Below are 461,373 nucleotides of genomic sequence, written 5' to 3'. Positions count from 1 at the left end.
CGATGGCTTGCGGCACGCGGATTCGATTTCCGGGCTCTTGCAGGCGATGCGGTACATGTTCGCGGTCGGGCCGCCGAGGTCGGAGATCACGCCGGTAAAACCCGGGACCTTGTCGCGAATCTCTTCGATTTCGCGAATGATCGATTCGTGGGAACGGTTCTGGATGATCCGGCCTTCGTGCTCGGTGATCGAGCAGAAGGTGCAGCCGCCGAAGCAGCCACGCATGATGTTCACCGAGAAACGGATCATCTCGTAGGCCGGGATCTTTTCCTTGCCGTACGCCGGGTGCGGAATGCGCTGATAAGGCATGCCGAACACGTAGTCCATTTCTTCGGTGGTCATCGGAATCGGTGGCGGGTTGAACCAGACGTCCACTTCGCCGTGCTTCTGCACCAAGGCGCGGGCGTTGCCCGGGTTGGTCTCCAGGTGCAGCACGCGGTTGGCGTGGGCGTAGAGCACCGCGTCGTTGCGGACCTTTTCCACCGACGGCAAACGGATAACGGTCTTGTCGCGGGTCATGCGCGGGCTGGCCAGGATCTGCACGACCTTGGCTTCCTGCGGATCCTCGACCGGGCCCTTCTCCTGCTCGATGGCGCAGGCGGCGGTGTCCTGGGTGTTGACGTACGGGTTGATGATCTTGTCGATCTTGCCCGGACGGTCGATACGCGTGGAATCGACCTCGTACCAGCCTTGCGGCGTGTCACGACGGATGAACGCGGTGCCGCGCACGTCGGTGATGTCTTCGATCTTGTGACCATAGGACAGGCGCTGGGCAACCTCGACGATGGCCCGCTCGGCGTTGCCGTACAGCAGGATGTCGGCGCTGGCGTCGATCAGGATCGAGTTACGCACACGGTCCTGCCAGTAATCGTAGTGAGCGATGCGGCGCAGCGACGCTTCGATGCCGCCGAGGACGATCGGCACGTGCTTGTAGGCTTCCTTGCAGCGCTGGCTGTACACCAGGCTGGCGCGGTCCGGACGCTTGCCGGCCAGGCCACCCGGCGTGTAGGCATCGTCGGAACGGATTTTCTTGTCGGCGGTGTAGCGGTTGATCATCGAGTCCATGTTGCCGGCCGCGACACCGAAGAACAGGTTCGGCTCGCCGAGCTTCATGAAGTCGTCTTTGGACTGCCAGTTCGGCTGGGCAATGATCCCGACGCGGAAGCCCTGGGACTCCAGCAGCCGGCCGATGATCGCCATGCCGAACGACGGGTGGTCGACGTACGCATCACCGGTGACGATGATGATGTCGCAGGAATCCCAGCCGAGCTGATCCATCTCCTCCCTGCTCATGGGCAGGAACGGCGCTGGCCCGAAACATTCGGCCCAGTACTTGGGATAGTCAAATAACGGCTTGGCTGCTTGCATGTCGATAACCGGTGTTGGCTTTCATTGAATTTCGCGGGCGCGGAATATAGCACAAATTTTGACCAATTCCGACGGCCATGGTCGGAAATTGTGGCGACCCTATCGCGGGCAATCCCGCTCCCACAGGGATCACGCCAAACCTGTGGGAGCGGGCTTGCCCGCGATGAGGCCCTGTCAGGCGATGAAGATCTTACTCGTCGTCATCGAAGTTGTAGCTGCCCGGCGCCAGGTTCTCGAATCGGGTGTATTTACCGATGAAAGCCAGGCGGATAAAGCCGATCGGGCCGTTCCGCTGCTTGCCGATGATGATCTCGGCAATGCCCTTGTGCTCGGTTTCCGGGTGATACACCTCGTCGCGATAAACGAACATGATCACGTCGGCGTCCTGCTCGATCGCTCCGGATTCCCGCAAGTCGGAGTTCACCGGGCGCTTGTTCGGCCGCTGTTCCAGGGAACGGTTGAGCTGCGAGAGCGCCACCACCGGGCAGTTGAATTCCTTGGCCAGGGCTTTCAGGGATCGGGAGATCTCGGAAATCTCGTTGGTCCGGTTGTCACCGCTGGAACCCGGGATCTGCATCAATTGCAGGTAGTCGATCATGATCAGGCCGACATCGCCATGCTCACGCACCAGGCGACGGGTCCGGGCGCGCATTTCCGACGGGCTGATGCCGGCGGTATCGTCGATGAACAGCTTGCGGTCGTTGAGCAGGTTGACCGCCGAGGTCAGGCGCGGCCAGTCGTCGTCTTCCAGCTGACCGGAACGGACCTTGGTCTGGTCGATGCGTCCCAGGGACGACAACATACGCATGATCAGCGATTCGCCTGGCATCTCGAGGGAGTAAACCAGGACAGCCTTCTCGCTGCGCAATACGGCGTTTTCCACCAGGTTCATCGCAAAGGTGGTTTTACCCATGGACGGACGGCCGGCGACGATGATCAGGTCGGCTGGTTGCAGGCCGCTGGTCTTCTCGTCGAGGTCGGTGTAGCCGGTGGACAGGCCGGTAATGGCGTTGTCGGTGTTGAACAGGGTGTCGATGCGGTCGATGGCCTTGGTCAGCAGGTCGTTGACGCCCACCGGTCCACCGGTTTTTGGCCGGGCCTCGGCGATCTGGAAGATCTGGCGTTCGGCTTCGTCGAGAATCTCGGCGGCGGTGCGGCCTTCCGGGTTGAAAGCGCTGTCCGCGATTTCAGTGCTGATACCGATCAACTGGCGCAATGTCGCCCGTTCACGAACGATCTGCGCATAGGCCTTGATGTTGGCGACGGACGGGGTGTTTTTCGCCAGCTCACCGAGGTAACCGAGGCCGCCGACTTGCGAAGTCTGACCTTCCTTGTCCAGTTGTTCGGACAGGGTCACGACGTCGATCGGCATGTTCTGATCGGCCAGCTTGGCGATCGCACGGAAAATCAGACGGTGGTCATGTCGATAGAAATCGCCGTCGGAGACTTGATCGAGCACGCGCTCCCAGGCGTTGTTGTCCAGCATCAGACCACCGAGTACGGCCTGCTCGGCCTCGATGGAGTGCGGCGGCACCTTCAGGGCGGCGGTTTGCAGATCGTATTGCTCGGGAGCGGAGATATCGTTCATGGCCACTTGTGTTTTGGGTGATGAAAAGCAGGGGGTTCAGAAAGACAAAGGGCACGACCTGTAAACAGGATCGTGCCCGATGTTACCGGCAAGCACCCGAGGGTGCCAGCCGACAAGTGCTGCTTAAGCTGCTACCACGACAACGCGTACGGTGGCTTCAACTTCGGCGTGCAGGTGCACGGCTACGTCGAATTCGCCTACGTTGCGGATGGTGCCGTTCGGCAGACGAACTTCGCTCTTCTGCACTTCAACGCCGGAGGCGGTCAGTGCGTCAGCGATGTCGTGAGTACCGATCGAACCGAACAGCTTGCCTTCGTCGCCAGCGGTGGCAGTGATGGTCACTTCCAGCTCGGCCAGTTGGGCAGCGCGGCTTTCAGCCGATGCTTTGCGATCTGCTGCAGCTTTTTCCAGCTCGGCACGACGCTCTTCGAACGCAGCCAGGTTGGCTGGGGTCGCAGCGGTAGCTTTGCCGTAAGGCAGCAGGTAGTTACGACCGTAACCAGCCTTAACGTTCACTTTGTCACCCAGGTTGCCCAGGTTGGTGACTTTTTCCAGAAGGATCAGTTGCATGTGAAAATCCTCTTAACTTTTAACCTTCACCGTTCGCGTTATCGGCATCTTTCGGTGCCGAACGACCGCGAAAATCAATCAGGCTGTCGACGATGGCCAGGACCACCAGCAACGGATAGATCAGCTGCATGAACAGCAACAGCGTCACGTACAACCCCACCAGCCAGAACCTGGCCAGTCGCTTCTGCGCCACCAGCCCGTGAATCAGGGCCAGCCCGGCGAACACCAGCGGTACGCTGCACAACGGCGTCAACATGGCCATCTGCGAGCCGATGTTCGGCCCCAGAAGCATGCACGCCAGCAGCAACATCGCCGGCAACAGCGGGAAGCGGATGGCGCGAAACTCGCGACCAAAACCGCCCGGGTTGTACAACAACGCCTGCCAGTAGCGCCCGACAAGCAGGCTCAGCAAGCTGACGATTTGCAACAACGCCGCAATCAGGCCGGTCAGGACCGGTGCAATCAGGGACGCGAAACGCGCTTGTTCGTCTACCGACATCTTCTGGTAGACATCACCGAGTAGCGACGGCATGACCTTGATCAAAGCCTGCGCCAGCATCTCGATCTGGGGAGCAAAAGCTGTCCCCAACACCACTGAAAACACCGCTCCCATCGCTATGCTGACCAGCAGCACGCGGTTCCAGGACTCGCTTGCGCGCAAAACCAACGCAAGGCTCGCAGACCCCAGCAGCACCAGAAGTGCCCGTGGGTCGTCGGAGTACAGCCACCAGACCAATGCCGGCAGCAGTCCCAGAGCAAGAACGCCAAGGGCGTCCCTCAATCCGCGCCGCAGGAGCACAAGGCATCCGGCGGCAGCACCCAACCAATACAGCAACGGCATCGCCGCGCATCCAGCCACTACGAGAGTGGCCTGCATACGGCCGCGCATGATGAACTCAGCTATGGCCCGCATGCATTCAATCCTTTGCTACGAGTCGACTGCCCGGTCTCAGCGGCCGTGGCTGTCGGTGTAGGCCAGCAGGGCCAGGAAGCGGGCGCGCTTGATAGCGGTGGCCAGCTGACGCTGATAACGAGCTTTGGTACCGGTGATGCGGCTTGGAACGATTTTGCCGGTCTCGGATACGTAGGCTTTCAGGGTGTTGAGATCTTTGTAATCGATCTCTTTCACGTCTTCAGCGGTGAAGCGGCAGAATTTACGACGACGGAAGAAACGTGCCATTTGATAGGCTCCTTAAAAGGTCCGTGGATTACTCGTCAGCGTTATCGCTGTTGTCGCTGTCATCACTGTCAACGCTTTCAGCGCCTTCGTGCTCAGGACGGTCGCGACGCTCACGGCGCTCACTGCGGTTTTCTTCAGCCTTGAGCATCTCGGACTGGCCGGTAACGGCTTCGTCGCGACGGATGACCAGGTTACGGATCACTGCATCGTTGTAGCGGAAGTTGTCTTCCAGCTCGGCCAGGGCCTTGCCAGTGCACTCAACGTTCAGCATCACGTAGTGAGCCTTGTGAACATTGTTGATTGCGTAGGCCAGTTGACGACGGCCCCAATCTTCCAGACGGTGGATTTTGCCGCCGTCTTCTTCGATCAGCTTGGTGTAACGCTCAACCATGCCGCCGACTTGCTCGCTTTGATCCGGGTGGACCAAAAAGATGATTTCGTAATGACGCATGAATGCTCCTTACGGGTTGTAGCCTGCCGCTCAAAAGCGGTCAGACAAGGAGTGAATGACACTTATGGACTTGCGTGGGTAAGGCACATCAATGCCTGCCGTCACAGCAAGGGGCGCAATTGTAGAGAAGGGGCGAGGGAGGCGCAAGGTAATTGGTGATTATTTGAACAAACCTCGACACCCAAAAGCACTGTAGGAGCGAGCTTGCTCGCGAAGGTCGTCAACGATAACGAGGGGAAGCTGATGCCCCGCGGTGATCTTGAGTCCTTCGCGAGCAAGCTCGCTCCTACAAGTCGGTCGTGCGCCAATCAGGCTTTCTTGGCGGCCGCCGCAGCTTTCGCACCACGCTGACGCCGCGCCTCGAACAGGCACACGCCAGTCGCTACCGACACGTTGAGACTGCTGACGCTACCGGCCATCGGCAGATGCACCAGGTAGTCACAATGCTCGCGGGTCAGGCGACGCATGCCCTTGCCTTCGGCACCCATGATCAGGATGGTCGGCCCGGTGAGATCCTGGTCATACAGACTGACTTCGGCCTCCCCCGCCGTACCGACAACCCACAAGCCACGCTGCTGGAGCTTTTCCAGGGTGCGCGCCAGGTTGGTCACGGCCACCAGCGGAATCACTTCCGCCGCACCGCAGGCAACCTTTCGCACTACCGGCGTCAGGGTCGCGGACTTGTCCTTCGGCACGATCACAGCCAGTGCACCCGCCGCATCGGCAGAACGCAGGCAGGCGCCGAGGTTGTGCGGATCGGTCACGCCGTCGAGCACCAGCAACAACGGGGCGCCCTCGGTACGATCAAGCAGTTCGTCGAGCATCGCCTCGCCCCAGACCTGGCTAGGACTTACGTCCGCCACCACGCCCTGGTGCACGCCTTCAACCCAGGCGTCCATTTCACGACGCTCGGCCTGGCCGATTTGGACACGGTTTTCGTTGGCCAGTTCGATCAACGTCTGCACCCGCGGATCACCGCGACCTTCGGCCAGCCAGATCTGCTTTACGCGTTTCGGGTGATGACGCAACAACGCTTCTACAGCGTGTACGCCGTAGATCTTTTCCAACTGACTCATGGCTTGGCCTTAGGTTTACGCGCCCCGCCAGTCTTGGCTGGAGCCGAGCCCGCTTTTGGCGGACCTTTACGATGTTTGCTCGGTTTGGCTGGTTTGCCGCCGACAGCCTTGTCAGGCGCCGACCGGCTGGTCTTTCCCCCAGACGCCGCTTTACCGCCGCTTTTCGCACCGGCCAGCAACGCCTGTTTCATTTCACGACTCTTGCGCACTTCGGCGTTTTTCGCCGCCGCATCGCTTGGGCGATAGGCCTCGACAGCCTTTTCCTTGGCAGGACGACGACCGGTTTTCGCCGGGGCCGGTTCTGCGACTGTTTTTGTAGAGAGGGCCGCAGGTGCTGCCGCTTCCGTGCCACGCTTTTTGCGACCGATCGGCGCGCTGATGGTTTTTTCAGCCATCTCGAAGTCGATCTTGCGTTCGTCGAGGTCGACGCGCATGACCCGCACTTCCACGGTGTCGCCAAGGCGGAAACTGCGACCGGTACGCTCACCGGCCAGGCGGTGGTGCACAGGATCGAAGTGGTAGTAATCGCCCGGCAGCGCAGTGACGTGCACCAGGCCTTCGACGTAGATATCGGTCAGCTCGACGAACAGACCAAAACCGGTCACCGCGGTGATCACACCCGGGAACGATTCGCCCACGCGATCCTTCATGAACTCGCACTTGAGCCAGTTCACCACGTCGCGGGTCGCTTCGTCGGCACGGCGCTCGCTCATCGAGCACTGCTCGCCGAGCTGCTCCAGGGCCGCTTCGTCGTACGGATAGATGCGCGCCTTCGGAATCGTCATCGCACCGGCACGACGAACGTGCGGGGTGTCCTGCTTCGAATGGATCACGCTGCGAATCGCCCGGTGCGTGAGCAAGTCCGGGTAGCGGCGGATCGGCGAAGTGAAGTGCGTGTACGCCTCGTAATTCAGGCCGAAGTGGCCTTGGTTATCGGCGCTGTACACCGCCTGGCTCAACGAACGCAGCATGACGGTCTGGATCAGGTGGAAATCCGGACGATCCTTGATACCGGCCAGCAGTGCCTGGTAATCCTTCGGCGACGGACCATCCTTGCCTTTGTGCAGGGACAGGCCGAGCTCGCCGAGGAAGGCGCGCAGCTTTTCCAGGCGCTCCGGTGGCGGACCATCGTGAACGCGATACAGCGCAGGGATTTCGTGCTTTTTCAGGAACTCGGCGGTGGCCACGTTGGCCGCCAGCATGCATTCCTCGATCAGCTTGTGCGCATCGTTGCGAATGGTCGGCCGGATTTCGGCGATCTTGCGCTCGGAACCGAAGATGATCCGGGTTTCCTGGGTTTCGAAATCGATCGCGCCACGTACGTGACGGGCGGCCAGCAATACCTTGTACAGCGAGTAGAGCTGCTTGAGGTGCGGCACCACGTCGGTGTATTCACCGCGAAGCTTGCGCGCCTCGGTGGCTTTCGGCGTTTCCAGCATCGCGCTGACCTTGTTGTAGGTCAGGCGGGCATGGGAGTGGATCACCGCTTCGTAGAAGCAGTAGTCGGTCATCTCGCCGGATTTGGAGATGGTCATCTCGCAAACCATGGCCAAGCGATCGACTTGCGGGTTCAGCGAGCACAAACCGTTGGACAGCTGCTCAGGCAGCATCGGAATCACGCGCTCGGGGAAGTACACCGAGTTGCCGCGAACCTGCGCCTCGGCATCCAGCGCCGAACCGAGCTTCACGTAGCTGGATACGTCGGCAATCGCCACGTACAGCTTCCAGCCGCCGGAGAACAGGCGCAGCTTGCCCGGACGGGCTTCGCAGTAGACCGCGTCATCGAAGTCGCGGGCATCTTCGCCGTCGATGGTGACGAACGGCAGATGACGCAGGTCGATACGCTTCTCTTTGTCTTTCTCTTCGACTTCCGGCTTGAGCTTGCCGGCTTCCTTGAGCACGGCCTCGGGCCAGACGTGGGGAATGTCATAGGTACGCAGGGCAACGTCGATCTCCATGCCCGGCGCCATGTAATTACCCACGACTTCAACCACGTCGCCTTGCGGCTGGAAGCGTGGCGTCGGCCAGTGAGTGATCTTCACTTCGACGAACTGACCGATCTGCGCGTTGGCGTTACGGCCCGGTGTGACCAGCACTTCCTGCTGGATCTTCGGGTTGTCGGCAACGACGAAACCGATACCGCCCTCTTCGAAGTAGCGACCGACGATGCTTTCGTGGGCGCGGGACACCACTTCGACGATCATGCCTTCGCGGCGACCGCGACGGTCCAGGCCGGATACACGGGCCAGGGCACGGTCACCGTCGAACACCAGACGCATCTGCGCCGGGCTCATGAACAGGTCGTCACTGCCGTCGTCCGGCACCAGGAAGCCGAAGCCGTCGCGGTGACCGCTGATGCGGCCCAGGATCAGGTCGAGCTTGTCCACCGGCGCATAAGTGCCGCGACGGGTATAGATGAGTTGAGCATCGCGCTCCATGGCGCGCAGGCGGCGGCGCAGGGCTTCGATCTGGTCTTCCGTGGTCAGACCAAACTCTTCGACCAGTTGCTCGCGGTTAGCAGGCGAACCTCGATCAGCAAGGTGCTGAAGGATCAGTTCGCGGCTAGGAATGGGGTTTTCATATTTTTCCGCTTCACGAGCGGCCTCGGGATCGAGGGACTGCCAATCGGCCATTAGAGAGTTTTCACCTTGTCTATATGCGGGTTAGTTTGGCATAGGCGTAATGAAACGGGAAATTTCAAGCTAAGACGACCCATCTAAAGCCCTGTATCGACACATCAAAGCTGAATTGCAGACCGCTGGTGAATTTTTTCAGGTTTTTTTGAGGCCGGGGGTTTACAGTTAAAAAGACGCTCCGTATAGTGCGCGCCATCGACGACGCAGACGTTGCCGATAATGCCCAGATGGTGAAATTGGTAGACACGCCAGCTTCAGGTGCTGGTGACCTTACGGTCGTGGAAGTTCGAGTCTTCTTCTGGGCACCAATTTCGAGCTTGAGATTAGATCAATTTCAAGGCTCACACAAAAACCCGCGAAAGCGGGTTTTTGCATTTTAGACCCCTGGTTTATTAATTTTAAAATCAGGGGTTTACAGATCAAAACGCTCTCCGTATAGTGCGCCACATCAACAGCGGCAACGCTGAAGATGAATGCCCAGATGGTGAAATTGGTAGACACGCCAGCTTCAGGTGCTGGTGGCCTTACGGCCGTGGAAGTTCGAGTCTTCTTCTGGGCACCAATTCAAATTCAAGGTTACGGCCTTGGATTTCACAAAAACCCGCGAAAGCGGGTTTTTGCGTTTCTGGCATTTGAAAACACGTCTCCCCCCCTCTCCCTGTAGGAGCGAGCTTGCTCGCGATGCATGCTCAGGCGACGCATTTCTTCAGACAACCCTCGATTACGTTCACGTCCATCGCGAGCAAGCTCGCTCCTACAAGGGATGTGAGCCAATTAGCAAACATATGCCAGCCACCGCAAGGCGCATTTGAGAAACAATATCGTTTATCATTGTTGCAAGTTTTTGCAATGCGACAGTGAGGAACCCTGCGAATGATGTTTCGAAATACCCTGCGCCGCGGCCTGACCATTACCCTGCTTGGCCTGGCACTCGCCACTCCCATCACCCAAGCCGCCGACCCGGTTTCCCTGACTCTCTACAACGGCCAACACAAGGAAGTCGGCGACGCAGTCGCCAAAGCCTTCGAAGCCAAGACCGGCATCCACGTCAATGTGCGCAAAGGCAGCAGCAATCAGCTCGCCAGTCAGATCGTCGAAGAGGGCGATCGCTCCCCCGCCGACGTCATCTACACCGAAGAGTCGCCGCCACTGAACAAACTCGGCGAACAAGGCCTGCTGGCCAAGACGGATGACGCCACACTGGCCGTTCTGCCCAAGGAATACGTGGCCGGCAACGGCACCTGGATTGGCGTGACCGCCCGGGTGCGCGTCGTCGCCTTCAACCCGAAGCTGATCGATGAAAAAGACTTGCCCGCCTCGGTGATGGATTTCTCCAACCCCAAATGGCAAGGCAAAGTCGGCTTCGTGCCCACCAGCGGCGCCTTCCAGGAACAGGCCGTCGCGATCATCAAGGTGCACGGCATGGACGCCGCCGAAGAATGGCTGACCGGACTGCGCGCATTCGGCAAAACCTACAGCAACAACATGGTTGCACTGAAAGCCGTGGAAAATGGCGAAGTGGCCACTGTGTTGGTCAACAACTACTACTGGTTCGCCCTGCAGCGTGAAAAAGGCCAGCTCGACTCGAAGCTGCATTACTTCACAGGCGGCGATGTCGGCGGGCTCATCACCGTTTCCAGTGCAGCAGTCCTCAAATCCAGCAAACACCCCCAGGAAGCACAGCAATTGCTCGCCTATATGGCCAGCGAGGAAGGCCAGCGCGTGATCACCCAGACCACCGCCGAATACCCTCTGCACAAAGGCATGGAATCTGATCGCGGGCTCAAGCCATTCAGCGAACTGCAGGCGCCGAACGTGACGCCAGCCGACCTCGGCAATGCCGAAGAAGCCCTGGACCTGGAACGCGACGTTGGCTTGAACTGATGAGCGCATCGCTATCTGTCGCCAGCCTGCGCCGCAAGCGTCCCCCCATAGGGTTGGTGTTGCCGGTATTGCTGCTGGTCGTACTCAGCTTCCTGCCGCTGGCCTATGTCGGACTCAAAGCCTGGCAAGCAGGCTGGGCCCAAGCCTTGCACCTGCTGTGGCGGCCCTACGTATTCGGCCTGCTGCGCAACACCCTTGCATTGATGCTGGGCGTCACCCTCGCCTGCGGCGTGATCGGCCTGTCACTGGCGTGGCTGCTCGAACGCAGCAATCTGGCGGGACGCAGGATTTGGGGTGTAATCCTGTGCCTGCCGTTTGCCGTACCGGCCTTTGTCAGCAGCTTCACCTGGGTTTCGCTGAGCGCGCACTTTGAGGGGCTCGGCGGGGCGATCCTGGTGATGAGCCTGTCCAAGTACCCGCTGATTTTTCTGCCTGTGGCGGCAACCCTGCGCAACCTTGATCCATCCCTTGAAGAATCGGCCCGCACCTTGGGCCAGAATCGCTGGGGAGTGTTTTTCCGCGTCACCTTGCCCCTGCTCTGGCCATCGTTGCTGGCGGGCTCGCTGCTGATTGCGCTTCACATGCTGGTGGAGTTCGGCGCCCTGTCGATCATCGGCTTGCAAACCTTCACCACGGCGATCTATCAACAGTTCGAGCTGGAGTTCAGCAATGCCAACGCGGCGATGCTCTCTGCCGTACTGCTGACGCTGTGCCTGGCGCTGCTGTGGCTGGAGCTACGCGTGCGCGGCAAGGGTCGACACGTGCGCACCGGCCAGGGAGCGGCGCGACACGCGGAACAGGTTCAACTGGGGCCATGGGCAGTGGCGGGACAGCTTTATTGCCTGCTGCTGGCAATCATTGGCAGCGGGATTCCGCTGGGCATGCTGGCCTACTGGCTGGCGGTGGGATCATCGGCAGCCTTTCCCGTGGCGGCAATCGGCGAAGCATTGCTGTCATCCCTCGCACTGTCGCTGGGAGGCGCGGGGTTTTGCCTGGTGCTGGCGGTGCCGGTCGGCCTGCTGGTCGTACGCTACAAAGGTCAACTGGCGATCTGGGCCGAGCGCTTGCCGTATCTGCTGCACGCCCTGCCAGGACTGGTCATTGCCCTGGCCCTGGTGTATTTCGCCCTGCACTACGTGCCGATGCTCTACCAGACTTCGGCGTTGCTGCTCATCGCCTACGCCCTGTTGTTTCTGCCACTGGCCCAGGCACCGATCCGCACCGCCCTGAACAAAGCGGCGCCGCAACTTGAAGAGGCGGCACGTACGCTGGGCGCCTCATCATTCAGCGCTTTTTGCCGAGTGACACTGCCGATTATCTTTCCGGCGCTGGGGGCGGCCTTTGCGCTGGTGTTCCTGGATGCGATGAAGGAACTGACGGCGACACTGCTGCTGAGTCCGACCGGACTCAATACCTTGGCGACAGAGGTGTGGGCGCATACCGCGAATGTGGAGTTTGCGGCGGCGGCACCTTATGCGGCGCTGTTGATTCTGGTGTCGGGATTGCCGGTTTATCTGCTGACGACGCGGATGTATCTGAGTCGCTGAGATCGCCTTCGCGGGCAAGCCCGCTCCCACACTGGATCTGCTGTGAACTCACTATTTGTGAACAGCAGAGATTAAATGTGGGAGCGGGCTTGCTCGCGAAGGGGTCGGGCCAGGCAACCCGTCAAGCCCTGAACTGCCCCAGGCTCGCCTTCAACTGCGCCGCCAGACCATCGAGCACCTTGCCGCTCGCCGTGGTCTCCACGACAGCCTGCGCCGCTTTCTCGGCCTGGGCGTGAATGGTCTGGACCCGCCCTCGCACGGCCTGCGCGCCCTGCGCCTGATGCGCCGCAGCCTGGGTAGCCAAACCGATCGCCGCGTGGACCTGCTCGACGGATGCCTGCACCGACTGCTGCAACCGGGCACTGTCGCGCAGCACCAGCAAACCTTCACTGGCCTGGCGCCCGGCCTGACCAATCGCTGCCACCGCCTCACGCGCACCTTGCTGCAACGCAACGATGTGCGCCTGAATATCGCCGGTGGAGCTCTGCGTCTTGCTCGCCAGCGCCCGCACCTCATCTGCCACCACCGCAAACCCGCGCCCGGTCTCGCCGGCACGCGCCGCTTCAATAGCCGCGTTCAGCGCCAGCAGGTTGGTCTGTTCAGCGATGCCGTGAATTACCGTCAACACCACTTCGATCTGCTCACTTTGCTGTGCCAGGCGCTCGATCACTTGCGCACCGGTGTTGACCTGACCCGCCAACTCCTCGATCAGGCTGCCGACTTTCGCCGAGGTCCGGGTGTTTTCGTCGGTAGCCTGACGAATGTCCACGACCTGCTTCAGCGCCGCCTGCATGGCGTGGCTTTCCGACTGCGCTTCATCAGCCATCTGCGACAAGGCACGCAAACTCTCCGCCACCTCGTCGCGCTGCATGCCTGCCGCCGCATCCGCACCGGCATTGCGCAAGGTCATGGCGCCAATTTCCACACCGGTACGCTGGGCCACATCGCCCGCCTCGCGCACGATCGGCTGCAACTTATCCACAAAGCGATTGACCGCCGAGGCCATGTCGCCGATCTCGTCCTTGCTGTTGATCTGCACACGCTTGGTCAGATCGCCCTCGCCCGCCGCCAGGTCATCCATGGCAACGATCAGCATTTTCAGGCGATTGACCACTCGGCGACCGAGCACCACCGCCAACAACAGCAAGACACCGAAACCCACCACCGCCAGACACACACCGATACGCCAGCGCAATGTCGCGGCCGCTTCCTGTACGGTGCCGGTGGTGTTGGCTTTCATTTCAGCCGCCGTGGACTGAGCCGACTGCAGACGCGAACGCATGGCCGCTGCGCTGTCGGCGGCCGCGCCCTTGAGGCTGTCGCCCACCAGTTGATCGCTGCTGGCGATCAAGGCCGCGAAGCGCTTGTCGAGGGCCGCGAGATCAGTCTCCACCGAAGCAGTCGAGACCCCCATCAGGACCTTGCCGATTTCCACGCCATTGGGGTTGATCGAAGCCTCGACGTAGAAGACCGAAGGGTCGTTTTTCGCCGCATCCAGCACCTTGTCGAGCGCCCGCTCGCCCTGGCCTTTTTCCAGCAGTGCCTTGTTGATCGGGTTTTCCCGGTTGAGGTAGCGCGTCAGGTGCTGGCCAGTGGCGTCGTCATACACCACGAACAGCACATTGGGATTGCGCTGGGCCCGGCGGGCGAACTCGGACAGTGTCGGAACGTCGTTGTCCCACATGGCGCGGGGCGCGACTGAAGCCAGAAGCTGTGCCATGTCGCTGGCAGAGTCCTTCAGGTCCTTTTCCAGGGTCGAACGCAATTGCGCCTGCTCTTCCTCAAGACGTGAGGATAAACCGGCCGTGAGGCGCTGGCGTGTACTGGTAGAGAGGCTGTCCAGACTGGATGTGACTTCGCGCCCTGCCTGCTCGAGCTCAGCGGAGAGCTTTTGGCTGTCCGCGCCCAGGCGCATGCCAAGATCGGCTTCCAGCGCGGTCACCGTGCTCCGGGTCAGAGCAACAGCCACCAGCACCTGCACCAAAAGGGCGATACCCAGGGTAACGAACACGGGCCGCAACAAACGGCTTTGTAACAATGAGAGAACGGCCGACATCTGAAATCCCTCTGCTTTGGCGCCATTAAATTGATAGCACGCCGGAAGCAATGCTTTTTTAATGTTCACAGCAAAGGTCATGCCGTTCGACAGGCATAAACGACAAAGGCCCCGATTAAGGGGCCTTTGTGTTTTACATCAACGACTTATCAAGCAAACGGATGACGCAGAACGATGGTTTCGTTGCGGTCAGGACCCGTCGAAATAATGTCGATCGGCGCGCCGACCAACTCTTCGACGCGCTTGATGTAGTTGCGTGCAGCCTGCGGCAGCTCTTCCAGAGTCTTGGCGCCGAGGGTGGATTCTTTCCAGCCCGGCATCTCTTCGTACACTGGCTCCAGGCCGATGTAGCTGTCGGCATCGGTCGGTGCGTCGATCACTGCACCGTCAGCGTTCTTGTAGCCAACGCAGATGTTGATGGTTTCCAGGCCGTCCAGCACGTCGAGCTTGGTCAGGCACAGGCCCGAGATGCTGTTGACGTCGATGGCGCGACGCAGGATGACAGCATCGAACCAGCCGCAACGACGGGCACGGCCGGTGGTCGCACCGAACTCGTGGCCACGCTTGGCCAGGAATGCACCCACGTCGTCGAACAGCTCAGTCGGGAACGGACCCGAGCCAACACGGGTGGTGTAGGCCTTGGTGATGCCGAGGATGTAATCCAGGAACATCGGGCCAACACCCGAACCGGTAGCGATACCGCCAGCGGTGGTGTTGGAGCTGGTGACGTACGGGTAGGTACCGTGGTCGATGTCCAGCAGGGAGCCCTGGGCGCCTTCGAACATGATGTCTTTGCCGGCGCGACGCAGGTTGTGCAGCTCGGCAGTGACGTCCAGCATCATCGGCTTGAGCAGCTCGGCGTACTCCATGCACTCGTCCAGAGTCTTCTGGAAGTCGATGGCTGGCTCTTTGTAGTAATTGACCAGTACGAAGTTGTGGTAATCCAGCAACTCGCCCAGCTTGGCGGCGAAACGCTCGCGGTGGAACAGGTCGCCGATGCGCAGGCCGCGACGTGCAACCTTGTCTTCGTACGCCGGGCCGATGCCGCGACCGGTGGTGCCGATCTTCAGCTCGCCACGGGCCTTTTCACGGGCCTGGTCCAGCGCTACGTGGTAGGACAGGATCAGCGGGCAGGAAGGGCTGATACGCAGGCGCTCGCGCACCGGTACGCCTTTCTCTTCCAGCTTGACGATTTCACGCATCAGGGCGTCAGGTGCAACCACCACGCCGTTGCCGATCAGGCACTGTACGCCTTCGCGCAGCACGCCCGACGGAATCAGGTGCAAGACGGTCTTTTCACCGTCGATCACCAGGGTGTGGCCAGCGTTGTGGCCACCCTGGTAGCGCACTACGGCGGCAGCATGTTCGGTCAGCAGATCAACGATCTTGCCTTTGCCCTCATCACCCCATTGGGTGCCCAGGACTACGACATTCTTACCCATAACACTTGTCCTCATTCGCGCAAACTTGGTGCCGGCGGCAGCCGGCAGGAAAACTCAAGAAGCCAGTGGCGATACTTGCCAAAGCCCGTTCTGCTGAATCAATTGCCGGTCGCAGTCCGCTTCACGGGCGGCGGCCAAAGGTTGTCCAGGCAAGGCCTGAACGACACGCTGACCCTCACTGCGCAACTGGCAAACCTGCTGCCAGAGTGCTGCATCCGTACTGTCAGGCATCCAGATACCGCCAGACGGTAGCTCGATCTCAGCACGCCCCAGGGTCACCAGGGTTTTCAAATCGGTGGAAAAGCCGGTTGCCGGACGGGCGCGACCGAAGTCGGCGCCGATGTCGTCGTAACGACCGCCCTGGGCAATGGACTGGCCAACACCCGGCACGAACACGGCGAACACCACACCGGTGTGGTAGTGGTAACCGCGCAGCTCGCCCAGGTCGAAATACAGCGGCAGCTCAGGGAAACGTACGGACAATCGCTCGGCAATCGCCAGCAGGTCGTCCAGCGCCGCCGTCACCTGCGCCGGAGCCTTGGCCAGGCGTTCACGGGCAGCCACCAGCACCTCACGACCACCGCACAGATCGACCAGTGCGCGCAGCATGGCTGACAGATCGGCCGGCAAGCCCTCGGTCAAGGTAATGACCTCGTCGATGGCCTTGCGTTGCAACGCATCGAACAACTGCTGTTCAACTTCACCAGACAAACCGGCGGCGCGGGCCAGGCCGCGATAGATGCCGACATGGCCGAGGTCCATGTGCACATCCGGCACATCGGCCAGTTGCAGCATGGCCAGCATCAGGCTGATGACTTCGACGTCGCTGCTCGGGCTGCCGTCGCCGTACAGCTCGGCACCCAGTTGGATCGGGCTGCGCGAGGACGACAAGGCACGAGGCTGAGCATGCAGCACGCTACCTGCATAACACAGACGGCTCGGACCTTCGCGGCGCAGGGTGTGCGCATCGATGCGCGCCACTTGCGGCGTGATGTCGGCACGGAAACCCATTTGCCGGCCCGATTGCGGGTCGATGACCTTGAAGGTCCGCAGGTCCAGGTCCTGGCCCGCGCCAGTCAGCAGGGATTCCAGGTACTCGATATGGGGAGTCACGACAAACTCGTAACCCCAGCTCTGGAACAGATCCAACACCTGACGACGCGCGACTTCAATACGCGCCGCTTCCGGTGGCAGTACTTCTTCGATGCCATCTGGCAGAAGCCAGCGGTCTACCGTTGCCATTACGCCTTCCCCTATATCCGGGCGACCAGCCTGTCGGCGAGCCTTGAGTGAAGCAGAAAATGATCAGCTCATACACAATCCACGCGCATGAGCGACGGAGCGAAAAGCCCTTCTACCGGCTTCGCCAACCACTTTCCTCGAAAAACTGTCGAGCCAATCGGCCCGGCGTCCGCTTAAAAACAGCAATCAAACATGCAGACGCAAAAAAGCCGGGAATTTCCCGGCTGCCGCATCATACACACGTTTTCCCAAAGGATCACCCCGCCAGAGGTTTTAGCCGCCCGGCGGGAGGATTCAGGTCAACGCCGTATCAAGGCTTGGCTTTTTCCAGGTAGTGGAAGAAGTCGCTGCTTGGGTCGAGAACCATGACGTCGGATTTGTTCGCGAAGCTTTCACGGTAGGCGCGCAGGCTACGGTAGAACGCGTAGAACTCCTGATCCTGACCGTACGCCTTGGAGTAGATCGCAGCAGCCTGGGCATCGCCGTCACCGCGAACCTCTTCGGATTCACGATAGGCTTCAGCCAGCAGCACGCGGCGTTGACGATCGGCGTCGGCACGGATGCCTTCGGCCAGCTCGTTACCCTTGGCGCGGTGCTCGCGAGCTTCACGCTCACGCTCGGTGCTCATACGCTCGAACACGCTGCGGTTCACTTCTTTCGGCAGGTCGATGGTCTTGACCCGAACATCGACAACTTCGATGCCCAGCTCTTTTTCAGCCATCTTGTTCAACGAAGCAGTAATGTCCGCCATCAGCGCATCGCGCTCACCGGAGACCACTTCGTGCAACGTGCGCTTACCGAACTGGTCACGCAGGCCCGACTCCAGACGACGGGACAGACGCTCGTCGGCGATCTGCTTGAGGCCGGAAGTCGCGGTGTAGAAACGCTCTGCGTCCTTCACGCGCCACTTGGCGAAGGCATCGACCATCACGGCTTTCTTTTCCAGCGTCAGGAAGCGTTGCGTCGGTGCATCCAGCGTCATCAGGCGTGCGTCGAATTTGCGCACCTGGTTAACGTAAGGCACTTTCACGTGCAGGCCTGGCTGAACATCGGTCTGGACCACGCGACCGAACTGCAGCAACACCGCACGCTCGGTCTGAGCCACGATGTAGAAGCAGTTCCAGGCTGCGATCGCCACGACGACGCCGACAATAAGGGCGATCAGCGATTTATTGCTCATCAGCGACTCTCCCTGGTACGTGCCTGCTGCTGCAGATCTGCTGCCGCACGCGTATTCGCTTCATTGCTGGTGGCTGCCGCACTGCTGCTCATCGGAGTGCTGGTGCTGCGACCACTTTCGACCATCTTGTCCAGCGGCAGGTACAGCAGGTTGCTCTGGCCGTTCTTGTTGCCGGTCACGAGAACCTTGCTGGTGTTGCTGAAGACTTCCTGCATGGTGTCCAGGTACAGGCGCTGGCGGGTAACTTCAGGCGCCTTGCGGTACTCGGCGACCAGCTTGGTGAAGCGGTCGGCCTCACCCTTGGCGCGCGAGACGGTTTCGTCACGATAACCGTTGGCATCCTCGAGGATGCGCTGGGCCTGGCCACGAGCTTCCGGCACGACGCCGTTGGCATAGGTTTCGGCCTGGTTGCGCGAACGCTGCTCGTCTTCCCGGGCACGGATCACGTCATCGAAGGCTTCCTGAACTTCGCGCGGTGCCGCTGCGCTCTGTACGTTGACCTGGGTAACGGTGATACCGGTGCGATAGGTGTCCATGAAGCGTTGCAGGCGCTCCTTGATTTCGCTGGCCATCAATTCACGACCTTCGGTCAGTACCTGATCCATTGCGGTGGAACCCACCACATGGCGCAAGGCGCTGTCGGTCGCGTGCTGCAGGCTGATTTCCGGTTGGTCGACGCTCAGCACGAAGTCCTGCAGGTTGCTGATCCTGTACTGCACGGTCAGTGGCACTTCGACGATGTTCTCGTCTTCGGTCAGCATCTGGCCCTGCTTGGTGTAGGCACGCTCACGCGTGACGTTTTCCATGTACTTCCTGTCGATCGGCGGGAAGTAGATATTCAGGCCCGGACCCACGGTTTCGTAGTACTTGCCGAAGCGCAGCACCACGGCTTGCTCCTGCTCGTCGACGACATAAACCGCGCTGTACAGCCAAACGGCGGCCAGCACGACCAGGCCGATGCCGAGCAGGCCGCCAAAGCCGCCACTCTTGCCCGGACCACCGCCGTCGTCGCCACCACGTTTCTTACCACCACCGAACAAACCGTTCAGGCTTTCCTGCAGCTTTCGGAAGGCCTCGTCGAGATCTGGTGGTCCCTTGCGGTCGCCGTTGTTACGACGCTTGCCACCCCAAGGATCCTGATTATTCGAGTTGCCACCCGGCTCATTCCAAGCCATAGCGCTCTCCATCTGATAAAGCAAAGACGCACCCACGGCGCGCCGACCAATGCTACAGAATGCCTGTCACCACGACACAACCGCTTTCTCAGGCTTTTATTGCAAAGTGTGTTGCTCGATGAATTCCATCGGTTGCAAACCTTCGCGGCTCACCAGCCGATTCAATTCGGCCCGTGGCAAACGAACGGCCAGTAAACTGATGCCTTCGTCATCGTGTTCTTCTTTCTGTACCGCACCGAGTTCGAAAAACTGCGCACGCAGTCGAGCAAATCGGTTCGGCAATCGCAAGGTGCCAACAAACAATTCATCGCCAAGCAACTCGGCCACGGCCTGCCTGAGCAGGTCCAGCCCTGTACCGTCTTTCGCCGAAAGCCAGACCCGCTGCGGTTTGCCATCGGCATCACGCTGGATCTGCGGCTCCACGCCCTCGAGCAAATCGAGTTTGTTATAGACCTCCAGGATCGGCAAGTCTTGAGCCCCGATCTCTCCGAGCACCACCATGACCTGTTCAATCTGGGCCATGCGCTCGGGTTCATGAGAGTCGATCACGTGCAGCAACAGGTCGGAGTTGCTCGACTCTTCGAGCGTAGCCCGAAATGCTTCAACCAGTTTGTGCGGCAAGTGGCGAATGAAGCCCACGGTGTCTGCCAGCACGATCGGGCCCAGGTCCTCGAGTTCGAGTCGGCGCAGCGTCGGGTCGAGGGTGGCGAAGAGCTGGTCAGCGGCAAAAACGTCGGAATCGGTCACCGAGTTGAACAGCGTCGATTTGCCGGCGTTGGTATAACCCACCAGCGAAACCGTCGGAATGTCAGCCCGTTTGCGGCCACGGCGCGATTGCTCGCGTTGGCTGCGGACCTTTTCCAGACGCCCCTTGATCTGCCGCAGGCGAACCCGCAACAGGCGCCGGTCGGTTTCCAGCTGGGTTTCACCGGGACCGCGCAGGCCGATACCGCCTTTCTGCCGTTCGAGGTGAGTCCAGCCGCGAACCAGCCGCGTACTCATGTGCTCAAGCTGGGCCAGTTCGACCTGGAGCTTGCCTTCATGGGTGCGGGCGCGCTGGGCGAAAATATCGAGAATCAGACCCGTGCGATCGATCACGCGACACTCGAAAACACGTTCGAGGTTACGTTCCTGACTGGGCGTGAGGATGTGATTGAAAATCACCAGATCTACCTGCTCGGCTTTGACCAGGTCGCGCAACTCCTCGACCTTGCCGCTGCCAATCAGGTATTTGGCGGTTGGCCGATTACGCGGCACGTTGAAAAACGCGACGGTCTCGGCGCCAGCCGACATTGCCAACTCCTGAAACTCCTGCGGATCTTCGCGCGCCTCAGGGTCCTGACCATCCAAGTGAACGAGAATGGCTCGCTCACCACCACCGTGGCGCTCAAAGAACAAAGGAGACTCCTATCAGGCGTTACCTGGCTCAGCGTCACCTGCTTCGGATTCGGTTGCGCTAGGCAGACGAATTGGACGAACCGGCACCACTGTAGAGATCGCGTGTTTGTAGACCATCTGGCTGACGGTGTTTTTCAGCAGGATAACGAACTGGTCGAAGGACTCGATCGTGCCTTGCAGTTTGATACCGTTGACCAGGTAGATGGACACCCCAACTTTCTCTTTACGCAAAGTATTCAAGTAAGGGTCTTGTAGCGAATGCCCTTTTGACATGTGCCGCACTCCTTTAAGGATTCAATATAAAAAAATAGGTAAACAGATGGCTTTGGCCGCCACACCCCCAAGGATAGACGGCAATTGCAAGGACTCAGCTCAATATGGAGATGGTCCCAAGGTATTTCAAGGCGCGCGGCAGATTGTCGCAATCCAGACTGTCCAGCCAATGCAGATCAGTCCAGCTGCGCAGCCAGGTGAACTGGCGTTTCGCCAATTGGCGCGTGGCAATGATTCCACGCTCCTGCATCTCGGCTGACGTCAGCTTGCCATCCAGGTAGTCCCAGACTTGGCGGTAGCCTACTGCACGTATAGACGGCAACCCGGCATGCAGGTCACTTCTCTTACGCAGGGCTACGACCTCGTCAATGAATCCCTGTTCCAACATTAAAGTGAATCTTTGTTTAATTCGCTCGTGCAGTACCTGGCGATTTGCCGGAGCAATGGCCAAGTTCGCAACAGTATAGGGCAATTGTTGCTGTCCCGAAGCGGCTGCTTCAGTACTTTGCACAGATTGTCGCAAACGCAGGGCAGTCATGCTTTGACCGCTGACACGATAAACTTCCAGTGCTCGACTCAACCGCTGGGGATCGTTCGGATGTATTCGCGCCGCAGACTCCGGATCAATCACCGCCAATTGTTCGTGCAAGGCTTGCCAGCCAAGGCGTGCAGCCTCTTCTTCGATTTGCGCACGGACGTCGGGATCGGCGGCCGGCATATCCGCCAGGCCCTCAACCAAAGCCTTGTAATAGAGCATTGTGCCGCCCACCAGCAACGGAATTTTTCCACGCGAGGTGATATCGGCCATGGCTTGCAGGGCGTCACGACGGAATTCCGCAGCCGAATAGCTCTCGGCCGGGTCGAGAATATCGATCAGACGATGCGGATATTGCGCCAACAGCTCTTTGGAAGGCTTGGCAGTGCCGATGTCCATGCCACGGTAGACCAGCGCCGAATCGACGCTGATCAACTCGCAGGGCAGGACTTTGGTGAGTTCGATGGCCAGGTCGGTCTTGCCGGCGGCAGTCGGCCCCATCAGGAAAATCGCAGGTGGGAACTGGTTCATCAACGACCGCGCAAGAACAGTTTGTCCAGATCGTCCAGGCCCAGCTGGGTCCAGGTCGGTCGGCCATGGTTGCATTGACCGCTGCGCTCGGTGTTTTCCATGTCACGCAGCAGACCGTTCATTTCCGGCAGGGCCAAACGCCGATTCGCCCGAACCGCACCGTGGCAGGCCATGGTCCCGAGCAATTCGTTCAGGTGTGCCTGGATGCGGTCGCTGGTGCCGAACTCCATCAGGTCGGCCAGGACGTCGGCGACCAGCCGGTTGGCTTCGGCCTGCTTGAGCAGCGCCGGAATCTGCCGGATCGCCAGGGTTTCCGGGCCCAGGCGCTGCAATTCAAAGCCAAGGCGCTGGAACCAGGCGACGTGCTCCTCGGCGCAATCGGCTTCACGCTGGCTGACGGCCAGGGACTCCGGCACCAGCAACGGCTGGCCGCTCAGGCCCTCGCTGGCCATCGCCACCTTCAAACGCTCATACATGATTCGTTCGTGGGCGGCGTGCATATCCACCAGCACCAGGCCTTGAGCGTTTTCCGAAAGAATGTAGATGCCCTTGAGTTGTGCCAGTGCATAACCCAGCGGCGGAATGTCGTCTTGCCCGGCCGGTAGCGCGACGGCATTGGCCTCGGGCAGCGGCGCAAAAAACTCGCGATAGGCGGCCTGCGCCTCGGCGACAGGCACACCGGACTGCGGACGCGGCGTGTATTGGTACTGATAACCGGCGCCAGAACCCGAACCTGCCGGCGTATTGAAGGACGGCTGAGCCTGAGGCTGCTCCAGCAGCGCATTGGCGGCCAGGCGCATTTCGCCCTGGGGTCCGAATTCACCGGCTTCAAGGCCGGTAGGCCGGACGATTGCAGTGGCAACCGGCGCCGCAAGATGATCGTCGGGCCGCACATCGCCCAAGGCGCGGTGCAAGGTTCCATAGAGGAAATCGTGGACCATGCGTCCTTCACGGAAGCGCACTTCGTGCTTGGTCGGGTGCACGTTGACGTCGACGCCAGTCGGATCCACTTCGAAAAACAGTACAAAGGTCGGGTGCCGACCGTTGAACAGCACGTCGCGATAGGCCTGGCGCACGGCGTGGGCCACCAGTTTGTCGCGTACGGCACGGCCATTGACGAAGAAATACTGCAAATCGGCCTGGCTGCGGTTGAAGGTCGGCAAGCCGACCCAGCCCCATAGATGCAGGCCGTTGCGCTCGATTTCGATCGGCAGTGCCTGCTCCAGGAAGCCCGGCCCGCAGATCGCCGCCACACGCCGGGCACGGGCCGCATCATCATGGGCCTCGTGCAGGCTGAGGATGGTCTTGCCGTTGTGGCGCAGATGGAACGCCACATCGAAGCGCGCCAGGGCCAGGCGCCTGATCACTTCCTGCAGGTGATCGAATTCGGTTTTTTCGCTCTTGAGAAACTTGCGCCGCGCCGGCGTGTTGAAGAACAGGTCGCGCACTTCAACCGACGTGCCCACCGGGTGGGCCGCTGGCTGCACGCGAGGCGCCATGTCACGCCCTTCGGTCTCGACCTGCCAGGCCTGGTCGGCGTCACGGGTTCGGGAGGTCAGGGTCAGGCGCGCGACGGAGCTGATCGATGCCAGGGCCTCACCACGAAACCCCAGGCTCATGACCTGTTCGAGGTCTTCCAGGTTACGGATCTTGCTGGTGGCGTGACGGGCCAGCGCCAGCGGCAGGTCATCGGCGGAAATGCCGCTGCCATCGTCGCGCACCCGCAGCAATTTGACGCCGCCCTGCTCCACATCGACATCGATACGCCTGGCACCTGAGTCGAGGCTGTTTTCCAGCAACTCCTTGATCACCGAAGCCGGACGTTCGACCACCTCACCCGCCGCAATCTGGTTCGCCAGTCGCGGGCTGAGCAGCTCGATTCGAGCGCCACCGTTCACAACCTGATTCATTCTTTGGCCGCCAATTCAGTGCCCGGAATAGTCAGGTGCTGACCGATCTTGAGCTCATCGCTCGACAGGTTGTTGGCGCTGCGCAGGGTCGCGGGCGACACCTGATAGCGCACGGCGATCATCGCCAGGGTCTCGCCCGGGTTGACGCGGTGGTCACGTGGACCTTGTACAATCTTGCCGGAGTCGCGCAGCCAGGCAATATAAGTGCCCGGTGGCGGGTTCTGCTGGAAGAACTGGCGCACGCCGCTGCTGATCGAACGCGCCAGCGCCTGCTGGTGGTTCGACGCGGCAAGCTTCGAGGCTTCGTTGGCGTTGGAGATGAACCCGGTTTCCACCAGGATCGACGGAATATCCGGCGACTTCAGTACCATGAACCCGGCCTGTTCGACCCGTTGCTTGTGCAGAGGCGTCACCCGGCCAATGTTGCTCAGGACCTTCTGGCCCACGTTCAGGCTGGACGTCAGGGATGCCGTCATCGACAGGTCAAGCAGCACGCCGGCGAGCATGCGGTCCTTGTCATCGAGGCTGACGTTGCCGGCACCACCGATCAGGTCGGAACGGTTTTCGCTGTCGGCCAGCCAGCGGGCCGTCTCCGAAGTGGCACCGCGGTCAGACAGGGCAAATACCGAGGCACCGAAAGCGGCGGCAGAAGGCGCGGCGTCGGCGTGGATCGAGACAAACAGGTCCGCGCCTTTCTTGCGGGCAATTTCGGTACGGCCGCGCAACGGAATGAAGTAGTCGCCGGTACGGGTCAGTTCGGCGCGGAAACCTTTCATGCCGTTGATCTGGCGCTGCAATTCGCGGGCGATCTGCAACACCACGTCTTTCTCGCGTTCACCGCGAGAGCCCGATGCCCCCGGGTCTTCGCCACCGTGTCCGGCGTCGATCACCACAATGATGTCGCGCTTGCCGGCCGGGGCGGGCGGTAGCTTGATTGCCGGCTCGGCAGGCGTGACCGGCACGGCGGGCACCGTGGCGACCGATGGCGTTGGTGCTGGAGAAGGCGCGGCATCTGCGGCGTTATCGAACAGATCGACCACCAACCGGTTGCCGTACTGGGCGTTCGGCGCCAGGGAGAAGCTTTTCGGTGTCACGGCCTTTTTCAGGTCGATGACCACCCGCAGGTCGGTCGGCGTGCGTTGAGCCGAGCGCATGGCGGTAATCGGGGTATTCGAGGTGTTGACGTTGAGTGGTGCACCGAGGGTCGCGCCATTGATGTCGATGACCAGGCGATCCGGAGCCGTCAGGGTAAAGACGCTGTGTTGCACCGGGCCGGTCAGGTCAAACACCAGTCGTGTGTTGTCCGGTGCCCGCCACAGACGAACACTGTTGACCTTCGAATCGGCCACAGCGTCGACGGTTACCGCCAAAAACAACACCCCTACGGCAGCCATCAACGCGCGAAAGCGCATACCTAACCCCATCATCTATTTGGATTCCAATGCCAAAGCGGCACACCAGGCCTCGCCACGCGAGCCCTGGGATAAAATTTTCAGCGAACGCCCGCTGTCTTGCGGGCTAATGGTAATGGTCAGGTCCGGCTTTGGCAAAAAGCCTGCACCTTTGGCGGGCCACTCGATCAGACACAGGGCATCGTCTTCGAAGTAGTCGCGAATACCGAGGAACTCCAGTTCTTCCGGATCGACCAGACGGTACAAATCGAAATGGAAGGCGCGAATGTCGCCGATTTCGTAGGGTTCGACCAAGGTGAAGGTCGGGCTTTTCACAGCCCCGACATGCCCCAGACCGCGGATGATGCCTCGGGACAACGTGGTTTTGCCCATCCCCAGGTTACCCTCGAGAAAAATCAGGCCATGGCCTTGGGTGATTCGGGCAATGCGTGCGCCAAAGTCGCTCATGGCCTGCTCATCGGCCAGGTACAGGGTTACTTCAGACACGGTGCTTGCTCCTCCAACAACTGACGAATGGCTGGAATCAGATCACTGGCCGCCAGCCCACGGCCAAATTTTCCTTGTTGTTCACCGGCATTGGCGTGCAGCCAGACCGCCAGGCAGGCCGCGTCGAATGGTTCCATGCCCTGGGCCAGCAACGCGCCGAGCAAACCGGCCAGTACATCGCCCAAACCGGCAGTGGCCATCGCCGGATGCCCCTGATGACACAGCCCCAGACGTCCGTCGGGATGGGCGATCAGGCTGCCGGCACCTTTCAGCACCACCACTGCCGAATATTTCTTGCTCAACGCCAGCGCTGCGGCCAGGCGATCAGCCTGCACTTCGGCAGTGCTGATCCCCAACAAACGTGCCGCTTCGCCCGGATGCGGAGTGATCACACAATCCTTGGGCAAACGGACAAAACCGCCTGCCAGCAGGTTCAACGCGTCGGCATCCCACACTTGCGGCAATGGCGCGTTAGCGGCGACCGACAACAATGAACGCCCCCAACCGGCCTGCCCGAGGCCCGGACCGACCACCAGCACCGAGACTTTCTCCAGCAGCCCCATCAACTGATTGGCCGACGAAGTGCCCAGCGCCATGGCTTCCGGCACTCGACTCAACGCCGCTGACAGATGCTCGGGACGGGTTGCCAGCGAAACCATTCCAGCGCCGCTGCGCAATGCGCTTTCGGTGCTGAGCAGGATCGCTCCGCCAAGGCCATGATCGCCACCGATCAACAGCACATGCCCGAAACGCCCCTTGTGAGACGTCGGTGGGCGAGCCGCCGGCCGCGGAAGATTAACCGCGTTGAGACGTCGGGCGCGAACGGGAATATCACTGTATGTTTCGGCCGTGGCTTGCAGATCGTTGAACACCAGCTCGCCGACGTGATCCGCTGCGTCGCCCGTGAACAGACCCGGCTTCAGCCCGATGAAGGTCACCGTGAGATCGGCGCGTACCGCGATACCCAACTCTCGTCCGGTGTCGGCACACAGTCCGGAAGGAATATCGACCGCCGCCACCGACAGGCCACCGGCATTGATCGCTTTAATGGCAGCCGAGTAAGGCTCGCGCACCTCGCCGCTCAGGCCGGTGCCGAGCAAGGCATCGAGGACAACGCCACGCAACTCGCACTGGTCGCTCCAGCCCTGCACCGCGACGCCTTCAGCCAGCGCCTCGGCATGGGCCCGCGCGGCATCGCCCTGCAAGCGCTGCGGATCACCGACCGCCAACACGCGCACCTGCCACCCGGCACGCCGTGCCAGCACGGCCACCAGATAACCGTCGCCAGCGTTGTTGCCATGCCCGGCGAGCACGGTCAATTCATTCGCCGACGGCCATTGCCGTACCAGCGCCCGCCACGTTGCGCGGGCTGCGCGTTGCATCAATTCGAAGCCCGGCGTGCCCGCGGCAATCAGCCGTGCGTCGAGCGCTCGCACCTGTGCTGCACCGTACAGCACGTCGGGTAATTCATCTTTAGTGTGCGGCATGCGTCTTCAGGCTCCGATGTCTGGCAGAATTATACGCACCTCAGCTCCGGTTTCTCTCGCCTCATGTCCGCCATCACCACAGACCTGCCTGCCCTCGCCCAATCCATCAAGGACTGGGGCCGCGAGCTGGGCTTTCAGCAAGTCGGCATCAGCGGCCTCGACCTGGGCGAGCATGAGCAACACCTGGAGCGCTGGCTCGCCGCCGGCTACCACGGCGAAATGGACTACATGGGCGCCCATGGCAGCAAACGCTCGCACCCGGAAGAACTGGTGCCCGGCACTTTGCGTGTGGTTTCGCTGCGCATGGACTACCTGGCGGGCGACACCCACATGGCGAAAATGCTCGCCCAGCCGGAAAAAGCCTACGTCTCGCGTTATGCCCTGGGTCGCGATTACCACAAGTTGATCCGTAAACGCGTGCAACAACTGGCGGAAAAGATTCAGGCGGTCATCGGGCCTTTCGGCTATCGCGCCTTCGTCGACAGTGCCCCGGTGCTGGAAAAAGCCATCGCCGAAAAGGCCGGCCTGGGCTGGATCGGCAAAAACACTCTGGTCTTGAATCGCAAGGCAGGCAGTTATTTCTTCCTCGCCGAACTGTTCGTTGATTTGCCGCTGCCGGTAGACCCGCCCCATGCCACTGAACACTGCGGGCGGTGCAGCGCCTGCCTCGACATCTGCCCCACCAATGCCTTCGTCGGCCCCTATGTGCTGGATGCCCGGCGTTGCATTTCCTACCTGACCATCGAACTCAAAGGCGCGATCCCCGAAGACCTGCGGCCGCTGATCGGCAATCGGGTGTTCGGTTGCGATGACTGCCAGATCGTCTGCCCGTGGAACCGCTTCGCCCGTCCGTCCGGTGAAAGCGACTTCAAGCCGCGGCACAATCTGGACAACGCGCAGCTGGCCGACCTGTTCATGTGGGATGAGGAAAAATTCCTGAGCAGCACGGAAGGCTCGCCGCTGCGCCGGACCGGTTACGAAAACTGGTTGCGCAACCTGGCGGTAGGCCTGGGCAACGCGCCGTCTACGATTCCGGTGCTGGAAGCGCTGAAGGCGCGACGGGAACATCCTTCGCAACTGGTACGTGAACATGTCGAGTGGGCTCTGAAACGACACGGCCTTGTGTAGGAGCGAGCTAGCTCGCGATGGACGTCAACGATAACGCGGCAAGCCTGGTGGCCCGCGGAGTTCTCCGGTTCATCGCGAGCGAGCTCGCTCCTACAAGGGGCCGCGTCAGGCTTCGTCGTTATAGACGAACTTGGGCATTTCCCAGTGAAAACGGATGGCCAGCAAGCGCAGCAGAAAACCACCGAACAGGGTGATCAGAATCGATTGCTCATTGGGTAATTGCAGATAGATGCAGAGCATGTAGCACCACGCTGCCGCAAACGAGACGCTGGCATAGAGCTCGCGCCGGAAGATCAGCGGAATATCGTTGCAGAAGATGTCCCGCAGGATGCCGCCGAAGACGCCGGTGATCACGCCGCTGACCGAAGCCACCAGCATGCCGTGGCCCATTTCCAGGGCGGTCATGCAGCCGATCAGGGTGAACGCCACCAGACCGACGGCGTCGAGCACCAGAAACAGTGAGCGCAGGTGGCGCATCCAGCGCGCCGTGAACACGGTGATCATCGCGGCGGCCGTGGTCAGCACCAGGTATTCCGGGTGTTTGACCCACGTCAGCGGGTAATGCCCGAGCAGCACATCGCGCACCGACCCGCCACCCAGCGCTGTGACGCAAGCGATCAGCACCACACCGAACCAGTCCATGCCACGACGCCCGGCAGACAGGGCACCGGTCATGGCTTCGGCGGTGATGGCGATCAGGTAGAGCATCAGCAGCATGGTGGCGGTCCTTGCAGAAAGGCGCGCAGTCTACTGACTTCGCTGGAGCACCAAAAGAGGGCAAGCCCCCTCGCCACGAAAGCGCTATAGCATCAGGCTTTGATGAAATGCTTGCGGTAGTGCTGCAATTCGGCGATGGATTCGCGGATGTCGTCCAGCGCCAGGTGGGTGCTGCCCTTCTTGAAGCTGTCACGCACGTCCGGTGCCCAGCGCGCGGCCAGCTCTTTGAGCGTGGATACGTCGAGGTTGCGGTAGTGGAAATAGCTTTCCAGAGATTTCATGTGCGTATAAAGGAAGCGACGATCCTGGCAGATGCTGTTGCCGCAGATCGGCGATTTGCCCTTCGGCACCCACTTCTCCAGGAAGGCGATGGTTTCGGCCTCGGCTTCGGCCATGCTGATGCGGCTGTCGCGAACCCGCTGGGTCAGCCCGGAACCGCCGTGCTGACGGGTGTTCCACTCGTCCATGCCGGCGAGGATTTCGTCGCTGTGGTGAATGGCGATCACCGGGCCTTCGGCCAGGGTGTTCAGGTCACTGTCGGTGACGATGGTGGCCATTTCGATAATGACGTCGGTATCAGGGTTCAGACCGGTCATTTCCAGGTCGATCCAGATAAGGTTCTGCGGATTTTGCATGTGTCGGCTCCTAGGCAATGCTGCGCAGTTTAGCCTAGGCCGGTAGCCGGGCGTGCTAAACTCGCGGCCGTTTTACCTAATCGCTGCATTCTTTATACGGAACACCCATGGCCAAACGCCAACTCAATCGCCGCCAAAACTGGCGCATCGAAAAGATTCAGGGCGAACGCGCTGCCCGCGCCGCCAAACGCGAGTCCTCGGCTGTCGAGGCACTTGAGGGCGGCGATCTGGGCCCGGAACAGCACGGTCTGGTGATCGCGCACTTCGGTGTGCAGGTCGAGGTCGAGGCCCGCGACGGCGAACTGGCCGGCCAGGTGTTCCGTTGCCACCTGCGCGCCAACCTGCCGGCGCTGGTGACCGGCGACCAGGTGGTGTGGCGTGCCGGCAACCAGGGCATCGGCGTGATCGTGGCACAACTGCCGCGCAACACCGAGCTGTGTCGCCCGGACAGCCGCGGCCAGCTCAAGCCGGTGGCGGCCAACGTCGACATGATCGTCATCGTGTTTGCACCGCTGCCCGAACCCCACGCCAACCTGATCGACCGCTATCTGGTGGCAGCCGAACATGCGGGCATCAAGCCGCTGTTGCTGCTGAACAAGTTCGACCTGATCGACGAAAACAACGCCCCGGCACTCAATGCCTTGCTCGCGGTGTACCGCACCCTCGGCTATCCGGTACTGGAAGTGTCGGCGCACCACGGCAATGGCATGGAGCAATTGCAGGCGCAACTGGACGGGCGCATCAGCGTGTTCGTCGGCCAGTCCGGTGTCGGCAAGTCGTCGTTGGTCAACAGCCTGCTGCCGGATGTCGAAACCCGCGTCGGCCCGCTGTCCGAGCTGTCCGGCCAGGGCACTCACACCACCACCACCGCGCGGCTGTTCCACTTCCCCGGCGGTGGTGAGTTGATCGACTCCCCGGGTATCCGCGAATTCGGTCTGGGCCACGTCAGCCGTGCCGACGTCGAAGCCGGCTTCATCGAATTCAACGACCTGCTCGGCACCTGCCGTTTCCGTGACTGCAAGCATGACCGCGAACCCGGTTGCGCCCTGCTCAAGGCCCTTGAAGATGGCCGCGTGCAGCAGCAACGGATGAACAGCTACCGCTCGATCATCGCCAGCCTGCCGGAAAACGGCTACTAAACAGCCGCGCCGACCGCCCTGTTTTCAGCGGGGCGGTCGGTGGCCGGATCTTCCCCCCAGTTAAACATCAGACCTTTCTGTAAGGCGCCCGCACGCGCACTTGTAGGACATTTCTCTTTCCGCGCCAACCCCTTGTGGCCACCCTGCAATCGCCTAAGTTCAAACCCTCTTCGCACTCCAGCGACACCGAGGGATACCCATGCAGACCTACCATTTGTTCATCAGCCATTCGTGGAACTACCCCCACGCCCACGACAACCTCGTGCGCCTGCTCAACGCGAAACCCGGTTTCACGTACAAGAACTATTCGGTGCCAACGGACAACCCGATTGTCGGCGCGAAAACCGACAAGCAACTTGAGGAAGCCATCGAAAACAAGATCCGTCCGTGTTCAGCGGTACTGATCATGGCCGGGATGTATTCCACCTACAGCAAGTGGATCAACAAGGAAATCGAGATTGCCAAGCGCATGGGCAAGGTGATCATCGCGATCAAACCGTTCGGTGCAGAACGCATTTCCACGGTAGTGCGTGACGCGGCACACGCCGAATGCGCGTGGAACACCAACAACATCATCAATGCGATTCGCGAGCATACGGCGGTGTAACCATGCGCAAAGGACTGTTTATCGGCATCAACGACTACACCCACGTTTCGCGACTGAGCGGCTGTAGCAATGACGCCATGGCCATGGCCTCCGTGCTGAAGACCGACGCCAACGGCGATCCGAACTTCAAGAACATCGTACTGACCTCCGCCGAGGACTACCTGAGCCGGGAAAAACTCGAAGACCAGATCCGCGAGCTGTTTTCCGGGGACTGCAATGTCGCACTGCTGTATTTCGCCGGCCACGGCAGCTTCGACCTCGACACCGACGAAGGCATGTTGATCCCGCAGGATTACAGGAGCGCCAAGGACGGGATTCGCCTCAGTGATATTCTCAACTGGGCGAGCAAAGCCACGAAGATCAAAAACAAAGTGATCATTCTCGATTGTTGCCAGAGCGGCTCAGCCGGCGAGCTGCGCGCCTTGCGCAGTGAGGGCAGCGTAGTCGGCGAAGGCATGACCATTCTGACCGCCTGCAAAAAGGAAGAGCCGGCAATGGAGGGCGCACAGCACGGCGTATTCACCGGTTTGTTGCTCCAGGCCCTGCACGGGGGAGCAGCGAACATCCTGGGCAAGATCACGCCCGGCAGCCTCTATTCGTTTGTCGACAACGCCCTCGACGCCTGGGAACAGCGCCCGGTGTTCAAGACCAACGTATCGCAGTTCATTTCCCTGCGCGAAGTGTCGCCGCTGATCCCCAAGGACATCCTGCGCAAACTCCCCGAATGGTTTGCCGAAGCGGAGTCGGTGTACCCCCTCGCCCCCAGCTTTGAGCCCACCGAGCCTGAATTCAACCCGGAACAGGGCGAGGTCTTCGCCCAACTGCAAAAGTGCAACCGCCACAGCCTCATCGAACCGGTGGACGCCGAGCATATGTACTACGCCGCCATCCTCTCCACCGGCTGCCGCCTCACCGCCCTCGGCGCCTATTACCGCGAGCTCGCGATCAAGGGACATTTCTGATGCCGGTTTTTATCAGCTACCGCCACATGGATCGCGCCCACGCGGTCAAAATCAACACACGCCTGATGCAGGCCAATATCAAGACCTACCTCGACGTACTGGACGCCGAATCCCAGACCACCGACGACATCACCGGGGTGATTACGCGCAACATCAGTGAATGCACGCACCTGCTGGCAGTGGTGTCGGAGAAAACCGCGCGGTCGTGGTGGGTGCCGTTCGAAATCGGCGAAGCGACCATCACCAACCGGCGCATCTGCTCGTTCAAGACCGGCCCGACAGAGCTGCCGCTATATCTGGACAAGTGGCCGAAGCTGACCAGCGACCGGGACATCGAATTCTTCATTGATGCCTATCGCAACGAAACAACACTCAAGCGTTCGATGTCGCTGGATTCCGTGACCGGCAGCGAGTCGGTGCGCAGCGTCAACAGGAGTAACGCCGAACGATTCCACACTGATTTGAAGTCCAGAATTACTCGCGGTTTCTGACGTCACTTCGCTCCCGGATCCATCCTCTTGACCGGTCGGGGGTTCTCTCGCCCAACAACTTCAGGAGCCACGTCCATACAAAATCAGGCCGTCGGTAGGCCGCCTCGCTTTGGCTGTTGCTGTTGCTGTTGCTGTTGCTTTGGCTTTTGATCTTCTTGCCCCCTCGAGAGGCCGAGCGCAGGTTCTGCGCAGTGGGCAACCCGGCATGGATGCCGGGTTAGCCGCGTACGGCCAAGGATGGCCGATCGCGGCGGGCCCACGGAGCAGGACCGGAGCGAGGGCATGCCGAGCCTTGGCGAGGCACCGAACGTCAGGGGCAAGAGCCCTTGGTTACTTGGGGCCGGGCGGCGCTCCGCTCTTCCAAGTAACCCGTCGTAAAGGCGGAACCCTAAGTGGCCGTTACCGCAGAAACGGATATGTACACCACCAAAAAATCACGCCAACCATGAAGCCGCCATCGCCAGCAAGCCGGCTCCTACAAGGAAGCGGCCTCCAAATCTGTGAAAAACACAAAAAAAAGCCGACATTACTGTCGGCTTTTTTTTGTCGGTCACTGCTTGGGTGGCTCACCCGTTTTCGGTGCCGGGTTATCAAACAGATTCAGGCGCTCGCGCAGTTCGTGAGCCGGCAACGGCTCCTTGTCCGCCGGCAACGCGTTCGGGTCGACCGGGGCAGCCGGTGCGGCTCCCGGAACAGTCGAACCTTGCGGCGCATCGGGAGCAGACTCCGCGCCTTGCGAACCTTCGATCGCACGCTGGGCTTTCTTGGTCAGTACCACGATGTCGATACGACGGTTCACCGGGTTAAACGGATGCTCGCGATCGAACAGCGCCGACGAGGCGTAACCGACCACGCGCGCCACCTGCGCATCCGGATAACTGCCCGCCACCAGCGCACGCCGTGCGGCGTTGGCACGGTTGGCCGAGAGTTCCCAGTTACCGAAGTCACCGGTACCGGTGTAGGGCTTGGCATCGGTGTGACCGCTGATGCTGATCTTGTTCGGCACCGCCTTGATGGTGTCGGCCATGGCCAGCAGGATGTCTTCGAAATACGGCTTGAGGCGGGCCGAGCCTGAGTCGAACATCGGACGGTTTTCCGCATCCACGATCTGGATACGCAGGCCGTCCGTGGTGATCTCGAACATGATCTGGTCTTTGAATTTCTGCAGCTGCGGGTTTTCTTCGACCTTGTTCTGCAGTTCTTGCAGCAACAGTTCGAGACGTTCCTTTTCAACCTGCTCGGCCATGCCTTCGACCTGATCGGTATCGACGGTGACCTTGTCCGGCTGCGGCTGGGACTTCACCTCGGGGTTGAGGGTGTTTTCCGGCGCCAGGGTCGGCGTGCCACCCAGATCAATGATGTACGGCGTACCGCTTTCGGAAAAGCCGATCGGGTCCTTGAAGTAACCGGCGATGGCAATCTTCTGTTCCGGGGTGGCGGTGGACAGCAGCCACAGCACCAGGAAGAACGCCATCATCGCCGTGGCAAAGTCGGCGAAGGCGATTTTCCAGGAGCCCCCGTGATGCCCGCCGGCGTAACGCTTGACGCGCTTGATGATTATCGGCTGATTGTTCTCCATGGTTTAGCGACCGCGGACCGCTTGTTCCAGCTCCGCGAAGCTAGGACGGTGCGCCGGGTACAGAACCTTGCGCCCGAACTCTACCGCCAGCGATGGCGGCATGCCGGAAGCCGAAGCGACCAGCGAGGCCTTGATGGCTTCGTAGACGTTCAGCTCTTCCTTGGCATCGTGACCCAGGGCATGCGCCAGGGGACCGAAGAAGCCGTAGGCCGCGAGAATACCGAAGAAGGTACCGACCAGTGCCGCACCGACGTGCAGGCCAATCATTTTCTGATCGCTTTCACCCAGCGAAGCCATGGTCACCACGATACCCAATACCGCCGCGACGATACCGAAACCCGGCATGGCGTCGGCAATGCCGTTCACTGCATGGGACGGGTGGTCCAGGTCTTCCTTGAGGCTGGCAAGCTCCATGTCGAACAGGTTTTCAAGTTCGTGGGGAGCCATGTTGCCGGAGGACATGATGCGCAGGTAATCGCAGACAAATGCTGTCATGCGCTCATCCTTGAGAACCGTAGGGTACTTGGCGAAAATCGGGCTTGCGGCGGCATCTTCGATATCGCCTTCAATCGCCATCATGCCTTCGCGGCGACTCTTGTTGAGGATCTCGTAGATCAGGCCCAGCACTTCCAGATAGAACCCGTGGTTGAAGCGTGAACTGAACATTCCCAAGGCTTTCTTGAGAACGTGCATCGCCATATGGCCAGGGTTGGCCTGCAGGAATGCGCCGAGGGCCGCGCCACCGATAATCATGACCTCGAAAGGCTGGATCAGGGCGGCAATCTTGCCGTGGGAAAGCACGTATCCGCCGAGCACGCTCGCGAATACGACGATGATGCCGATAATTTTAGCCATAGGTAGGAGAGCACTTACTGAGTCGGGTTCAAGGTCATATTCGGAAGTTAAAAAATCTCTTCTTCTACTTATCGGCAAAACTGCGCCAGACTAAAGCCCGTTCAGGCGAAAAGCCAATTTGACCCACTCCGGGCCCGGGTAATGCTGATGATGATCGCCTCCAACCATGGTTAATGAAACGAACGTTCCAACGCCAAAACCGACGACACTCGAAGGCTGGATCAAGCTGCTCGATGGCGTACGCCTTCCCGTCCCGCAAGCCAGCCACGACCTTGTCTGCAAGGCCATCCGCGACAATCGCAGCTCGCTGCGCGACATCGCCGACCTCATGCAAGGCAGCCCGGCCCTGGCCTTGAGCGTGATTCGCGAAGCCAACCGGCACTCCCACGGCAGCATGACCGAGCCTGCGGAGAACCTCGAGATCGCGATCAATCGCCTCGGCCTGAAGCGCACCGAAGAGCTGCTCGCGCGCTTGCCCGCCGACCCCCAGTCCGACATTCCCAAAGCCTTGCGTCAGCTGCAGATGATCAGCCAGCACGCCACGCAACAGGCCAACGGTTTTTTTGCCAGTCGCCTGGCGCGCCTGTGGCAGGACATCCACTGGGGTAGCCTGCTGTTCCTTTCGCCCCTGTGGCCATTGGCGCTGACCCATCCAGAACTGCTCGAAGACTGGGAACTGCGGGTCATCCATAAAGGCGAGTCGGCACGCAAAGTCGAGCGGCAACTGTTTGGTGTACGCCTGCTGGACATCGGCCAGGCATTGGTGGAGATCTGGCGCTTGCCGATCTGGGTACAGCAAGGCTATCGACTGTTGCTCACTGAACAACGGGAACTGGTGAAGGTCCTGCGCATTGCCCGCGACAGCGAGCATCCATTGCGTCAGCAGAACCGCCTCGATGACAACCCGACCCTGCGCCGCTGGCTCAATCAACCGGCCAATACGGTATTGCTGGCCAACGGCCTGGCGCTGTCGGCGCAACACGCCTGGGACAGCCCGCACAGTGAGCGCTGGCAGTACCTGACCAGCCTTTACCTGCAAATGCCGATGGATGAGGTGCAGCAGCAACTGCATCAGCAAGCCGCCAACAGCGCGCGCCAGCATGCCATGCCCGATCTCTGGCACCCCGCCGAATCGCTGATCTGGCCGTGGGGCATGAACCGTATCCACGCCGGACTGCTGCCGGCCGCGGCACCCACCGCCGAAGAACTGGCGAAATGGCGCAAGCAATGCGCCGAATTGCTGGTCGAGCCGAGCCGCTTCACCAATGCCATGCACCTGACCATCGCCGCCCGGGACGCCCTCGCAGCCTGCGGCATGCGTCGGGTGATGATCCTGATGGCTGACCGCACCCACGCCAACCTGCGCGTGCACCAGACGGCCGGCCTGCCGAAAGAGGCGGCCGGGCTGAATTTCGTGGTCAGCCAGAGCAACGTATTGCAACGCCTGCTCGCGCAACAGGCCCAGGTCCGCCTGACGCCAGCCAACAACGCGCAATTCTCGGCCCTGATGCCCAACGGTCTGCGTTCGCAGTTCAGCGGCGAACACCTGCTGCTGCGTTCGCTGGTCAACAATGGCCGGGTGATCATGATCGTCGTGGCGGATCAGGGCGGAGGGCCGTTTTCGGAAATTTCCGTACAGGCATTCGGCAAAACCGCACAATGCATCGAAAAAGCCCTGCACAGCTTTAGTAACCGAGGCCAATAAGCTGCGCTACAATCCTCCCTTTTGTGCTCTGGAGACCTCACATGTCTGACTTCTCTGGCTTGCCGCTGGTGATCGAGCCGAGCGACTTGCTCCCTCGCCTCGACGCCCGCGAACTGATTCTGGTGGACTTGACCAGTGCCGCCCGCTACGCCGAAGGGCACATTCCCGGCGCGCGTTTTGTCGATCCCAAACGCACGCAACTGGGTCAGGCGCCCGCCCCTGGACTGATGCCCCCGCAGGCAGCACTCGAAACGTTGTTCGGTGAACTGGGACACAACCCCGATGCGGTCTACGTGGTGTATGACGACGAAGGTGGCGGTTGGGCCGGGCGCTTCATCTGGCTGCTGGATGTCATCGGCCACTGCAAGTACCACTATGTCAACGGCGGCCTGCCAGCCTGGCTGGCAGAAGGTTTGCCCATGTCGATCCAGATCCCGCCACCCGTGGGCGGCCCGGTTTCACTGACCCTGCACGACGAACCCACCGCCACCCGCGAATACCTGCAAAGCCGTCTCGGCGCCGCCGACCTGGCGATCTGGGACGCACGCGGGCCGCTGGAATATTCCGGCGAGAAAGTCCTGGCAGCCAAGGGCGGGCACATTCCCGGCGCGGTCAATTTCGAATGGACCGCCGGCATGGATCAGGCGCGCCACCTGCGCATCCGCACCGACATGCCGCAGATCCTCGAACAACTCGGGATCAGCAAAGACAAAGAAGTGATTACCCACTGCCAGACCCATCATCGGTCCGGCTTCACCTATCTGGTGGCCAAGGCTCTCGGTTATCCGCGGGTCAAAGGCTACGCCGGCTCCTGGGGCGAATGGGGCAACCATCCCGATACGCCCGTAGAGATTTAAGTTTTTCAAGGACAGTTAATGAACAAGCGTCTGTTTATCGTCAGCCAGTACCTGCTGCCTCACAACTTGCTCTCGCGACTGGCCGGCTGCATCGCCGAATGCCGCGTGCGCTGGTTCAAGAACGCCTTTACCGCCTGGTTCGCCAAGCGTTACCAGGTGGACATGTCCCAGGCGCTGGTCGAAGACCTGACCGCCTACGAGCACTTCAATGCGTTCTTCACCCGCGCACTGAAAGACGGTGCCCGCCCGCTGGACGAGACCCCGGGCGCGATCCTCAGCCCGGCCGACGGCGCGATCAGCCAGCTCGGCCCGATCGAGCACGGTCGTGTGTTCCAGGCCAAGGGCCACAGCTTCAGCGTGCTGGAACTGCTCGGTGGCGATGCGGCGAATGCTGCGCCGTTCATGGGTGGCGACTTCGCGACCATCTACCTGTCGCCGAAGGACTATCACCGCGTGCACATGCCACTGGCTGGCACCCTGCGCGAGATGATCTACATCCCGGGTCGCCTGTTCTCGGTCAACCAGACCACCGCTGAAAACGTTCCGGAATTGTTTGCCCGCAACGAGCGCGTGGCGTGCATTTTCGACACCGAGCGCGGCCCGATGGCCGTGGTACTGGTGGGCGCAATGATCGTGGCCTCGATCGAAACCGTCTGGGCGGGCCTGGTGACGCCACCGAAGCGCGAACTGAAAACCTTCCGTTACGACGAAGCCGCCCGCGCACCGATCCACCTGGAAAAGGGTGCGGAACTGGGTCGCTTCAAGCTGGGTTCGACCGCCGTCGTGCTGTTCGGGCCGGATCAAGTGAAGTGGGCTGAAGAAATGACCGCCGGTACAGCGGTGCAGATGGGTCAGGGCATGGGCTCACCAAAAGCCCGATATACACCGGCACTGTAACTGTAGGAGCGAGCTTGCTCGCGATGGTCGTCAACGATGACGCGGGCATTCTGAATGCACGCGTCGCTCTCAGGTTCATCGCGAGCGAGCTCGCTCCTACAGTTGTTTTACGGTGTCAGAGCTGGCCGTCGCGATCGCGCAAGCCCAGCAGATACAGCACACCATCCAGCCCCAGCGTCGAAATCGCCTGCTTGGCCGACTGCTTGACCAGCGGCTTGGCGCGGAACGCCACGCCCAACCCGGCAATCGCCAGCATTGGCAGATCGTTGGCACCGTCGCCGACCGCAATGGTCTGCTCCAGGCGCAAGCCTTCCTTGTGTGCCAATTCCTTCAACAAGTCCGCTTTGCGCTGCGCATCGACAATCGGCTCGACCGCCACGCCGGTGACTTTGCCGTCGACCACTTCCAGTTCGTTGGCGAACACGTAGTCGATGCCCAGCTTGGCCTGCAATTGCTTGGCAAAGTAAGTGAAGCCGCCCGACAGAATCGCAGTCTTGTAGCCCAGACGCTTGAGTTCGGCGAACAGGGTTTCCGCACCTTCGGTCAGGCGCAGCGAGGCGCCGATGGAATCCAGCACATTGACATCCAGCCCTTTGAGCAAGGCCAGACGTTCCTTGAAGCTGGCGCGGAAATCCAGCTCACCGGCCATTGCCCGCTCGGTGATTTCCGAAACCTTGTCACCCACACCGGCCGCCTTGGCCAGCTCATCGATCACTTCGGCTTCGATCAGCGTCGAGTCCATGTCGAACACCGCCAGGCGACGGTTGCGACGGAACAGCGAATCTTCCTGGAAGGCGATGTCGACATTCAGTTCCTGGGCAACGCTGAGGAATTCTGCCCGCAGCGCCTGCGGATCAGCCGCCTCGCCACGCACGGAAAATTCGATGCAGCCCTTGCCCTTGTCGGCCGGGGTGTCCAGCGGCATGCGCCCGGAAAGACGGTCGATGTGGTCAATGTTCAAGCCATATTTGGCGGTGATCGAGCTCACGGCCTGCAACTGCCCGGCTGTCACCTTGCGGGTCAACAGGGTCACGATGTGGCGCTTTTTGCCCTGGTTGCCGACCCACTGCTGGTAATCCTGTTCGGATACCGGCGTGAAACGCACCTGTTGATCGAGCTCATAGCCCTTGAACAGGATGTCCTTGAGCACGGACTTGCCTTGCTCGGTGTCAGGAATTTCAACCAGGATGCCGAACGACAAGGTGTCGTGGATCACCGCCTGACCGATGTCGAGAATGTTCACACCACCCTGGGCCAGAACGCCGGTAATGGCCGCAGTCAGACCCGGACGGTCCTCACCAGTGATGTTTATCAGGACGATTTCGCGCAAGGCGCACCCCCGCAGGTGGAAAAAAACCGCATTCTACCCACTTTCAGTGACCATCGGGCACCGTGAGCGCTTTGACGGTCTAGGGCCTGTCGCTATACTGCGCGTCAACTTCACGGACAAAAGAGCCGAGCTCAAGTGAACCGGCCCACGCCAGTAAAAACCGACAACTTCTTCCTGCTGATCTTCCGGGCACTGCGCCACCGCCGTGTACCGATTGCATTGCGCATTGCCAGCCATAACGTGATCCTGGTCGCCCTGGCCCTGGTCATCTATGCCGGTGTGATGGGCTTGCAGTTCAAGCAGGCCATGCACGAGCAGGCGGATGCGCTGGGCGAAAGCCTGACCACGCAGACGGCCACCTCGGCCACCGAGCTGTTGGTGTCCAACGACATCCTCAGCCTCAACGTGCTGCTCAACAACCTGACCAAGAACAAGCTGGTGGCCCACGCCGCCATCTACAGTCCGGACAACCGTATCCTCGCCGAGTCCGGCCAGCGCCCCAAGCATGGCCTGCTGGGCGAAGCCGAGGGCATGTACCAGAGCAAGATCACCTTCCAGGACGTGACCGCCGGGCAATTGCGCATCAGCCTGGACATGGACCAGTTCCAGCAGCCAATGACCATCAGCCTGCAAAGCATGGGTATCCTCAGCGCCATCCTGCTCGCCCTGTCTTTGGCCTTGAGCCTGCGCATGGGGCGTTATCTCTCCACGCCGCTGCTGCAACTGCGGGTGTGGCTGCGCAATATCGATGAATACACCCCGGCCACCGACCGCCAGGACGAAATCGGTGACCTGGCGCGCCAGCTGCACGCCAACTTCGCCCCGGAACCCGCCCCGGTGCCAGAACCGGAACTGGAACCGGAGATCGACGACGTCGATGACGAGGCCGACCCGGCCTTCGAAGTGCGCAACCTGCGCGATCCGAGCTTCGACGAAAGTCGCCCGGTAGCAGCGCTCAAGCCAGCGCCGCGGCAGATCGTCAGCACCGTCGAAGACGACGATGATGAGGACCCGTTCGCCGATCTGCGCGACGAATCGCTGGTCAGCAACCCGCAACCGGTCATTCGCCAGGCCACTCCGAGCGTGCCGCAACACAGCGCAGTGCTGGCAGTGCAACTGGGCTCCCAGGAACAACTGCGACGCCTGCCGCGGGCACGCCTGGAAGAACTGCTCGAACGCTATCGCGACTGTCTCGATCAGGCCGCGTCGTTGTATCAAGGTGAAGTGGAGACCTTGAACGATGGCAGCACCTTGATGCTGTTCCACACCGAAGACAGCGGCGACGATTACCTGACCAACGCCATTTGCTGTGGCGAGCTGCTGCGGGCCCTGGGCCACCAGTTGCAGATCGAAGTCGCGGACAGCGGCATCACCCTGCAATTGCAACTGGGCCTGACCCTCGGCGAAGAACTGTTCGGCCTGAGCCAGATCGACCTGCTGCTGACCGACTCCGCCCAGGACGCCCTGGCCCTGTCGCAACACAGCCGCAACCTGCTGCTGGTGGAGCGCAAGATCAGTGATGACGCGCTGATCCGCCAGCGTGCGCGGATCCGCCCGATTGCCAGCCCTGAAGGCGCGTGCTGCGTGGAGCGGTTGATGGAGCCGTATCCATCGATGCTTGAACGGCAATTGGCGCGGATGCACGAGCGCCGCGCTTAAGCCTCAGGCCCGGCCACAATAAAGCCCGCAGATGAGCGATCGTCTGTGGGCTTTTTTGTTGTCTGTTCTGGCCTATTCGCGAGCAAGCCCGCTCCCACAGTGTCCGTGTCGTACACAAATTATGTAAACACCCCCCGAACCTGTGGGAGCGGGCTTGCTCGCGAAGAGGCCAGGGCAGGCGATAAGAATCTCTGGTCTGTAGAAACTATAAAACCCGCACAGGGCGGGCTTTATATGGGCAACAGCTTCAGTCCAGACTTAGAAGCGGAACACTTCCATATCCGTACGAATAGGCGCGGCCATCGGGATCTTCGGCTGCTTTTCCTGCTCTACCGCAGGTGCTGCCGCCTTGGCTGCCGGCTTGCGCGGGACTTCGGCGATCGGCGGCTGGTTGGCCAGAGGCTTGATCGCCACCGACAGTTGCTCGGCCAGGCGTTGCAACAAAACGCCCTGTGCCTGGACCTGCGCCGCCGTACTACCGGCATGCTGTTCCTGCAAATGGATGATGCGGTTGTCGCGGACCTGCCCGCGACGGTCGATCAGGCGCCATTGCGCGTCGAGGATCGCCGGTTGTTTTTCACCCGAGTCCAGGCGTGTGATGGTCAGCAGCACCTGAACGTCCGGGGTGAAACCCACTGTCGCCGGAGCCAGCACTACGCGCTGGCTGTCCAGGCGACCTGAGACCTGACGCAGCAACAACTGATCGATATCCGACGAAAGGCTGCCAGCCCAACGACCATCGGTCGAGGCCTGCAGGCTGCCATCCGGCTGACGCTGCAACAGGGTTTCGCGTTGCAGGTAGTCGGCCACGGTGACCGGGCCCAACAATACCGCCATGCCTGCGTTCTGTGCAGGCTGAGCCGGATTTCCAGCATCCAGCTGGTACAACGACACCGGCTGGTGAACGCTGCAACCCGCCAGGCCAAGAACGCCGGCGAGCATGAGAATAAAAGGAAGGCGCAGAGCAGTCATCGTCCCATCCAGGTGATCGCCAAAAGGCTGACCACAGTGAAAATACTCAACAAATATTAAAAATGCGCGGCTACGCCGACGCTTGAAAGGCCATATCATCCGTGAATATGCGTTCCGACTCCAGCGCAAAGCGCCGAACTACGGGTTAAATCGTAGTTCGGCGCTTCTAAGTCGCCTAATTGAGGTTTTCGACGAGCAGCGCATCCACCCGCTGGAAGCCACGAGGCAACTTGTTGCCCCGACGACCGCGTTCACCCTTGTAGTGCTCGAGGTCGTCCGCTTTCAGCGACAAGGTACGTTTCCCGGCCTGCAACACCAGTGTTGCACCGTCCGGCAATACGGCGATGTCCGTCACATACTCTTCGCGACTGGCCACTCGTTCACCAGGAATCCCGATGATCTTGTTGCCTTTGCCCTTACCTAATTGTGGCAGGTCGCTGATCTTGAAGATCAGCAGGCGACCTTCGGTCGTCACCGACGCCAGCCAGTTCTGTTCACGGTCGGCCACGGGACGCGGCAGCATGACCTTGGCATTGTTCGGCAGGCTCAACAAGGCCTTGCCTGCCTTGTTCTTGGCCTGCAGGTCCTCACCCTTGACCACGAAACCGTAACCGGCGTCGGAGGCGATCACGTACAGCGCATCGTCTTCCGGCATCAGCACACATTCGAAACTCGCCCCTGGCGGCGGCGTCAGGCGACCGGTCAGCGGCTCGCCCTGGCCACGGGCCGACGGCAAGGTGTGGGCGGCCACCGAGTAACTGCGGCCGGTGGAGTCGATAAACACGGCAAACTGGTTGGAGCGCCCGGCTGCCAACGCCTTGAAACCGTCCCCGGCCTTGTAGGAAAGCCCGGTGGCATCGATCTCGTGGCCTTTGGCGGAGCGAATCCAGCCTTTTTCCGACAGCACGACCGTCACTTTCTCGTTCGGCAGCAGATCGTGCTCGGTCAGGGCCTTGGCCTCGGCACGCTCGACAATAGGCGACCGGCGGTCATCGCCGTAGGTTTCAGCGTCCTTGATCAGCTCGCTGCGCACCAGTTTTTTCAGCTTGGCTTCGCTGCTCAGCAGGGCTTGCAGCTTGGCTTGTTCCTTGAGCAGTTCATCCTGCTCGGCACGCAGCTTCATCTCTTCCAGTCGCGCCAACTGACGCAGACGGGTGTCGAGGATGTAGTCGGCCTGGATTTCGCTCAGGGCGAAGCGTTCGATCAACCTGGCCCGTGGCTGCTCCTCGGTACGGATGATGTGGATCACTTCATCCAGGTTGAGATAGGCAATCAACAGGCCGTCCAACAGGTGCAGGCGACGCTCGACCTTGTCGAGGCGGAATTGCAGGCGACGACGCACGGTCTGCACCCGGAACTCCAGCCATTCGACAAGTAGCGCGCGCAGGTTTTTCAGCTGCGGCTTGCCATCCAGGCCGATGATGTTGATGTTGACCCGGTAGCTCGACTCCAGCTCGGTGCTGGCGAACAGGTGCTGCATCAGTGCATCGTGGTCGAAGTTTTTCCGGGCACCCGGGATGATCACGATCCGGCACGGGTTTTCGTGGTCGGACTCGTCACGCAGGTCGGCAATTTGCGGCGCCTTGGACGGCTTGGCCTGCATCATCGCGGCGATCTGTTCCAGCACCTTGGCGCCCGAAACCTGATGCGGCAGCGCGGTGACGATGATATCGCCGTCTTCGATGTGATACACGGCGCGCATGCGCACGGAACCGCGACCGGTTTCGTAGATTTTCAGCAAGTCGGCGCGTGGGGTGATGATTTCCGCTTCGGTCGGGTAGTCCGGGCCCTGGATGTGTTCACAGAGCTGTTCGACCGTGGCCTTGGGCTCGTCGAGCAAGCGCACGCAGGCGGTGGCGACTTCGCGCAGGTTGTGCGGCGGAACGTCGGTGGCCATGCCCACGGCGATACCGGTGGTGCCGTTGAGCAGAATGTTCGGCAGACGGGCAGGCAAGACCAGCGGCTCGTCCAGCGTGCCGTCGAAGTTCGGTCCCCAGTCCGCCGTGCCCTGGCCCAGCTCGCTGAGCAGCACTTCGGAATAACGCGACAGCCGCGCTTCGGTGTAACGCATGGCGGCGAAGGACTTGGGATCATCCGGCGCACCCCAGTTACCCTGGCCGTCGACCAGCGTGTAGCGATAGCTGAACGGCTGGGCCATCAACACCATGGCTTCGTAGCAGGCCGAGTCGCCGTGGGGGTGGAACTTGCCGAGCACGTCACCGACGGTACGCGCCGACTTCTTGTGCTTGGAATCGGCGTCCAGCCCCAGCTCGCTCATGGCGTAGACGATACGCCGCTGTACCGGTTTCAGACCGTCGCCGATATGCGGCAAGGCACGGTCCATGATCACGTACATGGAGTAGTTGAGGTAGGCATTTTCGGTGAAGTCAGCCAGTGACCGGCGTTCTACACCGTCCAGGCTGAGATCAAGGGAGTCGCTCATGCGGGCCTCATCGGTTCGTTGTCTGGCGCAGCAGCATGGTGCCACCGCGCTGGGTAAATTCAAGTTTGTTCAGTGCGCTCATGCCGAGCAACACCTGATCGCCATGCAGCCCCGGGGCCACCAGTGCGCGTACATCCCGCAGCACGATGTCGCCCAGTTGCAAGCGTTCGATACGAGTGCGATAGCCCTGGCTCAGGCCATTGGCCGTGCTCAGGGTCACGCCGAAACCTTCTTCGAGCTTCAAGCGCCTGGCCAGGTCCGCCGGGATCGACACGTCGGTCGCCCCGGTGTCGAGCATGAAGTCCACCGGCTGGCCGTTGATCTGGCCGCTGGCGACGAAATGCCCTTGTACATTGCTGACCAGTTTCACCTCAATGAAACCTTCGCCCTGCTGCGAACTGACCACCACATTCGGATTTTGCTGACGCGCTTCCCACTGGCCGAAAAACCGCGTGGCCAGAAACAGCGCCGCACACCAGGCCAGCACCATAAACACCCGGCCGATGCGCTGCCCCGGCGACTGTTGCCTCACAGCCTGGCACTCCAGCCACCTTCCGGTGCGGCGAAACGCCAGACCACCGGACGCACTTCACCATCGGCGCGCGGACCGAAGTTATTGTCGACACCGATCCAGGCGCCATTGGCATCCACGATCAACGCCTCTTCCAATCCGTAGTTCTGTGGATAACGACGGTTGTCCTGCAACAACTCGGCGGCGTACGACCAGCAGCGCTCGACCTTGGCCGTCTGCGAATCCCGGCGACAGATCTGGTAGGCATTGCGTTCAAGGGTGAACAGCTTGCCGTTGAACAGCGACAGGTCAGAGAAGTCCCGCGGCACAGCTTTTGCGTGGGGGAACTGCTCGGGCTGCATTTCCATGCCAGCCTCGCTCAGCAGTACGCAGCCACCGTCGCAATCCCACACTGTCTGTTTGCGCTTGATCATCAGCAGTCCGCGACCTTGACGTTCGGCGGCGAGCCACATCTGATCGCCCGCCAGATTGATCGCCAGCCCTTCGAACAGTGCGTTGAACTGCAACAACAGACCACTGGCCCGCGCCTCGCGAACCAGCATCGGCGAAATCTTCAGCCAGACGGCAGGCCCCGTTGGCGGCACCTGCAACACAGCGGCATGGCCTTCGCTGACCACGTAACGGTTACCGGCGCCGTCGCAGGTGATGCCCTCGAAGTCCAGATCGCCGCCACGCACGAACGCAGCCCCCCAGACACGAGACTTCAGCCCCCAGGGCAAGCCGCTGTCAGGCACCGGTGGTACATCAATGTGCACCGCTTCGGCCTGCCAGGTAGATTCGCTGGTATCCAGGCGATAGATCTGATCATCGTCGCGGTCGGAAACCGCCCACAGCTCATTGCCGCACTGCGCCAGCCCGGACAGGTTGCCGCCGCGCATGCCGTCCACGACATGCCCGGACAACAGGCGCAACTGTGGCGCCGGCCCGGCGGATACCGTGATCGACGTCAGCAGCAACCCACAGCCCAGGGCAAAGCCCAGACGCATCAGCCCAGAACCTCGGCCAGGTTGCCCTTGGACTCCAGCCAGGTCTTGCGGTCGCCGGCGCGCTTCTTCGCCAGCAGCATGTCCATCATTTCCGAGGTAGCCTCGAAATCCTCAAGGGTCAGCTGCACCAGGCGCCGGGTGTTCGGATCCATGGTGGTCTCACGCAGCTGCGGCGGGTTCATTTCGCCCAGACCCTTGAATCGTGTGACTTGCGGCTTGCCGCGCTTCTTCTCGGCCACCAGGCGATCAAGAATGCCATCACGTTCGGCTTCATCCAGGGCGTAGTAGATTTCCTTGCCCAGGTCGATGCGGTACAGCGGCGGCATGGCCACGTAAACGTGACCGGCATCCACCAACGGGCGGAAATGCTGGACGAACAAGGCACACAGCAAGGTCGCGATGTGCAGACCATCGGAGTCGGCGTCGGCGAGGATGCAGATCTTGCCGTAGCGCAACTGGCTCATGTCGGCCGCACCCGGATCGACACCGATCGCCACCGCGATGTTGTGCACTTCCTGGCTGGCCAGCACTTCACTGCCGTCGACTTCCCAGGTATTGAGGATCTTGCCGCGCAACGGCAGGATCGCCTGGAACTCTTTGTCCCGCGCCTGCTTGGCCGAGCCGCCGGCGGAATCACCTTCCACCAGGAACAGCTCGGAACGCATCGGGTCCTGCCCGGCACAGTCGGCCAGTTTGCCCGGCAGCGCCGGGCCCTGGGTAATGCGTTTACGCTCGACCTTCTTGCTCGCCTTGAGGCGACGGCCGGCGTTGTTGATCGCCAGCTCCGCCAGCAGCATGCCGGTTTCCGGGTTGGCGTTGAGCCACAGGCTGAACGCATCCTTGACCACACCGGAGACAAACGCCGCCGCTTCACGGGACGACAGGCGCTCCTTGGTCTGGCCGGAGAATTGCGGTTCCTGCATCTTCATCGACAAAACGAAGGCAATGCGCTCCCAGACGTCCTCCGGGGCCAGCTTCACGCCGCGCGGCAACAGGCTGCGGAATTCGCAGAATTCGCGCATGGCGTCGAGCAAGCCCTGACGCAAACCGTTGACGTGAGTACCGCCCTGGGCCGTAGGGATCAGGTTGACGTAGCTTTCCTGGACCGCGTCGCCACCTTCCGGCAGCCACAGCAGCGCCCAATCCACCGCTTCCTTGTTACCGGCCAGGCTGCCGCAGAACGGCTCGTCCGGCAGGCGCTCGAATTCGCTGACCGCATCCACCAGATAGGAACGCAGGCCGTCTTCGTAATGCCACTCGACTTTCTCGCCGGTAGCCTTGTCTTCAAAGCTGACCAGCAGCCCCGGGCACAACACGGCCTTGGCCTTGAGCACGTGCTTGAGGCGGCTGATGGAGAATTTAGGGGAGTCGAAGTATTTCGGATCCGGCGCGAAGAACACGCTGGTACCGGTGTTGCGTTTGCCGACAGTGCCGACGATTTCCAGCTCGGTGGCCTTGTAGCCATCCTTGAAGGTCATCTGGTATTCGTTGCCGTCACGCTTGACCCGCACCCGCACTTCGGTGGACAAGGCGTTGACCACGGAAATGCCCACCCCGTGCAAACCGCCGGAGAACTGGTAGTTCTTGTTGGAAAACTTGCCACCAGCATGAAGCTTGGTAAGGATCAACTCGACGCCCGACACACCTTCCTCGGGGTGAATGTCCACCGGCATGCCACGGCCGTCATCGCTGACTTCCAGGGAATGGTCGGCATGCAGGATCACCTGCACCGAACTGGCATGCCCGGCCAGGGCTTCGTCGACACTGTTGTCGATGACTTCCTGGGCAAGGTGGTTCGGCCGACTGGTGTCGGTGTACATGCCGGGGCGTTTGCGCACCGGGTCGAGGCCCGAGAGGACTTCGATGGCGTCTGCGTTATAAGAGCTAGCGCTGGGAGTGGCCATGGGGTCTCGTCGTCAGTGTTGCGTGAAAAAAGAAATCCATGAAAACAGGCATCGCATCAAAGCGATGTGAAATCAATTGCCTGATACAAATCGGCGCCAATGCCGGCAAAACTCAGCATGGCCGGCAGGCGCGCGGCAAAACCCTGGAAACCGTGGTCACCGCCGGCCTGGATGCGCAAGGCGCATGCCCGGTAATACTGCTGGGCGAGGCGATAGTCCAGCGTTTCGTCAGCTGTCTGCAACCATACCTGATAACGCTGCGGATCCTGGGGCGCCGGCACTTCCAGCCCGGCCAGGGCCGTCACGTGGTCGTGGGTCAACTCCCAGGTCTCTTCGGTATACAGGTTTTTCTGCGTCCCGAGATGGCCGTCGAACATCCGGTGCGGGCTGACGGCAGGGTTGATCAACAGGGCCTTCAATCCAAGGCGCTCGGCCAGGTGAGTGGCATAGTAGCCGCCGAGCGAGCTGCCGACCAGCAGTGGCCGCCCCAGCTCGGCAATCGCCTGCTCCAGTTGCGCGATTGCCTGGCGCGGGTGATGGTGCAACGCCGGAACGCGCAAGTGTTCGCTCAGGCCCAGACGCTCCATCACGTCAATCAACTGGCAAGCCTTCTTCGACAACGGCGAGCTGTTGAAGCCGTGGATATAAAGGATCGAACCGGACATTTGAGCTCCCTGTGCGTCGGCTAAAGAGGCGGAGTTTACTGTAGGAGCGAGCTTGCTCGCGATGGTCGTCAACGATAACGGTACAAACCTGGCGCCCCGCGGCGCTCTCAGGTTAATCGCGAGCAAGCTCGCTCCTACAGACGGGTGCTTCAGTAACCGTTGGAACCGTAATCCACAGTGAAATCAAACCCGGTAACCCGCTCCACCCCGGTTTCCAGCCGCCCGTCGGGCAGCAGTCGCAACCAGCGATACCCCGGCGCTTGCTCGCCGACCTTGAAGTCCTCGCTGCCCGGCTCGAACTGGATGCAGGTCGAGGGCGAGGCGATCAGACGCACGTCGTTACGCAACTGGTCGATTTCCTGATGCACATGCCCCCACAACACGGCCCGCACCTGTGGAAAGCGGTCCAGCACGGAGAACAGCGCCTCGGGATTGCGCAAGCCGATCGGTTCCATCCAGGCGCAACCAATGGACACCGGGTGATGGTGGAAGCACACCAGATGATGACGATCCGGCGCTTCGCTCAGCGAGCGGGCGAGCAACTGCAACTGTTCGTCCTGCAAATAACCTGGCACCGAGCCGGGCACCGCCGAATCGAGCAACGTGACCCGCCAGTTGCCGATATCCACCACCGGTTCGAGCAGAGCACTCTGCACCGCCGCCTCGGCCATGATCTGCGGCTCATCGTGATTGCCGGGAATCCAGCGCGCCGGCGCATCGAGCTGGCGCGTCAGGTCACGAAACTGCCGGTAGGACTCCAGCGTCCCGTCCTGGGACAGATCACCCGTGGCCAGGATCAAGTCAATCCGCGGCTGTTGCGCGCGCACCAGTTCGATGACCTTTTGCAGGCTGTCGCGGGTGTTCATGCCCAGCAACGTGCCGTCCGCTTCGGCAAACAGATGGCTGTCGGAGAGTTGCACCAGCAACGCCGGATCGGCGGTGGTCAATGTGGATACGCTCGGCAAGGCGTTCTCCCAGGGCGTGATCACGGGGATGGGTAAGTGCCGCAATTATGCTGGGGGATGACCGAAAGGGGAAACTGTTGAACCTGACGCAGTTCACAACTGCGTTGCTCGCTCAACGGACAACTTCGTACTCATGCCCCAGCGCCAGGCAATGGCTCAGCCATTCGCCCAGAAACATGTTCAGTTGGGCCTTTTCGTCCGGCTGGTGCATCGAGGCGTTCGGGTAAGGGTAGATACCGCGAAAGCGTCGCGCATGTTCGGCGCTGACCACTTCAGCCATGCGCGCGTCGTGATAGACCTGTACTTCCAGTTGCGGTACCGGCAGCCACGGCAGGCTGTGTTCCTGACGCACTTGCAGGGTCGTGGTGTAAGGACAGGTCAACAACACTTCCAGCGCCAGCACACCCAGCATCTGGTCGCCATGGGTCACGGCGATGCGCCGCGCGGCAGGCTCGCTGCGCATGTCCGGCAGCAGTCGCATCAGGCGCGCGTAGTTCGCCTCGCAGGACGCTTGCAGCCCCACCAAGTCCACCCGATAGCGATCGCGCAGCTTGTTTACGACCATAACCCCCTCACTTCAACGCGGTTCAAAGCCAGCCATTGCAAGGCAATGATGCTCGCCGCGTTGGCAATACGCCCGTCGCGCACGGCTTGCAGGGCATCATCGAAAGCCCAGACCGTAACGCGGATGTCTTCTGCCTCTTCTTGCAGCCCATGCAGGCCGCCCACCCCGGTAGTGTCACAGCGCCCCAGGTACAAATGCACGAATTCGTTGCTGCCGCCCGGCGATGGAAAGTATTTGAGCATCGGCCAGAGTGCCCCGATCACAAGCCCAGCTTCCTCCTGCGCTTCGCGGTGAGCAACTTCTTCCGGTATTTCATCCTTGTCGATCAGACCAGCGACCAGTTCGATCAGCCACGGATTGTCGGTCTTGCCCATGGCACCAACGCGAAACTGCTCGATCAGCACCACTTCATCGCGCTGCGGGTCGTAAGGCAGCATGCATACCGCGTCATGGCGAACGAACACTTCACGATTGATTTCGCGGCTCATGCCCCCAGCGAACAATTCGTGGCGCAAGTGCACGCGTTCGAGTTTGTAGAAGCCCTCGTAGCACTTTTCGCGCCGCACGATATCAACGGCGGTCGGAATGGCGTTGGCAAAATCCGTCATGACAATCCTCTTTTACTGCAAATCCTGTTCGAGGCTGCTTTTTCCTGGGCCTCGACTTCGCGCCATCCTAACGCGCCCGTGACGTTTGATGCAGCCCCTTTCCCGTCAGCGGGATGGACGGTGAGAGCGAAACCCACTCTAATTAGCTTAGTGGCGAACTGATTGCTTTGTTGAGAGTCGAAGCCGGTATCTTTTTGCCTTCCCCTGTTTCAGAAAGGACGCACATGTCGCTTTTCAAAATTGCCTCCGTGGCCGCTATCGCCCTGACCCTGGGCGCTTGCGCGAGTCTGTTCCAGCCCAACTACCGCACGCCCCTGGAAACCACCCGCGACGCCTCCGAGCAGCTCAAGCCCGGTTGCAGCAGCCCGGATTGCCCACTGGTCAATATCGACACCCTACACTTCCCGGCCGAGCCTGCACTGGATGGCATCATCGAAAAACGCCTGCTGCAGATGACCCGCACCTCGCCCGACGCGCCAGTCGCCCCGACCCTGGCAGCCTATCGCGAAGAGTTTTTGCGCACCGCCGGCCCGCGCAACAGCAGCTATCTGCAAGCGAAGGTACGCGAGCAGCATGACGGCTTGGTGATCGTCGAGTTGTCCAGCTACCTGGACACTGGCGGTGCCCATGGCACGCCAGGCCGGGGTTTTATCAACTATTCGCGCCAGCAGCATAAAGTGCTGACGCTGTCGGACATGCTGGTGCCGGGGCAGGAAGATGCGTTCTGGAAAGCGGCACAGGTAGCGCACAACAGCTGGTTGATCAGCACCAAGCTCGATCAGGAACCGGAGTTCGTGAAGAACTGGCCGTTCCAGAAAACCCAGAACGTGGCGCTGACCTACGGCGGGGTGATCCTCAAGTACGAAACCAGCAGCATTGCGCCTTACGCGCTGGGCCACGTCGAACTGAAGATCCCCTACCCTCGCCTGAACGGCATCATCAAGCCCGAGCTGTTTCCCGGCCGTAGCTGAAGGCCCGACCCAGTACCAGTTGCAGCAACCCTGCCAGGATCAGCGCCGGCAGGGTGGCGCCGACATCCGGGTACAGGTTGGCCAGCAAATGATAGGTGCTGATCCCGCCCAGCCAGGCGAGCAGCGCCGGCCAGCGCAGTGCAGTCGAGGCGACCTGGCCACTGCGCTTGCGCAGGATGAAGTGGTCCACCAGCACCACGCCGAACAATGGCGCAAACACCGAACCGATCAGCAGCAGGAAGTTCTGGTACTGGGCCAATGGCGCCAGCAGGGCAATCAACGTGCAGATTACGCCGATAGCCAGGGCCAGATGCTCGACTTTGGCGCGCAACAGAATCCCGCTGGACACCGCCGCCGAGTGAATATCGGCAAAGGCGTTTTCCGATTCGTCCAAAAGAATCAGCAGCAGCGGAATCCCCAGGCCGGCACCGGCCAGCGCCAGCAGCAAGGCATTGACTTCACCGCTCGGCGCGAACGCCAGAGTGTAGGCCACGCCCAGGCCCATCAGCCAGAAATTGCCAATGAAGAAACCAATGGCGGTGCCACCGAAGACGTTTTTCGCCCGCTTGCCGAAGCGTGAATAGTCGGCAATCAGCGGCAACCACGACAGCGGCATGGCAATGGCGATGTCGAAACCCACGGCAAACGGCATCGAACCGTCACCGGCCTGGGCCCACAACGCAGCCAGGTCGGCCTTGGCGAACAGGTTCCAGGTCAGCCAGGTGCACGCGGCCAGCAGCAGCCAGATGCCCCACTTGCGCAGGATCTGCCGGACGAAAGTCAGCGGACCGCTGACCGCCAGCAAGGTCGCCAGTGCGCCGAAGAACAGTGTCCACAAAAGCGGATTGGACAGCAGGCTGCCTTCGCTGAACGCTTTGGCGCCCAACAGGCTGGCGGCATCGCGCATGACGATGATTTCGAACGAACCCCAGCCGATCAGTTGCAGCAGGTTCAGCACCGCCGGCAGGCTCGCGCCCTTGGTACCAAGGCTGAGCTTGAGCGCGGCCATCGACGACAGGCCGGTGTCGCTGCCGATCACCCCGACTGCCGCCAGCAGCAGAACGCCGACCAGGGTGCCGAGAAAAATCGCCAGCAACGAGCCGGACAGGCCCAGACCTGGCGCGAGCAAGGCACCGGTCTGCAGGACCATCAGGCCAATGCCGAGGGAGAACCATAGGGAAAACAGATCGCGACCGCCGAACACACGCTTGTCGGTCGGCACCGCGATGTCAGGTGAATAAGTACTCGGTTGAATGCTCAAGGTGTTATCTCAGAGGAATATGTTTTGTCATTGAGAGTTTCGCTGTCTGATCTGGCGCTTTCGCGAGCAAGCCCGCTCCCACATTTGGCCTCTGTCATACACAAAATCTGTGTTCACAGGAGATCAAATGTGGGAGCGGGCTCGCTCGCGAAGGCGGCGCCACAGGCACCGCCAATCCCGGATCAGATCAAACTTTCTGATACAGCTGACTGCCTTCCTGCTTGAAGCGCTCGGCCTGTTCGGCCATGCCCTGGGCGACGTCCACGTCGACCGCTTCGATCCGTTGGTTGGCCGCATATTCGCGGACTTCCTGGGTGATTTTCATCGAGCAGAACTTCGGTCCGCACATCGAGCAGAAGTGCGCGACCTTGGCCGAATCCTTCGGCAGGGTTTCATCGTGATACGAACGGGCGGTGTCCGGATCGAGACCCAGGTTGAACTGGTCTTCCCAACGGAACTCGAAGCGCGCCTTGCTCAAGGCATTGTCGCGGATCTGTGCACCCGGATGCCCCTTCGCCAGATCGGCGGCATGTGCTGCGATCTTGTAGGTGATGATCCCGGTCTTCACGTCATCCTTGTTCGGCAGGCCCAAGTGTTCCTTCGGCGTCACGTAGCAGAGCATGGCGCAGCCGAACCAGCCGATCATCGCCGCACCGATGCCGGAGGTGATGTGGTCGTAGCCCGGCGCAATGTCGGTGGTCAGCGGGCCGAGGGTGTAGAACGGCGCCTCGTCGCAGCACTCGAGCTGCTTGTCCATGTTCTCTTTGATCAACTGCATCGGCACGTGGCCAGGGCCTTCGATCATGCACTGCACGTCATGCTTCCAGGCAATCTTGGTCAGCTCGCCGAGGGTCTCCAGTTCGCCGAACTGCGCCTCGTCGTTGGCGTCGGCAATCGAGCCCGGACGCAGGCCATCGCCCAGCGAGAAGCTGACGTCGTAGGCCTTCATGATTTCGCAGATGTCTTCGAAATGGGTGTAGAGGAAGTTCTCCTTGTGGTGTGCCAGGCACCACTTGGCCATGATCGAGCCACCACGGGAGACGATGCCGGTGACGCGCTTGGCGGTCATCGGTACGTAGCGCAACAGCACGCCGGCGTGGATGGTGAAGTAGTCGACGCCCTGCTCGGCCTGTTCGATCAGCGTGTCGCGGAACAGCTCCCAGGTCAGGTCTTCGGCCACGCCGCCGACTTTTTCCAGGGCCTGGTAGATCGGCACGGTACCGATCGGCACCGGCGAGTTGCGGATGATCCACTCGCGGGTTTCGTGGATGTGCTTGCCGGTGGACAGGTCCATGACCGTGTCCGAACCCCAGCGAATGCCCCAGGTCAGTTTCGCCACTTCTTCTTCGATGGACGAACCCAGGGCGCTGTTGCCGATGTTGCCGTTGATCTTCACCAGGAAGTTACGGCCGATGATCATCGGTTCCAGTTCGGTGTGGTTGATGTTGGCCGGAATGATCGCGCGGCCGCGGGCGATTTCGTCACGGACAAATTCAGGGGTGATGATTTTCGGCACGCTGGCGCCGAAGCTGTGGCCGGCGTGCTGCTGGTCCAGCAGGCCGGCGGCGCGGGCCACTTCCAGCTTCATGTTTTCGCGGATGGCGACGTATTCCATCTCGGTGGTGATGATGCCTTTGCGCGCGTAGTGCATCTGGCTGACGTTGGCACCCGGCTTGGCGCGGCGCGGGTTGTTGACGTGAGCGAAGCGCAGCTTGGTCAGCTCCGGATCGGCAAGGCGCTCCTGGCCGAAATTCGAGCTCAGGCCACTCAGGCGCTCGGTATCGCCACGGGATTCGATCCACGGCGAACGCACGTCGGCCAGGCCTTTGCGCACATCGATGATGACATTGGGGTCGGTGTACGGGCCCGAGGTGTCGTACACCACCACCGGCGCGTTGACCTCGCCACCGAAGTCGGTCGGCGTCACGTCCAGGCTGATTTCGCGCATCGGCACGAGGATGTCGGGGCGCGTGCCCTGAACATAGATTTTTTGCGAGCGGGTAAACGGCTGAACCGATTGCTGATCGACCTTGGCCGAGTCACTCAGGTTGGTGGCGATTTTTGCTTTTGTAGTCATCACGGGCTCTCCAGACAGCATCCAGGCAGTGGATTTTTGTCGGAGCGAACCTGTAAACGAATGGACGCACGGCGCTGGGAAAACCAGCTGTGCTGTGCTCAGTGCTCGAGGGGTGTTCGATTGTCGAACAACATCCCGGACGAAGCACAAGAGGACTCGCCGGGTGACGAGAAATCTTGTTCCCTACGCAGGCGCTAACCTGATCAGGTTCAACGGGATCCGAAATTATTCGATCTCAGCCTCATAGCAAGGCACCCCGACAAGAACCCGGCCAGTCTAGACACAACTGGCGAAGAACGCCAACCCCACTGCAAACACCATGATGAATGGCGTAATTGCACGCAGTATCAGGATTGTTGCCGCCCGAATGCACAACTACACTCGCTACGCTGAGTCGCGCATTGACGCTGCCAAGGCAGCGCCTTAGCCTTGGCGCTCAAATTACCTGTGTAATATCAAATCTAGGGAACGTCTATGCTGCGCAAACTCTCACTGGCCCTTGCCGTGTCTTGTGCGTCCAATGGAATGGCCTGGGCAGCAGATGCGCCCTTATCGAACAAGACGGACCTCGTCAGCGTTTATCAGGAAGCCGTCAACAACAACGCCGACCTGGCAGCTGCGATCGCCCAATACGGCGCGCAGAAGGAAGTCGTACCCCAGGCCCGCGCCGGGTTGCTGCCGAACCTCTCGGGCGGGGCGAATATTTCCGAGGTGCGTACGTCGCTCGATCAGCCGTCCGCCACCACCAACCGCGATGCGCATTCGTACCAGGCCACTCTGGCGCAACCCTTGTTCCGCGCCGATCGCTGGTTCCAGTTCCAGGCCGCCAAGGAAGTCAACGAACAGGCCGCCCTGCAACTCTCGGCGACCGAGCAGAACCTGATCCTGCAAACCGCTCAAAGCTATTTCAACGTGCTGCGCAGCCAGGACAACCTGGCCTCGACCAAGGCCGAAGAAGCGGCGTTCAAACGCCAGCTCGACCAGTCCAACGAACGTTTCGATGTCGGGCTCTCGGACAAGACCGACGTATTGAACTCGCAAGCCAGCTACGACACCGCACGCGCCAACCGCATCGTTGCCCAGCGCCAGGTGGACGACGCCTTTGAAGCCTTGATCACCCTGACCAACCGCCAGTACAACTCGATCTGGGGCATCAGCCATAACTTGCCGATCCTGCCGCCAGTACCGAACGACGCCAAGGCCTGGGTCGAAACGGCAGGCAGGCAGAACCTCAATCTGTTGGCCAGCAACTATGCCGTCAGCGCCGCCGAGCAAACCCTCAAGCAGCGCAAGTCCGGGCACTTGCCAACGGTTGACGCGATAGCCAAGTACGAGAAAGGCGACAACGACGCACTGGGCTTCAGCAACCCGAACAACCAGCCAATACCCTACGGTGGCGACGTCTCGCAAACGACCGTTGGCCTGCAACTGAACATCCCGATCTACAGCGGTGGCTTGATCAACTCCCAGGTGCGTCAATCGTATGCGCAACTGGACCAGACCGAGCAGCAGCGCGAGTCCCTGCGCCGGCAGGTCGTGGAAAATACCCGCGACCTGCACCGCGCGGTGAACACCGATGTCGAGCAGGTACAGGCGCGCAAGCAATCGATCATCTCCAACCAGAGCGCGGTGGAAGCAACCGAAGTCGGCTATCAGGTGGGTACGCGAAACATCGTCGACGTGCTGGATGCGCAGCGTCAGCTGTACACCTCGGTACGCGACTACAACAACACCCGCTACGACTACATCCTCGACAACCTGCGCCTGAAGCAACAGGCCGGCACGTTGAATCCGGGGGATCTGCAAACCCTGGCACGCTGGCTCAACCCCAACTACAACCCGGACAAGGACTTCCTGCCACCGGATCTGGCCAAGGCTGCGGAGGAGCAGTTGAAAGCGAGACCTTGACCATCAGATTTCAAGACAGCACAAACCTTGTGGGAGCGAGCTTGCTCGCCCCCACAGGATCAGCGGCGAACTGAAGACCTGTCGATCAACCGCCCCAACCCGTCCAGCAACCGCTGCAGCGCCCCCTGATTGGTGCGCATCACCTTCAACCCGGCCTCTGCCATGCGCTGCGCATCGCGCGGCAGTTCAAACAGCCGCTGCACCGCCACCGCCAGCCCTTCGGCATCCTCCACTTCCTGCAACGCCCCGGCACTGCGCAACTGCGTGGCGATTTCGAGGAAATTGAAAAGATGCGGCCCGCTCAGCACCGGCTTGGCGAGTGCCGCCGGCTCCAGCAGGTTATGCCCGCCATTCGGAACCAGGCTGCCGCCGACGAAAGCACTGTCAGCCAGGGCGTAGAGAAACAGCAACTCGCCCATGGTGTCGCCAAGCAACACTGAAGTATTTGCACTGACCGCATCGCCGCTGGAACGCCGAACCGTGGCAAAGCCTTGTTGCTGGCACAACCCGTACACCGAATTGAAGCGCTCCGGATGACGCGGCACCAGAATCAGCAAGGCATCGGGGTGACTGGCCAACAACTGACGATGGGCCGCCAGCACGACCTCGTCTTCGCCGTCATGGGTACTGGCCGCAATCCACACCGGTCGCTCCAGCGCCTGCCATTGCCCGCGCAATTGGCTGGCGCGCTCAAGCAGTTGCGGGTCGATGGTCAGGTCGAACTTGATCGAACCGGTCACTTCGACGGTTTCCGCCCGCGCGCCCAGGTCGCGAAAGCGTTGGGCTTCGGCTTCGGTCTGCACCGCGAACAGGCTCATCTCGGCCAGCATTGGCTGGGTCAGCTTGCGGAACCGGCCGTAGCCCCTGGCCGAACGTTCGGACAGCCGCGCATTGGCCAACGCCACGGGAATCCCGCGCTTGGCACATTGATGGATATGGTTGGGCCACAGTTCGGTTTCCATGATCACCGCCAGTTTCGGCTGCACCCGATCGAGCAAGCGTCGGGCGGCGCAAGGCAGGTCGTAAGGCAGATAGCAGTGCTGGATGCGCGGCTCATTGGCGAACAGCGCCAAGATCCGTTCCGAACCGGTCGGCGTCATGCAGGTCACGGTAATCGGCAGATCCGGATAACGCGCCAGCAAGGCGCGGATCATCGGTGCGGCAGCAATGCTTTCGCCCACCGACACGGCGTGCACCCAGATGCCGCCCGGTTTCATCGCCGGCATCCCATAGGAGAAACGCTCGCCGATGCGCCTGGCATACGCCGGCGCCTTGCGCGCGCGCAGCCAAAGCCGAATCGCTACCAATGGCAGCCCCAGATAAAACAGCGCGGTGTAGAGAGTTCTATTCATGGCGGCGGAGTTTATCGGCTTTTTTCGCCAATCGTCTGCAAGTGCACGGCAAAACGTTCGGCGAGCCAGCGCGCGGCCGGACCGAGCGGTTCATCCCGGCGCCATACCAGCTCCACCACCAGGGCCGGCGGGGTCCATTCGCTGGCCAGTTCGACCATCTGATTCTGATAAGTCGGGTACTGCACCACGTGGCGTGGCAACCAGGCCCAGCCGAGGCCGCGCACCAGCCATTCCGCCATCACATAGAAACTGTCCGCGCGCCAGACTTGCGGGCTGGCGGGATCACTGCCGGGATAAATGCTCGACTCCGTGGACATCAGCAACTGCCGATGCTGCGCCAGTTGCTGGCCGTCCACTGAGCCTTTGCGCGCCAACGGATGATCCTTGCCGCACACCGTGACCATTTCCACGCTGCCCAGTACCCGCCGCTCAAGCGCCTCGGGAATCTGATCGTGAAAGAACAGCAGCCCCAGATCGGCGCGCCGCTCCACCAGCTTACGCGCGACATCGCCCTGGGCGGCGCTGGTCAGTTGCACCTCAAGGCTGGGGAATTTTTCCGCCAGGGCCTCGAAGCTTTCGATGATCGGCTGATACGGCATCGCTTCATCCTGCGCCACCCGCAGTCGTGCCTCTTGCCCGCGCATCATTGCCAATGCCCGACCATTGAGTCGTTCGCACTGGCGCAATACTTCCCGCGCTTCATCCAGCAACGCCGTGCCGGCTTCGGTGAGTTTCGGCTGACGGCCGCTGCTGCGGTCGAACAGGCTGACGCCCAGGTCTTCTTCCAGCATCGCAATCGAGCTGCTGACTGCCGACTGCGCCTTGCGCTGGTCCCGCGCCACGGCCGAAAACGAACGCTGCTCCGCTACGCTGACAAACAACCGCAGCTGCTCCAGATTCCATTGCATGCTCATGGCTCAACCCATCTTCTATTCAGATAGGTAATGACTTTACCGCATCTGGAAACTCACTAGAATGCCGACCTCAGAGAGCAACACTTCACACGAGGATTGACCCATGACCGCTTACTACTACCTGGCCATAGCCATCTGCGCCGAAGTGATTGCCACTGTTTCGATGAAAGCCGTCAAAGGCCTCAGCACCCCGCTGCCCTTGGTGCTGGTCATCCTCGGCTACGGGATTGCCTTCTGGATGCTGACCCTGGTGGTGCGCAGCGTTCCGGTGGGCGTGGCGTATGCCGTATGGGCCGGCATGGGGATCGTGATGGTCAGCGTCGCGGCACTGTTTATCTATGGGCAGAAGCTGGACGTGCCGGCGATGCTGGGGATGGCGTTGATCGTGCTGGGCGTCGTGGTCATCCAGCTCTTCTCCAAAACTGCGGGGCATTAAGTCCGAAGCACCATTCATTGTGGGAGCGAACCTGCTCGCTCCCACAGGTTTTGTACTCCAGTAAATCCCCTCCACTTCGAGTCTGTATACTGCGCCCTCGTCTTGAACACAGAGGTCGCTGCATGCCATCCGTTATTTCCACCGACGTTCTGATTGTCGGCGCTGGTGTCGCCGGCCTCTGGCTGAATGCGCGCCTGCGCCGCCAGGGTTTTTCGACCGTGCTGGTGGAAAGCGCCAGCCTCGGCGGCGGGCAGAGTGTGAAGTCCCAGGGCATCATCCACGGCGGTGCCAAATACGCGCTGCACGGCGCCCTGACCGGGGCCTCGGAAGCCATCGCCGACATGCCGCGCCGTTGGCGCGAAGCCCTGGCGGGCAATGGTGAGCTGGATCTGTCCGGCGTGCGTTTGTTGTCCGAAGCCCATTACCTCTGGTCCCCCGGCACCCTCGCCGGCAACCTCACCAGTTTCTTTGCCAGCAAAGCGGTGCGCGGTCGCGTCGATCAGGTCAAGGGCGAGCAATTGCCGCCAGCCCTGCAAGACAAGCGCTTCAAGGGCAAGGTCTATCGCCTGGCGGAATTGGTGATCGATGTGCCGAGCCTGATCCAGCGCCTGGCCGATCTGGCGGGAGATGGCTTGCTCGCCGGGCAGAACATCGAGCCATTGCTGGAAAACGGTGAGCTGGTCGGCTTGAAAGTCGACGAGCGCCAGATCCGCGCCCAGCGCATCGTGCTCAGCGCCGGCGCCGGCACCGCCGACCTGCTCACCGCGCTCGGCCTGAGCCAGCCGGCCATGCAGCGCCGACCACTGCACATGATCATCGCCAAAGGCCCGGGCCTCAAGCCACTGTACGCCCACTGCCTGGGCGGCGGCACCAAACCGCGCCTGACCGTGACCACCCACCCGGCCGCCGATGGTCAATGGGTCTGGTACCTGGGCGGCGACATCGCGGAAGCCGAAGGCGTGGCCCGCGAGCCCGCCGAGCAAATCGCTACCGCCCGCAAAGAGCTTGGCCAGTTGCTGCCGTGGATCGATCTGAGTAGCGCGCAATGGGCGACCCTGCGGGTCGATCGCGCCGAACCGCTGCAATCGGGGTTGACCCGCCCGGATAACGCCTTCCTCGCCGAACAGGATCGCCTGCTGGTGGGCTGGCCAACCAAACTCGCCCTGGCGCCGGACTTCGCCGACCGGGTCATTGCCAGCCTGACCCGCGACGGTATCCAGCCAAGCCACCCGGCAGCGCTGCCTGAACTGCCGAAGCCGCCAATGGGCGTACCTGCCTGGGAGCAACTGCTGCCATGAGCCAACCGACCCTGCACGACTTGCATCGCCCGTTGGGCAGCACCGGCCTGCTGGTTTCACCCCTGGGCCTGGGCACGGTGAAACTGGGCCGCGACCAGGGAGTGAAGTACCCCAACGGCTTCCAGATCCCCGATGACGATGAAGCACGCATGCTGCTCAAGCTCGCCCGCGACCTGGGCATCAACCTGATCGACACCGCCCCGGCCTATGGTCGCAGCGAAGAACGCCTCGGCCCGTTGCTGCGCGGCCAGCGTCAGGATTGGGTGATTGTCAGCAAGGTGGGCGAAGAGTTCGCCGACGGCCAGTCCCGTCACGATTTCAGCGCTGCGCACACGCGAATGTCGGTGGAGCGCAGCCTGCAACGCCTGGAAACGGACTTCATCGATCTGGTGCTGGTGCACTCCGATGGTAACGACCTGGCGATCCTCAATGACAGCGAAGTCTACGAAACCCTCGCCGAGCTCAAGGCCGAAGGCAAGATTCGCGGTTTCGGTTTTTCCGGCAAAACCGTCGACGGCGGCCTGAAGGCGCTGGAGCAAGGCGATTGCGCGATGGTCACCTACAATCTGAACGAGCAGAACGAGAAGGCCGTCATTGACTATGCTGCTGCACACGGCAAAGCCATTCTGGTCAAAAAAGCCCTCGCCAGTGGTCATGTATGCCTGAGTCCGGGCGTGGATCCGGTGCGCGCCAGTTTCGAGCTGTTGTTTGAACATCCGGGTGTTGCCAGCGCTATTGTCGGAACCATCAATCCGCTGCACCTCGCCCACAATGTCGCGACCGTTGCCCAGGTCCTACGTAGCCACTGATGCCGCCCACGCGGCCTTAAGCAGGAGCCGACATGCCGCGCACGCTCATAAGAAAGAACCCGAGCAACTTCAAGACCCTGCCGTTATTCGTCGAAGCGACTCCCGAAGGCCTGGCTTATCAGAGCGTCGGCAGGCCGCTGAATTTCTCCCAGACCCTGCAACGTCGTCGGCCGGTAACGGTCGGCGACAGCGAACGGTTTGCCCTGGAGCTGGCCAATCTCGGGGTTTCGGTGCGCCTGACCCTGCATTGGCAGAATCGTGACTATTGGGTGCTGGTGCGCCAGCGTCGGCAGGACCGCGGCGATGTGGTGCTCAAGCTGATCTCCGGATACGTGCCGGCCCATGAACTGAACCTGCCCTTGCACACAGCGATCCAGGAGATTGCCGAAGAATGCCTGCTGGAAACCCCCGAAGGCTGGCTCGGCGGGCGGTTCAATGACACCTGGCTGCCGACACCCTACTCGGCCGCCCTGCATTACCGTGAAGCCCTGCCATTTCGCTTGTCGCCACTGTCCGGCTCGGCGCGGCCGGTACGTTGCGCCAATCTGATGCTGATGGAGCGTCCGCGGGCTTATGTGCATTTGCCAACGGCGTCACTGCAACTGATTTACGACTTGCGCCTGGACGTTCCCAAGGAAGCCAAATCCCTGAGCCTGTTCCATGTCGATGAAAGACTGGAAGGCGATCAACTCGTCGCCCGTCTCGACCGCAAACGACCCGATCTGTACTTGATGCCCTTGCAGGACGGCCACCCGATGGCTGAGCTCTACACCTTGAAAAAGGATCAGCTGTACCCGGCCAGCACGCGCGGCCTGTACCTGGCCGAGAGTTTTGCCCGACAGGAAGGCTGGCTGGTGCGCGATGAACGAATTCGCTGGAAGGACTGGGTGAGGCAGCAAGGCTTGACCCCGCCGGGGAAGGATTCGGGGCTGGCGCGGTTGCGCGGGAGGGCAAAACTGCTTCTGAAGAAGATCGTGCCGCGTAAAAAGGTCAGCTCCTGAAGGTGCCCACATAACCCTGTAGGAGCTGGCTTGCCAGCGATGGACTCAAGGACGCCGCATCTGTTCAATGGATTAGCGTCATCGTTAACGACCATCGCTGGCAAGCCAGCTCCTACAAAAGCTGCGTTATTCAGACTTGCGGATCTTCTCGACAATCGCGGTGGTCGAGCTGTTTTCCACCAGCCCCAGCACTTTCACGGTACCGCCGTAGGCTTTCACGATGTCCGCGCCAACCACCTGGTCGATCCCGTAGTCCCCGCCCTTGACCAGCACGTCCGGCTTGACCGCGCTCAACAGGTTTTCCGGTGTGCCCTCCGGGAAGCTGATAACCCAGTCCACCGCGCCCAGACCGGCCAGCACCGCCATGCGCCGGTCGACGCTGTTGATCGGACGGCCCGGCCCTTTCAGTCGGCTGACCGATGCATCGTCGTTGATCGCGACGATCAGGCGATCGCCCTGGGCCCGCGCCTGTTCCAGATAGGTCACGTGGCCGGCATGCAGGATATCGAAGCAACCGTTGGTGAACACGATCCGTTCGTTGTGCGCACGGGCATCATCGACCGCCAGCAACAGTTGCTCAAGACCCAGCACACCGCGCTCGGAACCCTCCTCGCGCTGAATCGCACGACGCAGTTCCGGCGCACTGATGGCCGCCGTACCGAGTTTGCCGACCACGATACCGGCCGCCAGGTTGGCCAGGGCCACCGCGTGGGGCAGTTCTTCACCCGCGGCAATCGCAGCCGCCAGGGTGGAAATCACCGTATCGCCAGCACCGGTCACGTCGAACACTTCGCGGGCACGGGCCGGCAAGTGCAGCGCAGGATGATCCGGACGCAGCAGGGTCATACCGTGCTCGCCACGGGTCACCAGCAAGGCGCCGAGGTCCAGGTCGTGCATCAGCTGCGCGCCCTTGCTCACCAACTCGTGCTCATCGGCGCAACCACCGACGATGGTTTCGAATTCGTTGAGGTTTGGCGTGATCAGGCTCGCGCCACGGTAGATCGAGAAATCCTTGCCCTTGGGATCGGCCAGCACCGGAATGCCGCGGGCACGGGCGGCCTGGATCAGCGCCTGATGGTTTTTCAGCGCGCCTTTGCCGTAGTCGGACAACACCAGCACCTTGATGCCTTCGAGCAACTCATCGACCTGCGCGGCCAGCGCCAGCGCGTCAGTGGCGAAGGGCTCTTCGAAGTCGATACGCAGCAATTGCTGGTGACGACTCATGACCCGCAGCTTGACGATGGTCGGCTGGTGCGCAATACGCTGGAAGATGGCCCGCACGCCAGCGCCCTTGAGGCTGTTGACCAGGCTGTTGGCGGCTTCATCGTCACCCGTGACACCGACCAGCGAGGCCGGAGCCCCCAGGGCGGCAATGTTCAAGGCAACGTTGGCAGCGCCGCCCGGACGGTCCTCGATGTGATCGACCTTGACCACCGGCACCGGCGCCTCAGGAGAAATCCGTGAGGTACCACCATGCCAGTAACGGTCGAGCATGACATCGCCGACCACCAAGACAGGGGCTTGATCGAATCGCGGCATGGACAACTTCATGGTGCAACCCACATACAGAATGAACAGGGGCGCGATATTAACACAGGGTTGGTGTCGGCTTGTGCGGAGGCTGCAACGGGATGATTCGCCGGCTTTTATTGCTCATTTTTTGAGCAGAAAATCCGCCAGATGACGGCACGCTTCGCCCATTTCCAGCGCTTGCGTATCGATTTCGCACTCCGCATGCAGCGGCACCTCGTACGGACTGTCGATGCCTGTGAAATCCTTGATCCGGCCTTCCCGGGCAGCCCGATACAACCCCTTGGGATCACGTTGCGCGCAAACCGCAAGCGGCGTGCTCACAAACACCTCGATGAAGTCTCCGTCTGCAAACAATCGACGCGCCGCCTCACGTTCGGCCCGGAACGGCGAAATCGCCGCGACGATCACAATCAAACCCGCGTCGACCATCAGGCGCGCCACCTCGGCGGTGCGCCGGATATTTTCCCGCCGACATTCAGCCCCCATCCCCAGATCACGGCAAAGACCGGCGCGCAGGTTGTCGCCATCGAGCAAAAAGGTGTGCAACCCCTGTTGATTGAGTTGCAGCTCCAGGGCATTGGCCAGGGTCGACTTGCCGGCCCCTGACAACCCCGTCAGCCAGAGACAGCGCGGTGTCTGCGACTTGAGGGCCGCACGGTCTTCGCTCGACAGCAATAACGGGTAGGGCCTGATCGAGTGGCGAGACAACGGCGCGGCTTCATTCATATCCAAGCATCTCGTAATCACGCTGATAGACCCGCCGCACCAACCTGCGGGTGCGCACCGTGCAAAACTCGCGCGCAGGCATCGGGCGCCGCTGCTGCGACCTGTTCACGTGGGGCAGATCCGCCGGATAGTCCAACTGCTCGCAAATCAACCTGAAATCCCGCTCCAGGTGCTCCTGGTAGCCGACGAAATCCAGCGCCAGATGGCCCATGGAATCCGTCAGGAAATCCGTTTGCGCGGCGAAGTGCAGCTGTCGCTGGATCGTCTCCGGGTGCAGCCAGCGGCCGACGAAGTCATCAAAGTCGCGGTAATGGCTGACCAGTTTCTGTGCCGCGTGATCCCGTTTCCCCAAAGCGTTGCCCCGAAGGAATGCGTAAGCCGAGTAGGCCCTTTCCAGGGGATCGCGAACGAACGCGAACTTGAAACTGGCGGCAAACTGCTCGGGAAATTGCTGCTCGTACCAGTACAACGGCAAGTGGCCCGGGCTCCAGTCGTCGAACATGGCCGCACAGACACTACTACCGGCACATTTAGGGACGTGGATGAACAGGCAGGAACGCTGCTCGAAGGGTTTGGGGAAACTGACATTGGCCGACATCGACTTGTTCACCGCTTGACGGTCCACGACCGACAGGCGCCCCAGCAGAAAAGCCCGTTGCGGCTTGGGCAACAGCTTCCAGAGATAACGTTGCAACATCCAGACACCCGCGGGAAAGGGATGGCCCTCTCGATTCAAGTCAAAGTTCGTTCAGGAACCTTAACAAGCACGTTGCCGAGATTTATTCCGGTTTGGTCAAGAAGCGTAAAGGTCTGGATACAAATCACCGGACGCGTTGCACGTCGGGTGTGCGAAGGGGCGAGCCAGGCTCGCCCTTTCGGGGTCAGGCGATGTCTTCGGCCGGGGCGTCGAGGCCCATCGCATTGAGGCGCGAGTAGTAGCCGTTTTGCGCCAGCAGTTGCTCATGGGTACCGCGCTCGACGATTTTCCCCTGATCCATGACCAGGATCAGGTCGGCCTTCTCGATGGTCGACAAGCGGTGAGCGATCACCAGCGTGGTGCGACCTTTCATGACCTGATCCAGGGCTGCCTGGATATGCCGCTCGGACTCGGTATCGAGTGCCGAAGTCGCCTCGTCGAGAATCAGCAGCGGAGCATTTTTCAACAGCGCCCGGGCAATCGCCAGGCGCTGGCGCTGACCACCGGACAGCAGCACGCCGTTCTCCCCGACCTGGGTGTCCAGACCTTCGGGCAATTGGGCAATGAAGTCCATCGCGTAGGCATCCCGGGCCGCCTTTTCAATGTCTTCACGGGGTGCGCCGGCCAGGTCGCCATAGGCGATGTTGTTGGCCACGGTGTCGCTGAACAGGGTCACGTGCTGGGTCACCTGGGCGATATGCTGACGCAGGTTCAACAGCTTGTACTGTTCCACTTCGACGCCATCGATGAGGATTTCGCCCTTGTCGTGGTGATAGAAACGCGGAATCAGGTTGGCCAGGGTCGACTTGCCGCTGCCAGAACGTCCCACCAGCGCCACCATTTGCCCGGGCTCGACCGAGAAACTGATGTCATTGAGTACCTGACGCTCGGTTTCAGGGTAGGTAAAGCTGAGGTTGCGCACTTCCAGGCGGCCACTGACGGCATCACGCTCGACGGTGCCTGTATCGACTTCAGGCTCGACATCCAGTTGCTCGAAGATACTTTCAGCACCGGCCACACCCTTCTGGATGGTCGAGCTGACTTCGGACAGCTGGCGAATCGGCTTGGGCAGCAGGCCGGCCAGGGTGATGTAGGCCACCATATCGCCGGCGGAGGCATCGCCCCGCAGGAACAGCACCAGGAACATCAGCACGGCCATGGCGGTGTAGATCACCAATTGCAGCAGCGGCGTGTAGATGGCACCGGTGCGGGTCATGCGCAATTGTTTCTCGGTATTGCCCTGGCTGGCGTCGAAGAAGCGTTTCTCTTCGTACTTTTCACCGCCGAAGCTGCGCACCACGCGATAGCCCTGGATCGTTTCGGACGCCACATGCGTCACGTCCCCCATGGCCAGCTGGATTTTCTTGCTCTGCTTGCGGAATTTCTTGCTGGCCGTGCGCACCATGATGGCGATCAGCGGCAGGATGGCGACCATGACCAGGGTCAGGCGCCAGTTCATGAACAACAGCGAGGCAAACAGGAAAATCACCGTCATGCCTTCACGAATTACGACCTTGATCGCATCTGTTGCCGCCCCCGTGACCATGGTCACGTTGAAGGTGATACGTGAAATCAGGTGCCCCGAGTTATGCTTGTCGAAATACCGGTTTGGCAACACCAGCAGGTTGTTGAACAACTGGACCCGCAAGTCATGGACCAGGCCCAGGGAAACCTTGGCCAGGAAGTAGTTGCCCAGGTACGACCCCAATCCCTGCCACGCGGCGATCAGGATGATCAACAACGGCACCGCCTGCAGCAGTTGCAGGTCCCTGAGGTAGGGCACGGTTGGAAACAGCGCCGCTTCAGGGTTGGATAGACCGTCGACGAAGTACTTGAGAATGTAGCCCAGCATTGGCTGCGTCGAAGCGAAAATCAGAAAACCGACGATGCTGATCAGGAACAGGCTGATGTACGGCCGGACATAGCCGAGCAGACGGAAGTAGATTTTCAAGCTCGATGGGCTTGCGGAGAGACTGGAGTCGGTCATATCACGCGAATGTCGATGAAAAGGACGCTGACTTTAGCACAGCTTCCCCAGGGTTCTGGCAATCGCATACAGTCTGTGTATTGTGGCACGTCAAATAGCCACCAGATGTCTTTGCCTTGGTACGGTCGCTCAATTCAGGAATAAGTTACTCAGCATGCAATTAAACGCTTTGAACAGCACGTCCAACAGAATCTTCGATTTCATTTGTTTGTGGATCCTTCCGCTCGGTTATTTATTGCTGCTTTGTGCATTGTTTTTCCTGCCGGGGCGCAGTGTGCATCACAAGCTTTATTATGGCCTGTTCAGCATTCCGGCACTGATTGCCCTGTGCCTGCGTCCGCGGCTAAGCAAAGAACTGCTGCACGAACCGATCGTCATTGCAGCCCTGTTGTTTGTGGCGTGGGCACTGCTCAGCCTGTGGTGGGGGCCGGACGACGGCATTGACTTTGGTCAGTTCAAACCGCCATTGCATACCCTGTTCCTGTTCGTCGGCTGCTACATGCTGGTGCGCTATCGCAGCGAAATCATCCAGCCCCTGCTGTTCTGCGCCGCGACGGTGGCGCTGATCGTCTCTGCCTACAACCTGTACAGGTTCGGCCAGATCTACCAACCGGAAATGCGCCTGATCGGTGTAGGCGCGTTCGACAATCCACTGCTCAGCTCCCACGTTTTCGGCTTTTTCTGTACCTACTGGCTGAGCCTGAGCATGACCTGCAAGCGGCGCCAGGTACTTTGGCTGAGCATACCGGCGATGGCGATCATGTTCGCCGCAGTGCTGGCCACCGGTTCCAGGACTCCACTGGTTGCGCTGACGCTCGCTGCGCTGTGGTTGTGTTTCATCTGCTGGAATCGACGCTCGGTCCTCATGCTTGGCTCCATGTTCATCGCCGGAGCCGCGACTTTCGCGCTGTTAGCGGACAAGATCATCGAAAGAGGCAGTTCCTTCCGTATCGAGCTCTGGCAATTGACCCTGGACAGGATTGCTGAACATCCATGGATCGGCCACGGCTACAACGCCGAACTGATCCTGGACCCAGGCGTCGGCTATCCCCTCCAGGAGCCCCATAGCTTTGCCCTGGGCGTGCTCTACTACGTCGGCATTATTGGTCTGCTGCCATGGCTGTTCTTCCTCGCGTGGGGCTTCATCAGCAGCTGGCGCCATCGCGTGCAACCGCTGTTTATCATGGCCTCGGCCTGGCTGGCATTCGGTATCGGTGCGGGCCTGACCGAAGGTGGCGGGATTATCTCTCGTCCCAAGGAGCACTGGTTCCTGCTGTGGATCCCCTTGGCACTGATTGCCGCACTGAGCATGAATCAACGGGCCAGGCGCCTGCTGGACAGGCCGATCAGGACTGCAACGCCAAGCGCCCTGCAACAGTTGATTGCCGATGCCCGGGTCATCGAAGAAGATGGTTTGGGCCCCAAGGTCCTGCGCCTGACCGATGGCAGCTTTCTCAAGCTGTTCCGCCGCCGCCGCTGGTACACCTCGGGCAGTTTCACACCCTATTCCGATCGGTTTGCCATCAACGCAGTGCAACTGCGCGGCATGGGCATCCCGACACCACACATTCTCGACCTTTACCGGTTCGAAGACGGCAGCACCGCTGTGCACTACTCGCCCTTGCCAGGCAACACCCTGCGCCAGATCCTGCAAGGCATCACGGCCCCGGCAGTGCGCCAGGCACTGGTGGAGCGTTTCGGCAAATTCATGGCTCAATTGCATCAGCAAGGGGTCTACTTCCGCTCCCTGCATCTGGGCAATGTGCTGGTACTGGAGGACGGCGAGTTCGGCCTGATCGACCTGGCCGACCTGCGAATCTACCCTTCATCATTGAGCCCTTCCCTGCGCCGGCGTAATCTGCGCCACATGCAGCGCTACGCAGAAGATCGGCACTGGCTGTTCGAGGACCACTTCGAAGCGCTACTGCAGGGATACGCCGCAGCGGCTTCGAAAGCCGACGTGGATAATTTGCACAGGCAAGTGCTGGCCGGAAGTCCTCCGGCCCAGGCTCACCGATGACCGAAACCAACCCGCTTATCGCGATGACGGCCTACCTGCTCGCCATCGCGACCGCTGCGCTACTGCTGCGCACCGTGCCGAGATTCGCCCGACAGCTGGAGCATAGCGGTGAAAGCCGCTTTGCCGGCATCGACGGCTTACGCGGCTATCTGGCTTTCGGCGTGTTCGTGCACCACTCGATAATCACCTGGATCTTTCTGCAAACCGGCGTGATCGATTTTCCGCCGAGCAACTTCTACTCGCAGCTCGGCCAGGGCAGCGTCGCCCTCTTTTTCATGATTACCGGTTTTCTGTTCTGGGACCGTTTGCTCACCCACGGACGGCAACACGACTGGCTGGCGTTTGCAGTATCGCGGCTGTTTCGCCTCTACCCGCTCTACCTGCCGCTGATGTTGACTGTGTTTGTCAGCGTGTTCCATTTGCAGGGCTGGGAGCTCAAGGACTCGGTTATCCAGCTCATTGGCCAGACCCTGGCCTGGCTGACCTTCGACCGGCCAGACGTCAACCAGTACCACCAGACCGGCATGCTGATCTCCAATGTCACCTGGACGCTGGGCTACGAAGTGTTTTTCTACATGGCCCTGCCACTGGCCGCCATGCTGTTCATTTATCGTGGCGGCTGGGTGCAGACGGTGTTGTGCCTGATCGGCATCTACGCCCTGTACCAGGTGGTCGGCTGGGAACACTCGCTGAAGAAACATTTCCTGGCCAGCTTCCTCGGCGGCATCGCTGCGGCGTACTGGATTCGTCGCCCACAATGGGTCGCCTGGAGCTTGTCTCCGCTGGCGGGCATCATCGCTCTGCTCGCATTGGCGATCGCCTTTACCGTGTTCAACCGTGCATTCAACCTGGGAGCGTTGCTGCTGCTTTCACTGTTTTTTGTGATTGTGGCGTCAGGCAATACCTTGTTCGGCGCCCTGAGGCCACGCAGCATTCGCTGGCTCGGGGAAATCAGCTACAGCACGTATTTGCTGCACGGGTTCGTGCTCTGGATTCTGCTGCAGAGACTGCCGCCGGTATTGCATCTTGACGCCCGACAAGCCTGGGTCTTCCTGCCGCTGCTAGCCGTGTGCAGTTGCCTGCTGATCATCATCAGCAGTCTGACTTACCAGTACATCGAAAAACCAGGTATCAATGCCGGCAAGAAAACCCTGTACTGGTTACGCCAGAACAGGAAGCTCAGGAACGAGCCGGAGAAGACGGCTCAATAACGTTGAGCAATCGCCAGGGACATGTCATTGCGGACAATGCCATGTTTCCCCCCTTTGAATCCGGCCCCTGGCTCAGTCTTTCTCCAGCCGTGAGAAATACATCCGGCCCAGCCCACGCCAGGTTTTCCTGTTCCAGGCCTTGAACGGAATCTGCGCCAGCAACTCACGCGCCAACTTGCGATCGCGGTTGGCGGTCTTGAGGAACATGGAATTGAGAAACTTGTAACGCACCTCGTCATACAGCGGGTGATCGCTGAAGAGCGCATAGGTACGCAGGATGCTGTCGATCATGAAGCGGTGGTTCTTGTAGGAGTTGGTGGCGTGCTTGCGATAGCGCGCCATCAACACATTCAGGCCATCGATGAAATAACCGGCATGGGTCACCTTCAACTCGATCAGCAAGTCTTCCAGGCGAATGGTCGGGTCGAAACCGCCCACCTTCTCCAGCGCTTCGCGACGGATCATCAGGGTCGGTGCCGGTGGATAGGGCTTGCGCTCCAGGAACATGTCATCGAAGTCCAGGCGACGGAACGGCACATCCCGGCGCTGGCGTTTCTCCGGGTAAAGGTTACCGTCGGCATCGATCAGCTCGATGTTGCCGGCGCAAATGCCGACCTCGGGCTTGCCGTCCATATGAGCGACCTGTGTGGCGATACGCTCCGGCAACATGATGTCATCCGAACCGAACGGCACGATCAGGCTGCCCTTTGCCCGGGCAATCGCACCATTGAGGGTGTTGGTCAGCCCCTGGTTTTCCTGAACCCGGAAGTCGAAACCATGGATGGCCTGTAACGCCTTGATCCGCTCGACGCTGTCATCCTTCGAGCCATCATCGACCACCAGCAACTCAATGTTCCGATAGGTCTGGTTGAGGACGCTGAGAATGCTTTCCTCGATGTAAGGGGCGTGGTTGTACGACGCGATAATGACCGTGACGATGGGTTGCGCGTCGTTCATGGCTGTTCCTTGCGGGCCTGTTCCAGGCCGGAGTCGATCAGATTGAGGTATTCGCGACGGAATTCCTCGATGTCATGGTGTTGTTGCAGATAACGGAAGGCCTGCTCGCCCTTGGCCTTGAGCTCGTCATCCGACAGCCCGAGGTAAGTGTCCAGCGCAGCCTGCAGCGTCGGCACATCCTTCGGCATAATCGCCAGGCCACCGGCCCCCTCGATGAGCGGCAACATGGCCGGCACGTTCGAGGCAATCACCGGCAAATGCCCGCTCATGCCTTCAAGCAGCGCCAGCCCGAGGCCTTCGGCCAGGGAAGGCATGGTCCAGATGTCGAAAGCGCGAATGTACTGCAGGGCAATTTCCTTGAACCCCAGCAAATGGGCACGACCGCCGAGGCCGAGGCGGTCGATTTCCGCGGCCAGGCGTGACTCTTCGCGACCGGCACCAATGATCGCCAGCTGGGTATTCGGGTATTTGTCCTTGAGCGCGGCAAAGGCCTGCAGCAAATAGATATGGCCCTTGACCGGCACCAGTCGCCCCAACGCACCGATCAGCCGCACCGACGGATCGATGCCCAGCATTTCGCGGGCCTTTTCACGACTGTGTTGCAGACCTTCGGCTTGCTCGATGTCGATGGCATTGGTGATGGCGTAGGTATTCTGGTCGGTGAAGCCACAGTCACAGTCCAGCAGATACTGTTTCACCGCTGGCGACACGCCAACGAAGCGCCAGTGACGATCGATCAGGCGCTGGGTCTGGCGGCGCCGGTAAAAACGGTCGTACTCGCCAAAACCGTGGGAAATGCCGATGCACAACGGCACTTTCAACCAGCGGTTGAGCGCCAGCATCATGTTCACCGGCTTGAAGCGGTTGCAGATCACCACATCGAATTTTTCCCGACGGCAGAACTTGTACAGCTGCCACATCGCCCGCAGGCGCATGCCCTTGAGGGACTTGTCGGAAAACTCGAAGTACACCGAACGGTCGGCGCGGCTCACCGCTTCGCCCGGCCCGGGTTTGCCACGCAGAAACGCGGCGGTCACTTCATAGCGATCACCGGGCAGGGCCTTGACGATCTGCTCCGCGAGGTCGGCGAAATCATGGGCTTTGACGTTGTAGTCAGGCTGCAGTTGCAGGACCTTTGACCGCTGACTCATAACTCTCCCCGCTGAGAAACATTGCCTGGTGTGTGCTTGATGGACCACAAAAGTTCGTGGCGCCGGACTGCCTTGCGAAAGAATTCGTTCTCGCCATAGGTTGGCGGCAACCGGCCGGCCAACAACCGTTGTATCAACCGACGCAAGCGACGCTTGAATGGCATCGCCGGTTGCAGGTCGTGCATCATGCCTAACGCCATGGCTTTGTCCCGCTGTTGCTCAAGCGGCATCGACAGGCAATAAGGCTGCATCGGTTGGGTCGAATCGAAGGCCGGCGGCAAGGCGATGCCATCACCGCTGTCGCCCATCGGCCAGCGGTCGTTGTCGTGCAGGTGATTGGCGTAGCCCAATAGCGTGGTCGGCTGCCAGTCCAGGCCCTGCAAGGCTTCAAGGACTGCCGCCTGGGCACAGATATGATCGGGATGCGGATCCAGGGTCGGATGCGGCAGGACGATCACCTCGGGCCGGGCGCGCAGCAGCAACTCGCGCAGATCCGCCAGCAGATTGTTCCAGGTCGGCGCACCATCGGCATCGCCGGGCAGCGCGAAAGGATTCAACTGACGGAACAGCCGGGTATCGCTCAGGTCCGCTTCCCGCGATCCCGCCGCCACGGCAGGCGCGGACTGCATGCTTGCCAACTGCAGGCAGAAGTAACCCAGTTGTACGCAGTGAGCCTCGGGTACACCGGCCCAACGTGGCACGGCAATGCTGTCCCAGGTGCGCAGACGGCCTTTCAAGCGAGCCGCATCGACCTTGTTCAGGCCCATCTGCTGATAGTGTTCGGCTTCGATTTCACCCGCTGTCAGTGTGACGATCCAGGTTTCGTCGGCCTGACTGTACAAACCGTAGGCCGCCAGCTCGGCGTCATCAGCATGAGGCGCGATGACCATCACCCGCTGACGCCGGTAATCCGGATGCTCGAACGCCCACAGCACAGGCTCGCCAAACACGCGACAGAAATGCCCGCGCAAGCGCAGGTCACCACGCGACAGCGCCTGAGCCTGGCCACTGAGATTGAGGTAACGCAGGCCGTTTACACCGCGCTCGAAGGTTTGTCGGTCTGGGCTTTCACCCCCGATCAACTCGACCACCGGATCGATAAAACGTCCCAGCCAGGTGCTTTTTACCCGCAGGGCCAGCACCAGTGTCGCGTCGTCGACCAGCATCACGCCCTCGTCCAGCCGCAAATGTTCACCACTCAGGTGCACCTTGGGCTGTGGCGTGTACGGGGGAAAGCTGTACTGGTAATCGTCTTTCGGGGAGTAGAACAGATGATCGGCAAACCAGGCTTCGTGGGCAATCCAGCCCAGAACCGCCAGCACCAGCGGCAACCACCAGGCCACCAGCACCCCGATGACGATCAACAGCACCAGCGCTATCAACAGGCCGATACGTTTATTGCGCCGATGACGCTTGAGCAGTTGCTGTTTGCGGCTCATGGCTTGGCTCATACGGTGAAGACCGGCACAGAGTTGCACCAGCGATCCTTGTACTCACGGTCGGCACGACCGAAGGAAAAGCGCAATGGTTTGTCCTGCGCCCGGGCATGCTCCCAGGCGCTTTGCGTATTGAGAAAACTCAGCACGCTGCCGGGGCTGAACTCACGGGTTTGCGGATCGACCCCACCGTTGATGTACTCGACGCTGATCCATTGCGGGGTTTCGACGCGGTACACCAATTGAATCGCAATCGGCGCATCGTTGAGGAAAATCACCGAACCGATCAGCAACTCGCGCAGCAACTCGATGACGTCGGCCATGCGTTCGGCCCCCGTCGCCGGGAAGCCCCAGCGGCGCTGGAACAGGTCGCAATAAATAGCCGCCAGCTCCGCGCTGGAAAATTCGGACACCGGTCGCACCACGCCACCGGCCTCCTCCAGCAAGCGCAATTCGCGGCGCTGGTTATAGCGAAACTTTTTCGACAGTTCTTCGGGGGTGCGGGCCATGGCCAATTGTTCGGCTTGCAACCTGATGCCAGTGAAACGGCCTTCGTTCAGCGCCGACAGATACCGCGCGCGATGGCGCAAAGGCGCCGTGGCATCGGCAGCGGCCGGCAGGATGATTTCGGCGTTGCCCAGGTCGAACAGACCTTTTTTGCCGCGACGCTTGAGCACGTCCTTGGACAAGGCCAGGTCGCGCCCCCAGGTCGGGATCGCCGCCTTGATCTCACCACCCTGCAACCAGGCCAGGTAGCGCACCGGAATGTCGGCCAGTGTCGCCAGCCGCTCGACCACCATGGGATGAGTCGCGACGCTGCCGCCATATCGTTGCCAGGTTTCGGCGTAAGTCGAGGCGTCGACTACCGCCCAGCCACGCTCGCGCCAGCCTTGAAATCGGTTGAGCATCAGCCCCTCTGTGCCAGTTCGGTAACGTGTGGCAAATGCCAGAAAGCATCGCGCACCGCTCGGTCGGAAAAGCGCTCGCGCAAGCGTTCGAGCATCAACTCGGCACACTGTCGGCGTTGCTGATCATCCATGCCGGCCAGATGTTGCAGCCCCTGGGCCAGATGTCCGGCATCGCCCAACGGGAACAGGATGCCCACGCCTTCGACCACTTCCTTCGCTCCGCCGCAGGCCGTGGCCAGCAAGGGTACGCCGGCGGCCATGGCCTCCAGCAGCACCATGCCGAACGGTTCGTGATCGGAACTCAGGGCAAACACATCGAAGGCCCGGAAATAGTTGCGCGCATCCGGCACCTGACCAAGGAACAACACTCGGTCACCAATGCCAAGCTGACGGGCCTGAGCCTTGAGCTTTTCCTCCAGGCGCCCCTTACCGAGAATGACCAGCTGGCTGTTGCCCGGCAACCTCGGCAATGCCTCGGCGAAACCCTGCAGCAGCGTGGCCTGGTCCTTGTCCGGATGCAGCCGTCCGACGTTGCCGACGATCCAGGCATCCGCCGCCAGACCGAGGGTTTCCCGGGCCTCGCGAGCCGACACTTGCGTGGCTTGCAAGGCATCCACGTCGATACGGTTGTACAACGTCTGAATTCGCGAAGCCGGCCACTTCGGCAGGCAATTACGCATGTCGTCGCGCACCGCGTCGGACACGCCGAGCAGACTCAAACGCTTGCGAAAAATATGCGCAAACAGCTTGCGGCTGCCGCGTTTGTAGTCGTCAAACCCGTGGTGCACGCCAATGACCGGCAACGACGTACCGAGCAAGGCGATATAGATGGGTTTGAAGCGGTGAGCGATGCAGAAACTGAAGTTGCGCGACGCGGCGATCTTGCGCAGATCGCCGATGGCTCCCAGCTTCAGGCCGCGAATGGCCTTGGAGCTGTACTCCATGAACAGCACTTCATCGGAAGCGCAGCCCGCGGCGACTTCGGCATCGGCGGCCCCGGTGAGAAACACCGTGGTCACACGATAACCGTTCCCCGCGAACAGACTGGCGTACTGCCGTGCGCAGTCCAGGAACGGCCCGTCATAGCCGTGGCAGAACTGCAGCACATGGCGTTCAGCCGAACGTGTCATAGGCGTTCGCGCCCTCTTTGACCACCAGGATGTCTTCCATGATCAGATACTGTAGATCCGAACCGAAGAACATATTCAGCGCATCGGTCGGCGAGCAGATCATCGGTTCGCCGCGACGGTTGAGCGAAGTGTTGAGCGACACGCCGTTGCCGGTGAGCACTTCCAGCGCTTTCATCATGTCGTAGTAGCGCGGGTTGTATTCGCGCTTGAGCACCTGGGCGCGGGAGGTACCGTCTTCGTGGACGACTTCCGGCACGCGGGTTTTCCACTCTTCAGCCACTTCGAAGGTGAAGGTCATGAACGGAGCCGGGTGATCGATCTTGATCATCTGCGGCGCCACGGTGTCGAGCATCGACGGGCAGAAAGGCCTCCAGCGCTCGCGGAACTTGATCTGGTGGTTGATGCGGTCGGCCACGCCGGCCACGCTCGGGCAACCGATGATCGAGCGACCACCCAGTGCACGCGGACCGAACTCCATGCGGCCCTGGAACCACGCCACCGGGTTGCCATCGACCATGATCCTGGCGATCTGCTCCGGCATGTTGTCGAGCTTGCGCCAGGCTGGCTTATTCTCGTGACGGGCACACGCAGCGATAACATCTTCGTTGCTGTACGACGGGCCGAGGTAGACGTGTTCCATCTTCTCGACCGGTACGCCACGGGCGTGAGACACGTAGGCCGCTGCACCCACCGCGGTACCGGCATCGCCGGACGCCGGCTGTACGAACAGCTCCTTGACGTCGTCGCGGGCAATGATTTTCTGGTTGAGCTTGACGTTCAATGCACAGCCACCGGCGTAGGCCAGCTTGCCGGTTTCCTTGAGCACGTCGCCCAGGTAGTAATCGATCATCTGCAGCGCAATTTTTTCGAACAACGCTTGAATGCTGGCGGCGTAGTGGATGTAAGGCTCGTCGGCGATGTCGCCTTCGCGCTTGGGACCCAGCCACTCGATCAGCTTCGGCGAGAAGTAGTAACCCTTGCCCTTCTCTTTGTAGCGACGCAAGCCGATGACGTTGGCGTAGTCGGTGTTGATCACCAGCTCGCCGTTTTCGAACGAAGCCAGGCGCGAGAAATCGTATTTGCTGGCGTCGCCGTACGGCGCCATGCCCATGACCTTGAACTCGCCATCGAGCATATCGAAACCGAGGAACTCGGTGATCGCGCCGTACAGGCCGCCGAGGGAGTCCGGATCGAAGAATTCCTTGATCTTGTGGATCTTGCCGTTTACGCCATAACCGAAGAAGGTCGTGGCGTACTCACCCTTGCCGTCGATCCCGAGGATCGCGGTTTTCTCTTTGAAACCGGAGCAGTGATAAGCGCTGGAGGCGTGGGCCAGGTGGTGTTCGACCGGCTCGATCTTGATCTTCTTCGGATCAAAACCCAGTTGCTCCAGGCACCAGACGATCTTGTTGCGATAGCGCTTGTAGCGACGGTTGCCCATCAGGATCGCGTCGAGTGCACGGTCCGGGGCGTACCAGTAACGCTTGGCGTACTGCCAGCGGGCCTTGCCGAACAGGCTGATCGGGGCAAACGGAATCGCGACCACGTCAACGTCGGACGGCTTGATACCGGCCTGTTCCAGGCAGAACTTCGCCGATTCGTAGGGCATGCGGTTCTTTGCATGTTTATCGCGTACGAAGCGTTCCTCTTCAGCCGCCGCGACCAGCTTGCCGTCGATATACAGGGCTGCGGAAGGATCATGGCTAAGGGCGCCGGACAGGCCAAGAATCGTCAATGCCACAGGGGTCTAGCCTCTTTAGTCTGCATGCAGGCGCAAGCGCCTCAAAAATTAATGTGCCCTCGCAATGGGCGAGAGACAGCTAAAGGGCGGGATTATAGCGTAAAAGCAGCGGCAAGCCTCTAGCCGCAAGTGGCAAGCCACTACGGCGCGGACCTCGCGGCATTTTCATCCGCGCGCAGGTCGCCAATAGACAAGGATATTGCCGTCCACGCTTTGCCGGTAAATCGTGTATGGCAGGACAACGGTGTCCAGCGCGCCAGACACGGCCAGGTCCACCAAAACGAACGGCACAAGAATACCCGTAGGGTCTGGCGGTGCATTCAAAACACAGAAGTCGTAAGCCAAGCCGCTATAGACCCGGGGAATGGACTGGCAATAGGTCTTTTGCCTGCGCAACCCCTGCGCTGCTTCGGCTTCATCCTGCAGGACGGTGGCGGCGGTCCCGCAGCCCATTAGCGACACGGTTAAGACACCTGATGCAACTGCCATTTTGATCGTCACAGCCTGCCCTCCGGGAACGTCAGGCAAACTAGCATCGGGGAGATTGTGGCCACAGTTCATGGCTTCCCAAGATCGCGTAGGACGGTTCACAGGAACTTGTGTGCTTTCTCGGCTGACAGTTCCGGCCTCTTCGCGAGCAAGCCCGCTCCCACATTTAAACTGAGGTGCTCACAGGTTTTGTGTTCACCAACAATCCTTGTGGGAGCGGCGGTGCGGCGATCCGACTTGCTCGCGAAAGGGCCGCAGGCCCGATTCAGTCAGCGCTGGAGATGTCTTTGGGTAGCCGCTGATCAATCACCTGATACAGCGCGCTGCTTTCAGGCCAATTGCGCATGAACCGCGCACGGTCCCTTGCATATGCCGGGGCGAAACTGCCAAGGGAGGCGTGCTGGCACATCGAATCGAGGTCGATCAACGCCCAGCGGTCTCGCTGCCAGAACAGGTTATGGCCCTTGAAGTCGCCATGGCTGATGCGCTCACGAATCAACTCGGCGAACAGATGATCCAGCGCCGCCAGCTCGGCTTCCGGTGCATCGCCCTGCTCCACATACGGCGCAAAACGTTCGATGATGTCCGGCCCCGACAGATACTCGGTGATCAGGTAAGCCCGGCTGCGCAGCCACAGAAAACGCTTTTCCAGCAACGCCAGCGGCTTGGGTGTGGCAATCCCGAGGAACGCCAGGCGGTTGCCTTCGCGCCATGAATGCCAGGCCCGGCTCGGGCGCCAGAAGCGCTTGAGCCAGTGGGCGAAACCCTTGATGTTGTAGCGTTTGATCACCAGCGTGCGGCCATCCACCTCGACCTTGCCGACGCTCGCCGCACCGCCGGTCTTGTACAGATGTCCCTGGTCGAGCAAGGCATCGGCCTGCTCCAGCACCGCCAACATCGACGACTCTTCCTCGCGGCGAATCGCCCGCAATCCGAAGGCCCCGCGCTGGACGCTGAACAGAGTGCACTCACGGCCGACCTTGATCAGGAAGTCCTTGAGGCGCCAGCTGCGGACCTTGTCGATCTGCTTCTGCAACGCTTCCATGGGCAAGGCGTGCTCGCCGTTGCTGAGCAGGTAATACACCAGCAACTCTTCAATGAAAGGCTCGATCGACTTCGGTAGCTGGGCGAAGAACACCCCGAGGTTTTCCAGGACCTTCTGCCGTGACAGCGGCTGGCCGGGCGTCTCGCAACAGATACCCGCGCCATCGATCAGGTACAGGCGACCGCCCTGACGCAGCAAGTTGTCCAGGTGCAGGTCTTCCTGCCACAGGCCCTTGCGATGCATCTGGCCGATCGCCCCCAACGCCTCGGCCAACACCGCCCCTTGCCCATCGGACAGTACGGGCTGCTGCTCAACCTGCTTCCAGGTGTCGCCCAGGCTTTCGGCCTGCTCAAGGAAATCAAACAGCAGCCAGCCACCCTCGCCGTCCTTCAGGCCATCGGCCAACAGCTGCGGCGTGGTCAGCCCCTGGGCGGAGAGCAGGCGCACGCCATCCAGTTCACGCTGAAAATGCCGTGCAGCCTTGCCGCCGACCAGCAATTTGGCCAACACCGGCCGGCCACGCCAGACGCCGGCACCGACATAACGCTGCCCCGGCAAGACCCGCAACAGGCTCAGCAGTTGCAGCTCGGCGGGGCCGGCGGCATCGGCCAGCGATACGCTCAGCGGCAATACGGGATTGCGGCCAGCAGCCTTCAGTTCTGACAAACGCATCAGCGTGGCCTCTTTTGACTGCGCCGCACGGTCAAACGCTTCAGCCAGCTGTCGACCAGCGAGCTGTCCTGCGGTTGATCCAGATAGGCTGCCAGTAATTGCCGCAGTTGCGACTCGCCCCACTCGGGCGCGCGACGCGCCAGGGGTTCCAGGTCCTTGATCCGGTCACGCTGCCCATACAGCAGAGGTCGGGTCTTTTCCAGATCGATCAATTGAGCCTGATAGCCGTTGCCGGTGGCGCGCATGAAAATATGCTTGGGATAAAAGCACCCATGCACCTGACGTGCAGCGTGCAGCTGCCTGGCCAGTTCGCCACTGGCCTTGAGGATTTCCGAGTGCTGCTCAGGGCTCAATTCATCCCAGCGCTGCAGCAGCGACTCGAGGTCGTCCCAACCGTCCAGGGCGCGGGTCAGCAGAATCGAGCGCACTTCGCCATTAACCTTGCGCTCCCCGTAGAACACCGCTTCCAGCGCCGGAACCCCCAACTTCCGGTAACGGGAGATGTTGCGAAACTCGCGAGCGAAACTCGGCTCGCCGAAGGGGGCGCGTAACGTACGGGTCAGATAGTTGCTTTGACGCTTGAGGTAGAAACCATGACCTTCCAGATCCAGCCGAAACACACTGCTCCAGCCCCCGCGACCGGTGTTGGGTTCGTCCACCGCATCGAGTTGCCTGGTCCAGAGCGCATCGAACGTGCCGAGGCCATGGCGCTCAAGCAGCGCACGGTCTTCAGCGGCCAGAAAATCAGTCATTCGCGCCCCTCGAAAAATCTCAACACATGCCGGATGCGTTTTTTGTCCGCCGCGTTGAGCCGGGTCCGGTTGCGGTATTGCAGGTAAAAGCGCAGCCGCTGGGTCGCCGACAGTTGATACTTGGCAACCTTGTCCAGGCACGCCAGATCCTTGGTGATGCGGTACTTGAGCCAGAAACCGCGCCAGAAATCGCCGTTGGGGCAATCGATCAAAAACAGTCGGGCCTCATCGTCGATCAGCAAGTTGCGCCACTTCAAGTCGTTATGGGTGAAACGGTGGTCGTGCATGGTCCGGGTGTGCTGGGCCAACTGACGACTGACAGTATCGACCCACGCGCGATCCGATAGTTTCGGATCGCGTCGCTCGGCCAGTGCCGACAAGTCTTCGGTACGCGGCAGTTCCCGGGTAATCATCGCGCCGCGAACGTAGGCCACACCCCGCCGCTCCAGCCCCCAGGCCACCACGTCGGCAGTGGGGATACCCCACTTGGCGAAGCGCTTGAGGTTCTGCCATTCCATCTTCACCCGAGGTTTGCCCAGGTAACGCCGCAAGCCCCTGCCAGCACCCACGTAGCGCTTGACGTAATAGTTGACGCCATTGCGCTCGACACGGATGACCTCCGAAAGCAGGTCACTGGTGATTTGCTCGCCTTGCAGCGCAAACACGGCCTCGAGGCTGCCAAAGTCACCGGCCAGGTCACTGTAGGCCGGCTCCAGTCTCCAGCCCGACATCAGAGCGCATCCCCGTATCGCTGTTTACGCTCGTAGAGTTTGTTGGCCTTGCCATCGAGCCATGCCAGCAAAGCGGCCTCTTCACTCAGGATCTGACGCAGCGGCTGCTGGAAATAGCCCCTGAGGAAACGCAGCTTGTCGCGGCGGGTCAGGCCGATGTCCAGCGCGGAAAAGTACAGGGCCGCCAGGTCCTTGTTGCGCCAGCGCGAAGTGATCGCCGGACGGGTCTGGGCGCGGTGCAGGTCGATCACCGAGAGCTTGAAGTCGTCTGCGGTCACCGGTTTGTCGGTGTGCAGCAGGAAGTGGCAGATGTAGCAGTCGCGGTGGTTGACCCCGGCGCGGTGCATCATGCCGGTCATGCGTGCAACTTCAGCGATCAGCGCGCGCTTGAGCTTTGGCTCGGGCGGCTGTTTGATCCAGTTAATGCTGAAATCTTCGAGGCTGACCGTGGGCGCCAACTCTTCGGTGACGATGAATGAGTGCTGGTCGGCCGGGTTGCTGCCCTTCTCGCCATACGCGACAGCGGTCATGGTCGGCACGCCAGCTTCCTTCAGGCGCTGAATGGCCTGCCACTCCTGACCGGCACCCAGTACGGGAAGCTTGGCCGTGGCCAGGTTCTTGAAGATTTCGCCCCAGCCGATGCCGCGATGGATTTTCACGAAAAACCCGTTGCCGTCGACTTCCGTGCGTAACGTCCGGCGTGCTTCCAGCTCGCGGTACACCTCGCCCTTGAGCCCCTCGACTTCAGCGAACGGGTCGCGTCCGGCCCAGAGGCTCTTGAACGGTTCAGCCAGCATCAACTTCATTTAAGCGTGCTCCGCCAGAATCACATCGGCCGCGTGCTGCGGCATGCTGTAAAGGTCGGCCGTCTCGGCGTAGGCCAGACCATTGCGGCTCCAGGCCGCCCTTGCTTGAGCGTCGTTCAACATGCCGGTCAGGTACTGCGTCAGCTGTGCCTGATCGAACGGTTCGTCCAGCACCAGGCCAGCATCGGCCTCGGCGATGTAATGGGCGTAACCACACACCGCGCTCACCAGCACCGGCAAGCCGGCCACCAGTGCTTCAAGCAGCACGGTGCCGGTATTTTCGTTGTACGCCGGGTGGATCAACAGATCGGCCCCCAACAGGAAACGCGGGATATCGCTGCGCCCCTTGAGGAACGTGACGTTGTCGCCCAGCCCCAATGTTGCACTCTGCATCTGGAATAATTTGGGGTCATCCTGGCCAATTACAAACAGCCGCGTGCGCTTCCTCAACTCGGCAGGCAATGCCGCCAGTGCCTTGAGGCTGCGGTCCACACCTTTGGTCTTGAACCCGGAGCCGATCTGCACCAGCAGCAGTTCGTCGTCCTTGAGATTGAACTCGGCACGAAACCCTGCACGAATTTCATCGGCATCGGCCGGCCGGCGACGGTCCTGGGCGATACCCGGTGGCAGCAGGTGGAAACGCTCCAGTGGCGTGTCGTAATGCTTGATGAACAGCGGCTGCTGGACCTCGGAAATCATCAACACTTCGGTCTTGGCACCCTTGGCGAACACCGCCCGCTCGTATTCGGCGAAGTGGCGATAGCGGCCCCAGCGGCGATACAGCGAATTGCGCAAGTTCTGCGCCTTGTCTTCGAAGCAGCCGTCGGCGGCGTAGTAGACGTCCAGGCCCGGCATCTTGTTGAAGCCGATCAGGCGGTCGACCGGGCGCCGGGCCAGGTCCGCCTCCATCCATTCGCTGAGCTTTTCGTTGCGTCGATGGTTGAAGAACGCCTTGACCGGCGCCACCAGCACTTCGAAACCCGGCGGCACTTCGCCTTCCCAGATCAGCGTGTAGACGCGGATCTGATGGCCGCGCTTCTGGCACTCCAGGGCGATGCGCATGAAATCGCGCTGCAAGCCGCCAAACGGAAAATATTTGTACAAGACAAATGCCAATTGCATCAGCGCAGCTCCTCAGCCATTAACAACGTGCTCAGTCGGCTGGCGACACGCTCGGGGTTCAGACGCGTGAAGCACAACGGCCACTCGCGTTTCAGGTCAAATTGACGGGCATCTTCGGCCGTCGGTTGATAGGTACATTTCTTTTGCAGGCACGGCGCGCACGGGAAGTCGCTGGCCATGTGAATCTGCACCTTGCCGTAGGCGCCGGTCAGGCCCGGATTGGTCGGGCCGAACAGCGACAGCGTCGGCACATCCAGCGCGGCGGCCAGATGCCCCAGGCCGGTGTCCACTGCCACACAAGCTTGCGCGCCGGCCAGCACCTTGCCGACCCCTGCCAGATTCAGTTTTGGCAGCACTTCGGCGTGCTTGAAACCCGCAGCGATACGCTCGGCCCGGGCCTTCTCCTGCGCATTGCCCCAAGGCAACTTCACGCCGACGCCAAGGTAGCCGACCCGCTCGGTCAGCTCGCGCCAATAGGCTTCGGGCCAGTGTTTGGTGTCCCAGGTGGTGCCATGCAGAAACACCACGTAAGGGTTCTTGCGCGGCAATTCCACCAGGCGCTCGATATTCAGCCCGTAGTCGCCCAGGCCTTTGGGCAAGTCATAGCCCAGCGCGATGGCGAACAACTGGCGCACTCGCTCCACCGCGTGCTGCCCGCGGGCAACGGCCAGGCGTCGATCATAAAAGCGCGCAGCAATGGGCTCGCGTGCGGAGCTTTTATCGAGGCCGGCCACCGGCGCCTTGACGTAACGGGTCAGCCAGGCGCTTTTCAGCAAGCCCTGGGCGTCGATCACCAGGTCATACTTGGTGGCGCGAACGCTTTGCTTGAAGCGCTTCCACTCGCCGCTCTTGATGGTCTGCCAGATGTTTTTGCGCCAGCGACGGATCGCCACCGGAATCACCTTGCCCACCGCCGGGTGCCAGGTCGGGATCTCGGCAAAGCCTTCTTCCACCACCCAGTCGAATTTGATGCCGGGAATCGCCCGCGCCGCGTCAGTCAACGCCGGCAACGCGTGAATGACGTCGCCCAGCGAAGAAGTCTTGATCAACAGAACCCGCAAGCTATTTGACCTCGACCACGGTGCCCTGCAAACGCTGCAAGGCTTCGTTCACCGCTTGCGGCATGAGCTGGCGCAGGCAGTTGTAATGGCCGAACCGGCACGTGCGGTCGAAGCATGGGCTACATTCAATGCCCAGGCGCACGATCTCGACATGCTCGGCCAGCGGCGGCGTGAAGCCCGGCGACGTCGAACCGTAGACCGCCACCAGCGGGCGGTTCAGCGCGGCGGCGACGTGCATCAGGCCGGAGTCGTTGGACACCACCGCATCGGCACAGGACAGCAGGTCGATGGCCTCGGCCAGCGAGGTGCCGCCGCTGAGGTTGACCGATTCTTCGCGCAGGCCGGGAATCAGCCGCGCTCGGATGTCTTCGCCCACGGCGTGATCGTTTTTCGAACCGAACAGCCAGACTTGCCAGCCTTCGCGGATCTTCGCTTCGGCGACCTTGGCGTAATGCTCGGACGGCCAGCGCTTGGACTCGCCAAACTCGGCGCCAGGGCACAGGGCCAACACCGGACGGTCGAGGGCCAGGCCGAACTTGGCCAGAGCCGCCTCGCGGGTGACCGGGTCGATCTGCAGCGCCGGACGCGGATAGGGTTTTGGCAGCTCGACGCCCGGCTCGCAAGCCAGGGCCATGAAGCGCTCGATCATCAGCGGATAACGATCTTTATCCAGCGTGCGTACGTCATTGAGCAAGCCATAGCGCAATTCGCCACGCCAGCCGGTGCGTTTCGGGATGCCAGCAAAGAACGGCACCAGCGCCGACTTCAGGGAATTGGGCAGCAGGATCGCCTGGTCGTACTGGCCGGCCAGGGATTTGCCGATGCGCCGGCGCGTCGCCAGCTCCAGGACACCGTGACCGAGCGGAAAGCTCAAGGCCTGGCGAACTTCGGGCATGCGCTCAAGAATCGGCCGGCTCCACTCGGGGGCCAGCACGTCGATTTCGCATTGCGGGTGGCGTTGTTTCAGACACTGGAAAAGTGTCTGCGCCATCACCATGTCACCGACCCAACTGGGCCCAACGATCAGAATTTTCATGTGGTTTCCATAAACGAACCGGGGAGGCCTACGCCTCCCCGCCTCGAGAATTCTACAGAACAACGTAAATCTACTGTAGGAGCGAGCCTGCTCGCGATGAACCTGAAAACTCCGCGGGGTGTCAGGCTCGCCGCGCTATCGTTAACGACCATCGCGAGCAAGCTCGCTCCTACAGGGAATATTGGCGTATCAAATATCCCGTTTCAGCGTAGACCCAGCTCACGCCAGATCCGCATGACCTGCCGCCGTTCGTCCACGAACTGGTCAGCCGGTATCACCCCCGGGTTCTTCTGCAGAGCCTGCCGGTGGGCGGCGGAACGGTACGCTTTATACACTTCACGCAACAGACCGGCATCTTCGACGGGCATCAGCCCTTCATGCTCCAGCTCTTCCAGGATGCGGATATTATCCGTCCAGCGCAGCAATGGCGGGTGTGTTTCGGACCACGCCAGGGCCGCGTATTGCACCATAAATTCAATATCGACGATACCTCCGGCGTCCTGCTTGATATCGAACGGCGCCGTGGCCTCGAAGGCATTTGCCCCGGTGCCGGCCGCCGTGCTCTTGCTGCCGAGGTTATCGCGCATCTTGGCGCGCATTTCGCTGACCTCCTGGCGCAGGGTCGGCAAATCACGTGTCTTGCCCAAAATCGCGGCACGGACTTTCTCGAATGCCTGGCCGACATCCTGACTGCCCACCAGCACTCGCGCCCGCACCAGCGCCTGGTGTTCCCAGGTCCATGCTTCGTTTTCCTGATAACGGGCAAACGCCCCCAGGGAACTCACCAGCAAGCCCGACGCACCGGACGGCCGCAGACGCATGTCCACTTCATACAACTGCCCGGAGTTGGTCTGTGCCGTCAGCAAATGAATGATCCGTTGACCCAGACGGGTGAAGAATTGCGCGCCATCGATGGGCTTGGGTCCATCGGTTTCGGCCTGCGGATCGCCATCGTGGATGAACACCAGATCCAGGTCGGAACCATGCCCGAGTTCCAGGCCGCCGACTTTCCCATAACCGACAATGATGAAACCGGGATCGCACAAGGTGCCATCGGTGCGCAGCGGCGTGCCGTACTTGGCCACGGTCTGGCGCCAGGCCAGCGCCAGCACTTGCTCCAGGATCGCTTCGGCGAGCCAGGTCAGGTAATCGCTGACTTTCATCAGCGGCAGGCTGCCAGCGATTTCCGAAGCGGCCACCCGCAAGCGGTGCGCCAGCTTGAAGTGGCGCAGGGCTTCCATTTGCTGCTCGAGGTCGTCCTCGGGAATCCGTGTCAGGCGCTCGCGCAACTCGGCCGCCAGCTCTGGCGCCAGCGGCGGCTTGAACAGCCGGCCTTCATTGAGCAATTCGTCGAGCAGCAACGGAAAACGGGTGATTTGCTCGGCGATCCACGGGCTCGCCGCACACAGCGTCAGTAAACGCCGCAGCGCGCCGGGGTTCTCGGTCAGCAGCACCAGGTACGCGGAACGACGGGCCACGGCTTCAACCAGCGGCAGCACCCGCTCCAGTACCAGGTCCGGATTGTCATGCTCCACGGCCTGCGCCAGCAAACGCGGAATAAAAGCATCGAGACGTTCGCGCCCCAGACGCTGCATTGCCCTCAATTGCGGGCTGCTGCGCAAGCCGGCCAGGGCTTTCAAGGCTTTGGTGGCATCCTTGAACCCCCCCTCCTCCAGTTGGCGGCAAGCGGCCTCATCGTCCTGAGCCTCCTCCCACAGCGGCAACCATTCACCGCCGACCACCACTTCGCTTTCGGCGCCCTGCTCTTCGTCGGGATCGGCGATCACCTGCCCGAAGTGCCAGGCCACGCGGCCGCGCCAATACATCAGTTGTTCGTGGAAAGCCGTCCAGTTGGCGAAACCCAGCATAAAGGCAATACGCGCCTGATCCTGCTCGCCATCGGGCAACATTTGCGTCTGGCGATCGGCAATCGCCTGAATCGCGTGTTCGGTGTAACGCAAGAACTCGTATCCTTCACGCAGCTCGCTGATCACGGCCGGCGGCAGGTAACCCTGGCCTTCCAGTGTGCTCAGCACCTTTAACAGCGGGCGCTGCTGCAAGCTCAAATCGCGGCCGCCGTGAATCAGCTGGAACGCCTGGGCAATGAACTCGACTTCACGAATGCCGCCGGAACCCAGCTTGATGTTGTCGGCCATGCCCTTGCGCCGCACTTCCTGCTGGATCAGCTGCTTCATGGTGCGCAGCGCTTCGATGGCCGAAAAGTCCAGGTAACGCCGGTAGACGAATGGCCGCAGCATCTCTTGCAGTTGCGCGCCGGCCACCTGGTCGCCGGCCACCACCCGCGACTTGATCATGGCGTAGCGTTCCCAGTCGCGCCCCTGGTCCTGGTAATACTGCTCCAGCGCATTGAAGCTTAGCACCAGCGCACCTGCCGAACCGTAGGGACGCAAGCGCATGTCGACGCGGAACACAAAACCGTCGACGGTCATCGGGTCCAGGGCCTTGATCAGCCGCTGACCCAGACGAATGAAGAACTCCTGGTTATCCAGCGGGCGTTTCACACCGACGGTTTCGCCGCCCTCGGGGTAGGCAAAAATCAGATCGATGTCCGACGACAGGTTCAGTTCCACCGCACCGAGCTTGCCCATGCCGAGAATGACCATCTGCTGCGGCTCGCCGCTGCGCCGGCCGGTCGGCACGCCGAACTGCTGGCAATGCCGCACGTACAACCATTGATAGGCCTGATCGATGCTGGCATCGGCCATGTCCGAGAGGTCACGACAGGTCTGGATCAAATCGGCCTGGCGGGTCAGGTCGCGCCAGATGATCCGCACCTGATGGCGCGCACGCTGACGGCGCAAGGCGCGGCCAAGCTGATCTTCGGTCTCGGCCACACTCACGGCGGTGGCAATCTGCGCGCACAACTCACCGGGAGCGAAGCTGCGGTCCAGTTCGCCGGACTGCACCAGCTGCAGCAACATCAAAGGGTCACGAACACACTGTTCAATCACGAAATCGCTGGCGGCGGTGACGCGGGCAAATTGCGCCCAGCGCTCTGGCGTCCAGGCAGAAAGCCCGTGGTCATCACCCAAAGCGGCGACGGCAGCCCGGAACGACTGCTCGGCGCGGGTGACAAACGGCAGGAGAATGGCGGGCAGTTCAGCAAGCGAAGGGAGGCTCATGGTCTATCCTTGATCGGCGTACAACCGACTGCATGTAGTGGTTTTCGAAAACCCACTACCTGAGGGAGTGTCGAACAAAAGTTAGAAATAGCTGAAATTTCTTTTATTTTGGCAGCCAGCATCAAGCTTTTACCTTTTGTAGTTGGAAAAAGACCAACCTTAACGATTATTCTCACAACGCAGCCGGGGGCCACGAGCCACTCATCTGTAGTTTTACTACTCGTATATACATTAGACGGGCTGAAATGCCGGAAGATTTGTAGTAAAACTACACGCCGCCGGAACAACCTGTCGGCAATCCAAGAATTCATAACGTCTGCCCACAAGGCCAGTCGCTAACTCAGGCAACCGATTCTGGTAGCCTTTCCGCCCTGGAGCAAGCCATGCAAGACCTCGATCCCGTCGAAACCCAGGAATGGCTGGACGCCCTGGAATCGGTTCTCGACAAAGAAGGCGAAGACCGTGCTCACTATCTGATGACCCGTATGGGTGAGCTCGCGACCCGCAGCGGTTCGCAGTTGCCTTACGCCATCACCACGCCTTACCGCAACACGATCCCCGTTACCCACGAAGCACGCATGCCTGGCGACCTGTTCATGGAACGCCGCATTCGCTCGCTGGTACGCTGGAACGCGATGGCCATGGTAATGCGTACGAACCTGAAAGACTCTGACCTCGGCGGTCACATCTCCAGCTTCGCTTCCAGTGCGACCCTGTATGACATCGGCTTCAACTACTTCTTCCAGGCCCCGACCGACGAACACGGCGGCGACCTGATCTACTTCCAGGGCCACACCTCGCCAGGCGTTTACGCCCGTGCATTCATGGAAGGCCGCATCACCGAAGACCAGATGAACAACTTCCGCCAGGAAGTTGACGGTCAGGGCCTGTCGTCCTACCCACACCCTTGGCTGATGCCTGACTTCTGGCAGTTCCCGACCGTATCCATGGGTCTGGGCCCGATCCAGGCGATCTACCAGGCACGTTTCATGAAGTACCTGGAACACCGTGGCTTCATCCAGCCAGGCAAACAGAAAGTCTGGTGCTTCCTGGGCGACGGCGAGTGCGACGAGCCGGAATCCCTGGGCGCCATCTCCCTGGCCGGCCGCGAGAAGCTCGACAACCTGATCTTCGTCATCAACTGCAACCTGCAGCGCCTCGACGGCCCGGTTCGCGGCAACGGCAAGATCATCCAGGAACTCGAAGGCGTGTTCCGCGGTGCTCAGTGGAACGTGACCAAAGTCATCTGGGGCCGTTTCTGGGACCCACTGCTGGCCAAGGACGTCGACGGCATCCTGCAACGCCGCATGGACGAAGTCATCGACGGCGAGTACCAGAACTACAAAGCCAAAGACGGCGCGTTCGTGCGTGAACACTTCTTCAACACGCCGGAACTCAAGGCGATGGTTGCCGATCTGTCCGACGACGAGATCTGGAAACTCAACCGTGGCGGCCACGACCCGTACAAGGTCTACGCGGCGTACCACGAAGCGGTCAACCACAAAGAACAACCGACCGTCATCCTGGCCAAGACCATCAAGGGTTATGGCACCGGTGCCGGCGAAGCGAAAAACACTGCGCACAACACCAAGAAAGTCGACGTCGACAGCCTGAAGTTGTTCCGCGATCGTTTCGACATCCCGGTCAAGGACGAAGAGCTGGAGAACCTGCCGTTCTTCAAACCGGAAGAAGGCAGCGCCGAAGCCCGTTACCTGGCCGAGCGCCGCAATGCGCTGGGCGGTTTCGTACCACAGCGTCGCGCTCAAAGCTTCAACATCCCGACCCCTCCACTGGACACCCTCAAGGCGATCCTCGACGGCTCGGGCGACCGTGAAATCTCCACCACCATGGCCTTCGTGCGGATCCTCGCGCAACTGGTCAAGGACAAGGAAATCGGCCCGCGCATCGTGCCGATCATCCCGGACGAAGCCCGTACCTTCGGTATGGAAGGCATGTTCCGTCAGTTGGGCATCTACTCCTCCGTCGGCCAGCTCTACGAGCCAGTCGATAAAGACCAGGTGATGTTCTACAAGGAAGACCAGAAGGGCCAGATCCTCGAAGAGGGCATCAACGAAGCGGGCGCCATGAGCTCCTTCATCGCTGCCGGTACTTCGTACTCCAGCCACAACCAGCCAATGCTGCCGTTCTACATCTTCTACTCGATGTTCGGCTTCCAGCGTATCGGCGACCTGGCCTGGGCCGCTGGCGACAGCCGCACCCGTGGCTTCCTGATCGGCGGTACCGCCGGCCGTACCACCCTAAACGGTGAAGGCCTGCAACACGAAGACGGTCACAGCCACCTGCTGGCCGCGACCATCCCGAACTGCCGCACCTACGATCCAACCTACGGCTACGAGCTGGCGGTGATCATTCAGGACGGCATGAAGAAGATGACCGAAGAGCAACAGGACGTCTTCTACTACATCACCGTGATGAACGAGTCGTACCAGCAGCCAGCCATGCCGGCCGGTGCCGAAGAAGGCATCAAGAAGGGCATGTACCTGCTCGAAGAAGACACCCGCGAAGCGGCGCACCACGTTCAGCTGATGGGCTCCGGCACCATCCTGCGTGAAGTCCGTGAAGCAGCGAAGATCCTGCGCGAAGAGTTCAACGTCGGCGCCGACGTGTGGAGCGTTACCAGCTTCAACGAACTGCGTCGCGACGGCCTGGCCGTTGAACGCACCAACCGTCTGCACCCGGGCCAGAAGCCTAAGCTGAGCTACGTCGAAGAGTGCCTGAACGGCCGTAAGGGTCCGGTCATCGCGTCTACCGACTACATGAAACTGTTCGCCGAGCAGATCCGTCAGTGGGTACCGTCCAAGGAATTCAAAGTCCTGGGCACCGACGGTTTCGGCCGCAGCGACAGCCGCAAGAAACTGCGTCATTTCTTCGAAGTCGACCGTCATTTCGTGGTGTTGGCAGCCCTGGAAGCACTGGCTGACCGTGGTGACATCGAACCTAAAGTGGTGGCCGAGGCCATCGCCAAGTTCGGTATCAACCCGGAAAAACGCAACCCACTGGACTGCTGAGGAGAGATTCTGTGAGCGAACTCATTCGCGTACCTGACATCGGCAGCGGTGAAGGTGAAGTAATTGAACTGTTTGTGAAGGTCGGCGACCGTATCGAAGCCGACCAGAGCATCCTGACACTGGAATCGGACAAGGCGAGCATGGAAGTGCCTGCGCCGAAGGCCGGTATCATCAAGAGCCTGAAAGTGAAGCTGGGCGATCGCCTGAAAGAAGGAGACGAACTGCTGGAGCTGGAAGTCGAAGGTGCCGCTGCTGCGGCCCCTGCGGCTGCTGCAAAAGCCGCAGAGAAACCGGCCGCTGCTCCAGCGCCGGCCGCTCCTGCTGCCGCGCCAGCTGCCGCCAGCGTTCAGAAAGTGCACGTGCCGGACATCGGTTCGTCGGGCAAGGCCCAGATCATCGAGATCCAGGTCAAGGTCGGCGACACCGTCGCGGCTGATCAGTCGCTGATCACCCTGGAATCCGACAAGGCCAGCATGGAAATCCCGTCGCCAGCCGCTGGCGTGGTCAAGGCCATCAGCGTCAAGCTCAACGACGAAGTCGGCACCGGCGACCTGATCCTGGACCTGGAAGTGGCGGGCGCTGCTGCGCCGGCTGCGGCTCCAGCCCAGGCTGCCGCTCCGGCAGCTGCACCTGCACCTGCACCTGCGGCAGCCCCGACTGCTCCAGTAGCCGACAGCATCCAGGACATCCACGTTCCGGACATCGGTTCGGCGGGCAAGGCCAAGATCATCGAAGTCCTGGTCAAGGCCGGCGACAGCGTTGTCGCCGACCAGTCGCTGATCACCCTGGAATCCGACAAGGCCAGCATGGAAATCCCGTCGCCGGCCGCTGGCGTGGTGGAAAGTGTTTCCATCAAGCTCGATGACGAAGTCGGTACCGGCGACCTGATCCTCAAGCTGAAAGTCAAAGGCGCCGCTCCTGCTGCACCTGTTGCTGCGACCGCACCTGCCGCTGCTGCTCCGAGCGCTCCGGCTCCAGCCGCTGCTGCACCTGCCGCGGCCGCACCTGTTGCTGCCCCGGTTGCTGCTCCCGCCAAGCCAGGCGCCAAGGTTCACGCCGGCCCTGCCGTGCGTCAACTGGCCCGCGAGTTCGGCGTCGAGCTGAGCGCTGTAGGTGCCAGCGGTCCGCACGGTCGCATCCTGAAGGAAGACGTGCAGGTCTACGTCAAAGCCATGATGCAGAAGGCCAAGGAAGCGCCGGCCGCTGCGGCTGGCGCAACCGGTGGCGCGGGCATTCCGCCGATTCCGGTCGTGGACTTCAGCCGTTTCGGTGAAATCGAAGAAGTGCCGATGACCCGCCTGATGCAGGTCGGCGCCGCCAACCTGCACCGTAGCTGGCTGAACGTGCCGCACGTGACGCAATTCGACTCGGCGGATATCACCGAACTCGAAGCGTTCCGTGTTGCCCAGAAAGCCGTTGCAGAGAAGGCCGGCGTCAAGCTGACCGTCCTGCCGTTGCTGCTCAAGTCCTGCGCGCACCTGCTCAAGGAACTGCCGGACTTCAACAGCTCGCTGGCACCAAGCGGCAAAGCGATCATCCGCAAGAAATACGTGAACATCGGCTTCGCCGTCGACACTCCGGAAGGCCTGCTGGTACCGGTCATCAAGAACGTCGACCAGAAGAGCCTGCTGCAACTGGCGGCCGAAGCGGCTTCCCTGGCTGAAAAAGCCCGGACCAAGAAGCTTTCGTCGGACGAGATGCAAGGCGCCTGCTTCACCATTTCCAGCCTCGGCCACATTGGCGGCACCGGCTTCACGCCGATCGTCAACGCGCCGGAAGTGGCGATCCTCGGTGTCTCCAAGGCAACCATCCAGCCAGTCTGGGACGGCAAAGCCTTCCAGCCGAAACTGATGCTGCCACTGTCGCTGTCCTACGATCACCGTGTGATCAACGGCGCCGCTGCCGCACGCTTCACCAAGCGCCTGAGCGATCTGCTGGGCGACATCCGCACCATGCTCCTGTAACACCGACCGGCCCTCCTTCACCGGAGGGCCGATCGCGTTCCACGTTTCCGAGCGCCACGCTCGTACCTCAACCCCGCCAATTTGGCGGGGCTTTTTTTGCCTGCACGAAACGCAGGCAATGTCCTACATGCCTGGTTTGATTACCCCACACAACCCATCCCCTTTTGCCCAGTATTTTCCCGCCAGCAAACACTTAGCCTTAATACCCAAAACTACGGCGGCAACTTTTAACGCCACTGGCTTTTCAGTTATTCATTCGAATGGATTCGAACATGCTAAAACTCTCTGTCGGCCCAATAGTTGGCCACACCACAACTGATCACGCGCGTATCTTTGTGCGCGGAGTAGCGCAAAAAGATGCCGCCGTATTTGCCGGCATCCGTTATCGGCAGTCCGGGGATACGCAATGGCTTAAACGTATCTTTACAAGACTGACAAACCTGCAAGACATGTCCGATGTCATTGTTCTCGATAACCTCGCGGCCGATACCGAATACGAGTATCAAGCCGGCTGGTTCAGCACCACGAGTGCCGGGCACACCGTGGAGTCGGTGCAAGAACTGCCGCTGCAATGGCCGCAGGAACTCTATCGCTTGCGCACCCGATCGGGCACAGTCGGCACGCCGCGAGCCTATTTCGTCGGCTCATGCCGTTACTTGCGGATGACCGCCGGTATCCCGTCGGCGCCACAACTGGGCGACCGGATATTCGCCTCGATCACACAATTGGCACTGCAAGCCAACCCGCCGGTCAGCGCGATGTTGATGACTGGCGATCAGATCTATGTCGACGATTTGAATTTTTTCGCACCCGACCGCGAATATCAGCAAATACTCGCAAAATACCGTGCGGCTTTCTCCCAACCGCATATTTCCAGGTTAATGGCCAACTTATCGACTTACATGATCCTCGACGATCACGAAATTGAAGATAACTGGCCGGAAAGAAAAACATCAGGCGATGATGTTCTGTATGAAAACGCCATCACTGCTTATGAGTTATATCAAGCCAGCCACAGCCCGGTATTTGAATTACTCGACGATGGCCGGGTCAGCCGGCATCCGAAGCACTATTGGTATCAGTTCACCGATGGCGATATCGAATGGTTCGTCACCGATAGCCGCTCCCAGCGTAGTCTGTCCGCCAATGATCGACGCATTCTTGATGTTGAACAGGAATATGCCTTGTGCCAATGGCTGATCCACAGCCCCGCCAGGGTCAAGATGGTGGTCACCAGTGTGATGTTCTTCCCTGACGCCAAACGCGACGGGGATGACGCCTGGGCCGGGTTTCCCGGACAACGGCTGCGGTTGCTGGAGACCATTCGTACACATCGCATCAGGAACGTCGTGTTCATTTGTGGTGATGTTCACGGTTCACTGACCAGTCGGTTGACCCACAGCGAAGACCCGGGCTTCGAAGTCCACACCATCGTCTCGTCACCGCTGTGCAACAGCAGAATGTTGCCCTATGCCACGGCCTCCACATTCGCCCTCGATCAACCCCTGGTCCGCACCGCCTCCGGCGACTATCGACATGAGCTGACCAGCATGGTGGTGAGTGAAGACAACTTTGCCCATATTGTGGTCGAGGCCGGACAGATTATGGTCACTTACCACGACCGCGACGGAGGGGCACTGCAAACCGTTGAGATTAAATTGGATAAAACTGACAAGAACACACAAAAAAACAACTCAGCGGCATGACGATAAATATGTATCGCACAGACTGGCTACACCCGCCCTAACCTGTCCAGGATAAAAACCAATGGATGGAAAACATTATGCAATTACAAAAGCCTACCGTAGGCCCTATTCTTGGACACGTCACGCCACACGAGGCGAGAATTTTTCTGCGAGGTGGAAATCAACTCGCGAAAGACAAGAGCGTCAGAATAGCTGCAATCCGCTTTCGGGAAAACAACAACACATTATGGAAAGTGCGCACCGAAACGATACTCAGAGACAGGGACAATACCGCTGTAATCCATCTGTCAGGGCTAAGCGCCGATACAATATATACCTTTCAGATGGGCTGGTGTAACGCAAGCAAAGAGTTTCTGGCCGATCCCGACCTTACCGATTCGTTCATCTGGCCTAAGAAAAAATTCAAACTCCAGACCCAGAATGGCAAAAATGATTCATCGCGCAGCTACCTCATAGGCTCATGCAGATACCTGAATTTTACTGGCGGCTTTCCTCTACATACGGCTAATAACTCCACTATCTTTAAAGCAATGGTCAGGCAAAAAATCAAAACCGACGCACTTGTAATGGTGGGCGATCAAATCTATGCCGACGATATGAACAGGGTAGTGCCAGATACGTCGCTTAATGATTTCCTAATTAAATACAGAGGTTCCTTCTCCGAAAAAAATATTCGAAAGCTCATGGCAAAAACGCCTACCTATATGATTTTGGATGACCACGAGATAGAAGATAACTGGCCTGCCAATAAATCTGACGCAGATCTCGCTCTTTTTAATAATGCAATGCACGCTTATGAGATATACCAGTCCAGCCATAGTCCTGCGCATACACTGTCAGCCGATGGAACCTTGGCCAAACGTCCCGATCATTATTGGTACAAGTTCTCCCATGGCGCCGTGGAATGGTTTGTTCTGGATACCCGCACGCAACGCAACCTGGCACCCGAGGATCGAAGGATACTCGATGTCGAGCAAGAAACGGCACTGCTCGAATGGTTGGCCTCCAGCGTGGCGAAAGTGAAATTTGTCGTCACCAGTGTCATGTTTTACCCGGACTTGAAAGAAGATGGTGGGGACTCGTGGAAATCTTTCACCGAGCAACGCAACCGAATTCTTGAAAGCATCCGTTTGAATAAAGTCAAAAATGTGTTTTTTATCGCTGGAGATGTTCATGCCTCGATGACAAGCAAGCTTACGCACTCGAAAGACCAAGACTTCGCTGTCCATACCATTGTCTCCTCGCCATTGAACTGTATTCCAATCTACGGCCCGCCAACCGCTGAGGCATTTATGCTGGACCAAACGCTCAGCACCATCGATGACGCAACGTTTGCGCACACCCTTAGCTGCACAAAAATAATCAGTACTGATAATTTTGCCCGCGTCACCGTCGACGAAAACAACGTCTCGGTGAGCTTCTTCAACAAAAAAGGGGCGCTCCTGGAAGCGGTCAATATTCCCTTGGCCTGACGCCGCCTCGGCCGTCAGCAGAACAGGCTTTTCACTGGCAAAATCGCAATTTTGCAATTCGGCCTGCAGAAATCGCCTGTTCTGCCGACATATTCTTATAGCACTTGGCCTTCATCTCTCTTGTCAGTCGGTGCCGCAATGATGCAACCTTGCCGCAGGCAACAGTAAAGAGGGCGAGAGCCCAGCGCGTTCAGCATATTCGAAGCGAGTTTCCCTCCATATGAAAAGCCAACCCGATGCCGCCAGCCGTATGGTGGCCGAGGTAGTGACGCAGTTGCCTGTGCCCTCGCGGCTCGGCATGCTGCGTTTCGAACGGCTTAATGAACCCAGCTGGGCGCTGTTGTTTCTCGATCCCAATTGCGAACGCCAGTTCGGCATGCCAGCCGTGGAGCTGTGCGCGCTGGTGGGCTCGCCCTACGCCAGCCTGATGGAGCCGGAAGCGCGTTATCAACTGCACGACGCGGTCCAGCAACAACTGACCGAAAGCACGCATTACCTGGTCCGCTACACCCTGCACACCGCCTCGGGCTCCCTGAATCTGCTGGAACTGGGCGAAGCCTACAAACAACACAATCGCCACCTGTTGCGCGGCTATCTGCTGGTCATTGACGGCCTGTTCGAGGATGACCCGCTGCAACCGGCCCTGGATCTGGAAACCCAGAACTCGCGCCTGCAAATCGCCCTGGAACTCAATCAGCGCGCCCAGCAGGAGCAACTGCTGCATCTGGACCGGGTGCGTGCCCAGCAGGACCTGATCCTGCTGCTCACCCGCCAACGCTACAGCAGCAACGACTCCTTGCGCGAAGCCGCCGAGCTGATCACCCGCAGCGCCTGCGACATTTACGAAATCGACTGCGCCAGCCTGTGGCACCTCGAAGACTCGATGCTGGTGCCGATCTCGGCCTATCACCGCACGAGTCAGGAATACCTGCTGCCGCAGCCGATCGACGTCAGCGTTTTCCCCGATTACCTCGACGCCTTGCACACCGGTCGCGCCATCGACGCCCATAACGCCATGCGCGACCCGCGCACCCGGGAGATGGCCGAAAGCCTGCGCCCGTGCGACGTCAACGCAATGCTTGACGCCAGTATCCGCGTCGATGGCCAGGTGGTCGGCGTTTTGTGCCTGGAGCAAACCGGTGCGACCCGTGCCTGGCAGTCGGACGAAATCGCTTTTGCCGGCGAACTGGCGGACCAGTTTGCCCAGGTCATCAGCAACCACAACCGGCGCACCGCCACCAGCGCCCTGCACCTGTTTCAGCGTGCGGTCGAACAAAGTGCCAACGCCTTTTTGCTGGTGAATTGCGATGGCGTGGTGGAATACGTCAACCCGAGCTTCACCGCAATCACCCAGTACTCCACCGAAGAAGTGCACGGTCAGCGCCTGTCGGAACTGCCAGCCCTGGAGAACCTCAGCGAACTGCTGTTCGACGCACCTTCGGCGCTGGCCAAGAGCAACAGTTGGCAGGGCGAATTCAAGAGCCGGCGCAAAAACCTCGAACCCTACTGGGGCCAGTTGTCGATCTCCAAGGTTTACGGCGACAACCGCGAGCTGACCCATTACATCGGCATTTACGAAGACATCACCCAGACCAAACTGGCCCAGCAACGCATCGAGCGCCTGGCCTACACCGACAACCTGACCAATCTCGGCAATCGCCCGGCGTTCATCCGCAACCTCGACGAACGCTTCGCCCGGGACAGCGACGCACCGATCAGCCTGTTGCTGGTGGACATCGACAACTTCAAGCGGATCAACGACAGCCTCGGCCACCAGACCGGCGACAAACTGCTCATCAGCCTGGCCCGGCGCCTGCGCAACAGCTTGATCCCGAGCGGTAGCCTGGCACGCTTCGCCAGTAACGAATTCGCCGTGTTGCTGGACAACAGCGACCTCACGGAGGGTCAGCAAGTGGCCAACCAGTTGCTGGCGACCCTCGACAAACCGATGTTCGTCGACAACCAGTTGATCAGCGTCACCGGCTCCGTGGGCCTGGCCTGCGCGCCGCTGCATGGGCGCGACCCGCAAACCCTGATGCGCAACGCCGGGCTGGCCCTGCACAAGGCCAAGGCCAATGGCAAACACCAGGTGCAAGTGTTCACCGAAGCGCTGAACGCCGAGGCCAGCTACAAGCTGTTCGTCGAAAACAACCTGCGCCGCGCCCTGACCCAGAACGAACTCGATGTGTTCTACCAGCCCAAGCTGTGCCTGCGCAGCGGGCGCCTGCTGGGGATGGAAGCACTGCTGCGCTGGGATCATCCGGAAAAGGGCATGATCCGCCCGGATCAGTTCATCAGCGTCGCCGAAGAAACCGGGCTGATTATTCCGATCGGCAAATGGATCGCCCGCCAGGCCTGCCGCATGAGCAAGGCGCTGACCGCCGCCGGCCTGGGCAACCTTCAGGTGGCGATCAACCTGTCGCCCAAGCAGTTCTCGGATCCGGACCTGGTGGCCTCCATCGCCAGCATTCTCAAGGAAGAAGACCTGCCCGCTCATTTGCTGGAGCTGGAGCTGACCGAAGGCCTGCTGCTGGAAGCCACCGAAGACACCCACTTGCAGCTCGACCAGCTCAAGCGTCTGGGCATGACCTTGGCCATGGACGACTTCGGCACCGGCTACTCGTCGCTCAGTTACTTGAAAAAATTCCCCATCGACATCATTAAGATCGATCGAAGCTTCATCCACGAAATCCCGGACAACCAGGACGACATGGAAATCACCTCCGCAGTGATCGCCATGGCCCATAACCTGAAACTCAAGGTTGTGGCTGAGGGCATCGAAACTGCCGAGCAGTTGTCGTTCCTGCGCCGTCACCGCTGCGACGTCGGCCAGGGCTACCTGTTCGACCGTCCGATCCCGGGCAACGAGCTGATCGAAAAGCTCAAGCGCTACCCGCGTGGCCCAATCGCCTGACAGCGATCCAACTCTCGGGCAAACTGTTTGTCTGTCTAATTATCCTGACTGAGAGGACTGGTCATGGTTCTGCGCTCGGAAATTCTGGTGAACAAAAACGTGCTCCCTACTAAAGAACAAGCTCTGCCCGGCCGCGAAACCGCGATGACCCTGCCTGAAAAGCACTTTGTGTTTAAAGACACCCCCTTGCTCGGCCCGTTCTTCGAAGATGTCGACTTCGCGATCTTCGGCCTGGGCTGTTTCTGGGGGGCGGAACGCCGCTTCTGGCAGCGCGAAGGCGTGGTCAGCACGGTGGTGGGTTACGCCGGCGGCTTCACGCCGAACCCGACCTACGAAGAAGTCTGCTCCGGCCTGACCGGCCATGCCGAAGTGGTGCTGGTGGTGTACGACAAAGCGAAAGTCAGCTACCAGGAGCTGCTGGCGATGTTCTGGGAACTGCACAACCCGACTCAGGGCATGCGCCAGGGCAACGACATCGGCACCCAGTACCGCTCGGTGATCTACGCCACTTCGCCTGAACAACTGGAAGCCGCGCTCAAGAGCAAAGCAGCGTACCAGGCTGAACTGTCCAAGGCCGGCCTCGGTGAAATCAGCACCGAAATCGAACAGGCCCCGACCGTTTATTTTGCCGAGGCATATCACCAGCAGTATCTGGCCAAAAATCCGGAAGGGTATTGCGGGATCGGCGGCACAGGCGTGACCTGCCCGATCTGACAACTGACTGTAGGAGCGAGCTCGCTCGCGAAGGTCGTAAACGATAATGCGTAAAGCCAGATGCCCAGCGGCGCTCTTTGGTTTTTCGCGAGCAAGCTCGCTCCTACATGAGAATTAGAGATGGCGTCCGACCGGACGCCATTGATGCACAGATCAACTTTCAGCAATCAACCAATCCATCCGCCACCCACCCTGGGTCTGTCCAAGCTTCTCGGACAACCACGGCAGCAGCTCACGCAACTCTTCCTCCAGCCCCCACGGCGGATTGGCAATCGCCAGGCCGGAACCGTTCAGGCTGTTCGGCGTATCCAACGGGTGCACCAACAACTCCACCCGCAACAACTTCGGCGCACCGGTGCCGGCCAGGTCCTGGTAGAAGCGACGCAGCGCGCGCTGATCCTTCACCGGGTACCAGATCGCCGCCACGGTCTGGCGCATCCGACCAATCGCTTCCTTCAACGACGCGGCACAACGCTGCATCTCATCGAGCTTCTCGAACGGCGGATCGATCAACATCACCGCACGCTTCTCCGGCACCGGCAGCAAGGCCCGCGACACATGCCAGCCCTCGCCCAAGTGAACCTTGACCCGACGATCACCGGCCATGTTGTCCTTGAGCAACACGCCGTCTTCCGGGTGCTTCTCGTTGAGCAACACACGGTCCTGAGGGCGGGTCAGACGCCGCGCCAGTTCCGGCGAGCCCGGGTAATAGCGCAACTGGCCGTCCGGGTTCATCTCGTGCAGCACCTGCATGTAATCAGCGGTCAGGATCGGCAGATCCGGCTGATCCCACAAACGCGCAATGCCTTCCAGGTACTCGCCGGTACGGCTGGCCTGGTCACCCTGAAGGTCATACAGACCGATGCCGGCGTGGGTGTCGAGATAGGCAAACGGCTGCTCCTTGCGCGACATCAGGGCGATGAGGCGGGTCAAGGTCAGGTGTTTGAACACATCGGCGTGATTGCCGGCATGGAAGGCGTGACGATAATTCATGGCTGCTCCTGCGAAGGCCGGGAAGTTTACCTTTTACCGGCCGGCAAGTCAGGGGTTGGTGGCTGAGCGGATGACCCTGGGGGAACACGGCAGTGAAAACGCAAAAAAATGGCCCGCGTCCAAGAGGAAGCGGGCCATTTTTTCAAGTCATCGGGTCAGCGCATGCGCTAATCCCGGCTACTTGTTCAAGCGATAATCAGCCTCAGCCGCAGCAAAACGCTGGAACATACCGGCAGTCGGCGAGCCCATCTTGCTGACGAGGTAGATCGCCAGGCTGGCGAAGATGAAACCAGGGATGATTTCGTACAGGCCCAGCAGTTCGAAGTGTTTCCACACGATCACAGTGATCGCGCCGACCAGGATGCCGGCCAGTGCGCCGTTGCGGGTCATGTCTTTCCAGATCACGGAGATCAGCACCACCGGACCGAATGCGGCACCGAAACCGGCCCAGGCGTAGCTGACCAGGCCCAGTACACGGTTTTCCGGGTTGGCGGCCATCGCGATGGCGATCAGGGCAACCAGCAGCACCATGGCGCGACCGACCCAGACCAGCTCCAGTTGGGAAGCCGATTTACGCAGGAAGGTTTTGTAGAAGTCTTCGGTCAGTGCGCTCGAGCACACCAGCAGTTGGCAGCTCAGGGTGCTCATGACGGCAGCCAGGATGGCCGACAGCAGGACACCGGCAATCCATGGGTTGAACAGGATCTTCGCCAGTTCGATGAACACGCGTTCGTGGTTCTCGCTCACTGGCATGGCCACGGCCGGGTTGGCCGAGAAGTAGGCGATACCGAAGAAACCTACAGCGACGGTGCCGCCCAGGCACAGGATCATCCAGGTCATGGAGATGCGACGGGCATTGGCAATCGATTTGACCGAATCCGCCGCCATGAAACGCGCCAGGATGTGCGGTTGGCCGAAGTAGCCCAGACCCCAGCCCATCAGCGAGATGATGCCGATGAAGGTGGTGCCTTTGAGCATGTCGAAGTTGGCCGGATCTTGCGCTTCGATCGCCAGGAACGTGGTATCGACACCGCCGGTGGCCAGCAGCACGATGATTGGCGTCAGGATCAGGGCGAAAATCATCAGGGTGGCTTGTACGGTGTCAGTCCAGCTCACGGCCAGGAAACCGCCGACGAAGGTGTAGGCAATCGTCGCCGCAGCACCGGCCCACAGTGCTGTCTCGTAGGACATGCCGAAGGTGCTTTCGAACAGACGGGCACCGGCCACGATGCCGGAGGCGCAGTAGATGGTGAAGAACACCAGGATCACGACGGCGGAGATGATCCGCAGCAGGCCGCTTTTGTCTTCGAAACGGCTGGCGAAGTAATCCGGCAGCGTCAGGGCGTCACCGTTGTGCTCGGTCTGCACGCGCAGACGGCCGGCGACGAACAGCCAGTTCAGGTAGGCGCCGACGATCAGGCCGATGGCGATCCAGCTTTCGGAAAGACCGGACATGTAGATAGCGCCCGGCAGGCCCATCAACAACCAGCCGCTCATGTCGGACGCACCGGCAGACAGCGCGGTAACGACGCTGCCCAGGCTACGACCGCCAAGAATGTAGTCGGAAAGGTTATTGGTGGAGCGATAGGCCATGAAACCGATCAGCACCATTGCCGCGATGTAGATCACGAATGTGATCAGGGTTGGATTCGTTACGCTCATTAAGTGACGCCCTGGCTTTGTTTTTATGTAGCAGCAGCTGTTGAACCGCCCGCAAACGCTGACGTTTGACAGACGATTCGGGACGCCGCGCATTTATGACTGATGTTTCCCCAGGAAAGCCATCAGCCGGCACACCTGCCTTTTCGACGGGTTGCACCTTGGGGCGCGAATGCTATGCAACAAAGCAAATAAGGTGCAACCCATTTTTCGAGAATCAGTTGCACCTACGTGCTTTACCCGTATCCAAATGTTTTTTTGCTCCCTTTTAGCGTAGTCAAGACGTTTTGCTAGAAGCAAAAGCACCAAGCAGGAGCAGCACGCCCGTACCAGAATTTAATTCCCGACGAGGCGCCGATTTTTCCTGCAAAAAAAGGGTTGCACCCGGTTGCACCTCAACAGTTGCACGGCTAATCTTGCCGCCAGCTGATGCCACGCAGTCGTGGCAAACATGAGGATAAAAACATGGCTACCACCACCCTTGGGGTCAAACTCGACGACCCGACCCGCGAACGCCTCAAGGCCGCCGCGACTTCGATTGATCGCACGCCGCACTGGCTGATCAAGCAGGCAATCTTCAATTACCTGGAAAAACTCGAGGGTGGTGCAACCCTGACCGAGCTGAGCGGTTTGACCAAGGATTCCGACGACAGCGTCGACGCGCCTCTGGATCACGCCCACCAGTGCTTCCTCGAATTCGCCGAAAGCATCCTGCCGCAATCGGTGCTGCGCGCTTCGATCACCGCCGCCTACCGTCGCCCGGAACCGGAAGTGGTGCCGATGCTGATCGAGCAGGCGCGCCTGCCGGCCCCTATGGCTGAAGCCACCAACAAGCTCGCCGCTTCGATTGCCGAAAAACTGCGTAACCAGAAGAGCGCTGGCGGTCGTGCCGGCATCGTTCAGGGCTTGCTGCAGGAGTTCTCCCTGTCGTCCCAGGAAGGCGTGGCACTGATGTGCCTGGCCGAAGCGCTGCTGCGCATCCCGGACAAAGGCACCCGCGACGCGCTGATCCGCGACAAGATCAGCACCGGCAACTGGCAGCCGCACCTGGGCAACAGCCCGTCGCTGTTCGTCAACGCTGCCACGTGGGGCCTGCTGCTTACCGGCAAGCTTGTGTCTACGCACAATGAGGCAGGCCTGACCTCGTCCCTGAGCCGCATCATCGGCAAGAGCGGCGAGCCGATGATCCGCAAGGGCGTCGACATGGCCATGCGCCTGATGGGCGAGCAGTTCGTGACCGGCGAAACCATCGCCGAAGCCTTGGCCAACGCCAGCAAGTTCGAAGCCAAGGGCTTCCGCTATTCCTACGACATGCTGGGTGAAGCCGCACTCACCGAGCACGACGCGCAGAAGTACCTGGCCTCGTACGAACAAGCCATCCACTCGATCGGCAAGGCTTCCCACGGTCGCGGGATTTATGAAGGCCCGGGCATTTCGATCAAGCTGTCCGCCCTGCACCCACGCTACAGCCGTGCCCAGTACGAGCGCGTGATGGATGAGCTGTACCCGCGCCTGCTGTCGCTGACCCTGCTGGCCAAGCAATACGACATCGGCCTGAACATCGACGCCGAAGAAGCCGACCGCCTCGAGCTGTCGCTGGATCTGCTGGAGCGCCTGTGCTTCGAGCCGCAACTGACCGGCTGGAACGGCATCGGTTTCGTGATCCAGGCTTACCAGAAGCGTTGCCCGTACGTGATCGACTACGTAATCGACCTGGCTCGCCGCAGCCGGCATCGCCTGATGATCCGCCTGGTGAAAGGCGCGTACTGGGACAGCGAAATCAAACGCGCCCAGGTCGAAGGCCTGGAAGGCTACCCGGTCTACACCCGCAAGGTGTACACCGACGTTTCCTACATCGCTTGCGCCCGCAAGCTGCTGTCGGTGCCGGAAGTCATCTACCCGCAGTTCGCCACGCACAACGCCCACACCCTGTCGGCCATTTATCACATCGCCGGTCAGAACTATTACCCGGGCCAGTACGAGTTCCAGTGCCTGCACGGCATGGGTGAACCACTGTACGAACAAGTTGTAGGCAAGGTTTCCGAAGGCAAGCTGAACCGTCCGTGCCGCGTGTACGCACCAGTCGGCACCCACGAAACCCTGCTGGCCTACCTGGTGCGTCGCCTGCTGGAAAACGGCGCGAACACCTCGTTCGTCAACCGTATCGCCGACCAGTCGATTTCGATTCAGGAACTGGTGGCCGACCCGGTGGCGAGCATCGAACAGATGGCGACCGTGGAAGGTGGTTTCGGCCTGCCGCACCCGCGCATTCCGCTGCCGCGTGACCTGTATGGCTCCGAGCGCGCCAACTCCAGCGGCATCGACATGGCCAACGAACATCGTCTGGCATCCCTGTCCTGCGCCCTTCTCGCTACCGCACACAACCACTGGAAAGCCGCGCCGATCCTCGGCTGCGCGTCCAGCAACGAAGCCCCGGCGCCAGTGCTGAACCCGTCCGACCTGCGTGACGTGGTCGGCCATGTACAGGAAGCCACCGTCGAAGACGTCGACAACGCAATCCAGTGCGCCCTGAACGCTGCACCGATCTGGCAGGCCACGCCGCCGGCCGAGCGCGCCGCGATCCTGGAACGTGCCGCCGACCTGATGGAAGCCGAGATCCAGCCGCTGATGGGCCTGCTGGCTCGCGAAGCCGGCAAGACCTTCGCCAACGCCATCGCTGAAGTGCGCGAGGCCGTGGACTTCCTGCGTTACTACGCGGTGCAGGCACGCAACGATTTCACCAATGACGCCCACCGCCCGCTGGGCCCGGTGGTGTGCATCAGCCCATGGAACTTCCCGCTGGCGATCTTCAGTGGCCAGGTGGCTGCCGCACTGGCTGCCGGTAACCCGGTATTGGCCAAGCCTGCGGAACAAACGCCGCTGGTGGCCGCTCAAGCCGTGCGCCTGCTGCTCGAAGCCGGGATTCCGCAAGGCGTGCTGCAACTGCTGCCGGGCCGTGGCGAAACCGTCGGTGCCGGCCTGGTCGGCGACGAACGTGTCAAAGGCGTGATGTTCACCGGTTCCACCGAAGTCGCGCGCTTGCTGCAACGCAACATCGCCGGCCGCCTCGACAGCCAGGGGCGTCCAATCCCGCTGATCGCCGAAACCGGCGGCCAGAACGCGATGATCGTCGACTCTTCGGCACTGACCGAACAGGTGGTGATCGACGTGGTGTCCTCGGCGTTCGACAGCGCCGGCCAACGTTGCTCGGCCCTACGCGTCTTGTGCCTGCAGGAAGATTCCGCCGACCGCGTCATCGAAATGCTCAAGGGCGCCATGGCCGAAAGCCGCCTCGGCAACCCGGAGCGCCTGTCCGTGGACATCGGTCCGGTGATCGACGCTGAAGCGAAAGCCGGCATCGAGAAACACATCCAGGCCATGCGTGACAAAGGTCGCAGCGTATACCAGGTGGCCATCGCCGATGCCGAAGAAGTCAAACGCGGCACCTTCGTGATGCCGACGCTGATCGAACTGGAAAGCTTCGACGAGTTGCAGCGGGAGATCTTCGGCCCGGTGCTGCACGTGGTTCGTTACAAGCGCAAAGACATCGATCAACTGATCGGCCAGATCAACGCTTCCGGCTACGGCCTGACCCTGGGCGTGCACACCCGCATCGACGAAACCATCGCCAAGGTGATCGACACCGTCAACGCCGGTAACGTCTACGTCAACCGCAACATCGTCGGTGCCGTGGTCGGCGTGCAGCCATTTGGCGGCGAAGGCCTGTCGGGGACCGGCCCGAAAGCCGGTGGCCCGCTGTACCTGTACCGCCTGCTGTCGACGCGCCCTGCGGATGCAATCGAGCAATCCTTCGCTCGCGGCGATGCTGCCGCAGCACCGGACGTTCGTCTGCGCGACGCCATGAGCAAGCCGTTGACTGCCCTGAAAGCCTGGGCCGACAGCAACAAGTTCGCCGACCTGAGCACCCTGTGCGTGCAGTTCGCCGCACAATCGCAAAGCGGCATCACCCGCGTTCTGGCTGGCCCGACCGGCGAACGCAACAGCTACGCGATCCTGCCACGGGAACACGTGCTGTGCCTGACGGAAGTCGAAGGCGATCTGCTGACGCAACTGGCGGCAGTACTGGCGGTTGGCGGCTCGGCGGTATGGCCGGAAACTGACCTGAGCAAGGCGCTGTTCGCACGCCTGCCGAAGGACATTCAGGCGCGCATCAAGCTGGTTTCCGACTGGAACAAGGACGAAGTGGTTTTTGATGCGGTTGTGCATCACGGCCATTCCGACCAGTTGCGTGCGGTGTGCCAGCAGGTTGCCAAGCGTGCCGGTGCGATCGTTGGCGTGCAGGGCCTGTCGCAAGGCGAAACCAACATTGCGCTGGAACGCCTGGTGATCGAGCGTGCGCTGAGCGTCAACACCGCTGCGGCGGGTGGTAATGCCAGCTTGATGACGATCGGCTAAAACCGATAAACCAGGCAGCCGCGATAGCTGCCTGGCAATCAAATCCCTGTGGGAGCGGGCTTGCTCGCGAAGAGGCCGTCACATTCAGCATTTATGTTGACTGACATACCGCCTTCGCGAGCAAGTCGGATTGCCGCACCACCGCTCCCACATTTGTTTTGTGGTGCCTGCCAAGTCGTCGCTCTGGTCCACTATCACGATCATCAATCATCCTGTTCAGCCTTTATTCCCCCGCCTAGACTCGGCCCATTCCAATAAAAGGTAGGCCGCCATGTCCGAGACGTTGCTCAGTTCCCGTAATCTGGCTTTCGAGCTGTATGAAGTCCTTGATGCCGAGGGCCTGACCCAGCGTGAGCGTTTCGCCGAACACAACCGCGAAACCTTCGATGCGGCCATCAGTACCGCCCGCAGCATCGCCGAGAAGTTCTTCGCCCCGCACAACCGCAAGGGCGACGAGAACGAACCGCGCTATGAAAACGGTCAGGCGATTCTGATTCCGGAAGTGAAACCGGCGGTGGATGCCTTCCTCGAAGCCGGCTTCCTCAATGCCGCGCGCAGTTTCGACGCCGGCGGCATGCAGCTTCCTACACTGCTGTCCCAGGCCTGCTTTGCCCACTTTCAATCGGCCAACGCCGCATCGACGTCCTATCCGTTCCTGACCATGGGCGCGGCGAACCTGATCGAAAGCTTCGGCACCGATGAACAGAAACGCCGCTTCCTGCAACCGATGATCGATGGCCGTTTCTTCGGCACCATGGCCCTGACCGAACCGCACGCGGGCTCGTCGCTGTCGGATATTCGTACCCGCGCAGAGCCGGCGTCTGACGGCACTTATCGCCTCAAGGGCAACAAGATCTTCATCTCCGGCGGCGATCATCCGCTGTCGGAAAACATCGTGCACATGGTCCTGGCCAAGCTGCCGGACGCACCGGCCGGGGTGAAGGGCATTTCACTGTTCATCGTGCCCAAGTTCCTGGTCAACGACGACGGCAGCCTGGGCAAGCGCAATGACGTGCTGCTGGCCGGCCTATTCCACAAGATGGGCTGGCGTGGCACCACGTCCACCGCGCTGAATTTCGGCGATAACGGCGAGTGCGTCGGCTATCTGGTGGGCAAGCCACACCACGGCTTGAGCTACATGTTCCAGATGATGAACGAGGCGCGCATCGGCGTCGGCATGGGCGCGGTGATGCTTGGTTACGCCGGCTATCTGTACTCGCTGGAATATGCCCGCGAGCGTCCGCAGGGGCGCGTGCCCGACAGCAAGGACCCGAACACTGCGCCGGTGGCGATCATTCAGCACGCCGACGTCAAACGCATGCTGCTGACGCAAAAAGCCTATGTCGAAGGCTCATTCGACCTCGGTCTTTACGCTGCGCGGCTGTTCGATGACACCACGACGCTTGCGACCGAAGCCGAACGCAAACAGGCCCATGAACTGCTGGATTTGCTGACGCCGATCGTCAAATCCTGGCCGTCGGAGTTCTGCCTGAAAGCCAACGAACTGGCGATCCAGATCCTCGGCGGCCACGGCTACACCCGCGAATACCCGGTGGAGCAGTACTACCGCGACAACCGCCTGAACCCTATCCACGAAGGCACCCACGGCATTCAGTCGCTGGACCTGCTGGGGCGCAAACTGGCGCAGAACGGTGGCGCGGGGCTCAAGCAACTGATCCGCCTGATCGCCGCCACCGCCGAACGCGCCCAGGCATTCGAGTCGCTGACGCCACTGCGCGAACCGCTGGAGAAACTGGTGGCGCGCCTGCAAACCGTAACCATCGGCCTGCTGACCGACCTGGCCCAGGGCAAGGTCAACAGCAGCCTGGCGAACTCGGCGCTGTACCTGAAGGTGTTCGGGCACACCGTCATTGGCTGGCGCTGGCTGGAACAGGCGATTCGCGCCGAGGAAGGCCTGGCCAAGGGCAATGGGGCGGACGTAAGCTTCTATAAAGGCAAGTTGCAGGCCGCGCGCTACTTCCTGACGTGGGAAGTGCCGGGTTGCCACCACGAGCTGGCGATTCTTGAAGCTCGGGATGATGTGTGTCTGGGCATGCAGGATGAGTGGTTCTGATCCCGAATCTGTGGCGTAGCTGAAATTCGCGAGCAAGCCCGCTCCCACATTTGATCGCTGGAGTTCACAAATTATGTGTTCGCAGCAGGTCGAGTGTGGGAGCGGGCTCGCTCGCGAAGAGGCCCGCACAGATGAAACATCAGCTCAGCTTGAACCCACCCATCTGCCGCGCCAAATCATCCGCCAACCGCTGCAACGTCTGGCAATCATCCCGACAGGCCCTGACCTCCCCCGCAGTCGCCCGTGCCAGGTCGGAGATGCCCTGCACGTTGCGGTTGATCTCCTCGGTCACCGCCGACTGCTCTTCGGTCGCCGTCGCCACTTGATGGTTCATGTCGCTGATGCGTTCCACCTGACCGGTAATCGCCGTCAACGACGCGCCAGTCCTCTGGCTCGACTCCACGCCGGTACCCGTGGCCGCTTGCCCGGTATGCATCGACGACACGGCGTTCTCGGCACCTTGCTTGAGGCTGCCGATCATCTGCTGGATCTCGTCGGTGGACGATTGCGTACGCCGCGCCAGCGTGCGCACTTCATCGGCCACCACGGCAAACCCGCGCCCCATGTCCCCCGCCCGCGCCGCTTCGATGGCGGCATTGAGCGCCAGCAGGTTGGTCTGTTCGGAAATCCCGCGAATCACCGCCAGCACCTGATCGATGGACGCCACCTGATGGGCCAGCTCACCCACCGCCGTGGCCGCCACGCCGATCTCCCGGGACATGCTTTCAATGTGGCGAATCGAACCGCCCACCACCTCCCGCGCCTGCAGCGCTTCGTCACGGGCGGTTTGTGAAGCGAATGCCGCGTTGCCGGCGTTCTGCGCGATGTCCTGCACGGTCAGGCCCATTTCATGCACCGCGGTGGCGACCATGTCGGTCATTTCCTGTTGCCGTCCGGAACGTTCGGCGGTGTTGTCCACCACGCGCGCCACTTGCCCGACAGCAGTGCGCAGGTGCTCGCTGGTGGTCAGCACTTCACCGATCATGTCGCGCTGGCTGTCGAGAAACCGATTGAAGCCACGCGCCAGATCGCCCAGCTCATCGGCGCGACTGGAATCTAACCGGTGGGTCAAATCTCCACCACCGCTACCGATGGCAACCAGTGCCGCTGTTACCTGACGAATCGGCCGTACCAACCCACGGGCCAGCAGCACCACCAGCAACAGGCACACAATCGCCACCGCCAGGCCGATGCCGCTGCTCATCCACATGGCGCGGCGGGCTTCGGCGTAGATCTGCGATTGCGGCACTTCGGCCACCAGGGTCCAACCGAGATCACGCAATGGCAGGCTCAACGCGAGGAAGTCTTCGCCATCACGCTGGAAGCTGCTGCTGGTGGCAGTTTTTTGACCCATGACCGCTTGCGCGGCTGACTCGCCAATCTGCTCGGCCAAGGTGCGCTTGCCACTGAATTGCGCCTCGGGATGGACCTGGATCAAACCGTCGGAACGCACGAGATAGACCTTGCCGCGCTCACCGAAGCTGAAGTTGTGGATCAGCTCCGACAGCTCTTTCATGCTCAGGCCCAGCCCGGCAACGCCCACGACTTTACCGGCCTGCTCGACTTTCAGGTCGATGAACAGCGCCAATTCTCCGGTGGCCGTGTCGTTGTCGATATTGAGGGTGCGCGGCTTTTTGCTGTCGAGGAACGCATAGAACCAGGCATCCTTCGGGTTGGAACGACTGAGGGTCCGGTCCAGGCCTTTTTCGGTGAAGTAATGGTTGGACGCGGTGCCGACAATCAGCGCGGTAAAAGCCTTGTGCTCGGCGCGGATGCCTTCGAGATAGGTGGTGAAAGTGCCGGTCTGGGCACTGTCTTCACCCCCGGCCAGCCAGTCGCGCACCATGCTATTGCTGGCGATGTCCTTGGCGGCCGTGAGCGGCTGAACAAGGATGCGCTCGATGTCGTTGCGCATCGCTTCGATGCTCGACGGCAAGGCTTGCTCGACCAGATAGTTCTGCGCCAGCCGATTGACCACCAGGGTATAGATGCCAACGACGATCAGAATACTGACCAGCAAGGCGCTGCCCATACTCAGGATCAATTGCCATTGAATACTGCGTCGCCAGAACTGCATGGAGCACCCCCAAAGAATAAGAGGCTGAAACACTGCAACAGCCGTGCCGATTGTATACAAACCAACCGACAATCTATTCTTTGGTTGTGCGCAAAGCCGATCAGGCCTGATTGATCGTCTTGGAAATCACTTCAACCGTGGCGCTGACTTGCTCTTGGTAACGGTCGAGTTCGAGCTTGTGCTGCTTCTGCATTTCGATCTGCTGGGAGCACAGGTTCATCGCGGCCAGCACCAACAGTCGGTCACCGATCAGCGTCGGGTACTTCCTCTTGGTTTCGGCCAGGGCTGCCTTCAACATCATCGCGGCGTCCAGCAGGGTCTGTTCTTCCCCGGCCGGTGCCTTGATCGAATAGTCCTCTCCCAGGATCGAGACGACTTTTACCCCTGCGGCGTTGTAACTCATGCGCTGACAGGACCTGCGCTGACACGCTCAACCAGGGCCTGGATGCGAGCCGCCGTGGCGCCTTGCTTCTCTTCCTGCTCCATCAGGCTCAGTTGCAGGCTTTCGTTTTCATCCTTGGCCTGGGCCAGTTCTGCAGTCAGGGTCTGGTTGGTGCCGAGCAACGTCTGGTTCTGCTGCACCAGGTCACTGACCAGTTGTTCCAATTGGCTTAGGGATGCTTCCAACATTTTGATTTTCCGGGCTTTTTCAAAGGGCGCGTACGATAAAGAAAAGTCACCGTGGATGCCAGGGTTATACAGGCGCAAAGCCTTGATTCTGCTGACGGGCGACCTTCCTCGCGAGTTTTAAAGACTGCGGTTGGTCAATCTGGTTCCCGCATTTCGTCGCCAGCCTATGTGGGAGCGAGCTTGCTCGCGATGGACGTGAACGATATCGCGCCCTGTCTGAATGATTGCGTTGTCCATGCGTTTTTCGCGAGCGGGCTCGCTCCTACAAGGTACCCACCCGGTCGCAGTAAAAACGCGCAAGGACTCAAGACTCCAGTCGTACGACCGATAAGTCATTCATACGTCAGCCTCGGCACCGCTCAGGTGCGCTCTTTTCGGTAAATCCCATGTCCCTTCGTAATATGAATATCGCCCCTCGGGCGTTCCTCAGCTTTGCCCTGATCGGTGGCTTGATGATGATTCTGGGAGTGTTTGCCTTGAATCAGATGAGCAAGATCCGCGGCGCGGCCGAGAACATCACCAACAACAGTGTGCCGAGCATCAAGAGCCTGGACGACTTCACCCAGCTCACCTTGCGCCTGCGCGTGTTGTCCTACCGCTTGCTGGTGAACCGCGAGCCTGACGTGCAGCAAAAAACCATGGAACTGCTGGAGATGCGCAACCAGCAGATTCGCACCGCCCAGGCGACCTACGAAAAGCTGATCGCCAGCCCGCAGGAACGTGCGGCCTACGATCAATACGTGCAGTTGCTGGGTCAGTACCGCCAGATCGAAGACCGGATGAAAACCTTGTCGCGCAACAATCAGATCGATGAACTGCGCACTTTGCTCAACACCGATTTGCTCAACAACTCCGAAGCGGTCAACGCGGTGTTGAACAAACTGCTGGAGATCAACACCCAGCAGAGCCACGACACCAACCAGCAGGCGGCGGATCAATACGATTCGGCGTTCAACCTGGTGATCACCCTGTTGGTGATCGCCACCGCCCTGACGCTGCTGTTCGCCTGGTTGCTGACCAACAGCATCACCCAACCGATCGCCAATGCCCTGAGCGCCGCCGAACAAATCGCCGAAGGCAACCTGACGCGCCCGATCACGGTCGACGGCCAGGACGAGGCCGGCCGCTTGCTGCTGGCGATGTCGAAGATGCAGGACAAACTGCGCGACACCCTGCAACGGATTTCCGGCTCGGCCACTCAGCTGGCTTCTGCCGCCGAAGAACTCAACAGCGTCACCGACGAAAGCGCCCGTGGCCTGACCCGGCAGAACAACGAAATCGAACAGGCTGCCACCGCAGTCAACGAAATGACCAGCGCCGTGGAAGAAGTCGCACGCAACGCGGTCAGCACGTCCGAGGCGTCGAAGAACGCCACCAGTTCTGCCGGCGACGGCCGTGATCTGGTGCAGGAAACCGTGAGCGCCATCGAACGCATGAGCGCCGACGTGCAGAGCACCGCGACCCTGATCGGCGACCTGGCCAACGAGTCCCGCGACATCGGCAAGGTGCTGGATGTGATCCGTGGCCTGGCCGACCAGACCAACCTGCTGGCCTTGAACGCAGCCATTGAGGCCGCTCGCGCCGGTGAGGCCGGCCGTGGTTTCGCGGTAGTGGCCGACGAAGTGCGCGCCCTGGCCCATCGCACCCAGCAGTCGACCAGCGAAATCGAGCGCATGATCGGCAGTATCCAGAGCGGTACCGAGCACGCAGTGGATTCGATGCGCAACAGCACCGAACGCGCCGAATCGACTTTGAACATCGCACGCGGTGCCGGGATTTCGCTGGACACCATCAACAGCGCCATCGTCGAAATCAACGAACGCAACCTGGTGATCGCCAGCGCTGCCGAAGAACAGGCGCAGGTGGCCCGTGAAGTGGATCGCAACCTGGTGAACATTCGCGACCTGTCGGTGCAGTCGGCCACCGGGGCGAATCAGACGAGTGCGGCGAGCAGCGAGCTGTCGCGCCTGGCGGTGGACCTGAACACCCTGGTTGGGCGGTTCAGCCTGTAATCCACCAACACCGCCCCCTGTAGGAGCGAGCTTGCTCGCGATGAATTCAATGACGACGCGCTGAATCAGACAGCACGCGTTATCGTTGACGTCCATCGCGAGCGAGCTCGCTCCTGCAAAGCTTTTTGACAGCATCACATTTCAACAGGTTAGAATCGCTGGCACGCGGACTGCATGGTCAGTTTGTGCCCGCCTTTCAGTTTTCTGGAGTACTGCCTTTGAATGCGACGACCATCAACAGCCTGTTCTTGATCGGCGCGTTGCTGGTAGGTGCGAGCATTCTGGTGAGCTCACTGTCATCGCGCCTTGGTATCCCGATCCTGGTGATTATCCTGGCCGTCGGCATGGCGGCCGGCGTCGATGGCGGCGGCATTATTTTCGACAACTACCCCACGGCTTATCTGGTCGGCAACCTCGCACTGGCAGTCATCCTGCTCGACGGTGGCTTGCGCACCCGGGTGTCGAGTTTCCGTGTGGCGTTATGGCCGGCATTGTCTCTCGCCACCGTCGGGGTACTGATTACCACCGGGCTGACCGGCATGGCGGCCGCATGGCTGTTCAACCTGAACCTGATCCAGGGCCTGCTGATCGGCGCCATTGTCGGCTCCACCGACGCCGCGGCGGTGTTCTCGCTGTTGGGCGGCAAAGGCCTGAACGAACGGGTGACCGCCAGCCTTGAAATCGAATCCGGCAGCAACGACCCGATGGCGGTGTTCCTGACCGTCACCCTGATCGACATGCTCGCCAGCGGCCAGACCGGCCTGCACTGGAGCCTGCTGACCCACCTGATCCGCGAGTTCGGCATCGGTAGCGTCATCGGCCTGGGTGGCGGCTGGCTGATGCTGCAACTGGTCAACCGCATCAACCTGGCCACCGGCCTGTATCCGATTCTGGTCATCGCCGGTGGCCTGCTGGTGTTTGCCCTGACCAACGCCCTGCACGGCAGCGGCTTCCTCGCGGTTTACCTGTGTGGATTGATGATCGGCAACCGTCCGGTGCGCAGCCGCCACGGCATCCTGCACATGCTCGACGGCATGGCCTGGTTGTCGCAGATCGGCATGTTCCTGGTGCTGGGGCTGCTGGTGACGCCTCACGATCTGCTGCCTATTGCCTTGCCGGCACTGGCACTGGCGCTGTGGATGATTCTGTTTGCCCGGCCACTGTCTGTAGTGGTTGGCCTGCTGCCGTTCAAAGCGTTCCATGGTCGCGAGAAAGCGTTCATCTCCTGGGTCGGTTTGCGTGGCGCGGTCCCGATCATTCTGGCGGTGTTCCCGCTGATGGCCGGCCTGCCCAACGCCCAGCTGTACTTCAACCTCGCGTTCTTTATCGTGCTGGTGTCGCTGCTGGTTCAAGGCACGAGCCTGCCGTGGGTCGCCAAACTGTTGAAGGTAACGGTGCCCCCGGAGCCTGCACCCATCTCCCGCTCGGCCCTGGAGGTGCATGTCACCAGCGAATGGGAGCTGTTCGTTTATCGCCTGGGCGCTGAAAAATGGTGCATCGGTTCGCACCTTCGTGAGCTGAAAATGCCCGAAGGCACCCGTATCGCCGCCCTGTTTCGTGGCGAGCAACTGCTCCATCCGTCGGGTAGTACGGTGCTCGAAGTCGATGATTTGCTCTGTGTCATCGGCCATGAACACAACCTGCCGGCCCTTGGAAAACTGTTCAGCCAGGCGCCACAACGGGGCCTCGATCTACGCTTCTTCGGCGACTTCGTACTGGAAGGAGACGCCCAGCTGGCGGCGGTTGCGGCCCTGTATGGGCTGAAGGTCGAAGGCATCGATCCGGACATGTCCCTGGCCCGCTTCATTGCCCAGAAAGTCGGCGGCGCACCGGTGGTGGGTGACCAGGTGGAATGGAACAACACCATCTGGACCGTGGCGGTCATGGACGGGAACAAGATCGGCAAAGTGGGCGTCAGATTCCCCGAAGGAAGTCGCCCGGGTCCCGGCCTCTTCCTCTAAACTGCTTCCACTATCACTTGCTTGACCGGTCTCTATGCCTAACCTGCGCTCCTTTTTCGCCATTGCCCTGCTGGGCTTGAGTCTCTCTGTCGGCCCCCTTGGTTTACCGCAAGCGGTGCAAGCGGCCGAACCGCCCTCCAGCGAAGCCGTGCAGGCGAACCTGGACAAGATCGCCGACCGCAAATTGCCGGAAGCCGACCAGAAGGCCCTGCAAACCGTCCTGCAAAGCACGCTGGCCCAGCTCAACAACAAGCGTGACTACGAGCAGAAGCTGGCCGATCTCAAGCAAACGTTGAGTTCTGCACCCAAGCAGACGCTCGAGAACCAGCGCGAACTGACCCGCCTCAAGGCCAGCACCGTGGTACCGGTGGCACAGCGTTTCGCCAAGGAACCGATCCAGCAGCTGGAGCAAATGCTTACCGAGCGCTCCACCCAGCAAAGCGACCTGCAAAAAGCCCTGGGCGATGCCAACAGCCTGATCATCACCGCCCAGACCCGCCCCGAGCGCGCCCAAGCGGAGATATCCAGCAGCCAGACGCGCATTCAGCAGATCAACAACATCCTCAAGAACGGCAAGGACGGCGGCAAGGCCTTGAGCGCCGAGCAGCGCGACCAGCTCAATGCCGAGCTGGCAGCGCTGAACGCCCTGATCCCGCTGCGCCGCCAGGAACTGGCCGGCAATACCCAACTGCAAGACCTCGGCAGCAGCCAGCATGACCTGCTGTCGGAGCGATCCGATCGTCTGGATCGGGAAATCCAGGAACTGCAAACCCTGATCAACCAGAAGCGTCTGGCGTTGTCCCAGGAAACGGTCACCCAGCAATCCATCGAAGCGCAGAAAGCTGGCGGCAGCAGCCTGCTGGCCACCGAAAGCGCGGCCAACCTGAAGCTCTCGGACTACCTGCTCAAGAGCACCGACCGCCTCAACGAAGTCACCCAGCAAAACCTGCAGACCAAGCAACAACTGGACAGCCTGACCCAGAGCGACTCGGCCCTGGACGAGCAAATCAATGTGCTCAAAGGCAGCCTGCTGCTCTCGAAGATTCTCTACAAACAGAAACAAGCGTTGCCGCGCCTGCGGCTCGACCGCAACCTGGCCGACCAGATCGCCGACATTCGCCTGTATCAGTTCGAAGTCAGCCAGCAACGGGAGTTGCTGAGCAATCCGACCACCTACGTCGATAACCTGCTGTCGACCCAGCCGCCCGAGCAAGTCACACCGCAGCTGCGCAAAAGCCTGATGGAACTGGCCACCACCCGCGCCGACCTGCTGGAGCGCCTCAATCGCGAACTGAGCGCGGTGCTCAATGAATCCATCACCCTGCAACTGAACCAGAAGCAACTGCTCAGCACGGCGCAAAGCCTGCGGGCGACACTCGATGAGCAGATGTTCTGGATTCCCAGCAACAAGCCGCTGGACCCGGAGTGGATTCGCAGTGTGCCCGATCGCCTCCAGCATCAACTCGATTCACTGCCGGTACTTTCAAGCCTGAGCGAACTGGCTGATGGCCTGACCCAGCGCCCGCTGCTGTTCCTGCCACTGGCACTGCTGATCGGTGCGTTGCTGTGGCGCCGCAAGAGTCTGTACGCACGCCTGAACAAGGTTCACCAGGACATCGGCCATTTCAAGCGCGACAGCCAGTTGCACACGCCGCAGGCCATCCTGATCAACATCCTGCTGGCAATGCCTGTGTCCCTGGGCCTGGCGCTGTGCGGGCTGGCCTTGCAAATCGACGCCCGTGGGCAAAACGCCAATATGGGCGCGGCGTTACTGCAGATGGCCGGGGCCTGGCTGGTGTTCTACACCGCCTACCGGATCCTCGCGCCGGGTGGCGTGGCGGAACTGCATTTCCGTTGGGAAAAGCCCCAGGTGGAATTCCTGCGCAGGTGGGTCCGTCGCCTGGGCATGGTGGTCATGGCGCTGGTGACCGTGGTGGCGGTTGCCGAACTGCAACCGGCGGCGCTGGCCGATGACGTGATCGGCATGCCGGTGGTGCTCACCTGCTACGCCTTGATGACCCTGCTGCTCAGTCGTTTGCTCATCAGCAGCCCGACCCACAAAAACGCCTCGCTGTTCCGCAAGGTCGTGGGGATCCTGTTCACCGCCCTGCCCGTCGCGCTGTTCGTGGCGGTGTGTTTCGGCTACTACTACACCGCGCTGAAACTCAGCGACCGTTTGATCAACACGCTGTACCTGCTGATGTTCTGGCTGGTGATCGAAGCCACGTTCGTGCGCGGCCTCAGCGTGGCGGCCCGCCGCCTGGCTTACCAGCGCGCCCTGACCAAGCGGCTGGCCGCCAAGGAGGCCGGCGACGGCGAAGCGGTGATAGAAGAGCCGACCATGGACATCGAGAAGGTCAACGAACAGTCCCTGCGCCTGATCCGCCTGGCGCTGCTCGGCGGCTTCATGGCAGCGCTGTATTGGGTCTGGGCCGACCTGATCTCGGTGTTCTCGTACCTGGACAACATCACCCTCTACGAATACACCAGCGGCACCGGCGCCAACATGAGCATGGTGCCGATCAGCATCGGCGACATGCTCGGCGCGCTGATCATCATCGGCATCACCTTTGCCCTGGCGCGCAACTTGCCGGGCCTGCTGGAAGTGTTCGTGCTGTCGAAACTCAACCTGGCCCAGGGCAGCGCCTACGCGACCACCACGCTGCTCTCGTATGTGATTGCCGGCGTCGGTTTCGTCTCGACGCTGTCGACCCTCGGCGTCAGCTGGGACAAGTTGCAATGGCTGGTGGCGGCGCTGTCGGTCGGCCTCGGATTCGGCATGCAGGAGATTTTCGCGAATTTCATCTCCGGCATCATGATCCTGTTCGAACGTCCGGTGCGGATCGGCGACACCATCACCATCGGCAACCTGTCGGGCACCGTGAGCAAGATTCGCATCCGCGCCACGACCATCACCGACTTCGACCGCAAGGACATCATCGTCCCGAACAAGACGTTCATTACCGGGCAACTGATCAACTGGTCGCTGACCGACACCATCACCCGGGTGACCCTCAAGCTCGGTGTCGACTATGGCTCGGACCTGGACCTGGTGAAAGAACTGCTGCTCAAGGCGGCCCGCGATAACCCGCGCGTCCTGAAAGACCCGGAGCCGCATGTGTACTTCCTGAATTTCGGCGAAAGCACCCTGGACCACGAGTTGCGCATGCACGTGCGCGACCTCGGTGACCGCAACCCGGTGCTCGACGAGGTCAACCGCTTCATCAACCGCGAGTTCAAGAAGCAGCACATCAATATCTCGTTCCGGCAGATGGAGGTTTACCTCAAGAACCTGCACGGCCAGGAGTACAAGATGGTGCCAATCGAGCCGGAAGCGAAAACCATCGTGCCTCTGGTCGACGGCAAGCCGGCGCAAGAACCGCCCGCCGCCAAACTCGACTAACCGGCCTTTCCCCAGCAGAATGCTCGGACATTCTGCTGGAGCCGGCCCTTGAAAGCCCTCGACGAACTGACCTTCGATAATCGCTACGACCGCCTGGGCGACGCGTTTTCCGCCCATGTGCTGCCCGAGCCCATCGACAATCCGCGCCTGGTGGTGGCCAGCCCCGCCGCCATGGCGCTGCTGGACCTCGACCCGGCCGTGGCCGAAACCCCGGAGTTCGCCGAACTGTTCAGCGGCCACAAGCTCTGGGCCGACGCGATCCCGAGGGCGATGGTCTATTCCGGGCATCAGTTCGGTTTCTACAACCCGCAACTGGGTGACGGTCGCGGCCTGCTGCTGGGCGAGGTGTACAACGAGGCCGGTGAACATTGGGACCTGCATCTCAAGGGCGCCGGCCAGACGCCGTTTTCACGCATGGGCGATGGCCGGGCGGTACTGCGTTCGTCGATCCGCGAATTCCTCGCGTCCGAAGCCCTGAACGCCCTGAACATCCCGACCACCCGCGCCCTGTGCGTGATCGGCTCGGACACCCCGGTGTGGCGCGAAAAACAGGAGCGCGCAGCCATGGTCCTGCGTCTGGCGCCGAGCCACGTGCGCTTCGGCCACTTCGAATATTTCTACTACACCAAGCGCCCCGAGCAGCAGAAAGTACTGGGTGATCACGTACTGGCCATGCACTTCCCGGAGTGCCTGGAACAACCGGAGCCGTACCTGGCGATGTTCCGCGAAGTGGTCGAGCGCAATGCCGAACTGATCGCCAAGTGGCAGGCCTATGGCTTCTGCCACGGGGTGATGAACACCGACAACATGTCGATCCTCGGCATCACCTTCGACTTCGGCCCTTTTGCCTTCCTCGACGACTTCGACGCCAACTTCATCTGCAATCACTCCGACGACCAGGGCCGTTACTCCTTCAGTAACCAGGTGCCGATTGGCCAGTGGAACCTCAGCGCGTTGGCGCAGGCCCTGACGCCGTTCATCAGCGTCGAGGCCCTGCGCGAAACCCTCGGCCTGTACCTGCCGCTGTTCCAGGCCCATTACCTGGACCTGATGCGCCGCCGCCTCGGCCTGACCACCGCGCAGGATGATGACCAGAAGCTGCTGGAGAGCCTGCTGCAACTCATGCAAAACAGCGGCGTCGACTACAGCCTGTTTTTCCGTCGCCTGGGTGATGAAGCTCCGGAACAGGCCATCACCCGCCTGCGTGATGACTTCGTCGACCTCAAGGGCTTTGATGCCTGGGGCGAACTCTATATCGCCCGGGTAGCCCGTGAAGGCGCACTTGATCAAGAGCAGCGTCGCCAACGAATGCACGCCGTCAACCCGCTGTACATCCTGCGCAACTACCTGGCACAAAAGGCCATCACAGCGGCAGAAAGCGGCGACTACTCGGAAGTCCGCCGACTGCACGCGGTGCTGAGCAATCCGTTCGAGGAACAACCCGGGATGGAAAGCTACGCAGAGAGGCCGCCGGAATGGGGCAAGCATCTGGAGATCAGTTGTTCGTCGTGAGGCACTGCACAATTGAAAATCTGGAGATATGGCTCCAGATAGGGATCATTCGCTTTCGACTGGACGATTTGACATGACCGACCCACTCCACATCCCCTGCCCCCACTGCAACGGCCTCAACCGCATTCCCGCCGAACGCCTCAACGATCACCCCAAATGCGGACGCTGCAAGGCCGAAGTCCTGCTGAGCAAACCGTTTGAATTGAAGCAGGGCGACTACGCCAGCCAGATCAAGGGTGATCTACCGCTGCTGGTGGATGTGTGGGCGGACTGGTGTGGGCCGTGCAAGTCGTTTGCACCGGTGTTCGAGCAGGCAGCCGGGCAACTGGAGGGCAAGTGTCGGCTGGCCAAACTGGACAGCGAGGCGAACCAGCAGTTGTCAGCGCAGTTGGGGATTCGCTCGATTCCGAGCCTGATCCTGTTCAAGAACGGCCGGGAAGTCGCCCGGCAGAGCGGGGCCTTCCCGTTACCGCAACTGATGAGCTGGTTGCGTAGCCAGGGCATCTGAAGCAACACGAACCCATGTGGGAGCGGGCTTGCTCGCGAAGGCGTCGTGTCAGTCAACATAGATGTTGAATGTAACGGCCTCTTCGCGAGCAAGCCCGCTCCCACAAGGGGGCTGTGTTACCAGCCAGATCAGGCGTTTTCCAGCAGGTTGTGCAACTCCACAAACTGCTGGGTCAGCTTGTGCCGCGGGTCGAGATGGATCAGCGGCGTATTGGCCTGATGGGATTCGCGCATGCGTACCGAGCTGGCCAGGTACACAGGCAACACCGGCAGGCCTTCGGCGATCAGTTCGTCGAGAATCTGCTGGGGCAGGCTGGCGCGGGCCTGGAACTGGTTGACGACGATGCCTTCGACTTCCAGGCCTTCGTTATGGTCATCCTTCAACTCTTCGATTTCCGCCATCAGACCGTACAGTGCCTGGCGTGAGAAACTGTCGCAATCGAAGGGAATCAACACCCGATCGGCGGCGATCAATGCAGAAACCGCATAAAAATTCAGCGCCGGCGGGGTATCGAGGTAAATCCGGTCGTAGTCTTCGCTCAGCTCTTCAAGCAACTTACGCAGCTTGTTGATCTTGTGCTTGGCTTCAAGTTTTGGCTGCAAGTCCGCCAGCTCGGCGGTAGCGGTAATGACGTGGAGGTTATCGAACGGAGTTTCGTAGATGTCGACCTGATTCTTCTTGGAGAAGGGCCCGGAAGACAGCGTCTGCTTGAAGAAATCGGCGATGCCCATCGGGATGTCGTTACCGGTGAGCCCCGTCAGGTACTGAGTGGAGTTGGCCTGGGCATCGAGGTCCACCAGCAAGGTGCGAAAACCCTCGCTGGCACTGACCGCCGCCAGATTGCAGGCAATGCTGGACTTGCCAACGCCACCTTTCTGATTGAACACCACGCGCCGCATGTCAAAACCTCCGTGTACCAAAGAATGACCGAGTGTAGTGGTCAGCCGCGCTGCTTCGCTACCTTCTCGGTAAAGGGACTACACAGTCAGTTGCCTTCTCTTGCATGAAAAGCTCTGAACGGCCCGATAGCTCGGCGCAGGAACCGACAGACGGAGCAATAACTTTGTGAATAATTACCAATCGTTCAATTTTTGCGAGCCCGCCGCTTCATCTTGTTGAGCAAAATGTAACCAGCATTTGCTACACGTTCCCGGCACCGGGATAATGCGCGCCACTCGGCGCCAAACGCCACGCAGGGTGAGTCTTGGCTCCTGGCCACTCCCCCGCGTCAAGTAAGCCCGTGAGGGTGGGATGAATGTCTGTGATCAACTTCAACATCGCCCAATGGCGCGCCTGGGCCCCGGGGCTTGAAAGCGTGGACGACTGGCAGGCCTGGTGCCGACAACCGGTCGCTCTGCCGCACAGCGATGCCGTTCCCGACGTTTCCTTTCTGCCAGCCATGCAGCGCCGTCGGCTCAGCCGCCTGGCGCGGATGGCCTTCAGTGTCGGCTGGCCATTGGCCGAAGGCCGGCAGGATCTGCCATTGGTCTTTGTTTCCCGTCACGGCGAAACGCCCCGCACCGTCGACATTCTCAGTGATCTGGCCGCCGACCAGCCGCTGTCGCCGACCCAGTTCAGCTTGTCCGTGCATAACGCGATTATTGGCTTGTGGTCGATCATGCGGGGTGAAACCAGCGAAATGACAGCCCTGGCTGCCGCAGGCGATGGCCTGGAACACGGCATGCTGGAAGCTGCCGCACTACTGGCGGAAGGCGCGCGCGCGGTACTGCTGGTGGTCACCGAAGAGCAGCCGCCCGAGGCTTATTCGACCTGGATCGACGACGTGCCGTTCCCTTATGCCGTCGGCCTGCTGATCACACCAGGTACCGACTGGCAGTTGTCCTTGAACAGCCCACCGGATGCGTTGTCCAACCCCCGCTGGCCACACGCACTGAATCTGTTGCGTATGCTGCTCGGCCAGCAAACCACCTGCCAACATGCCTGGAAAAATCGTGTATGGACCTGGCAACGCAACCCGTGACCAAGAAAAACCGCGACGCCTATTACTGGCGCTTGCTGGCCACCGCCGCGAGCTTTGCCCTGTTCGGGTTGGGCGGGCTGTGCCTGCGCCTGGTGATTTTCCCGTTGCTGAACTGCCTGCCGGGCGATGCCCGGACCCATCGGCTGCGGGCCCGGCAAACGGTCAGTCGCTGTTTCTGGATTTTTGTGCGTTTCATGGCCCGCACCGGGGTGCTGACCTACAACATTGAAGGCGCGGAAAAACTCGGTCGTCCCGGGCAAATGATCGTTGCCAATCACCCATCGCTGATCGACGTGGTGTTTCTGATCGGCCTGGTGCGTCACGCCAACTGCGTGGTCAAGCAAAGCCTCTGGAAAAACCCTTTCACCCGCGGACCGCTGCGCTGCACCGAATACATCAGCAACGACGGCAGCATGGACATGCTCGACGCGGCTGCCGACGCGCTGAAAGACGGCCAGACCCTGATCATTTTCCCCGAAGGGACGCGCACCCGCCCCGGCCAGGCACCAGCCTTTCATCGGGGCGGTGCGGCAATCGCCGTGCGTGGTGCGAAAATCCTCACCCCGGTCATTATCAAGGTCAACCCGACCACATTGACCAAGGCCGAACCCTGGTATCGCATCCCAAAGCGGCGTGTGCACTTCAGTTTCCGGGTTGGGGCCGATATAGACCCACAGACTTTCGCCAAGCAGGGGCCGCCTCCGCAAGCCTCGCGCAAGCTCAACGATTATTTGCATTCTTACTTCATCAAGGAGCTCGCCGAAGATGAGCGATCTGAACACCCATAGCCTGGTGCTGGAAATCAAAGAGCTGATCATCGAAGCCCTGGGGCTCGAAGACATCAGCGCCGAAGACATCGGCAACGAACAGACGCTGTTCGGCGAAGGCTTGGGCCTGGACTCGGTGGACGCCCTGGAACTGGGCCTGGCCATCCAGAAAAAGTACGGCATCAAAATCGACGCCGATGCCAAAGACACACGCAACCACTTCAGCAACGTGGCGAGCCTTGCGGCGTTCGTCACCGCAAAACAGGCAGCTTGAGACCGGACCATGCAAACTCGTGACGACATTTTCAACACCCTGCGCGATGCCCTGGTCGAGCTGTTCGAACTGGACCCCGAGCGTGTGAGCCTGGAATCCAACCTGTATCAGGACCTGGAAATCGACAGCATCGACGCGGTCGACCTGATTGATCACATCAAACGTCAGACCGGCAAGAAAATCGCCGCCGAAGAATTCAAATCGGTGCGTACCGTCAGTGACGTGGTCGAGGCGGTCTACCGTCTGGTTCAACCGGCCGCATGAGTCGACTGATTGGCCTCGGCCTGCTGCTGGCAGGCCTCTTGTATCCCTTTGCGGTGTATTTCGGCATGGAGCATTTCGCCCCCTGGCAGTTCGGCCTGCTGCTGGGCGGACTGTGGCTGGCCCGGGCGCTGACCGGCAAACGACGGCCTGGCAGCCTGTGGATGGCGACGGTGGCCATTGTGTTCTGCCTGTTGCTGGCACTGTTCGACAGCCCGGCGCTATTGCGCTGGTATCCAGTGTTGATCAGCAGCTTCATGTTGGTGCTGTTCGGCTCGAGCCTGACATTCGGCCCGCCGATCGTCGAGCGCCTGGCCAGGGTACGCGAGCCGCAATTGCCGGCCGAGGGCATTCGCTATACCCGTCAGGTGACCATCGCCTGGAGCGTTTTTTTTCTTTGCAACGGTTTGTGTGCCGCCGCCCTGACCCTCTGGGCGCCGCTGAGCTGGTGGACGTTGTACACCGGCCTGATTTCCTACGGATTGATAGGCCTGATGTTTGCCATTGAATGGCTCATACGAATAAGGGTACGAGGCCACCCATGAATTGGATAAAACTTGAGCACCTGCTGCTCAAGGCCCAGCCGGACCGTGCCGTAACGACCGGTCCGGCGCTGGATCACGCCCGACTGTGCGAACAGGCGCTGCGCCTGGCTGCCGGCCTGCAAGCCCGGGGCGTGCGACAGATGGCCGTACACCTTGAGGATGCGGCCGACCTGGCGATCGCATTGCTTGGCGCCTGGCGTGCCGGGGTCAGCGTGCTGCTGCCGTCTGACCTGCAACCGCAGACCCGCCAACGCTGGTCAGGCGAAGTTGATCTGTGGCTGAGCGATCACCCCGACGATGCACACCTGAGCGACTTTCGTCATCCGCCGCTGAGTGCGGTGGCGCTGGACCTCGATCACTGCCAACTCAGCCTGTGCACATCAGGCTCCAGTGGCGAACCCAAGCGCATCGAAAAACACCTGCGCCAACTGGCCAATGAGGTCGAAGCCCTTGAACAGCTGTGGGGCTCTGGCCTGGGCCCGGCGTGCATCATTGGCAGCGTCGCCACCCAGCACATCTACGGATTGTTGTTCCGGGTGCTGTGGCCGCTGTGCGCCGGGCGCCCGTTCGTACGTCGGCAATTGGCCTTTCCGGAAGACCTGCAACGCGCCAGCCGCGAGTACCCGGCCTTCGCCTGGGTGGCCAGCCCGGCGCTGCTCAAGCGCATGGGCGACAACCTCGACTGGCCGGCCTTGGGCGCCGTGCGCCGGGTGTTTTCCTCCGGCGGCGCATTGCCGGTCGAGGCCGCAAAGGGCCTGCATGAGCGTTTGGGGCAATGGCCAACGGAAATTTTCGGCAGTTCGGAAACCGGTGGCATCGCCTGGCGTCAGGGCGCTGAACTCTGGCGGCCGTTTGCCGATGTCACGCTGACTCAAGACAGCGATGGCGCGCTGTTGATCGCTTCGCCCTACTTGCCTGGCGGCCATGTCGAACAGACTGCCGATTCAGCGCGCATCGCCGCCGATGGTCGCTTCGAATTGCTCGGGCGACTGGACCGGATCGTCAAACTGGAAGAAAAACGCATCTCGCTGCCGATGCTGGAACAGGCGCTGATGGCCCATGAATGGGTTGTCGAAGCGCGGCTCGGCGTCGTTCAGGAAAACCGTGCCTCCCTGGGAGCGCTGTTGGTGCTGAGCGAGGCCGGATTGCATGTGCTGCGCAATCAGGGCCGACGCAGCCTCACCGAACCATTGCGCCAACACCTGAGCCAACACTGCGAAGCCCTGGCCCTGCCAAGACGCTGGCGCCTGCTGCGACAACTGCCGCTGAACGCTCAGGGCAAACTGCCCCAGGCCGACGTCAACGCCCTGCTGCTGGCGCCGCGCCCCAAAGCCCCGGAGGTGCTGGAGCAAGTCGAAAGCAATGGCGAGTGGAGCCTGCAACTGGCCGTACCACCGGACCTGGCCTACTTCAGCGGCCATTTCCCCAAGGCGCCGGTATTGCCTGGCGTGGTGCAGGTGGAGTGGGCGATGAGCCTGGGTCAGCAATTGATGAACCTGCCGAAAAAATTCGCCGGCATGGAAGTCTTGAAGTTCCAGCAACTGGTGCGCCCGGGAGATGAAATCCAGCTGCACCTGCGCTTCGACCCGGCGCGCGGCAAATTGTATTTCGCCTACCGCAACGAAACCGCTACCTGCTCAAGCGGGCGGATCTTGCTGGAGGCAGCGCATGCATAGTCCCTGCGCCATCGTCCCCGTGTACAACCACGAAAGCGCCATCACCACGGTGGTCGATGCCCTGATCGCCAGCAACCTGCCATGCATTCTGGTGGACGATGCCAGCAGCCCGCGCTGCGCCCGGGTGCTGGATCGCCTGGCCCAGCGGGAAATGGTTTACCTGATCCGACTCGCGGAAAACCAGGGCAAGGGCGGCGCAGTCATGACCGGCTTGCGCGAAGCGTCGCGCCTGGCTTTCAGCCATGCCTTGCAAGTGGATGCCGATGGCCAGCACGATTTGCAGGACGTCAAACGCTTCATCGAACAATCACGCCGCCATCCACAGGCGGTGATTTGCGGTTATCCGCAATATGACGCCAGCGTGCCGAAAGGCCGTTTATATGCTCGCTACCTGACTCACGTCATGGTCTGGATCAACACCCTGTCGTTGCAGATTCGCGACTCCATGTGCGGTTTCCGGGTTTACCCGTTGCCACCGGTTCTGGCGTTGATCGAGTCAGCGAAAATCGGTAAGCGCATGGACTTTGACTCGGACATCCTGGTGCGCCTGGCCTGGCGCAATCAGCCGATGCAATGGCTGCAAACCAGAGTCCATTACCCGCTGGACGGCGTTTCACATTTTCGTATGTTCCACGACAACGTGCTGATTTCCAGCATGCATACGCGGCTGTTCTTCGGCATGTTGTTGCGTGCGCCGGTGATCCTCTGGCGACGGTGGCGGGCATGAGCGCCGACAAGCAACACTGGGCCGACCGCGAGGAGCGCGGCAGTTTCTGGCTGATGAAGCTCACCGCATTCGGCGCCAAGGTGCTGGGCCGGCGCCTGCTGAGCCCGCTGCTGTACGGCATCGTTCTGTACTTTTTCCTGTTCGGCCGCAGCGCACGCCACAGTGCCTGGCAATACCAGCAACGCCTGGCCGACTGGAGCGGTCGTAGCGAGCTGCGCCCGAGCCATTGGCGTGTGTTTGGCCAGTTCATGGCCTTCGCCGACTCCATGCTCGACAAACTCGACGTCTGGAACGGCCGGCTGAGCATCGAGCAAATCGAAATCGTCGACCCGGCGCTGCTGCGCGACCAGTTGCGCGGTGCCCGCGGGCAGATGCTGGTGGGCGCGCACCTGGGCAATCTGGAAGTCTGCCGCGCACTGGCGGAACTCGGCGAAAAAGTCACGATGAACGTGCTGGTGCACACCAAGCACGCCGAACAGTTCAACCGATTGCTGGGTGAAGCCGGGGCAACCAATTTGCGCCTGATTCAGGTCAGCGAACTGGACCCCGGGATCATGCTGCAACTGAGTGAACGCCTGGAGCGCGGCGAGTGGCTGGCGATTGCCGGCGACCGCGTGCCGCTGCATGGCGGGCGCAGCGTGACCGTGGATTTCCTCGGTCATCCGGCCAGGTTCCCCCAGGGCCCGTGGCTGCTGGCCGGCCTGCTGAAATGCCCGATCAACCTGCTGCTGTGCCTGAAAAAGCCCGACGGCGACTATCGACTGACCATTGAACCGTTCGCTGACGCCATCACCTGGAAGCGCAGCGACCGCGAGCAGGTCATTCATCTGTGGGCCTCCCGCTATGCCGAGCGCCTGAGTCACTATTGCCTCGAAGCGCCCCGACAATGGTTCAACTTTTACCCTTTCTGGAAGACCGATGACGACGCCAACGCTTGAGCCGGTAACCTTCGGCGAACTCCCTTTGCGCATCGAAGACGTGCTGGCCCTGGCCAACCGCCAGGCGCCGACGCAGTTGCAGAGCGACCCTGAGTACCGTGAACGCATCGCCAAGGGCGCGCGCTTTCTGGACTCCCTGCTGGACAAGGAAGGCGTGATCTACGGCGTGACCACCGGTTATGGCGATTCCTGCGTGGTCGCGGTACCGCTGCATCACGTCGAGGCGCTGCCCCGTCATCTGTTTACCTTCCACGGCTGCGGGCTGGGCAAGCTGCTCGACGCCCAGGCCACCCGTGCGGTATTGGCCGCGCGTTTGCAGTCGTTGTGCCACGGTGTTTCCGGGGTACGCGTGGAACTGCTGGAGCGCCTGCAGGCGTTCCTTGAACACGACATCCTGCCGCTGATCCCGGAAGAAGGCTCGGTAGGCGCCAGCGGTGATCTGACGCCGCTTTCGTACGTTGCCGCCACGCTGTCCGGCGAACGCGAAGTGATGTTCCGCGGCGAACGCCGGCAGGCTGCCGATGTGCACCGCGAACTCGGCTGGCAGCCACTGGTGTTGCGTCCGAAAGAAGCCCTGGCATTGATGAACGGCACCGCCGTGATGACCGGTCTGGCGTGCCTGGCTTATGCCCGCGCCGATTACCTGCTGCAACTGGCCACGCGCATCACTGCGCTCAATGTTGTCGCCCTGCAAGGCAACCCCGAGCACTTCGACGAGCGCCTGTTCGCCGCCAAGCCACATCCGGGGCAGATGCAGGTCGCCGCGTGGTTGCGCAAGGATCTGGCCATCGACGCACCAACCGCGCCCTTGCATCGCCTGCAAGACCGTTATTCCCTGCGCTGCGCGCCCCATGTGCTGGGCGTGCTGGCCGACAGCCTGAACTGGCTGCGCTCGTTCATCGAGATCGAGCTCAACAGCGCCAACGACAACCCGATCATCGACGCCGAAGCCGAGCGCGTGCTGCACGGCGGGCACTTCTACGGCGGGCACATCGCCTTCGCCATGGACAGCCTGAAAAACCTCGTGGCCAACGTCGCCGACCTGCTGGATCGGCAACTCGCGCTGCTGGTGGATGAGCGCTATAACCATGGCTTGCCGAGCAACCTGTCCGGCGCCACGGCTGACCGCGCCATGCTCAACCATGGTTTCAAGGCAGTGCAGATCGGCACCAGTGCCTGGACCGCCGAAGCACTGAAGAACACCATGCCGGCCAGCGTCTTTTCGCGCTCCACCGAATGCCACAACCAGGACAAAGTGAGCATGGGCACCATCGCCGCCCGGGATGCGATCCGCGTGCTGGAGCTCACCGAACAGGTAGCGGCCGCCACGTTGCTGGCGGCTAACCAGGGTGTCTGGCTGCGCGGCCAGGCCGAAGATGCACGACCACTGCCACCCGCCTTGGCCGCCATGCACGAAGCGCTGGCCAGGGATTTCCCGCCGGTCATCGAAGACCGCGCGCTGGAAGGCGAATTGCGCCTGTGCCTGCAACGCATCGCCGAACAACACTGGAGGCTGCATGCGTAGCAAGGGATTTCTGCACACCGACACGGAAATCGTCGTACCGTTCTTTGACGTCGACAGCATGCACGTGGTCTGGCACGGCCATTACGTCAAGTACCTGGAAGTCGCCCGCTGTGCGCTGCTGGACAAGATCGGCCACAACTACACCGCAATGAACGAGTCAGGCTACGCGTGGCCGGTGATCGACCTGCAATTGCGCTATGTGCGCGGCGCGGTGTTCGGCCAGAAACTGAACGTGCGCGCCAACCTGGTGGAGTGGGAGAACCGTTTGAAGATCAACTACCTGATCAGCGATCTGCAAACCGGTGAACGCTTGACCCGGGCCATGTCGATACAGGTCGCCGTCGACCTCGCCAGCCGCGAGATGCAACTGGCCTCGCCGAAGGTCTTTACCGATGCTGTCGAGAGAGCCCTGCCATGATTTTCTGCCACCCCCGTTCTCCTGTAGGAGCGAGCTTGCTCGCGATGGTCGTCAACGATGACGCTGGGCATCTGACACCCCGTGGCGCTCTCAGGTTTTTCGCGAGCAAGCTCGCTCCTACAGTGTTCTGCGTGTTACTGGGCATTCCAGGGCTGGCCAACGCCTTCGATCTGCAACAACTCAGCGATCAACTGGCCAGGCCCGACGTCATCCACGGCAATTTCATCCAGGAAAAACACCTGCGCGCCCTGCCCCAGCCGCTGGTCAGCAAGGGCACGTTCGTCCTGGCAAAAAACCACGGCTTGTTGTGGCTACTGAAAACGCCACTGCAACAGGACTATCGCATCACCGCCAAAGGCATTGCCCGGCGTGACGGTATTGTCTGGCAAATGCTGCCGGGTAAAAGCGCCGGTGCCGAGCAGAACCGTTTGTTCCTGGCCGTGCTGCAAGGCGACAGCAGCGGCCTGCAACGGGATTTCGAGTTGTCCCTGAGCGGCGACGCGCAGAACTGGAAGCTCACGCTGGTGCCACGCTCGATGCTGCTCAAGCAGGTGTTCAACCGGATCAACATTGCTGGCGCAGAACTGGTACACAGCATCGAACTGCTCGAAACCCAGGGCGACAGCACGTTGTTGCGCATGCAGGACAGCACTGGCACCCAACCGCTGAGCGACGCGGAGCAACATGACTTTGCCGAGTGAACGATTTCTGCCACGGCTGTTTCTGATCCTGTTGCTGGCAGTGCTCGCGCTCGCCGGTTGGCAATGGCGTGACGGCGCGCCGCTGTCGGCCAATCTGATGGAACTGGTACCCGGCACGGCGCCCGATGCCCTGGAACTGCGTGCCGAACAACGCATGCAAGATCCACTGAATCGCGAAATGCTGGTGCTGGTCGGCCACACCGATCGCCAGCAGGCCGTCGCCATGGCGCAGACCCTCGGCGAGCAATGGCTGGCCAGCGGATTGTTCGAAAAGGTCCAGTGGACCCTGCAAGCCGACTTGCCGGCGTTGCGCACGCAATTGCTGCAAGGACGCCTGGCGATGCTCTCGGCGGCGGACCGACAACTGCTGGTCGAGCACCCCGATCTCTTTGTCCAGCAACGGGTTCAGGCATTGTTCGACCCGTTCAACGGTTACAGCCTGGTACCGAGCCAGGATGACTGGCTGGGCCTGACCGGGCGCATCCAGAACAGCCAGCCGCAACGCGGTTCGGTGCAACTGGACATCGGCAGCGGCGCCTTGATTGCCGATGCCGATGGCAAGAGCTGGGTGCTGCTGCGCGCGCGCACCACCGGCAACGCCTTCGACATGAACCTGCCGCTGCAAGTGGCCGACCTGCTCGAGCACAGCCGCGAAGAAGCCGCACGGCACGACGTGCAACTGCTCGCCGCCAGCGGCTTGCTGTACGCAGCCAACGGGCAACAGCAGGCCAGCCGGGAGATGACCTGGGTCGGTGGCGGTGCCACCCTCGGGATTCTGTTGTTGCTGCTGCTGGCCTTCCGGCGCTGGCGCGTCTTGCTGGCGTTCGTGCCGGTGCTGGTGGGCATGCTCTTCGGTGCGGTGGCCTGCGTGGCGGCGTTCGGCCATATGCACGTGATGACACTGGTGTTGGGTTCGAGCCTGATCGGTGTTGCGGTCGATTACCCGCTGCACTACCTGTCCAAGAGCTGGAGCCTGAAACCCTGGCACAGCTGGCCTGCCCTGCGCCTGACCCTGCCGGGGTTGACCCTGAGCCTGATCACCAGCGCTATCGGCTACCTGGCCCTGGCCTGGACACCCTTCCCGGCGCTGACCCAGATCGCCGTGTTCTCTGCCGCCGGTTTGCTCGGTGCCTATTTGTCTGCAGTGTGCCTGCTGCCGGCCTTGCTCAAGGGTGTAGACCTGCGCCCGGCGCAGTGGCCATTGCGCGTTTGCGAGCATTTGCTGGGCTGTCGTGAAGCGCTGCTCAGACAGGCGAAAACACCGGTCCTGCTGGCACTGCTGATCGCCTTTTGCGTGGGCGGCCTGTTACAGCTGAGCAGCAAAAACGACATCCGCCAGTGGATCGGCGCACCTCAACAATTGACCGATGAAGCCCGGACCATTGCACGGATCACCGGCTATCAACCCACCAGCCAGTTCTTCCTGATACGCGCCGCCAATCAGCAGCAACTGCTAGAACGCCAGAACGCCCTGCGCGAGCGACTGGATCAATTGATTGGCCTGGAAAAGCTCCAGGGTTATCTGTCGCTCAATCAACTGGTCAGCCCGCCGAACGAACAGCAACAGGTGCGCGAAGCGCTGAACAAACTGCCATCGTTCTGGCAACCGTTGCTCGACATCGGCATACCGGGTGAGGCGCTGCAAGCCGAGCTGACAAAGTTACAGGCATTGCCGACCGTGGATATCGACGCCGCGCTCACCGGCCCGTTGGCAGAACCCTACCGGCCCCTGTGGCTGGGGCCGACCGATGACGGCGTGGCGGCAATGGTCAGTCTGCAAGGCATCAACAACCCGGCCCTGCTGCGGCTCCAGGGTGAGGATCTGCCCGGCGTGACACTGGTGGATCGACTGGGTGAATTGAACAACGTCTTCGCGGCCACCCAAATCAGTGCCGCAGAACTGAAACTCGCCTCCTGCGTGCTGATCGTGTTGGTGTTGATCCTGCCCTTCGGCCTCGGCGGTGCGTTGCGCATCGTGTCCCTGCCGCTGCTGGCGGCGTTGTGCAGCCTGGCCAGCCTCGGCTGGCTGGGACAGCCGCTGACCCTGTTCAGCCTGTTCGGCCTGCTGCTGGTGACGGCGATCAGCGTCGATTACGCGATCCTGATGCGCGAGCAAGTCGGCGGCGCGGCCGTGAGCCTGCTGGGCGCCCTGCTCGCGGCGTTGACCACCTGGCTGTCGTTCGGCCTGCTGGCGGTGTCGAGCACCCCGGCGGTGAGCAACTTCGGACTGTCGGTGAGCCTGGGCCTGTTCTTCAGCTTCCTGCTCGCGCCATGGGCCGGTCGACAGGTGCATGAACCCGCGGCCGTGGAGCGTGCAACGTGATGGTCGTGCTGTTCTGGGCGATGGCACTGGCGTTGTTCGCGGTGGCGACCCATGTCGGCCGGCATTTCGGTTTGATTCCCATCGTCAGCCAGTTGTTGCTGGCGACCCTCGGCTTGCCGCTGTTGATGTATTTCTGGATCGAGCCCCACTGGCAATTGAGCGGTGCGCAACTGGTGTCACCGGGCTGGCTGAAGAACGTCTACAGCCTGAGCTTTGCCCTGTTGCTGGGCTACATCCTCAGCGATGTGATCGACCTGCAACTGGATCGCCAAAGCCTGAAAATAGCCCTGCCCAGCTTTTGCATTCCGTTTGCCTGCGGCCTGGCCACAGCCGTCTGGTGGTTGCCGCCGCAACCGTGGATCAGCTCGCTGGCCGTCGGCCTGCTGTTCGCCATCACCGCGATTCCGGTGTTGTACCTGTATCTGCGGCACATCGATTACCCACCCGCCGCCACCCGGCGTCTGGTGCAAACCGCGATCCTCATCGACCTCGCCTGCTGGACCCTGTTCGGCATTGCCCAGGGCAGCCTGCACCTGAGCAGTCTGTTGCTGCCACTGGCCGGCGCGTGCCTGCCGGTACTGCTGCGGCTGCTGCGCCTGCGCCAGACGTGGCTCTACAGCCTGGGCTTTTTCGCCCTGCTGGTGGTCGCTGAACACTACAAGCTCAATGCGCTGATTTTCGGCATCGGTTATGTGTTGATCATGGCCGCACTGAAGGCGCCGCTGGTGCTGCCGTTGCCGGCCGTGTGGATGAGCCGTTTGCAGACGTACATGGCCATCCCGTTGATCCTCACGTTCGGCATCGTGCAGATCAACGTGCACAGCGCGATGGACAGCCTCGGCTGGATGCAATTGGCGGCCCTGCTGCTGTTGCCGATGCTCAGCAAACTGTTGGGCAACTGGCTTGGCCTCGGCTGGGCCGGGGCCTCGTTCAAAGGCGCCAGCCGCTGGCGGGAAAGTGTGCTGCTGAACATTCGCGGCTTGAGCGAGATCGTTTTTCTCAACCTGCTGCTGCAACAGCAACTCATCAGCCCGCCGCTGTACTTTGCACTGATGCTGATGGGCCTGATCGCTACACTGCTGCCAGCCCTGACCGGCATGCACCGAATCCCCCTGAAAACCGCTGTCCCGGCAAGGAGCCCCCATGCCAACCGTTGAAATGGAAATTCGCCAGGTCGTGGTCATCGGCGCCGGTCCTTCCGGTGCCATCGCCGCCGCATTGCTCAAGCGCAAGGGACACGATGTGCTGGTGATCGAGCGTCAGCATTTTCCACGGTTTTCCATCGGTGAAAGCCTGTTGGCCCATTGCCTGGATTTCGTCGAAGAAGCGGGCATGCTCGACGCCGTCAACGCAGCCGGCTTCCAGTTGAAAACCGGCGCGGCGTTTGCCTGGGGAGAACGTTACAGCGCATTCGATTTCAGTGAGACGTTCAGCCACGGCAAATCGACGACATTTCAGGTCCAGCGCGCCGATTTCGATAAGCTGCTGGCCGATCAGGCCACGCTGCAAGGCGTGGAGATCCGCTATGGCGAAACTATCGTCAGCGTCGACATTGATCCGGAAAAGCCGCAGCTCGGCGTGCGCCGCGAAGACGGCAGCGAGTACCGCATCGAGGCTGGTTTCCTGCTCGATGCGAGTGGTTACGGCCGCGTGCTGCCGCGCTTGCTCGACCTTGAGGCGCCGTCGAACTTCCCGGTGCGCCAGGCCGTGTTCACGCACGTCGAAGACCGTATCGACCACCCGGCCTTCGACCGCAGCAAGATCCTCGTAACCACTCATCCGACCCAGCGCGACGTGTGGTTCTGGACCATCCCGTTCAGCAACGGGCGCTGCTCGGTCGGCGTGGTCGCCGCAGAGGAACGTTTCGCCGGCCGCAGCGATAATCTGGACGAGTGCCTGCGCGGCTTTATCGCCGAGACGCCAAGCCTGGCCGGCGTGTTGCAAAATGCACAGTGGGACACCGCGGCCCGAACCATCGGCGGTTACTCGGCCAACGTCAAAACCCTGCACGGCCGAGGCTTCGCGCTGCTGGGCAATGCCGCGGAGTTCCTCGACCCGGTGTTTTCTTCCGGCGTGACGATCGCCATGCGTTCGGCGAGCATGGCCGCCGGGGTATTGCACCGCCAGTTGCAAGGCGAGGCCGTCGACTGGCAAACCGAGTTCGCCGAACCGCTCAAACGCGGCGTCGACACGTTCCGTTGCTATGTCGAAGGCTGGTACGCCGGAACCTTCCAGGATGTGATTTTCCATGAGAGCAGTTCGCCGGAAATCCGCGGGATGATCAGTTCCATTCTTGCCGGATATGCCTGGGACCCGCGCAACCCGTTCGTCAGCGAAGCCCGGCGCCGGTTGAAGGTGATATCGGAATTCTGTGCAAGGGATGGGTCATGAACGACTTGAGCGACACCTACGTCGAAGAAACCCGTTTCGGTTTGTGGTTCCTGCGCAGCCGGATCTGGCAACACTATGTGCTGCGGGCGGCAATCAACGACTTGTGCAACCTGTTCAGCGAAGCGCTACCCGTCAACCCGGTGCTGCTGGATGCCGGTTGTGGCCAGGGCAAGTCATTCCCGCTGCTGCGCCAGGCCTTTGCGCCCGGTCGTCTGATTGGCGTCGACGCCGACCTGCTGAGCCTGACCCAGAGCGCCGAAGAAGCAGCGCGCCAGGGCATGGAAGTGGAGTTGATCGGCAGTGACTGCGCCAGCCTCAAGCTGCCGGACGCCAGTATCGACCTGCTGTTCTGTCACCAGACCTTCCATCATCTGGTGGAGCAGGAACAGGCACTGGCCGAGTTCTACCGCGTGCTCAAGCCTGGCGGTTATCTGCTGTTCGCCGAATCCACCGAGGCTTACATTGATACCTGGGTGATCCGCTGGTTGTTCCGCCACCCCATGCACGTGCAGAAAAGCGCTGCTCAGTATCTGCAAATGATTCGTCGGCAGGGTTTCGAATTTACCGAGCAAAACGTGTCTTATCCGTACCTGTGGTGGAGTCGCGCCAAGGATTTCGGCCTGCTGGAACACTTGGGTGTGTGCAAGCCAAAACCCTTTGGCCAACGGGAAGAAACCCTGGTGAATGTGGTGGCGCGCAAACCTTTTGAAGGAATTGTGTGATGCTTGATGCCTATCGCCTGGAATACCCGACCTGTGGGAGCGGGATTGCTCGCGAAAGCGGTGGGTCAGCCAACATGGGTGCCGGATCTGTCGCCGCCATCGCGAGCAAGCTCGCTCCTACAGGGGTAGTGGGCATGCTGCGATTTCTGCTACTCGCCGCGGCCCTGCTGCTCAGCGCCTGCACCAGCCGTGCGCCATTGCCCGAGAAAACCCCGGATCTGCCGTTGCCGCTGCAACTGCACATCCAGCTCTTGCAGCCCGACGACCGCCTGGACTGGGTGCTGGTGGTCCAGCGTGAAGAGGCTGGTATTCGCTGGTCGATGATGGATCTGCTGGGCATTCCCCAGGCCCGCCAGAAATTGATCGATAAAACCTGGGAGTCCGATGGCTTCCTGCCGCCCAATCCGCAAGCCCGCGAACTGTTCGCGGCGCTGCTGTTTGCCCTTACGCCGAAAGATGAACTGGCAGCCAACTATCCCGCCGCATGGCAGCACGGCAGACAACGGTCCCTGCCCGAGCGCTGGGACATACGCTACGCACAACCGCAGAATTTTGAATTGAAGCTTGCGAATGGTTCGACCTATCAAGTCACGCCCCTGAGCGGTGAAACGCCATGACGGCTTACCTCAATGCCCTCGGATTGGTCTGCGCGCTGGGCCGCGACAGACAGGAGGTTGCCCGCAACCTGTTTGCCGGCGACTGTGGCGGCATGCGCGAACAAGCCGGGTGGGTGCCGCAACGCACGCTGCCAGTCGCAGCGGTCCAGGGCAAACTGGCAACCCTTCCAGCCGACATGTCGCACCATCACAGTCGCAACAATCAGCTGCTGCTGGAAGCCACGCGGCAAATCCGCCCGGACATCGACAGCGCGATCCGGACTTACGGGCGCGATCGCGTCGGTGTCGTGCTGGGCACCAGCACCTCGGGTATCGACGAGGCCAGCCAGGGCCTGGCGCATTACCTGCGCGAAAAGCGGTTCCCAGCGGAGTACGACTACCAGCAACAGGAACTCGGGGCGCCGGCAAACTTCCTCGCCGAGTGGCTGCAATTGAGCGGCCCGGCCTATGTCATTTCCACGGCATGCACCTCCAGTGCCCGAGCCCTGATGAGCGCCCAGCGCCTGTTGGACCTGGGCATCTGCGACGCGGTGCTGTGTGGCGGTGTAGACACCTTGTGCAAGCTGACCCTCAACGGCTTCTCGGCGCTGGAAGCGGTCTCGCAACAGCGTTGCAATCCGTTTTCGGTGAACCGCAATGGCATCAACATTGGCGAAGCGGCAGTACTGTTCCTGATGACCAGACGTGCAGGCGACAATCAACCGATTGCCTTGCTCGGCAGCGGCGCCAGCTCGGATGCGCATCACATTTCCGCCCCGGAGCCGACGGGGCGGGGCGCCCTGCAGGCCATGCGCAAGGCCCTGGGCCGCGCCAACCTGCAACCGGAGCAGATCGCTTATCTGAACCTGCACGGTACTGCCACCCCACACAACGACGCCATGGAAAGCCAGGCCGTGGCAACGCTGTTCCCGGCCGGCGTACCCTGTTCGTCGAGCAAACCCATGACCGGCCACACCCTCGGCGCAGCCGGGGCGCTGGAAGCGGCGTTCTGCTGGTTGAGCCTGAGCCCGGACAATCGCGAGCATGCCCTGCCACCGCACGTCTGGGACGGGCAGCCCGACCCCGAACTGCCACCGCTGCAATGGGTGACCCCGGCCACTCGCCTGACGTCCATTGCACCCCGCTACCTGATGAGCAACTCCTTTGCCTTCGGTGGCAACAACGTCAGCCTGATTATCGGAGACGCCCCATGATTGACTGGCCGCTCGCCGAACTGCTGCCCCACGCTGGCGACATGATCCTTATCGATCAAATCCTGGCGTTCGATGAAGAGCAGATTCACACCCGCCTGACCGTCAAGCCCGATGGCCTGTTCAGTCTCACCGACGGCAGCCTGCCAGCCTGGGTCGGCATCGAGCTGATGGCCCAGAGCGTGGCCGCCTTCGCCGGTTGTCAAGCACGTCAGCGCGGTGATGCGGTGGAATTGGGCTTCCTGCTCGGCAGCCGCAAATTCGAATGCAACGTTGAAAGCTTCCCGGCCGGCACCGAGTTGACCATCCACGGGATTCGCTCCCTGGAAGACGACAACGGCATGGGCGTGTTCGAGTGCCACATCAACGCCCAGGGGATCCACGCCACCGCCCGTCTGAACGTGTATCGCCCACCCCAGGCCGCTCAATATCTCCATGAACCCGAAGGAGTCCAGTCATGACTGAATCCGTACTGGTCACCGGTTCCAGCCGTGGCATCGGCCGCGCCATCGCCTTGCGCCTGGCCCAGGCCGGGCACGACATCGTGCTGCATTGCCGCAGCGGCCTGGCCGACGCCGAAACCGTCAAGACCGAAATCGAGGCCTTGGGCCGTCGTGCGCGTATCCTGCAATTCGACGTGGCCGACCGCGCCCGTTGTAAGGAAATCCTCGAAGCAGACGTGGAAACCCACGGCGCCTATTACGGCGTGGTGCTCAATGCCGGCCTGACTCGCGACGGAGCTTTTCCGGCCTTGAGCGAGGAAGACTGGGACGTGGTGATGCGCACCAACCTCGACGGTTTCTATAACGTGCTGCACCCGGTGATGATGCCGATGATTCGTCGTCGCGCCGCCGGGCGGATTGTCTGCATCACCTCGGTGTCGGGGCTGATCGGCAACCGTGGCCAGGTCAACTACAGCGCCTCCAAAGCTGGGTTGATCGGCGCGGCCAAGGCATTGGCGATTGAATTGGGCAAGCGCAAAATCACCGTCAACTGTGTCGCACCCGGCCTGATCGACACAGCCATGCTCGACGAAAACGTGCCGGTGGAAGAACTGATGAAAATGATCCCCGCACAACGCATGGGCACCCCTGAAGAGGTGGCCGGCGCGGTGAACTTCCTGATGTCGGCGGAAGCCTCGTACATCACCCGGCAGGTTCTGGCCGTCAACGGAGGCCTGTGCTGATGAAGCGCGTCGTCGTCACCGGCATGGCCGGCATCACCTCACTGGGCAGCGATTGGGACACCATCGCCGGCAACTTCGCGGCCAACCGCAGTGGCATTCGCCGGATGGACGAGTGGGATCGTTTCACCGAACTCAACACGCGCCTGGCTGGCCCCATCGATGACTTCAAGGTGCCCGGCCACTGGACCCGCAAGCAACTGCGCAGCATGGGCCGGGTTTCGCGGCTGGCTGTGGGCGCTGCCGAGCAAGCGCTGGCCGACGCCGGCCTGCTGGGTGACGAGTCGATCAAGGACGGGCGCATGGGCGTCGCCTGCGGCTCCTCGACTGGCAGCACCGACGAGATCAAGGCGTTCGGCAACATGCTGCTCAACTCGGTGGCCGAAGGCCTGAACGCCAACTCCTACGTGCGCATGATGCCGCACACCACCGCGGCGAACATCAGCATCTTCTTCGGCCTCACCGGTCGCCTGATTCCTACCTCCAGCGCCTGCACCAGCGGCAGCCAGGGCATCGGCTACGCCTACGAAGCCATCAAGTTCGGGCGCCTGCCGCTGATGCTCGCCGGTGGCGCCGAAGAACTCTGCCCGACCGAAGCCATGGTCTTCGACGCGCTCTACGCCACCAGCCTGAAGAACGACACCCCACAACGCAGCCCGCGCCCTTACGACAGTGCACGCGACGGCCTGGTGATCGGTGAAGGCGGCGGCATGCTGGTGCTCGAAGAACTGGAGCACGCCCTGGCCCGTGGCGCACGCATCCATGCCGAGATCGTCGGTTTCGGCAGCAACGCCGACGGCCAGCACACCACCCGTCCCGAACAAATCACCATGCGCCGCGCCATGGAACTGGCCCTGGAAGACGCCGGGCTGAAACCTTCGGACATCGGCTACGTCAACGGCCACGGCACCGCCACCGAACAGGGCGACATCGCCGAAACCCTGGCCACCAGCAGCCTGTTCGGCGAGCACATGCCGATCAGCTCGCAGAAAAGCTTCCTCGGCCACACCCTCGGCGCCTGCGGTGCGCTGGAATCCTGGTTCAGCATCGAAATGATGAACCGCGACCTCTACGTGCACACCTTCAATCTCGACGAAGTCGACCCGCACTGCGGCAAACTCGACTACTTGCGCGGCGAGTTTCGGCAGATGAGCAACCGGTACGTGATGAACAACAACTTTGCGTTTGGCGGGGTGAATACGTCGCTGATTTTCAAGCGCTGGCCGTAAACAAAAACATTTCCTCTGTAGGAGCGAGCTTGCTCGCGATGGACGTCAACGATAACGCGGGCAGCCTGAATGAACGCGTTGCCCGGAGGTGTTTCGCGAGCAAGCTCGCTCCTACAAAGGTTTACGGTGGATCGAGGTTATCCAACACCCGATTCACCGCCATTTCCCCCAACATGATCGACTGCTGAATCCCCAACAGTGTGTGGCCCTGCGAGCCCTTCAGGTCTCTGGCGAAGTCACTGGCCATGACATTGGCTGATGCCAGCGACACGCAGGCGTATTCCAGCAGGGTGTGGTTGTCGATATCGGGGGCGACGAGAAAAATTGGGCTGGGCCGATGTGGCGCGTCCGGATCGGTATCCGGTGGCTTTGGCGTATGGGTCATGATTCAGCGTCCTGAAAGTGGCGGCCACACCGAATCGCTACTGATCAAAAGGGTGGCAGCTGTACGCAGGTTAGTAGACCGGGCCCCGACGAAGCCGGCGCGCACGAAGGCGCCCTGCGCACAGCTACCGTCAAGGGCAGGTATGGACATACCTGCCTATCAGGAGCGCAAATGCGCCTCGTCGAGGTACGGGCTACTAAACCCGATCACTGACCATCAGTGACCCGAATCAAGTTAGCGATGGCCCTCGAAACGCACAAGCCGGCGGATTCTGGAGTAGTTGTAGGCAGCGCCGCAAGGCGCTGTAGCCTGTCCGGGACAGTTCAGAAATGTCCCACAAACAGTGGTAAAGCTTCTGATCTTCTGTAGGAGCGAGCTCGCTCGCGATGGTCGTTAACGATGACGCGTGTTTCCTGGATACACGCGGCGTTCTTTAGCCCATCGTCGGAACGCCGCGCGGAGAGTTTCGGCAGCAAGGAGAGTTCTGCTCGAAATGGAGCTTACTGAGCCTGAATCAGCTTGCTTTCGGCAACGCCAGCGCGACCGGTCTTGTCGTCGACGACTTGCAGGCTGTTACGCGCCTTGATGAAACCCATTTTTACTTCCTGCCAGACAAAGTAGTTTTTGCCAGCTTCAGCGGTGAGTTTCAGTTCCGAATCGTTTTCCGCGGAAGACACCAAAGTCTGCTGACCGGCCGGGACTGACAGCATCAGATAAGACTTGGCGACGGTCTCTCCTACAGGCTTGCCGTTCAGCGCCACAGGCATTTTCACGCCAGCACCCATGCTTTCGTTGCGATAAACGTAGATGTGAGCTTTATCCGGGGCCACTTGGAATGTTTTGGCCTGAGCGTCCTGGCTTTCATCCGCCATTTTTACCGAAGCACAACCACCAGTCAGAGCGGTCAATGCCAGCAAAGCGGTGAAGGTTAATTGCTTGAACATCCTGTTTCTCCATAGTTTGATGAATACAGAAATGGTTATCGTCCGATCTGGAAAAGGCTAAAGGCCACTATTCAATAATATTGAGTATCAAGGCGTCAGCTTACGCGTCAACAACTCCACAAACGCCTTGGCCATCGCCGACTTCTGATCCTTGCGCTGCACCAGCCAAACCGCTGACACCGCTGCCGGATCCAGCAGCGGTCGATAAACCACGCCATCAATGCGCATCCGCTGGTAAGAAGCCGGCAGCACCGACACACCGAGCCCCGCCGCTACCAACCCGATGATGGTCATCGCCTCACCGGCCTCCTGGGCGAAGTGCGGGTTGAAACCGGCATCCCGCGCCAGGCTGAGCAACTGGGCGTACAAGCCGCTGCCATAGCTGCGAGGGAAAAACACAAAGGGCTCAAGCGCCAGGGCTGACAGGAACAAGCCCTCCTCGCTGCCCTCTACCAACGGATGCTTGGAGCTGAGCACCGCGACCAGCGGTTCGCGCATCAGCTCGACCACGCTGAGGCAGTCCGGCAACCCGAGCGGGCGCATGATCCCGACTTCAATCGACTCGTCCACCAGCGCATCGGCCACCTGGGTGCTGCTCATTTCCCGCAGGTTCAGGTGTACCGCCGGGAAGCGCTGGCGGAATGAGAAGATCGCTTGAGGAATGGTCGAGTTGAAAGGTGCCGACGAGGTGAAGCCGATTTTCAGCTCACCCAACTCACCCAGTTGCGCCCGTCGCGCGACATCCGCCGCTTTGTCGACCTGCGCCAACACCAGTCGCGCCTCCTCCAGAAACAGCCGACCGGCCTCGCTCAGCTCGACCCGACGATTGGTACGCTCGAACAGCCGGGCGCCGACTTCCTGTTCCAGCGCCTGAATCTGCTGGCTCAGCGGTGGTTGGGAGATGCCCAGCACCTGTGCGGCGCGGCCGAAGTGCAGTTCTTCGGCGACGGCGATGAAGTAGCGCAGATGACGCAATTCCATGAAAACCTCATTAGGTCGTAGAAGCTATCAAACAGGTCGAACAATATATTGGATTGAATCATTAGCCAGCTATATGCTTTTTTCATTGCCTGACCGGCTGCGCTCCTCCGAGGTCCACCGTGAAAACCGCTTCCGCCCCGCTTGTTCAAGTAGCTCCTCCCGCCGCACTGGACGATGCCGTCGTCGAACTGAAAGAGATCTACATCGAAAAAGGCACGCCGGCGTTCATGCGCACCGTGCTGGCACTGTTCTGCGGCGGCTTCGCGACCTTCGCCCTGCTCTACTGCGTACAACCGATGATGCCGCTGTTGTCCCACGAATATTCCATCAACGCGGCGCAAAGCAGCCTGATCCTTTCCGTGGCCACCGGCATGCTCGCTTTCGGCCTGCTGATCACCGGGCCGATCTCCGACCGCGTCGGGCGCAAGCCGGTGATGGTCGCTGCGCTGTTCGCCGCCGCCCTGTGCACCGTTGCCAGTGCGATGCTGCCGAGCTGGCACGCGGTGCTGGCGATGCGGGCATTGGTGGGGCTGTCATTGAGCGGCCTGGCGGCGGTCGCCATGACCTACCTGAGCGAAGAGATCCACCCGCAACACATCGGTCTGGCGATGGGGCTGTACATCGGCGGTAACGCGATTGGCGGGATGTGTGGGCGCCTGATTACCGGAGTGCTGATCGACTTCGTCAGTTGGCACACGGCAATGCTGGTGATCGGCGGCCTGGCCCTGATTGCGGCGGCGGTGTTCTGGAAAATCCTCCCCGAGTCGCGCAACTTCCGCACCCGCTCGCTGCACCCGCGCAGCCTGCTCGACGGTTTCACCATGCACTTTCGCGACGCCGGCCTGCCGCTGCTGTTCCTCGAAGCCTTTGTGCTGATGGGTGCGTTCGTCACACTGTTCAACTACATCGGCTATCGCCTGCTGGCCGAGCCGTATCACATGGAACAGGCGTTCGTCGGGATGCTCTCGGTGGTGTACCTGTCAGGCATCTACAGCTCGGCGAAAATCGGCGCCCTGGCCGACAAGCTCGGTCGACGCAAAGTGCTCTGGAGCACCATTGCACTGATGATCGCCGGCCTGGCCCTGACCATGTTCACGCCGCTACCGCTGGTGATCATAGGCATGCTGGTGTTCACCTTCGGCTTCTTCGGCGCCCATTCGGTAGCCAGCAGCTGGATCGGCCGCCGCGCCACCAAGGCCAAGGGGCAGGCTTCGTCGCTGTACCTGTTCAGCTACTACGCCGGGTCGAGTATTGCAGGCACGGCGGGTGGGGTGTTCTGGCATCTGGGTGGCTGGAACGGCATCGGGCTGTTTATCGGCACGCTGCTGGTGATTGCGCTGCTGATCGCATTGAAGCTGGCAAAACTGCCGCCTTTAAGTGGTGTAACGGTATAGACAGAACCCTGTGGGAGCGGGCTTGCTCGCGAAGGCGTCCTGTCAGTCAACATCTTCGTTACTGACACACCGCTTTCGCGAGCAAGCCCGCTCCCACATTTCGATCTGCGCATACAAAAACGCCCGGCATTTGCCGGGCGTTTTTATTGGGTGCTGATCACTCGTGATACTGCGCCGACAACTCATGCACGGCACGCAGGAAGGCGCCAGCATGTTCCGGGTCGACTTCCGGCGTGATGCCATGGCCGAGGTTGAACACGTGGCCGCTGCCCTTGCCGTAGCTGGCCAGAATGCGCCCGACCTCAGCGCGAATGGCTTCCGGTTTGGCGTAGAGCACGGCCGGGTCCATGTTGCCTTGCAGTGCGACCTTGTCGCCGACACGGGCGCGGGCGCTGCCGATGTCGCAGGTCCAGTCCAGGCCCAGTGCATCAGCACCGGCGTCGGCGATGCTTTCCAGCCACAGGCCGCCGCTCTTGGTGAACAGGATCACCGGCACCTTGCGGCCTTCGTGCTCGCGGATCAGGCCGCTGACGATTTTCTTCATGTAGGCCAGGGAGAACTCCTGGTACGCCGCCGCCGAGAGGGCGCCGCCCCAACTGTCGAAGATCTGCACCGCTTGCGCGCCGGCCATGATCTGTCCGTTGAGGTAGCTGGTGACGGTCTGCGCGAGCTTGTCCAGCAGCAGGTGCAAGGCTTGCGGGTTGTCGTAGAGCATGGTTTTGGTCTTGCGGTAGTCTTTCGACGAGCCGCCTTCGACCATGTAGGTGGCCAGTGTCCATGGGCTGCCGGAGAAGCCGATCAGCGGCACACGGCCGTTCAGTTCTCGGCGGATGGTGCTGACCGCGTCCATCACGTAACCCAGGTCTTTCTGCGGATCGGGAATCGGCAGGGCTTCGATGTCGGCCAGGGTGCTGACGACTTTCTTGAAGCGCGGACCTTCGCCGCTTTCGAAGTACAGACCCTGACCCATGGCATCGGGGATGGTCAGGATGTCGGAAAAGAGGATGGCCGCGTCCAGTTGCGGATAGCGGTCCAACGGCTGCATCGTGACTTCGCAAGCGAACGCCGGGTTCATGCACAGGCTCATGAAGTCGCCGGCCTTGGAGCGGCTGGCGCGGTATTCAGGCAGGTAGCGACCGGCTTGACGCATCATCCACACAGGGGTGACGTCTACGGGTTGCTTGAGCAGGGCGCGCAGGAAACGGTCGTTCTTCAGGGCAGTCATGTCGGCATCCGGAAAAAAAGTGAGGGCATTTTCTCAGAGCTAGACGCAAAAGGCACGAATGCAGGTCAGCCTTTTGTCTATCGGGTCAATTTATCGCGGAGAAACACCGGTCTTCGCAACACCACAAAACCAATGTGGGAGCGGGCTTGCTCGCGAATTCGGTGTGTCAGACAAAAAATCTGTCGACTGACACTCCCTCTTCGCGAGCAAGCCCGCTCCCACAGCTTTACTGCATTTCAGCTCAGGATCGCGGTTAGACGCCCAGGTAATCCAGGATCCCTTCCGCCGCATTGCGGCCTTCGAAGATCGCCGTCACCACCAGGTCAGACCCGCGAACCATGTCGCCACCGGCGAAGATTTTCGGGTTGCTGGTCTGGTGCTTGTACTGACCTTGCTCCGGTGCCACGACGCGGCCCTGGCTGTCGGTCTGGATCTCGAACTGCTCGAACCACGGCGCCGGGCTCGGGCGGAAACCGAAAGCGATGACCACGGCGTCGGCCGGGATGATCTCTTCGGAGCCCGGGATCGGCTCAGGGCTGCGACGGCCACGGGCGTCCGGTTCGCCGAGACGGGTCTCGACCACCTTCACGCCTTCGACCTTGTCTTCACCGACAATGGCAATCGGCTGGCGGTTGTAGAGGAACTTCACGCCTTCTTCCTTGGCGTTCTTCACCTCTTTGCGCGAGCCCGGCATGTTCGCTTCGTCACGACGATAAGCACAGGTCACCGACTTGGCGCCCTGGCGGATCGAAGTACGGTTGCAGTCCATCGCCGTGTCGCCACCGCCCAGAACCACGACCTTCTTGCCTTTCATGTCGACGAAATCTTCCGGCGACTTTTCAAAGCCCAGGTTGCGGTTGACGTTGGCGATCAGGAAGTCCAGCGCGTCATAGACGCCCGGCAGGTCCTCACCGGCAAAGCCGCCCTTCATGTAGGTATAGGTGCCCATGCCCATGAATACGGCATCGTATTCTTCGAGCAGTTGCTCCATGGTCACGTCCTTGCCCACCTCGGTGTTCAAGCGGAACTCGATGCCCATGCCGGTGAAGACTTCGCGACGATTGCTCAACACGGTCTTTTCCAGCTTGAACTCAGGGATGCCGAAGGTCAGCAGACCGCCGATTTCCGGGTTCTTGTCGAACACCACCGGGGTCACGCCGCCGCGCACCAGCACGTCGGCACAGCCCAGGCCCGCCGGGCCCGCGCCGATGATCGCGACACGCTTGCCGGTCGGCTTGACCTTGGACATGTCCGGGCGCCAGCCCATGGCGAACGCGGTGTCGGTGATGTACTTCTCCACCGAACCGATGGTCACCGCGCCGAAGCCGTCGTTGAGGGTGCAGGCACCCTCGCACAGACGGTCCTGCGGGCACACCCGGCCGCAGACTTCCGGTAGGGTGTTGGTCTGGTGCGACAGCTCGGCGGCCTGGAGGATATTGCCCTCGGCCACCAATTTGAGCCAGTTGGGAATGAAGTTGTGCACCGGGCACTTCCATTCGCAATAGGGGTTACCGCAACCCAGGCAGCGGTGGGCCTGGTCGGCCGACTGCTGGGGTTTGAACGGTTCGTAGATTTCCACGAACTCTTTCTTGCGTTGACGCAACAGTTTCTTCTTCGGATCCTTGCGCCCGACCTCGATGAACTGGAAGTCATTATTCAGACGTTCAGCCATTTTAAAACCTCATCAAACTCTTCAGGCGCATATCACTGCGGGTTGGCACGGGTGCTGGAAAGCAACGATTTCAGGGAGGCAGCCTTTGGCTTGACCAACCAGAAACGGCGCACGTAATCATCGAGGTTCTCGGCGAGTTCACGACCCCACTCGCTGTCGGTTTCCTCGACGTACTCGTTCAGCACGCGTTGCAAATGGCTGCGGTAGGCTTCCATCGCCTCGCCGCTGATCCGCTGGATTTCCACCAGTTCGTGGTTGACCCGGTCAACGAAGGAGTTGTCCTGGTCGAGCACGTAGGCGAAACCGCCGGTCATGCCAGAGCCGAAGTTATAACCGGTCTTGCCCAATACGCAGACGAAACCACCGGTCATGTACTCGCAGCAGTGATCGCCAGTGCCTTCCACGACAGTGTGGGCACCGGAGTTACGCACAGCGAAGCGCTCACCCGCGGTGCCGGCGGCGAACAGCTTGCCGCCGGTGGCGCCGTACAGGCAGGTGTTACCGATGATGGCACTGTCCTGGGTACGGTAGACGCTGCCCTTTGGCGGAACGATCACCAGCTTGCCGCCGGTCATGCCCTTGCCGACATAGTCGTTGGCGTCGCCTTCCAGGTACATGTTCAGGCCGCCGGCGTTCCACACGCCGAAGCTCTGCCCGGCCGTGCCTTTGAAGCGGAACGTGATCGGCGCGTTGGCCATGCCCTGGTTGCCGTGCTTGCGCGCGATTTCGCCGGAGATCCGCGCACCGATGGAACGGTCGCAGTTGCAGATGTCCAGGGCGAACTCGGCGCCGCTCAGGTCGTTGATCGCCGAGGTGGCCATGTCGACCATTTTCTCGGCCAGCAGGCCTTTGTCGAACGGCGGGTTGCGGTCTACGCCACAGAACTGCGGTTTGTCCACCGGTACGTGGTCGCTGCCCAGCAACGGGGTCAGGTCCAGGTGATGCTGCTTGGCGGTCTGGCCTTCGAGAACTTCCAGCAGATCGGTCCGGCCGATCAGCTCTTCGAGGGAGCGCACGCCCAGCTTGGCCAGCCACTCACGGGTTTCTTCGGCGACGTAGGTGAAGAAATTCACCACCATGTCGACGGTACCGATGTAGTGATCCTTGCGCAGCTTCTCGTTCTGGGTCGCCACGCCGGTGGCGCAGTTGTTCAGGTGGCAGATACGCAGGTATTTGCAGCCCAGGGCAATCATTGGCGCTGTGCCGAAGCCGAAGCTTTCAGCGCCGAGGATGGCCGCCTTGATCACGTCGAGGCCGGTTTTCAGGCCGCCGTCGGTCTGTACCCGGACTTTGCCGCGCAGGTCGTTGCCGCGCAGGGTCTGGTGGGTTTCGGCCAGGCCGAGTTCCCACGGAGCGCCCGCATATTTGATCGAGGTCAGCGGCGATGCACCGGTACCGCCGTCGTAGCCGGAGATGGTGATCAAGTCCGCGTAGGCCTTGGCCACACCGGCGGCGATGGTGCCGACGCCTGCTTCCGCTACCAGCTTCACCGACACCAGCGCCTGCGGGTTGACTTGTTTCAGGTCGAAAATCAGCTGCGACAAGTCTTCGATCGAGTAGATGTCGTGGTGCGGCGGCGGCGAAATCAGGGTCACGCCCGGCACTGCATAACGCAGCTTGGCGATCAGGCCGTTGACCTTGCCGCCGGGCAGTTGACCGCCCTCGCCTGGCTTGGCGCCTTGGGCGACCTTGATCTGCAGCACTTCAGCGTTGACCAGGTATTCCGGGGTTACACCGAAACGACCGGTGGCAACCTGCTTGATTTTCGAGCTTTTGATGGTGCCGTAGCGCGCCGGGTCTTCGCCGCCTTCACCGGAGTTGGAACGCGCACCAAGGCGGTTCATGGCTTCGGCCAGGGCTTCGTGAGCTTCCGGCGACAGGGCGCCCAGCGAAATACCGGCGGAGTCGAAGCGCTTGAGCACCGACTCCAGCGGTTCGATTTCGCTGATGTCCAGCGGCGTGTCCAGGGTTTTGACTTTCAGCAGGTCGCGGATCATCGACACCGGACGGTTGTCCACCAGCGACGTGTATTCCTTGAACTTGCTGTAGTCGCCCTGCTGCACAGCGGCCTGCAGGGTGTTGACCACGTCCGGGTTGTAGGCGTGGTACTCGCCACCGTGGACGAACTTCAGCAGACCGCCTTGCTGGATCGGCTTGCGCGGGCTCCAGGCTTCGGTGGCCAGCGCTTTCTGCTCGGCTTCGATGTCGACGAAACGCGCACCCTTGATGCGGCTCGGTACGCCCTTGAAGCTCAGGTTGCAGACCTCCTCGGACAGGCCGATCGCTTCGAACAGTTGTGCTCCGCGATAGGAGGTGATGGTCGAGATGCCCATCTTCGACAGGATCTTGAGCAAGCCCTTGGTGATGCCTTTACGGTAGTTCTTGAACACCTCATAGAGGTCGCCCAGCACTTCACCGGTACGGATCAGGTCGCCCAGCACTTCATAAGCCAGGAACGGATAAACGGCAGAGGCGCCGAAACCGATCAACACGGCGAAGTGATGCGGATCGCGTGCGGTTGCGGTTTCCACCAGGATGTTGGAGTCGCAGCGCAGGCCCTTTTCGGTCAGGCGATGGTGCACCGCACCGGTAGCCAGAGAGGCGTGGATCGGCAACTTGCCCGGGGCGATGTGACGGTCACTCAGCACTACCTGGGTACGACCGGAGCGCACGGCTTCTTCAGCCTGATCGGCAACGTTGCGGATTGCCGCTTCCAGGCCGACGCTTTCGTCGTAGTTGAGGTCGATGATCGCGCGCTCGAAGCCCGGACGATCGAGGTTCATCAGCGAGCGCCACTTGGCCGGTGAAATGACCGGCGAGCTGAGGATCACGCGCGAAGCGTGTTCCGGCGACTCCTGGAAGATGTTGCGCTCGGCACCGAGGCAGATTTCCAGCGACATGACGATGGCTTCGCGCAGCGGGTCGATCGGCGGGTTGGTGACCTGCGCGAACTGCTGGCGGAAATAGTCGTACGGCGTGCGCACGCGCTGGGACAGCACGGCCATCGGCGTATCGTCGCCCATCGAGCCCACGGCTTCGTAGCCTTGCTCGCCAAGCGGACGCAGTACCTGATCGCGCTCTTCGAACGTGACCTGGTACATCTTCATGTATTGCTTGAGCTGATCGACGTCGTAGAACGCCGAACCGTGGTCGTTGTCTTCCATGGTCGCCTGGATGCGCAGGGCATTCTTGCGCAGCCATTGCTTGTACGGATGACGGGACTTCAAACGGTTGTCGATCGCGTCGGTGTCGAGGATCTGACCGGTTTCGGTGTCCACGGCAAAGATCTGGCCAGGGCCGACACGGCCCTTGGCGATCACGTCTTCAGGCTGGTAGTTCCAGACACCGATTTCCGAGGCCAGGGTGATGAAGCCGTTCTTGGTGGTGACCCAACGCGCCGGACGCAGACCGTTACGGTCGAGCAGGCATACCGCGTAGCGACCGTCGGTCATGACCACGCCGGCCGGGCCGTCCCACGGCTCCATGTGCATCGAGTTGTATTCGTAGAACGCGCGCAGGTCCGGGTCCATGGTCTCGACGTTCTGCCACGCAGGCGGAATGATCATCCGCACACCACGGAACAGGTCGATGCCACCGGTGACCATCAGCTCCAGCATGTTGTCCATGCTCGAGGAGTCGGAACCGACACGGTTGACCAGCGGGCCGAGTTCTTCCAGGTCCATCAAGTCGTTGGTGAACTTGGTGCGACGGGCCACGGCCCAGTTGCGGTTGCCGGTGATGGTGTTGATCTCGCCGTTGTGCGCCAGGAAGCGGAACGGTTGGGCCAACGGCCATTTCGGCAGGGTGTTGGTGGAGAAGCGCTGGTGGAACACGCAAATCGAGGTTTGCAGGCGCTCATCGCTCAGGTCCGGATAGAAGGCGGTCAAATCCGCCGGCATCATCAGGCCTTTGTAAATGATGGTCTTGTGCGAAAAGCTGCACACGTAGTGATCGACGTCGGCGGCGTTGGCCACGGACGAGCGACGACGGGAGGTGAACAGCTTGACGGCCATGTCCTGATCGCTCAGGCCTTCACCGCCGATGAACACTTGCTCGATCTGCGGCAGGCGCTCAAGGGCCAGGCGGCCGAGGACGCTGGTGTCGATCGGCACTTTGCGCCAGCCGACCAACTGCAGGCCGGCGGCCAGGATCTCGCGGTTCATGTTCTCGCGAGCGGCTTCGGCTTTGACCGGGTCCTGGTTGAAGAAAACCATGCCTACAGCGTACTGCTTGGGCATTTCGACGCCGAAGGTTTCCTGGGCGATGGCTCGCAGGAACACGTCCGGTTTTTGAATCAGCAGACCGCAACCGTCACCGGTCTTGCCGTCGGCATTAATCCCACCGCGGTGGGTCATGCAGGTCAGGGCCTCAATGGCCGTTTGCAAAAGGGTATGACTGGGCTCGCCCTGCATATGGGCTATCAGGCCGAAACCGCAGTTATCCTTGAATTCATCTGGTTGGTACAGACCTGCTTTCATAGACACTTTCTCACCAGGCTGCCTCTGATCGAGGCAAATTTCTTTTCAATTCAACCACTTGCCATCCACGCTGAACGTTCGCCAGCTTTGCGGGGGCAAAAGGGAGGTCATTGTACACACCGACACTTGGCCTCACAAATTTGACGACGAAATGTCGCAAATCTATGTCGCATTTGTGAAAGGTTTAAAGCGATCTGCTGTGCTAGTCAAAACTTTTTTTAATTTTGACCGCAACGACTCAAAGACTACTGTGACGCAGACACCACAAGGCACGCGGCCCGGAGGGCAGCGCGCACTTGTAGAAATTTTGAGGTGCTTGGAGAGGCGGCCTGGGTAAGGCCGCCGAATCTTCAGCGAGTTGTTGCCAGTTCCTGTTGGACGCTGGCGACAGTGCGAGGCCAAGGTTTACCAGCCTGAACCTTCGCTGGCAAGGCCTTGATGGCGGAAACGGCTGCATCACGATTGGCGAAGTTGCCGTAGGTGATCACGTAAAGCGGCTTGCCATTGAGGACTTTCTTGAAATAACGGTACTCGCCGCCCTGCTCCTTGACGAAGCTTTGTGCGGCAGTTTCGGAGCTGGTGCCGAGGATTTGCACCACGTAGTTGCCCGGCGCCTGACCGGCGTACCAGGTACCGCCAGCAGCCTTGGCCACCGGAGCCGGTTTCTCGACAGGCTTGGTCGCCGCAGCAACGGCTGGCTTGGCTGGCGCTGGTGCAGGCTTGGCCACTGGAGCAGGCGCCGGAACAGGCGCTGGCTTGGCGGTGGCGACCTGAGTCGGCGCGGGGGTCGGCTTGGCGGCTGGCGTTGGCGCAGGGCCGGCAGGGACGCCCACAGGCGGCGCAGTGGTGGTCACAGTCGGCGGTGTAGCGCTGGAGCCTTCGACCGGCACACCATCGTCACCCTCGGTAATGCCACCTGCCGCTTCAGCCAGTGGGCCGCGCATGACCGGTTGCGAGTTGCCGACCAACGGCAACGGCATCGGTTGCGTGTTGCCGGCGAATTCGACGGCAGGAGCACCGCCATTCGCTGCTGGCTGCCCCTGACCGAGCGGCAGTTGCGCCTGCTCGTTGGCCGGTGCACCCGTGGTCGGTGCCTTGTTGCGACCCGGCATCAACCAGGCGGCCGCTACCGCGACCACGACAACAGCGGAAATCGCCAATACGTGTTTCTTCGGCATATTGAACCCCATTTTTGGACGCTTGACCGCTGTGCGGCTGGCGATCATGGCTTCGATCATTGCATCGCGGGCCACCTGGTTGATGCTGCCAGGCCAGCCTTCGGAGCTTTCGTGAATATCAGAGATCTGATCTGCGGTGAAAAGTTCGATACCGCGACCGGCGCCTTCAAGCCGCTGCTCCAGATATTCGCGGGTTTCTTCCTCGGTGTAGGGTTGCAGTTCGATGACATGGAAACGCTCTTCCTCGAGATGCAAAGCATCAAGCTGAGCAATCATCGAGGATTCACCGAACAGGAACACATGCGGACGGCCTTCAGGCGCGCCGGCAGCCAGGGTCATCAGCGCCTCAAGGGCGGACTCGTCGAGCTGTTCGGCGTCATCGACCAGCAGATAGACCTCTTGCCCGGTCAGTGCAAGCTGCACCACTTGCGCCAGAATAGCGTCGACATCAGCCTGGCCGACGTTCAGCGCCTGGGCCACCTGGCGCAATACCCCGGCCGCATCGCCGGCGCCGCGGGCAGAAACCACCACACTCTGTACCGATTGCTTGTTGGTGCTGGCGACCAGGGCCTGACGCAACAGGGTCTTGCCACTGCCCTCGGGGCCGGTGACCACCAGCAGCAACTGGCTGTAACGGGCCAGGTGATGCAATTGTCCCAGCACGGGCTTGCGCTGGGCCGGGAAAAATTTGAAGCCAGGCACCCGTGGAGCAAAAGGGTCGTGACTCAACTGGTAATGGCCGAGGAAAGCCTCGTCGGCATGCAAACTAGTCATCGTGTTCTTATTAACCTTTAAGCTGAGCCAGGGCGCGGTAGTCTGCCCCCAGCGTGGCCTGTAGAACCTCTTTCGGATAATCGTCGGTCACCACCGCTTCACCCATGTGGCGCAGCAGCACCAGGCGCAAACGACCGTCGATCACTTTTTTATCAATGGACATGTGTTCGAGGAAATCGGCTTCTGTCATTTCTTCTGGCGGAACGACCGGCAGCCCCGCACGCTGGAACAGACGAATGCCGCGATCGCGCTCCTGCTCGCTGATCCAGCCGAGTCGCGTGGACATTTCCAGCGCCATTACAGTGCCAGCAGCCACAGCCTCACCATGAAGCCATACACCATAGCCCATGTGGGTTTCGATGGCGTGGCCAAAAGTGTGGCCCAGGTTCAGCGTGGCACGCACGCCCGTTTCTTTCTCATCGGCACCGACCACCGCCGCCTTGGCCGCGCAGGAACGCTCGATGGCATAGGTCAGGGCTTGCTGATCCAGGTTGCGCAGGCGGTCGACGTTGTCTTCGAGCCAGGTCAGGAACGGCTCATCACAGATCAGCCCGTACTTGATGACTTCGGCCAATCCGGCGGACAGCTCGCGCGCCGGCAGGGTATTGAGGCTGGCGGTATCGATCAGCACCACGTTCGGCTGATAGAAGGCGCCGACCATGTTCTTGCCCAGCGGGTGGTTGATCCCGGTCTTGCCGCCCACCGAAGAGTCGACTTGCGACAGCAGCGTGGTCGGAACCTGGATGAAATCGACGCCGCGCTGGTAGCAGGCGGCGGCAAAGCCGGCCATGTCACCGATCACACCGCCACCGAGGGCGATCACCGTGGTGCGGCGATCATGCCGGGCGGTCAGCAGGCCGTCGAAAATCAGTTGAAGGGTTTCCCAGGTCTTGAAGGCTTCGCCGTCGGGCAGCACCACGGAAATCACCGAGAACTGCGCCAGGCTGCGGGTCAGACGCTCGAGATAGAGCGGCGCAACAGTCTCGTTGGAGATGATCGCTACTTGCCGTCCGCGAATATGCGGGGCCAGCAGCTCAGGCTGATCCAACAAACCTTCGCCAATATGAATCGGGTAGCTGCGTTCGCCTAGATCGACCTTGAGTGTCTGCATGTGTCCCCACAGTGAAGATGAATCAGGCATCCTGCCCTGAGTTAACGAATATCTACGGCCTCTGCTGGTGTGACGCCGTTCGGTAGCCATCCGCCACAACCTTGAGCAGTCATGGCGGGACGCCGAGGATAGCGCATTTCGCGCGGCGCTTTAACGGGGTGGCAACTGCTGCAGGCGCTCTAGAATGTCGAGTACGACCATTCGTGGCGGCCGCTCATCGGTTTCGACCACCAGGTCGGCAATTTCCCGATAAAGCGGATCGCGGATCGCCAACAGATCCCGAAGGGTCTTGGCCGGATCGGCAGTACGCAACAATGGCCGATTGCGGTCGCGGGCCGTGCGGCCGACCTGCTGCTCGACCGAGGCATGCAGATAAACCACCCGCCCACCGGCATGCAGTGCCCGACGATTGGCTTCGCGCATGACCGCGCCCCCACCTGTCGCCAGCACCACACCGTCGTAATCGCACAGCTCGGCAATCATTGCCTGCTCGCGATCACGAAAGCCCGGTTCGCCTTCTTTATCGAAGATCCAAGGGATATTGGCGCCCGTGCGCAATTCAATTTCCTTATCGGAATCTTTGAATGGCAGGCGCAGCTCTTTGGCCAGCAACCGGCCGATGGTGCTTTTTCCAGCACCCATCGGTCCAACAAGAATCAAATTTCGCACAGAATCAATGACTCACAGCAATCGCCTGATTATTCATGATACGCGGAGTGAGGAATACCAACAGCTCGGATTTTTTCTCCGAAACCACATCACGCCGGAAAAGGCGGCCAAGATACGGCACATCGCCAAGAAATGGCACCTTATCTACGACCTTGCTCTGAGTATTTGAGAAAACGCCGCCAATGACGATGGTCTCGCCATCGTTGACCAGGACCTTGGCGTTGACTTCGTTTTTCTTGATGGGCGGCACATCCTGGACCTTGTTCAGGAAGTCCGGTTCGTCCTTGGTCACCTTGACCTCCATGATGATCCGGTTATCGGGCGTGATCTGCGGTGTCACTTCCAGTGACAGCGAAGCTTCCTTGAACGACACCGAAGTCGCACCACTGGAACTGGCTTCCTGATAGGGAATCTCGGTGCCCTTGAGGATTTTGGCGGTCTCCTTGTCGGACGTGACCACCTTGGGTTGCGAGACGATTTCGCCGTTGCCGGTTTTTTCCATCGCCGTCAGCTCCAGGTCCAGCAAGACGTTATCGGTGATGAACGCGATGCCGATTCCCGAGGTGTTATTGGCCGCGCCCATGTCGACGAACGGTGAATTGGTGCTGGTACTGCCGGGCGTGCCAATGGTCGACGACCCATTGACCCCATTGCTGACGCCGGAGGTGTTCCAGTTACCCTTGTTCTGTATCGAACCACCCCAGCGCACCCCGAGGCTTTTGTCATAGTCGACGTTGGCTTCGACGATCCGGGCCTCGATCATGACCTGACGCACAGGGATATCCAGCTGTGTGACGATCCTGCGCAGCTCGTCAAGCCGGTCCTGGGTCTGGTAGGCAATGATGTTGTTGGTGCGCTCATCGACGGTGATCGACCCCCGTTCGTCGGATTTCGCTTCGGCACTGGTCACCGACTGGAAGAGCTTGGCGATGTCCGCCGCCTTGGCGTAATTCACCTGCAACAGTTCCCGACGCAACGGCGCCAGATCGGCAATCTGCTTCTGTGATTCCAGCTCCTGACGCTCACGGGCAGCAATTTCATCGGCCGGCGCAACAAGCAGGACATTGCCGACCTTGCGCTTATCCAGCCCCTTGGTTTTCAGCACCAGATCCAGCGCCTGATCCCAAGGCACGTTCTGCAAGCGCAACGTGATGCCACCCTGCACAGTGTCGCTGGCCACCAGATTGAGGTTGGTGAAATCGGCGATCAGTTGCAGCACCGAACGCACATCGATGTCCTGGAAATTCAGCGAAAGCTTCTCGCCGCTGTAGGCATGCTGCCCGGCATTGCGCTTTTGCAGGTTGTCGACCGTCGCCGGGCGAACGCTGATCGTAAGCTTGCTGTCGGCCTGATAGGTCGAGTAATCGAACGCGCCACCAGGCTCAATGCTGATGATGGCTCGATCTCCACTCGCGCTGGCATTGACGAACTGCACCGGTGTGGCGAAATCCTTCACATCCAGACGCACGCGCAACGGCTCAGGCAATCGGGTTTTGGCAAACCCGACGATGATCTTGCCCTCGCGCTCTTGTATATCGGGCGCCATCGCTGGATCCGACAAGTCGATCACCACATTGCCTTCGCCCTGTGTGCCTCGCTGAAAATCCACACCCCGAATGGACTTGCCTGTGGTTACTGCGGCTCGCGCCGGAACCGGCATTGCCGTGGCGGCCGACCTGGATGCCGACGGCTTGACACCCTGCCCGACTACCACCAGCAAATTGTTGCCTTCAATTCGCGAGTCGTACGGGGCCGGCTGGGCCAGGTTGATGATCAATCGCGTACGGTCTCCGGCTTCCACCACCGTTGCACTACGGGCATTTCCACTGCCGAGATCGCGAGTCTTGCTGGCCAACCGACTGGCGACACCGGGCAAATCCAGCGCAATCCGGGCTGGTGATTCCGTCGTGTAGCCGTGGGGCACCGGGGGCGGCTCATCGAACGACAACTTCAACTCGACACGGTCTCCCGGCAGCGCAGCGACATCCAGCGCCTTGAGATTGGCCGCTTGTACCATCGGCGACAACAACGCTATCCATAGCGAAAGGCCGAAGGCTGCGAAAATCCTGTTCATTATTCGAGTTCCACTATGAGTGCTCTTTCAAAGGGATGGTCCGGGGACGCTCCAGCCACGCGCCCTGACCATCAGGAACAATTTCAACCACATCGACTTGCGAGCCGCTGATCGCAACGATCCGTCCGTCGTTACGTCCCAGGTAATCGCCGACTTTCAGCCGGTGCACCCCACCCGCCCCGCGCAGCAGGGCATAGGAGCCCGTTGCATTGGAAAGGGTGCCGACCATTTCAAACTGCTCGATGTTGAAACCTTCGAGGTATTGCTTGACCCGACCAGGGTCGGGCTTGACGTTACGTGAGCCCCGCCGTTGAGCCGCCGGATCAGTACTGCTCTGCGGTGAAAACGGGCTGCGCAGATTTGCCGCGTTGTAGGTGAATGTCGGGTAAGACCGGAATACCGGCGTTGGTTCAATCCTGTCCGGCCCACGCTGGCGCATTTCGTTCATGTACGCGTCCAGATCGCTGTAGTCATCGCCGACGTCACAACCGGCCAGAGCAGACAGCAACACCACCACCGAAAAACATCGCGCCTGCCTCATTGATGCTGCCCCTTGTCGCTGTAGCGGTAGGTCCGGGCGAGGATGCTCAAGCGCAGTTTCGGACCACCCTGGGGGCTGACGGGGGCAAGGTCGAAATCGTGCAGGGTAACGATTCGCGGCAACCCGGCCACTCCACTGACAAAGCTGGCCAGGGCGTGGTAATCCCCGGTGACGGTGAGCTGGATCGGCAGTTCGATGTAGAACGGCTGGGCGACCTCCGGCAGCAGCTTGATCTCTTCGAACTCCAGGCCACTGCCCAGACCGGTACGAGTGATGTCTTCCAGCAAGCCGGGCACTTCGGTGTCACTGGGCAGTTGCCGCAACAGCATGCCGAAGGAGTTCTCCATCTCCTTCAACTGCTGGGTGTAGAGGTCCAGATTCGCCGCCATGCGGGCCTTGCCAGCGAACTGTTCCTTGAGTGTCGACTCTTCCTCGCGACTGAGATCGAGCTGGCTCTCGAGGTCGCGAGTGGAAAAGTTGTAGCCAAGGGCCAGCACCAGCAGCATGAGCAAACCGGCCACCAGAAACTTGATCGCTGGCGGCCAGGAACCCATGTTGCCGGTATCCAGATCATTGATGTCGATCCTGCGCAGCCCTTCGAACCATTCGGATGGCCTCATTTGCCTTCCTCCGGTGCTGCGGGTCGAGTCTGGCGAACGGTCAACTGGAAGACACTGGCCGGCTCCACCTGACCGGCAGCCGCCGCTTTGACTTCAGTCAGGCTCGGCGCATCGAACCAGTCTGATGCCTCGAGGTTGCGCATCAAGTCTGAAACACGGCTGTTCGATTGCGCAGCTCCGGCGATGGACAAGGTCTTTCCGGTCATTTTCACTTCGGTGAAATACACGCCGTCGGGCAGGGCTCGCGCCAACTGGTCAAACATTCGCCCACTGATTTGGCGATTGCCTTGCAGGTCCCGGATGATGCGCATGCGCTCGATCAGTTGCTGACGGCGCGCCTTGAGATCGTTGATCTGAGTGATCCGCTCATCGACCACGGCGATTTGCTTGCCGATGTAATTGTTACGGGCGATTTGCCGATCGATAGCGCCACTGATGACCTGGTTGGCGACCAGCACCGCGCCCATCGTGCCCACCATCACGGCCACCAGGACCAGCAGGAAGCGCTTGCGGCGCGCTTCACGCCGCTCCTCGCGCCAAGGCAGAAGGTTGATCCGTGCCATCAGTCAAAGCTCCTGAGGGCAAGACCACAGGCGATCATCAACGCCGGGGCATCACTCGCCAGGGCAGCACCATTGACCTTGTTGCCCAGAATCATTTCGGAAAAAGGATTCGCGACCTGGGTCGGCGTGCCCAATTGCTGCTCGACCAAACGGTCCAGCCCCGGGACCGACGCGGTACCGCCGGCCAGCAGGATATGGTCGACGCTGCTGTACTGGCCGGAGGCAAAGAAGAACTGCAACGAGCGCGATACCTGCTGCACCAGCGCCTCTCGGAATGGCTGCAAGACCTCACCGGCATAGTCATCCGGCAAGCCGCCCTTCTTTTGCGCCAGACCCGCCTGCTCCAGCGCCAGGCCATAACGACGCTGGATTTCCTCGGTCAACTGCCGACCGCCGAACAGCTGTTCACGGGTGTAGATAATCCGCCCGTTCTGCAGCACGCTCAGGGTGGTCATGGTGGCGCCGATATCCACCACTGCGACAGTCAAACGCTCCCCGGAGACCGCGAGCCGACTGGCCAGCAAGCCGAATGAGCGCTCCAGCGCGTAGGCCTCGACATCGACCACGCGGGCGGTCAGCCCCGCCAGCGTCAGGGCCGCCTCGCGGACTTCGACGTTTTCCTTGCGGCAAGCGGCGAGCAGCACGTTGACGCGCTCCGGATTGCGCACGGAGGCGCCCAAGACTTCAAAGTCGATCGCGACTTCATCCAGGGGGTAAGGAATGTACTGATCGGCCTCGATCTTCAGCTGGCTTTCCATCTCGTCTTCGCAAAGCCCGGCATCCATCTCGATGATCTTGGTGATCACTGCCGAGCCTGCCACGGCCACGGCCACGTTCTTGAGGCCGGTTCTGGCCTTGGCCAGCGCGCGAGTGAGGGCCAGCCCCACGCCTTCGAGCTCAGCGATGTTTTTCTCGATCACAGCGCCAACCGGCAAGGGCTCGACCGCATAGGCTTCGACCCGGTAGCGCTCGCCCTGACGGCTCAACTCCAGAAGCTTCACCGAGGTGGAGCTGATATCGATTCCCAGCAGCGTACTGGATTTTTTGTTGAAGAGTCCTGGCACTACCGATTCCCTATGACTTTCCGTGAGTTACGGACTCTGCAATGTCCATTGCGTTCAATCCGCCCGTCTTGACAGCAGCGCCAACCACGCTCCCGGTCAGAAAAATGCTTATAATGCCCAGCGTTTTTTTCCGCATTTGCTCAAGCGCGGGTCGTTCTCATTTAGCCTGAACCCTGTTGCCCAATTCATTTTTGCCCTGGATATCCAAAAGCCTTGATTCGTCTGCTGAAGTTTTTCGGTTGGTCCATCGTCGCGGTTTTCTGCGGACTCCTTCTGGGTCTGAGCGGGGCGTACCTCTACCTTAGTCCCGGGCTTCCGTCCGTGGAGGCGCTGAGAAGCATCCAGTTGCAGATTCCTTTGCGGGTCTACAGCAGCGATAACAAGTTGATCGCAGAGTTTGGCGAAATGCGCCGTACACCGATCCGTTTCGCCGACATTCCCCCCAATTTCATCAATGCGTTACTAAGTGCTGAAGACGACAATTTCGCCAACCACTACGGCGTCGATCCGAGCAGTCTGATGCGTGCCGCGACCCAACTGGTCAAAAGCGGACACATCCAGTCCGGCGGCAGCACGATCACCATGCAAGTGGCGAAGAACTTCTTCCTGAGCAGCGAACGCAGCTTTTCGCGCAAGACCACCGAGATCCTGCTGGCCCTGCAGATCGAACGACAGCTGACCAAGGACGAGATCCTCGAGCTGTACGTCAACAAGATCTATCTGGGTAACCGTGCATACGGCATCGAGGCGGCAGCGCAGGTCTATTACGGCAAATCGATCCGCGACGTCAGCCTGGCGCAGATGGCGATGATTGCCGGCCTGCCCAAGGCGCCGTCGCGCTTCAACCCGCTGGCCAACCCGGCGCGCAGCAAGGAGCGTCGCGACTGGATCCTGGGGCGCATGTACAAGCTCGGAAAAATCAGCGAAGCCGACTACACCGCAGCGGTCAACGAGCCGCTGAACGCCAGCTATCACGTGCCGACTCCGGAAGTGAACGCCCCGTACATCGCCGAAATGGCCCGCGCCGAGATGGTCGGACGCTATGGCAGCGACGCGTATACCGAAGGCTTCCGCGTCACCACCACGGTGCCGAGCGACCTCCAGGAACTGGCCAACACCGCGGTCCACGAAGGCCTGATGACCTACGATCAGCGCCACGGCTATCGCGGCCCCGAGTCGCGGCTGCCGGGCAAGACTCGCGAAGCCTGGGCAACCGAGCTGACCAAACAACGCACCATCAGCAGCCTGGAACCGGCCATCGTCACCCTGGTCGACAAGAACGGCCTGCAAGTGCTGACCCGCACCGGTCAGGAACACGTGAACTGGGACACCATGAAATGGGCCCGGCCGTTCCTGAATACCAACAGCATGGGCGCCAACCCGAAACAACCGTCGGACGTGGCCCAGGTCGGCGATCTGATTCGCGTGCAGCGTCAGCCGGACAATTCGCTGAAGTTCAGCCAGATCCCGCAGGCCCAGGGCGCACTGGTGTCCCTGGACCCACAGAACGGCGCCATTCGTTCGCTGGTCGGCGGCTTCGCCTTCGAGCAGAGCAACTACAACCGCGCATTGCAGGCCAAGCGCCAGCCGGGTTCGAGCTTCAAACCGTTTGTGTACAGCGCTGCACTGGACAGCGGCTACACCGCCTCCAGCCTGGTGAACGACGCACCGATCGTGTTCGTCGACGAGTACCTGGACAAGGTCTGGCGTCCGAAGAACGACACCAACACCTTCCTCGGCCCGATTCGCCTGCGTGAAGCGCTGTACAAGTCGCGCAACCTGGTGTCGATCCGCTTGCTGCAAGCCATGGGCGTGGGCAAGACCATCGACTACATCACTCGCTTCGGCTTCAACAAACAGGACCTGCCACCCAACCTGTCCCTGGCGCTGGGCACCGCGACCCTGACGCCTATGGAAATCGCCACCGGCTGGAGCGCCTTCGCCAACGGCGGCTACAAGATCACCCCGTACATCATCGACAAGATCGAAAGCCGCAACGGCGACACACTGTTCGTCGCCAACCCACCGAGCGTGCCTCAGGGCGGCGCTGCCAGCGATGGCATTGCCGCACCGGCCCCTCAAGCCTTCACGGTCAACGTAACGCCGGGCGAAGTCCCAGGTACTACGCCGACGCCACAGGCACCCGCCGTTGCCGAACGCATCATTGACGGACGCACCACCTACATTCTCAACAGCATGCTCGAGGACGTGATCAAGCTCGGCACCGGGCGTCGCGCACTGGCCCTGGGCCGCCCCGACATTGCCGGCAAGACCGGTACGACCAACGAGTCCAAGGACGCCTGGTTCTCCGGCTACAACGCCGATTACGTGACGACCGTATGGACCGGTTTCGATCAACCGGAAAGCCTGGGCCGCAAGGAATTCGGCGGCACCGTCGCGCTGCCGATCTGGATGAATTACATGGGCCCCGCGCTCAAAGGCAAACCGCCGCATACGCAGCCTGAGCCGGAAGGCATCCTCAGCCTGAGAGTCGATCCGGTCAGCGGCCGCGCAGCCAGCCCGGGCACGCCAGGTGCTTACTTCGAGCTGTTCAAGGCCGAAGATACGCCACCGTCGGTCAACGAGATCGGCAGTGGCACGGCACCGGGCAGCCCGTTGCCAGCGGATGAACAGGCGCCGATCGATTTGTTCTAGAGGAGCAGCTGTAGGAGCGAGCTTGCTCGCGAAGGACTCAAGGGCGACGCGCTTATTCAGAACACACGCGTTATCGTTGACGTCCATCGTCGGAACGCCGCCCGGAGCAAGCTCGCTCCTACAGCCATAAAAAAACCCAGCACTTGGCTGGGTTTTTTTATGGGCGGCTGCTCTTAGCCGTTGAACACGTCATCCACGCTTTTGAGCGGGTAGTTCTTCGGATACGGCAGGGTCGCCACACCGGTCTCGATGGCGGCTTTGGCCACGGCATCGGAGATCAGGGTGATCAGACGGGCATCCATTGGCTTCGGAATGATGTACTCACGACCGAATTCCAGCTTGATGCCGCCATAGGCGTCGCACACTTCCTGAGGCACTGGCAGCTTGGCCAGTTCACGCAGGGCGTTGGCCGCAGCCACTTTCATTTCTTCGTTGATGCGCTTGGCGCGAACGTCCAGGGCACCGCGGAAGATGAACGGGAAGCCCAGTACGTTGTTGACCTGGTTCGGGTAGTCGGAACGACCGGTGGCCATGATCACGTCGCTACGGGTAGCGTGTGCCAGTTCCGGGGAGATTTCCGGATCAGGGTTGGAGCACGCGAACACGATCGGGTTGGCCGCCATGGACAGCAGGCCTTCAGGGCTCAGCAGGTTCGGGCCGGACAGGCCTACGAACACGTCAGCGCCTTGCAGGGCGTCAGCCAGGGTGCGCTTGTCGGTCGCGTGAGCGAACACCGCCTTGTACTGGTTCAGGTCGTCACGGCCGGAGTGGATCACACCGGTACGGTCGACCATGTAGATGTTTTCGATGTTGGCGCCCATGCTCACCAGCAACTTCATGCAGGAGATGGCGGCAGCGCCGGCACCCAGGCAGACGATCTTGGCTTGCGGCAGGGTTTTGCCAGCAATTTCCAGGGCGTTGATCATGCCGGCGGCGGTCACGATAGCGGTGCCGTGCTGGTCATCGTGGAATACCGGAATATCGCACTGCTCGATCAGAGCGCGTTCGATTTCAAAGCACTCCGGTGCCTTGATGTCTTCCAGGTTGATGCCACCGAAGGTGATGGAAATGCGCTTGACGGTGTCGATGAAGGCCTGCGGGCTTTCGGAGTCGACTTCGATGTCGAAAACGTCGATGCCGGCGAAGCGCTTGAACAGTACGCCCTTACCTTCCATCACTGGCTTGGAAGCCAATGGGCCGAGGTTACCCAGGCCGAGAATCGCGGTGCCATCGGAAATGACTGCAACCAGGTTGCCTTTGCCGGTGTACTTGTAGGCCAGTTCAGGATCGCGGGCGATCTCGCGTACTGGTTCGGCTACGCCCGGGCTGTAGGCCAGCGACAGGTCGCGAGCGGTAGCAGTGGCCTTGGTGAGCTCGACACTCAGCTTCCCTGGACGAGGATTGGCGTGATATTCGAGAGCGGCAGTTTTCAGATCAGACATTTTGGCATTCCGCTTTTACTGTTGGACAGACTGGTCAGCGAGGATACGCGCCTCGCAAAGTCCCCACAAGACTGACCGGTCACCCCTGTCAAGCGCCCTGCCCTACGACTTTGGGCCAAGAGCCACGACTTACAAGGGTTAGACTGTTCACAATCGGCAGAAAAAATGTCTACAATTTTTTATCACGGCACCGCTTGAAGCATCGCCGGGTCGGTCAAGGGCAACATCCAGCGTGCCTGGCCTTCCTTGAGGCCGCCTTTGCGCGAGCGATCCAGCACCCAGCCACGCGCCTCGACCTGCTTGCCTTTGAGGCCTTCCAGCGAATTCATATCGAAACGCGCCAGCAGATTGGGTGCAACGCGCAATACAACTGAATCCTGCAACTCGATCCAAACCCCGCCGCGATTGCGTTGCACCTTGCTCACACGACCGCTGAGCACGGCAAAACCGGAAGCGCTGATCTGCTCCGCTTTCAGTACAGGTGACTGGCGCCAGACACCGAGCCCGGCCTGACGAGCGTTGCGTTCTGCGGCTTGCTGACAGGCGACCAGATCGACATTCGGCGCCACCGCCACCTGAAAACCCAGGCCTTCGGCAAGCAATTGCGCTTCCAGGTTGGCGCCGTCTGCACCATAGACATGGGCCAGGGTGCGGCCGTAATGGTCCTTGCTTTCTTTGCCAGGCACCAACCCGACCCGCCCGTCACTCGCCGCCACCAAGGCTTCGAGGCGTTTGCGTGCGGCCACGGCGAACGGCTCGTCGGAACGGCCCTTTTTACCCAGCTCCGGCGTGTTCAAGCCGATCATGCGCACATTGCGGCCATCGCTCAGGCGCAAAGTGTCGCCGTCCACCACCCGCTGCACCGCAACGGGCGCCAGGTCGCCTGGCGCCGGGCAAAAGGCCTGGGCGCCAGACAGCCAAATCGCAGACATAAAAAAGGCGCCCGCAAGGGACGCCTTCTTCATCAGCATGGAAAAACCGTAGCGGCTCCCCAAGTTGATTGGCCTTAGGCCTTTTTCGCGCCGAAAGCACCGAAACGGTCGGCGAACTTCTGTACGCGACCACCGGTGTCCAGGGTCTTCTGCTTACCGGTGTAGAACGGGTGGCATTCGTTGCAAACGTCGATCGCCAGGGCTTTGCCGAAGGTCGAACGGGTTTCGAACTTGTTGCCGCAGCTGCAGGTAACAGCAACTGCCGGGTATTCTGGATGGATATCAGCTTTCATGGTGTCTTCCTCAGGCTAGCGTGCCGCCACCCAACACAATTGTTGAATACCGCACGTAATTAGGCCGCGGATTCTACCAGACAATCCTGATCACGCAAGCTGTCGCTTCTACCGACCGTCTGCTAGGCTCCCGGCCAAATCGCCACCCCTGTGGGAGCGGGCCTGCTCGCGAAGACGGAGTGTCAGTCAGCATTCAAATCGTCTGGCACACCGTTTTCGCGAGCAAGCCCGCTCCCACAGGTCATGGCCCTGCTGGTTACTTTTCGCCATTCGAGATCCCCCGCGTGCCCGACGCCATTCTGCGCCTCGCCCTGCCTTCGCCGCTGCGCCGCCTGTTCGACTACCGCGCTCCGGCCGGCGTCCTGCGCAGCCAGCTGCACCCTGGCATGCGCCTGCGGGTACCGTTCGGCCGGCGCGAGATGATCGGAATCCTGGTGGAAGTCACCAACACCAGCGAAGTGCCGGCCGAGAAACTCAAGCCGGCCCTGGCCCTGCTCGACGCTACCCCACCGCTGCCGCCCGCGCTGTTCAAGCTGTGCCTGTGGACCTCCCAGTATTACCAGCACAGCCTCGGCGACACCTTGAGCTGGGCGCTGCCGGTGCTGCTGCGCCAGGGCGAGCTGGCCGAAGCACGCCAGGAGCGGTTCTGGTCCGCCGCGCCGGGCGCCAGCCTCGATGATCCGCGCATCGCCCGCGCCCCGCGTCAGCGCGAAGCCCTGGCCACGCTGGCCCAGCATCCCCACGGCGTCGCCCATCAATTACTGAGCAAGCTGATGCTGAGCAAGGACAGCCTGGATTTGCTGCTGGCCAAGGAGCTGGTGCAAGTCGAGATCCGCCGCCACGCTCCGGGCGCACGCCACGAACACTGGCTGGCGCAACCGGAACTCCCATTGAACCCGGAGCAGCGCGCCGCATACGAGGCGATTCGAGCCGGCTTCGACAGTTATCACGCGTTCCTGCTGGCCGGCGTCACCGGCAGCGGCAAGACCGAAGTCTATCTGCAGTTGATCCGCGAAACGCTGGAGGCCGGCAAGCAGGCACTGGTGCTGATCCCGGAAATCAACCTGGGCCCACAGACCCTGGCGCGCTTCGAGCAACGTTTCAATGCCCGCATCGCGCTGATCCATTCGGCAGTCAATGACCGCGAACGCCTCGATGCCTGGCTGGCCGCACGGGACGGTGAGGCCGACATCATTATCGGCACCCGCTCGGCCCTGTTCACGCCGATGAAGAACCCCGGCCTGATCATCATCGACGAAGAGCACGACGGCTCCTATAAACAGCAGGAAGGTTTGCGCTACCACGCCCGCGATCTGGCACTGGTGCGGGCGCGACAGGAACGCATCCCGATCGTCCTCGGTTCCGCCACCCCTTCGCTGGAAAGCCTGCACAACGCCTACACTGGCCGCTACGGACTCCTGCGCCTGAATGAACGCGCAGGCGGTGCCAAGCAGCCGCGTTTCCTGCGTCTGGATGTCAAAAGTCGCCCGCTGGACAGCGGCATTTCCGGGCCGATGCAACAAGCCATCGGCCAGACCCTGGCCGCCGGGCAGCAGGTCCTGGTGTTCCTCAATCGCCGCGGCTTCGCCCCGACACTGTTGTGCCATGACTGTGGCTGGATGTCCGAGTGCCAGCGCTGCGATGCGCGGATGACCGTGCATCAGCGTTACGGCGAGCTGCGCTGCCACCATTGTGGCTACGTCGAACGCGTGCCGCGCCAGTGCCCGAAGTGCAACAAGGTCGATCTGCGCCCCGTTGGCGCCGGCACCGAACGGGCCGAGGAGCGCCTGGCGATTCTGTTCCCGGACTATCCGGTGCTGCGGGTCGACCGCGACAGCACTTCGCGCAAGGACGCGATGAACCAGTTGTTCGCAACCATTCAAAAAGGCCAGCCGTGCATCCTGATCGGCACGCAAATGCTTGCCAAAGGCCACCACTTTCCACGGGTGACGCTGGTGTCGATCCTCGACGCGGACGGCGGCCTGTTCTCCGGCGACTTCCGCGCCAGCGAGCGCATGGCACAGCTGATCGTCCAGGTCGCCGGCCGCGCAGGCCGCGCCGAAGAGCCGGGCAAGGTGATTATCCAGACGCACCTGGCCGACCATCCGCTGCTGGTGCAACTGACCGAGCAGGGCTATTTCGCCTTTGCGGAGCAAGCCTTGAGCGAACGCCGCGCGGCGGGTCTTCCGCCGTTCGCGCATTTGGCGCTGCTGCGAGCCGAGGCGCATAAGCCAGGGCAGGCCGAAGGTTTCCTTGATGAGGCGTGCAGCGAGGCCGAGCGTTTGCTGGCCGAACAGAACCTGAGCGGCATCGAGCTACTGGGGCCGGTACCGGCACCGATGGAGCGTCGGGCCGGACGTTACCGTGCCCAGCTACTCTTGCAGGCCACGGCCCGGGCGCCGCTGCATCGGTTGCTGGCCAGTTGGCTGCTGGTGCTGGAACAGATGCCGAGCGGGCGGGCGGTGCGTTGGTCGCTGGATGTTGATCCGGTGGATTTGTATTGATTTTGAGATCGCTTTCGCGAGCAAGCCCGCTCCCACAGGGGAATTTGTGCTGAATGCAGAACTTGTGCACACCCGAGATCTACTGTGGGAGCGGGCTTGCTCGCGAAGAGGCCTTAATTGTCACCACACATCCATAACCTGCCTGCTAAGGTTGGCAAGCCCGTCTTCGCAACGGATAATGCCCAGTTTTTCCACCAGCGCACGATGCGCCGCCGCGCCAGCGGTCGAAAGAGAAGACCATGAAAGACACCATTCGCCAGCTGATCCAACAAGCCATCACCCAACTCGTCAACGAAGGTGTGTTGCCTGAAGGCCTGTCGCCGGCGATCCAGGTGGAAAACTCCCGCGACAAGAAAAATGGCGACTTCGCCAGCAACATCGCCATGATGCTGGCCAAGCCGGCCGGCATGAAGCCCCGCGATCTGGCGGAAAAAATCATTGCCGCGCTGCCGGCTGACGAAAACGTCTCCAAGACCGAAATCGCCGGCCCTGGCTTCCTGAACTTCTTCCAGAACACCGACGCCCTGGCCGCACGCCTGGACGCCGCCCTGGCCGACGCCAACATCGGCGTGCGCAAGGCCGGCCCGGTACAGCGCACCGTGGTCGACCTGTCGGCTCCGAACCTGGCCAAAGAGATGCACGTCGGCCACCTGCGCTCGACCATCATCGGCGACGGCGTGGCCCGTGTTCTGGAGTTCCTCGGCGACACCGTGATCCGTCAGAACCACGTTGGCGACTGGGGCACCCAGTTCGGCATGCTGATGGCTTATCTTCAGGAAAACCCGATCACCAGCGACGAACTGTCGGATCTGGAAAACTTCTACCGCGCCGCCAAGCAACGCTTCGACGAATCCGAAGAGTTCGCCGACCGCGCCCGTGGCCTGGTGGTCAAGTTGCAGGCCGGCGATGCCGATTGCCTGGCGCTGTGGACCAAGTTCAAGGACATCTCGCTGTCGCACTGCCAGAAGATCTACGAACTGCTCAACGTCAAACTGACCATGGCCGATGTGATGGGCGAAAGTGCCTACAACGACGACCTGATCAATGTGGTCAACGACCTCAAGGCCGCGGGCATGCTGGTCGAAAGCAACGGCGCCCAGTGCGTGTTCCTCGACGAGTTCAAGAACGCCGACGGCGACCCGCTGCCGGTGATCATCGTCAAGGCTGATGGCGGCTATCTGTACGCCACCACCGACCTGGCAGCCGTGCGCTACCGCAGCGGCAAGCTCAAGGCCGATCGCGCGCTGTACTTCGTCGACCAGCGTCAGGCCCTGCACTTCCAGCAAGTGTTCGCCGTGGCGCGCAAGGCCGGTTTCGTGACCCATCCGATGGAAATGGAACACATGGGCTTCGGCACCATGAACGGCGCTGACGGCCGTCCGTTCAAGACCCGTGATGGCGGCACCGTGAAGTTGATCGACCTGCTGACCGAAGCCCAGGAACGCGCCTACACCCTGGTCAAGGACAAGAACCCGGAGCTGGCCGAAGCCGAGCTGCGCAACATCGCCAAGGTCGTGGGCATCGGCGCGGTGAAATACGCCGACCTGTCCAAGCACCGCACCAGCGACTACAGCTTCAACTTCGACCTGATGCTCAACTTCGAAGGCAACACCGCGCCGTACCTGCTGTACGCCTACACCCGCGTGGCCGGTGTGTTCCGCAAACTCGGCAAGGACTTCAGCGAAGTCGAAGGCCAGATCGTTCTGGAAGCGGCGCACGAACACGAACTGGCGGCGAAACTCGCGCAGTTCGGTGAAATCCTGAACAACGTGTCCGAAAAAGGCACCCCGCACATCCTCTGCACTTACCTGTACGACGTTGCCGGCCTGTTCTCCAGCTTCTACGAGAACTGCCCGATCCTCGCCGCCGATACCCCGGCACAAATGCAGAGCCGCCTGCGCCTCGCCGCGCTGACCGGACGCACTCTCAAGCAAGGCCTGGAACTCTTGGGCCTGGAAACTCTGGAGCGTATGTAAGTTGGCTGCCAAGAAAAAACCTGCACCCAAGCGTGGCGCCAGCCGTTATCAAGCTCCTGCAAAACAACCGATCCCGGGCTGGCTATGGATGGCCATTGGCCTGACGGTCGGCGCGTTCATCGTGTTCCTGATGAAACTGGAACCGGGCAAGGGCAGCGACACGGTCAAGCGTGAAAAGGTCGAGCAACAGCAACAACAGAAAGCCAGCAAGATCGCCGAGGCCAACAAGACCCCGCCGAGCCCGACGCAGCCGGTGAAGCCGAAGTACGACTTCTACACCTTGCTGCCGGAATCGGAAGTCATCGTGCCGCCCGATGCCGTACCGGAAAAGACCCTGCCGACGCCGCAAGTGCCAGCCATCCCGACAACGCCGGTCACCCCGGCCGAAGCGGCGAAGATCGACACGGCTCGTGCCCAGGCAGCCCTGGCCGGGATCACGCCTCCGCCAGCACCTCCGGTCAAGGCGGCGCCAGTGACCAGATTCTTCCTGCAAGCCGGTTCGTTCCGCAAGGAGGCCGATGCGGACAAGGTCCGGGCGCAGATCATCCTGCTGGGCCAGGCCGTCTCGGTCGAGTCCGGAACGGTGAAGGACGAAACCTGGTATCGGGTTCTGGTCGGACCGTTCAGCAACCGCGAACAACTGACCACCGCCCAGAAACAACTGGCCGGCGCCGGCTTCAGTAATCTGTTGTTACAACAACGCCAGAACCGCTGAGCCCTTCAGGACCACCGCGTCATCGTTCTTCGCGAGCAAGCCCGCTCCCACAAGGTCTACGCGCCCCCTGTGGGAGCGGGCTTGCCCGCGAAGGCGTCAGAACAGACACCACAAGACCCTCGACCAAGCCACCGCTCGTCCCCTCTCCCGCTCCGCAGTTGAAATCCTTTCCACCACCCCCATATGTGTTGGGATAAGGCATTTTCGCCCCGCTGCGTGGAGACTCTTCCCTTGACCACCATCGTTTCAGTTCGCCGCCACGGCAAAGTCGTCATGGGCGGCGACGGCCAGGTTTCCCTCGGCAATACCGTGATGAAAGGCAACGCGAAAAAAGTTCGTCGCCTGTACCACGGCCAGGTCATCGCCGGGTTTGCCGGTGCCACCGCTGACGCCTTTACCCTCTTCGAACGCTTCGAAGGCCAGCTTGAAAAACACCAGGGCCACCTGGTGCGCGCCGCTGTCGAACTCGCCAAGGAATGGCGCACCGACCGCTCCCTGAGCCGCCTTGAAGCCATGCTCGCGGTCGCCAACAAAGACGCCTCCCTGATCATCACTGGCAACGGCGACGTGGTCGAGCCAGAAGAAGGCCTGATCGCCATGGGTTCCGGTGGCGCCTACGCCCAGGCCGCCGCCAGCGCCCTGCTGAAAAAGACCGACCTGTCGGCCCGGGAAATCGTCGAAACCGCCCTCGGTATCGCTGGCGACATCTGTGTATTCACCAACCACACCCAGACCATTGAGGAGCAGGACTGCGCCGAGTAAGCCCGTGCCGCCCACCGCACCACGGCCCATTCTTGCTTGAGGTCCACTGAATATCATGCCCATGACTCCCCGTGAAATCGTCCACGAACTCAACCGCCACATCATCGGCCAGGACGATGCCAAGCGCGCCGTAGCCATTGCCCTGCGCAACCGCTGGCGCCGCATGCAGCTGCCTGAAGAACTGCGTGTTGAAGTGACGCCAAAGAACATCCTGATGATCGGCCCGACCGGTGTCGGTAAAACCGAGATCGCCCGACGCCTGGCGAAACTGGCCAACGCACCGTTCATCAAGGTCGAAGCGACCAAGTTCACTGAAGTCGGCTATGTCGGCCGCGACGTCGAATCGATCATTCGTGACCTGGCCGATGCCGCGATCAAGCTGCTGCGCGAACAGGAAATCGTCAAGGTACGCCACCGCGCTGAAGACGCTGCCGAAGAGCGCATCCTCGACGCCCTGCTGCCGCCGGCACGCATGGGTTTCAGCAGCGACGATGCCCCGACCCAGGATTCCAATACCCGTCAGCTGTTCCGCAAGCGCCTGCGCGAAGGCCAGCTGGACGACAAGGAGATCGAAATCGAAGTCGCCGAAATGGCCGGCGTCGATATCTCCGCGCCACCGGGCATGGAAGAAATGACCAACCAGCTGCAAAGCCTGTTCGCCAACATGGGCAAGGGCAAGCGCAAGAGCCGCAAGCTCAAGGTCAAGGAAGCGCTCAAGCTGGTGCGCGACGAAGAAGCCAGCCGCCTGGTCAACGATGAAGAGTTGAAGGCCAAGGCCCTGGAAGCGGTCGAGCAGCACGGCATCGTGTTCATCGACGAAATCGACAAGGTCGCCAAGCGTGGCAATACCGGTGGCGTCGATGTATCCCGCGAAGGCGTGCAGCGCGACTTGCTGCCGCTGATCGAGGGCTGCACCGTCAACACCAAGCTGGGCATGGTCAAGACCGACCACATCCTGTTCATCGCTTCCGGTGCGTTTCACCTGAGCAAGCCGAGCGACCTGGTGCCGGAACTGCAAGGTCGCCTGCCGATTCGTGTCGAACTCAAGGCCCTTTCGCCAGAAGACTTCGAACGCATCCTCAGCGAACCGCACGCCTCGCTCACCGAGCAATATTGCGCGCTGCTGAAAACCGAAGGCCTGGGCATCGAGTTCCAGCCGAGCGGCATCAAGCGCATCGCGGAGATTGCCTGGCAGGTCAACGAGAAAACCGAAAACATCGGTGCCCGTCGCCTGCACACCTTGCTCGAGCGCCTGCTCGAAGAGGTGTCGTTCAGCGCCGGCGACCTGGCCAGCGCCCATGACGACAAGGTGATCCAGATCGACGCCGACTACGTCAACAGCCACCTGGGCGAATTGGCGCAGAACGAAGACCTTTCCCGTTATATCCTGTAAGCCATACTTACGGTAATCGCGGCCCCTGTGGGAGCGGGCTTGCTCGCGAAAGCGGTCTGACATTCGACATTGATGTTGAATGTCATGGCCTCTTCGCGAGCAAGCCCGCTCCCACATTTAAATCGGGGTCTGCCACATAACGGACTTCAGGCCATGACCCAACTCCCCACTGACATCAAGCTGCACAAAGCCTCGAAAACCCTGTCGCTGAAATACGCGTCCGGCGAGGAATACACCCTGCCCGCCGAATTCCTGCGCGTGCATTCTCCTTCCGCCGAGGTCCAGGGCCACGGCAAACCCATCCTGCAGTTTGGCAAGATCAACGTAGGCCTGACCAAGGTAGAACCGGCCGGTCAGTACGCACTGAAACTGACCTTCGATGACGGTCACGACAGTGGTCTGTTTACCTGGGAATACCTCTACGAACTGGCGCGACGTTATGACGCACTCTGGGATGACTATCTGGCCGAACTGAAAGCGGCTGGAAAAACCCGCGATCCGAACGAATCCGTCGTCAAACTGATGCTCTAGCCTGAGCCTCTTGCTCTTTAGAGGGCATTTTCTAATTTCATCTGTTTGAATGCTCCGCTCCAGGGCCGCCGATCGGCCTGCTTGCGAAAAAAATTAAACTCGGGTAACCAATGGAACTGGCAAGTTCCCTGCAGTGCTCTCTGCATTAAAAAAGCAGCGATGCAGTATTAACGGTCACCCCGAGCAGTAGTACCTGGCATTGGCTGTGTGACTACACAGCAGGACCCGGTACTCGTCTCAGGACAATGGAGCGTCGTAGATGAGTAACAAGAATAACGATGACTTGAAGAATCAAGCCTCGGAAAACACCTTGGGGCTGAATCCTGTCGTTGGACTGCGTGGAAAGGATCTACTGGCTTCTGCTCGCATGGTACTCAGGCAGGCCATCAAACAACCGATTCACAGCGCCAGGCATGTTGCGCATTTCGGCCTTGAACTCAAGAACGTGCTGCTCGGCAAATCCGAGCTGCTACCGACCAGCGATGACCGTCGCTTCGCGGATCCGGCCTGGAGCCAGAACCCGCTCTACAAACGTTATCTGCAAACCTACCTGGCGTGGCGCAAGGAACTCCACGACTGGATCGGCGACAGCAACCTGCCGCCCAAGGACGTCAGCCGCGGGCATTTCGTGATCAACCTCATGACCGAAGCCTTCGCCCCGACCAACACGGCGGCCAACCCGGCGGCGGTCAAGCGCTTCTTCGAAACCGGTGGCAAAAGCCTGCTCGATGGCCTCTCGCATCTGGCCAAGGACCTGGTGCATAACGGCGGCATGCCGAGCCAGGTCAACATGGGCGCATTCGAGGTCGGCAAGACCCTTGGTGTGACCGAGGGCGCAGTGGTCTTTCGCAACGACGTGCTGGAGCTGATCCAGTACAAGCCGATCACCGAGCAGGTGCATGAACGCCCACTGCTGGTGGTACCGCCGCAGATCAACAAGTTCTACGTTTTCGACCTGAGCCCGGAAAAAAGCCTGGCGCGGTTCTGCCTGCGCAACAACGTGCAGACCTTCATCGTCAGCTGGCGCAACCCGACCAAGGAGCAGCGCGAGTGGGGCCTGTCGACCTACATCGAAGCGCTCAAGGAAGCGGTTGATGTGGTCACCGCCATTACCGGCAGCAAAGACGTGAACATGCTCGGTGCCTGCTCCGGCGGCATCACCTGCACCGCGCTGCTGGGCCACTACGCAGCAATCGGCGAGAACAAGGTCAACGCCCTGACCCTGCTGGTCAGCGTGCTCGACACCACCCTGGACAGCGACGTGGCCCTGTTCGTCGACGAGCAGACCCTCGAAGCCGCCAAGCGCCAATCGTACCAGGCCGGCGTGCTGGAAGGCCGCGACATGGCCAAGGTCTTCGCCTGGATGCGCCCCAACGACCTGATCTGGAACTACTGGGTCAACAACTACCTGTTGGGCAACGAACCGCCGGTTTTCGACATTCTGTTCTGGAACAACGACACCACCCGGTTGCCTGCGGCGTTCCATGGCGACCTGATCGAAATGTTCAAAAGCAATCCATTGACCCGCGCCGATGCACTGGAAGTGTGCGGCACGCCGATCGACCTGAAGAAGGTTACCGCCGACATCTTCTCGCTGGCCGGCACCAGCGACCACATCACGCCGTGGCGCTCCTGCTACAAGTCGGCGCAACTGTTCGGCGGCAACGTTGAATTCGTGCTGTCCAGCAGCGGGCACATCCAGAGCATTCTGAACCCGCCGGGCAATCCGAAATCGCGCTACATGACCAGCACCCAAATGCCCGCCGATGCCGATGACTGGCAGGAAGAGTCGACCAAGCACGCCGACTCCTGGTGGCTGCACTGGCAGGCATGGCAGGCACAGCGTTCGGGCAACCTGAAAAAAGCACCGGCAAAACTGGGCAACAAGGCCTACCCGGCAGGGGAAGCCGCACCGGGCACTTACGTGCATGAGCGGTAACTGACACACCTCGCCCTACTGTAGGAGCGAGCTCGCTCGCGATGGACGTCAACGATAACGAGCACTGCCTGGTTAACGTGTCGTCCTCGCGTTTTTCGCGAGCAAGCTCGCTCCTACAGGGGATGGGGAAGAATTCAAGAGAGCGACCCACAGGGCCAGAAGCATGCCGCAACCCTTCATATTCCGTACCGTCGAGCTGGATGGCCAGACGCTCCGCACGGCGGTACGCCCCGGCAAGCCTCACTTGACGCCCCTGCTGATTTTCAACGGCATTGGCGCCAACCTGGAGCTGGTGTTCCCGTTCATCGCGGCGCTGGACCCGGACCTGGAAGTCATCGCTTTCGACGTACCCGGCGTCGGCGGTTCGTCGACACCGAACCGGCCGTATCGTTTTCCGGGGCTGGCCAAGCTCACGGCGCGGATGCTCGACTATCTCGACTACGGGCAGGTCAATGTCATCGGCGTGTCCTGGGGGGGCGCCCTGGCCCAACAGTTCGCTTACGACTATCCGGAGCGCTGCAAGAAACTCGTGCTGGCGGCGACGGCGGCAGGTGCGGTGATGGTACCGGGCAAGCCGAAAGTGCTGTGGATGATGGCCAGTCCGCGACGTTACATCCAACCGTCCCACGTAATTCGCATTGCGCCGATGATCTACGGCGGCGCTTTCCGTCGCGACCCGACGCTGGCCGCGAGCCATGCGGCCAAGGTGCGTTCAGCGGGCAAGCTCGGATACTACTGGCAGCTGTTCGCCGGCCTCGGCTGGACCAGCATCCACTGGTTGCACAAGATCCGTCAGCCGACCCTGGTACTGGCCGGCGACGATGACCCGCTGATCCCGTTGGTCAACATGCGCTTGCTGGCCTGGCGGATTCCCAACGCCCAGCTGCACATCATCGATGACGGGCATTTGTTCCTGATTACCCGGGCCGAAGCTGTGGCCCCGATCATCATGAAATTCCTGGAAGAGGAGCGCCAGCGCGCGGTGATGCATCCGCGTCCGGCGCCATTGGGCAGCTAAACCGCTGCATCAGCGGCCGGCAGGACGCCACGCCGCGCAACAACCCGTTACAGCGTCTATGGTGTTCTGGTTCGGTGTGTTTGTTTTTAGCCTGAAGACGAAGGAGTGTTGACTCATGCGCGAGAAACCAGCGAGGGATTCGTTACCGACTCCCGCCGCGTTCATCAATGCACAGAGTGCGATTACCGGCCTGCGCGGTCGGGATCTGTTATCGACCCTGCGCAGTGTGGCCGCCCATGGCTTGCGCAATCCGGTGCACAGTGCCCGACATGCCCTCAAACTCGGCGGCCAGCTTGGTCGTGTGCTGCTGGGTGAAACCCTGCACCCGACCAACCCGCAGGACACTCGCTTCGCCGATCCGGCGTGGAGCCTCAACCCGTTTTACCGGCGCAGCCTGCAGGCCTATCTGAGCTGGCAGAAGCAGGTCAAAAGCTGGATCGACGAGAGCAACATGAGCCCGGACGACCGCGCCCGCGCCCACTTCGCTTTCGCCTTGCTCAATGACGCCGTATCGCCCTCCAACACCCTGCTCAATCCACTGGCGGTCAAGGAGCTCTTCAATTCCGGGGGTAACAGCCTGGTGCGTGGTATCGGCCATCTGGTGGACGATCTGCTGCACAACGATGGCTTGCCCCGGCAAGTCACCAAGCAAGCGTTCGAGGTCGGCAAGACGGTCGCCACCACCACCGGTGCCGTGGTGTTTCGCAACGAACTGCTGGAGTTGATCCAGTACAAGCCGATGAGCGAAAAGCAGTATTCCAAGCCCCTGCTGGTGGTGCCGCCACAAATCAACAAGTACTACATTTTCGACCTGAGCCCCCACAACAGCTTCGTCCAGTACGCGCTGAAAAACGGCCTGCAGACCTTCATGATCAGCTGGCGCAACCCGGATGTGCGTCACCGTGAATGGGGGCTCTCGACCTACGTGGAAGCCGTGGAAGAGGCCATGAATGTGTGCCGGGCGATCACCGGCGCACGCGAGGTCAACCTGATGGGCGCCTGCGCCGGCGGGTTGACCATTGCCGCGTTGCAAGGCCACTTGCAGGCCAAGCGGCAACTGCGCAGGGTGTCCAGTGCGACTTATCTGGTGAGCCTGCTCGACAGCCAGCTGGATAGCCCCGCTTCGCTGTTCGCCGACGAGCAGACTCTGGAGGCCGCCAAGCGCCGCTCCTATCAGAAAGGTGTGCTGGACGGCCGCGACATGGCCAAGGTCTTCGCCTGGATGCGCCCCAACGATTTGATCTGGAGCTACTTCGTCAACAACTACCTGTTGGGCAAGGAGCCGCCGGCGTTCGACATCCTCTACTGGAACAACGACAGCACGCGCCTGCCGGCCGCCCTGCATGGCGACCTGCTGGACTTCTTCAAGCACAACCCGCTGACCCACCCGGGCGGCCTGGAAGTGTGTGGCACGCCGATCGATTTGCAGAAGGTCACCGTCGACAGCTTCAGCGTCGCCGGCATCAACGATCACATCACGCCGTGGGATGCGGTGTATCGCTCGACGCTGTTGCTCGGTGGCGAGCGGCGCTTTGTGCTATCCAACAGCGGTCATGTGCAGAGCATCCTCAACCCGCCGAGCAACCCGAAAGCCAACTACGTCGAAAACGGCAAACTGAGCAGCGACCCCCGCGCCTGGTACTACGACGGCAGGCATGTCGACGGCAGTTGGTGGACCCAATGGCTGAGCTGGGTTCAGGAACGCTCCGGCGCACAGAAGGAAACCCACATGGCGCTCGGCAACCAGAACTATCCACCGATGGAAGCTGCGCCCGGTACCTACGTACGTGTGCGCTGAACCTAAAAAAGGCCGCAGTCAGTCTCCGACCCGGTAGGAGCGAGTATGCTCGCGATGGATATCCAGACGCCGCGGGTAATCAGGTAGCCCGCGTAATCGTTAACGACCATCGCGAGCATGCTCGCTCCTACAGGACTGGAGGTTGGCCTGGCACGAACATTAAGAAGACTGGATGAAAACCCGCGACCGGATCCTCGAATGTGCCCTGCAGTTGTTCAATCAAAAGGGCGAACCGAATGTCTCCACCATGGAAGTTGCCAATGAAATGGGCATCAGCCCGGGCAACCTCTACTACCACTTCCACGGCAAGGAACCGCTGATTCTCGGGCTGTTCGAGCGCTTTCAGGGCGAACTCGCCCCGCTGCTCGATCCACCGGCCGATGTCGAACTGGCGCCTGAGGACTACTGGCTGTTCCTGCACCTGATCGTCGAACGCCTGTCCCACTACCGGTTTCTCTTCCAGGACCTGTCGAACCTCGCCGGGCGCCTGCCGAAACTGGCCAAGGGCATTCGCAATCTGCTCAATGCACTCAAGCGCACACTGGCGTCGTTGCTCGCACGATTGCAGGCGCAAGGGCTGCTGGTCAGCGATACCCAGGCACTGGGGCAATTGGTGGAGCAGATCACCATGACCCTGCTGTTCTCACTGGATTACCAGCGGATTCTCGATCGTGAAGGCGAGGTGCGACTGGTGGTTTACCAGATCATGATGCTGGTTGCGCCACACCTTCTGGCGCCGATCAAGGCAGCGACCGAGCAGATGGCGATGGAGTATCTCAAGGAACACGAATAACCCCTCTACCCCCCCTGCAGGAGCGAGCTTGCTCGCGATGGTATTGCAGGCGCTGTGTAGCGTCGGCTGTACCTTTTTCGCGAGCAGCTCGCTCCTACACGGGGTCAGTGGTGCTCTCGAATTGCGCACAAACAAAAACGCCCGACCTTCACAGGCCGGGCGTTTTCTTGAGCCCTGAAAATCAGGACTGACTGGTTGGCGTCGATGGAGTTGGCGCGACAGTCGGGGTGACAGCAGGGGTTGGCGCGGCAGCGGAGTTCGATGCGCTGACCGGAGCTGCTGGCGTTACCGGTGTTGCCGGTTTGGCAGCTGCCACTGCTGGTTTTGGCGCGGCGGCTTTTGGAGCTGCCGGCTTTTTCACTGCAGGTTTTTTCGCCGCAGCGGGTTTGGCCGCTGGCTTGGCCGCTGCAGTTTTTGCTGCTGGCTTGGCTGCCGGTTTAGCCGCTGGTTTGGCGGCGGCTTTTGCGGCGACCGGTTTAGCTGCCGGCTTGGCCGCTGCAGGTTTGGCAGCAGCGGTTTTAACCGCAGGCTTGGTTGCCGCTTTTGCCAGTGGTTTGGCAGCAGTCTTGGCTGCCGGCTTGGCGGCGGCAGTCTTGGCAGCAGGTTTGGCAGCTGCGGTTTTCGCCGCGACAGGCGCAACCTTGGCACCGGTCAGTTTTTCGATTTGCTTGGTCAGGGTATCGACCTTGCTGTGCAGTGCCTTGACTTCGTTGCGGCTCGGTACGCCCAGACGCGAAATGGCGCTGTTCAGACGCTTGTCAAAAGCGCCTTCCAGCTCATCCCACTTGCCCAGTGCGCGATCTTTCACACCGCTGATGCGCGACTTGGCCGAAGAAGCGGAGTCCTTGGCGGCGTCGACTGTCTTGCCAACGGCGCTCTTGGTGAGCTTCTCGGCTTTCTCGCCGTCCTTAACCAATGCATCGAAGAGTTTGCTGCCGTCAGTGTCGATCTTCGAGTACACGCCTAAACCAGCCAGCCAGATTTTTCGGGAGTAATCTTCAACCTTCCCGATCCACGAGCTGCCTTCTTTTTCGGTTTTCTTTTTAACAGCCATCCCGTTCTCCTTAAGATTTACGCGCGACGCGTTCGAGCAATGCCGTCAGCTCATCGAGCTTAGCAGAGAGTGCCTCAACGTCATGTTTAGACGGAATGCCGATACGATTCAAGGTACTTGCGACACGCGTATCGAACGCCTTCTCGACCCTGTCGAGTTGAACTTCGACCTTGCCTTTGAAAGTGCTGACTTCACTCTTGGCTTCATCGATCTCGGCATTGGCCGCTTCAAGCTTCTCAGCGACTACCTTTTTGCCTTTCTTTTCAACAACCTGACCCGCTTTGACCAGCTCTTGAAAGTACTCGCTGCCCTCTTGGCCGACCTTGGTGTAGGCACCCAGGCCTGCCAGCCAGATCTTGCGGGCATAGCTTTTGACGTCGCTCAGCGTACTGGTCGACGCGTCGGTTTTTTTCTTCAAAATAACTTTGGCCATGGTGCACCTCACGCGCAGAAGGTTTGAGGAACTGCCCGGATAAGTGTCGGGCTCTGGCACAAAGTAGGGAGAAAAATTAGAAACGGCACCCTAACAACTGACATGAACAGCAAAGGCACCACAAAACAAATGTGGGAGCGGGCTTGCTCGCGAAGGCGGTGGGTCAGTCGACATAAATGTTCAATGACATACCGCTTTCGCGAGCAAGCCCGCTCCCACAGGGGATGTGATTTCAATCAGAAATCAGGCCAGGGCCTTGTCGAGGGCCTTTTCGATTTCCGCTTTGATCATGCCGCTCATGGCCGACATCATCAGGCCCAGTTCCACTTCGACGCGAATCGAATCGTCGGCGACATGCACCGCGCCCTTCACACCCGGGCGTTTGAGGTTCAGGGTGTCGCCGGACCACTGCGGCTCCAGGCCATACTGATCGGAAAGTTTTTGCGCCAGCTTGTCGGCCTTCTCGCGAGCCGCTTCCTTACCCAGGCCATGGGCACGTTCAACACTAATACGGGCCATCAAATGACTCCTGCTTTATGGATGCTTTCCCGAGGCGTCTTGACCTCTGCTGCGTCAAAACGTCCCGATGGTTACCCATCTTACCTTCAGCCTTGCCAAGACAAAGCATGCCTTGGGGATTAGAATGTCGCGCATTCTCTTTTGGTGACAGCGATATGACTGATCAGCGCAAAGGCAGCGATGCCGAACCCACCACTCACTTCGGCTTCAAAAACGTTCCGGAAAGCCAGAAAGCGGAAAAAGTCGCTGAGGTTTTCCACTCCGTAGCCGCCAAGTACGACCTGATGAACGACCTTCTGTCGGGCGGCATGCACCGTCTGTGGAAGCGTTTCGCGATCGAACTGTCGGGCGTTCGTGCCGGCAATCGCGTACTCGACATCGCCGGCGGCACCGGCGACCTGACCAGGAAGTTCTCGCACCTGGTCGGCCCGACCGGCCAGGTCGTGTTGGCCGACATCAACGAATCCATGCTCAAGGTCGGTCGTGACCGCCTGCTGGACCTCGGTGTGGCCGGCAATGTCGAATTCGTCCAGGCCGATGCGGAAAAACTGCCGTTCCCCGACAACCATTTCGACTGCGTGACCATCGCCTTCGGCCTGCGCAACGTGACCCACAAGGAAGATGCCCTGCGTTCGATGCTGCGCGTGCTCAAGCCTGGCGGCCGTCTGCTGGTGCTGGAGTTCTCCAAGCCGACCAATGCGCTGATGTCCAAGGCCTACGACGCCTACTCGTTCGCCTTCATGCCGTTGATGGGCAAGCTGATCACCAATGACTCGGAAAGCTATCGCTACCTGGCCGAATCGATCCGCATGCACCCGAACCAGGAAACCCTGAAGTCGATGATGGTCGAGGCCGGTTTCGACCGCGTGACCTATCACAACATGACCGCAGGCATCGTTGCCCTGCACCGCGGCATCAAGCCCTGATGCTGCTCGCCGGCCTGCTCGCCAGCGTTGAGCTCGGCCTCAACCGGGTGCTGCGTCTCGACAGTACGGCGCTGCCGCGGCTGGCGCATCTGACCGGCAAGGTGATTGCCGTCGACTGCCGCAGCCCGGCGCTGCAACTGTTCATCCTGCCCAGCGACGAAGGCCTGATGCTCGCCTCCCAGTGGGAAACCGGCGCCGACTGCACCCTGCGTGCACCGGCTTCGAGCCTGTTGAAGCTGGCCATGAGCAAGGACAAGACCTCGATCCTGCACAGCCCTGAAGTCGAACTCGACGGTGACAGCGGCGTGCTGCTGGAACTGTCGGCGATCCTCCAGGACCTGGAGCTGGACTGGGAGTACGAACTCTCGCGCTGGCTGGGGCCGGTGCCCACGCAACTGGTCAGCGGTCACCTGCGCAGCCGCGCCCGCTGGTATCAGCAAGGCTTTGCCAGCCTGGGCCAGAACCTGGGCGAATACCTGGCCGAAGAGTCGCGCACCCTTGTCGGTCAGCGTGAAGCCGAAGCCCGTTTCAGTGAACTGGACCAGATCAAGCTCGATCTGGAACGTCTCGAGGCGCGTTTCGAGCGCCTTTCCCGATCCCTCGACCCAAGCGATAACGCATGAAGCTGCTTGCCGTCCGCCGTCTGTTGCGCATCCAGCGCGTCGTGATCCGCTACCGCCTCGATGACCTGCTGTTCGATCTGCCACTGCCCTGGTTTCTGATGGCGCTGCGCTATGCCTTGCCGTGGCGCTGGTTCCCGCGCAAGCCGCTGGACCTGAGCCGTGGCGCGCGCTTGCGCCTGGCGTTGCTGGACCTGGGGCCGATCTTCATCAAGTTCGGGCAGATCCTGTCCACTCGCCGCGACCTGTTGCCGGAAGACATCGCCGATGAACTGATGAAGCTGCAGGATCGGGTGCCGCCGTTCGATTCGCAGGTGTCGGTGAAGCTGATCGAAGAGCAGCTGGGCAAGAAAATCAGTGACGTGTTCAGCCGTTTCGACGTTGAACCGCTGGCCTCGGCCTCGGTGGCACAGGTGCATGCCGCGCAACTGAAAACCGGTGAAGAAGTCGTCGTCAAGGTAATCCGCCCGGGCCTCAAACCGGTCATCAAGCAGGATCTGGCGTGGCTGTTCATTCTCGCGCGCGCTGCCGAAAGAGTGTCTGCCGATGCGCGCCTGCTGCACCCGGTGGACGTGGTCAGCGATTACGAAAAAACCATCTACGACGAACTCGACCTGCTGCGCGAGGCGGCCAACGCCAGCCAGTTGAAGCGCAACTTCGACGGCTCGCCGCTGCTGTACGTGCCGCAAGTCTATTGGGACTGGTGCCGGCCGAAGGTGCTGGTGATGGAGCGCATCTACGGCATCCAGGTCACCGATCTGGCGACCCTGGCCGACCAGCGCACCGACATGAAAATGCTCGCCGAGCGCGGCGTGGAGATCTTCTTCACCCAGGTGTTCCGCGACAGCTTCTTCCACGCCGACATGCATCCCGGCAACATCTTCGTCAGCACCGTGCAGCCTTGGAGCCCGCAATACATTGCGATCGACTGCGGCATCGTCGGCAGCCTGACCCCGGAAGACCAGGATTACCTGGCGCGCAACCTGTTCGCCTTCTTCAAGCGTGATTACCGCCGCGTGGCGCAATTGCACATCGATTCGGGCTGGGTGCCGGCAGAAACCAAACTCAACGAATTCGAAGCAGCGATCCGTACCGTGTGCGAGCCGATCTTCGAAAAACCGTTAAAGGATATTTCCTTCGGTCAGGTGCTGATGCGCCTGTTCCAGACCGCACGGCGCTTCAACATGGAAGTGCAGCCGCAGTTGGTCCTGCTGCAAAAAACCTTGCTGAACATCGAAGGCCTGGGCCGCCAGCTGTACCCGGACCTCGATTTGTGGAACACCGCACAACCGTTCCTCGAACGCTGGATGCGCGAGCGCGTCAGCCCCAAAACCTTGTTTGGCAACGTGCAGAGCCAGATCGAACAGATCCCGCACCTGGCCAACATGACGCGTGACCTGCTCGAACGCCTGTCCCAGCCCCATGCCAACGATCCGCCTCCAACATGGCATCGACGCCGGGACGACTGGTTCCTGCGCCTGCTTGGCACGGCTCACCTGGCCGGGGGCGCCATCCTTGCCGCTGGCGGCCCGCTGAACCAGTTGGCTTACTGGCCGGCTGGCATCATGATGGCGGTCGGTTTGTATCTGGTCGTTCGCCGATAGCCAGTCGCGCAACACGCTGGCACACTGTTTGGACGCTGCATTGAACGCAGGCCCCCGATTTTTGAAGTGCGGGCCCGTATCGGAGTCGTTGATGAAGAATTGGCTGGACGAGATCAAGTGGGACGCCGACGGCCTGGTGCCAGCGATTGCCCAGGACCACAAGACCGGGCGCGTCCTGATGATGGCCTGGATGAACCGCGAAGCACTGGAACTGACCGCTGCCGAGAACCGCGCCATTTACTGGTCGCGCTCCCGTGGCAAGCTGTGGCGCAAGGGCGAAGAGTCCGGCCATGTGCAGACCCTGCACGAGATGCGCCTGGACTGTGACGCCGACGTCATCATCCTGATGGTCGAGCAGATCGGCGATATCGCCTGCCATACCGGCCGCCAGAGCTGCTTCTACCGCGTTTTCGAGAACGGCGACTGGACAACCGTCGACCCGGTCCTCAAGGATCCGCACGCCATCTATTCCGCAGGGCATAAACATGAGTGACACTCTGACCCGTCTGGCACAGGTACTGGAAGAGCGCAAAGGCGCCGCTGCCGACAGCTCGTATGTCGCCAGCCTGTACCACAAGGGCTTGAACAAGATTCTGGAAAAAGTCGGCGAAGAGTCGGTCGAAACCATCATTGCCGCCAAGGATGCCGCCATCAGCGGTGACTGCAGCGATGTGATCTACGAAACCGCCGATTTGTGGTTCCACAGCATGGTCATGCTCGCCCAATTGGGGCAGCATCCACAGGCTGTACTCGATGAACTGGACCGTCGTTTCGGTCTCTCCGGACACGCCGAGAAAGCCTCGCGCCCGTCCGCCTGAATAACTATTAGAGAGGAGCAGCAGCATGGGCATTTTTGACTGGAAACACTGGATCGTCATCCTGGTTGTCGTGGTACTGGTTTTCGGCACCAAGAAACTGAAAAACCTCGGTACCGACGTCGGCGAATCGATCAAGGGCTTCAAGAAAGCCATGAACGACGACGAAAAACCGGCCGATCCGGCAGCGACCCCGACCCAACCGGTTCCGCCTGTTCAGCCACAGGCCTCGGTGAACCAGCCGCACACCATCGACGTGCAGGCGCAAAAAGTCGAAGAGCCGATCCGCAAAGACGTGTGAGCACTGACTAATGTTTGGTATCAGCTTCTCTGAACTGCTGCTCGTCGGCCTCGTCGCCCTGCTGGTGCTGGGTCCCGAGCGCCTGCCGGGCGCTGCGCGCACCGCTGGCCTGTGGGTCGGGCGTCTGAAGCGCAGCTTCAACGCGATCAAACAGGAAGTTGAACGTGAAATCGGTGCCGACGAGATTCGTCGGCAACTGCACAACGAACACATCCTGTCGCTTGAGCAGGAGGCGCGGAAAATCTTCACGCCGACCCAGCAGGAGCCGACGCCGGTGGAGCATGTGGGAGAGCAGACGATTCAGGCTCCCGCCGCCAGCGTCGCAACACCTGCGGCAGCGGCGGAACCTGCACCCGTTGTTGCAGCCATACTGGTTGAACCTGTCACACCTGCGGCTGCGCCTGTTGCGCCAGCCCCTCATGACCCAACACTGCCGCCGCGAGCCCCATGAGCGATCTTCCTGAAAACGACCAGCACATGCCGCTGGTTTCGCACCTCACCGAGCTGCGTACCCGACTGCTGCGCTGCGTAGCGGCGATTTTCATCATCTTCGCCGGCCTGTTTGCTTTCACCCAGCAGATCTACACCTTCGTTTCGACGCCGCTGCGGGCATACCTGCCAGCCGGCGCGACGATGATCGCCACCGACGTGTCGTCGCCGTTCCTGACGCCGCTGAAACTGACCATGATGGTCTCGCTGTTCCTGGCAATCCCGGTGATCCTGCATCAAATCTGGGGCTTCATCGCGCCAGGCCTGTACAAGCACGAGAAGCGCATTGCCGTGCCGTTGCTGATTTCCAGCATCGCGCTGTTCTACACCGGGATGGCGTTTGCCTATTACCTGGTGTTCCCGCTGATCTTCAAGTTCTTCGCCGCGGCCACCCCGGCCGGGGTGGAGATGATGACCGACATCACCAGCTACCTCGATTTCGTCATGACGCTGTTCTTCGCCTTTGGCGTGGCGTTCGAAATCCCGGTGGCCGTGGTGCTGTTGGTGTGGATCGGCGTGGTCGACGTCAAATACCTGAAGAAAATCCGCCCGTACGTGATCATCGGTTGCTTCGTGGTCGGCATGATCCTGACGCCGCCGGACATCTTCTCGCAGACCCTGCTGGCTGTGCCGATGTGGTTGCTGTTCGAGATCGGCATCCTGTTCGGCAGCCTGATCAGCAAGCGCAGCGACCATCAGGAAGACCAGCCGGCTGACGATCACAACGACCAGCCGCCAGCGACCCAAGCGTGAACCTGCTGCTCCTCATCGATGCCGACTTCATTGCGGCCGACCGGGTGGTCCTGCGTGATCGCCGGTTGACCCACATGCAGGAAGTCCACCGCTGCGAAGTCGGCGACAGCATGCGCGTCGGGCGGATTGGCGGGCTGATGGGCTCAGCCGAAGTGCTGCGCCTGGACGCCGACGAGGCAGAGTTGCGTGTCACCCTCGACCAGCCACCTCCTGCCAAGCTGCCATTGACCCTGGTATTAGCCCTGCCAAGGCCCAAGATGCTCCGTAGGGTGTTTCAGACCGTGGCGGCCATGGGTGTGCCACGGGTCGTGCTGGTCAACAGCTATCGCGTCGAGAAGAGCTTCTGGCAGACGCCATTCCTGGAGCCTGAGGCGATTCGCGAGCAGTTGATCCTCGGCCTGGAACAGGCGCGGGACAGCGTACTGCCGGAAGTCGTCATCGAGAAGCGCTTCAAGCCGTTCGTCGAAGACCGTTTGCCGGCGATCACCGAAGGCACCCTCGGCCTGGTGGGGCATCCGGGCAATTACCCGCCCTGCCCTCGCGCACTCAGCGAACCGGTGACCCTGGCCATCGGCCCCGAAGGTGGCTGGATTCCCTACGAGATCGACCTGCTGGGCAAATCCGGCCTGCAACCGGTGCAACTGGGCGAGCGCATTCTTCGCGTCGAAACCGCCGTGACCGCGCTGCTGGCACGCCTTTTCTAAACCCCGACACAATTCCCCTGTGGGAGCGGGCTTGCTCGCGAAGAGGCCGGTACATTCAATGCATTATCTGCGTTTGAAATACCGCTTTCGCGAGCAAGCCCGCTCCCACAGGTCCAACTTCTACTCAAGATAATCATCCGCCCGTATATCGGGCAGTGCCTACAGATTCAGGTTCCCCTGCCGATATACCCCCCATAAAACCAAATTGCGGTCCGGGGAGTTTCAGCATGTATCAATGGCTAGCCGAGAATCTGGGAAACGTCAGCGTCAAACGCAAGCTGGGGATCGGCTTCGGTCTGGTACTGTTGCTGACCCTGCTGATCACCTTCACCGGCTGGAGCGGCCTGAGCGGCGTGACCAGCCGTGGCGATAAACTGGGGTTCATCGCCAGCCTCAACGACCTGACCAAGGACCTGCGCATTGCACGCCTGGATTACGAGATGCGTCGCGGCGAACAAGGTCCCGGCGCCGTCAACGATCTGTTGGGCAAACTCGAAAGCGGCCTGCAGACCGCCCGCGGCCTGATCGAGCAACCGGCTGATACGGCCATGGTCGAGCAACAACTGGCTGCTGTCGCCGAATACCGTCGTGCATTCGGCGACATGACCCAGGCCGGCGCCCAGCGCGAAGACGCCCGCAGCAAACTCGGCGCCACCGCCGATAACGCCGTGGCCCGCGTCGCCGAAGTGGAAAAATCCATGCTGCAAGGCGACAGCGTCGCAGCCTTCAACAGCGTGATAGACCTGAGCAAACTGATCCAGCAGGCGCGCTTCCAGGTTCGCGGCTACACCTACAGCGGCAAGAGCGAAGCCGAACAGCCAGCCCTCGACGCCATCGACAACGCCCTGAAGAACCTCGAAAGCCTGCCGGCCAAACTGCCTGAAGAACACATCGCCAACCTGCAACAGGCGACGGATTCGCTGAAGGCCTACCGCGCCGCTGTCAGCCAGTTCCGCGACTCCCAGGTGGCCAGCGCCAAGGCCCTGGCACGCATGTCTGCCCAAGGCGAGATCCTGTTGGACATGAGCCGAAAACTCACCGTCTCGCAAACCGTCGTGCGCGACACCGATGCCGCCCACGCCAAGAACATGCTGACCCTCGCCACGGTGCTGGCCATCGCCTTCGGCCTGCTGGCCGCCTGGGCCATTACCCGGCAGATCATCATTCCTTTGAACCAGACCCTGGCCGTGGCCGAGCGCGTGGCCGCCGGCGACCTGACCCACAACCTGGTCTCCCTGCGCCGCGACGAACTCGGCCAGTTGCAGCGGGCCATGCAGAGCATGACCCAGGGCTTGCGCGAACTGATCGGCGGCATCAGCGATGGTGTCACGCAGATTGCCAGCGCCGCCGAAGAGCTGTCCGCCGTCACCGAGCAGACCAGCGCCGGGGTCAACAGCCAGAAGGTCGAGACCGATCAGGTCGCGACTGCCATGAACGAAATGGCCGCCACCGTGCAGGAAGTGGCGCGCAACGCCGAGGAGGCCTCCGAAGCCGCCGTCGCGGCCGACCAGCAAGCCCGTGAAGGCGACAAAGTGGTAGGTGAGGCCATCGCCCAGATCGAACGCCTGGCCGCGGAAGTCGGTCACTCCACCGAGGCCATGGGCGAACTCAAGCGCGAAAGCGACAAGATCGGCAGCGTGCTCGACGTCATCAAATCCGTGGCCCAGCAAACCAACCTGCTGGCGCTCAACGCGGCAATTGAAGCCGCCCGCGCCGGTGAAGCCGGCCGTGGTTTTGCCGTGGTGGCAGACGAAGTCCGCAGCCTGGCCCAGCGCACCCAGAAGTCCACCGAAGAGATCGAAGAGCTGATCGTCGGCCTGCAAAACGGCACGCAGCAAGTCGCGACCATCATGGACAATAGCCGCACCCTGACCGACAGCAGTGTCGAACTGACCCGCCGCGCCGGTGGCTCACTGGAAAGCATCACCCGCACCGTTTCGGCGATCCAGGCGATGAACCAGCAGATCGCCGCTGCCGCCGAGCAGCAAAGCGCCGTGGCCGAAGAGATCAACCGCAGTGTGCTGAACGTACGGGATGTGTCGGATCAGACCTCGGCAGCGAGTGAAGAGACGGCAGCCTCCAGCGTTGAGCTGGCGCGGCTGGGGACGCATCTGCAGATGCTGGTGGGTAAATTCAAGGTTTGAGGTGATGCCTTCGCGAGCAAGCCCGCTCCCACAGGAGAACGCATTCCAATGTGGGAGCGGGCTTGCTCGCGAAAGCGGTCTGTCAGACGCCGAAGTTACAAAACCTGCCGCAGGAAGGCCTGCGCCCGAGGATCCTTCGGCGCATCGAAGAACTCCGCTGGCGAAGCATCTTCCAGCAACTTGCCATGATCGAAGAACAGCACCCGGTCCGCCACTTCCCGGGCGAAGCCCATTTCATGGGTGACGCAAACCATGGTCATGCCTTCCATGGCCAGGTTTTTCATCACATCCAGCACTTCGCCGACCATTTCCGGGTCGAGTGCCGAGGTCGGCTCATCGAACAGCATGACCTTCGGCTCCATCGCCAACGCCCGGGCAATCGCCACACGTTGTTGCTGGCCGCCGGACAGGCGCGACGGGAATTCATGGGCTTTCTGGGCGATACCGACCTTTTCCAGCAGTGCCATGGCCTTGGCCTCGCGCTCTTTCTTGCCACGCTTGCGCACGACTTTCTGCGCCAGGCACAGGTTTTCCAGCACGGTCATGTGCGGGAACAGGTTGAAGTGCTGGAACACCATGCCGACTTCGCGACGGTAGGCGTTGACGTCGGTTTTCGGATCAGCCAGTTGCAGGCCGTCGATGCTCACCGAGCCGGAGTCGAACTCTTCCAGGCCATTGAGGCAGCGCAGGAAGGTCGACTTGCCGGAGCCGGACGGGCCGATCACCACCAGCACTTCGCCCTTGGCAACGATGGTGGAGACGTTATCCACCGCGCGTACCACCTGGCCACGGGTGTCGAAGACTTTTACCAGATCGCGGACTTCAATCACTTTGCGCGAGCCTCCGCTCAAGCCGGCTGGCGATTTTCGACAGCGGCAGGTTGATCAACAGGTACAGACCGGCGACACAGAACAGAATCTCGAACGGCGAAAACGAGGTGGTGATGACTTCGCGGCCGCTTTTAAGCAGCTCGGTAATCGCGATCACCGACACCAGCGAGGTGTCTTTCACCAGGCTGATGAACTGCCCGGCCAGCGGCGGCAACACACGCTTGAAGGCTTGCGGCAGCACCACATGGCGCATCGACTGGCCGGCGCTCAAGCCCAGCGAGCGTGCGGCTTCGTTCTGGCCACGGGCGATGGATTGCACGCCGGAGCGGATGATTTCCGCCACATAGGCACCGGTGAACAGCGACAGCGCGGCGATCCCGGCGAATTCCCGGGACAGGTTCATCACGGTGCCGATGAAGAAGTAGAAAATGAAGATCTGCACCAGCAGCGGCGTGCCGCGCACCAGTTCGACGTAAATGGTCGAAAGGTCGCGCAGGGTCGGGTTGTTCGACAACCGGCAAAGGCCGGTGGCCAGACCGATCAGCAGCCCGAGAACGCCGGACACCACGGACAGCCACAAGGTGGTCCAGAGGCCCCACATCAGTGGTCCTGCGGCCCAATGGCGGGTCACGCCAACGACGTCGCCTTCGGCTACGTCATCGCCCTGGGCGACTTGCAGACTGTTTTCGTCGACGGTCAGGTGCTGCTCATCACCCGCGTCGTTGCGCAGGGTGACTTCAGCCCTGTCGCCCTTGCGCACCAGTTCGCTGACGGTGGAGATGTCGGCGGCGCGCTGGGATTCTTCGGCGTGGTAAGCGAAGTATTGCGGCACACGGTTCCAGCGCCATTCGTAGGACATCAGCGAGGTGGCGTAATACAGCGCGCCGGCCAGGCCGATCAGCACCAGCACGGTCAGCACGTGCCAGGGCCATTGGGCTTTTTTCTGTTTCATTGCAGGTTCCGGTTTTTGTGTTGCCCTGGAGGGCCTCTTCGCGAGCAAGCCCGCTCCCACATTTGATCTCGGTCTAATGTGGGAGCGGGCTTGCTCGTGAATGGGACGACTCGATCTGGCTGACCGAGTTACTCCATGTCCTTGAGCCACTCGCTGCTCTTGAACCACTTGTCATGGATGCGATCGTAGGTGCCGTCTTCGTGGATCTGGTGCAGGAAGTTGTTGATGAAGTTGATGCTGTCGTAGTCACCCTTCTTCAGGCCGAAGGCCAGCGGCTCGTAGGTGAACGGCTTGTCGAGGAACACCAGCTTGCCGTTGCCGACCTTGTTCACCGCCACGACGTTGTACGGCGCGTCGTAGATGAAGGCGTCAGCCTTGCCGTTGACCACATCGAGCACGGCCTCCTGCTCGTTGTCGTAACCGTGGTACCTGGCTTTGGCGATCAGTTTTTTGGCGACCATTTCGCCGGTGGTGCCGAGCTTGGAGGTGATGCGGTAGTCGGCAGTGTTCAGGTCTTTATAGGACTTGATGGTGCCTTCCAGCTCCTTGCGGATCAGCAGGGTCTGGCCGACTACGATGAACGGTTCGCTGAAGTTCAGGCGCAGGTTGCGCTCCTGGGTCAGGGTCATGCCGCTGCCGATCATGTCGAACTTGTCGGTCAGCAGTGCCGGGATGATGCCGTCGTAACCGGTGGACACCAGCTCCAGCTTGACGCCCATGGCCTTGGACATGGCTTTGAGAATGTCGACTTCGAACCCGATGATCTCGCCGCGCTTGTTGGTCATTTCGAACGGCATGTAGGTCGGATCCATCCCGACTTTCAACGTGCCGCGCTTGACCGCGTCATCGATGGCACCGGCGTGCGCCGCGCTGACTGCAACCAGTGCCGTGACGCCGACCAGCAGCATCGACAGATACTTCTTCATCTTCAAGTCCCCAAAACCATTGCGTTGTGAGGCGCGCAAAAATGGCGGCTCCCCGGGAGGAAACGCACCAATACGGACAAAAATTATCCGGGCACACCAATTCGGGGACGGATCCTAAACTACTCGCCCGTTTGCACAAGGGTTTGGGAACGATCAGGCAAAAAAAAGCCCCGCCGGGTAGCGGGGCTTGTGTAGGAGCGAGCTCGCTCGCGATGGTCGTTAACGATTACGCGTTTTTACTGACTTAGCGCGGCGTTCTTGAGTCCATCGCGAGCGAGCTTGCTCCTACAGTTTTTTCAGGCCAGTTGCGCCTGGACACTCAACGGCTTTAGCGGCAACAGCGGTGCGTGGGGGTCGGCCTTGACCGACTTGCGCCACGCGCCCAGCCACTCGGCGTGGCCTTCGCTCCAGACCTGCTCATGCAGGCGGGCCAGGGCCACCGGGTCACTGAGCAGTTGTACACGCTCGTTGTTGGTCAGCCCTTCAGGACCGACTTTCATCGCGTGCCGCACCCGTTCGATCCGCAGCCATTCAATCGGCTCGGCCTCGCGGTGACGCGAGGTCGCCAGCGAACACGCCAGGGCGTTCTGCTGCGGGTCGACCACCGAACGGACGAAGCCGTCATTCAGCGCGTGCCAGCGGTTTTCGTGGGTGTACTGATCGGTGGACAGCAAGGCCTGCGGCGGATTGTATTCCTCGGGGATCAGGAACAGGCTCTCGTCACGGGACTTCAGGCCCAGGCCGACACGGCTGGAAATCACCGACACCGGGATCGACAGCATCAACGAACCGACAATCGGCACCAGCCACCACAGGAAGCTCGGGTTCAGCCAGATCACCAGCAGGGCCCAGAAGAAGCCCAGCAGGGTTTGCGGACCGTGGCGCTTGACCGCTTCGCTCCACGGCGTGGAGTCGTCGTCACGTTGCGGCGAGTTCCAGGTCGCGGCCCAGCCGAGGAACGCGGCGAGGACGAAACGGGTGTGGAAAATCATCCGCACCGGCGCGAGCAGCATGGAGAACAGCATCTCCAGCAGCATCGACAGGGTCACCTTGAACTTGCCGCCGAACTCTTTCGCGCCCTTGGCCCAGATCAGGATGATGCTCAACAGTTTCGGCAGGAACAGCAGCACGATCGTGGTCGAGAACAGCGCGATCGCCTTGTCCGGGTGCCATTGCGGCCACAGCGGATAGAGCTGGCGCGGTTCGAGGAAGTACTGCGGCTCCATCAACGTGTTGACCGCCAGCAGCGCCGTCGACAACACCAGGAAGAAGAACCACAACGGCGCCGACAGGTAGGACATCACGCCGGTCAGGAACACCGCACGGTGCACCGGGTGCATGCCCTTGACCAGGAACAGGCGGAAGTTCATCAGGTTACCGTGGCACCAGCGACGGTCACGCTTGAGCTCGTCGAGCAGGTTTGGCGGCAATTCTTCATAGCTGCCCGGCAAGTCGTAGGCAATCCACACGCCCCAACCGGCACGGCGCATCAACGCGGCTTCAACGAAGTCGTGGGACAGGATCGCGCCGGAGAACGCGCCTTTACCGGGCAACGGCGCCAGGGCGCAGTGATCGATAAACGGCTTCATGCGGATGATCGCGTTGTGCCCCCAGTAGTGCGACTCGCCCAGTTGCCAGAAGTGCAGGCCGGCGGTGAACAGCGGGCCATACACACGCGTGGCGAACTGCTGCATGCGCGCATACAGGGTGTCCATGCCCGACGCCCGTGGCGCGGTCTGGATGATCCCGGCGTCCGGCGTGGCTTCCATCAGGCGTACCAGACTGGTCAGGCACTCGCCGCTCATCACGGAGTCGGCATCGAGTACGACCATGTACTTGTAGTCACCGCCCCAACGACGGCAGAAGTCGTCGAGGTTGCCGCTTTTACGTTTTACGCGACGGCGACGGCGGCGATAGAAGATCTTGCCGAAGCCCCCGGCTTCGCGGCAGACATCCAGCCAGGCCTGTTGCTCGGCGACACAGATATCGGCGTCGTTACTGTCACTGAGGACGAAAAAGTCGAAGCGGTCCAGGTCACCCGTGGCCGCAACCGACTCGAAGGTCGCCCGCAGACCGGCGAATACCCGTGGCACATCTTCGTTGCAGATCGGCATCACCAGAGCGGTGCGCGCATCCTTAGGAATCGGTTCATCGCCGGCGCTGGCACCGGAAATACGGTACTTGTCGTGACCGGTGAGCAATTCCAGGAAGCCCATCAGCGCGGTCCAGAAACCGGCCGATACCCAGCAGAACAGAATCCCGAACAGGATCAGGATGCTGGTCTGCAAGGCATACGGCAGCACTTGCGTGGCGGTTTGCAGCAGCGGTTGGTGCAGCACTTCGTTGAGGTCGACGAACGACCAGCCCTGGTACGGCATGATGCCTTTCATGTACCAGCCGGCGACGATGGTCTGGCCGAGCATCAGCAGCAACAGAATGTAGCGACGGATCGAACCGACGGTGCGCCAGCGGGCGGCCGGCAGGACACGTTCGTCCTTCGGCGGCTTCGGCGGGTTGGTGCGGCCGGTCAGGCGGCGCCAGCCACGCACCAGAATGTTGGTGCGCCACGGCTCCGGCACGACCTTGGTCCGCCGGATCGGCGGAGTCGCCTTGAGGCAGACCCGGCCGCTGGCGTCGAGCGCCAGCATTTCTGCGTCCTGCAGCTCTTCGGCAGTGCTCAGGGTCAGGCGTTTGCCGACCGAAGCCTGTGCGGCTTCGGTTGGGGCGTCGAACGTCGATGACGACAGGCGTTCATGCAATTCGCTGAAAGACTGGCAACCCGCGAGTTCCGCGCGCTGCTCGTCGGTCATCGGCAGATGCGCCAGATACTCGGAGAGAGTTTCTGGCTGTACTTGAGAGTTACTCATCGGCAGGCAACTGATAGCTCCAGGTCTCGGTCAGGACTTCTTCAGTCGGAGCCGATTCCGGTGTGGCTGGGGCCGCGTCGGCAGCGGCAGGCTGCTTGGCGTCTTTATTGGCCTTTTCCTTGGCATCTGCAACAGGCTTCGCTTCAGCCTGCTTGGCCTCCGCTTGCTTGGCTTCCTTGTCCGCTTTCTCCTGTTGCTTGGCGGCAACCTTGTCGGCCTTGGCAACCGACGAGTTCGACGACGGGATCGAAGTCTTGGCCAGGTCCGCCGGCACAATGTTCTGCACCAATGCGGCACGCATTTCAGTGGCCTTGCCCGGATCCTTGATCTTCATCCGCAGGGTCAGGCGCCAGCCATTGGTTTCAGGGTTGAAGCGCACGCTGTTTTCCACCAGCTCGGCGTTGTCGCCGACGCTGACCTGGCTGCGAACTTCCGCATCGGCCGGCAATGCCGCCAGGGACGGGCCTTCGAAATCCACCAGATAGGCAACGCTGCCGTCCGGTTGACGAATCAGGTTGGACTGCTTGACGTCACCGGTGGAACGCAGGGTCTGTTTGACCCAGGCGCTGTCCGGCGCGTGAATGGCCGATTCGTCCATTGTCCAGTGCATACGATAAGCGACATCGAGCGGCTGGCCAGGTTCCGGCAATTTTTCCGGGTTCCAGAAGGCAACGATGTTGTCGTTGGTTTCGTCGGCGGTTGGAATCTCGACCAGATCAACGGTGCCCTTGCCCCACTCGCCTTTCGGTTCGATCCAGGCACTTGGGCGCTTGTCGTAGCGATCGTCGAGGTCTTCATAGTGGCTGAAGTCGCGGCCGCGTTGCAGCAGACCAAAGCCGCGCGGGTTTTCCACGCTGAAGTTGCTCACCGCCAGGTGTTTCGGGTTGTTCAGCGGCCGCCAGATCCACTCGCCGTTGCCGGCATGGATCGCCAGACCGCTGGAGTCGTGCAGTTCGCGACGGTAGTTCAGCACTTTCGACGGCTGGTTGGCGCCGAACAGGTACATGCTGGTCAACGGGGCGATACCCAGTTTGCCGACCTTGTCACGCAGGAACATCTGCGCCTTGACGTCGACGATGGTGTCGCTGCCCGGACGCAGGATCAGGCGATAGGCACCGGTGGCACGAGGAGAATCCAGCAGGGCGAAAATCACCAGGTGCTTGTCGCCTGGCTTGGGCTGCTGAACCCAGAATTCGCGGAAACGCGGGAATTCTTCGCCGGACGGCAAGGCGGTATCGATGGCCATGCCGCGAGCGGACAAACCATAGACGTGCCCCTTGCCGACGACGCGGAAATAGCTCGCGCCGAGCATGGTCATGATTTCGTCTTGCTTGTCGGCCTTGTTGATCGGGTACAGCACACGGAAACCGGCATAACCCAGTTGTTCAGTGGCCTTGGGATCGAACTTCATATCGCCAAAGTCGAAACGACTCGGGTCGTATTTGATCTCTTCGACGGTGTTCGCGGTGATTTCGTTGATTTTCACCGGAGTATCGAAATGCATGCCCTGGTGATAGAAAGACAGCTTGAACGGCGTCTTCTGATCAGCCCATTCGGCTTTTTCCGTCAGAAAACGAATTTTCTGATAGTCCGCGAATTTCATGTCGCGGAACTCGTTCGGCAGGTTACTGCGCGGCGCTTCGTATTTCTGCGCGGCCAGCTCTTTTGCCTTGGCCGATACATCATCCAGACTGAATGCCCAAAGCTGGCCGGCGCTGAGCAGGCAGAGCAGTGCAGAGCCCGCTACCAGGGCGCTGCGCAACCGTTTGGCAGACAATTTTGGTGCGTTACAGGGACTAACAATCACGAGCAACCCTCGCCGAAAACAGATCAAAAAACCAACGGCCAGTTAAAGGGTCTGCACGGTCTGCGGTATGAAACAACCGCCCTTGCAAACCACTCTTGCCAAGTTGGCGAGCATTGTTCCGACTCCGCTGGGGCGAAATGATTCCCCAATCGGATCCGGACAACTCTCTACCTAAGTCAAAATGGACCAACGAACGCTGATCCCCGTAGCGCGCGATTATCTAGTAGGCCGCGTTACAACGCATCAGGGGTAACAAAGTATTTATCGCGAAAAAACCCTGTTTTCAGTCGAAATGAGCTTAAAAACTTGTTTCAAACGCTTTCAGGTCTGTAACAGGAAGGTTACCGGGCCATCATTGACCAGATGCACCTGCATATCCGCGCCGAATCTACCTGATGCCACAGTGCCATGCACCTGTTTCGCTTTGCTTAATAGATAGTCGAATAATTCCTCGCCCAGCGCCGGAGGGGCCGCGGTCGAAAAACTCGGACGCAACCCGTTTTTGGTATCGGCAGCCAGGGTGAACTGAGAGACCAGCAGCAGCCCGCCGCCCACATCCGCCAGGGACAGATTCATCTTGCCCTCAGCGTCACTGAACACCCGATAGTTAAGCAGCTTATTGAGAAGTTTGTCGGCGCTGGCCCGCGTGTCGTCGGGCTCGACGGCCACCAGCACCAGCAATCCCTGATCGACGGCACCGACGATCTCGCCCGCGACCTCGACTCGCGCGCCACGCACCCGTTGCAGCAGAGCCTTCATGCTTCTTCAGGCGCCAGGTCCAGCAGACGACGGGCCATCTGATTGGCCGCACGTACCAGCGCGTCGGTGATTCCCGGCTCGGAAGCGGCATGACCGGCATCGCGGATGACCTGCAGTTCACTGTTCGGCCAGGCTTGATGCAGCTCCCAGGCGTTATCCAGCGGGCAGATCACGTCATAGCGACCATGGATGATCACGCCGGGCAAATGGGCGATCTTGCCCATGTTGCGGATCAACTGGTTCGGCTCAAGGAAGGCGTTGTTGCTGAAGTAGTGGCATTCGATGCGGGCAATCGACAATGCACGTTGTGGCTCGGAGAACCGATCGACCACCATCGGGTTCGGACGCAGGGTCGCGGTGCGGCCCTCCCAGGTGGACCACGCCTTGGCCGCGTGCATCTGGGCAATCTGGTCGTTGCCGACCAGTCGCTTGTGGAACGCGGCAAGCAAGTCGTCACGCTCATCCAGCGGGATCGGTGCGATGTAGTCCTGCCAGTAATCAGGGAACAGGCGGCTGGCGCCGGCCTGGTAGAACCACTCGATTTCCTGCGGACGGCAGAGAAAGATCCCGCGCAGGATCAGGCCGTGTACACGCTCAGGATGGGTTTGCGCGTAGGCCAGGGCCAGGGTCGAACCCCAGGAGCCGCCAAACAGCACCCACTTGTCGATACCCAGGTGCTGGCGGATCCGCTCGAGGTCGGCGACCAGATCCCAGGTCGTGTTGTTTTCCAGGCTGGCGTGGGGCGTGGAGCGACCGCAACCGCGCTGATCGAAAGTGACAATGCGATAAAGGTTGGGATCGAAGTAGCACCGACTCTGGGCATCACATCCGGCACCGGGGCCGCCGTGGATGAACACCACCGGCAATCCTTCCGGTGAACCGCTCTCGTCGACATACAGCGTGTGAGTTTCGTCGACAGCCAGATCGTGCCGGGCGTGGGGTTTGATCTGCGGGTACAAAGTCTGCATTGCGCACTCCGTAAGGGGTCGAGGTCATCCCTGGGGGGACTTCTATTATTCTGCCGTCCGGCATCATAAACCCGAATTACGTCAATGAGCATGCCCGTGCGGAGTCAGAGTTTTGCCGACAGATATCCGAACAGGGTTTCGTACAGTGCATCGACCTCGACCGCCTGCCCACGAGCCCGTAAACAGCCATGAACCAAGCCCTCGCCGAGATAAAGGGTGGCAGCCACGCCCGCGGCATTCAGTCGCTCGGCATACAGCACACCGTCATCACGCAACGGATCGAATTGCGCCACGGCGATCCATGCCGGTGGCAGTCCGCTGAAATCCGTGGCGAGCAGTGGCATGGCGTAGGCGTTCGGATGACGGGTGCCACGCAGGTAAAGCGCGTGATAGCACTCGACGTCACTGCTGCTGAGCAGCGGCGCGTCGATGCACTCACTGCGCGATGGCAGCCGGTGATCGCCGCCCAACCCCGGATAGATCAGCACCTGCGCGCACGGCACCGGCTCACCGGCATCGCGCAGTGCCAGGCACAGCGCCGCCGCAAGATTGCCGCCCGCACTGTCGCCGGCCACCAGCATGCGCTCCGGGTCGAGTTGAAACGGCCCGGTGCGCAGTGCTCGCCAGACCTTCAGGCAATCATCGAACGCGGCGGGAAACGGATGCTCCGGTGCCCGGCGGTAATCGACGGCGATCACCAGTACACCGAGTGTCGATGCCAATTCGGCGCAGATGAAATCGTGGGAATCAAGGTCCCCCACCACCCAGCCGCCGCCATGCAGATAAACGATGCACGACGCGCCACTGGCCGGTGGTTGATAGGAACGAACAGCAACCCCGGCCAACTCGAAATCGACCACATATAACCCGACCGGGCGCGCCGGGGTAAACGCCCGGCACATCTCGCTGTAGGCCTGGCGCAGACCGTCGGGGCTGCTGTCGGTGCTGTTGAAACTGACGGTTTTCTCGACGAAAGCCGTCATCTGCTCGGAAAGCGGGTAAGGAGCCATGAGCCTGGTGCCCGTTCAGGGGAATATATGGCCCCTGTAGGAGCGAGCTCGCTCGCGATGATCGTCAACGATAACGCTGTGAACCTGATACCCCGCGGCGTTCTCGGGTTCATCGCGAGCAAGCTCGCTCCTACAGGGTTTTGGTGTCAGTTTTTCAGACTGGCCTGAACCGTCGCCACGCCATCCTTGCCATCGAAACTGCTGACACCCGCCAGCCAACGCTGCAAGTCCTCGGGATGCTCACGCAGCCATTTTTTCGCGACATCCTGAGCCGTCTGGCGCTCCATGATCGGCACCATCAACTGGCTTTCCTGGGCTGCGGTGAATGTCAGGTTTTCCAGCAGCCGATTGACGTTCGGGCAGCGTTCGGCGTAATCCGGGGCGGTCACGCTGGAGACGGTTGCGGCGCCTTCATTCGGACCGTAGACATCTTCACTACCGGTCAGGTAGGTGATGTTCATGTTGATGTTCATCGGGTGCGGGGTCCAGCCGACAAACACCACGAACTCCTTGCGATTCACCGCCCGCTGCACGGCCGCCAGCATCCCGGCTTCGCCGGACTCGATCAGTTTGAAGTCCTTCAGGCCGAAGTGATTGGTCTCGATCATGGTCTTGATGGTGGTGTTGGCGCCGCTGCCTGGCTCGATGCCGTAGATCTTGCCGCCGAGCTGATCCTTGAAGCGGGCGATGTCCGCGAAGGTTTTCAGCCCGGCCGCCGCCACATAGTCCGGGACCGCGAGGGTGGCCTGGGCATCGGCCAGGCTCGGTTTATCCATGACCTTCACCTGATTGGCAGCCACGAACGGGGCGATATTCTTATCCATCGCCGGTTTCCAGTAACCCAGGAAGATGTCCAGGCGCTTGTCGCGGATGCCGGCGAAGATGATTTGCTGCACGGCGCTGGTTTGCTTGCTTTCGTAGCCGAGACCGTTGAGCAGCACATCGGCCATGCCACTGGTGGCGATCACGTCGGTCCAGTTGACCACGCCCATGCGCACGGCTTTGCAGGAGGCGTCGTCCGCGGCCATGGCGCCGGTGCTCAACAGAGCGGTGCCGCAGAAGATTGAGAGACAGCGGGTGAACAGTCTTTTCATCGGGATGATCTCGTGCGGCAGCGGATTATTGTCGGGCCGGTGTCTATGTGCACCGTGGCCGAAACATTACGCAGCAGACGAGCGGCAAAAGCGAACTGAGGCGACCGTGTTTTGCACGGTGGCGACTTGTAGGAGCGAGCCTGCTCGCGATGGAGGACAACGATGACGCGGGCTGTCTGAATGCACACGTTGACCTGACGTTTTTCGCGAGCAAGCTCGCTCCTACAGGGGTTATGCGTTGTAGTGTTTTTCGCCCCAGGCCAGCAAGCCTTGCAGCAGTTCCTTCAATACCACCCGCGTCGGCTGCGCCAGATCCGCCCGATAACGGAACGGCTCGAACTCTTCCATATAGGTGCACTGACCAAGTTCCAGCTGCACGGCGTGGATGTTCTCGGCCGGGTTGCCGTAATGGCGGGTGATGTGGCCGCCCTTGAAGCGTCCGTTCAGCACGTGGGTGTAATTGTCATGACGCGCGCAGATCGCTTCGAGTTGCGTCGCCAATTGAGGATCGCAACTGGCGCCGTTGAAGGTGCCGAGGTTGAAGTCCGGCAGTTTGCCGTCGAACAGGTGCGGAATCAGCGAGCGGATCGAGTGCGCATCGAACAGCAGCGCATAGCCGAACTCGGCCTTCAATCGCGCCAGTTCCTGCTGCAAGGTGCTGTGGTACGGCGTCCAGATCTGTTCCAGATAGGTCGCACGCTCTTCTTTCGAAGGTTCCAGGCCTTCGCGGAACAATGGCACGCCGTCGAACAGCGTGGCCGGGTACAAGCCGGTGGTCGCGCCCACGTACAGCGGCTTGTCGTCGGATGGACGGTTCAGGTCAATGACGAATCGCGAGTATTCGGCGGCCAGGGTGCTGGCGCCCAGTTCAGCGGCGAAGTCATAAAGCTGCGGGATGTGCCAGTCGGTGTCCGGCAGGCTTTTCGCGTCAGGTATCAACCCGGCCTCGACCGCCGGAGTCAGGCGCACACCGGCGTGGGGCATGCTGATCAGCAACGGTACGCGGCCTTGTTTGAAGTTCAGAACCTTATCCACAGTTGCTCTCCTACAGACTTGTCTCGACGCCGTGACGCACGACGCGTTTTTCCAGGTCGCCGCCCAGCCAGTACGACAGGTCGGCCGGACGTTCGATTTGCCAGGCCACGAAATCCGCGACCTTGCCGACTTCCAGCGAGCCGTGGGTGTCGGCCATGCCCAGCGCGGTAGCGGCGTAAATCGTTGCACCGGCCAAGGCTTCTTCCGGAGTCATGCGGAAACAGGTGCAGGCCATGTTCAACATCAGGCGCAATGACAGCGCCGGCGAGGTACCCGGATTGAGATCACTGGCGATGGCGATTTTCACGCCGTGCTTGCGCAGGGCTTCCATTGGCGGCAATTGGGTTTCGCGCAGGAAGTAGAACGCTCCCGGCAGCAATACCGCGACGGTGCCAGATTCGGCCATGGCGATGGCGTCGTCTTCGGTCATGAATTCCAGATGATCGGCGGACAGTGCGTGGTAACGCGCTGCCAGGCTCGAACCGTGCAGCGACGACAACTGCTCGGCGTGCAGCTTCACAGGCAAGCCCAGTTTCTGAGCGGTGATGAATACGCGTTCGACCTGCGCCGGGGAAAACGCCAGGTATTCGCAGAACGCATCCACAGCGTCGACCAGCCCTTCGGCGGCCAGGGCCGGGAGCATGTCAGCGCAGATGTGATCGATGTAGTCGTCGGCGCGATCCTTGTATTCCGGCGGCAAGGCGTGAGCGGCCAGGCAGGTGCTGCGCACGCTGATTGGCAGTTCGGCACCGAGACGTCGGGCGACGCGAAGCATCTTGCGTTCGTTGGCCAGGTCGAGGCCGTAGCCGGACTTGATTTCGATGCTGGTGACGCCATCGCGCATCAGGCTTTTCAGGCGCTTGGCGGCGCTGGCGAACAGTTCGTCTTCGCTGGCCGCACGGGTGGCACGCACGGTGCTGGCGATGCCGCCACCGCTGGCGGCGATTTCCGCATAACTGACGCCTTGCAGGCGCTGCTCGAATTCGCCGCTGCGGTTACCGCCGAACACCGTATGGGTGTGGCAGTCGATCAGGCCCGGCGTGACCCAGGCTCCGTTCAAATCGTTGACCGCCGGGTACTCGCCCGCCGGCAGGTCAGCGCGCGGCCCGATCCACTCAATGAGCGCACCGGACGTCACGATGGCCGCGTCTTCGATAATCGAATAGACGCCTTGCGCCATGGTTGCGACGTGGCAGTGTTGCCAGAGGATTTTCATCCCTTAGTCTCCACAAATTTCTAAATCGATTCGCGAGCAAGCCCGCTCCCACAGGGTTTACACAATCCACTGTAGGAGCGAGCCCGCTCGCGATGGTCCTCAACGATAACGCGCCCTGCCTGAATGCCCGCGTTGCCCAGGCGTTTTTCGCGAGCAGGCTCGCTCCTACAGGAGGGGGCCTTACAGGCTCGGCAGCAACTTGGTTGGAACCAGCTCGGTCAGGCAGCGCGAAGCCAACAACTCAGTCGCCGCATTGATGTCCGGTGCAAAGAAGCGGTCCTTCTCATAGAAGGGCACTTCGTTGCGCAGGATGGCGCGGGCCTGTTCCAGTTTTGGCGAGGTCTTCAGGCCGTTGCGCAGGTCCAGGCCCTGAGCCGCCGCCAGCCATTCCACGGCGAGAATCCCGCGGGTGTTCTCGGCCATTTCCCACAGGCGCTTGCCGGCCGCCGGGGCCATCGAGACGTGGTCTTCCTGGTTGGCCGAGGTCGGCAGGCTGTCCACCGAATGCGGATGGGACAGCGCCTTGTTCTCGCTGGCCAGGGCCGCCGCGGTGACCTGGGCGATCATGAAGCCGGAGTTCACGCCGCCGTTGGCCACCAGGAACGGCGGCAATTGCGACATGTGCTTGTCCATCATCAGCGAGATGCGACGCTCGCTCAGGGAACCGATTTCGGCGATGGCCAGGGCCATGTTGTCGGCGGCCATGGCCACCGGCTCGGCGTGGAAGTTGCCGCCGGAGATCACGTCGCCTTCGGCGGCGAACACCAGCGGGTTGTCCGAGACGGCGTTGGCTTCGATGGCCAGCACTTCGGCGGCCTGGCGGAACTGGGTCAGGCAGGCGCCCATGACTTGCGGCTGGCAGCGCAGGGAGTACGGATCCTGGACCTTTTCGCAGTTTTCGTGGGAGTCGGAGACTTCGCTGCGCTCGCCCAGCAGATCGCGGTAAGCGGCGGCGGCGTCGATCTGGCCTTTCTGGCCACGGGCGGCGTGGATGCGCGCGTCGAACGGCGAACGCGAACCCAGCACCGCTTCAACGGTCAGGCCGCCGAGGGCCAGGGCACCGGCGAACAGGTCTTCACCTTCGAACAGGCCGCGCAGGGCGAACGCGGTGGACACCTGGGTGCCGTTGAGCAGGGCCAGGCCTTCTTTCGCGGCCAGGGTCAGCGGGGTCAGGCCGGCGACTTTCAGCGCTTCGGTCGCTTCCATCCACTCGCCCTTGTAGCGCGCCTTGCCTTCGCCCAGCAGCACCAGCGACATGTGCGCCAACGGCGCCAGGTCACCGGACGCACCGACCGAGCCTTTCAATGGAATGTGCGGGTACACCTCGGCATTGATCAGGGCGATCAGCGCGTCGATCACCACGCGACGGATGCCGGAGAAACCACGGCTCAGGCTGTTGACCTTGAGCACCATGATCAGGCGCACCAGCTCGTCGCTGATCGGCTGGCCGACGCCGGCGGCGTGGGACAGCACCAGCGAGCGCTGCAGGTTTTCCAGGTCTTCGCTGGCGATGCGGGTCGAGGCCAGCAGGCCGAAACCGGTGTTGATCCCGTAGGCGGTGCGGTTCTCGGCGAGGATCTGTTCCACGCAGGCCACGCTGGCCTCGATCTGGGCCGCGGCGCTGTGGTCGAGGGTCAGTTTCACCGGCTGCTGATAGACGTCACGCAGTTGGGTGAGGCTCAGTTGGCCGGGGATCAGGTTTAGCGCAGTCATTTTGTGCTCCTTTTGAGAGTTGTCATTAACTCACCAGACGCTCCGGAGTTGTCCGTTGTCCGTCGCGTCTGCCTTTTGGGGAGCCGCGCCTTGGCACGTTGGTGTTGTGTGGAAATCAGTTCAAATTCGGCAAAGCTTTCTGCAGCAAGGCCGGGTCTTTCAAAACGCTCGCAGCAGCGGCGATGTCCGGTGCCAGCCAGCGATCCTGGTCGTAAGCCGGAACGCGCTCGCGCAGCAGACGCCATGCGGCATCGGTGCCGGCGCCAAAACGTTGCTCCTTGAGGAATTCGAACGCCTGGGCCGCCAGCAGGTACTCGATGGCGAGGATCTGCGTGCAATTTTCCAGTGCGCGGTGCAGCTTCAGCGCGGCGTTAGTGCCCAGGCTCAGGTGATCTTCCTGCAGGCCCGAAGTGACGTAGTTGTCGAGCACCGCCGGTTGCGCCAGTTGACGGTTCTCCGCGCACAGCGAAGCGGCTACGTATTGCACGATCATCATCCCCGAGTTTACTCCCGGGTTGGCCACCAGGAAGGCTGGCAGACCGCTGACGTGCGGGTTGATCAAACGGTCCAGGCGACGCTCGGCGATGGAGCCAATTTCCGCCATGGCAATCGCCAGCAGGTCCGCCGCCATTGCCACGGACTGGCCATGAGGGTTGGCCTGGGACACCACGCGGTAATTGTCCGCGGTGCCCAGCACCAGCGGGTTGTCGGTGGCACCGTTGAGTTCGGTTTCGATTTGCTTGGTCGCGTGCACCAATTGGTCGCGAGCGGCGCCGTGCACCTGCGGGATCGAACGAATGCTCAGGGCATCCTGCGTGCGAATGCCTTTGCTCTGGGCGATCACTTCGCTGCCGTCGAGCAAGGCCCGCAGATTGATCCCGACCTGTTGCATGCCCGGGTGCGGCTTGAGTGCAATGATCTCGGCGTCGAACGCGTCAATCTGACCGCGTTGGGCTTCGAAGCTCATTGCACCGATCACGTCGGCCCATTCCAGCAGGCGCGTGGCATCGGCAATCGCCAGGCAGCTCAGGCCGGTCATGCAGGGCGTACCGTTGACCAGGCACAAACCGTCCTTGGCACCGAGGCGAACCGGTTGCAGGCCTTCTTCGGCGAGGGCCTGCTGCGCGGAAACCACCTGACCGCGATAGCTGACATTGCCAACACCCAGCAGCGCGATGCCGATGTGCGCCATGTGGGTCAGGTAGCCCACGGAACCCTGGGACGGCACTTGCGGGGTGATACCACGGTTGAGCAGTGCCAGCAGTGCTTCGACGACCTGACGGTGCAGGCCGGATTTACCGTGGCTGTAGTTGACGATGGCCGCGCACATGATCGAGCGGGTCTGCTCGTCGCTCAATACCGCACCAACGCCACAGGCGTGGCTAAGCAAGGTATTGCGCGACAACTGGCTGAGTTGTTCGTCCTGCAGCGAGACGTTGCACAGCGCGCCCAGGCCCGTGTTGATGCCGTAGGCACGTTCGCCGCTGGTGACGATGCGCTGGACGATGGCCTGGGCATTTTCGATACGTGCCCAGATCGGCGCCGACAGCTCAAGCTGTGCGCCATGACGCGCCACGGCGACCACATCCCGCCAAGTGACCTGCGCCTCGGTGATAACGATTTTTTCAGCCTGGGACATCATTAACCTCGTGCGTACAACCTGAATATTGATGCAGCTCTACCGCCGCCTTCGCGAGCAAGCCCGCTCCCACATTGGAATGCGATCAACTGTGGGAGCGGCGGTGCGACGAATCGACTTGCTCGCGAAGAGGTCAGCTCAAACACTGCAAATCTCTTTAAACCACCGCCGCCCGACGCTGCACAAAGCGGTCGACATACTCATCCGCCGGCGAATGCAGGATCTCTCTCGGCGTGCCGACCTGGATCAGGCGGCCGTCCTTGAGAATCGCGATGCGGTTGCCTATGCGCACGGCCTCGTCGAGGTCGTGGGTGATGAAGACGATGGTCTTGTGCAGGGTCTTTTGCAGTTCCAGCAACTGATCCTGCATCTCCGCGCGGATCAGCGGGTCGAGGGCGCTGAACGCTTCGTCCATCAGGATGATGTCGGTGTCCGCCGCCAAGGCGCGGGCCAGGCCCACACGCTGACGCATGCCGCCGGAGAGCTGATGCGGGTATTTGTTTTCGTAGCCCTTGAGGCCCACGGTGTTGATCCAGTGCAGAGCACGCTCGGCGCACATGGCTTTGCTTTCGCCACGGATTTTCAGGCCGTAGGCGACGTTCTCCACCACAGTCTTGTGCGGCAACAGGCCGAAGCTCTGGAACACCATGCTGATCTTGCGCCGACGAAATTCGCGCAGGGCTTCCATGTCGTATTGCAGGATGTCCACGCCGTCCACCAGGATCGCGCCACTGGTCGGGTCGATCAGGCGGTTGAAGTGGCGCACCAGGGTCGACTTGCCGGAGCCGGACAGGCCCATGATCACGAAGATCTCGCCGCTACCGATGCTCAGCGACAGGTCGTTCACGCCGACCACGCAGCCGGTTTCGGCCAGTACCTGGTCCTTGGTCTTGCCCTGGCCGACCATGGCCAGCGCATCCTTGGCGCGGTTGCCGAAAATCTTGAAGACGTTCTTGACTTCGATCTTGCTCACGGTTGCGTTGTTCATTTGCTCACCTCATGCCGTGCGCGACCATACGCCTGTGTAATGCGGTCGATCACCACAGCCAGAATCACGATCGCCAGACCGGCTTCAAGACCACGTCCGACGTTGAGGGTCTGAATCCCCACCAGCACGTCTTCACCCAAACCACGGGCACCGATCATCGAGGCGATCACCACCATCGACAGGGCCATCATGGTGGTCTGGTTGATCCCGGCCATGATGCTCGGCAGGGCCAGCGGCAGTTGCACGCCGAACAGTTGCTGCCAGCGGTTGGCACCGAAGGCGTTGATCGCTTCCATCACTTCACCGTCGACCTGGCGAATGCCCAGATCGGTCAGGCGGATCAGCGGTGGTGCGGCGTAGATCACCGTGGCGAAAATCGCCGGGACCTTGCCCAGGCCAAACAGCATCAGCACCGGGATCAGGTACACGAAGCTCGGCATGGTCTGCATGATGTCCAGCAAAGGCATCAGCACCGAACGCAGGCGATTGCTGCGTGCCGAGAGAATGCCCAGCGGAATGCCGATCAGCACCGAGATGATCGTCGCCACCATCATCAGCGCCAGGGTCTGCATCAGCTTGTCCCAGAGGCCGACCGCACCCACCAGGAACAACAGGCCGACGATCACCGACGTGGTCACGACTTTACGGGTCGCGTGCCAGGCCACGCCCGCCACGATCGCCAGCATCAGCCACCAGGGCGCTGCGCGCAGCAGCCCTTCAAGATTGACGATGGCCCACAACAGGGTGTCGGAGATGTGCCGGAACACGTCGCCGTAGTTGGTAACCAGCGAATCGACCCAACTGTTGACCCAGTCGGCGATGGAAAAGGTAAAGCTTTCGGGAAACATAAGAGACTCTCAATCAAGGGGTTGCGATCAAGCATCCGACTGCCGCTACCGGCAGTCGGAGAGGCCCAACCTACAAGGCCGCGTCGATTTTCTTGGCTGCGTCGTCGCTCACCCATGCGTGCCAGACTTCAGGATGTTCCTTCAAGAAGATCTTGGCCAGTTTTGGCGACTCGATCCGCTCTTTGGTCATGCGTCCCAGGTTCTGGTTCAGCAGGTCGATCGGCAGGTTGACCTTTTCCAGCACGGCCACCAGTTCCGGGGCTTCGTCGTGGAAGGTCTTGGACAGGCCGACCTTGATGGTCACGGTCTTGTCCACGCCCGGCTTCTCTTCGAGTTTCACCACGTCGACCTGGCCCATCAGCGGGGTTGGCGACCAGTAGTAGAACAGGATCGGCTCGCCACGCTTGTAGCTCGACAGTACGGCGGCATCCAGCGCCGGGCCGGTGCCTGGGCGGAAGTTGGTGTAGGTGCTTTCCAGACCGTAGCTTTTCAGCATTTCGCTGTTGTCCAGCTCACAGGTCCAGCCAGCCGGGCAGTTGTAGAAACGGCCCTTGGAGGGCTCTTCGGCGTCCTTGAAAATCGCCGAGTACTTGCCCAGGTCAGCAATGTTTTTCAGGTCTGGCGCCTTGGCTTCCAGCTTGCGCTTGGCATCGCCTTCGATCACGTAGCGCGGTACGTACCAGCCTTCGACGGCACCCACCACTGGCGCGCCGACACCGACGACTTTGCCGGCCTTCTCAGCCTTGTTCCAGACTTCGCTGCGGCCGACCCACTCTTCGGCAAACACCTGGATGTCGTTGCTGCTCAGAGCGTTTTCCATGGTGATGGAGTTGCCCGGCAGGCTGTCGGTCTTGCAGTCGTAGCCTTTCTCCAGCACGACTTGCAGCACGTCGGTCAGGAGCATGGCGCTTTCCCAGTTCAGGCCGGCAAATTTCACCGGTTTGCCCGACTCGCACCAACCCGCCGCCTGAGTGGCGCCAGCGCTGGCCAGCAGGCCCATGGAAAGCAATGTGGTCAGCAGGGTCTTGTTCGATTTCATTGTAGTGACGCTCCTAATCATGAATTGGCTTACGGCAGTCAAGAGGCATCCAGCCCTGTCCACGTCCAATCAGGCCTGCGCCGCAGCGCGACCCACATTCAGCTTTTGTTCGGTGATCGCGCCCTGCTCGACCGGCAGGATCAAACGATCAGGCACTGTGCCGTGCCATTTTTTTGCGCATACGTAATACAGGGCAGCGGGAAGCACCAGACCGATGACCCAGGAAATATCCACATCACCCAGGGCCGCCACCAGCGGACCGGTATAGAACTTGGTGGAAATGAACGGCAGTTGCACCAGCACACCGAACACATAGACGCTGATACCGAGAAGGTTCCAACGACCGTAGCGACCATTCGGATCGGCCAGAGCCGGTACGTCATAGCGCTCGCGAGTGATGCAGTAGTAGTCCACCAGGTTGATCGCGCTCCAAGGGGTAAAGAACGCCAGCAGGAACAGGATGAAAGACTTGAACGCGCCGAGGAACGAGTGCTGTCCGAGCAACGCCATCAGGGTCGCAGCACCGACGATGACCAGCACGAAGACCAGACGCTGCAAGCGCGTTACCTTCAGGTCACCACGGAAACCGCTGATGATGGTCGCAATGCACATGAAGCTGCCATAGGAGTTCAGCGTGGAGATGGTGACCTTGCCGAACGCGATGCTGAAGTACAGCAGCGCGGCGGTGGCACCGGTACCACCCAGACCAACGATGTACGCCACTTCGTGGCCGGCGTATTGCCCGTTGGCCGAAGCGGCAGCGAACACGCCGAGGACCATTGCCACCTGCGCACCAATGACCGAACCTGCGCCTGCGGCAAAAAAAGTTTTCACCGCGGAAATCTTGCTCGGCAGGTAGCGAGAATAGTCAGCCACATAAGGGCCGAAGGCGATCTGCCAGGATGCCGCGAGCGACACCGCGAGCAAGAAACTGCTCCAGCTGAAGTGGCGGATTTGCAACAGTGCGCCAACGTCAACCTGGCTCATCAGACGGCTGAACAGATAAACAAAGGCAATCACGCCAATGACACTGGCAACACGGCCGATCCAATGGATCACCCGATAACCGAGCACCGTGACCAGCACGATGACACTGGCGAAAAGGAGGATGCCGACGGTGTCACTGACGCCAAACAATTGGCCCAGCGCCTGGCCGGAAAGCACGGTGCCCGTTGCAGTGAAACCGAGGTACATCAGACAGACCAGCACGATCGGGATGGCCGCGCCATAAACGCCGAACTGCACACGGCTGGAGATCATCTGCGGCAGGCCAAGCTTTGGACCTTGCGCGGCATGCAGCGCCATGACGCCACCGCCGAGCAGTTGCCCGATCAACAGTCCGATCAACGACCAGAACACGTCACCGCCCAGCACCACGGCCAAGGCCCCGGTGACAATCGCGGTGATTTGCAGGTTGGCACCCATCCACAGGGTGAACTGGCTAAACAGACGACCGTGTCTTTCCGCTTCCGGGATGTAGTCGATCGAGCGTTTCTCGATCAACGGTTTGCTGCCTGCACGTTCGCTGTTAACAGCCATGGTTCAACCTCTGTGGATTGTTATTGGAATTTGCTGTGAAACCGCTTTGTGTGGAACTGCTTTTTTGTGGGAGCGGGCTTGCTCGCGAAAGCGATGTATCAGCCAGCACAGATGTTGAATGTGCCGGCCTCTTCGCGAGCAAGCCCGCTCCCACAGGTAAAGCGGTGCCACAGGTTTGGCGTTATTTGCCAGTAATCATCGGCAGGTTCAGCCCTTGTTCCTTGGCGCAGTCGATGGCGATCTGGTAACCAGCATCGGCGTGACGCATGACACCGGTAGCCGGGTCGTTGTGCAGAACGCGAGCGATACGCTCGGCCGCCTCGTCAGTACCGTCGCAGACAATCACCATGCCCGAGTGCTGGGAGAAGCCCATGCCGACGCCGCCGCCGTGGTGCAGGGATACCCAGGTCGCGCCGCTTGCGGTGTTGAGCAGGGCGTTGAGCAGTGGCCAGTCGGACACGGCGTCGGAACCGTCCTGCATCGATTCGGTTTCACGGTTCGGGCTCGATACCGAACCGGAGTCCAGGTGGTCGCGACCGATCACGATTGGCGCAGACAATTCACCGCTGCGCACCATTTCGTTGAACGCCAGACCCAGCTTGGCACGCAGGCCCAGGCCAACCCAGCAGATACGTGCCGGCAGACCCTGGAAGCTGATGCGCTCGCGAGCCATGTCCAGCCAGTTGTGCAGGTGGGCGTCGTCCGGGATCAGTTCTTTTACTTTCGCGTCAGTCTTGTAGATGTCTTCAGCGTTGCCCGACAGTGCCGCCCAACGGAACGGACCGATGCCGCGGCAGAACAGTGGACGGATATAGGCCGGTACGAAGCCAGGGAAGTCGAATGCGTTTTCGACGCCTTCTTCTTGCGCCATCTGGCGGATGTTGTTGCCGTAGTCGAAGGTCGGGATGCCTTGCTTCTGGAATTCCAGCATCGCCTTGACGTGCACGGCCATCGATTGCTTGGCTGCTTTGATCACAGCTGCCGGCTCGGTCTTGGCACGAGCGCGGTACTCTTCCCAGGTCCAGCCAGCCGGCAGGTAGCCGTTGAGCGGGTCGTGGGCGCTGGTCTGGTCGGTGACCATGTCCGGACGCACACCGCGACGGACCAGTTCCGGCAGGATTTCTGCCGCGTTGCCCAGCAGGGCGATGGAAATCGCTTTGCCTTCTTTGGTGTATTTGGCGATGCGGGCCAGCGCGTCGTCGAGGTCTTTGGCTTGTTCGTCGACATAACGGCTTTTCAGACGGAAATCGATGCTGACCTGCTGGCATTCGATGTTCAGCGAGCAAGCGCCGGCCAGGGTTGCAGCCAGTGGCTGAGCGCCACCCATGCCGCCCAAGCCAGCGGTCAGTACCCACTTGCCGGTCAGGTTGTCGTTGTAGTGCTGGCGACCGGCTTCGACGAAGGTTTCGTAGGTGCCCTGGACGATGCCCTGGCTGCCGATGTAGATCCAGCTGCCGGCGGTCATCTGGCCGTACATGGCCAGGCCTTTGGCGTCCAGTTCGTTGAAGTGTTCCCAGCTCGCCCAGTGCGGTACCAGGTTGGAGTTGGCGATCAGCACGCGCGGGGCGTTGCTGTGGGTCTTGAACACGCCGACCGGCTTGCCGGATTGCACCAGCAGGGTCTCGTCGTCGTTCAGGTTGGTCAGGCTTTCGACGATCTTGTCGTAGCATTCCCAGTTACGTGCCGCACGACCGATACCACCGTAAACCACCAGTTCTTTAGGGTTCTCGGCAACTTCCGGATCGAGGTTGTTCATCAGCATGCGCAGCGGCGCTTCGGTCAGCCAGCTCTTGGCGGTCAGCTTGTTACCGCGGGCAGCACGGATTTCAACGTCACGAAACTTAGTAGGTTTATTGTCAGTCACGAAAAGAACTCCTCAGCAATCAATCCAAACCAACCCAGGCAGTGGGCGAGCAAGCCAATGGGCATCAGTGCACACCGGCGAATCAGTGGACGATGGTTGAGTCCTCGTGACTCATACACATACGTCTTTACTTGTACATACAAGCATATGCAATCAAGCGGCCAACTTGCTGGATGAGCATTCAAGAAAAATGCTGAAAGGGCTGCAGAGCGCCTGGAACAAGGGTTTTGGCGTAGATGAAATTTTTCGAGGGAATTTTTTGGAGGATAGACGGGTTGTTACTTGAGCGTGGTTTTGCGCCACGCTGGGGCGTTCGGTAACAAAGTGGTGCGCGGAGGGAAACGGAGTTGAAGGAGGGAAACAACATCGCCTGTAGGAGCGAGCTTGCTCGCGATGGTCGTCAACGATAACGCGTAGAACCAGATGCCCAGCAGCGAATCTGGTTTTTTCGCGAGCGAGCTCGCTCCTACAGGGATGGTGTATTAGCGTGCAGTCAGCTCGATCACACAGCAGGCGGCATTGCTGGTGACGTCCAGCAGGCCAGTGTTACCGACCAGTTGCAGGCAATCATGGCGACCCAGCTGCGAAGCATTGTTACCGACCTTCACCTCAAGCGCATCGCTGATGCTGAACACCAGCACAGTCCCGGCCTCGCTGAAAAACCGCTGCTCACCGCTCAGCCATTGCAGCCGCGCGCTGTAACGCTTCGGCGCATAGATCAGGTTGAAATCGCGGATCGGACCGCCGAGCAAGGTGCAGGACACCTGGCTTTCGCCGCTGAAGGCAAAAGGATCGAGGGGCAGCAACGGCCGCGTTACCTGACCGTCAACCGACAAGGTCATGCCGTCGCCCTGCAACACAGTGATGATCCGCTCGTAACCGGCGAAGGTGGAAAATCCGCCCGACTCGCCGATGTCGGCAATCGACAGACGCCAGCCGAAGCCATCCAGGCCGATGCCGGCATCGCGAGTAATTTCTTCAGTGCTGCCGCCGCCGTTTTTCCAGGGCATGCGCGGGTAATCGACTGCTCTTAAAACCTTCAGGCTACTCATTTGTGAAACCGACCTTCCAGACGATGACGGGAACCGGGGTGGATCAAGCGGGCGGCGGTCACCGGCTGGCGACCGGACCAGGTGCGGCGACGGATCAGCAGGCACGGCTCGCCCTTTTCAATCTGCAACAACTTGCACTCGGACGGCTCGGCCAGGATCGCCTCGACCACGTGCTCGCCTTCGGTCAGTGGCGCGACCTGGTTCAGATAGGCGTATGGCGTTTGCAGGGTGAAGTCCTGCTTGAGGTAGTCCGGCGCCACCAGCGCATTGACGAAACGGTCTTCGATTTGCACCGGAATATCGTTTTCGAAATGCACGATCAGCGAGTGGAACACCTTTTGCCCTTCGCGCATGTCCAGGGCCAGGGCGCGCTCGGAGCCGGCGGCCTCTTCTTCAAGGGTGATGACCTTGCAGGTGTGGCGATGACCGCGAGAGGCGATTTCATCGGCGATGTTGTGCACTTCGAACAGCGCGGACTGGCTTTTCGGCTCGGCGACGAATGTGCCGACGCCTTGCATGCGCACCAACAGACCGTCGGCAGTCATCTCGCGCAGCGCGCGGTTGATGGTCATGCGACTGAAGCCCAGCTGGCTGACCAGCTCGCTTTCCGACGGCACGCGGTAGTGCGGCGGCCAGTTTCCACTGTCGATTTGCTGGGTGATCATCTGTTTGACGCGGGCGTACAAGGGCGCCGGACTGTCGCCCATGTTCGCGGCCAACGGAGAGACTGGAGGCGGAGTCGGCACGGTTAATCCTTGTTCGTTGAAAAGAGATTGCTAGCTTGCCGGAGTTTACCGGGCAGGCAAACGTCTGTATATGTATATACAAATAACACACGATGGGGTGCTGAACCATGTCCGCCTTCTTTGCCGAACGCGCGCTGCTGCCTAGTGGATGGGCCAACAATGTACGTCTTGAGGTCAACGCCGACGGCGTATTGACCCATATCCAGGCCGATTCCCATGCAGATGGCGCCGAGCGGTTGAGCGGCCCGCTGCTGCCGGGCATGCCGAATCTGCACTCCCACGCCTTCCAGCGGGCCATGGCCGGGCTGGCGGAAGTGGCAGGCAATCCGAACGACAGTTTCTGGACCTGGCGCGACCTGATGTATCGTCTCGTCGGAAAAATCAGCCCGGAGCAACTCGGCGTCATCGCTCGTCAGCTGTACATCGAAATGCTCAAGGCCGGTTACACCTCGGTCGCAGAATTTCACTATGTGCATCACGACAGCAATGGTCAGCCTTACGCGGATCCGGCCGAGCTGGCCCTGCGTATCAGCCAGGCTGCCAGTTCCGCCGGTATCGGATTGACCCTGCTGCCGGTGCTCTACAGCCACTCCGGTTTCGGTGGCCAGGCGCCGAACGACGGTCAGCGCCGTTTTATCAACAGCACGGAAAACTACCTGAAGCTGCAATCGCGCCTGCAACCGGTCCTGGCGCAACAGCCGGCGCAGGCCCTGGGCCTGTGCTTCCATTCGCTGCGCGCGGTCACGCCGCAGCAGATCAGCGAAGTGCTGGCGGCCAGCGACAAGCAATGCCCGGTGCACATCCACATCGCCGAACAGCAGAAAGAAGTCGACGACTGCCTGACCTGGAGCGGTCGTCGCCCGCTGCAATGGCTGTACGAAAACATCGACGTCGATCAGCGCTGGTGCCTGGTCCACGCGACTCACGCCAACCCGGAAGAAGTCACCTCGATGGCCAAGAGTCGCGCCATCGCCGGCCTGTGCCTGACCACCGAAGCCAACCTGGGGGACGGGATTTTCCCGGCGGTGGATTTCCTCGCCCAGGGCGGCCGCATGGGTATCGGTTCCGACAGCCATGTGTCATTGAGCGTGGTGGAAGAATTGCGCTGGCTGGAATACGGCCAGCGTCTGCGCGACCAACGGCGTAATCGTTTGTATGGCGCGGATCAGCCAATGGTCGGCCGCACGTTGTTCGATGCAGCGCTGGACGGCGGTGCTCAGGCGCTGGGTCAGCCGATTGGTGCACTGGAAGTCGGCAAGCGCGCCGACTGGCTGGTGCTCGACGGCAACGATCCGTATCTGGCGACAGCCAGCGGCGACGGGATTCTCAATCGTTGGCTGTTTGCCGGCGGCGATCGTCAGGTGCGGGACGTACTGGTCAATGGCCAGTGGGTTGTGCGGGACGGGCGGCATGCCGGGGAAGAAGAAAGCAATCGTGCGTTCACCCAGGTACTGCGTGACCTTCTAGGCTGACACTGAAACAATACCGTAGGAGCGAGCTTGCTCGCGATGGTGTATCAGGCGCCTTGGCGTCGACTGACACTCCATCGCGAGCAAGCTCGCTCCTACAAGGGTTTGTACGGTCAGTCCGAGGTCTTGGCCATCTGCTGTTCCGACGCCCGCCAGATCAGCCGCGTGGTGTCGTAACCCTGCTGACGCGCCTTGCTCAGCAACTCCTCACGCACCACACCGTTCACGGTCGGGCTGCGCGACAACAACCACAAATACTTGCGGCTTGGATCCCCGACAATGGCGGTCTTGTAGTCATCGCTGACGTACAGCACCCAGTATTCACCCTTCGCCGTACCCGGAATCAGCCTGGAGAACCAGGTATCGAATTCGACCCACAGCTTGTCGTTCTTGCCGGGCTCCTGTGGATAAGCCGTGCCCTTGACCTCTTCCCATTGCCACTGCGCCGTCAGGCAGCGGTTCAACACGGCAATGTTGCCGTCAGGCTTGAGCGTGTAATGGGCTTCGGATTGCGCGCAGTCGCGCTGGAAGTACATCGGCATGCGGGCCAGCTCGTACCAGGTGCCCTGGTAGCGCTTGAGGTTGACGCTTTTGACAGTCTTGGGGGCCAATGGATCCTGGCCAGGCGTGGCACAACCGGCCAACATCAGGCCGGCGAAAAGGATGATCAATAACTGCTTCATTATTTTTCTCCCGCGGGCAAACGCCCCGGTTTACTTCAGGCCTTGGCCGGAAAACATCAGCACTTTGTCACCGGCGAACTGCACGCTGATAAAGCTGTTCTTGTCGCCCCAGGTGCAACTGGACATGCCGAGCGCGCCTGAACAATCGGCGGGTTTGCCCAACAGGGTTTCCACATCGGCCTTGGCCATGCCGGACGAGAGCTTCGAGTAGTTTTCCTGATTGACCTTGCTGCAGGCAGCCAGCAACACACAGAACGAAAGCAGGGCGATGGAACGCAACGACATGGTGAAACTCCGGGGGGGCGTAAGGGATTGGCATGGCTGCCAAGCTGAAGCTTAGAAGAGAAAACCCCTGTGTGGTTCCGTGCCCGGCAGGCTATTTATCGGGCCACTCGTCTACCTTTTGCCGAAAATCAACCAATTCCCTTGTTAATCGAGCATTTCGTCGTTTTTCAGCAAATCTGCCTAATCTTTGGCGCCGTTCAGTCGACATACATGCAACGCAAAGCCACGTCGTTGGCATTTGCTCCCCCCTTTTGTAGACCTGACCCTCTGCGGTAGCTCACCCATGACCAGAAACATGAAGTTCAGCCACAAGATCTTGTTGGCTGCCGCCCTCGTGGTGGCTGTCGCATTCGCTTGTTTCATCCTGTTCAACGACTATCGCCAGCGCGAAACCTTGCGCAACAGCACCGAAGCCTCGATGCAGGAACTCGGCAGCCTGACCACCAGCAACATCAAGACCTGGCTGGAAAGCCGCATGCAATTGCTACAGTCGATGGCCCAACAGATCACCGCCGATGGTAATGCTCCCGCTGGCCTGAAACGGATCATCGACCTGCCCGCCTACACCGGCAATTTCCAGCTGAGCTACTTCGGTGGCGCCGACGGCGTAATGTTCTCGGTCCCGGCGGGCAACCGCGCGGCGGACTACGACCCACGCGCCCGTGGCTGGTACAAGGCGGCCAATAGCGCCCAACAGAGCATCGTCACCGAACCGTACATTGCCGCGTCTTCCGGCAAGCTGGTCATCACCGTGGCCACCCCGGTGCAGCACCAGGGCCAGATGATCGGCGTCGCCGGCGCCGACATCGACCTGTCCAGCGTCAGCGCGATCATCAATTCGTTGAACTTCGGCGGCCACGGTCATGCGTTCATCGTCGGTGCCGACGGCAAGATCCTGATTCACCCCGACAGCAAGCTGGTGCTCAAGAGCCTGGCCGAGGCCTATCCGGGCGACACACCCAAAGTCAGCGCGGGCATGAAAGAAGTCGAGATCGACGGCAAGCGCCAGTTCATCTCTTTCACCCACGTCAACGGCGTGCCATCGGCGGACTGGTATGTGGCGCTGGTGCTCGACCAGGAAACGGCGTTCTCGATGCTCAGCGAATTCCGCACCTCGGCAATCATCGCCATGGTGATTGCCGTGGTGATCATCATCGCCTTGCTGGGCATGCTGATCAGCCTGCTGATGCAGCCGCTGCTGACCATGGGCCGCGCCATGCACGACATCGCCGAAGGCGAAGGTGACCTGACCAAACGCCTGACCATTCACGGCCACGACGAATTCGGTGCGCTGGGACTGTCCTTCAACCGCTTCGTCGAGCGCATCCATGCCTCGATCATCGAAGTGTCCTCGGCCACCGGCCAGGTCAACGAGGTGGCGTTGCGCGTGGTCGCAGCCTCCAACTCGTCGATGTACAACTCCGACCAGCAAGCCTCGCGCACCAGCAGCGTGGCAGCGGCCATCAACCAGCTCGGGGCCGCCGCCCAGGAAATCGCCCAGAACGCCGCCCTGGCTTCGCAACATTCCAGCGATGCCCGCAGCCTGGCCGAAGACGGCCAACAGGTGGTGGATAAAACCATCGCGGCGATGCAGCAGCTTTCGGCCAAGATCAGCGATTCGTGCGGCAACATCGAAACCCTCAACAGCAACACGGTCAACATCGGACAGATTCTGGAAGTGATTACCAGCATCTCCCAGCAAACCAACTTGCTGGCACTCAACGCCGCCATCGAAGCAGCGCGGGCCGGTGAAGCCGGTCGTGGTTTTGCCGTGGTGGCCGATGAGGTGCGCAACCTCGCTCACCGCACCCAGGACTCGGCGCAGCAAGTGCAGACGATGATCGAAGAGCTGCAAGTCGGCGCCCGGGCAGCGGTGGGCATCATGACCGACAGCCAGCGTCAGAGCGAAAGCAGCGTTGGTATCGCCAACCAGGCTGGTGAGCGCCTGGGCAGCGTGACCCAGCGCATCGGTGAGATCGATGGCATGAACCAGTCGGTCGCCACCGCGACTGAAGAACAGACGGCCGTGGTGGAGTCGATCAACGTCGACATCACCGAGATCAACACGCTGAACCAGGAGGGTGTGGAGAACCTGCAGTCGACCTTGCGAGCGTGTGCCGATCTTGAGCAGCAGGCGGCGCGGTTGAAGCAGTTGGTGGGTAGTTTCAGGATCTGATTGCTCTCTCGGGCCTCTTCGCGAGCAAGCCCGCTCCCACAGTGGATCTGTGTCGTTCACGAATCCCTTGTGGGAGCGGACTTGCTCGCGAAGACGGCATCGGCCGCAAAGAAGAGCTAGAACCTTGAACCGGGTTTCGACAGAAACTCCAATTCCTCAGCCGTAGACTCCCGCCCCAACACCGCATTGCGATGCGGAAACCGTCCAAACTGCGCAATCACTTTCTGATGCCGCTCGGCATAGTCCAGGTAATCGCTGAACAGTGCCCGATCAGCCTCCGGCTGCTGCTCCACCAGTTCGAGGTAGCGCGAGACGCCTTCGTTCTGCACCGCGAGGTTTTCGCTGTGCTCGAACACCAGGAAGATGAATACCCGCTGAATCGGCTGCAATTGCCGGTCGAAATCCGCGGCAATGCCTTGGGCTACCAGCTTCTGCGCCCGGAGATCGCCTGCAAAGGCTTTGGGAGTATCGCGAAAGATCATTCGCGGGATTTGATCGAGCAACAGCACCAGGGCCAGCCAACCTTCGGGACGTTGCATCCACTCGGTCAATCCGCCGGCCAGTGCCTGCTCGGTCCAGTCCCCGAAACGCTCGCGCGCTTCGAGGTCCTGGCTGTCGCGCTTGCCGAACCATAACCTGCCCTTCTGCGCCGCCACTTCACTCGCCGATCCGGAGCTTCCGAACCACCAATCAAGCAACGGCTGCCAGGGCGCGGTCATGGTTTATTCCTTGTGGTAAGCCGTGACGCGGGCAACTTCTTCTTTCGAGCCGAGGAATACCGCAACACGCTGGTGCAGGCCTTCCGGCTGGATGTCGAGGATGCGCTGGTGACCGTCGGTGGATGCGCCGCCCGCTTGTTCCACCAGGAACGACATCGGGTTGGCTTCGTACATCAGACGCAGCTTGCCCGGCTTCGACGGCTCGCGGCTGTCGCGTGGGTACATGAACAGACCGCCGCGGGTCAGGATGCGGTGCACGTCGGCGACCATCGCGGCAACCCAGCGCATGTTGTAGTTCTTTTTCAGCGGGCCTTCATCGCCTGCCAGCAATTCGCCGACGTAACGCTGTACCGGTGCTTCCCAGTGTCGCTGGTTGGACGCGTTGATGGCAAATTCCTGGGTGGATTCAGGAATGGTGATGTTTTCGTGGGTCAACACGAAGCTGCCCATTTCACGGTCCAGGGTGAAACCTTTCACGCCGTGGCCCAAGGTCAGGATCAGCATGGTCTGCGGACCGTAGATCGCGTAACCGGCAGCCACTTGCTGGGTACCTGGCTGCAGGAAGGCCTTTTCATTCAAGGGCTCGTTCTGGCTCAGGTATTCGTTCGGGCAACGCAGCACCGAGAAGATGGTGCCGACCGGGGCGTTGATGTCGATGTTCGACGAACCGTCCAGCGGGTCGAATACCAGCAGGTAGGCGCCTTTCGGGTATTTGCCCGGGATCTGGTAGGCGTTGTCCATTTCTTCGGACGCCATGCCGGCCAGGTGACCGCCCCATTCGTTGGCTTCGAGCAGGATCTCGTTGGAGATCACGTCGAGCTTCTTCTGCACTTCGCCCTGGACGTTTTCAGTGCCCATGCTGCCCAGAACGCCACCCAGGGCGCCTTTGGACACGGCGTGGTTGATCTCCTTGCAGGCACGCGCCACCACTTCGATCAGGAAGCGCAGATCGGCAGGAGTGTTGTTGCTGCGGGTCTGCTCAATCAAATAGCGACTCAAGGTAACGCGGGACATGGACGGCTCCGGTGGAATGGGGGGCTAAAAACCCGCGCAGTTTAACGCGAGTCGGGGCGCATTTCCTCCTATCAGACGTGATCGGCCGAAGAGAGTTCATGTGCGGGGATGAGCGTAGTTGGAAAAGGCCTGGATGCGAGCCGGAAAGTAGCGGTCATCTCAGCATTTTTATTGACTGAGATACCGCTATCGCGGGCAAGCCCGCTCCCACAAGGACAGCGCCAACCTAGGATTTGGCCGTCGGCTTGCGCAGCAGACTGAACGCCATCGCCACCAGGAACACCACGCAGAGCAACAACACCGCCCACAAGCCGAATTTCTTCCAGTTGGTGTCGATCGGCACAGTCGTGGTGCCTGTCGACGGCTTCGCTGCCACCGCCCCGACATCGACCATGGCCCGGCCCAGGGTCGCGAGCTTCGCCGGACTGTAATCCGGAATCAGCGTCGACAGCGGCAAGTTCGCCGCCTTCGCCGTCGCATTTCCCACGACCAGCGTGTAAGGCCCTGGCCCGCGCGCCAGAAACACCAGTTGCGTGGCGCGCACGGCGAACTTCAGCGTCGGCGCCTGATCACCCAGGCCGCCGCCGCGTTCGTCCACGGTCAGTTTCAATTGCTGGACGATTTGCCCTGACAACTGCAATTCGTTTTGCACAACATCCTGACCGTTCTGGGTCAGGCGATAGAGCAGACCGCTGCCCAACGGCTGCCATGGCAGGCTGCTGTCGCGCCGACCGGACAGGCTCACCGGCGCCAGGCTGTTGGGCTGGCTCAACTCGACCTGCACTCGCTCGACATTCAGCCCCATTGGCAACTGCCAGGTGTACTCACCCGCCTTCAAGCTGCTGCCGGCCAACGCCTGGGACCAGACCAACGGCAGCGGCAGGCTGCGGGTACTGGTGCTTTGCAGTTGCGCCGACGTCAGTGTCGGTGCCGAATGCGGCGTGATCCAGAGCAATCGCAAGTAGCGCGCCGACTGGCCCGGCAGGCCGACTTCATGCTGCTCGACCCGCTCGTCGGAAAAGCTCAGGCGCGCCACCTGCCCTTCGCCCCAGGATTGCCAATGCTGCAAATCATCGCTGGCTTCGAGGGTGAAACGCTCGAAGCCGTCGCGCTCGCTGGTCCAGTCGAGAATCAATTGCTGCAATGGCGCCTTGATCGCGGACGCGTCGAGCAACCAGCCGCGCAACTCCTCCTCACCCGCCTCCAGCTGGCTGGAGGGCTGCACTTCGATCAAGGTGCCGTTGGTGTTCGATTGCACCCGCACGCTCGGCGCGGTTTCAGTCGCATCCACCGAGCTGTACAACGGAAACCATTTCACCTCGTTCAAGGTGCGGGTTTCGCTGCTCTGCGCCGACTCCCGGGCCAAGGCATAAGCCTGAACATCGCCCACGGCATTGAACACACGCACATCGCTCAGGTCAGCCTGCCGTGCATTCAGTTGTACGCTCAGGGGCAGTTCAAGGCGATACCAAGGGCCTTCGCCCGCCACCGCCAAGGGCACTTGGGTGGTGAAGTCCGCCGGTTTTTCCTGGGCAACCGCCGACAACACCACCCCCATTGCAACAACGCCCAGCCAACCCAGCTTCAGCTTCTGACTCAAGACGATACTCCTTCAGATTCCGGGGCCGGTTTCTCGGTATCCAGCACAGCTTCGGCGCGTTTGGGCGGCAGCGGGGCGAAATAGCCCACCACCAGCAGCAACACGCCGACTCCGATAAACGACACGATTCGCGCCAGCCCGCCGCGATTACTCAACTCAACAAAGAACAGCTTGGCCACGACCACGCCGATCAAGGCAGCACCGATCAGCCAGACTTCACGGCGGCGACGCAAATGGCCGCCGATCATCAGACTCAGGGCCATCAAGGTCCAGACGATGGACAGACCGGCCTGTACACGCATCGACTCCAGCAACGGACCCAGCTCGAACGGCACCCCGCTCCAATGGTGCGCCGTACGCATGACCAAGGCAGTGAAGAACACGAACAGCGAGGCACCTGCGACCCCTTGCGTAATTTTGCTGGCGTAATCCTTGCGAACCGCCAGTTGTGTCATGGCGCTGCGGGACCAGACATAGACACCGAACAACGCAAACAACAGGCCCAGCTCCAGCGGGTTGATCAATGGCACATAGGGCAGTGGCTCGGCGTTGCCGTCACTGGCGGCATTCGCCAGCCAGAACCAGCCGAGCATCAGCAACGCCAGCGGCGCGCCAGCGTATACACGGTATTCCCTCGAATACGTCGACACTGGCCACGGCCACGCACGAGGTGCCGCCGCCAAAACCAGATAAAGGCTTGGCAGAATCGCCCAGCCCAGCCAGCGCCAGGCGTTGTATTGCTCGGACAACACCAGCAAGCCATAACGCAATTCCAGAGCCAGCACCCCCATCAACAGCCAGCAGCCGAGCACATGGGCGACGCTTGGCACGAGCGCCGGCAGCATGGTCGCCAGGCGTCGCAGGGACATGAAATGCACAACGAACACCGCAGCCCACGCCAGCCAGCCGAAGTTGGCCGCCGGGTGATAACGCGGGTGCCAGGCCGCGAGCAGCACCAGCGCCGCCGCTGGAATCAACACCGTGCAGAGCACTCCCAATGACGGCCAACTCAGGCGCAGCGCCAATACCGTCCACAGCGCAACACTCGCGGCGGCGATGCTCAACAACAAGGTCGCCTGCACCGGCAACGGCGCAAAATGCAGCACGTCGATGACCCAGGCCAACGCCCACCAGCCTGCGCCCCACACCAGCAGCGCCTGGGACAACAGCGACAGACTCGGCCCCGCCAGCGCTCCACGCGCATGCCCCACCTGCAAACGCCAGGCCCCGACCATCGCAGCCAGCCCCAGCATCAGCGGCGCCCAGAACCCGCCATGGGCCAGGGCGCGCGGGTCGTCACTGAACAACGGTCCTGTCGTCAGGAACAGCGCGCCACCCAACAATTGCACAGCAAGCGCGGTGTACACGAACGTGCGCGATGCCAGGTGCAATCCCGCAAGCAACGTCAGCGCCCCGGCCAAGGCCCAACTGATCACCGTACCGTGACTGAAGAAAAACAACGGTGCCAGCAAATAGAGAAACGCCAGCCCGAGGCAAGCCAGGACTGGCAGGCCTTTCAGCTCCCAAGGCCTGATCTGTTCCGGCAAGGCTTTACGCAACTGGTAGAAGCTGAACAGCAACGCGACGCCCAACAGCAGCGCGCCTAACGGAACACCGCCAAGCAGGCTGTTCTCGCTGCTGTGCAACTCGCCGAGAAACGCCAGCGCCGCCCCCAATTGCAGCAGCAAGGCAAAGACCCGGGCCAAGGGCCTTTGCTGGCGCAGACCGAGCCAGAAGATCCCCGCGCCTTCCACCGCCCACGCCGCCGTCGTCCAGCGTGCATCGAGCCCCAGCGGAATCGCCAGGCTGGCGAAGATCACGCCCAAGGCCAGGCAGGTTTCCCCCAATAACACGGTGCGACCGACCATCAGCCAACGGGCGAGCCCCATGTAGATCATGCCCAGCGCCAAGGCACTGAACGCCGCAGCGAACTCCAGATGCTGTACCAGTGCGAACTGCAAGCCGAAACCCACTAGCGGCGGGCCGAACAGCAGCGTGCCGTCGACGTAGTCACCCTTGCGCGCCGACCACTGCAGCAGCGCTTCGCGACTGCCCTCTGCCGGCGGATCGCTCAGCTCCATCAGCTTGCGCCGGGCGAACAGCAGACCAATGGCCAGGTACATCAGGAAAAACACAATCAGGAACGGCTCGGTGCTCCAGAGCAACTCGGGCGAGTAGGAACGCAGGCCCCAGGCGAAACCGATGCCGAAGGTGCCGGTGAACCCGATGACATTCAACAGCCGCCAGGCCTTGAACCAGGCGATGACGAGGATGCCGGCGTCAAGCAGGACAAAGTAGCTGAAAAGCGCGACGTGGCTGCCGGCACCGGTGGAGGCCAGGATGGGCGCGGCGAATCCACCCAGTGCGGCAGCTGCGGCCAGCCCCAGGGAGTCCTGGGTAATGGCGAGGATCGCCGAACAGACGGTCACCGCCACCAGCAGGCCGAACGCCGCCGAAGGATCGAGTAGCGGATGCAGGCGCATCGCGGCAAACACCGTCAGGTACAACACGGCAATCCCGGCGCCTTGCAGGATCAATGCGTAACTGCCGTTGCGGGCCCTCAACCACCAGCCCAATCCGAGCAAGCCCAATGCTGCGGCCGCTACGCCGGCGTAACGCAATTCAAGCGGCACCACCATGCCTTCGGTGGCGTAGCGCAGCAGAAAGGCCAGGCCGAGGAACAGCAACACCACGCCGACCCGCAACACGGTATTGCCGCCGAACAGCCAGGCCCGGGCGCAGCTGATCGCGCGCTCGATGAGATTCGGGCCACGCGGTGTGACAGGCGGTTGCGCTTGGCGAGCGGTCGTCTCGGATTTCCAGGCATCGATAGTCGGACGACTGATTTCGCTGGCCGCTGCGGGGATCGGCTCGAGTTCGGGTGGCAGCTCCCAGATCAATTCCGGGGTAGCCGCAGGGGCTTCTTCAAGGAGGATTTCAGGTGATACCAGCGGTTCGCGGCTTTCCGGCGCCTTGACGCCCGATGCTTCGAGCGCTGCCAGCCGTTGTTCGACCGCCTGTAGCACACGCTGTTGCTCGACTGCCCGAAGGTCCAGGCGAGCAATGCGAATGGCCTGGCCGATACCCAATCCGAGTAATGCGCCCAGCAGTGCATCACTGAATGACTCGTCGAGCATCCAGCCGAGCACCAGCCCTGTCAGCATGAAAATCCATTGCATGGTCGATATCCCTAAGCGGCCCTGAATCAGGGCATATCCGGTGATTCAGACTAGTAAACAGTCACCCGGAATCCAATGTGGGCACAAATTCCATTTGCCCCATAAATCCACTGTGGGAGCGGGCTTGCTCGCGAAGAGGTCATCACACTCGACAATTGTGTCGAAAGTCAGTCCGCATTCGCGAGCAAGCCCGCTCCCACAGGGATCAGTTGCCACTCAGTATATCGATCAGGCCCGTTAGTCGCCGGGCATTCCGGTTGAAAACTACTCCAGTGCCTTCCAGATTTCCGTGGCGTACTCGCGAATGGTCCGGTCCGACGAGAACCAGCCCATCCGCGCCGTGTTCAACACTGCTGAACGCCACCATTCCTTGGAATCGTGCCAATGGGCTTCGACGCGCATCTGCGCATTCCAGTAGGAGTCGAAATCGGCGCAGACCAGGAAGCGGTCGTAATCCACCAGCGAATCGATCAACCCGGTGTAACGGGACGGATCATCCGGGGAGAACACCCCGCCACGAATCGCTTGCAGCACATCGTTCAGGCGATGGGACGCAGCGATGTCCGGTACGGCACTGAACTCATGGTTCTGCTTGCGCGCTTCCACCTGCTGCGCGCTGAGGCCGAAGATGAACATGTGCTCGGCGCCAATGCGCTCGCACATTTCCACGTTGGCCCCGTCCAGGGTGCCGATGGTCAGCGCGCCGTTCAGGCCGAATTTCATGTTGCTGGTGCCTGACGCTTCGAAACCGGCGGTGGAGATCTGCTCGGACAGATCCGCTGCCGGAATGATGCTCTCCGCCAGGCTGACGTTGTAGTTGGGCAGGAACACCACTTTGAGCAAGCCGCGCACGGTCGGGTCGTTGTTCACCACCCGGGCGATGTCGTTGGTCAGCTTGATGATCAGTTTGGCCTGGTGATAACTCGCGGCAGCCTTGCCGGCGAAGATTTTCACCCGTGGCACCCAGTCGATTTCAGGTTCCGCGCGGATCGCCTGGTACAACGCCACGGTGTGCATCAGGTTGAGTAACTGACGTTTATATTCGTGGATTCGCTTGACCTGCACGTCGAACATCGCCGCCGGGTTGACCGCGACACCCAGCCGCTCATGGATCAGGTACGCCAGGGCCTTCTTGCTGTGCAGGCGTTGCTCGGCAAACGCCTTGCGAAACGCATTTTTCTCGGCGAACGGTTCGAGGGCGAGCAAACGCTCTTCAGGGTTATCCAGTACCGCGGAGCCCAGGGCATCGACCAGCATCGAAGTCAGCTCGGGGTTGGCCTGGTACAGCCAGCGGCGGAAGGTGATGCCGTTGGTCTTGTTGTTGATTCGTTCCGGGTACAGCTTGTGCAACTCCGAGAACACCGTCTTGCGCATCAGTTGGGTGTGCAAACCGGACACACCGTTGACGCTGTGGGAGCCGAGAAACGCCAGGTTGCCCATGCGCACCCGACGACCGTTGTCTTCCTCGATCAGCGACACGGCGCGCAGCACGTCGAAATCGTGAATGCCCTTGGCCCGCAAGGAATCGATGTGGTGGGCGTTGATCAGGTAAATGATCTGCATGTGTCGCGGCAGCATGCGTTCCATCAAGCCGACCGGCCAGGTTTCCAGCGCTTCGGGCAGCAATGTGTGGTTGGTGTAGGACAGCGTATCGACAGTGACCTGCCATGCCGCATCCCATGCCACGTCATAGACGTCGACCAGTTGCCGCATCAGTTCAGCCACGGCAATCGACGGGTGAGTGTCGTTGAGCTGAATCGACGCGTGATCGCCCAGGGTCAGCACCGAGGTGTGCATGTTGCGATGGCGGCGCAGCAGATCCTGCAATGAGGCCGCGACGAAGAAATACTCCTGACGCAGGCGCAACTCCTGGCCGGCCTCGGTACTGTCCGCCGGGTACAGCACCCGGGAGATACTTTCGGCCCGGGCCACTTCAGCCACGGCGCCCAGGTGGTCGCCGGCGTTGAAACGCTCCAGATGCAGATCTTCCATGGCCCGCGCACGCCACAGGCGCAGCGTGTTGACGCTCGCCCCGCGCCAGCCGACCACCGGCGTGTCGTAGGCAATCGCCCGCACGGTTTCCGCCGGGTGCCAGACTTGCCTGGACTTGCCGCTGTCATCGGTCACGGTTTCAACGCCGCCGCCAAAGCCGATCGGGTACACCACCTCCGGCCGCTCGAACTCCCACGGGTTGCCAAAATCCAGCCAGTGTTCGGTCTGCTCCTGCTGCCAGCCGTCGACAATCGCCTGGCGGAACAACCCGTGCTCATAGCGGATGCCGTAGCCATGAGCGGCGATGCCGAGGGTCGACATGCTTTCCAGGAAACACGCCGCCAGACGCCCAAGGCCGCCGTTGCCCAGGGCCGCATCGGGCTCCAGCAAGCGGATGCGCTCAAGGTCGACGCCAAGTTCGGTCAGGGCTTCGCGGGCCACGTCGAGCAGGCCGAGGTTGCTCAGGCTGTCGAACAGCAGCCGGCCGATGAGAAATTCCAGAGAGAGGTAATAGACGCGCTTCTGACCTTTGCGGTAGATCTGCCGCGTGTGGTCCATCCAGTGCTCGACCATGTGGTCCCGCGCGGCCAGGGCAATAGCTTCGAACCAGTCATGGTCGAAGGCGTGATCCGGGTCTTTACCCACCGCATAAGTGAGTTTGGTCAAGACGGCGTCGCGGAATGCGGCCACCTCTGCTTCGCGAACAAGTGGTTCTTGAGTCATCGATAGGACCTCGAGCGAGCTTGGAATTGTCTGAGCCTAGACGGTCTGACAGGCGGTAGAGGCTCTGGTTCGGCAGTTTTTCCCTTGAATACGAGCTGGATCGACAATGCGTTGTCATGTGTCTGAATGAATGCAGGGCCCGTGCCGTTTTTTCCGGTTGTTTGCACCGCTTGCGAAAAAAACTGGCGAAAGGTTGTTCAAAAATCCACCAGTCCCGGTATGATCGCGCGCCCTGATGCACACGCTGGTAACAAACGATGATGAAGCCGAACCTGATCGCTGCCGCAGAGATCGACCGCCTCGATACCTGGGCCAAGTACTCTGCCCCGATGTGCGGCTCGTGCATGTCCAGCTGCTGCACCCTGCCCGTCGAGGTCAAGATCAAGGACCTGATCCGCATCGGCGTGGTCGATGAGTTCGAGCTGGGCGATCCGCCGAAGAACATCGCCAAACGTCTGCAAAAGGAAGGCCTGGTCGAGCGCTTCAACCAGAAGTCAGGAATCTTTACCCTCCAGCGCATGAGCAACAACGATTGCCTGTACCTGGATCGTAAGAGCCGTCTGTGCACTATTTATGAAAAGCGCCCGGATACTTGCCGCAACCACCCGAAAATCGGCCCGCGGCCGGGGTATTGCGCGTACAAGCCGAAGGAAGTGGAGCGCGAGCGGAATTCGCGGTCGATTGAGCGGTTCTGATATTTCCTGATTTCTGCGCCGACTGATCGGCCGCCTTCGCGAGCAAGCCCGCTCCCACAGGGATCAAGGTGAAACACAAAATCTGTGAACACCAAAAATCCCTGTGGGAGCGGGCTTGCTCGCGAAGGGGCCGGCACTAACACCACCCAAACCCCAGACAAACAAAAACGCCCCCGGCCTTTCGACCGGGGGCGTTTTCGTTCAGCCAGGGCTAAATCTTATGCCTTGGCTTTCTTGGCAGCGCGGGTACGCTCGCTTTCGTCCAGGATCTTCTTGCGAAGACGGATGGACTTAGGAGTCACTTCACACAGCTCGTCGTCCTGGATGAATTCCAGAGCCTGTTCCAGGGTGAAGCGAACAGGTGGAACCAGGGCGATGGTTTCGTCTTTACCCGAAGCACGCATGTTGTCGAGCTTCTTGCCCTTGGTAGGGTTGACGCCCAGGTCGTTGTCACGGCTGTTCAGACCAACGATCTGACCGTTGTAGATTTCCTGACCGTGTTCAACGAACAGCTTGCCACGTGCCTGCAGGGTTTCCAGGGAGTAGGTCAGAGCCTTGCCGGTTTCAACCGAAACCAGAACGCCGTTCTGACGGCCGGACATGTCGCCGGACTTCATCACGTCGTAACGGTCGAAGATCGAGGTCAGGATGCCAGCACCGTTGGTCAGGGTCAGGAACTGGTTACGGAAACCGATCAGACCACGAGCAGGGATGTTGTATTCCAGACGCACACGGCCCTTGCCATCCGGCACCATGTTGGTCAGGTCGCCCTTACGCAGACCCATCTCTTCCATCACCTTGCCCTGGGATTCTTCCGGCAGGTCGATGGTGACGTTTTCGAACGGTTCGTGCTTCACGCCGTCAACCAGACGGATGATCACTTCCGGACGGCCTACAGCCATTTCGAAGCCTTCGCGACGCATGGTTTCGATCAGTACCGAGAGGTGCAGTTCGCCACGGCCGGAAACCTTGAACTTGTCAGCCGAGTCGCCTTCTTCAACGCGCAGTGCAACGTTGTACAGCAGCTCTTTGTCCAGACGTTCCTTGATGTTACGGGAAGTCACGAACTTGCCTTCTTTACCGCAGAATGGCGAGTCGTTTACCTGGAAGGTCATGGAAACGGTTGGCTCGTCGACGGTCAGAGGCTTCATCGCCTCGACGGTGTCCGGGTGGCACAGGGTGTCGGAGATGAACAGCGAGTCCATACCGCTGATGCACACGATGTCGCCTGCAGCAGCTTCTTCAACGTCTACACGGTGCAGACCGTGGTGACCCATCAGCTTCAGGATACGACCGTTACGCTTCTTGCCGTCGGCACCGACAGCCACAACCGGGGTGTTCGGCTTGACGCGACCACGGGCGATACGGCCAACACCGATAACACCCAGGAAGCTGTTGTAGTCCAGTGCGGAGATCTGCATCTGGAACGGACCTTCACGGTCAACAGCCGGCGCCGGTACGTTGTCGACGATCGACTGGTACAGCGGGGTCATGTCGTCAGCCATTTCGTTGTGGTCCAGACCGGCAATACCGTTCAGGGCCGAGGCGTAGACGACTTTGAAGTCCAGCTGTTCTTCGGTGGCACCCAGGTTGTCGAACAGGTCGAAGATCTGGTCCAGAACCCAGTCCGGACGCGCGCCTGGACGGTCAACCTTGTTGATGCACACGATCGGACGCAGGCCGGCTTCGAAAGCCTTCTTGGTCACGAAACGGGTTTGCGGCATAGGGCCGTCTTGAGCGTCAACCAGCAGCAGAACGGAGTCGACCATCGACATTACGCGTTCAACTTCGCCGCCGAAGTCGGCGTGGCCCGGGGTGTCCACGATGTTGATGTGGTAGCCGTTCCAGTTGATGGCGGTGTTTTTCGCCAGAATGGTAATACCGCGCTCTTTTTCCTGGTCGTTGGAGTCCATCACGCGCTCGTCGTTGAGCTCGTTGCGCTCCAGGGTGCCGGATTGACGCAGGAGTTTGTCTACCAGGGTCGTTTTACCATGGTCAACGTGGGCAATGATGGCGATGTTGCGTAGATTTTCGATCACTTGTGTATCTCGATCAGAGGATTCGGTGTGCTGACAAGTCTTGGCAGCGATTAACAGTAGCGTCCGTGAAAGCCGTTACAGCTTGACGGCGGCATCGGGGGGCCGGTGACGCAAGCCACAGGCAAACAGCCCCGGGCACTTAGCTCGGTCGATAAACGCGCACATTGGCATGCCCCTCACTGAGCAAATGGTGGGCATGCAGGCGACTCATCACGCCTTTGTCGCAATACAGCAGGTACTGGCGAGTAGGGTCCAGTTCCTTGAAACGAGCGTTCAGTGCATAAAACGGCATCGTTTGTACCTCGATACCAGCAAGGTCCAGCGGGTCGTCTTCAGCGGCATCCGGGTGACGGATGTCGATGACGATCTGACCGGCCAGCGCTTCGCTGACTTCTTCAATCTGCAAGTCCTGGCCCAATTCGTCGATCACGCGATCGATCGGCACCAGCTTGGCGTTTTCGAGCGCACGCTCGAGCACCGCCATATCGAATTCTTTCTCTTCGTGCTCGACACGGTAGCGTTTGGCGGCCGTCTTCGGATTGACCGAGATGACCCCGCAGTACTCCGGCATGTGTCGGGCGAAATCGGCGGTGCCGATCTCGTTGGCCGTGTCGATGATGTCCTGCTTGTGGCTGGCGATCAGCGGGCGCAAGACCAGTTTGTCGGTCACGCAATCGATCACGGACAGGTTCGGCAGCGTCTGGCTCGACACCTGGGAGATCGCCTCACCGGTCACCAGCGCTTCGATGTGCAGTCGATCGGCAATCTGGGAGGAAGCGCGCAACATCATACGCTTCAATACTACGCCCATATGACTGTTATCGACTTTGCCGAGAATTTCGCCCAGCACTTCCTCGAAAGGCACACTGACAAATAACACGCGTTGGGAGCTGCCGTACTTCTTCCAGATGAAATGCGCGACTTCCATCACGCCCAATTCATGGGCCCGCCCGCCCAGATTGAAGAAGCAGAAATGCGCCATAAGGCCGCGGCGCATGATCTGGTAGGCCGCAACGGTGGAATCGAAGCCGCCGGACATCAGCACCAGCGTCTGCTCCAGGGCGCCCAGCGGATATCCGCCGATGCCGTTGTGCTGGCTGTGGATCACGAACAACCGTTGGTCGCGAACTTCGATCCGGACTTCGATTTCCGGCTTTTTCAGGTCGATCCCGGCGGCACCACACTGACGGCGCAACTGGCTGCCGACATATTTTTCGATATCAATTGAGCTGAACGGGTGCTTGCCGGCACGCTTGCAACGCACCGAGAAGATCTTGCCGGCCAGTGCATCACCGTAGTGCTGCTTGCATTTTTCGACGATGTCGTCGAAATCGCCCAGCGGGTATTCATCGATTTGCAGGAAGTGCGCGATGCCCGGCATGCAGCTCAGGCGCTCGCCCATCTCTTTCAGGGCCTTGGGGTCGCTGACGCGGGTTTCCAGCTCGAGATTGTCCCACACGCCGTTCACCACCACGGCCGGGTCCAGATCGCGGAGCACGGCACGGATGTTCTTGGCCAACTGGCGGATGAAACGCATCCGTACCGGGCGGCTCTTGATGGTGATCTCTGGAAAGACTTTTACGATTAATTTCATGGAAACAGCGCGCGCGAGGCCTGCCGAAAAAGGGGGGCGCGGATTATAGCGGAAATTGCTCAAGGTTTAACCAGTTAATGTGCAGAAGGTTTTGCGCGCACCAAAACGGGTCATTTATTGAAATGAACGCCACATTGTAGGGCGGGATTTTCCGCTTTAAGGTGCTTTTGCGCCTTATAAGCGTGAATTTGGAGCAAAAAACCCATGCTGGGGCACTGGCATGCAATTTGCTCCCTTGTGAGGCAGGTTGCCTTGGCAGACTATTCGCGCCGGCATCACAAACATTTAAGGGCATCCACTACCAGCCCTAATCCACCCGGAGGACACTATGTCGAAGTCGGTTCAACTCATCAAAGATCATGACGTCAAGTGGATTGATCTGCGCTTCACGGACACCAAAGGCACTCAGCACCACGTGACCATGCCGGCTCGCGATGCGCTGGATGAAGACTTCTTCGAAGTCGGCAAAATGTTCGACGGTTCCTCCATCGCTGGCTGGAAAGGCATCGAAGCCTCCGACATGATCCTGATGCCGGACGACTCCACTGCCGTACTGGACCCGTTCACTGAAGAGCCGACCCTGATCCTGGTCTGCGACATCATCGAACCTTCGAGCATGCAAGGCTACGACCGCGACCCGCGCGCGATCGCCAAGCGTGCCGAAGAGCACCTGAAAGCCACCGGTATCGGTGACACCGTATTCGCCGGTCCAGAGCCAGAGTTCTTCATCTTCGACCAAGTGAAGTTCAAGTCCGACATTTCCGGCTCCATGTTCAAGATCTACTCTGAACAAGGTTCGTGGATGTCCGACCAGGACGTGGAAGGCGGCAACAAAGGCCACCGTCCAGGCGTCAAAGGCGGCTACTTCCCGGTTCCGCCGTTCGACCACGACCACGAAATCCGTACCTCCATGTGCAACGCACTGGAAGAAATGGGCCTGACCGTCGAAGTTCACCACCACGAAGTGGCAACTGCCGGCCAGAACGAAATCGGCGTCAAGTTCAACACCCTGGTGAAGAAAGCCGACGAAACCCAGACCCTGAAGTACGTCGTGCACAACGTTGCCGATGCCTACGGCCGTACCGCTACCTTCATGCCTAAGCCTCTGTACGGCGACAACGGTTCGGGCATGCACGTTCACATGTCCATCTGGAAAGACGGCAAGAACACCTTCGCTGGCGAAGGTTATGCCGGCCTGTCCGATACCGCCCTGTACTTCATCGGCGGCATCATCAAGCACGGTAAGGCGCTGAACGGCTTCACCAACCCGGCAACCAACTCCTACAAGCGTCTGGTTCCAGGCTTCGAAGCTCCAGTGATGCTGGCCTACTCGGCCCGTAACCGCTCCGCTTCGATCCGCATTCCTTACGTGTCGAGCCCGAAAGCCCGCCGTATCGAAGCGCGTTTCCCGGATCCGGCTGCCAACCCGTACCTGTGCTTCGCTGCACTGCTGATGGCTGGCCTGGACGGCATCCAGAACAAGATCCACCCTGGCGACGCAGCTGACAAAAACCTGTACGACCTGCCGCCTGAAGAGGCCAAAGAGATCCCACAAGTTTGCGGCAGCCTGAAAGAAGCCCTGGAAGAGCTGGACAAAGGTCGTGCGTTCCTGACCAAAGGCGGCGTTTTCAGCGACGACTTCATCGACGCTTACATCGCCCTGAAAAGCGAAGAAGAAATCAAGGTACGTACCTTCGTACACCCACTGGAATACGAGCTGTACTACAGCTGCTGATCCGGTAGCGCCGCGGCACGCGGCGTGACAAAAAAGAGGCCTCCTTCGGGAGGCCTTTTTTGTGCCCGCGATTTAACAACCGCTGAAAATCCCTGTGGGAGCGGGCTTGCTCGCGAAGGCGATGTATCAGTGAACATTGATGGCGACTGACACTCCGAATTCGCGAGCAAGCCCGTTCCCACAGTGGAGTTGTGGCGACCTGGAGAGCTGGGTGAATCCATATCCAATTGTTAACACGCTGGGCCAACCAACATCCCTGACCTATGCTGCAACCCATCGCTTTCGTTTCCGGTCGATTCCATGGGTCGAGGTTTTCTGTTCATTCTGCTGCTGATCGCCCTGCCCGCCGCAGCGCAGATCTACAAATACACGGACGCCAACGGCACCACCGCGTACAGCAATCAACCGCCCGACGGCGTCAACGCTCAACCGATCGAGTTGCCGCCACTCAACAGCGTCGAGCGCCAGCCTACCGGCGAAGCCGCACCTGCCGCTGAAGTCGTTCGTCATGAACAGCCCGGCAAGGCCTATGAAGTGCTGGAGCTGACAGGCCTGCCGACCACCGAAGCCCTACGTGCCAACAACGGCACGTTCACCGTTAACGTACAGATCAAACCGCGCCTGCAAGGCTCCCATCTGTTGCGCCTGCTGCTGGACGGCCAGCCCTACGGCCAGCCAGGCAATGTGCCGACCCTGCAACTGGTGAACATCGATCGCGGCGAACACCGCCTCGCCGTGCAAGTGATCGATGGTGAAAAAGTAGTGCAGCAAAGCCCCGCCACGACCGTCACCGTGCAACGAGTACACGCGCCTTGAAGACCTGGTTGCTGCTCGCCTGCCTCATCGCGCTGCCCGCATCGGCAGAGGTCTTTACTTACGTTGACTCCCAAGGCAATCGGGTTTTCACCGACCAGCCAAAACCCGGTAACGCCAGGCGTGTACCGCTGGCCAAGAGCAATCGAATGGCGGCCACCCCCACCCGTGCAGAACCGTTGATTGCCCAGAGCAGCCCGGAAGCACAAGTGCCGTTCCACTATGAAGTGCTGCGCATCCTGGTCCCGGAGCCCGACGCGACCATCCGCAGCAACGCCGGCGAAGTCATCGTCAGCGCCACCAACGAGCCCGGCCTGCAACCCGGTCACCGCTACCGGTTGCTGCTTGATGGCGAGCCCACTGCTGAACCCGGCCCGAGCCCGGTGTTCCCGTTGAGCAACATCGATCGCGGCAGCCATACCCTGGCCGTGGAAATCCTCGATGAGCAGGGACGCATCGTCGAACGCACCGCCAGCCAACCCTTCCATATGCAGCGCACGTCACTCGCCCAGAAGCGCCAGATCAAACCCTGCGCCCTCGAAGACTACGGCCAGCGGCCGGAATGCCCGCTCAGCGACAAGCCCGCCGAAGAAAAAAATCCTTTCTTGCGACTTTTTTAACATCGCTCAGGTTTGCGCACTATATTGGTGCAATTGCTTGCACCGTACTCACATTCCAACCCATTTTGGTTCGAAACTACCCGCTAAAGCTGGCAAAGCGCCGCGTAAATGAGCGTCAAACGTCCGTTTCAGGCGCTGAACGCTTCTTTTCGGAGCCTTGGTTTGGTTTTTGCATTTTGCCCGTACCAGCGCTGTTTTCTTGCGCATGCTCCGCCCTGAAAGAGGTCCCGATGACCATTAGCGACGCACTCCACCGTTTGCTACTCGATAACCTCACCACCGCCACCATCCTGCTCGACGCCGAACTGCGCCTCGAGTACATGAACCCGGCGGCGGAGATGCTGCTGGCCATCAGCGGCCAGCGCAGCCATGGGCAGTTCATCAGTGAATTGTTTACCGAATCGGCCGAAGCACTGAATTCGTTGCGCCAGGCCGTCGAACAAGCGCACCCGTTCACCAAGCGCGAAGCCATGCTCACCGCCCTCACCGGCCAGACCCTGACCGTTGACTACGCAGTAACGCCGATTCTGAGCAATGGCGACACGATGCTGCTGCTCGAAGTCCACCCTCGTGACCGCTTGCTGCGGATCACCAAGGAAGAAGCACAGCTTTCCAAACAGGAAACCAGCAAAATGCTGGTGCGCGGCCTGGCCCATGAAATCAAGAACCCCTTGGGCGGGATTCGCGGCGCGGCGCAATTGCTGGCCCGGGAACTGCCGGAAGAAAGCCTGCGCGACTACACCAACGTCATCATCGAAGAAGCCGACCGTCTGCGTAACCTGGTGGACCGCATGCTCGGCTCCAACAAGTTGCCATCACTGGCCCTGTGCAATGTCCACGAAGTGCTGGAGCGTGTCTGCCAGCTGGTGGAGGCCGAAAGCCAGGGCTGCATCACTTTGGTGCGCGACTACGACCCAAGCATCCCCGACGTGTTGATCGACCGCGAACAGATGATTCAGGCCGTGCTGAACATCGTGCGCAATGCAATGCAGGCCATCAGCAGCCAGAACGAACTGCGCCTGGGCCGCATCAGCCTGCGCACCCGCACCATGCGCCAGTTCACGATCGGCCACGTGCGCCATCGCCTGGTGACCAAGATCGAGATCATTGACAACGGTCCGGGCATCCCTGCCGAACTTCAGGAAACCATTTTCTTCCCCATGGTCAGCGGTCGTCCGGACGGTACCGGGCTTGGCCTGGCCATTACCCAGAACATCATCAGCCAGCACCAGGGCCTGATCGAATGTGACAGCCACCCCGGCCACACCACTTTCTCGATCTTTCTGCCACTGGAACAAGGAGCCACATCGACATGAGCCGTAGTGAAACCGTGTGGATCGTCGATGACGACCGTTCTATCCGTTGGGTCCTGGAAAAAGCCTTGCAACAGGAAGGCATGACCACACAAAGCTTCGACAGCGCCGATGGCGTGATGAGCCGCCTGGCGCGCCAGCAACCGGACGTGATCATTTCCGACATCCGTATGCCCGGCACCAGCGGCCTGGACCTTCTGGCGCGGATTCGCGAACAACACCCACGGCTGCCAGTGATCATCATGACCGCGCACTCCGATCTGGACAGCGCTGTCGCGTCCTATCAGGGCGGCGCCTTCGAGTACCTGCCCAAGCCGTTCGACGTCGATGAAGCGGTTTCCCTGGTCAAGCGCGCCAACCAGCACGCCCAGGAACAACAAGGCCTGGAAGTCACCCCGACCCTGACCCGCACCCCGGAAATCATCGGTGAAGCACCCGCGATGCAGGAGGTGTTTCGCGCCATCGGCCGCCTGAGCCACTCCAACATCACCGTGCTGATCAACGGCGAATCCGGTACCGGTAAAGAACTGGTGGCCCACGCCCTGCACCGTCACAGCCCGCGGGCAGCTTCGCCGTTCATCGCGCTGAACATGGCGGCGATTCCTAAAGATCTGATGGAATCCGAACTGTTCGGCCATGAAAAAGGTGCGTTCACCGGCGCAGCCAACCTGCGTCGCGGGCGCTTCGAACAGGCGGACGGCGGCACGCTGTTCCTCGATGAAATCGGCGATATGCCGGCCGACACCCAGACCCGCTTGCTTCGCGTACTGGCCGATGGAGAGTTCTACCGCGTTGGCGGTCATGTCCCAGTGAAGGTCGATGTGCGCATCATCGCTGCGACTCACCAGAATCTGGAAACCCTGGTGCATGCCGGGAAATTCCGTGAGGACTTGTTCCATCGCCTCAACGTTATCCGCATCCATATCCCGCGTCTGTCGGATCGTCGAGAAGACATTCCGACCCTGGCCAGGCACTTCCTCAGCCGCGCAGCCCAGGAGCTGGCCGTCGAGCCGAAGCTGCTGAAAAGCGAAACCGAGGAATACCTGAAGAACCTGCCGTGGCCCGGTAACGTGCGGCAACTGGAGAACACCTGCCGCTGGATCACGGTGATGGCTTCGGGTCGCGAAGTGCACATCGGCGACCTGCCGCCGGAGTTGCTGAGCCTGCCGCAGGATTCGGCCCCCGTGACCAACTGGGAACAGGCCCTGCGCCAGTGGGCGGACCAGGCACTGGCCCGCGGTCAGTCGAGCCTGCTCGACAGTGCCGTGCCGGCCTTCGAACGGATCATGATCGAAACCGCGCTCAAACACACCGCCGGTCGCCGCCGCGATGCCGCCGTTTTGCTGGGCTGGGGGCGCAACACCCTGACCCGCAAGATCAAGGAACTGGGGATGAAGGTGGATGGTGGGGATGATGATGAGGGGGATGAGGGCTGAGCACACGATCCTGTGGGAGCGGGCTTGCTCGCGAAAGCGGTATGTCAGTCGACTTCAATTTTGACTGATACACCGCTTTCGCGAGCAAGCCCGCTCCCACATTTAAAGCCCAGTGCACCGCCTGAAGGCACCGTGAACCGCAATCGCGCACGGCAACCGCTCCGAAACCCTGCCCGCGTTCACAATCGAACCCCTATCGAAAAAACACGAAAGCCCCGGATTACGGGGCTTTCGGCGTTTTGAGGCGTAATTTTATTGTGCAGTTTTAAAACCTGGCACGCCCCCTGCAATAACCCTTTCAGGTGAATCAGTTCACCTGACCGGTTTCGGGGACCTTGGTACAGGCAGGCCGGGGATTCCCCTCTTTACACCGGGCTCACACCGCACTCGCGACGAGCCCAACCGTTTTGGGGCCCTTGATACAGGCAGGTCAGGGGTTCCCTCTTTACACCAGGCTCAAACCGCACTCGCGACGAGCCTCCCGTTTCGGGAACCTTGGTACAGGCAGGCCGGGGATTCCCTCTTTTATTGCTCCCGGAGATGGATCTCCAGCCGCCAGCGGTCGTCGACCTCGCTACCAGCCCACTCGCCCTGCAGGGGCCGGGCCGCGACCAGTGTCAGCAACACCCCCCCATCGCTCAAACGTACCCGCCAGTTCACATCCTTGCCGTCGAGCTTGAGCTGGCCTTTCTGTGCCTTGCCCTCGGCGCCAAACAGCAGCGCGACACTGCCATCAACCATTTCGCCGTGGGTCTTGGGTTCGTTGTTGAACCACACCACCAGCCCGTCGTTCGTCACCTCGACCTGCTGCAACTGGCTGGGGTCTGGTGTGGTCAGGCGACCGATCATCATCCCGACCATCACCCCGACAATCGCCAGCGAGCCCATCACCGGCAGGAATAGTTTCGAACGCACGCCTTCCGGCGGCGTAGAATGCGCGTCATCTTTACCTTCGGAGCCGTGCATGTTTCACGTCATCCTTTTCCAACCAGAAATTCCGCCGAACACCGGCAACGTTATCAGGCTGTGCGCCAACAGTGGCTGCCACCTGCATTTGATCGAACCGCTGGGCTTTGAGATGGACGACAAGCGTCTGCGCCGCGCCGGCCTCGACTACCACGAGTATGCCACCCTGCAACGCCATGCGGACCTGGCCAGCTGCCTGGAAAGCCTGGGCAACCCGCGGGTGTTCGCCTTCACCACCAAAGGCTCGCGTCCGTTCCACAACGCCAGTTTCGTCCCGGGCGATGCATTCCTGTTCGGCCCGGAAAGCCGTGGCCTGCCCGCCGAAGTGCTGGAGGCCCTGCCAGCCGAACAACGCCTGCGCCTGCCGATGCGCGAAGGCTGCCGCAGCCTGAACCTGTCCAATACCGTGGCAGTGGCCGTTTACGAAGCCTGGCGCCAGAACGACTTCAAGTAACAGCGCATAACAAATGTGGGAGCGGGCTTGCTCGCGAAGGGGTCATAACATTCAACATCTTCGTTGACTGTTACACCGCTTTCGCGAGCAAGCCCGCTCCCACATTGGACTTGCTGCGACACTCAGAAATGCTTACTGAACGGTCGGAGTCTCGCCAGCAGCCTGCATGCGTTGCAGCTCTTGTGCGTACAGCGCATCGAAGTTCACCGGAGCCAGCATCAGTGCCGGGAACGAACCACGGGTCACCAGGCTGTCCAGGGTTTCGCGAGCGTACGGGAACAGGATGTTCGGGCAGAACGCACCCAGGGTGTGGCTCATCGAAGCGTCGTCCAGGTTCTTGATCAGGAAGATCCCGGCCTGTTGCACTTCGGCGATGAACGCCACTTCGTCACCGTTTTTCACGGTAACCGACAAGGTCAGCACGACTTCGTGGAAGTCGGCTTCCAGTGTCTTTTGGCGGGTGTTCAGATCCAGAGCGACGCTCGGCTCCCACTGCTGGCGGAAGATCGCCGGGCTTTTCGGAGCTTCGAAGGACAGGTCACGCACATAAATGCGCTGCAAGGAGAATTGCGGTGCAGTTTCTTCTTCGTTCGCAGCAGTGTTCTGTTGGTCAGTCATCGCAGATCCTTCTTGATCCAGGGTTCTTTTAGGTTTGCTTGTTTGGGGTATTGCCGTCAGGCCTTGAGCAGCGCGTCGAGCTTGCCGGCGCGCTCCAGGGCGAACAAATCATCACAACCGCCCACGTGGGTGCTGCCGATCCAGATTTGCGGCACGGACGTACGCCCGGCCTTCTGGGCCATCGCAGCGCGCACCTGCGGCTTGCCATCGACCTTGATCTCTTCGAAGGCCACGCCTTTGTTCTCGAGCAGGTACTTGGCTCGCGAGCAGTAAGGGCAGTAATCGCTGGAATAGACGACGACGCTACTCATATCACTTCACCAGTGGCAGATTGTCGGCTTTCCAGCTGGAGATACCACCGGACAGCTTGGCGGCGGTGAAGCCGGATTTCATCAATTCGCGGGCGTGGGTGCCGGCGGTCTGGCCCATGGCGTCGACCAGGATAATGGTCTTGGCCTTGTGTTTTTCCAGTTCGCCAACGCGGGCGGCCAGTTTGTCCTGGGGAATGTTCACCGCACCGACAATGTGACCGGCGGCGAAATCCTTGCTCGGACGAATGTCGACCACGACGCCCGCGTCCTTGTTGACCAGGCCGGTCAGTTCGCCGGTGCTCAGGCTACGGCCGCCGCCCTGCATTTGATAGGCAATCAGCAACGCCAGCAGTACGACGAAGATACCGACGAGAATGTAGTGGTTAGTGGCGAATTCAATCAGGTGAGCAACCATCGAAGGAGGTTCCAGGGCGTTAAAATGTCGGCCAGTATACACAGCCACTATGGTGGGCCAAACCCCGTCCGGCGGTGACGTGGCCGGAACTTCGCTTTAAACTGCGACTCCCTTTTCCATCGCCCCTTTAACTTAAGCCAGAGCGGATTCCATGACTACCACGCCTAAACCTTTGGTCCTGATGATTCTCGACGGCTTCGGTCACAGCGACAGCCCCGAATCAAACGCCATTTTCGCGGCGAAGAAGCCTGTACTGGACCGCCTGTGGGCCACTGTGCCGAACGGCCTGATCTCGGGCAGCGGCATGGACGTCGGCCTGCCGGATGGCCAGATGGGCAACTCCGAAGTCGGCCACATGAACCTGGGCGCCGGCCGCGTGGTGTATCAGGACTTCACTCGGGTCACCAAATCGATCCGCGACGGCGAGTTCTTCGAGAACCCGACCATCTGCGCCGCAGTGGACAAGGCCGTCGCCGCCGGCAAAGCCGTACATTTCATGGGCCTGCTGTCCGATGGCGGCGTGCATAGCCACCAGGATCACCTGGTCGCCATGGCCGAACTGGCCTTCAAGCGCGGCGCCCGGAACATCTACCTGCACGCCTTCCTCGATGGCCGCGACACTCCGCCGAAAAGCGCGCAATCGTCGATCGAACTGCTCGACGCGACCTTCCAGGCCCTGGGCAAAGGCCGGATCGCCAGCCTGATCGGCCGTTACTACGCCATGGACCGCGACAACCGTTGGGACCGTGTGTCCCAGGCCTACAACCTGATTGTCGACGGCCAGGGCGAATTCAACGCCGCCACCGCTCAGGAAGGCCTGCAAGCAGCCTACGAGCGTGGCGAGAGCGACGAGTTCGTCAAAGCCACCTCCATCGGTGAGCCGGTAAAAGTCGAAGACGGCGATGCCGTGGTGTTCATGAACTTCCGCGCCGACCGCGCCCGCGAGCTGACCCGCGTGTTCGTCGAAGACGATTTCAGTGAGTTCGAGCGTGCCCGCCAGCCGAAACTGGCCGGCTTCGTCATGCTGACCCAATACGCCGCCAGCATCCCTGCCCCGTCGGCTTTCGCCGCCGGCAGCCTGGAGAACGTGCTGGGCGACTACCTGGCGAAAAACGGCAAGACCCAGCTGCGTATCGCCGAAACCGAAAAATACGCCCACGTGACCTTCTTCTTCTCGGGCGGGCGCGAAGAACCGTTCCCGGGCGAAGAACGCATCCTGATTCCGTCGCCGAAAGTCGCCACCTATGACTTGCAGCCGGAAATGAGCGCACCGGAAGTTACCGATCGCATCGTCGACGCCATCGAAAACCAGCGTTACGACGTGATCGTGGTCAACTACGCCAACGGCGACATGGTCGGCCACAGCGGCGTGTTCGAAGCCGCGGTGAAGGCCGTCGAATGCCTGGATCAGTGCGTGGGCCGCATCGTCGAAGCCCTGGAAAAAGTCGGCGGCGAAGCCTTGATCACCGCTGACCACGGTAACGTCGAGCAAATGTCCGACGCCTCCACCGGCCAGGCGCACACTGCACACACCACTGAGCCGGTGCCGTTCATTTATGTCGGCAAGCGCGATCTGAAGGTCCGTGAAGGCGGCGTGCTGGCGGACGTGGCGCCAACCATGCTGAAGTTGCTGGGCCTGGAACAACCGGCGGAAATGACCGGGACTTCGATTCTGGTGTAACCCGGTTATTCAAATCACTGCAAACCCTGTGGGAGCGGCGGTGCGACGATTCGACTTGCTCGCGAAAGCATTGTGCCAGTCGACATCAACGTTGCCTGACACACCGCATTCGCGAGCAAGCCCGCTCCCACATTGGTTTTGCGGTGTTTTTGAGTCCAGTTATCACACAGTCAGAAATGGGCATTTTTTTTGCCGCCCATGGCGGGCATACTAGGCCGTCCCTTTCCCTGGTGCCGCCCGCCCCTATGCTTCGCGTCCTGATAGCCCTAGCTCTGACATGCCTGCTCCAACCGGCCTTTGCTGACGAGCGCGCAGAAACCCAACAACAGTTGGACGCCACGCGTCAGGACATTGCCGAGCTGAAGAAACTGCTGGGTAAACTGCAGGAAGAGAAGTCCGGTGTGCAGAAGGAGCTCAAGGGCACCGAAACCGAAATGGGCAAGCTCGAGAAGCAGGTCGAAGCCCTGCAAAAAGAGCTGAAGAAAAGCGAAGCCGAGCTACAGCGCCTCGACGCAGAGAAAAAAAAACTCCAGAGCGCGCGCACTGAACAGCAACGACTGATCGCCATGCAGGCCCGCGCGGCCTACCAGAACGGTCGCCAGGAATACCTCAAGCTGCTGCTCAACCAGCAAAACCCGGAAAAATTCGCCCGTACCCTCACCTATTACGATTACCTGAGCCAGGCACGCCTGGAGCAGTTGAAGAATTTCAACGAAACCCTGCGCCAACTGTCCAATGTCGAGAAGGACATCGCGATGCAGCAGGCGCAACTGCTGGTGCAGCAAAGCAGCCTCGACACCCAGCGTGACGAGCTCGAGAAAGTCCGCAAGGAGCGCCAGCAAGTCCTGGCCAAGCTCAATGACGATGTAAAGGCTCGCGATCAGAAACTGGCGGCGCGCGAGCAGGATCAGGCAGACCTGTCTAAAGTCCTTAAAACCATTGAAGAAACTCTGGCCCGCCAGGCCCGTGAGGCAGAAGAAGCGCGGCAAAAAGCGCTGATTGCCCAGCAGGAAGCCGAAAAAAAGCGTTTACGTGAGGCCCAGGCGCTGGCAGACGCCAACGACGACGCCCCACGCAAACCGGTCAAGTCGACTCCCGGCGCACTGGTTTCCAGTTCCGGCGAGACCTTTGGCGGCCCGTTTGCATCAACCCGCGGCAAACTTCCCTGGCCTGTCGATGGTCGACTGCTCGCGCGCTTCGGTGAAACCCGTGGCGATGATGCCCGGACCAGGTGGGATGGCGTGATGATCGGCGCGTCTGCCGGCAGTGCGGTGCATGCCGTACACGGTGGGCGAGTGGTGTTCGCCGACTGGTTGCGCGGCGCCGGGCTGCTGGTGATTCTCGACCACGGCAATGGTTATTTGAGTCTGTACGGTCACAACCAGACGCTGCTCAAGTCTGCGGGTGACGTTGTAAAAGCCGGTGAGCCTATTTCCACTGTCGGTAACAGTGGCGGGCAGGACACACCAGCGCTGTATTTCGCAATTCGTCAGCAGGGTCACCCGAGTGACCCTGCGCAATGGTGCCACGCGCAAGGATAGGCGTTGAGTCACCTACATTAGGAGTTCGTTCGACATGCTGCATTTGTCCCGCCTTACCTCGCTGGCCCTGACGATCGCCCTGGTGATCGGCGCGCCTCTGGCGTTTGCCGCTCAACCAGCCCCGGCGGTTGCGCCTGCGGGCACTGCTGCGACCACCAAGGCGCCACTGCCGCTGGACGAGTTGCGCACTTTTGCCGAGGTGATGGACCGGATCAAGGCCGCTTATGTCGAACCGGTAGACGACAAGACCCTGCTGGAAAACGCCATCAAGGGCATGCTCAGCAACCTCGATCCGCATTCCGCCTACCTTGGCCCTGAAGATTTCGCCGAGCTGCAGGAAAGCACCAGTGGGGAATTCGGCGGCCTGGGTATCGAAGTCGGCGCCGAAGACGGCTTCATCAAGGTGGTGTCGCCAATTGACGACACTCCAGCCTCCAAGGCCGGCATTCAGGCCGGCGACTTCATCGTCAAGATCAACGGCCAGCCCACCCGGGGCCAGAGCATGACCGAAGCCGTCGACAAGATGCGCGGCAAGATCGGCCAGAAAATCACCCTGACCCTGGTGCGCGACGGCGGCACGCCGTTCGACGTGACCCTGGCCCGCGCCGTCATCCAGGTGAAGAGCGTCAAGAGCCAGTTGCTGGAATCGGGCTACGGTTACATCCGCATCACCCAGTTCCAGGTCAAGACCGGTGAAGAGGTTTCCAAGGCCCTGGCCAAGCTGCGCAAAGACAACGGCAAGAAGCTCAAGGGCATCATTCTCGACCTGCGCAACAACCCGGGCGGGGTGTTGCAGGCGGCGGTGGAAGTGGTCGACCACTTCATCACCAAGGGCCTGATCGTTTACACCAAGGGCCGCATCGCCAATTCCGAGCTGCGCTTCTCTGCCACCGGCAAGGACGAAAGCGAAGCCGTGCCAATGGTCGTGCTGATCAACGGCGGCAGCGCCTCGGCTTCGGAAATTGTCGCCGGCGCCCTGCAGGACCAGAAACGCGCCGTGCTGATGGGCACCACCAGTTTCGGTAAAGGTTCGGTGCAAACCGTGCTGCCGCTGAACAATGAACGCGCATTGAAGATCACCACGGCGCTGTATTACACGCCGAACGGCCGCTCCATCCAGGCACAGGGCATCGTCCCGGACATCGAAGTGCGCAAGGCCAAGATCACCAGCGAGCAGGACAGCGACTACTTCAAGGAAGCTGACTTGCAGGGTCACCTGGGCAACGGCAACGGCGGCGCCGACAAACCGACCGGCACCAGTGGCAAAGCCAAACCGATGCCACAGGACGATGACTACCAGTTGGCCCAGGCCCTGAGCCTGCTCAAAGGGCTGAGCATTACATCCGGCCGCTGAGGATGCGCCTGCGGTACGTTCTCGGTCTGCTTTGCTGTCTGGCGGGTGTTGTTCACGCAACGCCCGCCTCGACCACGCCGCAAAAAGCCTACCTGTCCCTGATCATCGATGACCTGGGGCAGAACCTGCCCCGGGATCGCCGCGTGCTGGCCCTGCCCGGCCCGGTGACCACGGCAATCATGCCCGACACGCCCCACGCCACCGAATTCGCCCGCGAAGCCCATCGCGCCGGCAAAATCGTCATTCTGCACATGCCCATGGATCCGGCCACCGGACCGTTCGCCTGGCACCCCGAACTCCCCATCGATGAGCTGGAAAAGCGCCTGAACGCTGCGTTCAAGATGGTCCCGTACACCAGCGGCATCAACAATCACATGGGCAGCCGCATGACCGCACAACCCGCCGCCATGGCCTGGCTGATGGCGGACTTGCAACGACGGCACAAGTTCTTCGTCGACAGTCGCACCAGCGCCCAGACCGTGGCCGCTGCCGAAGCACAGAAGATCGGTCTGGCGAGCGTTTCGCGGGATGTGTTTCTCGACGATGAGCGTACTGAAGCAGCGATCTTCACCCAGCTGCAGACAGCGATAAGCCTCGCGCACAAACAGGGTTCGGCAGTGATGATCGGGCACCCGTATCCACAGACGCTGGCTGTTTTGGAGCGAGAACTGCCGAAGCTGAAGGCTCAGGGGATCGAGTGGATCGATATCCGGCAGATGATCAGCGTGCGCGGTAATCGGGCGACGGCCGCGCATGGCAAGGATGGCGTATACCGCTAATCCGAAGTACCGCAGAACAAATGTGGGAGTGGCGGTGCGACGATTCGACTTGCTCGCGAAGAGGGCGTGTCAGTCCACATCATTGTTGCCTGATACACCGCTTTCGCGAGCAAGCCCGCTCCCACACCAGTATGTGCAGGATCACTATAGATACTGCGCCATGATCTCGTCCACCCGCCCTTCCTTGCGCATCTGATCCAGCGCCGCCTGGAGCTTGGCCACCGTCTCGTCCGGCACGTCCTTGTTCAGTGCCAGGTACAGTTCGGCACTGTTGAAGCGCAGTACGGTTTTCAATCCGTTAACCCCTTCCTGACGCGCCAGATAGCGCCCGGCCGGATCGCCAGTGGCCCACAGGTCGATCTGACCGTTGACCAGTTTCTTCGCATTGTCCTGATCACGCAGCACGACGATCGGATTGAGCCCCTGCTTGGCCAGCGTCTCGGCGATCGCATCGCCCTTGTAGGCGCCAATCCTGTATTTACGTGCATCGCTCAGGGTTTCGAGGGTGATCTTGCTGTCAGCCTTGGCCAGCATGATCCAGTCGTCCGGGCCGATCGGACCGACCCACTTGAAGAGTTTTTCGCGATCCGGCAACCGTGCCATGACGAATACACCGTAACCAGGTTTTTCCAGGGTGAGTTTGTAGATTCGCTCCCAAGGGAAACGCAGTGTCAGGCTATAGGTTATGTCGGCGCGTTTGAAAATCTCGCGGACGATATCGGTGGCGATGCCATTGATGTTCTCGTCCTGAGCGAAGTTCTTGCCGTTCTTCGCCATGTTGTACGGCGGGAAGTTTTCCGTCAGCAACACCATGTTGGTATCGGGACTGTCTGTTGCGTACGCCCCGGTGGCCAACAAGAGACAAGCACTGGCGAGGGCTAGAAGAAGGCGTCTAAGCATGTCTGGCTACCGAAATCCATGGCGTACCCAAGAGTGCCTTGAGCCCGCCATGATGTCCACTGGCCTGTATCGGTTTGTTTAACGCATCACGATTCCGCGATGAGCCATATAGGCTTTTGCTTCCTGCACGGTGTATTCGCCAAAGTGGAAAATACTCGCCGCCAATACCGCACTGGCGTGGCCTTCAAGGATGCCGTCGGCCAGGTGTTGCAAGTTGCCGACACCGCCGGAGGCGATCACCGGAATGCCCAGCGCATCGCTGATGGCGCGGGTGACACCCAGATCGAAACCGTTTTTCATGCCGTCCTGGTCCATGCTGGTCAGCAGGATCTCACCGGCACCCAAGCCTTCCATCTTCTTCGCCCACTCAACCGCGTCGAGACCGGTTGGTTTGCGACCGCCATGGGTGAAGATTTCCCAGCGCGGGGTTTCACCCGGCCCGGAAACCTTCTTCGCGTCGATGGCAACCACGATGCATTGCGAACCGAAATGCTGCGCGGCTTCGCCGACAAACTCCGGGTTGAACACCGCGGCGGTGTTGATCGAAACCTTGTCCGCGCCGGCATTGAGCAAGTTGCGGATGTCCTGCACGGTGCGTACGCCGCCGCCCACGGTCAGCGGGATGAACACCTGGCTGGCCATGCGCTCTACGGTGTGCAGCGTGGTGTCGCGGCCGTCGACACTGGCAGTGATGTCGAGAAAGGTAATTTCGTCGGCACCCTGCTCGTCGTAGCGACGGGCGATTTCCACCGGGTCACCGGCGTCGCGGATGTTTTCGAATTTCACACCCTTGACCACCCGGCCGTTATCCACGTCCAGGCAAGGGATGATGCGTTTGGCCAGCGCCATGGTCAGTCCTCAGCCTTGGTACGAGTCGCAGAAAGCTTGCGCTTCGGCGACGTCGAGAGTGCCTTCGTAGATCGCCCGGCCGGTGATCGCGCCGATGATGCCCGGCGCCTTGGCGTCGAGCAGCGACTTGATGTCACCCAGGTTGTGAATACCGCCGGAAGCGATCACCGGAATCCTGGTCGCAGCAGCGAGCGCGGCGGTGAACGGTACGTTGCAGCCCTGCATCATGCCGTCTTTGGCGATGTCGGTATAAACGATCGAAGACACGCCGTCGGCTTCAAACTGTTTGGCCAGATCGATAACCTGCACGGTGCTGATTTCAGCCCAGCCATCGGTCGCAACAAAACCGTCCTTCGCGTCGAGGCCGACGATGATCTTGCCCGGGAACGCACGGCAGGCCTCAGCGACGAATGCCGGATCCTTCACCGCCTTGGTGCCGATGATCACGTAGCTCACGCCGGCTTTCACGTAGTGTTCGATAGTTTCCAGGGAACGGATACCGCCGCCGATCTGGATCGGCAGGTTCGGGTAGCGCTTGGCGATGGCGGTGACCACTTCGCCGTTGACCGGCTGGCCCTCGAATGCGCCATTCAGGTCGACCAGATGCAGACGACGGCAACCGCCCTCCACCCACTTGGCAGCCATGCTCACCGGGTCATCGGAGAACACTGTGGAATCTTCCATGCGGCCCTGGCGCAGACGTACGCAGGCACCGTCTTTAAGATCGATAGCGGGAATAATCAGCATCTGGCAAACCTTCAAATTTGAATGTTCAGCTTGGCTCGGAAATCAGTTTTTCTCGAGCGCCCACAGGTCGCTTTCGATGCTTTCGAACCTCTCTTTGAGGTGCGCCTGCACATCGAAAATCGCCCTGTTGTAATAGTGCGGAGCAATTTCGCGGGTAAACAGCTCAAGAATTTCGGCCGCTTCGAACGAACCCAGGTCCAGTTCGAAGCGATCCTCCATGAACCGCTTGATCTTGCGATTGGCCTCGCTCTCCTGTTCAGGAGTGAGGGTCAGGATCGGCGGCTTGGTTTTCTTGGCGGCCATTTACCAGCGACCGTCCCACGCGGCGAAGTTCTGCAGCAGCTGCAGGCCATGGGTATGGCTTTTCTCCGGGTGGAACTGCACGGCGAAACGCGAGCCTTCGGCCAGCGCCGCGGCGAAGTCGACACCGTAGTGACCGCCACCCACCACCTGCCGCGCGTTGGCGGCAGCGATGTAGTAGCTGTGCACGAAGTAGAACCGCGCCAGGTCCGGGATGTCGTGCCACAGCGGGTGACTCACCTTCTGCTTCACTTCGTTCCAGCCCATGTGCGGGACTTTCAGGTGTTCACCGTCCTCGACCAGATCCTTGCCGAAGAACTTCACCTGGCCCGGAAACAGACCGATGCAGTCGACGCCGTCGTTCTCTTCGCTGGTGTCGAGCAAGGCTTGCATGCCCACGCAGATACCAAGGAACGGACGGTCCTGGCTGACTTCACGTACCAGCGAATCGAAGCCGAGGCGACGGATCTCCGCCATGCAATCGCGAATGGCACCCACGCCGGGGAAAACCACCCGGTCGGCCTCGCGAATCACGTTCGCATCGCTGGTGATCAGGACCTTGCCGGCACCGACGTGCTCGAGGGCCTTGGCCACCGAGTGCAGGTTGCCCATGCCGTAATCGATAACCGCGACTGTCTGCATTACAGCACGCCCTTGGTCGAAGGCATTTGCCCGGCCATGCGATCATCGAGCTCGACGGCCATGCGCAGGGCACGACCGAAAGCCTTGAACACGGTTTCGATCTGGTGGTGGGTGTTGTGCCCACGCAGATTGTCGATGTGCAAGGTGACGTTGGCGTGGTTGACGAAGCCCTGGAAGAATTCCTGGAACAGGTCGACGTCGAAGCCGCCGACGGTGGCACGGGTGTACGGAACATGCATCTGCAGGCCCGGACGGCCGGAGAAGTCGATCACCACACGCGAGAGTGCTTCATCGAGCGGCACGTAGGCGTGACCGTAGCGACGGATGCCTTTCTTGTCGCCGATGGCTTTGGTGAAAGCCTGGCCGAGGGTGATACCGACGTCTTCCACGGTGTGGTGGTCATCGATATGCAGGTCGCCCTTGCTGACAATATCCAGGTCGATCAGCCCGTGACGGGCGATCTGGTCCAGCATGTGCTCAAGAAAAGGAACACCGATATCAAATCGGGCCTTTCCGGTGCCATCGAGGTTGATCGAGGCTTTGATCTGGGTTTCCAGAGTGTCGCGCTCGACAGACGCCTTACGTTCGGCCATCACCAGCTCCGCAAAATCATTGGGCGAAAAAGGCAACCATTATAGGGGCGCGGGCGCCAAACAGAAACACGAGAGGTGATATGGCTGACGGAATGAATCCGGGGGTGTCGGCGATGTACATGTCCATACAAGCGACCTGGAAAGAACGCAAAACAAATGTGGGAGCGGTGGTGCGGCAATCCGACTTGCTCGCGAAGAGGCCGTCACATTCAACATTTGTGTTGACTGACACACCGCCTTCGCGAGCAAGCCCGCTCCCACAGGTTTTGCATTTACCTTGGTGTCAGTGGAACAGCACTGCTGTTTTTTGCAATGTCACCCACACACCCCACGCCAGCGGAATGCCCACCACCAGCCACGCCGCAACCGCCAGCGGCTTGGTGCCGGCAGCCGCTTTCCACTCCAGCACGGTACTGCTGTCAGCACCCTTGTCATGACCCAGCGCCTGTTCGGCGGCCAGTTCGGCGTCGGTCATGAAGTACTTGTCGGCCACCGGACGCACCAGCAGATTGCACAGGAAACCCAGCACCAGCAGGCCGGCGAGGATGTACAGGGTGATGTCGTATGCCGCTGCGCGCTCGACGCCGATGCTCAATTGATACTCACGCAGGTAGTTCACCAGCACCGGACCCAGCACGCCGGCGGCAGCCCAGGCGGTCAGCAGACGACCGTGGATCGCGCCGACCATTTGCGTACCGAACAGGTCCGCCAGATACGCCGGAACGGTTGCAAAGCCACCGCCATACATCGACAGGATGATGCAGAACGCCGCCACGAACAGCGCGACGCTGCCCAGATGACCAAGGTTCGGAATCAGTCCGTACAGGGCAAAACCCAGGGCGAAGAACACGAAGTAGGTGTTTTTGCGGCCCAGGTAATCCGAGAACGAAGCCCAGAAGAAACGTCCGCCGATGTTGAACAGGCTCAGCAAACCGGTGAAACCGGCAGCGATGGCGGCGATCGAAGCCAGTTGCGAGGCGTCGAGCTGACCGAACGCCAGGTCATTGCCCAGCAATTTGCCCGCGAACACTTCCTGCAACAGCGGCGACGCCATGCCGAGGATACCGATACCGGCGGATACGTTCAGGCACAGCACCAGCCACACCAGACGGAATTGCGGCGTCTTCCAGGCCACATTCACGTGAACATGACGATGAGTGATCATCGCGTTCGAGGCTTTTTTCACCGGGGCGGTCCAGCCTTCGGGCTTCCAGCCGGTTGGCGGAACGCGGTAGGACAGCGCGCCACCGATCATGAACACGAAGTAGATCGCGGCCATCACCAGGAAGCTCTGCCACACGCCGACACTGGTTGGCGAAGCGAAGTGCCCCATCAGCGCCGCCGCCAGCGGAGCGCCGACCATTGCGCCGCCGCCGAAGCCCATGATCGCCATGCCGGTCGCCATGCCGCGCTTGTCCGGAAACCATTTGATCAGGGTCGACACCGGCGAAATGTAGCCCAGGCCCAGGCCGATACCGCCAATGACCCCGGAGCCGATCCACATCAGCCAGATCTGGTGGGTATACACCCCCAGCGCCGAAATCAGCAGGCCGCCGCACCAGCACAGAGCCGATACGACGCCGGCCTTGCGCGGTCCGGCATGTTCCAGCCAGCCACCCCAGATGGCGGCCGAGCAACCGAGGAAGATGAAGAACAGCGTGTAGATCCAGCCGAGCATCGAGATCGGCCAGTCACACTGAGACGAAAAGACTTGTGCGATAAAACTCATGTCTGGCGCGCAGGCTGCCGGAGCGGTGATACCCAGCGCCTTGGACAGCGGCAGCCAGAACACCGAAAAGCCGTAGGCCATGCCGATGCACAAGTGGATGGCCAACGCGGCCGGTGGTACCAGCCAGCGGTTGAAACCGGGCTTGGCGATGATCCGCTCCTTGGACAGGAACGCAGGCTGGCTGGCACTGAAGCCGTCCGCCGTGATGCTCGTAGTCATTGTGTTTCCCCCAATTATCAGTAGGGTTCGCCAGCCATGGTCCACCCCCGGCCTTTATGCACGCAGGCATGACCGTTTTTTTCGGGGGACGCCTTGTTGTGCGACAACAGGTCGCAGAAGGACGGACGAACGGGCAAAGGGTACCATCTGCAAGTGACAGAAAAACCAAACTGACATCACCTTTTGTACGTTATCTGACCTCTTTCACCCATGACCTCACAGGAATCACCATGCCGATCATCGTCGAGTCGCTGAATCAAGCCACGTCCCAGGATCGGCAGGATCTGCAGAAGATCTACCGCGACGCTCCAGAATGGTTGTTCGCCCCGTTTTCCGGGGAAGCGCAGTTGATCGAAGACTGTTTGCGCGACGGCACGCTGATCGCCGGGCGCTTCAATGATCGCCTGCTGGGCGCGGCCCGTTTGCAAAGGCACCAAGAGGCCTGGTACTTGTCACAAATTTGTGTGCGAAAAATTACCCGTCGCCGTGGTGTTGCCGAGCGACTGGTGGCCGAAGCCCGGAAAATGGCCGAGCAATCGGGCGTGACCCTGCGCTTGCTCGCACCTGCCGGGCACCTGGAGGCACAAGCACTGGCCGCCAAGCTGAAACTGCCGCTGGATGTACTGCCGCAGTGATCGCTGACCGGTCGTCTATCCGGTGGCGCTATACTCCTCGGCTAAATTTTGAATTCGACTATCTACAAGGACTCGCCCATGAAAGCGTTCGGCAAAATCCTGGGTCTGGTACTTCTCGGGCTGTTGCTGATCATTGTGGCGCTGGGCTTTGCCCTGACCCACCTCTTCGATCCCAACGACTACAAAGACGAGATTCGCCAGATTGCCCGCGACAAGGCCCACATCGAGCTGACGCTCAATGGCGATATCGGTTGGAGCCTGTTCCCGTGGCTGGGCCTGGAGCTGCACGACGCCAGTGTCGCGACCATGGTCAAACCGACCGAACCGTACGCCGATTTGCAGATGCTCGGCCTGTCGGTGCGCGTCCTGCCGCTGCTGCGCCGTGAAGTGCAGATGAGCGACGTGCGCGTCGAAGGCCTGAACCTGCGCCTGAACCGCGACAAGGATGGTCACGGCAACTGGGAGGACATCGGCAAGGTGCCTGCTACGGCCAAGACCGACGCCACCAGCACCCCGCCAGCCGCTATCGAACCTGCGCCCGAAGCCAGCGTCGCGGCGGAAAAACCGCCTCAGCCGATCCGTCTGGACATCGACAGCCTGACCGTGAACAACGCACGGGTTGAATACACCGACGAACGAACCGGCAAGAGCTTCAGCGCCGAAAGTATTCAGTTGAGCACCGGCGCGGTTCACGACTCCGTCAACATTCCGCTCAAGCTCACAGCTTTCCTGTCAGCCAACCAGCCGGCACTGCGGGTTCGCACCGAGCTCAATGGTGAGGTGCGTATCGCACGTGCACTGCAGCGTTATCAGTTCGAAGACATGAAGTTGTCCGGTGAAGTGACCGGCGATCCGCTGCAAGGCAAGACCATGACGTTCTCCGCCCAGGGCCAGCTGGTGCTGGACAAGGCCGCCAACGTGGCCGAGTGGACCGGTATCAAGATCTCCGCCAACCAACTGCGGGCACTGGGTGAACTGAAGGTCAACGACCTCGACAAGACCCCACAGGTCAGCGGCGGCATCTCGATTGCCCAGTTCGACCTGGCGAAATTCGTCGAAAGCATCGGCCAGAAACTCCCGGCCATGGCCGAAGGCAGCCTGAGCAAAGTCGAGCTGGTCAGCCGATTGGCAGCGACACCGACCAGCCTGGCGCTCGACAACCTCAACCTGAAAGTCGACGACAGCACCTTCAGCGGCCGCATTGCCGTCGAAGACTTCGCCAAGCAATCGCTGCGCGCTGTGCTCAAGGCCGACACCTTCAACGTCGATCGTTACCTGCCGCCAAAATCCGCCGAGGCCAATAGCGCCACGCAGGTACGCCAGGCCGAAGTCGCCAGCACCGAAGCCGATGCCCTGGCTGGCGCGGGCAGTACACCACTGCCACCCGCGCCGACCAAGGACGCGTGGAGCAGCGAGCGTCTGTTGCCAGTGGAACGCTTGAGCAAGCTCGATGTGGACGCCGACCTGACCTTCGGCCAGTTGACCCTGAAAAAACTGCCGATCCATAACGCTACGCTCAAGGCCACCGGCCAGGGCGGCCTGCTGACGCTGGCCAACCTGCGCGGCGATCTGTACGAGGGCAACTTCGAAACCGCTGGCACGCTCGATGTGCGCCAGCCAGTGCCGGCGCTGAACCTGCAGACGAAGATCAGCCGGGTACCGGCAGAAAAAATCCTCGAAAGCCAGGGCAAGAACCCGCCGGTCAAAGGCCTGGTCACGCTCAACAGCAGCCTGAGCGGCAATGGCAACAGCCAGAAAGCGCTGATCGAAACCCTCAATGGCAACGCCAGTATCGTCATCAACAATGGCATGCTGCTCAATGCCAACCTTGAGCAACAGCTGTGCAAAGGCATCGCCACGCTCAACCGCAAAACCCTCAGCGGCGAGCCGCGGGGCAAGGACACACCGTTCCAGGAACTCAAGGGCAACCTGACCTTCCGTAATGGCGTGGCCAGCAACCCGGACCTGAAAGTGCGCATCCCGGGCATGGCCGTCAACGGTAACGGTGACATCGATCTGCGAGTGCTGGGCATGGACTACCGCGTCGGCATCATCGTCGAAGGTGATACGAGCGCCATGCCAGACCCGGCCTGTCAGGTCGGCGACAAGTTTGTCGGTATCGAGTGGCCACTGCGCTGCCGCGGCCCGCTGGAGCTGGGCGCCAAGGCTTGCCGCGTGGATAACGAACGCATGAGCCAGGTCGCGACCAAGGTGGCTGGCGACAGGATCAGCGAAAAAATCGAGGAAAAATGGGGCGACAAAGTCGACCCGAAACTGAAAGACGCACTCAAGGAACTGTTCAAGCGATGAGAGCCGAGCAGTTTTCAACGGCGGTGCTGGACTGGTTCGACCGCCACGGCCGTCACGATTTGCCCTGGCAGCAGGACATCAACCCATATCGGGTATGGGTCTCGGAAATCATGTTGCAGCAGACCCAGGTCAGCACCGTGCTGAACTACTTCGACCGCTTCATGGCCTCGCTGCCAACGGTCGAAGCCCTGGCGGCGGCACCGGAAGACGAAGTGCTGCACCTGTGGACGGGCCTGGGTTACTACACCCGCGCGCGCAATTTGCAGAAGACCGCGAAAATCGTCGTCGAGCAGTACGGCGGCGAATTTCCCCGGGACGTGGAAAAGCTCACTGACCTGCCGGGCATCGGCCTGTCCACCGCTGGTGCGATTGCCAGCATCAGCATGGGGCTGCGCGCGCCGATCCTCGACGGCAACGTCAAACGGGTGCTGGCGCGCTTTACCGCGCAGGAGGGCTACCCCGGCGAGCCGAAGGTCGCGAAACAGCTCTGGGCCAACGCTGAGCGCTTCACACCGCACGACCGGGTCAACGCCTACACCCAGGCGATGATGGACCTCGGCGCCACGCTCTGCACCCGCAGCAAACCGAGCTGCCTGCTGTGTCCGCTGAAAAAGGGCTGTGAGGCGCACATGCTTGGCCTGGAGACCCGCTACCCGATCCCCAAGCCGCGTAAGGCCATCCCGCAGAAGCGCACGCTGATGCCGATGCTCGCCAACGCCGAGGGCGCCATTCTGCTTTACCGTCGCCCCTCCACGGGCCTGTGGGGCGGCTTGTGGAGCCTGCCGGAACTCGACGACCTCGACGATCTGCAGCACCTGGCATCGCAGCATTCGCTGGAACTGGGCACCCAACAGGCGTTGCCGAGCCTGGTGCACACCTTCAGCCATTTTCAGTTATCCATCGAACCCTGGCTGGTTCAGGTCCAGCAGACCGGCCATCACGTGGCCGAGGCCGACTGGCTCTGGTATAACCTCGCCACCCCGCCGCGCCTGGGTCTTGCCGCCCCGGTCAAGACCTTGCTCGAACGCGCGGCCGCCGTATTGAACGCAGGAGAGTCGTCATGACCCGCACCATCATGTGCCGCAAGTACAAAGAAGAATTGCCTGCCCTGGAGCGCGCACCGTTCCCGGGTGCCAAAGGCCAGGACATTTTTGACCACGTCTCGGCCAAGGCCTGGGCAGATTGGCAAAAGCACCAGACCCTGCTGATCAACGAAAAACGCCTGAACATGATGAACGCCGAAGATCGCAAATATCTGCAGGGCGAGATGGACAAGTACTTCTCCGGCGAGGATTACGCCAAGGCCGAAGGCTACGTTCCACCTGCTCAATAATTGATCAAAATCCGGGGTCGGCACGTAAGCAACGGTAATAATTAAATATTTTTTGAAAACTTGCTTGACGACCCCCTGAAAAACCCGTTTAATGCGCCCCGTTGCCCAGATAGCTCAGTCGGTAGAGCAGGGGATTGAAAATCCCCGTGTCGGCGGTTCGATTCCGTCTCTGGGCACCAAATACCGAAAACCCTGAATCGCAAGATTCAGGGTTTTTTTATGCCTGCGGGAAAGTGCAGGCCCCCAAACGCCCCTCCCCAGGAACCCTGAACTGCAAGATTCAGGGCTCACTTGCGCCCCATGGTTCAGAGCCTCTCGTCAACTCGCGTCCTTCCAGTGGAAAACCAGGCTACGGGCTGCACCGCTGCCAACATTGGCAACGTCATGCCGCGTTTCGCCGTTGCGCGTCGCAATGACCGTGTATTTACCGGCAGGCAGTTTCACGTAAACCAGCGGACCGGCGTCATTGAGCGTCAGCACGGTTTGCCCCGGGGCTTTCTGAATAACGACGCTCACGTCGGGAATGTATTCATTTTGCGATCCGACCGAGAACGTCATGTGCAGGTTATAGCCGGTGGTCTGCTGAATGGCCCTGGACTCATCCTCGCCGATACCGCCGGACAGGTAGGCGATGCCGTTTTGCTCCTGGCGCTGCACCTGCACGCCAGCGCTGTCGATTGGAGCAAGGCTGGCGGCGGGCGACATCGATGGAAACATCAACACGCCGACGGCGGTGAGAGGTAACAGGAGTGAATGGAGGGGTTTCATGATGACGCCTCCCGGGTTCTGCAGAACCCAATGGTTACACCCTTTGGATTTCCGGGTGGAGGGAGGGGTTTTAGATTGATTTGGCCTGAGTACGAAACGTACTACACCATTTGTTCCTCAGCCCTCGCCCGGATTTAGACTCGTCCTGCCGAAGAGCCCGGTATTTCCTGCCTGCTTTTCAGTAACTCCCGGCATCTTCGAAAGGTACTCACTGGTCATGCTCTTTCGCTGCTCAATCTGCTGCGGAAGACCTCATGACGGCCCTCACTCCCAACGACACTCACGACCCCTATCTCGCATCACTGCTTGGCAACCTTGGCAAATTGATCCATCAGGCACGTCAGAAAGCGCTTCGGGCGGTCGATACCGTTCAAGTGCAGACCTGTTGGCAGATCGGTCGGCACATCGTTGAGTTCGAACAGAACGGCGCGCGACGGGCGAGGTATGGCAAAGAGTTACTGTCGACCTTGGCAAAAGTGCTGGCTGAAGAATTCGGAAAAGGATTTGACGCCTCCAACCTTCGTTACATGCGTCTGTTCTATCAAGCCTTTCCAATTCGTGACGCACTGCGTCACGAATTGAGCTGGACCCACTACCGCCGCCTGCTTCGGGTCGACAACGACAGCGCTCGTCTCTGGTACATGAACGAATCAGCCACCCAAAACTGGTCAAGCCGCGCTCTGGAACGCCAGATCAACACACTGTATTACGAGCGCCTGCTGGCAAGCCGCGATCGCGGCAGCGTCAAGCAGGAGGCCGCTACCAACATTCAGAACATGAAAGCCAGCCCTCGGGAATTCATCCGTGATCCGGTGGTACTGGAATTTCTTGGTTTACCCAATGCCGGAAAGCTTCAGGAAAGCGAGATCGAACAAGCGTTGATCGAACAACTGCAAGGCTTCTTGCTGGAGCTGGGCAAGGGCTTCGCGCTCATTGCCCGCCAGCAACGCATCAGTACCGACAGCAAAGACTTCTACATCGATCTGGTGTTCTACAACTACCTGCTCAAGTGCTTCGTCATCTTCGATATCAAGCGCGGTGAACTGACCCATCAGGATGTGGGGCAGATGGACATGTACGTACGCATGTACGACGACCTGAAACGTGGCGTGGAAGACGGCCCCACTGTCGGCATCATTCTCTGTGCGCAAAAGGATGAATCCGTGGTGCGTTACTCGGTGCTTGAAGGAAACGAACAACTGTTCGCCAGCAAGTACAAGCTTGTCCTGCCAACTGAGGAGGAGCTCCGTAACGAGCTGGATCGGGAACGGGCGGCACTTGAAGAGCGGCTGCTCGATCAACCACTGCGTTGAGGCGAACGGATTGTTCATCAACGCCATGAAGACTATCGTTGGCAGCTACCCGCAAAGGTCTGACGCCAATGAATTTGCAGGACACGCCTTCACTGGCCCCCACTCCCGTCGAGTTGCCGCGGCCGACATCCACGCCCGGCGAACCGTTCAAGGAAACCGCCCCGGACGGCTTCATCCTCGGCGGCTTCACCTGGCGGCACCCTTCTCAGGACGCCGCTCGCCCGGTCGTTATCATCAATGCCGCCACCTCGGTCCGTTGCCGCCATTACTCGCGCTTTGCCGACTACCTGTTCGCCCACGGCTTCGATGTCATCACCTATGACTACCGCGGCATCGGCGAGTCGCGGCCAGGATCGCTCAAGGGGCTTCAAGCCTCGTGGTCCGATTGGGGCGCGCTGGATTTCGAGGCGATGCTCAGGCGCGCACAGCGCGAATTCCCCGGGCAGCCGATCAATGTGGTCGGCCACAGCTTTGGAGGCTGTGCAGCGGGCCTGGGAGCCTCCGGACAACTAATCCGGCGCCTGGTGACGGTCGGCGCACAATTCGCTTACTGGCGCGACTATGCGCCCGCTCATCGCTGGCGGCTGTTCGGCAAGTGGCATGTGGTGATGCCGCTGGTGACGATGCTGTGCGGCTACTTCCCCGGCAAACGACTCGGCTGGCTGGAAGACACACCTGCCGGTGTAGTCCGCGACTGGAGCACGCCCACCGCTCGCTACGAGAAGCGCCCCAGCGGCCAGGGCATCCATGTCAGAAACTTCGCTGCCGTCACCGCAAAAGCCCTGGCCATCAGCATCAGCGACGATCCCTATGGCACGATCCCGGCGATCGAACGCCTGCTCGCCTACTTCACCGGCAGCACAAACACCCACCTGCGCATAGCCCCCGAAGACATCGGCGAAAAAGAAGTTGGGCATTTCGCCTTTTTTCGCAGCGCATACCAAGCCACACTATGGCCCATTGCATTGTCCTGGCTGCAAAACGGCGAGCTGGCCCCCGGCACACCCGGGCGAACGGTGCCACGCAGCTGAGCCAACCGCCCCTTTCACCGAATTACGGAACAACACCCATGGCCTCCGCCAACAAACAGCAGAAACGCGCCTCCCGCGCCAAGGCCAAGGCCAAACAGAACCGCACCCAGCGGGCTGCCGCGCCGGTCGAACTGGACCCGAACGATGATCGCATCGACTTCGAATCGGTGGACCTGACCGAGCTGTTCAAGAAAATGATCGACGCCGAAAAGACCAGTCAGCAAGCCATGTGCACGGCCTTCCTCGAAGACCCATTGCTGGAACTGGTGTACGAGCAGGAAGGCGAAGAAGGCGCGATGGACTTCATCCTTGCCGCGCTGATCGAGTATCGCCAATGGTCCACTGAAACCGACGAGGCTGGCGCCCTGGCGTGGATCGAATCACCGGCCTTCCAGGCTGACTACGTGGCGGCGTCCGACGCCATTGCCGCGCAAACCCAACAGAAACCGAACTGAGTTCCCATGGCCTCCCTGAACAAGCAACAGAAACGCGCCAAGCGCGCAAAAGCCAAAGCCAAGCAAATCCGCATGGTCGGCCGTAAATCCCTGGCACTGGACAACGACCTGGATCTCCCGGAGCCGATCCCGGAATACACCCTGGCGATGTTCAGCAAAATGCGTGACGCGGAAGCCATCAGCCGCAGCGAAATGCTCTCCGTGCTGTTGACGAATCTGGCCTTCATCATCATCGACCATCCAGAACTGCTTGACATGGAAAACGCCGACGACGAAGGCATGGCCGCCACCCACCTGGCCGCCGACATGCTGATCGACTACCGCATGTGGGCCGACGGCATGGACCGCGACGCCGCCCAGGCATGGCTGACCGACCCGCAGTTCATTGCCGACTTCGGCGACGCACTGGACGTCTACCGCCAGACGCTGGATACGCCGGAAGAAAAAGCCGAGTAAAGGTTACGCCTCAAACAAAAACGGCCGCTTGTCATCACTGACAGCGGCCGTTTTATTTATTACGTGTAGGAGGACGCACATCCGCTGAAATGTATATCCCATTGACATATCCCACCTGGAATCTATCCTTTCTCAGTACTCATAATGATCCAGGAGGCTAAATATGGAGCAGACCACCCTTTTCATGAGCAACAGGAGTCAGGCTGTTCGCCTTCCAAAGGCCGTTGCGATGCCTGGCGACGTCAAGCGGGTGGATGTTATCGCCATTGGCAGGGCGCGCATCATCACGCCCGCTGGAGAAAGCTGGGACAGTTGGTTCGATGGAGAGAGCGTCACTTCAGACTTCATGAATGATCGCGAACAACCCGCCGATCAGGAACGTGAAGCGCTCTGATGATTAAATTCATGCTCGACACCAACATCTGCATTTTCACCATCAAGAACAAACCACCCGTCGTACGCGAGGCCTTCAATCGCCATCACGATCAATTGTGCATCAGTGCTGTCACGTTGATGGAGCTGATCTACGGAGCTGAAAAATCCGCAGCTCCCGAGAAAAACCTGGCGATCATTGAGGGATTTGCAGCCCGTCTTGAAGTCTTGCCTTTCGATAATGATGCTGCCGCGCACACCGGGATGATTCGGTCGGAGTTGGCGAAGGCAGGAACACCTATAGAGCCGTATGACCAAATGATTGCCGGGCACGCGCGTTCCCGCGGCTTCATTGTGGTGACGAACAACGTCAGGGAGTTTGATCGGATCCCGGGATTGCGCGTTGAAGACTGGGTTAATCCCGAGTAAGTCTGCCCCAGAAACCAAAACGGCCGCTTGTCATCACTGACAGCGGCCGTTTTGCGTTACGCGGTATGAATCAGTTCAACACCACCGCGCCACTTTTTTCCAGCTTGCGACGGCGAGCCACGATCAAGCCAGCTGCCACCACCAACACGCTGAGCAAACCGGTCGCGAGGATTTCCACACGATGGGCTTCCTGGAACAGCATGATGGTCAGGGCACCAACGATGAATGCGATCACCGCGTAGGTCAGGCCCGGGAACAGCCACATGCTGAAGACGATTTTCTCACCACGAGCCATACGCTGTTTGCGCATGCGCAGTTGCGAAATCGCGATCACCAGGTACACCAGCAGCGCGATGGCGCCGGAGCTGGCCAGCAGGAACTCGAACACCGCCGCCGGGGCCACGTAGTTGGCGAAGGTCGCCAGGAACGCTGCGCCAGTGGACAACATCACCGCCCAGTATGGCGTGCCGCTTTTGTTGGTGCGGGTGGACATGGCCGGCGCATCGCCGCGCTTGCCCAGGGAGAACAGCATCCGCGACGAGGTGTAGAGCGCCGAGTTCAGGCAGCTGGTCACAGCGACCAGTACCACGATGTCGACGATCATCTTGGCGTTAGGGATGCCCATGCGTTCAAGCACAGTCTGGTAGGAACCCAGGCTTGCCAGTACCGGGTCGTTCCAAGGCACCAGGGCTACGACGATGAAGATCGATACGAGGTAGAACAGGCCGATCCGCCAGATCACCGAGTTGGTGGCCTTGGAGATTTGCTTGCCAGGGTTCTTCGATTCCGCGGCCGCGATGGTCACGATTTCGGTGCCCATGAAGGAGAACATGGTGGTCAGGATGGCACCCAACACCGCGCCCATACCGTTTGGCAGGAAGCCCTGGGTGTCGAACAGGTGGGAAACGCCGCTGACCTGGCTACCCGGCAGGAAGCCGAAGATCGCCATGAGGCCCACAACAATGAAACCGATGATCGCCAACACTTTGATCAGGGCAAACCAGAACTCGAATTCACCGTAGTTCTTCACGCTGAACAGGTTGGTCACGGTCAACAGCATGGTGATGACCAGGGCGAAGGCCCAGATGTCCACACCAGGGAACCAGGCGTGCAGGATGGTCGCGGCGGCGTTGGCTTCCAACGGGATCACCAGGACCCAGAACCACCAGTAGAGCCAGCCGATGGTGAAACCGGCCCAGTGACCGATCGCGCGATCGGCATAAGTCGAGAACGAGCCGGTGTCCGGCGATGCAATCGCCATTTCACCGAGCATGCGCATCACCAACACCACCAGCATGCCGGCGGCAGCGTAGGCCAACAGCACGGCCGGGCCTGCGGCCGCGATGGCGTGACCCGAGCCGACGAACAGGCCGGCACCGATAACCCCGGCAATCGACAGCATGGTCACATGACGCGGTTTGAGCCCCTGTTCGAGGCCGTTAGAGCTTTGGGTACTGCTCATTGAAACTACCTTTGTAAGGAAAAGCGAATGCGTGCATCCCGTTTGGATGTCCTTCTTGTAAAAAGAAACCAACGGGGTGTTCCGGAATCTGCACGCAATAATTGCGCCAAAATGTTTCAAAAGCGTCTACCCCGGCGATTTCGACTCGACCGGACAGTCATCGCAAGCCCTTGAAATCAATGGCACTTTGCCAGAACGTTACCCTGCGACCCACTTTTTGAACGAAATTGCGCACCGGAAACACATCTAAAAACGACACGACGCACGATAAAAGTGCGGATCTGCCACGTTCGGCCGGATAGCGCTTCCAACCCCCCGCCAAAGCTGGCAACATCGCGCCCTTTTTTGCGACAGCCACCGCGCTTTTTATCGACAGGCAAGGTTCAAACGGCTGTTCGGTTGTTGATGGGGCGACAGTCTGCTGCGCCGATGCGACAACCTGCCACACGCCAGCCGTTTACCGTCCGTAGCGCTGTTGGCTGCCATTGAAACGCTATGCTAGGTTGGCCGCCTCGCCAGTAAGGCCGCCAACAGCAGGAGCGCAACATATATGAGGAACGCACATGGCTGAGGCCACGCCCGCGCTTGAAATCCGCAACTTGCACAAACGCTACGGTTCGCTGGAGGTGCTCAAGGGCATCTCGCTGACCGCCCGCGACGGCGACGTGATCTCGATCCTGGGTTCTTCCGGCTCCGGCAAGTCCACGTTCCTGCGTTGCATCAACCTGCTGGAAAACCCGCACCAGGGCCAGATCCTGGTCGCCGGCGAAGAACTCAAGCTCAAGGCCGCGAAGAACGGTGAACTGGTGGCCGCCGACGGCAAGCAGATCAATCGCCTGCGCAGCGAAATCGGTTTTGTGTTTCAAAACTTTAACCTGTGGCCGCACATGAGCGTGCTCGACAACATCATCGAAGCCCCGCGCCGCGTGCTCGGCCAGAGCAAGGCCGAAGCCATTGAGGTTGCCGAAGCCCTGCTGGCCAAGGTCGGCATCGCCGACAAGCGCCATGCCTACCCCGCGCAACTGTCCGGTGGCCAGCAACAACGGGCGGCGATTGCCCGCACCCTGGCCATGCAGCCCAAAGTCATCCTGTTCGATGAGCCGACCTCCGCGCTTGACCCGGAAATGGTCCAGGAAGTACTTAATGTCATCCGCGCACTGGCCGAAGAAGGCCGCACCATGCTGCTGGTGACCCACGAGATGGGCTTCGCCCGCCAGGTCTCCAGCGAAGTGGTGTTCCTCCACCAGGGCCTGGTAGAAGAGCAAGGATCGCCACAGCAGGTGTTTGAAAACCCGCTTTCGGCACGCTGCAAACAATTCATGTCCAGCAACCGCTAACGGAGCTACCCACATGCAGATGTACAAAAAGGTCTTCCTGGCTGCCGCTGTCACCCTGGCGTTCAGCGCCGGTGCCATGGCCGAAACCCTGAAGATGGGCATCGAAGCGGCTTACCCGCCGTTCAACAATAAAGATGCCAGTGGCAATGTCGTCGGCTTCGACAAAGAGATCGGCGACGCCCTGTGCGCCAAGATGAAAGTCGAGTGCACCGTGGTCACCTCCGACTGGGACGGCATCATCCCGGCCCTGAACGCCAAGAAGTTCGACTTCCTGATCTCCTCGATGTCGATCACCGACGAGCGCAAGCAAGCGGTGGACTTCACCGACCCGTACTACTCCAACAAGCTGCAGTTCATCGCCAAGAAAGACGTCGACTTCAAGACCGACAAGGATGCGCTCAAGGGCAAAGTGATCGGCGCCCAGCGCGCGACCCTGGCCGGCACCTGGCTCGAAGACAACATGCCGGGCGTTGAAACCAAACTCTATGACACCCAGGAAAACGCTTACCTCGACCTGACTTCGGGTCGTCTGGACGGCATCCTGGCTGACAAGTACGTCAACTACGAGTGGCTGAAAAGCGACGCTGGCCGTGGCTACGAGTTCAAGGGCGATCCGGTGGAAGAAAGCGACAAGATCGGTATTGCCGTGCGCAAGAAGGACCCGATCCGCGAGAAGCTGAACGCCGCGCTGAAAGAAATCGTCGCTGATGGCACCTACAAGAAAATCAACGACAAGTACTTCCCGTTCAGCATCTATTGATTCTGACCTGCCGGACCGACGCCGCCTTGTGACGGCGCCGGTCCCCGGCCTTGCCTGCCGCGATTTGAAAAGAAATCCATGATTATCGACCTCTACGGATTCGGCCCGGCGCTCGCCGCTGGCGCGCTGATGACTGTGAAACTGGCGCTCTCGGCCCTATGCCTGGGGCTGGTGCTCGGTCTGCTCGGCGCCTTGGCCAAGACTTCCCCGTACAAGCCGCTGCAATGGCTTGGCGGCACCTATTCGACCCTGGTTCGCGGCATCCCGGAATTGCTCTGGGTGCTGTTGATCTACTTCGGCACGGTCAACCTGATGCGTGCCCTGGGCGAGTTCTTCGGCAACCCCGACCTTGAACTCAATGCCTTTGCCGCCGGCGTGATTGCACTGGGCCTGTGCTTTGGCGCCTACGCCACGGAAGTGTTTCGTGGCGCGATCCTCGCCATTCCCAAGGGTCACCGTGAAGCAGGCGTGGCGTTGGGCCTGTCGAAATTGCGCATCTTCACCCGGCTGATCATGCCGCAGATGTGGCGCATCGCCCTGCCCGGCCTGGGCAACCTGTTCATGATCCTGATGAAGGACACGGCGCTGGTATCGGTGATCGGCCTGGAAGAAATCATGCGTCACGCGCAAATCGGCGTGACCGTGTCCAAGCAACCGTTCACCTTCTATATGGTGGCCGCGTTCATGTACCTGAGCCTGACGGTGCTGGCGATGACCGGCATGCACTTCATGGAAAAACGCGCCGCTCGCGGCTTCGCGAGGAGCGCCCAATGAACTGGGAAGTCATCATCAAGTGGCTGCCGAAGCTGGCCCAGGGCGCAACGCTGACCCTGGAACTGGTGGCCATCGCCGTGATTGCCGGATTGCTGCTGGCCATTCCGCTGGGCATTGCCCGTTCGTCGCGGCTGTGGTGGGTGCGGGCATTTCCCTACGGCTACATCTTCTTTTTCCGCGGCACGCCGCTGCTGGTTCAACTGTTCCTGGTCTACTACGGCCTGGCGCAGTTCGACGTGATCCGTAACAGCTCGATGTGGCCGTACCTGCGCGATCCGTTCTGGTGCGCCACGGCGACCATGACCCTGCACACCGCCGCCTACATTGCGGAAATCCTGCGCGGCGCCATTCAGGCGATTCCACCGGGCGAGATCGAAGCGGCACGGGCGCTGGGCATGTCCAAACCCAAAGCGCTGTTCTACATCATGCTGCCGCGCGCCGCGCGCATCGGCCTGCCGGCCTACAGCAACGAAGTGATCCTGATGCTCAAGGCCAGTGCCCTGGCCAGCACCGTGACCTTGCTGGAACTGACCGGCATGGCCCGCACCATCATTGCCCGGACCTACCTGCCGGTGGAGATCTTCTTCGCCGCGGGCATGTTTTACCTGCTGATGGCCTATGTGCTGGTACGTGGCTTCAAGTTGCTGGAGCGCTGGTTGCGCGTCGATGCCTGCCAAGGGCGTTGATAGCTGCGTGTTGACGGGCGAGGCGCTACTCGCCCGCTTCACTGCGCTGGATGCTTTTCTCACAGAGCATCAGGCGTTGTGGAAACCTCGCCCGTTCACTTATCTGCAACTACCTTGGGAAGCGTCCTACCCGGAGCTGGCCGCATGGCTACGCGGGCGAACGCTGGACGACGCCGAAAACGCTCACAACCAGCCGGCTCTACTGCACGCCCCCGAACCCTTTGCATCGCTGGCAACGACGTCCGTTGCTTTGAGTGCCGTGGATGAATTGCCTGCACGCACGCTCGAAGCGGCAGGCCATCGATTGAACGTCGATGTGCCAGGGCGCAAATGGCAACAGATCGAAGCATTCGCCAGCCGGTTGCAGTTTTCCGAGGCACCGCAGCATTGGCTGGACTGGTGCTCGGGCAAGGGACACCTGGGGCGCCGCCTGCTGCAACCGGGGCAGCAACTGACATGTCTGGAATACGACCCGGCCCTGGTAACCAGCGGCCAGGCACTCAGCCAGCGCCATCATCTGCACGCGCTACATATTGAACAGGATGTGCTCGCGGCAAATGCAGCCTCTTTACTGAGTGCGTATCACACGCCCGTCGCGCTTCACGCCTGCGGTGATTTGCATGTGCGGCTGATTCAACTCGCCAGCGCGAAAGGCTGCAAACAACTCGCCATAGCCCCGTGCTGCTACAACCGGATCAGTCTTGCCGAATACTCGCCGATTTCCTCGGCCGCCCAAGGCTCCGGCTTACAGCTTTCCCTCGACGACCTCGCGTTGCCCATGAGCGAAACCGTTACCGCCGGTGCCCGCGTGCGACGTCAACGCGACACCTCCATGGCCCGGCGCCTGGGCTTCGACTTGCTGCAACGGCAACTGCGCGGCATTGACGAGTATTTGCCAACCCCTTCCCTGCCCAGTGCCTGGCTGGATACACCCTTCGCCGATTACTGCCATCATCTGGCCGCACTCAAAGAGTTATCCACAATCGGCCCGCAAGATTGGCCAGCCCTCGAAGCTGCCGGTTGGCAGCGACTGGCCGAGGTGCGCAACCTTGAGCTACTACGCGGACTTTTCCGACGCCCGCTGGAGCTTTGGCTGGTCCTTGACCGGGCACTTTTCCTCGCCGAACAGGGCTACAGCGTCCGCGTCGGCACCTTCTGCAAAACCCCACTCACGCCGCGTAATTTTCTGCTCCTGGCCGAGCGTGCTTAAACACGCCCTACCTGTGGATAACTCTGTTGATGGAATTATCATGGATCCAAGATTCATGCCAGTTTCAGGATAAAAACAATACTGTTCATTTTTTGTACACACGGATAAAAAATCGAAAAAACAGGCATTTGCGGACAAATGAGAACAGCTCCACAAATTCGGCCTAAACCCAGTGCGCTTCCAACGGCATTGTGCATAAGCATTTAATGAAAACGACATAAACGCCTAATCCCGGACCTCGGACAGGGGGATTTGCACCCTCTCATGACTCTTGTTATACACACACGCAAGGGCGCCAGCAGCGCGGCCACGAACAAGAACATTCTTCCGACAGGATGCGCCAGTGACGTTCATTTCCTACGCACAGAACTTCGAAGACATACGCCTGTGGCGCGCCCTCAAAACCGTCGAGAACGGCTTCTACATCGACGTCGGGGCAAACGACCCCACCCATGACTCGGTCACCAAGGCGTTCTATGACCATGGCTGGACCGGCATCAACGTCGAACCGATGCCCAACTACTACCAAGCCCTGTGCCAGCAACGCCCCAAAGACACCAACCTGCAATGTGTGGCCGGCGAAAGCGCCGACAGCCTGACCTTCTACGGCATCGCCGGCACCGGCCTCTCGACCGCCGACCCGGCCATGGCGCAAATGCACAAAGACGCCGGCATGGACGTGCGCAGCCAGACCGTCCAATCCCGCACCCTGACCTCCATCTGCGAAGAGCACGCCCGGGGCCGTGACATTCACTTCCTGAAGATCGACGTCGAAGGCCACGAAGAGACCGTCCTGCGCGGCATGGACTTCACCCGGTGGCGGCCATGGGTGATCCTCATCGAGACCCCATGGGAGCGCGACCAGACCTGGGAAACCCACGTCACCGGCGCCGGCTACCAGTCCATCCTGTTCGACGGCATCAACACCTACTACCTCGCCGAAGAACACCTGAACCTCAAACCCGCCTTCGACATCCCGCCATGCAACCTGGACGAGTTCCAGTTCTGCAAAGGCCACAACTTCAGCCACCCCGTCGGCGACGCCGAACAGCAACTCGCCGCCGCCCTGCAACGCGCCGAACAGGCCGAAGCACAGCTGCGCGCAATGCAAAACAGTCGAGCCTGGAAAGCCATTCAGAAACTCAAGAAAACCCTGCTGCGCGCCTGACCTGAAGCCCGCGCAAAAATAGTCAAAATTCAGGGGTTTACAGAAGCCAACCAATCGCTATAATCGTCGCCCTGACACGCCGGTATAGCTCAGATGGTAGAGCAACTGACTTGTAATCAGTAGGTCCCGGGTTCGATTCCTGGTGCCGGCACCATATAGAACAACGACTTAGGCTCACCTTACGGTGGGCCTTTTTCGTTTCTGGCTTTTGCTTCCTGCAATTTTCCCCGTTCGTTCCCCGTTTCGTGATCGTCTCTTCCTAAGTTCTTGAGCCGGCTCAAAAATATTGGTGAGTCGCATGGCGCAGCTCGTTATTGAGGCGCTACGGGAAATTTCGATCCACTACGATTGGCAGCAACCGGCCAGAAGCTGCCTCTCACCAAGGGTAGCCATCAGCCAGTAGCGGACGGTGGGCAGAGTGACGGCAAATCGGTTGTAGGGATGATCAGCTTCACAAGCACGGCAGCGTTACAAAACGCAAAGCGAGCATAACCACGCGTTGCACCTCTTCATCGCCCTCGATACCAGCGAAGGCAACAATGCACTGAGGTAGAACGATGTATGGAGTGTGGCTAAATTCGTTTTTTACGGTTGTGGTTAGACGCTCTACCAAGTGTAGAACTTGGTCAGGGTTATCGCGTCGCACGAGGTGTGCCAGCGGGTGTAAATCTCATTGACGGCGCTCTTTGGGCTTCGAGGCTAGCTTGGTCTCCAACTCAAAAATCTGCCTATCAATTTCTGCCAGCAGAGCACGTAACAATTTCTGCTGTCCTCTGCAGAAGTCCAAGCGGTATTGATTTTCAGGCTGTCGTCGCTCAGTAAGAAACGTTTTGAAGTCGTCTTCAAGGGCAGCTACAGAGTTGGCGTAAGATTTACTGGCTTCTTTGGTATTTTCTGCACCAGTCCTGGAGGTGCCAGAAGAATGGATAGCGTACCTATCAATCCAACTATTGAGGCTGGTAATGTTGGTTTCGTATGGTTCGCCTTTTGAGTTCATAACAAACTTACGCTTATTAGGTTTCTCGCCAGCAGCTGTAGCTTGAGCAACATGCTCTAACCACTTTTCAAGTACCAGTCTCCTCTTCGTTTCCCGCTCCAGCATCACCGACCAAGACATATTGCCTCCCCTGCTCTGCGTTGGACCGCTCTCAACGTCCGTGAGCACAACCCTTAAAGTGTAGCTCAAGCCGCCCAGCCGGGTGAAATCAAGCCGGGCTCAAGCAAGCCTAATACTTAATGATTTGCAATATAAAACTGTCTAACGGACTGCTATCGGCCATTAGCGGCCAATCGCCTAATGGCAAATAGCGTTCATTCATGCCTCCCCTGGCAAAGACATAAATCTATCCCTTCTATAACCGATTGGAGTTTTTGTCTGAGCAATGGAAGCTCCGATGCAGTTAATAAATGCGGTCGTTCCGCCATGCCAAGAAACGCTGCCAGCGCCAGGTCAGAGTGTTTGACCAATGCCACTAGGTGTTCCCCTTGCGGGCCGTTGCTACCTGCCATCCAGTTCTTGACTGTCCTCTCGTTCGCATTCGTCCACCGCATCAAGGTTTTGGTGGCTTGGTGTGTTTCTCCGAGCTCCATATGCAGCGCTCTTGCTATGCCGGCTGCGTACTGTTTTTGAGCCAGAAAAGAATTGCCTGTTTTCGTGAACATTTTTCCCTCCCCGATCTTCTACCTTCTTTAGAGCTAAATCGAAAAACGCGGTAACCGATCACGGCTCTGACGATGTCTTGGTGGCCGCGAGAAGGTTGAGGACGTTGTTGATGCAAAATTTCATTGGCGTGGGTAATACCCTCAATGAACCGAGCGCAGCCTTGGCAGCGGCGTACGTCCGGATGTCCACTGAGCATCAGCAATACTCGACTGAGAATCAGCTCGATACCATTCGACTGTACGCAGTTACCCACGAACTTGAGATCAGCAAGGTTTATACCGACGCAGGGAAAAGCGGGTTACGCCTGGAGGGGCGTGATGCCCTTAAGCAACTGTTCTTTGACGTGGAGAGCGGTCGTGCTGATTACTCCACTGTCCTGGTCTATGACGTCAGCCGCTGGGGACGCTTCCAAGATCCCGATGTCAGCGCGAGCTATGAGGTTCGCTGCCGCCAAGCCGGTGTCACCGTCCAATACTGTGCAGAGCAATTTACCAATGATGGATCGCCGGTCTCCAACATCGTCAAGAGCGTCAAGCGGATGATGGCTGGCGAGTACAGTCGCGAACTTTCGGTGAAAGTCTTTGCGGGGCAGTCCCGGCTTATCGAGCTGGGATACCGTCAAGGTGGTCCAGCAGGCTTCGGGCTCCGGCGGCAGCTAGTGGATAGTAGCGGCTCCCCAAAAAATGAACTCCAGATAGGTCAACATAAAAGCATACAGACTGACCGTGTGATTCTTGTACCGGGTCCACCGTGCGAAGTTGAAATGGTGCAACACATCTACCGTTTGTTCGTCGAGGAAGGCAGGAGTGAAAGTGAGATTGCCGATTGGCTGAATGCTCAGGGAGTACTCAACGACCGCGCAAGATCGTGGTCTCGGGGCACCGTGCACCAAGTGTTGATTAACGAAAAATACGTTGGCAACAACGTCTGGAACCACAGCTCCTTCAAGCTGAAGCAGACTCGCACAGAGAATCCACCTGAAAAGTGGATTCGGGCGAATGGTGCCTTCCGCCCTATCGTCAATTCAATCCTATTCAAGGCCGCTCAGTCGATTATTGAAACGCGATCCTATCGCATGCCCGATGATGAAATGCTGCAAGTACTCAAAACTATATACCAACGTAGCGGGTACCTTTCGGGCCTTGTTATCGACGAGGCTGAAGGCTGCCCTTCAAGTAGCGCCTACCAGCATCGTTTTGGAAGCTTGCTTCGTTGTTATTCCCTCATTGGATACACCCCGGCACGCGACTATCAATACATCGAAGCCAACAAACGACTTCGGGAAATGCACCCGCTGCTTCTCGAGCAAACCACATCAAAAATAGCGGAGGTTGGGGGAAAAGTTTCAGTCGACCCTCGCACAGATCTAATCCTAGTCAATGAAGAAGTAACGATCTCACTTGTGCTTAGTCGATGCCAGGTATCCCCGGTGGGCACCAAACGGTGGAACATCCGCTTTGATTTCGGCTTGAGCCCTGACATCACCGTAGCTGTGCGGATGAAAGAGCACGAAGAAGCGGCCTTGGACTATTACATCCTGCCCGCCATCGACATCGAAGCCCCTCGACTTCGTCTCGCCGAACGCAATCAGGCCAGCCTCGACATCTACCGGTTCGAAACCTTGGATATCCTTTCTGATCTGTCGCAACGCAGCGATTGTAGGAGGGTGGCATGATAGCGATTCAAACTCACCGAAGAGCTCCCATGCATGTTGCAGAAGAGACAACCGTTCGGCTCATTCCGCTTGAAGATATTCGAGTGCTCAACCCCCGAGCACGTAATAAACAAGTGTTTGCGAGACTAGTAGAGAACATTTCCGCGCTGGGTCTCAAGCGGCCTATTACGGTCGCTCCGACGACAACCGGTACCGAACCCTATGAGATTATTTGTGGCCAGGGCCGCTTTGAAGCGTTTCAAGCGTTGGGGGAGAGAAAGATTCCGTGCATTGTGGTAACTGCAAGCGAAGCGGACCGGTACCTGATCGGTTTGGTGGAAAATCTGGCACGCCGAAAACATTCGAATCGTGATCTTCTAATCTCAATTCAGCTCCTTTCGGATCGTGGCTATACCTCTCAGCAGATAGCTGAAAAAACCTGTCTCGATGCAGGTTACATATATGGAATTCTTGTGCTCTTGCGCCAAGGAGAGGAGCGTCTGATCGCTGCAGTTGAAAACGGCTGGTTATCCATAAAATTGGCGATGGATATCGCACGATCCTCGGACGCAGAGTTGCAACAGGCCATGATCGACGCCTATGAAGGCGGAGTACTCAAAGGCGATCAGTTAATGAGGGTACGTCGTCTCATCGATAAACGAAAATCGCTCGGCAAGCGCTATGGACAACAAGCGCCTAGCAAGGATAAGCCTACACCTCAAAAGCTTCTACACACTTATCAAATCGAAGTTCGACGTCAGAAGGTGATGATCAAAAAGTCGGACATAAATGAACAGCGGCTGCTGATCATCGTCACCGCGATGCGCAAACTGTTGAGCGATGAGTACTTCAGGACACTACTTCGCAACGAAGACATTCCGGACATGCCCAAAGCTTTGGCTGATCGGATTCTTGGAGAGACGCAGTGATGACTGAGGTCAAACAGGCATTCGAGCAACGTGTCATTGCAATCCCCCTGGAGAGAATCCTTCCCTCGCGTAAGGTGGAGCAATTGAAACCTGGAAGTAAAAAGTACGCCAGCATTCTGAGCTCAATAAGGGAGCTCGGAGTCGTTGAGCCTTTGGTGGTGCATCCCAAGCCCATCGTCACAGATGGATTATCTTCGTTCATGCTTTTGGATGGTCACTTTCGCCTTGAGGCCCTCAAGGAACTGGGAGCAGTAGAGGCGCTATGCCTGATCTCTACCGATGATGAGGGGTTCACTTACAACCGGCAAATCAACCGACTGACTCCTATCGAAGAACATAAAATGATCGTTTCCGCACTGAAGAAAGGTATTGAAGCCTCGCGCATTGGTAGGTAGGCGGGATGGGCGCAATTTTGGCTATGGCCGGCAATTGAGCTATGCCGGGCCGCAGGCATTGCGCGATCTATTTGGCGGCGGGCATTACGGCACCGTCAAGGCACACAGTGATCGCTGGCAGGCGTTTGTACGCTGGTGTCGGTCGGAGGAAGGGCCGGGGTTTAACGATGCGCGGCAGATTAATTGGCAGACCTTGCTGGACTACGCCGGACATCTGCGCCAACAAGTTGAACAAGGTGAACAAGGTGAGCTGGCCATCGCCACTGCGCAAAACCGGTTGTCCAGTGTGAATCGGACCATGGCCGCGCTTCGCGGTGATCAGTATGTGAAAGTGCCGAGTCCGAGTAAGGCACTGGGAATGCGGCGCACCAGTGCTCGTCATTCAGTGCCGCAAGGCCAAGACCGCGAACAGCTGAAGCGGATCGTAGAGGTACTTTGCAAACATCAGCAGCCGCGCGCCGCGGCCATCGCTAAGTTAGCGCGAGCCACTGGCATGCGTCTGCGCGAAGCGATTCTGGCCGACCTACCGCGACTCAAGCGTGAAGCCGAACACTACGACAAGATCAACATCCAGGACGGCACCAAAGGCGGCCGATTCGGTGCGTCAGCACCTCGCTGGATTACGGTAGATGATCATATTCGAGAAGCTCTGAGGTTTGCCGAACAGGTTTCGCCCGATGGCGGCCGCAACCTGCTGGCACCGAACGAAAGCTACCTCGATTTCTTGCAGGGGATCGTCCGCCCCGCGCGAGATATCCTCCATACGCACAATCTCAAAGGCTTCCACGAATTGCGGGCAGCCTATGCTTGCGAACGCTATGAGCAAATCACCCATCATCTCGCGCCCATCAACGGTGGCAGGTGCTGGCGCCTCAATCCACGCCTTGATCGAGAGGCACGCTTACAAATCAGCTATGAGCTCGGACACGGCCGTATCGACGTGGTATCGGCGTACATCGGTGGCCGAGCATGAGCAAGCCATTCGATATGGAGCTGTTCCTGGCGGGCGTCCTGACCGGATCGCACACCCCCCGCCAACGCCACCTGCGTCAGGCGAAGGCTATCCAAACAGCGATCGCTGAGCGCTGGCAACGCGACAATCCATGGACTTGGCAGAGAAAACATCTTGCTTGGTTTTTGAATCACCACTTAAACCAGCGCACTGAATCGACGCGCTATTACTATTTGCTGACCATACAATTGCTCACTCATCGCCTAGGAAAACTCTGGCAATTCAACCGCTAAGCGGAACCATGCTGAGAACCGGTTATCCGGCCCAAGCATCACCTGATGTGCTTGATAGAGAGTCAAACCGGCGTCATCGAGCGAGCCAAATGATGACATTCTGGGGATCTAGGGGGGAGGCGTATGGGGCTGGAGGGGGAGAAATGTTTGCAATTTGCTTAGCGCTTGCTTAACATTGATCTCGACTACGCAGACAGCAGAAAATTTGTCGGCGGAGCTGCGGAGGCCTGGCTAGCCAGGGTCATATGAAGGGAAATCGCAGGCATATGGGTTGTTCTGCTTCAGTGCAGGAGACTTGCCTTCGAGGCCGTCCTTCCTCGTAGTCACCTAATGTTTCGGATCTTGGCCTCGGTTGCGTGATACGCAGTAACCGGGGCCAAGTACCTTATAGCCCCGTCCTCACATACTTTTACGACCGCCAAGGCGTAATAGCTGCCGTTACCTACGCTGACCTTTCTGCCGGTGTTAAAGAGAATACCCTGAGCATGCTTGGGCTTGTTCAAGCCTATCTGGCTGTAAGCGCAGTACGCGTTCACCAGGATCTGCAAAGCTTCTTCTGGGGTGCAGTGGTCTTTGCTCTCGCGAGAATCCAATGGATGAGCGATGGCTTGAAGGTCAATCAAAATGCCCCTCCGGTTTGGCTCCGACCAGCCCTTTTCACGGCAAATACGCTTTATCCGGTCAAACTGCTTGGGAGTCAGCAAGTAGGTGAATTCAGGCGCATGCTGCACCTGGCTCAATTCGACACCTGCCTCGCGCATGCTGATGACGACGCTCATCAACTCACGGAAGGCATCTGCCAGGCTTTCATCACCCAGTTGTGTGGCGGTTTTGTTCATCGTCGTACTTCCTTTGGGTTCGACGACTGAATCGTCCACCGCTGTCCTCTTATTTGACCAATTCCAAAGTGGCTGGCTTTTTACGTGTAGCACGGCCGTCACCGGTAGCTTTTTGCTTCTCGCGCGCGTCCACGATGGCTTTAGCGTACGGGGTAGCGGCCTCGATGATCCCATCGAAGGAATAGCGATTCGCGAGGTTACCGCCCAACTTCGACTTTCGGGCGTGTCGAGTGATGAATTTCATTTCCTCAAGCTCGGCGATTGACCGCTGGATTGTCCGGGCCGTTACCCCAATTTTCTTAGCAAGGGTCTCTTTGGTCGGATAAGGATCATTGCCCGCCTGCCACCAGTAGCCGGCCAGATGCAGAATGATCACGATATGCAGGTGTTTCAGCCCCAGTTGTTGTGAGCAGTCGAAAAGCACATTGGGAATGGCTGTCCATCCCGCCGCTACCAAATCCTTTCCCCACCGTTTCTCGATTTCCTTGCTTTCTACCGGCGCCGGCTTTTTCGCCTTCACCGTTGTCGTTAACTTAGTCATCCCCTGATCCCCCTTAATTTACCGTTGGCTGGAGTATGGTGGCTCTAAACAGGGCTGGCAACGGTGGGGGGGGAGGCGCCTGTGTCAGCCCCTTAGGTTAAGTTTACTGTGTCTCGGTTGGCTAAATGTGTTTCAAAGTTGGATGTGTTTAACGGTGAGTATGTTTTGGGAGTCGACAATGTCTCCTGGAGGGAGAAAGCTATGCCTCTAAGGAGGGAGACATCCACGCCTTCAGCGGGGGTCATAAAAGCCTCCCCCATCGTGAAAAAAAAACTGCTTTTTCTGAGTTTTTTTTCAAAAGGCGTCATAGACGCGCTTTACGACTGACTCAAGCCCTCATATTTCACAATCATCGGCTTGTTTTTTCGGTCGTAACTGGGGTCATTGAGTGTTCGCCTGGAACTGAATGTCCTATTCGTTAGCTGCGTAGCTGGCTTCCTCACGCCATTTGCTAATGGCATTTGGTTCGGAACTTCCACGGGCAACGATCTGTTTTCCGCGAAAATCCGCATAAGCTAGGTATGAGCGTCCGTCCTTCACCACCCAGCCCTGAATCTGTTTGCCATCGATTTGGGCGTGAAACTGTTTTGCTGCGCTCATGGCCAAGGCCTCCGTCGGTTTGGACCAATATGCCGTCACGACAGACTTCGGATCAAATCTGATCAGCAGGATTTATCTTGGCGCGGCGATAGTTCAACTCCTCGTTAGCTGGGCCTGTGCACAAAGGGTAAGAAGTGGACCAGAGCCAAGCCTCCAGCAGTGGAAAGGATCGCCAGCGGCCGGCCCAGAACACCGGCGCGAAATTTACTCAGCATCCCGCATTCCGGGTTCGATTCCACAGAAAGCCATAACTAGCTGATTTATTTATAGTTACTAGTTGGAGTACGCCAAATTTTCCACCGGGCCTTTGTTGTTACTGGCATCCAGAAATCCAACTGCTACAAGCAGCCCCTGATACCGTCTTAACCCTCACCAGTACCAAAATCTGGCTGCACCCCTACCCCGTTACAATTTCACTTCAGCGTGACGTTGACGACCTCCTCCAGCGACCTAAAATGCACCCCAATACACCCGCCAAGCCTAGGTTGACCCAGTCAACAAGCTCAAATCGTGCGGGTTTTCTTTGTCTGGAGAAAACTACATGAGGCCCTTCAACAAACCGGCCCTCAGCGTAGAACAGCAATTGGAACTGCAGCAGCGAGGCCTGCACGTCGATCTGCCACAGATAGCCAGGCTGGCTTGAAGTTGAGAATGCCGGTACTCCAAATCGATTTGTCACCAGTGAGAGCTGGTAGGAGTCTGGATCCGGCGCAGATGGAGCCCTCGGCGCGCTCAAGCTGCTACCTCGTTGCTGCTCGGTGGCAGACTCAAACCTATTACGTTTTAGAGAATTGTTTGTTCCCGGACAGCAACCGTGCGCCCAACAAAAAGTACCTTGCTTTTTCAAAATGCCAGTACAAGATGGGTGTTCGGATTAAAGGATGGAAATCATGCAAGACAGGGTTACCGAGCTAGTACTGAATCAATCATATACTTTTAAAGTGGTCTATAGTGAAGGCGACGCTGGATTTGCAGGCGTTCTCAACTTAACGCCAGAACTGATAACTTTCAAAGTCATGACCGAGCGCTCTTGCAACCTGTCTTGGGAGACCACCGAGGCAAAGTGTTATGACTTTCGCAACAGATTTATTCTCAAGGGGTTACGTTGTACTGGGTCTAGATCGAGTTCGCTCGGTAATATTCCATCAGTAGGATTTTACGAAATAGAGTTTACTGTAGAGAGTGTAATTTTTTGTCCTGGACAGGGCCCAGCAAAAGGGAGATTTCAAGCTATTCAAATTCACTCGGAGACGGTGAATAACTGGGTGGGACATACTACGACCCAGGAGAAAATACTTGAAGTAAATCATGATGGCGGAGATGTGCGGCCATTTTTAACTGAGTTCATGGCAGAGGCTAATGGTTGTGAATACATAGGAGTTCAATACAACGCCAACTATAACCACTCCCCATTATCGTACGAGCAAAGCTTTGCTTTTCCACCTTCTTTATTTTACACGCTTGGAAGCGATGAAAACAAACGCAACCCATTGGTAATTTACTCAAAAATATACAATTTAATTGCCTTTTTAACTGGCATTGAGCCATCCGTTCAAAGCGTTAGCTTGGAATATGACCTTCAAGGCTTTACCAAGTATGCATCTCTGTACTTTGTAAACAACAGCTTAAAACCTAGACGATCTAATGAATTTATTATGCTCCCCCTTGGGAAAGATCCTAGATTTGAGAGCTGGGGATTGGCGCCGTTCCCCCTATCATCATTTGAGTTGTATTTTTCCTCCGACTCCGAATTACCTGACATCATGTCTAAGTATGTTAAATATCGAAACATGGGGAATATTGAAGATAGGCTACTCGGATATTTTCGCTTACTAGAGAAGCACTGTTACAACAAGAAAAGTTATTTATCCGATGAGTTGCTTGTTGGGCTTACCAAGTCTGCAAAGGAGTTCCTCAAGTCAAACGGTCTAGCTCGGAAAGAGATCTTGAGCTTTGAGAAGGGTCTTAAGCGATTTAACTCATCAAAATACAATACGCAAAAATGCGTCACAGATTTTTTCAATTCCTTGCCAAGCCAAATTCAGAATGGGCTGGGGCTGTCTTCTGTGTTGATAGAGTCGATATGCAAACTAAGAAACGACATCACTCATGCGAATGAATATCGCGCAGACGAAAATCAGATGTACGCCTATACAGCTTTTGTTCATCATCTATTGATTTTCGCGCTTCTACAAAAACTTGGCGTAATTCTGGTTGATGTTACGAATTTGACAAGCCGACTCAGAAATTATTGAGAGCATTTTTTAATCTATCCGATACCGAGGTCCAGGACCTCCGTGGCATCTGGATTCCCGCGTTCGCGGGAATGACGATGAAGAGCTTCTTCAGACCCTCCTCAGGAGCGGTGCGTCGTGTCGGCACCTTGTCCGGGTGAGTCTTCCAACACTGGGTCTGTGTCTGCCCCAACACATATAATTTGCGAGAGTAATTAACCTAATTCAGGTTCGACTATATCTTCGACATTACTTCGAGAGAAGTTCCTTCACACGTTTTATGACATACTGTTCAAATAGTGGGTGATTAACTGCTTCCTCAATACCTTCCCTACCATCATATGTACGCATGATCGCGCTACATATTTCTGACTCACTCAATTTCTTGCACTTCTGAAATCTAGCCGGAAGTATTGCATTGATACTTTGCTTCAAGTGCTGAGTTCCACTTTCAAGCAAAATCTGCTCTAGAATTTCGCGCCAGGGACGAGAGTCGCTTTCCTCAATATCCTTATTACTAAAACACCAAGCTACATAAGAGTATCCATTCAACTTGAATGACTCAAAACTATGCTCCGTCCTAAAAATGATATCATTCATAAGATCCCGCCCATCAAGAGACGGAGTGTTAGGTGCAGTAGTGGTTCTATAAAATCTTATAAGCGATCCATCGCTATCAATCTGACAGCAAATGATTGGAGTCTGAAGGGTTTTAAAAACCTTAATTAAAACAGCTTCACGAGAAGCATTGGACGCCTTAATTAAATACTTCAGATAACCACTAAGTTCTTCATAGCTGTCATACTTCTCTTTCAGCCATAAACTTGGTATTAATAGTTCCGCAGCAAATCTATTTGCTTCGCTTTCCATCTGTAAATAATCATAATCATCGGCGTCGGCATCTAAGTGCGAAACAATGGTTCCGGTGTGCCAAGGAATAATAATATGCCCCAGTTCGTGAGCTAGGGTAAAATTTTTCCTGGTTTCTGGCGCTAAAGAGTTAACCAAGATCTGCGGTCTGTCCGCCCCTCCGATTCCAATGGTAACTCCATCGGCAACGATAGGAAATGGAATGATTTCTACGTCACCATAAATACATGCAAGAGCCATCAAGTCATAAGGTGGTGTCAAAGAGTGACGTGCCAATACTCGGGCCGCCATCTTCTCTTCGGGAGCCATCAAATTTTCCCTATTTGCCGAAGCCATTTTTCTATCCGCTTTGCCTCTTCTGGCGTGCTGGCGCGCGCGGCAAGTGCAAATCTCTCGCGATTCAACTCCTCGTCAAAAGTACAACCTTTTCTTCGCGCTGCAATGATGTACGAAATTATCGAAGGGGTAGTGCCCCACAAGGAATACTCCTCCCAAGACATTCCGAGATACTCGTGCAACTCCTGATCAGTTCCTTCTTCCCCGTCGTGCCATTTCCCCACATACTCGTCAATTTCCTCTAAGAGGACATCACCGGCTAAACACTGCTCGATAAAATTCATAAATGCCTCTTAGTTTGGATTAACTCTACGACCGCGCACTGCTGGCTTCAGCATAGTTCCGGTAATTGGGCATGCTGCGCCAATATGGCGACCTTGATGATTGAAAACTTCAACTTCCCCGTGAAGCGAGTCCCATGTGTAATATAGTTTTTCGATAGGTTCAAAGTAAACTTTTCGACCACCCTCAATAAAGGCGACCTTGAGATTATCCAAAATTGAAGGTTTAGGTCTAGGTAGTCCGCCCATTTTGTTCTCTTTATCAGTCCCTATTAGAAACAGACAGTGCTAATTTATTTCATAACACTATTCTGGAGTAGCCAACACCTATTTCAGCTTCCTTGGTACTCAAAAATGAGCGCTAGGTCACCAGAACCGTCCCTCCACAGAAAGTAGTAGCGGAAGAGGTATTCAAGAGCTAGTGATTGTATGTCCAAAATCAATGTGCCAGCTAGCTCTCGATTGCGTACTCCAGCGTAGCTCAAGGTTAATGGGCTGAGGCGTTCGAATGATCCCGCCACGGGAAGGCACACGCAGGGTATTCGGTTGGTTCTCTCCTCCGGCTCAGCAGCACCCACTGCTCATCACAGCTGAACTGCCTACCAATTTGGAGCGAAGAAAACCGATCATGAGCAGATCCCTTTTAGTTGCCGATGGAAGCGCAGTCACCGAAATCACATTAGTAAACCTTCGGCCGGACGATCTCTGAAAGCAAAAAAAGTAGAAAAGGGGACGCCCATTAGCCGGTCAGGACGGCGTCCCATATGCCACGTCTATCCCCCTTAGCGACCTGCAATGCGCACGGCCAAACTCCGCGAACGGAGGTCGCCGAATGCTGGTAAAGCGTGCTGATACGCTATAAATTCCGAGTTCGATTCCACTGAGCGCCATAACTAGCTGATTTATTTATAGTTACCGGTTGGGGTACGCCAAATTTTCCACCGAACTCCAGTCCCGCAGAAAACCTAGCCCCGCCCCTAGCTACCGTTCGTCTGGTGCCGGCACCATACAAAACAAAGCCCCTGCAGAAATGCAGGGGCTTTGTTGTTTCCGGGGTTTGGCAAAACGCTTTTAGTGCCCCGCGCTCTGACCACCGTCCACGTGCAGGATTTCGCCAGTGACGAACTTGGCGCCGTCCAGATACACGACCGCTTGCGCAATATCATCGATCTCGCCCATGTGCCCGACCGGGTGCAGGTTGCCCAGCGCTGCGTGGGTTTCTTCGCCGTGCATCGGGGTCTTGATGATGCCTGGGCTGACCGCGTTCACCCGGATCCCGCGCTTGGCGTATTCGATGGCCAGGGATTTGGTTGCCGCGTTGAGCCCGCCCTTGGTCAGCGAAGCCAATACCGATGGCACGCCGTCGATGGCGTGGTCCACCAGGCTGGTGGTGATGTTGACGACGTGGCCGCTGCCCTGTTTTTCCATCTCGGCGATCGCGAGCTGAGTGATGTAGAAGAAGCCATTGACGTTCACCGACAGCACATTGGCGTAGTCTTCTGCGGTGTACGCGGTGAACGGCTTGGCGATGAAGATCCCGGCGTTGTTGACCAGGGTATCGATGCGACCGAAACGGGAAATCGCTTCACGGATGACGCGCTGGGCGGTTTCCGGTTCGCCGATGTCGCCGGCCACGGTGAGAATGTCCGGATCGGTGGACGGTTTGATCGAGCGCGAAGTGGCGACGATGCGGTAGCCGAGTTCACGAAAGGCTTTGACCATACCGTCACCAAGACCCTGGGATGCGCCGGTGATTACAATGACTTTTTTCGAAATGCTCATGATGAAGACCTCTGGAAATTAAAAGTGGGGTAGAAAATCTGTAATCAGGCTTCGGCCGGTGCCTTGGCCATTTGTCGCAACATCTGTTCGTAGTACTCGACCGATTGCGAACCGGACACCAGGTGGCGACCGTTCAGCACCATGGCCGGGACCGAATTGATGCCGCGCTGCCGGTAGTACTCTTCAAGTTCTCGCACCTCTTCTGCGAACGCGCCGGACGCCAGCACCTCTTGTGCACTTGCCCCATCCAGCCCCGCTTCAATCGCCAGACGCACCAGCGTCGACTGATCACTCGGGTTCTGGCCTTCGCTGAAGTAGGCCTGCAGCAGCACCCTCTTCAACTCGACTTGCCGCCCTTCCTGCAACGCCCACAGCAACAAACGGTGTGCATCGAAGGTGTTGTAGAAATGCGTGCGTTTCTCCAGATCGAATTTGAAGCCGATGGCCTCGCCGCGAGCGATCTGCATGGCCTTGCCGGCGGCGACGTCGGCGGCCGTTCTCCCGTACTTGCGCATCAAGTGCTCGACCGCTTGTTCACCTTCGGCCGGCATATCCGGGTTCAACTCGAACGGCTTGTAGGTCAGCTCGACCGAGATGTCCCCGGCCACGTTCTCGATCGCTTGCTCCAGCGCCGTCGCCCCCAGTGCGCACCAGGGGCACACCACATCGGAGATGAAATCGATGGTGACGGACGACGTCATGATTTCCCCTCCGCCTCGGCCAGTTGCTTGCGGTACTGGGTGGTGGTGATTCCGGCGTAACCCCAGTTATCGGTGTCGACTTCCTCGATCACGATGTGGGTCAGGTCAGGGCGTTTGTTGAGGACGCGTTCCAGTGTTTCAGTGATCTCGGCAATCACCTGAGCTTTCTGCTCAGTGGTAACGCCATCGCGGGTGATGCGTACGGTTACGAAAGGCATGAGGGAAACTCCAGTGACCTTCCCGTCGGGATGATGGGAGAGGCGTTGGAGCTCAATTTATGGAGTTTGCTGGAAGGGATAAAGGTGGGAGCGGGAACTTCATTCGTTACGTGGTGTAATGATTACGCTGTGAAAAAAGCCCCGGCCCGGGCGTAATGCTGTTCGGTTAAGCGAGAATGATCCGTTGTAGGAGCGAGCTTGCTCGCGATGGTCGTTAACGATGCCGCGTGATTACTGACTAAACGCAGCGCTCTTGAGTCCATCGCGAGCAAGCTCGCTCCTACAGAATCCTTAACAGTCGGGGCTTCTTCTTTCTCAGCCTTTGATCAGGCCTCGATACCGCAACCGATCATCAGAAGATGTTGATCGGGTAGTCCACGAACACACGCACTTCGTTGCCGCTGACGTTGTACTCGCTCGACTTCTGCGACACACGCAGGACCGAGCTGCGCAGTTTCACGCTGAGGTCTTTGGCCGGGCCGCTTTGTACGACGTATTTGAACTGGTTGAAGATCTCGCGCTCGGTGCCGCCTTCGCTGGTGGAGGTGGTGATGTTGTCACCGCGCACGTAGGCCACGTTGTAGGTCAGGCCCGGTACACCGAAGGTGCTGAAGTCCAGGCCGTAGCCGACTTGCCAGCTGCGTTCGTCTTCGGCGTTGAAGTCGGACCAGTAGGAGTTCGCCAGGTAGATGGTGTTGCCACCGTCGCCGATGCGGCCTTGATCTTTCTGGTAGCCGCCATAGGCATAGCCCAGGTTGCTGTCGCCGGTACTGCGCTGGTGCGCGAGGGTGAACGAGTGCGGGCCGGTGATGTAGGTGGCGGCCAGGCTCCAGATCTTGTTGTCGTCGCCGGTGATACCGTTGTCGCGAACGTAGGAATCTTCCAGCTTGGTGCGGTAGCCATTGAAGTCCAGGGTCAGGGACTGATCCTTGTCGATCGGGAACACGTAGTTGGCGTTCACGTATTGTTTCTTCAGTACGTCTTCGACGTCGGAAGCGTACAGCGCGGCCTTGAATTGCTCGGTGAACTGGTAGCTACCGCCCAATACGTTGATCGACTTCAAGCCACCGCTGTCACGACCTTCAGCACTTTTGCGCGATTCGGCGGTGAAGCGCCCGGCGTCCAGTTGCAGGCCTTTGATCTCTTTGGATGTGATCAAGGTACCGGTGTAGCTTTCCGGCAGCAGGCGCGAGTTGTCGTAGTTCAGTACCGGCAGGGCCGGCATCTGGTCGCCGTAGGTCAGGGTGGTGCTGGACAGGCGGAACTTGATCGCTGCGCCGCCCTTGGACAGGTCGTCAGCCGGCTGGCCGCTGTCGCCCTTTTTGAAAAAGTCGATGCCTTGCGCGCCGCTACGGTCTTCGCTGCGTTCCAGGTTCAGTGCGTACAGCCCGAAAGCGTCCACACCCACACCGACGGTGCCTTGGGTGAAGCCGGACGAGAACGTGCCGATGGCCGCCTGGCCCCACTCGGATTTATCCGGGTTGCCGTCTTTGAAGTCACGATTGATGTAGGCATTGCGCAGCAGCACTTTGAGGCTGCTGTCTTCAACAAAACCCTTGGATTCGGCCTGGTCGTTCGCCATGGCCTGTGTAGCGCTCAACATCCCCAGTGCGATCAGGCTGATTCGCTTGTTCAACATTTTGTTTTTTTCCTTGATTCGGTTGATACGCGCTGTGTCGAACGGCCGAAATGGCGCTATCGCGCTCTTGTTTCAATGCAAAAACAAAAAGGCCCGCCCACGATTGCTCGCGGCGGGCCTTTTATTGTTTTTGAGTCGTGGCGGTCGGCCACAGGCGTTGGGCCGAATCGTAGCTGCGCCCTCAATGATGTGTCAATTTCGTGAATCTTCTACAAATAGGCAAAAAACGTCTAAGAAACGGCTTTACGTGGCAGGAACATTCAATCGATGCAACCTTCGAGGCCACAGACTGCTACGGGAGTGGATGCTCCCTGATCGGGCAGCGACTGACTCAACCACTGCGCAAATGCCTGGGGTTTGCCCAGCCATGGCCCGATATCGATCAGGGTGAATTGGTCATTGTCCTCAAGCACCAGGGTCGGAAAACCCTGCCCTCCAACCTTGGCCAGGAAAGCCCGGCTGTTGCTGATATGGCCTTCGGTGTCGGCCGCCCTGAAGGCTCCTTCGAAGGCTTGACGGTCCAGCCCCATGCCGTGGGCCAGTTCAAACAATACCGATTCGTCGGCGATGCGGCGCCCTTCCACGTAATGAGCACTTTGCAAACGCCCCAACAACTCCAGCCCGCGACTTTCCATTTGCTCGGCAGCCAGCACCGCAGCGATGGGTGGAGCCGAGTCGAACACGGCGGTGTGATCACGCAGCAATCCTTCGAAATAGGCCTCACCGAACGGCTGCCCGCTGTATTCGGCAATGCGCCGGTCATGGGGCATGACGTAACTGCGCAGCTGTGGCGATACCTTTTGCCGATTGGCACCCGTCATCATGCCGCCGCCGTGGGCAATCACGGGCAGCACGGCCTGGGCGGCCTGCACCAGCGGTTTGGCGCCATAGCACCAACCGCACAATGGGTCGTAGATGTAATGCAGGATCATGGAAAAGCTCCGACAGAAATTCAGGAAAATTCGATGTCGGCAGATTAGTGCCGCAACGGCCCCGGAAAAACGCCGGATTGGCTTTCAGTCTGTTGCTTGAATCGGTCGAATGGTTGCGACACAAAACCCTGTGGGAACTCGCGATAGCGGTGGGTCAGTCGACATTTGTATTGATTGAACGGACGCCATCGCGAGCAAGCCCGCTCCCACAGGGGATCGTGGTGATTGCATGAATCTGCGCACAAAAAAAAACGCTGCCATCCCGGCAGCGCTTTTTTTTGATCAATCCGTTGTTGTTCTTCTTATCCTTCCATTACATCCCACAACGCATCCAGTTCCGCTTCGCTGAATAAACCAGCGGGGTAACGCTCGATCATCGTCCGGCGCGGATCAGTTTCGCTGATCTGACGCGTTCCATTGGACTTGAACCAGTGCGCCAGAATCTGGAGCGATTCGCTGTTTACTGCCAGGGGATGCAACGCCTTTTCGCTCACTACATTCACTTCGGCGTTCATTTCCGCGCTCTCTCCCGGTTTGTGAGCGGCTAACTTATCCAAGGTTTATGACAGAACATCGAAGTCCTCCCCCTCCCCGAGTTACAACAGTAGAGATACAAGAGCTGTGCCAAGGTTTCTGAAGTGTGGGCAAGCGGATACAAAAAAGCCCGCAACCCTGATGGGCTGCGGGCTCTGTGCCATGCAGCGGGCTGATCGACAGCCTGAGGGATTTCGCAATCAACTCAAGCTGTTACAACCTCACTCACTCCTTGTGCGGCGCGGGTTGTTGCTGGGTAAGGCAGTGAATATTGCCGCCCCCCAGTAACAGTTCGCGGCCAGGCACCATGACCACTTCATGCTGCGGGAACAGGTTCTGCAGGATTTCCTTGGCCGGGCCATCCTGCGGGTCGTCAAAGCTCGGCGCGATGATGCCGCCGTTGACGATCAGGAAGTTCACGTAGGAACCGGCCAGACGAACAGTCGGGTTACGTTCCTGGGTTCCATCGACCGGATCGACACCGGCACATTCTTCCTCGGTCGCAAACAGCGGACCCGGAATCGGCATCTTGTGCACCATGAATGGGCGGCCCTTGGCGTCGGTGCTGCCTTGCAGCACTTTCATCGCCGCCTGGCAGCGCGGATAGTTCGGGTCCTGTGGATCATCGGTCCAGGCCAGCAATACTTCGCCCGGGCGCACATAGCAGCAGAAGTTATCCACATGGCCATCGGTTTCGTCGTTGAACAAGCCATCCGGCAGCCAAATGATTTTATCCACAGCCAGGTTCGCACTCAGGAGCGCTTCGATTTCCGCGCGATTCATGTGCGGGTTGCGATTGCGGTTGAGCAGGCATTCTTCGGTGGTGATCAGCGTGCCTTCGCCATCGACGTGAATCGAGCCGCCCTCGAGCACGAAGCCTTCGGTGCGGTAGCGCGGGCTGCGCTCGATCTCGAGGATCTTGCCGCCGACTTGCGAATCACGGTTCCACGGCGAATACAGGCCGCCGTCAAAACCGCCCCAGGCATTGAAGTCCCAGTTCACGCCACGGACTTCGCCACTGTTGTTGATGACGAAAGTCGGACCGGAGTCGCGAACCCAGGCGTCGTCGCTGGACATTTCCACCACACGAATATTCGGCACGTCCAGGCGGGCACGGGCGTTTTCGTACTGGCCGGCGGAAACCGCCACGGTCACCGGTTCGAAACGGGCGATGGCTTTGGCCACTGCCACGTGCGCGGCTTGTGCCGGTTTGCCACCCAGGCGCCAGTTGTCCGGGCGCTCGGGCCAGATCATCCAGGTCTGGGTTTGGGGTGCCCATTCGGCCGGCATGTAGAAGCCGTCGGCGCGAGGGGTGCTGTTCAACGTGGTCATGGCTCAGGACTCCGGAGTGGCATTGATACCTGACAGAAAGGGAAGCGTATGTGTAAACGCCGTGGGCTATGGTGACTTTATATCCGATAAATATCGGCTTTTAAAGCACCATCAATCCACGGTTACAAAAATGATCGATAAAAAGCCGATATCAATCGAACTAACACCACCTTTCATGTGGGAGCGGGCTTGCTCGCGAAAGGGCCGTGTCAGTCGAACGAGATGTCGACTGACAGTCCGCTTTCGCGAGCAAGCCCGCTCCCACATAGGCCCGCATTCATTTGGTGGATCGGTTTACAGACCTTCCGCCAGCACCTTCGACAGCATGTCCACGAAGAAATCCACGCTCTGGCGCGAAGTGACCATCGGTGGCTTGATCTTGAGGATGTTCAGGTAATCGCCGGTCGGCTGCATGAAGATCCCCAGCTCACGCAAGCGATCGCACAGTGCGGTGGTTTCTTCGGTGGCCGGCTCCAGGGTTTCGCGGTTGCGGATCAGTTCGACACCCAGGTAGAAACCAGAACCATGCACCGCGCCCACTAACGGATGAATATCGATCAACGCTTCGAGGCGCTTCTTGAAGTGCCCGCCAACGACCTGGGCGTTCTCCCAGAGTTTTTCCTCTTCCATCACATCCAGCACGGCCATGCCGACCTGGCAACTGACCGGGCTGCCCCCGGCGGACGAGAAGAAGTAACCCTCGGCCTCCAGCGCCTCGGCGATTTCCCGGCGGGTAATGACCGCGCCCAGCGGCTGGCCGTTACCCATGCCCTTGGCCATGGTGATGATGTCCGGCACCACGCCCTGCTCTTGGAAGCCCCAGAAGAAATCGCCCATGCGCCCGTAGCCGACCTGCACTTCGTCGGCGATGCACACGCCGCCCTGGGCCCGAACCATTGCATAGACCTGCTGCAAATAGCCCGCTGGCAGCGAAATACCGCCGGCATTGCCGTACACCGGTTCGCAGATGAAACCGGCCAGCTGGCGTTTCTGCCCGGCGATTTTCGCCAAGTTGTGTTCGACGCTTCGCACATAATCCGGCGCGCTGTCGGGCCCGCGGAACTCCCCGCGATAGGTGTTTGGCGCGGTCACCGGGTGCACCCAGTCCGGGCGGCTGCTCAAGGCCTTGGGGTTGTCGGCGATCGAGGTCGACACCGAGTCGGCACCCACCGTCCAGCCGTGATAGGCCTCCAGCACGCTGAGCATGTCACGGCCGCCGCTGTAGGCCCACGCCAGGCGAATCGCCAGGTCGTTGGCCTCGCTACCGCTGTTGACCAGGAACACACGGTCCATGCCGTCAGGGGACAGTTTCAGCAAACGTTCGGAAAACTCGGCCACGGCCGCGTAGTTGAAGCGCGAGTTGGTGTTGAGCAACGACCACTGGCGACTGGTAACCGCCGCCATGCGCGGGTGACCGTGGCCCAAGACCGCAACGTTGTTGAGCATGTCGAGGTAGGAACGCCCCTGCATGTCGATCAAATGGTTGCGCCAGCCACGCTCGATGCGCGGCGGGTCGACATAATAGTGCTTTTGCGTACGGGCGAAACTGGCATTGCGGCGGGCCAGCAAGGTCGCTCCGTCGAGTTCCGCTTCGGCGTCACAAGCCAGCCCCAGCAGCGCGGCAGGTGATGGGCACAGCACCTGCCAGGCAGCGGCGCGCGATGGCGTGCAGAACAACGGCGCATCGATCGAGCCGCCACGGCACAACTGCACGATCAACGGCCCGCTGACCGAACCCAGCACCTGGCCTTTGACCAGTGCCGCGCCGCTGTGCAGCGACGGCGTGACGCCCCAAAGCCGCACACTCAAATGCGGGCCGTCCAGTTGCAGCACGCCGGCGGATGGGTGATGCACTACCCCGGCAAACGGCGCTTCGACCGCCGTGCCCTGAGGCACACGCAACTCGACATGCAACGGGCAAGTATCAGGCTCAGTGGCGCTGTCCGGGCGGGTGCGGGACAAGCGGTATTGTCCGTAGCGACTGGCCGCCAAGCCATGTGCCGCAACCGCTTCATCCAGCAGGCGCTGGTCGACGCCCTCCTGCTCCCAGTTCCCGGCCTCGAAATGCGGGCTGAGCACACCCAGGTCGATCAAGGCGAACTCACGCCCCACCAGGCTTGGCAACAGCGGTGCAAAGCCTTCACTGACGATGACCGGGAGATTCTGGCCGACGGCCGTGAGGATCGCCGCCTCCATCAACGCCAACGGCACCGACGTGGCCACACGGAAGATTTCCCATTCATGGACCAGGTTATCGCGGCTGTAGGCATTGTCCGGATCGATGCTGACCTGCTGTTCGCCACTGAGCACCAGCACCGCCGCGCGAGCAACGATCAGCGGCCACAGCGCCAGCAGCTCTTCGTGTTGTAACGGATTGACCGCGTGATACGCCTGTACCGCTGGCAAGATGCAGAACGGATCGCCCTCGCCATGATGCAGCAGCGCGGCGCAGGTCACCGACAGATCGGTAATGCGCCAGGTGCGCACCAGGTCGCCGAAGTCGATCACGCCTTGCAGTTGCCAGTGGCGTTGCGCATCACGCTGCCACACCACGTTGTCGTCGGTGATGTCCATGTGAATGGCCTGCACCGGCAGTTTGTCTTCCAGTGCCTGCAAATGCCGCTCGGCTTGCCCGGACGCTTCGACGATCAGTTTGCGCTGGGTCTCATCCTTGATCACCGGCAGCAAGTGCGCGATCAGGGCGTGAGCATGGCGGGCGTCCCACTGCAGGGTTCGCACCAGACCCGGATGGTCGAAGTCCGCCAGGGCCAGGTCCATTTCACCGCACAGGCGACCGAAGGCGGACACCACCGTCGGGTTGAAATGACTGAGGCTCGTCAGCGGCTGGCCTTCGATGTAATCGAGCAGGCGAACGTGCACTGCCTGGCCGCCTATGTCCAGAGACAGCAGGTCCGCGCCGTTTTTCGCCGCGATGACACGCGGCACATGGACATCGGGATGCTCGCCCAAGTGCTTGAGGCCGGCATGCTGTGCCTGAAGCTCAAGTACCGAGTAGTCGCCACGGCAGATTTTCAGGACGAAACGTCCCCGCTCGCTGTCGACGCGGTAGTTCAGGTCTTGCTGGCTGCCTAGGGCCTGCAACTTGCCGCTGAGCCCGTAGTGTTCCTCCAGCAGCTCTAGCGCTTGCTCCGCAGACACCTGCGGGCTGGGCAAACTGGCGCGATGAATCAACGTGGCGAGCGACATACAACGACCCCTGAAATTTTATTAGGCGCCTATATCGCCACTGCTCAAGGCGATACGCAACCCCCCCGGGGCCGGTACTCGTCGTTTACAGGGGCTGGAACAGGCCGGCAGTTTTTTACTTGAACACTCGCCCCCGTCGGCGCTTTGCGCAAGAATGGCGGCCATCAAACGCACACTGCTGGAGAACCACCATGAATGTAGTGACCACCGACCTGCCCGGTGTTCTGATCCTCGAACCCAAGGTCTTTGGTGACGAACGTGGTTTCTTCTACGAGAGTTTCAACGCCCGGGCCTTCAAGGAGGCCACCGGACTGGACACTGAATTCGTTCAAGACAATCACTCCCGATCGCAGAAGGGCGTGCTGCGCGGCCTGCATTACCAACTGGAAAATACCCAGGGGAAACTGGTTCGCGTCACGGCAGGTGAAGTGCTGGATGTAGCCGTGGACATCCGTCGCAGCTCCGCGCACTTCGGCAAATGGGTCGCCGTGCGACTGTCCTCCGACAATCATCGTCAGCTCTGGGTCCCGGAAGGTTTCGCCCACGGGTTCGTGGTATTGAGCGAATTTGCCGAGTTCCTTTACAAAACCACCGACTACTACACGCCATCCGCCGAGCGCAGCATTCGCTGGGACGACCCGGACCTGGCCATCGACTGGCAACTGGAGGGCACGCCGCAGCTGTCGGCGAAAGATCAGGCCGGCGTATTGTTCAAGGACGCCGACGTCTTTGCCTGAAAGGCCGGCTGAAGCTCCCCGATCAAGATGCACCTGACCCAAGGTGCGCAAGCCTAGGCATAATGCGCCTGTACCCACAGGCGCATGCTGCTCATGAAACCGACTCTCCCCTCCAGACCCCGTTGGCGCAGCCTGGCCCTGCTGGCACTGTGCCTGGCTCCGTTGCTGTGGCCGCTGGAGCATCTGGCCGAGCGTTATTACCGCAGCGAGCTGGCCAGCCAGAATCGTCAGACCCTCGACCTCTACGTCGCCAACCTGCTGGGTACCCTGCACCGCTATGAAGTGTTGCCGCAGATCCTCGGCGACCTACCGGCCCTGCGCGCCGTTCTCGGTGCGCCGGACGATGGCGTCACCCAAGGCAATGCCAACCGCCTGCTGAAAGACATTGCGACCCAGACCGGCGCCGAAGTCATGTACCTGATGGACGCCACCGGCAAGACCCTGGCCGCCTCCAACTGGGACAAACACGACAGTTTTGTCGGGCGCAATTTTTCCTTCCGGCCGTATTTCAGCGAAGCCATGGCCGGGAAGCTCGGGCGCTTTTTCGGCCTGGGCACGACCTCCGCCAAGCGCGGTTATTTCTTCGCCGCCGGCGTGCGCGATGGCGAAAAAATCGTTGGCGTGCTGGTGGTCAAGGTCGACCTTGACCACACCGAGAGCCTCTGGGGCAAAACCCCGGAACAACTGCTGCTGACCGACCACAACGGCGTGGTCATTCTCACCTCGCGTCCGGAGTGGCGATTCCGCTCGACCCGCCCGTTGAACGAGGAAGAAAGCAAAGCCATCACCGCGATTCAACCCTACCCAACCCGCGATCCAAAACCGCTGAAGCTCAATCCCAATGCCTGGTTGACCCAGACCCAGCAGATCGCCGAAACCGGCTGGAATGTCAGCATCCTCGCCCCGCGTACCCTGATCGACCGCCCGGTGCGCACGGTGGTGGCCATCGGCGGTGCAACACTGCTGGTATTGATGCTGTTGCTCGGCCTGATGATGCAGCGCCGTCGCCATTATCTCGAACGCATTGCCTTCGAAGCCAAGGCCCGCCGCGAACTCGAGGGTCGGGTCGCCGAGCGCACCAGCGATCTCGAAGGCCTGAACCGGCGCCTGAAACAGGAAGTACTGGAGCGCGAACAGGCCCAGCAGGAGCTGGTACGCGCCCAGGATGACCTGGTGCAGGCCGGCAAATTGTCGGCACTGGGCACCATGTCGGCGAGCATCAGCCACGAACTCAATCAGCCGCTGGCAGCGATTCGCAGCTACGCGGAAAACGCCGAAGTATTGCTCGATCACCAGCGCACCGACGATGCCCGCGGCAACCTCAAGCTGATCAGCGAATTGACCGGGCGCATGGCCTCGATCATTGCCCACCTGCGCGCCTTCGCCCGTCGCGACCGCCACGCCCCGGAAAGCGTCGCCCTGCAACCGGCGCTGGATGATGCCCTGGCCTTGCTGGCCAAGCGCCGACGCAGCATGGAGGTCGAACTGATCCGCGACTTGCCCGCCGCCACCCTGTGGGTCGAGGCCGGGGAAACCCGCCTGCGCCAGGTACTCGGTAATCTGCTTGCCAACGCCCTGGATGCCCTGACGGAAAAAGGCCCGCCACGTAAACTCTGGTTGAGTGCCCAATCCACGGCCGATGGCGTCAACCTGTACATTCGCGACAACGGCCCCGGCTTTTGCATGGAAGCCCTTGGGCGCGCCAGCGAGCCGTTCTACACCACCAAGACCCGCACCCAGGGCCTGGGTCTGGGGCTGGCGATTTGCGAAACCCTGATGCGTGCCTTCGGTGGTGAACTGTCGTTCGCCAATCACAAGGAGGGCGGCGCCCTGATTACCCTGAAACTGCGCGCAGGCGCACCGGGCGTGAGCCTGCAACCGTCCGAGGACCGAAGTGCATGACCATCGACAACCGCATTCAGGTCGTGTTGATCGACGACGATCCCCACTTGCGTCAGGCCTTGAGCCAAACGCTGGATCTGGCCGGCCTGAAAATCCTGCCGCTGGCCGAAGCCAAGGGTCTGGCCGCGCAACTGGAGCGCGACTGGCCGGGCGTGGTGGTCAGTGACATCCGCATGCCCGGCATGGACGGTCTGGAGCTGCTGACCGAACTGCATGCCCAGGACCCTGAACTGCCGGTGCTGTTGATCACCGGCCACGGCGATGTGCCACTAGCCGTGCAGGCCATGCGCGCCGGAGCCTATGACTTTCTGGAAAAACCCTTCGCCAGCGACGCCCTGCTCGACAGCGTGCGTCGCGCGTTGGCCCTGCGCCGGCTGGTGCTGGACAACCGCAGCCTGCGCTTGGCCTTGAGCGACCGCAATGAGCTAAGCGCCCGCCTGGTTGGCCACTCCCCTTCGATGCTGCGCCTGCGCGAGCAGATCGGCGCCCTGGCCGCGACCAGGGCCGATGTGCTGATCCTCGGCGAAACCGGCGCTGGCAAAGAAGTCGTGGCCCGGGCGCTGCACGACTTATCGAACCGTCGCAACGGACCGTTCGTGGCGATCAACGCCGGTGCCCTGGCCGAATCAGTGGTCGAAAGCGAGCTGTTCGGCCACGAGCCCGGCGCCTTCACCGGTGCGCAGAAACGCCGCATCGGCAAGTTCGAATTCGCCAACGGCGGCACATTGTTCCTCGATGAAATCGAAAGCATGAGCCTGGATGTGCAGGTCAAATTGCTGCGCTTGCTGCAAGAGCGGGTGGTCGAGCGCCTGGGCGGCAATCAACTGATCCCGCTGGACATCCGCATCATCGCCGCCACCAAGGAAGACCTGCGCCAGGCGGCGGATCAAGGACGTTTCCGTGCCGACTTGTATTACCGCCTGAACGTCGCGCCATTGCGGATTCCACCGCTGCGCGAACGGGGCGAAGATGCCCTGATGCTGTTCCAGCATTTTGCCGATGAAGCCAGTACCCGCCACGGCTTGCCGCCCCATGAACTGCAACCGGGGCAACGAGCCTTGCTGCTGCGCCATACCTGGCCCGGCAACGTGCGCGAGCTGCAAAATGCGGCCGAACGTTTTGCCCTCGGGCTGGAACTGGCCCTCGACAACAGCACGCCGGATGGCAGCGCTGGCAACAGGGTCGAAGTCGTCAGCGGCGGTTTGAGCGAGCAAGTGGAGAACTTCGAAAAAACCCTCATTGCCGCCGAACTGGCACGCCCGCACAGCTCCGTGCGCAGCGTCGCCGAAGCCCTCGGCGTTCCGCGCAAGACCCTGCACGACAAACTGCGCAAACACGGTTTGAGCTTCTCGGACAGTGGCGCCTCGGCCCACCCTGACGACCTCGACTGAGCTAGCGTCCAATCATCCACTTCAAGCAAGAGGCCCCTGAATGAGCCGCGACAGTCGCCAACTGGAATCAGTCCTCCATCACGACATTCCCCTCACCCGGGACATGGGCCTCAAAGTGCTCGACTGGCATGACCAGCAACTGCGCCTGCACTTGCCGCTGGAAGCCAACGTCAACCACAAGAGCACCATGTTCGGCGGCAGCCTGTATTGCGGCGCGGTCCTGGCCGGCTGGGGCTGGCTGCATTTGCGCCTCAAGGAAGAAGGCATTACCGACGGGCACATCGTGATTCAGGAAGGACAGATCAGTTACCCGCTGCCGGTAACGGGCGATGCCAACGCCATTTGCCAGGCGCCGGACCCAGTGATCTGGAAGAAATTCCTGACCACGTTCCAGCGCTACAGCCGAGCGCGGTTGACGCTGCATACGCGGGTCGTCAATGAAGGCCGTGATGAGGATGCGGTGAGGTTTGTCGGGCAGTATGTGTTGCACCGTTAAGCGCCACTACCTCTGTAGGAGCCGGCTTGCCGGCGATTGATGTAACGCGGTGTGCCTGACACACCGCTTCGCCGGCAAGCCAGCTCCTACAGGGTGGCGAGCGCCAGCAGCTTCTCCCGCCACGCCGCCTTCGCCGGCAATGCCAGAAAGAATGGGTTCAACAGCGATTCCCGCGCCGGATAGCTGAACGGCTCGCCGTTCAACTCCAGCACCTCGCCGCCGGCGCCTTCCAGCACGCCTTGCGCTGCCGCCGTGTCCCACTGCGAGGTCGGTGCCAGGCGCGGATAACAATCCGCCGCCCCTTCGGCCAGCAGGCAAAACTTCAGCGAACTGCCGATATTGGTCAGTTGCAGCTCGCCAAGGCTGGCGCTCAACCCGGCCAGCAAACGCTCCTGCTCCGGGCTCGAATGGCGACGGCTGGCCACCACGGTGAACGACTCGCCAGGCGCTAACGCATCACGTACCTGAATCGCCACAGGCGTACCACCTTTATCGCCGCGCCAGGCACCGAGGCCGGCGCCGCCGACATAGAAACGGCCGTTGGTCGGCATCGACACGACACCGAACACCACTCGACCGTTTTCGATCAGGGCGATGTTGACGGTGAACTCTTCGCTGCCGCTGATGAATTCCTTGGTGCCATCCAGCGGATCGACCAGCCACCAGCGCTGCCAGCCAGCGCGAACGCCTTGGGGAATGTTGGCGTCCTCTTCGGAGAGCACCGGAATGCTTGGATCGAGTGCCGTCAGCCCGGCCAGAATCAGGTGGTGCGCGGCCAGGTCAGCAGCGGTCACCGGCGAATCATCAGCCTTCGCCGTAACGGCCGTACCTGTGCGCCAGAACGGCAGGATCGCTTCACCAGCCTGCAAGGCCAGCTCGATGACCGGTGCCATCAACGGATGCGGAAAATTCATGGCTGGAACGCTCCGCGCTGAGTCAACAGGTCTCGGGCCAGATACAGCGCCGCCAAGGCACGGCCTTCGGTAAATTGCGGATTTTGCGCCAGCGCCGAGAGTTCACGCAGATTGACCTTGTCCACCCGCATCGGCTCGGGCTCGTCGCCCTCCAGGCGCTCTTCGTAGAGGTCAGTGGCCAGCACCACCTGAATCTTCTGGCTCATGTAACCGGGGGACAGCGACAACTCGGTCAGGTGCTCCAGCTGTCGCGCGCCGAACCCGGCCTCTTCCTTGAGTTCACGCTCGGCTGCCGCCAACACGTCTTCACCCGGCTCGATCAACCCCTTGGGCAATGACATTTCGTATTCATCCGTGCCGCCGCAATACTCCTCGACCAGCACCGCATGCTCGGCATCGAGCATCGCCACGATCATCACTGCGCCGTACCCGGCCCCTTTGCCAACCAGGCGCTCATAGGTGCGCTCCACGCCATTGGCAAAGCGCAACTTCAGCTCCTCCACGCAGAACAATCGACTGGTGGCGACAATTTCGCGGGCGAGTATGGTGGGTTTCTGGCGCATGCAAAGCTCCTTGGCGTGAACGCGCTACTATAACGCGGCTTTCCCGATTGTTTACGCCAGAAATCTTTCTACTGCCCGAGACGCTGCCATGCCTTCATTACCCTGGTCCGACATCGATACCGTTCTGCTGGACATGGACGGCACGCTGCTGGATCTGCACTTCGACAATCATTTCTGGATGGAGCACCTGCCCCAGCGTTACGCCGAACTGCACGGGGTCAGCCGGACCATGGCCGAGATGGAATTGCAGCCGTTGTTCGAGCGCAATGCCGGCCAGTTGCAGTGGTACTGCCTGGACTTCTGGAGCGCCGAACTGAAGCTGTCGGTGCGCAACCTGAAACTGGAAACCGCGCATCTGATCGCCCTGCGCCCGGATGCCGACACCTTTCTGGCGGCGATCAAACGGGCCGGCAAGCGCGTGGTGCTGATCACCAATGCCCATCGGGATGCGCTGTCGTTGAAGCTGGAAAAAGTCGAACTGGCGCCCTACTTCGAGCGCTTGATCAGTTCCCATGACTACGGCTTCCCCAAGGAAAACCCGCAGTTCTGGGATGCGCTGCAAGCTGACATCGATTTCGATCCGGCGCGCAGCCTGTTCATCGACGACACCTTGCCGATCCTGCGCAGCGCACGGGATTTTGGCGTGGCGCACTTGCTGGCGGTACGCGAACCAGACAGCCGCAAAGGGCCGAAGGATACGGCAGAGTTTGCAGCGGTTGAGGATTATCGGGATTTGATTGCAGGACTTTGATACCGAGGCGCCTGCTTCGCGGGCTTGCTCGCGAAAGCCATCACACGGTGTCACAGGCTACTCGGGAATCCGCAACGACTGCCCCGGATAGATCTTGTCCGGGTGCGACAGCATCGGTTTGTTGGCTTCGAAAATCTTGTTGTATTTGTTCGCGTCGCCATACACACGCTTGGAAATCGCGCTGAGGGTGTCGCCCTTTACCACCGTGACGAATACCGCGGCCTTCACTAGCGGCCCGGTCACGGTAATCTGATCATCCACGTTGCCAATCCCGGCAATATTGCCCACCGCCAGCAGGATCTTTTCCTTCTCTTCCTGGCTCGCCACCTCGCCAGTCACCGTAACCTTGTCACCATCGACCGTCGCCTGCACATTCGGATTACCCAGGCCGACTTTGCTGATGTGTTCTTTCAACTGCTCACTGGCATTGGCATTGCCCGGCGTCAGCAGATCCAGCAGTTTTTCGCCTGCTTCCTTCACAAAGCTCAAAAGACTCATGGTGCACTCTCCTTGGGTTTCAGGTTCCAGACGCAGAAGCCTAGACCACGGCCATCGCTTGCGAATCCAACCCGACCAATGACCCCGCTTGCGATAGAATCGGCCCCCTTCCCGCGCCCAGGAGCGAAGATGGACATCAAGCAGCTGAAATTCCTCATCGCGCTCGACGAAACCCGCCATTTCGGCCAGGCCGCCGTGCGCTGCCACATCACCCAGCCGACCCTGTCCATGCGCCTGCGCAGCCTCGAAGAAGAACTCGATCTGCCGCTGGTCAATCGCGGCCAGCGCTTCGAGGGCTTCACCGCGCCGGGCGAGCGGGTATTAGCCTGGGCACGCACGGTGCTGGCAGCCTATGACGGTTTGTACGCCGAAGCGGCCGCCTGTCGTGGCAACCTGGTCGGCACCTTGCGCCTGGGCATGGTGCCGCTGTCGAGCTTCGATCCGCTGCCGCTGCTGCAACGCCTGCATGCCGAGCACCCGAACCTGCGTTTCGAACTCTCGGCACTGAGTTCCGAGCAGATCCTCGAACAACTGGCGAACAATCGCCTGGACCTCGGCGTTTCCTATCTGGAACGCCTCGACGCCGAACATTTCGACTCCCTGGCCTTCAGCGAAACCCGCATGGGGCTGCTCTACGACCAACGCTTCTTCACCTTTGGCGAGGCGCCGCTGAGTTGGGAATCATTGATCGAACTGCCACTGGGCATGCTCACCAGCGGCATGCACTTTCGCCAATCCATCGACCATAACTTCCACAGCCGCGGCCTCACCCCACAACCGTTGCTGCAGACCGACGCCGTTCATCAACTGCTGCAAGCTGTGCACGGCGGCCTGTGTTGCGCCGTGATGCCATTGGACGGTGGCCTCGAAGGGCTGGCCGAACACTTGCGCCTGCAACCGATCGAGAACGCCCAGACCCTTGGCCGCCTGGGGCTGATCATGCGGCGCAGTGCACCACGCTCGGCCCTGGCGGAGGCCTGTTTCGCGATCTATCGGCAATCGCAGACGAACTCTTGATCGACGGTATCTATCGGTAGATCAGTAATAGCGATTAGACGTGACAAGTTGCCGCGCCTAGTCTTAAAGCTGATCAATCCGTCGGTGATGCCATGAACGCCAAGCGCCCAGCCTGCGCGGCGCCTGCCCTCGAAACGCCCGCGCCCGCCGCAAGCCAGACGTATAGCTACAGTAACCTTGAATACTCGGAATCGGCCAGCACCGCACTGGCCGAGGAAGTCGCGTTGGCGATTGCCTACAACGGCATCAGCCAGGCAGTCATGCTGGTGACGCCAACGGACCTCGAAGACTTCATCGTCGGTTTCAGCCTGGGCAGCGGCATCATCATCGACGCCACTGATATTTATGACCTGCAACTCAGCGGCTCAGGGTCAGCGCAATACGCGCAAGTGACCATCGCCAACCGCGCCTTCTGGAACCTCAAGCAACAGCGTCGGCAACTGGCCGGCACCAGTGGTTGCGGGCTGTGCGGCGTGGAAGCGGTCGAGCAGGCATTGCCGGACCTTCAGGTATTGCCCGGCGCCCCGCTGCCACCGGCCGAATGGCTCGATGGCCTGCGCCAGCGCATCGGCGCCTTCCAGCCTTTGGGCCAGCATTGCGGCGCAGTGCACGCGGCTGTGTTCATGAACGGTCAAGGCGAGTTGCTGCTGGGGCGTGAAGACATCGGCCGGCACAACGCCCTCGACAAACTGATCGGCGGGCTGATCCGGCAAAAAATTCCGACCGCTGGCGGACTGGTGATTGTCACCAGTCGTTGCAGCCTCGAATTGATCCAGAAGGTCTTGCGCGCCGGCATCCAGACCCTGGTCAGCCTGTCGTCGCCCACCGGCCTTGCCGTGCAATGGGCCCGCCGCCACAACCTCAACCTCATCCATTTGCCACAGAAGAATGCACCGCGGGTGTACAGCCCAACGTCGGAGAATCAAGCGTGAGTCAACACCGTCAAGCCGACCAGACACCTGTCCCTCGCTACAAGCCCTACAAAGGCCCGGCCGGTGGCTGGGGCGCACTGATCAGTGTCGCCCAGGCCTGGTTGACCAGCGACAACGCACTGAAAAACCTGCGCATGATGCTCAAGACCAACAAGAGCGGCGGCTTCGACTGTCCCGGTTGCGCCTGGGGTGATTCTCAGGAAGGCGGCATGGTGATGTTCTGCGAGAACGGCGCCAAGGCGGTGAACTGGGAGGCGACCAAACGCCGGGTTGATGCCAGATTCTTCGCCAGACACAGCGTCACTTCGCTGCTGGAGCAAAGCGACTACTGGCTCGAATATCAGGGCCGCCTGACCGAGCCGATGAGGTACGACGCCGAAACCGACCGCTACAAGCCGATCAGTTGGGACGACGCATTCGCGCTGGTCGCCAAACACCTGAACAGCTTGTCGAGCCCGGATCAGGCCGAGTTCTACACCTCGGGCCGCGCCAGCAACGAAGCAGCCTATCTCTATCAACTGTTCGTGCGCGCCTATGGCACCAACAATTTCCCTGACTGCTCGAACATGTGTCACGAGGCCAGCGGTGTCGCCTTGTCGCAAAGCGTCGGAGTCGGCAAAGGCACCGTGACCTTCGACGACTTCGAACACGCCGATGCGATTTTCGTCTGGGGCCAGAACCCCGGCACCAACCACCCGCGGATGCTCGAACCACTGCGCGAAGCGGTGAAGCGCGGCGCTCAGGTGGTGTGCATCAATCCGCTCAAGGAACGTGGCCTGGAGCGTTTCCAGCACCCGCAGCACGCGTTCGAAATGCTCACCAACGGCGACAAGCCAACCAACACCGCGTTCTTCCGCCCGGCCCTGGGCGGCGACATGGCGATCATGCGCGGCATGGCGAAATTCCTCCTGCTGTGGGAACGCGATGCGCAGCGCAGCGGCGCACCGGCGGTGTTCGACCACGACTTCCTCAATGAACACAGCGCCAATGTGCTGGAGTACCTGGCGGCCATCGACGAAACACCGTGGGAGCAGATCGTCGAGCAGTCGGGCCTGACGCTGGTAGAGATCGAACAAGCGGCGCGCATGTACGCCAAGAGCAAGAGCGTCATCATGTGCTGGGCCATGGGCATCACCCAGCATCGCCATTCGGTGGCGACCATCCAGGAAATCGCCAACCTGATGATGCTGCGCGGCAACATCGGCCGGCCGGGAGCCGGTCTGTGCCCGGTACGCGGCCACAGCAACGTGCAGGGCGACCGGACCATGGGCATCAACGAACGGCCGCCAGTGGCATTCCTCGATGCCCTGGAGCGTCGCTTCCAGTTCAAGGTGCCACGCCACAACGGCCACAACGTGGTCGAGGCGATTCATGCGATGGCTGAAGGCCGGGCGAAAGTCTTCATCGGTCTGGGCGGCAATTTCGCCCAGGCCACGCCGGACAGCCCGCGCACCTTCCAGGCCCTGCAAAACTGCGACCTGACCGTGCAGATCAGCACCAAGCTCAACCGCAGCCATTTGACCCACGGCAAGGACGCACTGATCCTGCCGTGCCTGGGCCGCACCGACATCGATATCCAGACCGAAGGCCCGCAAGCGGTGACCGTCGAAGATTCGTTCAGCATGGTCCACGCCTCCAATGGTCAGTTGCAGGCACTGTCGAACCAGATGCGCTCGGAACCGGCGATCCTGGCCGGCATCGCTGCCGCGACCCTGGGCAACCACCCGGTGGACTGGAACTGGCTGGTGGCGGACTACAGCCGCATCCGCGACCTGATTGCCGAGACCATTCCAGGCTTCAAGGATTTCAATGAGAAAGTCAGGAGTCCGGGTGGTTTCTACCTGGGCAGTAGCGCCGGCGCACGCAAGTGGAACACCGCTTCAGGCCGGGCCAATTTCCGCCCGAACGTGCTGCCCAAAGACCTGGTGCACGAACGCACCCGCGCCACCGGTGTGCTGCCGGATCTGATCATGCAATCGATGCGCTCCCACGATCAGTACAACACCACCATCTATGGTCTCAACGATCGCTATCGTGGGGTCAAAGGTCAGCGCGATGTGCTTTTCGTCAACGAAGCCGACATCATCCGCCTGGGCTTCAAGCCGGGGCAGAAGGCAGACATCGTATCGCTCTGGGACGATGGCGTTGAACGTCGGGTAAAAGGCTTCACGCTGCTGGCGTTTGATATCCCGGCCGGGCAAGCGGCGGCCTACTATCCGGAAGTGAACCCGCTGGTGCCACTGGAAAGCATCGGCGATGGCAGCCATACGCCGACATCGAAGTTCGTGGCGATCCGGTTGGAAGCGGCGAGCGAGACTGGACTGATCATGGCCAGGTCGGCGTAACACGTCGTTTGATCTGGCCTCTTCGCGAGCAAGCCCGCTCCCACATTGGAATGCGTTCCCCTGTGGGAGCGGGCTTGCTCGCGAATACGGTAGATCAAACAACAAACATTCCAGATTCAGTACTTTCCTTTCGCCCACAAAAAAGGCCGCTTTCTCATGAAAACGGCCTTTGCGAAGTAATAAAAGACCGGCAAAAAAACGTTAAGTTCCACCCAAAAAACAGTAACTTGCAATATTGTATACAGGTCGTGTTATTCGTCGGATTTCGATTGTCACGCCCATTCCAGAGCCTCAGGATCGCGCCGTCATCCCCTAGAGGTTCCTCCATGAAGTTCTCCTCGATTCTCTTGTTGTCCCTTGGCCTGGTCAGCGGTATCGCGTCTGCTGGCGGCACCACCGAAGCCGGTGTAGGCGGCGCATTGGGCGGGGTTCTAGGCTCGGTCGTCGGCCAGTCGTTAGGCGGCAGTACAGGTTCCACCATCGGCGCGGCCCTGGGTGGCGCGGGTGGTAGCGCCGTCGGCGCAAACAAACACAGCCGTGGCGAAGCAGCCATTGGCGGTGCGTTGGGTGCTGCAGGCGGTAACGTGGTCGGCCGCAGCATGGGCGGCACCACCGGCAGCCTGATCGGCGCCGCAGCAGGCGGCGGCGTCGGTGGCGCGCTGGGTAACCACATGGGCAAAGAGTACGATGATGAGGACGGCGATCGTCGTTACTATCGCGGCCATGACGATCGTCGTTACTACCGTGACGACCATCCAGGCCGCGGCCATGCCTATGGCCATCGCAAGCACCACCACAGGTACTACCGCGACTAAGGCCTCGAGCGCCTCGCCGGTGAGTACAACAAAAATCGCAGCCCAAGGGCTGCGATTTTTTTTGCCCTATTCAACCACCAGACGCTCCAGCGCCCCACGCAACCCTGAAGGAATCGCCACGGGTTGATTCGACGCGCGATCGACAAACACATGCACGAAGCGCCCCGCCGCACAGGCTTCGTCTTCCCCTTGCTTGAACACCGCCAGTTCGTATTGCACCGAGCTGTTGCCCAGCTTGCCCACCCGCAGACCGATCTCGATGCGGTCCGGGAAGGCAATGGAAGCGAAGTAATCACAGGCCGAGCTCACCACGAACCCCACCACCTCGCCGTCATGGATGTTCAGGCCACCGACTTCGATCAGGTAGGTGTTCACCGCCGTATCGAAGAAGCTGTAATAGGTGACGTTGTTGACGTGACCGTAGGCGTCATTGTCGTGCCAGCGGGTGGTGATGGGCTGGAAGTGCGGGTAGTCGGTGCGCTGGGGCATTAGCGTTGATTCCTGAGTGGGTTCGCCAGTCTAAGGCGAAAACCGCGTTGCATTCATCGCGAGCAAGCTCGCTCCTACAAGCGCCACATCAATCACTTGTCAGCAAAGCCCTTGCCGGCCGCCGCCAACTCCCCGATCAACCGCGCCGGCTGCCAGTGATCGCCCTGACGCGTTTCAAGGTCCATCAAGCGCCGGTGAATGTCCGCCAACCCTTGCTGGTCGGCCCAGGCCATCGGCCCACCCTTGTCCGCCGGGAAACCGTAGCCATTGAGGTAAACCAGATCAATGTCATGAGCTGACCCGGCAATGCCTTCCTGCAGGATCTTCGCGCCTTCATTGACCAGTGCCAGCAAGCAGCGCTCGAGAATTTCCTCCGGGCCGATCACGCGACGGTGGAACCCCAACCTTTCGCTGACTTCCAGCACCAGCGCATCGACCTGTGGATCATGTTCGGCCTGGCGATTGCCCGGCTCATAGTGGTAATAGCCATTACCGCTCTTCTGACCAAAGCGCCCCATCTCGCACAGTCGGTTATCTACTTGAACCTCCGGCGCGTCCTGCCCGACACCGGACAGTTGTCGGGCGCGCCACTGCAGGTCGACGCCAACCACGTCGAACATGCGGAACGGCCCCATGGCGAAACCGAACCCTTGCAGCGCTGCGTCCACCTGATAGGGATAAGCGCCTTCCAGCAGCATTTTTCGCGCTTCGAGCACATAGGTATTGAGCATGCGGTTGCCGATGAAACCGTCGCAATTGCCCGCCACCACACTGACCTTGCCCATGCGCTGGCCGAGCGCCAGCGCCGCGTCGAGCACTGCCGGCGCCGTCCGTGCACCGCGAACGATTTCCAGCAGTTTCATGATGTGTGCCGGGCTGAAGAAATGCAGGCCCAGCACTTGCTGCGGCCGGCGTGTAGCCGCCGCGATAGCGTCGATGTCCAGCGCCGAAGTATTGCTCGCCAGGATCGCTTCAGGTTTGAGCAGGCCATCGAGCTCGCGGAAAATTTTCTGTTTGAGCTCAAGGTTTTCGTACACCGCTTCAATGACCAGGTCGACATCGCGGATGGCCAGATAATCATCTGCCGCCGTTATGCGCGCGACACAGGCATCGGCTTCGCCCTTATCAATCCGGCCCTGGCGCACGTTGTGAGCGTAGGTGTCCGCCACGCTGGCCAGCGCTTGCTCCAGCATTTGCGGATTGTTGTCGACCCACTGCACAGCCACTCCGGCGTTGGCCAGGCACATGACAATGCCACGGCCCATGGTGCCCGCGCCGATGACGGCGGCACGCTGAATGTTCGACGGTGTCTGGCTCATGTTTTGTTCTCTTGTTGGCGATCCGAAGACAGCCATCACCATAGTCAGCCACCGGGCTTTTTTGAAATTTATTCCTGTGATGGGCAACATTCAGCGGATGGATGTGCCCAGTCAGACACTGAAATCCCTGTGGGAGCGGGCTTGCTCGCGGAGGCGACTCATCAATTGGCAGTGATGGTGACTGACCCACCGCTTTCGCGAGCAAGCCCGCTCCCACAAGGACCACAGCTCAGCCTGCGAGATGCCGCTCAACCCACTCGCGCACCTCGGCGTACGGGTAATCCTCCAACGCCGCAAACCCGGTAACCGCCCGCACCTTGAGCCTGGTGAACAGCGGCACACTGATCCCGCACAGAAACCGTGTCACGCGCTCAGCCGATGGCAGGTTGCCCGTGTGCTGCTCGTGCCTGTGGATAAAACCGCCACACAGCGCCTCGAAATTTTTATCCACAAGCGCCGGCAATTCCGGTGGTGCCGGTAGCCGCGCCACTTGCCCATGACACACCGAACAATGACCACATTGCTGCGGGGCATTGTGATCGCCGAAATACTCTGCCAGGCGATAACCCAGGCATTGGTCGGTGGCGAACAGATCCAGCATGGCGTGAATACGCGCGATCTCGGTGTGCTCATGCCGAGTGAAACAGCCATGCAGTTCCTCGCTCAACGCGACGCTGTCGAGCCCGCTTTGCAGCACGCTGTAGACCTCGGTCATCTGTTTGCTTTCGAGTTCCACCCAGCCCTTCTCCTGGAAGTAATCCAGCGCCTTGACCACCCGAGTGCGCTCGGCCTGATACTGCTCGTACAACGCCTCGAAATTCACCGTTGCCCAGGTCCGGGCGCGGCTGGAGGTCTGGATGATCGCCGCGACAAAATCCCTGCGCTCGCCTTCGAAATGCGCCAATAGCGCCTCCGGCTCCTGCACATACTTGAAACGGTACTCGGCGTAGTACGCGTAGCGCGGGGCGATCAACCCGCGCAACTCGAGCTGCACCAGCAAGGTCTTGAGCGGCAATTGACGAATATTGCTCTGATCGGCCAACGGCCCCAGCAGAAACTCCCACTGCCCTTCGGGGGCTGCGGTATGCATCTCGTCAAGCACGCAACGGATGCCATCCAGCTCGGGCGTGTCGCCGTAGACGAAGTTCTCCAGCACGTTGAGGCTGTCGCGGTTGGCCAACACCAGGCAGTCCGACGGCTGCCCGTCACGCCCGGCGCGGCCGATTTCCTGGCTGTAGTTTTCAATGGATTTTGGCAGGTCGAAATGCACCACGTTGCGGATGTCACTCTTGTCGATGCCCATGCCGAAAGCGATGGTCGCGACGATGCAATTGGACTGCCCGCCCATGAAGCGACGCTGGATCGCTTCCCGTTGATCATGGGGCAACCCGGCGTGATAGGCCTCGGCCTGAATGCCGTTGCGGTTCAGGTGTTCGGCGATGTGCTCGGCGGTTTTCTGCAGGGTGACGTAGACGATGCTCGGTTGACCCGGGCGCTGGCTCATCCACTCGACCAGGCGTCTGCGCTTGTCCGCTCCGCGAACCGGCTCCACCAGCAAATTCAGGTTCGGCCGATAGAAACCGGTGGTCACTACATCCTCGGCGGCGATGGCGAACTTCACCTGCATGTCGGTGATGACCTTGGGCGTCGCCGTCGCGGTCAGCAGCAGCACCTGAGGGATATTGAACTGGCGTTGATAGTCGGGAAGCTTGAGGTAGTCCGGGCGGAAGTTATGCCCCCATTCGGAGATGCAGTGCGCTTCGTCCACCACCAGCAGCGAGATCGGCACTTGCTGCAGGAAATGGCGAAAACGCTCGTTCTTCAAGCGTTCCACCGAGATCATCAGAATCTTCAACTCGCCGGACCTGGCACGGGCCATGACATCGCTGGCGTCATCGCGGCTCTGGGCCGAATCGATACTGCCCGCCGAAATGCCATGGCGTTGCAGGAACGCCAGTTGATCCTGCATCAACGCCAGCAACGGTGAGACCACCAGCGTCAAGTGCGGCAGCAACACCGCCGGCAATTGGTAGCAAAGGGATTTGCCGGAACCGGTGGGGAAAATCGCCGCCGCCGAACGCCCGGCCAGCACGGCACTGACAGCCGACTCCTGACCGGGTCGGAACTGTGGATAACCGAAAACCTGTTCCAGGGTGTTGTGCATAAGCTGTCACTCCGTTGACCGCCGCAGTGCCAAAAGCCGGGCCGGCGATCGCAGCGAGTCGAGAAAAGGTTGAGGGCGAAAACGATAAGGGATGATACAGCGTCCCAACCCACCGATTCCTGGCCACAGGTTGAAACACTGGAGGCACTTTGCCCACTGACCTCAGCCTTCCGTCAGCCGGTATGGTTTACCTCCATCAACCTCCGCTAGGTGTCCATCATGCAGGAAGCGTGAGATACGCGGATCTTTTTCAAGGAACGATCATGTCCCAAAAACACTTTTTTCCGCTTGCCTGCGCGCTCGCACTACCCCTTCTGTTGAGCGGATGCCTGACCGGCCCGGAACAGCCTTCCCTGGACACAGCTGCATTCGAAACGCCGGAGTATCAGGCCCAAAAAGGTCTGGCGATTGTCAACGCATCAAGTCTTTATGCCCGCGGCGGCACCGGCCAGGGTGTGGCTGTCGCACTGATCGACTCGGGTTTGAACAGTAGCCTGCCGGAGTTTCTAGGAAGGCTCCGTGATCCGGGTTTTGACTATGTCGAGAATCGGGTCGGCACCTTTGATCGTATCGGCCACGGCACCCAGATGGCCGGCATCCTCGCCGCCAACAAGAACGATCAGGGCATGCATGGCGTCGCGTTCAACGCACAGCTGATCACCTATCGCTTTGGCGACGATAACGAACCCTTTTTCTTCGACGGTGAAATCGCTCAGTCCTGGCAAGCAGGTTTCGACAAGGGCACGCGCATACTCAACAACTCGTGGGCCAACGCCATTCCGGCGACCGAAATCAACGAGGCGCGTTACAGGCAAGTCATGCCGCAATCGCTAGTGACGGCGCGGAAACTGGTTGAGGACGGCGCAGTATTTGTTTTCCCCACCGGCAATGAACTGAAACGAGAACCCTTGGCTGAACCCGGCTTGCCTGTCGCCATACCCGAACTGGAAAAAGGCTGGATCGCGGTGGTTGCATTGAAAAACGACGGCAGCGCCATCAGTGCCAAATCCAACTATTGTGGCGTGGCGGCAGCCTGGTGCATTGCCGTACCGGGTGGCGACTCCGGTGCAGGGCAAGGCCTGCTGACCACCAACAAGGATGGCAAATACACCCAGACGGCTGGCACCTCGCCTGCTGCCGCGCTGGTCAGCGGAGCATTGGCGGCACTGCAAAGCCGTTACCCTGAGCTCACTGCGCAGCAAGTGCGCGAGCGTCTGCTGGCGACGGCGAACCGGACTGGCATCTATGCCAACAGTGAAGCGTACGGTAGAGGATTAATGGATCTGGAAGCAGCCTCGCGCCAGGCGCCGAAGGTCACGACCGAGTAAGTCTGTATGGGTCGTTCGGCAGCGTCGAGGTAACCTCGCCAGTCTGAACCACCCACACCGACTCGCCCTTCACTACCGAAAAAATCAAGTACGACGCAGATCCCTTGTCGGGGCGAACCTGCTCGCGAAGAGGCCAACACACCCTCCGCAAAACTCGAAACACCCGACATTGTCCGAGGCCCCTTCTACCGAGATTTGCTGCGAAGCGACTGAAAACGCTGTAAGCATTTTTACCCCTGGCCATTTCACGTTGAAAACCCACCAACAACCTGTAGTCCGCTTCCTCTAAATATGACAAAACCCTTACAAAGCCTGTCGATCTCGGCCGTCTTGTCCCGCAACGCCATACCCTCCTATAGTTTCCAGCGCGGCTGAAAACAGTGTCTCGGCCTGCCGGGAACACTTGCCGATTTCGCACAGGACCCACTCAATGAAAAACCCCGACTCACTGCCAGCCCGCTACCAGCCGCTCAAGACCCGCTACAGCGAAACCCCAGTGCTGGTCATCGATACCGAGGCCGACCCCTTCGAGATCCTCGACGCCGCCCGACAACGCATCCGCGCCGCCAGCGACCTCCTCGAAACCCTTTATTGCACGTGTTTCAACCAGGCCCAAGCGAGCGACATCCCCAAGATCGTCAGCGCCCTGTACCTGCTGACCCAGGACGGCAACGACCTGCTCGACATCGCCCGGCAGCGCCTGCCGAAACTCACCGGCTGAAGCCCCACCACATCCCCTGTAGGAGCTGGCTTGCCAGCGATGAACGATAACGCGGTGCACTGTGGATAACCCCGTCAGCAACGACCTATGAAAGCTTCGGCAAGGTCCTGCAAAACAAGACACCTTGTCGGCTATCGAAGACCAACCACTCAACCCTATAGTCCGGGCCGTCGCTGACAAACTGGCATTATTCTGGCTGTTTATCGGTATTTCAGCTGGAATAATGGCAGTGCAAAGCTCCACCCACAAAACTTTTAATGCGGTGAGGACGCACTCATGGCAAAGCGATGTTCTTTCATCCAAGTGCTATTATTCTGCTAGCTAAGGCTAATAAATGAAGGAATATTGGCATATGGCCAAGAAAACCGCGCCACTCCTGCCTGCCGCATCCAGATTGCTAGCCGAATTCGGGGAGCGATTGAAGTTGGCCCGACTGCGCCGCAAGCTCACAGCCAAGCAAGTCGCCGAGAGGTCGGGCATGTCACTGACAACCTTGCGCTCTCTGGAATCGGGTGGCTCAGGAGTGACCATCGGCGCCTACTTGTCTGTCATGCAGGTTCTGGGTCTGGAAAAAGACTTGGACAAACTCGCAGCAACCGATGAGGTGGGGCGTCAACTGCAGGACGCGCAGCTGAAACCCAAGGCAACCTCAGCGAAAGACTCGAACCGACGAGTACGCAGAATAAGCGCAGTTAAAAAGGCCTCTCCAATACCTGAAAAAGACACTGGCGTAATTGAAAGTGCCACCCGGACAGAGGATCTCTCCGCTGACTTCCCCTTCAACACCCACTCACTTTCCAATCTGTTGACCAAGAAAAAAACCAAGTCCGCGACAGGTGAAAAATGACGCAAATTGCGGTGTATGCCGATTGGGAATCCTTGAATGGACCCAGGCGTCTCGGTTTCTTGCACTCCCGAAAGGCCCGTTCCACGGACGTCTTCGAATTTGAATACGACGCTGCGGCGCTAGCAGACCCCGAGTTGAACTTCACACCGCTGGACCCTCGAATCGGCCTCTATGAAGGTCGTCAGTTCCCTGGGCAACATCAAAGCCGATTTGGTGTGTTCGCTGATTCCAGCCCGGATCGGTGGGGTCAGTTGTTGATGAAGCGGAGGATGGAACGAGATGTTCGCGATGGATTGGTTGCCAAAGGCAGCAAGCTTTACGAGTCGGATTTCCTGTTAGGCGTACATGATCTCTATCGGGCCGGCGCGATCCGCTACAAGCTCAATGACCAAGGCAACTTTCTCGATGACCGCAATGGCGTGGCCGCCCCACCCTTCATTGAATTGCGGGCATTGGAGCAAGCAAGCCGTGCTCTGGAAAACGATCCGGACAACACCTCACTCGACGGCCGAGAGTGGCTGAGAATGCTGATCGCACCCGGAGGTTCGCTGGGTGGTGCCCGCCCCAAGGCCAGCGTTGCAGACGAGCACGGTCACTTGTGGATTGCCAAGTTCCCCAGCACACGCGATGACTATGACATTGGCGCCTGGGAACTCGTGGTAAATGCCTTGGCCAATCATTGTGGCCTGCGAGTCGCGACCGGTATCGCCCGACGCTACGCCAGCGATCATCACTGCTTCATGGTAAAGCGCTTCGATCGCACTGAACGAGGTGGCCGACTGCACTTTGCCTCGGCCATGACCATGACTGATCGAGTTGACGGTGACGATGCCTCTGTCGGTGCGAGCTACCTTGAGTTGGCCGAAGTACTCATGGAACACGGCTCGGAAACCAAAGCAGACCTGCGGGAGCTGTGGTCTCGAATTGTGCTCAACATTCTGGTCTCCAACACTGACGATCACCTGCGCAACCATGGTTTTATCCTTGATCCGGGTCGGGGGTGGCGATTGTCTGCCGCCTATGACATGAACCCGGTGGCCCACGCCGACGGCTTGAAGCTCAACATCACCGATACCGACAACGCCCTGGATCTGGAACTGGCCCGGGAAGTGGCGGAGTATTTTCGGGTAGGTCGCGCGGATGCAGAAAACATCATCAACAGTTTCAAACAGGTCGTCAGCCAATGGCCAACGCTAGCGGGCGCTCTGGGGCTGTCGAAACGTGAGCAGGACAATATGGCGCCTGCATTTCGATTGGCGGAACCTACGCAATGAACCTCGCCCCCAACTTCCCCGACGACCACTCAATGCAGCAACTCATGCAACTGCTACACGAAGAACTCGGCCTGCCCGAACGCAAAACCATCAGCCTTGCCACCTCGATCAATTTCGACCTTGGTTGCAACGGTGCCGATGCACAGCACTTGATCGAATGCCTGGAAGATCTATTCGCCATCGATTTCGTGGATTTCGACAGCTATCGTTATTTCCAGCCCGACGGCTACGATGTGAATCTAAAGCGAAAGGCCAAGGGTCGCGGCGAGAAGGTGCCGTTGACCATCGGCATGCTCTACCGGGCCATCAAGGCCCAACGCTGGGACACTCAGGCATTTGAAGGCCTGTAGCGACACGCACAAAAAAGCCGCCCCGAGGGGCGGCTTCTTCGTTAGCTCAATCCAGCATTACAGCTTTGGACCGGCAGCCTTGATCGCGTCGCTCACTTCGAACTTCTTGAAGTTCTCGATGAACAGGCCGGCCAGTGCTTTGGCGGCTTCGTCGTAGGCGGTTTTGTCGGCCCAGGTGTTACGTGGGTTCAGCAGGCCAGTCTCAACGCCCGGTACGGCCAGTGGCACGTCGAGGTTGATGGTGTCCAGGTGCTCGGTTTCGGTACCGATCAGCGCGCCGCTCTGGATCGCTGCGATCACTGCACGGGTGGTCGGGATGTTGAAGCGTTTGCCGACGCCGTAGCCACCGCCGGTCCAGCCGGTGTTGACCAGGTAGACCTTGGAGCCGAAGCCGCGGATGCGCTTGATCAGCAGCTCAGCGTATTCGCCGGCCGGACGCGGGAAGAACGGTGCGCCGAAGCAGGTGGAGAAAGTCGACTTGATGCCGCTGCCCGAACCCATTTCGGTCGAACCGACCAGAGCGGTGTAACCGGACAGGAAGTGGTAAGCCGCTTGTTCTTCGTTGAGGATCGACACTGGCGGCAGAACGCCGGTCAGGTCGCAGGTCAGGAAGATCACAGCGTTCGGCTCGCCACCGAGGTTCTTCCCGGAACGCTTGGCAACGTGCTCCAGCGGGTACGCGGCACGGCTGTTCTGGGTCAGGCTGACATCGGCGTAGTCGGCGTGCTTGGCGTCGTCGATAACGACGTTTTCCAGGACCGCGCCGTGCTTGATGGCTTTCCAGATAACCGGCTCGTTCTTCTCGGACAGGTCGATGCACTTGGCATAGCAACCGCCTTCGATGTTGAACACCACGCCCTCGCCCCAGCCGTGCTCGTCGTCACCGATCAGGTAACGGCTTTCGTCGGCGGACAGGGTGGTCTTGCCGGTACCGGACAGACCGAAGAACAGGGTCACGTCGCCTTCTTCGCCGATGTTGGCGGCGCAGTGCATTGGCAGCACGTCAGCGGCCGGCAGCAGGAAGTTCTGCACCGAGAACATGGCTTTCTTCATTTCACCGGCGTAACGCATGCCGGCGATCAGCACTTTCTTCTGTGCGAAGTTGATGATCACGCAACCGTCGGAGTTGGTGCCGTCACGCTCTGGCACGCACTCGAAGTTGGCAACGTTCAGCACTTGCCACTCTTCACGTCCGGCCGGGTTGTACTGGGCCGGGTTGATGAACAGGCAACGACCGAACAGGTTCTGCCAGGCAGTCTGGGTGGTCATCTTCACGGCCAGGTAGTGCTCGGAAGCCGCACCTACATGCACGTGGGAAACGAAATGCTCTTGCGCGTTGTTGAATGCCTCAACGCGAGCCCACAGAGCGTCGAACTTGTCGGCCGGGAACTTGCGGTTGATCGGGCCCCAGGCGATAGCGGCCTGGGTGCTTGGCTCTTCAACGATGAAACGATCGACTGGCGAACGGCCGGTACGGTGACCGGTACGAACAACCAGTGCGCCGGTATCGGCAAGCTCGCCTTCACCGCGGTTGAGGGCTTCTTTAACCAGATCATCAACACTCAGATCGGTGTACACGGCGTTATTGGCTTGCGTCATGAGGTTCCCCGTCGGCCAGTGGCCGAGTGCTCCAAACGTTTTTGTAGTAGAAAGTCGTGCACTACTACCGCGAAAAAAGTGGGCCGGATTATGCCAGAAAAGCCCAAAAAAAGTAGGCCCCTCCTGTCGTAACGGCGTCAATCCGGCGGCAGCCAGTGAATTTACCTGCGCTGAACCGTTTTAGTGACGGGTATCTGACGGTGTCTCGACACCCGCGCCAGCGAACAATTGGGTGACATCGGCGGCATCGAACAGGTAGCGTTGGTTACAGAACTGGCAATCGATTTCGATGTTGCCACCGTGCTCCACGACCAGTTTCTGCGCGTCGTCCTTACCCAGGCTGACCAGTGCATTGGCCGAACGTTCGCGCGAGCAACTGCAGCGGAAGCGCAGTTTTTGCACATCGAACAGACGCACCTGCTCTTCGTGATAGAGGCGATGAAGCACGGTTTCGTTGTCCAGGCCCAGCAGCTCATCAGCGGTCAAGGTGGTGGCCAGGGCGGTGAGGTGCTGCCAGCTGGCGGCGCGTTCTTCTTCGTCTTTCAGGCGGTCGGCGGGCAGTTGCTGCAGCAACATGCCACGGGCGCGACGGCCATCGGCACAGAGCTTGATGCGCGTACCGATCTGCTGCGACATGACGAAATAGTTGGTGAAGCAGTCGGACAACGTTTCACCGTCAAGATCGACCACGCCCTGGTAACGCTGGCCCTGTCTCGGGTCGATGGTCAGTGTCAACGAGCCATCCGGCATCAAGTCGGCCAGGGTTGCATCGGGAGCGATACGGTCCGCCTCGTAACGGGCCAGGCCACGGATGTCGCGCTCGCTGGAGCACTCGATCATCAGCAGCGGGATCGGGCCTTCGGAGCGGGCTTGCAGAATCAGCAGGCCATCGAACTTCAACGTGCCGACCAGCAACGCCGCAGCCGCCATCAGTTCGCCGAGCAGTTGCGCAACCGGCTCCGGATAGGCGTGCTTGGCCAGGACTTCAGCGTAACTGAGCTCCAGCGAGACCAGCTCGCCACGGGTGTCGCTGTCATCGAAGATGAAGCGTTGGGTGAAGTCGTTATCCGGTAAGTCGGTCATAAGTCTGGTATCTGAAGTGGTGACAATAATGGTTACAGAATTCGACGCTAGGCCTTGGCTATAGCGTATTGCTGCCTGGTTATGGCTTACACGCCGGTGGCTGTGTGCGCTTTACGACGAATGGCACATGCACGACAGGCCAATTACCTCATATGGCTACGCGCAGGTGCAATTACAAGTCTTGTCCTGACTGATGTGATCGGCGGCCCCGGCCAATCATTCGTTGCTGTCACCACGAAACTTGAACAGATCGCGGCGCTGTTTCTTGCTTGGCTTACCGTCGGTACTCACGCCCAGGGCTCCCGCCTTTCTTTGCGCAGCGGCCTCTTCGCGCTTGGCGATGCTGGCCTGCGTCTCGGCATACAAGGTCTGCGCCTCCGGGGCGCCGCGGCGAACGATCGACAAGGCCTGGACCACCACCGTACGCTCGTCGAAACCGGTGCGAATCACAAATTCATCACCGACCCGTGGCTCTTTGCCCGGTTTGCAGCGTTCGCCCCGGCAATGCACCTTGCCGCTTTCAATCGCCGCCTTGGCCAAGGCGCGGGTTTTGTAAAAGCGTGCAGCCCACAACCATTTATCGAGGCGGACTTTATCGTCCTCTTCGTTTTTTTGTGCCATGGGATTTCCTCATTCTGAAATATTGGTGAACTGTACTACCGTTCTCTCGTACCAAGAATTACGTCGTCCCGGATTACAATGCTGACATTCCATAACCTCATTGCGAGACTGGAAATCCGGGCCGTAGATATCTGTCGCCTTTTAACCATTATTCTGCGTGAATACCGCGAATCTGGCCGCCTGCGGCCACCGCGGTTTCTACCGGTTGAGCAATTTTGAAGACATTTGACCATTTGACCGTTGTCGGTCTGCGCGAGTGGGTGGCGCTCCCGGATTTGGGAGTCGCCGGCCTGCGGGCAAAAATCGACACCGGTGCCAGCACCTCAAGCCTGCACGCCACCGACATCGAAACGTTCGAGCGCGAAGGCGAGCCCTGGGTGCGCTTCACGGCGCACCTGGGCACCGTGGTGCAGTTGCGTCATCGCCGCTGCGAGGCACCGCTGGTGACGAGAAAAACCATTAAAAGCTCTAACGGTCACGCACAAGTGCGATATGTGATCAGCACCACCCTGGCCCTCGGTGATCGGGTTTGGCGGGTCGAGTTCACCCTGGCCTGCCGCAAGTCCATGCGTTATCGCCTGCTACTCGGTTCCAAAGCCCTGATCGACGGCCAGTTGGTGGTCAATCCAGGCATCAAGTATGTACAAGACAAGCCGGTGTTCCCGGTATCTACCTTCTCCACAGGTGTTGCATGAAGATCGCTGTGCTGTCGCGGAACCCGCGTCTGTATTCCACCCGCCGCCTGGTTGAAGCCGGTACCGAACGCGGCCATGAAATGGTGGTGGTCGATACCCTGCGTGCCTACATGAACATCGCCAGCCACAAGCCGCAGATCCACTACCGCGGCAAGCCGCTGGAGGGTTTCGATGCGGTGATTCCACGGATCGGTGCGTCCGTGACCTTTTATGGCTGCGCAGTGCTGCGCCAGTTCGAGATGATGGGGGTCTTTCCGCTCAACGAATCGGTGGCCATTGCCCGTTCACGGGACAAGCTGCGTTCACTGCAATTGCTGTCCCGTCGCGGGATCGGCTTGCCGGTGACCGGGTTTGCCCACTCCCCCGATGACATTCCCGACCTGATCGAAATGGTCAACGGCGCGCCGTTGGTGATCAAGGTGCTGGAAGGCACCCAAGGCATCGGCGTGGTGCTGTGCGAAACCGCCACGGCCGCAGAATCGGTGATCGAGGCGTTCATGGGCCTCAAGCAGAACATCATGGTTCAGGAATACATCAAGGAAGCCGGTGGTGCAGACATTCGCTGCTTCGTCGTCGGTGACAAGGTGATCGCAGCGATGAAGCGCCAGGCCAAGCCCGGCGAATTTCGTTCCAACCTGCATCGTGGTGGCAGCGCGAGCCTGATCAAGATCACACCCGAGGAGCGCATGACAGCACTGCGTGCGGCAAAGGTCATGGGGTTGGCGGTGGCCGGGGTGGATATCCTGCGTTCCAATCATGGGCCGCTGGTGATGGAAGTGAACTCCTCGCCGGGTCTGGAAGGGATTGAGACCACCACCGGGAAGAATGTCGCGGGGATCATCATTGAGCATTTAGAGAAGAATGGTGGGCCGAACATGACCCGGACCAAGGGCAAAGGCTAGAAGCAGCCATAAGCTGCAAGTTTCAAGCGGCAAGTGGAAAGCCGCTTTTTCTTGCAGCTTGAAGCTTGGCGCTCGAAGCTGTCTTTAAACGGCATCCCGCGGCAACAACAACCCCAACGGCAACCGCACCCGCGCTTCCAGCCCTCCGCCCGAGCGGTTACGCAGTTCAACGTTGCCGCCATGCATCGAAGCAATCCGCTTCACGATTGCCAGTCCCAACCCGGTGCCCTTGCCACCCCGGGCACGATCACCGCGGGTGAACGGGTTGAAGATCGCTTCCAGTTCCGACGGATCGATACCGGCACCACGGTCCATGACGCTCAGCACCACATACGGCGCGCTGGTGTCCCCGGATACATACGCCGCCACCTCCACACCACTGCCGGCATGATGCAACGCGTTGCCGATCAGGTTGTTCAGCAGTCGTTTCATCGACACACGACGCAACGGAAACGGCTGAATCGGCTCCAGGCGCAACCGCACTTTCTCTTCATTCTGGTTGTAGGGCGCAGCGACTTCGCGGACCAGGTCGCTCAGGTCAACCTCTTCCACCGACTCGTCGCGCCCGTCGCGAATGAACGCCAGGAACTGATCGAGAATCGCATCCATGTCCTCGATATCACGCACCATGTCGTCGGTCAGATCGGTGCGATCACCCATCAACTCCAGGGACAGGCGCAAGCGGGTCAACGGCGTGCGCAAATCATGGGAAACACCGGCCAGCATCAGCTCACGCTCGCGACCGGCCTGTTCGACGTCTTCGGCCATCTGGTTGAAGGCGCGGTAAACCTCAGTCATCTCGCTCGGCGTATCGCTGATTGGCAGGCGCACGCTGCGACCCTGGCCGAGTTGCCGCGCGGCATACACCAGACGCTTCAACGGTTGATTGAGCTGGCTGACGAAGATCCAGGCCGAAGCGGTGGAAAGCAGACCGATAGCGAGGAACCAGCCCAGCACGTTCCAGATTTTCTGGCCGCGCAGCGGATGGGGATAAAGCGGTACTTTCAGCCAGCCATCGCCCAGGCTTGGCGCCCGTACCCACAGCGCCGGTGGCGAATGCATGCGTAGCCGGACTTCAGTGTCGGCCCCCAGCTCCGCCTGCATCTGCCGCTGGTAGATCTCGCTGTAAGGCCAGTGCTGTTCGCCTTCCGGCACGCCGGCACCCACCACCCGGATCAGGGTCGCGGCCTCGGCGATCTTGCCGCGGTTTTCTTCATCGGCAGCCCAATAGGCGCGCAGCGTCAGGGCGACACCGTGGCTGTACTGACGGTCCACAAGCACATCTTCGTTCATCAGCAGATAAACCAGGGTCAGCGCCTTGGAGAAGAGTACGACGATCAGCACCAGCCAAAGGGTGCGGGAGAAGAAGCTCTGGGGGAACCAAACGGGGGTTTTCATGGATAACCGTTAAACACTTGCAGGAGCGAGCGATGCTCGCATATTGCGGATCGCGAGTCTGCGGACGGGATCGATTGATCCGTTGTCCGCATGACCCGCTCCTACAAATCGCCCATCACTTGGTGGCGGTACCATCCGGAACAAACACATAACCCACGCCCCAGACAGTCTGGATGTAACGCGGTTTGGAAGGATCGGGTTCGATCATCCGGCGCAGACGGGAAATCTGCACATCGATGGAACGCTCCAGGGCATCCCACTCGCGGCCACGGGCCAGGTTCATCAACTTGTCGCGGGTCAGCGGTTGACGCGCGTTCATCACCAGGGCCTTGAGCACAGCGAATTCACCGGTGGTGAGCATGTGCACCTCTTCGCCGCGCTTGAGCTCGCGGGTGGCCAGGGACAACTCGTAGTCGCCGAAGGTCACGCTTTCGTCTTCGCTGCCCGGGGCGCCCGGCACCGGCGCCGACTGGCGACGCAATACCGCCTTGACGCGAGCCATCAGCTCATCCGGGTTGAAGGGCTTGGCCAGGTAATCGTCGGCGCCCAGCTCCAGGCCCTTGATGCGGCTCAGCTCGTCACCCTTGGCGGTGAGCATGATGATCGGAATCTGGTTGTTCGCGTTGCGCAGGCGGCGGCAAGCGGTCAGGCCGTCTTCGCCGGGCAACATCAGGTCGAGGACGACCAGGTTGAACACTTCGCGCGCCAGCAGGCGATCCATTTGCTCAGTGTTCGGTACGGCGCGGGCGCGATAGCCCTTGCTGACGAAAAAACGTTCCAGCAGGCTGCTCAGCCCCGGATCGTCGTCAACGATAAGAATTTTTTCGCCTTCAGCAGTTTGTGCAGTGCTGCTCATTGGATGCTCCTTTGATCTCGGCGCGCATTATGGCGTAGCTGCCGTTATACGCACCGTGTGCATTGTTAGCAGATTTTTCCTTCAGCGCCAGAAAACCGGCCATTGCACTGGCAATCCGCTATGCCCCCGAATGCCGTAACGCTGGTTATAATGCGCGGCCTTTTGTGTCAGGCAACATCAGACAGGTACTACAGACGGACGCTATTTATTTTCATGGCGTCAGCAGTAATTGTTCGATTTCACGGGTCAACGCAATGCCTGTTGACCCAGGCAGCGGCGCTGGCCAGGCCGCTCAACCAGACTCGCGAAGGCCCTGTTTCAGCGCCTGCGAGCCTGCTTTCACAATTTGTCAGGTGGTTTTATGGACAGCATCAACAGCCGCATCGCCGAGGAACTCGGTGTACGCCCACAACAGGTCGAAGCGGCCGTCGCGCTACTCGATGAAGGCTCTACCGTTCCCTTCATCGCCCGTTACCGGAAAGAAGTGACCGGCAGCCTCGACGATACGCAATTGCGTCATCTGGAAGAGCGCCTGCGCTACCTGCGAGAACTCGACGAACGGCGCATCAGCATCCTTGCCAGCATCGAAGAGCAGGGCAAGCTGACGCCGCAACTGGAACGCGACATCAAGCTCGCCGACACCAAGACCCGTCTCGAAGACTTGTACCTGCCGTACAAGCAGAAACGCCGCACCAAGGGTCAGATCGCCCTGGAAGCCGGCCTCGGCGAACTGGCCGACGGCCTGTTCAACGACCCGTCCCTGAGCCCGGAAACCGAAGCCGCGCGTTTCATCGACGCGGAAAAAGGCGTGGCCGATGTGAAGGCTGCCCTCGAAGGCGCCAAGTACATCCTCATGGAGCGCTTCGCCGAAGACGCAGGCCTCTTGGACAAGCTGCGCAACTACCTCAAGCAGGAAGCCACCCTCAGTGCCCGCGTGATTGCCGGCAAGGAGGAGGAAGGCGCCAAGTTCCGCGACTATTTCGAACACGACGAACCGCTCAAGAGCATGCCGTCGCACCGCGCGCTGGCGATTTTCCGTGGCCGCAACGAAGGCATTCTCAGTTCCTCGCTGAAAGTCGGCGACGAATTGCCGGGCACCATGCACCCGTGCGAAGGCATGATCGGCCAGCATGTCGGCATCCAGAACCAGAACCGCGCCGCCGACAAATGGCTGGGCGAGGTGGTGCGCTGGACCTGGAAGGTCAAGCTCTACACCCATCTGGAAACCGACCTGCTGGGCGAGTTGCGCGATGGCGCGGAAACCGAAGCGATCAACGTCTTCGCCCACAACCTGCATGACCTGTTGCTGTCGGCCCCGGCCGGCCCGCGTGCCACCCTGGGCCTCGACCCTGGCCTGCGCACTGGTTGCAAGGTTGCCGTGGTCGACTCCACCGGCAAGCTGCTGGATCACGCCACGGTTTACCCGCACGTGCCGCACAACAAGTGGGACCAGACCCTCGCCGTGCTCGCTGCGCTGTGCGCCAAACACTCGGTGGACCTGATCGCCATCGGCAACGGCACCGCCAGCCGCGAGACCGACAAACTGGCCGCCGAACTGATCAAAAAATACCCAGCCATGAAAATGACCAAGGTCATGGTTTCCGAGGCCGGCGCATCGGTTTACTCGGCATCGGAACTGGCCTCGAAGGAATTCCCGGACCTCGACGTGTCGATCCGTGGTGCGGTGTCGATTGCCCGTCGTCTGCAAGATCCGCTGGCTGAGCTTGTGAAGATCGATCCGAAATCCATCGGTGTCGGCCAGTACCAGCACGACGTTTCACAGCTGAAACTGGCCCGCGGCCTCGATGCGGTAGTCGAGGACTGCGTGAACGCCGTTGGCGTGGACGTGAACACCGCTTCCGTGGCGCTGCTGGCACGGATCTCCGGCCTCAACGCGACCCTGGCGCAGAACATCGTCAGCCACCGCGACGAGCACGGCGCGTTCAAAACCCGTGCCGCGCTGAAGAAAGTCGCGCGTCTGGGTGAAAAAACCTTCGAACAGGCCGCCGGATTCCTGCGCGTCATGAACGGCGAAAACCCGCTGGACTCGTCGGCCGTTCACCCGGAAGCCTATCCGCTGGTGCAGCGCATTGCCGCCGAGACCGACCGTGACATCCGCTCACTGATCGGCGATGCCGCATTTCTCAAGCGCCTCGATCCGAAGAAGTACACCGATGAAACCTTCGGCCTGCCGACAGTCACCGACATTCTGCAAGAGCTGGAAAAACCCGGTCGCGACCCGCGTCCAGAGTTCAAGACCGCCGAGTTCCAGGAAGGCGTCGAAGACCTCAAGGATCTGCAGCTGGGCATGATCCTCGAAGGCGTGGTGACTAACGTGACCAACTTCGGTGCCTTCGTCGATATCGGCGTGCATCAGGACGGTTTGGTACATATCTCTGCACTTTCGGAGAAATTCATCAAGGATCCTCGCGAAGCGGTGAAGGCCGGCGACGTGGTGAAAGTGAAGGTCATGGAAGTCGACATCCCGCGCAAACGCGTAGGCCTGTCGATGCGCATGAGCGACACCCCGGGCGAGAAAATCGACGGTGCCCGCGGCGCGCGTCCGGGGTCGGCGCCACGCCAGTCCCAGAACACTGCACCGCGCAAGGAAACCACGGCCGCTGCCCCGAGCAACAACGCCATGGCTTCGCTGTTCGCCAACGCCAAGCAGTTGAAGAAACGCTGATGGACATTCCCGCCGGGCTGACCGAAAGCGCGTTTTTCAAGCTACTGGGCTGTCGCCTGCACAGCCTGGAAACCGGGGTGGCGCAAGTCGCCCTGGCGCTGGAACCCGAGCTGCGCAATCGCGGCGGCAAGCTGCACGGCGGGGCCTTGTTCAGTCTGGTGGACATTGCCATGGGGCTGGCCTGTTCCAGCACCCACGGCTTTGACCAGCAGAGCGCGACCATCGAGTGCAAGATCAACTACATCCGCGCCGTCTCAGACGGCGAGGTGATGTGCACGGCGCGGGTGATCCACCCGGGTCGCCGCACGTTGGTAGTCGAAGCCGATGTGATGCAGGGCGACAAACTGGTCGCAAAAGCACAAGGCACGTTCGCTGTCCTGTAGCTAGTCGTCATCGATTTGAGTTAATTTCAGCGCAATGACCTGTAGGAGCGAGCTTGCTCGCGATGAACGTCAGGGCGCCGTTTTCACTCAGGCACCCCTCGTTATCGTTAACCTCCATCGCGAGCAAGCTCGCTCCTACAGGGTATGGGCCTGCGCGGTCCGAAAACCAGGCGAAAACGCCAGTTTTAACTTCACCCTTGTAGACCGTCTTGCCCACCCCCATATTGGGGCGACTGACGCGTGAAGGAATCCAACTTGAGCGAACTTCTCAACCGCCGCCTGGCCCTGCTCGGCGAGCGCGCTAACCTCTCTCTGCTCGAACAGTGCCTTCACGGCATCGAACGTGAATGCCTGCGCGTGACCGGCGAAGGTCGTCTGGCGCAAACGCCGCACCCGGAAGCATTGGGTTCCGCGCTGACCAACGAACAGATCACCACCGACTATTCCGAGTCGCTGCTGGAGTTCATCACTCCGGCCCTGCCCGACCCGGCGGACACGCTGGCGAGCCTGGACAGCATTCACCGTTTTGCCTACAGCAAGCTCGGCAACGAGTATCTGTGGAGCCCATCGATGCCGTGCCCGTTGCCGGCCGAGGAAGACATCCCGATCGCCTATTACGGCACGTCCAATATCGGGCAGCTCAAGTATGTGTACCGCAAGGGTCTGGCCCTGCGTTACGGCAAGACCATGCAATGCATTGCCGGCATCCACTACAATTTTTCCCTGCCGGAAAAACTCTGGCCGTTGCTCAGGCAGGCCGAAGGCTTTGTCGGCACCGACCGCGATTTTCAGTCGTCGTCCTACATCGCGCTGATCCGTAACTTCCGCCGCTACAGCTGGTTGCTGATGTACCTGTTCGGCGCCTCGCCGGCACTGGACGCCGGCTTCCTGCGCGGTCGCTCGCATCAGCTGGAGCAACTGGACCCGAACACCCTGTACCTGCCGTACGCCACCAGCCTGCGCATGAGCGACCTGGGTTACCAGAGCAACGCCCAGGCCGGCCTGACGCCGTGCTACAACGATCTGGCCAGCTACACCGACAGCCTGCGCAAGGCGGTGGCCACACCCTATGCGCCATACGTCGAAGTCGGCACCCACCAGGATGGCGAGTGGGTACAGCTCAACACCAACATCCTGCAGATCGAAAACGAGTACTACTCCAACATCCGCCCGAAACGCGTGACCTACACCGGCGAGCGTCCTATCCAGGCGTTGATGGCCCGGGGCATCCAGTACGTCGAAGTGCGCTGCCTGGACATCAACCCGTTCCTGCCGATGGGCATCGACCTCACCGAGTCACGCTTCCTCGATGCGTTCCTGCTGTACTGCGCGCTCAACGACAGCCCGCTGCTGACCAACACCAGTTGCGGCAACGCGACTTCGAACTTCCTCAGCGTGGTCAAGGAAGGCCGTCGTCCAGGCCTGCAACTGCAACGGGATGGCCATCCGGTCGACCTGAAGGAATGGGCCGGCGAGTTACTGGAGAAAATTGCGCCATTGGCCGCGATGCTCGACCAGAGCCATGGCGGCGATGCCCACAGCAAGGCGCTGGACGCCCAGATGGCCAAGGTCCAGGACTCGTCCCTGACGCCGTCGGCACAGGTATTGGCGGCCATGGCCGAGCACAAGGAGAGCTTTGCCCAGTTCTCCCTGCGCCAGAGCCAGGCCCACGCCGAGTTCTTCCGTAGCGAGCCGTTGCCGGCTGAGGAGCAGGCGAGGTTTGAAGAGCGGGCGCGTTCGTCGCTGGCTGAGCAGGCTGAGCTGGAGCAGAACGAAGTCGGTGATTTCGATGTGTTTGTCGGGGCGTACCAGGCGAGCATTCTGGCGATCAGCAACTGACCATCAAACACAGCTCCCCCCTGTGGGAGCGGGCTTGCTCGCGAATGCAGAGTGTCAGGCGACTTTACTGCGACTGACACACCGCTTTCGCGAGCAAGCCCGCTCCCACAGAGAGCATGATCCGCTGACCTCCACAGATTGTTCCCCTCATAAGCTAATTCGAAAAAGTTATTTATTTTCGAATTCTTAGATCACTTAGTCTCTTTCTCACGCCGACATTCGGTCGCCTGACAAGGAGCTTTCTGATGAAACTGACTTTCCCTCTACGCTTGCTGGCGGCCGCTTCCTTGGCGACAGCGAGTTTCCTGGCCCAAGCGGCCGACGTCACCGTCGCCTACCAGACCACCGTTGACCCGGCGAAAGTCGCCCAGGCCGATGGCGCCTACGAAAAAGCCACCAAGGCCGATATCAGCTGGCGCAAATTCGACAACGGTGCCGACATCATCGCCGCCATCGCCTCCGGCGACGTGCAGATCGGCTACCTCGGTTCCAGCCCCCTGACGGCGGCCATCACCCGCAAAGTCCCGGTGGAAACCTTCCTCATCGCCACCCAGATCGGTGCCGCCGAAGCCCTGGTGGCTCGCGACGGTTCCGGGATCAAGACCCCGCAAGACCTGATCGGCAAAAAGATCGCCGTGCCGTTCGTGTCCACCGGCCACTACAGCCTGCTCGCCGCGCTGAAGCACTGGAACATCGACCCGTCGAAAGTCACCGTACTCAACCTGGCTCCGCCAGCGATCATTGCCGCCTGGAAACGTGGTGACATCGACGCCACTTACGTCTGGGATCCGGCACTCGGCGTGGCCAAGGAAAACGGCAAGGTACTGATCACCTCTGGCGAGCTGGCCAAATTCGGCGCACCGACCTTCGATGCCTGGATCGTGCGCAAGGACTTCGCCGAGAAGCACCCTGAAATCGTCACCGCGTTCGCCAAAGTGACCCTGGACGCCTACGCCGACTACCGCAAAGACCCGCAAGCCTGGCTCGCCAACCAGGGCAACGTCGACAAGCTGGTAAAACTGTCCGGAGCCAAGGCCAGCGACATTCCGCTGCTGCTGCAAGGCAACGTCTACCCGCTGGCAGCTGACCAGGTGATCACCCTCGGCGCGCCGACCACCAAGGCCATCACCGACACCGCCGCGTTCCTCAAGGAGCAAGGCAAGGTCGAGGCGGTACTGCCGGACTACGCGCCGTACGTCAGCGCCAAGTTCATCACCAACTGATCGGGAGTTCATTGCGATGGCTTTGCTACAGCTGGAGCGCATCAGCGCACAGTACCCCGGCAGCCCTACACCTGTGCTGGCGGATATCTCCCTGAGCCTGGGGCCCCGGCAGCTGCTGGTCGCCCTCGGCCCGTCCGGCAGTGGCAAGACTTCGCTGTTGAACCTGATTGCCGGTTTCGTCGATCCCAGCACCGGGCGCATCACCCTCGACGGCGTGCCCGTCAAAGGCCCGAGTGCCGAGCGTGGCGTGGTGTTCCAGGACGACGCGCTGCTGCCGTGGCAAGACGTGCTGGCCAACGTAGGCTTCGGCCTTGAACTGGCCGGCATCGCCCGGGACAAGCGCGAGGCCCGCGCCCGGGAAATGCTCGCCCTGGTCGATCTTTCCGGTTTTGAAGACCGCCGCATCTGGCAGCTTTCCGGCGGCCAGAAGCAGCGCGTCGGCCTGGCCCGTGCCCTCGCCGCCGACCCGCGCGTGTTGCTCATGGACGAACCTTTCGGCGCCCTCGACGCGTTCACCCGTGAACAGATGCAGGAGCTATTGCTGCAAGTCTGGCAACGCACCGCCAAGCCGGTGTTCCTGATTACCCACGACATTGAAGAAGCCGTGTTCCTCGCCACCGACCTGATTCTGTTGGCGCCGAACCCGGGGCAGATCGTCGAGCGCCTGAGTCTCGACTTCGGCCAGCGTTATGCCGCCGGTGAGTCGGCACGGGCAATCAAGTCCGACCCGCGCTTTATCGAAACCCGCGAACACGTACTCGCCAAAGTGTTCTCCCAACGCAGCGCCGCCACGCGGCAGGAGCGCGCATGAGCAGTTACGAAATTCCCGTCGTAGCGATAAAGCCAGGCACTCCCGTGACTGCGGCACGACGCAGCTTGAGTACTCGCTGGATCAGTGTGCTGACACTGGTCGCTCTGATTGTTTTCTGGTGGGTCGTAACGGCAACCGGTTTGATCGAGCCGCTGTTCCTGCCACCACCCTCCGCCGTCCTGCAAAAAGGCTGGCTGCTGGCGACCTCCGGTTACATGGATTCAACCCTGTGGCAGCACCTCGGCGCGAGCCTGGGGCGCATCGGCCTGGGCCTCGGCTTTGCGATTCTCACCGCCGTGCCGGTGGGAATCGCCATCGGCGCCAACCGCATCGCCCGTGGCGTGCTCGACCCGCTGATCGAGTTCTACCGGCCGATTCCACCGCTGGCCTACCTGCCACTGATCGTGATCTGGTGCGGCATCGGTGAATTGTCGAAAGTGCTGCTGATCTACCTGGCAATTTTCGCCCCGATCGCCATCGCCACCGCGACCGGCGTGCGTACCGTCGACCCGGCGAAATTGCGCGCCGCACAATCCTTGGGCGCGACGCGGGCGCAGTTGATCCGTCACGTCATTTTGCCGAGTGCCTTGCCGGACATCCTGACCGGTGTGCGCATCGGTCTCGGCGTAGGCTGGTCGACGCTGGTCGCCGCCGAACTGATCGCCGCCACCAGCGGTTTGGGCTTCATGGTGCAGTCGGCCGCACAGTTCCTGGTCACCGATGTGGTGGTACTGGGGATTCTGGTGATCGCGCTGATCGCCTTCGCGATGGAGATGGGCCTGCGCGCCCTGCAACGCAAACTGGTGCCGTGGCATGGCCAGGCTCACTGATAACTGAACTCCCCCCTGTAGGAGCGAGCTTGCTCGCGATAGCAATGCGACAGGCAACACTACTGTGATTGATTCACCGCCATCGCGAGCAAGCTCGCTCCTACAAGAAAGCTCGACCCCGAATTGAAGAGAACCACCATGAGCCACCTGACTATCGTCCCCCTCAGCTCCGCGCTCGGTGCACAAATCAGCGGCATCGACATCAGTCAGCCGCTGAACGTTGAACAGCGCGACACCATCGAGCAGGCCCTGCTCAAGCATCAGGTGCTGTTCTTCCGCGACCAGCCGATCACACCCCAGCAACAGGCGCGATTCGCCGCGAATTTCGGCGACCTGCACATTCACCCGATCTACCCCAATGTGCCGGAACAACCGGAAGTATTGATCCTCGACACCGCCGTCACCGACGTGCGCGACAACGCGATCTGGCACACCGACGTGACCTTCCTGCCGACCCCGGCCCTGGGCGCGGTGCTCAGCGCCAAGCTGCTGCCGGAGTTTGGCGGCGACACGTTGTGGGCCAGCGGGATTGCGGCGTATGAAGCCCTGTCGGCGCCAATGAAAACCTTGCTCGAAGGGCTGACCGCCACCCACGACTTCACCCGCTCATTCCCGCTGGAGCGCTATGGCAACACGCCCGAGGCGCTGGCCCAATGGGAAGAAGCACGACGCAAGAATCCGCCGCTGTCACACCCGGTGATCCGCACGCACCCGGTCAGCGGGCGCCGCTCGCTGTTCGTCAATGAAGGCTTCACCTCGAAGATCAACGAACTGTCGGAAACCGAAAGCGAGGCGATTCTGAAGTTTCTGTTTGCCCACGCCACGCGACCTGAATTCACCATTCGCTGGCGCTGGAAGCAGGACGACATCGCGTTCTGGGATAACCGCGTGACCCAGCATTACGCGGTGGATGATTACCGGCCGGCGCGGCGGGTGATGCAGCGGGCAACGGTTTTGGGGGATGTGCCGTTTTTTAAGTAAACCCTGATGTCTTGAATGGCCGGTCTGGCCTCTTCGCGAGCAAGCCCGCTCCCACATTTGGAATGCGTTCCAATGTGGGAGCGGGCTTGCTCGCGAAAGCGATCTGAAAGGCGCAAAAGAATCTGGCGCCTAACACTCACTCAGCCGTCGAAGGCTTCTCCCAAAGATTGATCCCGCCCTCCTGGGCAAACCGGTCAATCTCCGCCAGTTCCTGCGCACTGAAGCTCAGGTTCTTCAACGCCCCGACGTTCTCGATGATCTGCTCCGGCCGGCTCGCACCAATCAATGCCGAAGTCACCCGTGGATCACGCAGGGTCCAGGCCAGCGCCAGTTGCGCCAGGCTCTGGCCACGCTGCCGGGCGATTTCGTTGAGTGCTCGCACCTGGGCGATGTTGGCCTCGGACAAGTGCGACGCCTGCAACGAACCACCCCCAGGACGATTGACCCGCGCATCCGTCGGCACACCGTTGAGGTACTTGTCGGTCAGCAATCCCTGCGCCAGCGGCGTGAAGGCGATCACGCCCGTGCCGAGTTCGTCAGTGGTGTCCAGCAAGTCTTTTTCAACCCAGCGATTGAGCAGGTTGTAGGCCGGTTGGTGGATCAGCAACGGGACTTTCCATTCCTTGAGCAACGCGGCCATTTCACGGGTTTTCACCCCGGAATAGGACGAGATGCCGATGTACAGCGCCTTGCCCTGTTGTACCGCTGTCGCCAGTGCGCTGGCGGTTTCTTCCAGCGGCGTGTCCGGGTCGAAACGGTGGGAGTAAAAGATGTCGACGTAGTCCACGCCCAGGCGTTGCAGGCTCTGATCGAGGCTGGCCAGCACGTACTTGCGCGAACCGCCGCCCTGACCGTAAGGCCCCGGCCACATGTCCCAACCGGCCTTGCTGGAGATGATCAGTTCGTCACGATACTGCTTGAAGTCTTCGCGCAGTAGACGGCCGAAGTTGATCTCGGCGCTGCCATACGGCGGGCCGTAGTTGTTGGCCAGGTCGAAATGGTTGATGCCCAGGTCGAACGCCGTGCGCAGTAACGCGCGCTGGGTATCGATCGGCGTGCTGTCGCCGAAGTTGTGCCACAGGCCCAGGGACAGCGCCGGCAGCACCAGCCCACTGCGGCCCACACGGCGATAAGGGATGGAGTCGTAGCGGTTTTCGGCAGCGGTGTAAGTCATCGAATCCTCTCTTGTCTGTCTTGAATCTGGTATCGACTGCTTCGCCAGTCGCCCAGCATACGCCCGCACGGACGGCAAAAAACCGGGGATTCGACTAAATGCTGAATCGTTTCACAAAAAATTGATCAGCCCGCAGAATTCAACAAAACCGCGACAGGCTTGCGTGATCAGGGTCGACAGGAACAAAGTCGCCAAAGCAACGAAGATGCGATAGCTATCGCAAGGAGGGAAGCCGCCATGCACACCACGATCATCATCACCTTCGGCCTGGCCTTGCTCGCCCTGATGCTGTTCATCGGCGAGAAGATCGGCTTCAGCCGCCAGACCCTGACCTACGCGTTTGTGCTGCTGTGGCTGGCGCTGACAGTGATCAACGGTGCCATCGGCGTGGTGAGTGCCGGCCAGTCGTTGAGTACGGAACTGGGGATCGGCACGGTGGTGTTCAGCATTCCGGTGGCGGCGCTGGTGTTGTTCATGGTGCTGAGCGCCGAGGGCTGAAAAGCCCCGGCGCCCTGCCCGCGATCAACGCACCAGATGCAGGAACTGCATGTGTCGTTCGTACTGGTCGAGGATATCGTTGATGATCTGTTCCTTGGTGTAACCCACCAGATCGTAGTCCTGGCTACCCTCGCTCAAATGCACTTCGGCCCGGTAGTAACGGCGATTGTTGAGTTGCTTGGAGCCCATGCCGCCGCGGGCAAACGATGGTGTGAAATAACCGCGCATCTGCACTTGATAAACGAACGGATGCTGATCGCCATGGCCGATTTCCAGGCTGACGCTGTCATTGGCCGGGCCCGGGTGTGTCGCTACGTGCAAACCCTTTTCGATGAACACGGCAGACACCTCTTCAATCGCCGGGCGCACCGTCGTATCGAGGAAGCGATAGACCTCATCCCGCGAAGGGAAATGCACCGCCTGGCTCAAGCGCTGACGCCAGCCGCCCTTGCCACGTCGGGACCCCGAGACCGGCGCCAGTGAATGCATCTGCGCAATCCGCTTCTGCGATTCCAGGTAAAACGCCTTGTGCAGCCCCCACATCATCAACAGCAAGATCAACGAGAACGGCAGCGAGGTCAGGACCACCGCCGACTTCAACGCATCGATGCTGCCCGAGAACAGCAATGCACTGGTCACCAGCGCAGTCATTGCACCCCAGAACACTCGCAGCCATTTCGGCCCGTCTTCATCGTGAGTGCCGCCCTTGGCGGACAGCGTCGACAGCACCACCGTGCCGGAGTCGGCGGAGGTGACGAAAAACACGAAGCTGATGAACACCGTCACCGCGATGACGGTTTTGCTCCACGGGTAGGTTTCCAGCAGCAGGTAGAGCGTCATCGACGGGTTGTCGATGGCCGACATGCCGAGCGCGCTCATGCCATGGTTGAGCACTTGATCGATGGCGCTGTTACCGAAGATCGACATCCACGCCAGGGTGAAGCCAAGTGGAATCAGCAGCACGCCGAAGACGAATTCGCGGATCGTCCGGCCACGGGAAATGCGCGCGATGAACAGCCCCACGAACGGCGACCAGGCAATCCACCAGGCCCAGTAGAACACGGTCCAGCCGCCCAGCCAGTCGCTGGGTTTGTCGTAGGCGTAAAGGTCGAAACTCTTCATCGGCAAGGCGCCGAGGTAATCGCCGAGGTTCTGGATCAGGGTGTTGAGCAAGTGCTGCGTGGGGCCGGCGAACAACACGAACAGCAACAGCGCACAGGCCAGCAGCATGTTGATGTCGGACATGACCCGCATGCCCTTGTCGACGCCGGATACGGCAACGATGATCGCCGCCCCCATCATCAAGGTGATCAGGCCGACCTGAATCCATTGGGTATGGGCGATGCCGAACAGGTAGTCCAGGCCCGAGTTGAGGTGCAACACGCCGAAGCCCATGTCGGCACCGAGGCCGAACACCGTGGCAATGATGCCGAAGCCATCCACGGCATAGCCGATGGGGCCATTGATGCGCTTGCCGATCAGCGGGTACAGCGCCGAACGCAGGGCCAGTGGCAGGTTATGCCGGTAGGCAAAGTAGGCCAGCGCCATGCCGACAAAGGCGAACACGCCCCAGCCATGCAGACCCCAGTGCAGAAACAGAATCTGCATCGCCTGGCGCGCCGCATCCGCCGTACCCGCCTCTCCTTGCGGCGGTTGCAGCATGTGGGTCAGGGGCTCGGACACACAGAAGAAAAACAGGGTGATGCTGATCCCCGCGGCGAACAGCATGCCGGCCCAGGACAGATAACTGAATTCGGGTTCGTCGTGGTCGGCACCGAGCTTGATCTTGCCGTAGCCGGACAAGGCGGTGACCACCACGAAGACCAGATACAGGGTCATCGCCAGCAGGTAATACCAGCCGACCGTGTTGGCCGCCCAGTTTTGCGCCGCCAGCAACCAGGCACCGGCCTGCTCGGGCATGGCGATGACAACGACACCAAACAACAGAATGAAACTCGCCGAGAACCAGAACACCGGCGGATTCATGCGGATCAGACCGCCTTGAGGGATGGACGATGCACTCATGTACGGTGCACCTCGAAGGGTAGAAACGTGGCTGTGGAAATCGGACTCAGCAAAGGCAAGCCTCCTGTTGTGAGCGGGCAGCGAACCGCCGGTTTAACTTGAATGAACGTTCAAGTTAAACATGGATAGGGGGCTAAGGACTAATCGCAGGGCTGGGCGGTACTGGTTGTACGCTAGTTCAAGGGAGGAAATACGGGGGATTTAGAAGCTTCGTCGGAACGCCGCCCGGAGCAAGCTCGCTCCTACAGTGGATCCGGGTTGAACACAAAAGCCGTGAACGACAGAAAACACTGTGGGAGCGGGCTTGCCCGCGAAGAGGCCAGACCAGTCAAAGGAGATTCAAAGGCCTACTTCTGCGCCCCATCATCATGCTGCAGATTCGCCTGGGTCAGGTTACTGCCCGCCGGCACGCTGCGGGTCAACCAGACATTGCCGCCGATGGTCGAGCCCTGACCGATGGTGATCCGCCCCAGAATCGTCGCCCCGGCATAAATCACCACATCATCCTCGACGATCGGATGCCGCGGCTGGCCCTTCTGCAACTGACCGTCTTCGTCGGCCGGGAAGCGCTTGGCCCCCAAAGTCACCGCCTGATAAATCCGCACGCGCTCGCCGATGATCGCGGTTTCGCCGATCACCACGCCGGTACCGTGGTCGATGAAGAAACTGCGGCCGATCTGCGCACCAGGGTGAATGTCGATGCCAGTGGCCGAGTGGGCGATTTCCGCACTGATCCGCGCCAGCAACGGCAGCCCGGCACGGTACAAATGGTGGGCCAGGCGATGATGGATCACCGCCAGAATCCCCGGATAGCACAACAGCACTTCATCGACACTGCGCGCCGCCGGGTCGCCGTGATAGGCCGCCAGTACGTCGGTGTCCAACAGGCTGCGCAACCCAGGCAAAGCGAGGGCGAAGTCCTGAATGATCTGGATGGTCTTGGCTTCGACTTCGGTATCGGCCTGGGCACTGTGGCGCGCGGCGTAGCGCAATTCGAGCCGCGCCTGGGCCAACAGCGCATTTAATGCCACATCCAGCGTGTGACCGACGTAGAAATCTTCGCTTTCTTCGCGCAGGTCAACCGGCCCCAGGCGCATCGGGAACAGCGCACCGCACAAGGCTTCGAGAATCTCCGCCATGGCTGCCCGGGAGGGCAGTTCGCGACCGCCCTGCTCGCCGCTGGCCCGGCCGTTTTGTGCACGCCACTGTTCACGCGCCGTGCGCAGCTGGCTGACGATGGTCTGCAATTGCCAATGGCTGGAACGCTCACTCACGGTAAAAACTCCTCACGGGCGACCGGACTGTCTGGCCGCACTGACGGCAATTACTTTACGGCAAGGGTCGCAAGGCAAATTAAGAACCAATAGTGCTGTGCTCAGTTCGTTTGGCTATAAGCGATTGGCGGTTGCCCAGGCTTTGGGGCGTGCCTATAGTCCTGAGATCTTCAACGGCCAGTACGGACCCATGATCAAACAACAGCTCGCCCGCTTTAACCGCCTCGACCTGCTCGGTCAGCCCACCGCCCTGGAAAAACTTGAACGCCTGTCGACCTGGCTGGGTCGCGACGTGTACGTCAAGCGCGATGACCTGACGCCGCTGGCGATGGGCGGCAACAAGCTGCGCAAACTCGAATACCTGGCCGCCGATGCACTGGCCCAGGGTGCCGACACCTTGATCACCGCCGGCGCGCTGCAATCGAACCACGTGCGCCAGACAGCTGCCATTGCCGCCAAGCTCGGTCTGGGCTGCGTAGCCCTTCTGGAAAACCCCCTCGGCACCGATGACAGCAATTACACCGGCAATGGCAACCGGCTGCTGCTCGACTTGTTCGATGCCAAGGTCGAACTGGTGGAAAACCTCGACAACGCCGACGAACAACTGCAAGCCCTGGCCGGCCGGCTGCGCAGCAACGGCAAGAAGCCGTACCTGGTGCCGATCGGTGGCTCCAACGCGCTGGGTGCCCTGGGTTACGTGCGTGCCGGGCTGGAACTGGCCGGGCAAATCAAGGACACCGGCCTGACCTTCGCCGCCGTAGTCCTGGCCTCGGGCAGCGCCGGTACCCACAGCGGCCTGGCACTGGCCTTGAGTGAAGTGCTGCCGGATCTGCCAGTGATCGGCGTGACGGTCTCGCGCAGCGATGAAGATCAGCGGCCCAAGGTTCAAGGCCTGGCCGAACGCACCGCCGAGCTGCTGGGCGTGAACCTGCCGGAGGCTTTCAAGGTCGAGCTATGGGATGAGTATTTCGCCCCGCGTTATGGCGAGCCGAATGCCGGAACACTGGCGGCGGTGAAGCTGCTGGCGGGCCAGGAAGGCTTGCTGCTGGACCCGGTCTACACTGGCAAGGCCATGGCGGGCTTGCTGGACGGAATCGGGCGTCAGCGTTTCGATGAGGGCCCGATTATCTTCCTGCACACCGGCGGGGCGCCGGCGTTGTTTGCGTACAAGGATTTTCTGTAGGAGCGAGCCTGCTCCGGGCGGCGTTCCGACGATGGACGACAGGGCACCGCGGGGTGTCAGGTTGTCAGCGTTATCGTTGACGACCATCGCGAGCAAGCTCGCTCCTACAGTGAAAACGTAAGCTATTCCAAAATGGAATAACCAGAAGATTAATTATTATTTTCCAATCTAAAAACACCATCATATAGTCATGCTACAGGCGAATTTCCCGAGAGACGCATACGCTGCTTTAAGGCAGGATAGCGCTGTCGTCAAAATCCCGAATTTGCCAACTTTCCTTAAGCGTCTTCCATAAGAAAACACAGGGGCTTGTCATGAATTTTTCCGCACTACGTCGCAATCTGCTGGTGGGCTCGCTGGGCCTGGCACTGAGCGCTGGCCTGATTGGCCAAGCCGTTGCCGGTGAGCAACTGCAAAAAATCAAAGACGCCGGCGTGATCAACGTTGGCCTGGAAGGCACTTACCCACCGTTCAGTTTCGTCGACGCCGACGGCAAACTGGCCGGCTTCGAAGTCGAGTTCTCCGAAGCCCTGGCCAAAGAGCTGGGCGTGAAGGTCAAGCTGCAACCGACCAAATGGGACGGCATCCTCGCCGCCCTGGAGTCCAAGCGCCTGGACGCGGTCATCAACCAGGTGACCATCTCCGAAGAGCGCAAGAAGAAGTATGACTTCTCCGAGCCGTACACCGTTTCCGGGATTCAAGCGCTGGTGCTGACGAAGAAGGCCGCCGAGCTGAACATCAAGTCCGCCGCTGACCTGTCTGGCAAGAAAGTCGGCGTAGGTCTGGGCACCAACTACGAGCAGTGGGTGAAAGAAAATGTGCCCAAGGCTGACATCCGCACCTACGAAGATGATCCGACCAAGTTCCAGGATCTGCGTGTCGGCCGCATCGACGCCATTCTGATCGACCGCCTGGCCGCGCTGGAATACGCCAAGAAAGCCAAGGACACCACCGCCGCCGGTGATGCGTTCTCCCGTCAGGAAGCCGGCATTGCCCTGCGCAAAGGCGAGCCTGAACTGCTGGCAGCCGTGAACAAAGCCATCGACAAGCTGCGCGCCGACGGTACGCTGAAAAAGCTTTCGGAAAAATACTTCAGCGCTGACGTCACTCAATAATGGAAGAAGCTTTTCAACTCGCACTGGACTCCGTGCCCTTTCTGCTCAAGGGCGCGTACTACACAGTGATCTTGAGCCTGGGCGGGATGTTCTTCGGCCTGGTGATGGGGTTCGGCCTGGCGTTGATGCGCCTGTCGCGTTTCAAACTGGTGAGCTGGATCGCCCGCATCTACGTGTCGTTCTTTCGCGGCACGCCGTTGCTGGTGCAACTGTTCGTGATCTATTACGGCTTACCGCAATTGGGTCTGGAACTCGATCCGCTGCCGGCGGCCCTGATCGGCTTCTCGCTGAACATGGCCGCCTACGCCTGTGAAATCCTGCGTGCCGCGATCAGCTCCATCGAGCGCGGCCAGTGGGAAGCTGCTGCCAGCATCGGCATGACCCGTGCGCAAACCCTGCGCCGGGCCATCCTGCCGCAGGCAATGCGCACCGCATTGCCGCCGCTGGGCAACAGCTTCATTTCGCTGGTCAAGGACACGGCGCTGGCCGCTACCATCCAGGTGCCGGAACTGTTCCGCCAGGCGCAACTGATCACTGCCCGTACCTTCGAAATCTTCACCATGTATCTTGCCGCCGCACTGATCTACTGGGTCCTGGCCACGGTGCTGTCGCACCTGCAGAACCAGTTGGAAGCGCGGGTCAATCGGCACGACCAGGAGTCCTGACCCGATGATTGTCGTGGAAAAACTGACAAAGCAGTTCAAGGGTCAAGTCGTGCTCAACGGCATCGATCTTGAGGTCAAGGAAGGCGAGGTGGTAGCAATCATCGGCCCAAGCGGTTCGGGCAAGACCACCTTCCTGCGTTGCCTGAATTTTCTGGAAGAACCCACCAGCGGCCGGATCAAGGTCGGTGATATCGAGATCGATACCAGCCGTCCCCTGAACCAGCAGCAGAGTCTGGTGCGGCGCTTGCGCCAGCACGTAGGTTTCGTGTTCCAGAACTTCAACCTGTTCCCCCATCGCACCGCCCTGGAAAACGTCATCGAAGGCCCGATCGTGGTGAAAAAGACCCCGCGCGCCGACGCCGTTTCCCTGGGTAAAAAGCTCTTGGCCAAGGTCGGCCTGGCGGGCAAGGAGGACGCTTACCCGCGTCGCCTCTCCGGTGGCCAGCAACAGCGCGTGGCGATTGCCCGGGCGCTGGCGATGGAGCCCGAAGTGATCCTGTTCGATGAGCCGACCTCGGCCCTCGACCCGGAGTTGGTGGGCGAAGTGTTGGCGACCATCCGCGGCCTGGCCGAAGAGAAACGCACCATGGTGATCGTCACCCACGAAATGGGTTTTGCCCGGGACGTGGCCAACCGGGTGGTGTTTTTCGACAAGGGCGTGATCGTCGAGCAAGGCGAAGCGAAGGCGTTGTTTGCCAACCCGAAAGAAGAGCGAACCAAACAGTTCCTGAGCAAGTTCCTGAATAACGCTCACAACTAACAACCCTGCACAACAACGGTAAACTTCCATGGATGGAAGTGACACCCCTCGAAATACACCTCATAAATACCAAACAAAACTCATCCATTCGACACGCATATCCTGTACGCACACGCGGTACATATATATGCATCGCAACAATTAAACAGTGCTGAGCCAATCAGGCTCCTCATGGCAGGACTGCGCCTACGACTTGCACAAAAACGCCTGTATCTCGCCGTTTTCAGCAGACAAATACGACACGCGGACATGGTTTATTTACTTGGGAGTGTAGGAACTTTCTGAATAGCAACACACACCAATCATAACTAATATTTCTTATTGACACCTGATCTTCATGGCTCTTATCTAGTCTCCTGCCAGCAACATTCATCACGCTTGAATCATTATTTCAACTCGAAGTAATGAATGGTTTTTTTCGCTTCGATTTTTAGTTTTTTGATATTCCAGAAACGGACTTCGTTGCAAGACTTCAAGGAGACTTCATGAAAAGCACCTCGAACAAATCCGCGCTTGCGGCCCCGACCCTGGCGCAATCCAACAAGACCGGCATCAACGTCACTTGCGCGGCGCACCTGCTGATCGATGTGGCGCCCTACCCCGCCATGGATGCAGGCGACCTGATAGAACTGTTCTGGGACAACTGCTACGTGGCCTCCCGCGTACTGACGGCCAGCGATGTCGGCCAACCGGTGCAGCTAAGGGTGCCTGAAAGTTTTGTCGCCAACGGTACTTCGAGCATTCACTACCGGGTCATGCAAGTTGGCCGGGGCCCGGCGATATCGGCCAGCCGCAACGTGCAGATCAAACTCGACTGCCCGGGCGGCCAACCCTCCGCGTTGTGCGGCGATGAAAACCAGTGCCTGGCACCGGTGAACATTCCCGAGGCGATTCGCCGTCAGGGGGTCAATACGAGTCAGGTCAAACGCGGTGTTCCCTTGACCATCGAGCCGTACCTGAACATGGCCGTCGACGACGAAATCACCCTGCGCTGGGGCGATGTGCGCATGGACCTGCCACGACTCGAGCCCGCCGATGTCGGCCAACCGATCCAGGTCTGGATACCGCCAGCCATCATCCTCGAAGCCGGCGAAGATCTGCGGCTGGAAGTGACCTACTGCATTCTCGACAGGGTGGGCAACAACTCCCGCTGGGCACCGCCCCGCACGCTAAAGATCGGTTGCGCCAATCCTTATCTGAAAGTCCCCCCGAAAAAAATGCTCAAGGCAGCCGAATCCCGCAAGCAATGAATACAGGGGCCACTCACATCAGCGGGATCATCCTTCTATCCATATTCCTAAAAGTTAGTTCATAAATTATTTATACGCGTTTAGGGTATATACACCGGACCACCGGACATTCTTGTTTTCATGCGCCGCCACAAGCGGCGCTTCCATGAGATGTGAGGTAGGTATGGTCCGGAACACAATCACCCCAGTGCAGATCGCCAGGGCATTGCGTGCAGCCAAGGAGCGGCACTGATGTCCAGTCTGGCAGATGCAATCGTCCAGAGTGACCTGGACGTCGCCCCCCTGTTGTTGCCCGCACAAGTCTTGCGCAACGATGCCCAAGCCATCAAGGCCGCCCACGAGCTGGCGCAAGCCGCCCGCCTGCAAGCGGCCAAACGAGACCAGCAGCGCAAGCTCCCATGGTCTGAAATCGAACAGTTCACCCGCAGCGGCCTGGGCAGCATTTCCATCCCCCGCGAGTACGGTGGCCCGCAAGTTTCGTTCGTCACCCTGGCCGAGGTCTTCGCGATCATTTCCGCCGCCGACCCGGCGCTTGGGCAGATCCCGCAGAACCAGTTCGGCATTCTCAACCTGATCCTCGGCAGCGCAACCGAAACGCAGAAACAACAACTGTTCAAAAGCGTTCTTGATGGCTGGCGCATCGGCAATGCCGGGCCGGAACGCGGCACCAAAAACACCTTGGAACTGAAGGCACGCCTGACCGCCGACGGTGTCCTCAACGGTCAGAAGTTCTATTCCACCGGTGCCCTGTTCGCCCATTGGGTCGCGGTCAAGGCATTGAATGACGACGGCAGGCAGGTGCTGGCGTTCATCCGTCGTGGCACGCCGGGATTGCGCATCGTCGATGACTGGTCCGGTTTTGGTCAGCGCACCACCGCCAGCGGCACGATTTTGCTCAACAACGTGCGAGTCGACTCCGAACTGGTTGTGGATAACTGGAAGATCAACGACACGCCGAACATTCAGGGGGCCGTCTCCCAACTGATTCAAGCGGCCATCGACGCCGGTATCGCCCGAGGCGCCATCGACGACGCCATCGACTTCGTGAAAACCCGCGCCCGGCCATGGATCGACGCCAAGGTCGAGCGGGCCGGTGATGACCTGTACGTGATCGCCGATATTGGCAAGTTGAAAATTGAATTGCACGCCGCCGAAGCGCTGCTGCGCAAGGCCGGACAGGTGCTTGATCAGGTCAGCGCCGCGCCGCTCACCGCCGAGTCAGCCGCCCGCGCCTCGATTGCCGTGGCCGAAGCCAAGGTGCTGACCACCGAGATCTCGCTGCTGGCCAGTGAAAAGCTGTTCGAACTGGCCGGCAGCCGCGCGACCCTCGCCGAATTCAACCTCGACCGTCACTGGCGCAATGCCCGCGTGCACACCCTGCACGATCCGGTGCGCTGGAAGTATCACGCCATCGGCGCCTATCGCCTCAACGGCACGTTGCCTAATCGGCATTCCTGGATCTGACGACCAGACATCTGGAGAACAACATGACAAATTATCAGCACGTCGCGGTCATCACCAGCGATGAACAAGCCCTGATCATTGCCAGCGACCTGGCCGAAGACTTCAAACGCGACAGCGCCTTGCGCGACCGCGAGCGCCGCTTGCCACACCCGGAGCTGGAAGTGTTTTCCCGCTCGGGCCTGTGGGGCATCAGCGTGCCGAAAGAGTATGGCGGCGCCGGCGCTTCCAACGTCACCCTGGCCAAGGTCATCGCATTGATTGCCCAGGCCGACGGCTCGCTTGGGCAAATCCCGCAAAACCATTTTTATGCCCTCGAAGTGCTGCGGGTGAACGGCAACCACGAGCAGAAAAAACGTCTTTATGCCGAAGTATTGGCCGGCCAGCGCTTCGGCAATGCATTGGCCGAACTCGGCACCAAAACCGCCCACGATCGCGTCACCAGCCTGACCCGCGACGGCAGCGGCTATCGCATCAATGGTCGCAAGTTCTACGCCACCGGCGCGATTTACGCCCAGCGCATTCCCACCTCGGTGGTGGATGAAAATGGCGTGCAGCAACTGGCGTTCGTCCCGCGCAACAGCAAGGGCCTGAGTGTGATCGACGACTGGAGCGGCTTCGGCCAGCGCACCACCGGCAGCGGCTCAGTGGTATTTGAAGATGTGTTTGTTGCCGCTGACGATGTGATCCCCTTTCAAAGCGCCTTCGAGCGCCCTACCACGGTTGGCCCACTGGCGCAGATCCTCCATGCCGCCATCGACACTGGCATCGCCCGCGCCGCGTACGAAGATGCGCTGCACTTCGTGCGCACGAAAACCCGGCCATGGATCGACGCTACCCACGAAAAAGCCACGGACGATCCGCTGACCCTCAAGAGCTTCGGCCACCTGAGCATTCGCCTGCACGCCGCCGAGGCGCTGCTGGAGCGTGCGGGCGAATACCTCGACAAGGCCCAGGCCGACACCCATGCCGAGACCGTCGCGGCCGCGTCGATTGCCGTCGCCGAAGCCCGCGCCATCAGCACAGAAATCTCCCTGGCCGCCGGCAGCACGCTGTTCGAACTGGCCGGCAGCCAGGCGACCTTGATCGAACACAGCCTCGACCGTCACTGGCGCAACGCCCGGGTGCACACCCTGCACGATCCGGTGCGCTGGAAGTACCACGCCGTAGGTAATTACTACCTCAACGATGAAAACCCGCCACTGCGGGGGACCATCTGATGGCTGCCACTAAAAAGAAGATCCTGCTCAACGCGTTCAACATGAACTGCATCGGGCACATCAACCATGGTCTGTGGACCCATCCGCGAGATAACTCGACTCAGTACAACACCCTCGAATACTGGACCGAACTGGCGCAGTTGCTGGAGCGCGGGCTGTTCGACGGCCTGTTCATCGCCGACATCGTCGGGGTCTACGACGTCTATCAGAACTCGGTGGACGTGCCGTTGAAAGAGTCGATCCAGTTGCCGGTCAACGACCCGCTGCTGCTGGTGTCGGCCATGGCCGCGGTGACGAAAAACCTCGGTTTCGGCCTGACCGCCAACCTCACCTACGAAGCGCCGTACCTGTTCGCCCGACGCCTGTCGACACTGGATCACCTGAGCCGTGGCCGGGTCGGCTGGAACATCGTCACCGGCTACCTCGACAGCGCCGCCAAAGCCATGGGCCTGAGCGAACAGGTCGAGCATGACCGTCGCTACGACCAGGCCGACGAGTACCTGGAGGTGCTCTACAAACTCTGGGAAGGCAGTTGGGAAAACGGCGCGGTGCTGAACGATCGACAGCAGCGGATCTACGCGCAGCCTGAGAAAGTGCACAAGGTCGAGCACAAGGGCGAGTTCTATCAGGTCGAGGGTTATCACCTGTGTGAACCCTCGCCGCAGCGCACGCCGGTGCTGTTCCAGGCCGGCAGCTCGGATCGCGGCTTGCTGTTCGCCGGGCGCCATGCCGAGTGCGTGTTCATCAGCGGCCAGACCAAGGCATCGACCAAGGCGCAGGTGGACAAGGTGCGCGCCAGCGCCGTCGCCGCCGGACGCAACCCCGAGGACATCAAGGTGTTCATGGGCCTGAATGTGATCGTCGGCGCCACCGAAGACCTAGCCTGGGCCAAGCACGCCGAATACCTGAGCTACGCCAGTGCCGAAGCCGGCGTGGCGCATTTTTCGGCGTCCACCGGGATTGATTTTTCTCAGTATGAAATCGACGAACCGATCCAGTACGTAAAGAGCAACGCGATCCAGTCCGCCACCAAACACCTGCAAAACAACGACTGGACCCGGCGCAAATTGCTCGAACAACACGCCCTCGGCGGTCGCTACATCACCGTAGTGGGTTCCCCGGAACAGGTGGCCGATGAGCTGGAATCGTGGATCGCCGAAACCGGGCTGGATGGCTTCAACCTGACCCGCATCGTCACGCCGGAAAGCTATGAGGATTTCATTGAACTGGTGATTCCCGAGTTGCAGCGGCGGGGGTCGTACAAGACGGCGTACGACAGCGGCACCTTGCGTCAAAAGCTGTTTCAGCGAGAGGCGTTTTTGCCTGAGCAACATACCGGCTCGGCTTACCGCCGCTAAAAGCTTCGCGAGCAAGCCCGCTCCCACAGGGGAATGCATTCCAGATGTGGGAGCGGGCTTGCTCGCGAAGAGGCCCCACCAGACACCAAAAAATCAATGCACTGACTGGAAAACTCATCATGAAAAAGCACTACCTCTCTCACCCAGTCAAAGCACTGGCCCTGGCCCTCGGCCTGTTCAGCTCGGTGACATTCGCCGCCGACGCGCCGCTGAAAATCGGCACCACCGCCGCCTTCGCCATTCCCCTGGAAGCGGCCGTCGAAGAGGCTTCCAAACAAGGCCTGAAAGTCGAGCTGGTGGAATTCACCGACTGGATCGCACCGAACGTCAGCCTCGCCGCCGGCGACATCGACGTGAACTACTTCCAGCACATTCCGTTCCTGGAAAACGCCAAGGCCGCTTCGGGTTTCGACCTGGTGCCTTTCGCGCCGGGGATCATCAACAACGTCGGCCTCTACTCGAAAAAATACAAAAGCTTCGACGAACTGCCGCAAAGCGCCAGCGTGGCCATCGCCAACGACCCGATCAACAGCGGTCGAGGCTTGCAGCTGCTGGCCAAGGCCGGGCTGATCACCCTCAAGCCCGGCGTCGGCTACAAGGCCACCGAAGAAGACATCATCGCCAACCCGAAGCACATCAAGATCCTCCAGGTCGAAGCCGTGCAACTGGTACGTGCCTATGACGATGCCGATCTGGTGCAGGGCTACCCGGCCTACATTCGCTTGTCGAAAACCTTCGATGCGGGCTCCGCGCTGCTGTTCGATGGCCTCGATCACAAGGAGTACGTGATTCAGTTCGTGATCCAGCCCAAGAGCAAAACCGACCCGCGCCTGATCAAGTTCGTCGATATCTACCAGCACTCACCCGCTGTGCGCGCCGCGCTGGATAAAGCTCACGGCAAGCTCTATCAAGCCGGCTGGGAAAGCTGAGCATGACCGCCGCCATCCAACGGCGACTGGAGATTCCAGAGCCGCAAAGTGCCGAACGCACCGAGCTGCATCCCGAGCTGAACCATGCCCACGTCCGCTTCATCGGCCTGGGCAAGACCTACAACGGCCAGCAAGGGCCGGTGGCTGCCCTGCACGGCATCGACCTGGCAATCCAGCGCGGCGAAGTGTTCGGCATCATCGGCCGCAGCGGCGCCGGCAAGTCGTCGCTGATCCGTACCATCAATCGCCTGGAGCAACCGAGCAGCGGTCGGGTGCTGATCGATCAGGTGGACATCGGCGAGTTCGACGAAGACCGCCTGGTGGCGCTGCGTCGGCGCATCGGCATGATCTTCCAGCACTTCAACCTGATGTCGGCCAAGACCGTTTGGCAGAACGTCGAGCTGCCGTTGAAAGTCGCTGGAGTGCCCAAGGAACAACGCGAGCAGAAAGTCCGTGAACTGCTGGAACTGGTCGGCTTGCAGACCAAACACAAGGCTTACCCGGCGCAATTGTCCGGCGGGCAGAAACAGCGCGTGGGCATTGCCCGGGCGCTGGTGCATGACCCACAAATCCTGTTGTGCGACGAAGCCACCTCGGCACTCGACCCGGAGACCACGCAATCGATCCTCGGCCTGCTGCGCGAGATCAACCGGCGCCTGGGCCTGACCATCGTTTTGATCACCCATGAGATGGCGGTGATCCGCGAGATCTGTGATCGGGTGGTCGTGCTCGAACACGGCCGCATCGTCGAGCAAGGGCCGGTGTGGGAGGTCTTCGGCAATCCACAGCATGAGGTCAGCAAGACGCTGCTGGCGCCGTTGCAGCACGCATTGCCGCCAGAGCTGCAAAGCCGTCTGTTGGCGCAAGCGACATCCGCCGATGCCGCCGTGGTCCTGCGCTTGCAGTTCACCGGCAGCCAGCGCGACGAACCAGACCTGGCGGCATTGTTCAGTGCGCTCGGTGGCCAAGTGCGCTTGCTGCAGGGCGGCGTGGAACGGATTCAGGGCCATGCGCTTGGGCAACTGCTGCTGTCGGTGGCGGGCTCATCCCTCAGTGCCGAAGAGTTGCGTCAACGCGCCGGCCATTGGGCGCAACAGGTGGAGGTACTGGGTTATGTGGTTTGATCGCTTGCTGCAGGGTTTTATCGACACGTTCCTGATGGTCGGCGTGTCGTCGTTGATCGCGCTGTTGGCGGGCATTCCGCTGGCTGTGATCCTGGTCACCAGTTCCAAGGGCGGCATCTACGAAGCCCCGGCGCTGAACCGCGCGCTGGGCGCATTCGTGAACTTGTTCCGCTCGGTGCCTTTCCTGATCCTGATGGTCGCTTTGATTCCGTTCACGCGGCTTATTGTCGGCACCACTTACGGCGTCTGGGCGGCCGTGGTGCCGTTGACCATCGCGGCTACACCGTTCTTTGCGCGGATCGCTGAAGTGAGTTTGCGCGAGGTCGATCACGGACTGATCGAAGCGGCGCAAGCCATGGGCTGCCGGCGTTGGCACATCGTCTGGCATGTGTTGTTGCCGGAAGCCCTGCCGGGGATTGTCGGCGGGTTCACCATCACCCTGGTGACGATGATCAACTCCTCGGCCATGGCCGGGGCGATTGGTGCAGGTGGGTTGGGGGACATTGCGTATCGGTATGGGTATCAGCGCTTTGATAGCCAGATCATGCTGACGGTGATTGTGCTGCTGGTGGCGTTGGTGGCGGTGATTCAGTTGGGGGGTGATCGGTTGGCGCGGGGGTTGAATAAACGCTAACGCTGTAGGAGCGAGCTTGCTCGCGATGGAGGTCAACGATAACGCGGGGAACCTGATTCCCCGTGGCGCCCTCAGGCTTTTCGCGAGCAAGCTCGCTCCTACAGGAGTGGCGATCCTGGTGATATTTCGTACAAAGAAATCAGCGTTTCCGAAGGCCTGTTCCCTTTCCTTTGCAGGACATTTCCTAGATCATTTCGCTCGCTTGCGCCTGCCAAATCCGGTGGCTAGTCTCGGCCCGTCACTGCTCATCAGTGATCGGGTTTAGTCGCCCGGATCTTTCCAGGCGCACAGCGCCACCTCGTGTCAGGTGTTTATTACCTGAAAGTTATGGTGGCTGTGCGCAGGGCACCCTCGGGTGCGCCGGTATTGCCTGGAGACCGGTCGACTAACCTGCGTGCAGCCGCCACCCCTATTCGTTTAGTCGCGATATCGGTTGGCTCCAATTAATTCCAGGAGTTTTACCAATGAAGAAATCCGTTCCCGATCCACCTCCCGAAAATCCCGACAACGAAACCATCACCGAAGACCCGCTCAGGGATCGATCCTCGCTTTACCGCGCCATTGATTTCCACCTCACCGGCAAGCAACCCTCAGCGCCCGATGAACTGCGCTTCTACAACGTCAGCAAAGACGTGAGCTTCGAAGACACCCAGCTCTATGTTGCCGATCTGCTGCGTTGCGCTTCAGTCACGGCGTATCAGTGTGGCGATCAACTCAAGGGGGCTGATCGTGCAATGGTGTTCTCGATCTGGCATCTGCTGGAGATTGCCAAGGCGATGGTGGATCACTCCATTGAATGTCTGGGGATGAAAAAAGGCTGAGTCATTTGTTGTCAGTTCCACCGCCTTCGCGAGCAAGCCCGCTCCCACAGTTGACTGCGTACTCCTGTGGGAGCGGGCTTGCTCGCGAATGGCTTGTGGATTCAACCGGTCGATGCAACAGATTGGCTAAATCGTTCAGCGGGCGTTTCGTAGTTTAGTGTTTTCCGAGGACGGCTGTTCAGCTGCCTTGCCACTTCATTGAGCGTGGCTTGCGAGTGCTCCGCCAGGTCGGTCCCTTTCGGGAAGTACTGCCTTAACAACCCGTTGGTGTTCTCATTCGATCCCCGTTGCCAGGGACGATGAGGGTCGCAGAAGTAGACCTTGATGTCGGTAGCCACCGTAAAGCGCTTATGGTCAGCCATCTCTTTGCCGCGATCCCAGGTCAGCGATTGGTAGAGTTCCTCGGGAAGTTCGCGGGCGTTTTCGATCAGGGCGCTGATGACCGTCTCGGTATCCTTACCGGCCAACTTCACCAGCATTACGTAACGGGTATGACGCTCCACAAGAGTGGCAATCTGGCTGTTCCTGCTACCGCACAGCAGGTCACCTTCCCAGTGACCTGGCACCGCCCGATCCTGAGCTGCGGCCGGGCGTTCGCGGATCGATACCGCGTCTGTGATTCGACCGTGATTTTCTTTCTTCTGCGTGTGATGGCGCGAGCGACGCATGGCTCGCGTTCGCCGTAAATGCTCAAGCAACTCCTTCTTCAGAGCCCCGCGAGCCTGTATGAAGAGGGTGCGATAGATCGTCTCGTGTGACACCTGATAGCTCGTATCGTCCGGGTAGGTGCGCTTCAGCCAGCCGGCAATTTGTTCCGGTGACCACTGCACTTGAAGCTTGCCTGCAACAATTTGCGCCACCGCTCGGTGCTCAACAAGCTTGCAGATCTTGGGTCGATGGGCGCGATCCCAGGCCGCCTGATCCGCTCGATTAGCCCGGTAGCCTCCTTGGCCACCGTTGCGTCTGATCTCACGACTGATCGTAGAGGCTGCTCGCCCTAGCAGCGCGGCTATGGAACGGATCGAGTTACCTGCCACCACTGCACGCGAAATCTCTTCGCGTTCAGCCAACGTCAGCGCCAATCTGGACCTGCGGCGTACAGCGGGTCTGATCCCCCCGGTCTCCGCCAAGATGCGCTGTATCGATGAGTGGTTTCGATCAAATAGTTGGGCGATGTGCTGGAGAGAGTCGCCTTTCTGCCAGTGATCCCACATCAGTTTTTTCTGACTTTCGGTGTAATAGATCCGAGGTCTCTGCTTCATCTGCAACACTCCTTCTGCTCACACAGAATTTAGTTGTGTTGCATCGACCGGTTGAATCCACACTGCAAAGCAGCCACCCAACCGATGGCGTATATTCGACCCATCCCACTTGCCTGCGCAGCCAACCATGAAACAAACACCCGACGACCTCGAACAGATCACCTCCACCACCCTGGGCCACTACAACGCGGTCGCCGAAAGCTTCCGTGAAGGAACCCGCGATCACGATGTCAGCCAGAACATTGATGCGCTGTTACGGCACATTCAGGGCGAGGCGCCGTTCGACATTCTCGATTTTGGCTGTGGACCGGGCCGGGATTTGCAGACGTTCACCCGCATGGGCCACAAGGCAGTCGGCCTCGACGGCTCGGAAAAACTCGCGCAGTTGGCCCGTGAAGACAGTGGTTGCGAGGTGTGGCAACAGGACTTCCTGAAGCTCGATCTGCCGGCCGAGCGTTTCGACGGGATCTTTGCCAATGCGGCGCTGTTTCATGTTCCGCGCCAGGAATTGCCACGGGTGTTGAAGCAGTTGCGGGGAGCGTTGAAACCGGGTGGCGTGTTGTTCAGTTCCAATCCCCGTGGCGAGAATCAGGAAGGCTGGAACGGGCCGCGTTATGGGTCGTACCACGACCTGGCGGCCTGGCAGCAATTGTTGATCGAGGCGGGGTTTGTGGAGCTTGAGCATTACTACCGGCCGGCAGGGCTGCCGCGAGAGCAGCAGCCTTGGTTGGCGAGTGTCTGGCGCAAGGTGTAAAGCCCGCAGATTTGCGGTGGTTGTGCTGACGTCTTCGCGGGCAAGCCCGCTCCCACAGGGATTGCGCTGAACCCTGTGGGAGCGGGCTTGCTCGCGAACAGAGCGCGAAGCGCTCGCCCTTACTGCACCTCTTTCTTCGGCTCGCGAATCTTGTACCAGGCCACATACAGCGCCGGCAAAAACAGCAGCGTCAGCAAGGTGGCGATGACGATCCCGCCGATCATGGCGTAGGCCATCGGCCCCCAGAACACTTCCCGGGCAATCGGGATCATCCCCATGCTCGCCGCTGCCGCGGTCAGCAGGATCGGCCGACGTCGATGCTCGGTGGCCTGCACCACCGAGTCCCACGGCGTATAGCCCTTCTGCTCGTACTCCTCGATCTGGGTCACCAGGATCACCGAGTTACGGATGATGATACCGATCAGCGCCAGAATCCCGAGGATCGCCACGAAGCCCATTGGCGTACCTGTAGGCACCAGCGCAAGTACCACGCCGATCAGCCCCAGCGGCGCGACGCTGGCCACCAGGAACAGCTTTTGCACGCTGTGCAACTGGATCATCAGGAAGGTCGCCATCAAAAACAGCATCAGCGGCACAACCTTGGCAATCGGTCCCTGGGCCTTGCCGCTTTCCTCCACCGTACCACCGGTGGCGACCTTGTAGCCCGCCGGCAATTTGGCAGCGAAATCGTCGATGGACGGTTTGAGGATTCTCACCAGGTCGGTCGGCTGGATCTCGTCGCGTATCGCCGCCTTGATGGTGATGGTCGGCAGGCGATCGCGACGCCACACCAGCGGCTGTTCCAGTTCGTAGCGCACCGTGGCGAACGCCAGCAGTGGAATCGACGTGCCGCCAGGCGTGACGATTTGCAGGTTCTGCAGGGTTTCCGGTGTTCCGCGCTCGGAATCCACCGCACGCCCGACCACGTTGATCAGATAGATGTCGTCATCGACCTGGGTCACCGACTGGCCGCTGACGATGCTGTTCATCAGGTTGGCCACATCCTCGGAAGACAGCCCCAACTGCCGCGCCTTGTCCTGGGCGATGTCGATGCGCAGGACTTTGCCCGGCTCGTTCCAGTCGTAGATGATCTCGCCAACGTGCGGGTTCTTGTCCAGCTCGGTGGCCAGGTCGATGGCATGTCGGCGCACTTGGTCGATGTCCTTGCCGCTGACCCGGTACTGGATCGGACGCCCTACCGGCGGGCCCATTTCCAGTGCCTGGACATAACTGCCGATGCCGACGAAGTCGTTGCGCAAGCGCTCGCGAAGCTTCTGCATCATGGCCTCGCGGGTATGGCCTTTGCTGACGATCACCAACTGCGCGTAAAACGGGTTTTGCAGTTGCTGGTCCAGTGGCAGGTAGAAGCGGATGGCGCCCTGACCGACGTAAGTGCTCCAGCGCACGATGTCCGGATCGTCCTTGAGCGTGGCCTCGAGTCGGTCGACAGCCCGGCGGGTTTCGTCGATCGAGGCGTTTTGCGGCAGGTTCAGATCCACGAGGATTTCCGGTCGATCCGAAGACGGGAAGAACTGGTTCTGCACGTAGCGCATGCCAAACACCGCCAGTACAAAGCACAGTACGGTGATGCCGATGGCCCACCAGCGATTGCGCATGCACCATAGCAGCCCGCCGTTGAACGCCTTGCCGATACGCCCGGGTTCGCCTTCATGGGGTTTCACGTTGGTGCTGAGGATGTGCACGCCGATCACCGGCGCAAACAGCACCGCCACCACCCATGACACCAGCATCGCACAGGCAATCACCGCAAACAGGGTGTAGGTGTACTCGCCGGCGGAGCTGGCGTTCAAGCCGATCGGCACGAAGCCCGCCACCGTGACCAGCGTACCGGTGAGCATCGGGAACGCCGTGGAGGTGTAGGCGAAGGTCGCCGCTTGCTCCTTGGTTTCGCCCAATTCCAGGCGCGTGACCATCATTTCCACGGTGATCATCGCATCGTCCACCAGCAGGCCGAGGGCGATGATCAGTGCACCGAGGGAAATCCGCTGCATGGTGATGCCGCTGTATTCCATGAACACGAAGACCATCGCCAGCACCAGCGGGATCGAGCACGCCACCACCAGCCCGGCGCGCACGCCAAGGCTGACGAAGCTGACCAGCAGCACGATCACCACCGCCTCGAACAACGCGCTGGTAAAGCCGCCAACGGCCTCCTCCACCACCACGGCCTGGTCGGAGACGTTGTAGATGCCGACACCGACCGGCAAGTCGGCAGTCAACTCGTCGATACGGGTATGCAAGGCCTTGCCGAACGCCTGGACGTTGCCTCCCTTCTGCATGGCGATCGCCAGGCCGATGGCCGGCTTGCCGTTGAAGCGGAATTCCGGCGAGGCCGGATCGACGTAGCCACGGCTGATTTCGGCGATGTCGGCCAGACGATAAAAGCGGTCGTTGAGCTTGAGGTTGACCTCGGCCAGGTCTTTCTCCGAAGCGAATTGCCCCGATGTCCGCACCGAAATCCGCTCCGGCCCGGCCTCGATGACACCTGCCGGGGTCACGGCGTTCTGGGTTTGCAGGCTCTGCACCACCTGACGCTGATCTATGCCCAGCGCGGCGAGTTTGCGCGTGGAGAAGTTCAGGTACAGCACTTCGTCCTGCTGGCCGACCATCTCGATCTTGCCCAGCCCCGGCACGCCGCGAATTTCCATGCGGGCCTGTTCCACGTAGTCGCGCAACTGACGCATGGTCAGGCCGTCAGCGGTAAAGGCGTAGATCGACCCGAAGACGTCACCGAACTCGTCGTTGAACGACGGCCCCTGTATGCCTTGCGGGAACTGGTACTTGATGTCGTTGATCTTCTTGCGCACCTGGTACCAGATTTCCGGGATGTCCTTGGCACTGGTGGTGTCGCGCAGGTACACGTACACCGTGGACTCGCCTGGGCGCGTGTAACTTTTCACGTAGTCGAGGGAGTCGAGCTCTTCGAGCTTTTTCTCGATCCGGTCGGTGATCTGCTCGAGGGTTTCCTCCTGGGTCGCCCCTGGCCATTTGCTCTGGATCACCATGGTCTTGATGGTGAACGAAGGGTCTTCTTCACGCCCAAGGTTGAAGTACGAGAACACACCCATCAGCAACGCGACGAACATCAGATACCAGATGAACGACTGATGCTTGAGGGCCCATTCCGAGAGGTTGAAAGGCCCTTTCATTGACTGTCCTCGTCGATTTTCACTTGTTGCCCCGGCTTGAGGCTGTTGACACCGGCACTGACCACCCGCTCGCCGTTCTTCACGCCGCCGGCCAGCACCACGGTGTTGCCGGTGCGGCTGATCACGGTGATGTCACGGGGGGAGACGGTTTTACTCTGTGCATCAATCACCCAGATGCGCGGCTTGCCATCCACCTCCTGCAGCGCGGTGACAGGCAACTCGATGCGCGGCTTGATCGCCGAGCTCAAGGTGACGCTGATTGCCGTGCCCAGACGAAAGCCGACTGGCGTTTCAGCCAGGGTCAGGCGGGCGCGACGAGTGCGCGTGGCGCTTTGAGCCTGAGGCTCGATTTCGCGGATGACAGCCGTGGTGTTGATGCTCGGATCAAGTTGCACCGCGACCAGGAACACCACATCTTTGGGCAGTTGATCAACCAGGGTATCGGGCAGGTCGATCACCGCTTCCTTGATGTCCGGTTGCGCCAGGGTCACCACTTGCTGGCCGGCCGTGACCACTTGCCCGGCCTCGGCGCTCCACGCGGTGACCACGGCTTTATGATCGGCGCGCAACTCGGTGTAGCCCAGTTGGTCCTTGCTCTGGTTGACGGCGGCCCGGGCCTGATCGAGGGAGGCCTGGGTGGTTTTCAGGTCGGTGTTGGCCGCGTCGAGTTGCGCTTGCGCACCAACCCCACGGTCAAACAAGGCTTGCTGACGCTGGGCAGTGGCCTTGGCGTTGATCAGTTGCGCCTGGATTTTCGACAGATCACCCTGAGCCGAACGCAATTGGTTCTGCTGATCGGAAGGATCGAGGGTGGCGAGCAACGTCCCCTTCTCGACCTCGGCGCCGACATCGACGTTACGACTGGCGATTCGCCCGCCCACGCGGAACCCGGTATTGCTTTCATAGCGTGCCTGGATACTGCCGGCGAAGCGGCCCAGGTCCTCTTCATTCAAGGTCTGGACCTTGATCGACAGCACCGGCCGTACCGGTGCCGGCGGTGGTTCGCTTTTGGAACAGGCGCTCAGCACCAGCCCGATGGACAACGCCCATAAAGGCTTCATGGCTTGGCTCCCCAGGTCAGATCCTTGTAGGTGTTTTCGGCAATCTCGACTTCCATGTCCGGGTGCAACAACTGCCCGCCCGCGACGATGACTTTGTCCCCTTCCTTCAACCCGTCGCTGATGATGACCTTGCCGGTCAGGTAGCGGCCGACCGTCACCGAATGCAACTGGGCCTTGCCCTTGTCGTCGACAATCCAGACCGCAGGTTTACTGATGTTCTTGGTCAGCGCCGACCACGGCAGCTCGATGGCCGCCTTGCCCGAGCCCCTGGCCGTGGCACTCACCACCGAGCCCAATTGCATGCCCTCGGGCAGTTTGTCGAGGCCGACCTTGACCTGCACGGTGCCGGATTGCGCCGATACCGACGGGGTGACTTCACGTACGGTGCCAGTGGTTTTGATGGCGGGGTTGTCGACCAGACTCAGGACAATGGTCTGATCCTTCGGCTTATGGGCCAGCAGCGATTCATAGACGTTGAACACGGCATCCCGGTCGCCGTCCCGGGCCAGACTGAAGACCGGCATCGTCGCCTGCACCACCTGACCGACTTCCGCCTGGCGTTCGGTAATGATCCCCGGCGCATCGGCGACCAGCGCCGTATAGCTCAACTGATCCCTGGCATTGGCCAACTGCGCCTGGGCAGCGCTCAAGGCACTCTGGCTACTGTTCAAGGCAGCCTGGGCCGAATCATATTCGCTCTGACTGGTGTAGCCCTTGGGCAAGAGTTTTTGCTGACGCACGAACGCCGCCGCACTCTGCTTCACCCGCGCCTGTTCGGCGACCACTTGCGCCTGGGCCGAGTCGACACTGGCCTGCAGATCCTTGGGATCGAGCCGGGCGAGCACTTGCTTGGCGGTCACGCGATCACCGACGTCAACCGAGCGCTGGATGATCTTGCCGCCCACACGGAAAGACAGTTCCGTCTGTACCCGCGCCTGGATATCGCCGGTGAGGGTGACCGAGGCGGCGTAATCCGTTGGCTTGACGATTTGTACGAACACCCGCGGCAGGTATTCCTGCACGGGTTTTTTCTCCTCGCACGCCGTTAGCAGGGTGACGACACTCAAGGCCATTAGTACTTTCAGTCCGGGAACCGCCATGCAAACTCCTTGGCCTTTTTTGTGGACAACTCGACAGAGAGCTTAGAACAGGATTTCAACCTTGCACGTGCGTCTTATGAAGAAAGAATTCGCACTGCCTTGCCCCTGAAACACTTGCCATAGACGCCTGCGCATGCCTGACAATGAGTCCCGGTCGACCCTCTCAGGAACCCATATGCTCAACACTCTCGCGGTGGCCAATTACCGTTCTATCAACAAACTGGTGATCCCGCTGGGCCGACTGAATCTGATCACCGGGCCCAACGGCAGCGGCAAATCCAACCTGTACCGTGCGCTGCGCCTGCTGGCGGAAACCGCCCACGGCGGGGTGGTCAATGCCCTGGCCCGTGAAGGCGGGCTGGATTCAACCTTCTGGGCCGGCCCGGAAACCCTCTCCCGGCGCATGCGCACCGGCGAAGTCGCCATCGAGCCCAGCGTGCGCCAAGGCGTCAAACGCCTGCGCCTGGGGTTTGCGGGAGAGGATTTCGGCTACTCGATCAGCCTCGGCCTGCCCGATTCCAATGGCCATTTCATGCTGCCCGGGTGCAGCACGCCGATACCTTCTTATTTCAGCCTCGACCCGCAGATCAAACGCGAATGCCTGTGGGCAGGCGCGTTCTATCGCCCGGCCAGTCTGCTGGTCGATCGTGAAGGCCCGATGATCCGTGCCCGCGCCGATCGTCGCTGGGACGTGCTGGCGCAACATACACCGACGTTCGACAGCCTGTTCGATCAGGTCGGCAATCTGCGCAGTTCCCCGGAAGTGCTGGAGATGCGCGAGTTCATCCGTCGCTGGCGCTTTTACGATCACTTTCGCAGCGATGCCGACGCGCCGGCCCGTCAACCGCAACTGGGCACCCGCACGCCGGTGCTGCATCACGACGGGCGCGATCTGGCGGCGGCCTTGCAGACGATCATCGAAATAGGTGATCCCGAGGCGTTGCGGGCTGCGATCAGCGACGCGTTTCCCGGTGCACGACTGCACATCGAACCACTGCCGGGTGGGCGCTTCGCCATCGAATTCTTTCAGGAAGGATTGTTGCGGCCGCTGTCGGCCGCCGAGTTGTCGGACGGGACGTTGCGCTATTTGCTGTTGGTCGCGGCGCTGCTGACGCCACGGCCGCCGACATTGATGGTGCTGAACGAACCGGAAACCAGCCTGCATCCGGACCTGCTGCCGGCACTGGCGCGCTTGATCATCCGCGCCTCCGGGCAGTGCCAGGTGTGGGTGGTGTCCCATGCCCGGCGGTTGATTTCGGCCTTGCAGCAGGACCCCGACTGCAACTGCATCGTGCTGGAGAAAAATCTTGGCCAGACCGCAATTGTCGGCCAGCGCATGCTGGATGAACCCGCATGGTATTGGCCGGATTGAACGGCGCGTAATTTGCCGGGAGATGGAAGACGTCTGTTTTCCCTTGCGTGTCGACTGATACTCCCTCTTCGCGAGCAGGCTCGCTCCCACACGCAATGTGCACAGGCAAAAAAAACGCCGACGCTATTGCTAGCTGTCGGCGTTTGAAACCTTGAAGGGGTTTACTTCGCGAATCAGAACGCTGGCAGTACCGCGCCGCTGTACTTCTTCTCGATGAAAGCTTTCACTTCCGGGCTGGTCAGGGCCTTGGCCAGTTTCTGGATGGCAACGCTGTCCTTGTTGTCCGGACGGGCCACCAGGAAGTTCACGTAAGGCGAATCGGCGCCTTCGATCACCAGCGCGTCTTTAGCCGGGTTCAGACCCGCTTCCAGCGCGTAGTTGGTGTTGATCATGTCCAGGTCAACTTGATCCAGCACGCGCGGCAGCATGGCCGATTCAAGCTCCTTGAACTTGAAGTTGTGCGGGTTCTTGGCGATGTCTTTTGGCGTGGCCAGGGCGTTTTTCGGGTCTTTGAGCTCGATCAGGCCAGCCTTCTGCAGCAGGATCAGGGCACGGCCGCTGTTGCTGCCTTCGTTCGGGATGGCGATGGTCGCGCCGTCTTTCAGCTCAGCCAGGGTTTTGACTTTCTTCGAGTAGCCGCCGAAGGGTTCGACGTGCACACCGATCACGGTTTCCAGGTGGGTGCCTTTACCTTCGTTGAAGCTCTTGAGGTACGGCAGGGTCTGGAAGTAGTTGGCGTCCAGGCGCTTCTGGTCGACCTGTACGTTCGGCTGAACGTAGTCGGTGAAGACTTTGATTTCCAGGTCCACGCCTTCTTTGGCGAGGGTTGGCTTGATCAGCTCAAGAATCTCGGCGTGTGGAACCGGGGTTGCCGCAACCACCAGTTTCTCGCCAGCCTGGGCCAGGCCCGCAGTCAGGGCAGCCGCCAGCGCGGTGAACAACAGAACCTTTTTCATGCAGTGTCCTTATCGAAAATCGCAATCGCTTGTGGCGACGGCTTGAAAATGAGAGTGCCAGTGAAGTGCTATCGCTGGCGTGAAGCGGACAATACCGGGATTTTTTATTCCCGAACAATAACGTTTATTCAGCTTCATATTCCATTTTGTTCATACAGCTCTAACCCGCACCTTACCCTGTAGGAGCGAGCCCGCTCGCGATGGTCGCCAGGACAACGCGGGCATTCAGGAAACCCGCGTCATCGTTGACGACCATCGCGAGCAGGCTCGCTCCTACAGGAGGCCGGTGCCTTTAAGTATTTGTTTCAAGGCGTCTTTTTCGGCATCGGAACCGTTGCCAAGAATCTGCTTGAGCTGCCGTTCGATCTGTCCCAGACCTTCATCAGGCAAATTCAAATGCTCTGGCAAGATCTCGTCGCCGGTACTCACCAACAGCGCAAAGTGGATGACGTTTTCCAGCTCCCGGGTATTGCCCGGCCAGCGGTGACGTTCCAGCACGCGTTGCGCAGCCTCGCTGATCAGCGGTACCGGCAGCTCCAGGCGTTGGCTGTAGATGCCGAGGAAGTACTCCGCCAGCGAGAGGATATCCCCCACCCGCTCGCGCAGTGCCGGCAGTTCGAGCGGGCCTTCGCTGAGGTAGTGATAGAGCCGCTCATGGAATTTTCCGGCGGCAACCGCCTGGGCCAGATCGATGCTGGTGGCCGCCACCAGGCGCACATCCACCGGGCTCGGCTGATGAGCGCCGACACGGGTGACTTCGTGGTTCTCCAGGGCGGCGAGCAGTTTGATCTGGATCGGCAGCGGCAGGTCGCCGATTTCGTCCAGGTACAGCGTGCCGCCGTTGGCCGAGCCGAACCACCCGGCACGACTGCTCGCTGAACCGCTGTAGTTGCCCGCGGCGTAGCCAAACAGCTCGGCGTCGGCGTAAGTCGGGCTGATGGCGCCGCAGTTGACCGACACGAATAACCCGCCGCGATCACTGGCGCGATGGATATGGCGGGCCAGCAATTCCTTGCCGGTGCCGGTTTCGCCGCGGATCAGCACTGACACTGAACGCGTGGCCAGTTGCTCAAGGTCTTCGCGTAATTGCCGTGAACGCGGATCGACAAACACCAGCGCCTTGGCGCGGATGCTCAGGGGACTTTTTTCAGCATCGGGAAAGGTCAGCAGCGGCTGGCCGAAGGTTTCAAAGCTCATGGCAGACTCCCGCCCAAAACCGCCGGGAGACGGGGGCGTTAAATAAATAAAGTGTTCAAGCGCGGCGCAGGGCGTGGTGTTCCATGCGGTTTTGCAGGCGATAGAGATAGGCAAAACCCTGCTCCCAGCGCTGGTGACCGGACTTCACGTTGATATGCCCCGCCCCCGCCAGAATCCCCGCCTCGGCGCCCCAGTTGCGCGCCAGTTGCAAGGCTCGCGGTGCGCTGACGGCGCTGTCATTGTCAGAGCTGACAACCTGGCTCGGGAATGGCAGCAGGTCCGTCGGGATCGGTGCGAAGTTACGCAATGCCGGCGCGCAGGCCGGGCGTTCGACGTCCGCCGGCGCGACCAGCAAGGCACCGCGCACCTGACGCAAAAACTGCACAGGCGCGGTGGCCGCCCAGTGAGCAACGGTGATGCAACCCAGGCTATGGGCGATCAGGATGACCGGCGTGCTGTCGGCGGCAATCGCCTCGGCCAGCGCCGCAACCCAGTCTTCACGGCGTGGCGTCAGCCAGTCGGCCTGCTCCACCCGCGCGCTGTTCGGCAGGCTGTTCTGCCAGTGGCTTTGCCAATGATCTTCTGGCGATCCTTGCCAGCCCGGCACAATCAGGTAGCGAATTGATTCGTTGCGCATGGGGAAGCTCTCCTGCGTGTCTGTTCCCGGTCGAGTATAGGGAGGCGAGATATATTCGTTAAGGAATAAGAAGCTATTTATTAAGACCTATATGGCATATTAAACTCGGCCTAATGTGGGAGCGGGCTTGCTCGCGAAGGGGCCATCAGATCCAACATCCTTGTCGTCTGACACTCTGCATTCGCGAGCAAGCCCGCTCCCACAGGGGTACTGCGGCGTTGCGAAAATCGAGGCAAAAAAAAGGGGCCGCACCCTGCCAAGGAGACGGCCCCGGAAAACGAAAATCCGTTAACGCGCAGTGATCACCGATAGTTTGGTGATCCCGGCCCGCTCGATCGACGCCATGGCCCGCGCCACTTCGCCGTAATTCACACCATCGTCCGCCTGCAACTGCACGCGCACCTCGGGGTCCCTGGCCTTCGCCGACTTGAGGTTGAACTCCAGCAGATCCGACTGTATCTCGTCCTTGTTGATAAACAGTTTGCCGGCACCGTCGATGCTCACCACCAACGGGTCTTTCTGCTCCACCGGCGCTACCGCCTCGGTCTTGGGCAGGTTGATCGGAATCGCGTTGGTCAGCAGCGGTGCGGTGACGATGAACACCACCAGCAACACCAGCATCACATCCACCAGTGGCGTCACGTTGATCTCACTGAGCACCTCGTCAGTGTCTTGCGTGGAGAAGGCCATATCAGGACGCCTCCTTCACTTTCTGCACGTTGCCCTGGGCTGCCGCCTTGTGCGCCGTCGGGTGGATCAGCACGCGGAACGAACTCTTCTGCGCCAGGCTGTAGAAGTCATGGGCGAAGTCATCCAGGTCCGCCGCCGTCAGTTTCAAACGGCGCAAAAAATAGTTGTAAACCAGCACCGCCGGCACCGCGACGGCGATCCCCACACCAGTGGCGACCAGTGCCGCGCCAATGGGCCCGGCGACCGTTTCCAGGCTGGCCGAGCCCGCCGCGCTGATGCCCTTCAACGCTTCCATGATTCCCCACACCGTGCCGAACAAACCAATGAACGGCGAGGTGCTGCCAATGCTCGCGAGCACCGCCAACCCGGTTTCCAGCGACCGGCGCTCGCGCACGATCTGCTGGCGCAAGGCACGCTCCAGACGATCCTGATGATTGATCGCCTGACTCAGGTCCGCCGCCTGCGGCGCCTCGCCCACCTGGATTGCCGCATAACCGGCCTGCGCAACCCGAGCTGCCGCTCCGGGCCGGGTTTCGCTCAGCTCGGCCGCCGAGTCGAGACTCGAAGCAGCCCAGAACTGTTGATGAAACTTTCGATCCTGTGCCTTGAGGCGACCGAACTGCACGCCCTTGAGCAATGCCAAACCCCAGGTCGCGACGGAAAAAACCACCAGCAGCCAGATCACCGCGCTTTCGATGGATTCAAGTGGAGATGCCAGTAACGTCATGGTGTATTCCTCGTGTAAACGTTTCGCGCGAATTTGGTTTCGGTTTAATGAATCTTGAAATCGATGGGCACGCTGACCCAGCCGTCCTGGGCGACATCGCCTTGTTTGGCTGGCACGAAACTCCAGCGTTTCACCGCGTTCAGCGCTGCTTCGTCCAGCGCATCGCGACCGCTGCTTTTCTGGATCTGGATCTCGCCGGGCTTGCCGCTGGCCAACACATGCACGCGCAACAGCACCGTGCCTTCCCAACCGCGACGCTGGGCCAGCGACGGGTATTCCGGTGCCGGGTTTTTCAAGTAGCCGGCAGTGGCGGAGGCCGGTGTCACAGGCGCGGGCGCCGGCGGTGCAGGTGGCGCCGGAGCCGCGACGGGCGCTGCCGGTTGCGGTGGCGCGGGGGGTTGCTCAACAGCCTTTGGCGCTGGTTTCGCTACCGGTTTGGCAACTGGCTTGGGCTTGGGTACCGGCTTCGGTGGAGGAGGCTTCACGGCCAGTTCGTCTTCCACCGGTGGTGGCGGCTCAACCACTGGCTGCACGGGTTGCGGTGGCACAGGCGCAACCACCGGTGGCGCCGGACGCGAGAACTCGATGGTCATCGGCGGAATCTGCGGCGGCACGACAGGCAACACCGTGGTCGGCTGTTGATTGACCCAGTAAATCACCGCGCTATGCACCAGCAACGCCAACACACCGAGCAGGATCGTCTCCCGTCGACTCAAGATGCCCTTGGGCGCGCGCTGCAAACGCAACTGGCCCAAGGGCACCCGGTGCGGTCGACCGAGGTCGACCAATTCACCACCGGGTGCCTGGCGCCACAGCACTTCATGTGCACTGACGGCGGTCTGGACATTGCCCATTGCTTCACTCCCTGCGGTCTCTTTGCGGATAACCCGAAACATCGTGTGAACATCCCCCCGACGACATCCCGGTGGAGAAATCATTGGCTGGAACGCTTAGTCCTTAAAGTAATTTTTAATGATTTATTTAGACCGATAACGCATATACAAAACCCGTCGCTCAGCGCCAGAGCCCGCTATCCAAGGGCTCTGGCCCGATGGCGAAAAACCGATGCCTTGCCTGCATTGAAAATATTCATTCAAGGCATGCTTTTTCACCGTCAGAAGTCGTATCGGCCGGTCACGCCCAGCGTTCGTGGCGTTCCGAGCAGGCCTTCATAACCGCCGTTCGCGGCCGCCCATAGCGTCGTGTAGTAGGTTTTGTCGAAGGCGTTTTTCAGCCACAACGAAACGTCCCACTGCCCCTGGTTGAAGTCGCCGCGCAGGCCGGTGGACAGGTTGACCAGCGCATAACTCGGGATCTGGCCGAAGTCGGAATCTTCCACCGTGCCCACCGCTTTGGAGCGGAACGCGTAGCTGGCGGTGACGTACTCTTCGAAGCCGTTGCTCAGGTTCCACTTGTATTCTCCGTTGGCGTTGCCGATCCATTTCGAAGCACCCACCACTTGGTGTCCGGTGAGGTCGCAGGACGCTGGAGCGCCCGGCGCCAGGCTGACTTCCGGCGGGCACGGCGCATCCTTGTACGAGAGGTAGCTGACGTCGTTGTACGAGCCGTTGATGTTCAGCGTCAGGCCGCGCAACGGGATCAGGGTGCTTTCCAGTTCCACGCCACGGGAGCGCACCGAGCCGGCGTTGGTCAGGAACTGCACACGATTGACCTCGTCGAAGGCGTTGGTCTGATAGCCGTTGACCTGGGTCCAGAACACGTTGGCATTCAGTAGCAGGCGACGGTCCCACAGGGTGCTCTTGAAACCGAGTTCGGCGTTGTTGGCGCGCTCGGTACCGATCAACAGCGAATCGGGGCCAGCCACAAGCGCCGTACCGACAGCCAGATTGACCCCACCGGATTTTTCGCCATGGGACAACGTGGCATAGGTGAGCAGGTCGTCGGTGAGGCGGTAGCTGAGGTTCAACAGGCCCGAGGGACTGGCGCTGTACTGGTTCAGATCGCCGGAATCGAAGGCCCCTGCGCGAGCGCGTCGTGCCGCGGCCGCCGCACCGGTAACCGCGACACCACCGGCCGGTGCATCACGGGTCACCCGGGCGTTTTTCTCCTCATAGGTGCCGCGCAGGCCGGCGGTGAAATCCAGGCGCTCGGTCAGGTGCCAGGTGCCTTGGGCGAAAAGGGCGAAGCTGTTGGTTTCGATATGACCGTTGCCGATGCTGTCGACGTTGTTCAGTGCACCATTCGGGGTGCCATTCCAGATGTCCGCTTGCGGGCCGTTGAAGGTGAAGGATTTGTTGTCCAGGTCGGAACCGAAGTAATAGGCGCCGAGCACGTAATCGAAGAATCCGCCGGTGGGCGACGCCAGGCGAAATTCCTGGGAATACTGCTTGTCCTCAACCGAAACGCCGGCGTTGAAGAAGGCGGACACGTTCAGGCCGTCATCATTGCGCGGGGTGAAGTTCCACCAGCGATAGGAGCTGATGGACGTCAGGGTGAAGTCACTCGGCAGCGCCCAGTTCGCCTCGACCGAGGTGCCGCCCTGGTGCACGGTGACGTGTTGGTCGTTGTTCAGGTTGACCTTGCGGTGCGTACCGTCAACCAGTGTCGCGCCCGCCGCATTGGCCCGGCGCTGGTAAAGGTTGATGCCATTGATGGTCGGCCCGGTGTTGAACAACACACGGGTGCCGGCGCTGGAGTCTTCTTCGTTGTAGTCGCCGATCCAGCGCAGGTTGAACGCTTCGTTCGGCTTGAAAAGCAACTGGGCGCGAAAGCCGTCGCGCGAGCCACCGTTGAGGTCATGGCCGTCGAATTCGTTCTTGATGTCGCCGTCGCTGCGGGTGCGATACGCAGAAAAACGTCCGGCCAGCTCGTCGTTCAGCGGCCCGGAAATCGTGCCCTTGGTCTGGAAATAACCATCCTCGCCCACCGACGATTCGATGCTGCGCTCCGGGGTAAAGGTCGGCGCACGGGTGCTGATGTTGATCACGCCGGCGGTGGTGTTCTTGCCGAACAAGGTGCCTTGCGGACCGCGCAGCACTTCGAGCTGCTCGATGTCCATCAGGTCGAACACCGCCATGCCCGGCCGGCCGAGGTAAACGTTGTCGAGGTACAACCCGACGCTGCCTTCCAGGCCATCGCTGGCCGGGTTGTTGCCCAGGCCACGGATCGACACGCTGGACTGGCGCGCATGCATGTAGGCGACGTTGACGCTGGGCACCAGTTGCTGCAAATCCTGGATGCGATAGACCCGCTGGACTTCCAGCGTCTGGCCGCTGACCACGCTCATGGGCGTCGGCACATCCTGCGAACTTTCTTCGCGGCGGCGCGTAGTGACCGTCACGGTTTCCAGTTGCGTATTGTCAGCCGTGGCGGTTTTTGCGGAGGGGGTTTCAGGGGTGGTGCTGTCGGCCGCATAGCCTTGGGTCCAACCGGCGCTGCCTGCCAGCAGCAGGGCCAAAGGCAGGCGTTTGAGCCGTTGGTGTGACGAGGTTTGAGCGAAGTGCAACGGACTCATAAGGCGGGGTTCCCGATCAAAAGAAATTCTTTATTGCTTGAAAGGCCGCCTTCGCGAGCAAGCCCGCTCCCACACTGACCGTGTGAACACTGGAGATCCCCTGTGGGAGCGGGCTTGCTCGCGAAGGCGTCGGCTCAGACGCCGCCGATATCCGGCCCTTTCACCGTCTGACTGACCTGCCCATTCACACCCACCGGCACTTCACCCTTGAGCGTCACCCGGCGCACGATCCGGTCCTGAGTCCCGTAGTCATCCACCGCGTAATGCTGTGTGGAGCGGTTATCCCAGATCGCCACATCGCCCGCCTTCCAGCGCCAACGCACGATGTTTTCCTGGCGAATCACATGGCTTTGCAGCAACCCGAACAGGTGCGCCGAATCAGCCTGGGAATAGCCCTTGATGCGTTTGACGAAATGCCCCAGCAACAGGCTCTTCTCGCCGCTGACCGGGTGCACGCGAACCACCGGGTGCTCGGTCTCGTAGACGGTCGAGGTGAAGATCTTGCGATAACGCTCCAGCTTCTCGGCCGAGACGTCCGGCCGGGTACCGGCGTAGTCGTATTCGTTGCTGTGCACGGCGACCAGTTTGTCGGCCAGCTCACGCAGCTCCGCCGACAACCCGTCGTAGGCGGTGGCGGTGTTGGCCCACAGGGTGTCGCCGCCGAAAGCCGGGGCCACCACCGAACGCAGGATCGAGGCTTTGGGGTAGGCCTCGACGAAGGTCACGTCGGTGTGCCAGGAGCTGGCTCGCTGGCCTTCGGCACCGTCCAGTTCCAGCAGAAAACGCGTGCCTTCGCGCACCGGTACGGTCGGGTGCGCCACCGGTTCGCCGAGCAGGTGGGCGAACGCTTCCTGGCGCTGATCGTCGAGTTGGGTCTGCTCGCGGAAGAAGATCACTTTGTATTGCAGCAGCGCCTGTTGAATGGCTTCAACAGTGGCGGCATCCAGCTCGCCCGAAAGCTGTACACCACGGATTTCGGCACCGATGCGACCGGCCACCGGGTGGATCTCAAGCGCGTGAACAGTGGGTTGTACTGCGAAAGCGGCATTGCTCATGGGTAGACCCTCATCAGACTGCTTGCGGTTGAACCGGCCGCGAAACATTGCTCTATCTATATTCAATTTAGATCTAATAGATATCTACATGCTTCGTTGACGGAATAAGAGGTTGCATTTAAAACCTCAGTCAACCCTCGTCGCAAATGCCTTCGAGCTATTTTTAGGATGCCGGAAAAGCATATGGATCTTCGCCAGTTGCGTTACTTCATCGCCCTCGACGAACACCGCAGTTTCGTGCGCGCAGCCGAGGCCATGGGCATTACCCAGCCGGCCTTCAGCCGCAGCATTCAGGGGCTGGAGCAGGAGTTCGGCTGCGTCCTGGTGGACCGTGGCAACAAGGACTTGCGCCCCACTCCCGAAGGCTTGGTGGTGCTGCAACACGCCCGCAGCCTGGTGCAGGGTGCGGCGTTGCTCAGTGCCGAAGTGACGCAGATGACCAAGCTCGATGCCGGTGAGCTGCGCTTTGGATGCGGCCCGGCGCCGGCGGTGAAACTGGTACCGGATGCGGTGGCGCAATTCATCAATGCACACCCGAAAGTGCGCACCTGTTTCGAGGTGGATAACTGGGAAAAACTCAGCCGTGCCCTGAGCCGTGAAGAGATCGAATTCTTCATCGCCGACATCCGCCATTTCGAGTCCGATCCGAACTTCCAGACCCAGCCATTGACGCCCAAGCGCGGCGTGTTTTTCTGCCGCCCCGGGCATCCGCTGCTGGCCAAGGAGAGCCTGTCGACCAACGACATGTTCGATTACCCGCTGGCGACCACGAAGATCCCGCCAGGCATTCGCAAACTGCTGGCAAACCTCAGTGGCCGGGTGGATTTTTCGCCCACCATCGAGACCGAACATTTCCCGGCGCTGGTGAAAGTGGTGCTGCAATCCAACGCCATCGGCGTGGGAACGCAAGAGGCGTTTATCGAGGACGTTGCCCAGGGGTCGCTGGCGCTGTTGCACTGGCGCAACCTGCCGCAGAACATCGAGAGCATGAATGCGCGGTGCGGGATTGTCAGCCGCACGGGGTTCCGGTTGTCACCGGCGGCGCGGGCGATGATCGAGACATTGGTGGCGGTGGACAGGCAGCAGATCAGCGTTGCGGTTTAGGGCCCCTTCGCGAGCAAGCCCGCTCCCACATTGGATTTGTGTACGACGCAAATCCAATGTGGGAGCGGCGGTGCGGCGATCCGACTTGCTCGCGAAAGCGTCCGCATTGACGACAAAAATTCAAAGTTTCGCAGCCGCCAACTGCGGCGCCACCCAATCACTGACCTTGAACGACTTGCGAATCAGCTTCTGCTGCGAAGCCAGATCCACCGCATCCTGCAACTTGCCAAGGAACACCGGGTCAAGCGTGGAGGGAAATACCTCGCTCAGTTTCTGATCCTTCAGATCCTGCGTGAGGATCACCGCCGGATAACTCGCCAGCCCCGACACCAGCTGGATGTAGGCGTCCTTGTTGCCTTCCTGGGTCAGCCACGTCACCGCTTGCTGTTGGGCCTTGAGCAGTGTGGCGACCGCCTCCGGGTGCTCGTCGACAAACTTCCCGGTGCCCACCAACACCGCCTGCACACTGCCAGCACCCCCCAGATCCTTGGTATTGAGTGGCAATTCGGCCAGCCCCTTGGCCTGCAAAGCCGTGAGCCCGGAACCGCCCCACGAGGCATCGATCTGCTTCGCCGCCAGCGCCGCGACCGCGGCGTTGAAGTCGAGGTTGATGACTTTCACGTCCTTCTCGCTCAACCCCTGGCTGGCCAGCGCCGCATCGAAGGACAACTGGCTGGCGGTGCCACGGAAGATTGCCACGCGCTTGCCCTTGAGGTCTTGCAGGGTCTTGATCCCCGAACCCGGCACCACGCCGAGGTAATGCTTGACCCCGCGCGCCGAGGCGCTGAGCAACCGCGTATCCAGGCCGTTGGACTTGCCGATGATGGCTGCCAGGTCGCCGAGGTAGGCCAGGTCCACCTGACCGTTGGCGAACGCCTCGTTGATCACCGGGCCGGCGCCCTTGAAGAAGCTCCACTGAATCTTGATGCCCTGTTCGGCAAAGGCCTTTTCGAAGATCTGTTGATCGCGCAGTACGTCCACAACACCGCCACCTGAGTGCTGGGTACCGGCACTCAGGTCCGGCACGGCGATGCGGATTTCCTTGAGCTCACTGGCGTTGGCCGTGAAGGCCAGCAGACCCGCCAGGGCCGGTGCGGCGAACAGACTGATGACACGCTTGAAGGGAAGGTTCATGGGTGCGGCTCCTTGGGCAACGGGCGTTGAGGAGCCGAAAGTAGGCTGAAGTGGAACCAACACTTAAATACTATAAATTCACATTTTTAGACCATTTAGATCTATATCAACGCCTGCGGACCTCTCCGCGGCGTATGCCTTGGCAGCATCAAAAATATTCTTCGAATGCATTGGATGCAGTGGCTTATGGAGGCCTTAAATGGTCTCGCTTATCTCTCAATAGCATTGATTTTAATTTTTATAGATCAATTTTGCATACGCCTAGAAACCTGTGGGAGCGGGCTTGCTCGCGAAAAGGGAGTGTCAGTCGCTTCATGGCTGCCTGATACACCGCTTTCGCGAGCAAGCCCGCTCCCACAAAAGGCAGGCCTGTATTGCAACCCGACAACGGAGGTCACCCATGGCCCGTGTTTCTCTGCTCAGCCTGCCATTGCCCGCGCCGTCGCTTGAAAGCAAGCAGCGCTGGCCGAGCCTGAACCATCGGCTGTTGCCATGGTTGTTGCCAACTCTCCTGTTCAGCCTCTGGTGGCTCGCCAGCCGCAATCACTGGATGAGCGAGCAAATCCTGCCGGCTCCATCCCTGGTCTGGAGCAGCGCCGTTGAATTGTCCCAAGGCGAGCTGTGGAGCCACTTGTGGATCAGCCTGCAACGCTTGCTCTGGGGCTTGCTGGCCGGGATCAGCGCAGGCGCTGTCCTGGGGGCGGCACTGGGTTTCAGTCGTCGCCTGGAGCGCCTCGTGTTTCCAACCTTCGCCGGGTTGGCGCAAGTCCCGACCCTGGCCTGGATTCCTTTGTTCATGGTGTTTTTCGGCATCGGTGAAGTGCTGAAGCTGGTGGTGTTGATCAAGGCCATCGTGGTGCCGGTGACCCTGCATACGTTGGTCGGCGTGCGCGATGCGCAACCAAGGCTGCGCGAAGCCGCCGCCGTGTTGCGCCTGCCCAGGCACCTGTTGATCCGACGCCTGGTGCTGCCTGCCGCACTGCCGGCATTCATGGCCGGTGTGCGCCTCGCACTGGCCGCCGGCTGGACTTCGCTGCTCGCTGTCGAACTGCTCGCGTCCAGCGAAGGCATCGGTTACCTGATGGTCTGGGCACGACAGTTGTTCATGCTCGACATCGTATTCGTGTGCATTGTGGTGATCGGCTTGATCGGTGTGGCGATGGATCGCGGCATCGGTCTGCTGGACAGGAAACTGGTGCACTGGCCGCACCCCGCCACCGCCGAAATCCGTCGCGGAACGCGTTATCAAGGCTGGCAACGCCTGCAACCGTGGCTGCTGCCACTGGCGCTTCTGGCGTTGTGGCAACTGGCCTCGGATCAGCAGTGGATCGACGCGAACATTCTGGTCAGTCCGCTGGCGGTCTTGCAGACCACTTGGAGTGGTTTGCTCGACGGCACACTGCTTGGCGGCATGGCCCTGAGCCTGGGCCGAACCCTTGGCGGGTTGCTGCTCGGTGGCGGGTCGGGGTTTGCATTGGGGCTGCTGCTGGGGTTGTCGCGTACCAGTGAACGGGTGCTCGGCCCAACCCTCGCCGCCATTCGCCAGATCGCCATTTTCGCCTGGGTGCCGTTGCTCACCGCGTGGTTCGGCCTGGGCGAATTGGCCAAGTGGGTGTTCGTTGCCCTCGCCGCATTTTTCCCGCTGTTTATCGCCACCCAACGCAGCGTTGCCCACCTGTCACCGCAATTGAACGAGGCCGCGCAGGTGTTGCGCCTGAATCTGCGTCAGCGCCTCGGTCGACTGGTGTTGCCGGGCGCCGCGCCGGGAATTTTCGCCGGGCTAAGGCTGAGCCTGATCTACGCCTGGCTCGGCACCATCGGCGCCGAATATTTCATGCCGTCCAACGGCGGCATCGGCAGCCAGATGATCGGCGCCCAGCAACTGCTGCGCATGGACCTGATCATGGCCGGCATGCTGCTGGTGGGCCTCACGGGTGCCCTGCTCAATCTCATTGGCCAACGCCTGGAAATCCGCGCCACTCGCTGGAGACACGCATGAACGCACCGATTGTCAGCTTCAATCACGTGGGCAAAACCTTCGACGTCGATGGCTTCGAACTGGAGGCCATTCGCGAATTCAACCTGGACATCGCCGAGGGCGAGTTCGTCGCCATCGTCGGCTCCAGCGGTTGCGGCAAATCCACGTTGCTGCGGCTGCTGGTGGGCCTCGATACGCAATTTCACGGGCAGATCAGCGTGGACGGAAAAGCTGTCACGGGCATCGGCGGCGAGCGCGGCATCGTCTTCCAGGAACACCGCTTGTTCCCGTGGCTGAGCGTGGCCGACAACATCGGCCTGGGCCTGGTCAACGAACCATTGAGCGCTGCGCAAAAGCAAAAGCGTATCCATGACTTCATCGAACTGGTGGGCCTCGGCGACTTCGCCCGCGCCTATCCGCACCAGCTCTCCGGCGGCATGGCGCAACGCGTGGCCATTGCTCGCGGCCTGGTAGCCAGCCCACGGATTCTGCTGCTGGACGAGCCCTTCGGCGCCCTCGATGCGCTGACCCGCCAGCAGATGCAGGACGAACTGCTGGCGATCCGCGCGCGGGCAAACATCACCACCGTGCTGGTCACCCACGATGTCGAGGAAGCGATCTTCCTCGCCGACCGCGTGGTGGTGATGGAGCCTCGTCCGGGCCGGATCAAGCAAGTGGTCGACATTGCCCTGCCCCATCCGCGCCAGCGCAGCAGCTTCGACTTCCACCAATTGCGCGAAGAACTGCTTCACGAGCTCACCAGCGACGATCACTACCAGCCCCCGGTGCCGGTGCAGGTCCGCGATCTGCCGCTGTCCTTCATTGCCTACTGAGAAAGGAAATTCTTGATGCCGCAACGCCCCAACTTTCTAGTGATCCTGGCCGATGACCTCGGCTTCTCCGACCTCGGCGCCTTCGGCGGCGAAATCAGCACGCCGAACCTCGACGCGCTGGCCAACAATGGCCTGCGCCTGACCGACTTTCACACCGCACCGACCTGCTCGCCGACCCGTTCGATGCTGCTGACCGGCACCGACCACCACATCGCCGGCATCGGTACCATGGCCGAAGCCCTGACCCCGGACCTGATCGGTAAACCGGGTTACGAAGGGCACCTTAACGACCGCGTGGTCGCCCTGCCCGAGCTGCTGCGCGAGGCGGGCTACCAGACGTTGATGAGCGGCAAATGGCACCTGGGCCTGACCGCAGAACTGGCGCCCCACGCCCGGGGTTTCGAGCGTTCGTTTTCGCTGTTGCCCGGCGCGGCCAACCATTACGGCTTCGAGCCGACCTACGATGAAACGACGCCACGGCTGCTGAAATCCACGCCAGCGCTGTACATCGAAGACGACCAATTCATCGACGAACTGCCGAAGGATTTTTATTCATCCGACGCCTTTGGCGACAAGCTGCTGCAATACCTCAAGGAGCGTGACCAGACCCGGCCGTTCTTCGCTTACCTGCCATTTTCCGCACCTCACTGGCCGTTGCAGGCGCCGGCCGACGTGGTGGAAAAATACCGCGGACGCTATGACGCCGGCCCTGAAGTGCTGCGACTCGAGCGCCTGGAAAAGCTCAAAAAACTGGGGCTGATCGAGGCCGATGTCGAACCCCATCCGCTGATCCAGCTGAGTGCCCAATGGGATGCCTTGAGCGACGAACAACGGCAGATCTCCGCTCGCGCCATGGAGGTTTATGCGGCGATGGTCGAGCGCATGGACTGGAACATCGGCCGCGTCGTCGACTACCTGCGCCAGCAAGGGCAACTGGACAACACCTTCATCCTGTTCATGTCCGATAACGGCGCCGAAGGGGCATTGCTGGAGGCGTTCCCGAAATTCGGCCCGCAGTTGCTGACCTATCTCAACCAGCATTACGACAACAGCCTGGACAACATTGGCCGCGCCAATTCCTATGTCTGGTACGGGCCGAATTGGGCGCAAGTAGCGACCGCGCCGTCTCGCTTGTTCAAGGCCTTCACCACCGAAGGCGGAATCCGCGTACCGGCGGCTGCCGCTCAAGGGACAGATCAGCCACGGTTTCGGCACCGTGATGGACATCACGCCGACCATTCTCGACCTGGCCGGCGTGCGCCATCCGGGCAAGCAATGGCACGGCAAACCCGTGGCGGAAGTTCGCGGGAAGTCGTGGCTTGGGTTCCTGTCGGGCGAGACCGCGCAGGTGCATGACGAACACACCGTTACCGGGTGGGAACTGTTCGGTCGGCGGGCGATTCGACAGGGGCAATGGAAGGCTGTGTACATCCCGGGGCCGGTGGGGCCGGCGACCTGGCAGCTGTATGACCTGGGCAACGATCCGGGGGAGATTCATGACCTGGCGTCGAGCCAACCGCAGAGGCTCAGTGCCTTGATCGAACATTGGCAGCGCTATGTGGATGAGACCGGGGTGATCTTGAGTGAGTCGCCGTTTCAGCCGGATTGATATTGCCTGATCCGGCCCCTTCGCGAGCAAGCCCGCTCCCACAATGGCCGGTGTGATGCGAGGATCTCATTCACACCGATAAACCCTGTGGGAGCGGGCTTGCCCGCGAAGAGGCCCTTTCAAACGACTACTAAGCCTGAGCTGTACGCACCTTGTCCCCGACCACTTCTTCCTTGCGCTCAAACCGGTTGGCCCGCGCAAACGTGCCGAAATCATTGAACCGCACGCCCATCTCGCGCATCACCTTGTGCCCCACCGGCACGGTGAGCTGGCGGATGTAGAACGGTTCCTTCACCACAAAGTGATGGATCCCGTGGCTGCTGCCAAAGTTGAAGCAGAACGCCTGCAACGGCCACAGCCACCGTGCGTTCAGCACCTGGCACTGCTGCATCACGTTCCCCGGCTCGATGTCACCGTAGTAATGCATGTTCGAGCTGATGAAATGCAGGCAGAACGTGCGCAACACGTTCGGGCCGATGATCACGACTGCCGCGATGTCTATCACCTGCATCACCGACAACGTCGTCGCCGACCACTCGATCGGTGCGCCCATCAGTTGCGCCACGCCATTCGCTGCGTGGAAACCGAGAAACACATACCACGCGCCCCAATGCATCAACGCCAGCGGCGCGTAGACCTTCAGCGTGCGCTGAATGATGCTGAACTTCATGGCCCAGCTCTTGGCCCGCAGCATGCGGATCAATGACGACATGATGTTGTCGCCAATCATCAGGAACCGTGCGAACCCCCATGGCTCGCCGTTGGTGATGGCGCGCTCCTCCATGTCGGCTTCGGAGCCGGAGACCTTGTGGTGGTTGAGGTGCAGGTGGCGGCGAATCCACGGGTTGATGGTGCTCGGCCGCGCCAGCCACACCAGGCCCATCATCAGGTTGTGCGGCACCTTCTGCTTGCGAAAGTACATGCTGTGGATCAGGTCGTGTTCCAGCTCGTGGGTCAGCGAGGCGAAAAAAGCGTTGAGCAGCAGGCACGCCCACCAGGCCATGTACCCGGTCAGGTAGAGCGCGGCCGAACCGATCATACCGGCCAGGGCGAAGGCCAGAATGCCTGCGCCGAGGGCGTCCTGATGCTTGAGAATCGGGTATTGCTCGCGCAATTCGACGCCTCTGGCCAGCACCACTTCACGGATATGGGCTGATCGTTGAGCTGCATTCAGTCGTTGGGGGCTTGCAGAAGTACGGTCCATGCTTCCATCCTCTGGTTATTGATGGTTGCATCCTGCCTTGCGTACCCTAGCAACGCGGTAGCCGAGAACGCCAACCTGTTGACCGGAAGCGCCAATCAGCATGACCGAACCGACCTCACTCGCCAGCTGGACCCGCGCCCTGCGCAAGCAACTCGATGCCCTGGGCATCGACAGCACCGCGCTGTGCCATCAAGCGGGGCTCGATCCACAGTTGATGGACGACCCGAACGCCCGATACCCGCTGTCAGGCACCACACAGCTGTGGGCGTTGGCGGTACAGGTCAGCGGCGACCCGGCGATTGGCCTGCGGGTTTCGCGCTTCGTCAGCCCGACCACCTTCCATGCGCTGGGTTATGCGCTGGTGGCCAGCGGCAGTTTACGGGAGGTGTTCGAGCGCATCGTGCGTTATCACAAAGTGGTCAGCGACGCCCTGGAACTGGAGCTGACCCGCGCTGAGGATCGCTACCGTTTCCGTCTGAAAATCCCTTCCGGCAACCCGGCCCCGGCCTTCGAAGCCATCGATGCGTTCATGGCGATCTACGTACGCACCTGCCGCAATCGCCTGGGCCGCGAATACGCGCCACTGGCGACCTACCTGCGCCGTCCGGAACCGACAGACGCACACCAATGGCATAAAGTCTTTCGCTCGCCCGTGCACTTCGGCGCCGAAGAGGATCGACTGGAATTCTCCCTCATCGACTTCGACAGCCACCTGGATGATGCCAACCCGGAACTGGCCGAACACAATGAAACCGTGCTCAAGCGAACCCTGGCGCAACTCAAGCCGCTGACGTGGGAGCGCAAGGTCCGCGACGCCATTGAAGAACAACTGCCCGAAGGCGAACCCAGCGCCGAGCACATCGCCAAGGCCCTGCACCTGAGCCTGCGCAGCCTGCAACGACACCTGGCGGATGAAGGCTGCCGGTTCGATACGCTGCTCAACGAAAGCCGCGAAAACCTCGCGCTGCTGCACCTGCGTGACCCGCAGGTGTCGCTGAGCGAAATCAGTTATCTGCTCGGGTTTGCCGACACCAGCAGCTTCAGTCGCGCGTTCAAGCGCTGGACGGGGATGACACCGGGGCAGTTTCGGGATGGGTTGCGGTGACAGATCCTGGAGGTGGATTGCCTTATCCGGCCTCTTCGCGAGCAAGCCCGCTCCCACATTGGGCCTGCGTGAACTGTTAAATCGTGGCCAGTGTCCGTAACCGGGCAGCGTCGAGGATTTCAATTTCGCCGTAACTCAGCCCAATGATCCCCTGTCCCTGCAGTTCCTTGAGAATCTGGTTGGTGGTCTGGCGCGACAGCGACAACATTGAAGCAAGTTGCTCCTGGGGCAGTTGCAGAACGCGGCGCGCAGGGATGGTCTCGCCATAGCCTTCGGCGATCATCAACAAACGGTGCGCCAGCCGTGCCGGGGCCGGCAACAGGCTCAATTGTTCGAGGTTGATGAAGGTCATGCGTAATTTCTGGCTCATCAGCAACGCCAGTTGCCGCCAGTGCTGCGGATGCTCGTCGAGCAGTGCCAGCAAGGTGTTCTGGGGAATGTGCAGCAGCGTGCACTGGCCCACGCCGTACGCATCGTGGGTGCGTGGCTGGCCATCGAACAGGCAGATTTCACCGAACCAGTGTGGCGGTTCCACCAGGCTCAGCAACGCTTCCTTGCCCTGCTCGCTCACGGCACCGACGCGCACCGCGCCTTCAAGTACCGCGTACAGGCCGCAGGGCGGATCGCCGCGCTTGAACAGCCGCTGGCCCGCAGACAAGCGCCGCACCCTGGCCACCGACAGCAGACTATCCTGTAGGGAAACAGGCAAATGGCTGAACCACTGACCGCTCATCAGGCGTGGACGCCAAACCTGCATATCCATGAAAACTCCTAGAGATTGTCGCCTGGCTGACAGAGCGAGAAGTGGCCCCGGGGCATGATCAGTCACCCCACAGGAGAACAACAATGAAAAGCCTCGTCGACCACCTCAGTCAATACGCCGCCTACCACCGTGACCCACGCAACATCGCATCGCACTTTATCGGCATTCCGCTGATCGTGGTCGCCGTCGCGGTGTTGCTGTCTCGGCCGCAATGGTCGCTGGGCGGCGTATGGCTGTCACCGGCGGTGCTCGTCTCGCTGGCATCGGCGTGGTTTTACCTGCGTCTGGAGTTGCGCCTGGGCGTGTTGATGACCGTGTTGCTCGGGCTGAGCGTCTGGGCCGGTCATGCGCTGGCACAGCAAAGCACGCTGGTGTGGCTGGGCAGCGGCGTGGCGATGTTCGTGATCGGTTGGGCGATCCAGTTTGTCGGCCATCACTACGAAGGGCGCAAACCGGCATTTGTCGATGACGTGACCGGGTTGATTGTCGGGCCGCTGTTCGTGGTGGCGGAGTTGGCATTCATGCTGGGAATGCGGCATGAGCTGAAAGAGCAGATCGAGGCGCGGGCGGGTGGGGTGCGGGTCAATCCGAAGCGTGCTGCAGTCTAGATCGCCATCGCGAGCAAGCCCGCTCCCACAGGTTTTGTGAACGACACAGATCCCTGTGGGAGCGGGCTTGCTCGCGAAGCTTTTGCTTTAGATGTTGGCGAGTTTCTGCCAGACCTTCGGCTTGAAGAACAACGTCTCGCCCTTCGCCAACCCGATCAGGCTGTCGTGATCCTTGACCACTTCGGCCTCGATCAGATCGCTCTGCCCTTCAACCTTCAGCGTCACCCGCGTCGTCGCGCCCAGCGGACGGATATCCCGCACCTCGGCCGCGTGGTGATCTTCCAGCTCATGGCGCGACAGCGACACCTCGTGCGGGCGGAACAGCACGTGCTTGTCTTCGCCCAGGTGCAGTCGGTTCGAATCACCGAGGAAGTGATAGACGAAATCGCTGGCCGGGTTTTCGTAGACGTCGCCCGGTGAACCGATCTGCTCGATCACACCCTTGTTCATCACCACGATACGGTCGGCGACTTCCATCGCTTCTTCCTGGTCGTGGGTCACGAACACCGAGGTCAGGTTGATGTCTTCGTGCAGCCGCGCCAGCCAGCGGCGCAGTTCCTTGCGAACCTTGGCGTCGAGGGCGCCGAAAGGTTCGTCGAGCAGCAGCACTTTCGGCTCCACCGCCAGGGCGCGGGCCAGTGCAATGCGCTGACGCTGACCGCCGGAGAGTTGTTCCGGGTAGCGATCCGACAGCCAGTCCAGTTGCACCATGTTCAGCAGTTCGTGGACTTTGCTTGCAATCTGGCTTTCGCTCGGGCGCTGGTTTTTCGGTTTCATGCGCAGGCCGAACGCGACGTTGTCGAACACCGTCATGTGGCGGAACAAGGCGTAGTGCTGGAACACGAATCCGACGTTGCGATCCCGCACGTCATGGCCGGAAACGTCTTCACCGTGGAACACGATGTTGCCCTGGTCCGGGGTTTCCAGGCCGGCGATGATCCGCAGCAGCGTGGTCTTGCCGCAGCCCGACGGACCGAGCAACGCGACGAGCTCGCCGCTCTGGATGTCCAGGCTGATGTTGTCCAGCGCCTTGAACGCGTGGAAGTTCTTGCTGACGTTACGCACTTCGATCGACATGAAATCATTCCTCCGCGGCGCTGGCGCGCAGGCGGTTAATACGGTTTTCGCTCCACTGCTTGGCCAGCAGGATGAAGAGCGCCAGGATCAGCAACAGGCTCGCCACAGCGAACGCGGCCACGTGGTTGTATTCGTTGTAGAGGATCTCGACGTGCAGCGGCAGGGTGTTGGTCACCCCGCGAATGTGCCCGGAAACCACCGACACCGCACCGAACTCGCCCATGGCCCGCGCGGTACACAACACCACGCCGTAGATCAGGCCCCATTTGATGTTGGGCACGGTGACGTGCCAGAACATCTGCCAGCCGTTGGCGCCGAGCAGGCGTGCAGCCTCCTCTTCCTGAGTACCTTGTTCCTGCATCAGCGGGATCAGTTCACGGGCCACGAACGGCACGGTAACGAAAATCGTCGCCAACACGATGCCCGGCAAGGCGAAGACGATCTGGATATCGTGATCCTGCAACCACGGGCCGAACAGCCCCTGGGCGCCGAACATCAGCACGTAGACCAGACCCGCAATCACCGGGGATACCGAGAACGGCAGGTCGATCAGCGTCACCAGCATGCTCTTGCCGCGGAACGAGTACTTGCTCACGCACCAGGCGGCGCTGACGCCGAACACCAGGTTCAGCGGCACCGAAATCAGCACGGCGATGACCGTGAGTTTCAGGGCCGACAGCGCGTCCGGCTCAAAGATCGCGGTGAAGAACGCCCCGAGGCCGAGCTTCAGGCCCTGGGACACCACGATGAACAGTGGCAGCAGCAGGAACAGCGCAAAAATCAGCCAGCCAAGGCCGATCAGGATTCGCCGCGAGGTCGCACTGCCACGGCGGGCAGCGTTCGAGGAAGCGGCAGCAATAGACGATTGGGACATGGGTGCGCCTCCTTATGGGGTTTCGATGCGCCGCTGCAACAAGTTGATCAGCAGCAACAGGACGAAGGAAACCACCAGCATCAGTACACCAATGGACGTAGCGCCGGTGTAATCGTATTGGTCGAGTTTGACCATGATCAGCAGCGGCAAGATCTCGGTTTTCATCGGCATGTTGCCGGCGATGAAAATCACCGAACCATACTCGCCGACCCCGCGGGCAAAGGCCAACGCGAAGCCGGTCAGCCAGGCGGGCAGCAGCGCGGGCAGCAGGATATGGCGGAAAACCTGCAAGGGTTTCGCACCCAGGCACGCTGCCGCTTCTTCCACTTCACGGGGAATATCGGCCAATACTGGCTGTACGGTACGTACTACGAATGGAAGTGTCACAAAAGTGAGGGCAAGGGTGATGCCCAAGGGGGTGTAGGCGATCTTGAAACCCAGATCCGTTGCAAACTGACCAACCAGGCCGGTAGGGGTGTACAACGCTGTCAGCGCAATACCGGCCACCGCCGTGGGCAATGCGAACGGCAGGTCGATCATGGCGTCGATGACTTTGCGTCCAGGGAAGGTATAGCGCACTAATACCCAGGCCAGCAGCGTGCCGATGATGCCGTTGATGATCGCGGCACACAGGGCGGTGCCGAAACTGAGCTTCAACGCGGCCAGCACCCGTGGCGCCGAGATGATTGCCCAGAACTGATCCCAGGTGAGTTGAGCGGCATGCACGAACATCGCCGCCAGTGGTATGAGCACAATCAGGCTGAGGTACACCAAGGTGTAGCCCAGCGTCAGCCCGAAGCCGGGTATGACGGGGGAGATACGACGCGACATAAAAGTCCTTGGTTGAAAAGCGATCCGCTAAACGCATCAATGTGGGAGCGGGCTTGCTCGCGAAGAGGCCGTATCAGTCAACATTTACGTCGCCTGACACACCGCCTTCGCGAGCAAGCCCCCTCCCACACTTACGAGCCCAGGCATCAGGCTCATTGATGGCTATTTAAGATTACTGCGCCTGATAGATCTGGTCGAACACGCCGCCGTCATTGAAGAATTTCGGCTGCGCGGCTTTCCAGCCGCCGAAGTCCTTGTCGATGCTCACCAGTTCCAGTTTCGGGAACTGTTGGGCGTATTTGGCGGCAATATCCTTGTCCCGTGGACGGTAGAAATTCTTCGCCGCGATTTCCTGGCCGGCCGGGCTGTACAGGTACTTGAGGTAGGCTTCGGCGATCTGCTCGTTGCCCTTTTTCTCGGCGTTCTTGTCGACCACCGCCACCGGTGGCTCGGCGAGGATCGACAGCGAAGGCACGACGATGTCGAACTTGTCGGCGCCACCCTCTTCTTTCAGCGCCAGGAAGGCTTCGTTTTCCCAGGCCAGCAATACGTCGCCCTGACCGTTGTTGACGAAGGTGATGGTCGAACCGCGAGCGCCGGTATCCAGCACTGGCACGTGCTTGAACAGGGTTTGTACATATTCCTTGGCCTTGGCTTCGTCGCCACCGTTGGCTTTCAGGCCATAGGCCCAGGCCGCGAGGAAGTTCCAGCGCGCACCGCCGGAGGTTTTCGGGTTCGGCGTGATCACCGAGACGTCATTCTTGACCAGGTCACCCCAGTCCTTGATGCCTTTAGGGTTGCCCTTGCGCACCAGGAACACGATGGTCGAGGTGTAAGGCGTGCTTGCGTCCGGCAGGCGCTTTTGCCAGTCCGCCGGCAGGCTCTTGCCCAGCTTGGCGATTTCGTCGATGTCGCCGGCCAGGGCCAGGGTTACGACGTCGGCACGCAGGCCGTCGATCACCGCCCGGCCTTGCTTGCCCGAACCGCCGTGGGATTGCTGGATCTTCACGGTGTCGCCGGCATGGTCCTTCTGCCAGAACTTGATGAATTCGGCGTTGTAGTCCTGGTACAGCTCGCGGGTCGGGTCGTACGACACGTTGAGCAGCTCGTAGTCCTTGGCTACCGCGGAACCGGCAAAAAGGGCGCTGGCCAGGGCGGCCAAAGCGAAGTGGCGAATCGACGACATGGTGAAAGCTCCTGGAATTCTTGGTTTGTTGGCTTTTTTATGGGATATCGGAAATCGCGGTGTCTGGTTCGCCTCAGCCCGGCTTGTTGCCCGGCTGCTGCAAACGGAATTTTTCCTTGCGCTCGATCTGCACCACCTGGGCGTTGTGCACGGTGATTTCCACGGCACCAAAGCGCAGGTCGCGCAGGGCACTCTGGATTTCACGCAGGATGGTGGCTTCGTCTTGACCGTCGACGCTACGCAGGGATGCGCTCATATTGCTGCTCCTTCAACTGAGAGGTTGCCTCGCAGTGTCGGCACTGCTTGCGGCTTGAGAGCAATACTAGAGAGGTGTAGATATTCTTAAAAAGACTATTTAAGAATGTTTATATAACCAGAAGACATTATTTGGCGGGACAAGGGTTTGCGAGGGATTGCCCCCATCAGAAGCCCGCCCCCCCTGTAGGAGCGAGCTTGCTCGCGATGGTGGCAGGGACACCGCGTTCATTCAGGCAGCTCTTGTCATCGTTAACACTCATCGCGAGCGAGCTCGCTCCTACACGATTACCGGCGCATGCGCCCAGTCGAGCTGCTCCGCCGACACCGGCCGCCCGAACCAATAGCCCTGCCCCAGATCACATCCCTGCTCAAGAAGGAAAGCTGCCTGCTCGACCTGCTCGATCCCCTCGGCATGTACCTGCATGCCCATGCTCTGAGCCAGCGCAATGATCACCCGCGAGATCGCCGCATCATCCTCATCCCACGGCAATCCGGCGACGAAGCCCTGGTCGACTTTCAACTTTTGCACTGGCAGACGCTTGAGCCGCAGTAGCGATGAATAACCCGTGCCGAAGTCGTCGATGGCCAGACGCACACCCAACTCGCGCAGGCGATGCATTTGCTCAAGCGCGACTTCCGGATCCTCCATCACCGCGCTTTCGGTCACTTCCAGCTCCAGACACGCCGGTTCCAGCCCGGTTTCGCGCAGGACCTGCGCCACTTGCTGATACAGCTCACGACGGGCGAACAGGCGCGAAGATACGTTGACCGCAACGAACGACAGCACTACGCCACCCTGCTGCCACTGGCACATCTGCCGGCACGCCTGCTGCATGACCCAGGCATCGATTTCAGCAATCAGACCGGTTCGCTCGGCCACCGGGATGAATTCCGCTGGCGACACCAATCCCCGCTGCGGGTGCTGCCAACGCACCAGTGCCTCGACGCCAATCAGGCGACCGGTCCTGAGGTCGTGAACCGGCTGGTAATAAACCCGCAGCTCTTGCCGGTCCAGGGCGCGGCGCAATTCGAAGGCGATCTCGACCCGTTGCTGGGCGTGGGCCGTCAGCTCTTCGGTGTACAAAGCATAATCATTGCGCCCCGTGCTCTTGGCCTTGAATAGCGCAGAGTCGGCATTACGCAACAGCTGCTCGACGCTCAAGGCATCGCTGGGGAACAGGCTGATGCCGATGCTGGTGTTGATGAACAGCTGGTGCCCATCAATGAGGAACGGCTCCTTGAGGCCGTCGATAATCCGCTGGGCCAACGCAGCAGCCTGAACCAGTTGCGGACAGCTTTCGGCGAGTACGGCGAACTCATCCCCACCCAAACGCGCCAGGGTGATGCCCGGGCCGAACATGGCGCCCAGGCGCTCGGCCACCGCCTTGAGCAATTGATCGCCGATGGTGTGCCCGAGGCTGTCGTTGATCATCTTGAAGTGATCGAGATCGATCATCAGTAGCGCGCAGCCACGCTTGTGGACCTGCGCCGAGGCCAGGGCCTGTTCGGCGCGGTCGGTGAACAGCAGGCGGTTCGGCAGGTCGGTCAGCGGATCGTGGTGCGCAAGGTGCATCAACTCGTGTTCGGAGTTCTTGATTGCACTGATATCGGAAAACACCGCCACATACTGGCTCGGCTGGCCACGGTCGTCGTGGATCAGGCGGATCGTTTGCCATTGCGGGTAAATCTCGCCGCTTTTGCGCCGGTTCCAGATTTCACCACTCCACTCCCCGACACTGGCGAGTGCGGCAAACATCGCCTGATAAAACTCAGGGGAATGCCGCCCGGACTTGAACAGATTGGGCCGCTGCCCCAGTACGTCCTCACAGCCGTATCCGGTGATTTCCATAAAAGCCCGGTTCACATGGACGATCACGCCTTCCCGATCGGTGACCAGCACCCCCTCGCGGGTGCAGTCGAACACCGCGGCCGCCTGGCGCAGACGCTCGCGGTGGGTATTGCGCTCGTGCAAGGTGGCGCCGATCCCCAGGCACCGCAGCAGCCGCGCCCGGGCAATGACGATCAACCCGGCGCTGAACAGCACCCAAACGTAACCGTTGATCAGTTGCCATCGCAGTCGCTCGGCAGAGCTATCGAATAAACTGTTCAATAAATAGCCACTGATCTGCAGCCAAACCACAGAAAGCAACAGATAGAGCAGCGCTGCACGCAAGGCATCGCGATAGGTGGCAGACATCCGGCGATCCATGTCCCTACAAAAAGGTTGGAATTATAGTTTGAAGACACATCCCGCCACTCTTATCTGAAAGGGCGACTGGTTTTCTGTGTGGGCTTAGTGATAATGCATCGGCTGTTTTTTCTTTCATCGAGGGCCCTATAGCCTATGTGGTACGAAGGTTTTCTTGGCTTGTCGCCCTGGGCACTGGTAGCAGTCACCCTGCTGATGACCCACATCACGATCATTGCCGTCACGGTCTATCTGCATCGTTACTCGGCCCATCGCTCCCTGGAGCTGAATGGGGGCCTTAAGCATTTCTTCCGTTTCTGGCTGTGGCTGACCACGGCGCAGAACACCCGCGAGTGGACCGCCATCCACCGCAAGCATCACGCCAAATGCGAAACCGTCGATGACCCGCACAGCCCGGTCATCAAGGGTTTGTCCACGGTGCTGCGCAAAGGCGCCGAGTTGTACCGCGCCGAAGCGGAAAACCCCGAGACGTTGCGCATCTACGGCAAGAACTGCCCCGAAGACTGGATCGAGCGCAACCTCTACAGCCGCTTCCCGCTGCTGGGTGTGGCGATCATGGGCGTTATCGACCTGCTGCTGTTCGGCACCATCGGCATCACCATCTGGGCCATCCAGATGATGTGGATCCCGGTGTGGGCCGCCGGCGTGGTCAATGGCCTGGGCCATGCCATCGGCTACCGCAACTTCGAATGCCGCGATGCGGCGACCAACCTGGTGCCGTGGGGCATCCTGATTGGCGGCGAAGAACTGCATAACAACCATCACACTTACCCTAACTCGGCAAAACTGTCGGTGAAGAAGTGGGAATTCGACCTCGGCTGGGCGTGGATTCAAGTCTTCAGCTTCCTGCGCCTGGCCAAGGTTCAGCGGGTTGCGCCGATTGCCCACCGCGTCGAAGGCAAGGGCAACCTGGACATGGACACCGCCATGGCGATCCTCAACAACCGCTTCCAGATCATGGCCCAGTACCGCAAATTGGTGATCGGCCCACTGGTCAAGCAAGAGCTGGAAAAGGTCGATCACTCGGTACGTCACCAGTTCCACCGGGCCAAACGCCTGCTTTCGCGCGAGACCAGCCTGCTGGACGACAAACACCATGTACGCATCCAGAACATGCTCGAGCACAGCCAGGCGCTGAAGGTAATTTACGAAAAACGCCTGGCCCTGCAGCAGATCTGGGTCAAGACCAGCTCAAATGGCCACGACATGCTGGCGGCCATCAAGGATTGGGTACACGAGGCCGAAGCCAGCGGGATTCAATCCCTGCGCGACTTCGCCGATCAGTTGAAGACCTACTCCCTGCGCCCTGCCGCCGTCTGAAAAAATGTGGGAGCGGGCTTGCTCGCGAAGGCGGTGAGTCAGTCGACATCTTCATTGACTGGCCCACCGCCTTCGCGAGCAAGCCCGCTCCCACATTGATTTGTGACTGCAAAAATCCGTCGCCCCTACCGCCCGGCGGGAGCAAGCTCCCTCGCCACACCAGGCGGGAACTTCATCTGAAAAGCCCTATCTCAAAGACACTTCGCCATTCCCGGCGGGTTTGGTGTTGGCCGCTATCGAACACGCGGCATGCCCTTTGAGATTTGCGTCGATGGCCCCAAAAAACCTGCAAGACTCATCTCCGTCCCATTGGCCCGAGGCCGCTCAGCCCCTGATAGCGCTGATGCATGCCCAAGGCGAAGTCGCACGCCTGAGCGAACGCGAACAACTGCTCAACACCTTGCTGGCGAGCGTCAACGCGGTGCTATGGGCACTCGATTGGGAAACCCGCAAGGTGCTTTACGTCAGCCCCGCCTATGAACGGATCTTTGGCCGTTCGGCCGATCTACTGCTGGCTGACAGCAATCAATGGCGCGACAGCATTCACCCTGACGACCTGGACCATGCCGAACGCAGCCTTGCCGAAGTGCTGGACAAAGGCGCCGTCGAAGACCGCGAATACCGAGTCATCGCTGCCGACGGCCAGGTGCGCTGGCTAAGCGACAAATGCTACATCAACCGCCAGGCCGAGCCGGGGCAACCGGTGATCATCGTCGGCATCGCCGAAGACATCACCAACAAGAAGCAAATGGAAACCGAGCTGCATCGCCTGGCCACCATCGATGCGCTGACCCAGAGCAGCAACCGCCGTCATTTCTTCGAATGTGCCCACCGAGCGTTCGCACATGCCCGGCAGCAGGGCGAGCCGCTGTCGTTCCTGATGCTGGACATTGATAACTTCAAGACGGTCAATGACACCTACGGTCATCAGGAAGGCGACAACGTGTTGCAGCGCATTGCCGAAAGCGGCCGCGCAGCGTTGCGCCGTCGTGATCTGTTCGGGCGCATTGGCGGTGAGGAGTTCGCCGCGGTGTTTCCCGGGTGCACGCCACAGATGGCCCTGCAAGTGGCTGAACGCCTGCAACGGCAGATTCAGCAATTGAGTTTCAACCATGAAGGCCGGACGTTCGGCATCACCGTCAGCCAGGGCCTGACCAGCCTGACCGCCGCGGACGAAAACGTGGAGAACCTGTTTTCCCGGGCGGATGCGGCGATGTATCAGGCCAAGCGCGAGGGCAAGAACCGGATTGTCACGGCCTGACGCCCCCTCCCTCCCTGTAGGAGCGAGCTCGCTCGCGAAGAACCCGAGGGCACCGCGGGGTGCCAGGTTTCCAGCGTTATCGTTGACGACCATCGCGAGCAAGCTCGCTCCTACAAAGGGTGTGCATGAGCCTCATTTCTTGCGCAGCCGCATCAGCTCCGGCAAGCCGATCTTGAGCAACCTCGCCGTCCGGCTCTTGGCCAGCGCCTCGATGCCCTCATGCTCGCTCAGGCGCGCCATCTGCGCCGCCATGTTCATCACCAGCGCTTCGCGGGAATAAACCCCGCCACCGAGCTGGTAGGCCGCGGCAATCAGCTCTCGTAACTCCAGCGGCAGACGCCAGCGTGTGCGCAGCGCCGAACCATAGGCCGCGCCATATTCCGCCAGCGCTTCACCCACCTCCTCCCACTCGTCCAGCTCGCCGCCGGCCTGTTTCCATTCCTGCAAACAACGCAACAACGCCAGATCGCCGAGACAATGCAACATGCCGGCGCAATAGCAGCGCTCCTGATCCAGATCGAGCAAGCGCGCCAGCGTCCGGGCGTATTCGGCGGTATGCAGGGACAAATCCCAGTAACGCTCGGCATAGTCGGCCAATTGCTGATCGTTGAGCCGGGCACTGCGCTTGAGCGCCAGCCCGAGGATCAGGTTCATGCTCTGCCCGGTGCCCAGGCGATGCAGCGCCTGGGACAGGGTTTGCACCGCGACGCCGTGGTGCTGGGCCGCGCTGTTGGCAGCGGCGATCAGCACGGCCGTGACCTGCGGATCGGTGCGAATTTCGTCTTCCAGCACCGTCAGATCGAGGCCATTGGGATTGAGGCTGCGTTTGACCGCCACTTGCACGTCAGTCATCAGCGGCGCGCCGTCAACCAATTCGCGTCGACGCTCCAGATACACCGACAACGTCATGCCCGGCGCCAGCGATGGCACCTCGCACGAGACTTCTTCGCCAGCGTGCAACAGTAACCCCTGCAACCGATGGGTCAGGCTTTCCATATTCAGGGGCTTGGTCAGGTACGCAGCCGGCGCCAGCGGCAAGGCCTCGCGCACGCTGGCACTGTCGCTGCGACTGCTCATCAGAATGAACGGCATCGGCGGATTGCGTTTGCGCTGACGGATGCTGCGCAGGACATTCAGACCATCGACGCCCGGCAGCTCCCAGTCGGCGATCACCAGGTCATAGGGGTTGGCCGCCAACAACTCCAGCGCTTGCTGGCCATCGGCGCACAAATCCAGCCGCGCATCGCAGCGTACGTTCAACAACACTTCCTTGAGCAGATCGCGGGACCAGGGGTCGGCCTCGGCGATCAGGACTCTTGGAACCGCGGGTAAAATGACGGTTGTCATACAGCTCTCCCTGGCAATGCAGGAACCTTAGCCAATGCTGGCCATTCGATACAGTGCTAATGCGCGGGATGTGTTCCAGGAGGCATGAAAAAACCCGCCGAAGCGGGCTTTTTGTGGATCAGGTCACACTGGGTGATCAGAGCTCGGAGAAGCACTCTTCGATGATCGCCAGGCCTTTGTCCAGTTGCTCGTCCGGCGAGGTCAGCGGTACCAGGACGCGCAGAACGTTGCCGTAGGTGCCGCAGGACAGCAGGATCAGGCCCTTGTCGCGAGCCTTGGCCACAACGGCTGCCACGGCGGTCGGGTTCGGCTTGTGGCTGTCGCCGCCTTCGAACAGCTCGACAGCGATCATCGCGCCCAGGGCACGAACTTCACCGATCACCGGGTACTTGGCCTGGATGGCCTTCAGGCCGGTTACCAGACGCTCGCCAACAGCCTTGCAGCGATCCAGCAGGTGCTCTTCTTCGAACACTTCCATCACGGCCAGGGCCGCGGCGCAAGCGATCGGGCTACCGGCGTAGGTGCCGCCCAGGCCGCCTGGAGCGATGGCGTCCATGTATTCGGCCTTGCCGCACACACCGGCCAGCGGGAAGCCGCCAGCGATGGATTTGGCGAAAGTGGTCAGGTCGGCAGCAACGCCCATCTGTTCCATGGCGAAGAAAGTACCGGTACGGCCAGCGCCAGTCTGTACTTCGTCAGCGATCAGCAGGATGCCGTGCTGGTCGCACAGGGCACGCAGACGCTTCATGAACTCTTTAGGCGCGACGTAGAAACCACCTTCGCCCTGAACCGGCTCGATGATGATCGCGGCGATGTCTTTCGGCTCGGCGTCGTTTTTGAAGATGCGTTCGATGCTGGCGATCGAATCGTCGATGCTCACTCCGTGCAGTTCGTTCGGGTACAGCGCGCGGAAGATGCCGCCTGGCATCAGGCCCATGCCGGCCGAGTAAGGCACGACTTTACCGGTCAGGCCCAGGGTCATCATGGTGCGACCGTGGTAAGCGCCGGTGAAGGCGATCACGCCGGCACGGCCAGTAGCGGCACGGGCGATCTTGATGGAGTTTTCAACGGCTTCGGAACCGGTGGTCACCAGCAGGGTTTTCTTGGCGAAATCACCTGGCACCTTGGCGTTGATTTTTTCGCACACTTCTACGTACGGCTCGTAGGCCAGTACCTGGAAGCAGGTGTGGGTCAGCTTGTTCAGCTGCTCGGTCACGGCGGCGATGACTTTCGGGTGCACGTGGCCGGTGTTCAGCACAGCGATACCGCCGGCGAAGTCGATGAACTCACGACCTTCAACGTCGGTCACGGTAGCGTTCTTCGCGGAATCGGCGAAGATCGGGTGAATCTGGCCAACACCACGTGGAACTGCAGCGGTACGGCGGGCCATCAAATCAGCGTTAGTCTTGCTCATACTTTCCTCATTCACCGCTCATCGGGCGGCGTGGTTCAAGGATTAAGCGGCGGGGAACAACAGCGGCAGCATGCGATGATCGACTGCCACAGCGTTCCCGGCCACCGAGAAAATTTCGTTTGAAACACGCAAAGGGACAGCGCTCTCGTGCCCTTTGCGTTTGAAGCGATGCCTTTTTCCGGGCTTAGATGCCCAGGCAGAGGTATTTGATTTCCAGGTAATCTTCGATGCCGTACTTGGAGCCTTCACGGCCAAGGCCCGAGGCCTTGATGCCGCCGAACGGCGCGACTTCGTTGGAGATCAGACCGGTGTTAACGCCGACCATGCCGTATTCCAGGGCTTCAGCCACACGGAACACTCGACCCAGGTCGCGGGCATAGAAGTACGAGGCCAGACCGAACTCGGTGTCGTTGGACATCGCGATCACATCGGCTTCGTCTTTGAAGCGGAACAGTGGAGCCAGTGGGCCGAAGGTTTCTTCCTTGGCTACGGCCGCGTTGTTCGGCACGTTGGTCAGGATGGTCGGCTCGAAGAAGTTGCCTTCCATCGCCTTGCCACCGGCCAGCACGGTCGCGCCTTTGCTCAAGGCATCGGCGATGTGTTCTTGCACCTTGGCCACGGCTTTTTCGTCGATCAGCGGGCCAGTGGTGGTGCCGGCTTCCAGACCGTTGCCGATCTTCAGCTTGGCGACAGCCACTTTCAGCTTCTCGGCGAATGCGTCGTAGACACCGTCCTGGATGTACAGGCGGTTGGCGCAGACGCAGGTCTGGCCGTTGTTGCGGTATTTGGAAATGATCGCGCCTTCGACGGCCTTATCCAGGTCTGCGTCGTCGAACACGATGAACGGCGCGTTGCCGCCCAGTTCCAGGGACACTTTCTTGATGTCCTTGGCGCATTCGGCCATCAGTTGACGACCGATTTCGGTCGAACCGGTGAAGGACAGCTTGCGCACGATCGGGTTGCTGGTCAGCTCGGTACCGATGTCGCCGGCGCTGCCGGAAACAACGCTGAACACGCCAGCCGGGATGCCGGCACGCTGGGCCAGTTCGGCCAGGGCGAAAGCGGAGTACGGGGTTTGCGAAGCAGGCTTGAGCACCATGGTGCAACCGGCGGCCAGGGCCGGGCCGGCTTTACGGGTGATCATTGCAGCCGGGAAGTTCCACGGGGTGATTGCAGCGGTCACGCCGATTGGCTGCTTGATCACGATCAGGCGCTTGTCTGGCTGGTGGCCCGGAATCACGTCACCGTAGATGCGCTTGGCTTCTTCGGCGAACCACTCGATGAAGGAAGCGGCATAAACGATTTCGCCCTTGGCTTCGGCCAATGGCTTGCCTTGTTCCATGGTCATCAGGCGAGCCAGGTCGTCCTGGTTCTCGATCATCAGTTCGAACCAGCGACGCAGTTTGCCCGCACGTTCTTTGGCGGTCAGTGCACGCCAGGCCGGCAGCGCCTTGTCAGCAGCTTCGATCGCACGGCGGGTTTCGGCAGCGCCCATTTTCGGCACGGTGCCCAGAATTTCGCCCGTTGCCGGGTTGTTGACCTTGATCGTCTGACCATTGTCCGCATCAACCCACGCGCCATCGATGAAGGCTTGCTGGCGGAACAACTGGGTGTCTTTAAGCTGCATGTCGGCTTTCCTTAACAGCACCGCAACGAATGCGGAGCAAATTATGATTGTAGAAAGGCGCCTCTATAGGCTGCCGTCAGGGAAATCATTCACCGGGCTGAAGCACATAAATAGCGCACGGATTGGACTCGCGCGGTTCAGCACCCAGACAAGAGCGTTTGAAATCTCAAACGAATCCTAGGATCAAAGGGGGTAAAGGACAATAGCCTGTTCGAAAAAAAGAACGAAAACGACGCTTTTGCCTATTTTTTCTGATCAACGTAGCAGGCGCGCGTTACGCTTGTAATAAACGTAGGCGATTCAGCAGCATGGACGCCTTCAATGCATATGAGTATCATGGCGCCCGCTGCACCAGTAGCTCAGCTGGATAGAGTACTGCCCTCCGAAGGCAGGGGTCGTGGGTTCGAATCCCGCCTGGTGCACCATACGTTGTAGCGAGAAAGCCTCAGGCCTTATGGGTCTGGGGCTTTTTTGTGGGTGTTTGAAAGCTTCGCGCCTAGTAATCAATGCTGTTTTTTTCAAACAGCCGGCCAATGTCTCTCGCGCTATGCAGTACGCGTTCGACCTTGATCTCGTCGTCCATCAAACAGTAGAAAATCAGATATCGGCCATGGGGAAGCATTCGCAATCCCTTGGCGCAATCGTCTCTTGAAACACCCAGATTCGGTTGTTCGATCAATCGTGTGCATTGCATGCGTAGCTCGCCCACAAACGTCCGGGCCCGCTCAGGATTGTCTCGGGCGATAAAACGAGCGACTTGCAGCAAATCGTCCCGTGCCAGTGCAGAGAAAAGCAATTGCCTCATGGACGGTGTTGCTCTGCTTCTACCTCATCAATCAGCGCATCAAGCTCGGCAAACATTGTATCGGCAGCGACGGCCGGACGCGGATCGTTGCGGCTCGCTGCAATGGCTTCACGAAGTTCGGCAGCGTGTAGTCGATCCAGCAGCTGTTGATAGGCCGCGTGCGGTAAAAGATAGGCGGCTGGACGATTGTGGTTGAGCACGGCAACAGGCTCGGAACCGGCTTGCTCGATTACAGTGCTCGGGCTGCGCTTGAGCTCGGTGATGCTGACCGAACGGCTTGCAAGTAGCTGCTCCATGGCGGCTCCAAAGGTACGTAAAAAAGTACCTGATAGTGTGCCATTCTCTGCATGGCGGTCAACGAGTCTCCGACCGCTGCTGTCCTGGCCCACAAAAAAAACCGCCGAAGCGGTTTTTTTCATTCTGTTGTCCAGTCGAACTCGTCGTACTCGTCATCGTCTTCGTCGTCCTCGAAAAACTCCTCTTCAAGGTCGTCGTCTTCAACAATGTCTTCTTCCGGCTGATTCAGCAGAAAATCCTTGCGACTCTCGGTAATCGCTCGCCGCAGTTCTTCACCCTTTTGCGGGCAGTTGAGCATTTGGGCGATGCGGTCGATCTTTTTTGCCACGGCATCCTCCAACGCATCGGCTATGACCTGATAGTGCGCGCTTTCGGGGGTGGATGCCAAATCCCCGGAATGCCGCGCACTTCAGTTTTCTGCAAATCCGCTGGGGCGATCAGCCTTTAGCGGTGATAGCGCCGCACCACGCTGCTGTTTCTCAGGACGTGGCCTTTGATTTTTTCCAGCAGCTGCGCACGGCTCAGGCCGGCGGGCAAGGCGTCCGGGGCCAGATCCAGAGCGTAGATCTGGATGATGTAGTGGTGCGCGCTGTCGCCAACGGGTGGGCACGGGCCGATGTAGCCGGTGGTGTTTTTGCTGTTGATACCGCCGAAGCCCTCGAGGCCGGGTTTACTCCCGGCGCCGGCCGGGATCTGGTGAGTGCCGGCCTTGATGCCGTAATGCACCCACTGATCGATGCCCTGGCCCTTCTGGCCGTCAGGGTCGTGCATGACGATGGCATAGCTTTGGGTGGCTGCCGGGCCGGCGTTCCAGTTCAACGCCGGGGAAATGTTGTGTCCGCCGCAGCCGGCGGAATCACTGGCGGCGGCCGACGTGAACAGACGGTCATCGGAGACTCCGGGAATGTTCAGGGTGAAGCGTTCCTGTGCCTGCGCCGGGAACTGCACGCAAAAGGCGACTGCTACGGCCGCGAGCCAAGAGTTGATTGAGGTCAATCGGGTCATACCGGAGCACCTTGTGCGTGTTGGGCCGTCGTCGGCGTGCAAACTATAGCCGGACCGTTCGCGCCTTGGCAGGGGGAATTGGCTGAACCTCGCGATAAGTACCAGACTCATAAGTGATACGTCTGTCTGGAGAGCGATCATGACTCTGCATCGCGTTGCGCGTGTCGCCAATGTGCCCGAAGACCGTGGCCTGGAAGTGCAGGTCCAGGGCAGCAAGATTCTGCTGTTGCGGGCCGGTGAGCAGCTGCGCGCTTATCAGGCCGAATGCCCTCATGCCGGAGCCCCGCTGGCAGACGGGGCGATATGCCATGGGCGCCTGACCTGTCCGTGGCACAAGGCGCAGTTTCGGATCGAGGACGGCGGTCTCAGTGAACCGCCAGCCCTGGACAGCCTCAAGCGCTACCCCCTGGAAGTCCGTGACGGCGACATCTGGGTCGGCGACCAGCCGATGCCGGACGCCCACACGCCACCGGCCGACGATTCGCGGACTTTCATCATTGTCGGCGCTGGCGCGGCAGGCACGGCGGCGGCTGCGGCGTTGCGCGAGAAAGGTTTCGGCGGCCGGTTGCTGTTGATCGACCGCGAAGCCGACGCCGGATATGACCGCACTGCGCTAAGCAAATACGTGATCGCCGGGGAGATGCCGCTGAGCGAAGTCCCGCCGCTGCGTGACGAAGACTTTTACCGCGAGCAGAGGATCGAGCGCCTGCGAGGCGAAGTGGCAAGCCTGGATGCGCCAAACAGGACGCTGCGGCTGACTGACGGCCAATCACTGACATATGACGCCGCGCTGCTGGCCACTGGCGGTGTACCCAACTCGCTGACGCTGCCCGGCGCCGACCTGCCGCAAGTGTTCGTTTTACGCTCCAAAGCCCATGCGCAGCAGATTCTGGACAGCGCCAGCGCCGGCCAGCGGGTCGTGATCATTGGCGACAGTTTCATTGCCATGGAGTCCGCCTCGTCCCTGCGCCAGCTTGGCTTGAATGTGACCGTGCTGGCCCGCCACGAAGTGCCGTTTGCCAGGCAGTTCGGTGACACGATCGGCAAGGCCATTCGCGCGCGGCATGAAGCCAATGGCGTCGTGTTTCATACCCTGGGCAATGCGGCACGGATCGAAGGGACGGACAAGGTCGAAGCCGTGCACCTGGACAACGGCCAGCGCTTGCCGGCCGATCTGGTGCTGCTCGGCGTTGGCGTCACGCCAGCCACCGCTGCCTTTACCGGGCTGCCGAAAGCGCAGGATCACTCGCTGAATGTCGACGGCACAATGCGCGTGACCGACGGCCTCTGGGCGGCTGGCGACATCGCCACGTTCCCGCTGAACAACCAACGCCTGCGCATCGAACACTGGCGACTGGCCCAACAGCAGGCGCGGATCGCGGCGGCCAATATGCTGGGCGGTGACGAGCATTACCTCGACGTGCCGTATTTCTGGACCTGGCATTTCGGTAAAACCTACGACTACCTCGGACACGGCGAGGCCTGGGACGAAGTCGAGTTCAAGGGCGACCCTTACGATCCGCCCTTCATAGGCCTGTTCGGAACAAATGGCGTGGTGTCGGCGGCCGTGGCCTGCGAGATGGACCGGACCATGGCGATGCTCGCCGAGCGGATGAAACAACCGTTGCCATGGGAGGAGGCATGGCGGTTGATCCGTGACGTTCCGTCGTGATGCCGGACAGCAAAACGCCCGACGCCTGCGCAATGCAGAGGCCGGGCGTTGCCGGGTAAACGGTCGCCGTTATTCGGTGGCGCCAGTATCCGCGAACTTGCTCATCACAAAACCGGCAAACTCTTCGACGGTCATTTTCTGGCCGTTGAAGTCCACCTGGTTGTTGGAGTAATGCAAATTGGTGACGATGTTGTTGCCATCCAGTTTTGCCAGTTGGCTGCCAACCGCCATGCTGCTGAACATGTCTGCGGTGGCGGTGGCCTGGTCGGCAATCAGCTTGGCGTCGGTCTGACCGTCGATTTGCGATTGCACGGTCAATACATCGACCAGCATGGGTTTGGACACTTGCAGCTTGAAGTCCAGCAGCGCGATCAACTGCCTGACCAACTGATCGGTCGGCAGGTCGATGGCTTGTGGCTTGGTCAGGTCGAGCACCATGTTGGCGCGGCTCTCACCATTGGCGGTGTTGAACGACAGGTTTTCCAGGGCCACCCGCGGACCGGCCGCCAGCAGTTTTTCCAGGCTGGATTTGAGCAGTGCCTCTTCGGCTTCGGTCAGTTTCAGCTCCGGTACAGGCAAACCGGCCGCCGTTGCTTCGGCCGCCGCCCTTTCATATGGCTGCAGTTTGCTCTGGTAAACCTGCATCAACGACAGGGTGGCCGGGATGTCGAGGTTCTTCAGGCTCATGGCCAGCGCACCGGAACCGACGGTCTTGCCGTTCAGGGACACTTCGCCGACCTTGTAATCGGCGCGCCCGGAGGCGCTGCTGCCCGACTCTTCAGTCAGGTTTTTCATCTCGAATTTCTTGAAGTCCAGCACCGATTGCTTGACGCCAAAAGTCGATTTGCCGCTGGCCAGTTCAAGGACGTTCTCGCCGGTGTAGAAACCGTAGGTACTTTTTGTCAGGTTGCTGGCCAGGGTCAGGCCGTTCAATTCAACCTGCACCGGTGCCTGGTCTTCGGAAACGGTGGTCAACTTCAAGCTGTCCATGTAGCCGTTGGCCTTGACCTTCTGCGCCTTGGCGCTAGCGTCGACGTCGATGCTCAAGCCGGAGAACTTCATGCTCGACTTGTCATCCAGCGCCATCTCCAGCGGCTGCAACTCGAGGGTGCCCTTGGTGGCGTTGTCATAACCGATGTTGACCACGCCGGTCAGCGGGGATTTGTCCTTGGCGGCGGCAAACCACTTCTCGGTGAGCGGGGTCTTTTCCAGTTCGTAGTGACTGGTCGCCAGGACCGGCAGCCACTTCAGCGACATCAGCCGCGAGAACGGCAACGGGCCGTGTTCGATGTGATCGACAAACAGCAGCTCGACCGGCGCTTCGCCGAACATTTCACCTTCGCCCTTGAGGCGATAGTGCGCGGTGCTGCTGAATACATGACGTTCCAGCGACACCAGTTCCAGCGACGCGGTACCGTTGGAACCCACCATGGCCGCTTGCAGTTCCTTGTTGGCGTCGGCAATCGAGGTGTTCAACACACCTTCGAGCCTGGTGCTGGTGAACCACGCTCCGCCTGCGCTGATGGCACCGATGGCGACAACGGTTCCCAGTAGCACGCCTGCTGATTTATTCATGTATGACCCGTTCAATGTCCGCTGTTGAAAGTGAGGTCGTCTTCCCTGAACCCATGACGGGTTACGGCTCGACTGCGCTGAAAGTGGAATGGAGATTAGCATCAGGCGCGACGAACGGCCCAATGATTAAAGGTGAAGGAGTGTCTTGGGGTTGTTCACAGGGTTGGGGATTATTTGCGCCTATGCAATCGCCTTCGCGAGCAAGCCCGCTCCCACATTGAAATGTGTACTCCTGTGGGAGCGGCGGTGCGGCGATCCGACTTGCTCGCGAAGGCGTCGGTACAGCCAATATCGAGATCTCAGGAATACTGGACCTCAATCTCATCCAGTTGATGATCAAAGCTTTTGAGCCGCGCCGTCCAGGTGTACACCAGCACTTCGAAGTCGCGGTTGATCACCGCCCCGCCTGTCACTTCCGCGCGCGGATCGCAGACGTCCAGTTGATAGCGTTCGCGGGCCATGGCCGTGGCGACATCGGCCAGCTCCCGGGCATTGTTGAGCCAGTGCCGACCGTCGTCAGCCACTTGCCGGTCCAGCGCCACGCATTGTTTTTTCAGGGTATCGAGGCTTTTTTCCAGCGGTGTACCGGTCAATTCGCCCATGACTTCCTGAAACGTGCGCCCCGGTTGCCAGTAACTGCCCCAGAAATAACGGTCGAACACCGTTTCGACACGGCGCAACGCAACCTTGGTGTCCCAGATCAGGACCAGGGTCTTGCCTTGTTCGAGTTGTCTTTTCTTGATGCGTTGATTCTGGACCGAGGCCCAGGCCACCGCCGCAACGGACATCACGGCAATCAGTGCGACGGCACTGTCGAGAAACACCAGAGCCTTGTCGATCTGGTGGGCCAGCATGATGCCGTAGAAATAGGTGGCCGACAGCAGCACCAACGCCACGATGGCGCACCAGAAACCGAGAGCGTAAGGGTTTTTCATTATTGGTTTCCCCCTGACCTGCGCGAGCCTTGTGCGAAGAAAGAGCGCTTTGCACGGGGCGCCCTCCCAACACTTCAAAGCATAGCAACGGCCTCAGGGTTTGCCGGGGTTCGACGCTTGCGTTCGTCCGCTTTCCCAGCCGCCGCCCAGCGCGAGGAACAAATCGATCTGGCTGGCGGCAACCTGGGTGTTCGCGGCCGCCAGTTGCGCCGTGACATCGATGTAGGTGCGCGTGGCTTGCAGGTCGGCCAGGAACGAGGCGCGGCCGGCCTGGAAGAAGCGGTGGGTCTGGTCGGCCGCCAGTTTTGCCGATTGCTCGGCGTCCGCCAGGGCATCGCGGCGTTGCAGTAACGCGGTGTACTGGGCGAGGCCGGTCTGGGTCTCGCGAATGGCGTTGAGCACCACCCCGTCGAAATGCGCCAGCGTCGCCTGGGTCACCGCTTCGGCCTCGCGGATGCGCGCCCGGGCGCCGTTGGTCGGCACCTTCCAGGTCAGCGACGGACCAAAGCCCCAGCGGTTGGTAGACGGGTCGCCAAGATCGTCCAGGATACCGACGGTACCGATGGTCGCGCCGATGCTGATGTTCGGGTACAGCTCGCCCGTGGCGACACCAATACCGGCCGTCGCGACCGCCAGTCGACGTTCGGCCTGCCGCACATCGGGACGACGCTTGAGCAACGCGGCGCCATCGCCCACCGGAATCAGTTGCGCGATTTTTGGCAGCTCGTCGCAAGTGGCGGTGCCGGCCGGCAGTTGGTCCACCGGCTTGGCCAGCAACATCGACAAGCGGTACAGCCCGGCCTGGCGCGACGCTTCATAGCGCGGCATGTCGGCGCGCAGGGATTTGAATTGGGTTTGCGAGCGGGTGACCTGGGTTTCGTCGCCACGCCCGGCATCGCGCAGGCGCTGGATCAGCGTGGTGCTCTGGGCTTGCAGGTCGAGGGAGTGCTGGGCAATTTCCCGCTCTTCATTGGCCGCGCAAACTTGGGTGTAGGCCCGAACCACATCGGCCACGACGGTGATGCGTGCAGTATCGGCGGCGGCCTGCGTCGCATCGGCATTGGCCTTGGCCGCTTCGATACCGCGTTGCAAGGTACCGAACAGGTCGAACTGGTACGACGCGCTGATGCCGATATCGCCGATGTTGGCCACCGGCACTTTTTCCGGTATCAAGAACGCTTGGCCAGACTCCTGCAAGCGCTGGGCGCCCATCTGCACGCCGCCGCTCCAGCCACCCGCCGCTTCGGCCTCATCGACCTGCGCGCGAGACCGCGACAGGCTGGCCGCCGCCACGCGTAAATCGATGTTGGAGGCCATGGCCTGCTGCACCAACTGGTCGAGTCGCGGGTCCTGATACAAACGCCACCAATCGGCCGGCACCGGTGCGGAAACCACCGGTTTGCCGTCGACCGCCAGATCGCCCAGGAAGTCTGGACGATGGACAGCCGCCTCTTCGGGCAGATGATAATCCGGCCCGACCATCTGACACGCCGACAGCAGCAAACCCATTCCGGCGACCGCCAAACCCGAGGCCTTGCTCATTGCGCCGGCCCCCGTTTCTGATCGTCGATGATCGATACCGTGGCGGTGCGCCCGGCGATCATGCGGAAGTCGTCCGGCACGTCATCGAAGGCGATACGCACCGGAATCCGCTGGGCCAGCCGCACCCAACTGAATGCCGGGTTGACGTTGGGCAGCAGGTTGTTGCCGCTGGTGCGGTCACGGTCTTCGATACCGGCGACGATGCTCTCCACATGCCCGCGCAGGCGCGCATTGTCGCCGATCACCCGGATGTCGACGCTCTGCCCGATATGGATGCCGTTCAGTTTGGTTTCTTCGAAATAACCGTCGATGTGGAACGAGTTGCTGTCGACCACCGACAACACTGGCCGCCCGGCGCTGACGAACTCCTGGGTCCGTGGCGCACGGTCGTTGACGTAGCCATCCACCGGGCTGCGGATCACCGAGCGGTCAAGGTTGAGTTGTGCGCTATCGACCGCCACCTGGGCTTCCATCAACGCCACTTGGGCACGAGCCACTTTCGATTGGCTTTCTTCCAGTTGTTCACCCGGCACCAGGTTACCAAGGCCTTTGTTTCGCTTGGCCTCACGCTGGGCCTGGGCCAGGGTTTCCTCGCGGTCGGCGACGGCCGCTTTCGCTTGGCGCAGGGCCAGCCTGAAGCGGTCCGGGTCGATGCTGAACAGCACCTGGCCGCGCTTGACCAACTGGTTGTCGCGCACCTCCACTTGCTGGATCAACCCGGAAACGTCCGGCGCGATTTGCACGATGTCGGCACGGATGTGCCCGTCGCGGGTCCAGGGCGCGAACATGTAATACATCACCATGCGCCAGACCACGACAACGGCGAAGCTCACGATCAGCAGGGTCAACACCACGCGACCAAGGGTTAGAAACGGTTTTTTCATGTCATCAGGTATCGACTGAGTGAGTCCACGGCGCCAAGCAGCAGGGCGTAGAGGGCCACGTTGAACAATGCCCGGTGCCAGACCAGACGGTAAAAGTGCAGGCGCGTCAGCACCCCGTGCACCAACAGGTACAACACATACGTAATGCCCATCAGCACCAGCAGCGTGGGCAGGAACACCCCGCTGAGATCCAGGTCACCGATCATAGGGGCGCTCCATCAATGCCATGGGGAAGCGGTTCTTCGAGTTCGACGGAACCGACGAATTCGACGCCAGGCAGCAGGGCCAGGCGCAGGCCGCTCAGGGCGTGCAGCAAATGCCGGCGGGTTTCATCGTCGCCGGCACCGCTGAGGGCGCGGCGCGTACGGTCGAGGGTCATCAACAACGGGCTCGGTGCCGGCAAGCGTTCACCGGCCTTGAGGCAGGCCTTGAAGTACTCGCCCACCTCGGCCACCACCTGGCGCAGCAGCACCTGCGGCACACCGAGGATCCGCGGCGTATAAGCGAGCAGGTCCAACAGATTCAGCGCCACTCGAACTTCGCGCAGCGCCACGCCGGAGTCCTGGCCGGTCATGGCCAGGCGTGGCAGATGCTGCATCAGCCGATCGAGCATCCGTATGCCCAGCAGTCGATGCTCAGACAACGTGGCCGGCTCGGCGAGGCCGACAATGTCGCGCCAACTGAAACGGGTCAGGCGCTTGGCTGCCAGTTCGGCACCGAACGGCCGGGCGATCAGGGTCCAGATGAACGCGAACAGCAGGCCAATGGGACCGGCCAGGTTGGAGTTGGCGAAACTGAGGAAGTCCGCGTCGTAGGCACCCTGAATGCTGATGAAGGACGAAGTGTTGACCAGGGTCAGCAGCATGCCCAGGTAAAACTGCGGTTTGACCGTCAGGGTACCGACGCAAATGAACGGCACGGCAAACGCCAGCACCAGCATCGGAAAGTCATGCAGGTTGGGCAGCACCAGAAACAGATAAAGGCTGGCGAACACCACCGACATCGCCGTCCAGAAAAAGAACCGGTAAATCTGCGGCGCCGGGTCGTCCATCGAGGCGAAGAAGCTACAGGCCACCGCCGCCAGGATCACTGCGCTGCCGCCATCGGTCCAGCCGAGCAGAATCCACAGCACCGAGGCGACGATAATCGCGGTCACGGTGGACGCCGCGGAATAAAACATCAGGCCGCGATCCAGAAACGGGCTCAGCCGTCCCAGCCGCCAATGCCGATACACCGCGCGCCAATTGTCCTGGCTTTCGCACAGGATGGCGTATTGCAGGCTGCGGCAGTCCTGCCACAAATCGATCCACTCGCCGAGGCGATAAATCGCGTTGGAGAACAGCAGTTGCTTGCGGTCATCCAGTGCCAGGGGAGCAGGCTGCAGGGCCTCAAGTTGATCCTTCAGGGCTTGCCAGCGGTCGAGATCGGCATCTTTATGCCCAAGCCATTCGGTGGTGGCCGTCAGCAACGGCGCGAACTTGTCCACAAGCTCGGGGGTGCGCCGTTCCAATGCGTAAAGCGCGTCGTCGAGGGCATCGATCACTGGCAGCAGGTGAATCATCCGCCCGCGCAATTCCTTGGTGTTGCGCACCGTCTGCGGACGTGAGCCTTCGTGGGGCAACTGACCGATCATCAACTCCAGGGAGTTGAAGGTGGCGACCATCGATGCCCGCAACGCGCTGACTTCTTCAGGCTGCACGTTGCGGCTGAGGAAGCGCAGGCTGTAGGTCGATGCATCAGTAAACCATTTGCTGACCGAATCATTGAACACCGGCGCCAGACGCCGGGGCCAGAACATGGCACCCACCACCGCCGCCACGGCAATACCCAGAAAGATTTCTTCGGTCCGTGCTTCGGCTACGTCCCACACCCCCAACGGGTTATTCACCACCGGCAGGGCGATCAACGGCAAGGTGTAACCGGCGAGCATCAAGGCGTAGTTGTTGGCCGTGCGCAAATGCAGGGACAGAAACAGCAGCGTGCCGGTCCACAGTCCAATCACCACTACCAGCACGTAAGGGCTCTGTACGAACATCGGCACGAACAAAACCGCCGCAGCAGCGCCGACAAACGTGCCGATTGCCCGGTACAGCGCCTTGGAAGTGGTCGGCCCGAGAAATGGATTGGAAACGATGTACACCGTGGCCATCGCCCAGTACGGACGGGGCATCTGCATGAGCAAGGCGATGTACAACGCGATCATCGATGCGGTGAAGGTACGGACCCCGTAGAACCAGTCCCGCGCAGGGGGCATGCCAGAGAAAAATCCGTTCAAGGGTTGGCCACCGACGGCGGCGTGGCCGCTTCAAATGCTCTCAGTACCCGCAGCGTAGCTTCCAGGTCACTTTGGTCAATGCCTTCAAGTACTTCCTGGCGCAGGCGCACCAGTTCCACTTCGACCGCCTGCACCAGGTCCCGACCGGTTTCGGTCAGGCTCAGGCATTTGGCGCGGCGGTCCTGTGCATCTTCGGTCCGGCAGACGTAACCGGCATGGCACAGTTGATCGAGCAGGCGCACCAGCGACGGACTCTCCATGCCCGCGGCTTGCGCCACCGTCACCTGGCGCACGCCCTCGCCCAGGCGTCCGATCATCAACAGCGGAACGGCGCAGGCTTCGGAGATTCCATAGTTGACCAGCGTGGTCTGGCAGATTTTGCGCCAATGCCTGGCGGCCACCACCATGGCACTGCTGATGTTCATCTGGAGGACGTCGAGGTTATTCGGCACGAGGGAAAACACACACTGTTAGTTTGCTAACTATCAATATCGCATTGGAGGGGATTTTTCGTCAAGTTTTGAAACAATTCTCGCGCCAGCACACCACTCGTTAGCTGCTGCGCCCCTTTCTTAACATCACATCCAGTTGATCCACCACCTCCGCCCAATCCGCGTCATCGAGAATCTCGTCACGCAGGAGACACGCCTGGCTCGGGCTCCAGAAAAATGCATCCGCAAGGTGCAGATCCGGTTTGAGCGGTGAATGGGTGGCGATGAATTTATCGATGCTTTCGGCGTCGTCCGGCAGGCCGAGTTGCTTGAACAGCGAAGGAAGGTTGTGGGTCGGGTTTTCCATGTCTAGCTCCTGCGAACCGATTAAGGGACCGCTGCGCGGTCATCGCGAGCAGGCTCGCTCCTACAGGTTATGTGATCGACACAGATCCGTGTGGGAGCGGGCTTGCCCGCGATGACGTCAGCATTGACGAAACAAAACTCAATGACTCAACTCCCGCACCTCGGCATGCGGCACCATTTTCAGGAACTCGGGCACGTCCATGCGCACCAGGTTGACGTGGTTGCCGGCCTCCAGATAGATGTCTTTCTGCCGGGTCAGCAGCGGATCGATGACCACATCCAAGCCATAGGACTCGCCCAGCGCCGGTACGGCGCCGCGTTCGCAATCGTCGAACAGGTGCGCCAGGTTGCTTTCGCGGGAAACCTGCCACTCACCGCTGCTGCGGACTTTGCTCAGGTCAAGGTGACGGCTGGCGGGCAGTACGGCCATCAAGTAATGCCCATGGTGATCGTCGAGGATCACCGATTTTGCCACCCGTTCGGCAGGAATACCTGCGACCCGTGCCGTTTCGAGGCTGCTGGCCGAGTGTGGGTGGCTGACGATGTCATATTCGCATTGAGCCTTTTCCAGGCTTCGCTGCACGGTTCTTGCCATACGCATGATGCACCTCGGTGTCCGCAACAACCGCTGACGGACGATGGTTAACATTTCTTTCGGTACTGAAAGTCTAGGCCCGATGGCGCGTTCCGGCGGGAATTCCGCCCATCGGACGTCGTCGACAGTTGAGCAAAATTCATACAACCGGCGGGTCAACTAAACTGTCTACAGAGCCACCCCAAGACTCTCCCGGAGGGTCACGTGAACACGCGTTGTTGTGCCGTTGCGTTGCTGTTGGCGTTGTGCGGATCAGCCTGCGCCGCCGACACGGTTGTGTTGCTGGTGCCCAACCCCATCGGGATCTGGCTGATCACCTTCGGCCTCGCGTTCCTGATCGCTGAGGCGGCCCTGCCCAATTACGGCGTGATCGGCCTGGGCGGCATCGTGATGTTCGTGATCGGCGCAGTGATCCTGACCAATACCGATGTGCCCGAGCCGCTGATGATCGGCCTGGGACTGGTCAGCGCGCTGTTGCTGGTCTACCTGGTGATTCACGCCCTGAAGACCCGACCACGGCACACCGTCAGCGGTGATGCCGGGCTGGTCGGTAGCGTGACCGCGGTGACATCCATACAGGCCGGCAATGCCTATGGCGGCTGGGTGCATCTGCAAGGAGAACGATGGCAAGTGCTTAGCGCGACGCCGCTGCAACCCGGGCAATGGGTGCGGGTAGTGGGGCGCAAGGGTTTGCTGCTGCAAGTGGCCGCGGCTGACGCGGCGCCGGGCGGAGAATAGTCATGGGTTTGCAATTGGGTCTTGTCGCGCTGCTATTGTTGATCATCGCACTGGCGGGGGGGACGTTCCGCATCCTGCGCGAATACGAGCGCGGCGTGGTGTTCCAGCTCGGGCGCTTCTGGCAGGTCAAGGGACCCGGCCTGATCCTGCTGATCCCGGTGGTCCAGCAAATGGTCAGGGTCGATTTGCGGACCGTGGTGCTGGACGTTCCGCCGCAAGACGTGATCACCCGCGACAACGTGTCGGTCAAGGTCAACGCGGTGCTGTATTTCCGTGTGCTCGATCCGCAGAAGGCAATCATCCAGGTCGAGGACTTCCTCGCCGCCACCAGCCAACTGGCGCAAACCACGCTGCGGGCGGTGCTGGGTAAACACGAACTGGACGAACTGTTGGCCGAACGCGAACGGTTGAACCTGGACATCCAGCAAGTGCTCGACGCCCAGACCGACGCCTGGGGCATCAAGGTCGCCAACGTCGAGATCAAACACGTGGACCTCAATGAATCGATGATCCGCGCCATCGCCAAGCAGGCCGAAGCCGAACGGGAACGGCGAGCCAAGGTGATCCACGCCGAAGGTGAATTGCAGGCCTCGGAAAAACTCATGCAGGCCGCCGAAATGCTTGGCCGCCAACCGGGGGCCATGCAGTTGCGCTACATGCAGACCCTGAGTTCGATTGCCGGCGACAAGAGCTCGACCATCGTCTTTCCGCTGCCGATCGAGTTGCTCAAGGGCATGGCGGACTTGTCGTCGAAACCCTGAACACTGGCCGGTTCAGGGCCTGGGCAGTACTGCGGATTCACCGAGCCAGGTCAACAGTCGATCAAGGCAGACCTCGACCGTTTGTGTCCCGGTATCGAGCACCAGCGCCGCGTCAACCGGGGCCTGATATGGCGCAGACACCCCGGTAAACCCGGCCAACTCACCGCGCCGGGCGCGGGCATAGTGACCTTTCGGATCACGTTGCTCGCACACTGCCAGGGTCGCGCTGCACCAGACCTCCCGGTAATCGTTACCGAGTCGCCGGGCGAACACATCGCGCAATTCCACCAGGGGCGCGATCATCGCCAGGATCACGATTTGTCCGTTTTCCACGAGCAACGACGCCAGTTCGCTGGCGCGGCGAATGTTTTCCTGACGATCGCTGTCGCTGAAGCCCAGGTCTCGATTGAGCCCCACCCGCAACCCGTCACCATCGAGCACCACGCTCTGCAGTCCGCGGGCAAACAACTCCGCGTGCAGCGCTTGCGCGAGGGTCGACTTGCCCGCCGCCGGCAGGCCGGTCAGCAGTATCGCCGCGCCGCGATGACCATTGCGCCGCTCGCGCTGGGCTCGGCTGATGCTGGCGCTCGGCGCCTTCACGTCAGCGCGCGGGGACATGCGTCACCGGAACCGTAATATCGCCTGCCGCCCAGGCCGCTTCGCGGTTCGCCAGGGCCGTGGCGATGGACTGTACTTGCGTCGATTGCACCTGATCCGGCAGCGGGTCGAGGCCGGCACTGGCGAAAATTTGCCCATAGGCGTTGCGCAGGTCGGCGTAGGACAGGTCTCGACGCAGATCGGCCTGCAAGGTGTTCAACTCACCCTGAATCAGATCCAGTTCGCCGATGCCCTCTGCCTGGTGACGGTTGCGCAACTGACCGACGATTTGCCCGTCGATGTCCGACAATTGCTGATTGGTCTTGAACTGGCGCAACGCCTCGCGGTAGTTGGCATTGGCCACATACAGCTGCGCCAGCACCGCAATCGACATCGCCTGACGGCGCGCGGTGGCGACTTCTTCACCGGCCTTGGCCACGTCGATCGCCGCAGGCGCCGAGATCACGTTGAACAGGTTCCAGGTGACTTTGACGCCGTAGTCGGCCCAGCCTTGTTCCACCAGGAACGAGTTGCTGTCGTAATGCCCGCCAGCGGAGAACTCCAGGCCCGGCAGCAGGCGCAACATGGCTTTGCGGGTCTCGGCGGCGCTGATGCGGCTCTGATAGTCCTGTTCACGCAGTTCCGGGCGACTGGTCAGGGCTTCCTGTTCGAGGCTGGCCAGATCGACCTTGAGCTCGGGAATTTCATAACCGTTATCGGTCGCCAGGGTCAGTTCCGTGCCCATTGGCAGGTTGATCAGGGTCGCCAGCTCGGTCTTCGCCAGCGACAACGCACGACGCTGCTCTTCCAGTTGGCGTGTCGCTTCGATCAGCGAGCGCTGATAACCGAGGGCCTGCACCGGATCGCCAATGCGTTGCTGGCTCATGCTCTGGCTGTTGTTGCGCGCGGTTTCGACCCGCGCCATGAGGCTGTCGATCTGCGTGAGCAGACGCTCGGCAGCCATCGCCCGCCAGTACGCCGAGCGCACGTCCTGGACGATGGTGTTGATCACCTTGCGCCGACGCTCCTGGACGATCAGGCGCTGGTCGCCTTGCTGCTTGGCGCTGATGTAACTGACACCGAAATCGAGCACGTTCCAGACCATGGTCAGGTCCGCCACGTCACGGTCGCGGTCCTGGGAGGTCGAAGGTTCCAGGGACTGCGTGCCGGTGCGCACACTCTGGCTGCTGGAGGCGTTGACGTTATTGCGGCCCACGTATCCGGCGTCCAGCGCCATGCGCGGCAGCATGTCGAAACTGGCGAGGTCGAGCTGACGCTTGGCCAGGGCCTCTTCCATGATTTTCAACCGGCCTTCGAGGTTGTACTTCACCGCACGGGCCATGGCCTGGTGCAGGGTCAACGGGCCGCCAAGAGGCTCCTGCCCCTTGTACATGCTTTGCAGGTCACTTTTGGCCCGCTGCTCACTGACACTGCGTTCGATCGGCTCACTGGTCACGGCGCATCCGCTGATCGCCAGTGCCAGCAGACTGGCTCCAAACAACTTATGACTTCTCTTCATCCTTGCATCGCCCCTGGGTGCCGCATCACAAGTGGAGGTTTTCATCAGGCCTGCATTTCGCTGATGCCGGCCAGTTTCAAAGCGGCGGCCAGGTTATCGACCTGCTGCTTCTCGTTGTCTTTGAGCTGTTGCAATTGCTGGCCCAGGGTCGGTGCGCCAAACACCCCGCGCAGGCCCTGGGAAACATCGCCGGACTTGATCGACTGGCTGCCAAAGGCATTCAACGAATCACGCTCGGCACCGCTGTCCTGATTGAACAGGCTCGACAGCGTGCTGGTGCTGAACACACCGCCGTCGCCGCCGCCGAAACCGAGGAAACCATGCCCCGAACCATCGCCACCGCCGTCATTGCCGCTGAAAACCTGTGCGATGAAACTCGGGGTCAATGCGCCGTGATTCATGAAAATATCGCCCAACGGCCGGATGCCATTGCCGATCACCCGCTGTTCGAACAACGGCTGGAAGGTCAACGGTGAACCGAGGTTGCCCGTCGGAGGCGTGAAAATGGCCGGTTGCAGCGGCACGTTGGGCACATCGGGCAGCGTCACCGGGGGGTTGCTGCGCAAATCCGGGTCTGCCGACACGAAAACCACCGAGGAAGTTGGCACCGTGTTGATGACAAAATTGTCGGATTGGCTCACACCGCTGCCGCTGTTGCCGGCCATGTCGCTGATACCGGCATAGTTGATGCTGATCACGTTGCTGGCGATATTGACGTTGGCGGCCGGTGTCAGGGTCGCCGTCCAGGTCTTGCCACCATCGCTGCTGCTCAGGTCGGACAAGGTGCCGTTGGCAATACTGATGTCGGACAAATCAAAACCGCTGACCGCTTCGTTGAACGTGATGGTCACCTGCGAAGTCTGGCCCACCCCCAGGTTCGGATTGGCGACCACGATGGTGGCGGTCGGAATTTGGGTGTCAATGTCGTAGGTATTGGAGTTGACCGTGCCGCTGCCCGCGTTGCCGGCCAGATCCTGCACACCTGCCGTGTTCAGCACGATGGTGCTGCTGGTGTCGGTGATGTCGAGCGTCGGGGTGAAGGTAGCGGTCCAGGTGATCCCGCCGTCGCTGGAACTGACATTGCTCAGGGTGCCGTTGGCGATGGTCAAGTCACTGTTGTCGAAACCGCTCACCGCTTCGCTGAAGGTAATGGTCACCAATGAGGTTTCGCCGGTACTCAGCGCTGTGTCAGCAACCTCGATGGTCGCGGTCGGCAGCGCGGTGTCGATGGCAAGATTACTCGAATCGGTGGTGCCAGACCCCGTGTTGCCCGACGCATTGGCCACGCCGCTATTGTCGAGGGTGATCAGGTTGTTGGTGTCGGTTACGTTCGAGGTTGGCGTAAAGGTCGCCGTCCACGTGATGCCACCATCACTGCTGCTGACGCTGCTCAGTGTACCGTTGGCGATGGTCAGGTCGGCATTGCTGAATCCGCTGACCGCCTCACTGAAGGTGATGGTCACCAGGGTCGTTTCACCAGCCTTGAGCGCCGTGTCGGCGATCACGATGCTGGCGGTCGGCACGCTGGTTTGCACCAGGTAATTCGCCGAGTTGGTCACCCTGCTCCCGGCGTTGCCTGCCGCGTCGGTGACACCGCTGTTGTCCAGGGTTATCAGGTTGCTGGTGTCGGTGATCGCGGCCGTCGGGGTAAAAGTCGTGGTCCAGGTAACACCACCGTCGCTGCTGCTCAACCCGCTCAACGTGCCGTTGGCAACACTCAGGTCAGAAATGTCCAGACCACTGACCGCTTCGCTGAAGGTGATGGTCACCAGAGTCGTTTCACCGGGATGCAGGTCGGTGTCGGCCATGACAACGATGGCGGTCGGGCGTTGGTTGTCGATCGCGTAATTGTTCGAATCGGTGGTGCCGCTACCGGTGTTGCCGGCCACATCGGTCACCCCGGTATTGTCCAGGGTAATCAGGTTGGTCGGATCGGCGATGCTGGCAGCCGGCGTCAGGATGGCCGTCCAGGTGATGCCGCCATCGCTGCTGCTCACCGCACTCAGGGTGGCGTTATCGATCAGCAGATCACTGTTGTCAAAACCGCTCACTGCTTCGCTGAAGGTGATGGTCACCAGCGAGGTTTCGCCGATGTTCAGGGCATTGTCGGCGACCACGATGGTGGCGGTCGGGCGCTGGGTGTCGATGGCGTAGTTGTTGGAATCGGTTGTGCCGCTGCCAGCGTTGCCCGAGGCGTTTTGCACACCGCTGTTATCCAGGGTGATGACGTTGCTGGTGTCGGTGATGGCGCTGGTCGGGGTGAGGGTCGCGGTCCAGGTGACACCGCCGTCGCTGCTGCTGACGGAGGTCAAGGTGCCGTTGGCAATGGTCAGGTCACTGTTATCAAAACCTGTTACCGCTTCACTGAAGGTAATGGTCACCAGCGACGTCTCACCGCTTTGCAACGCATTGTCGGCGATCACGATGGTCGCCGTCGGCAGCACCGTATCAATGGTGTAGTTGCCGGAGTTGGTGGTGCCGCTGCCGGTGTTGCCGGCCAAATCGGTCACACCGGTATTGTTCAGGGTGATGATGTTGCTCGTGTCATTCACGCCGGCGGTTGGGGTGAAGGTCGCAGTCCAGGTGATGCCGCTGTCGCTGCTGCTCACCGCAGTGAGCGTACCGTTGACGATGGTCAGGTCGGCGTTGGTGAAGCCGCTCACCGCTTCGCTGAAGGTAATGGTCACCAGCGACGTTTCGCCCGCACTCAAGGTGGCGTCTGCCAGGACAATGGTCGCGGTGGGTCGAAGCGTGTCGATGGCGTAGTTATTGGAATCGGTGGTGCCGCTACCGGTGTTGCCCGCCAGATCGCTGACCCCGGTGTTGTCCAGGGTGATCAGGTTGGTCGTGTCGTTGATGCTCGCCGAAGGTGTGAAGGTCGCCGTCCAGGTGATGCCGCCGTCACTGCTGCTCACAGCCGTGAGTGTACCGTTGGCGATGGTCAGGTCGGCGTTGGTGAAACCGCTCACCGCTTCACTAAAAGTGATCGTCACCAGCGAGGTTTCGCCAATGTTCAGCGCCGTGTCCGCGACCACGATGGTAGCGGTCGGGCGCACGGTGTCGATGGCATAGTTGTTGGAATCGGTGGTGCCGCTGCCGGCGTTGCCCGAGGCATTTTGCACACCGGTGTTGTCCAGGGTGATCAGGTTGGTCGTGTCGGTAATGCTGGCGGTCGGGATGAAGGTCGCGGTCCAGGTGATGCCGCCATCGCTGCTGCTGACGGAGGTCAAAGTGCCGTTGGCAATGGTCAGGTCAGCATTGGTGAAACCGCTCACCGCTTCACTGAAGGTAATGGTCACTAGCGACGTTTCACCGATTTTCAACGCATTGTCGGCTACTACGATGGTCGCCGTCGGCAGCACCGTATCGATGGTGTAGTTGGCGGAGTTGGTGGTGCCGCTGCCGGTGTTGCCCGCCACGTCGGTGATACCGGTATTGTTCAGGGTGATGATGTTGCTCGTATCCTTCACGCCGACGGTCGGGATGAAGGTTGCGGTCCAGGTAATCCCGCCGTCGCTGCTGCTGACTGCACTCAGCGTGCCGTTGGCGATGCTCAAGTCACTGTTGTCGAAACCGGTCACCGCCTCGGAGAAGGTGATCGTCACCAACGTTGTTTCTCCGGCACTCAGGGTAGCGTCCGCCAGGACGATGGTGGCCGTCGGGCGTTGGCTGTCGACGGCGTAGTTGTTGGAGTCGGTGGTGCCGCTGCCAGTATTGCCGGCCCCATCGGTCACCCCGGTGTTGTCCAGGGTAATCAGGTTGGTTGCATCGGTGATGCTCGCCGCCGGTGTCAGGGTCGCGGTCCAGGTGATGTTATCGCTGGTGCTCAGACTGCTCAGGGTACCGTTGCTCACGGTCAGGTCGGCAATGCTGAAGCCAGTCACCGCCTCGGAAAAGGTGATGGTCACCACCGATGTCTGCCCCACCGCCAGCGCCGAGTCCGCAACCACGACGGTGGCGGTCGGGCGCACGGTATCGATGGCGTAGTTGTTGGAGTCGGTGGTGCCGCTGCCGGCGTTGCCCGAGCCATTTTGCACACCACTGTTATCCAGGGTGATGACGTTGCTGGTGTCGGTGATGGCGCTGGTCGGGGTGAAGGTCGCAATCCAGGTGATGCCGCCGTCGCTGCTGCTCACCGCAGTGAGTGTACCGTTGGCGATGGTCAGGTCGGCGTTGGTGAAACCGCTCACCGCTTCGCTGAAGGTAATGGTCACCAGCGACGTTTCACCGATTTTCAATGCATTGTCGGCTACCACGATGGTTGCCGTCGGCAGCACCGTATCGATGGTGTAGTTGCCGGAGTTGGTGGTGCCGCTGCCGGTGTTGCCCGCCAAATCGCTGACCCCGGTGTTGTTCAGGGTGATCAGGTTGCTTGAGTCATTCACGCCGACGGTCGGGGTGAAGGTGGCGGTCCAGGTGATGCCGCCGTCACTGCTGCTCACTGCAGTGAGCGTACCGTTGGCGATGCTCAGGTCGGCGTTGGTGAAGCCGCTCACCGCTTCGCTGAAGGTGATGGTCACCAGCGAGGTTTCGCCTGCACTCAGGGTAGCGTCTGCCAGGACGATGGTCGCGGTGGGTCGAACCGTGTCGATGGCGAAGTTATTGGAATCGGTGGTGCCGTTACCGGCGTTGCCCGCCAGGTCGCTGATCCCTGTGTTGTCCAGGGTGATCAGGTTGGTCGTGTCGGAGATGCTCGCAGAAGGCGTGAAGGTCGCCGTCCAGGTGATGCCGCCGTCGCTGCTGCTCACCGCCGTGAGTGTACCGTTGGCGATGGTCAGGTCGGCGTTGGTGAAGCCGCTCACCGCCTCGCTGAAGGTGATCGTCACCAGCGAGGTTTCGCCGATTTTCAGCGCCGTGTCCGAGACCACGATGGTGGCCGTCGGGCGCACGGTGTCGATGGCATAGTTGTTGGAGTCGGTGGTGCCACTGCCCACGTTACCGCTGGCGACAGCCTGCACACCGGTGTTGTCCAGGGTGATCAGGTTGGTCGCGTCGGTGATGCTGGCAGTCGGGGTGAAGGTCGCCGTCCAGGTAATGCCGCCGTCACTGCTGCTCACCGCGGTGAGCGTACCGTTGGCGATCGTCAGGTCGGCGTTGGTGAAACCGGCTACGGCCTGATCGAAGGTGATGGTCACCAGTGACGTTTCGCCGATTTTCAGTGCGTTGTCGGCAACCACGATGGTCGCGGTTGGCGGGGCGGTGTCGATCACGTAGTTGTTCGAGTTGGTGGTGCCGCTCCCGGAGTTGCCCGCCAGATCGCTGACCCCGGTGTTGTTCAGGGTGATCAGGTTGGTCGGGTCATTGATGCTGGCGGTCGGAGTGAAGGTCGCGGTCCAGGTGATGCCGCCATCGCTGCTGCTCACCGCCGTGAGCGTACCGTTGGCAATCGTCAGGTCGGCGTTGGTGAAGCCGCTCACCGCCTCGCTGAAGGTAATGGTCACCAGCGAGGTTTCGCCCGCGGTCAGCGTCGTATCCGCGACCACGATGGTGGCCGTCGGGCGCACGGTGTCGATGGCGTAGTTGTTGGAGTCGGTGGTGCCGCTGCCGGCGTTACCCGACAGATCGCTGACCCCGGTGTTGTTCAGGGTGATCAGGTTGGTGGTGTCGTTGATGCTCGCCGAAGGCGTGAAAGTTGCGGTCCAGGTGATGCCGCCGTCACTGCTGCTCACCGCAGTGAGTGTGCCGTTGGCGATGTTCAGATCGGCGTTGGTGAAACCGCTCACCGCCTCGGAGAAGGTGATGGTCACCAGTGAGGTTTCGCCGATTCTCAGCGCCGTGTCCGCGACCACGATGGTGGCCGTCGGGCGCACGGTGTCGATCGCATAGTTGTTGGAATCGGTGGTGCCGCTGCCGGCGTTGCCCGCCAGGTCGCTGACCCCGGTGTTGTCCAGGGTGATCAGGTTGGTCATGTCGGTGATGCTGGCGCTCGGGGTGAAGGTCGCCGTCCAGGTGATGCCGCCGTCGCTGCTGCTTACCGCCGTGAGTGTACCGTTGGCAATGGTCAGGTCCGCATTGGTGAACCCGGTCACCGCCTCGCTGAAGGTGATCGTCACCAGCGAGGTTTCGCCGATTTTCAGCGCCGTGTCCGCCACAACGATGGTGGCGGTTGGACGGAGCGTATCAATCGCATAGTTGTTCGAATCGGTGATGCCGCTGCCGGCGTTGCCCGACAGGTCGCTGACCCCGGTATTGTTCAGGGTGATCAGGTTGGTCGTGTCATTGACACTGGCCGTCGGGGTGAAGGTCGCGGTCCAGGTGACGCCGCCATCGCTGCTGCTCACCGCTGTAAGCGTACCGTTGGCAATCGTCAGGTCGGCATTGGTGAACCCGCTGACCGCTTCGCTGAACGTGATGGTCACCAGCGAGGTTTCACCAATGCTCAAGCTGGTATCGGCCACCACAAGGGTCGCGGTCGGGCGCACGGTATCGATAGCGTAGTTGTTCGAATCGGTGGTGCCGCTCCCGGCATTGCCCGCCAGGTCGCTGACCCCGGTGTTGTCCAGGGTGATGAGATTGGTCGTATCGGTGATGCTGGCGGTCGGGGTGAAGGTCCCCGTCCAGGTGATGCCGCCATCACTGCTGCTCACCGCCGTGAGCGTACCGTTGGCAATCGTCAGGTCGGCGTTGGTGAGGCCGGTGACCGCTTCGTTGAAGGTGATGGTCACCAGCGAGGTTTCGCCGACTCTCAGCGCATTGTCCGCCACCACGATGGTCGCGGTGGGGCGTACGGTGTCGACCGTGTAATTATTGGAGTTGGTGGTGCCGACGCCGGCGGTGCCCAGACCGTTTATCACTCCGGTGTTGTCCAGGGTGATGACGTTGGTCGTATCGGAAATACTGGCGGACGGCGTGAAGGTTGCTGTCCAGGTGATGCCGCCGTCACTACTGCTCACTGCAGTGAGCGTACCGTTGGCGATGGTCAGGTCGGCGTTGGTGAAACCGGTCACGGCCTCGGAAAAGGTGATCGTCACCAAGGACGTTTCGCCGATGCTCAGTGTGGTGTCAGCAACCACGATGGTCGCGGTCGGCGGTGGTGCATACGCGGTGTTGAGTACACCACCGTCGTTGTAGATGGTCGCGAAAGAGGTCGGCGAGGTGCCGGTTGAACCTCCACCCTGCGCGGTACCGCCTGCACCACTGGCCGCGGCATTACCGGCCAGGGCGGCGAAGTTGGCGGCAGTCATCAGCAGCGTGCCTTTGTTCCAGATCGCACCGACGCCCCGGCCGCCAATGCCGCCATTACTGGCATTGCTGCCTTGGCCACCGCCACCGCCACCGCCGCCACCGGCGCCGATGTTGTTGCTGATGGTCGACGTGCCAATGACGGTGATGGTGCCGCTGCTGGCGTTGTAGATCCCGCCCGCCGCGTTGCCGCCGGCGCCACCTACCTTGTCCCAACCGGCCCCGCCGCCGCCACCGCCAATGGAAATCGTGCCATTGGTGGCCGTCGCACCGTTACCGCCGTTGCTGTAATAGGAAACGCCCACCCCGCCAGCACCGCCAGTGGTGGTACCGCCGCGACCGCCCATGTGGGTGGCGTCATAACCGCCGCCGTAACCACCGACACCGCCGCTGCCCGCCTGGCCGCCCAACGTGCCGGTACCCGGCCCGGCCGAACCGCCATGCCCGCCGCCCTGGCCGCCCAAGCCGCCGCCACCACCACCGCCACCGCCGTAAAAAGCGCCGGTGACACCGCCACCGCCACCGCCACCGGATGCGGCGTTGGAGGTCACGGTAACGTTTTTCAGGGTCAGAATCCCTGCGTTGAAAATCCCCCCGGCCATCGCGCCCGTGGCGCCGTAGCCACCGTTGCCGCCATTACCCGAGACCAGGCCACGGGTGATCACCAGGCCATCAAGCGTCACGGTGCTGCCAGGCGCCACTTCAATCACTCGGGTCTTGTACTGACCATCGAGAGTCACATCCGCCACACCGTCGTTGTTCAAGTCGCCATCAACGTAGACGTTCTTGTTGATCAGCAATTCGGAGGTCAACTGCACCGTCATGCCGGTGCTGAAAGTGACGATATCGCCGCTCTGCGCCGAGGCGAGGGCGGCACGCAACGAGCCGACGCCCGTGTTGGCGTTGTTGGTGGCGGTCCAGGTGGCCAGGCCCCACTGATAGTCGCTCATGGCCGTGGCCGAGAGGACGTTGGCGCTTTCAATGTTGCCGGTGACGATTTCCAGATCCCAGTCACCGCCCACGCCGGTACGGTTGCTCGAAGCCGCTACATCGCGGCCGGTCATTTGCGCCAGCGAGTCGACAAAGCTCAGGCCACGCTCGCCTTCGGCGGTGTAGCAGCCGTAGATCAGGATGTCGCCGCCAGCGTTCATGTCCTTGCCTATTTCCGCCAGCACCGCGCTGCGGGCGGCGACGTTGTCAGCCGACAGATAGCTGTCGCCCAGCCACAGGTCACCAGCGTTGCCGTGGGCGATGATCTGCACCGAGCTGACGCCCTGATGCTGATCGAGGTAGTCGGCTATCTGCTGCAGTCCATCCTTGCTCGCGTCCAGTTTCACGACCTGGGTCCCGGGCGCGACGCCTTTGAGCAGGCTGTCGGCATCTTTCACCCGGGAGTCGACGAACATCACGCTCTGCCCGGGCACCGCAACGGGGCTGGCCGCCGGTGTCGCATCGGCCTGGCCGTGGGTGTCCTTGCTGGCCGTCGGTTGATCGGCAGTCGGCGTCTTGGCGGCATCGGCTGTGGAATGGCTGTCGGCCTGGGCGGCGGTATCGGCGACCGTGGCGGCGACGGCGCCGTCGAACAGCATGCGCGGTTCAAGGGACATGATCATGGGTGCTGCTGGCGTCCGTTGGCCTTCGGCCACCCGTGACTTTGCCTTTGCCCCGCCAAAAATGGTCCGCCACATGCTGCTCACCCGAATTCGAACGAATTAACGTAATGCATCAATGAAAAACGCCGCGATCAAATGTTCGCGGCGTCGGACTTCATACGAATGACATTGGCGGCGCTGGCAGAGCCATCGAGCCAAAAGGACAAGTCTGAGTATTGCTTGAACAGGTCCGGCGGCAGGATGGTGCGCCGGGCCTGTACGGCAACTTTGGGTCTGACCTTGTGCAGGCCGGCCACCCCGAGGGCCTGGTCGAATTCCGGAGCGTCGTACGCGAGGTGCTCGAAGTCGTGCTCGAACCAGGGTTCGTCGATAAAGTCGTAGACCAGCCGCAGCACCCGCTCCGGTGCCTGGGTCAGCAGGTCATAGTCGATGATCAGCAAGGAGTCGGCATATTCGCCGTAATAGGCTTCCTTGAGTGCCGCCCAGGCAAAACCCACCAGGCGATTGCGTTGGGCCAGGGTTTCGCAACGGCTGTAGACGGTGTTGCGCTCGATGGCATCGCCGAAGAGCTTGGTGTTTTCATAGGGATTGGCGCGGTAAAGACGCTCGATGCTGTCCATGATCCAGGCGACGTTGCGCACACAGGCAATCACCTTGGCCTTGGGAAACAGATCGTTGATGGCCGGCAGCCGCGCGCTCCAAAGGCGATTGGTGTCGAACACCACCGGTTTGTCGGCCTTGTCGGCGTAGAAGGAATCAAACAGACCGCGCAACAGGCGGCGGCGCATGTCGGTGTCGATCACCGCGCCGAACTCGCTGCCCGCGCTGCACTGGTCCAGGACACCGGAAAACAGGGAACCGACGGGGCTGGTCATTCCGGCATGGAAACGCGGATTCTGCAAAAGAATGGCAGAAAGCAGCGTCGAACCTGAGCGCGGCAAACCGGAAATAAAGTGAAATTGGTGCAATCCCTTCACCTTGACGTTAATTCCTTTTGTAGGACAAAGCGTAGCCGAAGGGAAAGTGTTCGCCCAGTGGTGTTTTGATATCAATTCGAAGTCAATAGCACTGGAAATCAGCTTTTTTAACATCCGATGAACAGACGAAACGTTTTAGCTTCGACGCAGCTTATTTCCCGGCCACTGCGGACAAGTACAGTCTGGCGAGAACGCCACCGGCCTTTACCTGATGGCCCAACTGCCATTGAACGGGCACAGGGGCAAACTCATCCGGTACGTCGGCGGTACCGATCAACCAGATACGCCTGGTGCCCTTGGGCAAATCGCCGAGGCTGTCGAGGTACTCGTCCGGTGCCGTCAGGGTGCCGAAACCATAGTCATTCGGACGACTCGAGGTTCCGTCGACATGTGGCGGGGTGTACAGCAACGGCTTGGCATCGGTACGGTTGTAGTAGACGTAGCTCAAGTACCAGAGCATGTCGCTGGTGACGATTTGATCGCCGGGCTGGAAGTGCTGGTTAACGTCATCGACCATGACATTGACCTGGTCATGGATATCTACCGTGGCGTTGTTGTTCAGGCCCACCAGTTCGACACCGACAAACAGCACCAGCACCGTCAGCGCCACCACGCGGGAGCCGTTGTACAGGCGATCGATCGCCAACGCCGCCAGCATGGGCAGGCCCAGGGCATAGGCGGTGAGATAGCGTTCGATGAACATCGGTGAAATGAACGACACCGCGAACACCAGCAACACCGGAACGAAGGTGTAGACCGCCAGCAACGCGCTGCCCCGGAACACACTTCGGTCTCGCACCAGCGCCACCCCGGCCAATATCGGCATGGCCAGCGGCAGGGTGGCAAACACCAGCGGCAACAGGTTTTCGCCATCGTCCTGGGTCAACAGCGACCACACCATGGACGGCAGGGAACTGAAGGTAACCGGCGTTTCCCAGCCGACATCACCATTGGCCTTGAGTTGATCAATGTGCTGCAACAGATCGACCAGCCCCGGTAACCACGGCAGGTACAGCACGACAATGGCCAGGTTCGCCAGCCACCAGTCGCCGCGCTGGATATGCCGCAGGCGATACCCCGGCTGCACGCGGACGATGCCCAGGTACAACCAATGGCAAAGCACGCATAGCGCAGTGAAGTAATGGGTGTAGAACGCCGCGCTCATGAGCAGGACGTAGATCAGCAGATAACGTCGGCGTTGCGGTTTGCGGATCCAGTACACCAGGGCAATCGTCGCCCCGAGCAACCACAGCCCCAACAGCGAATACATGCGCACTTCCTGGCTGTAACGAACCGCCGTGGGCAGCAGCGCCAGCAGGAAGCCGGCGAGTATCGCGGCGCGGCGGGTAGCCAGTCGATCCACCAGCCACACGCCGAGCCCGACCGAGGCGATGCCCGGCAGGGCGCTGAGGCAGCGGATCGAAAAAATGCCGTCGCCGAAGACCGCCATCCAGCTGTGCAACAGCATGAAATACAGCGGCGGATGCACGTCGTAGGCCGCATGAAGCCAGATATCCGGCAATGAATAGCGCGCCAGCAACAGGCTGGAACCCTCGTCGCCCCAGATCGCAGCCGCGGTCAGATCGTAGAAGCGCACCAGCGCCGCCAGTATCAGGATCGGCACCAGCCAATGCTCCCGCGCCCAACGAATCATCGGTTGCGCGCCCCTGACGAAACCAGGGTTTGCGTGCGGTCCCTGCGTGTCGCCCATCGGCGTTTCTCTGCGCGCCTCCATTGCTTCCCCTTGCAACGCTCAGTGACAGTTTACTTGCGGTTCACTTTAGACCTTCAGCCCGAGCATCGTCGATGCTGGCCCGTTGACGAAACGACCTGCGGCGACGAGAGATCGGTCGATCTAAAAACCGCTTTCCCTGACACCCAGCGCCGCCATGCGTCGCCAGGCAACGCCCAGCACCGACTCACCACGGCCTTGCAACACCGCCACGCCGCGTAATGGCTGCACGGGCGCCAGGGGCTCATCAAGCGCGGTCAACCGCGCGCCGTACTGTGCCTGTACCGGCTCGGCCCGTTGATGCTGATCGCGACGCACGGCAATCGGTCCGTGGTGATCAGAGGTCAGTGCCTCCTGATCGACAAACGCCGCACCGTTGGTATCGATTTCGCTCAGTTGCACTGCAATCGCCGGATGCATCGGATCATCCGCGATAAACCGTCCGATGGCCCCCGGCGCCACGCGCCAGAGTTCGGCCTCGGCCAGATAGCCGCGCAAGCGCACGCCCTCCTCGACCACCCGGGCCAGCGGCTCCCGAGTGGACAGCCAGCGACCCACCGTCCATTGCGCCAGCAGATCACGCACCGTGCCGGCATGGGGGGCACGCAATAGCAATCGCTCGCGCTGAGCCGCCAGCCCACGGTACTCGGCGACCGCTTCGGCCAGGCGCTGCTCGACAATTGCGGCATCGGCAGCCGTTTCGCTGCGGCTGGCCTGACGACGCATTTGCAATTGCTGAATCTCGATTTCCCGGCGCGCAATGGCCTGGCGCGAATCGAGATCCGGCGACTCCAGTTCTATCAGGACATCACCCTGCGCCACCGACTGCCCGTCATGCACATTCACGGCCTTGATCCGTGCTGCTACCGGCGCATGCAAGGTGCTGACCCGACCCGCTTCCAGCATGGCCGGCACCTCGACGGCACTGCGCCACGGCAGGATGAGCACCAGCAACAGCCCGAGCAACACCAGGCCGCTGAGCAGCACACGCGGCCCATGTGCCTGCTCGCGGCGACCCCACCACTGGCGCCATTCACTCATGATGGGTAGAAAGATGAACCAGACCAGTTCCACCAGCATCAGGAAGATCCCCAACACTTTGAAGAACAGGTGATAGACCGCCAGAGCGATCCCGAAAAACAGTGCCGCGCGCCACAACCATGAGCCATACCCCCAGATCAGCAAACGCCGTTGCATGGTCGACGACCAAGGCTCCGGCGCCGCTGCGCCATAGCCGAACAAAAACTCGCGCAGACGCCAGCGGCACAAGGCAAACGCTCGCCCTTGCAGGTTATCGACCTGCCAGAAATCGCTGAGTAAAAAATAACCGTCAAAGCGCATGAACGGGTTGAGATTGACCACCAGTGTCGTGATCCACGTAGCACTGGCGAGCATGAACGCTGCGGTGCGGGCGGGACCGTCGGGCAGAAACGACCATGTCAGCAAGGCCATGCTCGCCAACAGCAACTCGGCCAGCACACCGCCGACGCCAATCAGCAACCGGGCCTTGCGATCATTGATCCGCCAGGCATCGCTGACATCGGTATAGAACATCGGCAGCAGCACCATGAACGCCACGCCCATGCTCTGCACCCGGCACCCGGCGCGCTTGGCCATGAACGCGTGACCGAACTCGTGGCAGAGCTTGGCGAAGAACAGGGCCACGCCAAACGCCATTGCGCCGCCAAGGCTGAACAGATGCGGAAACGTCGCGATAAATCGCTGCCAGTCCCGCGACACCAGAAACACCCCCAACCCCAGCACTGCGGGCAACCCGTAGCGCAGCGCTCGCGGGCCAACGCGCTCCAGCAGTGGCCAGGCACGATTGAGAAAACGTTCGGGACGCCACAGCGGAATACGAAAAAACAGGTACTGATGCAGCAACATTTGCCACAGGCTCTGGCGCTGGGCAGCCGCTTTAAAGCTGTAACTGGCACGCTGCTCGGGATCGAGGGCGGTAATCAGGTCATGACTGCGCAAAAACACCAGCAACTGCTCCAGATCCGCACCGATCAGCGCCAGCCCCGGCTCACGATTGGCCGCTTGCAGGACCTGCTCGGGCTCGCCCAGTGACCAGTGACGCAACAAACGCATCGCCGTCGTACCGAGCTTGAAGTAACGCCCCCGCACCGGATCGGCCAGCGTCCAGCAGGGTGCGCCGTCCAGCGCTGGCGCTGCCGGGGACAGCTGCAGATCGGCACGCAGGCCGGGCAGGTTCATTTACAGGCCCACGCTCTGGCGCAAGCCGGCCAGCGGTCGACGCAGCAGGTACAACGCCAGCGGCGCCCGGTCACCGAAGATTTTCGCCGTGCCGCGCAAACCGATGCGCGGGGGTGGTGCTTCGAAATTCGCATCCAGGCGATAGGCCAACTGCCCGCCCGCCGTGGGTTGCGCTTCGTAAGCCGAACGTTCGAGCCTGGCCAGGTGCCGTTGCAGCGGGTCACTGTCGAGGAACAATGCGACTTCAGCGCCGGGCTCCAGAGAGATCGCGTCCCCCACGGCCAGCTCGATACGCAATTGCGCCTGAGCCGGATCGGCGATTTCCATCAGTCGCTCGCCGGTCTGCACCGGCTTGCCGGTCCAGCGTTCGGCATCGGCAAATACCGCAATACCATCGCGCTCAGCGCGCACTTCGCTGCGCTTGAGCAGTTCACGGGCGTAGTCACGCTCGGCGCGCTTCTGTTCGACCCGGGCAGCCAGAAAATCCAGTTTCGAGCTGGACTCGGCATCGGCAAACGAGCGCTGGGAGTTGGCCTTGAGTTCCGCCTCGGCAACCCCGAGGGCACGTTCGGCGACATCGGCCTGAGCCTTGAGGGTGGTGCTTTCGAAGCGCAGCAGCAATTCGCCGGACTTCACCGTTTGATTGGGCTTGACCAGGAACTCGGCAATGACACCGTCCAGCGGCGCCGCCACCACCCGACCGCCTAGCGGCACCACTTCGGCCGGTGCCAATACGGACTGGCGCACCGGGATCAACAGCCCGAGCAATAGCACTGCAACCAGCAAGCCCCGGCGTTTGCGCGTCCAGCGCAGGCGCCAGGGCTTGCGCGGTTGCAGCGCCTGCCAGGCGTGGCTGTAGGTATCACCCAGTTGCGCCAGCAGCACCTGTTCGCCAGGGTTCCACACAACGTCCCGGGCCAGCCACAACCCACCGAACACCTCGCCCTGACGATCGATCAGCGGCAGCCAGAACACCTGCGCCGCCGACAGGCTTTGCCATTCAGCCCGCAGCGACTCGCCGAGGACATCGGCGGCAATGACCCGCGCCTGCTGCAGCTGTTCGCGTTTGAACAGCTGCGCCACTGCCTGCTCGACGAAGGCTACAAACGGTGAATTCGGCTCCACCGTGCTGACACCGGTCACGGCCTGCACCTTCGCGGCGATCAACAGTGCCGCATGGCGAAAGCCAAACAGTGCCTGGCCATCATTGACCAGGCTGTAGGCCAACTGGACGGGCGTCCGGGCTGCGCGGGTCTGGCGCTCAATATCAAGAAAACGCGCGAACACCTGTTCGGCACCGCCGCTCACCGGCGCGTTCACTTGAACTCCGCAAAATGCGCAGTGCCACTCATCCCCGCCAGCAACCCGCTGGCGTTGGGTACGCTGGCCACCAGTAGCAGGGTCTGGCTGCCTTCATCGATTCGTGCGCCCAGGCGCTTGACGGTCGCATCCAGCGGCTTGCCGGTTTCATCGGGAACAAAACTGAAGGTCTGGCCGGGCTTGAGTCGGGCCATCCAGCGCGAGGGCACCAGCAGATGGATTTCCAGGGTGCGATTATCGACCACGTCCAGCAAGGGGGCGCCGGCAGGTACGCTTTCATAGCGCTGTACCTTGCGCTCGACGACCTGGCCATCAAACGGCGCCAGCACGCTGCAACGCTTGACCTGCACTTGATACACCTGGGACTGCGCCTGGGTTTCGCTGACTTTGGCCTCGGCGCGTGCCACTTCGAAACGCCCGACCGAATTCAGCGCGGCCAGTTGCCGGTTGTGCGCCAGCTCTTCACCCGCGCCACGGCTGGCCGCTTGAGCGGCATTGAGTTGCGCCTGATAGGCCGAGCAATCGAACCGCGCCAGGGTATCGCCCTTCTTGAACGATTCCCCCTCGCTGAACGGCAATTCGACAATCCGCCCAGGCACCTCGCTGGCCAGTACGGCCTGATCCCGGGCGCGCAACACACCGCGGGCCTCGGTGCTGGTTGCGGCGCTGGTGCCCGCATCCATTTGCGCAAGCGGGTCATCTGCCACAGGCGTTTGCGCCTGGGCAACGCTCGTGGCGAAGAGCAATCCCAACCCCAACACACAGAAAATCCGCATGACCGTACTCCCTTTCGGATTACCGGAGTCTAAGACAGCGGCGATAAGCGTCAAGCAGATGGCCATCATTGCCTGCGTTTTAACGCTGCGCCGTCCCGGTCAAGGGATACACCGACTCCCAACCTCCACCCAACGCCTTGTACAACCCGACGGCCGCCAGCGACACGCCAGTCGAACTCTCGACCCACTGCTCCTGCGTGGCCAGCAACGCCCCTTGCACGGTGAGTACGGTGACAAAATCCACCACGCCCTCAACGTACTGCTGTTGCGCGGTGTCCAGCGCAATGCGGTTCTGGCGCACGGCCTCGGCCAGGCTGTCGCGGCGCAGCTGACTGGCGTTGTAGGCGGTCAGTTGGTCATCGATTTCATGCCAGGCACGCAGCACGGTTTGCTGATAGGCGATAGCCGCTTCCTGTTGTTGTGCTTCACGCAAATCGAGCACGCCACGCAAGCGGCCGCCGTCGAACAACGGCAAGCTCAATTGCGGGCCGATCCCGAACGAACGCGAACCCCAGGAACCGAAATCACTCAGTTGCATGGCCTGGGAACCGATGTTCCCCGACAGGGTGATTCGCGGATAGAAATCGCCCTTGGCCACGCCAATGCTGGCCGTGGTGGCATGCAGCCGTGCTTCGGCCTGGCGAATGTCCGGACGACGTTCAGCCAGCTGCGAGGGCAAGCCAATGGCGACTTGTCGCGGGGTTTGTGGCACGGGCGCATCTGTGGATAACTCCGCCGCCAATGCCTGAGGCGGCTCGCCCATCAACATACTCAAGGCGTTGATCAGTTGCCACTGGCGCTGCTCCAGTGCGGGCAGGCGCGATTCGATGGCCGCCACCTGTGCGGCGGCTTCGGCGACATCCAGATCCGTCGCGACGCCGTCGGCCAGGCGCAGTTGCGAAAGCTTCAGGCTATGGCGGGCGACGTCGAGATTCTGTTCAGTGACGAGCCGGGTGTTCTGCACGCCACGCAGTTGAATGTAGTCCTGGGCGGTTTCGGCCAGCACCGACAGCAGCACACCGCGTCGGTCGTTCTCGGCGACTTCCAGATTGGCGTCGGCGGCTTCGGTTTCCCGACGCACCCGGCCCCAGAAATCCAGCTCCCAGGAGGCAGAAAAGCCGGCATCCCACAGGTTGAACGCGGATTGGCCGTTGTGCCCTGACGGGTCGCTCAGGCCTTCACTGCTGTTACGTTTTCGGGCGTAGCTTCCCGTGACGGCGGTATTCGGATAGCGGTTGGCGGTGATCACCTGGCGAACGGCACGGCTTTGCTGCAAGCGGCTGCTGGCGAGCTTCAAGTCGAGGTTGTCGGTCAGGGCGCGTTGCGTGAGGGTCGAGAGTTTCGGATCGTTGAACACGTCCCACCAGCGCTTGTTCATCGTTTCGGCGATGGCTTGGCTGGCGGCAGGCTTACCTGGTTTGGCCCATTCGGCGACTTCGGTGGTTTCGGGCTTTTGGAAATTGGGGCCGACGGTACAGCCGCCGAGACTCATGACAAGCACGGCACTGAAAGTCAGTTGCTGCCACTGCCCTCTTCGCGAGCAAGCCCGCTCCCACATTGAAACGCATTCCCCTGTGGGAGCGGGCTTGCTCGCGAAGGCGTCAGCACGATCAACGAAAATCTTCATCGCTGAACAACCTCCTTCGCCTTGGCGGTGGCCGTATCAATACTCGCCTCCACCGACATCCCCACCCGCAATCGCTCGGCCAGCAACTGTCCCGGCTCCAGCACGATCTTCACCGGTATCCGCTGCACCACCTTGGTGAAGTTTCCGGTGGCGTTATCCGGTTTGACCGCGGCGAACGTCACCCCGGTGGCCGGTGCAATGCTTTCGACACGACCGTTGAGTGCCGCACCGCCCAGGCTGTCAACGCGCACTTGCACAGCCTGCCCCGGCTGCACATCCGTCAGTTGGGTTTCCTGGAAATTGGCCATCACATAAGCCTGCGCCAGCGGCACTACCGCGAGGATTTTGCTGCCCGGCGTGACGTAGGCGCCGACCCGCACCGCACGCTCGCCGACCATACCGTCCTGTGGCGCGACGATCCTCGTATAGGACAACTCGTAGCTGGCCATTTCCAGCTTCGCTTGCGCCCGTTTCAGGCCACCTTCGGCGGCGTCGCGCTGGGCCGTGAGGATCTCCACTTGCTTGCGCTCCGCCGCCAGTACCGCGGTGGCATTGGCCAGCCGCGCAGAGGCCTGGTCGATGCGCGTTTGCGCCTGTTGCGCATTTTGTACCGTGCCGGCGCCGACCCCGGCGAGGTGGTTGTAGCGGTTCAATTCATGCTCGGCAAACGCCATTTCCGCCTTGGCCGAAACCACCGAGGATTGCGCCTGGGCAATTACCGACGCCTGGCGCTCCAGGGTCGCCCGGGCGTTTTGCAGTTGCGCCCTGGCCACCAGCGTTTCGGCGTCGGCAGCCTGGGCGGCTGCGCGCAAATCCCGGTCATCGATCAGTGCCAGCAACTGCCCGGCCTTGACCTGCTGGTTGTCCTCAACCAGCACTTGCTGGATAAACCCGGCGACCCGCGGCACTACCAGGGTGAAATCCGCCGAGACATACGCATCGTTGGTGTTCTGTTGGGTACGCTTGCCGAACAGGCCGGGCATCGCCAGGTACAGCAACACACCGACGGCCAATGCGGCGGTCATGGCAACCGCGACTTTCTGCTTTGCTTGAGTGTTCATAAAAACCTTCTGTTTCAGTGGAGCATTCAGGTCGGTGCGCGCGGTGGATAGATCCGCGTCGGCAGCCAGAAAATCAGCAGGATCAAGGTCACGGCGATACCGGCCATGCACAGGTAAAGATCAGAGGAAGTGAGCACCACCGCTTGCTCATGCAGACGATGAGCGAGACTTGCGCTGTCGCGTTCGGCCAACGGTGAGTTGCCGAGACGATCGACCAGCATGGTCGAGTGAAAATGCAGGCGTGCCGTGGTCAACGCCTCGATCACCCCGGTGGCGATGACCGCCGACAGGCCTTTGACGGTGTTGAACCAGGCCGATGCGAACGGCCCTTGCATCGGGTTGATGCTGCCGGTGGACAGCATCAGCAACGGCAACACCGCCATGGGCTGACCGAAAATCTGCAGCCATTGCAGCACATAGAAATCGTCGCGAATCCACGCAGAGGTCAGTTGCGAGCCGCCGACGCACGACAACGCCAGCATGCTCAAGCCAAGGCCCAACACCCAGCGGCAATCGACCCAGCGAAAGTTGCACAGCGCCGCCACCAACGGCAGCGCAATCAATTGCGGTAATGCCGCCAGCAGCATGATCGGCGCGGTCTGCACCGGGCGATAACCCTGGACCTGCGCCAGGTAGCCGGACGGAATAATGATCACCGCCTGCAACACCACCAGCACTCCCGCCAGGGTCAGCAGGGCGAAAGACAGGTTACGGATGCCGAGCATCTGCATCTTGAAAAACGGCATCGGCTGCGACCACTCGCCGATCAAGAACAGCACCAGCAACAACAGCCCGCCACCGAGCAATCCGCAGATCAGGTTCGACTCGAACCAGTCCAGGCGATTGCCCTGCAGAATGCCGATCACCAACATGCAGATGGCGGGAAAACCCAGCAGCACACCGCGCCAGTTGAAGGACTTGAAGCGCTCCAGGCGCAGCGGGTCTTGGGGTAAGCCATACGCCACCGCAGCCATGGCAATCAGGCACGGGGCGATGATTTGCCAGAAGGTCCATTGCCAGCCGACATACTCGGTCCACAACCCGGCCAATGGCGTACCCAGGCCCGGGCCGAACGTCGCGGTCAGGGCATAACCGGCCAGGCCATACAGCTTCACGTTGGCAGGCAGAAATCGCAGGGCCACGGTCATCAGCATGGGAGGCAATGCACCGCCCGCCAGGCCTTGCAGGGTGCGCAGCAACAACAGGCTTTCGTAATTCGGGGCGAAGGGGCACAACGCACCCAACAGGGTGAACAGGCTGATGGCGCACAGGGTGAAACGCCGCAACGAGAACGTCACCGCACACCATGGCGCAAAAGCCATGGCCGCCACTGAGGTCGCGGTGTAACAGGCGACCAGCCAGGTGCCTTCGTCGTAGCCGATGGCCAACGCACCGCGGATGTCGGCCAGGGCGACTTTGGTCACCATCTCGTTCAGGCCCGACACCAGCACTGCCAGCAACACGCCCACCAGGCCGATGATGATCCGCGGGCCGAAGACGGGTGGAGCGATTGCCGTGCTGACCGCGGCGACAGGTGCCGAGGCCGTAAGGGAGGTCATGAACTGCAAGCTCCGGAGTGGAAATACCGAAGCATTCTAGGAAGCGTGATGCCTGACGAAAATCAACTTATCGGCAGGTTATAAGTGCGCCAGACGCAACGATACAAAACCCCTACCCCCTGTAGGAGCGAGCTTGCTCGCGATGGACGTCAACGATAACGCTGGCTGGCAGGTGCCCCGCGGTGTTCTCGGGTTTTTCGCGAGCAAGCTCGCTCCTACAGGGGGGGAATTGCGTTCACCTCAGTCAGGCTGCGCAGCCAGCCACGTCTCATCGCAGCAGGTTTTCAGCGTTTCACGCAACCAGCGGTGAGCCGGATCCTTGTCGAAGCGCGGGTGCCAGGCCTGGGTCAACATCAGCGTCGGCAAAGGAATCGGCAGGTCGAACGAGCGCAGTTTCAATCCCAGCCGCCGCACACTCAGCAAGGCCTCCTTGGGCACCGGCAGAATCAGGTCGGAATCGGGCAAGGCAAACATTGCCGCATGAAAGCTTGGCGCGATCACCGCCACCCGCCGCTCCAGCCCCAGGGCATTGAGCGCGGTATCGATCGGGCCTCGGGCAATGCCACGCCGGGACATACTGATATGGGAATAACCCGCATAGCGCTCTGCCGTGATCTCTTCGTCCAACAGCGGATGATCCTCACGCACCAGGCCAACGAAGTGGGTGGAAAACAGGTTCTGGATCTTCACTTCGGGGGTCAGCGGCCGGGTGTTGCTGATGCTCAGATCGATCCGCCCTTCGCGCAACGCCTCATCATCGCCATCGCCTTCGGGGACGAAACGCAATTCGCAGTGCGGCGCCTGCCGGTCAAGGGTGTCGAACAGCCTGCCGCCGTAGACGCCGACAAAAAAGTCGTTGGCCCGAATACTGAAACGCCGCCGCAGCGAACCCAGTTCCACCGCATCGGCCGAACGAAACAGCAACCCGGCCTGCTCCACCACACTGCGCACCTGCTCGCGCAATTCCAGTGCCTTGGGGGTTGGCACCAGGCCACGGCCGGCGCGCACCAGGATCGGATCGCCAATGGCTTCCCGAATGCGCGTCAACGTCCGGCTCATGGCCGCCGGGCTCAGGTTCATCCGCCGCGCGGCGCCCACCACACTGCCCTCGTCGAGTAAGGCGTCGAGGGCGACCAACAGGTTCATGTCTGGTAGTTGCATGGAAAGCACTCAAGCCTGATTTTTATTGATTCAGACGCAATGCTAGCAAACTTCATTCAGACACTGTGCGAGCGGGCTTGCCCGCGAAGAGACCGGCGCGGACTTCACACAATCAGACAGTCAACGAACCATCCCCCACCGCCTGACCGTCACTCGCTCCAACGAATCGAACACCAGATTCTCCACCAGCAATCCAATCAGGATCACCACCGCCAACCCGGCAAATACCTTGTCCGTGTACAACTCATTGCGATTCTGAAAGATGTACCAGCCCAGTCCGCCCTTGCCACTGGTAGCACCAAACACCAACTCGGCGGCAATCAGCGTACGCCAGGCAAACGCCCAGCCGATCTTCAGGCCGGCAAGGATCGATGGCAGCGCTGCCGGAATCAGGATGAACAACACGAAACGCATGCCTTTGAGGCCGTAGTTGCGCCCGGCCATGCGCAGGGTTTCCGAGACCCCGAGGAACCCGGCGTAGGTGTTCAGCGCCAAGGCCCAGAGTACCGAATGCACCAGCACGAAAATCAGGCTGTTCTGCCCCAGGCCAAACCACAACAGCGCCAGCGGCAACAACGCGATGGCCGGCAACGGGTTGAACATGGAAGTCAGGGTACTCAGCAGGTCGCGACCGAACTGAGTCGACACCGCCAGCGTAGTCAGGGCAAACGCCAGGACGATGCCGATCAGGTAGCCCTTGAGCAGCACCACCAGGGAAATCCATACCTTGCCCAGCAATTCTCCGCTGAGCAGGCCGTCAGACAACGCGTGAGCGGTTTGCACAAAGCTCGGCAGCAGCAAGTCGTTGTTCTGATAACGGGCAACCGCTTCCCACAACACGGCAAGCAAAATCAGGATCAGGCTTTTGCGCAGCCAGCCCTGTTGCCACAGGCGTTGGCCGAGAGGCAGTTCGCGTTCCAGCGGCACGCTGGTCAGTGGCGGCAATACGGTTTCGAATTCTTCACGCGGGGATGATAAATGGCTCATCGGGCCCTCCTCTCACCTGGCTCAATAAGCGATGCGGATGTCGGCGAAATCCAGCTCACGCTCAGCGTTCGCCGCATCACCTTCATCGAACAACAACCGATGGATGCGCCGTGCCGATTCCTGGAACGCCACGCCACCCAGACTGTGCAAATCGTATTGATGGCTGTGGACTTCGGCCCGCACCCGGCCCGGATGCGGTGACAACAACAGGATGCGGTTGCCCACCACCAGCGCCTCTTCGATGGAGTGCGTGACGAACAGCAGGGTGAAACGCACCTCCTCCCAGAGCAGCAGCAGCTCCTCCTGCATCTTGCGCCGGGTCAGGGCGTCGAGGGCGGCGAAGGGTTCGTCCATCAGGAGGATTTTCGGCTGCATTGCCAGCGCCCGGGCGATGGCGACCCGAGCCTTCATGCCACCGGACAAGGTGTGCGGGTAGGCATCGGCAAACGCCGCCAGGCCGACTTTTTCCAGATAGTGCAGCGCTCGCTCTTCAGCTTCTTTTTTCTTCAGGGTTCGGGAAGCCAGCAGTGGGAACATCACGTTCTGTTTTACCGTTTTCCACGGTGGCAGTTGATCGAACTCCTGGAACACCACAATTCGGTCAGGCCCCGGTGCATCGACGCGCTGCCCCTGCAGACGGATCTCGCCCTCGACAGGCTGGATGAAGCCGGCAGCGGCCTTGAGCAACGTCGACTTGCCGCAACCGGACGGACCGAGCAGGACAAAACGATCCGCCGGATCCACTTCGAAACTCACTTGATGGGTCGCCCGTACCACGCGTTGCGGCGTGCGGTATTCCAGACTGACGTTATCGACCGACAGCAGCGCCTGGGCTGCCGCGATCGACTTGCTGACCGTGTGGTCTTGCAAAGGGGCATTCATCCCGGTCAGCTCCCTTGCAGTGGCTTGGCGTCCTGGAAGAAGTAGTCCTTCCACGAATCCGGTTTGTTTTTGATCGCGCCAACGCGGTACAGGAACTCGGCCAACGGATAAGTATTTTTCGGCGTGACGCTGAATTCGAACTGCGGGTTGTCGATGATTTTCAGCAACGCGGCGCGGTCGATCCTGGCCTTGGTGACGCGGATGTAGGTGTCGGCTGCCGCGCCCTTGTCGTTCTGCGCGAATTGCGCCGCTTCGGTCAGCGCATCGATAAATGCCTTGTAGGTTTTCGGGTTCTCGTTGCGGAATTTCTCGGTGGCGAACAGCACCGTCGGCGAGTTCGGACCGAGCAGGTCATAGGTGTTCAGCACCACGTGAACGTTGGGATTGACCAGCTCCTGATCCTGGAACGGTGGGTTGGAAAAGTGCCCGCTCAGCTCGGTGCCGCCGGCCACCAGCGCAGCCGTGGCATCAGGATGTGGGACGGCGATGGTGTACTTGTCGAGGCGATTGAACTCCTTGTCGCCCCACTGTTTGGCCGCCGCGTATTGCAGGAAGCGCGACTGCACCGACACACCCACCGCCGGTACCGCGATGCGGTCCTTCTCGGTGAAGTCAGCGATGGTTTTGACCTTGGGATTATTGCTCACCAGGTAGTACGGAAAGTTGCCGAGGGAGGCCACGGCCTTGACGTTCTGCTTGCCGTGGGTGCGGTCCCAGATGGTCAGCAACGGACCGACGCCGGCGCCGGCAATGTCGATCGAGCCTGCGAGCAACGCGTCGTTGACCGCCGCGCCGCCCGAGAGCTGGGTCCAGTCGACCTTGATGTCGATGCCTTCCTGCTTGCCGTATTTCTCGATCAGGTTCTGATCGCGCACCACATTGAGCAGCAGGTAAACGATGCCGAACTGTTCGGCGATGCGGATTTCACCTTCGGCATGAGCCACGGGCGGCGCCACCAGGCTGCCGGCGATCAGGCTGAAACCCAGGCCGATGGCCGCAGCCAGCGGTGCAAATGGAAGACGTTTGGACATGATCAGATCTCCGACAAATCAGAAAGGCGCATCGCCCTGGATGGTGGTGCGAAACAGCTTGCGGCGCAGATGACTGGGGCATCCGGCGGCTAGGTGGATCAGCGAACGGTTGTCCCAGAACACCAGGTCATGGGGCTGCCATTGATGGCGGTAGATGTTTTGCGGCAGCACGCTGTGGGCGTAGAGCTCGGCCAGCAGTTGTTGGCTCTCATCCTCCGGCAGGCCAACGATGCGGGTGGTGAAGCCCTCGCTGACGAACAAGGCCTTGCGACCGTTTTCCGGGTGGGTACGCACGACCGGGTGCACCACTTCGGCGACCTGGGCGAGCTGCTCCGGAGTCAGGGTCGGGCGCCAGTTGCCTTCGAATTTGGTCTCGCTGTAACGCGCCGTATAGGAGTGCGCCGCCGAGCGCCCTTCAACTGCATTGCGTAGCGCTTCGGGCAGACTGTTCCAGGCTTTGTGCATGTCTGCGAACAGCGTGTCGCCGCCCTCCGATGGCAGCTCCTGGGCATGCAGCATCGAGCCCAGGCTCGGCAGTTGTTTGTAGGAGAGATCGGAATGCCAGAACTTGCCGGCGTCACCCAGGCCGATGTTCTGCCCGTTTTCGACGATGTTGGAAACGATGAGGATTTCCGGATGCCCTGCCAGCAGGAACTGCTTGAGCACATGGATCTGCAACACGCCAAAACGACGACTGAAGTCGATGTGCTGTTCTGGGGTGATGCGCTGGTCGCGGAACACCACCACATGATGGTCCAGGTGCGCACGGTGAATGCGGGCAAAATCGTCATCATTGAGCGGGCGGGACAGGTCGAGACCGATGATCTCCGCGCCCACCGCTCCGCTGAACGGACGGATTTCAAAGAATTGTGGCGCGATGCTTGGCGAAGCTGAAGCTGCAGACATAAATCACTCCCACGCACGGCACGCTCAAAGGCGCGCGCGTCGATCAGAAACTCACGGAGATCCCGTGTTGGTTCGTGTCGTGCGGCGCGCCGATTGGTCGACAGGTACGCAGGAGATTGACTTTATAGATATAAGAATTGAAATTTAAATACCGTTAACGAATAACGATATGGCGATTGAAAAGGGACTGGGTGGATTACGGCGTGACGTTATTTGTCACTTACTGACATATTTTTGGGATTTTGACTGACGCCATCGCGGGCTTGCCCGCGATGGCGTCAGTGAATCCACTGAAGATCTAGCGCTCGTGCAGCGCCTCGGCCCGAGCGCGGATGATCGGTTTGAGCAGGTAGCTGAGTACGGTCTTCTTGCCGGTGATGATGTCCACGGACGCCACCATCCCCGGAATGATCAGCAACGGTTTTTCGTCGGTGCCCAAGTGGCTGCGGTCGGTGCGCAGCTTGATCACGTAGTAGGTGGTTTTCTTGTCTTCATCGGTGATGGTGTCGGCACCGATCTGCTCCAGCTTGGCCTTCAGCCCGCCGTAGATGGTGTAGTCATAGGCGGTAAACTTCACCGTCGCTTCCTGCCCCGGATGCAGGAACGCGATGTCCTGCGGACGGATCTTCGCCTCGACCAGCAAGGTGTCGTCCAGTGGCACGATTTCCACCAGGTCGCTGCCTGGCTGGATAACCCCGCCGATGGTATTGACCAGCAACTTGTTGACGATACCCCGCACCGGCGAAGTGACCAGCGTCCGGCTGACCCGGTCTTCCAGGGCCTTGCCGGTGGCCTCGGCCTTGTTCAGGTCAGTGCGTGCTTCATTGAGCTGGGTCAGGGCGTCACTGCGGAACTTGCCACGAGTTTCGTCGATCTTGCGCTGTACTTCCTTGATTGCCGATTCGGCTCGCGGAATAGCCAGGGTGGTGGCGTCGAGCTGGCCACGGGTCTCCGCTTCGGCACGCCTGAGGCGCAGGACCTCCACTGGCGATACTGCGCCCTGGGCCACCAACGGCTCGGACATGTTGATTTCCTGACGCTGAAAGCCCAATTGCTGGCGGTACTGCGCCTGTTTGGAGGTGAACTCACGCAGTTCTTGCTGGCGCTGGATCAACTGCTCCTGCAAGCCGCCAATCTCGTCGTGCAACTGCTGGCGGCGGCTTATATACAGCGACTCTTCGCTCTTGGCCTGACCCGGTACAGCCTTGAGTACATCCTCGGGGAAGTTCAGCGGGCGGTCGTCAACCTCGGCGCTCAAGCGCTCGACCCGAAGCACCATCGACAACCGATCGGCTTCCGTTTCACCCACGTTCGAAGCGAACCGCGTGTCATCCAGACGAATCAGCGGTGCGCCGGCTTCGACGATCTGGCCTTCCTTGACGAACAGCTCGGAAACGATACCGCCTTCAAGGTTCTGGATTTTCTGGATCTTCGACGATGGAATCGCCTTGCCATCGCCCTTGGTCACTTCGTCGATGACCGCGAAGTTGGCCCAGAGCATCAGGAACACAAAGAACGCGATGATCGCCCAGATCGTCAGCCGCACCACACGCGGCGCATCCTCTATCAGCGCCTTGTTGACCTCCGGCAGCGGCTGGCCCTGCAGCGAAGCAGAGCCTTTGAAGTAGCGACGGATCGAATCCTTACCCGACTTAAGCAACACTGATCTGCCCCTTCTTCAACGCTTCCATCACCGCAGCTTTCGGGCCGTCGGCAAGAATCTGCCCGCGGTCGATCACGATCAGTCGTTCAACCAGCGACAACAGCGAAGCCCGGTGCGTCACCAGCACCATGGTCTTGTTTTCGATCACCGCTGCCAGGCGCTGCTTGAGGCGCTCTTCACCGGTGTTATCCATGGCACTGGTCGGTTCGTCGAGCAGCAGGATCGGCGGGTTGAGCAATAACGCACGGGCCAGGGCGACGTTTTGCCGTTGACCGCCGGAGAGGTTCTGCCCGCGCTCACCCACTTGCAGCTCATAACCCTGCGGATGCAGGCGCGCATACTCGTGGACACCGGCCAACTCTGCCGCTTGCAGCACCAGTTCGTCCTCGACATACCGCGCACCGGAAACCAGGTTGTCGCGCAAGGTGCCCGCGAGCAACTGAATGTCCTGGGGTACGTAGCCGATGTTGTAGCGCAGTTCGCTGACGTCGATCTGGCGGATATCCACACCATCGACCAACAACGAACCATCATCCGGCTGATACAGCCCCACCAGCAGTTTCGCCAGCGAACTCTTGCCCGAACCGCTTCGGCCAATGATGCCGACTTTCTCACCGGGACGAATCGACAGGCTGATGTTCTTCAGCGCCAGGTTCTGCTGTTGCGGGTAGGTGAAGTTGAGTTGACGGCACTCAATGGCGCCCTGCAGCACCTTGCGGCTGAGCGGACGCTCTTCGAAGTTGCGCTCCTGGGGCAGCTCCATCATTTGGTCGACCGAGGTCATGGTCACCCGTGCCTGCTGATAGCGGGTCAGCAGCCCGGACAGTGACGCCAGCGGGCTGAGCGCACGGCCACTGAGCATGTAGCAGGCAATCAGGCCGCCCATGCTCAGGTGGCCGTCGATGATCTGGTACACGCCGAAGACGATCATGATCACCCCGGCCAGTTGCTGGATCAGCAGGGTGATATTCATCGCCAGGCCGGACAGCATTTTCACTCGCAACTCAAGGCGACTGAGGGTGCCGATGGTCTGTTCCCACTGATACTGGCGTTCACTTTCGGCGTTGTTGACCTTCACCGCATCCAGGCCGGCCAGGGTTTCGATCAGGCTCGATTGACGCTCGGCCCCCAGCGCCATGGTTCGTTCCATCGTCGCCACCAGGGGTTTCTGCAAGGCATAGCCGATGGCCAGGGCAATCGGGAACGCCAGCACCGGTATCCACACCAGATGCCCGCCAAGGATCGCGATGACGATAAAAATCAAAATAGTGAATGGCAGGTCGATCAGGCTGGTGAGGGTCAGCGAGGCGAGGAAATCGCGCAGGCTCTGGAATTCGTGGATGTTCTGGGCAAAGCTGCCGACCCGTGCCGGCCGGTATTTCATCGCCATGCCGACGATGCGTTCGAACAGCGTGGCCGAGATAATCAGGTCGGTTTTCTTGCCGGCCAGATCCAGGCACAGACTGCGCAGGCTTTTCAGGATCAGGTCGAAGAGGTAGGCGCCAGTGATGCCAAGCGCCAGGACCCATAGCGTCGCTTCGGCCTGGTTCGGCACGACGCGGTCGTAGACGTTCATCACGAACAGCGGCGCGGCCATGGCGATGATGTTGATCAGGAAACTGGCGGCGATGGCGTCGGCGTACAACCAGCGCGAACGTTTGAGGGTATCGCGGAACCACGAACGCGCACGCGGAATCAGCGTGCCGTGATTGACGTCGAATTTGTGCTGGGGCTGGGCGAAAAAGACCTTGCCGGTGTAGTCGTCGGCCAACAGCTCACGGCTGACCAAGGACTCACCGCCATCGCTTTCGCTGAGCAGCACCCGTACCTGATCTTCGCCTTGCCAGCCAAGCAGGACGGCACTGCGACCGTCCTTGAGCAGCAACAATGCCGGCATGGCAATCGCCGGAATGTTCTCCAGCTTGCGTTGCAGCACCCGGCCTTGCAGCCCCGCGCGAGCTGCTGCGCGAGGCAGCAATTCGGCACTCAAGCGTTGCTCGGGGAGCGGCAGGCCAGTGGTCAGCATTGCCGCGCTGGCAGGCTTCTGGTGCAGCATGCAAAGAGCGAGCAGACCATCCAGCAACGGATCGTCATGCAACGCGCGCGGATCATGAATGAGTTGAACCCGACTGACTTCTGATTCCACGCTCGGCACTCTTGGCTGACAATTGAACGATGAAGGACCTGCTCAGTTCATACCGGGCAATTGGACCTTGGGCTTCACGTCGTTCTGCACAACGGATGCCAATGGTGCGACCACTCCCTGGCTCTTGAGCAACTCGCCCATGGTCGCCTTGATTCGGTACTGAGTAAATAACTGAACGTTCTTGATCTCCGCCAGACGGCGAGAAGAGGTGAACAGTTCGTTCTCGCTGTCGAGCAAGTCAAGCAGGGTGCGCTCGCCGAGGCTGAACTGACGCTGGTAAGCGGTACGTACGGCGGTGCTGTGGTCGACGTACTGCTGGGCGATCGGCACCTGCGCGTTGGCATTGTTCAAGGCGTTCCAGGCCAGGCCCAGCTCTTCATTCAATTGGCGCAGGGCGTTGTTACGGATATCCAGCGCCTGGTTCGACAGGTAGGCCTTGGACTCCAGATCGGCCTTGTTGCTGCCACCGGAATACAGGTTGAAGCGCATGCGCAGCATGGCTTGCCATTCGTTGTTGTGGCCGTTCTGACCATCAATGTCGTTGTCCGCGGTGCGACCCAACTCAGCATCGAAGCGTGGGTAGAAAGTCGACTTGGCCGTGTCGTACTGCTTCTCGGCAGCGGCGATATCGGATTCGGCCGAGCGCAGGATCGGGCTGTTTTCCAGCATCTGCGCGCGGGCTTCATTCAGATTGGCCGGCATCAGCGCCAGGAAACTCGCCGGGCGCTCAAGTTGGTCCGGCATCTGGCCAACAGCGGAGAGGTAGTTGGTTTCGGCGTCAGCCAGGTTGGTCTGCTCGGTGATCAGATTGTTGCGCGCCTGGGCCATCCGCGCCTCCGCCTGATCGAGGTCGGCGCCGCTGCCGACACCACGCTGGGTGCGCAGCTGGATCTGGTCGTATATGCGTTGGTGGCTCTTGAGGTTGTCCTCGGCCAGACGCACGAACTCGCGACGAGTCAGCACGTCGAGATAGACCTGGGCCACGGTCAGCCCGGTACGCTCGGAAGTACTTAACAGCGAATAGGCGCGGGAGTTGACGGCGGCTTGTTGACGCCCTACTTCGCTGGACGTCGCAAAACCGTCAAAAACCATTTGGGTCAGACGCAGACTCGACTCACTGCGATTCAGGGTTTCCCAGTGGTTGCTGCTGCCGTTCGTTCGTGTAGTCACGCTGTCGGTGCCCTCACGACCATAACCGCCCAGCAGGTCGACCCGTGGCAGGTATCCACCTTTCGCAGCCTTCAACTGATAGTCCGCAGCCAATCGACTATTGACGCCTGCCTGGACCTCCGGATGGACATCCAGCGCTTGTTGCATGGCGTCTGGCAAGGACTGTGCCTGGACGAAAGACGTGGCGAGGGCGAAAGGTATAGCCATGAACAAAGGCGGACGCATTGTAGGAATTTCCCAGGACTTCTTGTCTTGAATCGCAGCAAAAGAACGTGCTGCGTCGGAAGATGGCAAGCGGAATGACCGTATGTCGGAAAGTTCAAAAAGCGGAACTGGATCACATACCGAGGACGAGTCACAGCTGAAATATCAATGTGACATTACTGGGACGATTGTTTAGGATGGCTCGAAGAAGGTCAATAGTTTGGCATAAAGTTAATAACGAAAATAAATAAAGCCAATATATTGACGAATTGATGCGTCAAATTTGTGCATCTATTTTGCAATGTACGTCCAGACTGGTCGGCGCCGACAGATGCCATCAGGTCCATGGAAGTCAACTGAACGTGACACCCCGGAGAGTCTTCAATGAGCAGTGTTGTTGCCATCGTCAAAAGCATTGTCGGTCAGGTTTTCGTGGTGTCCCCCGAGGGCATCCGCCGCGTTCTCGTTGAAGGCGACAAACTGTTCGCCGGTGACCAGATCGACACTGGCCTTTCCGGCGCCGTGTCCCTGGAGCTGGCCGATGGCCGTACCCTCGATCTGGGCCGTGACACTCAGTGGAGCGCGCACGCCCCGGACTCCGGCAGTGATCTGGCGGCCGCCACCGCGCAAGCCGCACCGTCCGTTGAAGAGCTGCAACAAGCCATTGCCGCCGGTGCCGACCCGACCAAAGACCTTGAAGCCACCGCTGCGGGTCCGACGGCGGCCGGCTCTGGTGGTGCCGCGGGTGGTAGTCACAGTTTCGTGGTGCTCGACGCCACCGCTGGCCGCGTCGACCCAACCATTGGCTTCCCGACTGCGGGCATCAATTCTGCTGCGCAAATAGCTCAGGACACTACTGGCGGCCAGACCGCCGCCGCCAACGCCAACGCCAACACCAACACCAACACCAACACCAACACCAACACCAACACCAACACCAACACCAACACTCCAAGTGAGTCGACCCTGAGCCTTAGCGCCACGCCAACCATCACCGAGGCCGGTGGCGTGCTGGTGTATACCGCGACACTGACCCAGGCACCGCTGACCGACCTGACTGTCACGCTGTCCAACGGCGCGGTGATCGTGATTCCCGCGGGCTCGACCACCGGCACCGTCAACGTGCCATTGGTCCCGAACGACACTGTTTATAACGACGCGACCCAGATCGAAATGACCGTCACCGGCACCAGCGGCGGCAGCGGTATCACAGCTACGCCACCGACTACCCCGGCCGTGACCCAGGTCACCGATACCGTCGACACCACCACGGTCACCCTGACGGCCGGCAACACCGTCACCGAAGGTGGCCAGATCACCTATACGGCGACCCTGAACAACCCGGCGCAAACGCCAATGACCGTGACCTTGAGCAACGGCTCGGTCATTACCATCGAAGCCGGCAAGACTACTGGCAGCGTCGTGGTCGAGACCCCGGCCAATGACGTCTATGTCAACGGCAGCACCGTCAGCACCACCATCACCGGCACCACTGGCGGCAACTTCGAAAACCTGGTGCCAAACACCGCGCCGGCCGTGACCAGCATCACCGATTCCGTGGACAGCACCGGGCTGACCCTGAGCGCCACCGGCAACATCAGCGAAGGCGGGCAGATCACCTACACCGCGACCCTGACCAACCCGGCCGGCACGCCAATGACCGTGACCTTGAGCAACGGCTCGGTCATTACCATCGAAGCCGGCAAGACTACTGGCAGCGTCGTGGTCGAGACCCCGGCCAATGACGTCTATGTCAACGGCAGCACCGTCAGCACCACCATCACCGGCACCACTGGCGGCAACTTCGAAAACCTGGTGCCAAGCACCGCGCCGGCCGTGACCAGCATCACCGATTCCGTGGACAGCACCGGGCTGACCCTGAGCGCCACCGGCAACATCAGCGAAGGCGGGCAGATCACCTACACCGCGACCCTGACCAACCCGGCCGGCACGCCAATGACCGTGACCTTGAGCAACGGCTCGGTCATTACCATCGAAGCCGGCAAGACTACTGGCAGCGTCGTGGTCGAGACCCCGGCCAATGACGTCTATGTCAACGGCAGCACCGTCAGCACCACCATCACCGGCACCACTGGCGGCAACTTCGAAAACCTGGTGCCAAGCACCGCGCCGGCCGTGACCAGCATCACCGATTCCGTGGACAGCACCGGGCTGACCCTGAGCGCCACCGGCAACATCAGCGAAGGCGGGCAGATCACCTACACCGCGACCCTGACCAACCCGGCCGGCACGCCAATGACCGTGACCTTGAGCAACGGCTCTGTCATTACCATTGAAGCCGGCAAGACCACTGGCAGCGTCGTGGTCGAGACCCCGGCCAATGACGTCTATGTCAACGGCAGCACCGTCAGCACCACCATCACCGGTACCACTGGCGGCAACTTCGAAAACCTGGTGCCGAACACCGCGCCGGCCGTGACCACCATTACCGACTCCGTGGACAGCACCGGGCTGACCCTGACTGCCACCGGTAACATCACCGAAGGCGGCCAGATCACCTACACCGCGACTCTGACCAACCCGGCCGGCACGCCGGTGACCGTGACCTTGAGCAATGGCTCGGTCATCACCATCGAAGCCGGCAAGACTACTGGCAGCGTCGTGGTCGAGACCCCGGCCAATGACGTCTATGTGAACGGCAGCACCGTCAGCACCACCATCACCGGTACCACTGGCGGCAACTTCGAAAACCTGGTGCTGAGTAAAGAGCCAGCAGTGACGTCCATCACTGACTCGATCGACACCACCACCGTGATGTTGACCGCCACCTCAAGCGTGGATGAGAACGGCACCATCACCTACACCGCCACGCTGACCGACAAGAACGGCGCCCCGGTGACCGCGCAGAACGGTCCGGTGACCGTGACCCTCGACAGCGGCAAGATCATCACCATCGCCGAAGGCCAGAGCGCCGGCAGCCTGCCGGTCACCGTCGGCAATGACGTTTACAACGGTCCGACCACCGTCAGCGAATCCATCAAGGACGCGGTGGGTGGCAACCTCGAAGCCATTAATCCGATCAAGACCCCGGTAGAAACCACGGTCAACGACGTCAACGACACCACCACGGTAACGCTGACCGCCACCCCGAGCGTGGACGAAAACGGCACCATCACCTACACCGCGACCCTGGCCGATGCCCAGGGCCAACCGGTGACCGCGCAGAACGGTCCAGTGACCGTGACCCTCGACAGCGGCAAGGTGATCACCATCGCCGTCGGCCAGAGCTCCGGCAGCCTACCGGTCACTGTCGGCAACGACGTTTACAAGGGGCCAACCACCGTCACCGAATCCATCAAGGACGCGGCCGGCGGTAACCTCGAAGCGATCAACCCGGTGAAAACCCCGGTGACCACCACGGTCACCGACGTCAACGACAGCACCACCGTGACCCTGACCGCCACCCCGAGCGTGGATGAAAACGGCACCATCACCTACACCGCGACCCTGACCGATGCCCAGGGCCAACCGGTCACCGCGCAGAACGGTCCGGTCACCGTGACCCTCGACAGCGGCAAGGTGATCACCATCGCTGAAGGTCAGAGTTCCGGCAGCCTGCCGGTGACCGTCGGCAACGACGTTTACAAGGGGCCAACCACCGTTACTGAGTCGATTCAATCGGCCGACGGCGGCAACCTCGAAGCGATCAACCCGGTGAAAACCCCGGTAGAAACCACGGTCACCGATGTCAACGACACCACCACGGTAACGCTGACCGCCACCCCGAGCGTGGACGAAAACGGCACCATCACCTACACCGCGACCCTGGCCGATGCCCAGGGCCAACCGGTGACCGCGCAGAACGGTCCAGTGACCGTGACCCTCGACAGCGGCAAGGTCATCACCATCGCTGAAGGCCAGAGCTCCGGCAGCCTACCGGTCACTGTCGGCAACGACGTTTACAAGGGGCCAACCACCGTCAGCGAATCCATCAAGGATGCAGTGGGTGGCAACCTCGAAGCGATCAACCCGGTGAAAACGCCGGTCACCACCACGGTCACCGACGTCAACGACAGCACCACCGTGACGCTGACTGCAACCCCATCGGTGAGCGAAAACGGCACCATCACTTACACCGCGACGCTGACCGATGCCCAAGGCCAACCGGTCACCGCGCAGAACGGTCCGGTCACCGTGACCCTCGACAGCGGCAAGGTGATCACCATCGCCGTCGGCCAGAGCTCCGGCAGCCTACCGGTCACCGTCGGCAACGACGTTTACAAGGGGCCAACCACCGTCACCGAGTCGATTAAATCGGCCGACGGCGGCAACCTCGAAGCGATCAACCCGGTGAAAACCCCGGTGACCACCACGGTCACCGACGTCAACGACAGCACCACCGTGACCCTGACCGCCACCCCGAGCGTGGATGAAAACGGCACCATCACCTACACCGCGACCCTGACCGATGCCCAGGGCCAACCGGTCACCGCGCAGAACGGTCCGGTCACCGTGACCCTCGACAGCGGCAAGGTGATCACCATTGCCGAAGGCCAGAGTTCCGGCAGCCTGCCAGTCACCGTCGGCAATGACGTCTACAAGGGGCCGACCACCGTCACCGAGTCGATTAAATCGGCCGACGGCGGCAACCTCGAAGCGATCAATCCGGTGAAAACGCCAGTGACCACCACGGTCAATGACGACAACGACAGCACCACCGTGACCCTGACCGCGACGCCGAACGTGGACGAAAACGGCACCATCACCTACACCGCCACCCTGACCGATGCCCAGGGCCAACCGGTCACCGCGCAAAACGGTCCGGTCACCGTGACCCTCGACAGCGGCAAGGTCATCACCATTGCCGAAGGCCAGAGTTCCGGCAGCCTGCCGGTCACCGTCGGCAACGACGTTTACAAGGGGCCAACCACTGTCAGCGAATCCATCAAGGATGCAGTGGGTGGCAACCTCGAAGCGATCAACCCGGTGAAAACGCCGGTCACCACCACGGTCACCGACGTCAACGACAGCACCACCGTGACGCTGACTGCAACCCCATCGGTGAGCGAAAACGGCACCATCACTTACACCGCGACGCTGACCGATGCCCAAGGCCAACCGGTCACCGCGCAGAACGGTCCGGTCACCGTGACCCTCGACAGCGGCAAGGTGATCACCATCGCCGTCGGCCAGAGCTCCGGCAGCCTACCGGTCACCGTCGGCAACGACGTTTACAAGGGGCCAACCACCGTCACCGAGTCGATTCAATCGGCCGACGGCGGCAATCTCGAAGCGATCAACCCGGTGAAGACCCCGGTAGAAACCACGGTCACCGATGTCAACGACACCACCACCGTGACCCTGAGCGCCACCCCGAGCGTGGACGAAAACGGCACCATCACCTACACCGCCACCCTGACCGATGCCCAGGGCCAACCGGTGACCGCGCATAACACGCCAGTCACCGTCACCCTCGACAGCGGCAAGGTGATCACCATTGCCGAAGGCCAGAGTTCCGGCAGCCTGCCGGTCACCGTCGGCAACGACGTTTACAAGGGGCCAACCACTGTCAGCGAATCCATCAAGGATGCAGTGGGTGGCAACCTCGAAGCGATCAACCCGGTGAAAACGCCGGTCACCACCACGGTCACCGACGTCAACGACAGCACCACCGTGACGCTGACTGCAACCACATCGGTGAGCGAAAACGGCACCATCACCTACACCGCGACCTTGACCGATGCCCAGGGCCAACCGGTGACCGCGCATAACACGCCAGTCACCGTCACCCTCGACAGCGGCAAGGTCATCACCATCGCCGAAGGCCAGAGCTCCGGCTCCTTGCCGGTGACCGTCGGCAATGACGTTTACAACGGTCCGACCACCGTCAGCGAATCCATCAAGGACGCGGTGGGTGGCAACCTCGAAGCCATTAATCCGATCAAGACCCCGGTAGAAACCACGGTCAACGACGTCAACGACACCACCACGGTAACGCTGACCGCCACCCCGAGCGTGGACGAAAACGGCACCATCACCTACACCGCGACCCTGGCCGATGCCCAGGGCCAACCGGTGACCGCGCAGAACGGTCCAGTGACCGTGACCCTCGACAGCGGCAAGGTGATCACCATTGCCGAAGGCCAGAGCTCCGGCAGCCTACCGGTCACCGTCGGCAACGACGTTTACAAGGGGCCAACCACCGTCACCGAATCCATCAAGGACGCGGCCGGCGGTAACCTCGAAGCGATCAACCCGGTGAAAACCCCGGTGACCACCACGGTCACCGACGTCAACGACAGCACCACCGTGACCCTGACCGCCACCCCGAGCGTGGATGAAAACGGCACCATCACCTACACCGCGACCCTGACCGATGCCCAGGGCCAACCGGTCACCGCGCAGAACGGTCCGGTCACCGTGACCCTCGACAGCGGCAAGGTGATCACCATCGCTGAAGGTCAGAGTTCCGGCAGCCTGCCGGTGACCGTCGGCAACGACGTTTACAAGGGGCCAACCACCGTTACTGAGTCGATTCAATCGGCCGACGGCGGCAACCTCGAAGCGATCAACCCGGTGAAAACCCCGGTAGAAACCACGGTCACCGATGTCAACGACACCACCACGGTAACGCTGACCGCCACCCCGAGCGTGGACGAAAACGGCACCATCACCTACACCGCGACCCTGGCCGATGCCCAGGGCCAACCGGTGACCGCGCAGAACGGTCCAGTGACCGTGACCCTCGACAGCGGCAAGGTCATCACCATCGCTGAAGGCCAGAGCTCCGGCAGCCTACCGGTCACTGTCGGCAACGACGTTTACAAGGGGCCAACCACCGTCAGCGAATCCATCAAGGATGCAGTGGGTGGCAACCTCGAAGCGATCAACCCGGTGAAAACGCCGGTCACCACCACGGTCACCGACGTCAACGACAGCACCACCGTGACGCTGACTGCAACCCCATCGGTGAGCGAAAACGGCACCATCACTTACACCGCGACGCTGACCGATGCCCAAGGCCAACCGGTCACCGCGCAGAACGGTCCGGTCACCGTGACCCTCGACAGCGGCAAGGTGATCACCATCGCCGTCGGCCAGAGCTCCGGCAGCCTACCGGTCACCGTCGGCAACGACGTTTACAAGGGGCCAACCACCGTCACCGAGTCGATTAAATCGGCCGACGGCGGCAACCTCGAAGCGATCAACCCGGTGAAAACCCCGGTGACCACCACGGTCACCGACGTCAACGACAGCACCACCGTGACCCTGACCGCCACCCCGAGCGTGGATGAAAACGGCACCATCACCTACACCGCGACCCTGACCGATGCCCAGGGCCAACCGGTCACCGCGCAGAACGGTCCGGTCACCGTGACCCTCGACAGCGGCAAGGTGATCACCATTGCCGAAGGCCAGAGTTCCGGCAGCCTGCCAGTCACCGTCGGCAATGACGTCTACAAGGGGCCGACCACCGTCACCGAGTCGATTAAATCGGCCGACGGCGGCAACCTCGAAGCGATCAATCCGGTGAAAACGCCAGTGACCACCACGGTCAATGACGACAACGACAGCACCACCGTGACCCTGACCGCGACGCCGAACGTGGACGAAAACGGCACCATCACCTACACCGCCACCCTGACCGATGCCCAGGGCCAACCGGTCACCGCGCAAAACGGTCCGGTCACCGTGACCCTCGACAGCGGCAAGGTCATCACCATTGCCGAAGGCCAGAGTTCCGGCAGCCTGCCGGTCACCGTCGGCAACGACGTTTACAAGGGGCCAACCACTGTCAGCGAATCCATCAAGGATGCAGTGGGTGGCAACCTCGAAGCGATCAACCCGGTGAAAACGCCGGTCACCACCACGGTCACCGACGTCAACGACAGCACCACCGTGACGCTGACTGCAACCCCATCGGTGAGCGAAAACGGCACCATCACTTACACCGCGACGCTGACCGATGCCCAAGGCCAACCGGTCACCGCGCAGAACGGTCCGGTCACCGTGACCCTCGACAGCGGCAAGGTGATCACCATCGCCGTCGGCCAGAGCTCCGGCAGCCTACCGGTCACCGTCGGCAACGACGTTTACAAGGGGCCAACCACCGTCACCGAGTCGATTCAATCGGCCGACGGCGGCAATCTCGAAGCGATCAACCCGGTGAAGACCCCGGTAGAAACCACGGTCACCGATGTCAACGACACCACCACCGTGACCCTGAGCGCCACCCCGAGCGTGGACGAAAACGGCACCATCACCTACACCGCCACCCTGACCGATGCCCAGGGCCAACCGGTGACCGCGCATAACACGCCAGTCACCGTCACCCTCGACAGCGGCAAGGTGATCACCATTGCCGAAGGCCAGAGTTCCGGCAGCCTGCCGGTCACCGTCGGCAACGACGTTTACAAGGGGCCAACCACTGTCAGCGAATCCATCAAGGATGCAGTGGGTGGCAACCTCGAAGCGATCAACCCGGTGAAAACGCCGGTCACCACCACGGTCACCGACGTCAACGACAGCACCACCGTGACGCTGACTGCAACCACATCGGTGAGCGAAAACGGCACCATCACCTACACCGCGACCTTGACCGATGCCCAGGGCCAACCGGTGACCGCGCATAACACGCCAGTCACCGTCACCCTCGACAGCGGCAAGGTCATCACCATCGCCGAAGGCCAGAGCTCCGGCTCCTTGCCGGTGACCGTCGGCAATGACGTCTACAAGGGTCCGACCACCGTCACCGAGTCGATTAAATCGGCCGACGGCGGCAACCTCGAAGCGATCAACCCGGTGAAGACCCCGGTAGAAACCACGGTCACCGACGTCAACGACACCACCACCGTGACCCTGACCGCCACCCCGAGCGTGGACGAGAACGGCACCATCACCTACACCGCGACCCTGACCGATGCCCAAGGCCAACCGGTCACCGCGCAGAACGGTCCGGTGACCGTGACCCTCGACAGCGGCAAGGTGATCACCATTGCCGAAGGCCAGAGCTCCGGCAGCCTACCGGTCACCGTCGGCAACGACGTTTACAAGGGGCCAACCACCGTCACCGAGTCGATTAAATCGGCCGACGGCGGCAACCTCGAAGCGATCAACCCGGTGAAGACCCCGGTAGAAACCACGGTCACCGACGTCAACGACACCACCACCGTGACCCTGACCGCCACCCCGAGCGTGGACGAGAACGGCACCATCACCTACACCGCGACCCTGACCGATGCCCAAGGCCAACCGGTCACCGCGCAGAACGGTCCGGTGACCGTGACCCTCGACAGCGGCAAGGTGATCACCATTGCCGAAGGCCAGAGTTCCGGCAGCCTGCCAGTCACCGTCGGCAATGACGTCTACAAGGGGCCGACCACCGTCACCGAGTCGATTAAATCGGCCGACGGCGGCAACCTGGAACTGGTGTCGCCCAACACCACGCCAGTGACCACCACGGTCACCGACGTCAACGACAGCACCACCGTGACCCTGACCGCGACGCCGAACGTGGACGAAAACGGCACCATCACCTACACCGCCACCCTGACCGATGCCCAGGGCCAACCGGTCATCGCGCAAAACGGTCCGGTCACCGTGACCCTCGACAGCGGCAAGGTGATCACCATTGCCGAAGGCCAGAGTTCCGGCAGCCTGCCGGTCACCGTCGGCAACGACGTTTACAAGGGGCCAACCACTGTCAGCGAATCCATCAAGGATGCAGTGGGTGGCAACCTCGAAGCGATCAACCCGGTGAAAACGCCGGTCACCACCACGGTCACCGACGTCAACGACAGCACCACCGTGACGCTGACTGCAACCCCATCGGTGAGCGAAAACGGCACCATCACTTACACCGCGACGCTGACCGATGCCCAAGGCCAACCGGTCACCGCGCAGAACGGTCCGGTCACCGTGACCCTCGACAGCGGCAAGGTGATCACCATCGCCGTCGGCCAGAGCTCCGGCAGCCTACCGGTCACCGTCGGCAACGACGTTTACAAGGGGCCAACCACCGTCACCGAGTCGATTCAATCGGCCGACGGCGGCAATCTCGAAGCGATCAACCCGGTGAAGACCCCGGTAGAAACCACGGTCACCGATGTCAACGACACCACCACCGTGACCCTGAGCGCCACCCCGAGCGTGGACGAAAACGGCACCATCACTTACACCGCGACGCTGACCGATGCCCAAGGCCAACCGGTCACCGCGCAGAACGGTCCGGTGACCGTGACCCTCGACAGCGGCAAGGTGATCACCATTGCCGAAGGCCAGAGCTCCGGCAGCCTGCCGGTGACCGTCGGCAACGACGCTTACAAAGGGCCAACCACCGTTACTGAGTCGATTAAATCGGCCGACGGTGGCAACCTCGAAGCGATCAATCCGGTGAAAACGCCAGTGACCACCACGGTCAACGACGTCAACGACTCCACTACCGTGACCCTGACCGCCACCCCGAGCGTGGACGAAAACGGCACCATCACCTACACCGCGACCCTAACCGATACCCAGGGCAAACCGGTGACCGCGCAGAACGGTCCGGTCACCGTGACCCTGGACAGCGGCAAGGTCATCACCATCGCCGTCGGCCAAAGCTCCGGCAGCCTGCCGGTCACCGTCGGCAACGACGTTTACAAGGGGCCAACCACTGTCAGCGAATCCATCAAGGATGCAGTGGGTGGCAACCTCGAAGCGATCAACCCGGTGAAAACCCCGGTCAGCACCACGGTCACCGACGTCAACGACAGCACCACCGTAACCCTGAGCGCCACCCCGAGCGTGGACGAAAACGGCACCATCACCTACACCGCCACCCTGACCGATGCCCAGGGCCAACCGGTGACCGCGCATAACACGCCAGTCACCGTCACCCTCGACAGCGGCAAGGTGATTACCATCGCCGTCGGCCAGAGCTCCGGCTCCTTGCCGGTCACGGTGGGCAATGACGTTTACAAAGGTCCAACCACCGTTACTGAGTCGATTAAATCGGCCGACGGCGGCAACCTGGAAGCGATCAACCCGGTGAAAGCCCCGGTGAACACCACGGTCAACGACGTCAACGACAGCACCACCGTGACCCTGACCGCCACCCCGAGCGTGGACGAGAACGGCACCATCACTTACACCGCCACCCTGACCGACAAGAACGGTGCCCCGGTGACCGCACACAACACGCCGGTCACCGTGACCCTCGACAGCGGCAAGGTCATTACCATCGCCGTCGGCCAAAGCTCCGGCACCCTGCCGGTCACCGTCGGCAACGACGTCTACAAAGGTCCAACCACTGTCACCGAATCCATCAAGGACGCGGCCGGCGGTAACCTTGAAGCGATCAACCCGATCAAGACCCCGGTGAACACCACAGTTACCGACGTCAACGACGCCACCACCGTGAAATTGACTGCGACCCCATCGGTGAGCGAGAACGGTACGATCACGTATACCGCGACCATCACCGACAAGAATGGCATCCCTGTCACTGCACACGACACGCCGGTCACCGTCACGCTGGACAGCGGCAAGTTGATCACCATCGCCGTCGGCCAGAGCTCCGGCAGCCTGCCGGTCACCGTGGGCAACGATGTCTACATCGGCGCGCCAACCGTTACCGAATCGATCAAGGCCGCCAGCGGCGGCAACCTTGAAGCCCTCGGCATGGACAAGACGCCAGTGTCGACCAGCGTCAGTGACTTCCAGGACACCACCACTGCCAGCATCAGCGGCAGCACTTCGGTAACCGAAGGCCAGGCGGCGAGTTATACCGTCAGCCTGACCAACCCGGCCCAGACCGAAGTGACGCTGAAAATCGTCTACAGCGGTACCGCTGCCGACGGTTCGGACTTCACCGGCGTGTACACCGTGAAGATCCCGGCGGGCGCCAGCAGTGCCAACTTCAACGTCGCGACCATCGATGACAAGATCACCGAAGGCACCGAAAACTTCGTGGTCAAGATCGATTCGGTCACTGGTGGCAACTTCGAGAATCTGGCGATCAGTTCGTCCAATGGCAGCGTCAGCACTTCGATCATCGACAACGATGCACCGCCAGTGCTGGACCTCGACGCCAACAACTCCAGCGGCGCTACCGGGGCCGATTACAAGGTGACGTTCACCGAGAACACCGCCGGTCCTGGCGTGTCGATCGGCGATCTCGACCTGAGCATCACCGATCCGGACAGCACCATGCTGACCGGTGCAACCGTCGTGCTGACCAACCGTCAGCCAGGCGATGCGCTGAACCTGGGCAACAGCGTCAACGGCATCATCATCAACAGCAATGACCAGACTGGCACGATCACACTGACCTTGACCGGTACTGCGACGCTGGCCGATTACATTCAGCGCATCAAGAACATCACCTTCACCAACAACAGTGAAGACCCAAGCACCGTACCGCGGACCATCACCGTGAAGGTGACCGATGGCAGCAATTACTCCAACACCGCGACCACCACGGTCAATGTGGTGGCGGTCAATGACGCACCGGTCGCAGCACCGGTCAACGTCACCGGCACCGAAGACACGCCGCTGATTCTCGGCTGGTCGACCTTCGGCGTCAGCGACGTCGACAGCCCCGCCACCGGCCTGGGCGTGAAAATCACCCAGCTGCCGGGCGAGGGCAAACTGCAGTATCTGGACAGTTCGACCTGGAAAGATGTCGCCGCCAACCAGACCTTCAGCAAAGCCGACATCGACGCTGGCAAACTGCGCTTCATGCCGGATGCCAACGAGTCGGGCGCGAACGGTTATGGCCCCGGCACTGGCGATCAAAAGGCTGATTACGCGCAACTCCAGTTCCAGCCAACCGACGGCCAGGCACTGGGCAACACCGGCACGATCAAGATCGGCATCACCCCGGTGGCGGATGCCCCGACCCTGAGCGTTGCCGACAATAGCGTGAAGTCCACCGGATTGATCAAGGAAGTCTGGACCGGTCTGTCGGGCCTGGGTACCAGCGGCAACGGCGCGGACTCGACCACGCTGAAAAACGTGATCGACGCCGCTGGCACAGCAAACTCCAAAGGCACCGTGACCAACGTGCAGTCCGACGCTAACGTGACCGCCGGTACGGCGTCGAAAACCTCAGGCCTGATCTACCTCGAAGCCGGCAAGACCTACACCTTCAGCGGTGTTGGCGATGACAGCCTGTTGGTGACCATCGGCGGCAAGAACGTCGCCGCGATCACCTGGGGCGCGGGCGGCAACCTCAATGGTTCGTTCACCCCGACCACCAGCGGCTACTACACCCTGGACATCTACCACCACAACCAGAGCGGCCCGGGTAACTATGACGTCAACCTGTCGGTCAATGGCAGCACGCCGATCGACCTGAGCAGTGCCGGCGTACCGATTTACACGGGCGTGACGGATCTGGTGAATGCCGGCGTGACCGTGTCCGACTTGCACGGCAGCAATGGCGAGGGCTACTACGACGGCTACAAACTCAACACCGGCGCCGAAGGCAGCAGTGTGAAATTGTCCGCTATCACGACCGCGCTGACCGACACCGATGGCTCGGAAAGCCTGAGCCTGAAGATCAGCGGCATGCCGACCGGCTCGGTGCTCACCGATGGCGCGGGACATACCTTCACGGTCACTGCGACCAGTGGCGAGGCCAACGTGACGGGCTGGAGCCTAGGCTCTCTGAGCGTAACGCCACCATCGTATTACAACGGCCAGTTCAACCTGACCGTGACTTCGACCTCCACTGAGGCCCTGGGTGGTTCGGCCAGCAGCACTTCGCAAATTCCTGTGACTGTGTATCCGGCGGTCTACAACGCCGTCACTGCCACGGCGGCCAATGACACGGTCACCGGCACCGACGGCAACGACATCATCGTCGCCGACATCGGCGGCCTGACCGTGGTGCCAGGCACCAACTACAACATCGCGTTCATGGTCGACAGTTCCGGCAGTATGAGTTCCTCGTCGATCAACTCGGCCAAGGACTCGCTGACGTCTGTGTTCAACACACTAAAGCAAAGCCTGGGCAGCAACTCGGGTACGGTGAACATCTTCCTGGTGGACTTCGACACCCAGGTCAACAAGTCGGTGTCGGTGAACCTCAAAGACCCGAATGCGCTGACTCAGTTGAAGACGATCCTGGACTCGATGTCATCCGGCGGCGGCACCAACTACGAGGACGTGTTCAAAACCACGGCCAACTGGTTCCAGAGTGCGGACGCCGTGGCCAACACCGGGGCGAAGAACCTCACGTACTTCATTACTGACGGCAAGCCGACTTACTACCAGAGCGGCGAGTCGACCAACCCGACCCTGTATGGCAGCACAACACTCGATAGCCTGGTCACCACCAGCAACTATCAGTTGGGTAAAGCGATCAGCCTGGTCCCCGACAGCACGCACCAGATCGACATTAGCGCCTCGGGCTACGTGACGGTCTGGACCAAGACCAGCAACGGCAACAACGGCAATGGCAATGGCAATGGCAACGGCAATGGAAGTAGCTGGTCCTCCAAGGACTTCGGCTATCTGCATGCCCAGGGCGACGGCACTTACGAGTTCTCGGGTCGTGACGGCGACGGCAACAGCACCGACGGGGACACCATCAGCAACTCCACCAGCAGCTTCACACTGCTGAGCAAGCTGTCGAATGTCGAGGCCATTGGTCTTAACAGCGACGTGAGCCTCAACGACCTGAAGCCGTACGACTCGGATACCACGCCGCAAACCAACATCGATCCGAAGGATCTGGCCAACTCGATCATCGGCCACACCGAAGCGACAATGCCGGGCAACGATACCGTCAGCGGTGGCGACGGCAACGACCTTCTGTTCGGCGATCTGGTGAGCTTCAACGGCATTGCCGGCGAGGGTTACCAGGCGATACAAGCCTTCGTGGCGCAGCAATCCGGCGTGGACGTCAGCAAAGTCACCACCAGCAACGTGCACCAGTACATCACCGAGCATTACACCGCGTTCGATGTGTCCGGTGCCCATGACGGCAACGATACCCTGCTGGGCGGTGCGGGCAATGACATCCTGTTCGGCTCGGGCGGAAGCGACACCCTCGACGGCGGCAAGGGCAATGACAGCCTGCTCGGCGGCACCGGCAACGACACGTTGATGGGCGGACAGGGCAACGACATCCTGATCGGTGGTTCCGGTGGTGACACCTTCGTCTGGAAAGCGGGCGACACCGGCAGCGACGTGATCAAGGACTTCAAGGCCGGCGAAGGTGACCGGATCGACCTGCGCGATCTGTTGCAGGGCGAAACCGGCAGTACCATCGACAACTTCCTGAAGATCACCACGGTCGATGGCGTGTCGTCGCTGCAAGTCAGCTCGACCGGCCAGTTCAACTCGGGCAACGCCGCAGCGGCCACGCCGGACGTGACGATCAAGCTGGAAGGCAATAACTGGTCAAGCGCCAACCTGCACAACCTGATTGCCGGTAGCGACCCGACCATCAAAATCGATCACAACAACAGCTGATGCACGAAAACGGCCGTTCCTTATGGGGCGGCCGTCACGTTTGCGTCCACTGCCCGGTGACGATTCCGTCGCTGCGCCACATACTGGCATGCGGTTGACCTATGCTGCTGACAGCACGACGCTGGTTCAATTCTGAGGGATGCTCAATGTTTTACGTGCAACGCGATGCGCAGGGCCTGTTGGTACGCGTGGAACCCGCCGCCTATGCCGAGGCCACGGAAACGCTGCCGGCCGACAATCATGAAATCCAGACCTGGTTTGCCAACGCTGCGGTGGAGAACAGCCTCAAACAGCTCAAGCAAAGTGACCTGGAAATGATCCGGGTACTCGATGACTTGATTCAGGTGCTGACCCAGAAAGGCGTGATCCGCGTCACCGACCTGCCGGCGGCGGCCCAGGCTAAACTCATGGATCGAAACCAGGCCCGTGAAGCCTTGGGTGGCTTGAGCCAATTGATCGATGATGAAGAGACCGGACTGATCTGACGCGCCCCTCCGATCATTCCCGCGCGCTACGTGGGAGCGATCAAATCAGCCCCAGGGCTTGGGCTCGCCGAACAACTGGCCCTGAACGCCGTATATCCCCATCTCGCGAATCACCGACAACTCGCCTTCAGTCTCGACCCGCTCGGCAATCAGCGGCAAATCAATGCTGTGTGCCGCGCGCTGGATCGCCTCGATGAACAGGCGTTTGTCACTCTCCAGATCGATCGAACGAATGTAGCTGCCATCGATCTTCAGGTACGCCAGCCCCAGCCGTGCCAGGTTGCCGATCATGCTGAAGCGTCCGCCAAAACGTTGCAGGCTCAGTGAGAAGCCGAGTTCGCGCAGGCGCCGGGTCAACTGCTCCAGTACCGCCTGGTCAGGCAGTTGCTCTTCGCCAATCTCCAGGGTCAGGCGCGGGCCGAAATTGGAATGCGCACGCAGTATCTCGAAGATTTTGTTTTGCGCCTGCGGGTCGCCCAGGGTAGCCGATGACAGATTCAGCGCCAGCGACTCCTCATGCTCGCTCATTTGCTCCAACACCCGTTCGAGCATCAGCCGATCCAGGCGCGCCGTCCAGCCGAAGCGCTCCAGCCAAGGCAGAAAACGCCCGGCGGGGATGGTCTGGCCCTGTTCGTCGAGCAGTCGCGACAACACTTTGTAATGCAGTACCAGTTGCGTGTCCTGGGCAGCCACTACCGGCTGGAAATACAGTTCGAAGCGCCGCTGTGTCAGCGCCTGGTCAAGCATTCGATGCCAGGCGTGGTGATCGTCGCCGACACTGGCCGAGAGGCTGTGTTCGATACAGGCCCAGTTCTGCTCGCCCTGGCCTTCGGCCTGCGCCAGCGCCTGATCACCGAGGCTGAGCACGGTTTGCGGCGAGTCGCCGTGAGCAAAAGGTGCCAGGCCGATAGACGCCACGGCAGCCACATCAGTGGCGCCGGTAGCGTGCAGACTGGCCAAGGCACTGTCGAGGTTTTGTGCCAGTTGCAGCGCTTCTTCGCGCACCAGCCCCGGCGCCAGCACGGCAAATTCGCCACCGCGGATACGAGTGACCAGGTTCTGGGTTTCCGGATATTTGGCGCACTCGCGAGACAGTTGCTCGCCGACGGCTTTGAGCACGTCATCGGTGCGCTGGCCACCGAGACGCTGATTGAGGCCGGCAAGATCCTTGACCCGCAATAGCAGCAGATAACCGGAACTGGCCTGCTCCGGGTTGCTCACCCGCGCATTCAGCTGCATCTCGAAATAACGCCTGTTGGCCAACCCGGTCAACGAGTCCTGATAGGACTCGACCCGCAGTTTTTCACTACGCTCCGCCTGCTCCTGAAACAGCGCCTTGAGCTTCTCGACCATCTGGTTCATGGCCTGTACGACCCGGCGAAGTTCGGGAGTGCGCGGCAGTTCCGGCAGGCTGAGGAATTCCCGCCGGGCGATGGCGTGGGATTGCTTGACCATGTAATCCAGCGGTCTCAATTGCTGACGCAGCAACAGCGCGCCGAGTACCGCACTGACCGCGCCGCATAGCAGCAACCAGCTCAGGCTGCCCAAAGCGCTTTGCCACAACTTGGCCAGTGCGAACATCGGGTGGCTGACCACCTCGACCCGGGCAGCCTGCTCCCAGCCACGGCTGACGATCGCGTCACCACCGGCGGGCTCCAGGCCGATCAGTTTGACGAACCAGTCCGGAACGTTGTTGACCGCCGGAATGCCCGTGCGCTCAACCAGGGCCTGGTCGGTCTTCAGATCGACCACGCGGATGCTCGCGTAGTAACCGCTGTCGAAAATCGAGCTGACCAGCAACTCGACCATCGCCGGGTCGTCGATATTCGGTGTCAGGGAAAGCGCCAGCGCCGTCGCCGCGTCCTGAGCATGGGAGCGCAACTGGTTGACATACTGAGTGCGCGAGCTCTCCAGGCTGACCATGAAACTGCCGGTGAAGGCGACCACCAGGAACAGACAGATAGCAATCAACAGCTGTTTGAACAAAGACATCTGAGCACCTGCTCCTAATTAGTCGTCTCGACCGGGAATCCTTCGGCCTGCATTTTCTTCAACACATCCTGCCAGCGCGAAAGACGCTTGGTATCGCCGACCTTTTTGTTGCCCTTGGTACCCGGTAGCCACAACCCTTCTGCATTGAAAGAGTAGACCGGCAGCAAATCCTTTCGCTGGCTGGCGGGCTTGATTGCATCAATCAGGCTATCGAGCACCAGAGGCTCGGCTTCCGGACTCGAGTAGTAGGTCAGCACCATGTGCGCGCGGTTCTGGGTCAGTGCCTTGACGTAGATAATGCGCAGCTTTTCACTGGCTACACCGAGGTGACGCAGGCTGAAGTACTTGGCAATAGCGTAGTCTTCACAGTCGCCGGCGCCTTTCCAGAGGGCTTCGATCGGGGTTTCCCAGTAGTCGACTTCATGCCACAGATCGATGTCTTCGACATATCGCAGCTGCTTGTTGAAGAAGCGATTGACCACATTGAGTTGTTCCAACTCGCCGATCTGCTTCTGACTGGCCAACAAGTATTGCCAATCATTAATGCGCTGCTGACCTTCTCCCAAAGGTCCGTACAATGCCTGCGCCCGCCGGCTGATCAGGGAAAAATCCCAATCGGCACTCAAACTGCCCAACATCACGCCAGCCAGCAGCAATGCGCCGCACAGCCAGCGTAAAATCCGGGGGATCGTTAAACTTGCCGCCAATGCGAGGCATCCTGGGTAGGCAGGAGGGAGTCGTTCGAATGGTGAAGGTTAGACCGGAAAAAGACAATGGCACGGTGAGATCATTGGCGGCGCGCTAAACTGCAAGAAAGGCACTCGTTCGCTTGTTTGACAAGCCGTCAGGCAGTTACTAGTGTCATTTGGATCCAAAAAATATTCCGTCATTCAGGGTGCGTTTAGTGACACAAAAGCCCAACCCTCTAAGCAGTATCAAGGTCAACGGGCCCATTCCCGCGCATCTGGCACGGTCGGTGATCGAAGAAACCCTGCGCGCGGCCATACTCGACGGGCGCATTCCTTGCGGCGCGGCCCTGCGCCAGCAAGACCTCGCCGACCTGTTCGGCGTCAGCCGCATGCCCGTACGCGAAGCCTTGCGCCAGCTCGAAGCACAATCGTTGCTCAATGTGGTTGCCCACAAGGGCGCCGTGGTCGCGCCGCTGATCCAGGGCGACGCCGTGGAAACCTACGCGCTGCGCATCCTGCTGGAGTCCGAAGCCTTGCGTCTCTCGGTGCCACTGCTCCAGGACGAAGATCTCGAACAGGCTGCCCGTTACATCGATGAACTCGAAATGGAAAGCGACTACACCGAAATCGGCCGGCTCAATCGCCTGTTCCACATGGTGCTTTACAGCCGGGCACCCAATCGCCGGCTGTTGAGACTGGTCGAAGACGGCCTGATCGAGGAAGAGCGGTTCTTGCGTTTCAACCTGGAAGCCATGGGCCTGGGCAAACTGTCCCAGGACGACCACCAGGCATTGTTACGGGCCGCCGAAGACCGGGACGTCGAACGCTCCGTGAAGCTGCTCGAACACCACCTGAACCGAGCGGTCGAGGTCATTACGCGCTACCTCAACAGCCCTGAAGTCCGGGCCAAGAACACGTCCAGGTAACTCGTAGCGGCAAGTCCAGGCGAGGCGCACCGAAGGTGCTTGCCTCGCCTGATGCACATTTCCCCGAATGTGCCCCACGAATAATTTGATTACAAATCCCCTGCGCCCAAACCACACCACCCTCGCGGCGCTATATCACGCTCCAACGCCTCGCCGCCTGCAAACCTGGCCATAGCAACGATTGCATGCTGTCTCGGTATTGGCGGCCGCCTCCATTTGCGCCCACTCTGGGTGCCAAGGACACAATAAAACCGGGGACGTTCCGTGCGAATGGCGTAGTCCCCATCCCCAGAAGCGAAGGAAGGAGCCTCATCACGGGAACGGAAGGATCGGCACCAATCACGACCCACTTCCACCCCCTCAGACATCCCCCAACGACGCCAACTAAAAAGTTACTTCGAGTGAGGCATTCACTCTTTATTTAATTCTGACTTATATAAGCCGGAAGGAGTAACTACGCCAAAATAAAACCAACATGGAAAGTTTTATTGGAACTTATCAACTTCGAAAAAGTTGAATATCAAAATAATACCAAAACAACTTGATTGACACTTTATATGTGTATTAGTTTTTCTTCGCTGCCAACCACAAGCGGCAGCAGCACCTCAGTTACACGGCATATCCAGCACTGAAAAAGATCAATTCGTTTGAGGTACCCGTTCGCCCTGAAAAACTTTAAGCGAACTTAAGTGCTTGATTACTTCTCACCCCGAATCACTTACAGGCCCATCCATGAAACCAACTAAAGAACGTCTTATTCAAATAAAAGCCGAACTTGGCGAACACCCGATTTTCTCTGAAATACATTCGCTGCCGGTCCTGAGACGCTTCATGGAAACCCACGTTTTTGCCGTATGGGACTTCATGTCACTGACCAAGCGCCTGCAACAGGAGCTGACTTGCGTGCGACTGCCCTGGCTGCCGCCGCAGGATCCCCAGGCCGCTCGGTTGATCAACGAGATCGTGCTGGGTGAGGAGTCGGATGATCGCCCGGCCCAGGGTCATTACAGCCACTTCGAGTTGTATCTGGATGCAATGCGCGAAGTCGGCGCCTGCACCGATGCCATCGAACGCTTCGTGGCCTTGCAACAGGAAGGCGTGAGTTACGACCTGGCCTTGAAATGCATCAATGTCGACCCGGCGGCTGCACATTTCGTTCGCCATACGCTGCACACCGCACTGCATGCACCGGGTCACTGTGTTGCGGCGGCGTTTCTGCACGGTCGCGAGAGCGTTATCCCGCAGATGTTCCAGCGCATCCTCGACGATTGGGGCATCGGCACCGAACAGGCGCCGACCTTCCGTTACTACCTCGAACGGCACATTGAAGTCGATTCCGAGGACCACGGCCCGGCAGCGGAAAAGCTCCTGTCGCGACTGGTCGATGGCGACCCGCAACGGCAGGAGGACGTGTATGCCAGCGCCATCGCTGCCGTGGAAAGTCGTATTGCCCTGTGGGACGGACTGCGCCTGAGCATCAACGAATCGGTCATGGAGGTGAGCGCATGAACGCCGTCGACTACCAATCCTTCGCCGACGCCTGGGAAAGTCGCGCGACCATCCGCACACGCCCGCGACGCGTGCTGGAGAACGACGACAAACTGATCTACCCCTTGAGCCGTCAACCGCTGGTGCTGAGCGAAACCTTTCTGCGCGAATGTCCGCAGCTGCGCGACTTCGCCCTGGTGCAGACGCTCTACAAGTTCATCAACGATGTGGTGATTTTCGAAACCGAGATCGTCGACAAGACCGCCCGCAGCATCGCCAAGAATCGCTTCGCGGTCGAGTTCCCGTTCGCCTGCCGCTACGACGCCATGACTGTCGTGGTGGACGAGGATTACCACGCACTGGTGGCGATGGATTTCATGCAGCAGACCATCGCGTTGACCGGCATCACCCCCATTGAATTGCCGGATGAGATCGAACTGAGCCGAGCGATACCGGTGGCCGTGGCACTCGCACCGGAGCACCTGCGCAGCGCTGTAGAACTGATCTGCGTGGCCATCGCCGAAAACACCGTGACCGGCGATGTTGCCGCGTTCGCCAAGGACGACACGGTCAAGCAATCGATCAAGGGCCTGATGGCCGATCACTTGCTGGACGAGGGGCGCCATTCCGGTTTTTGGGCACGACTGGTACGCATTTACTGGCATACGGCTAGTGCAGACGACCGCCATTGCATCGCGCAGATCCTGCCGGTGTTCATTGGCCATTACCTGACCAACGACATCCAGAAATCCTTCGACTTCCGCTTGATCGACGCACTGCAGACCAACGACGCGGCGCGCCACGCACTCAAGAACGAAATGTCGGCACTGGCCTTCCCGATCAATCGCCATCACCCGCTGGTGGCCAACATTGTGCGGTTTTTCCACAGCAGTTCACTGCTCGAATCGCCGTGCGTACAAACCGCCCTCAGCGACTACCTGGTTTGACGAGGAGCCCACCATGAGACGTCTCGACATCTTGCTCAACGGACAAAGCCAGGCCATGACCAACCTGGCGCTGGAACTCGAACAACACGGTCATTCACTGACGTGGGTATCCGCACTCGACGAAATGCCTGGGCCTGTGGATCTGCTGATCGACGATGGCACGTCGCTTCAGTTCACTGCTCAGGCGCCACGGCTGACATTTCAATTGGGGCTCGGCATGCCACAGGCGTCAGGCCTGCCTTCGCTGGACCTGTTGTGCTGCCATGGCTCAACGCTGCTGAGTCGTGTACCCATTGCCGATGAGCCGTCGGGTAACGGCCAGGCGTTGCGTATGCAGGCCATGACAGCACTGGTTGAGCACGTGGCGCTGCTGGTCAGCCGCTACTCGCGGGATGCCGACTATTTCCGACACGCCGAACCCGCCGCACCTGCCCGCTACGAGCGCATCGAGAACCTGCGGTTCCTGGACAGCCTCGCGTTCGTGCATCGCCTCAATGCCACCGCCGACCCACGACTGCAGCAACTCGCGCAAACGCCAATGATCGAGCGGCTGGAACAACAGTGCATCCAGAGCGCCGACCGTCCGGCCTTGAGCATTGCCGGCACAACGCTCGACTATCGCCAGTTGTACGCCTACAGCCGCGCCATCCAGCAACGTTTGCGACCGCTGCTGGATCAGCATCAAGGTCCGGTAGTCGTCGGGATCTGCCTGCCCAAATGCAGCGCGCTGTATGCCGGAATCCTGGCGATCCTGGGCAGCGGCGCAGTGTACCTGCCGCTGGAACCGAGCCATCCACTGCAACGTCAGCAGTACATTCTGGCGAACGCCGGTGCGGTGTTGCTGCTGCATGATGGCGAGCATCCCCTGGCGAGGGAGATGCCGGGGCTGGACATCGGGAGTATCGACTACCGCGACGTGGATCTCACTCAACCCTTGATGCACCAACGCCCCGACCCCGATGCACCCTGCATGGCGCTCTACACCTCAGGCACCACCGGTCACCCGAAGGGCGTGTTGCTCAGCCAGGCCAACCTCACGCACTTCACCCATTGGTACGCCGACTATGTGCAGCTGACCAGCCACAGCCGGGTGCTGCAGTTTTCTTCATTGAGTTTCGACTCATCGCTGATCGACATCTTCCCGACCCTGTTGCAAGGCGCCGAGCTGATCGTGCCCGACGAGGACCAACGCCGCGATCCACTGCAACTGGTGGAGCTGATTCGTCATCGGCAACTGAGCCACGCCTTTTTACCGCCTGCCTTGTTGAGCATCCTGCCGCTGGAGCAGTTGCAGTGCCTGGACCGTGTGATGACCGGCGGCGATGTGTGCGAGCCGTGGGTCATCGAACAACTGAGCCGTCAGGGCAAGCTCTACAACCTCTACGGGCCCACCGAAGCCACGGTACTGATTACCGCGCGGCGGCTTCAGGCAGGCGACAACAACCGCTCGCTGGGTGCGCCGATCGCCAATAGTCAGGTGTTTATTCTCGATGATGACTTTCAACCGGTGGCCGAGCAGACTGTCGGTGAGTTGTACATCGCTGGCCCGGGCGTGTGCCTGGGCTACCTGAACAACCCGCAGCAAACCGCTGAGCGTTATCTGGACCTGAACTTGCCTGATGGCCAGTCCCTGCGCGTCTATCGCACCGGGGACATGGCGAAGTGGACAGATGAAGGGATCGAGTTGTGCGGTCGGCGTGATAATCAGGTGAAGATTCGCGGCTTCCGGGTCGAGCCGGAAGAGATTGAGCGCTGCCTGCGCGACAGCCGGTTGTACCGCCAGGTTGCCGTGGTCGTTGATAGCCAGCGACGGATTCTGGCCTTCCTTGCCCAACCCCGGGAAGACCTCCCAGGCGCCGCTCGCCAGGCGTTGAAGGCCCACGCGGCACAGCACCTGCCGGACTACATGCACCCCGCTGCATGGACGGAACTGGCAAGCATGCCTTACGCCAGCAACGGAAAGGTCGACCGCAAGGCGTTGCTGGAGCTGCCGGTGAGCGTCACCGATAACCCTCCACGGCGCCTGCCCGTCAATGCCGATGAAACCCTGCTGCTGAACATCTGGGCCGAGTTGCTGGAGCTGCCGGCGAGCGACATTCCCACCGACGAAAGCTTCTTCAATCTGGGCGGGCACTCGATCCTGCTATCGCGCATGCTCCTGCGACTGCGTGAAGAGTTCGGGCGCAGCATCTCGATCAACCGCTTCATCGAACTGCCCACCATCACGAAACTGGCGACACTGGTACGCGGCTCCGGCAGCGAAGAAGTGCTGAGCGAACAGGCCCTGCGCGATGCCTTCCGCGAACTGGATATTCAGCCTCTGCCCATCAGTCGCATGGGCGATGTGCACAAGGTGATCGTCACAGGCGCCAACAGTTTTGTCGGTGTACACATCGTCGAGGCGTTGCTGGCCTGGGGGGCCAGCGAGGTCGCCTGCCTGGTGCGCGACGGCAATGGGCAATCGGCGGACGAGCGCTTTGCCCAGGCGCTGCGGGAGAACCATCTGGAGCACCTGGATATGAGCCGGGTACGGGTTCACGCGGCCGATATCACACGACCGGAACTCGGTTTGGCAGCAGAGGTTTATCAGCGCCTGGATCGAGAATTTGGCGCGCTGGTGCACAACGCCGCCAACGTCAATCACGTCCTCGATTACGAGTCGCTGGCGAGGGACAACGTCGAGCCGATTTTCGAATGTTTGCGCCTGTGCGAAGGACGCAGCAAAAAAATCTTCAATTTCGTCTCGACGCTCTCGGCCTCCAGCACGATATCCGCCGACGGCCGAGTGCTTGAGTTGCCGGCCGCACCGACACCCCCCATCTACATCAAGAACGGCTACAACCTGTCCAAATGGGTTGGCGAGCGCATCCTCGAACGGGCGCGAGAGCTTGGGGTCCGGGTCAATCTCTACCGCCCTGGCAACATCAGCTTCAACAGCCTCACGGGCGTGTGCCAGCCACACAAGAATCGCCTGATGCTGATGCTCAAGGGCTCGATCCAGCTGGGTCTGGTGCCGGAGTTCGCCTTGAACTTCGACTTGATGCCGGTGGACTTTCTCGCCCGATTCATCGCCTTCCACGCCAGTCGTTATCAGCCGGAACAGGCGGTGTTCAACCTGCACAACCCCGAGCCCCTGAGCTGGGACGACTACGTGGCGTCCTTCCGCGAGACTGGGCGCGAATTCGCGATGGTCAGCGTCGCCGACTGGCAGCAGCAGCTGAGTCGGGTCGACAGCGACAACGCGTTGTTCGGCGTGCTGGGGTTCTACCTCAACGGCTTCGAGGAGGACATCGGCGACATCTCGATGATCGGTCACGACAACGCCCAGGCCGGCGTACGGCTTATGGGTGCGCACTACCCGCAAAAATCCCCGGCGCTGCTGCGTCGCGGCTGCGACTACCTCAAAGAAATCAACTTCATCTGACTCAACCCCAACGGAGCAAGACCATGAGTACTCTGCAACCCGATACCCTGATCAAAAACCCTCAAGGCTGCCACGTGGTGTCCTCGGTGGACGTGCCCGCCGCTGCTGCGCAGGTATGGGCCGTGGTCGGTAACTTTTCCGGCTTTGATCGCTTCATCCCGGCACTGTCGCACATCGAAATGACCGGTGAAGGCGTGTCATCGTTACGCAAAAAGTTTTTCAAGGACGGCAACCAGGTGGTCGAACAGCTTAACTCCCGGGACGACCAGGCGCGGCACATGACCTGGACCACTATCTACAACACTCTGGGTGTGGCCAATCTGTGGGCCGCGATGAGCGTTGAATCACTGGATGCGGACAAGTCCCGAGCCACCTGGACCATCATTGCCGAACCGGCACAGGGTGGCGCCGAGGCGCTGCCAGGCTTCAAGGATTTCGTGCAGGGCTTTGCCGATGATGCGATGAACAATGTGCTGAAACTGTTTGCGTAGAGCGTGAAAAAGCCCGTTGTGGAGAGGCTCCGCAACGGGCTTTTCAATACCCCTGAAACGACAAAACCCCTGTCTGCGTCAGCAGACAGGGGTTTTGGAATTCAATCTTGACGATGACCTACTCTCACATGGGGAAACCCCACACTACCATCGGCGATGCATCGTTTCACTTCTGAGTTCGGGATGGGATCAGGTGGTTCCAACGCTCTATGGTCGTCAAGAAATTCTGTTTGTCAGTCCGTCTGTAGTGACGTACCAACGAATTCTTGATGCTTCTACTATAAAGACAAAACCCCTACCTGCATACGCAGATAGGGGTTTCGGAATTTAATCTTGACGATGACCTACTCTCACATGGGGAAACCCCACACTACCATCGGCGATGCATCGTTTCACTGCTGAGTTCGGGATGGGATCAGGTGGTTCCAACGCTCTATGGTCGTCAAGAAATTCGGGTACTGAGTCGTGGCCAGCTGGCCTCGCTTCAGCAAATTGGGTATGTGATGGAAATCGGTGTTTTGTGAGCGTCGAACTTTCGGTTCTTTCGTCTTCACACACCGCAATCTGGCCTCTTTCGAGTTCACAAATTGCTTGGGTGTTATATGGTCAAGCCTCACGGGCAATTAGTATTGGTTAGCTCAACGCCTCACAGCGCTTACACACCCAACCTATCAACGTCGTAGTCTTCGACGGCCCTTCAGGGAGCTCAAGGCTCCAGTGAGATCTCATCTTGAGGCAAGTTTCCCGCTTAGATGCTTTCAGCGGTTATCTTTTCCGAACATAGCTACCCGGCAATGCCACTGGCGTGACAACCGGAACACCAGAGGTTCGTCCACTCCGGTCCTCTCGTACTAGGAGCAGCCCCTCTCAAATCTCAAACGTCCACGGCAGATAGGGACCGAACTGTCTCACGACGTTCTAAACCCAGCTCGCGTACCACTTTAAATGGCGAACAGCCATACCCTTGGGACCGGCTTCAGCCCCAGGATGTGATGAGCCGACATCGAGGTGCCAAACACCGCCGTCGATATG

Annotated in this window: 378 protein-coding genes, 5 tRNA genes, 3 rRNA genes, 5 pseudogenes and 1 riboswitch (2 of these 392 only partly in view); of the genes and pseudogenes, 173 read left to right on the top strand and 218 right to left on the bottom strand. The window is 60.5% G+C overall.

The genetic code is table 11. The annotated features are described in order from the left end of the window. The 8 genes from AC06G5_RS02525 to rnr form a co-directional block, all read right to left on the bottom strand. Positions 1–1,368, bottom strand: partial view of a YgiQ family radical SAM protein gene (locus tag AC06G5_RS02525; protein ID WP_008016881.1) — the 5' portion only. It extends 936 nt beyond the left edge of the window; only the first 1,368 of its 2,304 coding nucleotides appear in the window; it begins with the start codon at positions 1,366–1,368; the stop codon falls past the left edge of the window. Positions 1,369–1,558: 190 nt separating this feature from the next. Next, positions 1,559–2,956 carry a replicative DNA helicase gene (gene dnaB / locus AC06G5_RS02520; RefSeq protein WP_057397743.1) on the bottom strand — a complete coding sequence of 466 codons (1,398 nt, stop codon included), beginning with the start codon at positions 2,954–2,956 and terminating at the stop codon, positions 1,559–1,561. A gap of 123 nt (positions 2,957–3,079) precedes the next feature. Next, positions 3,080–3,526: a 50S ribosomal protein L9 gene (gene rplI / locus AC06G5_RS02515; RefSeq protein ID WP_007973276.1), complete on the bottom strand. Its 447-nt coding sequence runs from the start codon at positions 3,524–3,526 to the stop codon at positions 3,080–3,082. Between the two features lie 19 nt (positions 3,527–3,545). Continuing rightward, positions 3,546–4,439, bottom strand: a complete 894-nt coding sequence (locus AC06G5_RS02510; RefSeq protein WP_480458942.1) for a hypothetical protein — start codon at positions 4,437–4,439, stop codon at positions 3,546–3,548. Between the two features lie 36 nt (positions 4,440–4,475). Beyond that, on the bottom strand, positions 4,476–4,706 hold the full coding sequence (rpsR, locus tag AC06G5_RS02505) for a 30S ribosomal protein S18 (protein ID WP_002551829.1): 231 nt from the start codon (positions 4,704–4,706) through the stop codon (positions 4,476–4,478). Positions 4,707–4,734: 28 nt separating this feature from the next. Next, complete coding sequence (rpsF, locus tag AC06G5_RS02500) at positions 4,735–5,157, bottom strand: 30S ribosomal protein S6 (RefSeq protein WP_007982042.1); 423 nt, start codon at positions 5,155–5,157, stop codon at positions 4,735–4,737. Between the two features lie 308 nt (positions 5,158–5,465). Next, the gene (gene rlmB / locus AC06G5_RS02495) at positions 5,466–6,233 is read right to left on the bottom strand and encodes a 23S rRNA (guanosine(2251)-2'-O)-methyltransferase RlmB (RefSeq protein WP_413425400.1); all 768 of its coding nucleotides are present in this window, start codon (positions 6,231–6,233) and stop codon (positions 5,466–5,468) included. Beyond that, entirely contained in the window at positions 6,230–8,866 is a 2,637-nt protein-coding gene (rnr, locus tag AC06G5_RS02490) for a ribonuclease R (RefSeq protein ID WP_413425402.1), read from the bottom strand. The genes rlmB and rnr overlap by 4 nt, the downstream gene beginning before the upstream one ends. 224 nt (positions 8,867–9,090) lie before the next feature. Here rnr and AC06G5_RS02485 point away from each other — a divergent pair. The 4 genes from AC06G5_RS02485 (at position 9,091) to AC06G5_RS02470 (ending at position 12,300) form a co-directional block, all read left to right on the top strand. Next, positions 9,091–9,177: transfer RNA gene (locus AC06G5_RS02485), tRNA-Leu, on the top strand. Positions 9,178–9,344: 167 nt separating this feature from the next. After that, positions 9,345–9,431 (top strand) — tRNA-Leu (locus AC06G5_RS02480). Positions 9,432–9,742: 311 nt separating this feature from the next. Further along, on the top strand, positions 9,743–10,753 hold the full coding sequence (locus AC06G5_RS02475; RefSeq protein ID WP_480458941.1) for an extracellular solute-binding protein: 1,011 nt from the start codon (positions 9,743–9,745) through the stop codon (positions 10,751–10,753). Then, on the top strand, positions 10,753–12,300 hold the full coding sequence (locus AC06G5_RS02470) for an ABC transporter permease (protein WP_480458940.1): 1,548 nt from the start codon (positions 10,753–10,755) through the stop codon (positions 12,298–12,300). The genes AC06G5_RS02475 and AC06G5_RS02470 overlap by 1 nt, the downstream gene beginning before the upstream one ends. A 121-nt stretch (positions 12,301–12,421) precedes the next feature. Here the strand turns inward: AC06G5_RS02470 and AC06G5_RS02465 are convergent, their stop codons facing one another. The 12 genes from AC06G5_RS02465 to AC06G5_RS02410 all read right to left on the bottom strand — a co-directional run bounded on the left by AC06G5_RS02465 (position 12,422) and on the right by AC06G5_RS02410 (position 27,427). Next, on the bottom strand, positions 12,422–14,356 hold the full coding sequence (locus AC06G5_RS02465; RefSeq protein ID WP_480458939.1) for a methyl-accepting chemotaxis protein: 1,935 nt from the start codon (positions 14,354–14,356) through the stop codon (positions 12,422–12,424). Positions 14,357–14,505: 149 nt separating this feature from the next. Beyond that, positions 14,506–15,798 carry an adenylosuccinate synthase gene (locus tag AC06G5_RS02460; protein ID WP_008016891.1) on the bottom strand — a complete coding sequence of 431 codons (1,293 nt, stop codon included), beginning with the start codon at positions 15,796–15,798 and terminating at the stop codon, positions 14,506–14,508. Between the two features lie 54 nt (positions 15,799–15,852). After that, a complete protein-coding gene (locus AC06G5_RS02455; protein WP_413425410.1) occupies positions 15,853–17,040 on the bottom strand; it encodes an ATP phosphoribosyltransferase regulatory subunit in 1,188 nt (395 codons plus the stop codon). A gap of 310 nt (positions 17,041–17,350) precedes the next feature. Further along, entirely contained in the window at positions 17,351–18,220 is an 870-nt protein-coding gene (gene hflC, locus AC06G5_RS02450) for a protease modulator HflC (protein WP_413425412.1), read from the bottom strand. After that, a complete protein-coding gene (gene hflK, locus AC06G5_RS02445) occupies positions 18,220–19,395 on the bottom strand; it encodes an FtsH protease activity modulator HflK (protein ID WP_413425414.1) in 1,176 nt (391 codons plus the stop codon). Before hflK ends, hflC begins: the two co-directional genes overlap by 1 nt. A gap of 96 nt (positions 19,396–19,491) precedes the next feature. Then, positions 19,492–20,793 carry a ribosome rescue GTPase HflX gene (gene hflX / locus AC06G5_RS02440; protein ID WP_480458938.1) on the bottom strand — a complete coding sequence of 434 codons (1,302 nt, stop codon included), beginning with the start codon at positions 20,791–20,793 and terminating at the stop codon, positions 19,492–19,494. Positions 20,794–20,805: 12 nt separating this feature from the next. After that, entirely contained in the window at positions 20,806–21,066 is a 261-nt protein-coding gene (hfq, locus tag AC06G5_RS02435) for an RNA chaperone Hfq (RefSeq protein WP_007902656.1), read from the bottom strand. Between the two features lie 94 nt (positions 21,067–21,160). Beyond that, a complete protein-coding gene (gene miaA, locus AC06G5_RS02430; RefSeq protein WP_413425418.1) occupies positions 21,161–22,132 on the bottom strand; it encodes a tRNA (adenosine(37)-N6)-dimethylallyltransferase MiaA in 972 nt (323 codons plus the stop codon). Further along, entirely contained in the window at positions 22,132–24,042 is a 1,911-nt protein-coding gene (gene mutL, locus AC06G5_RS02425; protein ID WP_413425420.1) for a DNA mismatch repair endonuclease MutL, read from the bottom strand. The genes miaA and mutL overlap by 1 nt, the downstream gene beginning before the upstream one ends. Further along, complete coding sequence (locus AC06G5_RS02420) at positions 24,039–25,469, bottom strand: N-acetylmuramoyl-L-alanine amidase (RefSeq protein ID WP_413425422.1); 1,431 nt, start codon at positions 25,467–25,469, stop codon at positions 24,039–24,041. Before AC06G5_RS02420 ends, mutL begins: the two co-directional genes overlap by 4 nt. Beyond that, a complete protein-coding gene (gene tsaE, locus AC06G5_RS02415) occupies positions 25,470–25,940 on the bottom strand; it encodes a tRNA (adenosine(37)-N6)-threonylcarbamoyltransferase complex ATPase subunit type 1 TsaE (protein WP_413425424.1) in 471 nt (156 codons plus the stop codon). Then, a complete protein-coding gene (locus AC06G5_RS02410) occupies positions 25,928–27,427 on the bottom strand; it encodes an NAD(P)H-hydrate dehydratase (protein ID WP_480458937.1) in 1,500 nt (499 codons plus the stop codon). Before AC06G5_RS02410 ends, tsaE begins: the two co-directional genes overlap by 13 nt. Positions 27,428–27,490: 63 nt before the next feature. Here AC06G5_RS02410 and queG point away from each other — a divergent pair, with 63 nt between their 5' ends. Further along, positions 27,491–28,555, top strand: a complete 1,065-nt coding sequence (gene queG, locus AC06G5_RS02405; RefSeq protein WP_480458936.1) for a tRNA epoxyqueuosine(34) reductase QueG — start codon at positions 27,491–27,493, stop codon at positions 28,553–28,555. Positions 28,556–28,660: 105 nt separating this feature from the next. On the opposite strand, the gene AC06G5_RS02400 is transcribed toward queG, so the two are convergent. Beyond that, positions 28,661–29,272: a trimeric intracellular cation channel family protein gene (locus AC06G5_RS02400; RefSeq protein WP_413425430.1), complete on the bottom strand. Its 612-nt coding sequence runs from the start codon at positions 29,270–29,272 to the stop codon at positions 28,661–28,663. Between the two features lie 92 nt (positions 29,273–29,364). After that, a complete protein-coding gene (gene orn, locus AC06G5_RS02395; protein ID WP_007983969.1) occupies positions 29,365–29,907 on the bottom strand; it encodes an oligoribonuclease in 543 nt (180 codons plus the stop codon). 107 nt (positions 29,908–30,014) lie between these two features. On the opposite strand from orn, the gene rsgA reads away from it, so the two are divergent. The 4 genes from rsgA (at position 30,015) to AC06G5_RS02375 (ending at position 33,106) form a co-directional block, all read left to right on the top strand. Then, positions 30,015–31,046: a small ribosomal subunit biogenesis GTPase RsgA gene (gene rsgA / locus AC06G5_RS02390; RefSeq protein WP_015093224.1), complete on the top strand. Its 1,032-nt coding sequence runs from the start codon at positions 30,015–30,017 to the stop codon at positions 31,044–31,046. A 199-nt stretch (positions 31,047–31,245) separates the two neighbouring features. Then, positions 31,246–31,653, top strand: coding sequence for a TIR domain-containing protein (locus AC06G5_RS02385; RefSeq protein WP_480458935.1), 408 nt, complete (start codon positions 31,246–31,248; stop codon positions 31,651–31,653). Between the two features lie 2 nt (positions 31,654–31,655). Continuing rightward, positions 31,656–32,615 carry a caspase family protein gene (locus AC06G5_RS02380; protein WP_413703674.1) on the top strand — a complete coding sequence of 320 codons (960 nt, stop codon included), beginning with the start codon at positions 31,656–31,658 and terminating at the stop codon, positions 32,613–32,615. Further along, positions 32,615–33,106 (top strand): toll/interleukin-1 receptor domain-containing protein, encoded by a 492-nt coding sequence (locus tag AC06G5_RS02375; protein WP_413425437.1) that lies wholly within the window; start codon positions 32,615–32,617, stop codon positions 33,104–33,106. The genes AC06G5_RS02380 and AC06G5_RS02375 overlap by 1 nt, the downstream gene beginning before the upstream one ends. Positions 33,107–33,656: 550 nt before the next feature. Here AC06G5_RS02375 and motB read toward each other — a convergent pair. After that, positions 33,657–34,685, bottom strand: coding sequence for a flagellar motor protein MotB (motB, locus tag AC06G5_RS02370; protein ID WP_480458934.1), 1,029 nt, complete (start codon positions 34,683–34,685; stop codon positions 33,657–33,659). Between the two features lie 3 nt (positions 34,686–34,688). Further along, positions 34,689–35,540: a flagellar motor stator protein MotA gene (gene motA / locus AC06G5_RS02365; RefSeq protein ID WP_008016909.1), complete on the bottom strand. Its 852-nt coding sequence runs from the start codon at positions 35,538–35,540 to the stop codon at positions 34,689–34,691. A 166-nt stretch (positions 35,541–35,706) separates the two neighbouring features. Here motA and AC06G5_RS02360 point away from each other — a divergent pair, with 166 nt between their 5' ends. Genes AC06G5_RS02360 through asd form a run of 3 tightly spaced genes read left to right on the top strand, consistent with a single transcriptional unit; the run spans position 35,707 to position 38,999 of the window. Next, complete coding sequence (locus AC06G5_RS02360) at positions 35,707–37,245, top strand: HDOD domain-containing protein (RefSeq protein WP_413427578.1); 1,539 nt, start codon at positions 35,707–35,709, stop codon at positions 37,243–37,245. 41 nt (positions 37,246–37,286) lie between these two features. Continuing rightward, complete coding sequence (rhdA, locus tag AC06G5_RS02355; RefSeq protein ID WP_413427577.1) at positions 37,287–38,102, top strand: thiosulfate sulfurtransferase; 816 nt, start codon at positions 37,287–37,289, stop codon at positions 38,100–38,102. Between the two features lie 18 nt (positions 38,103–38,120). Next, positions 38,121–38,999, top strand: a complete 879-nt coding sequence (gene asd / locus AC06G5_RS02350) for an archaetidylserine decarboxylase (protein WP_413427576.1) — start codon at positions 38,121–38,123, stop codon at positions 38,997–38,999. A gap of 115 nt (positions 39,000–39,114) precedes the next feature. Here the strand turns inward: asd and serB are convergent, their stop codons facing one another. Next, the gene (gene serB, locus AC06G5_RS02345) at positions 39,115–40,329 is read right to left on the bottom strand and encodes a phosphoserine phosphatase SerB (protein ID WP_413427575.1); all 1,215 of its coding nucleotides are present in this window, start codon (positions 40,327–40,329) and stop codon (positions 39,115–39,117) included. A gap of 135 nt (positions 40,330–40,464) precedes the next feature. Between serB and AC06G5_RS02340 the strand changes: the two genes are divergently transcribed. Further along, positions 40,465–41,988, top strand: a complete 1,524-nt coding sequence (locus tag AC06G5_RS02340; RefSeq protein WP_413427574.1) for an AhpA/YtjB family protein — start codon at positions 40,465–40,467, stop codon at positions 41,986–41,988. Positions 41,989–42,246: 258 nt separating this feature from the next. Here the strand turns inward: AC06G5_RS02340 and AC06G5_RS02335 are convergent, their stop codons facing one another. The 9 genes from AC06G5_RS02335 to AC06G5_RS02295 all read right to left on the bottom strand — a co-directional run bounded on the left by AC06G5_RS02335 (position 42,247) and on the right by AC06G5_RS02295 (position 51,628). Beyond that, on the bottom strand, positions 42,247–42,960 hold the full coding sequence (locus AC06G5_RS02335; protein ID WP_111284240.1) for a PqiC family protein: 714 nt from the start codon (positions 42,958–42,960) through the stop codon (positions 42,247–42,249). Between the two features lie 175 nt (positions 42,961–43,135). Beyond that, positions 43,136–45,403 (bottom strand): DNA topoisomerase IV subunit A, encoded by a 2,268-nt coding sequence (gene parC / locus AC06G5_RS02330; RefSeq protein ID WP_057396215.1) that lies wholly within the window; start codon positions 45,401–45,403, stop codon positions 43,136–43,138. Positions 45,404–45,410: 7 nt separating this feature from the next. Then, complete coding sequence (locus AC06G5_RS02325) at positions 45,411–45,935, bottom strand: retropepsin-like aspartic protease family protein (RefSeq protein WP_413427573.1); 525 nt, start codon at positions 45,933–45,935, stop codon at positions 45,411–45,413. Next, entirely contained in the window at positions 45,932–46,921 is a 990-nt protein-coding gene (locus AC06G5_RS02320; RefSeq protein WP_413427572.1) for an esterase-like activity of phytase family protein, read from the bottom strand. The genes AC06G5_RS02325 and AC06G5_RS02320 overlap by 4 nt, the downstream gene beginning before the upstream one ends. Next, positions 46,921–48,825: a DNA topoisomerase IV subunit B gene (gene parE, locus AC06G5_RS02315; RefSeq protein WP_057396212.1), complete on the bottom strand. Its 1,905-nt coding sequence runs from the start codon at positions 48,823–48,825 to the stop codon at positions 46,921–46,923. Before parE ends, AC06G5_RS02320 begins: the two co-directional genes overlap by 1 nt. 56 nt (positions 48,826–48,881) lie before the next feature. Continuing rightward, positions 48,882–49,490: a YqiA/YcfP family alpha/beta fold hydrolase gene (locus AC06G5_RS02310; RefSeq protein ID WP_413427571.1), complete on the bottom strand. Its 609-nt coding sequence runs from the start codon at positions 49,488–49,490 to the stop codon at positions 48,882–48,884. Between the two features lie 149 nt (positions 49,491–49,639). Further along, complete coding sequence (gene cpdA, locus AC06G5_RS02305) at positions 49,640–50,455, bottom strand: 3',5'-cyclic-AMP phosphodiesterase (RefSeq protein ID WP_480458933.1); 816 nt, start codon at positions 50,453–50,455, stop codon at positions 49,640–49,642. Between the two features lie 112 nt (positions 50,456–50,567). Beyond that, on the bottom strand, positions 50,568–51,020 hold the full coding sequence (locus tag AC06G5_RS02300) for a DUF1249 domain-containing protein (RefSeq protein ID WP_007977461.1): 453 nt from the start codon (positions 51,018–51,020) through the stop codon (positions 50,568–50,570). After that, positions 51,011–51,628 (bottom strand): NUDIX domain-containing protein, encoded by a 618-nt coding sequence (locus AC06G5_RS02295; protein WP_413427569.1) that lies wholly within the window; start codon positions 51,626–51,628, stop codon positions 51,011–51,013. The genes AC06G5_RS02300 and AC06G5_RS02295 overlap by 10 nt, the downstream gene beginning before the upstream one ends. Positions 51,629–51,852: 224 nt before the next feature. Between AC06G5_RS02295 and AC06G5_RS02290 the strand changes: the two genes are divergently transcribed. After that, the gene (locus AC06G5_RS02290) at positions 51,853–52,599 is read left to right on the top strand and encodes an RsiV family protein (protein WP_480458932.1); all 747 of its coding nucleotides are present in this window, start codon (positions 51,853–51,855) and stop codon (positions 52,597–52,599) included. Here the strand turns inward: AC06G5_RS02290 and cytX are convergent. Next, positions 52,568–53,860 (bottom strand): putative hydroxymethylpyrimidine transporter CytX, encoded by a 1,293-nt coding sequence (gene cytX / locus AC06G5_RS02285; RefSeq protein ID WP_480458931.1) that lies wholly within the window; start codon positions 53,858–53,860, stop codon positions 52,568–52,570. The genes AC06G5_RS02290 and cytX overlap by 32 nt on opposite strands. Positions 53,861–54,047: 187 nt before the next feature. Further along, positions 54,048–55,937 carry a phosphomethylpyrimidine synthase ThiC gene (gene thiC / locus AC06G5_RS02280; RefSeq protein ID WP_480458930.1) on the bottom strand — a complete coding sequence of 630 codons (1,890 nt, stop codon included), beginning with the start codon at positions 55,935–55,937 and terminating at the stop codon, positions 54,048–54,050. 163 nt (positions 55,938–56,100) lie between these two features. Continuing rightward, a riboswitch (TPP riboswitch) is annotated at positions 56,101–56,206 on the bottom strand. Positions 56,207–56,411: 205 nt separating this feature from the next. Here thiC and AC06G5_RS02275 point away from each other — a divergent pair. Next, positions 56,412–57,845 (top strand): TolC family outer membrane protein, encoded by a 1,434-nt coding sequence (locus tag AC06G5_RS02275; protein ID WP_413427566.1) that lies wholly within the window; start codon positions 56,412–56,414, stop codon positions 57,843–57,845. A 59-nt stretch (positions 57,846–57,904) separates the two neighbouring features. On the opposite strand, the gene waaA is transcribed toward AC06G5_RS02275, so the two are convergent. Beyond that, complete coding sequence (gene waaA, locus AC06G5_RS02270; RefSeq protein WP_413427565.1) at positions 57,905–59,197, bottom strand: lipid IV(A) 3-deoxy-D-manno-octulosonic acid transferase; 1,293 nt, start codon at positions 59,195–59,197, stop codon at positions 57,905–57,907. Positions 59,198–59,208: 11 nt separating this feature from the next. Further along, positions 59,209–60,111, bottom strand: coding sequence for a LysR family transcriptional regulator (locus AC06G5_RS02265; protein ID WP_413427564.1), 903 nt, complete (start codon positions 60,109–60,111; stop codon positions 59,209–59,211). A gap of 103 nt (positions 60,112–60,214) precedes the next feature. On the opposite strand from AC06G5_RS02265, the gene AC06G5_RS02260 reads away from it, so the two are divergent. From AC06G5_RS02260 to AC06G5_RS02245, 4 genes are all read left to right on the top strand, one after another. After that, positions 60,215–60,547, top strand: coding sequence for a DMT family transporter (locus AC06G5_RS02260; protein WP_007977444.1), 333 nt, complete (start codon positions 60,215–60,217; stop codon positions 60,545–60,547). Positions 60,548–60,669: 122 nt separating this feature from the next. Beyond that, on the top strand, positions 60,670–61,845 hold the full coding sequence (locus AC06G5_RS02255; protein WP_480458929.1) for an NAD(P)/FAD-dependent oxidoreductase: 1,176 nt from the start codon (positions 60,670–60,672) through the stop codon (positions 61,843–61,845). Next, on the top strand, positions 61,842–62,654 hold the full coding sequence (locus tag AC06G5_RS02250; RefSeq protein ID WP_413703679.1) for an aldo/keto reductase: 813 nt from the start codon (positions 61,842–61,844) through the stop codon (positions 62,652–62,654). The genes AC06G5_RS02255 and AC06G5_RS02250 overlap by 4 nt, the downstream gene beginning before the upstream one ends. A gap of 32 nt (positions 62,655–62,686) precedes the next feature. Further along, positions 62,687–63,655, top strand: coding sequence for a metal ABC transporter ATPase (locus tag AC06G5_RS02245; protein ID WP_413423245.1), 969 nt, complete (start codon positions 62,687–62,689; stop codon positions 63,653–63,655). 126 nt (positions 63,656–63,781) lie between these two features. On the opposite strand, the gene hldE is transcribed toward AC06G5_RS02245, so the two are convergent. The 4 genes from hldE to msbA all read right to left on the bottom strand — a co-directional run bounded on the left by hldE (position 63,782) and on the right by msbA (position 68,598). Then, positions 63,782–65,206 carry a bifunctional D-glycero-beta-D-manno-heptose-7-phosphate kinase/D-glycero-beta-D-manno-heptose 1-phosphate adenylyltransferase HldE gene (gene hldE, locus AC06G5_RS02240; RefSeq protein ID WP_413423243.1) on the bottom strand — a complete coding sequence of 475 codons (1,425 nt, stop codon included), beginning with the start codon at positions 65,204–65,206 and terminating at the stop codon, positions 63,782–63,784. Positions 65,207–65,308: 102 nt separating this feature from the next. Then, positions 65,309–65,914, bottom strand: coding sequence for an adenylyl-sulfate kinase (cysC, locus tag AC06G5_RS02235; RefSeq protein WP_413423241.1), 606 nt, complete (start codon positions 65,912–65,914; stop codon positions 65,309–65,311). Next, positions 65,907–66,611 carry a sulfotransferase family 2 domain-containing protein gene (locus AC06G5_RS02230; RefSeq protein WP_413423239.1) on the bottom strand — a complete coding sequence of 235 codons (705 nt, stop codon included), beginning with the start codon at positions 66,609–66,611 and terminating at the stop codon, positions 65,907–65,909. The genes cysC (AC06G5_RS02235) and AC06G5_RS02230 overlap by 8 nt, the downstream gene beginning before the upstream one ends. A gap of 184 nt (positions 66,612–66,795) precedes the next feature. Further along, positions 66,796–68,598, bottom strand: coding sequence for a lipid A export permease/ATP-binding protein MsbA (msbA, locus tag AC06G5_RS02225; protein ID WP_413423237.1), 1,803 nt, complete (start codon positions 68,596–68,598; stop codon positions 66,796–66,798). A 154-nt stretch (positions 68,599–68,752) separates the two neighbouring features. Here msbA and AC06G5_RS02220 point away from each other — a divergent pair, with 154 nt between their 5' ends. Both AC06G5_RS02220 and AC06G5_RS02215 read left to right on the top strand, forming a co-directional pair. Next, positions 68,753–70,618 carry an O-antigen ligase family protein gene (locus AC06G5_RS02220; protein WP_413423235.1) on the top strand — a complete coding sequence of 622 codons (1,866 nt, stop codon included), beginning with the start codon at positions 68,753–68,755 and terminating at the stop codon, positions 70,616–70,618. Then, entirely contained in the window at positions 70,615–71,829 is a 1,215-nt protein-coding gene (locus AC06G5_RS02215; protein ID WP_480458928.1) for an acyltransferase family protein, read from the top strand. Before AC06G5_RS02220 ends, AC06G5_RS02215 begins: the two co-directional genes overlap by 4 nt. A gap of 72 nt (positions 71,830–71,901) precedes the next feature. Here AC06G5_RS02215 and AC06G5_RS02210 read toward each other — a convergent pair whose 3' ends face one another. From AC06G5_RS02210 to glnE, 15 genes are all read right to left on the bottom strand, one after another. Then, entirely contained in the window at positions 71,902–72,786 is an 885-nt protein-coding gene (locus AC06G5_RS02210; RefSeq protein WP_085717381.1) for a glycosyltransferase, read from the bottom strand. Then, positions 72,783–73,937: a glycosyltransferase family 4 protein gene (locus tag AC06G5_RS02205; protein ID WP_413423229.1), complete on the bottom strand. Its 1,155-nt coding sequence runs from the start codon at positions 73,935–73,937 to the stop codon at positions 72,783–72,785. Before AC06G5_RS02205 ends, AC06G5_RS02210 begins: the two co-directional genes overlap by 4 nt. Then, positions 73,934–75,376: a PIG-L deacetylase family protein gene (locus tag AC06G5_RS02200; protein ID WP_413423227.1), complete on the bottom strand. Its 1,443-nt coding sequence runs from the start codon at positions 75,374–75,376 to the stop codon at positions 73,934–73,936. Before AC06G5_RS02200 ends, AC06G5_RS02205 begins: the two co-directional genes overlap by 4 nt. Positions 75,377–75,384: 8 nt before the next feature. Then, complete coding sequence (locus AC06G5_RS02195) at positions 75,385–76,281, bottom strand: antimicrobial resistance protein Mig-14 (RefSeq protein WP_413703681.1); 897 nt, start codon at positions 76,279–76,281, stop codon at positions 75,385–75,387. Then, the gene (locus AC06G5_RS02190; protein WP_480458927.1) at positions 76,281–77,411 is read right to left on the bottom strand and encodes a glycosyltransferase; all 1,131 of its coding nucleotides are present in this window, start codon (positions 77,409–77,411) and stop codon (positions 76,281–76,283) included. Before AC06G5_RS02190 ends, AC06G5_RS02195 begins: the two co-directional genes overlap by 1 nt. Then, complete coding sequence (locus tag AC06G5_RS02185; RefSeq protein ID WP_413423221.1) at positions 77,395–79,152, bottom strand: carbamoyltransferase family protein; 1,758 nt, start codon at positions 79,150–79,152, stop codon at positions 77,395–77,397. Before AC06G5_RS02185 ends, AC06G5_RS02190 begins: the two co-directional genes overlap by 17 nt. A 165-nt stretch (positions 79,153–79,317) precedes the next feature. After that, positions 79,318–79,653: a YceK/YidQ family lipoprotein gene (locus AC06G5_RS02180; protein WP_413423219.1), complete on the bottom strand. Its 336-nt coding sequence runs from the start codon at positions 79,651–79,653 to the stop codon at positions 79,318–79,320. Positions 79,654–79,906: 253 nt separating this feature from the next. Beyond that, positions 79,907–81,358 carry a lipopolysaccharide kinase InaA family protein gene (locus AC06G5_RS02175; protein ID WP_413423217.1) on the bottom strand — a complete coding sequence of 484 codons (1,452 nt, stop codon included), beginning with the start codon at positions 81,356–81,358 and terminating at the stop codon, positions 79,907–79,909. Next, a complete protein-coding gene (locus AC06G5_RS02170; RefSeq protein ID WP_413423215.1) occupies positions 81,358–82,110 on the bottom strand; it encodes a lipopolysaccharide kinase InaA family protein in 753 nt (250 codons plus the stop codon). The genes AC06G5_RS02175 and AC06G5_RS02170 overlap by 1 nt, the downstream gene beginning before the upstream one ends. Then, positions 82,107–82,841 carry a lipopolysaccharide kinase InaA family protein gene (locus tag AC06G5_RS02165; protein WP_413423213.1) on the bottom strand — a complete coding sequence of 245 codons (735 nt, stop codon included), beginning with the start codon at positions 82,839–82,841 and terminating at the stop codon, positions 82,107–82,109. Before AC06G5_RS02165 ends, AC06G5_RS02170 begins: the two co-directional genes overlap by 4 nt. Then, positions 82,841–83,647, bottom strand: a complete 807-nt coding sequence (rfaP, locus tag AC06G5_RS02160; RefSeq protein ID WP_413423211.1) for a lipopolysaccharide core heptose(I) kinase RfaP — start codon at positions 83,645–83,647, stop codon at positions 82,841–82,843. The genes AC06G5_RS02165 and rfaP overlap by 1 nt, the downstream gene beginning before the upstream one ends. Next, positions 83,648–84,769: a glycosyltransferase family 4 protein gene (locus AC06G5_RS02155; RefSeq protein ID WP_413423209.1), complete on the bottom strand. Its 1,122-nt coding sequence runs from the start codon at positions 84,767–84,769 to the stop codon at positions 83,648–83,650. Next, positions 84,769–85,830, bottom strand: a complete 1,062-nt coding sequence (waaC, locus tag AC06G5_RS02150) for a lipopolysaccharide heptosyltransferase I (RefSeq protein ID WP_413423207.1) — start codon at positions 85,828–85,830, stop codon at positions 84,769–84,771. The genes AC06G5_RS02155 and waaC overlap by 1 nt, the downstream gene beginning before the upstream one ends. Position 85,831: 1 nt before the next feature. Next, a complete protein-coding gene (gene waaF / locus AC06G5_RS02145) occupies positions 85,832–86,866 on the bottom strand; it encodes a lipopolysaccharide heptosyltransferase II (RefSeq protein WP_413423205.1) in 1,035 nt (344 codons plus the stop codon). 203 nt (positions 86,867–87,069) lie between these two features. Continuing rightward, positions 87,070–90,009, bottom strand: a complete 2,940-nt coding sequence (gene glnE, locus AC06G5_RS02140; protein WP_480458926.1) for a bifunctional [glutamate--ammonia ligase]-adenylyl-L-tyrosine phosphorylase/[glutamate--ammonia-ligase] adenylyltransferase — start codon at positions 90,007–90,009, stop codon at positions 87,070–87,072. A gap of 383 nt (positions 90,010–90,392) precedes the next feature. On the opposite strand from glnE, the gene aceE reads away from it, so the two are divergent. The 6 genes from aceE (at position 90,393) to msrA (ending at position 101,808) form a co-directional block, all read left to right on the top strand. Further along, complete coding sequence (aceE, locus tag AC06G5_RS02135) at positions 90,393–93,038, top strand: pyruvate dehydrogenase (acetyl-transferring), homodimeric type (RefSeq protein ID WP_413423201.1); 2,646 nt, start codon at positions 90,393–90,395, stop codon at positions 93,036–93,038. A gap of 11 nt (positions 93,039–93,049) precedes the next feature. Further along, positions 93,050–95,002 (top strand): dihydrolipoyllysine-residue acetyltransferase, encoded by a 1,953-nt coding sequence (aceF, locus tag AC06G5_RS02130; protein ID WP_480458925.1) that lies wholly within the window; start codon positions 93,050–93,052, stop codon positions 95,000–95,002. Positions 95,003–95,274: 272 nt separating this feature from the next. Continuing rightward, positions 95,275–96,708: an alkaline phosphatase D family protein gene (locus AC06G5_RS02125; RefSeq protein ID WP_480458924.1), complete on the top strand. Its 1,434-nt coding sequence runs from the start codon at positions 95,275–95,277 to the stop codon at positions 96,706–96,708. Between the two features lie 77 nt (positions 96,709–96,785). Beyond that, a complete protein-coding gene (locus AC06G5_RS02120) occupies positions 96,786–98,180 on the top strand; it encodes an alkaline phosphatase D family protein (protein ID WP_413423195.1) in 1,395 nt (464 codons plus the stop codon). A 220-nt stretch (positions 98,181–98,400) separates the two neighbouring features. Beyond that, positions 98,401–101,094: a putative bifunctional diguanylate cyclase/phosphodiesterase gene (locus tag AC06G5_RS02115; RefSeq protein WP_480458923.1), complete on the top strand. Its 2,694-nt coding sequence runs from the start codon at positions 98,401–98,403 to the stop codon at positions 101,092–101,094. A 63-nt stretch (positions 101,095–101,157) separates the two neighbouring features. After that, a complete protein-coding gene (gene msrA, locus AC06G5_RS02110) occupies positions 101,158–101,808 on the top strand; it encodes a peptide-methionine (S)-S-oxide reductase MsrA (protein WP_413423191.1) in 651 nt (216 codons plus the stop codon). Between the two features lie 153 nt (positions 101,809–101,961). Here the strand turns inward: msrA and AC06G5_RS02105 are convergent, their stop codons facing one another. Both AC06G5_RS02105 and putP read right to left on the bottom strand, forming a co-directional pair. Beyond that, positions 101,962–102,801, bottom strand: coding sequence for a 23S rRNA (adenine(2030)-N(6))-methyltransferase RlmJ (locus AC06G5_RS02105; RefSeq protein WP_015093178.1), 840 nt, complete (start codon positions 102,799–102,801; stop codon positions 101,962–101,964). Between the two features lie 177 nt (positions 102,802–102,978). Beyond that, entirely contained in the window at positions 102,979–104,463 is a 1,485-nt protein-coding gene (gene putP / locus AC06G5_RS02100; RefSeq protein ID WP_480458922.1) for a sodium/proline symporter PutP, read from the bottom strand. Between the two features lie 462 nt (positions 104,464–104,925). On the opposite strand from putP, the gene putA reads away from it, so the two are divergent. Both putA and AC06G5_RS02090 read left to right on the top strand, forming a co-directional pair. After that, complete coding sequence (gene putA, locus AC06G5_RS02095) at positions 104,926–108,876, top strand: trifunctional transcriptional regulator/proline dehydrogenase/L-glutamate gamma-semialdehyde dehydrogenase (RefSeq protein ID WP_480458921.1); 3,951 nt, start codon at positions 104,926–104,928, stop codon at positions 108,874–108,876. A gap of 271 nt (positions 108,877–109,147) precedes the next feature. Then, a complete protein-coding gene (locus AC06G5_RS02090) occupies positions 109,148–110,950 on the top strand; it encodes an acyl-CoA dehydrogenase (RefSeq protein WP_413423185.1) in 1,803 nt (600 codons plus the stop codon). A gap of 139 nt (positions 110,951–111,089) precedes the next feature. On the opposite strand, the gene AC06G5_RS02085 is transcribed toward AC06G5_RS02090, so the two are convergent. The 4 genes and pseudogenes from AC06G5_RS02085 to AC06G5_RS02070 form a co-directional block, all read right to left on the bottom strand. After that, positions 111,090–111,821, bottom strand: a complete 732-nt coding sequence (locus tag AC06G5_RS02085; protein WP_480459849.1) for a methyl-accepting chemotaxis protein — start codon at positions 111,819–111,821, stop codon at positions 111,090–111,092. Positions 111,822–111,953: 132 nt separating this feature from the next. Then, a pseudogene (locus AC06G5_RS02080) lies at positions 111,954–112,982 on the bottom strand (HAMP domain-containing protein); the annotation flags it as partial. 145 nt (positions 112,983–113,127) lie between these two features. After that, positions 113,128–113,430 (bottom strand): cell division protein ZapA, encoded by a 303-nt coding sequence (locus tag AC06G5_RS02075; protein ID WP_007981180.1) that lies wholly within the window; start codon positions 113,428–113,430, stop codon positions 113,128–113,130. Next, on the bottom strand, positions 113,427–113,657 hold the full coding sequence (locus tag AC06G5_RS02070; RefSeq protein ID WP_007971835.1) for a hypothetical protein: 231 nt from the start codon (positions 113,655–113,657) through the stop codon (positions 113,427–113,429). The genes AC06G5_RS02075 and AC06G5_RS02070 overlap by 4 nt, the downstream gene beginning before the upstream one ends. Positions 113,658–114,043: 386 nt before the next feature. On the opposite strand from AC06G5_RS02070, the pseudogene AC06G5_RS02065 reads away from it, so the two are divergent. The 6 genes and pseudogenes from AC06G5_RS02065 to trxC form a co-directional block, all read left to right on the top strand. Continuing rightward, positions 114,044–114,814 (top strand): annotated as a pseudogene (locus tag AC06G5_RS02065) (MCP four helix bundle domain-containing protein); the annotation flags it as partial. After that, a complete protein-coding gene (locus tag AC06G5_RS02060) occupies positions 114,797–115,669 on the top strand; it encodes a methyl-accepting chemotaxis protein (RefSeq protein ID WP_413423253.1) in 873 nt (290 codons plus the stop codon). The pseudogene AC06G5_RS02065 and the gene AC06G5_RS02060, both read left to right, overlap by 18 nt. 218 nt (positions 115,670–115,887) lie before the next feature. After that, positions 115,888–117,630, top strand: a complete 1,743-nt coding sequence (locus AC06G5_RS02055) for a potassium/proton antiporter (RefSeq protein WP_413423183.1) — start codon at positions 115,888–115,890, stop codon at positions 117,628–117,630. A gap of 34 nt (positions 117,631–117,664) precedes the next feature. Continuing rightward, positions 117,665–121,033, top strand: coding sequence for a mechanosensitive channel MscK (mscK, locus tag AC06G5_RS02050; RefSeq protein WP_413703695.1), 3,369 nt, complete (start codon positions 117,665–117,667; stop codon positions 121,031–121,033). A 48-nt stretch (positions 121,034–121,081) separates the two neighbouring features. Beyond that, positions 121,082–122,545 carry a protein adenylyltransferase SelO gene (gene selO / locus AC06G5_RS02045; protein WP_413423179.1) on the top strand — a complete coding sequence of 488 codons (1,464 nt, stop codon included), beginning with the start codon at positions 121,082–121,084 and terminating at the stop codon, positions 122,543–122,545. Positions 122,546–122,618: 73 nt separating this feature from the next. Continuing rightward, positions 122,619–123,053 (top strand): thioredoxin TrxC, encoded by a 435-nt coding sequence (gene trxC, locus AC06G5_RS02040; RefSeq protein ID WP_413423177.1) that lies wholly within the window; start codon positions 122,619–122,621, stop codon positions 123,051–123,053. Positions 123,054–123,181: 128 nt separating this feature from the next. Here trxC and AC06G5_RS02035 read toward each other — a convergent pair whose 3' ends face one another. Further along, complete coding sequence (locus AC06G5_RS02035) at positions 123,182–123,952, bottom strand: ParA family protein (protein ID WP_008016979.1); 771 nt, start codon at positions 123,950–123,952, stop codon at positions 123,182–123,184. Between the two features lie 356 nt (positions 123,953–124,308). On the opposite strand from AC06G5_RS02035, the gene AC06G5_RS02030 reads away from it, so the two are divergent. From AC06G5_RS02030 to AC06G5_RS01935, 20 genes are read left to right on the top strand one after another with little or no spacing between them, the layout of a single operon-like run. Next, positions 124,309–125,034: a beta-ketoacyl synthase chain length factor gene (locus AC06G5_RS02030; protein WP_413423175.1), complete on the top strand. Its 726-nt coding sequence runs from the start codon at positions 124,309–124,311 to the stop codon at positions 125,032–125,034. Then, positions 125,010–125,822, top strand: a complete 813-nt coding sequence (locus tag AC06G5_RS02025) for a lysophospholipid acyltransferase family protein (RefSeq protein ID WP_413423173.1) — start codon at positions 125,010–125,012, stop codon at positions 125,820–125,822. Before AC06G5_RS02030 ends, AC06G5_RS02025 begins: the two co-directional genes overlap by 25 nt. Continuing rightward, positions 125,800–126,075 (top strand): phosphopantetheine-binding protein, encoded by a 276-nt coding sequence (locus AC06G5_RS02020; RefSeq protein ID WP_085717348.1) that lies wholly within the window; start codon positions 125,800–125,802, stop codon positions 126,073–126,075. The genes AC06G5_RS02025 and AC06G5_RS02020 overlap by 23 nt, the downstream gene beginning before the upstream one ends. Positions 126,076–126,084: 9 nt before the next feature. Then, positions 126,085–126,339: an acyl carrier protein gene (locus AC06G5_RS02015; RefSeq protein ID WP_007992314.1), complete on the top strand. Its 255-nt coding sequence runs from the start codon at positions 126,085–126,087 to the stop codon at positions 126,337–126,339. Next, positions 126,336–126,881, top strand: a complete 546-nt coding sequence (locus tag AC06G5_RS02010) for a COG4648 family protein (RefSeq protein WP_413423171.1) — start codon at positions 126,336–126,338, stop codon at positions 126,879–126,881. Before AC06G5_RS02015 ends, AC06G5_RS02010 begins: the two co-directional genes overlap by 4 nt. Further along, positions 126,878–128,557: an ApeI family dehydratase gene (locus AC06G5_RS02005; protein ID WP_413423169.1), complete on the top strand. Its 1,680-nt coding sequence runs from the start codon at positions 126,878–126,880 to the stop codon at positions 128,555–128,557. Before AC06G5_RS02010 ends, AC06G5_RS02005 begins: the two co-directional genes overlap by 4 nt. Beyond that, complete coding sequence (locus tag AC06G5_RS02000; RefSeq protein ID WP_480458920.1) at positions 128,550–129,284, top strand: glycosyltransferase family 2 protein; 735 nt, start codon at positions 128,550–128,552, stop codon at positions 129,282–129,284. The genes AC06G5_RS02005 and AC06G5_RS02000 overlap by 8 nt, the downstream gene beginning before the upstream one ends. Then, entirely contained in the window at positions 129,281–130,222 is a 942-nt protein-coding gene (locus tag AC06G5_RS01995; RefSeq protein WP_413703698.1) for an LpxL/LpxP family acyltransferase, read from the top strand. The genes AC06G5_RS02000 and AC06G5_RS01995 overlap by 4 nt, the downstream gene beginning before the upstream one ends. Continuing rightward, the gene (locus AC06G5_RS01990) at positions 130,203–131,747 is read left to right on the top strand and encodes an HAL/PAL/TAL family ammonia-lyase (RefSeq protein ID WP_413703699.1); all 1,545 of its coding nucleotides are present in this window, start codon (positions 130,203–130,205) and stop codon (positions 131,745–131,747) included. The genes AC06G5_RS01995 and AC06G5_RS01990 overlap by 20 nt, the downstream gene beginning before the upstream one ends. Then, positions 131,740–132,165 (top strand): acyl-CoA thioesterase, encoded by a 426-nt coding sequence (locus AC06G5_RS01985; RefSeq protein ID WP_413423161.1) that lies wholly within the window; start codon positions 131,740–131,742, stop codon positions 132,163–132,165. Before AC06G5_RS01990 ends, AC06G5_RS01985 begins: the two co-directional genes overlap by 8 nt. Continuing rightward, a complete protein-coding gene (locus AC06G5_RS01980; RefSeq protein ID WP_413703700.1) occupies positions 132,162–132,866 on the top strand; it encodes an outer membrane lipoprotein carrier protein LolA in 705 nt (234 codons plus the stop codon). The genes AC06G5_RS01985 and AC06G5_RS01980 overlap by 4 nt, the downstream gene beginning before the upstream one ends. Then, positions 132,850–135,189, top strand: a complete 2,340-nt coding sequence (locus tag AC06G5_RS01975; RefSeq protein WP_413423157.1) for an MMPL family transporter — start codon at positions 132,850–132,852, stop codon at positions 135,187–135,189. The genes AC06G5_RS01980 and AC06G5_RS01975 overlap by 17 nt, the downstream gene beginning before the upstream one ends. Beyond that, positions 135,189–136,346 (top strand): sodium:proton antiporter, encoded by a 1,158-nt coding sequence (locus AC06G5_RS01970; protein WP_480459848.1) that lies wholly within the window; start codon positions 135,189–135,191, stop codon positions 136,344–136,346. The genes AC06G5_RS01975 and AC06G5_RS01970 overlap by 1 nt, the downstream gene beginning before the upstream one ends. Then, positions 136,333–137,580: an NAD(P)/FAD-dependent oxidoreductase gene (locus AC06G5_RS01965; protein WP_413423155.1), complete on the top strand. Its 1,248-nt coding sequence runs from the start codon at positions 136,333–136,335 to the stop codon at positions 137,578–137,580. The genes AC06G5_RS01970 and AC06G5_RS01965 overlap by 14 nt, the downstream gene beginning before the upstream one ends. Continuing rightward, on the top strand, positions 137,577–138,302 hold the full coding sequence (locus AC06G5_RS01960) for a class I SAM-dependent methyltransferase (protein WP_480458919.1): 726 nt from the start codon (positions 137,577–137,579) through the stop codon (positions 138,300–138,302). The genes AC06G5_RS01965 and AC06G5_RS01960 overlap by 4 nt, the downstream gene beginning before the upstream one ends. Further along, positions 138,302–138,919, top strand: a complete 618-nt coding sequence (locus AC06G5_RS01955) for a hypothetical protein (RefSeq protein ID WP_413423151.1) — start codon at positions 138,302–138,304, stop codon at positions 138,917–138,919. Before AC06G5_RS01960 ends, AC06G5_RS01955 begins: the two co-directional genes overlap by 1 nt. Further along, the gene (locus AC06G5_RS01950) at positions 138,916–140,112 is read left to right on the top strand and encodes a beta-ketoacyl-[acyl-carrier-protein] synthase family protein (RefSeq protein WP_413423149.1); all 1,197 of its coding nucleotides are present in this window, start codon (positions 138,916–138,918) and stop codon (positions 140,110–140,112) included. The genes AC06G5_RS01955 and AC06G5_RS01950 overlap by 4 nt, the downstream gene beginning before the upstream one ends. Beyond that, a complete protein-coding gene (locus AC06G5_RS01945) occupies positions 140,109–140,570 on the top strand; it encodes a hotdog family protein (protein WP_413423147.1) in 462 nt (153 codons plus the stop codon). The genes AC06G5_RS01950 and AC06G5_RS01945 overlap by 4 nt, the downstream gene beginning before the upstream one ends. Further along, the gene (gene fabG / locus AC06G5_RS01940; protein WP_413703701.1) at positions 140,567–141,295 is read left to right on the top strand and encodes a 3-oxoacyl-ACP reductase FabG; all 729 of its coding nucleotides are present in this window, start codon (positions 140,567–140,569) and stop codon (positions 141,293–141,295) included. Before AC06G5_RS01945 ends, fabG begins: the two co-directional genes overlap by 4 nt. After that, positions 141,295–142,521: a beta-ketoacyl-ACP synthase gene (locus tag AC06G5_RS01935; protein ID WP_413703702.1), complete on the top strand. Its 1,227-nt coding sequence runs from the start codon at positions 141,295–141,297 to the stop codon at positions 142,519–142,521. Before fabG ends, AC06G5_RS01935 begins: the two co-directional genes overlap by 1 nt. A gap of 121 nt (positions 142,522–142,642) precedes the next feature. On the opposite strand, the gene AC06G5_RS01930 is transcribed toward AC06G5_RS01935, so the two are convergent. The 3 genes from AC06G5_RS01930 to AC06G5_RS01920 all read right to left on the bottom strand — a co-directional run bounded on the left by AC06G5_RS01930 (position 142,643) and on the right by AC06G5_RS01920 (position 144,831). Continuing rightward, on the bottom strand, positions 142,643–142,906 hold the full coding sequence (locus AC06G5_RS01930; RefSeq protein ID WP_480458918.1) for a DUF6124 family protein: 264 nt from the start codon (positions 142,904–142,906) through the stop codon (positions 142,643–142,645). 500 nt (positions 142,907–143,406) lie between these two features. Continuing rightward, positions 143,407–143,850, bottom strand: coding sequence for a DUF2846 domain-containing protein (locus AC06G5_RS01925; RefSeq protein ID WP_413423139.1), 444 nt, complete (start codon positions 143,848–143,850; stop codon positions 143,407–143,409). 87 nt (positions 143,851–143,937) lie between these two features. Beyond that, complete coding sequence (locus AC06G5_RS01920; protein WP_413423137.1) at positions 143,938–144,831, bottom strand: LysR family transcriptional regulator; 894 nt, start codon at positions 144,829–144,831, stop codon at positions 143,938–143,940. A 167-nt stretch (positions 144,832–144,998) separates the two neighbouring features. Between AC06G5_RS01920 and AC06G5_RS01915 the strand changes: the two genes are divergently transcribed. Continuing rightward, positions 144,999–146,225, top strand: a complete 1,227-nt coding sequence (locus AC06G5_RS01915) for an MFS transporter (RefSeq protein WP_480459847.1) — start codon at positions 144,999–145,001, stop codon at positions 146,223–146,225. A 157-nt stretch (positions 146,226–146,382) separates the two neighbouring features. On the opposite strand, the gene hemE is transcribed toward AC06G5_RS01915, so the two are convergent. The 11 genes from hemE to AC06G5_RS01860 all read right to left on the bottom strand — a co-directional run bounded on the left by hemE (position 146,383) and on the right by AC06G5_RS01860 (position 162,194). Then, positions 146,383–147,450, bottom strand: coding sequence for a uroporphyrinogen decarboxylase (hemE, locus tag AC06G5_RS01910; RefSeq protein ID WP_480458917.1), 1,068 nt, complete (start codon positions 147,448–147,450; stop codon positions 146,383–146,385). 253 nt (positions 147,451–147,703) lie between these two features. Beyond that, positions 147,704–149,122 carry an FAD-dependent oxidoreductase gene (locus tag AC06G5_RS01905; protein ID WP_007975602.1) on the bottom strand — a complete coding sequence of 473 codons (1,419 nt, stop codon included), beginning with the start codon at positions 149,120–149,122 and terminating at the stop codon, positions 147,704–147,706. A gap of 32 nt (positions 149,123–149,154) precedes the next feature. Then, positions 149,155–153,600: a glutamate synthase large subunit gene (gltB, locus tag AC06G5_RS01900; RefSeq protein WP_480458916.1), complete on the bottom strand. Its 4,446-nt coding sequence runs from the start codon at positions 153,598–153,600 to the stop codon at positions 149,155–149,157. Between the two features lie 350 nt (positions 153,601–153,950). Then, on the bottom strand, positions 153,951–155,552 hold the full coding sequence (locus AC06G5_RS01895; protein ID WP_413703705.1) for an AAA family ATPase: 1,602 nt from the start codon (positions 155,550–155,552) through the stop codon (positions 153,951–153,953). Between the two features lie 10 nt (positions 155,553–155,562). Next, entirely contained in the window at positions 155,563–156,663 is a 1,101-nt protein-coding gene (gene aroB / locus AC06G5_RS01890) for a 3-dehydroquinate synthase (RefSeq protein ID WP_007989324.1), read from the bottom strand. A 150-nt stretch (positions 156,664–156,813) separates the two neighbouring features. Beyond that, the gene (gene aroK, locus AC06G5_RS01885; RefSeq protein ID WP_015093141.1) at positions 156,814–157,332 is read right to left on the bottom strand and encodes a shikimate kinase AroK; all 519 of its coding nucleotides are present in this window, start codon (positions 157,330–157,332) and stop codon (positions 156,814–156,816) included. Between the two features lie 4 nt (positions 157,333–157,336). Further along, entirely contained in the window at positions 157,337–159,406 is a 2,070-nt protein-coding gene (locus tag AC06G5_RS01880; protein ID WP_413703706.1) for a type IV pilus secretin PilQ, read from the bottom strand. A gap of 13 nt (positions 159,407–159,419) precedes the next feature. Beyond that, positions 159,420–159,947 carry a pilus assembly protein PilP gene (locus AC06G5_RS01875; protein WP_413703707.1) on the bottom strand — a complete coding sequence of 176 codons (528 nt, stop codon included), beginning with the start codon at positions 159,945–159,947 and terminating at the stop codon, positions 159,420–159,422. Beyond that, a complete protein-coding gene (gene pilO / locus AC06G5_RS01870) occupies positions 159,944–160,567 on the bottom strand; it encodes a type 4a pilus biogenesis protein PilO (RefSeq protein ID WP_413703708.1) in 624 nt (207 codons plus the stop codon). The genes AC06G5_RS01875 and pilO overlap by 4 nt, the downstream gene beginning before the upstream one ends. Continuing rightward, a complete protein-coding gene (locus tag AC06G5_RS01865; protein ID WP_413428445.1) occupies positions 160,564–161,130 on the bottom strand; it encodes a PilN domain-containing protein in 567 nt (188 codons plus the stop codon). Before AC06G5_RS01865 ends, pilO begins: the two co-directional genes overlap by 4 nt. Then, complete coding sequence (locus tag AC06G5_RS01860; RefSeq protein WP_413703709.1) at positions 161,130–162,194, bottom strand: pilus assembly protein PilM; 1,065 nt, start codon at positions 162,192–162,194, stop codon at positions 161,130–161,132. Before AC06G5_RS01860 ends, AC06G5_RS01865 begins: the two co-directional genes overlap by 1 nt. 216 nt (positions 162,195–162,410) lie before the next feature. On the opposite strand from AC06G5_RS01860, the gene AC06G5_RS01855 reads away from it, so the two are divergent. Beyond that, the gene (locus AC06G5_RS01855) at positions 162,411–164,849 is read left to right on the top strand and encodes a penicillin-binding protein 1A (protein ID WP_413705515.1); all 2,439 of its coding nucleotides are present in this window, start codon (positions 162,411–162,413) and stop codon (positions 164,847–164,849) included. Positions 164,850–165,022: 173 nt separating this feature from the next. Here the strand turns inward: AC06G5_RS01855 and AC06G5_RS01850 are convergent, their stop codons facing one another. The 3 genes from AC06G5_RS01850 to rpmE form a co-directional block, all read right to left on the bottom strand. After that, positions 165,023–166,291 carry a malic enzyme-like NAD(P)-binding protein gene (locus AC06G5_RS01850; RefSeq protein WP_008017023.1) on the bottom strand — a complete coding sequence of 423 codons (1,269 nt, stop codon included), beginning with the start codon at positions 166,289–166,291 and terminating at the stop codon, positions 165,023–165,025. A 182-nt stretch (positions 166,292–166,473) separates the two neighbouring features. Next, on the bottom strand, positions 166,474–167,262 hold the full coding sequence (locus AC06G5_RS01845; RefSeq protein ID WP_413428443.1) for a thermonuclease family protein: 789 nt from the start codon (positions 167,260–167,262) through the stop codon (positions 166,474–166,476). 35 nt (positions 167,263–167,297) lie between these two features. Then, positions 167,298–167,516 carry a 50S ribosomal protein L31 gene (gene rpmE, locus AC06G5_RS01840; RefSeq protein ID WP_007975586.1) on the bottom strand — a complete coding sequence of 73 codons (219 nt, stop codon included), beginning with the start codon at positions 167,514–167,516 and terminating at the stop codon, positions 167,298–167,300. A gap of 284 nt (positions 167,517–167,800) precedes the next feature. Here rpmE and AC06G5_RS01835 point away from each other — a divergent pair, with 284 nt between their 5' ends. The 10 genes from AC06G5_RS01835 (at position 167,801) to AC06G5_RS01790 (ending at position 180,945) form a co-directional block, all read left to right on the top strand. Next, positions 167,801–170,020, top strand: a complete 2,220-nt coding sequence (locus AC06G5_RS01835; protein WP_480458915.1) for a primosomal protein N' — start codon at positions 167,801–167,803, stop codon at positions 170,018–170,020. 239 nt (positions 170,021–170,259) lie between these two features. Further along, a complete protein-coding gene (argS, locus tag AC06G5_RS01830) occupies positions 170,260–171,996 on the top strand; it encodes an arginine--tRNA ligase (protein WP_413428503.1) in 1,737 nt (578 codons plus the stop codon). A gap of 1 nt (position 171,997) precedes the next feature. Then, positions 171,998–172,711 carry an SPOR domain-containing protein gene (locus tag AC06G5_RS01825; protein WP_322615501.1) on the top strand — a complete coding sequence of 238 codons (714 nt, stop codon included), beginning with the start codon at positions 171,998–172,000 and terminating at the stop codon, positions 172,709–172,711. Positions 172,712–172,942: 231 nt separating this feature from the next. After that, positions 172,943–173,473, top strand: a complete 531-nt coding sequence (hslV, locus tag AC06G5_RS01820) for an ATP-dependent protease subunit HslV (RefSeq protein ID WP_008017029.1) — start codon at positions 172,943–172,945, stop codon at positions 173,471–173,473. Between the two features lie 55 nt (positions 173,474–173,528). Continuing rightward, complete coding sequence (gene hslU / locus AC06G5_RS01815) at positions 173,529–174,866, top strand: ATP-dependent protease ATPase subunit HslU (protein WP_413428504.1); 1,338 nt, start codon at positions 173,529–173,531, stop codon at positions 174,864–174,866. A gap of 153 nt (positions 174,867–175,019) precedes the next feature. Next, the gene (locus tag AC06G5_RS01810) at positions 175,020–175,397 is read left to right on the top strand and encodes a gamma-butyrobetaine hydroxylase family protein (protein ID WP_008017032.1); all 378 of its coding nucleotides are present in this window, start codon (positions 175,020–175,022) and stop codon (positions 175,395–175,397) included. 259 nt (positions 175,398–175,656) lie between these two features. Next, positions 175,657–177,336, top strand: a complete 1,680-nt coding sequence (gene phaC / locus AC06G5_RS01805; protein ID WP_413428505.1) for a class II poly(R)-hydroxyalkanoic acid synthase — start codon at positions 175,657–175,659, stop codon at positions 177,334–177,336. Positions 177,337–177,499: 163 nt separating this feature from the next. After that, positions 177,500–178,354 carry a poly(3-hydroxyalkanoate) depolymerase gene (gene phaZ, locus AC06G5_RS01800; RefSeq protein WP_008017034.1) on the top strand — a complete coding sequence of 285 codons (855 nt, stop codon included), beginning with the start codon at positions 177,500–177,502 and terminating at the stop codon, positions 178,352–178,354. A 115-nt stretch (positions 178,355–178,469) separates the two neighbouring features. Beyond that, positions 178,470–180,152: a class II poly(R)-hydroxyalkanoic acid synthase gene (gene phaC / locus AC06G5_RS01795; protein WP_480458914.1), complete on the top strand. Its 1,683-nt coding sequence runs from the start codon at positions 178,470–178,472 to the stop codon at positions 180,150–180,152. Positions 180,153–180,324: 172 nt separating this feature from the next. Then, the gene (locus AC06G5_RS01790; RefSeq protein ID WP_111289461.1) at positions 180,325–180,945 is read left to right on the top strand and encodes a TetR/AcrR family transcriptional regulator; all 621 of its coding nucleotides are present in this window, start codon (positions 180,325–180,327) and stop codon (positions 180,943–180,945) included. Positions 180,946–181,126: 181 nt separating this feature from the next. On the opposite strand, the gene AC06G5_RS01785 is transcribed toward AC06G5_RS01790, so the two are convergent. From AC06G5_RS01785 to AC06G5_RS01775, 3 genes are all read right to left on the bottom strand, one after another. Beyond that, positions 181,127–181,999, bottom strand: coding sequence for a phasin family protein (locus AC06G5_RS01785; protein WP_413428762.1), 873 nt, complete (start codon positions 181,997–181,999; stop codon positions 181,127–181,129). A 10-nt stretch (positions 182,000–182,009) separates the two neighbouring features. Continuing rightward, complete coding sequence (locus AC06G5_RS01780; RefSeq protein WP_085717304.1) at positions 182,010–182,432, bottom strand: phasin family protein; 423 nt, start codon at positions 182,430–182,432, stop codon at positions 182,010–182,012. A gap of 243 nt (positions 182,433–182,675) precedes the next feature. Then, positions 182,676–182,951 (bottom strand): polyhydroxyalkanoic acid system family protein, encoded by a 276-nt coding sequence (locus tag AC06G5_RS01775; RefSeq protein ID WP_413428763.1) that lies wholly within the window; start codon positions 182,949–182,951, stop codon positions 182,676–182,678. Positions 182,952–183,106: 155 nt separating this feature from the next. On the opposite strand from AC06G5_RS01775, the gene ubiE reads away from it, so the two are divergent. From ubiE to AC06G5_RS01720, 11 genes and pseudogenes are all read left to right on the top strand, one after another. Next, positions 183,107–183,877, top strand: coding sequence for a bifunctional demethylmenaquinone methyltransferase/2-methoxy-6-polyprenyl-1,4-benzoquinol methylase UbiE (gene ubiE / locus AC06G5_RS01770; RefSeq protein WP_007975568.1), 771 nt, complete (start codon positions 183,107–183,109; stop codon positions 183,875–183,877). Next, the gene (locus AC06G5_RS01765; protein ID WP_413428764.1) at positions 183,877–184,500 is read left to right on the top strand and encodes a ubiquinone biosynthesis accessory factor UbiJ; all 624 of its coding nucleotides are present in this window, start codon (positions 183,877–183,879) and stop codon (positions 184,498–184,500) included. The genes ubiE and AC06G5_RS01765 overlap by 1 nt, the downstream gene beginning before the upstream one ends. Beyond that, a complete protein-coding gene (ubiB, locus tag AC06G5_RS01760) occupies positions 184,497–186,101 on the top strand; it encodes a ubiquinone biosynthesis regulatory protein kinase UbiB (protein ID WP_413428765.1) in 1,605 nt (534 codons plus the stop codon). Before AC06G5_RS01765 ends, ubiB begins: the two co-directional genes overlap by 4 nt. 91 nt (positions 186,102–186,192) lie before the next feature. After that, positions 186,193–186,594, top strand: a complete 402-nt coding sequence (gene hisI, locus AC06G5_RS01755; RefSeq protein WP_046816940.1) for a phosphoribosyl-AMP cyclohydrolase — start codon at positions 186,193–186,195, stop codon at positions 186,592–186,594. Next, complete coding sequence (locus tag AC06G5_RS01750) at positions 186,587–186,919, top strand: phosphoribosyl-ATP diphosphatase (protein WP_007899279.1); 333 nt, start codon at positions 186,587–186,589, stop codon at positions 186,917–186,919. The genes hisI and AC06G5_RS01750 overlap by 8 nt, the downstream gene beginning before the upstream one ends. A 25-nt stretch (positions 186,920–186,944) precedes the next feature. Then, positions 186,945–187,217: a twin-arginine translocase TatA/TatE family subunit gene (locus tag AC06G5_RS01745; RefSeq protein ID WP_008017048.1), complete on the top strand. Its 273-nt coding sequence runs from the start codon at positions 186,945–186,947 to the stop codon at positions 187,215–187,217. A 10-nt stretch (positions 187,218–187,227) separates the two neighbouring features. Beyond that, complete coding sequence (gene tatB, locus AC06G5_RS01740; protein ID WP_480458913.1) at positions 187,228–187,668, top strand: Sec-independent protein translocase protein TatB; 441 nt, start codon at positions 187,228–187,230, stop codon at positions 187,666–187,668. Beyond that, entirely contained in the window at positions 187,665–188,459 is a 795-nt protein-coding gene (tatC, locus tag AC06G5_RS01735; protein WP_413703711.1) for a twin-arginine translocase subunit TatC, read from the top strand. The genes tatB and tatC overlap by 4 nt, the downstream gene beginning before the upstream one ends. Further along, positions 188,456–189,163: a 16S rRNA (uracil(1498)-N(3))-methyltransferase gene (locus AC06G5_RS01730; protein WP_413428240.1), complete on the top strand. Its 708-nt coding sequence runs from the start codon at positions 188,456–188,458 to the stop codon at positions 189,161–189,163. Before tatC ends, AC06G5_RS01730 begins: the two co-directional genes overlap by 4 nt. A gap of 227 nt (positions 189,164–189,390) precedes the next feature. Further along, positions 189,391–190,452 (top strand): annotated as a pseudogene (locus AC06G5_RS01725) (methyl-accepting chemotaxis protein); the annotation flags it as partial. Beyond that, positions 190,435–191,307 (top strand): methyl-accepting chemotaxis protein, encoded by an 873-nt coding sequence (locus AC06G5_RS01720; protein WP_416339966.1) that lies wholly within the window; start codon positions 190,435–190,437, stop codon positions 191,305–191,307. The pseudogene AC06G5_RS01725 and the gene AC06G5_RS01720, both read left to right, overlap by 18 nt. 95 nt (positions 191,308–191,402) lie before the next feature. Here AC06G5_RS01720 and AC06G5_RS01715 read toward each other — a convergent pair whose 3' ends face one another. The 20 genes from AC06G5_RS01715 to hutC all read right to left on the bottom strand — a co-directional run bounded on the left by AC06G5_RS01715 (position 191,403) and on the right by hutC (position 216,160). Further along, complete coding sequence (locus AC06G5_RS01715; RefSeq protein ID WP_413428241.1) at positions 191,403–192,137, bottom strand: amino acid ABC transporter ATP-binding protein; 735 nt, start codon at positions 192,135–192,137, stop codon at positions 191,403–191,405. Beyond that, a complete protein-coding gene (locus AC06G5_RS01710; RefSeq protein ID WP_413703712.1) occupies positions 192,130–193,089 on the bottom strand; it encodes an amino acid ABC transporter permease in 960 nt (319 codons plus the stop codon). The genes AC06G5_RS01715 and AC06G5_RS01710 overlap by 8 nt, the downstream gene beginning before the upstream one ends. A gap of 128 nt (positions 193,090–193,217) precedes the next feature. Beyond that, positions 193,218–194,015: a transporter substrate-binding domain-containing protein gene (locus AC06G5_RS01705; protein WP_413428243.1), complete on the bottom strand. Its 798-nt coding sequence runs from the start codon at positions 194,013–194,015 to the stop codon at positions 193,218–193,220. A gap of 296 nt (positions 194,016–194,311) precedes the next feature. Beyond that, entirely contained in the window at positions 194,312–196,882 is a 2,571-nt protein-coding gene (gene mdoH, locus AC06G5_RS01700; protein WP_413428244.1) for a glucans biosynthesis glucosyltransferase MdoH, read from the bottom strand. Further along, positions 196,875–198,689, bottom strand: a complete 1,815-nt coding sequence (locus AC06G5_RS01695) for a glucan biosynthesis protein G (protein WP_413428245.1) — start codon at positions 198,687–198,689, stop codon at positions 196,875–196,877. The genes mdoH and AC06G5_RS01695 overlap by 8 nt, the downstream gene beginning before the upstream one ends. A 321-nt stretch (positions 198,690–199,010) precedes the next feature. Beyond that, positions 199,011–199,448, bottom strand: coding sequence for a D-aminoacyl-tRNA deacylase (dtd, locus tag AC06G5_RS01690; RefSeq protein WP_413428246.1), 438 nt, complete (start codon positions 199,446–199,448; stop codon positions 199,011–199,013). Continuing rightward, entirely contained in the window at positions 199,445–200,416 is a 972-nt protein-coding gene (gene pip, locus AC06G5_RS01685; RefSeq protein WP_413428247.1) for a prolyl aminopeptidase, read from the bottom strand. Before pip ends, dtd begins: the two co-directional genes overlap by 4 nt. 104 nt (positions 200,417–200,520) lie before the next feature. Beyond that, the gene (locus AC06G5_RS01680) at positions 200,521–201,426 is read right to left on the bottom strand and encodes an alpha/beta hydrolase (RefSeq protein WP_413428248.1); all 906 of its coding nucleotides are present in this window, start codon (positions 201,424–201,426) and stop codon (positions 200,521–200,523) included. A 146-nt stretch (positions 201,427–201,572) separates the two neighbouring features. Then, positions 201,573–202,520 carry a choline ABC transporter substrate-binding protein gene (locus AC06G5_RS01675; RefSeq protein ID WP_413428249.1) on the bottom strand — a complete coding sequence of 316 codons (948 nt, stop codon included), beginning with the start codon at positions 202,518–202,520 and terminating at the stop codon, positions 201,573–201,575. A 231-nt stretch (positions 202,521–202,751) separates the two neighbouring features. Further along, a complete protein-coding gene (gene hutG, locus AC06G5_RS01670; protein ID WP_413428250.1) occupies positions 202,752–203,555 on the bottom strand; it encodes an N-formylglutamate deformylase in 804 nt (267 codons plus the stop codon). Between the two features lie 10 nt (positions 203,556–203,565). Beyond that, the gene (gene hutI, locus AC06G5_RS01665; RefSeq protein ID WP_480458911.1) at positions 203,566–204,771 is read right to left on the bottom strand and encodes an imidazolonepropionase; all 1,206 of its coding nucleotides are present in this window, start codon (positions 204,769–204,771) and stop codon (positions 203,566–203,568) included. A gap of 180 nt (positions 204,772–204,951) precedes the next feature. Continuing rightward, on the bottom strand, positions 204,952–206,484 hold the full coding sequence (gene hutH / locus AC06G5_RS01660; RefSeq protein ID WP_413703715.1) for a histidine ammonia-lyase: 1,533 nt from the start codon (positions 206,482–206,484) through the stop codon (positions 204,952–204,954). Between the two features lie 115 nt (positions 206,485–206,599). Next, positions 206,600–208,123 carry a histidine ammonia-lyase gene (hutH, locus tag AC06G5_RS01655; protein WP_413423366.1) on the bottom strand — a complete coding sequence of 508 codons (1,524 nt, stop codon included), beginning with the start codon at positions 208,121–208,123 and terminating at the stop codon, positions 206,600–206,602. Positions 208,124–208,280: 157 nt separating this feature from the next. Then, positions 208,281–209,111, bottom strand: a complete 831-nt coding sequence (locus tag AC06G5_RS01650; protein ID WP_008018926.1) for a quaternary amine ABC transporter ATP-binding protein — start codon at positions 209,109–209,111, stop codon at positions 208,281–208,283. Next, entirely contained in the window at positions 209,108–209,959 is an 852-nt protein-coding gene (locus AC06G5_RS01645; RefSeq protein WP_480458910.1) for an ABC transporter permease, read from the bottom strand. Before AC06G5_RS01645 ends, AC06G5_RS01650 begins: the two co-directional genes overlap by 4 nt. 70 nt (positions 209,960–210,029) lie before the next feature. After that, positions 210,030–210,998, bottom strand: coding sequence for an ABC transporter substrate-binding protein (locus AC06G5_RS01640; RefSeq protein WP_111286787.1), 969 nt, complete (start codon positions 210,996–210,998; stop codon positions 210,030–210,032). 69 nt (positions 210,999–211,067) lie between these two features. Next, positions 211,068–212,537 carry a purine-cytosine permease family protein gene (locus AC06G5_RS01635; RefSeq protein WP_413423369.1) on the bottom strand — a complete coding sequence of 490 codons (1,470 nt, stop codon included), beginning with the start codon at positions 212,535–212,537 and terminating at the stop codon, positions 211,068–211,070. 181 nt (positions 212,538–212,718) lie between these two features. Continuing rightward, entirely contained in the window at positions 212,719–214,401 is a 1,683-nt protein-coding gene (gene hutU / locus AC06G5_RS01630; RefSeq protein WP_008018930.1) for a urocanate hydratase, read from the bottom strand. A gap of 482 nt (positions 214,402–214,883) precedes the next feature. After that, on the bottom strand, positions 214,884–215,453 hold the full coding sequence (locus AC06G5_RS01625) for a HutD/Ves family protein (protein ID WP_413423371.1): 570 nt from the start codon (positions 215,451–215,453) through the stop codon (positions 214,884–214,886). Next, on the bottom strand, positions 215,450–216,160 hold the full coding sequence (gene hutC / locus AC06G5_RS01620; protein ID WP_162135916.1) for a histidine utilization repressor: 711 nt from the start codon (positions 216,158–216,160) through the stop codon (positions 215,450–215,452). Before hutC ends, AC06G5_RS01625 begins: the two co-directional genes overlap by 4 nt. Before the next feature lie 146 nt (positions 216,161–216,306). On the opposite strand from hutC, the gene AC06G5_RS01615 reads away from it, so the two are divergent. Beyond that, positions 216,307–217,671, top strand: coding sequence for a formimidoylglutamate deiminase (locus AC06G5_RS01615; protein ID WP_480458909.1), 1,365 nt, complete (start codon positions 216,307–216,309; stop codon positions 217,669–217,671). Positions 217,672–217,781: 110 nt separating this feature from the next. Here AC06G5_RS01615 and AC06G5_RS01610 read toward each other — a convergent pair whose 3' ends face one another. Together AC06G5_RS01610 and AC06G5_RS01605 are read right to left on the bottom strand one after the other, a co-directional pair. Next, positions 217,782–218,351: a lipocalin family protein gene (locus tag AC06G5_RS01610; RefSeq protein WP_413423375.1), complete on the bottom strand. Its 570-nt coding sequence runs from the start codon at positions 218,349–218,351 to the stop codon at positions 217,782–217,784. Between the two features lie 30 nt (positions 218,352–218,381). Then, complete coding sequence (locus AC06G5_RS01605; RefSeq protein ID WP_008018937.1) at positions 218,382–218,636, bottom strand: hypothetical protein; 255 nt, start codon at positions 218,634–218,636, stop codon at positions 218,382–218,384. Positions 218,637–218,919: 283 nt separating this feature from the next. Between AC06G5_RS01605 and AC06G5_RS01600 the strand changes: the two are divergent. Together AC06G5_RS01600 and AC06G5_RS01595 are read left to right on the top strand one after the other, a co-directional pair. Further along, positions 218,920–219,957: pseudogene (locus AC06G5_RS01600) on the top strand (HAMP domain-containing protein); the annotation flags it as partial. A gap of 90 nt (positions 219,958–220,047) precedes the next feature. Beyond that, a complete protein-coding gene (locus AC06G5_RS01595) occupies positions 220,048–220,812 on the top strand; it encodes a methyl-accepting chemotaxis protein (protein WP_404942359.1) in 765 nt (254 codons plus the stop codon). 116 nt (positions 220,813–220,928) lie between these two features. Here the strand turns inward: AC06G5_RS01595 and AC06G5_RS01590 are convergent, their stop codons facing one another. From AC06G5_RS01590 to AC06G5_RS01570, 5 genes are all read right to left on the bottom strand, one after another. After that, a complete protein-coding gene (locus tag AC06G5_RS01590; protein WP_480458908.1) occupies positions 220,929–221,531 on the bottom strand; it encodes a DUF924 family protein in 603 nt (200 codons plus the stop codon). A gap of 3 nt (positions 221,532–221,534) precedes the next feature. Continuing rightward, positions 221,535–222,545, bottom strand: a complete 1,011-nt coding sequence (locus AC06G5_RS01585) for a class 1 fructose-bisphosphatase (RefSeq protein ID WP_008018940.1) — start codon at positions 222,543–222,545, stop codon at positions 221,535–221,537. A 226-nt stretch (positions 222,546–222,771) separates the two neighbouring features. After that, complete coding sequence (locus AC06G5_RS01580; protein ID WP_480458907.1) at positions 222,772–224,145, bottom strand: DUF3999 domain-containing protein; 1,374 nt, start codon at positions 224,143–224,145, stop codon at positions 222,772–222,774. Further along, positions 224,142–227,324, bottom strand: coding sequence for a DUF2339 domain-containing protein (locus AC06G5_RS01575; RefSeq protein WP_480458906.1), 3,183 nt, complete (start codon positions 227,322–227,324; stop codon positions 224,142–224,144). Before AC06G5_RS01575 ends, AC06G5_RS01580 begins: the two co-directional genes overlap by 4 nt. Positions 227,325–227,588: 264 nt before the next feature. After that, a complete protein-coding gene (locus tag AC06G5_RS01570; RefSeq protein WP_413703721.1) occupies positions 227,589–230,039 on the bottom strand; it encodes a glycogen/starch/alpha-glucan phosphorylase in 2,451 nt (816 codons plus the stop codon). A gap of 257 nt (positions 230,040–230,296) precedes the next feature. Here AC06G5_RS01570 and AC06G5_RS01565 point away from each other — a divergent pair, with 257 nt between their 5' ends. Then, entirely contained in the window at positions 230,297–230,734 is a 438-nt protein-coding gene (locus AC06G5_RS01565) for a YkgJ family cysteine cluster protein (RefSeq protein WP_008018944.1), read from the top strand. Positions 230,735–230,952: 218 nt separating this feature from the next. Here the strand turns inward: AC06G5_RS01565 and typA are convergent, their stop codons facing one another. Together typA and thiI are read right to left on the bottom strand one after the other, a co-directional pair. Continuing rightward, on the bottom strand, positions 230,953–232,773 hold the full coding sequence (gene typA / locus AC06G5_RS01560) for a translational GTPase TypA (RefSeq protein ID WP_413423383.1): 1,821 nt from the start codon (positions 232,771–232,773) through the stop codon (positions 230,953–230,955). Between the two features lie 139 nt (positions 232,774–232,912). Further along, entirely contained in the window at positions 232,913–234,367 is a 1,455-nt protein-coding gene (gene thiI / locus AC06G5_RS01555; protein ID WP_413423385.1) for a tRNA uracil 4-sulfurtransferase ThiI, read from the bottom strand. Positions 234,368–234,695: 328 nt separating this feature from the next. Here thiI and glnA point away from each other — a divergent pair, with 328 nt between their 5' ends. From glnA to ntrC, 5 genes are all read left to right on the top strand, one after another. Further along, positions 234,696–236,102: a glutamate--ammonia ligase gene (glnA, locus tag AC06G5_RS01550; RefSeq protein WP_085717894.1), complete on the top strand. Its 1,407-nt coding sequence runs from the start codon at positions 234,696–234,698 to the stop codon at positions 236,100–236,102. A 300-nt stretch (positions 236,103–236,402) separates the two neighbouring features. Beyond that, on the top strand, positions 236,403–236,918 hold the full coding sequence (locus AC06G5_RS01545) for a DUF4124 domain-containing protein (RefSeq protein ID WP_413423389.1): 516 nt from the start codon (positions 236,403–236,405) through the stop codon (positions 236,916–236,918). Then, a complete protein-coding gene (locus AC06G5_RS01540; RefSeq protein ID WP_413423391.1) occupies positions 236,915–237,535 on the top strand; it encodes a DUF4124 domain-containing protein in 621 nt (206 codons plus the stop codon). The genes AC06G5_RS01545 and AC06G5_RS01540 overlap by 4 nt, the downstream gene beginning before the upstream one ends. Before the next feature lie 230 nt (positions 237,536–237,765). Beyond that, positions 237,766–238,851, top strand: a complete 1,086-nt coding sequence (gene glnL, locus AC06G5_RS01535) for a nitrogen regulation protein NR(II) (RefSeq protein WP_008018951.1) — start codon at positions 237,766–237,768, stop codon at positions 238,849–238,851. Then, complete coding sequence (gene ntrC / locus AC06G5_RS01530; RefSeq protein WP_413423393.1) at positions 238,848–240,284, top strand: nitrogen regulation protein NR(I); 1,437 nt, start codon at positions 238,848–238,850, stop codon at positions 240,282–240,284. The genes glnL and ntrC overlap by 4 nt, the downstream gene beginning before the upstream one ends. Before the next feature lie 525 nt (positions 240,285–240,809). On the opposite strand, the gene AC06G5_RS01525 is transcribed toward ntrC, so the two are convergent. Beyond that, positions 240,810–241,250, bottom strand: a complete 441-nt coding sequence (locus tag AC06G5_RS01525) for a hypothetical protein (protein WP_480458905.1) — start codon at positions 241,248–241,250, stop codon at positions 240,810–240,812. Here AC06G5_RS01525 and AC06G5_RS01520 point away from each other — a divergent pair. Beyond that, a complete protein-coding gene (locus AC06G5_RS01520; protein WP_413423397.1) occupies positions 241,249–241,704 on the top strand; it encodes a tRNA (cytidine(34)-2'-O)-methyltransferase in 456 nt (151 codons plus the stop codon). The two genes, AC06G5_RS01525 and AC06G5_RS01520, sit on opposite strands and share 2 nt — an antisense overlap. A gap of 132 nt (positions 241,705–241,836) precedes the next feature. Here AC06G5_RS01520 and secB read toward each other — a convergent pair whose 3' ends face one another. The 3 genes from secB to AC06G5_RS01505 are packed head-to-tail and all read right to left on the bottom strand — an operon-like array spanning position 241,837 to position 243,048. Beyond that, positions 241,837–242,322 carry a protein-export chaperone SecB gene (gene secB / locus AC06G5_RS01515; RefSeq protein ID WP_057397192.1) on the bottom strand — a complete coding sequence of 162 codons (486 nt, stop codon included), beginning with the start codon at positions 242,320–242,322 and terminating at the stop codon, positions 241,837–241,839. Positions 242,323–242,378: 56 nt separating this feature from the next. Then, positions 242,379–242,633 carry a glutaredoxin 3 gene (gene grxC, locus AC06G5_RS01510; RefSeq protein WP_008018956.1) on the bottom strand — a complete coding sequence of 85 codons (255 nt, stop codon included), beginning with the start codon at positions 242,631–242,633 and terminating at the stop codon, positions 242,379–242,381. A gap of 1 nt (position 242,634) precedes the next feature. Continuing rightward, the gene (locus AC06G5_RS01505; protein ID WP_007989216.1) at positions 242,635–243,048 is read right to left on the bottom strand and encodes a rhodanese-like domain-containing protein; all 414 of its coding nucleotides are present in this window, start codon (positions 243,046–243,048) and stop codon (positions 242,635–242,637) included. A 151-nt stretch (positions 243,049–243,199) separates the two neighbouring features. Between AC06G5_RS01505 and gpmI the strand changes: the two genes are divergently transcribed. From gpmI to AC06G5_RS01485, 4 genes are all read left to right on the top strand, one after another. Beyond that, the gene (gene gpmI / locus AC06G5_RS01500) at positions 243,200–244,729 is read left to right on the top strand and encodes a 2,3-bisphosphoglycerate-independent phosphoglycerate mutase (protein WP_413703723.1); all 1,530 of its coding nucleotides are present in this window, start codon (positions 243,200–243,202) and stop codon (positions 244,727–244,729) included. A gap of 245 nt (positions 244,730–244,974) precedes the next feature. Next, positions 244,975–246,270: a murein hydrolase activator EnvC family protein gene (locus AC06G5_RS01495; RefSeq protein ID WP_480458904.1), complete on the top strand. Its 1,296-nt coding sequence runs from the start codon at positions 244,975–244,977 to the stop codon at positions 246,268–246,270. A 34-nt stretch (positions 246,271–246,304) separates the two neighbouring features. Then, complete coding sequence (locus tag AC06G5_RS01490; RefSeq protein WP_413423404.1) at positions 246,305–247,624, top strand: S41 family peptidase; 1,320 nt, start codon at positions 246,305–246,307, stop codon at positions 247,622–247,624. 2 nt (positions 247,625–247,626) lie between these two features. Next, on the top strand, positions 247,627–248,403 hold the full coding sequence (locus tag AC06G5_RS01485) for a divergent polysaccharide deacetylase family protein (protein WP_413423406.1): 777 nt from the start codon (positions 247,627–247,629) through the stop codon (positions 248,401–248,403). A gap of 144 nt (positions 248,404–248,547) precedes the next feature. On the opposite strand, the gene AC06G5_RS01480 is transcribed toward AC06G5_RS01485, so the two are convergent. The 7 genes from AC06G5_RS01480 to AC06G5_RS01450 form a co-directional block, all read right to left on the bottom strand. Next, the gene (locus AC06G5_RS01480) at positions 248,548–249,303 is read right to left on the bottom strand and encodes a substrate-binding periplasmic protein (RefSeq protein ID WP_413423408.1); all 756 of its coding nucleotides are present in this window, start codon (positions 249,301–249,303) and stop codon (positions 248,548–248,550) included. A 78-nt stretch (positions 249,304–249,381) separates the two neighbouring features. Further along, a complete protein-coding gene (gene hisF / locus AC06G5_RS01475) occupies positions 249,382–250,152 on the bottom strand; it encodes an imidazole glycerol phosphate synthase subunit HisF (RefSeq protein WP_007897430.1) in 771 nt (256 codons plus the stop codon). A 9-nt stretch (positions 250,153–250,161) separates the two neighbouring features. After that, a complete protein-coding gene (gene hisA, locus AC06G5_RS01470; RefSeq protein ID WP_413703727.1) occupies positions 250,162–250,899 on the bottom strand; it encodes a 1-(5-phosphoribosyl)-5-[(5-phosphoribosylamino)methylideneamino]imidazole-4-carboxamide isomerase in 738 nt (245 codons plus the stop codon). 42 nt (positions 250,900–250,941) lie between these two features. Next, positions 250,942–251,202: a DUF2164 domain-containing protein gene (locus tag AC06G5_RS01465; protein WP_413423413.1), complete on the bottom strand. Its 261-nt coding sequence runs from the start codon at positions 251,200–251,202 to the stop codon at positions 250,942–250,944. After that, complete coding sequence (gene hisH / locus AC06G5_RS01460) at positions 251,203–251,841, bottom strand: imidazole glycerol phosphate synthase subunit HisH (RefSeq protein WP_007989198.1); 639 nt, start codon at positions 251,839–251,841, stop codon at positions 251,203–251,205. Further along, on the bottom strand, positions 251,841–252,434 hold the full coding sequence (gene hisB, locus AC06G5_RS01455; protein WP_003186751.1) for an imidazoleglycerol-phosphate dehydratase HisB: 594 nt from the start codon (positions 252,432–252,434) through the stop codon (positions 251,841–251,843). Before hisB ends, hisH begins: the two co-directional genes overlap by 1 nt. Before the next feature lie 283 nt (positions 252,435–252,717). Further along, positions 252,718–254,382 carry an OFA family MFS transporter gene (locus AC06G5_RS01450; protein WP_413423415.1) on the bottom strand — a complete coding sequence of 555 codons (1,665 nt, stop codon included), beginning with the start codon at positions 254,380–254,382 and terminating at the stop codon, positions 252,718–252,720. A 230-nt stretch (positions 254,383–254,612) separates the two neighbouring features. Here AC06G5_RS01450 and AC06G5_RS01445 point away from each other — a divergent pair, with 230 nt between their 5' ends. From AC06G5_RS01445 to AC06G5_RS01425, 5 genes are all read left to right on the top strand, one after another. Further along, positions 254,613–255,017 carry an acetyl-CoA sensor PanZ family protein gene (locus AC06G5_RS01445; protein ID WP_413423417.1) on the top strand — a complete coding sequence of 135 codons (405 nt, stop codon included), beginning with the start codon at positions 254,613–254,615 and terminating at the stop codon, positions 255,015–255,017. A 78-nt stretch (positions 255,018–255,095) separates the two neighbouring features. Continuing rightward, positions 255,096–257,327, top strand: coding sequence for an AsmA family protein (locus AC06G5_RS01440; protein WP_480458903.1), 2,232 nt, complete (start codon positions 255,096–255,098; stop codon positions 257,325–257,327). Beyond that, complete coding sequence (mutY, locus tag AC06G5_RS01435; protein WP_413423421.1) at positions 257,324–258,391, top strand: A/G-specific adenine glycosylase; 1,068 nt, start codon at positions 257,324–257,326, stop codon at positions 258,389–258,391. The genes AC06G5_RS01440 and mutY overlap by 4 nt, the downstream gene beginning before the upstream one ends. Continuing rightward, entirely contained in the window at positions 258,388–258,660 is a 273-nt protein-coding gene (locus tag AC06G5_RS01430) for an oxidative damage protection protein (protein WP_413423423.1), read from the top strand. Before mutY ends, AC06G5_RS01430 begins: the two co-directional genes overlap by 4 nt. Before the next feature lie 103 nt (positions 258,661–258,763). Then, positions 258,764–258,839, top strand: a tRNA-Phe gene (locus tag AC06G5_RS01425). A gap of 139 nt (positions 258,840–258,978) precedes the next feature. Here the strand turns inward: AC06G5_RS01425 and AC06G5_RS01420 are convergent. Beyond that, complete coding sequence (locus AC06G5_RS01420) at positions 258,979–259,428, bottom strand: carboxypeptidase regulatory-like domain-containing protein (protein WP_413423425.1); 450 nt, start codon at positions 259,426–259,428, stop codon at positions 258,979–258,981. Between the two features lie 254 nt (positions 259,429–259,682). On the opposite strand from AC06G5_RS01420, the gene AC06G5_RS01415 reads away from it, so the two are divergent. The 6 genes from AC06G5_RS01415 to vapC all read left to right on the top strand — a co-directional run bounded on the left by AC06G5_RS01415 (position 259,683) and on the right by vapC (position 263,484). Beyond that, entirely contained in the window at positions 259,683–260,741 is a 1,059-nt protein-coding gene (locus AC06G5_RS01415) for a PDDEXK nuclease domain-containing protein (RefSeq protein ID WP_480458902.1), read from the top strand. Between the two features lie 68 nt (positions 260,742–260,809). Further along, on the top strand, positions 260,810–261,772 hold the full coding sequence (locus AC06G5_RS01410) for an alpha/beta hydrolase family protein (protein WP_480458901.1): 963 nt from the start codon (positions 260,810–260,812) through the stop codon (positions 261,770–261,772). A 38-nt stretch (positions 261,773–261,810) separates the two neighbouring features. Continuing rightward, entirely contained in the window at positions 261,811–262,227 is a 417-nt protein-coding gene (locus AC06G5_RS01405; RefSeq protein ID WP_368556556.1) for a hypothetical protein, read from the top strand. Between the two features lie 6 nt (positions 262,228–262,233). Continuing rightward, positions 262,234–262,683 carry a hypothetical protein gene (locus AC06G5_RS01400; RefSeq protein ID WP_413423431.1) on the top strand — a complete coding sequence of 150 codons (450 nt, stop codon included), beginning with the start codon at positions 262,234–262,236 and terminating at the stop codon, positions 262,681–262,683. Positions 262,684–262,846: 163 nt separating this feature from the next. Beyond that, positions 262,847–263,077 carry a type II toxin-antitoxin system VapB family antitoxin gene (gene vapB / locus AC06G5_RS01395; RefSeq protein WP_413423433.1) on the top strand — a complete coding sequence of 77 codons (231 nt, stop codon included), beginning with the start codon at positions 262,847–262,849 and terminating at the stop codon, positions 263,075–263,077. Further along, complete coding sequence (vapC, locus tag AC06G5_RS01390) at positions 263,077–263,484, top strand: type II toxin-antitoxin system tRNA(fMet)-specific endonuclease VapC (protein WP_480458900.1); 408 nt, start codon at positions 263,077–263,079, stop codon at positions 263,482–263,484. The genes vapB and vapC overlap by 1 nt, the downstream gene beginning before the upstream one ends. 70 nt (positions 263,485–263,554) lie before the next feature. Here vapC and gabP read toward each other — a convergent pair whose 3' ends face one another. Together gabP and AC06G5_RS01380 are read right to left on the bottom strand one after the other, a co-directional pair. Continuing rightward, positions 263,555–264,946: a GABA permease gene (gabP, locus tag AC06G5_RS01385; RefSeq protein WP_413423437.1), complete on the bottom strand. Its 1,392-nt coding sequence runs from the start codon at positions 264,944–264,946 to the stop codon at positions 263,555–263,557. A gap of 157 nt (positions 264,947–265,103) precedes the next feature. Beyond that, positions 265,104–265,394 carry a hypothetical protein gene (locus AC06G5_RS01380; RefSeq protein WP_413423439.1) on the bottom strand — a complete coding sequence of 97 codons (291 nt, stop codon included), beginning with the start codon at positions 265,392–265,394 and terminating at the stop codon, positions 265,104–265,106. A 115-nt stretch (positions 265,395–265,509) separates the two neighbouring features. On the opposite strand from AC06G5_RS01380, the gene AC06G5_RS01375 reads away from it, so the two are divergent. From AC06G5_RS01375 to AC06G5_RS01345, 7 genes are all read left to right on the top strand, one after another. Then, positions 265,510–266,283 carry an ABC transporter ATP-binding protein gene (locus AC06G5_RS01375; protein ID WP_007972784.1) on the top strand — a complete coding sequence of 258 codons (774 nt, stop codon included), beginning with the start codon at positions 265,510–265,512 and terminating at the stop codon, positions 266,281–266,283. Positions 266,284–266,296: 13 nt separating this feature from the next. Then, entirely contained in the window at positions 266,297–267,043 is a 747-nt protein-coding gene (locus AC06G5_RS01370) for an ABC transporter substrate-binding protein (RefSeq protein ID WP_111286715.1), read from the top strand. A gap of 78 nt (positions 267,044–267,121) precedes the next feature. After that, positions 267,122–267,817, top strand: coding sequence for an ABC transporter permease (locus AC06G5_RS01365; protein WP_057399233.1), 696 nt, complete (start codon positions 267,122–267,124; stop codon positions 267,815–267,817). After that, the gene (locus AC06G5_RS01360; RefSeq protein ID WP_413423442.1) at positions 267,814–268,503 is read left to right on the top strand and encodes an ABC transporter permease; all 690 of its coding nucleotides are present in this window, start codon (positions 267,814–267,816) and stop codon (positions 268,501–268,503) included. The genes AC06G5_RS01365 and AC06G5_RS01360 overlap by 4 nt, the downstream gene beginning before the upstream one ends. Then, entirely contained in the window at positions 268,484–269,713 is a 1,230-nt protein-coding gene (locus AC06G5_RS01355; protein ID WP_480458899.1) for a methyltransferase, read from the top strand. The genes AC06G5_RS01360 and AC06G5_RS01355 overlap by 20 nt, the downstream gene beginning before the upstream one ends. A gap of 343 nt (positions 269,714–270,056) precedes the next feature. Continuing rightward, the gene (locus tag AC06G5_RS01350) at positions 270,057–270,881 is read left to right on the top strand and encodes an FkbM family methyltransferase (RefSeq protein ID WP_480458898.1); all 825 of its coding nucleotides are present in this window, start codon (positions 270,057–270,059) and stop codon (positions 270,879–270,881) included. Between the two features lie 78 nt (positions 270,882–270,959). Next, positions 270,960–271,035 (top strand) — tRNA-Thr (locus AC06G5_RS01345). Between the two features lie 516 nt (positions 271,036–271,551). Here the strand turns inward: AC06G5_RS01345 and AC06G5_RS01340 are convergent. Together AC06G5_RS01340 and AC06G5_RS01335 are read right to left on the bottom strand one after the other, a co-directional pair. Then, positions 271,552–271,998 carry a hypothetical protein gene (locus AC06G5_RS01340; RefSeq protein WP_480458897.1) on the bottom strand — a complete coding sequence of 149 codons (447 nt, stop codon included), beginning with the start codon at positions 271,996–271,998 and terminating at the stop codon, positions 271,552–271,554. A gap of 194 nt (positions 271,999–272,192) precedes the next feature. After that, positions 272,193–272,543: a hypothetical protein gene (locus AC06G5_RS01335; protein WP_480458896.1), complete on the bottom strand. Its 351-nt coding sequence runs from the start codon at positions 272,541–272,543 to the stop codon at positions 272,193–272,195. A gap of 110 nt (positions 272,544–272,653) precedes the next feature. Here AC06G5_RS01335 and AC06G5_RS01330 point away from each other — a divergent pair, with 110 nt between their 5' ends. Genes AC06G5_RS01330 through AC06G5_RS01310 form a run of 5 tightly spaced genes read left to right on the top strand, consistent with a single transcriptional unit; the run spans position 272,654 to position 276,767 of the window. Beyond that, the gene (locus AC06G5_RS01330) at positions 272,654–274,219 is read left to right on the top strand and encodes a recombinase family protein (RefSeq protein WP_480458895.1); all 1,566 of its coding nucleotides are present in this window, start codon (positions 272,654–272,656) and stop codon (positions 274,217–274,219) included. A gap of 29 nt (positions 274,220–274,248) precedes the next feature. Next, positions 274,249–275,127, top strand: a complete 879-nt coding sequence (locus tag AC06G5_RS01325; RefSeq protein ID WP_480458894.1) for a ParB/RepB/Spo0J family partition protein — start codon at positions 274,249–274,251, stop codon at positions 275,125–275,127. Beyond that, complete coding sequence (locus tag AC06G5_RS01320; protein WP_480458893.1) at positions 275,127–275,522, top strand: ParB/RepB/Spo0J family partition protein; 396 nt, start codon at positions 275,127–275,129, stop codon at positions 275,520–275,522. The genes AC06G5_RS01325 and AC06G5_RS01320 overlap by 1 nt, the downstream gene beginning before the upstream one ends. Further along, complete coding sequence (locus AC06G5_RS01315) at positions 275,497–276,495, top strand: integrase domain-containing protein (protein WP_480458892.1); 999 nt, start codon at positions 275,497–275,499, stop codon at positions 276,493–276,495. The genes AC06G5_RS01320 and AC06G5_RS01315 overlap by 26 nt, the downstream gene beginning before the upstream one ends. Continuing rightward, the gene (locus AC06G5_RS01310; protein WP_480458891.1) at positions 276,492–276,767 is read left to right on the top strand and encodes a hypothetical protein; all 276 of its coding nucleotides are present in this window, start codon (positions 276,492–276,494) and stop codon (positions 276,765–276,767) included. Before AC06G5_RS01315 ends, AC06G5_RS01310 begins: the two co-directional genes overlap by 4 nt. A gap of 323 nt (positions 276,768–277,090) precedes the next feature. On the opposite strand, the gene AC06G5_RS01305 is transcribed toward AC06G5_RS01310, so the two are convergent. The 3 genes from AC06G5_RS01305 to AC06G5_RS01295 all read right to left on the bottom strand — a co-directional run bounded on the left by AC06G5_RS01305 (position 277,091) and on the right by AC06G5_RS01295 (position 278,747). After that, on the bottom strand, positions 277,091–277,606 hold the full coding sequence (locus AC06G5_RS01305) for a hypothetical protein (RefSeq protein WP_401328812.1): 516 nt from the start codon (positions 277,604–277,606) through the stop codon (positions 277,091–277,093). A gap of 49 nt (positions 277,607–277,655) precedes the next feature. Continuing rightward, a complete protein-coding gene (locus AC06G5_RS01300) occupies positions 277,656–278,147 on the bottom strand; it encodes a helix-turn-helix domain-containing protein (RefSeq protein WP_095155734.1) in 492 nt (163 codons plus the stop codon). A 411-nt stretch (positions 278,148–278,558) separates the two neighbouring features. Continuing rightward, entirely contained in the window at positions 278,559–278,747 is a 189-nt protein-coding gene (locus AC06G5_RS01295; RefSeq protein ID WP_434579485.1) for a hypothetical protein, read from the bottom strand. An 890-nt stretch (positions 278,748–279,637) separates the two neighbouring features. On the opposite strand from AC06G5_RS01295, the gene AC06G5_RS01290 reads away from it, so the two are divergent. Then, positions 279,638–281,002, top strand: a complete 1,365-nt coding sequence (locus AC06G5_RS01290) for a HEPN domain-containing protein (RefSeq protein WP_480458890.1) — start codon at positions 279,638–279,640, stop codon at positions 281,000–281,002. A gap of 228 nt (positions 281,003–281,230) precedes the next feature. On the opposite strand, the gene AC06G5_RS01285 is transcribed toward AC06G5_RS01290, so the two are convergent. The 11 genes from AC06G5_RS01285 to AC06G5_RS01235 form a co-directional block, all read right to left on the bottom strand. After that, positions 281,231–282,160: an ImmA/IrrE family metallo-endopeptidase gene (locus AC06G5_RS01285; RefSeq protein ID WP_480458889.1), complete on the bottom strand. Its 930-nt coding sequence runs from the start codon at positions 282,158–282,160 to the stop codon at positions 281,231–281,233. Next, positions 282,160–282,471, bottom strand: coding sequence for a hypothetical protein (locus tag AC06G5_RS01280; RefSeq protein ID WP_401328801.1), 312 nt, complete (start codon positions 282,469–282,471; stop codon positions 282,160–282,162). Before AC06G5_RS01280 ends, AC06G5_RS01285 begins: the two co-directional genes overlap by 1 nt. 9 nt (positions 282,472–282,480) lie before the next feature. After that, on the bottom strand, positions 282,481–282,717 hold the full coding sequence (locus AC06G5_RS01275) for a colicin E3/pyocin S6 family cytotoxin (RefSeq protein WP_401328798.1): 237 nt from the start codon (positions 282,715–282,717) through the stop codon (positions 282,481–282,483). Positions 282,718–283,539: 822 nt separating this feature from the next. Beyond that, positions 283,540–284,250 carry an SDR family NAD(P)-dependent oxidoreductase gene (locus tag AC06G5_RS01270; RefSeq protein ID WP_057712436.1) on the bottom strand — a complete coding sequence of 237 codons (711 nt, stop codon included), beginning with the start codon at positions 284,248–284,250 and terminating at the stop codon, positions 283,540–283,542. Between the two features lie 44 nt (positions 284,251–284,294). Beyond that, positions 284,295–284,951 carry a DsbA family oxidoreductase gene (locus tag AC06G5_RS01265; protein ID WP_413423461.1) on the bottom strand — a complete coding sequence of 219 codons (657 nt, stop codon included), beginning with the start codon at positions 284,949–284,951 and terminating at the stop codon, positions 284,295–284,297. Beyond that, positions 284,948–285,169: a tautomerase family protein gene (locus tag AC06G5_RS01260; RefSeq protein ID WP_007972813.1), complete on the bottom strand. Its 222-nt coding sequence runs from the start codon at positions 285,167–285,169 to the stop codon at positions 284,948–284,950. Before AC06G5_RS01260 ends, AC06G5_RS01265 begins: the two co-directional genes overlap by 4 nt. Before the next feature lie 352 nt (positions 285,170–285,521). Continuing rightward, on the bottom strand, positions 285,522–286,808 hold the full coding sequence (locus AC06G5_RS01255) for an OprD family porin (protein ID WP_413423467.1): 1,287 nt from the start codon (positions 286,806–286,808) through the stop codon (positions 285,522–285,524). Between the two features lie 260 nt (positions 286,809–287,068). Continuing rightward, on the bottom strand, positions 287,069–287,740 hold the full coding sequence (locus AC06G5_RS01250; RefSeq protein WP_413423469.1) for a DsbA family protein: 672 nt from the start codon (positions 287,738–287,740) through the stop codon (positions 287,069–287,071). A 302-nt stretch (positions 287,741–288,042) separates the two neighbouring features. Beyond that, entirely contained in the window at positions 288,043–288,255 is a 213-nt protein-coding gene (locus AC06G5_RS01245) for a hypothetical protein (protein ID WP_057399224.1), read from the bottom strand. A gap of 244 nt (positions 288,256–288,499) precedes the next feature. Then, positions 288,500–289,606: an agmatine deiminase gene (gene aguA / locus AC06G5_RS01240; RefSeq protein WP_413423471.1), complete on the bottom strand. Its 1,107-nt coding sequence runs from the start codon at positions 289,604–289,606 to the stop codon at positions 288,500–288,502. Between the two features lie 294 nt (positions 289,607–289,900). Beyond that, the gene (locus AC06G5_RS01235; RefSeq protein WP_480458888.1) at positions 289,901–292,813 is read right to left on the bottom strand and encodes an aminotransferase; all 2,913 of its coding nucleotides are present in this window, start codon (positions 292,811–292,813) and stop codon (positions 289,901–289,903) included. A gap of 191 nt (positions 292,814–293,004) precedes the next feature. Here AC06G5_RS01235 and rfbC point away from each other — a divergent pair, with 191 nt between their 5' ends. The 4 genes from rfbC (at position 293,005) to AC06G5_RS01215 (ending at position 297,339) form a co-directional block, all read left to right on the top strand. Next, entirely contained in the window at positions 293,005–293,550 is a 546-nt protein-coding gene (rfbC, locus tag AC06G5_RS01230) for a dTDP-4-dehydrorhamnose 3,5-epimerase (protein ID WP_413424998.1), read from the top strand. A gap of 93 nt (positions 293,551–293,643) precedes the next feature. Next, positions 293,644–295,452 (top strand): sensor histidine kinase, encoded by a 1,809-nt coding sequence (locus AC06G5_RS01225; protein WP_413425000.1) that lies wholly within the window; start codon positions 293,644–293,646, stop codon positions 295,450–295,452. Then, positions 295,449–296,843 (top strand): sigma-54-dependent transcriptional regulator, encoded by a 1,395-nt coding sequence (locus tag AC06G5_RS01220; RefSeq protein WP_413425002.1) that lies wholly within the window; start codon positions 295,449–295,451, stop codon positions 296,841–296,843. The genes AC06G5_RS01225 and AC06G5_RS01220 overlap by 4 nt, the downstream gene beginning before the upstream one ends. Before the next feature lie 40 nt (positions 296,844–296,883). Then, positions 296,884–297,339: a YiiD C-terminal domain-containing protein gene (locus AC06G5_RS01215; RefSeq protein WP_008003181.1), complete on the top strand. Its 456-nt coding sequence runs from the start codon at positions 296,884–296,886 to the stop codon at positions 297,337–297,339. Positions 297,340–297,425: 86 nt separating this feature from the next. Here the strand turns inward: AC06G5_RS01215 and cysQ are convergent, their stop codons facing one another. Together cysQ and nudE are read right to left on the bottom strand one after the other, a co-directional pair. After that, on the bottom strand, positions 297,426–298,253 hold the full coding sequence (gene cysQ / locus AC06G5_RS01210; protein WP_413425004.1) for a 3'(2'),5'-bisphosphate nucleotidase CysQ: 828 nt from the start codon (positions 298,251–298,253) through the stop codon (positions 297,426–297,428). Further along, positions 298,250–298,816, bottom strand: a complete 567-nt coding sequence (nudE, locus tag AC06G5_RS01205; protein ID WP_008019034.1) for an ADP compounds hydrolase NudE — start codon at positions 298,814–298,816, stop codon at positions 298,250–298,252. Before nudE ends, cysQ begins: the two co-directional genes overlap by 4 nt. A gap of 88 nt (positions 298,817–298,904) precedes the next feature. Between nudE and yrfG the strand changes: the two genes are divergently transcribed. Beyond that, positions 298,905–299,567 (top strand): GMP/IMP nucleotidase, encoded by a 663-nt coding sequence (gene yrfG / locus AC06G5_RS01200; RefSeq protein ID WP_413425006.1) that lies wholly within the window; start codon positions 298,905–298,907, stop codon positions 299,565–299,567. Positions 299,568–299,624: 57 nt separating this feature from the next. On the opposite strand, the gene lysM is transcribed toward yrfG, so the two are convergent. Beyond that, positions 299,625–300,065 carry a peptidoglycan-binding protein LysM gene (lysM, locus tag AC06G5_RS01195; RefSeq protein WP_413425008.1) on the bottom strand — a complete coding sequence of 147 codons (441 nt, stop codon included), beginning with the start codon at positions 300,063–300,065 and terminating at the stop codon, positions 299,625–299,627. 129 nt (positions 300,066–300,194) lie between these two features. On the opposite strand from lysM, the gene AC06G5_RS01190 reads away from it, so the two are divergent. The 4 genes from AC06G5_RS01190 to AC06G5_RS01175 all read left to right on the top strand — a co-directional run bounded on the left by AC06G5_RS01190 (position 300,195) and on the right by AC06G5_RS01175 (position 305,174). Next, complete coding sequence (locus AC06G5_RS01190; RefSeq protein WP_413425010.1) at positions 300,195–301,082, top strand: LysR family transcriptional regulator; 888 nt, start codon at positions 300,195–300,197, stop codon at positions 301,080–301,082. Positions 301,083–301,174: 92 nt separating this feature from the next. After that, positions 301,175–302,014, top strand: coding sequence for a formate dehydrogenase accessory sulfurtransferase FdhD (gene fdhD, locus AC06G5_RS01185; protein ID WP_413425012.1), 840 nt, complete (start codon positions 301,175–301,177; stop codon positions 302,012–302,014). Then, positions 302,011–304,359, top strand: a complete 2,349-nt coding sequence (locus AC06G5_RS01180; protein WP_480458887.1) for an FdhF/YdeP family oxidoreductase — start codon at positions 302,011–302,013, stop codon at positions 304,357–304,359. The genes fdhD and AC06G5_RS01180 overlap by 4 nt, the downstream gene beginning before the upstream one ends. 326 nt (positions 304,360–304,685) lie before the next feature. Beyond that, entirely contained in the window at positions 304,686–305,174 is a 489-nt protein-coding gene (locus AC06G5_RS01175) for a glycine zipper domain-containing protein (RefSeq protein WP_413425016.1), read from the top strand. A 66-nt stretch (positions 305,175–305,240) separates the two neighbouring features. Here the strand turns inward: AC06G5_RS01175 and AC06G5_RS01170 are convergent, their stop codons facing one another. The 3 genes from AC06G5_RS01170 to AC06G5_RS01160 all read right to left on the bottom strand — a co-directional run bounded on the left by AC06G5_RS01170 (position 305,241) and on the right by AC06G5_RS01160 (position 309,146). Further along, positions 305,241–305,663, bottom strand: a complete 423-nt coding sequence (locus tag AC06G5_RS01170) for an acyl-CoA thioesterase (protein ID WP_413425018.1) — start codon at positions 305,661–305,663, stop codon at positions 305,241–305,243. Positions 305,664–305,755: 92 nt separating this feature from the next. Continuing rightward, positions 305,756–306,982, bottom strand: coding sequence for a 3-hydroxyacyl-CoA dehydrogenase (locus AC06G5_RS01165; protein ID WP_480458886.1), 1,227 nt, complete (start codon positions 306,980–306,982; stop codon positions 305,756–305,758). A gap of 229 nt (positions 306,983–307,211) precedes the next feature. Further along, positions 307,212–309,146: a RecQ family ATP-dependent DNA helicase gene (locus AC06G5_RS01160; protein ID WP_413425022.1), complete on the bottom strand. Its 1,935-nt coding sequence runs from the start codon at positions 309,144–309,146 to the stop codon at positions 307,212–307,214. A 263-nt stretch (positions 309,147–309,409) separates the two neighbouring features. Here AC06G5_RS01160 and AC06G5_RS01155 point away from each other — a divergent pair, with 263 nt between their 5' ends. The 5 genes from AC06G5_RS01155 to AC06G5_RS01135 all read left to right on the top strand — a co-directional run bounded on the left by AC06G5_RS01155 (position 309,410) and on the right by AC06G5_RS01135 (position 313,666). After that, entirely contained in the window at positions 309,410–310,474 is a 1,065-nt protein-coding gene (locus tag AC06G5_RS01155; protein ID WP_480459846.1) for a S8 family peptidase, read from the top strand. A gap of 430 nt (positions 310,475–310,904) precedes the next feature. Then, entirely contained in the window at positions 310,905–311,195 is a 291-nt protein-coding gene (locus AC06G5_RS01150) for a hypothetical protein (RefSeq protein ID WP_413425024.1), read from the top strand. A gap of 352 nt (positions 311,196–311,547) precedes the next feature. After that, on the top strand, positions 311,548–312,042 hold the full coding sequence (locus AC06G5_RS01145) for a helix-turn-helix domain-containing protein (protein ID WP_480458885.1): 495 nt from the start codon (positions 311,548–311,550) through the stop codon (positions 312,040–312,042). Beyond that, on the top strand, positions 312,039–313,316 hold the full coding sequence (locus tag AC06G5_RS01140; protein WP_413425028.1) for a type II toxin-antitoxin system HipA family toxin: 1,278 nt from the start codon (positions 312,039–312,041) through the stop codon (positions 313,314–313,316). Before AC06G5_RS01145 ends, AC06G5_RS01140 begins: the two co-directional genes overlap by 4 nt. Next, the gene (locus AC06G5_RS01135) at positions 313,313–313,666 is read left to right on the top strand and encodes a DUF1493 family protein (RefSeq protein WP_480458884.1); all 354 of its coding nucleotides are present in this window, start codon (positions 313,313–313,315) and stop codon (positions 313,664–313,666) included. Before AC06G5_RS01140 ends, AC06G5_RS01135 begins: the two co-directional genes overlap by 4 nt. 57 nt (positions 313,667–313,723) lie before the next feature. On the opposite strand, the gene AC06G5_RS01130 is transcribed toward AC06G5_RS01135, so the two are convergent. From AC06G5_RS01130 to AC06G5_RS01120, 3 genes are all read right to left on the bottom strand, one after another. Then, entirely contained in the window at positions 313,724–315,265 is a 1,542-nt protein-coding gene (locus AC06G5_RS01130) for a phosphoenolpyruvate carboxykinase (protein WP_413425032.1), read from the bottom strand. Positions 315,266–315,445: 180 nt separating this feature from the next. Further along, positions 315,446–316,348: an Hsp33 family molecular chaperone HslO gene (hslO, locus tag AC06G5_RS01125; protein ID WP_413425034.1), complete on the bottom strand. Its 903-nt coding sequence runs from the start codon at positions 316,346–316,348 to the stop codon at positions 315,446–315,448. A 216-nt stretch (positions 316,349–316,564) separates the two neighbouring features. After that, positions 316,565–316,969 (bottom strand): RNA-binding S4 domain-containing protein, encoded by a 405-nt coding sequence (locus AC06G5_RS01120; protein ID WP_008019054.1) that lies wholly within the window; start codon positions 316,967–316,969, stop codon positions 316,565–316,567. Between the two features lie 215 nt (positions 316,970–317,184). Here AC06G5_RS01120 and rimB point away from each other — a divergent pair, with 215 nt between their 5' ends. Together rimB and rimK are read left to right on the top strand one after the other, a co-directional pair. Beyond that, positions 317,185–317,664: a retropepsin-like aspartic endopeptidase RimB gene (rimB, locus tag AC06G5_RS01115; protein WP_480458882.1), complete on the top strand. Its 480-nt coding sequence runs from the start codon at positions 317,185–317,187 to the stop codon at positions 317,662–317,664. After that, the gene (rimK, locus tag AC06G5_RS01110; RefSeq protein WP_007972871.1) at positions 317,661–318,566 is read left to right on the top strand and encodes a 30S ribosomal protein S6--L-glutamate ligase; all 906 of its coding nucleotides are present in this window, start codon (positions 317,661–317,663) and stop codon (positions 318,564–318,566) included. The genes rimB and rimK overlap by 4 nt, the downstream gene beginning before the upstream one ends. Before the next feature lie 84 nt (positions 318,567–318,650). On the opposite strand, the gene AC06G5_RS01105 is transcribed toward rimK, so the two are convergent. Together AC06G5_RS01105 and ompR are read right to left on the bottom strand one after the other, a co-directional pair. Next, positions 318,651–319,964 (bottom strand): ATP-binding protein, encoded by a 1,314-nt coding sequence (locus tag AC06G5_RS01105; protein WP_008019059.1) that lies wholly within the window; start codon positions 319,962–319,964, stop codon positions 318,651–318,653. A gap of 115 nt (positions 319,965–320,079) precedes the next feature. Further along, the gene (ompR, locus tag AC06G5_RS01100; protein ID WP_007972873.1) at positions 320,080–320,820 is read right to left on the bottom strand and encodes an osmolarity response regulator transcription factor OmpR; all 741 of its coding nucleotides are present in this window, start codon (positions 320,818–320,820) and stop codon (positions 320,080–320,082) included. 361 nt (positions 320,821–321,181) lie between these two features. On the opposite strand from ompR, the gene AC06G5_RS01095 reads away from it, so the two are divergent. From AC06G5_RS01095 to tauD, 7 genes are all read left to right on the top strand, one after another. Then, entirely contained in the window at positions 321,182–323,506 is a 2,325-nt protein-coding gene (locus AC06G5_RS01095; RefSeq protein WP_413703738.1) for a Tex family protein, read from the top strand. Continuing rightward, positions 323,506–323,889 carry a PaaI family thioesterase gene (locus AC06G5_RS01090; protein ID WP_007972875.1) on the top strand — a complete coding sequence of 128 codons (384 nt, stop codon included), beginning with the start codon at positions 323,506–323,508 and terminating at the stop codon, positions 323,887–323,889. The genes AC06G5_RS01095 and AC06G5_RS01090 overlap by 1 nt, the downstream gene beginning before the upstream one ends. Before the next feature lie 255 nt (positions 323,890–324,144). Beyond that, positions 324,145–325,728 carry a glutamate--cysteine ligase gene (gshA, locus tag AC06G5_RS01085; RefSeq protein WP_413425040.1) on the top strand — a complete coding sequence of 528 codons (1,584 nt, stop codon included), beginning with the start codon at positions 324,145–324,147 and terminating at the stop codon, positions 325,726–325,728. A gap of 245 nt (positions 325,729–325,973) precedes the next feature. Continuing rightward, complete coding sequence (tauA, locus tag AC06G5_RS01080; RefSeq protein WP_413425042.1) at positions 325,974–326,951, top strand: taurine ABC transporter substrate-binding protein; 978 nt, start codon at positions 325,974–325,976, stop codon at positions 326,949–326,951. 16 nt (positions 326,952–326,967) lie between these two features. Beyond that, positions 326,968–327,762 carry a taurine ABC transporter ATP-binding subunit gene (tauB, locus tag AC06G5_RS01075; RefSeq protein WP_413425044.1) on the top strand — a complete coding sequence of 265 codons (795 nt, stop codon included), beginning with the start codon at positions 326,968–326,970 and terminating at the stop codon, positions 327,760–327,762. Next, positions 327,759–328,592 (top strand): taurine ABC transporter permease TauC, encoded by an 834-nt coding sequence (gene tauC / locus AC06G5_RS01070; RefSeq protein ID WP_480458878.1) that lies wholly within the window; start codon positions 327,759–327,761, stop codon positions 328,590–328,592. The genes tauB and tauC overlap by 4 nt, the downstream gene beginning before the upstream one ends. Positions 328,593–328,730: 138 nt before the next feature. Beyond that, positions 328,731–329,573 (top strand): taurine dioxygenase, encoded by an 843-nt coding sequence (tauD, locus tag AC06G5_RS01065; protein ID WP_480458876.1) that lies wholly within the window; start codon positions 328,731–328,733, stop codon positions 329,571–329,573. Positions 329,574–329,709: 136 nt separating this feature from the next. Here the strand turns inward: tauD and mgrA are convergent, their stop codons facing one another. Further along, on the bottom strand, positions 329,710–330,747 hold the full coding sequence (mgrA, locus tag AC06G5_RS01060) for an L-glyceraldehyde 3-phosphate reductase (RefSeq protein ID WP_057399192.1): 1,038 nt from the start codon (positions 330,745–330,747) through the stop codon (positions 329,710–329,712). Between the two features lie 237 nt (positions 330,748–330,984). On the opposite strand from mgrA, the gene AC06G5_RS01055 reads away from it, so the two are divergent. Then, entirely contained in the window at positions 330,985–331,245 is a 261-nt protein-coding gene (locus AC06G5_RS01055; protein ID WP_413425051.1) for a hypothetical protein, read from the top strand. A gap of 24 nt (positions 331,246–331,269) precedes the next feature. On the opposite strand, the gene betT is transcribed toward AC06G5_RS01055, so the two are convergent. Further along, positions 331,270–333,231 carry a choline transporter BetT gene (gene betT, locus AC06G5_RS01050; protein WP_413425088.1) on the bottom strand — a complete coding sequence of 654 codons (1,962 nt, stop codon included), beginning with the start codon at positions 333,229–333,231 and terminating at the stop codon, positions 331,270–331,272. A 386-nt stretch (positions 333,232–333,617) separates the two neighbouring features. Next, positions 333,618–334,544 (bottom strand): serine O-acetyltransferase EpsC, encoded by a 927-nt coding sequence (gene epsC / locus AC06G5_RS01045; RefSeq protein WP_057399186.1) that lies wholly within the window; start codon positions 334,542–334,544, stop codon positions 333,618–333,620. Between the two features lie 190 nt (positions 334,545–334,734). Between epsC and AC06G5_RS01040 the strand changes: the two genes are divergently transcribed. From AC06G5_RS01040 to AC06G5_RS00985, 12 genes are all read left to right on the top strand, one after another. Then, positions 334,735–335,727 carry a D-cysteine desulfhydrase gene (locus AC06G5_RS01040; RefSeq protein WP_413425053.1) on the top strand — a complete coding sequence of 331 codons (993 nt, stop codon included), beginning with the start codon at positions 334,735–334,737 and terminating at the stop codon, positions 335,725–335,727. A gap of 314 nt (positions 335,728–336,041) precedes the next feature. Next, positions 336,042–336,842: a cystine ABC transporter substrate-binding protein gene (gene tcyJ / locus AC06G5_RS01035; RefSeq protein ID WP_413425055.1), complete on the top strand. Its 801-nt coding sequence runs from the start codon at positions 336,042–336,044 to the stop codon at positions 336,840–336,842. After that, positions 336,842–337,507 (top strand): cystine ABC transporter permease, encoded by a 666-nt coding sequence (tcyL, locus tag AC06G5_RS01030; protein WP_007972897.1) that lies wholly within the window; start codon positions 336,842–336,844, stop codon positions 337,505–337,507. The genes tcyJ and tcyL overlap by 1 nt, the downstream gene beginning before the upstream one ends. Before the next feature lie 4 nt (positions 337,508–337,511). Next, on the top strand, positions 337,512–338,267 hold the full coding sequence (tcyN, locus tag AC06G5_RS01025) for an L-cystine ABC transporter ATP-binding protein TcyN (protein ID WP_413425057.1): 756 nt from the start codon (positions 337,512–337,514) through the stop codon (positions 338,265–338,267). Between the two features lie 485 nt (positions 338,268–338,752). Then, positions 338,753–339,517 (top strand): hypothetical protein, encoded by a 765-nt coding sequence (locus AC06G5_RS01020; RefSeq protein WP_413425059.1) that lies wholly within the window; start codon positions 338,753–338,755, stop codon positions 339,515–339,517. Between the two features lie 231 nt (positions 339,518–339,748). After that, complete coding sequence (locus AC06G5_RS01015; RefSeq protein WP_413703740.1) at positions 339,749–340,981, top strand: SfnB family sulfur acquisition oxidoreductase; 1,233 nt, start codon at positions 339,749–339,751, stop codon at positions 340,979–340,981. A gap of 23 nt (positions 340,982–341,004) precedes the next feature. Continuing rightward, positions 341,005–342,198 (top strand): SfnB family sulfur acquisition oxidoreductase, encoded by a 1,194-nt coding sequence (locus tag AC06G5_RS01010; RefSeq protein WP_413425063.1) that lies wholly within the window; start codon positions 341,005–341,007, stop codon positions 342,196–342,198. Further along, complete coding sequence (locus AC06G5_RS01005; RefSeq protein ID WP_413425065.1) at positions 342,198–343,556, top strand: LLM class flavin-dependent oxidoreductase; 1,359 nt, start codon at positions 342,198–342,200, stop codon at positions 343,554–343,556. Before AC06G5_RS01010 ends, AC06G5_RS01005 begins: the two co-directional genes overlap by 1 nt. 119 nt (positions 343,557–343,675) lie before the next feature. After that, positions 343,676–344,485, top strand: coding sequence for a MetQ/NlpA family ABC transporter substrate-binding protein (locus AC06G5_RS01000; RefSeq protein ID WP_480458871.1), 810 nt, complete (start codon positions 343,676–343,678; stop codon positions 344,483–344,485). Positions 344,486–344,487: 2 nt separating this feature from the next. Next, on the top strand, positions 344,488–345,609 hold the full coding sequence (locus tag AC06G5_RS00995; protein WP_480458868.1) for a methionine ABC transporter ATP-binding protein: 1,122 nt from the start codon (positions 344,488–344,490) through the stop codon (positions 345,607–345,609). Further along, on the top strand, positions 345,599–346,243 hold the full coding sequence (locus tag AC06G5_RS00990; protein WP_007972909.1) for a methionine ABC transporter permease: 645 nt from the start codon (positions 345,599–345,601) through the stop codon (positions 346,241–346,243). The genes AC06G5_RS00995 and AC06G5_RS00990 overlap by 11 nt, the downstream gene beginning before the upstream one ends. 464 nt (positions 346,244–346,707) lie before the next feature. After that, positions 346,708–347,064 (top strand): DUF6124 family protein, encoded by a 357-nt coding sequence (locus AC06G5_RS00985; protein WP_413425071.1) that lies wholly within the window; start codon positions 346,708–346,710, stop codon positions 347,062–347,064. Positions 347,065–347,165: 101 nt separating this feature from the next. Here AC06G5_RS00985 and AC06G5_RS00980 read toward each other — a convergent pair whose 3' ends face one another. Beyond that, complete coding sequence (locus AC06G5_RS00980) at positions 347,166–348,326, bottom strand: IS30 family transposase (protein WP_480457619.1); 1,161 nt, start codon at positions 348,324–348,326, stop codon at positions 347,166–347,168. A 127-nt stretch (positions 348,327–348,453) separates the two neighbouring features. Between AC06G5_RS00980 and AC06G5_RS00975 the strand changes: the two genes are divergently transcribed. Next, positions 348,454–349,080: a class I SAM-dependent methyltransferase gene (locus AC06G5_RS00975; RefSeq protein WP_413425073.1), complete on the top strand. Its 627-nt coding sequence runs from the start codon at positions 348,454–348,456 to the stop codon at positions 349,078–349,080. Positions 349,081–349,199: 119 nt separating this feature from the next. Here the strand turns inward: AC06G5_RS00975 and AC06G5_RS00970 are convergent, their stop codons facing one another. From AC06G5_RS00970 to AC06G5_RS00960, 3 genes are read right to left on the bottom strand one after another with little or no spacing between them, the layout of a single operon-like run. Beyond that, complete coding sequence (locus AC06G5_RS00970; RefSeq protein WP_413425075.1) at positions 349,200–352,250, bottom strand: efflux RND transporter permease subunit; 3,051 nt, start codon at positions 352,248–352,250, stop codon at positions 349,200–349,202. Next, entirely contained in the window at positions 352,247–353,311 is a 1,065-nt protein-coding gene (locus AC06G5_RS00965; RefSeq protein ID WP_413425077.1) for an efflux RND transporter periplasmic adaptor subunit, read from the bottom strand. Before AC06G5_RS00965 ends, AC06G5_RS00970 begins: the two co-directional genes overlap by 4 nt. Continuing rightward, positions 353,308–354,411, bottom strand: a complete 1,104-nt coding sequence (locus AC06G5_RS00960) for an efflux RND transporter periplasmic adaptor subunit (RefSeq protein WP_413425079.1) — start codon at positions 354,409–354,411, stop codon at positions 353,308–353,310. The genes AC06G5_RS00965 and AC06G5_RS00960 overlap by 4 nt, the downstream gene beginning before the upstream one ends. Positions 354,412–354,586: 175 nt before the next feature. Here AC06G5_RS00960 and AC06G5_RS00955 point away from each other — a divergent pair, with 175 nt between their 5' ends. Continuing rightward, positions 354,587–355,783, top strand: a complete 1,197-nt coding sequence (locus tag AC06G5_RS00955) for an AAA family ATPase (protein ID WP_413425081.1) — start codon at positions 354,587–354,589, stop codon at positions 355,781–355,783. A 173-nt stretch (positions 355,784–355,956) separates the two neighbouring features. On the opposite strand, the gene AC06G5_RS00950 is transcribed toward AC06G5_RS00955, so the two are convergent. The 8 genes from AC06G5_RS00950 to AC06G5_RS00915 all read right to left on the bottom strand — a co-directional run bounded on the left by AC06G5_RS00950 (position 355,957) and on the right by AC06G5_RS00915 (position 364,520). Then, on the bottom strand, positions 355,957–356,739 hold the full coding sequence (locus tag AC06G5_RS00950; RefSeq protein ID WP_007972924.1) for a MetQ/NlpA family ABC transporter substrate-binding protein: 783 nt from the start codon (positions 356,737–356,739) through the stop codon (positions 355,957–355,959). A 273-nt stretch (positions 356,740–357,012) separates the two neighbouring features. Further along, positions 357,013–357,936 carry a sigma 54-interacting transcriptional regulator gene (locus AC06G5_RS00945; protein ID WP_480458863.1) on the bottom strand — a complete coding sequence of 308 codons (924 nt, stop codon included), beginning with the start codon at positions 357,934–357,936 and terminating at the stop codon, positions 357,013–357,015. A gap of 55 nt (positions 357,937–357,991) precedes the next feature. Next, positions 357,992–358,573, bottom strand: coding sequence for an alpha/beta hydrolase (locus AC06G5_RS00940; protein WP_057399169.1), 582 nt, complete (start codon positions 358,571–358,573; stop codon positions 357,992–357,994). Positions 358,574–358,861: 288 nt separating this feature from the next. Then, complete coding sequence (locus AC06G5_RS00935) at positions 358,862–359,263, bottom strand: ExbD/TolR family protein (RefSeq protein WP_480458861.1); 402 nt, start codon at positions 359,261–359,263, stop codon at positions 358,862–358,864. A 1-nt stretch (position 359,264) separates the two neighbouring features. Continuing rightward, the gene (locus AC06G5_RS00930) at positions 359,265–359,990 is read right to left on the bottom strand and encodes a MotA/TolQ/ExbB proton channel family protein (protein ID WP_413428911.1); all 726 of its coding nucleotides are present in this window, start codon (positions 359,988–359,990) and stop codon (positions 359,265–359,267) included. Between the two features lie 44 nt (positions 359,991–360,034). Then, a complete protein-coding gene (locus AC06G5_RS00925) occupies positions 360,035–360,844 on the bottom strand; it encodes an energy transducer TonB (protein WP_480458858.1) in 810 nt (269 codons plus the stop codon). Between the two features lie 260 nt (positions 360,845–361,104). Continuing rightward, a complete protein-coding gene (locus tag AC06G5_RS00920) occupies positions 361,105–363,465 on the bottom strand; it encodes a TonB-dependent receptor (protein ID WP_413428379.1) in 2,361 nt (786 codons plus the stop codon). Positions 363,466–363,599: 134 nt separating this feature from the next. Further along, positions 363,600–364,520, bottom strand: coding sequence for a TauD/TfdA dioxygenase family protein (locus AC06G5_RS00915; protein WP_413428380.1), 921 nt, complete (start codon positions 364,518–364,520; stop codon positions 363,600–363,602). Positions 364,521–364,703: 183 nt separating this feature from the next. Here AC06G5_RS00915 and AC06G5_RS00910 point away from each other — a divergent pair, with 183 nt between their 5' ends. Next, positions 364,704–365,624, top strand: coding sequence for a LysR family transcriptional regulator (locus AC06G5_RS00910; RefSeq protein ID WP_413428381.1), 921 nt, complete (start codon positions 364,704–364,706; stop codon positions 365,622–365,624). A gap of 120 nt (positions 365,625–365,744) precedes the next feature. Here the strand turns inward: AC06G5_RS00910 and AC06G5_RS00905 are convergent, their stop codons facing one another. Then, complete coding sequence (locus tag AC06G5_RS00905) at positions 365,745–366,758, bottom strand: ABC transporter substrate-binding protein (RefSeq protein WP_480458855.1); 1,014 nt, start codon at positions 366,756–366,758, stop codon at positions 365,745–365,747. A gap of 400 nt (positions 366,759–367,158) precedes the next feature. On the opposite strand from AC06G5_RS00905, the gene AC06G5_RS00900 reads away from it, so the two are divergent. The 3 genes and pseudogenes from AC06G5_RS00900 to AC06G5_RS00890 all read left to right on the top strand — a co-directional run bounded on the left by AC06G5_RS00900 (position 367,159) and on the right by AC06G5_RS00890 (position 371,178). Next, on the top strand, positions 367,159–368,757 hold the full coding sequence (locus tag AC06G5_RS00900; RefSeq protein ID WP_413428383.1) for an ABC transporter permease: 1,599 nt from the start codon (positions 367,159–367,161) through the stop codon (positions 368,755–368,757). Then, a complete protein-coding gene (locus tag AC06G5_RS00895) occupies positions 368,754–369,569 on the top strand; it encodes an ABC transporter ATP-binding protein (protein WP_480458852.1) in 816 nt (271 codons plus the stop codon). Before AC06G5_RS00900 ends, AC06G5_RS00895 begins: the two co-directional genes overlap by 4 nt. Positions 369,570–369,584: 15 nt before the next feature. After that, positions 369,585–371,178: pseudogene (locus tag AC06G5_RS00890) on the top strand (arylsulfatase). 130 nt (positions 371,179–371,308) lie between these two features. Here the strand turns inward: AC06G5_RS00890 and AC06G5_RS00885 are convergent. After that, positions 371,309–372,382, bottom strand: coding sequence for a fatty acid desaturase (locus tag AC06G5_RS00885; protein WP_480458850.1), 1,074 nt, complete (start codon positions 372,380–372,382; stop codon positions 371,309–371,311). A 100-nt stretch (positions 372,383–372,482) separates the two neighbouring features. On the opposite strand from AC06G5_RS00885, the gene AC06G5_RS00880 reads away from it, so the two are divergent. Then, the gene (locus AC06G5_RS00880; protein ID WP_480458848.1) at positions 372,483–373,487 is read left to right on the top strand and encodes an AraC family transcriptional regulator; all 1,005 of its coding nucleotides are present in this window, start codon (positions 372,483–372,485) and stop codon (positions 373,485–373,487) included. A 76-nt stretch (positions 373,488–373,563) separates the two neighbouring features. Here AC06G5_RS00880 and AC06G5_RS00875 read toward each other — a convergent pair whose 3' ends face one another. Next, a complete protein-coding gene (locus AC06G5_RS00875; RefSeq protein WP_413428388.1) occupies positions 373,564–374,250 on the bottom strand; it encodes a Crp/Fnr family transcriptional regulator in 687 nt (228 codons plus the stop codon). Positions 374,251–374,333: 83 nt separating this feature from the next. On the opposite strand from AC06G5_RS00875, the gene AC06G5_RS00870 reads away from it, so the two are divergent. Continuing rightward, positions 374,334–374,858: an Mpo1 family 2-hydroxy fatty acid dioxygenase gene (locus AC06G5_RS00870; RefSeq protein WP_413428389.1), complete on the top strand. Its 525-nt coding sequence runs from the start codon at positions 374,334–374,336 to the stop codon at positions 374,856–374,858. Positions 374,859–374,945: 87 nt separating this feature from the next. On the opposite strand, the gene AC06G5_RS00865 is transcribed toward AC06G5_RS00870, so the two are convergent. The 6 genes from AC06G5_RS00865 to dibA all read right to left on the bottom strand — a co-directional run bounded on the left by AC06G5_RS00865 (position 374,946) and on the right by dibA (position 381,281). Further along, positions 374,946–375,935, bottom strand: coding sequence for a sulfate/molybdate ABC transporter ATP-binding protein (locus AC06G5_RS00865; RefSeq protein WP_413428861.1), 990 nt, complete (start codon positions 375,933–375,935; stop codon positions 374,946–374,948). A 4-nt stretch (positions 375,936–375,939) separates the two neighbouring features. Next, on the bottom strand, positions 375,940–376,809 hold the full coding sequence (gene cysW / locus AC06G5_RS00860; protein ID WP_008019109.1) for a sulfate ABC transporter permease subunit CysW: 870 nt from the start codon (positions 376,807–376,809) through the stop codon (positions 375,940–375,942). 12 nt (positions 376,810–376,821) lie between these two features. After that, positions 376,822–377,640 (bottom strand): sulfate ABC transporter permease subunit CysT, encoded by an 819-nt coding sequence (gene cysT / locus AC06G5_RS00855; RefSeq protein ID WP_008019110.1) that lies wholly within the window; start codon positions 377,638–377,640, stop codon positions 376,822–376,824. Positions 377,641–377,812: 172 nt separating this feature from the next. Next, the gene (locus AC06G5_RS00850; RefSeq protein ID WP_413703748.1) at positions 377,813–378,826 is read right to left on the bottom strand and encodes a sulfate ABC transporter substrate-binding protein; all 1,014 of its coding nucleotides are present in this window, start codon (positions 378,824–378,826) and stop codon (positions 377,813–377,815) included. A gap of 73 nt (positions 378,827–378,899) precedes the next feature. After that, positions 378,900–379,082, bottom strand: a complete 183-nt coding sequence (gene oscA, locus AC06G5_RS00845; protein ID WP_007975618.1) for a sulfur starvation response protein OscA — start codon at positions 379,080–379,082, stop codon at positions 378,900–378,902. Between the two features lie 279 nt (positions 379,083–379,361). Beyond that, complete coding sequence (gene dibA / locus AC06G5_RS00840) at positions 379,362–381,281, bottom strand: phosphodiesterase DibA (RefSeq protein WP_480458843.1); 1,920 nt, start codon at positions 381,279–381,281, stop codon at positions 379,362–379,364. A gap of 147 nt (positions 381,282–381,428) precedes the next feature. Between dibA and desA the strand changes: the two genes are divergently transcribed. Together desA and AC06G5_RS00830 are read left to right on the top strand one after the other, a co-directional pair. Further along, positions 381,429–382,613, top strand: coding sequence for a delta-9 fatty acid desaturase DesA (gene desA / locus AC06G5_RS00835; RefSeq protein ID WP_008019116.1), 1,185 nt, complete (start codon positions 381,429–381,431; stop codon positions 382,611–382,613). A 271-nt stretch (positions 382,614–382,884) separates the two neighbouring features. Further along, positions 382,885–383,874, top strand: coding sequence for a sensor domain-containing diguanylate cyclase (locus AC06G5_RS00830; RefSeq protein WP_413703750.1), 990 nt, complete (start codon positions 382,885–382,887; stop codon positions 383,872–383,874). A 132-nt stretch (positions 383,875–384,006) separates the two neighbouring features. Here the strand turns inward: AC06G5_RS00830 and AC06G5_RS00825 are convergent, their stop codons facing one another. The 3 genes from AC06G5_RS00825 to gabD all read right to left on the bottom strand — a co-directional run bounded on the left by AC06G5_RS00825 (position 384,007) and on the right by gabD (position 388,262). Continuing rightward, positions 384,007–385,221, bottom strand: coding sequence for an HDOD domain-containing protein (locus AC06G5_RS00825; RefSeq protein WP_413427201.1), 1,215 nt, complete (start codon positions 385,219–385,221; stop codon positions 384,007–384,009). 136 nt (positions 385,222–385,357) lie between these two features. Beyond that, positions 385,358–386,635 (bottom strand): 4-aminobutyrate--2-oxoglutarate transaminase, encoded by a 1,278-nt coding sequence (gene gabT, locus AC06G5_RS00820; RefSeq protein ID WP_008019119.1) that lies wholly within the window; start codon positions 386,633–386,635, stop codon positions 385,358–385,360. 184 nt (positions 386,636–386,819) lie between these two features. Further along, complete coding sequence (gabD, locus tag AC06G5_RS00815; protein WP_413427199.1) at positions 386,820–388,262, bottom strand: NADP-dependent succinate-semialdehyde dehydrogenase; 1,443 nt, start codon at positions 388,260–388,262, stop codon at positions 386,820–386,822. A 348-nt stretch (positions 388,263–388,610) separates the two neighbouring features. On the opposite strand from gabD, the gene AC06G5_RS00810 reads away from it, so the two are divergent. Then, positions 388,611–388,687 (top strand) — tRNA-Arg (locus tag AC06G5_RS00810). A gap of 71 nt (positions 388,688–388,758) precedes the next feature. Here the strand turns inward: AC06G5_RS00810 and AC06G5_RS00805 are convergent. From AC06G5_RS00805 to AC06G5_RS00790, 4 genes are read right to left on the bottom strand one after another with little or no spacing between them, the layout of a single operon-like run. Beyond that, positions 388,759–389,067 (bottom strand): type II toxin-antitoxin system RelE/ParE family toxin, encoded by a 309-nt coding sequence (locus AC06G5_RS00805; RefSeq protein ID WP_480458839.1) that lies wholly within the window; start codon positions 389,065–389,067, stop codon positions 388,759–388,761. Beyond that, complete coding sequence (locus tag AC06G5_RS00800; RefSeq protein WP_413427179.1) at positions 389,064–389,486, bottom strand: type II toxin-antitoxin system Phd/YefM family antitoxin; 423 nt, start codon at positions 389,484–389,486, stop codon at positions 389,064–389,066. The genes AC06G5_RS00805 and AC06G5_RS00800 overlap by 4 nt, the downstream gene beginning before the upstream one ends. Continuing rightward, positions 389,483–389,752: a hypothetical protein gene (locus AC06G5_RS00795; RefSeq protein ID WP_322617727.1), complete on the bottom strand. Its 270-nt coding sequence runs from the start codon at positions 389,750–389,752 to the stop codon at positions 389,483–389,485. Before AC06G5_RS00795 ends, AC06G5_RS00800 begins: the two co-directional genes overlap by 4 nt. Before the next feature lie 56 nt (positions 389,753–389,808). After that, positions 389,809–390,369: a YbhB/YbcL family Raf kinase inhibitor-like protein gene (locus AC06G5_RS00790; protein ID WP_413427177.1), complete on the bottom strand. Its 561-nt coding sequence runs from the start codon at positions 390,367–390,369 to the stop codon at positions 389,809–389,811. 139 nt (positions 390,370–390,508) lie between these two features. Here AC06G5_RS00790 and AC06G5_RS00785 point away from each other — a divergent pair, with 139 nt between their 5' ends. Further along, positions 390,509–392,041 carry an FAD-dependent oxidoreductase gene (locus AC06G5_RS00785; protein WP_413427175.1) on the top strand — a complete coding sequence of 511 codons (1,533 nt, stop codon included), beginning with the start codon at positions 390,509–390,511 and terminating at the stop codon, positions 392,039–392,041. 69 nt (positions 392,042–392,110) lie between these two features. Here AC06G5_RS00785 and AC06G5_RS00780 read toward each other — a convergent pair whose 3' ends face one another. The 9 genes from AC06G5_RS00780 to AC06G5_RS00740 all read right to left on the bottom strand — a co-directional run bounded on the left by AC06G5_RS00780 (position 392,111) and on the right by AC06G5_RS00740 (position 400,650). Next, positions 392,111–393,616 (bottom strand): YdgA family protein, encoded by a 1,506-nt coding sequence (locus tag AC06G5_RS00780; protein WP_480458836.1) that lies wholly within the window; start codon positions 393,614–393,616, stop codon positions 392,111–392,113. Positions 393,617–393,915: 299 nt separating this feature from the next. Continuing rightward, entirely contained in the window at positions 393,916–394,551 is a 636-nt protein-coding gene (locus tag AC06G5_RS00775) for an NADH:ubiquinone oxidoreductase subunit N (RefSeq protein WP_111286549.1), read from the bottom strand. A 93-nt stretch (positions 394,552–394,644) separates the two neighbouring features. Further along, positions 394,645–396,093: an efflux transporter outer membrane subunit gene (locus AC06G5_RS00770; RefSeq protein WP_480458834.1), complete on the bottom strand. Its 1,449-nt coding sequence runs from the start codon at positions 396,091–396,093 to the stop codon at positions 394,645–394,647. Further along, positions 396,090–396,977 (bottom strand): efflux RND transporter periplasmic adaptor subunit, encoded by an 888-nt coding sequence (locus tag AC06G5_RS00765; RefSeq protein WP_413427169.1) that lies wholly within the window; start codon positions 396,975–396,977, stop codon positions 396,090–396,092. Before AC06G5_RS00765 ends, AC06G5_RS00770 begins: the two co-directional genes overlap by 4 nt. Further along, positions 396,974–397,183 (bottom strand): DUF1656 domain-containing protein, encoded by a 210-nt coding sequence (locus AC06G5_RS00760; protein ID WP_007987399.1) that lies wholly within the window; start codon positions 397,181–397,183, stop codon positions 396,974–396,976. The genes AC06G5_RS00765 and AC06G5_RS00760 overlap by 4 nt, the downstream gene beginning before the upstream one ends. Further along, positions 397,180–399,252: an FUSC family protein gene (locus AC06G5_RS00755; RefSeq protein WP_480458831.1), complete on the bottom strand. Its 2,073-nt coding sequence runs from the start codon at positions 399,250–399,252 to the stop codon at positions 397,180–397,182. Before AC06G5_RS00755 ends, AC06G5_RS00760 begins: the two co-directional genes overlap by 4 nt. Beyond that, on the bottom strand, positions 399,249–399,677 hold the full coding sequence (locus AC06G5_RS00750) for a MarR family winged helix-turn-helix transcriptional regulator (RefSeq protein ID WP_413427164.1): 429 nt from the start codon (positions 399,675–399,677) through the stop codon (positions 399,249–399,251). The genes AC06G5_RS00755 and AC06G5_RS00750 overlap by 4 nt, the downstream gene beginning before the upstream one ends. 127 nt (positions 399,678–399,804) lie before the next feature. Continuing rightward, a complete protein-coding gene (locus AC06G5_RS00745; RefSeq protein WP_413427162.1) occupies positions 399,805–400,050 on the bottom strand; it encodes a DUF2789 domain-containing protein in 246 nt (81 codons plus the stop codon). A 138-nt stretch (positions 400,051–400,188) separates the two neighbouring features. Next, positions 400,189–400,650, bottom strand: a complete 462-nt coding sequence (locus AC06G5_RS00740; protein ID WP_413427160.1) for an aminoacyl-tRNA deacylase — start codon at positions 400,648–400,650, stop codon at positions 400,189–400,191. A gap of 198 nt (positions 400,651–400,848) precedes the next feature. Here AC06G5_RS00740 and AC06G5_RS00735 point away from each other — a divergent pair, with 198 nt between their 5' ends. After that, positions 400,849–401,382 (top strand): NfeD family protein, encoded by a 534-nt coding sequence (locus AC06G5_RS00735; protein ID WP_413427158.1) that lies wholly within the window; start codon positions 400,849–400,851, stop codon positions 401,380–401,382. A 2-nt stretch (positions 401,383–401,384) separates the two neighbouring features. Next, the gene (locus tag AC06G5_RS00730; protein WP_413427156.1) at positions 401,385–402,143 is read left to right on the top strand and encodes a slipin family protein; all 759 of its coding nucleotides are present in this window, start codon (positions 401,385–401,387) and stop codon (positions 402,141–402,143) included. 12 nt (positions 402,144–402,155) lie between these two features. Here the strand turns inward: AC06G5_RS00730 and cysC (AC06G5_RS00725) are convergent, their stop codons facing one another. From cysC (AC06G5_RS00725) to AC06G5_RS00635, 19 genes are all read right to left on the bottom strand, one after another. Continuing rightward, the gene (gene cysC, locus AC06G5_RS00725) at positions 402,156–402,761 is read right to left on the bottom strand and encodes an adenylyl-sulfate kinase (RefSeq protein ID WP_413427154.1); all 606 of its coding nucleotides are present in this window, start codon (positions 402,759–402,761) and stop codon (positions 402,156–402,158) included. After that, the gene (locus tag AC06G5_RS00720; protein WP_413427152.1) at positions 402,745–404,259 is read right to left on the bottom strand and encodes a TolC family protein; all 1,515 of its coding nucleotides are present in this window, start codon (positions 404,257–404,259) and stop codon (positions 402,745–402,747) included. Before AC06G5_RS00720 ends, cysC (AC06G5_RS00725) begins: the two co-directional genes overlap by 17 nt. A 44-nt stretch (positions 404,260–404,303) precedes the next feature. Further along, positions 404,304–413,054 (bottom strand): Ig-like domain-containing protein, encoded by an 8,751-nt coding sequence (locus AC06G5_RS00715; RefSeq protein ID WP_480458826.1) that lies wholly within the window; start codon positions 413,052–413,054, stop codon positions 404,304–404,306. 131 nt (positions 413,055–413,185) lie between these two features. Then, a complete protein-coding gene (locus tag AC06G5_RS00710; RefSeq protein WP_413427737.1) occupies positions 413,186–414,031 on the bottom strand; it encodes a sulfotransferase family protein in 846 nt (281 codons plus the stop codon). Between the two features lie 151 nt (positions 414,032–414,182). Then, positions 414,183–415,766: a glycosyltransferase family 39 protein gene (locus AC06G5_RS00705; protein WP_413427736.1), complete on the bottom strand. Its 1,584-nt coding sequence runs from the start codon at positions 415,764–415,766 to the stop codon at positions 414,183–414,185. Positions 415,767–415,886: 120 nt separating this feature from the next. Continuing rightward, positions 415,887–417,983, bottom strand: coding sequence for a site-2 protease family protein (locus AC06G5_RS00700; RefSeq protein WP_413703768.1), 2,097 nt, complete (start codon positions 417,981–417,983; stop codon positions 415,887–415,889). Then, positions 417,984–419,303 (bottom strand): efflux RND transporter periplasmic adaptor subunit, encoded by a 1,320-nt coding sequence (locus AC06G5_RS00695; RefSeq protein WP_480458821.1) that lies wholly within the window; start codon positions 419,301–419,303, stop codon positions 417,984–417,986. Then, a complete protein-coding gene (locus tag AC06G5_RS00690) occupies positions 419,300–420,079 on the bottom strand; it encodes an efflux RND transporter periplasmic adaptor subunit (protein ID WP_413427734.1) in 780 nt (259 codons plus the stop codon). The genes AC06G5_RS00695 and AC06G5_RS00690 overlap by 4 nt, the downstream gene beginning before the upstream one ends. Before the next feature lie 79 nt (positions 420,080–420,158). Beyond that, positions 420,159–421,706, bottom strand: a complete 1,548-nt coding sequence (locus tag AC06G5_RS00685) for an efflux transporter outer membrane subunit (RefSeq protein WP_480458819.1) — start codon at positions 421,704–421,706, stop codon at positions 420,159–420,161. Beyond that, on the bottom strand, positions 421,703–422,767 hold the full coding sequence (locus AC06G5_RS00680; protein WP_413703771.1) for an HlyD family secretion protein: 1,065 nt from the start codon (positions 422,765–422,767) through the stop codon (positions 421,703–421,705). Before AC06G5_RS00680 ends, AC06G5_RS00685 begins: the two co-directional genes overlap by 4 nt. Before the next feature lie 26 nt (positions 422,768–422,793). After that, complete coding sequence (locus AC06G5_RS00675; protein ID WP_480458816.1) at positions 422,794–424,326, bottom strand: MFS transporter; 1,533 nt, start codon at positions 424,324–424,326, stop codon at positions 422,794–422,796. A gap of 240 nt (positions 424,327–424,566) precedes the next feature. Then, on the bottom strand, positions 424,567–425,487 hold the full coding sequence (locus tag AC06G5_RS00670) for a LysR family transcriptional regulator (protein ID WP_413427730.1): 921 nt from the start codon (positions 425,485–425,487) through the stop codon (positions 424,567–424,569). A gap of 120 nt (positions 425,488–425,607) precedes the next feature. Continuing rightward, on the bottom strand, positions 425,608–426,474 hold the full coding sequence (locus tag AC06G5_RS00665; RefSeq protein WP_413427729.1) for an ABC transporter permease: 867 nt from the start codon (positions 426,472–426,474) through the stop codon (positions 425,608–425,610). Between the two features lie 21 nt (positions 426,475–426,495). After that, positions 426,496–427,356, bottom strand: a complete 861-nt coding sequence (locus AC06G5_RS00660) for an ABC transporter ATP-binding protein (RefSeq protein WP_413427728.1) — start codon at positions 427,354–427,356, stop codon at positions 426,496–426,498. 5 nt (positions 427,357–427,361) lie between these two features. Further along, positions 427,362–428,387: an ABC transporter substrate-binding protein gene (locus AC06G5_RS00655; RefSeq protein WP_413427727.1), complete on the bottom strand. Its 1,026-nt coding sequence runs from the start codon at positions 428,385–428,387 to the stop codon at positions 427,362–427,364. Positions 428,388–428,405: 18 nt separating this feature from the next. Continuing rightward, positions 428,406–429,293: a TauD/TfdA dioxygenase family protein gene (locus AC06G5_RS00650; protein WP_413427726.1), complete on the bottom strand. Its 888-nt coding sequence runs from the start codon at positions 429,291–429,293 to the stop codon at positions 428,406–428,408. A 298-nt stretch (positions 429,294–429,591) separates the two neighbouring features. Further along, positions 429,592–430,956 (bottom strand): HlyD family type I secretion periplasmic adaptor subunit, encoded by a 1,365-nt coding sequence (locus tag AC06G5_RS00645; protein ID WP_413427725.1) that lies wholly within the window; start codon positions 430,954–430,956, stop codon positions 429,592–429,594. After that, the gene (locus AC06G5_RS00640) at positions 430,946–433,102 is read right to left on the bottom strand and encodes a type I secretion system permease/ATPase (RefSeq protein ID WP_413427724.1); all 2,157 of its coding nucleotides are present in this window, start codon (positions 433,100–433,102) and stop codon (positions 430,946–430,948) included. The genes AC06G5_RS00645 and AC06G5_RS00640 overlap by 11 nt, the downstream gene beginning before the upstream one ends. 42 nt (positions 433,103–433,144) lie before the next feature. Next, positions 433,145–434,497, bottom strand: a complete 1,353-nt coding sequence (locus tag AC06G5_RS00635) for a TolC family outer membrane protein (RefSeq protein WP_413427723.1) — start codon at positions 434,495–434,497, stop codon at positions 433,145–433,147. Between the two features lie 363 nt (positions 434,498–434,860). Here AC06G5_RS00635 and AC06G5_RS00630 point away from each other — a divergent pair, with 363 nt between their 5' ends. Next, entirely contained in the window at positions 434,861–449,899 is a 15,039-nt protein-coding gene (locus AC06G5_RS00630; protein WP_480458812.1) for a LapA family giant adhesin, read from the top strand. A gap of 146 nt (positions 449,900–450,045) precedes the next feature. Beyond that, positions 450,046–450,384, top strand: coding sequence for a hypothetical protein (locus AC06G5_RS00625; RefSeq protein ID WP_057399111.1), 339 nt, complete (start codon positions 450,046–450,048; stop codon positions 450,382–450,384). 45 nt (positions 450,385–450,429) lie between these two features. Here AC06G5_RS00625 and lapD read toward each other — a convergent pair whose 3' ends face one another. After that, positions 450,430–452,376, bottom strand: a complete 1,947-nt coding sequence (lapD, locus tag AC06G5_RS00620; RefSeq protein WP_413428319.1) for a cyclic di-GMP receptor LapD — start codon at positions 452,374–452,376, stop codon at positions 450,430–450,432. Between the two features lie 14 nt (positions 452,377–452,390). Further along, a complete protein-coding gene (gene lapG, locus AC06G5_RS00615) occupies positions 452,391–453,083 on the bottom strand; it encodes a cysteine protease LapG (protein ID WP_480458809.1) in 693 nt (230 codons plus the stop codon). 197 nt (positions 453,084–453,280) lie between these two features. Here lapG and AC06G5_RS00610 point away from each other — a divergent pair, with 197 nt between their 5' ends. From AC06G5_RS00610 to AC06G5_RS00590, 5 genes are all read left to right on the top strand, one after another. Continuing rightward, positions 453,281–453,991: a GntR family transcriptional regulator gene (locus tag AC06G5_RS00610; protein ID WP_413428317.1), complete on the top strand. Its 711-nt coding sequence runs from the start codon at positions 453,281–453,283 to the stop codon at positions 453,989–453,991. Positions 453,992–454,723: 732 nt separating this feature from the next. Then, positions 454,724–455,500, top strand: a complete 777-nt coding sequence (locus tag AC06G5_RS00605) for a DUF3050 domain-containing protein (RefSeq protein ID WP_480458807.1) — start codon at positions 454,724–454,726, stop codon at positions 455,498–455,500. Beyond that, entirely contained in the window at positions 455,497–456,426 is a 930-nt protein-coding gene (locus tag AC06G5_RS00600; RefSeq protein WP_413428315.1) for a diiron oxygenase, read from the top strand. The genes AC06G5_RS00605 and AC06G5_RS00600 overlap by 4 nt, the downstream gene beginning before the upstream one ends. Positions 456,427–456,439: 13 nt before the next feature. Beyond that, the gene (locus AC06G5_RS00595; RefSeq protein WP_480458804.1) at positions 456,440–459,850 is read left to right on the top strand and encodes a non-ribosomal peptide synthetase; all 3,411 of its coding nucleotides are present in this window, start codon (positions 456,440–456,442) and stop codon (positions 459,848–459,850) included. Positions 459,851–459,873: 23 nt separating this feature from the next. Beyond that, complete coding sequence (locus AC06G5_RS00590) at positions 459,874–460,341, top strand: SRPBCC family protein (RefSeq protein ID WP_413428313.1); 468 nt, start codon at positions 459,874–459,876, stop codon at positions 460,339–460,341. A 105-nt stretch (positions 460,342–460,446) separates the two neighbouring features. On the opposite strand, the gene rrf (AC06G5_RS00585) is transcribed toward AC06G5_RS00590, so the two are convergent. From rrf (AC06G5_RS00585) to AC06G5_RS00575, 3 genes are all read right to left on the bottom strand, one after another. Further along, positions 460,447–460,562: ribosomal RNA gene (gene rrf, locus AC06G5_RS00585) — 5S ribosomal RNA — on the bottom strand. Between the two features lie 110 nt (positions 460,563–460,672). Next, positions 460,673–460,788, bottom strand: a 5S ribosomal RNA gene (gene rrf / locus AC06G5_RS00580). 155 nt (positions 460,789–460,943) lie between these two features. Next, positions 460,944–461,373, bottom strand: a 23S ribosomal RNA gene (locus AC06G5_RS00575); it runs 2,462 nt beyond the window's last position.

The organism is Pseudomonas sp. WT-JTC, from assembly GCF_056711565.1.
This window is presented reverse-complemented; position numbering and strand designations above follow the sequence as displayed.

What these genes read in the sequence shown, in the direction of transcription:
- dnaB (WP_057397743.1), bottom strand. Translation starts at nt 2,956, where the DNA reads ATGAACGATATCTCCGCTCCCGAGCAATACGATCTGCAAACCGCCGCC.
- rplI (WP_007973276.1), bottom strand. Translation starts at nt 3,526, where the DNA reads ATGCAACTGATCCTTCTGGAAAAAGTCACCAACCTGGGCAACCTGGGT.
- AC06G5_RS02510 (WP_480458942.1), bottom strand. Translation starts at nt 4,439, where the DNA reads ATGCGGGCCATAGCTGAGTTCATCATGCGCGGCCGTATGCAGGCCACT.
- rpsR (WP_002551829.1), bottom strand. Translation starts at nt 4,706, where the DNA reads ATGGCACGTTTCTTCCGTCGTCGTAAATTCTGCCGCTTCACCGCTGAA.
- rpsF (WP_007982042.1), bottom strand. Translation starts at nt 5,157, where the DNA reads ATGCGTCATTACGAAATCATCTTTTTGGTCCACCCGGATCAAAGCGAG.
- rlmB (WP_413425400.1), bottom strand. Translation starts at nt 6,233, where the DNA reads ATGAGTCAGTTGGAAAAGATCTACGGCGTACACGCTGTAGAAGCGTTG.
- rnr (WP_413425402.1), bottom strand. Translation starts at nt 8,866, where the DNA reads ATGGCCGATTGGCAGTCCCTCGATCCCGAGGCCGCTCGTGAAGCGGAA.
- AC06G5_RS02475 (WP_480458941.1), top strand. Translation starts at nt 9,743, where the DNA reads ATGATGTTTCGAAATACCCTGCGCCGCGGCCTGACCATTACCCTGCTT.
- AC06G5_RS02470 (WP_480458940.1), top strand. Translation starts at nt 10,753, where the DNA reads ATGAGCGCATCGCTATCTGTCGCCAGCCTGCGCCGCAAGCGTCCCCCC.
- AC06G5_RS02465 (WP_480458939.1), bottom strand. Translation starts at nt 14,356, where the DNA reads ATGTCGGCCGTTCTCTCATTGTTACAAAGCCGTTTGTTGCGGCCCGTG.
- AC06G5_RS02460 (WP_008016891.1), bottom strand. Translation starts at nt 15,798, where the DNA reads ATGGGTAAGAATGTCGTAGTCCTGGGCACCCAATGGGGTGATGAGGGC.
- AC06G5_RS02455 (WP_413425410.1), bottom strand. Translation starts at nt 17,040, where the DNA reads ATGGCAACGGTAGACCGCTGGCTTCTGCCAGATGGCATCGAAGAAGTA.
- hflC (WP_413425412.1), bottom strand. Translation starts at nt 18,220, where the DNA reads ATGAGCAATAAATCGCTGATCGCCCTTATTGTCGGCGTCGTCGTGGCG.
- hflK (WP_413425414.1), bottom strand. Translation starts at nt 19,395, where the DNA reads ATGGCTTGGAATGAGCCGGGTGGCAACTCGAATAATCAGGATCCTTGG.
- hfq (WP_007902656.1), bottom strand. Translation starts at nt 21,066, where the DNA reads ATGTCAAAAGGGCATTCGCTACAAGACCCTTACTTGAATACTTTGCGT.
- miaA (WP_413425418.1), bottom strand. Translation starts at nt 22,132, where the DNA reads ATGAACCAGTTCCCACCTGCGATTTTCCTGATGGGGCCGACTGCCGCC.
- mutL (WP_413425420.1), bottom strand. Translation starts at nt 24,042, where the DNA reads ATGAATCAGGTTGTGAACGGTGGCGCTCGAATCGAGCTGCTCAGCCCG.
- AC06G5_RS02420 (WP_413425422.1), bottom strand. Translation starts at nt 25,469, where the DNA reads ATGATGGGGTTAGGTATGCGCTTTCGCGCGTTGATGGCTGCCGTAGGG.
- AC06G5_RS02410 (WP_480458937.1), bottom strand. Translation starts at nt 27,427, where the DNA reads ATGCCGCACACTAAAGATGAATTACCCGACGTGCTGTACGGTGCAGCA.
- queG (WP_480458936.1), top strand. Translation starts at nt 27,491, where the DNA reads ATGTCCGCCATCACCACAGACCTGCCTGCCCTCGCCCAATCCATCAAG.
- AC06G5_RS02400 (WP_413425430.1), bottom strand. Translation starts at nt 29,272, where the DNA reads ATGCTGCTGATGCTCTACCTGATCGCCATCACCGCCGAAGCCATGACC.
- orn (WP_007983969.1), bottom strand. Translation starts at nt 29,907, where the DNA reads ATGCAAAATCCGCAGAACCTTATCTGGATCGACCTGGAAATGACCGGT.
- rsgA (WP_015093224.1), top strand. Translation starts at nt 30,015, where the DNA reads ATGGCCAAACGCCAACTCAATCGCCGCCAAAACTGGCGCATCGAAAAG.
- AC06G5_RS02385 (WP_480458935.1), top strand. Translation starts at nt 31,246, where the DNA reads ATGCAGACCTACCATTTGTTCATCAGCCATTCGTGGAACTACCCCCAC.
- AC06G5_RS02380 (WP_413703674.1), top strand. Translation starts at nt 31,656, where the DNA reads ATGCGCAAAGGACTGTTTATCGGCATCAACGACTACACCCACGTTTCG.
- AC06G5_RS02375 (WP_413425437.1), top strand. Translation starts at nt 32,615, where the DNA reads ATGCCGGTTTTTATCAGCTACCGCCACATGGATCGCGCCCACGCGGTC.
- motB (WP_480458934.1), bottom strand. Translation starts at nt 34,685, where the DNA reads ATGGAGAACAATCAGCCGATAATCATCAAGCGCGTCAAGCGTTACGCC.
- motA (WP_008016909.1), bottom strand. Translation starts at nt 35,540, where the DNA reads ATGGCTAAAATTATCGGCATCATCGTCGTATTCGCGAGCGTGCTCGGC.
- AC06G5_RS02360 (WP_413427578.1), top strand. Translation starts at nt 35,707, where the DNA reads ATGGTTAATGAAACGAACGTTCCAACGCCAAAACCGACGACACTCGAA.
- rhdA (WP_413427577.1), top strand. Translation starts at nt 37,287, where the DNA reads ATGTCTGACTTCTCTGGCTTGCCGCTGGTGATCGAGCCGAGCGACTTG.
- asd (WP_413427576.1), top strand. Translation starts at nt 38,121, where the DNA reads ATGAACAAGCGTCTGTTTATCGTCAGCCAGTACCTGCTGCCTCACAAC.
- AC06G5_RS02335 (WP_111284240.1), bottom strand. Translation starts at nt 42,960, where the DNA reads ATGACTGCTCTGCGCCTTCCTTTTATTCTCATGCTCGCCGGCGTTCTT.
- parC (WP_057396215.1), bottom strand. Translation starts at nt 45,403, where the DNA reads ATGAGCGACTCCCTTGATCTCAGCCTGGACGGTGTAGAACGCCGGTCA.
- AC06G5_RS02320 (WP_413427572.1), bottom strand. Translation starts at nt 46,921, where the DNA reads ATGCGTCTGGGCTTTGCCCTGGGCTGTGGGTTGCTGCTGACGTCGATC.
- parE (WP_057396212.1), bottom strand. Translation starts at nt 48,825, where the DNA reads ATGGCCACTCCCAGCGCTAGCTCTTATAACGCAGACGCCATCGAAGTC.
- AC06G5_RS02310 (WP_413427571.1), bottom strand. Translation starts at nt 49,490, where the DNA reads ATGTCCGGTTCGATCCTTTATATCCACGGCTTCAACAGCTCGCCGTTG.
- AC06G5_RS02300 (WP_007977461.1), bottom strand. Translation starts at nt 51,020, where the DNA reads ATGGTCGTAAACAAGCTGCGCGATCGCTATCGGGTGGACTTGGTGGGG.
- AC06G5_RS02295 (WP_413427569.1), bottom strand. Translation starts at nt 51,628, where the DNA reads ATGACGGATTTTGCCAACGCCATTCCGACCGCCGTTGATATCGTGCGG.
- AC06G5_RS02290 (WP_480458932.1), top strand. Translation starts at nt 51,853, where the DNA reads ATGTCGCTTTTCAAAATTGCCTCCGTGGCCGCTATCGCCCTGACCCTG.
- thiC (WP_480458930.1), bottom strand. Translation starts at nt 55,937, where the DNA reads ATGACTACAAAAGCAAAAATCGCCACCAACCTGAGTGACTCGGCCAAG.
- AC06G5_RS02275 (WP_413427566.1), top strand. Translation starts at nt 56,412, where the DNA reads ATGCTGCGCAAACTCTCACTGGCCCTTGCCGTGTCTTGTGCGTCCAAT.
- waaA (WP_413427565.1), bottom strand. Translation starts at nt 59,197, where the DNA reads ATGAATAGAACTCTCTACACCGCGCTGTTTTATCTGGGGCTGCCATTG.
- AC06G5_RS02265 (WP_413427564.1), bottom strand. Translation starts at nt 60,111, where the DNA reads ATGAGCATGCAATGGAATCTGGAGCAGCTGCGGTTGTTTGTCAGCGTA.
- AC06G5_RS02260 (WP_007977444.1), top strand. Translation starts at nt 60,215, where the DNA reads ATGACCGCTTACTACTACCTGGCCATAGCCATCTGCGCCGAAGTGATT.
- AC06G5_RS02255 (WP_480458929.1), top strand. Translation starts at nt 60,670, where the DNA reads ATGCCATCCGTTATTTCCACCGACGTTCTGATTGTCGGCGCTGGTGTC.
- AC06G5_RS02250 (WP_413703679.1), top strand. Translation starts at nt 61,842, where the DNA reads ATGAGCCAACCGACCCTGCACGACTTGCATCGCCCGTTGGGCAGCACC.
- AC06G5_RS02245 (WP_413423245.1), top strand. Translation starts at nt 62,687, where the DNA reads ATGCCGCGCACGCTCATAAGAAAGAACCCGAGCAACTTCAAGACCCTG.
- hldE (WP_413423243.1), bottom strand. Translation starts at nt 65,206, where the DNA reads ATGAAGTTGTCCATGCCGCGATTCGATCAAGCCCCTGTCTTGGTGGTC.
- cysC (WP_413423241.1), bottom strand. Translation starts at nt 65,914, where the DNA reads ATGAATGAAGCCGCGCCGTTGTCTCGCCACTCGATCAGGCCCTACCCG.
- AC06G5_RS02230 (WP_413423239.1), bottom strand. Translation starts at nt 66,611, where the DNA reads ATGTTGCAACGTTATCTCTGGAAGCTGTTGCCCAAGCCGCAACGGGCT.
- msbA (WP_413423237.1), bottom strand. Translation starts at nt 68,598, where the DNA reads ATGACCGACTCCAGTCTCTCCGCAAGCCCATCGAGCTTGAAAATCTAC.
- AC06G5_RS02220 (WP_413423235.1), top strand. Translation starts at nt 68,753, where the DNA reads ATGCAATTAAACGCTTTGAACAGCACGTCCAACAGAATCTTCGATTTC.
- AC06G5_RS02215 (WP_480458928.1), top strand. Translation starts at nt 70,615, where the DNA reads ATGACCGAAACCAACCCGCTTATCGCGATGACGGCCTACCTGCTCGCC.
- AC06G5_RS02210 (WP_085717381.1), bottom strand. Translation starts at nt 72,786, where the DNA reads ATGAACGACGCGCAACCCATCGTCACGGTCATTATCGCGTCGTACAAC.
- AC06G5_RS02205 (WP_413423229.1), bottom strand. Translation starts at nt 73,937, where the DNA reads ATGAGTCAGCGGTCAAAGGTCCTGCAACTGCAGCCTGACTACAACGTC.
- AC06G5_RS02200 (WP_413423227.1), bottom strand. Translation starts at nt 75,376, where the DNA reads ATGAGCCGCAAACAGCAACTGCTCAAGCGTCATCGGCGCAATAAACGT.
- AC06G5_RS02195 (WP_413703681.1), bottom strand. Translation starts at nt 76,281, where the DNA reads ATGCTCAACCGATTTCAAGGCTGGCGCGAGCGTGGCTGGGCGGTAGTC.
- AC06G5_RS02190 (WP_480458927.1), bottom strand. Translation starts at nt 77,411, where the DNA reads ATGACACGTTCGGCTGAACGCCATGTGCTGCAGTTCTGCCACGGCTAT.
- AC06G5_RS02175 (WP_413423217.1), bottom strand. Translation starts at nt 81,358, where the DNA reads ATGCGTTTGTCAGAACTGAAGGCTGCTGGCCGCAATCCCGTATTGCCG.
- AC06G5_RS02170 (WP_413423215.1), bottom strand. Translation starts at nt 82,110, where the DNA reads ATGACTGATTTTCTGGCCGCTGAAGACCGTGCGCTGCTTGAGCGCCAT.
- AC06G5_RS02165 (WP_413423213.1), bottom strand. Translation starts at nt 82,841, where the DNA reads ATGTCGGGCTGGAGACTGGAGCCGGCCTACAGTGACCTGGCCGGTGAC.
- rfaP (WP_413423211.1), bottom strand. Translation starts at nt 83,647, where the DNA reads ATGAAGTTGATGCTGGCTGAACCGTTCAAGAGCCTCTGGGCCGGACGC.
- AC06G5_RS02155 (WP_413423209.1), bottom strand. Translation starts at nt 84,769, where the DNA reads ATGCAATTGGCATTTGTCTTGTACAAATATTTTCCGTTTGGCGGCTTG.
- waaF (WP_413423205.1), bottom strand. Translation starts at nt 86,866, where the DNA reads ATGAAAATTCTGATCGTTGGGCCCAGTTGGGTCGGTGACATGGTGATG.
- glnE (WP_480458926.1), bottom strand. Translation starts at nt 90,009, where the DNA reads ATGAGCCTCCCTTCGCTTGCTGAACTGCCCGCCATTCTCCTGCCGTTT.
- aceE (WP_413423201.1), top strand. Translation starts at nt 90,393, where the DNA reads ATGCAAGACCTCGATCCCGTCGAAACCCAGGAATGGCTGGACGCCCTG.
- AC06G5_RS02125 (WP_480458924.1), top strand. Translation starts at nt 95,275, where the DNA reads ATGCTAAAACTCTCTGTCGGCCCAATAGTTGGCCACACCACAACTGAT.
- AC06G5_RS02120 (WP_413423195.1), top strand. Translation starts at nt 96,786, where the DNA reads ATGCAATTACAAAAGCCTACCGTAGGCCCTATTCTTGGACACGTCACG.
- AC06G5_RS02115 (WP_480458923.1), top strand. Translation starts at nt 98,401, where the DNA reads ATGAAAAGCCAACCCGATGCCGCCAGCCGTATGGTGGCCGAGGTAGTG.
- msrA (WP_413423191.1), top strand. Translation starts at nt 101,158, where the DNA reads ATGGTTCTGCGCTCGGAAATTCTGGTGAACAAAAACGTGCTCCCTACT.
- AC06G5_RS02105 (WP_015093178.1), bottom strand. Translation starts at nt 102,801, where the DNA reads ATGAATTATCGTCACGCCTTCCATGCCGGCAATCACGCCGATGTGTTC.
- putP (WP_480458922.1), bottom strand. Translation starts at nt 104,463, where the DNA reads ATGAGCGTAACGAATCCAACCCTGATCACATTCGTGATCTACATCGCG.
- putA (WP_480458921.1), top strand. Translation starts at nt 104,926, where the DNA reads ATGGCTACCACCACCCTTGGGGTCAAACTCGACGACCCGACCCGCGAA.
- AC06G5_RS02090 (WP_413423185.1), top strand. Translation starts at nt 109,148, where the DNA reads ATGTCCGAGACGTTGCTCAGTTCCCGTAATCTGGCTTTCGAGCTGTAT.
- AC06G5_RS02085 (WP_480459849.1), bottom strand. Translation starts at nt 111,821, where the DNA reads ATGGTCGCCACCGCGGTGCATGAAATGGGCCTGACCGTGCAGGACATC.
- AC06G5_RS02075 (WP_007981180.1), bottom strand. Translation starts at nt 113,430, where the DNA reads ATGAGTTACAACGCCGCAGGGGTAAAAGTCGTCTCGATCCTGGGAGAG.
- AC06G5_RS02070 (WP_007971835.1), bottom strand. Translation starts at nt 113,657, where the DNA reads ATGTTGGAAGCATCCCTAAGCCAATTGGAACAACTGGTCAGTGACCTG.
- AC06G5_RS02060 (WP_413423253.1), top strand. Translation starts at nt 114,797, where the DNA reads ATGTCGAAGATGCAGGACAAACTGCGCGACACCCTGCAACGGATTTCC.
- mscK (WP_413703695.1), top strand. Translation starts at nt 117,665, where the DNA reads ATGCCTAACCTGCGCTCCTTTTTCGCCATTGCCCTGCTGGGCTTGAGT.
- trxC (WP_413423177.1), top strand. Translation starts at nt 122,619, where the DNA reads ATGACCGACCCACTCCACATCCCCTGCCCCCACTGCAACGGCCTCAAC.
- AC06G5_RS02035 (WP_008016979.1), bottom strand. Translation starts at nt 123,952, where the DNA reads ATGCGGCGCGTGGTGTTCAATCAGAAAGGTGGCGTTGGCAAGTCCAGC.
- AC06G5_RS02030 (WP_413423175.1), top strand. Translation starts at nt 124,309, where the DNA reads ATGTCTGTGATCAACTTCAACATCGCCCAATGGCGCGCCTGGGCCCCG.
- AC06G5_RS02025 (WP_413423173.1), top strand. Translation starts at nt 125,010, where the DNA reads ATGGACCTGGCAACGCAACCCGTGACCAAGAAAAACCGCGACGCCTAT.
- AC06G5_RS02020 (WP_085717348.1), top strand. Translation starts at nt 125,800, where the DNA reads ATGAGCGATCTGAACACCCATAGCCTGGTGCTGGAAATCAAAGAGCTG.
- AC06G5_RS02015 (WP_007992314.1), top strand. Translation starts at nt 126,085, where the DNA reads ATGCAAACTCGTGACGACATTTTCAACACCCTGCGCGATGCCCTGGTC.
- AC06G5_RS02010 (WP_413423171.1), top strand. Translation starts at nt 126,336, where the DNA reads ATGAGTCGACTGATTGGCCTCGGCCTGCTGCTGGCAGGCCTCTTGTAT.
- AC06G5_RS02005 (WP_413423169.1), top strand. Translation starts at nt 126,878, where the DNA reads ATGAATTGGATAAAACTTGAGCACCTGCTGCTCAAGGCCCAGCCGGAC.
- AC06G5_RS02000 (WP_480458920.1), top strand. Translation starts at nt 128,550, where the DNA reads ATGCATAGTCCCTGCGCCATCGTCCCCGTGTACAACCACGAAAGCGCC.
- AC06G5_RS01995 (WP_413703698.1), top strand. Translation starts at nt 129,281, where the DNA reads ATGAGCGCCGACAAGCAACACTGGGCCGACCGCGAGGAGCGCGGCAGT.
- AC06G5_RS01990 (WP_413703699.1), top strand. Translation starts at nt 130,203, where the DNA reads ATGACGACGCCAACGCTTGAGCCGGTAACCTTCGGCGAACTCCCTTTG.
- AC06G5_RS01985 (WP_413423161.1), top strand. Translation starts at nt 131,740, where the DNA reads ATGCGTAGCAAGGGATTTCTGCACACCGACACGGAAATCGTCGTACCG.
- AC06G5_RS01980 (WP_413703700.1), top strand. Translation starts at nt 132,162, where the DNA reads ATGATTTTCTGCCACCCCCGTTCTCCTGTAGGAGCGAGCTTGCTCGCG.
- AC06G5_RS01975 (WP_413423157.1), top strand. Translation starts at nt 132,850, where the DNA reads ATGACTTTGCCGAGTGAACGATTTCTGCCACGGCTGTTTCTGATCCTG.
- AC06G5_RS01970 (WP_480459848.1), top strand. Translation starts at nt 135,189, where the DNA reads ATGGTCGTGCTGTTCTGGGCGATGGCACTGGCGTTGTTCGCGGTGGCG.
- AC06G5_RS01965 (WP_413423155.1), top strand. Translation starts at nt 136,333, where the DNA reads ATGCCAACCGTTGAAATGGAAATTCGCCAGGTCGTGGTCATCGGCGCC.
- AC06G5_RS01960 (WP_480458919.1), top strand. Translation starts at nt 137,577, where the DNA reads ATGAACGACTTGAGCGACACCTACGTCGAAGAAACCCGTTTCGGTTTG.
- AC06G5_RS01955 (WP_413423151.1), top strand. Translation starts at nt 138,302, where the DNA reads ATGCTTGATGCCTATCGCCTGGAATACCCGACCTGTGGGAGCGGGATT.
- AC06G5_RS01950 (WP_413423149.1), top strand. Translation starts at nt 138,916, where the DNA reads ATGACGGCTTACCTCAATGCCCTCGGATTGGTCTGCGCGCTGGGCCGC.
- AC06G5_RS01945 (WP_413423147.1), top strand. Translation starts at nt 140,109, where the DNA reads ATGATTGACTGGCCGCTCGCCGAACTGCTGCCCCACGCTGGCGACATG.
- fabG (WP_413703701.1), top strand. Translation starts at nt 140,567, where the DNA reads ATGACTGAATCCGTACTGGTCACCGGTTCCAGCCGTGGCATCGGCCGC.
- AC06G5_RS01935 (WP_413703702.1), top strand. Translation starts at nt 141,295, where the DNA reads ATGAAGCGCGTCGTCGTCACCGGCATGGCCGGCATCACCTCACTGGGC.
- AC06G5_RS01930 (WP_480458918.1), bottom strand. Translation starts at nt 142,906, where the DNA reads ATGACCCATACGCCAAAGCCACCGGATACCGATCCGGACGCGCCACAT.
- AC06G5_RS01925 (WP_413423139.1), bottom strand. Translation starts at nt 143,850, where the DNA reads ATGTTCAAGCAATTAACCTTCACCGCTTTGCTGGCATTGACCGCTCTG.
- AC06G5_RS01920 (WP_413423137.1), bottom strand. Translation starts at nt 144,831, where the DNA reads ATGGAATTGCGTCATCTGCGCTACTTCATCGCCGTCGCCGAAGAACTG.
- hemE (WP_480458917.1), bottom strand. Translation starts at nt 147,450, where the DNA reads ATGACTGCCCTGAAGAACGACCGTTTCCTGCGCGCCCTGCTCAAGCAA.
- AC06G5_RS01905 (WP_007975602.1), bottom strand. Translation starts at nt 149,122, where the DNA reads ATGGCTGAACGTCTGAATAATGACTTCCAGTTCATCGAGGTCGGGCGC.
- gltB (WP_480458916.1), bottom strand. Translation starts at nt 153,600, where the DNA reads ATGAAAGCAGGTCTGTACCAACCAGATGAATTCAAGGATAACTGCGGT.
- AC06G5_RS01895 (WP_413703705.1), bottom strand. Translation starts at nt 155,552, where the DNA reads ATGACTAGTTTGCATGCCGACGAGGCTTTCCTCGGCCATTACCAGTTG.
- aroB (WP_007989324.1), bottom strand. Translation starts at nt 156,663, where the DNA reads ATGCAGACACTCAAGGTCGATCTAGGCGAACGCAGCTACCCGATTCAT.
- AC06G5_RS01880 (WP_413703706.1), bottom strand. Translation starts at nt 159,406, where the DNA reads ATGAACAGGATTTTCGCAGCCTTCGGCCTTTCGCTATGGATAGCGTTG.
- AC06G5_RS01875 (WP_413703707.1), bottom strand. Translation starts at nt 159,947, where the DNA reads ATGAGGCAGGCGCGATGTTTTTCGGTGGTGGTGTTGCTGTCTGCTCTG.
- pilO (WP_413703708.1), bottom strand. Translation starts at nt 160,567, where the DNA reads ATGAGGCCATCCGAATGGTTCGAAGGGCTGCGCAGGATCGACATCAAT.
- AC06G5_RS01865 (WP_413428445.1), bottom strand. Translation starts at nt 161,130, where the DNA reads ATGGCACGGATCAACCTTCTGCCTTGGCGCGAGGAGCGGCGTGAAGCG.
- AC06G5_RS01850 (WP_008017023.1), bottom strand. Translation starts at nt 166,291, where the DNA reads ATGTCTGATCTGAAAACTGCCGCTCTCGAATATCACGCCAATCCTCGT.
- AC06G5_RS01845 (WP_413428443.1), bottom strand. Translation starts at nt 167,262, where the DNA reads ATGCTGATGAAGAAGGCGTCCCTTGCGGGCGCCTTTTTTATGTCTGCG.
- rpmE (WP_007975586.1), bottom strand. Translation starts at nt 167,516, where the DNA reads ATGAAAGCTGATATCCATCCAGAATACCCGGCAGTTGCTGTTACCTGC.
- argS (WP_413428503.1), top strand. Translation starts at nt 170,260, where the DNA reads ATGAAAGACACCATTCGCCAGCTGATCCAACAAGCCATCACCCAACTC.
- hslU (WP_413428504.1), top strand. Translation starts at nt 173,529, where the DNA reads ATGCCCATGACTCCCCGTGAAATCGTCCACGAACTCAACCGCCACATC.
- AC06G5_RS01810 (WP_008017032.1), top strand. Translation starts at nt 175,020, where the DNA reads ATGACCCAACTCCCCACTGACATCAAGCTGCACAAAGCCTCGAAAACC.
- phaC (WP_413428505.1), top strand. Translation starts at nt 175,657, where the DNA reads ATGAGTAACAAGAATAACGATGACTTGAAGAATCAAGCCTCGGAAAAC.
- phaZ (WP_008017034.1), top strand. Translation starts at nt 177,500, where the DNA reads ATGCCGCAACCCTTCATATTCCGTACCGTCGAGCTGGATGGCCAGACG.
- phaC (WP_480458914.1), top strand. Translation starts at nt 178,470, where the DNA reads ATGCGCGAGAAACCAGCGAGGGATTCGTTACCGACTCCCGCCGCGTTC.
- AC06G5_RS01790 (WP_111289461.1), top strand. Translation starts at nt 180,325, where the DNA reads ATGAAAACCCGCGACCGGATCCTCGAATGTGCCCTGCAGTTGTTCAAT.
- AC06G5_RS01785 (WP_413428762.1), bottom strand. Translation starts at nt 181,999, where the DNA reads ATGGCTGTTAAAAAGAAAACCGAAAAAGAAGGCAGCTCGTGGATCGGG.
- AC06G5_RS01780 (WP_085717304.1), bottom strand. Translation starts at nt 182,432, where the DNA reads ATGGCCAAAGTTATTTTGAAGAAAAAAACCGACGCGTCGACCAGTACG.
- AC06G5_RS01775 (WP_413428763.1), bottom strand. Translation starts at nt 182,951, where the DNA reads ATGGCCCGTATTAGTGTTGAACGTGCCCATGGCCTGGGTAAGGAAGCG.
- ubiE (WP_007975568.1), top strand. Translation starts at nt 183,107, where the DNA reads ATGACTGATCAGCGCAAAGGCAGCGATGCCGAACCCACCACTCACTTC.
- AC06G5_RS01765 (WP_413428764.1), top strand. Translation starts at nt 183,877, where the DNA reads ATGCTGCTCGCCGGCCTGCTCGCCAGCGTTGAGCTCGGCCTCAACCGG.
- ubiB (WP_413428765.1), top strand. Translation starts at nt 184,497, where the DNA reads ATGAAGCTGCTTGCCGTCCGCCGTCTGTTGCGCATCCAGCGCGTCGTG.
- hisI (WP_046816940.1), top strand. Translation starts at nt 186,193, where the DNA reads ATGAAGAATTGGCTGGACGAGATCAAGTGGGACGCCGACGGCCTGGTG.
- AC06G5_RS01750 (WP_007899279.1), top strand. Translation starts at nt 186,587, where the DNA reads ATGAGTGACACTCTGACCCGTCTGGCACAGGTACTGGAAGAGCGCAAA.
- AC06G5_RS01745 (WP_008017048.1), top strand. Translation starts at nt 186,945, where the DNA reads ATGGGCATTTTTGACTGGAAACACTGGATCGTCATCCTGGTTGTCGTG.
- tatB (WP_480458913.1), top strand. Translation starts at nt 187,228, where the DNA reads ATGTTTGGTATCAGCTTCTCTGAACTGCTGCTCGTCGGCCTCGTCGCC.
- tatC (WP_413703711.1), top strand. Translation starts at nt 187,665, where the DNA reads ATGAGCGATCTTCCTGAAAACGACCAGCACATGCCGCTGGTTTCGCAC.
- AC06G5_RS01720 (WP_416339966.1), top strand. Translation starts at nt 190,435, where the DNA reads ATGCAGAGCATGACCCAGGGCTTGCGCGAACTGATCGGCGGCATCAGC.
- AC06G5_RS01710 (WP_413703712.1), bottom strand. Translation starts at nt 193,089, where the DNA reads ATGAAACAGAAAAAAGCCCAATGGCCCTGGCACGTGCTGACCGTGCTG.
- AC06G5_RS01705 (WP_413428243.1), bottom strand. Translation starts at nt 194,015, where the DNA reads ATGAAGAAGTATCTGTCGATGCTGCTGGTCGGCGTCACGGCACTGGTT.
- mdoH (WP_413428244.1), bottom strand. Translation starts at nt 196,882, where the DNA reads ATGAGTAACTCTCAAGTACAGCCAGAAACTCTCTCCGAGTATCTGGCG.
- dtd (WP_413428246.1), bottom strand. Translation starts at nt 199,448, where the DNA reads ATGAAGGCTCTGCTGCAACGGGTGCGTGGCGCGCGAGTCGAGGTCGCG.
- pip (WP_413428247.1), bottom strand. Translation starts at nt 200,416, where the DNA reads ATGCAGACTTTGTACCCGCAGATCAAACCCCACGCCCGGCACGATCTG.
- AC06G5_RS01680 (WP_413428248.1), bottom strand. Translation starts at nt 201,426, where the DNA reads ATGGCTCCTTACCCGCTTTCCGAGCAGATGACGGCTTTCGTCGAGAAA.
- AC06G5_RS01675 (WP_413428249.1), bottom strand. Translation starts at nt 202,520, where the DNA reads ATGAAAAGACTGTTCACCCGCTGTCTCTCAATCTTCTGCGGCACCGCT.
- hutI (WP_480458911.1), bottom strand. Translation starts at nt 204,771, where the DNA reads ATGAAAATCCTCTGGCAACACTGCCACGTCGCAACCATGGCGCAAGGC.
- hutH (WP_413703715.1), bottom strand. Translation starts at nt 206,484, where the DNA reads ATGACTGCGCTAAACCTGATCCCCGGCCAACTGAGCCTCACCCAACTG.
- hutH (WP_413423366.1), bottom strand. Translation starts at nt 208,123, where the DNA reads ATGTCCCAGGCTGAAAAAATCGTTATCACCGAGGCGCAGGTCACTTGG.
- AC06G5_RS01650 (WP_008018926.1), bottom strand. Translation starts at nt 209,111, where the DNA reads ATGAACAACGCAACCGTGAGCAAGATCGAAGTCAAGAACGTCTTCAAG.
- AC06G5_RS01645 (WP_480458910.1), bottom strand. Translation starts at nt 209,959, where the DNA reads ATGTTTCCCGAAAGCTTTACCTTTTCCATCGCCGACTGGGTCAACAGT.
- AC06G5_RS01640 (WP_111286787.1), bottom strand. Translation starts at nt 210,998, where the DNA reads ATGAAATCGAACAAGACCCTGCTGACCACATTGCTTTCCATGGGCCTG.
- AC06G5_RS01635 (WP_413423369.1), bottom strand. Translation starts at nt 212,537, where the DNA reads ATGGCTGTTAACAGCGAACGTGCAGGCAGCAAACCGTTGATCGAGAAA.
- AC06G5_RS01625 (WP_413423371.1), bottom strand. Translation starts at nt 215,453, where the DNA reads ATGAGTAGCCTGAAGGTTTTAAGAGCAGTCGATTACCCGCGCATGCCC.
- hutC (WP_162135916.1), bottom strand. Translation starts at nt 216,160, where the DNA reads ATGGGCGACAGTCCGGCGCCCTTGTACGCCCGCGTCAAACAGATGATC.
- AC06G5_RS01615 (WP_480458909.1), top strand. Translation starts at nt 216,307, where the DNA reads ATGTCCGCCTTCTTTGCCGAACGCGCGCTGCTGCCTAGTGGATGGGCC.
- AC06G5_RS01610 (WP_413423375.1), bottom strand. Translation starts at nt 218,351, where the DNA reads ATGAAGCAGTTATTGATCATCCTTTTCGCCGGCCTGATGTTGGCCGGT.
- AC06G5_RS01605 (WP_008018937.1), bottom strand. Translation starts at nt 218,636, where the DNA reads ATGTCGTTGCGTTCCATCGCCCTGCTTTCGTTCTGTGTGTTGCTGGCT.
- AC06G5_RS01595 (WP_404942359.1), top strand. Translation starts at nt 220,048, where the DNA reads ATGTACAACTCCGACCAGCAAGCCTCGCGCACCAGCAGCGTGGCAGCG.
- AC06G5_RS01590 (WP_480458908.1), bottom strand. Translation starts at nt 221,531, where the DNA reads ATGACCGCGCCCTGGCAGCCGTTGCTTGATTGGTGGTTCGGAAGCTCC.
- AC06G5_RS01585 (WP_008018940.1), bottom strand. Translation starts at nt 222,545, where the DNA reads ATGTCCCGCGTTACCTTGAGTCGCTATTTGATTGAGCAGACCCGCAGC.
- AC06G5_RS01575 (WP_480458906.1), bottom strand. Translation starts at nt 227,324, where the DNA reads ATGCAATGGATTTTCATGCTGACAGGGCTGGTGCTCGGCTGGATGCTC.
- AC06G5_RS01570 (WP_413703721.1), bottom strand. Translation starts at nt 230,039, where the DNA reads ATGACTCAAGAACCACTTGTTCGCGAAGCAGAGGTGGCCGCATTCCGC.
- AC06G5_RS01565 (WP_008018944.1), top strand. Translation starts at nt 230,297, where the DNA reads ATGATGAAGCCGAACCTGATCGCTGCCGCAGAGATCGACCGCCTCGAT.
- thiI (WP_413423385.1), bottom strand. Translation starts at nt 234,367, where the DNA reads ATGAAATTAATCGTAAAAGTCTTTCCAGAGATCACCATCAAGAGCCGC.
- glnA (WP_085717894.1), top strand. Translation starts at nt 234,696, where the DNA reads ATGTCGAAGTCGGTTCAACTCATCAAAGATCATGACGTCAAGTGGATT.
- AC06G5_RS01545 (WP_413423389.1), top strand. Translation starts at nt 236,403, where the DNA reads ATGGGTCGAGGTTTTCTGTTCATTCTGCTGCTGATCGCCCTGCCCGCC.
- glnL (WP_008018951.1), top strand. Translation starts at nt 237,766, where the DNA reads ATGACCATTAGCGACGCACTCCACCGTTTGCTACTCGATAACCTCACC.
- ntrC (WP_413423393.1), top strand. Translation starts at nt 238,848, where the DNA reads ATGAGCCGTAGTGAAACCGTGTGGATCGTCGATGACGACCGTTCTATC.
- AC06G5_RS01520 (WP_413423397.1), top strand. Translation starts at nt 241,249, where the DNA reads ATGTTTCACGTCATCCTTTTCCAACCAGAAATTCCGCCGAACACCGGC.
- AC06G5_RS01525 (WP_480458905.1), bottom strand. Translation starts at nt 241,250, where the DNA reads ATGCACGGCTCCGAAGGTAAAGATGACGCGCATTCTACGCCGCCGGAA.
- secB (WP_057397192.1), bottom strand. Translation starts at nt 242,322, where the DNA reads ATGACTGACCAACAGAACACTGCTGCGAACGAAGAAGAAACTGCACCG.
- grxC (WP_008018956.1), bottom strand. Translation starts at nt 242,633, where the DNA reads ATGAGTAGCGTCGTCGTCTATTCCAGCGATTACTGCCCTTACTGCTCG.
- AC06G5_RS01505 (WP_007989216.1), bottom strand. Translation starts at nt 243,048, where the DNA reads ATGGTTGCTCACCTGATTGAATTCGCCACTAACCACTACATTCTCGTC.
- gpmI (WP_413703723.1), top strand. Translation starts at nt 243,200, where the DNA reads ATGACTACCACGCCTAAACCTTTGGTCCTGATGATTCTCGACGGCTTC.
- AC06G5_RS01495 (WP_480458904.1), top strand. Translation starts at nt 244,975, where the DNA reads ATGCTTCGCGTCCTGATAGCCCTAGCTCTGACATGCCTGCTCCAACCG.
- AC06G5_RS01490 (WP_413423404.1), top strand. Translation starts at nt 246,305, where the DNA reads ATGCTGCATTTGTCCCGCCTTACCTCGCTGGCCCTGACGATCGCCCTG.
- AC06G5_RS01485 (WP_413423406.1), top strand. Translation starts at nt 247,627, where the DNA reads ATGCGCCTGCGGTACGTTCTCGGTCTGCTTTGCTGTCTGGCGGGTGTT.
- AC06G5_RS01480 (WP_413423408.1), bottom strand. Translation starts at nt 249,303, where the DNA reads ATGCTTAGACGCCTTCTTCTAGCCCTCGCCAGTGCTTGTCTCTTGTTG.
- hisF (WP_007897430.1), bottom strand. Translation starts at nt 250,152, where the DNA reads ATGGCGCTGGCCAAACGCATCATCCCTTGCCTGGACGTGGATAACGGC.
- hisA (WP_413703727.1), bottom strand. Translation starts at nt 250,899, where the DNA reads ATGCTGATTATTCCCGCTATCGATCTTAAAGACGGTGCCTGCGTACGT.
- AC06G5_RS01465 (WP_413423413.1), bottom strand. Translation starts at nt 251,202, where the DNA reads ATGGCCGCCAAGAAAACCAAGCCGCCGATCCTGACCCTCACTCCTGAA.
- hisH (WP_007989198.1), bottom strand. Translation starts at nt 251,841, where the DNA reads ATGCAGACAGTCGCGGTTATCGATTACGGCATGGGCAACCTGCACTCG.
- hisB (WP_003186751.1), bottom strand. Translation starts at nt 252,434, where the DNA reads ATGGCCGAACGTAAGGCGTCTGTCGAGCGCGACACTCTGGAAACCCAG.
- AC06G5_RS01450 (WP_413423415.1), bottom strand. Translation starts at nt 254,382, where the DNA reads ATGACTACGAGCATCACGGCGGACGGCTTCAGTGCCAGCCAGCCTGCG.
- AC06G5_RS01445 (WP_413423417.1), top strand. Translation starts at nt 254,613, where the DNA reads ATGCCGATCATCGTCGAGTCGCTGAATCAAGCCACGTCCCAGGATCGG.
- AC06G5_RS01440 (WP_480458903.1), top strand. Translation starts at nt 255,096, where the DNA reads ATGAAAGCGTTCGGCAAAATCCTGGGTCTGGTACTTCTCGGGCTGTTG.
- mutY (WP_413423421.1), top strand. Translation starts at nt 257,324, where the DNA reads ATGAGAGCCGAGCAGTTTTCAACGGCGGTGCTGGACTGGTTCGACCGC.
- AC06G5_RS01430 (WP_413423423.1), top strand. Translation starts at nt 258,388, where the DNA reads ATGACCCGCACCATCATGTGCCGCAAGTACAAAGAAGAATTGCCTGCC.
- AC06G5_RS01420 (WP_413423425.1), bottom strand. Translation starts at nt 259,428, where the DNA reads ATGAAACCCCTCCATTCACTCCTGTTACCTCTCACCGCCGTCGGCGTG.
- AC06G5_RS01415 (WP_480458902.1), top strand. Translation starts at nt 259,683, where the DNA reads ATGACGGCCCTCACTCCCAACGACACTCACGACCCCTATCTCGCATCA.
- AC06G5_RS01410 (WP_480458901.1), top strand. Translation starts at nt 260,810, where the DNA reads ATGAATTTGCAGGACACGCCTTCACTGGCCCCCACTCCCGTCGAGTTG.
- AC06G5_RS01405 (WP_368556556.1), top strand. Translation starts at nt 261,811, where the DNA reads ATGGCCTCCGCCAACAAACAGCAGAAACGCGCCTCCCGCGCCAAGGCC.
- AC06G5_RS01400 (WP_413423431.1), top strand. Translation starts at nt 262,234, where the DNA reads ATGGCCTCCCTGAACAAGCAACAGAAACGCGCCAAGCGCGCAAAAGCC.
- vapB (WP_413423433.1), top strand. Translation starts at nt 262,847, where the DNA reads ATGGAGCAGACCACCCTTTTCATGAGCAACAGGAGTCAGGCTGTTCGC.
- vapC (WP_480458900.1), top strand. Translation starts at nt 263,077, where the DNA reads ATGATTAAATTCATGCTCGACACCAACATCTGCATTTTCACCATCAAG.
- gabP (WP_413423437.1), bottom strand. Translation starts at nt 264,946, where the DNA reads ATGAGCAGTACCCAAAGCTCTAACGGCCTCGAACAGGGGCTCAAACCG.
- AC06G5_RS01375 (WP_007972784.1), top strand. Translation starts at nt 265,510, where the DNA reads ATGGCTGAGGCCACGCCCGCGCTTGAAATCCGCAACTTGCACAAACGC.
- AC06G5_RS01370 (WP_111286715.1), top strand. Translation starts at nt 266,297, where the DNA reads ATGCAGATGTACAAAAAGGTCTTCCTGGCTGCCGCTGTCACCCTGGCG.
- AC06G5_RS01365 (WP_057399233.1), top strand. Translation starts at nt 267,122, where the DNA reads ATGATTATCGACCTCTACGGATTCGGCCCGGCGCTCGCCGCTGGCGCG.
- AC06G5_RS01360 (WP_413423442.1), top strand. Translation starts at nt 267,814, where the DNA reads ATGAACTGGGAAGTCATCATCAAGTGGCTGCCGAAGCTGGCCCAGGGC.
- AC06G5_RS01355 (WP_480458899.1), top strand. Translation starts at nt 268,484, where the DNA reads ATGCCTGCCAAGGGCGTTGATAGCTGCGTGTTGACGGGCGAGGCGCTA.
- AC06G5_RS01340 (WP_480458897.1), bottom strand. Translation starts at nt 271,998, where the DNA reads ATGTCTTGGTCGGTGATGCTGGAGCGGGAAACGAAGAGGAGACTGGTA.
- AC06G5_RS01335 (WP_480458896.1), bottom strand. Translation starts at nt 272,543, where the DNA reads ATGTTCACGAAAACAGGCAATTCTTTTCTGGCTCAAAAACAGTACGCA.
- AC06G5_RS01330 (WP_480458895.1), top strand. Translation starts at nt 272,654, where the DNA reads ATGCAAAATTTCATTGGCGTGGGTAATACCCTCAATGAACCGAGCGCA.
- AC06G5_RS01325 (WP_480458894.1), top strand. Translation starts at nt 274,249, where the DNA reads ATGCATGTTGCAGAAGAGACAACCGTTCGGCTCATTCCGCTTGAAGAT.
- AC06G5_RS01320 (WP_480458893.1), top strand. Translation starts at nt 275,127, where the DNA reads ATGACTGAGGTCAAACAGGCATTCGAGCAACGTGTCATTGCAATCCCC.
- AC06G5_RS01310 (WP_480458891.1), top strand. Translation starts at nt 276,492, where the DNA reads ATGAGCAAGCCATTCGATATGGAGCTGTTCCTGGCGGGCGTCCTGACC.
- AC06G5_RS01305 (WP_401328812.1), bottom strand. Translation starts at nt 277,606, where the DNA reads ATGAACAAAACCGCCACACAACTGGGTGATGAAAGCCTGGCAGATGCC.
- AC06G5_RS01300 (WP_095155734.1), bottom strand. Translation starts at nt 278,147, where the DNA reads ATGACTAAGTTAACGACAACGGTGAAGGCGAAAAAGCCGGCGCCGGTA.
- AC06G5_RS01295 (WP_434579485.1), bottom strand. Translation starts at nt 278,747, where the DNA reads ATGAGCGCAGCAAAACAGTTTCACGCCCAAATCGATGGCAAACAGATT.
- AC06G5_RS01290 (WP_480458890.1), top strand. Translation starts at nt 279,638, where the DNA reads ATGCAAGACAGGGTTACCGAGCTAGTACTGAATCAATCATATACTTTT.
- AC06G5_RS01285 (WP_480458889.1), bottom strand. Translation starts at nt 282,160, where the DNA reads ATGGCTCCCGAAGAGAAGATGGCGGCCCGAGTATTGGCACGTCACTCT.
- AC06G5_RS01280 (WP_401328801.1), bottom strand. Translation starts at nt 282,471, where the DNA reads ATGAATTTTATCGAGCAGTGTTTAGCCGGTGATGTCCTCTTAGAGGAA.
- AC06G5_RS01275 (WP_401328798.1), bottom strand. Translation starts at nt 282,717, where the DNA reads ATGGGCGGACTACCTAGACCTAAACCTTCAATTTTGGATAATCTCAAG.
- AC06G5_RS01270 (WP_057712436.1), bottom strand. Translation starts at nt 284,250, where the DNA reads ATGAGCATTTCGAAAAAAGTCATTGTAATCACCGGCGCATCCCAGGGT.
- AC06G5_RS01265 (WP_413423461.1), bottom strand. Translation starts at nt 284,951, where the DNA reads ATGACGTCGTCCGTCACCATCGATTTCATCTCCGATGTGGTGTGCCCC.
- AC06G5_RS01260 (WP_007972813.1), bottom strand. Translation starts at nt 285,169, where the DNA reads ATGCCTTTCGTAACCGTACGCATCACCCGCGATGGCGTTACCACTGAG.
- AC06G5_RS01255 (WP_413423467.1), bottom strand. Translation starts at nt 286,808, where the DNA reads ATGTTGAACAAGCGAATCAGCCTGATCGCACTGGGGATGTTGAGCGCT.
- AC06G5_RS01250 (WP_413423469.1), bottom strand. Translation starts at nt 287,740, where the DNA reads ATGATCCTGCATTACATCTACGACCCATTGTGCGGTTGGTGCTATGGC.
- AC06G5_RS01245 (WP_057399224.1), bottom strand. Translation starts at nt 288,255, where the DNA reads ATGAACGCCGAAGTGAATGTAGTGAGCGAAAAGGCGTTGCATCCCCTG.
- aguA (WP_413423471.1), bottom strand. Translation starts at nt 289,606, where the DNA reads ATGACCACGTTGAACAGCACCCCTCGCGCCGACGGCTTCTACATGCCG.
- AC06G5_RS01235 (WP_480458888.1), bottom strand. Translation starts at nt 292,813, where the DNA reads ATGTCGCTCGCCACGTTGATTCATCGCGCCAGTTTGCCCAGCCCGCAG.
- rfbC (WP_413424998.1), top strand. Translation starts at nt 293,005, where the DNA reads ATGAATGTAGTGACCACCGACCTGCCCGGTGTTCTGATCCTCGAACCC.
- AC06G5_RS01225 (WP_413425000.1), top strand. Translation starts at nt 293,644, where the DNA reads ATGAAACCGACTCTCCCCTCCAGACCCCGTTGGCGCAGCCTGGCCCTG.
- AC06G5_RS01220 (WP_413425002.1), top strand. Translation starts at nt 295,449, where the DNA reads ATGACCATCGACAACCGCATTCAGGTCGTGTTGATCGACGACGATCCC.
- AC06G5_RS01215 (WP_008003181.1), top strand. Translation starts at nt 296,884, where the DNA reads ATGAGCCGCGACAGTCGCCAACTGGAATCAGTCCTCCATCACGACATT.
- cysQ (WP_413425004.1), bottom strand. Translation starts at nt 298,253, where the DNA reads ATGAATTTTCCGCATCCGTTGATGGCACCGGTCATCGAGCTGGCCTTG.
- nudE (WP_008019034.1), bottom strand. Translation starts at nt 298,816, where the DNA reads ATGCGCCAGAAACCCACCATACTCGCCCGCGAAATTGTCGCCACCAGT.
- yrfG (WP_413425006.1), top strand. Translation starts at nt 298,905, where the DNA reads ATGCCTTCATTACCCTGGTCCGACATCGATACCGTTCTGCTGGACATG.
- lysM (WP_413425008.1), bottom strand. Translation starts at nt 300,065, where the DNA reads ATGAGTCTTTTGAGCTTTGTGAAGGAAGCAGGCGAAAAACTGCTGGAT.
- AC06G5_RS01190 (WP_413425010.1), top strand. Translation starts at nt 300,195, where the DNA reads ATGGACATCAAGCAGCTGAAATTCCTCATCGCGCTCGACGAAACCCGC.
- fdhD (WP_413425012.1), top strand. Translation starts at nt 301,175, where the DNA reads ATGAACGCCAAGCGCCCAGCCTGCGCGGCGCCTGCCCTCGAAACGCCC.
- AC06G5_RS01175 (WP_413425016.1), top strand. Translation starts at nt 304,686, where the DNA reads ATGAAGTTCTCCTCGATTCTCTTGTTGTCCCTTGGCCTGGTCAGCGGT.
- AC06G5_RS01170 (WP_413425018.1), bottom strand. Translation starts at nt 305,663, where the DNA reads ATGCCCCAGCGCACCGACTACCCGCACTTCCAGCCCATCACCACCCGC.
- AC06G5_RS01165 (WP_480458886.1), bottom strand. Translation starts at nt 306,982, where the DNA reads ATGAGCCAGACACCGTCGAACATTCAGCGTGCCGCCGTCATCGGCGCG.
- AC06G5_RS01160 (WP_413425022.1), bottom strand. Translation starts at nt 309,146, where the DNA reads ATGCACAACACCCTGGAACAGGTTTTCGGTTATCCACAGTTCCGACCC.
- AC06G5_RS01155 (WP_480459846.1), top strand. Translation starts at nt 309,410, where the DNA reads ATGTCCCAAAAACACTTTTTTCCGCTTGCCTGCGCGCTCGCACTACCC.
- AC06G5_RS01150 (WP_413425024.1), top strand. Translation starts at nt 310,905, where the DNA reads ATGAAAAACCCCGACTCACTGCCAGCCCGCTACCAGCCGCTCAAGACC.
- AC06G5_RS01145 (WP_480458885.1), top strand. Translation starts at nt 311,548, where the DNA reads ATGGCCAAGAAAACCGCGCCACTCCTGCCTGCCGCATCCAGATTGCTA.
- AC06G5_RS01140 (WP_413425028.1), top strand. Translation starts at nt 312,039, where the DNA reads ATGACGCAAATTGCGGTGTATGCCGATTGGGAATCCTTGAATGGACCC.
- AC06G5_RS01135 (WP_480458884.1), top strand. Translation starts at nt 313,313, where the DNA reads ATGAACCTCGCCCCCAACTTCCCCGACGACCACTCAATGCAGCAACTC.
- AC06G5_RS01130 (WP_413425032.1), bottom strand. Translation starts at nt 315,265, where the DNA reads ATGACGCAAGCCAATAACGCCGTGTACACCGATCTGAGTGTTGATGAT.
- hslO (WP_413425034.1), bottom strand. Translation starts at nt 316,348, where the DNA reads ATGACCGACTTACCGGATAACGACTTCACCCAACGCTTCATCTTCGAT.
- AC06G5_RS01120 (WP_008019054.1), bottom strand. Translation starts at nt 316,969, where the DNA reads ATGGCACAAAAAAACGAAGAGGACGATAAAGTCCGCCTCGATAAATGG.
- rimK (WP_007972871.1), top strand. Translation starts at nt 317,661, where the DNA reads ATGAAGATCGCTGTGCTGTCGCGGAACCCGCGTCTGTATTCCACCCGC.
- AC06G5_RS01105 (WP_008019059.1), bottom strand. Translation starts at nt 319,964, where the DNA reads ATGAAAACCCCCGTTTGGTTCCCCCAGAGCTTCTTCTCCCGCACCCTT.
- ompR (WP_007972873.1), bottom strand. Translation starts at nt 320,820, where the DNA reads ATGAGCAGCACTGCACAAACTGCTGAAGGCGAAAAAATTCTTATCGTT.
- AC06G5_RS01095 (WP_413703738.1), top strand. Translation starts at nt 321,182, where the DNA reads ATGGACAGCATCAACAGCCGCATCGCCGAGGAACTCGGTGTACGCCCA.
- AC06G5_RS01090 (WP_007972875.1), top strand. Translation starts at nt 323,506, where the DNA reads ATGGACATTCCCGCCGGGCTGACCGAAAGCGCGTTTTTCAAGCTACTG.
- tauA (WP_413425042.1), top strand. Translation starts at nt 325,974, where the DNA reads ATGAAACTGACTTTCCCTCTACGCTTGCTGGCGGCCGCTTCCTTGGCG.
- tauB (WP_413425044.1), top strand. Translation starts at nt 326,968, where the DNA reads ATGGCTTTGCTACAGCTGGAGCGCATCAGCGCACAGTACCCCGGCAGC.
- tauC (WP_480458878.1), top strand. Translation starts at nt 327,759, where the DNA reads ATGAGCAGTTACGAAATTCCCGTCGTAGCGATAAAGCCAGGCACTCCC.
- tauD (WP_480458876.1), top strand. Translation starts at nt 328,731, where the DNA reads ATGAGCCACCTGACTATCGTCCCCCTCAGCTCCGCGCTCGGTGCACAA.
- mgrA (WP_057399192.1), bottom strand. Translation starts at nt 330,747, where the DNA reads ATGACTTACACCGCTGCCGAAAACCGCTACGACTCCATCCCTTATCGC.
- AC06G5_RS01055 (WP_413425051.1), top strand. Translation starts at nt 330,985, where the DNA reads ATGCACACCACGATCATCATCACCTTCGGCCTGGCCTTGCTCGCCCTG.
- betT (WP_413425088.1), bottom strand. Translation starts at nt 333,231, where the DNA reads ATGAATCCGCCGGTGTTCTGGTTCTCGGCGAGTTTCATTCTGTTGTTT.
- AC06G5_RS01040 (WP_413425053.1), top strand. Translation starts at nt 334,735, where the DNA reads ATGATCAAACAACAGCTCGCCCGCTTTAACCGCCTCGACCTGCTCGGT.
- tcyJ (WP_413425055.1), top strand. Translation starts at nt 336,042, where the DNA reads ATGAATTTTTCCGCACTACGTCGCAATCTGCTGGTGGGCTCGCTGGGC.
- tcyL (WP_007972897.1), top strand. Translation starts at nt 336,842, where the DNA reads ATGGAAGAAGCTTTTCAACTCGCACTGGACTCCGTGCCCTTTCTGCTC.
- tcyN (WP_413425057.1), top strand. Translation starts at nt 337,512, where the DNA reads ATGATTGTCGTGGAAAAACTGACAAAGCAGTTCAAGGGTCAAGTCGTG.
- AC06G5_RS01020 (WP_413425059.1), top strand. Translation starts at nt 338,753, where the DNA reads ATGAAAAGCACCTCGAACAAATCCGCGCTTGCGGCCCCGACCCTGGCG.
- AC06G5_RS01015 (WP_413703740.1), top strand. Translation starts at nt 339,749, where the DNA reads ATGTCCAGTCTGGCAGATGCAATCGTCCAGAGTGACCTGGACGTCGCC.
- AC06G5_RS01010 (WP_413425063.1), top strand. Translation starts at nt 341,005, where the DNA reads ATGACAAATTATCAGCACGTCGCGGTCATCACCAGCGATGAACAAGCC.
- AC06G5_RS01005 (WP_413425065.1), top strand. Translation starts at nt 342,198, where the DNA reads ATGGCTGCCACTAAAAAGAAGATCCTGCTCAACGCGTTCAACATGAAC.
- AC06G5_RS01000 (WP_480458871.1), top strand. Translation starts at nt 343,676, where the DNA reads ATGAAAAAGCACTACCTCTCTCACCCAGTCAAAGCACTGGCCCTGGCC.
- AC06G5_RS00995 (WP_480458868.1), top strand. Translation starts at nt 344,488, where the DNA reads ATGACCGCCGCCATCCAACGGCGACTGGAGATTCCAGAGCCGCAAAGT.
- AC06G5_RS00990 (WP_007972909.1), top strand. Translation starts at nt 345,599, where the DNA reads ATGTGGTTTGATCGCTTGCTGCAGGGTTTTATCGACACGTTCCTGATG.
- AC06G5_RS00985 (WP_413425071.1), top strand. Translation starts at nt 346,708, where the DNA reads ATGAAGAAATCCGTTCCCGATCCACCTCCCGAAAATCCCGACAACGAA.
- AC06G5_RS00980 (WP_480457619.1), bottom strand. Translation starts at nt 348,326, where the DNA reads ATGAAGCAGAGACCTCGGATCTATTACACCGAAAGTCAGAAAAAACTG.
- AC06G5_RS00975 (WP_413425073.1), top strand. Translation starts at nt 348,454, where the DNA reads ATGAAACAAACACCCGACGACCTCGAACAGATCACCTCCACCACCCTG.
- AC06G5_RS00970 (WP_413425075.1), bottom strand. Translation starts at nt 352,250, where the DNA reads ATGAAAGGGCCTTTCAACCTCTCGGAATGGGCCCTCAAGCATCAGTCG.
- AC06G5_RS00965 (WP_413425077.1), bottom strand. Translation starts at nt 353,311, where the DNA reads ATGAAGCCTTTATGGGCGTTGTCCATCGGGCTGGTGCTGAGCGCCTGT.
- AC06G5_RS00960 (WP_413425079.1), bottom strand. Translation starts at nt 354,411, where the DNA reads ATGGCGGTTCCCGGACTGAAAGTACTAATGGCCTTGAGTGTCGTCACC.
- AC06G5_RS00955 (WP_413425081.1), top strand. Translation starts at nt 354,587, where the DNA reads ATGCTCAACACTCTCGCGGTGGCCAATTACCGTTCTATCAACAAACTG.
- AC06G5_RS00950 (WP_007972924.1), bottom strand. Translation starts at nt 356,739, where the DNA reads ATGAAAAAGGTTCTGTTGTTCACCGCGCTGGCGGCTGCCCTGACTGCG.
- AC06G5_RS00945 (WP_480458863.1), bottom strand. Translation starts at nt 357,936, where the DNA reads ATGAGCTTTGAAACCTTCGGCCAGCCGCTGCTGACCTTTCCCGATGCT.
- AC06G5_RS00940 (WP_057399169.1), bottom strand. Translation starts at nt 358,573, where the DNA reads ATGCGCAACGAATCAATTCGCTACCTGATTGTGCCGGGCTGGCAAGGA.
- AC06G5_RS00935 (WP_480458861.1), bottom strand. Translation starts at nt 359,263, where the DNA reads ATGGCCTTCTCCACGCAAGACACTGACGAGGTGCTCAGTGAGATCAAC.
- AC06G5_RS00930 (WP_413428911.1), bottom strand. Translation starts at nt 359,990, where the DNA reads ATGACGTTACTGGCATCTCCACTTGAATCCATCGAAAGCGCGGTGATC.
- AC06G5_RS00925 (WP_480458858.1), bottom strand. Translation starts at nt 360,844, where the DNA reads ATGGGCAATGTCCAGACCGCCGTCAGTGCACATGAAGTGCTGTGGCGC.
- AC06G5_RS00920 (WP_413428379.1), bottom strand. Translation starts at nt 363,465, where the DNA reads ATGAGTCCGTTGCACTTCGCTCAAACCTCGTCACACCAACGGCTCAAA.
- AC06G5_RS00915 (WP_413428380.1), bottom strand. Translation starts at nt 364,520, where the DNA reads ATGAGCAATGCCGCTTTCGCAGTACAACCCACTGTTCACGCGCTTGAG.
- AC06G5_RS00910 (WP_413428381.1), top strand. Translation starts at nt 364,704, where the DNA reads ATGGATCTTCGCCAGTTGCGTTACTTCATCGCCCTCGACGAACACCGC.
- AC06G5_RS00905 (WP_480458855.1), bottom strand. Translation starts at nt 366,758, where the DNA reads ATGAACCTTCCCTTCAAGCGTGTCATCAGTCTGTTCGCCGCACCGGCC.
- AC06G5_RS00900 (WP_413428383.1), top strand. Translation starts at nt 367,159, where the DNA reads ATGGCCCGTGTTTCTCTGCTCAGCCTGCCATTGCCCGCGCCGTCGCTT.
- AC06G5_RS00895 (WP_480458852.1), top strand. Translation starts at nt 368,754, where the DNA reads ATGAACGCACCGATTGTCAGCTTCAATCACGTGGGCAAAACCTTCGAC.
- AC06G5_RS00885 (WP_480458850.1), bottom strand. Translation starts at nt 372,382, where the DNA reads ATGGACCGTACTTCTGCAAGCCCCCAACGACTGAATGCAGCTCAACGA.
- AC06G5_RS00880 (WP_480458848.1), top strand. Translation starts at nt 372,483, where the DNA reads ATGACCGAACCGACCTCACTCGCCAGCTGGACCCGCGCCCTGCGCAAG.
- AC06G5_RS00875 (WP_413428388.1), bottom strand. Translation starts at nt 374,250, where the DNA reads ATGGATATGCAGGTTTGGCGTCCACGCCTGATGAGCGGTCAGTGGTTC.
- AC06G5_RS00870 (WP_413428389.1), top strand. Translation starts at nt 374,334, where the DNA reads ATGAAAAGCCTCGTCGACCACCTCAGTCAATACGCCGCCTACCACCGT.
- AC06G5_RS00865 (WP_413428861.1), bottom strand. Translation starts at nt 375,935, where the DNA reads ATGTCGATCGAAGTGCGTAACGTCAGCAAGAACTTCCACGCGTTCAAG.
- cysW (WP_008019109.1), bottom strand. Translation starts at nt 376,809, where the DNA reads ATGTCCCAATCGTCTATTGCTGCCGCTTCCTCGAACGCTGCCCGCCGT.
- cysT (WP_008019110.1), bottom strand. Translation starts at nt 377,640, where the DNA reads ATGTCGCGTCGTATCTCCCCCGTCATACCCGGCTTCGGGCTGACGCTG.
- AC06G5_RS00850 (WP_413703748.1), bottom strand. Translation starts at nt 378,826, where the DNA reads ATGTCGTCGATTCGCCACTTCGCTTTGGCCGCCCTGGCCAGCGCCCTT.
- oscA (WP_007975618.1), bottom strand. Translation starts at nt 379,082, where the DNA reads ATGAGCGCATCCCTGCGTAGCGTCGACGGTCAAGACGAAGCCACCATC.
- dibA (WP_480458843.1), bottom strand. Translation starts at nt 381,281, where the DNA reads ATGTCTGCCACCTATCGCGATGCCTTGCGTGCAGCGCTGCTCTATCTG.
- desA (WP_008019116.1), top strand. Translation starts at nt 381,429, where the DNA reads ATGTGGTACGAAGGTTTTCTTGGCTTGTCGCCCTGGGCACTGGTAGCA.
- AC06G5_RS00830 (WP_413703750.1), top strand. Translation starts at nt 382,885, where the DNA reads ATGGCCCCAAAAAACCTGCAAGACTCATCTCCGTCCCATTGGCCCGAG.
- AC06G5_RS00825 (WP_413427201.1), bottom strand. Translation starts at nt 385,221, where the DNA reads ATGACAACCGTCATTTTACCCGCGGTTCCAAGAGTCCTGATCGCCGAG.
- gabT (WP_008019119.1), bottom strand. Translation starts at nt 386,635, where the DNA reads ATGAGCAAGACTAACGCTGATTTGATGGCCCGCCGTACCGCTGCAGTT.
- gabD (WP_413427199.1), bottom strand. Translation starts at nt 388,262, where the DNA reads ATGCAGCTTAAAGACACCCAGTTGTTCCGCCAGCAAGCCTTCATCGAT.
- AC06G5_RS00805 (WP_480458839.1), bottom strand. Translation starts at nt 389,067, where the DNA reads ATGAGGCAATTGCTTTTCTCTGCACTGGCACGGGACGATTTGCTGCAA.
- AC06G5_RS00800 (WP_413427179.1), bottom strand. Translation starts at nt 389,486, where the DNA reads ATGAAAAAAACCGCTTCGGCGGTTTTTTTTGTGGGCCAGGACAGCAGC.
- AC06G5_RS00790 (WP_413427177.1), bottom strand. Translation starts at nt 390,369, where the DNA reads ATGACCCGATTGACCTCAATCAACTCTTGGCTCGCGGCCGTAGCAGTC.
- AC06G5_RS00785 (WP_413427175.1), top strand. Translation starts at nt 390,509, where the DNA reads ATGACTCTGCATCGCGTTGCGCGTGTCGCCAATGTGCCCGAAGACCGT.
- AC06G5_RS00780 (WP_480458836.1), bottom strand. Translation starts at nt 393,616, where the DNA reads ATGAATAAATCAGCAGGCGTGCTACTGGGAACCGTTGTCGCCATCGGT.
- AC06G5_RS00775 (WP_111286549.1), bottom strand. Translation starts at nt 394,551, where the DNA reads ATGAAAAACCCTTACGCTCTCGGTTTCTGGTGCGCCATCGTGGCGTTG.
- AC06G5_RS00770 (WP_480458834.1), bottom strand. Translation starts at nt 396,093, where the DNA reads ATGAGCAAGGCCTCGGGTTTGGCGGTCGCCGGAATGGGTTTGCTGCTG.
- AC06G5_RS00765 (WP_413427169.1), bottom strand. Translation starts at nt 396,977, where the DNA reads ATGAAAAAACCGTTTCTAACCCTTGGTCGCGTGGTGTTGACCCTGCTG.
- AC06G5_RS00760 (WP_007987399.1), bottom strand. Translation starts at nt 397,183, where the DNA reads ATGATCGGTGACCTGGATCTCAGCGGGGTGTTCCTGCCCACGCTGCTG.
- AC06G5_RS00750 (WP_413427164.1), bottom strand. Translation starts at nt 399,677, where the DNA reads ATGAACATCAGCAGTGCCATGGTGGTGGCCGCCAGGCATTGGCGCAAA.
- AC06G5_RS00745 (WP_413427162.1), bottom strand. Translation starts at nt 400,050, where the DNA reads ATGGAAAACCCGACCCACAACCTTCCTTCGCTGTTCAAGCAACTCGGC.
- AC06G5_RS00740 (WP_413427160.1), bottom strand. Translation starts at nt 400,650, where the DNA reads ATGCGTATGGCAAGAACCGTGCAGCGAAGCCTGGAAAAGGCTCAATGC.
- AC06G5_RS00730 (WP_413427156.1), top strand. Translation starts at nt 401,385, where the DNA reads ATGGGTTTGCAATTGGGTCTTGTCGCGCTGCTATTGTTGATCATCGCA.
- cysC (WP_413427154.1), bottom strand. Translation starts at nt 402,761, where the DNA reads ATGTCCCCGCGCGCTGACGTGAAGGCGCCGAGCGCCAGCATCAGCCGA.
- AC06G5_RS00720 (WP_413427152.1), bottom strand. Translation starts at nt 404,259, where the DNA reads ATGAAGAGAAGTCATAAGTTGTTTGGAGCCAGTCTGCTGGCACTGGCG.
- AC06G5_RS00715 (WP_480458826.1), bottom strand. Translation starts at nt 413,054, where the DNA reads ATGATCATGTCCCTTGAACCGCGCATGCTGTTCGACGGCGCCGTCGCC.
- AC06G5_RS00705 (WP_413427736.1), bottom strand. Translation starts at nt 415,766, where the DNA reads ATGGAGGCGCGCAGAGAAACGCCGATGGGCGACACGCAGGGACCGCAC.
- AC06G5_RS00700 (WP_413703768.1), bottom strand. Translation starts at nt 417,983, where the DNA reads ATGAACCTGCCCGGCCTGCGTGCCGATCTGCAGCTGTCCCCGGCAGCG.
- AC06G5_RS00690 (WP_413427734.1), bottom strand. Translation starts at nt 420,079, where the DNA reads ATGCGGATTTTCTGTGTGTTGGGGTTGGGATTGCTCTTCGCCACGAGC.
- AC06G5_RS00685 (WP_480458819.1), bottom strand. Translation starts at nt 421,706, where the DNA reads ATGAAGATTTTCGTTGATCGTGCTGACGCCTTCGCGAGCAAGCCCGCT.
- AC06G5_RS00680 (WP_413703771.1), bottom strand. Translation starts at nt 422,767, where the DNA reads ATGAACACTCAAGCAAAGCAGAAAGTCGCGGTTGCCATGACCGCCGCA.
- AC06G5_RS00675 (WP_480458816.1), bottom strand. Translation starts at nt 424,326, where the DNA reads ATGACCTCCCTTACGGCCTCGGCACCTGTCGCCGCGGTCAGCACGGCA.
- AC06G5_RS00670 (WP_413427730.1), bottom strand. Translation starts at nt 425,487, where the DNA reads ATGCAACTACCAGACATGAACCTGTTGGTCGCCCTCGACGCCTTACTC.
- AC06G5_RS00665 (WP_413427729.1), bottom strand. Translation starts at nt 426,474, where the DNA reads ATGAGCCATTTATCATCCCCGCGTGAAGAATTCGAAACCGTATTGCCG.
- AC06G5_RS00660 (WP_413427728.1), bottom strand. Translation starts at nt 427,356, where the DNA reads ATGAATGCCCCTTTGCAAGACCACACGGTCAGCAAGTCGATCGCGGCA.
- AC06G5_RS00655 (WP_413427727.1), bottom strand. Translation starts at nt 428,387, where the DNA reads ATGTCCAAACGTCTTCCATTTGCACCGCTGGCTGCGGCCATCGGCCTG.
- AC06G5_RS00650 (WP_413427726.1), bottom strand. Translation starts at nt 429,293, where the DNA reads ATGTCTGCAGCTTCAGCTTCGCCAAGCATCGCGCCACAATTCTTTGAA.
- AC06G5_RS00635 (WP_413427723.1), bottom strand. Translation starts at nt 434,497, where the DNA reads ATGCGTCCGCCTTTGTTCATGGCTATACCTTTCGCCCTCGCCACGTCT.
- AC06G5_RS00630 (WP_480458812.1), top strand. Translation starts at nt 434,861, where the DNA reads ATGAGCAGTGTTGTTGCCATCGTCAAAAGCATTGTCGGTCAGGTTTTC.
- AC06G5_RS00625 (WP_057399111.1), top strand. Translation starts at nt 450,046, where the DNA reads ATGTTTTACGTGCAACGCGATGCGCAGGGCCTGTTGGTACGCGTGGAA.
- lapD (WP_413428319.1), bottom strand. Translation starts at nt 452,376, where the DNA reads ATGTCTTTGTTCAAACAGCTGTTGATTGCTATCTGTCTGTTCCTGGTG.
- AC06G5_RS00605 (WP_480458807.1), top strand. Translation starts at nt 454,724, where the DNA reads ATGAAACCAACTAAAGAACGTCTTATTCAAATAAAAGCCGAACTTGGC.
- AC06G5_RS00600 (WP_413428315.1), top strand. Translation starts at nt 455,497, where the DNA reads ATGAACGCCGTCGACTACCAATCCTTCGCCGACGCCTGGGAAAGTCGC.
- AC06G5_RS00595 (WP_480458804.1), top strand. Translation starts at nt 456,440, where the DNA reads ATGAGACGTCTCGACATCTTGCTCAACGGACAAAGCCAGGCCATGACC.
- AC06G5_RS00590 (WP_413428313.1), top strand. Translation starts at nt 459,874, where the DNA reads ATGAGTACTCTGCAACCCGATACCCTGATCAAAAACCCTCAAGGCTGC.